General features: G+C 59.5%; 298 protein-coding genes, 3 tRNA genes, 2 rRNA genes and 2 pseudogenes (1 of these 305 running past the window's edge). 137 read left to right on the plus strand and 168 right to left on the minus strand.

Annotated elements, in window-relative coordinates; genetic code table 11:
- Nucleotides 1-27, plus strand: partial view of a 6,7-dimethyl-8-ribityllumazine synthase gene (locus tag KUD11_RS02285; protein WP_109386979.1) — the final stretch only. Its footprint begins 408 nt before the window's first position; only the last 27 of its 435 coding nucleotides appear in the window; its start codon lies beyond the left edge, outside the window; its stop codon occupies nucleotides 25-27.
- Between the two features lie 18 nt (nucleotides 28-45).
- On the opposite strand, the gene serB is transcribed toward KUD11_RS02285, so the two are convergent.
- On the minus strand, nucleotides 46-912 hold the full coding sequence (serB, locus tag KUD11_RS02290; protein ID WP_109386977.1) for a phosphoserine phosphatase SerB: 867 nt from the start codon (nucleotides 910-912) through the stop codon (nucleotides 46-48).
- Nucleotides 913-1,072: 160 nt separating this feature from the next.
- Here serB and KUD11_RS02295 point away from each other — a divergent pair, with 160 nt between their 5' ends.
- Both KUD11_RS02295 and serA read left to right on the plus strand, forming a co-directional pair.
- Entirely contained in the window at nucleotides 1,073-2,221 is a 1,149-nt protein-coding gene (locus tag KUD11_RS02295) for a phosphoserine transaminase (protein ID WP_109386975.1), read from the plus strand.
- Between the two features lie 56 nt (nucleotides 2,222-2,277).
- Entirely contained in the window at nucleotides 2,278-3,873 is a 1,596-nt protein-coding gene (gene serA / locus KUD11_RS02300) for a phosphoglycerate dehydrogenase (protein WP_109386973.1), read from the plus strand.
- A 47-nt stretch (nucleotides 3,874-3,920) separates the two neighbouring features.
- On the opposite strand, the gene panC is transcribed toward serA, so the two are convergent.
- Together panC and panB are read right to left on the minus strand one after the other, a co-directional pair.
- On the minus strand, nucleotides 3,921-4,769 hold the full coding sequence (gene panC, locus KUD11_RS02305; protein WP_109386971.1) for a pantoate--beta-alanine ligase: 849 nt from the start codon (nucleotides 4,767-4,769) through the stop codon (nucleotides 3,921-3,923).
- Nucleotides 4,766-5,605 carry a 3-methyl-2-oxobutanoate hydroxymethyltransferase gene (gene panB, locus KUD11_RS02310; RefSeq protein ID WP_109386969.1) on the minus strand — a complete coding sequence of 280 codons (840 nt, stop codon included), beginning with the start codon at nucleotides 5,603-5,605 and terminating at the stop codon, nucleotides 4,766-4,768. The genes panC and panB overlap by 4 nt, the downstream gene beginning before the upstream one ends.
- Nucleotides 5,606-5,797: 192 nt before the next feature.
- On the opposite strand from panB, the gene KUD11_RS02315 reads away from it, so the two are divergent.
- Nucleotides 5,798-6,604 carry a hypothetical protein gene (locus KUD11_RS02315; RefSeq protein WP_109386967.1) on the plus strand — a complete coding sequence of 269 codons (807 nt, stop codon included), beginning with the start codon at nucleotides 5,798-5,800 and terminating at the stop codon, nucleotides 6,602-6,604.
- Nucleotides 6,605-6,643: 39 nt separating this feature from the next.
- Nucleotides 6,644-7,849: a winged helix-turn-helix domain-containing protein gene (locus tag KUD11_RS02320; protein WP_109386965.1), complete on the plus strand. Its 1,206-nt coding sequence runs from the start codon at nucleotides 6,644-6,646 to the stop codon at nucleotides 7,847-7,849.
- Here the strand turns inward: KUD11_RS02320 and truA are convergent.
- Nucleotides 7,812-8,579 (minus strand): tRNA pseudouridine(38-40) synthase TruA, encoded by a 768-nt coding sequence (gene truA, locus KUD11_RS02325; RefSeq protein ID WP_109386963.1) that lies wholly within the window; start codon nucleotides 8,577-8,579, stop codon nucleotides 7,812-7,814. The genes KUD11_RS02320 and truA overlap by 38 nt on opposite strands.
- Before the next feature lie 207 nt (nucleotides 8,580-8,786).
- Between truA and KUD11_RS02330 the strand changes: the two genes are divergently transcribed.
- From KUD11_RS02330 to rpsA, 7 genes are all read left to right on the plus strand, one after another.
- Nucleotides 8,787-10,202, plus strand: a complete 1,416-nt coding sequence (locus KUD11_RS02330; protein WP_109386960.1) for a YcjX family GTP-binding protein — start codon at nucleotides 8,787-8,789, stop codon at nucleotides 10,200-10,202.
- Nucleotides 10,199-10,672 (plus strand): GNAT family N-acetyltransferase, encoded by a 474-nt coding sequence (locus KUD11_RS02335; RefSeq protein WP_109386958.1) that lies wholly within the window; start codon nucleotides 10,199-10,201, stop codon nucleotides 10,670-10,672. The genes KUD11_RS02330 and KUD11_RS02335 overlap by 4 nt, the downstream gene beginning before the upstream one ends.
- The gene (locus tag KUD11_RS02340; RefSeq protein WP_109386956.1) at nucleotides 10,669-11,670 is read left to right on the plus strand and encodes a YcjF family protein; all 1,002 of its coding nucleotides are present in this window, start codon (nucleotides 10,669-10,671) and stop codon (nucleotides 11,668-11,670) included. Before KUD11_RS02335 ends, KUD11_RS02340 begins: the two co-directional genes overlap by 4 nt.
- 282 nt (nucleotides 11,671-11,952) lie before the next feature.
- Nucleotides 11,953-14,892 carry an isoleucine--tRNA ligase gene (gene ileS / locus KUD11_RS02345; RefSeq protein WP_109386954.1) on the plus strand — a complete coding sequence of 980 codons (2,940 nt, stop codon included), beginning with the start codon at nucleotides 11,953-11,955 and terminating at the stop codon, nucleotides 14,890-14,892.
- A gap of 127 nt (nucleotides 14,893-15,019) precedes the next feature.
- Nucleotides 15,020-16,168, plus strand: coding sequence for a trans-sulfuration enzyme family protein (locus tag KUD11_RS02350; protein WP_109388333.1), 1,149 nt, complete (start codon nucleotides 15,020-15,022; stop codon nucleotides 16,166-16,168).
- A 144-nt stretch (nucleotides 16,169-16,312) separates the two neighbouring features.
- A complete protein-coding gene (locus KUD11_RS02355) occupies nucleotides 16,313-16,930 on the plus strand; it encodes a (d)CMP kinase (protein ID WP_109386952.1) in 618 nt (205 codons plus the stop codon).
- A 301-nt stretch (nucleotides 16,931-17,231) separates the two neighbouring features.
- Nucleotides 17,232-18,914, plus strand: coding sequence for a 30S ribosomal protein S1 (gene rpsA / locus KUD11_RS02360; RefSeq protein ID WP_109386950.1), 1,683 nt, complete (start codon nucleotides 17,232-17,234; stop codon nucleotides 18,912-18,914).
- Nucleotides 18,915-19,145: 231 nt separating this feature from the next.
- On the opposite strand, the gene KUD11_RS02365 is transcribed toward rpsA, so the two are convergent.
- The 12 genes from KUD11_RS02365 to KUD11_RS02420 form a co-directional block, all read right to left on the minus strand.
- Complete coding sequence (locus KUD11_RS02365; protein WP_109388331.1) at nucleotides 19,146-19,976, minus strand: hypothetical protein; 831 nt, start codon at nucleotides 19,974-19,976, stop codon at nucleotides 19,146-19,148.
- 215 nt (nucleotides 19,977-20,191) lie between these two features.
- Complete coding sequence (locus KUD11_RS02370) at nucleotides 20,192-21,070, minus strand: dimethyl sulfoxide reductase anchor subunit family protein (protein ID WP_109386948.1); 879 nt, start codon at nucleotides 21,068-21,070, stop codon at nucleotides 20,192-20,194.
- A 1-nt stretch (nucleotide 21,071) separates the two neighbouring features.
- Nucleotides 21,072-21,845, minus strand: coding sequence for a 4Fe-4S dicluster domain-containing protein (locus tag KUD11_RS02375; protein ID WP_109386946.1), 774 nt, complete (start codon nucleotides 21,843-21,845; stop codon nucleotides 21,072-21,074).
- A 1-nt stretch (nucleotide 21,846) separates the two neighbouring features.
- Entirely contained in the window at nucleotides 21,847-22,080 is a 234-nt protein-coding gene (locus KUD11_RS02380; RefSeq protein ID WP_181375365.1) for a hypothetical protein, read from the minus strand.
- Complete coding sequence (locus KUD11_RS02385) at nucleotides 22,077-24,902, minus strand: molybdopterin oxidoreductase family protein (protein ID WP_109386942.1); 2,826 nt, start codon at nucleotides 24,900-24,902, stop codon at nucleotides 22,077-22,079. The genes KUD11_RS02380 and KUD11_RS02385 overlap by 4 nt, the downstream gene beginning before the upstream one ends.
- Nucleotides 24,903-24,929: 27 nt before the next feature.
- Nucleotides 24,930-26,009 (minus strand): acetate/propionate family kinase, encoded by a 1,080-nt coding sequence (locus KUD11_RS02390; RefSeq protein WP_109386940.1) that lies wholly within the window; start codon nucleotides 26,007-26,009, stop codon nucleotides 24,930-24,932.
- Entirely contained in the window at nucleotides 26,006-26,950 is a 945-nt protein-coding gene (locus tag KUD11_RS02395; RefSeq protein ID WP_109386938.1) for a phosphate acyltransferase, read from the minus strand. Before KUD11_RS02395 ends, KUD11_RS02390 begins: the two co-directional genes overlap by 4 nt.
- A gap of 101 nt (nucleotides 26,951-27,051) precedes the next feature.
- Nucleotides 27,052-28,827 carry a sulfoacetaldehyde acetyltransferase gene (gene xsc, locus KUD11_RS02400; RefSeq protein WP_109386936.1) on the minus strand — a complete coding sequence of 592 codons (1,776 nt, stop codon included), beginning with the start codon at nucleotides 28,825-28,827 and terminating at the stop codon, nucleotides 27,052-27,054.
- A gap of 146 nt (nucleotides 28,828-28,973) precedes the next feature.
- Nucleotides 28,974-30,461, minus strand: a complete 1,488-nt coding sequence (gene pdxR, locus KUD11_RS02405) for a MocR-like pyridoxine biosynthesis transcription factor PdxR (protein WP_109386934.1) — start codon at nucleotides 30,459-30,461, stop codon at nucleotides 28,974-28,976.
- A gap of 50 nt (nucleotides 30,462-30,511) precedes the next feature.
- Entirely contained in the window at nucleotides 30,512-31,075 is a 564-nt protein-coding gene (locus KUD11_RS02410; protein WP_109386932.1) for a DUF1523 family protein, read from the minus strand.
- A gap of 10 nt (nucleotides 31,076-31,085) precedes the next feature.
- The gene (locus KUD11_RS02415; protein ID WP_109386930.1) at nucleotides 31,086-31,352 is read right to left on the minus strand and encodes a hypothetical protein; all 267 of its coding nucleotides are present in this window, start codon (nucleotides 31,350-31,352) and stop codon (nucleotides 31,086-31,088) included.
- A 283-nt stretch (nucleotides 31,353-31,635) separates the two neighbouring features.
- Entirely contained in the window at nucleotides 31,636-32,844 is a 1,209-nt protein-coding gene (locus KUD11_RS02420; RefSeq protein ID WP_109386926.1) for an aminopeptidase P family protein, read from the minus strand.
- A 153-nt stretch (nucleotides 32,845-32,997) separates the two neighbouring features.
- On the opposite strand from KUD11_RS02420, the gene KUD11_RS02425 reads away from it, so the two are divergent.
- Nucleotides 32,998-34,014, plus strand: a complete 1,017-nt coding sequence (locus KUD11_RS02425; protein ID WP_224380278.1) for a P1 family peptidase — start codon at nucleotides 32,998-33,000, stop codon at nucleotides 34,012-34,014.
- Between the two features lie 665 nt (nucleotides 34,015-34,679).
- Here KUD11_RS02425 and KUD11_RS02430 read toward each other — a convergent pair.
- The gene (locus KUD11_RS02430) at nucleotides 34,680-35,774 is read right to left on the minus strand and encodes a tyrosine-type recombinase/integrase (protein ID WP_109386924.1); all 1,095 of its coding nucleotides are present in this window, start codon (nucleotides 35,772-35,774) and stop codon (nucleotides 34,680-34,682) included.
- Nucleotides 35,775-36,140: 366 nt separating this feature from the next.
- On the opposite strand from KUD11_RS02430, the gene KUD11_RS02435 reads away from it, so the two are divergent.
- On the plus strand, nucleotides 36,141-36,563 hold the full coding sequence (locus tag KUD11_RS02435) for a helix-turn-helix domain-containing protein (RefSeq protein ID WP_109386922.1): 423 nt from the start codon (nucleotides 36,141-36,143) through the stop codon (nucleotides 36,561-36,563).
- Between the two features lie 4 nt (nucleotides 36,564-36,567).
- Nucleotides 36,568-36,864 carry a hypothetical protein gene (locus KUD11_RS02440; protein ID WP_109386920.1) on the plus strand — a complete coding sequence of 99 codons (297 nt, stop codon included), beginning with the start codon at nucleotides 36,568-36,570 and terminating at the stop codon, nucleotides 36,862-36,864.
- 198 nt (nucleotides 36,865-37,062) lie between these two features.
- Here the strand turns inward: KUD11_RS02440 and KUD11_RS02445 are convergent, their stop codons facing one another.
- Both KUD11_RS02445 and KUD11_RS02450 read right to left on the minus strand, forming a co-directional pair.
- Nucleotides 37,063-38,055: a hypothetical protein gene (locus KUD11_RS02445; RefSeq protein ID WP_109386918.1), complete on the minus strand. Its 993-nt coding sequence runs from the start codon at nucleotides 38,053-38,055 to the stop codon at nucleotides 37,063-37,065.
- Entirely contained in the window at nucleotides 38,052-40,352 is a 2,301-nt protein-coding gene (locus tag KUD11_RS02450) for a hypothetical protein (RefSeq protein WP_219930179.1), read from the minus strand. Before KUD11_RS02450 ends, KUD11_RS02445 begins: the two co-directional genes overlap by 4 nt.
- Nucleotides 40,353-40,790: 438 nt before the next feature.
- On the opposite strand from KUD11_RS02450, the gene KUD11_RS02455 reads away from it, so the two are divergent.
- The 3 genes from KUD11_RS02455 to KUD11_RS02465 all read left to right on the plus strand — a co-directional run bounded on the left by KUD11_RS02455 (nucleotide 40,791) and on the right by KUD11_RS02465 (nucleotide 42,823).
- The gene (locus KUD11_RS02455; RefSeq protein WP_109386914.1) at nucleotides 40,791-41,072 is read left to right on the plus strand and encodes a type II toxin-antitoxin system RelE/ParE family toxin; all 282 of its coding nucleotides are present in this window, start codon (nucleotides 40,791-40,793) and stop codon (nucleotides 41,070-41,072) included.
- A 12-nt stretch (nucleotides 41,073-41,084) separates the two neighbouring features.
- Nucleotides 41,085-41,375 (plus strand): HigA family addiction module antitoxin, encoded by a 291-nt coding sequence (locus KUD11_RS02460; RefSeq protein WP_109386912.1) that lies wholly within the window; start codon nucleotides 41,085-41,087, stop codon nucleotides 41,373-41,375.
- 308 nt (nucleotides 41,376-41,683) lie between these two features.
- Complete coding sequence (locus KUD11_RS02465; RefSeq protein ID WP_109386910.1) at nucleotides 41,684-42,823, plus strand: hypothetical protein; 1,140 nt, start codon at nucleotides 41,684-41,686, stop codon at nucleotides 42,821-42,823.
- 339 nt (nucleotides 42,824-43,162) lie between these two features.
- Here the strand turns inward: KUD11_RS02465 and KUD11_RS02470 are convergent, their stop codons facing one another.
- The 4 genes from KUD11_RS02470 to KUD11_RS02485 all read right to left on the minus strand — a co-directional run bounded on the left by KUD11_RS02470 (nucleotide 43,163) and on the right by KUD11_RS02485 (nucleotide 46,233).
- The gene (locus tag KUD11_RS02470) at nucleotides 43,163-44,692 is read right to left on the minus strand and encodes a relaxase family protein (RefSeq protein ID WP_109386908.1); all 1,530 of its coding nucleotides are present in this window, start codon (nucleotides 44,690-44,692) and stop codon (nucleotides 43,163-43,165) included.
- A complete protein-coding gene (locus tag KUD11_RS02475) occupies nucleotides 44,686-45,114 on the minus strand; it encodes a plasmid mobilization protein (RefSeq protein WP_224380137.1) in 429 nt (142 codons plus the stop codon). Before KUD11_RS02475 ends, KUD11_RS02470 begins: the two co-directional genes overlap by 7 nt.
- Nucleotides 45,115-45,155: 41 nt before the next feature.
- Entirely contained in the window at nucleotides 45,156-46,001 is an 846-nt protein-coding gene (locus KUD11_RS02480) for a hypothetical protein (RefSeq protein ID WP_109386906.1), read from the minus strand.
- A 155-nt stretch (nucleotides 46,002-46,156) separates the two neighbouring features.
- Nucleotides 46,157-46,233 (minus strand) — tRNA-Arg (locus tag KUD11_RS02485).
- A gap of 121 nt (nucleotides 46,234-46,354) precedes the next feature.
- On the opposite strand from KUD11_RS02485, the gene KUD11_RS02490 reads away from it, so the two are divergent.
- The gene (locus KUD11_RS02490) at nucleotides 46,355-47,380 is read left to right on the plus strand and encodes a LacI family DNA-binding transcriptional regulator (protein WP_109386904.1); all 1,026 of its coding nucleotides are present in this window, start codon (nucleotides 46,355-46,357) and stop codon (nucleotides 47,378-47,380) included.
- A gap of 88 nt (nucleotides 47,381-47,468) precedes the next feature.
- Here the strand turns inward: KUD11_RS02490 and KUD11_RS02495 are convergent, their stop codons facing one another.
- The 3 genes from KUD11_RS02495 to petA are packed head-to-tail and all read right to left on the minus strand — an operon-like array spanning nucleotide 47,469 to nucleotide 50,268.
- Nucleotides 47,469-48,314, minus strand: coding sequence for a cytochrome c1 (locus tag KUD11_RS02495; RefSeq protein ID WP_109386902.1), 846 nt, complete (start codon nucleotides 48,312-48,314; stop codon nucleotides 47,469-47,471).
- Between the two features lie 14 nt (nucleotides 48,315-48,328).
- Nucleotides 48,329-49,672: a cytochrome b gene (gene petB / locus KUD11_RS02500; RefSeq protein WP_109386900.1), complete on the minus strand. Its 1,344-nt coding sequence runs from the start codon at nucleotides 49,670-49,672 to the stop codon at nucleotides 48,329-48,331.
- Between the two features lie 11 nt (nucleotides 49,673-49,683).
- Complete coding sequence (gene petA, locus KUD11_RS02505) at nucleotides 49,684-50,268, minus strand: ubiquinol-cytochrome c reductase iron-sulfur subunit (RefSeq protein WP_109386898.1); 585 nt, start codon at nucleotides 50,266-50,268, stop codon at nucleotides 49,684-49,686.
- Nucleotides 50,269-50,497: 229 nt separating this feature from the next.
- On the opposite strand from petA, the gene KUD11_RS02510 reads away from it, so the two are divergent.
- Nucleotides 50,498-51,184, plus strand: coding sequence for an outer membrane protein (locus KUD11_RS02510; protein ID WP_224380138.1), 687 nt, complete (start codon nucleotides 50,498-50,500; stop codon nucleotides 51,182-51,184).
- 60 nt (nucleotides 51,185-51,244) lie between these two features.
- On the opposite strand, the gene KUD11_RS02515 is transcribed toward KUD11_RS02510, so the two are convergent.
- From KUD11_RS02515 to dapF, 3 genes are all read right to left on the minus strand, one after another.
- Complete coding sequence (locus KUD11_RS02515) at nucleotides 51,245-51,847, minus strand: glutathione S-transferase (protein ID WP_109386894.1); 603 nt, start codon at nucleotides 51,845-51,847, stop codon at nucleotides 51,245-51,247.
- Nucleotides 51,848-51,920: 73 nt separating this feature from the next.
- Nucleotides 51,921-53,168, minus strand: a complete 1,248-nt coding sequence (gene mtaB / locus KUD11_RS02520) for a tRNA (N(6)-L-threonylcarbamoyladenosine(37)-C(2))-methylthiotransferase MtaB (protein ID WP_109386892.1) — start codon at nucleotides 53,166-53,168, stop codon at nucleotides 51,921-51,923.
- Nucleotides 53,165-53,989 carry a diaminopimelate epimerase gene (dapF, locus tag KUD11_RS02525; RefSeq protein WP_224380280.1) on the minus strand — a complete coding sequence of 275 codons (825 nt, stop codon included), beginning with the start codon at nucleotides 53,987-53,989 and terminating at the stop codon, nucleotides 53,165-53,167. The genes mtaB and dapF overlap by 4 nt, the downstream gene beginning before the upstream one ends.
- A 141-nt stretch (nucleotides 53,990-54,130) precedes the next feature.
- Here dapF and KUD11_RS02530 point away from each other — a divergent pair.
- Nucleotides 54,131-54,206, plus strand: a tRNA-Lys gene (locus KUD11_RS02530).
- Nucleotides 54,207-54,521: 315 nt separating this feature from the next.
- On the opposite strand, the pseudogene KUD11_RS02535 reads toward KUD11_RS02530, so the two are convergent.
- The 8 genes and pseudogenes from KUD11_RS02535 to mutM form a co-directional block, all read right to left on the minus strand.
- A pseudogene (locus KUD11_RS02535) lies at nucleotides 54,522-54,787 on the minus strand (IS3 family transposase); the annotation flags it as partial.
- 218 nt (nucleotides 54,788-55,005) lie between these two features.
- On the minus strand, nucleotides 55,006-57,423 hold the full coding sequence (gyrB, locus tag KUD11_RS02540) for a DNA topoisomerase (ATP-hydrolyzing) subunit B (protein ID WP_109386886.1): 2,418 nt from the start codon (nucleotides 57,421-57,423) through the stop codon (nucleotides 55,006-55,008).
- An 85-nt stretch (nucleotides 57,424-57,508) separates the two neighbouring features.
- Nucleotides 57,509-58,612, minus strand: a complete 1,104-nt coding sequence (recF, locus tag KUD11_RS02545) for a DNA replication/repair protein RecF (RefSeq protein WP_109386884.1) — start codon at nucleotides 58,610-58,612, stop codon at nucleotides 57,509-57,511.
- Between the two features lie 44 nt (nucleotides 58,613-58,656).
- Nucleotides 58,657-59,775: a DNA polymerase III subunit beta gene (gene dnaN, locus KUD11_RS02550; RefSeq protein WP_109386882.1), complete on the minus strand. Its 1,119-nt coding sequence runs from the start codon at nucleotides 59,773-59,775 to the stop codon at nucleotides 58,657-58,659.
- 123 nt (nucleotides 59,776-59,898) lie between these two features.
- Nucleotides 59,899-61,275 carry a chromosomal replication initiator protein DnaA gene (dnaA, locus tag KUD11_RS02555; RefSeq protein ID WP_109388325.1) on the minus strand — a complete coding sequence of 459 codons (1,377 nt, stop codon included), beginning with the start codon at nucleotides 61,273-61,275 and terminating at the stop codon, nucleotides 59,899-59,901.
- Nucleotides 61,276-61,765: 490 nt separating this feature from the next.
- A complete protein-coding gene (gene rpsT / locus KUD11_RS02560) occupies nucleotides 61,766-62,029 on the minus strand; it encodes a 30S ribosomal protein S20 (protein ID WP_109386880.1) in 264 nt (87 codons plus the stop codon).
- Nucleotides 62,030-62,224: 195 nt separating this feature from the next.
- Nucleotides 62,225-63,001, minus strand: a complete 777-nt coding sequence (locus tag KUD11_RS02565; RefSeq protein WP_109386878.1) for an enoyl-CoA hydratase — start codon at nucleotides 62,999-63,001, stop codon at nucleotides 62,225-62,227.
- A gap of 64 nt (nucleotides 63,002-63,065) precedes the next feature.
- Complete coding sequence (gene mutM / locus KUD11_RS02570) at nucleotides 63,066-63,917, minus strand: bifunctional DNA-formamidopyrimidine glycosylase/DNA-(apurinic or apyrimidinic site) lyase (protein WP_109386876.1); 852 nt, start codon at nucleotides 63,915-63,917, stop codon at nucleotides 63,066-63,068.
- An 84-nt stretch (nucleotides 63,918-64,001) separates the two neighbouring features.
- Between mutM and ubiE the strand changes: the two genes are divergently transcribed.
- Together ubiE and ubiB are read left to right on the plus strand one after the other, a co-directional pair.
- Nucleotides 64,002-64,745 carry a bifunctional demethylmenaquinone methyltransferase/2-methoxy-6-polyprenyl-1,4-benzoquinol methylase UbiE gene (gene ubiE / locus KUD11_RS02575; RefSeq protein WP_109386874.1) on the plus strand — a complete coding sequence of 248 codons (744 nt, stop codon included), beginning with the start codon at nucleotides 64,002-64,004 and terminating at the stop codon, nucleotides 64,743-64,745.
- A gap of 4 nt (nucleotides 64,746-64,749) precedes the next feature.
- Nucleotides 64,750-66,282, plus strand: a complete 1,533-nt coding sequence (gene ubiB, locus KUD11_RS02580) for a 2-polyprenylphenol 6-hydroxylase (RefSeq protein WP_109386872.1) — start codon at nucleotides 64,750-64,752, stop codon at nucleotides 66,280-66,282.
- Nucleotides 66,283-66,302: 20 nt separating this feature from the next.
- On the opposite strand, the gene KUD11_RS02585 is transcribed toward ubiB, so the two are convergent.
- Together KUD11_RS02585 and KUD11_RS02590 are read right to left on the minus strand one after the other, a co-directional pair.
- Entirely contained in the window at nucleotides 66,303-66,995 is a 693-nt protein-coding gene (locus tag KUD11_RS02585; RefSeq protein WP_109386870.1) for a flagellar hook capping FlgD N-terminal domain-containing protein, read from the minus strand.
- A gap of 13 nt (nucleotides 66,996-67,008) precedes the next feature.
- Nucleotides 67,009-68,463: a flagellar hook-length control protein FliK gene (locus tag KUD11_RS02590; protein ID WP_181375318.1), complete on the minus strand. Its 1,455-nt coding sequence runs from the start codon at nucleotides 68,461-68,463 to the stop codon at nucleotides 67,009-67,011.
- Between the two features lie 143 nt (nucleotides 68,464-68,606).
- Between KUD11_RS02590 and KUD11_RS02595 the strand changes: the two genes are divergently transcribed.
- The 6 genes from KUD11_RS02595 (at nucleotide 68,607) to KUD11_RS02620 (ending at nucleotide 72,023) form a co-directional block, all read left to right on the plus strand.
- Nucleotides 68,607-68,873: a rod-binding protein gene (locus KUD11_RS02595; RefSeq protein ID WP_224380281.1), complete on the plus strand. Its 267-nt coding sequence runs from the start codon at nucleotides 68,607-68,609 to the stop codon at nucleotides 68,871-68,873.
- The gene (locus tag KUD11_RS02600) at nucleotides 68,863-69,222 is read left to right on the plus strand and encodes a flagellar protein FlgN (protein ID WP_109386864.1); all 360 of its coding nucleotides are present in this window, start codon (nucleotides 68,863-68,865) and stop codon (nucleotides 69,220-69,222) included. Before KUD11_RS02595 ends, KUD11_RS02600 begins: the two co-directional genes overlap by 11 nt.
- A 214-nt stretch (nucleotides 69,223-69,436) precedes the next feature.
- Complete coding sequence (locus tag KUD11_RS02605; protein WP_109386862.1) at nucleotides 69,437-70,369, plus strand: flagellin N-terminal helical domain-containing protein; 933 nt, start codon at nucleotides 69,437-69,439, stop codon at nucleotides 70,367-70,369.
- Nucleotides 70,370-70,444: 75 nt separating this feature from the next.
- Complete coding sequence (flaF, locus tag KUD11_RS02610; protein WP_224380139.1) at nucleotides 70,445-70,822, plus strand: flagellar biosynthesis regulator FlaF; 378 nt, start codon at nucleotides 70,445-70,447, stop codon at nucleotides 70,820-70,822.
- The gene (gene flbT / locus KUD11_RS02615) at nucleotides 70,819-71,223 is read left to right on the plus strand and encodes a flagellar biosynthesis repressor FlbT (RefSeq protein ID WP_109386858.1); all 405 of its coding nucleotides are present in this window, start codon (nucleotides 70,819-70,821) and stop codon (nucleotides 71,221-71,223) included. Before flaF ends, flbT begins: the two co-directional genes overlap by 4 nt.
- Entirely contained in the window at nucleotides 71,220-72,023 is an 804-nt protein-coding gene (locus KUD11_RS02620; protein ID WP_109386856.1) for a DUF1217 domain-containing protein, read from the plus strand. The genes flbT and KUD11_RS02620 overlap by 4 nt, the downstream gene beginning before the upstream one ends.
- Nucleotides 72,024-72,030: 7 nt before the next feature.
- On the opposite strand, the gene KUD11_RS02625 is transcribed toward KUD11_RS02620, so the two are convergent.
- Complete coding sequence (locus tag KUD11_RS02625; protein ID WP_109386854.1) at nucleotides 72,031-73,446, minus strand: FliI/YscN family ATPase; 1,416 nt, start codon at nucleotides 73,444-73,446, stop codon at nucleotides 72,031-72,033.
- A 90-nt stretch (nucleotides 73,447-73,536) separates the two neighbouring features.
- Between KUD11_RS02625 and KUD11_RS02630 the strand changes: the two genes are divergently transcribed.
- The 9 genes from KUD11_RS02630 to KUD11_RS02670 are packed head-to-tail and all read left to right on the plus strand — an operon-like array spanning nucleotide 73,537 to nucleotide 78,137.
- A complete protein-coding gene (locus KUD11_RS02630) occupies nucleotides 73,537-73,926 on the plus strand; it encodes a FlgB family protein (RefSeq protein ID WP_109386852.1) in 390 nt (129 codons plus the stop codon).
- A gap of 11 nt (nucleotides 73,927-73,937) precedes the next feature.
- Nucleotides 73,938-74,327, plus strand: a complete 390-nt coding sequence (gene flgC / locus KUD11_RS02635) for a flagellar basal body rod protein FlgC (protein ID WP_109386850.1) — start codon at nucleotides 73,938-73,940, stop codon at nucleotides 74,325-74,327.
- A 51-nt stretch (nucleotides 74,328-74,378) separates the two neighbouring features.
- Nucleotides 74,379-74,666: a flagellar hook-basal body complex protein FliE gene (gene fliE, locus KUD11_RS02640; protein WP_109386848.1), complete on the plus strand. Its 288-nt coding sequence runs from the start codon at nucleotides 74,379-74,381 to the stop codon at nucleotides 74,664-74,666.
- 4 nt (nucleotides 74,667-74,670) lie between these two features.
- On the plus strand, nucleotides 74,671-74,940 hold the full coding sequence (locus KUD11_RS02645; RefSeq protein ID WP_109386846.1) for a flagellar biosynthetic protein FliQ: 270 nt from the start codon (nucleotides 74,671-74,673) through the stop codon (nucleotides 74,938-74,940).
- 1 nt (nucleotide 74,941) lies between these two features.
- Nucleotides 74,942-75,661 (plus strand): flagellar hook-basal body complex protein, encoded by a 720-nt coding sequence (locus tag KUD11_RS02650; protein ID WP_109386844.1) that lies wholly within the window; start codon nucleotides 74,942-74,944, stop codon nucleotides 75,659-75,661.
- A 10-nt stretch (nucleotides 75,662-75,671) separates the two neighbouring features.
- Nucleotides 75,672-76,457 carry a flagellar basal-body rod protein FlgG gene (flgG, locus tag KUD11_RS02655; protein WP_109386842.1) on the plus strand — a complete coding sequence of 262 codons (786 nt, stop codon included), beginning with the start codon at nucleotides 75,672-75,674 and terminating at the stop codon, nucleotides 76,455-76,457.
- On the plus strand, nucleotides 76,457-76,873 hold the full coding sequence (gene flgA / locus KUD11_RS02660; protein WP_109386840.1) for a flagellar basal body P-ring formation chaperone FlgA: 417 nt from the start codon (nucleotides 76,457-76,459) through the stop codon (nucleotides 76,871-76,873). The genes flgG and flgA overlap by 1 nt, the downstream gene beginning before the upstream one ends.
- An 8-nt stretch (nucleotides 76,874-76,881) precedes the next feature.
- On the plus strand, nucleotides 76,882-77,610 hold the full coding sequence (gene flgH / locus KUD11_RS02665) for a flagellar basal body L-ring protein FlgH (RefSeq protein ID WP_109386838.1): 729 nt from the start codon (nucleotides 76,882-76,884) through the stop codon (nucleotides 77,608-77,610).
- An 11-nt stretch (nucleotides 77,611-77,621) separates the two neighbouring features.
- Complete coding sequence (locus tag KUD11_RS02670; RefSeq protein ID WP_109386836.1) at nucleotides 77,622-78,137, plus strand: flagellar basal body-associated FliL family protein; 516 nt, start codon at nucleotides 77,622-77,624, stop codon at nucleotides 78,135-78,137.
- Here KUD11_RS02670 and KUD11_RS02675 read toward each other — a convergent pair.
- The 10 genes from KUD11_RS02675 to KUD11_RS02720 all read right to left on the minus strand — a co-directional run bounded on the left by KUD11_RS02675 (nucleotide 78,125) and on the right by KUD11_RS02720 (nucleotide 87,965).
- Nucleotides 78,125-78,550, minus strand: a complete 426-nt coding sequence (locus KUD11_RS02675; protein ID WP_109386834.1) for a hypothetical protein — start codon at nucleotides 78,548-78,550, stop codon at nucleotides 78,125-78,127. The genes KUD11_RS02670 and KUD11_RS02675 overlap by 13 nt on opposite strands.
- Nucleotides 78,547-79,632 carry an EscU/YscU/HrcU family type III secretion system export apparatus switch protein gene (locus KUD11_RS02680; RefSeq protein WP_109386832.1) on the minus strand — a complete coding sequence of 362 codons (1,086 nt, stop codon included), beginning with the start codon at nucleotides 79,630-79,632 and terminating at the stop codon, nucleotides 78,547-78,549. Before KUD11_RS02680 ends, KUD11_RS02675 begins: the two co-directional genes overlap by 4 nt.
- Nucleotides 79,632-80,408, minus strand: a complete 777-nt coding sequence (locus KUD11_RS02685; protein WP_109386830.1) for a flagellar biosynthetic protein FliR — start codon at nucleotides 80,406-80,408, stop codon at nucleotides 79,632-79,634. Before KUD11_RS02685 ends, KUD11_RS02680 begins: the two co-directional genes overlap by 1 nt.
- The gene (gene flhA, locus KUD11_RS02690; protein WP_397545234.1) at nucleotides 80,405-82,486 is read right to left on the minus strand and encodes a flagellar biosynthesis protein FlhA; all 2,082 of its coding nucleotides are present in this window, start codon (nucleotides 82,484-82,486) and stop codon (nucleotides 80,405-80,407) included. Before flhA ends, KUD11_RS02685 begins: the two co-directional genes overlap by 4 nt.
- A gap of 7 nt (nucleotides 82,487-82,493) precedes the next feature.
- Entirely contained in the window at nucleotides 82,494-83,195 is a 702-nt protein-coding gene (locus KUD11_RS02695) for a transglycosylase SLT domain-containing protein (RefSeq protein WP_318010136.1), read from the minus strand.
- A 92-nt stretch (nucleotides 83,196-83,287) separates the two neighbouring features.
- Nucleotides 83,288-85,552, minus strand: coding sequence for a hypothetical protein (locus tag KUD11_RS02700; RefSeq protein WP_109386826.1), 2,265 nt, complete (start codon nucleotides 85,550-85,552; stop codon nucleotides 83,288-83,290).
- Nucleotides 85,549-86,418, minus strand: coding sequence for a flagellar motor stator protein MotA (gene motA, locus KUD11_RS02705; protein WP_109386824.1), 870 nt, complete (start codon nucleotides 86,416-86,418; stop codon nucleotides 85,549-85,551). Before motA ends, KUD11_RS02700 begins: the two co-directional genes overlap by 4 nt.
- A gap of 71 nt (nucleotides 86,419-86,489) precedes the next feature.
- A complete protein-coding gene (locus KUD11_RS02710; protein ID WP_109386822.1) occupies nucleotides 86,490-87,086 on the minus strand; it encodes a MotE family protein in 597 nt (198 codons plus the stop codon).
- The gene (locus KUD11_RS02715; protein ID WP_109386820.1) at nucleotides 87,083-87,454 is read right to left on the minus strand and encodes a hypothetical protein; all 372 of its coding nucleotides are present in this window, start codon (nucleotides 87,452-87,454) and stop codon (nucleotides 87,083-87,085) included. Before KUD11_RS02715 ends, KUD11_RS02710 begins: the two co-directional genes overlap by 4 nt.
- Nucleotides 87,455-87,464: 10 nt before the next feature.
- On the minus strand, nucleotides 87,465-87,965 hold the full coding sequence (locus KUD11_RS02720) for a flagellar basal body-associated FliL family protein (RefSeq protein WP_109388321.1): 501 nt from the start codon (nucleotides 87,963-87,965) through the stop codon (nucleotides 87,465-87,467).
- 124 nt (nucleotides 87,966-88,089) lie between these two features.
- On the opposite strand from KUD11_RS02720, the gene fliF reads away from it, so the two are divergent.
- The 4 genes from fliF to fliP are packed head-to-tail and all read left to right on the plus strand — an operon-like array spanning nucleotide 88,090 to nucleotide 91,314.
- A complete protein-coding gene (gene fliF, locus KUD11_RS02725) occupies nucleotides 88,090-89,694 on the plus strand; it encodes a flagellar basal-body MS-ring/collar protein FliF (protein ID WP_109388319.1) in 1,605 nt (534 codons plus the stop codon).
- Nucleotides 89,694-90,293 (plus strand): FliH/SctL family protein, encoded by a 600-nt coding sequence (locus tag KUD11_RS02730; RefSeq protein WP_109386818.1) that lies wholly within the window; start codon nucleotides 89,694-89,696, stop codon nucleotides 90,291-90,293. The genes fliF and KUD11_RS02730 overlap by 1 nt, the downstream gene beginning before the upstream one ends.
- On the plus strand, nucleotides 90,293-90,589 hold the full coding sequence (locus KUD11_RS02735) for a FliM/FliN family flagellar motor switch protein (RefSeq protein WP_109386816.1): 297 nt from the start codon (nucleotides 90,293-90,295) through the stop codon (nucleotides 90,587-90,589). Before KUD11_RS02730 ends, KUD11_RS02735 begins: the two co-directional genes overlap by 1 nt.
- Nucleotides 90,586-91,314 (plus strand): flagellar type III secretion system pore protein FliP, encoded by a 729-nt coding sequence (fliP, locus tag KUD11_RS02740; RefSeq protein WP_109386814.1) that lies wholly within the window; start codon nucleotides 90,586-90,588, stop codon nucleotides 91,312-91,314. The genes KUD11_RS02735 and fliP overlap by 4 nt, the downstream gene beginning before the upstream one ends.
- Nucleotides 91,315-91,481: 167 nt before the next feature.
- On the opposite strand, the gene KUD11_RS02745 is transcribed toward fliP, so the two are convergent.
- The 8 genes from KUD11_RS02745 to ubiA form a co-directional block, all read right to left on the minus strand.
- The gene (locus KUD11_RS02745) at nucleotides 91,482-92,597 is read right to left on the minus strand and encodes a flagellar basal body P-ring protein FlgI (RefSeq protein ID WP_109386812.1); all 1,116 of its coding nucleotides are present in this window, start codon (nucleotides 92,595-92,597) and stop codon (nucleotides 91,482-91,484) included.
- Nucleotides 92,594-93,601, minus strand: a complete 1,008-nt coding sequence (locus tag KUD11_RS02750) for a flagellin (RefSeq protein WP_109386810.1) — start codon at nucleotides 93,599-93,601, stop codon at nucleotides 92,594-92,596. Before KUD11_RS02750 ends, KUD11_RS02745 begins: the two co-directional genes overlap by 4 nt.
- A gap of 3 nt (nucleotides 93,602-93,604) precedes the next feature.
- Nucleotides 93,605-95,050, minus strand: a complete 1,446-nt coding sequence (gene flgK, locus KUD11_RS02755; protein WP_181375317.1) for a flagellar hook-associated protein FlgK — start codon at nucleotides 95,048-95,050, stop codon at nucleotides 93,605-93,607.
- Nucleotides 95,051-95,119: 69 nt separating this feature from the next.
- The gene (locus KUD11_RS02760; protein WP_109388317.1) at nucleotides 95,120-96,424 is read right to left on the minus strand and encodes a flagellar hook protein FlgE; all 1,305 of its coding nucleotides are present in this window, start codon (nucleotides 96,422-96,424) and stop codon (nucleotides 95,120-95,122) included.
- Nucleotides 96,425-96,547: 123 nt separating this feature from the next.
- Nucleotides 96,548-97,384: a flagellar motor protein MotB gene (locus KUD11_RS02765; RefSeq protein WP_109386806.1), complete on the minus strand. Its 837-nt coding sequence runs from the start codon at nucleotides 97,382-97,384 to the stop codon at nucleotides 96,548-96,550.
- Nucleotides 97,385-97,591: 207 nt separating this feature from the next.
- Nucleotides 97,592-97,918 carry a hypothetical protein gene (locus KUD11_RS02770; protein WP_109386804.1) on the minus strand — a complete coding sequence of 109 codons (327 nt, stop codon included), beginning with the start codon at nucleotides 97,916-97,918 and terminating at the stop codon, nucleotides 97,592-97,594.
- On the minus strand, nucleotides 97,915-99,846 hold the full coding sequence (locus KUD11_RS02775; RefSeq protein ID WP_109386802.1) for an OmpA family protein: 1,932 nt from the start codon (nucleotides 99,844-99,846) through the stop codon (nucleotides 97,915-97,917). Before KUD11_RS02775 ends, KUD11_RS02770 begins: the two co-directional genes overlap by 4 nt.
- Nucleotides 99,847-99,909: 63 nt before the next feature.
- Nucleotides 99,910-100,875, minus strand: coding sequence for a 4-hydroxybenzoate octaprenyltransferase (gene ubiA, locus KUD11_RS02780; RefSeq protein WP_109386800.1), 966 nt, complete (start codon nucleotides 100,873-100,875; stop codon nucleotides 99,910-99,912).
- An 11-nt stretch (nucleotides 100,876-100,886) separates the two neighbouring features.
- Here ubiA and KUD11_RS02785 point away from each other — a divergent pair, with 11 nt between their 5' ends.
- The 3 genes from KUD11_RS02785 to KUD11_RS02795 all read left to right on the plus strand — a co-directional run bounded on the left by KUD11_RS02785 (nucleotide 100,887) and on the right by KUD11_RS02795 (nucleotide 103,604).
- Nucleotides 100,887-101,630 (plus strand): 16S rRNA (uracil(1498)-N(3))-methyltransferase, encoded by a 744-nt coding sequence (locus tag KUD11_RS02785; protein WP_109386798.1) that lies wholly within the window; start codon nucleotides 100,887-100,889, stop codon nucleotides 101,628-101,630.
- The gene (locus tag KUD11_RS02790) at nucleotides 101,627-102,163 is read left to right on the plus strand and encodes a hypothetical protein (RefSeq protein WP_109386796.1); all 537 of its coding nucleotides are present in this window, start codon (nucleotides 101,627-101,629) and stop codon (nucleotides 102,161-102,163) included. Before KUD11_RS02785 ends, KUD11_RS02790 begins: the two co-directional genes overlap by 4 nt.
- A gap of 70 nt (nucleotides 102,164-102,233) precedes the next feature.
- Complete coding sequence (locus KUD11_RS02795; protein ID WP_109386794.1) at nucleotides 102,234-103,604, plus strand: glutamate--cysteine ligase; 1,371 nt, start codon at nucleotides 102,234-102,236, stop codon at nucleotides 103,602-103,604.
- Between the two features lie 6 nt (nucleotides 103,605-103,610).
- Here the strand turns inward: KUD11_RS02795 and KUD11_RS02800 are convergent, their stop codons facing one another.
- Together KUD11_RS02800 and KUD11_RS02805 are read right to left on the minus strand one after the other, a co-directional pair.
- A complete protein-coding gene (locus KUD11_RS02800) occupies nucleotides 103,611-104,549 on the minus strand; it encodes a flavin reductase family protein (RefSeq protein ID WP_109386792.1) in 939 nt (312 codons plus the stop codon).
- Nucleotides 104,550-104,801: 252 nt separating this feature from the next.
- On the minus strand, nucleotides 104,802-106,151 hold the full coding sequence (locus KUD11_RS02805; protein ID WP_181375316.1) for a polysaccharide biosynthesis/export family protein: 1,350 nt from the start codon (nucleotides 106,149-106,151) through the stop codon (nucleotides 104,802-104,804).
- A 290-nt stretch (nucleotides 106,152-106,441) separates the two neighbouring features.
- On the opposite strand from KUD11_RS02805, the gene KUD11_RS02810 reads away from it, so the two are divergent.
- Entirely contained in the window at nucleotides 106,442-107,638 is a 1,197-nt protein-coding gene (locus tag KUD11_RS02810; RefSeq protein WP_224380283.1) for a sugar transferase, read from the plus strand.
- Between the two features lie 91 nt (nucleotides 107,639-107,729).
- Nucleotides 107,730-108,608: a glucose-1-phosphate thymidylyltransferase RfbA gene (gene rfbA / locus KUD11_RS02815; protein WP_109386788.1), complete on the plus strand. Its 879-nt coding sequence runs from the start codon at nucleotides 107,730-107,732 to the stop codon at nucleotides 108,606-108,608.
- On the opposite strand, the gene rfbD is transcribed toward rfbA, so the two are convergent.
- Genes rfbD through rfbC form a run of 3 tightly spaced genes read right to left on the minus strand, consistent with a single transcriptional unit; the run spans nucleotide 108,605 to nucleotide 111,088 of the window.
- On the minus strand, nucleotides 108,605-109,447 hold the full coding sequence (rfbD, locus tag KUD11_RS02820) for a dTDP-4-dehydrorhamnose reductase (protein ID WP_109386786.1): 843 nt from the start codon (nucleotides 109,445-109,447) through the stop codon (nucleotides 108,605-108,607). The two genes, rfbA and rfbD, sit on opposite strands and share 4 nt — an antisense overlap.
- 37 nt (nucleotides 109,448-109,484) lie before the next feature.
- A complete protein-coding gene (rfbB, locus tag KUD11_RS02825) occupies nucleotides 109,485-110,522 on the minus strand; it encodes a dTDP-glucose 4,6-dehydratase (protein ID WP_109386784.1) in 1,038 nt (345 codons plus the stop codon).
- Nucleotides 110,519-111,088, minus strand: coding sequence for a dTDP-4-dehydrorhamnose 3,5-epimerase (rfbC, locus tag KUD11_RS02830; protein WP_109386782.1), 570 nt, complete (start codon nucleotides 111,086-111,088; stop codon nucleotides 110,519-110,521). The genes rfbB and rfbC overlap by 4 nt, the downstream gene beginning before the upstream one ends.
- A gap of 145 nt (nucleotides 111,089-111,233) precedes the next feature.
- Between rfbC and KUD11_RS02835 the strand changes: the two genes are divergently transcribed.
- Nucleotides 111,234-112,247: an NAD-dependent epimerase/dehydratase family protein gene (locus KUD11_RS02835; RefSeq protein ID WP_109386780.1), complete on the plus strand. Its 1,014-nt coding sequence runs from the start codon at nucleotides 111,234-111,236 to the stop codon at nucleotides 112,245-112,247.
- On the opposite strand, the gene glmM is transcribed toward KUD11_RS02835, so the two are convergent.
- Complete coding sequence (gene glmM, locus KUD11_RS02840) at nucleotides 112,244-113,584, minus strand: phosphoglucosamine mutase (protein WP_109386778.1); 1,341 nt, start codon at nucleotides 113,582-113,584, stop codon at nucleotides 112,244-112,246. The genes KUD11_RS02835 and glmM overlap by 4 nt on opposite strands.
- A gap of 92 nt (nucleotides 113,585-113,676) precedes the next feature.
- Nucleotides 113,677-114,471: a metallophosphoesterase family protein gene (locus tag KUD11_RS02845; RefSeq protein WP_224380140.1), complete on the minus strand. Its 795-nt coding sequence runs from the start codon at nucleotides 114,469-114,471 to the stop codon at nucleotides 113,677-113,679.
- A gap of 195 nt (nucleotides 114,472-114,666) precedes the next feature.
- Between KUD11_RS02845 and KUD11_RS02850 the strand changes: the two genes are divergently transcribed.
- Nucleotides 114,667-116,784 carry a GumC family protein gene (locus KUD11_RS02850; protein ID WP_109386776.1) on the plus strand — a complete coding sequence of 706 codons (2,118 nt, stop codon included), beginning with the start codon at nucleotides 114,667-114,669 and terminating at the stop codon, nucleotides 116,782-116,784.
- 5 nt (nucleotides 116,785-116,789) lie between these two features.
- On the opposite strand, the gene KUD11_RS02855 is transcribed toward KUD11_RS02850, so the two are convergent.
- From KUD11_RS02855 to KUD11_RS02905, 11 genes are read right to left on the minus strand one after another with little or no spacing between them, the layout of a single operon-like run.
- A complete protein-coding gene (locus tag KUD11_RS02855; protein ID WP_109386774.1) occupies nucleotides 116,790-118,040 on the minus strand; it encodes a glycosyltransferase family 4 protein in 1,251 nt (416 codons plus the stop codon).
- On the minus strand, nucleotides 118,027-119,109 hold the full coding sequence (wecB, locus tag KUD11_RS02860) for a non-hydrolyzing UDP-N-acetylglucosamine 2-epimerase (protein ID WP_109386772.1): 1,083 nt from the start codon (nucleotides 119,107-119,109) through the stop codon (nucleotides 118,027-118,029). The genes KUD11_RS02855 and wecB overlap by 14 nt, the downstream gene beginning before the upstream one ends.
- Nucleotides 119,106-120,242 (minus strand): glycosyltransferase, encoded by a 1,137-nt coding sequence (locus tag KUD11_RS02865; RefSeq protein WP_109386770.1) that lies wholly within the window; start codon nucleotides 120,240-120,242, stop codon nucleotides 119,106-119,108. The genes wecB and KUD11_RS02865 overlap by 4 nt, the downstream gene beginning before the upstream one ends.
- Nucleotides 120,239-121,453, minus strand: coding sequence for a hypothetical protein (locus KUD11_RS02870; RefSeq protein ID WP_109386768.1), 1,215 nt, complete (start codon nucleotides 121,451-121,453; stop codon nucleotides 120,239-120,241). The genes KUD11_RS02865 and KUD11_RS02870 overlap by 4 nt, the downstream gene beginning before the upstream one ends.
- Nucleotides 121,450-122,799, minus strand: coding sequence for a polysaccharide deacetylase family protein (locus tag KUD11_RS02875; RefSeq protein WP_146190865.1), 1,350 nt, complete (start codon nucleotides 122,797-122,799; stop codon nucleotides 121,450-121,452). Before KUD11_RS02875 ends, KUD11_RS02870 begins: the two co-directional genes overlap by 4 nt.
- Nucleotides 122,796-124,076, minus strand: a complete 1,281-nt coding sequence (locus KUD11_RS02880; RefSeq protein WP_146190864.1) for an oligosaccharide flippase family protein — start codon at nucleotides 124,074-124,076, stop codon at nucleotides 122,796-122,798. The genes KUD11_RS02875 and KUD11_RS02880 overlap by 4 nt, the downstream gene beginning before the upstream one ends.
- Nucleotides 124,064-125,038 (minus strand): class I SAM-dependent methyltransferase, encoded by a 975-nt coding sequence (locus tag KUD11_RS02885; RefSeq protein ID WP_109386762.1) that lies wholly within the window; start codon nucleotides 125,036-125,038, stop codon nucleotides 124,064-124,066. The genes KUD11_RS02880 and KUD11_RS02885 overlap by 13 nt, the downstream gene beginning before the upstream one ends.
- Nucleotides 125,026-126,156 carry a DegT/DnrJ/EryC1/StrS family aminotransferase gene (locus tag KUD11_RS02890; RefSeq protein WP_109386760.1) on the minus strand — a complete coding sequence of 377 codons (1,131 nt, stop codon included), beginning with the start codon at nucleotides 126,154-126,156 and terminating at the stop codon, nucleotides 125,026-125,028. Before KUD11_RS02890 ends, KUD11_RS02885 begins: the two co-directional genes overlap by 13 nt.
- Nucleotides 126,153-126,737, minus strand: a complete 585-nt coding sequence (locus KUD11_RS02895; RefSeq protein ID WP_109386758.1) for an acyltransferase — start codon at nucleotides 126,735-126,737, stop codon at nucleotides 126,153-126,155. The genes KUD11_RS02890 and KUD11_RS02895 overlap by 4 nt, the downstream gene beginning before the upstream one ends.
- A 1-nt stretch (nucleotide 126,738) precedes the next feature.
- Nucleotides 126,739-127,677: a Gfo/Idh/MocA family oxidoreductase gene (locus KUD11_RS02900; protein WP_109386756.1), complete on the minus strand. Its 939-nt coding sequence runs from the start codon at nucleotides 127,675-127,677 to the stop codon at nucleotides 126,739-126,741.
- Between the two features lie 4 nt (nucleotides 127,678-127,681).
- The gene (locus KUD11_RS02905; protein ID WP_109386754.1) at nucleotides 127,682-129,007 is read right to left on the minus strand and encodes a nucleotide sugar dehydrogenase; all 1,326 of its coding nucleotides are present in this window, start codon (nucleotides 129,005-129,007) and stop codon (nucleotides 127,682-127,684) included.
- A 343-nt stretch (nucleotides 129,008-129,350) separates the two neighbouring features.
- Between KUD11_RS02905 and KUD11_RS02910 the strand changes: the two genes are divergently transcribed.
- From KUD11_RS02910 to KUD11_RS02975, 14 genes are all read left to right on the plus strand, one after another.
- The gene (locus KUD11_RS02910) at nucleotides 129,351-130,460 is read left to right on the plus strand and encodes a DUF2793 domain-containing protein (protein WP_109386752.1); all 1,110 of its coding nucleotides are present in this window, start codon (nucleotides 129,351-129,353) and stop codon (nucleotides 130,458-130,460) included.
- A 491-nt stretch (nucleotides 130,461-130,951) separates the two neighbouring features.
- Nucleotides 130,952-132,532 (plus strand): ABC transporter substrate-binding protein, encoded by a 1,581-nt coding sequence (locus tag KUD11_RS02915; RefSeq protein WP_109386750.1) that lies wholly within the window; start codon nucleotides 130,952-130,954, stop codon nucleotides 132,530-132,532.
- A 158-nt stretch (nucleotides 132,533-132,690) separates the two neighbouring features.
- Nucleotides 132,691-133,671: an ABC transporter permease gene (locus KUD11_RS02920; protein ID WP_109386748.1), complete on the plus strand. Its 981-nt coding sequence runs from the start codon at nucleotides 132,691-132,693 to the stop codon at nucleotides 133,669-133,671.
- Nucleotides 133,671-134,627: an ABC transporter permease gene (locus KUD11_RS02925; protein WP_109386746.1), complete on the plus strand. Its 957-nt coding sequence runs from the start codon at nucleotides 133,671-133,673 to the stop codon at nucleotides 134,625-134,627. Before KUD11_RS02920 ends, KUD11_RS02925 begins: the two co-directional genes overlap by 1 nt.
- Nucleotides 134,627-135,601 (plus strand): ABC transporter ATP-binding protein, encoded by a 975-nt coding sequence (locus KUD11_RS02930; RefSeq protein WP_109386744.1) that lies wholly within the window; start codon nucleotides 134,627-134,629, stop codon nucleotides 135,599-135,601. Before KUD11_RS02925 ends, KUD11_RS02930 begins: the two co-directional genes overlap by 1 nt.
- Nucleotides 135,601-136,563 carry an ABC transporter ATP-binding protein gene (locus KUD11_RS02935; protein ID WP_109386742.1) on the plus strand — a complete coding sequence of 321 codons (963 nt, stop codon included), beginning with the start codon at nucleotides 135,601-135,603 and terminating at the stop codon, nucleotides 136,561-136,563. The genes KUD11_RS02930 and KUD11_RS02935 overlap by 1 nt, the downstream gene beginning before the upstream one ends.
- Nucleotides 136,564-136,796: 233 nt before the next feature.
- Entirely contained in the window at nucleotides 136,797-138,197 is a 1,401-nt protein-coding gene (locus KUD11_RS02940) for a sigma-54-dependent transcriptional regulator (RefSeq protein WP_109386740.1), read from the plus strand.
- Between the two features lies 1 nt (nucleotide 138,198).
- Entirely contained in the window at nucleotides 138,199-140,181 is a 1,983-nt protein-coding gene (locus KUD11_RS02945; RefSeq protein WP_318010137.1) for a sensor histidine kinase, read from the plus strand.
- A gap of 408 nt (nucleotides 140,182-140,589) precedes the next feature.
- Nucleotides 140,590-141,936, plus strand: coding sequence for an ABC transporter substrate-binding protein (locus tag KUD11_RS02950; RefSeq protein ID WP_109386738.1), 1,347 nt, complete (start codon nucleotides 140,590-140,592; stop codon nucleotides 141,934-141,936).
- Nucleotides 141,937-142,074: 138 nt separating this feature from the next.
- On the plus strand, nucleotides 142,075-142,938 hold the full coding sequence (locus tag KUD11_RS02955; RefSeq protein ID WP_109386736.1) for an ABC transporter ATP-binding protein: 864 nt from the start codon (nucleotides 142,075-142,077) through the stop codon (nucleotides 142,936-142,938).
- Nucleotides 142,935-143,732 (plus strand): ABC transporter ATP-binding protein, encoded by a 798-nt coding sequence (locus KUD11_RS02960; protein ID WP_181375315.1) that lies wholly within the window; start codon nucleotides 142,935-142,937, stop codon nucleotides 143,730-143,732. The genes KUD11_RS02955 and KUD11_RS02960 overlap by 4 nt, the downstream gene beginning before the upstream one ends.
- Nucleotides 143,725-144,627: a branched-chain amino acid ABC transporter permease gene (locus KUD11_RS02965; protein ID WP_109386734.1), complete on the plus strand. Its 903-nt coding sequence runs from the start codon at nucleotides 143,725-143,727 to the stop codon at nucleotides 144,625-144,627. Before KUD11_RS02960 ends, KUD11_RS02965 begins: the two co-directional genes overlap by 8 nt.
- A gap of 9 nt (nucleotides 144,628-144,636) precedes the next feature.
- Complete coding sequence (locus KUD11_RS02970; RefSeq protein WP_109386732.1) at nucleotides 144,637-145,695, plus strand: branched-chain amino acid ABC transporter permease; 1,059 nt, start codon at nucleotides 144,637-144,639, stop codon at nucleotides 145,693-145,695.
- Between the two features lie 216 nt (nucleotides 145,696-145,911).
- Nucleotides 145,912-147,381, plus strand: a complete 1,470-nt coding sequence (locus tag KUD11_RS02975; RefSeq protein WP_109386730.1) for an NAD-dependent succinate-semialdehyde dehydrogenase — start codon at nucleotides 145,912-145,914, stop codon at nucleotides 147,379-147,381.
- Nucleotides 147,382-147,478: 97 nt separating this feature from the next.
- On the opposite strand, the gene KUD11_RS02980 is transcribed toward KUD11_RS02975, so the two are convergent.
- The 6 genes from KUD11_RS02980 to KUD11_RS03005 form a co-directional block, all read right to left on the minus strand.
- Nucleotides 147,479-147,934, minus strand: a complete 456-nt coding sequence (locus tag KUD11_RS02980; protein ID WP_109386728.1) for an Hsp20 family protein — start codon at nucleotides 147,932-147,934, stop codon at nucleotides 147,479-147,481.
- A gap of 139 nt (nucleotides 147,935-148,073) precedes the next feature.
- Nucleotides 148,074-148,877 carry a trypsin-like serine peptidase gene (locus KUD11_RS02985; protein WP_109386726.1) on the minus strand — a complete coding sequence of 268 codons (804 nt, stop codon included), beginning with the start codon at nucleotides 148,875-148,877 and terminating at the stop codon, nucleotides 148,074-148,076.
- The gene (locus tag KUD11_RS02990; protein ID WP_109386724.1) at nucleotides 148,874-149,662 is read right to left on the minus strand and encodes a trypsin-like serine peptidase; all 789 of its coding nucleotides are present in this window, start codon (nucleotides 149,660-149,662) and stop codon (nucleotides 148,874-148,876) included. The genes KUD11_RS02985 and KUD11_RS02990 overlap by 4 nt, the downstream gene beginning before the upstream one ends.
- A gap of 67 nt (nucleotides 149,663-149,729) precedes the next feature.
- Nucleotides 149,730-151,064, minus strand: a complete 1,335-nt coding sequence (gene glcF / locus KUD11_RS02995; RefSeq protein WP_109386722.1) for a glycolate oxidase subunit GlcF — start codon at nucleotides 151,062-151,064, stop codon at nucleotides 149,730-149,732.
- Nucleotide 151,065: 1 nt separating this feature from the next.
- Nucleotides 151,066-152,193, minus strand: a complete 1,128-nt coding sequence (locus tag KUD11_RS03000) for an FAD-binding protein (protein ID WP_109386720.1) — start codon at nucleotides 152,191-152,193, stop codon at nucleotides 151,066-151,068.
- 47 nt (nucleotides 152,194-152,240) lie between these two features.
- On the minus strand, nucleotides 152,241-153,680 hold the full coding sequence (locus KUD11_RS03005; protein ID WP_109388307.1) for an FAD-linked oxidase C-terminal domain-containing protein: 1,440 nt from the start codon (nucleotides 153,678-153,680) through the stop codon (nucleotides 152,241-152,243).
- 129 nt (nucleotides 153,681-153,809) lie between these two features.
- Between KUD11_RS03005 and KUD11_RS03010 the strand changes: the two genes are divergently transcribed.
- On the plus strand, nucleotides 153,810-154,520 hold the full coding sequence (locus KUD11_RS03010; RefSeq protein WP_109386718.1) for a DUF599 domain-containing protein: 711 nt from the start codon (nucleotides 153,810-153,812) through the stop codon (nucleotides 154,518-154,520).
- A 58-nt stretch (nucleotides 154,521-154,578) separates the two neighbouring features.
- A complete protein-coding gene (locus KUD11_RS03015; protein ID WP_109386716.1) occupies nucleotides 154,579-154,944 on the plus strand; it encodes a hypothetical protein in 366 nt (121 codons plus the stop codon).
- A 3-nt stretch (nucleotides 154,945-154,947) separates the two neighbouring features.
- Here the strand turns inward: KUD11_RS03015 and KUD11_RS03020 are convergent, their stop codons facing one another.
- The 4 genes from KUD11_RS03020 to KUD11_RS03035 are packed head-to-tail and all read right to left on the minus strand — an operon-like array spanning nucleotide 154,948 to nucleotide 161,643.
- Nucleotides 154,948-156,993: a hypothetical protein gene (locus tag KUD11_RS03020; protein ID WP_109386714.1), complete on the minus strand. Its 2,046-nt coding sequence runs from the start codon at nucleotides 156,991-156,993 to the stop codon at nucleotides 154,948-154,950.
- Nucleotides 156,990-159,746, minus strand: coding sequence for a DUF4159 domain-containing protein (locus KUD11_RS03025; RefSeq protein ID WP_109386712.1), 2,757 nt, complete (start codon nucleotides 159,744-159,746; stop codon nucleotides 156,990-156,992). Before KUD11_RS03025 ends, KUD11_RS03020 begins: the two co-directional genes overlap by 4 nt.
- A complete protein-coding gene (locus KUD11_RS03030; protein ID WP_109388305.1) occupies nucleotides 159,743-160,594 on the minus strand; it encodes a DUF58 domain-containing protein in 852 nt (283 codons plus the stop codon). Before KUD11_RS03030 ends, KUD11_RS03025 begins: the two co-directional genes overlap by 4 nt.
- A 41-nt stretch (nucleotides 160,595-160,635) precedes the next feature.
- Nucleotides 160,636-161,643 carry an AAA family ATPase gene (locus KUD11_RS03035; protein ID WP_109386710.1) on the minus strand — a complete coding sequence of 336 codons (1,008 nt, stop codon included), beginning with the start codon at nucleotides 161,641-161,643 and terminating at the stop codon, nucleotides 160,636-160,638.
- Between the two features lie 69 nt (nucleotides 161,644-161,712).
- Between KUD11_RS03035 and KUD11_RS03040 the strand changes: the two genes are divergently transcribed.
- Together KUD11_RS03040 and KUD11_RS03045 are read left to right on the plus strand one after the other, a co-directional pair.
- Nucleotides 161,713-162,294: a DUF1285 domain-containing protein gene (locus tag KUD11_RS03040; RefSeq protein WP_109388303.1), complete on the plus strand. Its 582-nt coding sequence runs from the start codon at nucleotides 161,713-161,715 to the stop codon at nucleotides 162,292-162,294.
- A complete protein-coding gene (locus tag KUD11_RS03045; RefSeq protein WP_109386708.1) occupies nucleotides 162,295-163,044 on the plus strand; it encodes a hydroxypyruvate isomerase family protein in 750 nt (249 codons plus the stop codon).
- Nucleotides 163,045-163,310: 266 nt separating this feature from the next.
- On the opposite strand, the gene polA is transcribed toward KUD11_RS03045, so the two are convergent.
- Both polA and KUD11_RS03055 read right to left on the minus strand, forming a co-directional pair.
- Entirely contained in the window at nucleotides 163,311-166,112 is a 2,802-nt protein-coding gene (gene polA / locus KUD11_RS03050) for a DNA polymerase I (protein ID WP_109386706.1), read from the minus strand.
- Between the two features lie 139 nt (nucleotides 166,113-166,251).
- The gene (locus tag KUD11_RS03055; protein WP_109386704.1) at nucleotides 166,252-166,431 is read right to left on the minus strand and encodes a zinc-finger domain-containing protein; all 180 of its coding nucleotides are present in this window, start codon (nucleotides 166,429-166,431) and stop codon (nucleotides 166,252-166,254) included.
- Nucleotides 166,432-166,506: 75 nt separating this feature from the next.
- On the opposite strand from KUD11_RS03055, the gene KUD11_RS03060 reads away from it, so the two are divergent.
- Nucleotides 166,507-167,436: an ABC transporter ATP-binding protein gene (locus tag KUD11_RS03060; protein WP_109388301.1), complete on the plus strand. Its 930-nt coding sequence runs from the start codon at nucleotides 166,507-166,509 to the stop codon at nucleotides 167,434-167,436.
- A gap of 13 nt (nucleotides 167,437-167,449) precedes the next feature.
- On the opposite strand, the gene KUD11_RS03065 is transcribed toward KUD11_RS03060, so the two are convergent.
- From KUD11_RS03065 to KUD11_RS03075, 3 genes are all read right to left on the minus strand, one after another.
- Nucleotides 167,450-167,941 carry a DUF1203 domain-containing protein gene (locus KUD11_RS03065; protein WP_109386702.1) on the minus strand — a complete coding sequence of 164 codons (492 nt, stop codon included), beginning with the start codon at nucleotides 167,939-167,941 and terminating at the stop codon, nucleotides 167,450-167,452.
- Between the two features lie 71 nt (nucleotides 167,942-168,012).
- The gene (locus KUD11_RS03070; RefSeq protein ID WP_109386700.1) at nucleotides 168,013-168,396 is read right to left on the minus strand and encodes an HIT domain-containing protein; all 384 of its coding nucleotides are present in this window, start codon (nucleotides 168,394-168,396) and stop codon (nucleotides 168,013-168,015) included.
- A 35-nt stretch (nucleotides 168,397-168,431) separates the two neighbouring features.
- Complete coding sequence (locus KUD11_RS03075; protein WP_109386698.1) at nucleotides 168,432-170,009, minus strand: DUF5928 domain-containing protein; 1,578 nt, start codon at nucleotides 170,007-170,009, stop codon at nucleotides 168,432-168,434.
- Between the two features lie 148 nt (nucleotides 170,010-170,157).
- On the opposite strand from KUD11_RS03075, the gene KUD11_RS03080 reads away from it, so the two are divergent.
- The gene (locus KUD11_RS03080) at nucleotides 170,158-170,976 is read left to right on the plus strand and encodes a sulfotransferase family protein (protein ID WP_109386696.1); all 819 of its coding nucleotides are present in this window, start codon (nucleotides 170,158-170,160) and stop codon (nucleotides 170,974-170,976) included.
- A 259-nt stretch (nucleotides 170,977-171,235) separates the two neighbouring features.
- On the opposite strand, the gene KUD11_RS03085 is transcribed toward KUD11_RS03080, so the two are convergent.
- Together KUD11_RS03085 and nth are read right to left on the minus strand one after the other, a co-directional pair.
- Nucleotides 171,236-172,219, minus strand: coding sequence for an adenosine kinase (locus KUD11_RS03085; protein WP_109386694.1), 984 nt, complete (start codon nucleotides 172,217-172,219; stop codon nucleotides 171,236-171,238).
- On the minus strand, nucleotides 172,216-172,869 hold the full coding sequence (gene nth / locus KUD11_RS03090) for an endonuclease III (RefSeq protein WP_109388299.1): 654 nt from the start codon (nucleotides 172,867-172,869) through the stop codon (nucleotides 172,216-172,218). The genes KUD11_RS03085 and nth overlap by 4 nt, the downstream gene beginning before the upstream one ends.
- A 98-nt stretch (nucleotides 172,870-172,967) precedes the next feature.
- Between nth and KUD11_RS03095 the strand changes: the two genes are divergently transcribed.
- Complete coding sequence (locus tag KUD11_RS03095) at nucleotides 172,968-173,828, plus strand: methylated-DNA--[protein]-cysteine S-methyltransferase (protein WP_109388297.1); 861 nt, start codon at nucleotides 172,968-172,970, stop codon at nucleotides 173,826-173,828.
- Nucleotides 173,829-173,958: 130 nt separating this feature from the next.
- Nucleotides 173,959-174,621: an OmpA family protein gene (locus tag KUD11_RS03100; protein ID WP_181375314.1), complete on the plus strand. Its 663-nt coding sequence runs from the start codon at nucleotides 173,959-173,961 to the stop codon at nucleotides 174,619-174,621.
- 195 nt (nucleotides 174,622-174,816) lie between these two features.
- On the opposite strand, the gene KUD11_RS03105 is transcribed toward KUD11_RS03100, so the two are convergent.
- Nucleotides 174,817-175,362, minus strand: a complete 546-nt coding sequence (locus tag KUD11_RS03105; RefSeq protein WP_109386690.1) for a phosphoribosyl-AMP cyclohydrolase — start codon at nucleotides 175,360-175,362, stop codon at nucleotides 174,817-174,819.
- A gap of 126 nt (nucleotides 175,363-175,488) precedes the next feature.
- On the opposite strand from KUD11_RS03105, the gene KUD11_RS03110 reads away from it, so the two are divergent.
- The 4 genes from KUD11_RS03110 (at nucleotide 175,489) to KUD11_RS03125 (ending at nucleotide 180,992) form a co-directional block, all read left to right on the plus strand.
- Nucleotides 175,489-176,415, plus strand: coding sequence for a hydrogen peroxide-inducible genes activator (locus KUD11_RS03110; RefSeq protein WP_109386688.1), 927 nt, complete (start codon nucleotides 175,489-175,491; stop codon nucleotides 176,413-176,415).
- 303 nt (nucleotides 176,416-176,718) lie between these two features.
- Entirely contained in the window at nucleotides 176,719-177,825 is a 1,107-nt protein-coding gene (leuB, locus tag KUD11_RS03115; protein WP_109386686.1) for a 3-isopropylmalate dehydrogenase, read from the plus strand.
- A 21-nt stretch (nucleotides 177,826-177,846) separates the two neighbouring features.
- Nucleotides 177,847-179,316, plus strand: coding sequence for an alpha/beta hydrolase (locus KUD11_RS03120; protein WP_224380141.1), 1,470 nt, complete (start codon nucleotides 177,847-177,849; stop codon nucleotides 179,314-179,316).
- Nucleotides 179,317-179,612: 296 nt separating this feature from the next.
- Nucleotides 179,613-180,992, plus strand: coding sequence for an ammonium transporter (locus KUD11_RS03125; RefSeq protein ID WP_109386684.1), 1,380 nt, complete (start codon nucleotides 179,613-179,615; stop codon nucleotides 180,990-180,992).
- A gap of 91 nt (nucleotides 180,993-181,083) precedes the next feature.
- Here KUD11_RS03125 and KUD11_RS03130 read toward each other — a convergent pair whose 3' ends face one another.
- From KUD11_RS03130 to KUD11_RS03165, 8 genes are all read right to left on the minus strand, one after another.
- Nucleotides 181,084-181,290: a hypothetical protein gene (locus tag KUD11_RS03130; protein ID WP_109386682.1), complete on the minus strand. Its 207-nt coding sequence runs from the start codon at nucleotides 181,288-181,290 to the stop codon at nucleotides 181,084-181,086.
- Nucleotides 181,287-183,833, minus strand: coding sequence for an oxidoreductase (locus KUD11_RS03135; RefSeq protein ID WP_109386680.1), 2,547 nt, complete (start codon nucleotides 183,831-183,833; stop codon nucleotides 181,287-181,289). Before KUD11_RS03135 ends, KUD11_RS03130 begins: the two co-directional genes overlap by 4 nt.
- Before the next feature lies 1 nt (nucleotide 183,834).
- Nucleotides 183,835-185,910, minus strand: a complete 2,076-nt coding sequence (locus KUD11_RS03140; RefSeq protein WP_109386678.1) for an oxidoreductase — start codon at nucleotides 185,908-185,910, stop codon at nucleotides 183,835-183,837.
- Nucleotides 185,900-186,604 carry a TetR family transcriptional regulator C-terminal domain-containing protein gene (locus tag KUD11_RS03145; protein WP_109386676.1) on the minus strand — a complete coding sequence of 235 codons (705 nt, stop codon included), beginning with the start codon at nucleotides 186,602-186,604 and terminating at the stop codon, nucleotides 185,900-185,902. Before KUD11_RS03145 ends, KUD11_RS03140 begins: the two co-directional genes overlap by 11 nt.
- A 98-nt stretch (nucleotides 186,605-186,702) precedes the next feature.
- Nucleotides 186,703-187,800, minus strand: a complete 1,098-nt coding sequence (locus KUD11_RS03150; RefSeq protein ID WP_109386675.1) for an ABC transporter ATP-binding protein — start codon at nucleotides 187,798-187,800, stop codon at nucleotides 186,703-186,705.
- A gap of 8 nt (nucleotides 187,801-187,808) precedes the next feature.
- The gene (locus KUD11_RS03155; RefSeq protein WP_109386673.1) at nucleotides 187,809-188,621 is read right to left on the minus strand and encodes an ABC transporter permease; all 813 of its coding nucleotides are present in this window, start codon (nucleotides 188,619-188,621) and stop codon (nucleotides 187,809-187,811) included.
- Nucleotides 188,618-189,478 (minus strand): ABC transporter permease, encoded by an 861-nt coding sequence (locus KUD11_RS03160; protein WP_109388293.1) that lies wholly within the window; start codon nucleotides 189,476-189,478, stop codon nucleotides 188,618-188,620. The genes KUD11_RS03155 and KUD11_RS03160 overlap by 4 nt, the downstream gene beginning before the upstream one ends.
- Before the next feature lie 200 nt (nucleotides 189,479-189,678).
- Entirely contained in the window at nucleotides 189,679-190,800 is a 1,122-nt protein-coding gene (locus KUD11_RS03165; protein WP_109386671.1) for an ABC transporter substrate-binding protein, read from the minus strand.
- A gap of 293 nt (nucleotides 190,801-191,093) precedes the next feature.
- Here KUD11_RS03165 and KUD11_RS03170 point away from each other — a divergent pair, with 293 nt between their 5' ends.
- Nucleotides 191,094-191,861 (plus strand): cupin domain-containing protein, encoded by a 768-nt coding sequence (locus tag KUD11_RS03170; RefSeq protein ID WP_109386669.1) that lies wholly within the window; start codon nucleotides 191,094-191,096, stop codon nucleotides 191,859-191,861.
- On the plus strand, nucleotides 191,858-193,213 hold the full coding sequence (locus KUD11_RS03175; RefSeq protein ID WP_109386667.1) for a flavin monoamine oxidase family protein: 1,356 nt from the start codon (nucleotides 191,858-191,860) through the stop codon (nucleotides 193,211-193,213). Before KUD11_RS03170 ends, KUD11_RS03175 begins: the two co-directional genes overlap by 4 nt.
- 3 nt (nucleotides 193,214-193,216) lie before the next feature.
- Here KUD11_RS03175 and KUD11_RS03180 read toward each other — a convergent pair whose 3' ends face one another.
- On the minus strand, nucleotides 193,217-194,878 hold the full coding sequence (locus KUD11_RS03180) for an NAD+ synthase (RefSeq protein WP_109386665.1): 1,662 nt from the start codon (nucleotides 194,876-194,878) through the stop codon (nucleotides 193,217-193,219).
- Between the two features lie 166 nt (nucleotides 194,879-195,044).
- Between KUD11_RS03180 and KUD11_RS03185 the strand changes: the two genes are divergently transcribed.
- Both KUD11_RS03185 and KUD11_RS03190 read left to right on the plus strand, forming a co-directional pair.
- On the plus strand, nucleotides 195,045-196,499 hold the full coding sequence (locus KUD11_RS03185) for an MORN repeat-containing protein (RefSeq protein ID WP_109386663.1): 1,455 nt from the start codon (nucleotides 195,045-195,047) through the stop codon (nucleotides 196,497-196,499).
- Nucleotides 196,496-196,879, plus strand: coding sequence for a GFA family protein (locus KUD11_RS03190; protein ID WP_109386661.1), 384 nt, complete (start codon nucleotides 196,496-196,498; stop codon nucleotides 196,877-196,879). Before KUD11_RS03185 ends, KUD11_RS03190 begins: the two co-directional genes overlap by 4 nt.
- Before the next feature lie 29 nt (nucleotides 196,880-196,908).
- Here the strand turns inward: KUD11_RS03190 and KUD11_RS03195 are convergent, their stop codons facing one another.
- On the minus strand, nucleotides 196,909-198,438 hold the full coding sequence (locus KUD11_RS03195) for a cryptochrome/photolyase family protein (RefSeq protein WP_109386659.1): 1,530 nt from the start codon (nucleotides 198,436-198,438) through the stop codon (nucleotides 196,909-196,911).
- Nucleotides 198,432-199,085 carry an SDR family NAD(P)-dependent oxidoreductase gene (locus KUD11_RS03200; protein ID WP_109386657.1) on the minus strand — a complete coding sequence of 218 codons (654 nt, stop codon included), beginning with the start codon at nucleotides 199,083-199,085 and terminating at the stop codon, nucleotides 198,432-198,434. Before KUD11_RS03200 ends, KUD11_RS03195 begins: the two co-directional genes overlap by 7 nt.
- 265 nt (nucleotides 199,086-199,350) lie before the next feature.
- Here KUD11_RS03200 and KUD11_RS03205 point away from each other — a divergent pair, with 265 nt between their 5' ends.
- Entirely contained in the window at nucleotides 199,351-200,934 is a 1,584-nt protein-coding gene (locus KUD11_RS03205) for a 2-isopropylmalate synthase (RefSeq protein WP_109386655.1), read from the plus strand.
- A gap of 37 nt (nucleotides 200,935-200,971) precedes the next feature.
- On the opposite strand, the gene KUD11_RS03210 is transcribed toward KUD11_RS03205, so the two are convergent.
- Nucleotides 200,972-201,328: a cupin domain-containing protein gene (locus KUD11_RS03210; RefSeq protein WP_109386653.1), complete on the minus strand. Its 357-nt coding sequence runs from the start codon at nucleotides 201,326-201,328 to the stop codon at nucleotides 200,972-200,974.
- Nucleotides 201,329-201,340: 12 nt separating this feature from the next.
- On the minus strand, nucleotides 201,341-203,224 hold the full coding sequence (locus KUD11_RS03215; RefSeq protein WP_109386651.1) for an acyl-CoA synthetase: 1,884 nt from the start codon (nucleotides 203,222-203,224) through the stop codon (nucleotides 201,341-201,343).
- A 215-nt stretch (nucleotides 203,225-203,439) separates the two neighbouring features.
- On the opposite strand from KUD11_RS03215, the gene KUD11_RS03220 reads away from it, so the two are divergent.
- Complete coding sequence (locus KUD11_RS03220; RefSeq protein ID WP_258305390.1) at nucleotides 203,440-204,459, plus strand: extracellular solute-binding protein; 1,020 nt, start codon at nucleotides 203,440-203,442, stop codon at nucleotides 204,457-204,459.
- Between the two features lie 64 nt (nucleotides 204,460-204,523).
- Here KUD11_RS03220 and KUD11_RS03225 read toward each other — a convergent pair whose 3' ends face one another.
- The 11 genes from KUD11_RS03225 to coxB all read right to left on the minus strand — a co-directional run bounded on the left by KUD11_RS03225 (nucleotide 204,524) and on the right by coxB (nucleotide 214,421).
- On the minus strand, nucleotides 204,524-205,939 hold the full coding sequence (locus KUD11_RS03225; protein ID WP_109386650.1) for an FAD-binding oxidoreductase: 1,416 nt from the start codon (nucleotides 205,937-205,939) through the stop codon (nucleotides 204,524-204,526).
- A 39-nt stretch (nucleotides 205,940-205,978) separates the two neighbouring features.
- A complete protein-coding gene (locus KUD11_RS03230; protein WP_109386648.1) occupies nucleotides 205,979-206,815 on the minus strand; it encodes an MBL fold metallo-hydrolase in 837 nt (278 codons plus the stop codon).
- Nucleotides 206,816-206,872: 57 nt separating this feature from the next.
- Entirely contained in the window at nucleotides 206,873-207,460 is a 588-nt protein-coding gene (locus KUD11_RS03235; RefSeq protein ID WP_109386646.1) for a GNAT family N-acetyltransferase, read from the minus strand.
- The gene (locus KUD11_RS03240; RefSeq protein ID WP_109386644.1) at nucleotides 207,460-208,722 is read right to left on the minus strand and encodes a M16 family metallopeptidase; all 1,263 of its coding nucleotides are present in this window, start codon (nucleotides 208,720-208,722) and stop codon (nucleotides 207,460-207,462) included. Before KUD11_RS03240 ends, KUD11_RS03235 begins: the two co-directional genes overlap by 1 nt.
- A complete protein-coding gene (gene thrC / locus KUD11_RS03245; protein WP_109386642.1) occupies nucleotides 208,719-210,107 on the minus strand; it encodes a threonine synthase in 1,389 nt (462 codons plus the stop codon). The genes KUD11_RS03240 and thrC overlap by 4 nt, the downstream gene beginning before the upstream one ends.
- Nucleotides 210,104-210,796: an SURF1 family protein gene (locus KUD11_RS03250; RefSeq protein WP_318010138.1), complete on the minus strand. Its 693-nt coding sequence runs from the start codon at nucleotides 210,794-210,796 to the stop codon at nucleotides 210,104-210,106. The genes thrC and KUD11_RS03250 overlap by 4 nt, the downstream gene beginning before the upstream one ends.
- A 95-nt stretch (nucleotides 210,797-210,891) precedes the next feature.
- Nucleotides 210,892-211,704, minus strand: a complete 813-nt coding sequence (locus KUD11_RS03255; RefSeq protein ID WP_109386641.1) for a cytochrome c oxidase subunit 3 — start codon at nucleotides 211,702-211,704, stop codon at nucleotides 210,892-210,894.
- A 25-nt stretch (nucleotides 211,705-211,729) separates the two neighbouring features.
- Nucleotides 211,730-212,305 (minus strand): cytochrome c oxidase assembly protein, encoded by a 576-nt coding sequence (locus KUD11_RS03260; RefSeq protein ID WP_109388287.1) that lies wholly within the window; start codon nucleotides 212,303-212,305, stop codon nucleotides 211,730-211,732.
- An 8-nt stretch (nucleotides 212,306-212,313) separates the two neighbouring features.
- Nucleotides 212,314-212,502: a hypothetical protein gene (locus tag KUD11_RS03265; RefSeq protein WP_146190863.1), complete on the minus strand. Its 189-nt coding sequence runs from the start codon at nucleotides 212,500-212,502 to the stop codon at nucleotides 212,314-212,316.
- Nucleotides 212,475-213,437: a heme o synthase gene (gene cyoE / locus KUD11_RS03270; protein WP_109388285.1), complete on the minus strand. Its 963-nt coding sequence runs from the start codon at nucleotides 213,435-213,437 to the stop codon at nucleotides 212,475-212,477. The genes KUD11_RS03265 and cyoE overlap by 28 nt, the downstream gene beginning before the upstream one ends.
- Before the next feature lie 96 nt (nucleotides 213,438-213,533).
- A complete protein-coding gene (coxB, locus tag KUD11_RS03275; protein ID WP_109386640.1) occupies nucleotides 213,534-214,421 on the minus strand; it encodes a cytochrome c oxidase subunit II in 888 nt (295 codons plus the stop codon).
- A gap of 191 nt (nucleotides 214,422-214,612) precedes the next feature.
- Here coxB and tldD point away from each other — a divergent pair, with 191 nt between their 5' ends.
- From tldD to KUD11_RS03305, 6 genes are all read left to right on the plus strand, one after another.
- Nucleotides 214,613-216,034, plus strand: coding sequence for a metalloprotease TldD (tldD, locus tag KUD11_RS03280; protein WP_109386639.1), 1,422 nt, complete (start codon nucleotides 214,613-214,615; stop codon nucleotides 216,032-216,034).
- Nucleotides 216,035-216,237: 203 nt separating this feature from the next.
- Nucleotides 216,238-217,452, plus strand: coding sequence for a DNA-processing protein DprA (gene dprA / locus KUD11_RS03285; protein WP_109386638.1), 1,215 nt, complete (start codon nucleotides 216,238-216,240; stop codon nucleotides 217,450-217,452).
- Between the two features lie 116 nt (nucleotides 217,453-217,568).
- Entirely contained in the window at nucleotides 217,569-220,283 is a 2,715-nt protein-coding gene (gene topA, locus KUD11_RS03290; protein ID WP_109388283.1) for a type I DNA topoisomerase, read from the plus strand.
- Nucleotides 220,284-220,371: 88 nt separating this feature from the next.
- A complete protein-coding gene (locus KUD11_RS03295; protein ID WP_109386636.1) occupies nucleotides 220,372-220,938 on the plus strand; it encodes a L,D-transpeptidase in 567 nt (188 codons plus the stop codon).
- Nucleotides 220,939-221,019: 81 nt separating this feature from the next.
- A complete protein-coding gene (locus KUD11_RS03300) occupies nucleotides 221,020-221,724 on the plus strand; it encodes a CoA transferase subunit A (RefSeq protein WP_109386634.1) in 705 nt (234 codons plus the stop codon).
- A gap of 1 nt (nucleotide 221,725) precedes the next feature.
- Nucleotides 221,726-222,346 carry a CoA transferase subunit B gene (locus KUD11_RS03305; RefSeq protein WP_109386632.1) on the plus strand — a complete coding sequence of 207 codons (621 nt, stop codon included), beginning with the start codon at nucleotides 221,726-221,728 and terminating at the stop codon, nucleotides 222,344-222,346.
- Nucleotides 222,347-222,421: 75 nt separating this feature from the next.
- On the opposite strand, the gene KUD11_RS03310 is transcribed toward KUD11_RS03305, so the two are convergent.
- The gene (locus tag KUD11_RS03310; RefSeq protein WP_109386630.1) at nucleotides 222,422-223,255 is read right to left on the minus strand and encodes a lytic transglycosylase domain-containing protein; all 834 of its coding nucleotides are present in this window, start codon (nucleotides 223,253-223,255) and stop codon (nucleotides 222,422-222,424) included.
- A 387-nt stretch (nucleotides 223,256-223,642) separates the two neighbouring features.
- Here KUD11_RS03310 and KUD11_RS03315 point away from each other — a divergent pair, with 387 nt between their 5' ends.
- The 14 genes from KUD11_RS03315 to KUD11_RS03380 all read left to right on the plus strand — a co-directional run bounded on the left by KUD11_RS03315 (nucleotide 223,643) and on the right by KUD11_RS03380 (nucleotide 238,346).
- A complete protein-coding gene (locus tag KUD11_RS03315; protein WP_318010139.1) occupies nucleotides 223,643-223,804 on the plus strand; it encodes a hypothetical protein in 162 nt (53 codons plus the stop codon).
- Nucleotides 223,805-223,980: 176 nt separating this feature from the next.
- A complete protein-coding gene (locus tag KUD11_RS03320) occupies nucleotides 223,981-224,169 on the plus strand; it encodes a Flp family type IVb pilin (RefSeq protein ID WP_109386628.1) in 189 nt (62 codons plus the stop codon).
- A 203-nt stretch (nucleotides 224,170-224,372) separates the two neighbouring features.
- Nucleotides 224,373-225,242 (plus strand): Flp pilus assembly protein CpaB, encoded by an 870-nt coding sequence (cpaB, locus tag KUD11_RS03325; protein WP_109386626.1) that lies wholly within the window; start codon nucleotides 224,373-224,375, stop codon nucleotides 225,240-225,242.
- A 206-nt stretch (nucleotides 225,243-225,448) separates the two neighbouring features.
- Complete coding sequence (locus KUD11_RS03330) at nucleotides 225,449-226,870, plus strand: type II and III secretion system protein family protein (protein WP_109386624.1); 1,422 nt, start codon at nucleotides 225,449-225,451, stop codon at nucleotides 226,868-226,870.
- An 18-nt stretch (nucleotides 226,871-226,888) separates the two neighbouring features.
- Complete coding sequence (locus KUD11_RS03335) at nucleotides 226,889-227,554, plus strand: OmpA family protein (RefSeq protein ID WP_181375313.1); 666 nt, start codon at nucleotides 226,889-226,891, stop codon at nucleotides 227,552-227,554.
- Nucleotides 227,555-227,830: 276 nt separating this feature from the next.
- A complete protein-coding gene (locus KUD11_RS03340; protein WP_109386620.1) occupies nucleotides 227,831-229,060 on the plus strand; it encodes an AAA family ATPase in 1,230 nt (409 codons plus the stop codon).
- A gap of 13 nt (nucleotides 229,061-229,073) precedes the next feature.
- A complete protein-coding gene (locus tag KUD11_RS03345) occupies nucleotides 229,074-230,513 on the plus strand; it encodes a CpaF family protein (RefSeq protein WP_109386618.1) in 1,440 nt (479 codons plus the stop codon).
- A 5-nt stretch (nucleotides 230,514-230,518) separates the two neighbouring features.
- Nucleotides 230,519-231,487, plus strand: a complete 969-nt coding sequence (locus KUD11_RS03350) for a type II secretion system F family protein (protein WP_109386616.1) — start codon at nucleotides 230,519-230,521, stop codon at nucleotides 231,485-231,487.
- 12 nt (nucleotides 231,488-231,499) lie between these two features.
- Nucleotides 231,500-232,471 (plus strand): type II secretion system F family protein, encoded by a 972-nt coding sequence (locus KUD11_RS03355; protein ID WP_109386614.1) that lies wholly within the window; start codon nucleotides 231,500-231,502, stop codon nucleotides 232,469-232,471.
- A gap of 61 nt (nucleotides 232,472-232,532) precedes the next feature.
- Nucleotides 232,533-233,045 (plus strand): tetratricopeptide repeat protein, encoded by a 513-nt coding sequence (locus KUD11_RS03360; protein ID WP_224380142.1) that lies wholly within the window; start codon nucleotides 232,533-232,535, stop codon nucleotides 233,043-233,045.
- Nucleotides 233,046-233,074: 29 nt separating this feature from the next.
- On the plus strand, nucleotides 233,075-233,932 hold the full coding sequence (locus tag KUD11_RS03365) for a tetratricopeptide repeat protein (protein WP_109386610.1): 858 nt from the start codon (nucleotides 233,075-233,077) through the stop codon (nucleotides 233,930-233,932).
- Nucleotides 233,933-233,958: 26 nt separating this feature from the next.
- On the plus strand, nucleotides 233,959-234,453 hold the full coding sequence (locus KUD11_RS03370; RefSeq protein WP_109386608.1) for a prepilin peptidase: 495 nt from the start codon (nucleotides 233,959-233,961) through the stop codon (nucleotides 234,451-234,453).
- A 103-nt stretch (nucleotides 234,454-234,556) separates the two neighbouring features.
- Nucleotides 234,557-235,870 (plus strand): ATPase, encoded by a 1,314-nt coding sequence (locus tag KUD11_RS03375; RefSeq protein ID WP_109386606.1) that lies wholly within the window; start codon nucleotides 234,557-234,559, stop codon nucleotides 235,868-235,870.
- 55 nt (nucleotides 235,871-235,925) lie between these two features.
- Nucleotides 235,926-238,346: a ligase-associated DNA damage response DEXH box helicase gene (locus tag KUD11_RS03380; protein WP_109386604.1), complete on the plus strand. Its 2,421-nt coding sequence runs from the start codon at nucleotides 235,926-235,928 to the stop codon at nucleotides 238,344-238,346.
- On the opposite strand, the gene KUD11_RS03385 is transcribed toward KUD11_RS03380, so the two are convergent.
- The gene (locus KUD11_RS03385) at nucleotides 238,343-238,741 is read right to left on the minus strand and encodes a c-type cytochrome (RefSeq protein WP_109386602.1); all 399 of its coding nucleotides are present in this window, start codon (nucleotides 238,739-238,741) and stop codon (nucleotides 238,343-238,345) included. The genes KUD11_RS03380 and KUD11_RS03385 overlap by 4 nt on opposite strands.
- A gap of 60 nt (nucleotides 238,742-238,801) precedes the next feature.
- Nucleotides 238,802-240,385, minus strand: a complete 1,584-nt coding sequence (locus tag KUD11_RS03390; protein ID WP_109386600.1) for a lysine--tRNA ligase — start codon at nucleotides 240,383-240,385, stop codon at nucleotides 238,802-238,804.
- 121 nt (nucleotides 240,386-240,506) lie between these two features.
- On the opposite strand from KUD11_RS03390, the gene KUD11_RS03395 reads away from it, so the two are divergent.
- From KUD11_RS03395 to KUD11_RS03405, 3 genes are read left to right on the plus strand one after another with little or no spacing between them, the layout of a single operon-like run.
- Nucleotides 240,507-240,932 carry a tellurite resistance TerB family protein gene (locus KUD11_RS03395; protein WP_109386598.1) on the plus strand — a complete coding sequence of 142 codons (426 nt, stop codon included), beginning with the start codon at nucleotides 240,507-240,509 and terminating at the stop codon, nucleotides 240,930-240,932.
- Nucleotides 240,933-240,944: 12 nt separating this feature from the next.
- A complete protein-coding gene (locus KUD11_RS03400) occupies nucleotides 240,945-241,181 on the plus strand; it encodes an Lrp/AsnC ligand binding domain-containing protein (protein ID WP_109386596.1) in 237 nt (78 codons plus the stop codon).
- Nucleotides 241,182-241,185: 4 nt separating this feature from the next.
- Nucleotides 241,186-242,589: an FAD-binding oxidoreductase gene (locus KUD11_RS03405; RefSeq protein WP_109386594.1), complete on the plus strand. Its 1,404-nt coding sequence runs from the start codon at nucleotides 241,186-241,188 to the stop codon at nucleotides 242,587-242,589.
- 45 nt (nucleotides 242,590-242,634) lie between these two features.
- Here KUD11_RS03405 and hemC read toward each other — a convergent pair whose 3' ends face one another.
- A complete protein-coding gene (hemC, locus tag KUD11_RS03410; RefSeq protein ID WP_109386592.1) occupies nucleotides 242,635-243,594 on the minus strand; it encodes a hydroxymethylbilane synthase in 960 nt (319 codons plus the stop codon).
- A gap of 98 nt (nucleotides 243,595-243,692) precedes the next feature.
- Between hemC and hemE the strand changes: the two genes are divergently transcribed.
- The gene (gene hemE, locus KUD11_RS03415; protein ID WP_109386590.1) at nucleotides 243,693-244,727 is read left to right on the plus strand and encodes a uroporphyrinogen decarboxylase; all 1,035 of its coding nucleotides are present in this window, start codon (nucleotides 243,693-243,695) and stop codon (nucleotides 244,725-244,727) included.
- Here hemE and KUD11_RS03420 read toward each other — a convergent pair.
- On the minus strand, nucleotides 244,724-245,023 hold the full coding sequence (locus tag KUD11_RS03420) for an HNH endonuclease (RefSeq protein ID WP_109388279.1): 300 nt from the start codon (nucleotides 245,021-245,023) through the stop codon (nucleotides 244,724-244,726). The two genes, hemE and KUD11_RS03420, sit on opposite strands and share 4 nt — an antisense overlap.
- Before the next feature lie 70 nt (nucleotides 245,024-245,093).
- Here KUD11_RS03420 and KUD11_RS03425 point away from each other — a divergent pair, with 70 nt between their 5' ends.
- From KUD11_RS03425 to KUD11_RS03435, 3 genes are read left to right on the plus strand one after another with little or no spacing between them, the layout of a single operon-like run.
- Nucleotides 245,094-246,428 carry a mechanosensitive ion channel family protein gene (locus KUD11_RS03425; RefSeq protein ID WP_109388277.1) on the plus strand — a complete coding sequence of 445 codons (1,335 nt, stop codon included), beginning with the start codon at nucleotides 245,094-245,096 and terminating at the stop codon, nucleotides 246,426-246,428.
- Nucleotides 246,425-247,606: a TIGR03862 family flavoprotein gene (locus tag KUD11_RS03430; RefSeq protein WP_109386588.1), complete on the plus strand. Its 1,182-nt coding sequence runs from the start codon at nucleotides 246,425-246,427 to the stop codon at nucleotides 247,604-247,606. The genes KUD11_RS03425 and KUD11_RS03430 overlap by 4 nt, the downstream gene beginning before the upstream one ends.
- 28 nt (nucleotides 247,607-247,634) lie before the next feature.
- Complete coding sequence (locus KUD11_RS03435) at nucleotides 247,635-248,075, plus strand: GFA family protein (RefSeq protein ID WP_109386586.1); 441 nt, start codon at nucleotides 247,635-247,637, stop codon at nucleotides 248,073-248,075.
- Here the strand turns inward: KUD11_RS03435 and KUD11_RS03440 are convergent.
- Genes KUD11_RS03440 through leuS form a run of 3 tightly spaced genes read right to left on the minus strand, consistent with a single transcriptional unit; the run spans nucleotide 248,066 to nucleotide 252,471 of the window.
- Complete coding sequence (locus KUD11_RS03440) at nucleotides 248,066-248,821, minus strand: dienelactone hydrolase family protein (RefSeq protein WP_109386584.1); 756 nt, start codon at nucleotides 248,819-248,821, stop codon at nucleotides 248,066-248,068. The genes KUD11_RS03435 and KUD11_RS03440 overlap by 10 nt on opposite strands.
- Complete coding sequence (gene holA, locus KUD11_RS03445; protein ID WP_109386582.1) at nucleotides 248,818-249,843, minus strand: DNA polymerase III subunit delta; 1,026 nt, start codon at nucleotides 249,841-249,843, stop codon at nucleotides 248,818-248,820. The genes KUD11_RS03440 and holA overlap by 4 nt, the downstream gene beginning before the upstream one ends.
- A gap of 27 nt (nucleotides 249,844-249,870) precedes the next feature.
- Complete coding sequence (leuS, locus tag KUD11_RS03450) at nucleotides 249,871-252,471, minus strand: leucine--tRNA ligase (protein WP_109386580.1); 2,601 nt, start codon at nucleotides 252,469-252,471, stop codon at nucleotides 249,871-249,873.
- A 146-nt stretch (nucleotides 252,472-252,617) separates the two neighbouring features.
- Between leuS and KUD11_RS03455 the strand changes: the two genes are divergently transcribed.
- Nucleotides 252,618-253,868, plus strand: a complete 1,251-nt coding sequence (locus tag KUD11_RS03455; protein WP_109386578.1) for a glycosyltransferase — start codon at nucleotides 252,618-252,620, stop codon at nucleotides 253,866-253,868.
- Nucleotides 253,869-253,907: 39 nt separating this feature from the next.
- Here KUD11_RS03455 and KUD11_RS03460 read toward each other — a convergent pair whose 3' ends face one another.
- Complete coding sequence (locus KUD11_RS03460; RefSeq protein ID WP_318010140.1) at nucleotides 253,908-254,363, minus strand: GNAT family N-acetyltransferase; 456 nt, start codon at nucleotides 254,361-254,363, stop codon at nucleotides 253,908-253,910.
- A 100-nt stretch (nucleotides 254,364-254,463) separates the two neighbouring features.
- Nucleotides 254,464-254,940 carry a DUF3576 domain-containing protein gene (locus KUD11_RS03465; RefSeq protein ID WP_109388273.1) on the minus strand — a complete coding sequence of 159 codons (477 nt, stop codon included), beginning with the start codon at nucleotides 254,938-254,940 and terminating at the stop codon, nucleotides 254,464-254,466.
- A gap of 185 nt (nucleotides 254,941-255,125) precedes the next feature.
- Here KUD11_RS03465 and KUD11_RS03470 point away from each other — a divergent pair, with 185 nt between their 5' ends.
- Nucleotides 255,126-255,782: a YggS family pyridoxal phosphate-dependent enzyme gene (locus KUD11_RS03470; protein ID WP_109386576.1), complete on the plus strand. Its 657-nt coding sequence runs from the start codon at nucleotides 255,126-255,128 to the stop codon at nucleotides 255,780-255,782.
- A 13-nt stretch (nucleotides 255,783-255,795) separates the two neighbouring features.
- On the opposite strand, the gene KUD11_RS03475 is transcribed toward KUD11_RS03470, so the two are convergent.
- Together KUD11_RS03475 and KUD11_RS03480 are read right to left on the minus strand one after the other, a co-directional pair.
- Nucleotides 255,796-256,287: a L,D-transpeptidase family protein gene (locus KUD11_RS03475; RefSeq protein WP_109386574.1), complete on the minus strand. Its 492-nt coding sequence runs from the start codon at nucleotides 256,285-256,287 to the stop codon at nucleotides 255,796-255,798.
- Entirely contained in the window at nucleotides 256,277-257,350 is a 1,074-nt protein-coding gene (locus KUD11_RS03480; protein WP_109386572.1) for an NAD(P)/FAD-dependent oxidoreductase, read from the minus strand. Before KUD11_RS03480 ends, KUD11_RS03475 begins: the two co-directional genes overlap by 11 nt.
- A 67-nt stretch (nucleotides 257,351-257,417) precedes the next feature.
- Between KUD11_RS03480 and mnmD the strand changes: the two genes are divergently transcribed.
- From mnmD to KUD11_RS03500, 4 genes are all read left to right on the plus strand, one after another.
- Nucleotides 257,418-258,104 (plus strand): tRNA (5-methylaminomethyl-2-thiouridine)(34)-methyltransferase MnmD, encoded by a 687-nt coding sequence (gene mnmD / locus KUD11_RS03485; protein WP_109386570.1) that lies wholly within the window; start codon nucleotides 257,418-257,420, stop codon nucleotides 258,102-258,104.
- Nucleotides 258,101-258,967, plus strand: coding sequence for a DMT family transporter (locus KUD11_RS03490; RefSeq protein ID WP_109386568.1), 867 nt, complete (start codon nucleotides 258,101-258,103; stop codon nucleotides 258,965-258,967). Before mnmD ends, KUD11_RS03490 begins: the two co-directional genes overlap by 4 nt.
- Nucleotides 258,968-259,037: 70 nt before the next feature.
- Nucleotides 259,038-259,412 (plus strand): hypothetical protein, encoded by a 375-nt coding sequence (locus tag KUD11_RS03495; protein WP_146190862.1) that lies wholly within the window; start codon nucleotides 259,038-259,040, stop codon nucleotides 259,410-259,412.
- A 68-nt stretch (nucleotides 259,413-259,480) separates the two neighbouring features.
- Entirely contained in the window at nucleotides 259,481-260,581 is a 1,101-nt protein-coding gene (locus KUD11_RS03500; RefSeq protein ID WP_109386565.1) for a transporter family protein, read from the plus strand.
- A 66-nt stretch (nucleotides 260,582-260,647) separates the two neighbouring features.
- Here KUD11_RS03500 and KUD11_RS03505 read toward each other — a convergent pair whose 3' ends face one another.
- The gene (locus KUD11_RS03505; RefSeq protein WP_109386563.1) at nucleotides 260,648-262,621 is read right to left on the minus strand and encodes a lytic transglycosylase domain-containing protein; all 1,974 of its coding nucleotides are present in this window, start codon (nucleotides 262,619-262,621) and stop codon (nucleotides 260,648-260,650) included.
- Nucleotides 262,622-262,796: 175 nt separating this feature from the next.
- Between KUD11_RS03505 and dapA the strand changes: the two genes are divergently transcribed.
- Nucleotides 262,797-263,672: a 4-hydroxy-tetrahydrodipicolinate synthase gene (gene dapA, locus KUD11_RS03510; protein ID WP_109386561.1), complete on the plus strand. Its 876-nt coding sequence runs from the start codon at nucleotides 262,797-262,799 to the stop codon at nucleotides 263,670-263,672.
- Here the strand turns inward: dapA and KUD11_RS03515 are convergent.
- The 4 genes from KUD11_RS03515 to KUD11_RS03530 all read right to left on the minus strand — a co-directional run bounded on the left by KUD11_RS03515 (nucleotide 263,661) and on the right by KUD11_RS03530 (nucleotide 266,819).
- Nucleotides 263,661-263,924, minus strand: a complete 264-nt coding sequence (locus KUD11_RS03515; protein ID WP_146190861.1) for a hypothetical protein — start codon at nucleotides 263,922-263,924, stop codon at nucleotides 263,661-263,663. The genes dapA and KUD11_RS03515 overlap by 12 nt on opposite strands.
- Nucleotides 263,925-263,953: 29 nt before the next feature.
- Nucleotides 263,954-264,652, minus strand: a complete 699-nt coding sequence (locus KUD11_RS03520; protein ID WP_109386559.1) for an NYN domain-containing protein — start codon at nucleotides 264,650-264,652, stop codon at nucleotides 263,954-263,956.
- Between the two features lie 69 nt (nucleotides 264,653-264,721).
- Nucleotides 264,722-265,570, minus strand: a complete 849-nt coding sequence (yghU, locus tag KUD11_RS03525) for a glutathione-dependent disulfide-bond oxidoreductase (RefSeq protein WP_109388271.1) — start codon at nucleotides 265,568-265,570, stop codon at nucleotides 264,722-264,724.
- A gap of 136 nt (nucleotides 265,571-265,706) precedes the next feature.
- Entirely contained in the window at nucleotides 265,707-266,819 is a 1,113-nt protein-coding gene (locus tag KUD11_RS03530; RefSeq protein WP_109388269.1) for an S-(hydroxymethyl)glutathione dehydrogenase/class III alcohol dehydrogenase, read from the minus strand.
- A gap of 177 nt (nucleotides 266,820-266,996) precedes the next feature.
- Here KUD11_RS03530 and KUD11_RS03535 point away from each other — a divergent pair, with 177 nt between their 5' ends.
- Both KUD11_RS03535 and KUD11_RS03540 read left to right on the plus strand, forming a co-directional pair.
- A complete protein-coding gene (locus KUD11_RS03535) occupies nucleotides 266,997-267,260 on the plus strand; it encodes an I78 family peptidase inhibitor (protein ID WP_109386557.1) in 264 nt (87 codons plus the stop codon).
- An 80-nt stretch (nucleotides 267,261-267,340) separates the two neighbouring features.
- A complete protein-coding gene (locus KUD11_RS03540) occupies nucleotides 267,341-267,676 on the plus strand; it encodes a DUF2794 domain-containing protein (protein ID WP_109386555.1) in 336 nt (111 codons plus the stop codon).
- A gap of 13 nt (nucleotides 267,677-267,689) precedes the next feature.
- Here the strand turns inward: KUD11_RS03540 and KUD11_RS03545 are convergent, their stop codons facing one another.
- From KUD11_RS03545 to KUD11_RS03565, 5 genes are all read right to left on the minus strand, one after another.
- The gene (locus KUD11_RS03545) at nucleotides 267,690-267,971 is read right to left on the minus strand and encodes a hypothetical protein (RefSeq protein WP_146190860.1); all 282 of its coding nucleotides are present in this window, start codon (nucleotides 267,969-267,971) and stop codon (nucleotides 267,690-267,692) included.
- A 79-nt stretch (nucleotides 267,972-268,050) separates the two neighbouring features.
- Nucleotides 268,051-269,007: an agmatinase gene (gene speB / locus KUD11_RS03550; protein ID WP_109386551.1), complete on the minus strand. Its 957-nt coding sequence runs from the start codon at nucleotides 269,005-269,007 to the stop codon at nucleotides 268,051-268,053.
- Nucleotides 269,004-269,840 carry a C40 family peptidase gene (locus tag KUD11_RS03555; protein WP_109386549.1) on the minus strand — a complete coding sequence of 279 codons (837 nt, stop codon included), beginning with the start codon at nucleotides 269,838-269,840 and terminating at the stop codon, nucleotides 269,004-269,006. Before KUD11_RS03555 ends, speB begins: the two co-directional genes overlap by 4 nt.
- Nucleotides 269,837-271,216: a leucyl aminopeptidase family protein gene (locus KUD11_RS03560; protein ID WP_109386547.1), complete on the minus strand. Its 1,380-nt coding sequence runs from the start codon at nucleotides 271,214-271,216 to the stop codon at nucleotides 269,837-269,839. The genes KUD11_RS03555 and KUD11_RS03560 overlap by 4 nt, the downstream gene beginning before the upstream one ends.
- Before the next feature lie 84 nt (nucleotides 271,217-271,300).
- The gene (locus tag KUD11_RS03565; RefSeq protein ID WP_181375312.1) at nucleotides 271,301-271,666 is read right to left on the minus strand and encodes a hypothetical protein; all 366 of its coding nucleotides are present in this window, start codon (nucleotides 271,664-271,666) and stop codon (nucleotides 271,301-271,303) included.
- A 197-nt stretch (nucleotides 271,667-271,863) separates the two neighbouring features.
- Here KUD11_RS03565 and KUD11_RS03570 point away from each other — a divergent pair, with 197 nt between their 5' ends.
- Nucleotides 271,864-272,514, plus strand: coding sequence for a carbonic anhydrase (locus KUD11_RS03570; protein WP_109386543.1), 651 nt, complete (start codon nucleotides 271,864-271,866; stop codon nucleotides 272,512-272,514).
- Between the two features lie 75 nt (nucleotides 272,515-272,589).
- Here the strand turns inward: KUD11_RS03570 and KUD11_RS03575 are convergent, their stop codons facing one another.
- From KUD11_RS03575 to hmgA, 8 genes are all read right to left on the minus strand, one after another.
- Nucleotides 272,590-273,783: a rhamnan synthesis F family protein gene (locus tag KUD11_RS03575; RefSeq protein WP_109386541.1), complete on the minus strand. Its 1,194-nt coding sequence runs from the start codon at nucleotides 273,781-273,783 to the stop codon at nucleotides 272,590-272,592.
- A gap of 282 nt (nucleotides 273,784-274,065) precedes the next feature.
- Nucleotides 274,066-274,823, minus strand: a protein-coding gene (locus KUD11_RS03580; RefSeq protein ID WP_109386539.1) for an IS5 family transposase whose coding sequence is annotated in 2 segments (ribosomal slippage) — nucleotides 274,066-274,487 and nucleotides 274,487-274,823 — 759 coding nt in all. Because the reading frame shifts where the segments join, the coding sequence is not laid out codon by codon here.
- Between the two features lie 496 nt (nucleotides 274,824-275,319).
- Nucleotides 275,320-275,526 (minus strand): DUF2783 domain-containing protein, encoded by a 207-nt coding sequence (locus tag KUD11_RS03585; RefSeq protein ID WP_109386537.1) that lies wholly within the window; start codon nucleotides 275,524-275,526, stop codon nucleotides 275,320-275,322.
- 2 nt (nucleotides 275,527-275,528) lie between these two features.
- Nucleotides 275,529-277,169, minus strand: a complete 1,641-nt coding sequence (locus tag KUD11_RS03590; RefSeq protein WP_109386535.1) for an FAD-dependent oxidoreductase — start codon at nucleotides 277,167-277,169, stop codon at nucleotides 275,529-275,531.
- A gap of 22 nt (nucleotides 277,170-277,191) precedes the next feature.
- The gene (locus KUD11_RS03595; RefSeq protein ID WP_109386533.1) at nucleotides 277,192-278,142 is read right to left on the minus strand and encodes an MBL fold metallo-hydrolase; all 951 of its coding nucleotides are present in this window, start codon (nucleotides 278,140-278,142) and stop codon (nucleotides 277,192-277,194) included.
- A gap of 12 nt (nucleotides 278,143-278,154) precedes the next feature.
- On the minus strand, nucleotides 278,155-279,411 hold the full coding sequence (gene fahA, locus KUD11_RS03600) for a fumarylacetoacetase (RefSeq protein WP_109386531.1): 1,257 nt from the start codon (nucleotides 279,409-279,411) through the stop codon (nucleotides 278,155-278,157).
- A 1-nt stretch (nucleotide 279,412) separates the two neighbouring features.
- Nucleotides 279,413-280,048: a maleylacetoacetate isomerase gene (gene maiA, locus KUD11_RS03605; RefSeq protein WP_109386529.1), complete on the minus strand. Its 636-nt coding sequence runs from the start codon at nucleotides 280,046-280,048 to the stop codon at nucleotides 279,413-279,415.
- Nucleotides 280,045-281,403: a homogentisate 1,2-dioxygenase gene (gene hmgA / locus KUD11_RS03610; RefSeq protein WP_109386527.1), complete on the minus strand. Its 1,359-nt coding sequence runs from the start codon at nucleotides 281,401-281,403 to the stop codon at nucleotides 280,045-280,047. The genes maiA and hmgA overlap by 4 nt, the downstream gene beginning before the upstream one ends.
- Nucleotides 281,404-281,498: 95 nt before the next feature.
- Between hmgA and KUD11_RS03615 the strand changes: the two genes are divergently transcribed.
- The gene (locus tag KUD11_RS03615; protein ID WP_109386525.1) at nucleotides 281,499-281,966 is read left to right on the plus strand and encodes a MarR family winged helix-turn-helix transcriptional regulator; all 468 of its coding nucleotides are present in this window, start codon (nucleotides 281,499-281,501) and stop codon (nucleotides 281,964-281,966) included.
- A 57-nt stretch (nucleotides 281,967-282,023) separates the two neighbouring features.
- On the opposite strand, the gene KUD11_RS03620 is transcribed toward KUD11_RS03615, so the two are convergent.
- From KUD11_RS03620 to KUD11_RS03640, 5 genes are all read right to left on the minus strand, one after another.
- Nucleotides 282,024-283,256 (minus strand): Tm-1-like ATP-binding domain-containing protein, encoded by a 1,233-nt coding sequence (locus KUD11_RS03620; protein ID WP_109386523.1) that lies wholly within the window; start codon nucleotides 283,254-283,256, stop codon nucleotides 282,024-282,026.
- A 9-nt stretch (nucleotides 283,257-283,265) separates the two neighbouring features.
- Nucleotides 283,266-284,750: an aldehyde dehydrogenase gene (locus tag KUD11_RS03625; protein WP_109386521.1), complete on the minus strand. Its 1,485-nt coding sequence runs from the start codon at nucleotides 284,748-284,750 to the stop codon at nucleotides 283,266-283,268.
- 5 nt (nucleotides 284,751-284,755) lie between these two features.
- Complete coding sequence (locus tag KUD11_RS03630; RefSeq protein WP_109386519.1) at nucleotides 284,756-286,273, minus strand: tripartite tricarboxylate transporter permease; 1,518 nt, start codon at nucleotides 286,271-286,273, stop codon at nucleotides 284,756-284,758.
- A 15-nt stretch (nucleotides 286,274-286,288) separates the two neighbouring features.
- Nucleotides 286,289-286,828: a tripartite tricarboxylate transporter TctB family protein gene (locus KUD11_RS03635; RefSeq protein WP_109386517.1), complete on the minus strand. Its 540-nt coding sequence runs from the start codon at nucleotides 286,826-286,828 to the stop codon at nucleotides 286,289-286,291.
- 74 nt (nucleotides 286,829-286,902) lie between these two features.
- Nucleotides 286,903-287,847: a tripartite tricarboxylate transporter substrate-binding protein gene (locus KUD11_RS03640; RefSeq protein ID WP_109386515.1), complete on the minus strand. Its 945-nt coding sequence runs from the start codon at nucleotides 287,845-287,847 to the stop codon at nucleotides 286,903-286,905.
- Between the two features lie 116 nt (nucleotides 287,848-287,963).
- Here KUD11_RS03640 and KUD11_RS03645 point away from each other — a divergent pair, with 116 nt between their 5' ends.
- The 3 genes from KUD11_RS03645 to KUD11_RS03655 are packed head-to-tail and all read left to right on the plus strand — an operon-like array spanning nucleotide 287,964 to nucleotide 290,985.
- Nucleotides 287,964-288,773, plus strand: a complete 810-nt coding sequence (locus tag KUD11_RS03645) for an IclR family transcriptional regulator (RefSeq protein ID WP_109386513.1) — start codon at nucleotides 287,964-287,966, stop codon at nucleotides 288,771-288,773.
- Nucleotides 288,770-290,116, plus strand: a complete 1,347-nt coding sequence (locus tag KUD11_RS03650; protein ID WP_109386511.1) for an aspartate aminotransferase family protein — start codon at nucleotides 288,770-288,772, stop codon at nucleotides 290,114-290,116. Before KUD11_RS03645 ends, KUD11_RS03650 begins: the two co-directional genes overlap by 4 nt.
- 11 nt (nucleotides 290,117-290,127) lie before the next feature.
- On the plus strand, nucleotides 290,128-290,985 hold the full coding sequence (locus KUD11_RS03655) for an MBL fold metallo-hydrolase (protein ID WP_109386509.1): 858 nt from the start codon (nucleotides 290,128-290,130) through the stop codon (nucleotides 290,983-290,985).
- Nucleotides 290,986-291,463: 478 nt separating this feature from the next.
- On the opposite strand, the gene KUD11_RS03660 is transcribed toward KUD11_RS03655, so the two are convergent.
- Nucleotides 291,464-292,102, minus strand: a complete 639-nt coding sequence (locus tag KUD11_RS03660) for a response regulator (RefSeq protein WP_181375311.1) — start codon at nucleotides 292,100-292,102, stop codon at nucleotides 291,464-291,466.
- Between the two features lie 208 nt (nucleotides 292,103-292,310).
- Between KUD11_RS03660 and KUD11_RS03665 the strand changes: the two genes are divergently transcribed.
- The 3 genes from KUD11_RS03665 to KUD11_RS03675 are packed head-to-tail and all read left to right on the plus strand — an operon-like array spanning nucleotide 292,311 to nucleotide 295,480.
- Nucleotides 292,311-292,871 carry an oxidoreductase gene (locus tag KUD11_RS03665; protein ID WP_109386505.1) on the plus strand — a complete coding sequence of 187 codons (561 nt, stop codon included), beginning with the start codon at nucleotides 292,311-292,313 and terminating at the stop codon, nucleotides 292,869-292,871.
- Nucleotides 292,872-292,874: 3 nt separating this feature from the next.
- Nucleotides 292,875-294,485: a PAS domain S-box protein gene (locus KUD11_RS03670; RefSeq protein ID WP_224380143.1), complete on the plus strand. Its 1,611-nt coding sequence runs from the start codon at nucleotides 292,875-292,877 to the stop codon at nucleotides 294,483-294,485.
- Nucleotides 294,407-295,480: a response regulator gene (locus KUD11_RS03675; RefSeq protein ID WP_263478804.1), complete on the plus strand. Its 1,074-nt coding sequence runs from the start codon at nucleotides 294,407-294,409 to the stop codon at nucleotides 295,478-295,480. The genes KUD11_RS03670 and KUD11_RS03675 overlap by 79 nt, the downstream gene beginning before the upstream one ends.
- 135 nt (nucleotides 295,481-295,615) lie before the next feature.
- Here KUD11_RS03675 and KUD11_RS03680 read toward each other — a convergent pair whose 3' ends face one another.
- The 11 genes from KUD11_RS03680 to KUD11_RS03730 form a co-directional block, all read right to left on the minus strand.
- On the minus strand, nucleotides 295,616-296,197 hold the full coding sequence (locus tag KUD11_RS03680; protein WP_109386501.1) for a LabA-like NYN domain-containing protein: 582 nt from the start codon (nucleotides 296,195-296,197) through the stop codon (nucleotides 295,616-295,618).
- A gap of 42 nt (nucleotides 296,198-296,239) precedes the next feature.
- Nucleotides 296,240-296,866: a hypothetical protein gene (locus KUD11_RS03685; RefSeq protein WP_146190859.1), complete on the minus strand. Its 627-nt coding sequence runs from the start codon at nucleotides 296,864-296,866 to the stop codon at nucleotides 296,240-296,242.
- Between the two features lie 4 nt (nucleotides 296,867-296,870).
- Nucleotides 296,871-297,284: a hypothetical protein gene (locus KUD11_RS03690; protein WP_146190858.1), complete on the minus strand. Its 414-nt coding sequence runs from the start codon at nucleotides 297,282-297,284 to the stop codon at nucleotides 296,871-296,873.
- Nucleotides 297,285-299,017: 1,733 nt separating this feature from the next.
- Nucleotides 299,018-300,736, minus strand: coding sequence for a SulP family inorganic anion transporter (locus KUD11_RS03695; protein WP_109386495.1), 1,719 nt, complete (start codon nucleotides 300,734-300,736; stop codon nucleotides 299,018-299,020).
- A gap of 55 nt (nucleotides 300,737-300,791) precedes the next feature.
- Complete coding sequence (locus KUD11_RS03700; RefSeq protein WP_109386493.1) at nucleotides 300,792-302,465, minus strand: bifunctional protein tyrosine phosphatase family protein/NAD(P)/FAD-dependent oxidoreductase; 1,674 nt, start codon at nucleotides 302,463-302,465, stop codon at nucleotides 300,792-300,794.
- A 14-nt stretch (nucleotides 302,466-302,479) separates the two neighbouring features.
- On the minus strand, nucleotides 302,480-303,361 hold the full coding sequence (locus KUD11_RS03705) for an MBL fold metallo-hydrolase (protein ID WP_109386491.1): 882 nt from the start codon (nucleotides 303,359-303,361) through the stop codon (nucleotides 302,480-302,482).
- Nucleotides 303,362-303,379: 18 nt separating this feature from the next.
- Nucleotides 303,380-303,817, minus strand: coding sequence for a DUF6691 family protein (locus KUD11_RS03710; protein WP_109386489.1), 438 nt, complete (start codon nucleotides 303,815-303,817; stop codon nucleotides 303,380-303,382).
- A 3-nt stretch (nucleotides 303,818-303,820) separates the two neighbouring features.
- Nucleotides 303,821-304,255: a YeeE/YedE family protein gene (locus KUD11_RS03715; RefSeq protein ID WP_109386487.1), complete on the minus strand. Its 435-nt coding sequence runs from the start codon at nucleotides 304,253-304,255 to the stop codon at nucleotides 303,821-303,823.
- On the minus strand, nucleotides 304,255-304,467 hold the full coding sequence (locus tag KUD11_RS03720; protein WP_109386485.1) for a YgaP family membrane protein: 213 nt from the start codon (nucleotides 304,465-304,467) through the stop codon (nucleotides 304,255-304,257). The genes KUD11_RS03715 and KUD11_RS03720 overlap by 1 nt, the downstream gene beginning before the upstream one ends.
- An 84-nt stretch (nucleotides 304,468-304,551) precedes the next feature.
- Nucleotides 304,552-305,226 carry a Crp/Fnr family transcriptional regulator gene (locus KUD11_RS03725; protein WP_109386483.1) on the minus strand — a complete coding sequence of 225 codons (675 nt, stop codon included), beginning with the start codon at nucleotides 305,224-305,226 and terminating at the stop codon, nucleotides 304,552-304,554.
- Nucleotides 305,223-305,687, minus strand: a complete 465-nt coding sequence (locus KUD11_RS03730; RefSeq protein ID WP_109386481.1) for an RrF2 family transcriptional regulator — start codon at nucleotides 305,685-305,687, stop codon at nucleotides 305,223-305,225. The genes KUD11_RS03725 and KUD11_RS03730 overlap by 4 nt, the downstream gene beginning before the upstream one ends.
- Before the next feature lie 111 nt (nucleotides 305,688-305,798).
- Between KUD11_RS03730 and KUD11_RS03735 the strand changes: the two genes are divergently transcribed.
- The 12 genes and pseudogenes from KUD11_RS03735 (at nucleotide 305,799) to KUD11_RS03790 (ending at nucleotide 319,055) form a co-directional block, all read left to right on the plus strand.
- On the plus strand, nucleotides 305,799-306,425 hold the full coding sequence (locus KUD11_RS03735) for a peroxiredoxin (protein ID WP_109386479.1): 627 nt from the start codon (nucleotides 305,799-305,801) through the stop codon (nucleotides 306,423-306,425).
- A gap of 31 nt (nucleotides 306,426-306,456) precedes the next feature.
- The gene (locus KUD11_RS03740) at nucleotides 306,457-307,866 is read left to right on the plus strand and encodes a cytochrome ubiquinol oxidase subunit I (RefSeq protein WP_109388267.1); all 1,410 of its coding nucleotides are present in this window, start codon (nucleotides 306,457-306,459) and stop codon (nucleotides 307,864-307,866) included.
- A gap of 11 nt (nucleotides 307,867-307,877) precedes the next feature.
- Complete coding sequence (gene cydB, locus KUD11_RS03745; protein WP_109386477.1) at nucleotides 307,878-308,879, plus strand: cytochrome d ubiquinol oxidase subunit II; 1,002 nt, start codon at nucleotides 307,878-307,880, stop codon at nucleotides 308,877-308,879.
- Nucleotides 308,879-308,989, plus strand: a complete 111-nt coding sequence (locus KUD11_RS03750; protein WP_109386475.1) for a DUF2474 family protein — start codon at nucleotides 308,879-308,881, stop codon at nucleotides 308,987-308,989. Before cydB ends, KUD11_RS03750 begins: the two co-directional genes overlap by 1 nt.
- Nucleotides 308,990-309,017: 28 nt before the next feature.
- Nucleotides 309,018-309,458, plus strand: a complete 441-nt coding sequence (locus KUD11_RS03755; RefSeq protein WP_109386473.1) for a hypothetical protein — start codon at nucleotides 309,018-309,020, stop codon at nucleotides 309,456-309,458.
- A gap of 79 nt (nucleotides 309,459-309,537) precedes the next feature.
- Nucleotides 309,538-310,385, plus strand: a pseudogene (locus KUD11_RS03760) (transposase); the annotation flags it as partial.
- Nucleotides 310,386-310,867: 482 nt separating this feature from the next.
- Nucleotides 310,868-312,055: a tyrosine-type recombinase/integrase gene (locus KUD11_RS03765; RefSeq protein WP_109386471.1), complete on the plus strand. Its 1,188-nt coding sequence runs from the start codon at nucleotides 310,868-310,870 to the stop codon at nucleotides 312,053-312,055.
- A 106-nt stretch (nucleotides 312,056-312,161) separates the two neighbouring features.
- Entirely contained in the window at nucleotides 312,162-312,893 is a 732-nt protein-coding gene (locus KUD11_RS03770) for a hypothetical protein (protein WP_146190857.1), read from the plus strand.
- 90 nt (nucleotides 312,894-312,983) lie between these two features.
- Nucleotides 312,984-313,223, plus strand: a complete 240-nt coding sequence (locus tag KUD11_RS03775; RefSeq protein WP_109386467.1) for a helix-turn-helix domain-containing protein — start codon at nucleotides 312,984-312,986, stop codon at nucleotides 313,221-313,223.
- A gap of 131 nt (nucleotides 313,224-313,354) precedes the next feature.
- Complete coding sequence (locus tag KUD11_RS03780) at nucleotides 313,355-313,579, plus strand: hypothetical protein (protein ID WP_109386465.1); 225 nt, start codon at nucleotides 313,355-313,357, stop codon at nucleotides 313,577-313,579.
- Nucleotides 313,580-313,727: 148 nt separating this feature from the next.
- Entirely contained in the window at nucleotides 313,728-314,906 is a 1,179-nt protein-coding gene (locus KUD11_RS03785; RefSeq protein ID WP_109386463.1) for a hypothetical protein, read from the plus strand.
- Nucleotides 314,907-315,191: 285 nt separating this feature from the next.
- Nucleotides 315,192-319,055 carry an SIR2 family protein gene (locus tag KUD11_RS03790; RefSeq protein WP_109386461.1) on the plus strand — a complete coding sequence of 1,288 codons (3,864 nt, stop codon included), beginning with the start codon at nucleotides 315,192-315,194 and terminating at the stop codon, nucleotides 319,053-319,055.
- A 455-nt stretch (nucleotides 319,056-319,510) separates the two neighbouring features.
- Here the strand turns inward: KUD11_RS03790 and KUD11_RS03795 are convergent.
- The 3 genes from KUD11_RS03795 to KUD11_RS03805 all read right to left on the minus strand — a co-directional run bounded on the left by KUD11_RS03795 (nucleotide 319,511) and on the right by KUD11_RS03805 (nucleotide 323,293).
- A tRNA-Met gene (locus KUD11_RS03795) sits at nucleotides 319,511-319,587 on the minus strand.
- Between the two features lie 58 nt (nucleotides 319,588-319,645).
- A 5S ribosomal RNA gene (rrf, locus tag KUD11_RS03800) occupies nucleotides 319,646-319,760 on the minus strand.
- A gap of 89 nt (nucleotides 319,761-319,849) precedes the next feature.
- Nucleotides 319,850-323,293, minus strand: a 23S ribosomal RNA gene (locus KUD11_RS03805).
- Nucleotides 323,294-323,483 lie beyond the last annotated feature (190 nt).

The raw sequence follows: 323,483 nt of genomic DNA on the forward strand, positions 1-323,483 counted from the left end.
AAAACGCGGGCCGCGCTGGCGGCGTAGGCTCAGATACGGCGGGCGTCAGGCAAACTCGCTCGCCGCATAGCCCTGAAGGTAAAGCAGCGCTGTCAAATCGCCATGCATCACCCGCACGTCGCATTGGGCCGCAACGCTGGGTTTCGCGTGCAGCGCCACGCCCGTCCCGGCCCGTCCGAGCATTCCCAGATCATTGGCCCCATCGCCCACAGCGATCACATCTGCCGCAGTGATCCCAAGCTGGGCCGTGATCTCCTCAAGCGCCGCGACCTTCGCCGCGCGCCCCAGAATGGGCATCTCCACCTGACCGCTCAGAACGCCACCCGCCACAATCAGACGGTTCGCCCGGTGCGCATCAAAGCCAAGCACCTCTGCCACACGCGCGGTGAACGCCGTGAACCCACCCGACACGAGCGCCGCATAACCGCCCTGCGCCTTCATCGTGGCCACCAATGCGCGCCCGCCGGGCATGAAGCTGATCCGGGTATCAAGCACCCGGTCGATCACCGTCTTGGGCAAGCCTTTCAGCAGCGCCACACGCTCCACCAGTGCGCCTTCAAAATCAATCTCGCCATTCATTGCCCGCGCGGTGATGTCTCTGACATGCGCGCCAACGCCCGCCTCCTCGGCCAACTCATCAATGCACTCCTGCTCGATCATCGTGCTGTCCATATCGGCCAAAAGCATCCGCTTGGCCCGCCCCTCGGCGCGCTGCACGATCAGATCGGTGCGCAGGCCCTGAAGCTCCTCCCAGACCTGCCAGCGATTCGCGGGCATCTGCTCCAACGAGAATTCCGCCGCCTCATCCGGGCTGAGCCAGCCGACCGTGCCCCCGCCCCACGCATTGCGTAGGCTTTCGACCAAAGCGGGGTCCAACGCGCCCTTGGGGGCAATCAGAGTAGCGACATACATGACCCAAAGTTTCCGATCGTAGCTGTTTCGTGTCGCACAAAGGCGCTCAAGCGGCGCTATAGCGTCATTTTCCGGCTTGCGAAAGCCCGCGCCGCCCCGTAGCTCTGATCGCGGGACACCCTTCCCCAACGAAGGGCGCTTATCTGGAAGGATAGCAGCAATGACGATCGAAGACCCCGGCGCGCGGCCGGCAAATCCGCGTTTCTCATCTGGCCCGTGCGCCAAACCCCCCACATTCAACGTGATCCAATTGGCCGATGCGCCCTTGGGCCGCAGCCACCGCGCAACGGTGGGTAAAGACCGCTTGAAATCAGCGATCGACGACACGCGCGAACTTCTCGGCGTCCCCGACGACTATCTGATCGGCATCGTGCCCGCCTCGGATACGGGCGCCTATGAAATGGCGATGTGGAACCTCTTGGGCGCGCGCAAGGCCGAGATGCTGGCATGGGAAAGCTTCGGCGCAGGCTGGGTCACCGATGCGGTCAAGCAGCTCAAAATCGACGCCGAGGTGAAGACCGCCGAGTATGGTCATATCGTGGATCTCGGCACGGTCGATTTCGACAATGACGTCTGCTTTACATGGAACGGCACCACCTCGGGCGTGCGCCTGCCGAATGGCGATGCGATCCCATCGGGCCGTGCGGGCCTCACCCTTTGCGACGCCACATCGGCGGCCTTCGCGCAGGACCTCCCTTGGGACAAGCTCGATGTGACCACGTTCAGCTGGCAAAAAGTGCTGGGCGGGGAAGGCGCGCATGGGATGCTCATCCTGTCGCCCCGCGCGGTTGCGCGGCTGGAAAGCTACACGCCGCCCTGGCCGCTGCCCAAGATTTTTCGCCTCACTAAAGGCGGCAAGATCATCGCGGGCATTTTTGAGGGGGCGACGATCAACACGCCCTCAATGCTCGCGGTCGAGGATTATCTTCTGGCGCTCGATTGGGCCCGCTCTGTCGGTGGGCTGGAAGGCCTGATGGCGCGCGCCGATGCAAACGCGGCGGTGATCTGGGATTTCTGCGAGACCCGCGACTGGATCGCCAATCTGGCCGAGGAGAGCGCCACGCGCTCCAACACATCCGTCTGTCTCAAATTCACCGATCCGCGCATTACCGATGGGGCGGCTTTCGCCAAATCCATCGCCAAACGGCTGGAGAGCGAAGGGGTTGCCTTTGATATCGGCGCGTACCGTGATGCGCCTCCCGGCCTGCGCATCTGGTGCGGCGCCACGGTGGAGACCGCCGATATCACGGCGCTCATGCCGTGGATCGAATGGGCCTTTGAGACCGAAATAGCATCGCTGCGGGCCTAAACCCGGCGCCAGCGCGACACCAAACATCAACGCATTTTTCAAGATTGGAGCCCCAAATGGCCCCCAAAGTTCTCGTATCCGACAAACTTTCCGAAACCGCCGTTCAGATATTCCGCGACCGCGGCATCGACGTGGATTTTCAGCCCGATCTCGGCAGGGATAAAGACCGTCTCGCCGAAATCATCGGCCAATATGACGGCCTCGCCATCCGCTCGGCCACCAAGGTCACCGAGAAGATCCTCGCCAACGCCACCAACCTCAAGGTGATCGCGCGCGCAGGCATCGGCACCGATAATATCGACAAGCTTGCGGCCTCCAAGAAGGGCGTGATCGTGATGAACACGCCCTTTGGGAACATGATCACCACCGCCGAACATGCCATTGCAATGATGTTCGCCGTTGCCCGCCAAATCCCCGAGGCCAGCGCCTCCACCCAAGCGGGTAAGTGGGAGAAATCCAAGTTTATGGGGGTTGAGCTGACCAACAAGACGCTCGGCGTGATCGGCGCGGGCAATATCGGCGGCATCGTCTGCGACCGTGCGCGCGGGCTTAAGATGAAGGTCATCGCTTATGATCCCTTTCTGACCGAGAAAAAAGCCGACAAGATGGGCGTCGAGAAGGTCGATCTCGACACGCTTCTGGCCCGCTCGGATTTCATCACCCTGCATGTGCCGCTCACCGATCAGACCCGCAATATCCTCAGCGCCGAGGCGCTGGCCAAGACCAAAAAGGGCGTGCGGATCATCAACTGCGCGCGCGGCGGTCTGGTGGACGAGGCCGCACTTGCCGCATTGATCACATCCGGCCATGTGGCAGGCGCGGGCTTTGATGTCTTCGCCGAGGAGCCTGCGGCCGAGAACTCCCTCTTCGGCCTGCCCGGCGTTGTCTGCACGCCGCATCTGGGGGCCGCCACCACCGAGGCGCAGGAAAACGTGGCGCTGCAAGTGGCCGAACAGATGTCGGACTACCTGCTGACCGGCGCTGTGACGAACGCGCTCAACATGCCCTCGGTCACGGCGGAAGAGGCCAAGGTCATGGGGCCTTGGATCAAGCTCTCGGATCATCTCGGGGCCTTTATCGGCCAGATGACGGACGAGCCGATCAAGGCGATCAACATCCTTTATGACGGGGTGGTGAGCCATATGAACCTCGCGGCTCTCACCTCGGCCACCGTGGCGGGGATCATGAAATCGGTGAACCCGGAGGTGAACATGGTCTCCGCGCCCGTCATCGCCAAGGAGCGCGGCATCCAGATCAGCACGACCCAGCAGGATAAATCGGGCGCGTTCGAGGGATATATCAAGCTGACCGTGGTCACGGATCAGCGCGAACGCTCCATCGGCGGCACGGTCTTCTCGGACGAAAAGCCACGCTTCATTCAAATCAAGGGGATCAATATCGACGCCGAGATTGGCGAACATATGCTCTATACCACCAATAAGGATGTGCCCGGCATCATCGGCGCTCTGGGCCAGACGCTGGGCGGGAGCGGCGTGAATATCGCGAACTTTACGCTGGGCCGCGCGGCGCCCGGCGGCGAGGCGATCGCGCTGCTTTATGTCGATGCTCAAGTCCCGCCCGACCAAGTGGCGAAGCTGCACGCGACCGGCCTTTTCCAGCAGATCAAGCCGCTGCATTTCGACGTGCGTTGATCAGGCAAGGCCTTTGCGACACCCGGCCATGCCAAAAGCGCCGGGTGTCAGCTTTCCACCGCGATATTGTCGATGATCCGCACCCCGGCCAGCCAAGAGGCCGCAAAGAGGCGCGCGGGGCGTGTCGGTGCCTCCAAGAGCGCCAGATCATCATTCGCGCGCAGCTCAAGATAATCGGTCTTGGTGAAGCCCGCCTTTTCAAGCCGGGCAATCGCCGAGCTGTGCAGATCGGCGAAAGGCGCACCAGCAGCAAGGCCGTCTGCGATTTTCTCCAGCTCCTCAAACAGGATAGGCGCTTTGATGCGCGCCCGGTCCGACAGGAGCAAGTTGCGCGAGGACATGGCGAGACCGTCCATCTCACGGATGGTGGGGCAGCCATGCACGGTGATAGGGATATCGAGATCGCAGGCCATACGGCGCACCACCTGGAGCTGCTGAAAATCCTTCTCGCCGAAAAACGCATCCGTCGCACGGCTTTGGGTGAAGAGCTTTGCGACCACGGTAGCCACCCCTTCAAAATGTCCGGGGCGGTAGATTCCATCCATCACATCCGTGAGCCCTGTCACGGAAACTGTGGTGGAAAAACCCTCCGGATACATCACGTCACCATCCGGTACATAAATCGCATCGACGCCAAAGCGCTCCAGTTTGCGGGCGTCCTCGCCTTCCGTGCGGGGATAGTTGGCGAGATCCTCAGGCGTGTTGAACTGTTTGGGGTTCACGAAGATCGTCACGATCACATGCTCACAGCGCGCTTTTGCAGCCGCCACAAGCGACAGATGCCCGTCATGCAGCGCGCCCATCGTCGGCACAACGCCGATGGAGGCCCCGGCGCGCACCCATGGCTCCGACTGCGCGCGCAGGGCGGCGATGTCTCTCACGATAGGCGCAATCACTTTTGGGGGGCCTTTTGGGGTGCCGCATCTGCAAAGATATGCTCAGGCCCCGGAAAGCTGCGCGCGCGCACCTCTGCGGCGTATTCGGCAATAGCCGCCTCGCCCACCGCGCCCAGCGCCGCATAGCGTTTGACGAATTTGGGTTTGAACGCGGTAAAGAGCCCAAGCATGTCGTCCACCACGAGGATCTGCCCGTCACAGCCCGCAGAGGCCCCGATGCCGATGGTGGGGATCGCAAGCTCCGCCGTCATCCGGTCCGCAAGGCTCGCCGGCACCTTCTCCAGCACCACCGAGAACGCGCCCGCATCCGCCACGGCATGGGCATCACGCATCAGCGCTTCGGTCTGATCGCCGCGCCCCTGCACCTTGTAGCCGCCAAGCGTATTGATCGATTGCGGCGTCAGCCCGATATGCGCCATCACAGGCACACCCCGCGCCACGAGAAACGCGATGGTTTCCGCCATATGCACGCCGCCTTCAAGCTTCACCGCCGCAGCCCCCGTCTCGGCCATGATCCGAGCTGCGTTGGAGAACGCCTGCGCCGGACCCTGCTCGTAACTGCCAAACGGCATGTCAATGACCAGCATCGCCTTTTGCAGCCCCCGCGCCACAGCCTGCCCGTGCAGGATCATCATCTCCATCGTCACGCCCAGCGTCGAGGGCAGGCCATGCAGAACCATGCCCACGCTGTCACCCACCAGCACAAAATCACAATAATCATCCATCATCCGCGCCATCGGCGTGGTATAGGCCGTGAGGCTGACAATGGGCGACGCGCCTTTCATGGCGCGGATATCGTCCGGCATGGGGGCGGTCTTGCGGGCGGTGGCGCTCATGATGGCTGTCCCTTCGGTCTTTGCTGCGCGCTGCCTTAGCGGCTTTGGCGAGCATGTTCCACCCTTCCGAACAGCCATGCAAGGGGTGCCCTGCGTGGTCACGTTTGCGCGCAGGGTGCTGGATGCAGCTTGTGATCTGCCACAGGCGCACTAACCTTTAAAGGCAATAGATCAAACCCCGGAGTGCGCCCCATGCGGCCCAGCCTCGCTTCTCTTTGCCTCTGCCTCACGCTTTGCGCCGCGCTGTTTGCCGCGCCGCAGGCCCGCGCGCAGGGCGATCCGGCGGCCACGCGCAGCGAAATCATCACTCTTTTGGGCCGCATTTACGAGGGAGAGGCGATGCGCGGAGAGCTTGAGGGGCTTGGCTTTCGCGGCCAGAACCTGAGCCTTGCGATGGGGCAGGTGCAGCGCATCATGCGCGATCCGGTGGTCGCGGGTCACATCGCGGACCGCGTTCTTGCCGTGCAAAGCGGCGCATCCATCCCAATGTCGCAATCGCAAGGATTGCTATGGGGGCTCGTGGATCAAGGCGTGGGGCACCTGCCGCTGCGCGATCTGCGCTATTATTATCTGGTGGAGAAAACCGTGTTGAACGCCATGCCGACACGGCAATGTGGCCTTGCGGTGCGCGAACGGCTGAGCCCTGACCAACTGTCCGATGCAACGGCGCAGGTGGCCGCCCGGCTCAACACCAACGCGCTTGAAAATTACTACCGAATTCAGCTGGAGGCCGCCAAAGCCGGGGCCCAGCGCGGCCCAGTCACCATGACGACCGCCCGTGCGCAGGCCGCAGAGGAGCGCATATTCAGCGCGCTCACCACGCGGCTCGATAGAGACCCGGATGCACCCCGCCTGATCGCCGCCTTTGCCGATCTCGACCGCGCGAGCAACCGCGATGCCTGCGCCGCGGGCCGGGTTTTCATCGACACCGTCCTCACGCTTGAGGGGCAAGAATTGCGCGATGCGTTGATCTATCTCAGCCAGCCTACTTTGCGATAACCGATTGCGCCTGCCGCCGCGCGCGGCCACTCTGGCATCATGACCGCCCCTTTGCGCATCCCCAACCGGCAGGCTCGGCACCTCTGGCTCTGGACCAACGGGCTGAGCATGCCGGGCACGGGTGCGCCCGATGTCATGGCCATGATCCGGCAGATCGGGTTCTTGCAAATCGACACGATCCGCAACGTCACCCGCGCACATAATCATATCCTGTGGTCGCGCAACCAAAACTACCGCGAAGGGATGCTCTGGCCGCTTCTGGGCCGGGACCGGGCGCTGTTTGAGCATTTTACCCATGACGCGTCGCTGATCCCAATGGAGATCCTGCCCCTCTGGCAAAGGCAGTTCCGCAGGCTGGGGGACAAGGTGGCCGCAAGCGACTGGTACCGCTCGGGGCTTGGCCAGACCGAGATCGCCGCCATCCGCGCCCGGATCGAGGCGGAAGGGCCGCTCTCCACCCATGCGTTTGATACCAAGGCCGCAAGCCGCGAAATGTGGGCGCGCCCCCCGCATAAAAAGGCGCTTGATCAGATGTGGTATGCGGGCGACCTCGCAACATGCCATCGCGAGAATTTCGTGAAGTTCTACGATCTGGGTGCTCGGGTTTTCCCCACCCAATTGCCACGCGACATGCCCGAGAACGAACAGGCCGACACGCTCTGCGATCACGCATTGGACCGCCTCAGCATGGGCACCGTGGGCGAGGTGCAGCGCTTCTGGGCCGCGATGGGCGCGGGCGAGGCGCGAGATTGGCGCGCGCGACGTACCCTCGTGCCGCTGGAGGTGCAAGGCGCGGACGGGTACTGGACCGCCGCGCTCGCCCCCGCCGATATCGAGACGCGGCTTGCAAACCTGCCTGCCCCCACATCACGGCTGCGCCTTCTCAACCCGTTTGATCCCGCGATCCGCGACCGCACAAGGCTGGAGCGGCTCTTCGGGTTTGACTACCGCAACGAGATGTTCGTGCCCAAGGACAAACGCCGCTGGGGCTATTACGTCTATCCCCTGCTCGAAGGGGACCGGTTCATGGGCCGGGTGGAGCTAAAGGCCGACCGCACCGCAGGATGGCTCCGCGTCACTGGCTTCTGGCCCGAGGCGGGCACGAAATGGAGCGCCGCGCGCGCAGCAAAGCTCGATGCTGAACTCACCCGGTTTGCCCGCATGGTCGGCATAGGCCGCATCGAATGGGCCACGCCGCCACCCAAGCTCACCCAAACGGCGGCTCAGGATAGATCACCTCGCTGAGGTAAAGCCCATGCGGCGGCGCTACCGTCCCACAGGCCGCGCGGTCGCGCGCCTCCAGCGCGCGGGTCACATCATCAGGGCCCCAGCCGCCCCGCCCGACCCGCTCCAGCGTGCCCACGATGCTACGCACCTGATTGTGCAGAAACGACCGCGCCCGGATATGAAACCTGACCTCGCGCCCGCCCCGCACCACCAAATCCTCAATCTCAATGGCATCAAGCGTCTTCACCGGGCTCGCCGACTGACAAATGGTCGAGCGGAACGTGGTAAAATCATGATGCCCGATAAGCCGCGCCGCCCCTGCGCGCATGGCGTCCACATCCTGATTCTCCGGCACCTGCCAAACCAGCCCGGCCTCATGGGTCGCGGGCGCACGCCGCATCAGCATCCGGTAGACATAGCGCCGCTCCAGCGCCGTGAACCGCGCATGCCAGTCGCTGTCCACGCGCGCGCAATCCACAATCGCAATCGGCGCGGGCTTCAGGTGATGGTTAATCGCCCCCATCAAGCGAAACGGCGTCCATTCTTTGTGTAAGTCGCAATGCGCCACCTGCCCCCAGGCATGCACGCCTGCATCCGTCCGACCTGCTGCCGCAATCAAATGCGGCCCCGGCTCGATCCGGCCCAACGCGGCCTCAATCGCGCCCTGCACGGTCGGCCTGTCAGGCTGCCGCTGCCACCCGGCAAAAGGCGCGCCATGATACTCGATTTTAAGCGCAAATCTCTCCATCCCCCGCACCTAGCGCAAATCATGCGCGGCGAAAACCGCCCGGCACCCTCTTCTTGGTCCAAATACTCCCGCCGGAGGCTCCCGGCACGCAAAGGCCACCCAGCAAGGGGGAAGCCTCGCCCCTGTGCCCCCTAGAATCCGTGCGTCGGCACCGCTATCTATGCGGTAAGGGCAAAGGCTCGCAGGCAAAGCAAAAAAGGGGCCGCGATGATCGGCGCAGTGGCAGATAGGCTGACCCGCGGGATCGACCGTATCTCGGATGCGGTCTCCGGCGCGCTTTTTGAGCCTGTGATCCGCATCGGCGTCACGGGGCTCGCCCGCTCGGGCAAGACGGTGTTCATCACTTCCCTCATCGCCAATCTGCTGGAACGTGGCCGCATGCCCGGCCTCACCGCCGCCGCCGAGGGGCGCATCACCGCCGCCTTTTTGCAGCCACAGCCCGACGACACCATTCCCCGCTTCGCCTACGAGGCCCACCTCGCCGCCCTCACCGCAAACGCGCCGCACTGGCCCGAAAGCACCAGCGCCGTGTCCGAGCTGCGCCTGAGCCTGCGGGTCCGTCCCAATGGCCTTCTGGCGGGGCTGAGCGGCCCGCGCACCGTGCATATCGACATCATTGATTATCCCGGCGAATGGCTTCTTGATCTAGGGCTGATGGACAAAACCTATGCTGATTGGGCGGCGGAAACGCTCGGTGCCATGCAGACCCGTCCGGAAGGGGCCGAGGCCTTGGCCCAGTTGGAGGCCGCAGACCCCCACGGCGCGTGGGAAGAGCCGCAAATCGCCGCCCTCGCCGCGACCTTCACGACCTATCTGCACGCCGCGCGGGGCACGGGCTACAGCGGTATCGCGCCGGGGCGATTTCTTCTACCGGGCGAAATGGCAGGCTCCCCCGTCCTCACCTTCGCACCCCTGCCCGCCACCGGGCAAAGCCCCGGCCGCCGCAGCCTCTGGCGCGAGATGGAACGGCGCTATGACGCCTATAAATCACAGGTGGTCACGCCGTTTTTTCGCGATCATTTTGCCCGCATCGACCGGCAGATCGTACTGATCGACGCTTTGGGCGCAATTCATGCAGGCCCCCGCGCACTGGCCGATCTGCGCCGCACGATGACCGATATCCTCGCCGCGTTTCGCCACGGTCAAAACGCCTTTCTCAGCCGCCTTTTGATGGGCCGCCGCGTGGAGAAGATCCTCTTCGCCGCGACCAAGGCGGACCATCTGCATCACAGCCAGCACGCCCGCCTCACCGGCATCATGGAGGCCCTGACCAGCGAGGCGCGGGCACGCGCAAATTTCCAAGGAGCCGAGACAGCCTCGCTCGCCATGGCCGCCCTGCGCGCCACGGTGGAGGAGACGCGCAAGCATGAGGGCTCAGATCTCGATTGCGTGCGCGGCACGCTGCTCGACAGCGGCAAACAGGCCGCATTCTATCCCGGCGATCTGCCCGAAAACCCCGCAGCGCTCCTGAATGTGGCAGAGGATGGCGCTGCGGAGTGGTTGGAGGGCGACTACCAGATCATGAAATTTGCCCCCGCCCGCCTGACCCTCAAACCCGGTGAGGGGCCGCCGCATATCCGGCTGGACCGCGCCGCACAGTTCCTGATCGGTGACAGACTATGAGCACGCCGCACCGCGCCCGCCTCTGGCATGTGCCGCATCTGGCACGTATCCTGTGGCGCTTCGGGCGCTCGGCCCCATGGCTGCCGCGCGTGCGCTCGCGCCGGACGGATCTCGCGGTGATGGCGCGGATCACCCGGCGCGGATGGGTGCAGCTTATCCGCGATGGGCGCGGGCCCGCAGCGTTCATCGCCCGCGACGGCGCGCTCATCCATGCGCTCTACGTCAACCCGCGCGCGCGGCGGCGCGGGCTTGGCCGGTCCTTGCTGCACGATGCCAAACTCGGCAGCGCGCGGTTGGAACTTTTCGTCGCTGAGGCGAATAGGCCAGCACGGGCCTTTTATGCCGCCGAAGGCTTTTGCGAAGTCGCCCGCTCAAATGGCGCTCGCAATGACGAAAAGCTGCCCGAAATCCACATGATCTGGCATTCTGCACCAAACCCAGGGTCAGACCCCCGGAGCACGGTCCAATGAGCAAACGCAAAGGCCCTGTCCTGATTGATCTGGAGGCGTCCGGCCCCGCTCCCACCCCCGCCGATGCCCCCCCGGTGCCCGAGCCTGACCTGCCGCTTCCGCCAGAGGGCCGCGCGATGCAGACCGCAGCAAGCCTTGCAGCGCGGCGCCCCTCGCGGCTGGCGCGGGTCTTCTGGGGGCTGGCGCTGGCCTTCATGGGCGCCGTAACCTCCATCACCGCATGGGATTTTGCCACCGGACTGATGACGCGTATGCCCCTGCTGGGCTATGCGGTGACGGGGCTCGGGGTGGCGCTTTTGCTGGTGCTTTTGCTGATTGCGTTGCGCGAATTGGCGGCGTTCTCGCGGCTCCGGCGGATGGATGATCTGCACCGTGCGGCGGATGCGGCGCTTGCGGCGGATGACCTTGGCGCTGCACGCAAGGTGGCAGACGGCCTCACCCGTCTCTACGCCACCCGCGGGGACACCGCTTGGGGGCGCGCCCGTCTGGCCGAACGCCAAGCAGAGCAGTTTGACGCCGCAACCCTTCTGGCACTGGCCGAGGATACACTCCTCACCCCCCTCGATGCCGCCGCCCAGCGTGAGGTAGAGGCTGCCGCCCGGCAGGTCGCCACGGTCACCGCCCTCGTGCCCCTCGCGCTGGCCGACGTGGTAGCAGCCCTCACATCGAACCTGCGGATGATCCGGCGCATCGCCGAGATTTATGGCGGACGCTCAGGCACATTGGGAAGCTGGCGGCTGACGCGTGCCGTGATGTCCCATCTGGTGGCGACGGGCGCTGTGGCCGTGGGCGATGACCTGATAAGCTCAGTCGCAGGCGGCAGTGTGCTGTCCAAAATCTCGCGCCGCTTTGGCGAGGGTGTGGTGAATGGCGCGCTGACCGCGCGGGTGGGCGTGGCCGCGATGGAAGTCTGCCGCCCGCTGCCCTTTTCGCGCGGCAAACGGCCTTCGGTCACAGGTCTGGTGCGCCGCGCGCTGACCGGGCTTTTCGGGAAGTGATGCGCTTCTACAGCGTCTTATGCAGGGGATCTGCGTCATCGCCGCAAAGCGCGCGCCGGGCCTCACACGCAACCCGCAACGCCACGCGCCCCGCCTCTGGACGCGGGCAGGGTGCGGTCCTATAAGGCGGGCATGACGCAGAATGCGGCGATCATTATTCGAATTACCTGCCCGGCGCTCTGAGACCATGAGCCGCCGGGACAAGGCGTTTGAGATCCTCGCGCCGCCCATAGCCTTCCTCCATGTGATCCACTGCAAGATTCAAAGTAAAGGACGCCACTGATGTGCGCCGACACACCCGAAACACTTGACTACAAATCCACTCTCAACCTGCCACGCACCGATTTCCCGATGCGCGCCGGCCTGCCCAAGCGCGAGCCGGAATGGCTGGCGCGGTGGGAAGAGATCGGCATCTATGATCGGCTGCGCGAGAAAGCAGAGGGCCGCAAGCCCTTCACCCTGCATGACGGCCCTCCTTACGCGAACGGCCATCTGCATATCGGCCACGCGCTCAACAAGATCCTCAAGGATATGGTGGTGCGGTCCCAGCAAATGATGGGCTTTGACGCGCGCTATATCCCCGGCTGGGATTGTCATGGCCTGCCGATCGAGTGGAAGATCGAAGAGCAATACCGCGCCAAGGGCCGCGACAAGGACGATGTGGATATCGTCGATTTCCGGCAGGAATGCCGCAAGTTCGCCGAAAGCTGGATCGACATTCAGCGGAACGAGTTCAAGCGCCTCGGCATCACCGGCACATGGGAGCGTCCCTACCTCACGATGGATTTCCGCGCCGAGCGGATCATCGCGGAGGAGTTCCAGAAATTCCTGATGAACGGCACGCTCTATCAGGGCAGTAAGCCCGTGATGTGGTCCCCCGTGGAGCAAACCGCACTGGCCGAGGCGGAGGTCGAGTATCACGACAAGGACAGCTTTACGGTTTGGGTGAAGTTCGAGGTTATTGATCCTGTATTGGGTTCAGGCAAAGAGCTGGAGAATCGTGATCTTGTTGGTGCAAAGGTAGTTATCTGGACCACGACGCCCTGGACGATCCCGTCCAACAAGGCCGTCGTCTACGGCGCAGACTACGACTACGGGCTCTACGAGGTCACGGATACGCCCGAGGAGTGCTGGGCTGCCGTAGGCGAAAAGTTTCTTCTGGCCGACAAGCTGGCAGGCGAGGTCTTCAAGCGTGCCCGCCTCGAAGAGGGCATGTGGAAACGGATCAGAGGTGTCGACCCATCTGTCATTTCTCAGGTTAAACACCCCCTCGCCCACACCGAAGGCTCCATGGGCGAATGGGACGCCCCCCGCGATTTCCGCGCGGCGGATTTCGTCACGGACGAAGAGGGCACAGGCTTTGTCCATTGCGCCCCCTCCCACGGGATGGAGGAATTCGAGCTTTACCGCGATCTGGGTATGCTCGGCCAGGTGATCACCTATAACGTCATGGATGATGGCAGCTTCCGCGAGGATCTGCCCTTCTTCGGCGGCAAGCGGATCCTCAAGCCCAACGGCAAAGAGGGCGACGCCAACAAAGCCGTCATCGACAAGCTGACCGAGGTGGGCGGGCTTCTGGCGCGTGGCAAAATCCACCACTCCTATCCGCACTCGTGGCGCTCCAAAGCGCCGATCATCTATCGCAACACGCCGCAATGGTTCGCCGCCGTGGACGCCCCCGTGGGCGATGGGCAGGACACTTACGGCACAACGATCCGCGAACGCGCGCTGACCTCCATTGATCAGCTGGTCACATGGACCCCGCAGACCGGGCGCAACCGGCTCTATTCCATGATTGAGGCGCGGCCCGATTGGGTCCTGTCGCGCCAACGCGCCTGGGGCGTGCCGCTGACCTGCTTCACCCGCAAGGGCGCGCTGCCCACGGACGAAGGATTCCTCTTGCGCAACGAGGCCGTCAACGCCCGCATTCTTGAGGCGTTCGAGGCCGAGGGTGCCGATGCTTGGTATAAGGATGGCGCGAAAGAGCGGTTCCTTGGCGGGATCGTGGACCCCAATGAGTGGGATAAGGTCAACGATATCCTCGACGTATGGTTCGACAGCGGCTCCACTCATGCGTTCGTTCTGCGCGACCGCGAGGATGGCTCCGAGGACGGACTGGCCGACCTCTATCTTGAGGGCACCGACCAGCATCGCGGCTGGTTCCACTCCTCGATGCTGCAAGCCTGCGGCACGATGGGCCGCGCCCCCTACCGGGGCGTTCTGACCCACGGCTTCACGCTGGACGAGAAGGGCAATAAAATGTCCAAATCGGTCGGCAACACCGTGGCCCCCGAGGATGTGACCAAGCAATACGGCGCCGATATCCTGCGCCTCTGGGTGGCCCAATCGGACTACACGGCGGACCTGCGCATTGGCCCGGAAATCCTCAAAGGCGTCTCCGACAGCTACCGCCGCCTGCGCAACACGATGCGCTATCTCTTGGGCGCGGTCGCGTATTTCGAGGAGTCTGACCGCGTGGCCCCCGCCGACATGCCGGAGCTGGAGCAATGGGTGCTGCACCGTCTGGCGGAGCTGGATACACGTGTTCGCGAAGGCTACGCCGCCTATGATTTCCAAGGTGTGTTCCAAGCCCTCTTCAACTTCTGCACGTTGGACCTTTCGGCCTTCTATTTCGACATCCGCAAGGACGTGCTCTACTGCGACGGAGACAGCGCTGAGCGGCGCGCGGCGCGCACCGTACTGGACCTTCTCTTCCATCGCCTGACCACATGGCTCGCCCCGGTGCTGGTCTTCACAATGGAAGAGGTCTGGCTGGAGCGTTTCCCCGGCACGGATGGATCGCTGCACCTGCAAGACATCCCCGATACACCGCAGGATTGGCTCAACCCGGAACTGGCCGCGAAATGGGTCGGCATCCGCCAAGCCCGCCGCGTCGTTACGGCCGCGTTGGAGGTGGAGCGCACGAACAAAGTCATCGGCTCCTCGCTTGAGGCGGGCCCGGTGGTCTACGTGGCCGATGATGCAGTGCGACATGCGCTCGCCTCGGTCCCGTTTCAGGATGTCTGCATCACATCGGCCGTCACACTGAGCGATCAAGCGGCCCCCGAGACCGCCTTCACCCTGCCGGAAACAGACGGGCTCGCCGTGACCTTCGCCAAAGCCAAAGGTGAGAAATGCAACCGCTGCTGGAAATTCCTGCCCGATGTTGGCACCCACAAACACCCCGGCACCTGCGCCCGCTGCAACGCGGCGCTCGGCTAACGCGCATCAAGGGGGGCGGCCCAAAAACCGCCCCCCTCCTCTTCTTGCCAAAAATATCCTCGCCGAAGGCATCCGCGCGAAGACGCCCAAATGGGCGGAGGAGCGCCGCCCAACAAGGACCGCCCGCATGAAAAACCGCCCCGCACCCGCCACACGCCTCGCCCAGGCGCTCCGCTTCATGGACGAGACCACAGGCGCGATCATCCCGCCGATTCAACCCGCGGCCACCTATGCCCGCGGCCCGGATTACGTCGAGCGCACGTCGAAAGTCTATCGCCGCGACAGCAACCAAACGACAGAGCACGCAGAAAAGATCATCGCCGATCTGGAGGATGCAGAGGAAACCATGCTCTTCTCGTCCGGCATGTCAGCGGCCGTCGCGGTGATGGAGGCCCTGCCCGCAGGCGCCCATGTGGTGATCCCTGATGTGATGTATCACGGCGTGGTCCAACAATTCCGCCGCTACGCAGATATGAACCGCCTTGAGATAAGCACGTATCAAACCGCCAACCTCGCAGACATGCAGACCGCGCTGCGCCAAGGTGAAACAGCGCTCGTCTGGGTCGAATCCCCAAACAACCCCGACTGGGATGTGACCGACATTGCAGAGGCGGCAAAGATCGCCCATGCCGCTGGTGCGCTCCTGCTGACGGATTGCACAGCCACGCCGCCTTGCTGCACCCGCGCGCTCGATCTGGGTGCGGATATCTCGTTCCACTCGGCCACCAAATACCTCAACGGCCACTCGGACGTGACAGCAGGCGCGCTGTCCGTGCGCGCGACAAACCCGCTTTGGGCGCAGATCTACGATATCCGCAAACTCCAAGGCACGGTGCTGCACAGCTTCGACGCGTTCCTGTTGATCCGGGGTATGCGCACGCTGATGCTGCGCGTGGAGAAGGCGACCGAGAACGCGCTGAGCTTGGCGGGCCATTTCGAGGGCCACCCGATGGTGGAGCGCGTCCTTTTCCCCGGCCTGCCCTCCCATCCGGGGTATGAGATTGCCAAACGCCAGACCGGCGGACTTTATGGCGGGATGCTGTCGATCATCACACGCGGCACCGAGCAGACGGCCATCGACACGGCCCGGTTTTGCGAAGTGTTCTATCCCGCCACCTCCCTCGGCGGGGTCGAGAGCCTGATCGAGCACCGCAAGACCGTCTCTGGCGAAGGGTTCAAGGTCCATCCAAACCTTCTGCGCCTCAGCATCGGGATTGAGGATGTGGGCGATCTGATTGCCGATCTGGAGCAGGCCCTGCGCCGCGCTGGTGGGTGAGGCGGGCCTTGGGCGCCTCCGGCGGGAGTATTTTCGCTCAGAAGAAGGGCCAAGCGGTGACGCTTCTGAAGCCCCGCGCAAATCCTTTTGGTTGAGCCGGGCGCGCGCTTTGCTTAGGCAGGGGCAGCTTTCAAAGGGGGCTATATGACCTTCACAATTGCAATTGACGGGCCAGCGGCGGCGGGCAAGGGCACGGTTGCCAAGCGGGTCGCGGCGCATTTTGGCTTTGCGCATCTGGATACCGGGTTGTTGTATCGTGCCACCGGGCGGCGGATGCTGGACGGGTTGGAGCCCGTGGAGGCGGCGCGCGGCCTTGGGGCGGCGGATCTGGAGGCGGACGCTTTGCGCACGCCGGAAGTCGCCCAAGCCGCAAGCCGCGTGGCGGCCCTTCCCGAAGTGCGCGCGGCGCTGGTAGATTTCCAGCGGGCTTTTGCGCGACGCGCGGGCGGCGCTGTTTTGGACGGGCGCGACATTGGCACGGTGATCTGCCCTGAGGCGGAGGTGAAGCTTTACGTCACTGCCACGGATGATGTGCGTGCGGCGCGCAGGCATGCGGAGCTTTGCGCCAAAGGGATGGATCTGACCCTTGAAGAGGTGCTGAGCGATTTGCAGCAGCGCGATGCACGCGACAGCGCGCGGGCCACGGCCCCTTTGAAGGCGGCGGAGGATGCGGTGCTTTTGGATACGTCCGAGATGTCGATTGAGCAGGCTGTGGCAGTAGCCCTTCGCGTGACGGCAGAGCGATTGGCCGGGCAGGGCTAAGGCCCACATTTGGGGTAACGGCACTCTCGCAGCTGCGCTTCGCCCCTCCTATGCCGCCCATGCGCCGACCTGCGCGGGGCGGCCCTTGCATTTGGCCCGATATCGCCATATACGCGCGCTTGCCCGCAAGGTGAACACATCGCAGGGCATGTGAGACAGGCAGGGTCGGATCGTCCGACCCTTCATTCGTTTCGCGAATCATTCGACCGAAGAAACCATCCCCACTTAAAGGGGCATCAACCCAGACCGGCGGAACCAACCGCACGGCCAGACACAAAACCAGTTAGGATTGAAACGCCACATGGCTCAAAACGTATCTATGGAAGACTTCGAAGCCCTTCTGAATGAAAGCTTCGAAATGGACACGCCCGAAGAGGGCACTGTTGTCAAAGGCAAGGTGATCGCTGTTGAAGCGGGCCAGGCCATCATCGATGTCGGCTACAAGATGGAAGGCCGCGTCGATCTCAAAGAATTCGCAAATCCCGGTGAAGCGCCCGAAATCAACGTCGGTGACGAAGTTGAAGTGTTCCTGCGCTCGGCCGAAAATTCGCGCGGTGAGGCTGTTATCTCTCGCGAGATGGCGCGCCGTGAGGAAGCATGGGACCGCCTTGAGAAGGCCTATGCCGATGAAGAGCGTGTCGAAGGCGCGATCTTTGGCCGTGTCAAAGGCGGCTTTACCGTTGATCTGGGCGGCGCTGTTGCGTTCCTGCCCGGCTCTCAGGTTGATGTCCGCCCCGTGCGTGATGCAGGCCCCCTCATGGGTCTCAAGCAGCCCTTCCAGGTTCTCAAAATGGACCGTCGCCGGGGCAACATCGTTGTCTCGCGCCGTGCGATCCTTGAGGAAAGCCGCGCCGAGCAGCGCGCCGAGGTTATCGGCAAGCTGACCGAGGGCGACAATGTCGAAGGCGTCGTCAAGAACATCACCGAATATGGGGCCTTTGTGGACCTTGGCGGTGTGGACGGCCTGTTGCACGTGACCGACATGGCATGGCGCCGTGTGAACCACCCTTCCGAAATCCTCGCGATCGGCGAGACGGTGAATGTTCAGGTCATCAAGATCAACAAAGAGACGCACCGCATCAGCCTCGGCATGAAGCAGTTGCAAGACGATCCATGGGATCTGGTGGCCGCGAAATATCCGCTGGATTCGACGCACACAGGCCGCGTGACCAACATCACCGATTACGGCGCCTTTGTGGAGCTGGAGGCCGGTGTCGAAGGTCTGGTTCACGTCTCGGAAATGTCGTGGACCAAGAAGAACGTGCACCCCGGCAAGATCGTGTCGACCTCTCAGGAAGTCGAAGTCATGGTTCTGGAAATCGACAGCGCCAAGCGCCGTGTGTCGCTCGGTCTCAAGCAGACCATGCGCAACCCATGGGAAGTCTTTGCGGAAACGCATCCCGAGGGCAAAGAGGTCGAGGGTGAGGTCAAGAACATCACCGAATTCGGTCTCTTCATCGGCCTTGAAGGCGAGATCGACGGCATGGTTCACCTCAGCGATATCAGCTGGGACGAGCGTGGCGAAGACGCGATCCAGAACTACCGCAAAGGCGACATGGTTCAGGCCGTGGTCTCCGAAGTGGACACCGAAAAGGAACGCATCTCGCTCAGCATCAAGGCGCTTGGCGGTGACAAGTTCTCCGAGGCGATTGACGGCGTGAAGCGCGGCTCGATCATCACGGTCGAAGTGACGTCCATCGAGGATGGTGGCGTCGAAGTGGAATATGAGGGCATGAAATCCTTCATCCGCCGCTCAGACCTCAGCCGCGACCGCGCTGAGCAACGCCCGGATCGCTTCTCGGTCGGCGACAAGGTCGATGTGCGCGTGACCAACGTGGACGCCAAGACCCGCCGTCTGGGCCTGTCCATCAAGGCCCGCGAGATTGCCGAAGAGAAAGAAGCAGTGGAGCAGTTCGGTTCGTCCGACTCCGGTGCATCGCTCGGCGATATCCTTGGCGCGGCGCTGAAGACCGGCGACGACTAAGGCTCAGCCTCGTTAGAAATGAAGAAAGGCCCCGCCGTGATGGCGGGGCCTTTCTTGGTTTGGGGGAGGTGGGGGAATGGGGGGAACGTCGGATGTGAGCCCAGAGTTACCGGTGCTGCATGGTGCGTGGATTTTTGCTATATCCATACATGAAGCAAAAACCTTCAGCAACTTCATGAATTTTGAAGGTTTTTGACAGCGACAAAAAGGAGGGGCTGTAGAGGATGGACACTACGCCATGCCGTTGATCCCCACAAAATACTGACCAATTTGCCCAACATCAGTATCCAAATCCAGTCCATTGAACAATCGGCGCACTTGGGTTTGACCGTGCTCAATTGGTTCTAAAGCGTAGAATATATCGAAGCCACGTTTATGCGCTGCGCCGATAGAAGTAGCACCACCCACAGTTCTATCTGGTCTTTCAATTACCATTTTCTCGATTACGCGACGGGGCGTATTTCTAGTGATATGCGTCTCTGTGCTCCGGTATGCAGCAAGCTCTTTTCTGAACGTCTTTTCTGCACTGCCTAATATAAGCCACGGGTCGCCGTCCGTTTGAGGTGGTTGCGGAAAGTTCAGTTCTACCCTGAAGCTTGCCTCTGATCGGGCGTCAATGTGTGCTAATTTGTATTTTTCTTCAAATGGACACCATCCGAATAACGCTGCTGAAAAAAGCCCTTCATCACTAGGATATTCTCCAGATAATTGGCGTCTTTCCTTCATAAAACGCTCTGCCAAACGGCATATAAAACTAGCGATCTCTTCGAAGGAGGGTGGATTAGATAGACCTCCCGGGCAGACTAGTTTTTGAAGGAAAGTTGAAGCTGTCACAGCAGTCATTGTCGCTGGCAAAACTGCACCCGCATACGTGAAGCCATATTGGGTCCAGTAATGTGAAGTACGAGCAAAACCTTCAGTCATTGCTGTGACTGCTACTGGAATTGTATATATTTTCGCGGCTAGTTCGGTCGTAGGTTTTTCATCTGAACCGGCAACAAGCCGAGTATCTGCTGCACACCATTGATAACCTCCGTCTTGCCAAATTACTGATATCGTCACTAACATACTCCTTGAAGGATCGAGGATTGCATCAAGCGTTTAAGTAGCGTTGGCAACACGACGCTCGGGCTCTAAGCTTCCATGTCTGGTTACGCGAAACATACCAAAAACCACCGTTTTTTGAACGGTTAGTCGAAGCAGATATTCGCACATTCTAAGCGGAGATCTGAAATGTGCACAATCCCGCTCTTATGACCCCACAATTCACCAAACCCTCAGGCCACCCGCTTCCCATAATAAAGCCCTACCACATGCTCGGCCTCTGCAAAGAAGAGCCAACGGGAGGTGACGACACCGGCGAGGTGGCTGAGCACGGCGACGCCTGCGAGGGCGTGGGAGAACGGCAAGAGGAGCAGGATCACCGGGAGGGCATAGCCTAGCCCGAACGCGATCACGCGGAGTTTTTGCGCGTGTTTGCGGCCCACCACGTGGACGAATTCGCGCAGCAGATAGTTTGTCCCGGTATGGGGCGGCTCAAACGCGCGGACGGTGCCGCCTTCACCCAGCCCTGTGGCCGTGGCGATGTTGGTGCTGGACTGGCCCAGCGCCTTGTCGCCTTGCATCCACCACAGCACCTGCACCACCCCGGCCAGCGGCAGCAAGATCAGCGCATATGTGATCTGCCCCGCCAGAAGGGCCCCACCCGCGAGCGACAGGCTGAGAAAGAGCACAGGCGTCATATGGGTGTTCCAGCGTGGGATTGTCTTGAGCTGCGCGTAGATCATCGAGGTGGTGAAGACCACGGCGAGGCTGAGCGCCGCACCGAAAAGGCCAAGCAGGCTGAACCGCACGCCCAGAAACACGAGCCCTGCGCCAAAGACGGCCATGACCAAAAGCGCCAGTAGAGCGGCCCAAGCTTCGCGGCTGAGCCATGAGCTGCGCCATTGGCTGAAGGCTTTGAGCGCGCGCTCAGGATGGCCAAGGTGAAAGGTGGAGGCCATGAGCCCCCCCACCGCAAGGATGTAGGCGATGGCGAAAAAGATGAACGCGTTGAGGCCCGTTACAGCAGGCATCCCAAGGCCAAGGAAGACCAACAGGCCGAAGCCCAGACCCGAAAGGGTGGTGAAGACGATCACAGAAGGGGCCGGGTGCATCTCAGATCCTATCGAGGGCTTTGTCGAGCCAGCTCATGAAGCCCTTGGGCGCGTCCACCACAGGCGCGAGATGGGGGGCGAGCGTGTCCGTGAGGTGCGGTGCGTCCATCTGATCCTTTGGACGGGGCGGGAGATAGCGGTTGACGGGTTTGGTGCCCTGCTCGGGCATAAGCTCCATCCCGCCGCGCTCTGCCGTGAGGCGGCTTACGTTGCTCTCTGGGTCAGCGAAATCGCCAAAGTGGCGCGCGCCAGCGGGGCAGGTGCGCACGCAGGCGGGCTCGCGGTCGATCTCGGGGAGGTTCTCGTTATAGATCCGGTCAACGCAGAGGGTGCATTTTTTCATTACGCCCTCTTGCGCGTCCATCTCGCGCGCGCCGTAAGGACAGGCCCATGCGCACAGACCGCAGCCGATACAATCAGCCTCATTCACTAGAACGATCCCGTCCTCCTCGCGCTTGTAGCTGGCCCCGGTGGGGCAGACGGTGACGCAGGGCGCGTCCTCGCAATGCAGGCAGGATTTGGGGAAGTGGATGAGCTGTGCCGCCGGGTGGGGCATCTGAGAGGTGGCGAGGGGCTGCACCTCATAGCTGTGCACGCGGTTGAGAAACGTGCCCGTAGGCTCCGCGCCATACGGGTCCTGATCACTGAGAGGCGCGCCGTAATTCTCGGTGTTCCAGCCCTTGCAGGAGATCACGCAGGCATGGCATCCGACGCATGTATCAAGGTCGATCACGAGGCCGAGCTTTTTTTGCGTGGTTTTGGGAAGCGTGGTCATATCAGGCGCTCCTTTGTGTTTTCGGGCATGGATGGGGTGCTGCACCCAACGTCGAATTTCTGTTGAAATTCGACGACTCCTCCGGGATATTTTGAGCAAGAAGATGAGGCGGGCTGAGATATGAGATCGGCTCACGCTCGGCCGGGTCCCATGTGGCGATATACCAGATGAAGGAGCCAAGGCTGATCGCGACGAAGGCGAGGATCGCGAGCAATGTGCGTTGGGTGGGGGTCATGTGCCAACCTTCCATGCCAGCGTGTCCGGGCCCTTGCCCACGGGGGATTTGATCGGCGGCAAGGCAGGCTGTGTTTCAGTAGGGACGGTGGTTTTCTCAATTTTCACGCGCAGGTCGAACCAGGCGGCCTGTCCAGTGATCGGGTCGGAATTGGACCAACGCAGCCCGTCACCCTTGGGCGGAAGCAGCTCGTGGATCAGGTGATTGAGCAAAAAGCCTTTGGTGGCCTCGGGCGCGTCCTCGCTCAACGCCCATGCGCCTTTGCGTTTGCCGATCGCATTCCACGTCCAGACGGTGTTTTCATTCAGCGCGGCCATATGGGCCACGGGTACAGTGATCGCGCCATGGACCGACGAGACGCGGGCCCAGTCGCCATCTGCAAACCCGTTCGCCTCCCAAAGTTTGGTGGGCACATAGAGCGGGTTGTGGCCGTGGATCTGGCGCAGCCATGCGTTTTGGCTGCCCCAGCTGTGATACATCGCCATCGGGCGCTGGGTGAGGGCGTGGATGGGATAGTCGCCCTTGTCCACGGCTTCTTCCTCAAGGGCGGGATACCAGAAGGGGAGCGGGTCCATCATCTGTTTGATCCGGGCGCGCAGGTGGTCGGGAGGCTGGCGGTCGCCATGACCTTCGGCGGCCAGTTGGAATTTGCGCATTGGCTCGGAGTAGATCTCAAAGAGGTAGGGCTGAGGGGTGTCATAAAGGCCGAGGGTCACCGCCCAGTCCTGATAGGCCATGTTCCACGGTTTATAATATTGCGCGCCGTCGGGGATATGCGTGGAGAAGAAGCCGCCATTCTTGATATAGGCGTCAAGCTGCGCCTCATTTGGGCCACCGCGCCCATGGGTCAGACCGTTTTCGCCCATGCGCCAGCCCGCGAGGGGGCCGATGCCGGGCTTACGCTCGTGATTGGTGATGTAATCGGCGTAATCGGCATATTTCTGGGTGCCGTCCGAATTGGTGAAGCCGGGCAGGTTCAGGCGCGCGCCAAGCTCACAGAGCACCGATTGGAAGCCGCGCACATTGCGGTCAGGTTCGATCACAGGCCAGCGGATGGCGTCTGCGGCGCCATCGGCCTCGCATATCGGGCGATCCAGCAGCGAGATGCAGTCGTGCCGCTCAAGATATGTTGCATCGGGCAGGATCAGGTCCGCATAGGCCACCATTTCGGAGCTATAGGCATCCGAATAGATGATCCGGGGGATGACGTAATCGCCATTCTCGTCGGTGTCGGTGAGCATGTCCATGACGCCGCCGGTGTTCATCGACGAGTTCCAAGACATGTTGGCCATATACATGAACAGCGTGTCGATCTTGTAGGGATCGCCCGCGTGGGCGTTCGAGATGACCATATGCATCAGGCCATGGGCGCTCATCGGGTTTTCCCACGTGAACGCCTTGTCGATGCGCGCAGGGGTTCCATCCTCGCGCAGGGCGAGGTTTTCGGGGCCACGCACGAAGCCAAGGTGGGGGCCATCGAGCGGCTTGCCCGGTGTGACTTTGCAATGCGGTGTGGGGTGGATGCTGACGGGTTTGGGATAGGGCGGCTTGAACCGGAAGCCGCCGGGCACCTCCACCGTGCCGAGGATGATCTGCAACACATGCAGCGCGCGGCAGGTCTGGAACCCGTTGGAATGGGCCGAGACGCCACGCATGGCATGAAAGCTGACCGGGCGGCCTGTCATCGTCTTATGCGTCTCGCCCCGGAAATCGGTCCATTCGTGGTCAAGCTCGAACGCCTCGTCAAACGCCACGCGGGCAATCTCGGCGGCGATGGTGCGGATTTTATCGGCGGTGATGCCGCAGCGCTTGGCCGCGGCCTCCGGTGCGTATTCAGGGTCAAGATAGCGCTCAGCCATAAGCTGCATCACAGTGCGGTGGCTGATCCCGGCCTTGCGGTAGGTCGCACTCAGATCGGGGCGCACGCCCTTGCCATCGAAGGGTGCTGGCTTTCCGGTACGGCGGTCGATGACCAGCGGTTTACCGTCCTCATTGCGTAGGAAAAGCCCATGCTCGGGGCTGCTTTCATCCCCGTTCAGAAGCACAGGCGCGTTGGTGTAGCGGGCGAGATAGTCCAAATCAATCTTGCCCGCCTTCATCAATTCGTGGATCAGGCTGAGGATAAACAGACCATCGGTGCCGGGCGTGATCCCCACCCAATCATCCGCCACGGCGTTATACCCGGTGCGGATCGGATTCACGCCAATCACCCGCGCGCCGCGCGCCTTGATCTTGCCGAGCCCTATTTTGATCGGGTTGCTGTCGTGATCCTCGGCCACACCAAAGAGCATGAAAAGCTTGGTATGGTCCCAATCGGGCTGGCCAAACTCCCAAAACGCGCCACCCATCGTGTAGATGCCAGCGGCGGCCATATTTACCGAGCAAAACCCGCCATGGGCCGCATAATTCGGCGTGCCGAAGTTTTGCGCCCACAGGCTGGTAAAGCTTTGTGACTGATCGCGCCCTGTGAAGAACGCGAGCTTCTCGGGGGCCTCGGCACGGATGGGGGCAAGCCAATCGGTGGCAATCTCCAGCGCTTCGTCCCAGCTGATCTCCTCAAACTCACCCGAGCCGCGCGGCCCGACCCGTTTGAGCGGATTGCGTAGCCGCGACGGCGCGTTGACCTGCATGATCCCCGCCGCGCCTTTCGCGCAAAGAACGCCCTTGTTGACCGGGTGATCGCGGTTGCCTTCGATATAGGCGACCTTACCGTTCTTTATGTGTACGTCGATCCCACAACGGCAGGCGCACATATAGCAGGTGGTCTTTCGCACCTCGTCGGAAACGGATGGCGACAGGTTCAAACCGGGGTTTTCCATCATGGGCGCCCTCCAACGCTGATAGTGCGATTATTCATTGGTAGGGGATCGTTGGTGTTGTCGCAATGCATCGCTTGCGATCTGGCGTTCCTCAGCGGCGGGGATGACATGAACCGGCACGCGCCCGAAGAGCGCAAGCTGCGCCGTGATCCGGTCACGTATCTGCGGTGCGTGCTCGCCGATGCCCCCGGTGAAGGCGATAGCGTCCAGCCCGCCCATCGCAACGATTGCCGATCCGGCATGGCGCGCCGCCCAATAGCAAAAATGCTCCACCGCAAAGCGCGCCTCGGGCGTATCTGTGTCCAACAGGGTGCGCATGTCATTTGTCCCGGCAAGGCCCAGCAGCCCCGATTGCGTATTCAGCAGACGCGCGGCAGCCTCGGTGCCCATGTCATCCGCAAGCCTCAGCACCGCCATCGCATCAATGCTTCCGGTGCGCGTGCCCATCACCAGACCCTCAAGCGGCGAATACCCCATGGAATTGGCCACCGAGCGGCCCTTGTGAATTGCACAAAGCGAGGCCCCGTTGCCCAGATGTAGCGCAAGCAGACGCTCGGGCAGGTCCGTGTCAAACTGCGCAACCATCGCCGCATAGCTTAGCCCATGAAACCCATAGCGCCTGATGCCCGCTGCGCGTTGCGCCTCGGGGAGGGCATAGGTGCTGGCGAGGTCGGGTTGATCCGCATGAAAGGCGGTATCAAAGCTCGCATATTGCGGCAGATCGGGGCGCTGTGCTGTGATCGCGTGGATCCCGGCCAGCGCGGGCGGATTGTGCAAAGGGGCAAGCGGCACCATCGCCTCGATTGCCTCTATGACATCGCCCGTGAGACGCGCGGGCCGGGTCAGTGCGGCACCGCCATGCACAACGCGGTGCGCCACAATATCGACCGGAACATGTTTGAGCGCGTGCAAAATCGCCAAAATGGCGGCCTGTGTATCGTGGCCCGCTATCGGCCCGGACTGGCCTGCCGCCCGCAGGATCGGCGCGCGCGCCCCGCCGCCAAGGCCCGTGACGTCTGCCGCCGCAATCTCCGCCAGCGCCCCGTCAAACACAGCCGCCTTCACCGAGGATGACCCGGTGTTCAGCACCAAGATCGCGGGCGCACTCATGCGCGCGCGCCATGTGCAACAATCGCACCCAGCGCCGCCGAGGCAAGTCGTGCAGCACTCCCCTGACTGCGGGACGTCAGCAGGATTGGCACACGCGCGCCCATGACAAGCCCGCCCGCACAACACCCCATGCCCAGAACCATGAGCTTGAAAAGGGCGTTTGCGCTGGTGATGTTCGGGGTCACGATAATATCGGCATCCCCTGCGACAGGGCTGTCATAGCCTTTCACCTGCGCGGCACTGCGCGATAGGATCAGGTCCATGGCAATCGGTCCGGCCACATCCGCCTGCGGCACAGCAGTGCGGGCCCAGGCAGCAATTTCGGCACTTTGCACGGTGTTAGAGAGTGATGGGACCGGGTCCTCGCTGGCCCCCAGAAGGGCGGCGCGCGGGCAGCGCGCGGCGCCCAACATCTCAAAGAGGCGCACGGCGTGGGTCAGGCAGGCCTGCCGTGTCTCGACCGACGGCTCAACATTCAGCGCCGCATCGGTCAGCAGCAATGGCCGATCATGGCCCGGCATGGTGATGTGCAGGACATGGCCACAGCGCGCAGACGGCGCGCGCAACCCTGCGCGCGCGGGCAACAGACCCTTGAGAAAGGTGGTCGTATGCACCTGCCCTTTCATAATCGAATCCGCCTCCCCGTCCCGCACCAGCTTGGCCGCCGCAGAACTGGCCTCGGCATGGGGTGCATGGATCACCCTGAGGCCGGTAATGTCATAGCCGATCTGCTCTGCCGCCGCTTCAATCTTGGAGCGATCACCAATCAGAATGGGGCGCGCAAGCCCCGCCTCTGCCGCCTCGCGTATCCCCGCCAGGGGCACGGGCGCACCCGCATTCACCAGCGCCATGCGCGGGGCAGGCAGGCTGTGCGCTTGGGCCATAAGGCGTGCAGGCGCGACAGGCGCGACCTTGGACAGAAAGGGATAATCGTCGCTCATGCGAGGTCCTTTGCGAATAGGTCCCGACACCCTCTCATGGGCGCACCGCGTGCCACAAGACCGACCCTTTGATTGGGTCGGCCCCGTGCGCGTCGTGCCACTCAGACTTGCTGGGGGCGCATATCCGCACGGTTGATGCCCGCCACAGCCACGGGGACTTTCATCGCGTCGCGGCGGAAGGGCTCGCCCAACTCTTGGTTGATCATCGCCTCGATCAGGGTGGTTTTCCCGTGTTTCATTTGGTCCTCGATGGCGGTGTTGAGCGCCGCTGTCAGCTCCTCCATCGTGTGGGCGACCACACCTTGCAGGCCGCACGCCTTGGCAATGCCCGCGTAGGAGACCTGCTCATCAAGCTCGGTACCGACAAAATTATCGTCAAACCAAAGCGTCGAGTTGCGCTTTTCCGCGCCCCATTGGTAGTTGCGGAACACGATCTGCGTCACGGCAGGCCATTCCTCGCGGCCAATCGCCGTCAGCTCGGTCACGGCAATGCCAAAAGCCCCATCGCCCGAGAAGCCCACGACAGGCACATCCGGGCAGCCGATCTTGGCCCCAACGACCGAAGGCAGGCCATAGCCGCAAGGACCAAAGAGACCGGGTGCGAGGTATTTGCGGCCCTCTTCAAAGCTTGGATAGGCGTTGCCGATGGCGCAATTATTGCCAATATCGGACGAGATAATCGCCTCCTTCGGCAGAGCCGCCTGAATGGCGCGCCACGCCATGCGGGGGCTCATCCAATCGGGCTTGGCACCGCGCGCGCGTTCGTTCCATGTCGTGCCGGGATCATCCTCTTCATGGTCCATGGAACTGAGCTGCTGCGCCCATGCGGATTTCGTCTGGGCGATGGTGTTGCGACGCGCTTCGCGGCCCTCGTCACCCGCCATGCCGGAGAGTTTTGCGAGGATGGACTGCGCCACTTTCTTCGCGTCTCCAATGATGCCCACGCTGACCTTCTTGGTCAGGCCAATGCGGTCGGGGTTGATATCGACCTGAATGATCTTGGCCTCGCTGGGCCAGTAATCCATGCCATATCCCGGCAGGGTCGAGAACGGGTTGAGGCGGGTGCCAAGACACAGCACCACGTCCGCCTTCGAGATAAGCTCCATCGCGGCTTTGGAGCCGTTATAGCCCAATGGCCCCGCAAAAAGAGGGTGCGAGCCAGGAAAGGCGTCATTGTGCTGATAGCCCACGCAGACTGGCGCATCGAGACGCTCGGCCAGCGCGGCGCTATCGCCGATCGCCCCGGCGAGAACAACGCCCGCACCGTTCAGAATGACGGGGAACTTGGCCTCCGACAGGAGCGCCGCCGCCTGATCCAGTGCCGCGTCACCACCATTCGGACGCTCGAAGGTGACAATCTCGGGCAGGTCGATATCAATCACTTGGGTCCAGAAATCACGCGGCATATTGAGCTGCGCTGGGGCGCTCGCGCGCTTGGCCTGAAGGATCACGCGGTTCAGGACCTCGGCCACGCGGCTGGGGTCGCGCACCTCCTCTTGGTAGGCGACGCAATCCTTGAAGAGGTTCATTTGCTCCATCTCCTGAAAACCACCCTGCCCTAGCGTCTTGTTGGCGGCTTGCGGTGTGACCAACAAAAGCGGCGTGTGATTCCAATAGGCGGTTTTCACGGCGGTGACGAAGTTGGTGATGCCAGGGCCGTTCTGGGCGATCATCATCGACATCTTGCCGGTCGCGCGGGTGTAGCCATCGGCCATCATCCCGCCAGAGCCTTCATGCGCGCAATCCCAGAAATTGATGCCCGCCTCGCCAAAAATATCAGAGATCGGCATCATGGCCGAGCCGATGATCCCGAACGCATGTTCGATCCCGTGCATTTGCAGGGTTTTGACGAAAGCTTCTTCGGTGGTCATTTTCATGGGAGGAGCGTCCTTATGACGAGAGGCGCGGGGCGCGCGGAGTTGGCCGGAATTCTGCCCTGGAACTTATCGCCGCGCCGCACAGCGCTGTAGGGCCAGTTGCGACTATCGGATAAGGCCAGAGGGGTGGCCCTCGCCCTCATATTTCAATGCGCGTCCGGCGTTGCTCCGGTGGGTGCCACGTCCAATTCGCGTGCAAGGATGGCGAGCCCCTCGGGGATACGTTCCTTGGGGATGGACGAATACGCGAGGCGGTAGAAATTGCGTGGCGGATCCGCACCGTGAAAGAACGGCGCGCCCGGCTCGATCAATACGCCAAAGGCTCCCAACCGCCGCCCGAGCGCCTCCATATCCGCCCCCTCCGGCGCGCGCATCCAGATGGACGATCCGCCATGCAGGCCGCGCCCCGCCACGGTGAGGCCAAGTTCCGCCGCCGCCTGCTCCATCACCGCGCGGCGACCTGCATAGACGGTGCTCATCCGGCGGATCAGGCTGTCGTAATGCCCAAGGCTGAGAAAATAGGCCGCCGTGCGCTGCATCAGCCCCGGAGGATGACGCAGGACGCTGGCGCGCAGGGCGCGGACCTCGCGGATAAAGGCGCGCGGCCCGACAAGATAGCCAAGGCGCAGACCCGGAAAGATGGATTTGGAGAAGCTGCCCACATAGATCACCCGCCCATCGCGATCGAGCGATTTGAGCGCGGGCGACGGCGCGCCAAGAAACGACATCTCGAACTCGTAATCATCCTCCACGATCAGGGCGTCCATCGCGCACGCCTTGTCCAGAAGCGCGCAGCGCCGGGCCATGGGCATGGTCGCGTTGGTCGGGCATTGGTGGCTCGGCGTGCAGAAAATGACATCCGCCTGATCGGGCAGCGCCTCGGGCGGGAGACCGTCCTCATCAACAGGAACCACCTCCAGATGACAGCGCGATTGCTCCAGAATATCGCGCAACGCGTGATAGCACGGGTCTTCCACCACCGCCGTACGCCGCTGGGTCAGCAAAACCTGTGCTGTCATCCAAAGCGCGTTCTGCGCGCCCATTGTGACGAGGATTTCATCCGGTTCGGCCAGAATACCCCGCCGCGGCAATGTATGACGCGCGATGAACTCAATCAGCTTGGGGTCGTCCTGATCATAATAATCGGTGGTGAGCGCGTGAAAATCCTTTTGGCCTAGCGCGCGCAGAGCGCAGTGCCGCCAGTTTGCGTGATCAAAAAGCTTCGGATCGGTCTGGCCATAGACGAACGGATAGCGATAGGTGGACCAGTTCTGAGGCTTCTCAGGCGTCGCCCCCCCGGTAAAGCGGCGGCCCAACGCGCGGGACCAGTCGATCTTGTCCTCGCCCATGGGCATCGCGGCAAAGCGCGGCGGCTCAGGCGCGCTTTGCGAGACGAAAAACCCAGACCGGTCGCGCGCGCTGAGGTAATCATTCGCCTGAAGCTCGGTATAGGCCAGCGTGACGGTGATCCGGCTGATCCCGAGATGCTGGGCCAGCTTGCGCGACGAGGGCAGCTTTTCACCCTTGGCAAAGCGGCCCGACAGAATGCCCTCGGCGATCATCTGCTGAATCTGCGCCTGAAGCGTGCCTGTGGCATCGGGGCTGAGGAAGAATGTCTCGACGGATATGGTCATGCGATCAGCCTAGACTGGACTTAAGCCTCACGCAATCTGGACTTAGCCATTCAGAGGATATCATCCACCATCGGATCGGCACGCCGTTTGCGCCATTTGCGCCAGCGCGCATAGATGGCCCAGAAGAAAGCGGCGAGCGCAGTCAGGATGATGATGTTGAGCCACGGGATGATGCGCACATCGGGGCTGTCCACCGCGCGCACGGAGATGGCGTTGGGAAAGATCGTGAGGAACTCCGCCCGCCAGCCGTAATGTTTGATCACCACCCATTGCGGAGCCGCACTGGTGGAGCGCATGTCAGCGGCCTCGGCATGAAGATTGGAGCTGTCGAATTTGAAATAGGGCGGCCAGCCCCAGCCGGTATCCTCATTGCGGTAGACCATCACCCGGCCATTGGTGAGCACGGCGGAGATGAAAAACACATCGCGATTCGTGGCAGTGCCGTCAGAGCCTATGTCGGCCTGCGCCCAGAAGAGCCTGTTCTCGCCCGGATCAATCCGGCGCACATCCGTCTCGGTGATCCGCGCGACATCATGCTGTGGCAAGGTGTAATGCAAAAACCCTAAGGTAAACGTCCAGAACACACCCCAGAAGACCCATTTGGCATAGCGCATGGCGGCCCCCTTAGCTGTAATTTGTGAGATAAACGATCGTCGAGACCACGCTGACGGGCACGATATAGACCAGCAGGATCAGTTTGCGCCGCAGCGAGCCCTCATATTCCTTGAGCCCCTTGCCCACGAAATCTTCCATGCTGCCCGGACGGCCCTGCACGTTCCAATCGGCCTCAAGCTTGCCGCGCCGCACAGCGCGCGAATACATCGACAACGCCACATAGACGATGGTCAAAAGTATCCCGCCAATGATGATAAGCCGCACAAGTGCTGCCATGGTGATTATCCCCTTTGAGACTTACTTAGCGATTGAGCGGGGTTTGTCCACCATCCGAATGGGTGCTGCGCCGGGGGCCTACTCGCACGCCGAAAGGCGCAGGCGCACGAAGGTCCGCGCCTCGGTAGCGCCTGCAAGGATGAAGGCGGAAAGCATCAGAGCGCGAATGGGCGGGGCATAGGTTCAGACCTCACAATGCGCAGACCTCACCTAACACGCCCAGCGGCCTCTGTCACGAGGGGCACGGGGTGCGCGCCCCTCGCTGGATTTGCTCACGCCGGGCTTAGCCGACGACGTTGAACTCAGGCCCGTAGGGATAATACGTGATATCCTCGTTGCCGTCCTCGGTGATGATCAAAACATCATGCTCGCGGTAGCCGCCAGCACCGGGTTGATCATTAGCGATGGTCAGCATCGGCTCCATCGAAATCACCATGCCGGGCTCCAGCACCGTGTCGATATCCTCGCGCAGCTCCAGCCCCGCCTCGCGGCCATAGTAATGCGACAGGATGCCGAAGGAGTGGCCATAGCCGAACGTGCGGTATTGCAGCAATTGGCGCTCTTCGAGGAAGTCATTGATCTTGTGCGTCACCTCGGCACAGGACACACCGGGCTTCAAAAGGCTCATGCCGTATTCATGCGCGGCCACGTTGGCCTCCCAGATTTTCAGGCTGGCGGGATCGACCTCACCCACGAACATCGTCCGCTCAAGGGCTACATAGTAGCTGGAGATCATCGGGAAGGTGTTGAGGCTGAGGATATCGCCACGCTCCAATTGCCGCGCGGTGACGGGGTTGTGCGCGCCATCGGTGTTGATACCTGATTGGAACCAGACCCAGCTGTCGCGGTATTCGGCATCGGGGAAGACCTTTGCGATCTCCATTTCCATCGCGTCACGGCCCGCCATGGCCACGTCAATCTCGCGCGTGCCGACCTTGACCGCATCTTTGATCGCATAGCCGCCCACATCCGCCACGTTGCAGCATTTGCGGATCAGCTCCAGCTCGGCCGGGCTCTTGGCCATACGCTGCACCATGGTGGCGCCTGCAATGTCCACGGACTTGGACGGCTGCATGAACACATCCAGCTTGGATTTCTGCAAGAGCGTGAGGTGGTCGGCCTCATAGCCCACAACCTTGCCCGTGCCACAGACGGACAGGATCGCGCGCCAGTAATTGTCGCGCTGCCAATCGGTATAGGTGATGTTGTCGCCATGGCAGCGGCGCCAGGGCTGACCCGCGTCGATGCCGGCCGAGATGGTCACATCCTGGTCGGCGGTGACAACAAGGCCGTAGGGGCGACCAAAGGCGCAATAGAGAAAGCCGCTATAATAAGCGATATTGTGCATGGAGGTGAACACAGCCACCTCAACACCCAACTCGGCCATGCGCGCGCGCAGACCCTTGAGGCGCGCGTCATATTCGGACGCGGAGAATTGCAGCGGGGCTTTTTCGCCGTTGTGAAAACGGTAGAACTCAGGACGTGCAGTCATTTCGACCCTCCTTGAAAAAGAAAGATCCCGGCGTTCAGGACTGTGTGTGCAAAGGTCTTTTGCCCCTGATGGGACGAGCGGCGCCACCGCTCTGACCTGACGCTCTTCTTGCCGATCCTATGGATTCTGGCAAGATAAATTTGCGTGAGGCCCATGATCCAAGAGACCCATGAGAAGGAAACAGCAATGACCATCCGCCCCGGCGCAAGGAACCTGATCACCGATGTGCCAGGCCTTTTGGTCGGGCAGGCTTCGGACGCGGTTTTGAAAAGCGGGGTGACGGTGTTGACCGGAGCGCAGCCCTTTACCACTGGGGTGCACGTGATGGGCGGCGCGCCGGGCACGCGGGAGACCGATTTGCTTGCCCCCGACAAGGTGGTGGATCAGGTCGATGCGCTGGTTCTGTCCGGGGGCTCGGCCTTTGGCCTCGATGCCTGCTCAGGCGTGGTGGATGGGCTACGCGCTGCGGGGCGTGGATTTGCCGTGGGTGAGGCGCGCGTGCCGATTGTGCCGGGCGCAATCCTCTTTGATCTTTTGAACGGCGGGCAAAAGGATTGGGATGCGAATCCCTACCGCACCTTGGGGCTGGAGGCTTTGGTGCAAGCTGGCGAGGCATTCGATCTGGGCAGTTTTGGCGCGGGCACCGGCGCGATCTGCGCGGATGTGAAGGGGGGCATCGGTTCCGCCTCGGCGGTGCTGCCCTCGGGCCACTTGGTGGGAGCCTTGGTGGCTGTCAACGCGCTCGGCTCACCCTTGGTGAACGGTGGTCCGGAGTTTTGGGCCGCCCCGTTTGAGATGGGCGCGGAGTTTGGCGGGCGCGGCCTGCCACCCGCGTTTGGCGAGGTTCAGATGCCACGCACCAAGCTGGGCGCGCAAGGGGCCACCACCATCGGGATCATTGCCACGGATGCCGCCCTGAGCCAGGCTGAATGCACACGGATGGCCGTGGCGGCCCATGATGGGTTCGCGCGCGCGCTTTTGCCATCACACACGCCCATGGACGGGGATCTGATCTTTACCGTCAGCACAGGCGCGCGGGACGGCGGTGACAGGCTGATGCTGGGACATGTCGCGGCGACCTGCATGGCGCGCGCGATCGCGCGAGGCGTTTACGCGGCGCACAAAGCTGAGGGCGACACGTTGCCTGCGTGGTGCAATCTGGCAGGCTAAGCCCTGTTGGGTAGCAAGAGGCCACTGCGGGTGGGCGTTTTGTTTGTCAAACAAAGACTATGTTTATCAAATCTGCTTTTTAAACAGGTTCGTAAGACGTCTCTCTAGAGGCACCTCACGTCTCACTGTTTAACACGACGGCTTTCAACCTATTCCCTCAGAGTAAATCTGAGCATGTGTCTTTTGCTGGAAAAGACATCATAATATAGATCAAACTGCCACTCAGTCTGGACATGCCATCGGTCGGTTTGTCCGCGACCTTTTTCGTGCATTAAAGCGTTTCGCCTTAAACTTGAGGCACTCAATTGAGACGAAACGCGCGGAACGCTCAAATGATGTGCGCGTTTCACGAAAACCAGTGATTCAGGTTTTTCGCAAATGCTTTAAACTGCAACAAGCCCTCTGCGATCATGCACTGCTTGCGAATTAGTATGCGGTTTCGCCTGCCGAACCAGCCCAGCACCCGAAGAACAGCCAGTGCACCTGAGGCCAAAAAACAACTGTGTTGCGCGGGCCCATCTTCGACATCCCGCAAAGCACCGCCTTTATGGTGAGGCCGTCACAAATTAAGCAGGCCGGTAATGGATAAAAATAGGTATATTTTTGGCGACCCCGGCAGGATTCGAACCTGCAACCTGCCCCTTAGGAGGGAACCGTTCATAGCGTTATTCCTTCTTTGATTTCTGTTGCTTGGGTGTCTGTACAGGGTCTTCCTGTACATGGTTTGTGCGAAAACGGGCCCTGACATCGGCCTCATCGGTCTCTGCATGGGCATAGATGCGCATGGGCAAATTTGGGTCAGCCCAGCGTCCGGCCTTGGCCGCTGTGACCGGATCGACGCCCTGCCGGACAACTAATTCGGTGAAGAACCCATGACGCCCTGCTTGGTGCGCGGATAGGTATTGGATGCCAACCCGCTTGCAGATGGTCTTCCAGCGTGTGTTGTACCCGGTCGAGCTGCCATAGCCAAAAACGCGCGGCTTCATGAACTTGCCAGTCTTGCGGTTCTTGGGTCGCTTTGGTGGCAAGGCCAGCAGTTCGGCCATCATCTCTGGCGATACCGTGATCCAGCTCTCGGGGTGTCCCTTCTGGGCCTTCACCTTAACCTTGTTCTCGGCGGGCCGCAGATCATGAGGTTCTAACGAAACAGCCTGATCGATCCGCGCCGCCGTCTCGAACATGAACCGGACCAGCGCCGCGTTGTATGGATCAGCTGCGCGGCAAAACGCTTCGATCCACTCCTTGTCCGCAGGGGTGCGCTCAACACGACTCGGCTTGTCGCGCAGTTTGTCCTGCGAAATGCGTTCAAATTTGTCATAGGGCTTTACGCGGATGAGAGGCGTTCCCAATAACTGGTGTGCATTGTTGATGACAGCGCTTGCCGGAGTAACGATTTCCCTCCACCAAGTATCGGTCGATGCCATCGGTTTCCAATCTGGACCAAAGCCTTTCAACAAAGCGCCTGTGATGTCCGTCAGCGGCATGGCCCCAATCTCTTTGACAATTGGAATGAGTCGCTCAGCGTCTTCTTCGGAGGCGTTGTAGAGCATGATTGCATCTGAAAATGTCTTGCTGATCTCGTCACCAACAACATGTCGACGTATCTGCAGTTCAGTTTCAAGCGCTACCCAATCCCGCGCGCCCGCTTCTGTAGATGCCTTAGTGCTTCTCCGGTATGGGCCAGCGATGCGCCTGCCGTTGTACTCGACCCAGCCCTTAACCCAGTAGAAGCGACCCCTCTTGTAGATTTGGAGCGGCATGACTGACCTCCTTCAAAAATCGTGTCGATCTGCGCGGGTGTGATCAGCATGGTCCGCCCCAGCCGATAGAATGCACCTGTCTCATTTGCCCGTTCGCGCAGCGTACGCTCAGATATTTCAATCTCTCGCTCGGCCATGATCTCCACCCACTGCGCTGGCGTCTTGCCGAGTCCAAGGATTTGCGAGCTGTCGGTTTTGTCGATTTCTGCCATTTCAGTCATCCTTGTCCGCTTGGGTTGAGTTTTCTGTACGCATGGAATCGCTTGTTCCGCACCTTCTGACGTGGTCAGATGGGATTGATAGTAATTATGCGTCATTTTGTGCAGTTTCGCGCGATATGACTGCTTCGTCAATAGGGAACCTTGCATGGCGCAGGATTCTAAGTCTGTCTTCACTTCCATGGGTGCGCGTCTTGCGATTGCACGCAATGAAGTCGGCCTGACGCAAACCGCCATGGCAGAGGCGATTGGTGTCTCACATCGCGCGTATCACAGCTACGAAAAGGGCCAGCGCGGCCTGCCGGTTGAAGCCCTTGTCGCAATGGCTGATCGGTTCGACGTGGACGCAGCTTGGATATTGTTAGGAACCAAAGCAGTGCGCGCAGCCCATGACTTTGACGCACTCAAGAGGATTGAGACCTCGCTCGACCAGCACCTCAATGAAGAAGCCATCAAGATCAAAAGCGAGAAACGCGGTGCCATCGTCGCCCGCTGGTATCAGTCACACGTCGAAGGGCGCGAAGTGACGGACGATGACGTTCACACATGGATTGAACTTGTAAGGGAGTAAGCAGATGCAAAAACCAAGCGAAAATTGGAAGCGTATCCGTCAGGCAGCTTTGGAACGAGCGCAACGAACTGCTATCGACCCTCTATCGCCGCTCTATGACCTATACCTCGGCGTCTGTGCCGTCTATCTTGCGGGCTTTCTTCATTTCAACCTCTTCGAACGAGGCACAGATTTTACTTGGTTCACAGCATGCTTGCTTTTCTGTGTTGCCGTGGCGGGCGCTCTTGTTCCTGTGCTGACCGGCTCTGTTCTTACCTTGCATTTCGCCAGCAAGAAATTGGAGCGTTTGACCCAAGAGTGAGCGAAAGGCCAAAGCTGTTTTAGGGTCCCTTTGCCCGCGTAACTGGAACCAAGTGTAAGTGGCTTCGTGAGCATTTCTTGGGACCAGTTAGTAAACTGAAGAATACTAGGAGAACGACTTGGGGATCATCATCAACATGCTCGGCGAAACGCAGGGACGGTCACACAAACGGGAGCTGGTTTAAGACGCTGAGTCGGCTTAACGCTTGAAACAGAAATCGATAATCTCCGAGAAACCGACCTCTTCGCGCGTCAGCTTCGCATCCAATTCATCAAGTTCCCCGATACTCGGCAAAGCGCCAGTAGCCGAAATCGAAATTCTAAAATCTGGAGAGTAGCGACGACCAACGCGTGAAAGCTCGTCACCCAGCTGCACCAATATTTGATCCCGCAAAGTAATCTGATTTCGACGAAACTTAATCAGGCGGTAGCAGTCAAAAAAATCTGATCTCTTGGACGAGTCATGCTTTCTCCCGTTCCAACCAGTTCTCCGTGTAGCGCGATATAATGCTCGATCCACAGTTTCGTTCCATACGCGAAAGTCAAAATGATTTACCGGGTTTGGGTTGTCGTGGGTGGCGTGAGGGAAAAAGCCAGTGCTAGCACCATGATGCTTATCAAGGGTCGTTAAAATCTTGTTTTGCGCAGTTAGAATCTTCCTGATGAACTTTGGAAGTCGAAAATGAATGAGTTTGGTTTTGTCCAGGAAACGAATTTCACGCGGTAATGCTTCATCTTCTTTGTCCCAGTGCGACTGGGTCCTTTTCGGCAAATACTGAAAGTATAGGCCTAAACATTTGAAAACTCGATCCGTGGCAAAGGACACGATATGGGTCTCGCCCTTTTCAGCATCATCATGCAGGAAATAGTACGCGTCACGAAACCATACCAAAGATTGCGCGATTTCCTCGACTAGCTCGTAGATGGTTTCATCAACTGGGTGTGGTCCGTATCGCGTCTTCACGTTGCCAAGCAAACGATCTGAAAGCTCCTGATCGTTCGTCTCCAACTCAAAAAGTTCGCCCGTACGACGGTTAGTATGGTGGAAAACTCTTGCGAAATCCTCGTCAAACATCCTTCGGTTAAAATCAAGTCGGTCTCTTTGAGGCTTGATCAACAGCCTGTCTAGCAGACCAATTTCTTCTTCATGCAACTGATGCCGAAGTGCCGGCTGGGCCCATCTTACCTTCATTCCGAACCCTTCGCATCGTCTTCACGCAAGTGGCTTGCGAGGCTAGTTATCTGACGATCCATGTCAAAATCTGCTGGATCAACAAGCGGTAAGACCTGCATTGCAAAGAACAAATGAGATGCTTCTGCATGTGATCGCAGAAATTCATTGACTACTTTGCTCTCATGCGGATTACCTCTTCGGTAGCTGATTTGATCGCCATAGCCGTCGCTTCGCGCACGCTGTTCGAACGCCATCTTCCAACCAATCCGGATCAAGCCCCTCGGAGACGCGCCCATGCTAAAACTGTGAGGATTAGAGATAAGTAACATCCTCTTGAGATACTGCTTCTGGTCTGTAGGTTTTTCAATCCATGATGAGAACTTAGCTAGAGCGGCGATCGACAGCTTTGCGTTGTCAAAGTACTCTCCATAAAGGATGGCGAAGCCCAAGACTGAAGCTAAGTCATTGATCACTGTCGAGATAAGATGCAAGCGGAACTCATCGTTTACATCAAGCGTCGGATCCGCAAATTTCGTATCCGATGCTAGTAACGCCAACGCGAAAAACATTGGAAAGACTTTGCCGAACTTATCTTCGTCATTCTGCTGAAGAGCTTGGATGCATGCTTCAGCAAGTTCAAAATATATTTGCCCGAAATGATCAGGAAAGTCGTCACTGTGCTCGTGCTCAAAGATGTGCCCAATCATGTCTGGACTTGCTAGCAACGCAACACTTTCGTCGCGCGTATTTGACAAACGTTCTGCCAAACTCTGTGTGTCGATTTGGGGCAAAGCGTACTGAGTTTCGGAATAATGCATGTAAGCGCCGTATCTTTCGAAAAGTTGGGTCAACTCTTCGAACCAGCGTGGCAGCTTCCAATGGCTGTGTAAGCTTGCAAGCACGACTTGTGTTGCGGCCTCCGACATTTTCATTTCAGTCAAAGACTTGACAAAATTAGGCACTAGTTCTGCATGGAAACTACATATTTCGGGCACTATTTTTGCGTATTGTTGCAACAGCTTTTGAACCGCCAATTGCTGGACATATTTTGGCTTGGACAGACGCTGCCCTTCAATCTGTCTTTCGAAGTCGATGCGTTCAACGATGAAAGCTAGTTCTACTTGAAGAAACGCTGGCAGGCTGTGAAGCGACTCATCCGTCCATACGTCTGCATCGAAAAATTCCTTCAACTCCTTTTCGAAGGTCATCATGCGTCGGAGTGTTTCAAGACAGAGATTACTGCCGAGCGCCGCCCAAGTATCTGCAATCGCTATCCGTGTCATATCGCTGTCGTCTGCAGCGTCTGGTGAAGCAAAGGATCGTTCTATGATGTCTTTGATTTTCTTCAGTTCTTGCATACCAATCTCGAACTGAAATTGCTCAGCATAGGTCGAGACCCGGGCCGAAAAGCGGCTGATAAGCCTCAGCGCTAACTCATAGTCCTTACGTCCCAATGCGAGTCCGATGTGTCCCATCAGTCTGTCGACGATCTCGCCTTCGAACCATTGCAGATCCGCCTTCTCTTCGACCGTCAGCTGGCTACTTGTTTGCAGAGCCATCGAGGTCGCGCTATCTCCAGCAAAGAACCACTGCTTATGTTGTCTTTTTCGCGGAAACCAATAGCTTTCATGATCGATCTTATGCTTCTGCCTTAGGTAGTGCAGCATCAGGGCTGAGTAGTCATCACTTAGCGCAGGCAGTGTATCGCCTAGCGTCTCTGCTTCAGACTGAAGTCTATCGTCAATATATGCGAGTTGTTCTAGCGACTGGCGCGCTGCCTTCGAATGGTGGTTTGCAAGAGAAATCGAGTTTTTCGGATTAGCGGCACCCTCGATGTGTCGTGCGATACTGGGCAGGATTTCGCTTCTGGCCAACTGATTGAGATCAAAAAAGTTAAACAGTCTTTGCCCTAAGGGAAACAGAGCCAAAGAGCTCGCAAGGGTCAAAAAAGTCCCGAGGATGTAGTTCACAAACCCAGGCTCAAAACCAAACATTGGGAGGGATGTTGCAGTCAAACAAAAAACCGCTGCTAAGACCAAGACGCGAGAATAAACACTTCCCACCTGCTCACTCGTCAACAGCTGGATTATGTCCCGCCGAAGCCGCGTGTAACCGGCGCTCAAGATGATGCCAATCGTAGCAAAATAGATAGAAAAGATTGCAGTCAGCAGCTGCGCGTACATCCGAAGTTGTTCAACTATGAATTCTCTGTCACCTCCGCTGAGCGGTTGAAGCCAACTTGTGTTGCGTCTGATTATGCCTTCGACAAAAATCGAAGCTGCCAACGCCAATACAACCCAAACCAGACTTTTCACTCCGATTGATGTCAGAGAGCCCAAAATCTTTGCATTTGTGCCAGCTTGAGAAATTGAAGCGCCGCGCTTGTAAGCACTGCGTTCAAAGAAGAACCGTATTCTCCCTATCCTTGTCTTGGCCCTCCAAAACCAAGATTGGGAAACTAGCCAAATCTTTAGGCGATCAATCAAAATCTATCCACTTTGCTTTTCATACATACATCATATAGGCAGCATGCCTCGGGATATCGAGAGCCTGCAACTTCGAAAGCCAGTTTGACAGCTGCCTAAATCCGGTCTCGGAAGTGGCTTGCCACAAAGCCTCATTCTAACAGGTCTCACGCGTTCCTCGCGAAATTCGCTGTCTTTACAACTGGGCCTTTTCAACTAAGAAAACTGAGGTGCGCTGGTTATGTATCACATATTGACACAAGTATCATTTAGCGATACATACTTCATATGATCCAAAGCACCAAAGGCAAACCCGCCGCCAATGCCGTAAAAGGAAAGTACGGCAAAGGCTCCCCCGGTGACTTGGTGAAGCGCACGCGGGCGATGCTCTCGGCGCTCGATGCTGCGGTTGTTGTGGAGGATTTACGGTTTCCACCTGGCAACCATTTGGAAGAACTGAAAGGTGATCGGGTTGGGCAACATTCCGTGCGGATCAACGGGCAATGGCGCATCTGCTTTGTCTGGACGCCGAACGGCCCGGCTGATGTCGAGATTGTCGATTACCATTGAGAGGATACACTGATGAGCCTGCTTGAAGACCCAATGCACCCAGGTGAAGTCCTGAAAGAACTGTACCTTGATCCCCTGGACATGGGGGCAATCGCGTTTGCGCGACGTCTGGGCGTGCCTCGGACGCGGATCGAGCGATTGATCAAGGGGACCACAGGGATCACGCCGGATACGGCACTGCGTCTCGCCCGCGTTTTCAATACTACCCCGGCTTATTGGGTAAACTTGCAGACGAATTACGATATGGCGGTAGCAGCCAAAGAAATCGACGTGTCTAACATTGAGCCGCTCCCCGCGGCTTAATGCGTCAGCCCTGCCCGTCCATCTCGAACTCGCGCGCTGCTAGCACGGCCTTAGCACCTCTTCGGTGTCCCCAACTAGACTCAAGCTCTACTTTAAATGCCCGTCCAGTGCGCTTGCGGGCCTCTGCTCTCGGCAAACCATGCCACGCCACGCCTTCGTTGAGGCGATCTGCGAGCGTACGAGCAAGCTCACACTGTCGGCAAGCCAGCCATCGGGAGTTGCCTGCTCAGACGAACATTGCTGTGCAGTTGCGACCGTGCTTTAAGGGTACAAATTCGTAGAATTAACTTATCGAACGAGGCGTGTTGATGTTCTTCTTGTTTGGCCTTTTGGCTGGAACGATTTTGTCAATTGTGTTTGGAATGGTTGTTTTTCATTTGTACGGAAAGCCCAGTCACGGCCCTGAAACCAACTCGATCAAGAAAGTATTCCTGTCGGTTCCATTTTTGTCTCTCCTAATTTTTGCGCTCGTTTGCCTCGCCGTCGCGGTGACTGTTGAACTTCTTTTTCTTACAGGATCGCAGGAAACTTTTGGAAGCTTTTTAACATCACCGAAAACTTGGCTGGCATTCTCAAAAGAGTTGTTTTTTGCGGCTTTCATCGCACTTGTTATTATCATTGTTGTTGAAGTTGCTTCGAACGACGAGCAAGTGGAACTGATGGCTCAATTCAAGGAAAGCCAAGAAAAGCTTGTTCAGGAATCAATTGATAAAGCCCAGGAGAGTGTTTTTGAGGGCGTGTATAAGAACGCCGTAGATCCCGCGATATTTGAAGAGGTTGTAGACTCAATTTTCACAGCCGACTTTATTCGCGAAGAGCATCATAGAAGTATTGTATTGGAGCCAATTGCTAATAGAGATGACATCTTGCTCATGAAAGTCAAGCAGACGTATACCGTCAAAAATGTGACAAAGAATTTAAAGCCCTCAAATCAACGGTTCTATTTGCCCAATACTCACCACGCAGATGGTTTGCTCAATCAATTTACGCGACTAGATATTTTGAGTGAACATGGGGAGAAAAACGTAATTCCAGACACCTATCCGTATGTCAAAGAAGAAACGCCTGAGACCGATCAACACGCCGAAACAACTCCTACATGCGACCCTGAAATTCCAACTGTCGAACTCAGCTCGAGCGGTGCCGAAACGATCTACACGTTCCCCATGGTGAACGTTCAGGGAGGTGGTGTGATCCGGGTTGAGCTTGAGCTTCAACTAATCAAAGATGTGTCTGACAATGAGATTTTGACTTTTTTGTCTCCAACGTTGAGGGGAAGCTTTTCTGTACATAGCTATGTGCCCGACTTGGACATCAAAGCTATTAGTTTGCACCGGGGAGCCCTGACAGAAACGCCAGATGGTGGCGATGACTTCAAGCGTTGGACATTCAGCAGGCCGATGCTACCCTATCAGGGGTATGTGGTAATGTGGTCTAAGGCCTTGTAACAGTTTGTTTCTTATTTTTGGGAGACGCCTAGTTGCGGGTTTCTTAATGTTCTTGTAGTTTGATAGCTCGTAATGAAAACCGCCCTTGATTTTTTGGGCGGGACCCACCATATTTTGTACGTAGGGGCGAGCAATACGTCCCATATAGTGCAGGCAAAGGAGAGAAAATGGCTAAGCAGAATCGCTTCCTTGGTGATGGTGGCACAGCTATCTGATCCATTTCGTAAACCTAAATTGTAAGCGCGGCATAACCTGCCGCGCTTTTGCTTTGTTTGGTGTCGTTTTTTTTGCTTCAGTTGTTTCTGATGAAATGCTGCCAAATGCTTGCTTCGGATAGCATCACAACCCATGCGTCATTCCCCTATCCATCTCGACCTCCCGCTCTTCTAGTTCTGTCTCAGCCTCTCTTCGGCGTCCTTCGCTAAGCTCAAGCTCCTGCTCAACTGCTCGTCCAGCGTCGCGTAGCTCGCTTCCTCGTTCAACAATCCACGCAATGCTTTCATTGATACGGCTTGCGAACGCACCAGCAGCGTCATGCATTGCGCGATACCATCCATCTGGCTCTGCATCTTGGTCGTCGAGCGTTCCTCTAACCCGCTCAATTCCTTTGCTGAGACCTCGCAGGCCGTCACCAACCGCTCGACGCAGGCGAGCAAGTCGCGTTCCAAGGCTGTCAGGGGTGTCGTCATCTAATCCTCCTCGATCTTGATGCATGTCACTGACCTGCCGTCCAGCGTGCAGGTCCTCACGCGCGTCGTCGTCGGGTCCAGCACCAGCCATGTCCCGTCCTCCCTGTCGATCCGCGTCAGGCCCAAATCCGTCAGTTCCGAGCTGGTCAGCAACATCGTCCAAAGCAAGCTCGCGGCCATCATCGAGACGATCCCCACCAAGAACGTCCCCGTGATCAGCCAGGGCGAGATCGTCAGCCAGCTCTTGTTCTGTCGCAGAAAGGTGCGGGTATCGCTCTCGATTGTACGATGCGCGATGGTCGCAATTTTGCTCAAATCGGTCCTGAAGCTCTCCAGCTGGGATGCCATCGAGGCGGCGTAGTCCTGCCGGATCGTGTCCAGTTCCGCGTTCAGCTTCTCGCTCAGCCGCGTCGGCTTGCCAATTTTCATGGAAAATCTCTCCTTTCAAACGCCAGCGCTCGCCGGTGTCAGGGTCTTTGGCTGTGAGGTAAGCTTTGCCGACGCGGGGCAGGTCGAAGCCTGCGTCAGCAAGTGCATCGACCATGCTGGCGCGGTCAGTGATCAAACCGACGCTGATTTGGTCTTGCAGCCACGCATGCAGCTCGTCGCGGCCTTGGGCGCGAGTCGGGGTCTCAATGGTGTCGCGAACCTCTTGGGCGCGCTCCAGCTCCATCGGATCGGCCCAGCCATGGCGCTGGTTCATCACATCGCGCAGGCTGTCGAAGGCTTTCTCATAGCCGGGCGGCGCAATGTTCAGACTCCGGCCCGAGGTCAGCTCCAAGCGCGGCGTGCAGAAATGAAGCTCGACCCGGTCTTCGTGGGTATGTCGGACCCAAAGCACGTCATATTGCGTCGGGTCCAGCCCCGCGAAGGCCAGACGCTCGAACCCGTCCATGACCTCGACCTGCTGTTCCTCGGTCGGGGCATCCTCGGCGGCAAAGCTGATCACGCCTGCGCGGTAGGTCCACTGGTGACGGCTAGCATCGATCAGGGCCTCGGTGCGGTCTGGGTTGCCGCGCAGCACCTTCGGCAAGGGTTCGCGCGTGACGGTCATCGGCTGGCCGTCTGCATCGCGGATCAGGTCGCGGTTGTCGTCGTAGGCCAGCACCTTGTCCGCGACGAGGTAGCCAACCGGACCCGCGCCCGCGCCTTTGCCATTGCGGAAGAACTTGATCAGCATCGGCGCGCGGCCTCGACGATCCGGGCAAGCTGACGCTCGATGGTTAGCAAGCGGCGGGCAACGGTGAGAGCGTCGAGGTCAACGCGGCCCGCCAACATCGCACGGTTCAGCCAGCGGGCGATCTGGTTGAGGTTGCCGCCGATGCGCCCGATGGCCAGCACAAGCGCCGGATCGACACGGGGGACAGGCTTGCGACGGCGGGCCTCAGTGAGGCCCAATGCCTCGCGCAAAAGCGCCGCGGCTGGCAAGCCAGTAGCCTCGGCCTTGGCGCGCAGCTCGGCCTTCTCTGCCGCTGTGCACCGAAAGACGAATGTCTCGGTCAGCGGCTCTTTGGTGCGGGGTTTGCCCGCGCCGGTGGGGTTCGAAGGGGAGGCTTGCCGCCCCTCGCAAGGTCCCGTGTCAGCAGCGCCAGCGTATGACATGGGTCGCCTTGCTGTTTGCTCTTCGGTCGGATCGGTTGCGGTCATGATCTGAGGCCTGCGGCTTGGATTTGGGCCTGTGTCACCAGCTTTGAGGCAAGTATTCCGTCGATCTGCTTGGCCGTGATGTGCTTGCACATCGGGCTGCGATCATTGATCCAGCAGGCCAGCCGCGTATGGTGATCCGCCCGCAATGCTGCCGTCTTCTCTCGGTCTTCTGCCTGCCGCTCGACATAGGCCTTCCAGCGCCGCGACTGAAACCAGTTGTCGGAAAAGCAAACCTTGGAACGGGTGAAACCAGTGCTGTCGGTGGCGTAGGTTTGCACGGCCTGAAGCAAGTCTTCCGGTGCAATCCCTTCCTTCATGGCCTCTTCGATCTGGGCAAGGCAGGCCGCCTCGCCTCGCAATCGGTCCGGTGGATAGGCTGCCAAAATCTTCTCAGCCTCCCCCGCCTCGCGCTTGCGCGAAGGTGGTTTATGGATGGTTTTAGGATGGTTTGGGGGCCGTGGTGGCCCCGGTACCCCGGCCACAGTGGCCCCCGTACCGGGGCCAGACTGGACGGGGGCCACTGTGGACCCCATCTCAATTTCGGGCTCTGCGGTGGGTTCCAGCGCCTCAACCGTCGCCAGATCGATCCGGTAGACAACGGTGAAGCCGTTCTTGCAGGTGCGTACACCGGTCTCGACCAAGATGCCTTCCCTCAAGAACTCGCGCACGGTTCGCTTAACGGTGGTCTCGCCAAGCTCGGTATGCCGCTGGATCGTCCCCTTCGAACACCAGATGCCTGAGCCATCGTCGCTCGCCTTGTCGGCCAAGAACATGATGATCTGCTTGCGGGTGGCGCTGCCGAACTTGCGTTCCGCGCATGTGTTTGCAACCCGCCAGCTCATTGGAAGGCCCCAAAAGGCGCAAAGACGTGCGAATTTTGTACAGGTTTTGTACGAGAATTCCGCCGTTTCAGCAGAATTCGGCGCGAAAGCTCACGGGACTTTCTGCACGCTCCTGCACAAAGCCCTGTAAATAAGTCATATTTTTCAGGTGTTTTTGGCGACCCCGGCAGGATTCGAACCTGCAACCTGCCCCTTAGGAGGGGGCTGCTCTATCCAGTTGAGCCACGGGACCGTTGATCGTTGAATAGCGCGATATTTGGCGATTGTCATGAGGTCAGTTTGGCCGATTGGGCTTGCTAGGGTGTGAATGTTGGCGATAACATCTGCCCAACCCTAACCACAGGACACTCGCTTTGACACAATCCGACACCCGCCCGCTGACGCTGCGCGATGTATCTGAGGCCTCCGGCGTGTCCGAGATGACGGTCAGCCGCGTTTTGCGTAACCGTGGAGACGTGTCTGACGCCACCCGGCAAAAGGTTTTGGCGAGCGCCAAGGAGCTTGGCTATGTGCCCAACAAGATCGCGGGCGCGCTGGCATCGAGCCGGGTGAACCTTGTCGCCGTAGTGATCCCGTCAATGTCCAATCTGGTGTTTCCAGAAGTGATGACCGGGATCAGCCAAGTGCTGGAGGAGACCGAGCTGCAACCGGTCGTGGGGCTGACGGATTACACCCGTGAGAAGGAAGAAAAGGTTCTCTACGAGATGCTCAGTTGGCGCCCCTCGGGTGTGATTATTGCCGGGCTGGAACATTCGGAGGCCAGTCGGGCCATGCTGCGCGCGTCGGGTATCCCGGTGGTGGAGATCATGGATGTCGATGGTACGCCGGTCGATTCCGTTGTGGGCATTTCACACCGCCGCGCGGGTGAGCAAATGGCCGCCGCGATCCTCAAGGCCGGGTATCAGCGCATAGGCTTTATGGGTACGTCGATGCCGCGCGATCACCGAGCGCGCAAACGGTTCGAAGGATTCACCGGTGCACTGGCCAAAGCCGGGGTCGAGATCGTGGACAGCGCTTTTTACGAGGGCCGCTCGGCCTTTGTGAAGGGGCGGGAGATGACGAAAGAAATCCTTGAGCGCGACCCGGAGCTTGATTTCCTGTATTATTCCAACGACATGATTGGCGCGGGTGGGCTGCTTTGGCTTTGGGAGCAGGGCTATGACATCCCCGGCCGGATCGGCCTTGCGGGGTTCAACGGGCTGAACCTTTTGAAGGGTCTGCCCAAGGAGCTGGCGTCGATGGATGCGTGTCGTCAGGAGATTGGCAGGCAGGCGGCAGAGATCATCGTCAACCGTTTAAAGGACGGCGCGGACCAAGCCCCCGTGCGGATCGCGCTTGAGCCGACGATCAGCTACGGCGATACACTGCGACGACCCTGAGACGACATGAGGGCCCTAACAAGCAAAAAACCCCCGTGCAGAAGACTCTGCGCGGGGGTTTTTCTTTTAGCTTTGCCTGAAGACGGGATCAGCTGTTTTTCTTACCTTTGATCGGCGCCCAAAGACGCTTGTTCGTGAGGTAGAGCAGGACCGACAGGATGGTCAGGAAGATGACGCCGGTAAAGCCCGCGTTCTTGCGCTGCATCATCTTTGGCTCAGCCGTCCACATCAGGAAGGCCGCCACGTCTTCTGCCACGCTTTCCAGATCGTTGGGCGCGCCATCATCGTAATCCACATCCTCACCCCAGAGCGGGGGAGCCATGGAGATCCAGCTGCCTTTGACAGTCTTGTGACCATTCTCGTCCTTGCAGCTTTCGGGATATCCGCCATTGGCGAAGGTTGCGTTGTAATCTCCGGGGAAATCCTCGGGCGCACAGGCCGGTGGATCCTCGTAATTCACGAGCAGAGAGTAGATATACTCGGCCCCGCCGATGCCATTGACGAACTGGTTGATGCCCAACCCGTATGGGCCGCTGAAGCCTGCACGCTTTTTCGCCATCAAAGACAGATCGGGCGCGTTTTCCAGCATCGATTCGGGGAAGTGATCCGTAGGGCGTGCGGGGCGGAAGTCGTCAATCTCGGGATCGAAAACCTCGTAAAGCTCCGCATAAGCCCGGACCTGATCCTCGGGAAGCTCAAGGCCGCCCTTGTCGTGCAATGTACGGATCGGAACGTGCTTCAGGCCGTGGCAGGAGGCGCAAACCTCCGTGTAGACCTTCAGGCCGCGTTGCAGCTGGATTGGATCATACTTGCCGAAAGGACCGTCGAACGTGAAGTCGACGTTTTCGACGTTATATGCCGCGCCAGCAGCCAGCACCGGCCCGGCCGAAAGGGCCAGGGCGGTGACGGCGGCAGTGCCTAGTTTCTTCAACATGTGCTTTGGTCCTCTCATTCTGCCGGGCTGGCGGCAGATTGCGCACCGCCGGATTTGGCAGGGTAATGGGACACGAAGTCCTCTTCGATGGTCTCTGGTTGTGCCAGCGGTTTCTCTATCACGCCCAAGAGAGGCAGGATCACGAGGAAGTAGGCAAACCAGTAGGTCGAGGCGATGAGCGAGATGGTGTTATACGGCTCTTCCGCGGGCATAGCACCCACCCACATGAGGACAAAGAAGTCCACCACGAGTATCCAGAACCACCACTTGAACATCGGGCGATACCGACCAGAGCGCACCGAGGATGTATCCAGCCACGGGGCAAGAGCCATCACGGCAATCGCACCGAACATCGCCAGAACCCCGAAGAACTTCGCATCAATGATGCCACCGGTGATGAAGCCTGCGAATTGCACGACCCACACTTCGTCGGTGAAGGCCCGCAGGATCGCGTAGAAGGGCAGGAAATACCATTCAGGCACGATATGTGCAGGCGTCGCCAGCGCGTTCGCCTCAATGTAGTTATCGGGGTGGCCCAGATAGTTGGGCATGAACCCGACCACCGCGAAGAAGACCGCGAGGATGACCGCAAGCGCGAAGAGATCCTTGATCACGAAGTAGGGCCAGAAAGGAACGGTGTCCTTTTCCGCTTCGGCTTTCGATGTGCGACGCACTTCGACACCGGTGGGGTTGTTGTTCCCGGTGGTGTGGAAGGCCCAGATATGCACGGCAACCAATGCTGCAATCACGAAGGGCAGCAGGTAATGCAGGCTGAAGAAGCGGTTCAGCGTCGCGTTGTCCACAGCGGGTCCGCCCAGAAGCCATGTCTGGATGCCCTCACCGATGAAGGGGATCGCGCCAAAGAGACCTGTGATGACGGTCGCACCCCAGAAGGACATCTGACCCCAGGGAAGAACATAGCCCATGAAGGCCGTACCCATCATCAGAAGATAGATGAGCATGCCGATGATCCATGTGATCTCGCGCGGGGATTTGTAAGAGCCGTAATACAGACCCCGGAAGATATGCGCGTAGACAGCCACAAAGAAGAGCGACGCGCCGTTCTGATGAAGATACCGCAGGAAATGCCCACCATTCACGTTGCGCATGATGTGCTCAACCGAGGCGAACGCATGATCGACATGCGGAGTATAGTGCATCGCCAGAACAACGCCGGTGATGATTTGAAGTGCCAGACAGAAGGTCAGGACGATGCCCCAGATCCACATCCAGTTGAGGTTCTTGGGCGTGGGCAACATCAGTGTGTCATATGCCAAGCCGGCGATCGGAAGGCGGCGGTGCAGCCACTTTTCGCCGCCCGACTTTGGCTCGTAAGAATCGTGTGGAATTCCACCCATTATTTCTGTCCTTATCCCAATTTGATCGTCGTCGCGTCGACGAATACGGCCGGGGGAACCGGCAGGTTTTCGGGGGCGGGACCTTTTCGAATCCGCCCTGCTGTATCGTAGTGCGATCCGTGGCAAGGGCAAAACCATCCGCCAAACTCGCCGGCACCATCACCCAGCGGGACACAGCCGAAATGCGTGCAAACGCCCATCATGACAAGCCATTCTTCCGCACCATCCTCGGATCCCTCGGCGGGCACCATTGTGCGGTTGATGTCCTCAGCCGACATGCCCTCTTCAAGATTGGCGTTGCGCGCAAAGGGATCTGGCAGCGTCGAAATGTCGACCGCGTTCGCGTCATCGATCTCCGCTTGTGTACGGCGGCGGATGAAGACGGGCTTGCCCAGCCATTTCACAGCGATCTGCGTGCCGGGCTCTACACCGCTGATATCAACGCGGATTGAGCTCAAGGCCTGAACATCGGCGGATGGGTTCATCTGATTCACGAGGGGCCAAACAGCCGCCCCGGTTGCTACGGCGCCTGCGCCGGCGGTGGCATAATAGAGGAAATCCCTCCGGGTGCCTTCGTTGTCATCTGCGTGGGACACGAGGTTTACTCCATTTAACTGGGGCCATCTTTGACCCTGGTCGCAATTGATTCCGAGCCCGCATTACAACCGGGTCTCTAACAGACGGTTATTTAGCGGGGGTTTTGTGGTGCGTCCAGTCAACAATGCAGAACTTGTGATCAGAGCGCGCATCTGTCGCGCTTGAGCCGAGGCCGGGTCGGGTGTATGCACCTGACAACACGTGCACCAAGACGAAAGAGCTCCTGATATGCTGAAATACTTGAAAATAGCGGCCGCAGCCCTCCTGATGAGCGCCGCACCTGCCGTCGCCGAGATCGAACTGAGCCTCTATCTCGGCGTCCAGAGCGTGGATGAGAGCCGCGCGTCGGGCACGCTTCCGGGCGGTGCGGCCTTCAGCCGCAATGTCGCTTGGGACGGCAATCCTCTGGAGAATCCCTATTATTACGGGGGGCGGATCACATGGTGGACGCAAAACAACCTCGGTTTCGGTGTGGAGGGTACACATGCCAATGCCTACGCCCCCGCAGCTGCGCGTGCGGCCATCGGTGTGGACCGGCTTGAGCTTTCCGACGGACACAACATCATCACCGCCAACGTGATGAAGCGCTGGCCCGAGGCCTTCGGTGCCCCCCGATGGACGCCTTATGTGGGCGGCGGTCTTGGTATCGCAATGCCGCATGTGGATATTCAGGTTACTGGCGCTGGCGGGCGGACATTTGATTATGAGCAGACCGGCCTCGCGCTGCGTGGTATCGCGGGTATGAAATACGCATTGAACGACCGCTGGTCGCTCTTTGGGGAGTATCAGGCCACGTGGTCAGACAATGACATCACCATCGACGCAGACCCCACTGTGCCCGGTCAGACGGATGGCAAGCTGCGAACCGAGCTTTTCACCCACGCGGTCAATATCGGCATCAGCTACAATTTCTGAGCCTTATCTCACGAAAAGCTTTGAAAGGCGCCCTTATCCGGGGCGCCTTTTTTGCGGCTCTCACTCAGGCCGGGTGGCTTCCATGCTGGCTCGCTTTGAGAAAACGCCATGCCACGCCGCCAGTTGCGGACGCACGCCGCGCCATTCCCGCTCCACATGGCGGAAATCCAGATAGCCAAGCGCACATGCCACGGCGATCTGCCCCATATCGAGCGGGCCTGCCAGATGGCTCATCCAGCGCGCCTCCAGAGCATCAAGGCTGCGCTCCACCTTGGTCCATTGCGCCTCAATCCAGACGTCATAGTGCAGTTCTTCTGGCCGCACGCGCCCCTCGTAAACCATCAAGATTGCCGCATCCATGATCCCGTCCGCCGTCGCCTCAAGCGTCAGCGTCTCCCATATCCGTGCCTCGGGGTAGAGCACACCGCCCACTTGGGCATCGAGATAGCGGCAGATCACCCGGCTATCGTAAAGCGCCGGGCCACCCTCGCGGATCAGCGCGGGGATTTTGCCCACCGGGTTTGTCGCGGCAAGGTCGGCGGGCGTGGCTACCGGTGAGGCCGCAACCATCTGCACCTCAACCGTTTCCAGCTGTCCGGTCTCATGCAGCAAGGCCATGACCTTGCGGCCAAAGGGCGATGGGGCGGCGGTGAGAAGTTTCATGATAGGCGCTCCTTTTAGGCTACCCAAAGCCTAGGCGTGGGCCTGCGCGCTGTCCAGCAGCACGCCGCGCGCCTCAGACCGCGATCAGCTGCGCGCCGTCGGTCCCGGTGACGCGGGCAGACACGATCTGGCCTTCGGGCTTCGGCGCGGTGAAGCTTACTTCGGTGAACTGTTCGGTGCGCCCCATATGCGGGTTTTCCATCAGCACTTTGTGCTCGGCACCAATCTGTGCGGCAAGATGCCGTGTGACCTGCTCGGCGCCAAGCGCCCTGAGCCGCGCTGCCCGCTCCTTGATCGCGGGGCCATGCACTTGCGGCATCCGCGCGGCGGGGGTTCCGGGGCGCGGGCTATAGGGAAAGACGTGCAGCCATGTCAGCCCACAGTCCTCGACAAGCGCCAGCGAGTTCTCGAACTGCGTCTCTGTCTCGGTCGGAAACCCTGCAATGATATCCGCGCCAAAGGTCATGTCGGGGCGCAGCGCGCGCGCGTCTTGCGCAAAGCGGATCGCGTCATCGCGTAGATGCCGCCGTTTCATCCGTTTGAGGATCAGATCATCACCATGCTGAAGGCTGAGATGCAGATGCGGCATCAGGCGCGGCTCGGTCGCGATGGCCTGCATCAGGTTTTCGTCCACCTCGATCGAATCAATCGAGCTGATCCGCAAGCGTGGCACATCCGTGAGCTTGAGGATACGCATCACCAGATCGCCCAAGCGCGGCTCCGATGGCAGATCTGCCCCCCATGAGGTCAGATCCACCCCCGTCAGCACCACCTCATTATAGCCGCGCTGCACCAGCCGCTTGATCTGGTCCACCACGACGCCCGCCGGAACCGACCGCGAATTGCCGCGACCGTAGGGAATGATGCAAAACGTGCAGCGATGATCGCAGCCGTTCTGGACCTGAACATAGGCCCGGCTGCGCGTGCCAAAGCCGTCAATCAGGTGCCCGGCGGTCTCGGTCACGGACATGATATCATCGACCTGCACAGGCTCGGTCCCGAAATCGCCGGCGAGACCCGCCCATGTGGCGGGCTGCATCTTCTCGGTATTGCCGATCACGGCATCCACCTCGTCCATCGCAGCGAATGTCTCGGGCTCAGTCTGGGCCGCACAGCCCGTCACAATGAGACGCGCACCGGGATGGGCGCGGCGCAGTTTGCGGATTTCCTGCCGGGCCTTGCGCACCGCCTCGGCGGTCACGGCGCAAGTGTTGATCACCACGGCGTTCTCCAGCCCCGCTTGCGCGCTCAGCTCCTTCATCGCCTCGGTCTCATAAGCATTAAGGCGGCAGCCGTGGTTTGCAAAGACAGGCGCACTCATGTCAGGCTCTCCATGAACGCCCGCGTGAGCGTACCCGAGGCCACATGCATCGTCGGCCCGGTCATCCAGACGCCATCCTCGCGCCACTCCACCTGCAACGTGCCGCCATCGAGATCAATCCGCACAGCACGGCCCGTCAGGCCCCTGCGCACGGCCGCCACAGCCACGGCGCAAGACGATGAGCCTGACGCCAAGGTAACCCCCACGCCCCGCTCCCACACCCGCATCCTGAGGTGGTCAGGGCCGATGACGCTCGCCACCTGCACATTGGTGCGCTCAGGGTAAAGTGGATGATGCCCATAACGCGGACCAAATGTCTCAAGCGGAATGGCCTCGGCATCATCGACGAAAAACGTGCAATGCGGGTTGCCCATGCCCGTGGCCACCGGCGCGCCCTCAATAGGAAGCTCAAGCGTATCCATCGCCTCGGCCAGCGGAATGTCGCGCCACTCAAGCTGCGGCTGGCCCATATTTACGGATGTAAGCCCCCCACCTGCATCACGCGCAAAGAGATCGCCCCGCGCGGTGGTCAGGTGCAGCGCGTCTCGCCCGCTCTCGTCCATAAGATAGCGCGCGATACAGCGCGTGGCATTTCCACAAGCGGCAGAGGTGCTGCCATCGCTGTTGTAAAACGTCAGATGGGCGTCCGCCGCGCCATCCGTGATGACCGCAAGTTGGTCAAATCCGATGCCCCGGTGCCGGTCGCCCAAGGCGCGCGCCAAAGACGCACTTACCTCCAGCGCCTGTGCATGCGTATCCAGCACGCGCCCTTTGCGCGCGTCCAGCACGACAAAGTCGTTGCCCAGCCCATGCATCTTCATGAAAGGCCATTCTATATCGCGCACATCCACCATCCTCGCGCATATAGACGGGGTGCCGGGACGAATCCAGCATCCTCGCCCAATATAACTCAAATCAGGGGTTGACCCTCCCCGGCTCTCTTTCTAGATACCCGGTCTAGTGGGCCCTTAGCTCAGTTGGTAGAGCAACTGACTTTTAATCAGTAGGTCGTTGGTTCGAACCCAACAGGGCTCACCACTTTTCCATATAAATCATTAACTTACGCACCGAACGCGATATCGAAAACTATCTGTTAGCGGTTGCCAGAAGCTATACGGAAGCACGCGCGCCCGTAATTTCTTCGGCTCACGGTGCGGCGGTCAAGTCACACCCCTGAGTCGGGTGAGCGATATCTTGGAATAGTTCTGCGCCGAGCTCGGCCTCGGAGCTAGAAAAACGACTGCTAAACCTGCACCCCTCATATAGGCACTTCCAGCCATGGCTGCCGTTCACCTCGTGGCCCCCTGATGCCGCGAAGCTACCGTCAAAGCAAACTGAGGTACGCCTAGCTTCCTATACGCCGGCCTCGTTCATTTTCTCTTGTTCTGTTTCCCAGTCACCCGGTGGCAGCATGCCGTTGTTGGGTGCTTGCGGGTTGGGTTATAAAATATCTCGATGTAGTCCAACACATCCTGCCTTGCCGCATCGCGTGTGATGTATGTTCGCGGCCTGATGGGGTCGCGCTTCAACAGGTGGAAGAAACTCTCGGGCACAGCATTGTCATGGCAATTTCCATGCCTACTCATACTGGCGTCCAGATTGTGTTTGCCAAGGAGTGATTACCACTCTTCGCCAGTGAAATGGGCGGACTCAAACGGTCATCGCAACGCTCAGCCTGCCCCCTGCCGACAACGAGCGTATCAATGATCTCAACCGACATGGGTATATCCTCCGCAGAAATTTGGTGTTCCGCGAGACTATACTTCAGCCCCAAGAGGCTTCAAACAACGCAATATTTAAGCAGTGATTGCGCACAGATTAACGCAGGACAACCCCCTCAAAAGTCGAGGTTTTCCACGTTAAGCGCATTCTTTTGAATGAACTCGCGACGCGGCTCGACCACGTCCCCCATCAGCTTGGTAAAGAGATCATCGGCCTCGGCCACATCATCCACCTGCACCTGCAAAAGCGTGCGCGCGTCAGGGTCCAGCGTGGTCTCCCAAAGCTGGCTTGGGTTCATCTCGCCCAGACCTTTATAGCGTTGCAGCGTCAGTCCCTTTTCACCCTCTTTGAGGATCGCATCAAGCAGATCCAAAGGCCCAAAAATATCCTGCGTCCGGTCCTTGCGGACCAGCTTGGCCGGGTGGCTATACGTGTCACGCAGGCCCGTCGTCAGCTGCCCCAAACGCCGCGCATCGCCCGAGCGCAAAACCGGCCCGTCAAGCGTGCGGACCTCCTCCACACCCCGCACGACACGCGTCAGGCGCATCCCCTTGTCCTGCGTTGGACGCCCCTGCCAACCGCGCTCATATTCGACCGCGATCAGGTCCAGCCGCTTGGCAACCGCATTGGCCACGCCTTGCAGATCGGCGTCCACCTTGCCCGTGGCAAAGGCCTCGGCAATCGCCGCCTGCTCTACAATATGGCGCGGGTAATGCGTTGGAAACGCTTCGAGAATACGCTTAGCTTGCCGAGCGGCCTCAACGACCCGCACAAGGTCCGCCCCGATAATCTCCTCACCGGATTCAAGCCGCAAGACGGCATCATCCGTGCCTTGCGCGATCAGGTAATCCTCAAGGCTTGGCTGATCTTTGAGGTAGACTTCCGAGCGCCCCCGCATCACCTTAAAGAGCGGCGGTTGCGCGATATAAAGATAGCCACCCTCGATCAATTCAGGCATCTGGCGGTAGAAAAACGTGAGCAGAAGGGTGCGAATATGCGCGCCATCCACATCCGCATCCGTCATCAGAACAATCTTGTGATAGCGCAACTTTTCGATGTTGAACTCATCACGCCCGATCCCGGTGCCAAGCGCCATGACCAGATTGCCAATCTCCTGAGAGCCGAGCATCCGGTCAAACCGCGCCCGCTCCACATTCAGGATCTTGCCCTTGAGCGGCAGGATCGCCTGCGTCCCCCGATCCCGACCCGTCTGGGCAGAGCCGCCGGCACTGTCCCCCTCCACGATGAAAAGCTCCGTCTTCGACGGGTCCTTTTCCGAGCAATCCTTGAGCTTTCCAGCAAGGTAATTCACATCCATTGCCGATTTGCGCCGCGTCAGCTCGCGCGCCTTGCGCGCCGCCTCGCGGGCCATGGCGGCCTCGACAATCTTGGTGGTGATGACCTTGGCCTGCGCGGGGTTCTCCTCGAACCACTCGGCGAGCTTTTCGTTCACCAGCCCCTCAACCGCCGGGCGCACCTCGGATGACACAAGCTTGTCCTTGGTCTGGCTGGAAAACTTTGGGTCAGGCACTTTGACCGACAAAACGCACGTGAGCCCCTCGCGCGCATCATCCCCAGTAAAGCTCACCTTTTCCTTCTTCGCAATGCCGGAGCTTTGCGCATAATTGTTGATCGTCCGCGTCAGCGCCCCGCGAAAGCCCGCCATATGCGTGCCGCCATCGCGCTGCGGGATGTTGTTGGTAAAGGGCAGGACGGTCTCATGATAGCTGTCATTCCACCACATCGCGACCTCGACACCGATGTCGTCCCTGTCACCCGCGATGAAAATCGGCTCAGGCAGCATGGCGGATTTGTTGCGATCGAGATATTTGACGAATTCCTTCACGCCGCCCTCATAATGCAGCTCGGTTTGCAAAGGCTCCTCGGGCCGCTCATCGCGCAGGAGAATCCGCACGCCTGAGTTGAGAAACGCAAGCTCGCGCAGCCGCTTTTCCAGCGTCTCGAAGCTGTAGCCAAGGTTGGAAAACGTCTCCAGCGAGGCCAGAAACCGCACCTCGGTCCCCTTGCGCCCATTCGCATCGCCCACGATCTTGAGGTGCTCGGTAGTGTAGCCCCCTTCAAACCGCGCGACATGCTCTTTGCCATTGCGCCATACGCGCAGCTCCAGCCAATCACTGAGCGCGTTCACGACCGACACACCAACCCCGTGCAAACCGCCCGAAACCTTGTAGGAATTGCTGTCGAATTTACCGCCCGCATGAAGCTGGGTCATGATAACCTCGGCGGCTGAAACCCCCTCTTCCTCATGGTGATCCACGGGCACACCGCGCCCATTATCGCTGACAGAGACCGACGAATCCCCGTGGATTGTCACGACCACACGGTCCGCATGCCCAGCCAACGCTTCGTCGATGCCGTTATCGACCACCTCATAGACCATGTGGTGCAGGCCGCTGCCATCATCCGTGTCCCCGATATACATGCCGGGACGCTTACGGACAGCCTCCAAGCCCTTGAGAACCTTAATAGAATCAGCACCGTATTCTTCGGGTGCGTTGGCTGCCTCAGACATGCGAATTATCCTTCGTCATTTTGTCTGGTTTATACGGTCTATGGGGGGGATTGTCACGTGCAGACCCCATATTTTGTGGCCCACCTCAGCCCAAGCGCATCATCGAAAGCCCCGCCTCTTCGGTCACCTCCAAATGCTGCGCCCGCACGCCCAGCTCGGCAAAAAGCTCAGGCCCCGTGCCCGTCATCCAGGCCTGTGTACCCAGCCCGCAAATCTCATCATAAAGTGCCGCACGCCGCCCCGCATCAAGATGCGCCGCCACCTCATCCAGCAAGAGCAACGGCGTCGCCCCGAAATCCGCCTGAAGCGCCCGCGCATTGGCAAGGATGAGAGACACCAAAAGCGCCTTCTGCTCTCCGGTGGAGCAATCCTTGGCAGGAATCCCCTTGGCCGCATAAACCCCGTACAAATCCGCCCGGTGCGGCCCAATCAGCGTCCGCCCCGCCGCCATATCCCGGAACCGGCTTTCCGACAGGGCATCGCGGTAATCCCCCTCGCTGGCAGGCATCTCGCCCTCGGTCGCCGTAATCTCCAGCGCCGCCACCGGAAAAGCCGTCTCCGCCGCATCTTGCGCAGTATGAAGCGCCTCCAGCGCGCTGCGGCGCCCGGCATCTATTTCCGCGCCCGATCGGGCCATCTGCGCCTCAAGCGCCACATACCAATGCCCGTCGCGCACCTGATCCTTCAGCAATCGGTTGCGCTCGCGCATCGCTTTTTCAAATGCCAGAACGGCCTCGCCATGGCTGGGCAGAAAGCTCATTGTCATGCGGTCCAAAAACCGCCGCCGCCCTTCCGCCCCCTCTATCCAGAGCCGGTCCATCGAAGGCACAAGCCACAGCACCCGCGCCAATCTACCAAGGGCCAGCTGCGCCGCCGCCTTGCCGTCAATCCGCGTCTGCCGGGAGGCCCCCTCCTCGGACCACATCTCGATCTCATGCACACGGCCCAGAGATTGCAATACCCCCGTCACCTTCCAGCCCACAGCCTCAGGTCGGCGCACCATATCCGCCGCCGCCGCCCGGCGCATGCCACGCCCCGGAGAAAAAAGAGAGACAGCCTCAATCAGATTGGTTTTGCCCGCGCCATTGGGCCCATGGATCGCCACAGGCCGCGCATCCACCTCCAAGCCAAGCGATTTATGCGACCGAAAATGCGACAGGCTCAATGACGACAAAGAAAGGCCAGTCATGCCCGGCCTTTCTTCTTTGCAAAAATACTCAAATCAAACAGGTGTCACACGCGCATCGGCATGACGACATAGACCGCCGATTGGTCATTGCCCTCGCGCATCAACGTCGGATCGCCTGCGGAGTTGAAGAGAAACACAGCGTTCTCACGGTCCACCTGGCTTGCAATTTCCAACAGGTATTTCGCGTTGAACCCGATCTCAAGCCGCTCATCGCCATAAGCCACGACCAGCTCTTCTTCGGCCGCCCCGCTATCGGGCGCATTTACGCTCAGCACCAGACGGTCCTCATCCAGCGACAGCTTCACCGCGCGCGACCTCTCGGAGCTGACGGTCGCCACACGGTCAACCGCGCGCGCAAACTCAGCGGCATCCACCTCCATCTTGCGGGTGTTGCCTTGCGGAATGACCCGTGTGTAGTCGGGGAACGTCCCGTCGATCACCTTCGATGTCAGCGTGATCTCTGGCGTCGCAAAACGGATCTTTGTCTCGCTCACCGACACGGCAATGATCGCCTCGTCATCATCCAGCAGTTTCCGCAGCTCTCCCACGGTCTTGCGCGGCACGATCACGCCGGGCATGTCGCCCGCACCCTCGGGCAGTTCGGCATCAATGCGTGCCAAACGGTGCCCATCCGTCGCCACACAGCGCAGAACCTTGCCGCCATCGGCCTCGGACACATGCATATAAACGCCGTTGAGATAATAGCGCGTCTCCTCGGTGGAGATCGCAAATTTGGACTTGTCGAAAAGCCGCCGCAGCTCCGGCGCTTTGGCCGAGAAGTTGCTGGCATATTCAGAGCTTGCCATCACCGGAAAATCTTCGCGTGGCAATGTGGCAAGGTTGAAATGCGAACGCCCCGCCTCGACGGTCAACCGCCCGGCGGCCCCATCATCGGTCAGCGTGACAAGCGCCCCATCGGGAAGTTTGCGCACGATCTCATGCAGCATCACAGCGGAGACGGTGGTGGCCCCTGCGCGCTCGACCTGAGCCGCCGCTTTGTCGACCACTTCAATATCCAGATCAGTGGCGCGGAAATGCACGCCATCGCCTTCGGCCTCGATGAGGACATTGGCGAGGATCGGAATCGTATTGCGCCGTTCCACCACGGATTGGGCTTGGCTTACGGCCTTTAGCAATACGCCGCGTTCAATGCTCAGCTTCATGCCCTTGCTCCTTGAAATCCTTCCGGCACAAAGGGCCGGGAAGCGCACGTTACCAAACGCAGGCCCGCGCTCAACCCCTTAATGCATCTCAGGTGATGTGAAACAGGCACTGTGGCCACAGGCCTACGCTTCGAGCGTGCGGCGCAACAGGTCCAGATCCTCGGCGATCTGCCCGTCTTCGCGGCGCAGCTCATCAATCCGGCGCACGCCGTGCATGACCGTGGTGTGGTCGCGCCCACCAAAGCGCCGTCCAATCTCGGGAAGGCTGCGCGAGGTCATTTCCTTGCTGAGAAACATCGCCACCTGCCGGGGTCGGGCAAAAACCCGCACCCGTTTGGGGCCGACAAGATCGCTCAGCCGAATATTGTAGTGATCCGACACCTGCCGCTGGATTTCCTCCACCGTCACCTGCCGCTCGGAGGCGCGCAAAACATCCGTGAGACATTCCTGCGTCAACTCAAGCGTGATTTCCTTGCCGATGAGCGAGGCGAACGCGAAAAGCCGCGTCAGCGCCCCTTCCAGAACCCGCACATTCTTGCTGATCCGGTGCGCGAGAAATTCAAGCACGCCGTCAGTCAACGTCACATCCGGGTATTGCCCACGATAATATTCGACCTTGGATTGCAGGATGCCGAGGCGCAGTTCGTAATTGGTGGGATGCAGATCCACCACCAACCCGCATTGCAGGCGGCTGCGGATACGCTCTTCGAGGTTCTCGATCTCGGTCGGCGCGCGGTCAGCGGAGATGATGATCTGCTTATGCTGATCCACCAACGCATTGAAAGTGTGGAAAAACTCCTCTTGCGTACTGTCTTTGCCAGCAATGAATTGCACATCATCGACCATCAAAACATCGACCGAGCGGAACATCTCTTTGAAGTCCATCATTTTGCGCTCGCGCAGGGCTTGCACGAAGCGGTACATGAACTGCTCTGCCGAGAGGTACAGCACATTAAGGTCCGGCTGGCGCGCCTGAAGCTCCCACGCGATGGCGTGCATCAGGTGCGTTTTGCCAAGGCCCACGCCGCCATAAAGAAAGAGAGGGTTGAACGTGACGGGACCGCCCTCGGCCACGCGCTTGGCTGCGGCATGCGCCAGCTCATTGGGCTTGCCCACGACAAAACTGTCGAAGGTAAAGCGTTTGTCCAAAGGCGCTGCCGGGATTTGAGCGTCGCGCACGGGTGCGGCCTTTGCAGGGCGCGGCGCGCGCGGAGCGGGCTGAGCATTATTGGCGGGCACTTTAAAATGCACGCGGCGGATCGCGGGATCAACGCTGCGCACATGATAAAGAATCTGATCGCCAAATTTCTGCGAGACGTAATTGCCGAAAAACGTGGTGGCGACATCAAAAGTGGCCACACCATCGGCGACCTCGCTCAGATCAAGCGGTTCGATCCATGTCGTGAAATTGCTGCTGCCTACGCTAGCCTGAAGGTCTTGCTTTACTTGGCCCCATTGCTCTTTGCCCCACGCACATTCGCCTCGGTATTCTTTTGTCATGTTATTCCGTTCCGCAACTGACAGCATCCAAAGGATATCGCGGCCCCAGACAGGCGCACGAACCCCAAACACAACCGTCACCGAGCAGCGCAAACACATACCAGTCTGCTGAACGCTGTTCAGCAGTGTTCCGGTCGCAAATACCGGATACTAGGCACAATAGGTCATACCAAATGTCAGCACATCTAGCTGGTGTACCCACCATGACCTTACGTCGTGTTTGTTCTGTTGGACGCTGCCGGACGTTGCGTCCGGAAAAGTAGAACACACAGCAAAGCGTAACTTTGCAGCATCTCCTTACCCTCCTGCCCCCAAGTGGTAACGAGTCGTTCAACTAAGTTACCAACAGGGTCCGCGCTTCATCAACTGATCTTCGATCTTGACTCTGATTTTGCATGAAAAGAATCGCAGGCGTTATGCTTATGCCTGTGGCACAAAAAAAGGCGTCAAATGATTGACGCCTTTTTTCTCAATGGATTAGTCGATTTTCTCAACCGAGAACTTTGACCCGTGCCGACAGACGCGACATTTTGCGTGCAGCAGTGTTCTTGTGGAAAATGCCTTTTGTGACACCGCGCATCAGCTCAGGCTGGGCGGCGCGCAGGGCGGCTGTTGCGGCCTCTTTGTCACCCGAGGCAATGGCCTCTTCGACTTTGCGCAGATGGGTGCGAATCCGCGAACGGCGGGCTTTGTTTACGGCCAGGCGTTTCTCGTTCTGGCGGGCGCGTTTTTTGGACTGGGGCGTGTTGGCCATGTCGTCTTCCTTCGGGTTTTCGTTTCAATTGCGGTTGTGCAATACCAATCCCCGAAAAGGTGCCTCGCGCCACATAAGGGCCGAAGCAGTCTCTTGCCAAAGCGGGCATCACACGCATGTCTGACGCGGCGCATAAAGGCCACGGCCCAGATTTGCAAGCGTCAATCTCTCAGACCGGCGCGACCTGTCGCCTGATCACTTGTCGCGGAACTGTGCCTGACGCTTCTCCATGAATGCCGCCATGCCCTCGCTTTGATCCTCGGTCGCGAAAAGCGATTGAAACACCCGCCGCTCGAACAAAAGCCCCTCGCTCAGCGTGGTCTCATAGGAGCGGTTCACAGCCTCCTTGATCGCCATCACCGAAATCATCGACTTCTCGGCAATCTTGCCCGCCGCATTCAGAGCTTCTTCGCGCAGCTTCTTGGCAGGCACGACACGGCTCACGAGGCCCGAACGCTCAGCTTCTTCAGCATCCATGAAACGGCCCGTCAGATTCATATCCATCGATTTCGACTTGCCGATAAAGCGCGTGAGGCGCTGCGAGCCGCCAAGCCCAGCCATCACGCCAAGGTTCACCTCGGGCTGGCCAAACTTCGCCGTATCGGCCGCAATGATGAAATCGCACATCATCGCCAATTCACAGCCCCCGCCCAGCGCATAACCCGCCACAGCGGCGATGATCGGCTTACGAATACGCGTGATCGCATCCGCCTCGGGGCCAAAAAGATCGCCCGCGAACGCATCCACAAAGCTTTTTTCGGCCATCATCTTCACATCCGCCCCGGCGGCAAACGCCTTGTCGGACCCGGTCAGCACGATGCAGCGCACCTTGTCATTGCCCTGTGCATCCTGAAGCGCATCCACAAGCTCGGTCAGGAGCTGCTGGTTGAGCGCGTTGAGCGCATCGGGCCGGTTCAGGGTAATTAGGGCAACGTGGTCTTCTACTTCGACGGTGATCGTCTCATAGGCCATGAAAATCGCTTTCGCTTGTTGCTGTCAGACATCCTGACATATCACTACGCCGGGCGCGTTCAACCTATCTTTGACATTGCGCGCAATAGAAGCTGGAGCGTCCCGATTGCACGATACGCGCCACGGACCCGCCACAGCCCTCCCGGCGGCAAGGCTCTCCCTCGCGGCCATAAACATCGAAACTGTGCTGAAAATAACCTAGCTCACCATCGGCCTGCCGGAAATCCCTCAGGCTTGATCCCCCCGCCTCGATCGCATCACCAAGCACGTCGCGGATAATCGGCACAAGGGCTGCGGCACGCTTGGCACTCAGGTTCTTGGCCTTGCGCAGAGGAGAGATTCCGGCCCGAAAGAGCGCTTCACAGACATAGATGTTGCCGAGGCCCGCCACGATACCCTGATCCAAAAGCGCGGATTTCACGGGCGTGTTGCGCCCCGACAGGGCCTGCGCAAAATATGCCTCGTCAAAACTGTTGCCCAAAGGCTCGGGGCCCAGCTTGGCCAGCAGGGCATGCGCCTCGCCCGCCGAGGTCGCAAAAAGATCCATCGCCCCGAAACGGCGCGGATCGTTGAAGGTGATGCGCGCGCCGTTCTCCATATGCAAAACCACATGATCATGTTTTTCCGGCGCAGGATGCGTGTGCACGAATTGCCCCAAAGGATCGCCCGAAATCAGCATTCGCCCCGACATGCCCAGATGAATGAGCAACGTCTCGTCCGATGCGAGATCCACAAGGATATATTTTGCCCGCCGCCGCAGCCCCAAAACCCGCTGCCCCGTGAGGCGCGCGGCCATATCCGGCGGAAAAGGCCAGCGCAAATCGGGTCTGTTCACGTCCGCCCGCGCGATCACGGCCCCCTCCATCACGGGCGCAAGCCCCCGCCGGACTGTCTCGACCTCGGGTAATTCTGGCATGCGGGCTCCTTGATCCAAAGGGCCGCATTGTGTCTGCGCCCCAGCACCCTATAAAAAGACCAAGAACAAGGATCGGCAAGCGCAATGAACGACAAAACCACCCATTTCGGATTTGAAACCATCCCAGAGGCCGACAAAGCCGGAATGGTGCGCGGTGTCTTTGGCAGCGTGGCCAGCAAATACGACGTGATGAACGACGCGATGAGCTTCGGCATCCACCGTCTCTGGAAAGACGCGATGATGGATTGGCTCGCACCACGTACGGGGCAAAAGCTGCTCGATGTGGCGGGCGGCACGGGCGATATCTCGTTTCGGTTTCTCAAACGCGCAGGCGCAGGCCATGCCACCGTGCTCGATCTGACCGAACCGATGCTGATTGAGGGGCGCAAACGCGCCGAGGCAGGCAGCATGGCCGAAAGCCTTGATTGGGTCGTGGGCGACGCGATGGCGCTGCCTTTTGCCGACAACACATTCGACGTCTACACGATTAGCTTCGGCATCCGAAATGTCACCCGCCCCCAAGAGGCGCTGAATGAGGCGTACCGCGTCCTAAAGCCCGGTGGGCGCATCATGGTGCTGGAATTCAGCCAAATTCCCAATGACCTGATGCAATGGGCCTATGACCTCTACAGCTTCAACATCATCCCTCGCTTGGGGCAGGCTATTGCAGGTGACAAAGACAGCTACCAATACCTCGTTGAATCCATTCGTAAATTCCCGGATCAACAGACATTTCTGCGGATGGTGGAAACCGCCGGTTTCGGCAATGCGAAATACCGCAATCTGAGCCTTGGCATCGCCTGTCTGCATTCCGGCTGGAAGCTCTGACACCATGCGCGGACCACACAATATCATTCGCCTCATCCGCACCGGGGCCACTTTGGAACGCACCGGCGCGATGAGCGCCATCCTCGTTGCGATGGACGCGCCCCCTCAGGTGCGCATCGCGCTCAGATGCCTCGCTTGGCCGTTTCAATGGCTCGGTCTCAAGGGGGATCCAGGCACGCCACCCGCCGTGCGCGCGCTCACAGCCCTCGGCCCTGCCTACATCAAATTCGGGCAGATTCTCTCGACCCGCCCCGATCTGGTGGGGGATGAGCTGGCCACGCAGATGCGGGTATTGCAGGACAAACTGCCGCCCTTCGACATGCTTACCGCCAAACGCGCGGTACAATCCGAACTGGGGCAACCGGTTGAAGCGCTTTTCGATGAGTTCTCAGACCCTATCGCCGCCGCCTCCATCGCGCAGGTTCACAAGGCCCGCGTGCGCGCCACGGGTGAGGATGTGGCCGTCAAAGTGCTGCGGCCCGGAATTGAGCGGGCGTTTCGCGTGGATATCGACGCGTTCTACTTCGCAGCCTCGATGATCGAACTGCTCTCCCCCGCCTCCCGACGCCTGCGTCCCACCGAGGTGATCAAACATTTCGAAGGCGTTGTGCTGGGTGAATTGGACCTGCGGCTGGAAGCCTCCTCGGCCGGGGAGTTTGCGGCCAACACCGAGAATGACGCGGGCTTTCAGCTTCCAGCGGTGAAATGGGACCTGTCGCGCCGCCGCGTGATGACGCTTGGCTGGGCCGATGGCGTGTCAATGGGCGACAATGATGCGATTGACGCGGCGGGCCACGACCGGGTCGATCTAGGCAACCGGGTGCTGCAACTTTTCCTCAGCCACGCGCTGCGGGATGGGTATTTCCACGCGGACATGCATCAGGGGAACCTGAAGGTCGCGCCAAACGGCAATATCATCGCCTATGATTTCGGTATCATGGGCCATATCGACGAATACACCCGGCGGGTCTATGCCGAGATCATATACGGCTTTATCCGGCGCGATTATCGCCGCGTGGCCGAGGTCCATTTCGAGGCGGGCTATGTGCCTGCCGACCGCGATATGGACGAATTTTCCCGCGCCCTGCGCGCTGTGGGTGAGCCGATTTTCGGCATGGATGCCAGCAAGATCAGCATGGGCAACCTGCTCAGCTATCTCTTCGAGGTGACCGAACGCTTCGGCATGGAAACCCGGACCGAACTTATCTTGCTGCAACGCACGATGGTGGTGGTCGAAGGCGTCGCCCGCTCGCTCAACCCGCAGATCAACATCTGGGAAGTCGCGAAACCGGTGGTCGAGGATTACATAAAGCAAAGCCTTGGTCCCCGTGCCATCGCGCGCAGCTTGGGCCAGACCCTCGCCGTTCTGGCAAGGTTCGGGCCGCGCCTGCCGCAACTGGTCGAGGATGCGATCATCCGCCAATCCGCCCCACCGCCCGAGCCGCCACGCCGCCGCAAGCGTGACCTTGTGGCATGGGGCGCAGGCGGCGTGGCTTTGGGCGCGGGTGTGGCCGCCCTGATCGCGCTTCTGGACTAGCCGCGCGTCAGGCCGCGCACTTACGCCCCATCAGGATTGCGCAGCCCGAGAACGCCCGACGCAGGCACCAACGCACCGCCTTCCATCACCAGAACCGTCGTCCCACCATCCAAGCGCGCCTCAACGATTCGCGCCTGAGATTCAACGGTAGATGTTCCCAAAAGCTCCTCCCCCTGAAACGAATCGACGCTCAATTCATAACTCCCAGCGGGAATGGTGTTGCCCGTCTCAGCCCGCCCATTCCAGGTGAACGCGCCACCGCCCGGCGGCACGTCTTGTTGCGCCACGATCCCGCCCCGCGCATCCCGGACAACAAGCCGTGCAAGATCAGCCCCCGCCGCCGTGTTCAGCGTCACCTCAACAGGCGCACCCTGAAAGGCCACAGGCATCTCAGCGCGTGCGGTCATGCCGACCCAGCCCTGAAGCTGGCCCATCCCCATGATCCCCAATTGCTGCCCCATGACCGCAAGAAGGTCATTCGTGCGTACCTGCTGCTCCACCGACGAGAATTGCGCAAGCTGAGAGGCGAATTCGGTCGAATCAACCGGATTGAGCGGGTCTTGGTTTTGCATCTGTGCGGTCAGCATTTTCAGGAACGTCTCGAAATCCGAGCTGAGCGCGCTGTTTGCTTGAGTTGTGGCCGCCGATTGAGCGGCGGCAGATGCGCCACCACCGAAGATGGAGGCGGTGGGATTGGTTGGGTTGAGGTCCATAGAGACGTCCTTTCTAAAGGCGAATATCAAGCCGGTCCATTGTGGCCAGAGGGGCTTCGGGAGGCGGCGTTTCTAAAGCATCATTTGCCGTGGTCTGCGTGTCCGACGTGCTGTCACCGGGGGCAAAGCCGCCGGCCTTGCTGCCACCGCTGTCCTGTCCAAAGGAAAACGCTGTGCTGCCATACCCAATCGCGCGCAATTCCTGCGCCAGCATGTCGATATGACGCCGCATCAGATCCAGCGTTTCAGGCCGATCAGCGAGAACCGTAACCATCATCACGCCATCCCCCGGCGCAAGCGCAAGGCGCACCCGACCCAGCTCCGCTGGATTCAGCGTGAGTTCGATGGGTTTTTCGCCAGACCGCACGGCGTCAGCGATCTGGACCGCCACCTGTCGGGCGGTCTCAGCCTGTGTTGACGGGCTGGGCGCACCGGGGCGCAAATCGGCGGCGGGCGCTGTGCTGCGCAACTCTGTCGCGCCGCTCAAAGCCTCAAGCCCCACACCGCGCTCAGGGGTGTCAGCCCCTGCCGGGGCCGCAATCATGGCGGCGGACAGAGAAAACGATGGTTTCTGCGCAGGGGCCGGCGCGGGGCTTGCAGCGGCAACCGCCACCTCCGGCTGAGCCGCACCCACCCGCATCGTCATATCAATGGGATAAGAAAACCGCGTTTCCGGCTGTGCAGCAGCCGCTGCGGACCCACTCAGAGGCAGCGGTGCCCCTTGGGTAACGCGCAGGGGCATGGTGTCCGCCTCAGCTGCGCCACGATGCACAGCACCGGACTCTGGTGTCGCAGAAGCCAATGCCGCCCGCGCCTCAGACCTAGCCAAATCAGTCAGATTCGGTTGCGTTTGGGCCCCTGTCTGAGCGGGTGCGGCAGCAATTATCTGGGGGAGGATAGGCGCGCCCACATTACGTTTTGCATCCACGACCAGAGCATCTGTCGCTTCAGAACCCTGCGCATTAGAGGCCGCGAGCGGCGCGCCTCCCGCAGCCGCCACATTTATCATCGCCCCCTTCAAAGCGGGCACCGCGCCGGTGACCCGCACCTGCTCTCCAGACAAAGGCGTATCGCTTGTGGGCAACGACATACTCGACACAGAAATTGCTGACATTTCCGCCGCCCCAGCGTCCCTACCAACCTTTCTCTCAAGGTCGGAGGGGCGTTGACTCATTGTTGCTTCGTGCAATTCATCTGGAACTGAGGCCTCTATTTCTGGCCCTTCTTCCTCTTCATCCAGTGCCAAGGCACCATCCTCCATAGGCGCATCCGAGACCTGCTCAGGGTCTGCATCCGCGGTAGCATCCTCTGCATCCACGACGTTATCGGGCGTCGCCTCAGCCCGGCCAAAGATCGCGGCGAAACTCCCGTCCCCTTTGCCACGTTCTGGCGGGCCAGAGACGGCACGCGCACTTTGCGCATCGGGCAAAGCGCCCGCATGGGTAGGGACATTAACAGAACCAAACATGTGCATCTCCGGGATTTCTTCCACGATCCGCACACTGTCTCAGAAGCTGGTTACCGCTTCTTTACCGATTTGACGTCAAATGACCCTGTTTGCGATCAATTGGAGATATTCCCATGACAGATTCTTTACCCATCACATTACCTATGACCGCCTCGGCAACGCCGCATGCGTCCGTGACCTCCGCGCTGACCGCCCGCGAAGCCGCACAAAAACTCGAAGCCAGCTTTCTGGCCGAAATGCTCAAATCAGCAGGTTTCGGCAAAAGCCCCAGTCTTGGTGGTGGCATTGGCGAGGATCAATTCGCCTCCTTCCAAAGACAGGCCTTGGCTGAGGAAATGGTAAAATCCGGCGGCATCGGCCTCGCTGAATCCTTTTATGTGGCTCTAGTGGAGAAACAAAATGACCGCTGAAACCGCCCAGACCCTGATCGAATCGCTCGATGACCTACTCGAGGAAGAACGCAAATCGCTGCTTGATGGCGACCTGGATGCGATCGGCCGGTTGCTGTCGCGCAAGGAAGCCTTGATCGACGCGCTCAACGCACCAACACTCGCCGGACAACCCAATCTGACCCATCTGCAAGGCAAAGTGATCCGCAATCAGGCGCTTCTGGATGGGGCGCTTGAGGGCATTCGCAAAGTGGCCACACGCATGGCCGCATTTCGAAAAATCCGCAAAACCCTTGAAACCTATGATCAATCCGGGCGTAAAACCACTATTCAGGGCGAGGTTGAATGTAAGGTGGAGCGCCGAGCCTGACCGGATTTGTGTCAAATGCTCCTTACATGAAAAACCCACCTTAGCATTCCCTTAGGACCTTAAACGCCATTCTGTCCCTGCATCCGAAACGGGTGGCGCAGCACCGCCGCAGGCACTCGCTGCACATGTCAGAACGACAGTTTAGGCCGCCACCATCTTTGGGGGCGGGACGTTTCATTGGCGCAAAAGCGCCATATCCTAAAGGAAATATGCTATGTCCAGCATTCTGACGAACAATAGTGCAATGGTTGCGCTGCAAACCCTGAAATCGGTCAACTCTAACCTGGCCAAAACCCAAGACATGATCTCGACCGGCCTTCAGGTCGGCTCAGCCAAGGATAACTCGGCGATCTGGGCTATCTCGAAAGTGATGGAATCCGATCTTCAAGGGTTTCAGGCAGTGTCGCAATCGCTGTCTTTGGGCGAATCCACTGTGGCGGTTGCGCGGATGGCGTCCGAAAAGGTCACAGACGATCTCAAGCTCATCAAGGAAGAGATTGTCGCCGCACAAGACGGCACTGTGGATCGTGCAACCCTGCAAGAGCGCATCGACTCCCTGGTGGCTCAGATCCAGTCCAACGTTGATTCGGCTCAGGTCAATGGCGTGAACCTCGTGAACGGCTCGGCAACGGCTGTTGCAGACGTCAATGGAACCAATATTGATCTCAACGGCTCTGGCGGCACCGCCGACGCCGAGGATGTGGGTATTCAAGTCATCTCCGCGCTTGATCGTAGCGGAACTGGTGTCACAGCCTCAAAGATCAACGTGGTTGCGATTGATTTGACCTCGGCATCGCTTGAAGGCGCAGACGGGCAAACCACTCCGGCCAACATCGCGCTTGAAGATATCGACGTGACAACAACCGAGGGTGCCACTCGGGCGTTGAACGCGATTGAGGGCATGATCGACACGGCCTCCACCGCAGCCGCCACCTTCGGGTCCGTCGAGAGCCGGATGGAAAGCCAGAGCGAGTATGTCTCTCAGCTTTCGGACGCGATCAAGTCAGGCATCGGCAACCTTGTGGATGCCAACATGGAAGAAACCTCGGCCCGCCTGCAAGCGCTGCAAGTTCAGCAGCAACTGGCAACACAGTCGCTTTCCATCGCGAATCAGGCACCTCAGGCGATCCTGTCGCTCTTCCGGTAACCCTCCAGATCAGGGGCGTCCAACTAGCGCCCCTGATCCCCTGATGTGAACAGAAACTCTTCGGAAGGATATCATGTGAACGCGACACACATGGCGCAAAATGCCTATGGGAAAGCCGCACACCCGATCAAGACCAACCGCGACATCGAATACGGCGCCTTTGCCAAAGTAACCACCAAGATGAAAACCGCCGAGGCGCGCGGCATGGCACATTTTGCAGACCTTGTGGCGGCGGTTCAGGAGAATCGCAACCTGTGGCTCCTTTTGGTTTTGGATATCGCAGACAAGGACAATCCACTGCCATCCGACCTCAAGGCCCGGATCATGTTTCTGGCCCAGTTTACCGAAATGCACAGCCGCCGTGTTCTCCGCGACGCGGCCGCGTTGACCCCACTCATCGACATCAATGCAGCGGTGATGGCGGGCTTGCACACACGCGGGAGCGCGACATGACAGGTCTCGTTCTGAAACTAAGCCCAAAAGAACGCGTGCTCATCAATGGTGCCGTGGTTGAAAACGGGGATCGGCGCTCCCGGCTCAGCATAGTCACACCGGATGCGAATATTCTGCGTCTGCGTGATGCCATTCATCCTGAGGATGCAAACACGCCGGTGCGGCGCGTGTGTTATGCAGCGCAACTGGTTTTGTCCGGCGACGCCACGCCTGAGGATGCCCGCCTTCAGCTTCTGCGCCATATCGAAGATCTGAGCCAAATTCTGACAGACCCAGACAGCCGCACCAGCCTGACTGATGCGACCCAAGCCGTGCTTGCGGGGGAATTCTATCAATGCCTGAAGGCGCTGCGCACCTTGCTGCCGCGCGAGGCACGCCTTCTGGCGCATCGGCCGTCATGACTTATCAGCCGGTCTTGCCCAGTGGCGGGCTTGTCGGGTTCAGCTTCCTCACCCGGACGCTGAACACCCAAACCGCAGCCTTCAACAACAGCGCACCCATCGCGCGCGATACGGCTTACTTCGAGGCCAATATCGGGGAGGTCAAAACGGCTGAAGATCTTGTCTCGGACCGTAGGCTTCTGCGCGTGGCGCTGGGGGCGTTTGGTTTGTCGGATGACATCAACAGCCGCGCGTTTGTGCAACAAATTCTCGAAGGCGGCTCTGAAGCAAATGATGCGCTGGCCAATCGGCTTGCGGATGACCGCTATAGCGATTTCGCGGAGGCTTTCGGCTTTGGGAACCCCAGCGGTGCGCGCACCGCAGAGCCCGGCTTTACATCTGATATCATAAGCAAATTCCGCGCCCGCGAATTTGAGGTTGCTGTCGGCAACCAAGATCAAAGTATGCGGCTGGCGCTGGATGCTGAGCGGAGCCTGCCTGCGATTGCCGCACTGACCGGGACGGAGGAAACACGCTGGCTCAAAATTATAGGCAACCCTCCCCTGCGCAAAGTTTTTGAGGCCGCTCTTGGCCTGCCACAAAGCTTTGGCACGATTGATCTCGACAAACAGGTGGAAGTGTTTCGCGATCGTGCAAGCCGCCAGCTTGGCATATCCAGCCTGACAGAGCTTGCAGAGCCGGAACAGCGCGACGCGCTCGTGCAACGCTTTTTGATCATGGATCAGGTGAACAGCTTTTCGAGCCAATCCTCCGGATCGGTAGCGCTGACCCTTCTTCAGTCAATGCCCCGCCGCTTCTGATCCGCGCCTAACCCGGCATCAACGCTCGCCCGCCACCATTGCCACCACTTCGGCCAATGTTGGGGCCCGGTGCTGACTGCGCGGGCGCAGATATTTGGGGTTTTCCAGCGCCGGCCCTGCGCAAAATCAACGCCAGCCTATCATAACTGTTCTGGATAGACGCCGCCTCACTTTCAGCCAAAAACGCATCAAGCTCAGGATAGACGCGGATCGCCTGATCAAGCTCCACATCACTTCCTTCCGCGTAAAGCCCCGCGCGGATCATCGTCGCGGACCTGTCATATGATCCGAGCAGCGCCCGTGCCCGCAAAAGCGCTTCGTTCTCCACATCACTCGCGGCACGCGGCAAGCTGCGTGAAACCGAGCGGAGCAAATCAATGGCCGGATACCGCCCACGCTCGGCAATCGCGCGGTCCATGACCACATGCCCGTCGAGCACCCCGCGCAGGATATCCGCCACTGGCTCTTCCATATCCGACCCCGCGACTAGGACACTAAACAGAGCCGTAATCGCCCCTTGGCTACCCTCCCCCGGCCCCGCGCGTTCGCATAGCGACATTATCATATGCGCGGTCGATGCCGGATAGCCGCGCAGCGCCGGCATCTCGCCTGCTGCGGTGGCCACCTCGCGGTGCGCTTCGGCAAAGCGGGTGATCGAATCAGCCAGGAAGAGCACGTGCAGCCCCTGATCCCTGAAATGTTCTGCCACAGCCATCGCCGTCCACGCACAGCGCCGGCGCACCAAAGGCGAGCGATCAGATGTCGCAGCAACAATAACGGACCGCGCCATGCCCTCTGGTCCCAGCACATTGTCGATAAAATCGCGCAGCTCGCGACCCCGCTCGCCAATCATGGCAAACACGACCACATCTGCCTCCATACGGCGGCCAAGATGCCCAAGAAGGCTCGATTTCCCGACACCAGACCCGGCAAAGAGCCCGATTCGCTGGCCGCGCACGATGGGCAAAAACGTGTTGAACACCGACATACCCGTCTCCAGACGCGCCCCAAGCGGATGCCGCCGCGCAGGCGCAGGCGGGTCTGCCCGAAGGCTGCGCGCCACAGGCCCGCGCCGCAAAGACTGGCCATCCATAGGCGCGCCAAACGGGTCAATCACGCGCCCGACCCAATCATTCGACGGTGCAATATCCGCAGCCCCCATCAGCACCGCGCGATCCCCGAGCGAAACGCCCTGAGGCTCCGCATCAGGCAGCATTCGCACGCGCCCCTGCCCCATCTGAAGCACTTCACCATGCAGAACGCTGCCATCGCCACGCGTGATACACACCCGGTCGCCCAGCCGCGCATCGCCAGCAAGGCCGGACAAATCCAGCATCCCGCCGGTCACCACCTCCACCCGTCCAATCACATCCACCGCCCGCATTTGCGCGATGGTGGCACCGAGGCTATCGAGTTTCGTCATTCCCATCGCACTCTCCAAAAATCTTCTGAAAACAATTTCTAAAGGAATCACGGTTAATCCTTGGTTGAAGACGCGCAAGGGAGACGCCCAATGTTTGAAAAACTGGAAATTTTCCGCATGGCACACGCCATGGCCAAACATGCGGGCGCTCGGCAAGCGATTGTGGCGCGCAACATGGCAAATGCGGACACGCCCGGCTACGCGGCCCGCGATATCGCGCCCTTTGCCGAGACGTTCAAAGGCGGGCAGATCCAATTTGCACCGCGCCAGACCCGCGCGGGCCATATTGGTGAAAATGCTGCGGGCTATGCGGTGCAGACGCGCGAACGCGCAACCGGGGTCACAGACCCGAATGGCAATTCCGTCTCGCTTGAGACCGAGATGCTCAAAGCGGTCGACGTCAAACGCCAGCATGACCGAGCAATCTCGATCTACAAATCCTCGCTCACCATTTTGCGCGCCGCCACTGGCCGCCGATAAAGGAGATCCAAATGTCCGAATTTTCCGACGCCCTTTCGCTCTCATCCTCCGGCCTCAAGGCTCAGGCTGAACGCTTGCGCCACGTCTCCGAGAATATCGCGAACAGCGACACACCGGGATATCGCCGCAAGACGGTCGCGTTCGAGACGGTCATGCACGGGGACACGCCAGGCAAGGTCGAGACGGGCCGCGTACGCCTTGATCAATCAGAGCTTGCGAAGATTTACGACCCTTCGCACCCCCTGGCCGATGACAGCGGCAGCTATGAAGGCTCGAACGTGCAGCTGGTGATTGAGATCGCCGACGCGCGCGAGGCGCAGCGCAGCTATGAGGCCAACCTCAAAATGTTCGATCAGGCCCGGCAAATGTCGTCCAGCCTGAACGACCTTCTGCGCCGCTAACCCAAGGCAAGTTAACCCAAGGCAAAACATCAATCCAAAAGGAGTTCCAGAATGGAAATCAGTGCCCTCAACATCGCCGGTAAATACAACGCCGCCCGCCCCGCAACCGAGCCGCAGGCCGCCCCCGGCGCCATGGATATGGCGGGTAACATCGCCAAGGATTTCGCCGCCACCCTGCAACAGACCGAGGCCACCGCAAAATCAGCCATGTCGGGCAACGCCGATCCCCACGCCCTCGTTCAGGCCCTCGCCCAGACCGAGCTGGCCGTGGAGACAGCCGTGACCGTACGTGACCGTGTGGTCGAGGCCTATCAGGAAATCCTGCGCATGCCGGTCTGACCCCATGCATAGCGAGATCATATTTTTCGACACGATGCGTCAGGGCCTGTGGATCGCCACGATCATCTCCCTGCCAATCCTTGCCTGTGCATTGGTGGCGGGACTAAGCGTTGGGCTCTTTCAGGCACTCACCTCCATTCAGGAGCTGACCCTGACCTTCGTGCCAAAACTCGCGGCCATCGTAGCCGTGTTCTGGATCTCGATGGGGTTCATGACAACGACGCTCGTGGCGTTCTTCCAAGACCGGCTCGTGCCACTGATCATAGGAGGCTGACATGGAAAATGCAGGCTACACCACATTGACCCGCCAATCGGGCCTGATGCGCGAAATGCAGGTCGTGGCGAACAACATCGCCAACGCGGCCACAACCGGGTTCCGGCAGGAGGGGCTTGTCTTCTCCGAATATGTGAAACGCATGGAGGATGGCAGCTCGCTGTCGATGGCCACAGCCAATGCGCGCCACACCTCCATGATGCAAGGCGGGCTCACGCAAACCAATGGGCGGCTTGATTTCGCTATCGAAGGCGATGGGTTCTTCCTCATCGAGACGCCATCCGGCGAACGCCTGACCCGCTCGGGCAGCTTTGCCCTCTCCGCGGAGGGAGATCTGGTGACCAATGATGGCTTCCGGGTGCTTGATGCGGGCGGCGCGCCTGTGTTTGTCCCACCCGACGCCTCTGATCTCAGCGTCGCCGCCGATGGCACGCTGAGCTCCGATGGCCGCCCGTTGGCCCAGATCGGGCTCGTGCAGCCGGTCGATCCGGGCGGCCTGATCCGCGAGGATGGCGTGATGTTCCGCTCCGAGGCAGGCGCTAACCCGGCTGAAAACGGGCGCATCCTTCAGGGCTTTCTCGAAGGTGCCAATGTCGATCCCATCGGCCAGATGGCCCGCATGATCGAAATTCAACGCGCTTACGAGATGGGCCAAAGCTTCCTCGAAAGTGAAAATCAGCGCATCCGAACCGCGCTCGATACCCTCATCAGATCCAGATAGGAGACCTCCAATGCGTGCTCTCAAAATTGCAGCCACCGGGATGGCGGCTCAGCAAATGCGGGTCGAGACCATCTCGAACAACCTCGCAAACATGTCCACCACGGGCTACAACGCCCGCCGCGCCGAATTCTCCGACCTGCATTACCAGCAGATGTCGCGCGCCGGCACGATCAACGCAGCCGATGGCACGGTCCTGCCTACAGGGGTCCAGCTGGGCCTCGGCGTGCGCCCTGCCGCGGTCTCCGTGCACCTCACGCAGGGCTCACTTTCCGCGACCAATGGCGATCTCGATATCGCGATCGAGGGCAATGGCTATCTTGAGGTCACGCTGCCGTCGGGGCAGCCGGGCTACACCCGCGACGGCGCGTTGAAACGCTCCGCTGATGGGGTGATTGTCACGTCCGATGGCTTCCCCGTGGCCCCCGAAATCGTCATTCCGGACGATGCGCGCTCCGTCTCGATCAATGGCAATGGCGAGGTCTATGCTTATTTCTCCGACACCGCCGAGGCGCAGCTTTTGGGGCAGTTCACCCTTTCGGGCTTCACCAATCCCAAAGGGCTGGAGGCGCGCGGATCGAACCTCTTCACCGAGACCGAAGCCTCCGGCCCCGCTCTGCAAAGCACCCCGGGCGAGGACGGGCTCGGCACTGTCCGGCAAGGTTATCTTGAGGACAGCTCCGTCGATCCGGTGCGCGAAATCACCGAGCTGATCGAGGCACAGCGCGGGTATGAGCTGAACTCCAAGGTCATATCCGCCGCCGATCAGATGCTCGGCGCAACCACGCAGCTGCGCTGATGCGCGCGCTCGCCCTCATAGGCTGCCTGCTGGCCGGGCCCACCATGGCCGAGACCGTGCTGGCCGCGCGCACGATCCGCGCGCAATCGTTGATCACGCCGCAGGATCTTGTGGTGAAGGATATCGACGTGCTCGGCGCGTTTTCTGCTCCAGCGGATATCGTGGGCCAGGAAGCGCGCGTTGCCCTTTATGCCGGGCGGCCCATTCGTCACGGCGATATCGGCCCACCCGCTTTGGTCGAGCGCAATCAGATTATCTCGCTGATCTACGATCAGTCCGGGCTCAGCATCACGACCGAAGGCCGTTCGCTATCACGCGCGGGCCCCGGTGAATATGTGCGCGTCATGAACATGACCTCACGCATCACGGTCTCGGGCCGCGTTCTGCCTGATGGCCGCGTTCTTGTCTCGAATTAGAGGATAACATGCTCAAATACATCATGATTCTCACCGGCATTCTAACGCTTGCTGCCTGTGGGCGCGCGGACCATATCGGCAAGCCGCCAGAATTCAGCCCCGCGATGAACTCATCCGAGCATGTCGCCATGCTCAGCCCCGGCCTGCCCGCAAGGGCCGAGCAGCGCCGTGTGGTAGACGAGGCTTCCCTCTGGAACGCTGGGCGACAATCGCTTCTTGGGGACCGACGGGCGATGGCCCGCGGCGATATCCTCACCGTCGTGATCGAGATCGACGACGAGGCCGAAATTTCCAACTCTTCCAGCCGCTCGCGCAACGGCTCTGAGAGCCTCGGTATTCCTCAGCTTTTTGGCATCCCTCAGCGGATCGACAATGATCTGCCGCCGGGTGCCTCTATGGCCGACGCGGTCTCGATCAACTCAAACAGCAGCTCGGAGGGCGATGGCTCGGTCAGCCGCCGAGAGGAGCTGACCTTGCGCGTGGCCGCCACGATCATGGAGGTTCTGCCCAATGGGGTGCTGTCGATCCAAGGCAGCCAAGAGGTCCGCGTGAACTTTGAGATGCGCGAGCTTTTGGTGACTGGCTATGTGCGCCCTGCGGATATCTCGCGCCAAAATGAGATCACATACGACAAGATCGCCTCGGCCCGCATCTCATATGGTGGGCGCGGTCAGATCACCGACATGCAACAACCGCGCCTGGGCCAGCAAGTGCTCGACGCCATTCTGCCCTTCTGAAAGGTGCTGATATGAAACTGATCCTCCCCCTCATTATGCTCGGCCTAGGTATTGGCGGCGGCGTAGGCGCAGGCATCATGCTGCGCCCGGATGTGGTCGATGCCGATCTCGCCGCTCCTGAAGATAGCGCCAAAAGCGCAGCCCAAACGCACGCATCAAAAGAAGGCTCAAACGATGAGGCAACGGACAAAATGGATTCAAACGCGATGGAGTATGTCCGGCTCAACAATCAGTTTGTGGTGCCGCTGGTGACACGCGATTCTGTCGATGCACTTGTTGTGATGGCGTTGAGCGTAGAAATTGCTGCGGGTAACACCGAAATCGTCTATCGGCGCGAACCAAAGCTGCGCGACAACTTCCTGCAAGTCCTTTTCGATCATGCCAATATGGGTGGGTTTGAGGGCGGGTTCACAGACACGAACAAACTCGATGTCCTGCGCGCCGCACTTCTTGAGGTCGCCCATTCCGTGATCGGCCCGGAGGTACACTCAGTTTTGATCACCGATATCGGTCGTCAGGACATGTAAGGCGGGCCCTTCAAAATCATGAAGGCCTGCGCTGTCTCATTGGCCCGGCCCTGTGCTTTGCGGCGCAGGGCCTTTTTTTCGTTCTCAAGCAGGCTTTTCGTCGCCTCCAGCTTGCCAAACGCAAGGCGCAGCGCGCCCATGCGTTCGGCCTTGCGCACCAGAATCTGCGCCAGCTCTACATTCAGACGTTCCCGCGTGCGTAAGGTCCATCCCTGCCAAAGAAGATCCGCCCCAACGGCACGCGGCGCCGCAAGCTGGTCCACAGGAAGTTGGGCAGAGGCTTCGCGCCGTGCATCGAGCAAGCCAAGCGCCGCACGCAACCGCGCCTCCTGCGCAATAACATCCTGAAGCTTGGCCTGCTCGGCCTGATAGAGCGTTTGGGAAATCGCAACGAGCGGGGCAAGCGGGCTCATTTCCGCGCCCCGGCGCGGCGGCGCATGGTTTCGGCAAACCGAATGGCAGCGGCCACAGCGCGGTAGTGATCCGGATTGATCTCCTGACCAATTTCGGTGGCGCTGTAGAGCGCTCTGGCAGTGGGCGGATCCTGCCGCACCGGCACGCCATGCTCCATCGCCAGATCACGGATCGCGAGAGCAATATGATCCATGCCCTTGGCCACACATTCAGGGGCGGCCCCTGGTGCGCGGCTCCATTTCAAAGCAACGGCAAAATGCGTTGGGTTCATGATCACTACATCCGCCTTGGGCACCTCGGCCATCATCTGCTCCGAGGCAATCTGCGTCGCGCGCGCTCGGCGCTCCTGCTTCATGTAAGGATCGCCTTCTTGCTGCTTGGCCTCGTCGCGCAAATCCTTGTGGGACATCCGGTTTTTGCGAAAGTGATCAAAGCGCTGCCACATGTAGTCAAGCGCCCCAATGGAGAAAGCAATGATGCAGACCACGATCATAAACTCGACCAGAACTTGCGCCATAAGGGCCCCAATCCCGCGCGGCTCTGCATGCAGTGACCCTGCCATCTCAGGCAAACGCACCTTCAGGTAGACACCCAGAACGACGGAATAAACGAGCAATTTCAAAAGACTCTTACCGAATTCAAATAGGCCTGAGAGGCCATACTTGTTCTTGGCATTCTCAATGGGGTTGATGCGTGACGCTTTGAAGGCCAATTTTGTGGGCGCAAAAACCAGGCTCCGCTGTGCCAAAACCGCCAGCATCGCCATTGCCCCCGGCAGCACAAACCAGACCAGAAGCCCAAGTGCCAGCGCCCCGAGCAAACCGCCAATCGTAGCGGTGGCATGGCCTCCGAAAATCAGCGGCGCCAAATTGTCGGACTGATCAAACAGGACCATCATACTGTTGCTGATGCTGGTGACCGATTGCGTGCCCGCGACAACGCCAGTGATCAAAAACCCCAGATACGCCGCAGCCGTCGTAACATCGGCAGACCGGACAAGCTCACCTTTCTTGCGCGCCTCGTCCAGCTTGTGCTGGGTCGGCTCGTGGGTCTTGTCGGCGTCATCGTCCTGGCCTGACATCAGCGCGCTCCAAACGGATTGTTAACGAAGCCTTGGAGCGCAGTCATCCAAAGGTGCAGCATCGTGGGGGCCAGTAAAAACAGCAAAAACATGCCTCCACCCACAATCACTGGCGCTCCCACAAAGATAACCATCATCTGCGGCATCGCCCGGTTAATGATCCCCAGCGTGAGATTGTAGAGCACCGAGACAATCAGAAATGGCGCTGCCAAGGCGAAGGCCAGCGCAAACGCGTCCCGCACCTGGGCCAACCCCCATTGCGATGTCTGCGACGGGTCCGGCAATACCCCCACGGGAAAAAGCCCATAGGTGGCAATCACCATCGCCGCCACATGCACATGCAGATCCAACATCATGGCCAGCGCGAGCCCCCCCACAACCAAAAGATGGCCCATCGCGGGAAGCGGCGTTGCACCGGCATTACCAAACACCTGCGCAAGCGATGTGGCCTGTGCTGCGATAGAACCCGTAGTTTGCAAGGCAAGCAAGAACAGGCGCAGCCCGATGCCGATCATCAAGCCAATGGCCGCCTCAGTGATTGCCAACCAGAAAAACTGCGTCCCAAAAGGCGGCAGGCTGGCCAAGGTCGGCGCGGCGGCAGGCGTGACGATGATGGTAAACATGATGGCCAGCGCAAGTTTGATACGCACAGACACAGTCTGCTCACCAAACCCCGGAAAAAGCGAGATCACAGGCCCCACGCGCAAAAATACCACCAGATGCATCCACAGCACCTCCCGCGACAGCGCCATCATCTCGGCCAGTGCAGCGCTCATGGGGTCACGACACCGACGAGCGAAGGGCGTGCATCAACACCGATTTCCTCAAATGACAGGACCGGGTTGCTGATGTTCTTCGCAGACAGCACCGTGCGCAGGAACCTGCGGCGCACCGTGGACGTGACAATGGCCGGAAAAATCCCCTGATCCGCGGCCCGCGCCACCTCGCCCGAAACTCCAGCTGTGAGCGCATTGAAAAGCTCTGGCGGCAAGGCGACATCAAGGCGGCCACGATCCTGATCAACCTGATAGGTCGAGAACGTCTCCTCCCATTCCGGGGACAGTTGAATCAGCGGAAGTGTGCCATCGTCGCGCTGCAGATTAGCGACCAGTTGGAACCCCATGCGCTGGCGTACATGCTCGCAGATAGGCTCTGGTCCTTGATACATCTGCCGCGCCTCGGCCGTGGCCTCGATAATCAAGGGCAGATTGCGGATCGAGACCTGCTCAGCCAGCAAAAGCCGCAGAACCGCATGCAGCAAGTCCGCTGGCACACGCTCCGGGATCATCTCATCGAGCAGTTTACGGTTCGCTTCGGCGCGCGTGGGATCACTCAAATTAACCATTTCATCGAGTAACCGGCGCATCGCCTTCATCGTCAACAGCCTGCTCAGATTGCGGCGGATCACCTCCAGAAGATGGGTGGCGAGGATCTCAGTCGGGGCCACAACAGTCGCACCGGACAGTGTCACATCCTCTTGATGTTCGGGAGAGATCCAGCGCGCAGGAGCGCCGTAAACCGGCTCGGTCACCGTCTCACCGGGGGGCAGAACCGCGATGTTATCAGGATCAAGCAGCAATATCTGGTCCGTGCGCAGCCGCGCACGGCCCTGCTCTACGCCCTGAACACGCACCGTATAACTGCCCGAGGGCAGGGATGGATCATCAGTCAGCCGAATTTCGGGCAGGATAACGCCGTAATGAGTCGCCACATGGGTGCGCATGTTCGCAATGCGCGCATCCAGCCCCGTTCCCGGATCCAGAACAAGGTTAACAAGATCAGGTGCGAACTCCACATGCACATCGTCAAGCTCAAGAATATCACCAAGCGACTTGTCGCGCGCAGGCTCTTCCTTTGTGCTCGGAAGGGTCACGGCACCTTCGGCCAGGCGCATTTTTCGGTGCAAATAGAACGCGGTGCCCCCAAGTGCTATCCCACCCGTCATGAACGGCAAAAAGGGCAAGCCCGGCACCAGCGCAAAGAGCACCATCAACAGCGCAACGGTCGCCATCGCAGCAGGATGCCGCCCAAGCTGGACGCCCAGCGCGATATTGGTGGCACCCGTGCTGCCCCCACGCGCCAGAAGCAACGCGGATGCAATAGAGATGATCACGGCCGGGATCTGCGTAACCAAGCCATCGCCAACGGTCAAAATCGTATAAGTTTCAAAAGCCTGCCCAATGGGCATATCATGAACAACGATGCCCATGATCAGGCCCATCACAAGATTGAGCAACGTGATCAGAAGGCCTGCGACCGCGTCCCCTTTCACGAATTTAGACGCCCCGTCCAGCGAGCCAAAGAAGGTGGTCTCTTGCTGCTCGCGCTCCCGGCGCTCGCGCGCCTCCTCATGGGTGATCGCGCCCGCCGCCATATCGCTGTCGATTGCCAATTGCTTGCCCGGCATCCCGTCCAGCGCAAAACGCGCCCCAACCTCGGCCATCCGCGCGGCACCTTTCGTGATCACCATGAAATTCACGATGAGCAGCACACCAAACACGACCAGACCCAGAAACACCGAACCATCCATCACAAAATTGGCAAACCCTTCAATGACTTCACCGGCGGCATCCGTTCCCATGTGGCCCTGCCCAATGATCAGCTTGGTCGAGGACACATTGAGCGACAGACGCAGCATGAGCGAGGCCAGAAGAATTGTCGGAAAGGCGGAAAAATCCAGCGGTCGTTCCACGAAAAGAGTAACTGTGAAAATCAAAATGGCGAGCGCGAAGGACGCGGCCAACCCTACGTCCAACACCCAAGAGGGCACCGGCAAGATCATCATCACGATGATCGCCATCAGTGCGAGAGCGAGCAAAACTGTGGGTTGGAAGAGGTCACGTGCGGAGAGCATCTTCATATCAGCTGCCCCCGTCCAAATTGATCAGAGCGGGCCGTCCGGCCCCAAGCGGCACAAGAGAGCTGTTTTTGTAGGTGGCTGGCATGGTTTGCAAAAAGGGAAACAAGTTCGCGCGTTCAGTTGGGGCCTGTGCAGCGATTTCCACAGTCTGAGATGCGGCTTCATTCAACGCGCGTCGTATACGCTCAAAGCGTCTGATATAGCGCTCTGCGAATTTTGGTGTTCTAGAATGATAAGCGCCAACGGCAGCCGTCCAGTCCCCAGTTTCATTGTAGAGACGCATCAGAAAGCCAGCGGCATATTCTGCGTTTGCAATGGGATCAAACATCTCATCGATCGATGCGAATTCCGTGCCGTGCCATCGGTAATTTATCTGGAAACATCCAACATCGAAGACACGCGCGCCACGAGAATAGTGGCGTTCTACGTATGCGCGTGCAGACGCCTCTGAAGCGAACCATTTTCCGGCCCCTTCCATATTCACGGTCCAGGGCCAAGGCTCCACCTCACCGCCGCGAGATCGGCCAGTTTCAGTCCGAGTAATGGCGCGTAGGATCGGTAAGGGAACACCTGAACTTTTGGCAGCGTTGTTCGCAGCATGATCACATATCTGATCTGTGCTCGCTTTTGCAGGAAGCGCGCACACGCCAACCAACGCGCCAAACAGCGCCAATGCAACGCACGATTTTGCCCGGATGGCCAAGGTCTTCTCCCCTCATAAAGGCACATTCTGCGCCTGCATGGCTGAGGGTAGGTAAAGCTGGTTTAGATTCGGTAACCAAGACTCTGATAAATTTACTCAAGCGTTGGCAAAACGCGCGCTCCCAAAAGAGCATCTATCGTTTCGCGGGCTGACTGACTGGACTCAAGCAGCGCCTTGTTACGCGCCAACACACCAGCCGAGTCTTCCGATAGGGTCGCTACGCTGGCCGCAACCATGTCCGCTAGTGCCGGATCAGCAATGTTAACGGTCTGCTGCCACTCTTCGGCAAGCAATGCCTCGCGGAGTGCCGCATCCATATCACCGAGGCTTAGATAGATTGCGTGTGCTTCCAAATGCTCCCCCAGCATACTCAGAGCTCTGGCCCGCAATCGATCAGCCCCGTCTCCTTCAACACCTAACAACTCAATCTGCGCCGCGCGTGGCGAGGATGCCAATATAGCGATTTCAGCACGCAAAAGCCGCCGCTGCTGCAAAGGAAAGCCCGTCGTGGAAGGCGATACAAACGGCCGCGCCAAATCTGCAAACCCAAGCGCGATCATCCGCGCTGCGACCGCATTAGCCGTTTCAGGCGAGACGCGATCTGCTGTCTGACTCAGTTCCGTCCCAATCCGCAAGAACGTCAGATCATCAGCATTATCAGTGAGCAGTCGAAGCATCGTGGCGAGAATTGTGTCTTTTGCAGCGTCCGAGAGGTCTCTTTCCAGGCGGGTCGCTTCAGCCATCGCAGTGTCAAAATCCCCAGAGGCCGCCATAGCCTCAATATATGCGCGCGACAGAGCCTTGCCGAGCGGCGCATCACGATACTCATGCGCATAAGCCCCCGCCAGATCTGCCATCTCAGGCGGCACCGCGCGCCCAGTTTTCAGGCGAGTATCGATGCGCTTGACCAAAGCCTCAGCGGACCCTTCTGCGTTCGCATCCACGACGATTTCTAAATCCGCATCCGCACCCTCAGGCATACCCTCGGCAATAGAAAACTCAGCACGGGCGAGAGCCTGCTCTGCGGCAGGTTCCTCAGGAATTCGGTCAACAATTCTCAAAACACGTTCCGCAGCAGACGCCCGCCCCCCAGCAACAAGTTTGCGGGCCAACTGTGGGCCAATATGACGCCGCAAATGTGTGGGTAGTGCCATCAAGGCCCGCAAAACTGCGTCCATCTCAGCGGGCATATTGGGAGGCAGTACCTCATATGACATCGCAGACCACAGCGCCACAGGCGCATCACAGCCGATCTGGCCGGAGAGGGTCGAAGATCGGGTGGCGCCTGTCTCCAGAATTTCTGCAAGTGCACCGTAAACTGTAGCCGTTTTCAAATCAACTTCGGCCATCCTGAGCGCTTGACGCGCTTCGGCTCCGAACCCAAAGAACAAATACAGCCTTGCCAGATTCACAGCAGCGTCCGGCGGGGTCCGGTCAAATTCACCGCTCAGCGCCGCACGTGCCGCGCCAATTTGGCTTGCGAACGTTGTGTCAGAACCCCAGGACGCAAGATCAAAATATTGATCGCCAATACAGCTTTGACCGCTGGCAGTTTGAACAGCTTGCTTTGTAGGTTGCAGAATACCGCGGTCAACGACTCTTTCAGCATGAAGGTTGTTGTTGGGTGGCAATGCCTGAACAACTGGAGAAACGGCTGCAACCACTGAGGTCTGAGCCTGTGTCTCCTCACGAATAGGGCGTGTATCAAGCAGACCCAATGTGGCCGCCCGTGCTATCTGCTGCGTCAGTTGATCTCGTGCAAACGACACGCGCTCAGTCGGCACAACGCCCTGCTCGTTCGGTAAAAGCACCTCAAGCGACGCCGCCGTTATTTGGCCCGCACTGCGCTCTGCCAAATCCACGGCAAACGACGCATCTGCTGGGACAGAAGCCTTGCTCTCAATGGAAGTGATTGGCGTCAAATCGGCCCCCATCACAGCTATAATATCCAAGGTATCATCCGGCGTAGCGCCAAGCGCCGTGCCCAACTCAGGCGCTGCGTCCCGCACATCCAGAACAAGCATTGTCTGCGTCGCCCAAAACACATCTACCTCGCAGTCACACCCGATGCTCAGGGAGAGCCCCGACACCCCAGCGATTGGCGCAAACTGCGTCACTCGGTCCTTCGCTATGCGGGCAAAGACAGCACTTGTATCAAAGATCAGCCCCTCTTGGGCGAAGATCAGGTGCTGCGTATCCCCCTGATTTTCAATCCTAAAGGGAACTTGGCGGGGCATATCCAAAACCAAACGCGAAAAACCCTCATGCGCCCCGGAGCGCACCGTAACCGTTTCTGCCGAAGCCATGTTGGCACTCATCCCAAGCACCAATCCGAGTATGAAAAGCACCCGCATCATGCCGCGTCCTGCTTGACGGTCTTCAAAGCCTCTTCCAGATCACCGAAGGAAGGCCGGCAATGGGTCGGCGTATTTTGGCGACCTACTTCGATGCAAATATTGGTCGCATGGTTATGCAAATTTGCCACCAAAACCTCGCGAATGAGCTGATAGAAATGCGCATCCTCCTCCACCACAGCCTTCACTTTCGCAGCAAACGGTCCGACAAACCCATAGGCTAGAAAAACCCCCAGAAACGTGCCGACCAAAGCACCACCAATCATCTTGCCCAAAATCTCTGGCGGCTGATCGATAGACGCCATCGTTTTGATCACACCCAAAACCGCCGCCACAATTCCAAGAGCGGGTAAGCCGTCTGCGACAGTCTGAAGCGCATGACTTGAATGCATTGAATGGTGCAAGTTCGCTTCCATCCGCTTTTCCAGAACTTCCTCAACCTGATGAGGGTCGTCGTAATTCATGGAGGCCGACCGCAAAGTGTCCGCAATGAGCGAGACGACCTCCTTATCGCTTTGAATCTTTCGGTATTTCCCAAAGATAGACGAGGCGTCGGGCGCCTCTATATGCTCCTCCACTGACACGGGATTCTTGCGGGCGATATGAATGAGCTCAAACAGCAAGCACAAAAGGTCACGGTAATCCTCATGCTTCCATTTCGGCCCCTTGAAGACCTTGCCCATATCTCTCAACGTCTGCTTGACCGCAGACATATCGTTGCTCAGCAAAAAAGCACCAGTCGCCGCCCCGCCGATCATCATCATCTCGAACGGCAAAGCCTTGAGGATGATGCCAAATTTGCCACCAGCCAGCATGTAACCGCCGAACACCATGCCAAAGACAATTACAATTCCCAGCAAGCCGATCATGCCACTCTCCACATATACCCTGACCACCACTGTGCCAGCGCCAGGTTAACAATCGTTGATCAGAAGACAGTTTATTCCGTAGGGGCCTCAGCGTTGCGCCCCGCCAGAACAACCGAGAAGCTATGTGCCGCCCCGGGGCTCAGACCCGCCATGATGCCCGCCGCCGCTTCGGGCCGCATCCGACCCAGAAAGCCCGCGGCAAATTCTGGATTCATCTCTTCGAAAAGTGCCGCGGCCTGTTTGGGTTTCATATTTTCATAAACTTTGACCAACCGCGAAATATCCCCTTCCGCCGCCGTGTCCGCCATTGAGATCGTTGCGCGCAGCTCTTCCTCCGCCATCAGCAGAGACGCAAGCTTGCGGTTGATCTCCTCGTCGGCAAGCTTCAGTGCCTGCATCCTCTGGATCATCGCCTCTTCCTGCACGCCTATCCGCGCCTCACGTGCCTGAAAACTCTCAAGCATTCTCTGCAAATCATCCTGGCTCTCGCATTGCATCGGCGCGGGCTCCAGCGCGGTCACATTGATCGGATCTTCCGATCGCGCCCAAGCCTCTCCCGCGCCGAGCCCAACGCGCAGCACGGCCGAGCCGACGAGCAGCCCCGCGATCAATATCAACGCCCCACGACCTGCACGCATATGGGGTGATTTTCTCTTCCCCGCGCTCATTGAGATGCCCCCATATCCTCGTGCCGACGAAAGACCGGGCCAAGCGGGGAGTCCGGCTCGGGCGGGGGAGGCGCTGCGGGGGTTTCGGGGATGTCATGCATCGACGCCACCATAAGCTCCAACCGTTTGGCCACGCTTTCGGCCCGGTCAATCAAATTAACCAGTGATTCGTTCGACGCCCCGGCAGAAGCCCGAGCGGCCTGAAGCGTCTTGGTCAGATCATCCACCTGCATCGACAGCACCGCCACGGCACCGCCCACGCCATTTTCCAGATCATTGAACCGGCTCAGCCGCCGCGCCAGCACATAGCAGTAAAACCCTGCACCCAGAGCGCCGGCTACCAGCAAAATGTCAGCAATCATTTCCATGTCTTTGTCCTCAATTCAGTACGAATTCCATAATCAGCAGATCATTGACCCGCTCCCCGCCTGTAACAATCTGCACCCGCCGCAACATTTGCGCGCGAAGCCGAACCAGTGCGGCACTATCCGACAGATCGCTGGTCTCCAGCGCGCGCAGATAAGAATTGAGCACATCCACAACGCGCGGCATCAGCGTCTCAACCTCTGCTTGATAGGCAGGCACCACCTCAAGCTGCGCCCTGAATCGCAAATGCGAGCGTGTCGCACCACTGCCAAGCGTCACCACCAATGGCTCCACCGGCACATAGGCCACATCAGGCATCTCCCCGATCTGCGCGATGGTGTCGGGCGGCACCTCAACGCTCGCAGCATCCGATTCGGCGCCAAAGATCATCCCGGATTGGACCGCAAAAAAGCCACCACCCCCCCCTGCCACAGCCAATAAAAGCCCGAGAAGCAAAGGTGTTTTTGAGGGTTTTTCGAGCACCTCAGCGCCCGCCTGTTCAGTATCAGCCATTATCGTCACCTGCATGTCATCTCGGCCCAACTTAGCGCTGAGGCACTAACCGATTGTTAAGCCTGATGAGCCAAACATGACCAAAGCGCCCGGCAGAACGTTTGGGCAACAGGAGGCAAGGAACTTGCAGCAAATCGCGCAGATGTGGACCGCGCTTGACCCGCGCAAAAGGGTTGTGGTCGTTTTGGCCAGTATCGCCATCCTCGCCGCCGTGATTGGCCTGTCCCGCATGGTGACCGCACCCAGCATGTCACTGTTGTATGCGGGTCTGGAAAGCGGCCCCGCAGGCGAGGTTGTGCGCTCTCTTGAACAGCGCGGCGTCCAGCATGAAGTGCGCGGCGGTGCGATTTTTGTCGAATCAGGGCAGCGCGATACGCTTCGCATGACCTTGGCGAGCGAGGGCCTGCCCACGAATTCCAGTCAGGGGTATGAACTGCTCGATGGCCTATCAGGCTTCGGCACCACCTCCCAGATGTTCGATGCCGCATACTGGCGCGCCAAGGAGGGCGAACTGGCCCGCACGATCGTGGCCAGCCCCGCCATTAGCGCCGCACGCGTGCATATCGGCAATATCGGCTCCAACCCGTTTCAGCGCGATGTGCGTGCCACAGCGTCCGTCATGGTCACCGCCGCAAGTGGTACGATTGAGCCCGCCAAGGCACAGGCGCTCAAGTTCCTTGTGGCCTCCGCCGTCACTGGCCTCACACCCGAGGATGTGTCGATCATTGACAGCAATGGCGGCCTGATCGGCGCCGCAGAAAAAGCGCCCACAAATGCCGGTGAAGACCGTGCCGATGCCTTACGCCAGCGCGTCGAACGCCTTCTGGAGGCCCGCGTGGGGCCCGGCAATGCGGTGGTTGAGGTGAGTGTGGACACGGTGAAAAACACCGAAACGATCCGCGAGACACGCATTGATCCCGAAAGCCGCATTGCGATCAGCACCGATACCGAGGAACGCACCAACACCGCCTCCGACCAAGGTGGAGGGGACGTCACTGTAGCGTCCAATCTGCCGAGCGGCGACGCGGGTGGCGCCGATTCGTCCTCAAGCCAGACCAGTGAAACCCGCGAGCGTGTGAATTACGAAGTCTCCCAAACCGAGCGCCAGATCACCCAAGGCCCCGGGGCCGTCAAACGCCTGAGTGTCGCGGTTCTGGTCAACGGGTCGCTCACGGCGGATGAGACAGGGATTGATGTATTTACCCCCCGCCCAGAAGAGGAGCTTGGTGCCCTAAAAGAGCTTGTCGCCTCTGCCGTAGGGTTCGACGAGGCGCGTGGTGATGTGATCACGATCAAAACGATGCAATTTGAGCCGTTGCCAGTACTCGGCACCGCTGCGGAACCCTCGATGATCGCCTCACTCGGGCTGGATATGATGTCGCTGATCCAAGCCACGGTTCTGGGTCTTGTGGCCTTGCTGCTTGGCCTCTTTGTCGTGCGCCCGCTTCTGGCGCAAGCACCCCGCGCGACGGCACCGCTTGGCCTGCCCAATGGCACAAATGCAGCCAACGCCTCGCCCGGAGGCATGACAGCCCTCTCGGGTGAGATCGACGATTCACGCGACGATGCGGGTAACCTGCCGCTGGTTTCCAACATGGCCAGGTCGCAGGCGCTCACCGGCAGCACCGAAGACCCTGTGGAACGCCTGCGCGGTATGATCAGCGACCGGCAGGAAGAGACCGTCGAGGTCCTGCGCAACTGGCTTGAAGACAAAGAGGAGAGAGCTTGATGGGCATTGCACATCTTCTTGAGGATTTCGGCTCGACCCAAGACGAGCACACCATCCACCTGTCGGATGTCTCGCTCGAAGAACAGCGACTGGAAGCCTTTGAAAAAGGGTACTCCGCAGGCTGGGATGATGCCGTGAAGGCCGCAAAAGACGACGCGTCACGCATCAGCGCGGACTTCTCCAGCAATCTCATGGACTTATCCTTCACAGTCCAAGAGGCGCAGGCGGGGCTGGTGGCATCGCTTAAACCGCTCCTCAAAGGAATGGTCGACCAAGTTTTGCCACGTCTTGCCCGCGAGAGCCTTGGCAACCGTGTGATCGAAACAATCCAGAGCATGGCTGGTGAGGCCTGCCAGGGGAAAATCCGAATCATCACTGCACCCGCCAATCTGGCCGCTCTTGAGGCTCTGACCGAAGGGTTGATTGGAATGGACGTAACCCTGCTTTCAGAGATTTCGCTCGGCGAGGGTCAGGTTCATATCGAAGTCGCGGGAGACGGGCGCGAGATCAATCTCGACCGGGTGCTCGACGACATCTCAAAAGCCGTGGACGGTTTTTTTGAAGATCAAAACAATGACATGCAAAAGGAGACCGCTTGATGGAGACGTCCTCAGACCAGACCGGGCGCAGCGCGGACACCGCCAGCCCCTTTTCCTCGGTCCCGATCGAGATCACCATCTCGGTTGGTAAAGCCCGTCCACTGATCCGCGACCTGCTCAAGATGGGCCGCGATGCGGTCCTCTCGCTCGATAAACGCGTGGATGATCCGGTCGAACTTTATGTCGGGGATCGCTTGATCGCCCGGGGTCAGCTGGAGGAAATGGAAGGCGACGCCCAAGGGCAGTTGGCCGTCCGCCTCACCGAGGTCGCCGATCTGCAAGACGGTCTGGGATGATGCGGTTTTCCCTTTTATGCGTGCTCATGCTCGGCGTCCTGACAGGCCCGGGCATGGCGCAGGACATCTCCATTTCGCTTGGCGATGACAGTTCGCTTTCTGCGCGGACAATCCAACTAATTGCCCTGATCACCGTACTCAGCCTTGCGCCGGGCCTTGCGATCATGATCACCTGCTTTCCGTTCATCGTAACGGTTCTGGCGATCTTGCGGCAAGGTATCGGGCTGCAGCAATCCCCACCCAACATGCTCATCGTCAGCCTAGCGCTCTTCCTGACCTATTTCGTGATGGAGCCGGTGTTCACCGAAGCATGGGAAACGGGCATTGCCCCCCTTCTCGCCGAAACCCTACCTGTCGAGACGGGCATGACCCGCGCATTGGAGCCCTTTCGCGTCTTTATGGCTGGGCGCGTAGAGGTCGACACATTCGAGGCCATGGCGGCGTTGCGCCCGGATGCCGCCACTATCGAGACCGGGCCAAGCGCTCCGTTGTCGGTGCTGATCCCAAGCTTTTTGCTGTCGGAAATCGCCCGCGCCTTTCAGATTGGCTTTCTGGTGTTCCTGCCATTCTTGATTATCGATCTCGTGGTCGCTGCGATCCTTATGTCCATGGGCATGATGATGGTCCCTCCGGCAATCGTTTCACTGCCCTTCAAGCTGGCCTTCTTCGTCATCGCCGATGGCTGGGCGCTGATCGCTGGAAGCCTTGTGCGCGGCTACTTCTAAGCGCCTTTTCTGGACCGGTTAAGAAGGGTTGCGGGCATTGCGCGTGACCCTTTTTTCGCACGCAGCATGGCGGCCCTTAAGGTCAGTAGGCACGGACGCATGGCTTAGTAGGGTACCAACCAGCTAAACAAGGGCCACCTCACTTCAAGACTATCCGCCAGTCACCTTCACCGCACAACAAACTCCGCATGAAGCGCACCTGCCGCCTTGATGCTCTTGAGGATATCAATCATGTCGCGCGGCGCCACGCCCAGTGCGTTCAGGCCCGCCACAACCTCTGACAGGGTTGTCCCCGGTGCCACCTCCGCAAGGCTGATGCCCGGCTCCTGCTCAATCTCAGCATCCGTGCGTGGCACGATCACTGTCTCTCCTTCAGCAAAAGGATTGGGCTGCACCACAAGCGGTGCTTCACGCACCCGAAGGGTCAGGTTGCCTTGCGACACCGCGATCCGGCTGATTCGCACATCATCCCCCATCACAATTGTGCCAGAGCGTTGATCGACCACAACCCGCGCCTTGCGCTCGGGCGCTACGGTCAGGTTCTCAACTTCGGCCAGCGCATGTGCTGGAGATTGCAGCCGGGTCCGCGTGATATCGAGACGCACTGTCCCTGAATCGAGCATCACCGCCACAGCGCGTCCGAAATTCTGGTTAATCACCCGCTCAATCCGACCGGCGGTGGTAAAATCCGGTTCCCGCAGAGCAAGGCGCAACGTCGAAAGACTATCGAGGTCGAAGGCGATCTCACGCTCGACCCGCGCACCGGATGGGATCGTACCGGATGTCGGAACACCCTGCACGACTTCGGCAGCATCGCCACCAGCAACCGCGCCACCGGCAATGATCGTGCCTTGTGCCACTGCATAAATCTGTCCATCCGCCGCGTTAAGAGGCGTCATGATAAGCGTACCGCCCAGAAGGCTGTTGGCATCCCCAATCGCCGATACGGTCACATCAATCTGACCGCCTGCACGCGCAAAAGGCGGCAGGCTCGCCGTCACCAAAACTGCCGCCACATTCTTGGGGCGAAACTGCTCACCCGTCACGTTGACGCCCAAACGCTCTAGAATGTTGGTCATGATCTCCTCGGTAAAGGGCGCATTTCGCAACCCGTCCCCGGTGCCGTTCAGCCCAACAACAAGGCCATAGCCCACGAGATCATTGCCGCGCACACCATCGAACTCCACCAAGTCCTTGATCCGGATTTGGTTAGCCTCAGCACTTGGCGCGGCAATCCCCAAAACCAAAAAGGCTGCTACTAAAAGACGGGTCACATAAGTCATAGAAAATTCACCAGATTGAGGCGCGAGTTCCGCGCGGTAAGGGTGTAGAGCGTCTCAAGTTGACGCTGCACATCTTCCAGTTTGCTGGCTGTCTCGAATATGTCGACCGACAAAAGGTCGTTGCGTGCCATGGAGAGGCCAGTCAGCTCGGTTGATATCCGCGTCGATGACTGCTCGATCCGGGCCTCGGCGAAGCCCAGATTGGCGCGTATATCGGTGATGGCGTCTATTTGAATACGCATGCCGTCGCTCGCACCGCGGAGCATGGCAAGCCGCCCATCCGTATCAAGACCAAGCGCCGGATCATCCGCCAATGACGCCTTGGCAAGATCCTTCATTGCCGCCCGCAAACTGGCATCATCCGCACGGATCGAGAGCTGAACCGTCTCACCATTTCCCAGCGCCTGCGGCGCCAAATAACCACTTCCGCCTTGATAGATCAGGGTCTCAAATTCGCCACCCGCATCCATGAAGAACGCCTCAAGAGCGGCGTCCACAGCCACGGCATCCGACGCGCCAGCCATCGCCAGCCGCGCCTCCTGAAGGATAGCGTCCGCCCCCAACAAAGGCGCGTTATTCAGGGCGGTTCCAGCAAAGAGCGGCCGCCCCGCCACATCGGTATTGAGAGCAGCGACGATGGCATCCAATGCCCCTCGCGCCCCCTCGGCCGTGGCAGAAATCGCCGTGGGGGAATTCGATTGCCCCGCCAATGCCACCACACCGGACACGTCAGTCAGAGCGTCCTGAACCTGCCCCAATGCAATTTGCATGGAAGAGGCCAACAGAGCGGCCTCCGCCGTCGCACTTTTGTAGCTGGATTGCACGACCATCTGATGCTCGATATCTGCCAATTGACCAAAGCTGCCACCGACCGCCTGTGCGACATTGGTGGCCTGACCACTCGACAGCTCCTGCGTCAGGCGGCTCAATTGCAACTGAAGCATGCTGCTCTGGCGACGTGAGGCAAAACTCTGCGCCATGTCACCGATTGAAGTTAATGTCATGGTTTAAATCCTCAGAAGGGTTTCCATCATTTCGTCCAGCACTTGCAGCATGCGTGCGTTGGCGCCGTAAGACTGCTCGATCAGCAAGAGAAGTTGCAACTCGGCGTCGCTATCGACCCCGTCGGAGAGCAAGCGCTCTTGCAGCTCGGATTGCTGGGCGGCGGCGAAACTGGTGTTGCGATCCTCGGTTAGCTGCGCTTGCGAGATGCGCGAAACCATATTGCTCATGTGCTGCACCGACGTCGCCAATCCGACCCCCAGATCACCCGACGCCATTGCGCTGCGTTCGGTCAAAGCGCCACCAAAGGCGCTAAGAAGTGTGGCGTCACCCGCTGGCCCCGGCGTCCCAGCGCCCAACCCATCACGCAGGCGCCAGACCTCGCCCGCCTGCGCAGGGTTCACCAGATCGTTGAGCGCCATGCGCCCCGAGATGCCAACCTCATTGGCGGGATCAAACACTACGCCCGCATCCGTAAACACCCCCGGATCGCCAGGCGCGCGCGTAGCGTCCAAACCAGGGGCCTGAAACCGCTCGATCATGTCACGAGCCAGCGCATCAAGCTGCGTCTGCGCATTCACGGCCAAATCATCGCGCACCTCAAAAAGCGCCTGTAGCTTGCCACCTGCCAGAGGGCTGCGATCTGAGCCTGCGTCGATTTCGCGCCCATTGATCGTCAGCCCCGTCAGTAGGCCATTCTCAGCTGTCATATGCGGCATGATCACGTTGGACGGTTCAAAGCCCAGCGTCGCCACTGTGCCATCCACCAAGAGCGCGCCACCAGGGGTCATAAGGGCGATACCGCCATTGCCGCGCGCGACCTCGCTCACCGGGACAAACTCGGAAATCCTGTCAACGACCACTTGCCGCTGATCTTCGAGGCTGGAGGTGTCAAAACCGCCGATCCGCGCATCAAGAATTTGCGCGTTAAGGCTCTGAACCTGCCCAAGCGCGGTGTTGACGGAGCGCACGGCAAAGGCAATCTCGCCCTCAGCATCCATGCGCTGCGCCTGCACCGCGTCCGAGGCGGCAACAAGCCCTTTGGCAAGCTCTTGCCCACGCTGTGCAACGGCCTGAAGCCGATCATTGGCATCAGGCCGGCTGGCCGCGCTCACGAGGCTGGCCTCTAGCGCCGCTATCCGCCCGCTGAGCGAGCCCGGCTGATCCGGTGTACCCACGTTCGATTGTAGGGATTGCAGGAAGGCGGTGCGCGTCTCTGCCCTCGCCAAACCGCCATCGGCCATGCGCCGATCGCCAAGGGTGCCGCTATCCACATTGCGTGTGATACCAACAATTCGCGTCCCGCCATTGCGCTCAGAGATAAGCTCCACATCGCGGCGGCCATAGCCATCGGTCTGAATATTCGCAAGGTTCGAGGCAACGATTCCAGCGGCGCGGGAATTGGCCGTCAGACCGCTCAACGCACTGCTCAGGGCGGAGGAGATACTCATATGATGGCCTTTCATAATGGAAAATGGAAAGGGGAGGGCTTCAGGACCACCCTCCCTCAAATCAGGTCATTACCGTTTGATATTGGTGGTTTCCTGAAGCATTTCGTCCACCGTCTGGATCACTTTGGCATTGGACGAATAGGCGCGTTGGGTCTGGATCATGTCCGTCAGTTCACCGGCCACATCCGTGGCGCTTTCTTCGCGGGCGAAGGCAACGACATCACCTGTGGGTCCATCACCCGCATTCCACAGGAAGAATGATCCGCTCTCAGGCGAGGGCATAAATGTCTGCTGATCCAGAGAGACCATTCCGTTGGGATTTGGCAAATCGACCAGCGGCACCTGATAAATCACCCGCGTGATGCCGGTATCAAAAGAGGCATGGACGAAACCGTTCTCGTCGACCTTCGCCGAGGTCATGTTGCCCACGGGCGACCCATCCTTGGAGATCGACAAAGGCGCAAAACTGTCCGACAGCTGGGTCAGGCCGTTGGATGTGCCCAAGCGCCCAATATTCACCTCCATGGGCCCGCCCGCGACGGTCACGATGACAGAGCCTGTCGCGCCGTCATAGGCACCGCCCAGCCCGGCAGGCGCCACCCCCAAAAGAGTGCCGCCCGATGCACGCGCATCGTCAAAACTCAGCGTATATTCCCCGATAACGGCACCGCCTTGCGCCGAATCCATAAGGCGCATGGTCCATTCATTGGAATCGCCCGCTGCGGGGACAGTTGGCGTAAACTCGATCAGTACATTCTCGGACTTTCCAAGATTGTCGAAATACTCCACCGAAAGCTGCCGCGGCGTGCCATCGCCAGCGGCGTTGGTGTCCACAGCCGGCAAGTTCAGACCCAGCGTGATTTCTGTCGTCGGCTCCCCGGTCAGCTGATTAACATTGATCCGAACAGGCTCAAGCCCATCGGCCGTGTCACGGGGGAATTCCGGCACAGACCCATCTGGATTGGCAGGCCAACCCAAGAGGACAAGACCGCTATCGGTCTTTAGAATGCCCTCTGCATCCGTGCGGAATGATCCCGTAGAGGTCAGCAGCATCTGCTGCCCCCCATTCCCAGCTCCCACCTCGGCCGAACGCGCGACAGGCAACATGCCTCGGCCACGGACCGCAAGGTCAGTTGCGTTATTCGTAGTGACGAGAGAGCCGCCTTGATCGACCAACCGCTGGGTCGAGGCGCGCACGCCACCTGCCGAATATGAGCCCCCCCCGCCGCTGATCACCATGGACTGAAAATCAGTTTCGACCCGTTTGTAGCCAAACGTGGCCGAGTTCGCGATATTGTCCGAAATGGAGGCCAAGCGCGAAGCATTCGCACTGAGCGCTGCCACCCCGGCATTGAGCGAGGAAGAGATTGTCATGGATACGCCTTTCTGCTGCATCGACTGAATTCGAGCACAAGGCATACGCCCGCTCGTTTAACAGCGCGCTAACAGATAAAATGCGAGACAATCTGCTCCGGCCCGGACAGCCCAAGACAATTATCAATCGGAGCGCAGGAAGATCACCTCCAGCCGGTTGTTGCGCACGGCCATCGGATTGCGCACCGCCGGATCGCGGTCCGCATGGCCCGTCATGCGCTGCACGCGCCCCTCACCAAGGCCGGTGCGATCCAGTAAAAGCCGCATTGCATTGGCCCGCTCGGTCGACAGATCCCAGACCGGGTTATCCTTGAGAATAACGGGGGCGGCAGCGATATGGCCTTCCACGGAAACGCCGTTAAAAACCAACGCGCCCACCTCGACAATCACCCCGGTCAGCGCCTCCAACAGCGGCGATGGCTCCGCACTTCCTGTCGCAAAAAGCTGCGCCCCCGCACTGTCAAAAAGCTCCACCACAAGCCCCTCATCGGTCACTCGCGTGATGATATGACGAGCCAGTTCGCGCGATACCATGCTCTCGCCATTGGTACCTTTCAGGGCCGTATCGAACGCTTGCTGAAGCTCTGCCATCCCCTGAGCGTCCTGTGCGGACACGCCAGTTTCACCGCGCGCCTTATCCGATTCGGTCGTGTGTTTCTGCGCAGCCCCGCGCCCATCGCTAAGCTGCGTATCCTCGGAAAACACGCTGTCTCCGCCAAAATTTCCGTCACCACCGCTTGAAATGCGGCTGATCGGGATCGTCGGGCTGAAATAATCAGCCAGACCTTTGCGTTGCTTTTCCGTTGTCGCGTTCAACAGCCACATCAAAAGGAAAAACGCCATCATTGCGGTCACGAAGTCGGCATACGCCACCTTCCACGCACCACCATGGTGCCCGCCACCTTTGACAACTTTCTTTCTCTTGATGATGACTGGCGCCGCATTGCTCTGCGCACTCATGCTCACCACCTTGTTTACTCACCCAAGGCAATGGGTATCAGAGCAGCCCTTACTGCGGCCTTAACGTCTAAAACCTGACACGTTTTCCTTAACGGCCCGCCATCAGGCGCAGCCTCGTCAACCGCGAGACAAGCCGCTCACCGGGCTGTGCACCCGCTGCATCAAGGCACCAATAAGCACCTCGAAACGCAAACATTTCGCTTGTGATCAGCCCGCGCTTTGCCCCTCGATATGGGCGCGCATATGCTCGGCTTCCTGACGCGCCTCGCGCAAGCCTTCCATGGTCGCGGCAAGCTCGGCCTCGGTCTGGTTCAGCTGATTGGTCAGCTCCGCTTCGCGCTGCTGCAAATAGGTGATCGCCTGATCGCGAGTCTCTTCGGCTTCATGCAGCTCCTGGGCCATCCGGTCCAGCTCGCCTACATCCGATTGCGACACGCGGGTGAACCGGTGCACCAGCCAGTTGGCGAACCAACCCAGCGCAAAGGCCACAAAGAGAATGATCGCCGTGGCGAAGATAAACTCGGTTCTGTTCATTCGGCGGCACTTTCCTCGGCGGGATCATCAGCAGGCTCAGCGGCGGTGTCTTCGACCGACGCCTCTTCATCGCCGTCCTGCTCAAGGCTTTCAAGCCCTGTTTCCCGCTCGGGCACCGGCTCGGGGCGGATCAGCTTGAATTCGATCCGCCGGTTCAGCTCGCGCCCCTCTTCGGTATCATTATCCGCAATCGGCTCCGCCTCGCCATAGCCCACGGCGGAATAGCTGGAGGTCAGCACCCGGCGGGCACGCAATGCATCCAGAACCGCATTGGCCCGCTTCTGGCTCAGGTCCTGGTTCATCGTCTCGCGGCCTTGGCTGTCGGTATGTCCACCGATCTCAATGCGGATGTCACCACATTTATCCAAAATCTCAGCGATATCGTCCATGATCGCGGCATTCGCACCCTCAATCTGGACCGAGCCCGGCTCGAACGTGATCTTGCGCTCTGATTGGATGGCTTGGATCATCGCGATACATTCCTCCGGCTCGGGGATGCTCGCGATGGGGTCCAGCTCTTCTTTATAGGTCACGTCGATGTCAAACCGCCCGGCCTCGCCCAGATTGCCGGCCAAAAGCCCAGCGATTTGCGCGCTGGCATCCTTGCGGCCCGTATTGCCCGTGACCCGCACCAGATCGGGCGTCACCGTCACGGCACCGTTGGACAGATAGGGCAGCGCCTCAAGCCCGGTCAGAACCCGCACAGGCCAATCGGGCGGCAGCCCATCGACCACACGCGCCTGCGTGTAAACGCTGTCGGTGGTGAAGCGCGCCTTGGCAAAGCTGTCGACGGTGCCCAAAAGCTGCGGATTGCCCAGCTTGCCGCGCAGCTGCACCAACCCCTCAGGCGAGAGTGTCGCCACAAAATCAGGCACCACGGGCGCGCTGTCATCCTCGGGGGGCGGCAAAACGGCCTTGAGCGCGAAGACATCTGGCAATTCGTTCTGAAGCCCACCCACGATATCGTCAAATCGGCTCTCATTTGTGCCCGGTGCTGCGATCAGGGCAATATCGGCATCGGCAAATGTCACGCTGCCGCCGCCCAGCTGACCCAGCGCACGGATCGCCTGCGCCGCCGCATCGCCCCATTCCGGGGTTGGCACGCCAAGGCCAATGACGCAATCAGGCACGCGCCCCAGCCCCGCATCGCGGGCAGCGGCCACAATCTCGCGCTTGGCATCTTCCGTATCGGCAGAGCACGCATCGAACCGCGCCGCGCCATCCACGATCAAGAAGCGCAGCGTGAACGGCGTGATCACCGGGCGCGGTGCGGCCACGTCCAGCGACACTGTGATCTCGGGCGGCACCCGACGCATCAGATCGGATTCCAGCGTCAACTTCTCGCCCGGTGTGTCGGTCATGGTCTTGATCTCGACCCGCCCGGCCTCGATCGACACTTTGGCGCGCGGGAGCATGGCAAGTGCGCGCAACGCATACTCAACCGCCGGGTTCCAATTGCCCGCAACGGGATAATCCGCCGTCTCCAAAAGATCTGCCACGTCCGAGCCATCCGCCGCGTCATAAATCCGTTGCATCAAACGCTCACGGTCCGTGGCCGCCGGGATCAGGCCAATGAGCGAAATCCCCGCATCATTGCGCAAAATCTCCACCGAGAAGCGCGGCGGGGTCAAAATGGCGCTGTCCTCGACCAGCATCTGATCAATCACGCGGGCCGATTCGACCACCGTGCCCGCAAGCTGGATCGCGTTGAATCGCGTGGCCTCGGTCGGTGCTGTGCCGCCCAGAAAGACCTGAAGCCCATCCGTATCCACCTCGGCCCATGTCAGGCCGCCCTCGTCCAATGCGTCGCGCACGCCGGACCGCGATGTGTCCTCAATCACTGTCACTGCGAACCCCGCCGCCACCCAGCACACGATTCCCGCTGCAACGAATGTGCCGGAAATCGTGAAAACAGAGGAAAGGCGCATGGAAGAGTCCGATACCTTGGAACGGTTAGGCACGTGTTTAGGCCCGCGCGGGGCCAAGTTCAATCAAAGGAAAAGTGCGGCGGCGAAAAACGGCAGGGGCAAAAGGCCCGCGTCGCGGTTGGAGCGAAAGAGCACCAGAAGCCGCGCACCATCGGAGGGATCAAACCGTGTGAGCTGCCAGAGCAAATGCAGCCCCAGCGCCCAAGGCCCCAGAAGAGCCACCATAAGCGCAATCGGATCTGCCTCACGTAGCGCGAGGATCACAGCCGCCGTCATCAAGGCCACGCTCAAACCCAAAAACCGCCGCAGCCACAGCGGCGTTTGTTCCGCAAAAAGCCGCGCGGTGGATTTCACGCCGATGAGCGCGTCATCCTCGGCATCTTGATGGGCATAGATCGTGTCGTAGAAAAGCGTCCACGCAATGCCCGCCAGATAAAGGATCACCGCGGGCCATTCGAGCTGCCCAGTATGTGCCGTATAGGCCAGAAGCGCGCCCCAGTTAAACGCGATCCCGAGGAAAACCTGCGGCCACCATGTGAACCGCTTGGCAAAGGGATAGACGCAGACCGGGGCCAAGGAGATCACCCCCAGCAGGATCGCCGACGGGTGAAACGTCAAAAGGATGCAAAACGCCACAAGGGCTTGCAAGATCAGCCATGCAAACGCGCCCTTCACGCTGACCTGCCCGGAGGGGATGGGCCGGGAGGCCGTGCGCGCCACCGATCCGTCGATATGGCGGTCGGTGATGTCGTTCCACGTACAGCCTGCACCGCGCATCAAAAACGCACCGATGCCGCAGCCTATGAAGATCCACAAATCATGCCAGCCCGCCTGCCCCGTGGAGAGCATCGCAAGCATCAGCCCCCACCAACATGGCAAAAGCAAAAGCCACGTGCCGATAGGGCGGTCCGCCCGGCTGAGCCTGAGATAGGGGCGCGACCATGCAGGTGCGCGCAGGTCAACCCAGTTGCCGTGCACGGCATCTGCCACCTGATCTGCCGGCTCTGGTATTGGCGCTTTCTGGCTCATATGGTGCCCTCATGGCAGCAGCGAAAATCAGGCTTTATGTAGAGCACCCACTCGCGGAAGGGAATTCCATTCCGCTGGACCGCAACCAGGCACATTACCTCTTTGGCGTGATGCGGCAGGGTGCGGGCGGGCGCGTGCTGATCTTCAACGGGCGCGATGGGGAATGGCTGTGCGAGATTTCTGAGGCGGGCAAACGCGCGGGCGTTCTCAGAGCGTTGGAGCAGACCAAGCCGCTGCAAACGCCGCCCGATCTGTGGCTCGTGTTTGCGCCTATCAAGAAGGCGCGCACGGATTTCATCGTGGAAAAAGCCGCCGAGATGGGGGCCGGGCGCATCTGCCCCGTGCAGACCGATTTCACCAATTCCGAGCGTATCCGGCAGGACCGGCTTCAGGCCCATGCGGTGGAAGCGGCCGAGCAATGCGGCGGGACATATGTGCCCGAAGTGGCCGCACTGACAAAGCTCGACAGCGTGCTAGGCGCGTGGGACCCCGCGCGCCAGATCATGTTCTGTGACGAGGCGCTCGCCGGCCCCTCCTCCGCCCGCGCGGGCGTCCTCGGGGCGCGCGGCGCCGCGCGTGATCCGTGGGCCATTCTCATCGGTCCTGAAGGGGGCTTTTCGGGCGCAGAACGCTCCCGCCTTGCCGCCCTGCCCTTCGCCCATGCCGTAAGTCTCGGCCCCCGTATCCTGCGCGCGGACACAGCCGCGGTGGCGGCGCTGGCGCTTTGGCAGCAATCCCTGGGAGATTGGGCATGAGCTTTGTGCGCCCCGAAGTGGCCGCAGCCCTCACCCGATATCAGGGGGTGCTTATCGCGGGCGGGGTGCTGGCACTCGGGGCCTGGTGGGTGCTGCTGGGCAATGGCGTGATGGGGCTTGTCGGCGGGCTCACCCTTCTGGCGGGCGCGTGCCTGATGATCGCGGCGGTGCAACGGCTGCGCTTTGACGCAGGCCGCGGCGGGCCGGGCATCGTGCAGATCGACGAAGCCGCAATCGGTTATTTCGGCCCGCTCACCGGGGGTGTCGTGGCGATGAGCGAACTGAGTGCGCTCAGGCTTGACCGGACGGGCAGCCCGGTCCACTGGGTTCTGAGCCAGCCGGGGCAAGACGATGTGATGATCCCGGTAACAGCGGCGGGCGCGGAGGGTCTTCTGGGGCCATTTGCGAGCCTTCCGGGCATGCGCACGGAACATCTGCTGAGCGAATTGCGCAAAACCGGCGGCGGTGACGTGCTGATCTGGGAGCGCGGCACAGGGGACACCGCACGGATCACACATCACGCGCCACACTGAGCCGCCGGGTGGCCTTGACACCCCCCGGCATCCCCGTCACCAAAGACCGATCACAGTGCGGAGAAGCCCAATGTCCATTCCTCAGTCCGGTGGCGGGCCAATCGAACATCACAGCCAACTGGCCGAATACCTCGCCGATGGCTGCAAGCCGCTTGAGGATTGGCGCATTGGGACCGAACACGAGAAGTTCGGCTATTGCAAAGACAACCAAAAGCCCATTCCCTACGCGGGTGAGCGCAGTATTCTGTCGGTTCTTGAAGGACTTAGGGATGTCCACGGATGGGCCCCGGTTCTGGAAGAGGGCAACCTCATCGGGCTTGAGAAAGACGGCGCGAATGTGAGCCTTGAGCCTGGAGGGCAGCTGGAGCTCTCGGGCGCGCCCTTGCAGACCATCCATGAGACCTGCGACGAGGTGAATGTCCACCTGCGCGAAGTGAAAGACATCGCCGACAAGGTGGGCGTGGGATTCATCGGCCTTGGCGCCGCACCCGAATGGTCGCATGAGGACATGCCGTTGATGCCCAAGGGGCGTTACAAGCTGATGGATGCGTATATGCAGAAAGTCGGCACGATGGGCCGCTCTATGATGCGCCGCACATGCACCGTTCAGGTGAACCTCGATTTCAGCTCCGAGGCGGATATGGTCAAGAAGTTCCGCGTGGCACTGGCGCTGCAGCCTGTGGCCACCGCGCTTTTTGCCAATTCGCCCTTCTTCGACCGCGCACCCAACGGCCATAAATCATGGCGCGCACGGGTCTGGCGGGATCTGGATTCCGACCGCACGGGCATGTTGCCTTTCGTCTTTGAAGACGGGATGGGGTTTGAACGCTATGTGGATTACGCGCTCGATGTGCCGATGTATTTCGTCTACCGCGACGGCAAATACATCAATGCGCTGGGGCAGTCCTTCCGCGATTTTCTGAAAGGCGCGCTTCCGGCCCTGCCCGGCGAAATGCCGACCCTATCGGATTGGGCTGACCACCTGACCACGATCTTCCCCGAGGCGCGGATCAAGAAATTCATGGAGATGCGCGGCGCGGATGGCGGGCCTTGGCGCAGGCTTTGTGCCCTACCCGCATTCTGGACTGGGATCATGTATGACCAAAGTAGCCTTGATGCCGCGTGGGACATGGTCAAAGACTGGAACACGGCGCAGCGCGAGGCGCTGAGGATTGCGGCGTCTGAGGATGCGCTTCAGGCCAAGGTGGACGGGATCGACATGCACGCCCTTGCCCGGCAGGTGCTCGATATCTCCGAGGCGGGTCTCAAGGCGCGCGCACGATCGGGCGCGGATGGGATGATCCCCGACGAAACGCATTTCCTCAACGCCCTGCGCGAAAGCGTCGAGAGCGGGCAAGTGCCGGCCGATGAGCTTCTGGAGCGTTATTATGGCGCGTGGCAGGGCAATCTCAGCCAGATCTACGGTGAGTTTTCCTACTAAAGAGCGCTAGCTCTTTACAATCGCGCGCCCCGTCACTTGGTGAATGAGGCCCGTTTCCCCGCCATCCTTCGGCCCTTGGTAGATGCCGAACTGCCCGTGCTGATATTCCTCCCGGTAACGCGCCAGCATGGAGCGTTGCGCCTTGCTCTGAACAGCCTCAAGGGGAATTGCGCTCAGCGGCGTGGGTACGAGCCCTTCTGGCACCGGGCCGGACGCGGTACCGTGATAGACGATCACATGGCTCCCTGCCTCCTCATAGACCGCATAAAGATGGTCCAGCGTGGCCGTCAAACCAAGCGTTGCGATCTTCCGGGTGAGGCCCGACAGCGAGCACTCGTTTTCTGGCGCAAACGGGATGGAGACCGCTCCGCCCGGATGATGGCGCAGCAAAAGCGCGCCGTCGCGCTCCATAATGGCTCCAATGCGCGCGGTGCCGCTGCGGGCGGCGGCATCCACCAGACGGTCTTCCAGACCGATCGAGAAATATGAACCCTTATGGTAGCCAAGCGGCGGCGCATCATGGGTCTGGGCCGCCTCGACGAGGCCCATCAAAACCACATGATCGCCCGCATCTATCACCTCTTGCCGTGCGCAGACGAAAGTCGCGATAGAGCCGGGGATAAGCGGCAGATCATGCGCGCCAACGGTCCAATCCGCTTGGGCGAACTTGTCATCCGACCGGGACGCAAAAAGGCCGGAGACCTGCTTTTGCTCCTCCGACAGAACGTTGACCGCGAAATGCTCCGCCTCGCAAAACGCATCACAGCTGGAGGCGGATTTTGCGATGCAGACCAGCAATAGCGGCGGATCAAGAGAGACGGACGTAAAAGAGTTGGCCGTAAAGCCACGCGGCGCGCCATCCCGCCCGCGCGTCGTCGCTATCGTCACACCTGTTGCAAACTGACCAAAGGCATCGCGTAGCGCGCGTTTTTCCGCATCGGTCATTGGGTTAGTCCTAATTTCAGCCTGAAGGTTGAGTGTAGCGCGCAGCGCGGGGCGGAACACTCCGTTTTTGATGTTGTCGCCGATTGAATGCGGCTGATAGCATCAAAATCCGTCGCGAAAAAGGCGCGCATCACGGGTATCCGGGGATTTGGGCCGTGCACGGCGCCCGCTGCGTTTCGCAAGCAGGCGCGGCGTACAAAGCCAACGCCAGAGAGGCTCTGCGAGACGCCCCTCACGCATCAAAAGCAATAGCTACTCGGCCAAAGACGCGCCCGTGGTGATCAATGTTGGCACAAACTGGCTCAGCACACGGTTCCAGCGGGTGATCGGCTGTTCAGCGATGAAAATCACGTCATTGGGGCGCATCTCCATCCGGGTGGCCAGAACGATATTGGCCGCATTGGAGCCATCCAGATGCCATGCGTTGATCAGATCAGGATTGCCCGCCTCAGGTGCGGCGCGCAGCACGAAAATCTGGCGGGGGTTGGCCTTCTCGGTGCTAAAGCCCTCGTTGGAGAAAAGCGCGTCCGCTAGGCTTGCATCATGCCCGAAGGGCAGCGCGAAGCGGGATGGGCGGCGCACTTCGCCAGTCAGATAGACATAATCGCGCTCCACCGCATCAAGCTCGACCTGATCGCGGAAATTGCTGCGGGCCTCGTCCAAGGCGGCGCGGCGCAGGCTCACCTCTGTATTCAGCTCGGCCAGCGCTTGCGCGCGCGCCCGCTGGCGCAGATCGGCCAGCGATATCTGCTCCTGAAAATAAGCCTGCGCGCGCTCCAACTCATATTCAGTATCCACAAACACGCTGTCACCGCCCTGAAGCGGAGTCTTTTGCAGATCGGCCCGGCGCAGATATTCAGGCAGCGGAATCTGGTAAAGTGTGCCGTCGCGGTAAATCCGGATAGACGCGAAATCCATATCGCGCGTGTCGATCCCGCCTGCCGCCGCAATGGCCCGGTCCAGCGTCAGAGGCGTCAATGTAACCGGCACGACCGTCGGCTTGGCCAGCGCGCCACCCAGCGAGACCTGCCGGGAATTAAACTCGGCGATCTCAAGGCTGAAGCTGGGGTCGATCTGGTTTTCAACAAGGCTCTGGAAAAGGGCAGCCTCCGCCTCCTCCAACGTGAGACCAGCGATTGGCACGCGCCCGACGTCAGGAATGGCGATCGCGCCATCATCCTGCACGGTATAGCCCTGACGCGCGTTTTGCGCCGCCAGAAGCCCGCTCAGCTCTTCCACGGTATTACCAGCCGTCTTGGTCGCCAGAAGCAGCACATCGCCGACGCCAATCTCATAGGCACCAGCGGCTGGCGCAGGGGGCAGGCGCATCTCAAGGCTGGTGGGCCGGGTCTGCCGATCCAACGAAGGGGCCGGGGCCGCATTCGCAGCACTCGCCGCCGCGCCGCCACCCGCAGTGGCGCGAAACGCCGCTGGCAGCGTCTTGGGCTGATAGGTGGAGCTGTTGGCCGCCCGCACGCTTTGCGCAGTTAGCGGCACAACACGCACGGCACCCTCGGCCTCTGTCACCTTAGGTGAAATATAGACCGCGCCACAGCCCGAGAGCGCGCCAAGCCCGATCACCACTGCAAGATGTTTCAACATGTCTCTGCCCTGTCTTTGTCGCGCGTGCTGTGGGCCTCAGACATGACTGAAATCGCCTTAATCTCGCAAGACCAATGGGATGAACGTCCTTGCAAAGGTTCCGGTTTGTGACCGCGATGTCGCATTAAACCTGTCACATCGCACTCAGGCCTCGCACTTGCCACAGGCTATACGGAGGCTTTAACCCAAGATAAATCAACTGTAACGTGTAATTTTATCAAAGTGGCAGCTTTTCATGGCACGGCCTCAGCCCGCCACAGCCGCCTTAATGGAGACGCGTGTTGAAAATCGTGATCACCGGGGCGTCCGGCTATGTGGGTAGGGAGATGATCCCTCTTCTGGAACAAGGCGGCGCAGAACTCCTGCTGGTCGGCCGCGACGTGGCAAAGCTGCGGCAGCTTTTTCCCGGCTGCGCCTCCTGCACGGTGGAAGGGTTGGCTGACACCGCGGCGGGCTACGACGCGCTGGTGCATCTGGCAGTGGTCAACAGTGATGCGCAGGTGCCTGACGCCGTTTTCCATTCCGTGAACGTGGATCTCACCCGGTGCATCGCCGAGATTTGCGCGCAAGCTGGCATTGGGCGGTTCTACAATATCTCCTCGACCCACGCTTTGGACCCACAGAACAACACAGCCTACGCCCAGAGCAAACGCGCGGGCGCCGCAAGCCTGAGGGGCGTCACCGGCCTCCATGGGGTCAATCTCTACCTGCCCTTCGTGCGGGGCACACAGTGGAACGGCAAGCTCGCGTTTCTGAACCGTCTGCCTCCGGTTTTGGCAGGGCCACTGGCGTCCTGCCTACTGGCGCTAAAACCATCGGTGCGCGTGGAAACGCTCGCCAAATTTATTCTGCACCCGCCAGGAAGCGGTCCCGATGCCACCATCCTGTCGGACGGGCAAAGCGGCAATGTCGCCTTCACAGCCCTCAAGCGTCTCATGGATATTCTCTTTGCGCTCAGCGTCATAATCTTCCTGTGGTGGGCGCTGTTGATCGTCTGGGTCTTGATCCGCTCAGGCTCACCGGGTCCGGGACTTTTCGCACAGGAGCGTGTGGGGCAGCATGGCAAGACATTCCTGTGCTACAAATTCCGCACCATGCAGGAAGGCACAGTCGAGGCAGGTACCCATGAGGTCCCTGCGGCCTCCATCACCCGGATCGGGCATTTCTTGCGGCGCAGTAAAATTGACGAACTGCCACAGGTCTGGAACATCCTGCGCAATGAGATCAGCCTGATCGGCCCGCGCCCTGGCCTGCCGGTGCAAACCGCCCTCTTTGAGGCCCGTAGGTCCCATGGTGTCTTTACCACCAAGCCCGGCATCAGCGGCCTCGCCCAGATCAACGATGTAGACATGAGCAACCCCGAGAGGCTGGCAGAATGGGATGCCCGCTACATCGCGCTGCAATCCCTGCTCTTGGACGCCAAGATCATCCTCGCAACCCTCAGGGGCAAAGGGCGTGGCGACCGGACAGCGACGCCAGAGGCGTAAGGCCACACGCATTCCCTATTTCTGCGCGGGGGTCTTGCGCCTATGCGCCTCGGTGGTGTCAATAGGCAGGTAAATAGCAGGGAGGCAGTTCATGGGCGCGCGTAAAGGTATCATTATGGCAGGCGGCACCGGCTCGCGGCTGTTTCCCATCACCGGGGCCGTTTCCAAGCAATTGATGCCGATCTACGACAAGCCAATGATCTACTTTCCGCTGTCTGTACTGATGCTCACCGGCATCCGCGAAATTGCCATGATCACCACGCCCGAAGATCAGCCCCAGTTCCGCCGCCTTCTGGGCGATGGTGCGCAATGGGGGCTAAGCCTTACCTATATTCCCCAACCCTCGCCAGATGGGCTGGCACAGGCCTATCTTCTGGCCGAGGATTTTCTGGATGGCGCGCCCTCGGCCATGGTCTTGGGCGATAACATCTTCTTTGGCCATGGCCTGCCCGAGCTTCTTACCGCCGCCGACACCAAGGACGCAGGCGGCACCGTTTTTGGCTACCGCGTCTCAGACCCTGAGCGCTACGGAGTCGTGGCAATGGATGCCAAGGGCGCGGCGGTAGATATCGTAGAAAAGCCCGCCAAACCGCCCTCCAATTACGCCGTCACCGGCCTCTATTTTCTCGATGCCAGCGCGCCCGACCGCGCCCGCGCCATCACCCCATCTGAACGGGGCGAACTGGAGATCACAACGCTCTTGCAAAGCTATTTGCACGAGGGCACCCTGTCGGTGCAGCAAATGGGGCGCGGCTATGCATGGCTCGACACGGGCACCCATGGCAGCCTTCTGGATGCCGGCAATTTTGTACGCACATTGCAAAGCCGTCAGGGCCTTCAGGCCGGTTGCCCTGAAGAAATCGCGTTTGAGCAAGGCTGGATCAGCCCGGAGGCCCTGCATGCACTGGCCATGCGCTATGCAAAGACGGATTACGGCACCTATCTTCTGGGCTTGCTGGCTGAGGGCTAGAGCGCTTTCAACACCTCTTTCAGCGCCTCACGCCAATCGGGCGGCGTGATCCCAAAATCAGTTTCTATCTTGGCACAATCGAGCCTTGAATTCAGCGGACGTTGCGCTGGGGTCGGATACTCAGACGTTGGAATATCCTCCACCGCCACATCACGCCCGGAGGACGCAAAAATTGCGCGGGCAAAATCCGCCCAACTCACCGCAGGCTGGCCGCCATAATGATAGGTCCCACCAGGATGGCCTGCCTGCATCGCCACTTCCATGCGCAAAAGCGCGTCGGCAATACCGGCAGCCGGGGTGGGACAGCCCACCTGATCGGCCACCACACGCAATTGTCCATGCGTCTCAGAAAGGCGCAGCATCGTCTTTACAAAATTCGCCCCGTGCGCTGAAAAGACCCATGCCGTACGCAAGATCACATGCCGCCCACCTGCTGCACGCACAGCCTCTTCTCCGGCCAGCTTACTGCGCCCATAAGCGCCAAGCGGCCCCACCAGGTCCTCCTCGCCCCAAGGCGCCCTGCCACCGCCCGCAAAGACATAATCAGTTGAGATATGTAAAATCGGGATGCCCCGCGCCGCCGCCGTCTCGGCCATCACGCCCGGCGCTACCGCATTTACCTCGGTGGCCAACGCCTCCTCCGCCTCGGCCTTATCCACCGCCGTGAAGGCGGCTGCGTTGATCACCGCACGGGGCGCATGCGTCTCTATTGCCGCCCGAACTGCCCCCAAATCCGTCAGATCGACCTGATCACGCCCCAACGCCAGAACATCGCCCCGAGCACGCAATTCCCTCGCCACCTGCCCCGTGGCTCCAAACACTAAAAGCGGCCTGCTCATGCTTTCTTCTTAGCAAAAATACTCAAAATTCCCGCCCTCATCCTTGGCCAAGCCGCGTGCCAACACCGGCGCGCCCCTCAAGCGCGCGCCACCACTCCTCATTGTCCAGATACCAGCGCACCGTAAGGCGCAGCCCTTCCTCCACCGTCACAGATGGCTGCCACCCAAGCTCACCGCGCATCCGCGCCGGATCAATCGCATAGCGCGCATCATGCCCGGGCCGGTCGGCAACAAAGGTCATGAGATCCGCATAAGGCGTAGATCCGGGCCGCATCTCGTCCAAAATCGCGCAAATCTGTCGCACCAGGTCAAGATTACTCAACTCGTTCTCACCCCCGATATTATAGCTCCGCCCAACAGAACCTAGCGCCAAAACGGTCAGCAACGCATCCGCGTGATCCTCAACATAGAGCCAGTCGCGCACATTTGCGCCGGTGCCGTAGATCGGGATATCGCGCCCAGCAAGCGCGTTCAGAATGACCACCGGGATCAGCTTTTCAGGGAAATGATACGGTCCATAATTATTGGAGCAATTGGTCAGCAGAACGGGCAAGCCATAGGTCTCGCCCCAAGCACGCACCAGATGATCGCTCGCCGCTTTTGAGGCGGAATAGGGACTGTTTGGCGCATAGGGCGTGTCCTCGGTGAACTGCCCCTCGGCACCGAGTGAGCCGTAAACCTCATCCGTCGAGACATGGTGAAAGCGAAAGCCCTGCGGTCGCCCAGCCCCTTCCCAATAGGCGCGCGCCGCTTGCAAGAGCGTATAGGTCCCGGTGACGTTAGTATCGATAAACGCACCCGGCCCATCGATGGAACGGTCCACATGGCTCTCGGCGGCCAGATGCAGCACAGCATCAGGCCGATGCTGCGCAAAAACCCGCGTTAAAGCACCCGCATCGCGGATATCAGCATGCTCGAAAACATAGCCCGGCGCATCCGCCACGGATGCCACGTTCTCCAGACAGGCCGCATAGGTCAGCGCATCAAGGTTCACCACGCTATGGCCCTGCCCAATCGCCAACCGCACCACAGCCGAGCCTATAAAACCCGCGCCACCCGTCACCAAAAGCTTCATATCGTGCCCTCATAGACAAAGGGGCTGTCCAAACCGGCAAATCCCGGCGCGGCAGCATCCTTGGCCGAAAGCTGTGCCTCTGCGCGCCCGACGCCCCAATCAATCCCGAGATTTGGGTCGTCAAAGGCCAGCGCCCGATCACAATCCGGCGCGTAATAATCAGAACACTTGTAGACAATCTCGGTGCCCGGTGCGCGGGTGACAAAGCCATGGGCGAAGCCCGCCGGAACCAAGAGCTGGCGGCCGTTCTCAAAGCTCAGATCACACCCGGTCCAATGACCGTAAGTTGGGCTCCCACGCCGTATATCAACAACCACATCCCAAAGTGCGCCGCGCCCGCAGCGCACCAACTTGACCTGCGCATGGGGGGGCGTCTGGAAGTGCAGACCACGCACCGTGCCAGACGCCTCGGAAAGAGAATGATTGTCTTGCACGAAATCTGTCTCAATCCCTGCCGCTTGCATCCGCGCCCGGTTCCAACTTTCGGAGAAAAACCCGCGCGCGTCGCCATGACGCTGTGGCGTCAGGATAAGCACTCCCTCCAGCGCCGTCTTCTCAATCTGCATCCTGCTTACGTCCTTTATCCGGTTGATACCTCACCAACGTGCGCCCCACCTCTAACAACAAAGGGCGTGCCCTCAAACCACGGATTGGCAATCGGCACGTTATGCGCAACACTGATACTCAAAAGAGCAGGCAGAGCAAAACACTATGACACGCGTTCTCATCACCGGCAGCGCCGGATTTATCGGCTTTCACCTCGCGCAGCTTTTGCTGGAGGAAGGCCACGAGGTGCACGGGTTTGACGCGCTGACCGATTACTACGACGTGGCGCTCAAAGCGGCGCGCCGCGCGCAACTGACCCCACATCCCAAATATTCTGACACGATCGCGATGATCGAGGACATGGGCGCGCTGATCACGGCCTGCGATGCCTTCCAGCCCGAGATTATCGTGCATCTCGCGGCCCAAGCCGGCGTGCGCTACTCCCTTGAAAACCCACGCGCCTATATCGAGACCAATCTCGTGGGCAGCTTCAACGTGATGGAGATGGCGCGGAGCCACGCTGTGCAGCATTTGCTGATGGCCTCCACCTCCTCGGTTTACGGTGCGAACACCACGATGCCCTACGCCGAGACGCATAAGGCCGATCACCCGCTGACCATCTATGCGGCCACCAAGAAGGCCAATGAGGCGATGGGCCATTCCTATGCGCATCTCCATAATATCCCCACGACCATGTTCCGGTTTTTCACGGTCTATGGCCCGTGGGGGCGGCCTGATATGGCCCCCTTCAAGTTCACCAAGGCGATCTTGGAGAGCACCCCCATCGACATCTACAATCACGGGGATATGTTTCGCGATTTCACCTATGTGACCGATCTGGTGCGCGGCATTTCCGGCTTGATGGGCGCGGCGCCGGTGCAGCCCGAGACGCCCGAAAATATACTGCCGGGCGACAGTCTGTCACCTGCGGGCCCTTGGCGGGTGGTCAATATCGGCAATTCGCAAAAGGTGCGGCTGATGGATTTCATTGAAGCCATTGAGGCGGCTGCGGGCCGCCCTGCCATCCGCAATTACATGGATATGCAAAAGGGCGATGTGCCCGCTACATGGGCTGATGCGGACCTGCTACACCGCCTGACGGGCTATCGCCCCGAGACGGATATCCGCGACGGCATGGCCCGCACGGTAGCGTGGTACCGCGCGCATTACGGGGTCTAGCCCGCCTTCTCAATCGCGTTCACAACGCTTGCTACCACGGATTTCAGCTGCGCGCGATTTTCGGCCTCGCCCATGACACGGATAAGCGGCTCTGTCCCCGATTTGCGGATCAAAAGCCGCCCCGAAGTGCCAAGGGTTTTCTCGCCCGCCGCAATCGCCTCCTGCACTGCCCCTGCCTCCAGCGGATCAGCCCCTTTGGAAAACCGCACATTGCTGAGCATTTGCGGAATGGGTGTGAACACGCGGCCCAGCTTGCTGGCCTTTTGGCCTGTCTCAACCATCGCGGCCAGCACCTGAAGCGCCGCGATGAGGCCATCGCCCGTGGTGGCATAATCGGTCATCACCAGATGGCCCGACTGCTCCCCACCGAGGTTGAAACCCTCGCTGCGCATTTTCTCAACCACGTATCTATCACCCACCTGCGTGCGTTCCATCGCGACACCGATGCTTTCCAGATGCCGTTCCAGCCCCAGATTGGACATGACCGTGGCAACAAGCGTGTTGCCCGCCAGACGCCCATCAGCGGCCCAGCGCGTAGCAATGAGGCCCATCAGCTGATCACCGTCGATCACCTGCCCCTTTTCATCCAGAAGGATAAGCCGGTCGGCATCCCCATCGAGGCAGATCCCTACATCGGCGCGCGTTTCGCGCACGCGCTGTGCGGCGGCCTCGGGGTGGGTAGAGCCGCATTTGTCGTTGATATTGAACCCATCGGGATCGGTGCCGATGCGGATCACCTCTGCCCCCAACTCCCACAACACAGCGGGAGCCACGCGGTGCGCCGCACCATTGGCGCAATCAATCACCACGCGCAGCCCGTCAAGGCGCAACTGCCTCGGGAAGGTGGTCTTGGCATATTCCACATAGCGCGCGCCGCTATCGTCGATCCGCTTGGCGCGGCCAATGTTTTCGGGCTGCGAAAGGCTGACGCCTTTGGCCAAAAGCCGCTCAATCTCTGTCTCCGCCTCATCCGAGAGCTTGAAACCATCAGGCCCAAAAAACTTGATACCGTTGTCTGAAGCCGGGTTATGGCTGGCCGAGATCATCACGCCCACATCGGCCCGCATCGACCGGGTGAGATATCCCACCGCAGGCGTGGGCACGGGGCCAAGCAAAAAGACGTTCATACCTGTGGAAGTGAACCCCGCCTGAAGCGCGCTTTCGATCATATAGCCAGAAAGACGCGTATCCTTGCCAATAACCACCCGGTGATCCTGATGATCGCGACGAAAATAGCGGCCCGCAGCGGCAGCGAGGCGCATGGCAATCTCGGCGGTCATGGGATGGGTATTGGCGCGCCCGCGCACACCGTCCGTGCCGAAAAGCGATCGTGTCATGGGGGCGTCTCCTCAAAGGCTCATCCGCAGATGTGCTTACGCGCGGCGGGTCCGGCTGTCCAGTTTGGTGGCGGGGCCACTGCCGGGTAGGCTCAGAGAAACCGGCATTGGCCTGCGCTGATCGCCACCGCCGTCAGCCGCCCGGAATGATAAGCGCCCGTATCTATGGCGATGCGACCGCTGCGCGCCTCTGGCTCCTCAACAATTGTATGACCATGCACGACCCAAAGCCCGTCACGGCGCGGCTCAGATAGAAACTTGGGATGGCCCCAAAGAAGCGTGCCTGCCTTTTGCGCCTCGGGCGGCTCAGCCGGGTCCAGTGCCGCATGAACGCAGACCAGATTGCCACTACGCCACATCAGCGGCAGCGCGCGCAGCCATGCCTCCATCCCCTCAGGCATCGCGGCGGCCAGAGCCTCGGAGGCTTGCGTCATATCCTCAAGCGCGGGGCGCGCGCCCAGACCGCCAATGCCAAAACTCGCCAATGTTTGCAGCCCACCATTGCCAAGCCAACGCGCTCCACGCCCGGCAGGATCATCGAGAAACTCCAGCATCATCCGCTCGTGATTGCCCATGAGGCATCGAACGGCCTCTGGCCTCTCTCGGCTCAGCGCAAAGAGCCGTGCCAGAACACGGTCTGACGCCTCTCCCCGATCAACATAGTCACCAAGAAAGATCAGTTGCGGCTCATCTGAGCCAAAAGCCCGAAGATCCGCATCAATGCTCTCCAGTAGTCGCTCCAAAAGATCCGCACAGCCGTGCACATCGCCAATCGCATAAACCCGCTGCGAGGGGGCAAGCGATGCGAAAGAAACGGATCGAGCCCCGTCTAATGCGGGCCGATCCACTTTGCTGCGTGAGAACAGGGATTTGAGTGCGCGGCGCAAGGCGGGGCCTCTCTTAAGATATGGGTGACAGAAAGTCGCCTTCGACCGATGAGCGCCGGTGAGATGCGGCAAGAGCACGGAGGAGCCAGCTTCCGTAAAGGAAAAGTTAAGACATCTTCTGTTAAGATTTCAATCGATGATATTACAAAGCCTCCACAGCACAACCAAAACGCGCTTTCTAACGAAGTGACCCCTATGAAAGATATCGCGCCAACTGCCTCGCGCGCCAGCCCCCAGCCTGAGGATGACAAGGGCGAGATCAATCTGACCGATATGCTGCGGACCATCTGGCGGGGCAAGCTCTGGGTGCTGCTGACCGCGCTGATCGGTTTGGGGCTGGGTGGGTATTACGCCTTTGCCGTGGCCACCCCGATTTACACCGCCAACGCGGCTGTGGTTCTGGAAAGTCGGCAAGAGCAGGTGGTCAATCTCGAAAGCGTGGTCAGCGGGCTTTCCGGGGATCAGGCCACGATCAACACAGAGGTCGAGGTGATCCGCGCGCGCGGCTTGTTGGAAAAGCTGGTGTTGAACCTGGACCTCATGCGCGACCCGGAATTCAACACGGCATTGCAGGTAAAGAACGGCCCTGTCGCCAGCACCCTTGTTTGGGTCAAAGGTATGCTTGGGCAGGGCAGTGCGAAAGAAGCGCTTGACCCGCGCGCGCAGATGGATGCCGTCATCGACCTGCTGCGCGAGGCGATAACGGTCTCTAACGTGCGGCAAAGCTATGTTTTCCGCATCAGCGCCAAAAGCGAGAGCGCCGAGAAATCCGCAGCCATCGCCAATACGCTGGCAACGCTTTATATCCTTGAGCAGATCGAGGTGAAGTTCGAGGCAACCGAAACAGCCACCGCATGGCTGAGCGCGCGGGTGGGGGATCTTCAGGCCGATCTGGAGGCGGCCGTCGCGGCGGTGAAAGACTTTAACGCCGACAGCGATCTGATCAGTGCCGAGGCGCTCGCGGGTCTCAACCGACAGCTGAAAGAGGCGCGCGACCGTCTTGGCAGTATCCAAGAAGCGCAAGTTACCGCAAACGCTAGGCTGGCAGAGCTGCGCGCAGCCCAAGACGCGGGCGATCCTGAAGCTATGGCAACGCTAGCCCGTGACAGGGTGCTGACACGCATCGCGCGAAACCTGAACGACACCAGCCACCCCGCATTTGACGCGCGCTTCGCGCAGGTGTTAGAGCGCGCTGCCCTCGACGTGAGCCGGGCCGCCAATCAAATTGCGGCCCTCACCGCATCGGTGGCCGCACAAGAGGCAGATATTGCCACGCAATCCGCCGATCTGGTGCGACTTGAGCAACTTGAGCGCGAAGCTGAGGCGACCCGGCTGATCTATGAAAGCTTCCTCAATCGCCTCAAGGAAACCACACTTCAGCAAGGCATCCAGCAGGCCGATAGCCGTGTTCTGAGCGTGGCCCCCCTGCCGCTAGTGCCCAGCGAGCCGCGCCGCATCCTGATCCTCGCGCTATCGCTGATCTTTGGCACAATCGCGGGAGTCGTCTTTGTTCTGGCGCGCGAATTTTCGCAAAACACCTTCCGTCTGGCCGAGGATCTTGAGGCCAAGACCGGCTATCCTGTGCTCGGTCAGATCCCCGCCATCCCTGCGCGCAAACGCAAAACCGTGCTCCAATATCTGGCGGACAAGCCCACCTCAGCTGCGGCAGAGGCGATCCGCAATCTGCGCACCTCGGTGCTTCTGTCAGATCTGGACACCCCACCGCAGATCATCATGTCCACCTCCTCGGTACCCGGTGAGGGCAAGACGCTTCAATCTCTGGCGCTGGCGCAGAACCTCGCAGGGCTTGGCAAAAGCGTGCTCCTGATCGAGGGGGACATGCGGCGGCGCGTGTTTGCAGAGTATTTCGACACCAAAGGCCGCAAGGGCATCCTGTCGGTTCTCTCGGGCGCCGTGCCTTTTGAGGAGGCGGTGATGCAAACGCCCCTGCTGGGGGCAGATATCCTTATAGCCGAGGCAGCAAAAGCAAATGCGGCCGACACGTTTTCATCCGAGGCGTTCAAGACATTTCTGGAGGCGATGCGCAGCGCATATGATTACATCATCATCGACACGCCGCCCATTCTGGCCGTGCACGACGCACGCGTAATCGGGCAGCATGTGGATACGATCCTCTATACAGTGCGTTGGGATAGCACCTCGCAGAGGCAAGTCCGCGAAGGGTTGCGCGGGTTGGAAGCCGTCAACCTGCGTGTCTCGGGCCTCGTTCTGGCGCAGATCAGCCCAAAAGGCATGGCGCGTTATGGCTATGGCGACAGCTATGGGGCCTACACCGCATATTACGAAAGCTGAGACGTTCAGGGTTGCGGCCCGACAAGAACCGTCTCCAGCCGCTTGGCCAGTTTTGCGTAATCGTAATGCTCCAGCACCGCGCGCCGCCCGTTCGCACCCCTGCGCTGACGCTCGGCCTCGGGCATTGCGTGAAGCTGTCTGATGGCCCCAGCCAGCGCCTCGGGGGCCTCGGGCGGCAGAGCAATCCCCGCGTCATGTTCGGCCACAGGGTTGAACGCGCCTGAATCGATCGCATAGAGGACGGGCGTGCCCGAAGCCATGTAATCAAAAAGCTTGTTCGGAGAAACGCCAAAGCGAAAGAGCGGATCGGACGTAAGCCCGATATAGCAGGCGTCGCAGGCGCGTAGCACCGCATGAACCTGCGGCTTTGGAATAGATCCGAGGAACTGAACGTTGGTCACGCCTAGACCGCGGCAAAGCGCTTCCAGCGCGCCGCGCATCCGGCCCTCCCCCACGAGCAGGATATGCACATCGTCCAAGTCTTTCAGCAGTGCCGCCGACTCGATCAATGTGCCCAGCGCATTGGCCATCCCCAGAGCGCCCGTGTAAACAATCCGCAACCCGGCTTGCGGAATTTGCACGGCGATATGCGGATCGAGTGGCGCAGGCGCCTCTACCTCGGCAAGGTCCACGCCATTGGAGACCCATGTAAATTTTGCGCGTTCCATGCCGCGCGCAACCATATGCTCGACCGCGCCGGGCAGGTTTGAGAGGGCCTTATCAGCGCGCATGTAGGCACGATCCTCGATCCATTGCAGAAGCCGCATGAAAGGATGACGCGGAGAGACGCCGCCAATCTCAATCAGGCTGAGCGGCCAGATATCGCGCACTTCAAAGACCAGCTTTGCACCGCAAGCCCGCGCCAGACGCTCGGCCCCCAGATAGCTCATAAGATCAGGCGAAGAGACGAGCACCGTATCGGGGCGCGCGCCAAGGCGGTGACGCAGGCCCGGCAAACGCATCGAGAAAACCGCCGCCGCGATCATCCGGCGCTTGTCATGGGCATGGGCATAGCGCGGCACAGCGATCCGAATGAAGCGATACCCCTCGATCCTCTCGTCCGCAGGCAGAGTTTGTGCCACGATATCCGCGCGCAAGAGGTGCTGCGCGCGCGCGGCAATCACTGTCACCTCGTGGCCCAGCCGCACAAGCTCGCGCGCCAGATAGTGATGCCGTCCGGGCATACCTGTCTCGGGCGTGGCGCTGTGGAAATTGATGATCCAGATGTTGCTCACGGGGGCTTTATCGGGTTGCATCAAGAAGGCTGCGCACAACCATCTCTGCTGCATCACCCGTGCCATAAGGGGCCATGTCCTCACCAAAGCGCCCACGCGCGGCGAGGATGGCCGCAGCAATCATCGGGCCATTTTGTGGCGGCACGAGCGTGTTCCACCCGGCGGTGATCAACTCGCTCCATTCTGTCTCGTCACGCAAGGTGATGCAGGGCACTTTGTGAAAAAACGCCTCCTTCTGCATGCCACCCGAATCCGTGGCAATCACGGCCGCGTCACGCTCCAGCCCAACCATATCTAGATAGCCCAATGGCTCTGTGAGACAGAGCCGCTCAAGCTTGTCGAAAAGGTGCGCCACCTTGATGCGCGCCCGCGTCCTTGGGTGCATGGGCAGCAGCACCGGGAGGGTCTGTGCAACTTGGCCCAGTCCATCGAGAATGGCGCTGAGACGGGCGGTATCATCCGTGTTTTCCTGCCGGTGGACAGTGGCTAGGACATAGCCCCCCGGCACAAGACCATGACGCGCGGCCCCCTGCCCCAGCTCTGCGACGCGCGCGCCGAAATGCAGCGCCGCATCCAGCATCACATCGCCACATTCCACAATGCCCTCAGGGCGCATCCCTTCAGTGAGAAGGGTCTGCGTGGCGGCTGCGGTCGGCGTGAAAAGAAGCGATGCACAATGATCGGTCAGGATGCGATTGATCTCTTCCGGCATCCGCTTGTTAAAGCTGCGCAGCCCGGCCTCCACATGGGCGAGCGGGATGTGGAGCTTGGACGCGGCAATGGCCGCCGCGAGGGTGGAATCCGTATCGCCGTAGACTAGCACCCAATCCGGAGCCATCTCCGTCAATGCGGCCTCAATCGCCTCGATCATGCGGCCCGTGTTCTGCCCGTGGGTGCCGCCACCAATGCCAAGATGCAGGTGCGGGCGCGGGATTTGCAGCTCATCGAAGAACACATCCGACATATTGGCATCAAAATGCTGTCCGGTATGGATGATCCGCTCGTCCACGCCATGCCGCGCGAACGCCGCAGAGACCACACTGGCCTTGATGAATTGCGGACGGGCGCCAACGATGGTCGCAACTTTCATGGCTGTGTCTCCCTTGGAGGCAGATGCAAAAGCCGCTCGTAGAGTGCGACCAGCTTCGCGCCTTCGGCATCCCAATTGTAATGCTCTTCCACCGCGCGGCGGCCCCGCGCACCCATCACCTCAGCCGCATCCGGGTGATCAAGTATCCACTGCATCGCGGCGGCAATATCAGCGGGGTCTTTTGGGTCGACCAGCAGGCCGCAGTCCGCGCCCTCAATAATCTCGCGCCAGAGCGGAAAGTCAGAGGCAATCACGGGCAGGCCCGCGGCCATATACTCAAAAAGCTTGTTGGGCTGGGACCGGGCATGATTGGGCAGGGGGTGGAAAAGCACCAGCCCGGCGCGCGCCCGCGACAGAATATCAGCCACCGCATTGCGCCCGGCCCAGCCGTGAAAATCGACCCTGTTCCAGCTAGGAAGCGCGGTGATTTCCGCCTGAAGATCTGCGGGCATGAAGGCCCCGGCCATCTGGAGCCGGGCATGAGGCACGTGGGCGGTGGCCTCAACCATCTCGCGCGCGCTGCGGATCGCGGTGATGCCGCCGACATAGGCAAAATGTGCAGGCCGCCCGGAATAGGCCACGGGCGTATCCACCAGCAGCTCACCACGCAGCGGGAAGTTTTGCACCAAAACAGCCTGTGGTCCAAAGCCAGCAGCGATGCGCGGGGTGGCCGGGACGATGGCGCTGCACGCCACATCGGCCATCCGCTCAGCCACGCGCACGAGAGCAGCAAGCGGGCGGCGCAGCAGCGCGGGCAGATAGGCCTTGGCGCGCACGGTGGCGGGCGCATCTTCATGCACGTCGTAGATCACCCTGACCCCCAACAGACGTAGCAAGATCGCCCATGGCAGAAGCTCAGGGTCATGGAAATGCGCAATGGTGGGCCGCACCGCGTGCACAGCGCGGATCATGCGCCACGCGCTTTTGGTCATCCGGCTGACGCGGCCCTTGGGGCGCGGGCCCGTATCGACTACGCGCACGCCATCCGCGCCCAGATCATCCCCCAGGCCGTCTTGCACATAAAGGCTCACATCCGCGTTTAGCCCGCGCGCGAGGGTCGCCGTCTGCTTGAGACGGATGCGCGTGTCGGTGCGCGCATGCACGGTGGTAAAATGAATGATTTGCGGCCTCATCCCAGACGCTCCTGCCCTGAGATGGGACCCCGCTCAAAATCAGCCATGAGCGAGGCCAAGCCAACCCCCGCAAGGGCAAAAACAAAGGCCAGCGCATACCATGCGGTAAAGAGATCACCGCTTTTGAGCGCGATGAGAAAGAAAAATACCCCTGCCCAGAAGGCTGGGCTTGTGCGGTCGCTATGCGCAAGGCCCCGCAAGACAAGCGCGAAGAGCGCCAGCATCAGCGGCACACCCCATGTGATCAGCGCCTCCAGCACGATATTGTGCGGATACATCGCATACTCATATCCGTAATGGACCTGAAAATATGTGTAGCCGCAGCCGATCAGTAAGCACGATGTGTCGCTCAGTACGAGATCGACCGCCTCGGCAAAAAGGATATCGCGTTCGGAGAAGGACAGGCCCTGAAAGACGATCCAAAGCCGCTCCAGCGCAATGAAGTCATGGCTGAAATACGCCATCAGCCAGACGCCCCCGAAATAGAAAACACCAACCAGAACCGCGCCCATCATCTTGCGCCCCGGACCGCCCGCGAGGCTCATCATCACGATCACCGCCATGGCCGCCAGAAAATCCCCACGCCCGCCCCCCAGAAGGGCCAGCGCGATGAACACCGCAAAGCACCCGACCAAGGGAATGCGGGCGCGGACACTACGCGCGTTCAGGACGAGCCAGAACGACAAAATTGCAGAGAGACCATAAAATTTGCTGATCCCCTGACTGTAGAGAAGAAGCGATCCGGTGGTCGTTTCCAGCTCAAATTCAAACCGGGGCGGATAGGCCAGAACCAGCCCGCCTGTCGCCAGATGAAAGGCCAGCACAAGAAGCGATAGCCCGACGAAGAGCTTGGCGGCGCTCCTTTGGGACACAGCACCCGCCGGGTTGGTCAACACGAGCGCACCAATGGACACCAGAACAAACGACGGCGCCACAAGCGGTAGAAAATCAATGCTGCCCAGATTGCCAAGGCCCCGCGTCACGCCAATCAGGTAGACCCCCACGATCAGCCCGAGCGCCGACAGCGTATCGCGCCGGATCACGCGGCGCTGCAATAGAAGCGCCGCACAAAGCGCCAATGCGCCAAGTGCCATCGTGCGTATGACAGGGATCACAGCAAGGCTGGTCGCATTGACGGAGGCGAAGCCAATCGACGTGGCAACGAGAAACGCCAAGAGGCCATAGCGCAGGGCTGGCTCGCGGCGGGTCATGTCTGCACGAGGGAGCGGAAACAGGCCCGGTCCGCCTTGGTCAGAAGGTGGCTGTTGTGCCAAAGCAGGGTGAAATCGCCGCCATGCCGCAGGGCGGCGCGCTTGAGCGATTGCATCAGATCGGTCGCCTCGCGCCCATGACCCATCCCGAGATAGCCGGGCGAGAGGACCGAGCATTCCATCAACACCAGAGGGTGTTGTCGCAATTTAAGCGGGGCGCGCTTCGTCCAGCTCCACATCGCGAAGGGCTGGCTCGTGCCATAGCGAAAGCCGGGGCGGTCAGGAAATGCGCCGCTCGTGTCATAGGCAAAGCCGCAAGCCTCAAGATGGTCGGGGGTCTGTGCACTATCCCAGCGCAGATAATGCTGACGATTGCCCAATATCTCAACCTCCAGCCCGGCGCGCGCCAGAGCCTCGGTCAGGCGTGTGCGCTCATGGCGGATCTGGCCGGGGTCTTGGTAGGTGTTGAAACTGCCATGCATCCCGATCTCATGGCCGCGCGCGTGGATGCTCTGCATCAGGCGCAAGATACGAAGGTCGGAGATGTCGTAATCGCCGTCAATCGCGCCGCCCGAGTGATCAGGGATGAAATAAAATGCCGCCCGGTGGCCGTTTTGCTCACATACGTCCATGTACCAATCAAACGTGTAGAACGGATCATGCCGGTGATCGCCGCTGCCATGGGTCCAGAAATTCAGCGCGCGGCGCGCGGCGGTGCGGGGGCTTTTGCGGCGCAGCAGATCACCTCCCAACCCACGGATAAGGGCCTTCGGATTGCGCCCCACACGGTCGAAAGGCTGATCCACATCGCAGCTGATGCGGGTTCTGCCCTCGCGTACGCGCCGCCTCATCTGCGGCCAGTGTTCCTGCATCAAGGAAAAAAGCAGTGCCGCGTATTCGTCCACAATCGGGCGCTGGAGAAACCCCTCACGCCCCGCCAATGCAGCGGCAGCGGGAAAGCGGTCATGCCCGTCGCGGTCGGGGAGGACGACCTCCTCAAACCGCGAGAGCATGAAGAAGATCGCACCGAAGATATCCACCTCGCAGGTTGTTCGGGTCTCTTCGCGGGTGATAACTGGCGCGCCGAAGAGCACAGGCAGATTGCCCCTCTCCAGAACCTTCAGAGGGATCTGCGGCATCTGGCTTGCCCATGCCTCGCGCGGAGCGTCCAGATCGGGAAAGCACGAATGCAGGCGTATCTCGCGCCCCTCAGCCGACAGAATGATGTCTGGCCTGTCCGTACACTCTACCTTAATGGGCAGGCCGAGCACCTCCTCAAGCACCGTCCGCACGGCCCAGTCCAGCGGCGCAAAGCGGTGCGCTGGCAGGGAGACGGTCAACCTCATGGGGTTTTCACCGCAGGGCTGATGCCAGCGGACATGCGGTAAGAAATGCCCAGATAAACCGCATACATGATCGCGCCCGTCGCCGCATAAAGCGCCAGTGCACCGCGCGCGTCAAAAAACGTGGTGCCGATGGCGAAGGCGGCGAGGTAGAGCAGCAGCAAGGACCACTGCCAGACCATATTATAGCGCAACCGCTCGACGATATAGACAGCCCAGCCGAGGGGCGAGGCGATGAACTGCACACAGACCAACGTGGCGAGGATCTGCCCATAGACGCCCGCCTCGCGCCATTCCTCCCCGAGCATCACAGCGAAAAGGCCGGGCGCGGCCAGCACCAGAATGAGCCACGCAGGCACGGCCACAGCCAGCATGGCCCAGAATGTCGCCCTGTAGACACTGCGAAAATTGCCATCTCGCGCCAGATCCTCTGCCGCCTTTTGCCGAAATGTCTCTCCCATGCCCTTGCCAATGATGGCGGAAGCCGACCAGACCCGCTGAAACATCAACAAAAAGCCCGCCGCAGCCGCGCCATAGACTGCGGGCAGCACGAAAAACGGCAGCCAGAGCGCCATGGCATTGGCCAAATCAGACAGGACCGCGAATTTGGGATAATCTCGAAAGCGGCGCATCTGCTGGAGCACTCCGCGCCAGCCCAGATCGGGCAGCGACGCGCCATAGATACGCCCCTCCGCGACAAGCAAGGCGATAAGCCCGACGCATTGCCCCGCGATGAGACCCAAAGCCAGCCCCTTGGCACCCCAACCCAAGAGCCCCAGAAACACCATCCCAAAGGCCCCCGCCCCCGCCATCAGAGCGCGCGCCACGTTCAGCGCGAAGAAAAGCCGCGCACGGATTGCACAATTGAGCGCGATGTTGAACTGGATCATCAGCAAGATCGCCAGCGGCGCGAGCAGGGCAATCTCAAGTGGCAGCACGGTCTGCACGCCGCCCCAGAAAAGCACCGCCAGGACGCAAATCGCGACCGTGACGAGCGACACGGCAACGCCAGCCATCGCCGTCTCCAGCGCTTGCAACGGCGCCTCATTGAGGATGATGGCCACCTCGTATTTGCCCGAACCGACACCGGATGTTATCGCTGTGGCCGCGAAGAATATGCCGAAAAGGCCAAACTCGGCCGGGCTGTAGAGGCGCGACAGGATCGGCGTGGCCAGAAGCGGAATGAGCGCGGCAAGCCCAAGCCCCAAAGCGTTGGTGCGCGTGTCCCGGATATAACGGCTGGCACGCAGGCTGTTGCGCATATGGGTCAGACTCTGCACGTCTCAGGCCTTTTCGTCATCGTCACGATCACGCCAAACGCGTTGACCACCGGGGCCACAAACGGCACGGGCAGCACCTGCGCGACGTGGCGCAAAACCGCCTTTGCGCGGCTGCCTGCTGCAAAGCTATGCCCACCCACCGGCTCCAAAATGCGCCCGCGATAGGGCTGGCGGCTTTTGCGGCGCGCCAGACGCAAGCGGGCGCTCTGCACCGGCGTGCTCCAGATGAGTTTTGTCTCGACATGGGCCACATCAGAGAAGGTTTTATGCCAAAAATCCTCGCTGAAGAGCGTCACAAGATCGGGCGGGCACGCGCCCCAGATCCACGGGCTATCCAGCTGCGCGCATTGCTCCAGACAGGGCGCGTTGAACATCAAAACACCGCCCGGTTTGACCGCGTCTAGGATCTGGTGGGTGAACTCTATGGGCTTTTCTACGCAACCGATTGTGCCAAGATGGAAGGCCGCATCAAACGGCGTGTGCGCGGCGTAACGCGGATCATCCACGGTGCAGAACCTGTCGCCAAAGGTGCCGCGCGCCTGATCCACAGCGGTTTGCGAGATATCCACACCAAGATAGTCATGCCCCGTCTGGATGAAATAAGCGCCGTTATATCCCCATGCGCAGCCCGCTTCCAAAACCGAGCGGGCGTTGGCCATGTTCAGCGTGTCGATGATCTGAGGCATGGCGAAGTGGAAGCCCGCCGCCGCGCGGCGCAGCCCTGCCGTGTCGCCTTGGTCTATCAGCGCGCGGGCGCGGGCGTTCCATGCGCGCATCCGCAAGACATAGTAATGGGCCGCATTGGCGTGAAAGCTCTCGTAAAGATCAGGCGCGCTCGGCGCGAAGCGGCTGCCGCACGCAGGGCAGTCATAGATGGTGGTGGAAAAATCCTCAAAGAACGCGACCTCCTCCAGAGCGCGGGCATTGGCAGCGCTGCAAATCCTGCAAATCATGAAGGGCATCCCTGCTGTGTTCGCGTCTCGGTCAGGGGCGGCATGGCGTGGCGCAAAATATCGATCACATGCGCCTGATGCTCGGAGATGAGATAGGCGCTCATCGGCAGGCTGATCACCTCAAGGCTCGCGCGGTCCCCATGGGGCAGGTCCGCACGCGGGTTAGCGACAGACGGCTGACGGTTGAGCGGCAGGGGGTAATAGACGGCGAAAGAAACGCCCGCAGCCGTCATCCGCGCCTGAAGCCTCGCACGGTCAGACACACGCAGGGTGTATTGCGCCCATGCGCTTTGGATGCCCGGCGCAATTCGGGGCAGTTGGGCTATATTAGAGCCTGAAAATGCCGCACTGTAGGTGTCTGCGATGCGCTGACGCGCGGCAATCTCCGCGTCCAAAATGGCCAGCTTAGGCAGCAAAATAGCGGCTTGCAACGTATCGAGCCGTGAGTTCACGCCGAGACGGGTGTGGTGATAACGCGCCTCTTGCCCATGCCGCGCAATCTGGCGCAACGCCTTTGCCAGCGCCGGATCGGAAGTGAAAATCGCGCCACCATCGCCGTAGCATCCAAGCGGCTTTGAGGGAAAGAAACTGGTGCAGGCGATGGTCGAGAGGTTGCCCGACTTGCGCCCTTTATAGGTGCTGCCGAAACTTTGTGCCGCATCCTCGATCACCGGCAGGCCGTGGCGCGCGGCAATCGCGTTGATCGCGTCAAAATCAGCGGGATGGCCGTAGAGCGAGACGGGTATGATCGCCCGCGTACGCGGCGTTATAGCCGCCTCAAGACACGCAGGGTCCATGGTGTAGGACACAGGATCAATGTCGACATAGACCACTTTGGCACCGAGAAGCACGGCGGCCTCAGCGGTAGCGATATAGCTGAACCCTGGCGTGATCACCTCGTCGCCCGGCCCCACGCCCAGCGCCATGAGGGCAATCTGAAGCGCGTCGGTGCCATTGGCACAGGTGATGCAATGGGCCGCCCCCGAATAGGCCGCCAACCGCTCTTCCAGCTCTTCCACCTCGGGACCAAGGATATACTGACCATGCGCCAGAACGCGGGCGATGCCTGCCTCGATCTCGGGGCGCAAGCGGTCTTGCTGTGCGGCGAGGTTAATGAAGGGGATCATGGCGCGGCCTCGCGGTGGACGCAGCCGTCCTCAAGGTGGTATATCTCGCCCGTCTGCGGGCAAACCGCCTGTGCAGAGCCTTGCAGCGGCAGGTCGAGACGATCCCCATGGGCGCTCATCCAACCCATCTGGCGCGCAGGCACGCCGGCGACAAGCGCGAAGTCCGCAACATCGCGGGTCACAACGGCACCGGCACCGACGAAGGCGAATTGGCCGATCGTCACACCGCAAACAATCGTGCAATTCGCCCCAAGCGTCGCCCCACGCTGAATGCGCGTATCGCGGTATTCATGCGGCCGCGCGATCAGGCTTCTGGGGTTGTGGACATTCGTGAAGACCATGGAGGGGCCACAAAAGACACCCTCTTCCAAGGTCACGTTGTCATAGATAGAGACATTGTTTTGCACCTTGCACTGATCGCCGATGACGGCCTTGTTGCCGACGAAGACACCCTGCCCCAATGACACGTCCTTGCCGATTTGTGCCCCGGCACAGACATGCACGAAATGCCAGACCCGGCTGCCCGGTCCGATCTGCGCGCCGTCATCGACGATGGCGCTGGGATGTTGGAAATACCCCATATCAGCGCGGCACGAACGGATGGGCAAGATCGCCCACAGGGGCCAAGGGCGCGGTGCGGATATGCGCCACGGTCTCAATCGCCACGCGGTTCTCCTCGACGCCAAAGCCGCGCCCGGCAAGCACGTCTTCATAGATCCGGGTGTGCAGCTCGGTGAACCCCTCGGAGAACTCGATACTCTCGCCATCCACCTCGACCGCGCGATGGGTGCGCTTGCCAATGGCGCGCTCGGCATCGGGCACGTCATTGACGTCCAAAGACAAAAACCAGCGCACGCGGGCATGCGTATATTCCAGATAGCCTGCGGCCTTCACGGGCGTGTTCAGATGCACGGTGTTTTCTTGCACCCCGCCAAAAACAAAATGCAGCATATCGTAGAAATGCACACCGATATTGGTGGCGATCCCGCCGGATTTCTCAGGCGCACCCTTCCAGCTTTGCAGATACCAGCTTCCGCGCGCGGTGATGTAGGTCAGATCCACCTCCATCTTCCGGCCCGCAGGCATCCTGGCCACACGGTCGCGTAAGGCGATGATGGCCGGGTGCAGGCGCAATTGCAGGATGGTGTGGATGGCATGGCCTGTGTCGCGCTCCAGCGCGGTCAGGGTGTCGATATCGTCGGGCTGAAGCACCAGAGGTTTCTCGCAGATCGCATCGGCACCTGCGCGCAAGGCAAAGCGCATATGCGCATCGTGCAGATAATTCGGCGATGCGATGGCGATGTAATCGAGCCCGCGCCCAGCCCCCCGCTCAGCATCAGCAAAGGCCCCGAACTGCGCAAATTCGGGGAAGAACCGCGCGTCGGGGAAGAAGCTGTCGAGGATACCCACCGAGTCGTTGATATCCATCGCCGCGATGAGCGTATTGCGAGTGTCTTTGATGGCCTTCATATGGCGCGGCGCGATGTACCCGGCGGCACCGATAAGGGCAAAACGCTTCACCCTATCAGGCCTTCACGATGTGGTCAGCCACGGCGCGAAACACACCGCGCGTGTCGATGATGAGCCGCGCATTGGTGTGGATCATGTCATAGTCGAACTTCGCGTGATCCGTGGTCAGCACGACCGCGTCAAAGCCCGCCAGTACCTCGGGCGTGAGCGGCACACTGGTCAGATCAAACGTATGTTGGCGCATCTTCGGGAAAACCGGCACATGCGGGTCGGTATAGGCCACCTCGGCCCCCGAAGCGCGGATAAGCTCCATGATCCGCACAGCCGGGCTTTCGCGCATGTCATCCACGTTCTTCTTGTAGGCAATGCCGAGAACAAGAATGCGCGCGCCTTTCATTGCCTTGCCATGCTCGTTGAGCGCGCGGCCCAGCTTGCCGAACACATATTCGGGCATAGCGCCGTTGATCTCGCCCGAAAGCTCAATAAACCGTGTGTGCAGCCCGTATTCGCGCGCCTTCCACGTAAGATAGAACGGATCGATGGGGATGCAGTGCCCGCCCAGACCGGGGCCGGGATAGAAGGGGGTGAAGCCAAAGGGCTTGGTCGCCGCGGCGTCGATCACCTCGAAAATGTCGATGCCCATCCGGTCGGCCACGGTCTTCATCTCATTGGCGAGGCCGATATTCACCGAGCGGTGGATGTTCTCCAAAAGCTTCGTCATCTCTGCGGTGCGTGTGGAGCTGACGGCGACGATCCGGTCAATGGCCTGCCCATAAAGCGCCTCCCCCGCCACAAGGCAGTCAGGCGTGTGCCCACCTACGATCTTGGGGATGGAACTGGTGTTGAACTGGGCGTTGCCGGGGTCTTCGCGTTCGGGCGAATAGACGAGGAACACGTCGCGCCCGACACGCAGCCCGGCGGCGTTGATACGCGGCAAAAGCTCCTCCTCGGTGGTGCCGGGATATGTGGTGCTTTCGAGCGAGATGACCTGCCCCACGCGCAGATAGGGTGCGACCGCATCCATGGTGCCTGTGACATAGCTCAGATCAGGCTCGCGGTATTTGTTGAGCGGCGTCGGCACGCAAAGGATCAGCGCGTCGGCCTCATGCGCGCGCGCCATATCGCAGGTGAAGACCATCCCCGCCTCATTGGCGCGCGCCACGGCCGCGTCCTCAATATGCTCAATCCCGGAATGGCCCGCGTTGAGGGCATCGACCTTCTCGACGTCGATATCGAACCCAAGCACTTTGTAACCAAGGCTGGCAAAGCGCAGCGCCAGCGGTTGGCCAACATACCCCATCCCCAAAACCCCGATGACAGCGGTCCGGGATCGCAGCCGCTCAACAAGGGCATCGATGATTTTCACTTCACTCAAATGCATAGACCATGTCCCGCTTAAAGTGTCGAAAGGCATGGTCGATAAGGGTGTTCAGCACATTATCGACCATGCTTTCGGGTGCAGATATTCAACCCATGGGTGTACGTACGTTCGATTAACCATCCTTAAGACAAAAGGTTAACGAAGGGTTTACGCGGCCCCGCAGTCGATAAATGTCTTCTGACCACAAGGGGCTTCAGGCCCTCCGCCTGCATGGGGCAAAAGGCAAGACACTCGCCGACCTCACGTCCAAAGGACGCAGGTAACGCGCGGTGCTGTAAGGGCTTTGTCACCTCTCAAAGCAAGGTTCGGGCCTGTTTTGTAACGTCCTCAAGGAGGTCTACCCATGTCCGCATTTACCGACAGCTCCACCCATCTCGGCCTGCCCTACATTCAGCCCGCGCAAGCGCAAAAACACGTCACCCATAATGAGGGCGTGCGCAGGCTCGATGCACTGGTGCATCTGGCCGTGCTCTCGGCCACCGTCACGTCACCACCAGCCAGCATAGAGGGCGCACGCTATCTCGTGCCCGCGGCGGCGACAGGGCTGTGGTCCGGGCAACCCGAAGGGACATTGGCGATATATGAGGGCGGCGCTTGGGTTTTCCTTATGCCGCACGCAGGCTGGCTGACCTTTGTGCAGGACACAGGCACACAGCTTGTCTTTGATGGGGCCACGTGGGGTGCGGCGGGCGGCGGTGACATGCAAAACCTCGATCAGGTCGGCGTACAAACCACAGCCGATGCGGTGAACCGGCTTGCCGTGGCCTCGGACGCGGTGCTTTTGACCCATGCGGGCGCTGGCCATCAAGTGAAGGTGAACAAAGCGGCACTCACGGATACGGCCAGCCTCCTGTTCCAGACCGGCTTCTCGGGCCGCGCTGAAATGGGCACCACCGGCACCGATGATTTCGGAATCAAAGTCAGCGCTGATGGCACAACCTTCACCACCGCGCTGCGGACAGAGGCCGCCACAGGGCGCGTGCATCTGCCCGGTAATGATGTCCGTTTTGACGGGCCCTACTGCATCGGCGACCGCAGGCCAAACATCACCGTTTCAGCCACATGGAACCTCGCGAATACATCAGGGGGCAATCTGCAAAGGCTTGTCGACGGCACGATGGGACAGCATGTCTGGTCAAACGGCACCGACCAAAGCGGGCGGCACATCCAGTTCGACCTGGTCGAGCCGCAGCAAATTAGCGAATTCCGCCTGCAATTTTCGGCCAATCATACCACCACCATCAAAACCGTGATCCGCGCGGCGAATGACCCCACGGGACCGTGGCTGACCCTGTCGGCCCCTGTGAGCTGGGCGGATATGATGTCGGGAGGTGTCGTTACCTTGCCCGCCACCCCGCTACAACCCTTCGCCCATTACCGCATCCACGCAGTGAGTGGGATTGAGACAAACCCACCGTGGTTCAACGGGATCGAGATGGCCACCCAAGGCTAGCCGGGTGAGGCCACAGGAGCTGGCATGGCCATGCGCAAAAGCCGGGGCGGGACGCCTGCCCCGGAACGCTGCCACCCATTTTGAGGTGGTATCTTTGTCTACAGCCCAGACAGGCGACAGCCGGTGAATTTATCTTTTTCACAGAGTTACGCACTCGGTAGCCTCGCTGGACATGCCGGCTAAGATGGCATTCTGACACCTCTGCAAATACGGCGAGCCGTTAGACTTGGTGTCTTCAAATAAACCCGCAAATGGAATACTGCTGTTTATTTGGGCATACGCACCTGCGCGCACCCTTTCAAAACCCACGCAAGCCATCATTCGCATATCGCGGCCTGTCCGTATATTAAGGAGTTGAGCCTGAAAGCGGCGGGTTTTGCCTGAAAAAATCACATTTTTGCCTGCCGTAAGGTCAATCGACAGGTTCTTGCAAAGCGTGCCTATCTCGCTCAAACTGCGCCCAAATCAAACAAACACGCGGGAGAATGCACATGAAATCGACGATGGCACTTACCATAACAGCCATGCTGCTCGCCACAGCCGCCCCAGTGAGCGCGGAAACGCTGCGCTGGGCGCGGGCGGGTGATGCGCTGACACTTGATCCGCATGCCCAGAACGAAGGGCCCACCCACACCATACGTCACCAGATGTATGAGCCTTTGATCATCCGCGACGTCACCGGCGCTTTCGAGGCCGCCCTTGCCACCGATTGGGCCCCCAAGGCCGATGATCCCAATGTGTGGGTTTTCAATCTGCGTGAGGGGGTGACCTTCCACGATGGCGCGGCCTTTACCGCCGAAGACGTGGTCTTCAGCTTCGAGCGCGCCAAACAACCCAATTCGGACATGAAAGAGCTGATCGGCTCCATCACCGAAGTGCGCGCCGTGGATGACTTCACGGTTGAGATGGTGACAGACGGTCCAAACCCCATTCTGCCATCGAACCTGACCAACCTCTTTATCATGGACAAGACATGGACCGAGGCAAACGGCACCGTTGATGTGCAGGATTTTGAAGGCGGCGAGATCACATTCGCCACCACAAACGCCAACGGCACCGGCCCTTACGTGCTGCAAAGCCGCGAGCCGGATGTGAAAACGGTCATGACACGCAACGACGCCTATTGGGGCATCGATCAGTTCCCGATGGAAGTGACCGAGATCGTCTACACACCAATCCAGAACGCCGCGACCCGTGTGGCCGCGATGCTGTCGGGCGAGGTGGATTTCCTCCAAGACATGCCCGTGCAGGATCTTGAGCGTGTGAACGCGGTCGAGGGTCTTGTGGTAAAGCAAGCGCCACAAAACCGCGTGATCTTCTTTGGCATGAACCAAGGGGCCGATGATATCGAGGCCGACAATGTCGACGGGGCCAACCCTCTGGCAGATGTGCGCGTGCGCAAGGCGATGTCGATGGCCATCAACCGCGATGCGATCCAGCAAGTCGTGATGCGCGGCCAAAGCAAGCCCGCAGGCATGATCGCGCCGCCATTCGTCAACGGCTGGACCGCCGAGATGGACGCGGAATCCGCCACCGATATCGAAGGGGCCAAGGCGCTTCTGGCCGAAGCCGGGTATGCGGATGGGTTTTCGATCCGTCTGGATTGCCCCAATGACCGCTATGTGAACGACGAAGGCATCTGTCAGGCCGCCGTGGGTATGCTGGGTCAAATCGGCGTCACGGTCAATCTTGATGCCAAGCCAAAGGCGCAGCACTTCCCATTGATCACCGACAGCCAGACAGATTTCTACATGCTGGGCTGGGGCGTGCCGACCTACGATTCCGAATATGTCTTCAACTTCCTCGTGCATACGCGCGAAGACGATATCGGCACATGGAATGGCACCGGATATTCCAACCCGGACCTCGACACGATGATCAAATCACTGGCATCGAACACCGATCTTGAGGCGCGCAACGCCGATATCGCCAAAATCTGGCGGATCGTGCAGGACGAACAGCTCTACATTCCGGTTCACCACCAGGTGCTGAACTGGGGCATGTCCGAAAAAGTAGGCATTGAGGTCGATCCCGAGGATCAGCCAAAGGTCAAACATTTCACCATGAACTGACCCAAAGCTGCGGCGCGCCTGAGACAGGGCGCGCCGCCACCCCGAGGGTCATGTTTGTGAGAGGCGCGCCCGAGATATAAGCGCCGCGCCAGACCCTTCGCCACGAAATTCACCTGCGAGACCACCCTGTGCGGTCGGCTATTGGGGCAATCATCACTATGCTGGCCTACATCATCCGCCGCGTCGCGCAATCCGTCCTTGTCCTGCTGATCGTAGGGCTTGCGGCCTTTTCGATGTTCACCTTCGTGGGCGATCCCATCGACAACATGCTGGGGCAGGAGCGCACAGCCGCGGATATTGAGCGGCTGCGCATCCAGCTTGGTCTCGATCAGCCCTTCATCGTGCAATATTACAAATTCCTCGAAGGGGCCTTGCAGGGCAATTTCGGGGTGAGCTACCGGCAAGGGCGCCCCGTGGCCGACATCTTGCTGGAGCGCGCGCCCGCCACGCTGGAACTTGCCGCCGTGTCGGGCGTGCTGGCCATTATCTTTGGCATCGCTTTCGGCGTGTTCACCGCGATCCGGCGCGATGGGTTCGTGTCCAATTTCATCATGTCCGCGTCGCTCATCGGGGTCTCGCTGCCCACGTTCCTGATCGGTATCCTTTTGATCTACATCTTCTCGGTCGAGCTTGGCTGGCTGCCCAGTTTTGGCCGGGGCGAGACGGTCCAGATCGGCAACTGGTCCACCGGACTTCTGACCGCCTCGGGCCTCAAGGCGCTGATCCTGCCGTCCATCACCCTTGGGCTTTACCAGATGACGCTAATCATGCGGCTGGTGCGCTCTGAGATGCTGGAGGTTTTGCGCCAGGACTATATCCGCTTTGCCCGCGCCCGAGGGCTGAAGGACCGGGCGATCAACTTCCGCCATGCGCTGAAAAACACGATGGTACCCGTCATCACCGTCATCGGCCTGCAACTGGGCGCGATCATTGCGTTCGCGATCATCACCGAGACAGTGTTTCAATGGCCCGGCGTGGGTCTGCTCTTCATCAACGCGGTTCAGTTCGTCGATATCCCCGTCATGGCTGCCTACCTGATGCTGATCTCGGTCATGTTCGTCGCGATCAACCTGATCGTGGACATTCTCTATTTCTTCATCGATCCGCGCTTGCGCGTTGATCGGGCAAAGGGCCACTGATGACAGATATACCAGCAGAACCTCCCGCAAAGACGGTGGAGAAATCGCGGCTGCGCGTATTCCTAGACAGCGACATCTACTACGCGTTTCGTAAATCCCCCGTTGCGGTCGTGTCGGCCATTGTGGTCAGCATCTTGATCCTTGCCGCCCTCTTTGCCCCGTGGATCGCACCGACCAACCCGTTTGATCCCGCATCTCTCAACCTGATGAACGGCTTCACCGGGCCAATGGCCCCCAACGCATTCACCGGCGAGGTCTTCTTGCTGGGCACCGATGACCAAGGGCGCGATGTGTTCTCGACCATTCTCTACGGGATGCGCGTGTCGCTCTTTGTGGGCGTAGCCGCGGTCTTGCTCGCCATGGTTCTCGGCATCACCCTCGGGCTGATTTCGGGCTATGTGGGCGGCTGGACCGAGACGATCATCATGCGCACCGCCGATGTGCAGTTGACGTTTCCATCCATCCTCGTGGCCATGCTGATCTTCGGTGTGGCAAAGGGGTTTACGCCCGTGGAATACCGCAATCAAATGGCGATCTGGGTCCTGATCCTCGCCATCGGGCTCAGCGAATGGGTGCAGTTTGCACGTGTCGTGCGCGGGGCGACGCTGGTTGAAAAGCGCAAGGAATATGTCGAGGCCGCGCGTCTGATCGGGCGCTCGCCCTTCGCCATCATGCTGCGCCATATCCTGCCCAACGTCCTGTCGCCGGTGCTGGTCATCGCCACGATTTCGCTCGCGCTTGCCATTATCGCCGAGGCCACGCTGAGCTTTCTTGGCGTCGGCGCGCCCGCAACACAGCCCTCGCTCGGCACGTTGATCCGCATTGGCCAAGGGTTCCTCTTCTCCGGCGAATGGTGGATTTTGCTCTTTCCCGCCATCACCCTGCTGATGCTGGCGCTCAGCGTGAATTTGCTAGGTGATTGGCTGCGCGACGCGCTCAATCCGAGGCTGCGCTGATGTCCGGTCCAGTCCTGTCCATCCGCAACCTCTCGGTTGAGATCCCCACGCGCAGCGGGATCGTGAAGCCGGTGGATGGCGTGAGCTACGACATTCATGCAGGCGAAATCCTCGGTGTCGTTGGTGAAAGCGGCGCGGGCAAGTCAATGGCCGGCAACGCCGTGATCGGCCTTCTGAACCCGCCTGCGCATATCGCGGCGGGGGAGATCTGGTTGAACGGCAACCGCATTGATGCGCTCAAGGGCGAGGCCATGCGCAGCCTGCGTGGCAAAGACATCGGCATGGTGTTTCAAGATCCTCTAACCTCGCTGAACCCGCTTCTCAGCATCGGGGATCAGCTGACCGAGACCATGCTCACCCACCTCGCGATCAACCGCGCGGAGGCCGAGCGCCGCGCCGTAGAGGCGCTTGAAGAGGTGGGCATCCCCGGAGCCGCCCAGCGCATCGGCAGCTATCCGCATGAGTTCAGCGGCGGGATGCGCCAGCGGGTCGTTATCGCGCTGGCCCTGTGTGCAGAGCCGTCGCTGATCATCGCGGATGAGCCGACAACCGCGCTTGATGTCTCGGTGCAGGCGCAGATCATTGCCCTGCTGAAACGGCTCTGCCGCGACCGTGGCACCGCCGTGATGCTGATCACCCATGATATGGGCGTCATTGCGGAGGCCGCGGACCGCGTCGCGGTCATGTATGCCGGACGGCTGGCCGAGATTGGCGCGGTGCGCGACGTGCTGACCCAGCCGCAACACCCCTACACAAGCGGCCTCATGGCTTCGACCCCGCTGGCATCAAAAGGCAAGGCGCGGCTTCACCAGATTGAAGGCGCGATGCCACGGCTGAACAATGTGCCCGAAGGGTGCCCGTTCAACCCGCGATGTGGATATGCGCAAGACAAATGCCGCGCGGCCCCCTCCCCGCAAATCTCGGACGGGCACGCAGCATGCTGGTTCCCACTACTGTCCGAGAAGGTATCTTAATGGCGCTGATTTCCGTAAAGAACCTGACCCGCGTTTTTGACGTCTCCAAGCCATGGCTCAACCGGGTGATTGAGCGGCGGCCAAAGGCATTTCTGACGGCTGTCTCGGACGTGGATTTCGACGTGGCCGCGCGCAGCACTTATGCGTTGGTCGGTGAAAGCGGGTCCGGTAAATCCACCATTGGTCGCATGTTGGTCGGGCTCTTGACCCCCTCGGAAGGCACGGTCGAGATCAACGGCGTGAACCTCGCCACCGAGACGGATGCGGGTAAGGTCGACGTCATCCGCTCCGACATTCAGATGATTTTCCAAGACCCTTTTGCCTCGCTCAACCCGCGCTGGCGGGTGCGCGACATTATTGTGGAGCCTGTAGTCGCGCGGGGCGGCGACGCAAAAGGGCTTGCCGAAAAGCTGCTGGAGCAGGTGGGGCTCTCACCGCTTGATGCAGGTAAATTCCCACATGAGTTTTCGGGCGGGCAGAGGCAACGCATTTGCATAGCCCGCGCGCTCTCATCCGAGCCCAAGCTGATCGTGTGCGACGAGCCTACATCGGCCCTTGATGTCTCGGTGCAAGCGCAAGTCCTGAATTTGATGAGCGATCTCAAGGATGATTTCGGCCTGACCTATGTGCTGATCAGCCACGATCTGACCGTGGTTCAGCATATGGCGGACCGTATCGGCGTGCTCTATCTTGGCCGATTGGTGGAGGAGGCAAGCCCCGAGGATCTCTTCGCCAACACCAAGCACCCCTATACCAAAATGCTGCTCGAAGCCGCGCCCAGAATGGACGGGTTTGGCCGTGAGGCGACCCTGCCTGAGGGTGAAATCCCCGATCCGATCAACCCGCCGCCGGGCTGCGCGTTCAATCCACGCTGCCCGATTGCCACGGATATTTGCAGGCAGAAACGGCCCGCGATGCGTCTGCTTGGTGATACGCGCGTGGCGTGCCATCTGGCTGAGTAGCGCCTTGCACCGCCGTGTGGCGCGCTCCAATCGGTTCTAAGGACGCGAAAACAGCAAAAAGTTGCCATGTGTCACGGTGATCCCTTAGCATGGGGTCAGCGGTTAGAGGACAATAACCATGGCCAGCGTTTCAAAGGATGATTTCCGCACACCCCAAGCCGCCAGTCTTGTGCCCAACACAGCACGACGCGGGCAAGCGTCCCTTCGTCACCCCACAGCCGTAACGGTCCGCCATGTCCATCATTGCCAGTGACCGCCCAGACACCCCACAAAAGACCGGAAAGACCGGCATCTCAGACGGGTATGCTCAGGCATTGACGGGCGCAAGAGTGCTGGTTGTCGATGACGAGCCCGGCATGCGCAACTTTCTAAAGAAGGTGCTGGACGGGTTTTGCGCCAAAGTCGATGTGACCGAGCACACCGAAGAGGCATCCAAGCTTCTGGACGCAAACAGCTATGATGTCATCGTTCTGGACAACATCATGCCCGACAAATGCGGGCTTGATTGGTTGGCGGAGCAACGCCAGATCGGCCTTTTCAGCGACGCCATCCTGATCACCGCCCACGCTGATCTTGATACCGCGATCCAAGCCATCAGAGCGGGGGCCAGCGATTTTCTGGTGAAGCCCTTCCGCTCCAATCAGGTGCTCAACGCGATTGCCCATTCGTTGGAGCGCGCCCGCCTCAGACGCCAGAACATGGTGCTGCGCCACGAACTTGAGCTGCACAAGGATCACCTCAAGCACCGCAATGCGCTTGTCGGAAGCTCGCCCGAGATCAGCCATGTCCGCGAGGTTATCGAGCGCGCGGCGCAATCCTATGCCCATGTCGTCATTCGCGGGGAGGTCGGATCAGGCAAACAGGTCGCAGCCCGCATGTTGCACGCCGCCTCGGCGCGCGCGGACAATCCCTTCGTCTGGCTCCAATGTTACGGGATGACAGAAAAAACCTTTCAGGAGCGGCTCTTTGGCAGGCTGGACCCCGAAACCGGCGACGCGTTCCAAGGCAAGGAGGGTATGTTGCTCAGCGCGGCGGGCGGCGCGCTCTATCTCGAAGATGTCGAAAAGCTTTCGCCCGGGTGCCAGAATATCCTGAGCGAGCTTCTCAGCACCGGGCGTTTCAGCCCGCTGGGCGCACGGCGCAGTGTGGAGTTGGACGTGCGGATCATCAGCTCCACCACACGTCCCTTGGCAGAGATCACCAACACGTTCGGCTTTCGCACCGATCTTTTCTACCTGCTCACCGTGGTTGAGATCGTGCTGCCGCCCCTGCGTGAGCGGGTCGAAGATATTCTGGAGCTTGTCTCCTTTTTCTCTGAAAATCTGGCAAAGCGCATGAGCGCTACTTTGCCCGCGCTGTCCACGACGGCCCGCCGCCGCTTTTTGTCCCATAGCTGGCCGGGCAATGTCATGGAGCTTCGCAACACGGTGGAGCGCGCCCTCATTCACGGTGATTTTGACACAGCCCTCGGCCAAAGCGCCGATCTGCATGACATGGACAGCCTCGCTGCGGTGGAGCAGCGCCATATTCTGACCGTTCTGGATGCCTGTCACGGCAATCGCGCTGAGGCCGCCCGCCGTTTGGGCGTGGCGCGCAAAACCATAGATCGCAAATGTCAAAGCTGGGGCATTTGAGGTGATCCGATCCGTTCGGTGGCGGCTCTTGCTGATGGCGCTGTTGCCGTTGATCTTGATGCTGCCGCTTCTCTTTGGCCTCGCGATGCTGCGCTGGATCAATCAGTATGATGATCTGGTCATCGCCAAAGTGGCCAGCGATCTACGCGTGGCCGAGCAATATTTCGGCCGCATCGAGGAAACGCAGGCCGCAGAAGTTGCGGCCGTGGGCAAATCCCTGGACTTCGCCGAAGCGGTATCTGGCGGCGACGGCGCAGTCAGCGCGTTTCTCGACACCAAACGCGCGGAGATTGGGCTGGATTTCCTGATCCTCGGCTCATTGTCCGATCCACAAATGCCCGAGACCCTGCGCGAAGTGGCCCTGACTGCGACCACGGATGCGCCCAGCGCCCATCTTGTGCTGCTCAGCGCCACGGTTCAGAAAGCAATCTCCGAGCCCCTCGCCGCACGGGCCGCGATCCCGCTCGTGCCAACGCAAGCCGCGCGCGCGATTGCGCGTGATGTGGAAAGCCGCGGCATGTTCATCCTCGCCGCATACCGGCTGTCGGACCCGGATATGGTCCTGCTGGGTGGGCGGCTTTTGAACCGCAACCTTGATTTCATCGACACGATGAACGCACTGGTCCACCGCGACGAAACTGGCGCCGTCTCGCGGGCCGGCACGACCACCCTGTTTCTCGAAGATGTGCGGATATCGACCAATGTCCGGCTCTTTGAAGGCTCGCGCGCCTTGGGCACGCGTGTGTCCGAGGCCGTCTGGCAGAAGGTGATGGTGACCGGGCAGACATGGCTCAACCGAGCGTTTGTCGTGAACGATTGGTATATTTCCGGCTACGTCCCGCTCACGGATGTCTTCGGCGACCGGATCGGGATGCTCTACACAGGCTTTCTCGAAGCGCCCTTCATCGCTCAGCGCAACGCGACGGTGCTGGCGCTGATCCTCGCCTTCGTCACCGTGATCGGCCTCTCAGCCCCGCTTTTCTTGTGGCTCGCGCGGGGCATTTTCGCACCTTTGGAGATGATGACGGCAACCATGGCACGGGCGGAGGCGGGGGCGCTCGATGCGCGGATCGGGCCGGTGGACGAGAACAGCGAAATCGGGGCCGTGGCGCGCCATCTCGACCGTCTTCTTGATCAGGTCGAGGAGCGTGACGCTTCCTTGCGCGACTATGCCGACAACCTCAACAACCTGGTCGCACAGCGCACCCAAGAGCTTCAAGAAGCCAATCACAAGCTGGAGGCCACGTTTACCCAATTGGTCATGGCGGAAAAGCTGGCCTCCATCGGGGAGATCACGGCGGGTGTCGCCCATGAGATCAACAATCCCGTGGCCGTCATTCAGGGCAATCTGGAGGTGGTCCGCATGGGGCTCACGCCACGGCAACAAGACGATATGAAGATCGAGCTTGACCTGATTGACGCCCAAACCCACCGGATCAACGTCATGGTCGGGAAGTTGCTGAACTTCACCCGGCCTGACGAGATGTCCGACCTGATCGCATCGCTGCGGGCGGACAAAGCGGTGCGGGATTCGCTGATCCTTGTTGCCGCCGATCTGCGCGCACACAAGATCGACACGGTCATAAGCCACATCCCCAGCCCCATATTCAGAGCGGTCGAGACCGAGCTTCAGCAAGTGTTGGTCAACCTCTTCACCAATGCGATGCAAGCCATGGACATGGGCGGCACACTCACCATCCACACAAGACCTGCGGCGCGCGACAGCGTGTCCGGGGCCGAGATCGTGGTCAGTGATAGCGGGCCGGGCATCCCGGCAGACACGCTCGACAATGTGTTTGACCCCTTCATGACGACAAAGCAGGGCACCGGCTCGGGGCTGGGGCTGTCGATCAGCCAGAGCTTAGTGACCCGAGTCGGCGGTTTGATCAGCGTCAAGAGCATGCCGGGCCAAGGTGCGACATTTAGCGTCTGGTTTCCGGCGGCGGACAATTCGCCCCGAGTGGCTGCAAAAGACCCCACATAAGCGGACATTTTGTCCCTCACTCTGCCAGAAGCGCAGTCAAAAGTGGACTTTTTGACCTTCTGCGACGCCGCATAAATCACTCAACATACTGATATTAAATAACTTTATTGACAGATTCGATCACTCCGCCTAGCGTCAGACCTCACAGGCCAATTGCGATCTGTCGTGTGGGCTCCATGGCGCACCAGCCAAGGAGACCGCGCCAATCTGGGGGGATTAAGGAGCGCTCGCAAAAACGCCTGGCTGCGAATTTACCCGCGCACCCAAGCAAGCGCCCATTTTGCGTTTGTGCCTGATCGCACCGCAGCGCGATCTATCCGTTGTTGTCCTAAGCGCCCGCACGAACGGGTCACCCGACATCGTCTGCGGCAAGGCCACAGAACCAATTTAACTGGGAGGAGACCACATATGTTTAAATACCTACTCAACACATCACTGGTGACCGCTGTGGCAACGATCGCCGCGCTATCCACCACGGCATTGCCCGACAGGGCAGTCGCCCAAGAGACACAGTATTTCCCAATCGCCAGCAGTCGGGTCGGGCCCTATTCCGCAATGGGCACCGGCTATTACGGCGCGCAGATAGACTACATCAACTACGTCAACATGAATGGTGGCGTGAACGGTGTGATGCTGACGTGGCAGGAATGCGAGACGGAATACAACGCGGTTAAAACTGTCGAATGTTATCAGCGCCTCTTGGAAAAAGACGGTCAGAAGATGGTGGTGTTCGATACGTTGGGCACGCCCGGCGCCTATGCGGTGATCAACCGGATGGCCGAGGATGAAGTGGTTCTTGCGCAATATGGCTATGGGCGCACGGATGCGGCCGATGGCCGGGTCTGGCCTTGGGTCTTCAATGCGGCGGGGCATTACTGGTCCCAGATCGCCGTGAAGATGCGGTTCATGGCCGAGCAAGAGGGCGGTGTTGAAAACATGGCTGGCAAGAAGATCGTGCACATGCATATCGACAGTGCCTTTGGCCGCGAACCCCTGCCCGCGATGCGCGCCATTGCCGAGGAATGGGGCGTTGATCTGGTCGAGATTTCCATCCCGCCCCCCGGTCTTGAGCAGCAGTCGCAGTGGCTTCAGGTCCGCCGCGAACAGCCCGATTGGGTCACCTTCTGGGGTGCCGGATCGGGCATGAACTCCACCGGCATGACCAATGCCGCCCGGGTCGCCTTCCCGCGAGAGCGTTTGATCTATGTGACCTTTGGAGCCGCCGAAGAGGATATGTATCCCGCAGGCGATTCCGCCACCGGAACTTATGCGATGGCGAATGTTCTGCCGGGGATGGAATTCCCGCTGGTCGCCTCCATCAAAGAGCAGGTCTATGGCGCGGGCGAGGGCAATCTGGCGGATGAGAGCCGCGTTGGCTCCGTCTACTGGAACCGGGGCCTTGGGGCTGCGGTCATGTGGATTGAGGCGCTGAAAAACGCGCAGGAGATGCATGACAAGGTGGGCCAAGCCGTCACCGGTGCTGAATTCCGCGCAGGCTATGAAGCGCTCGATATGTCGGAAGCGCGGCTCGAAGAGATCGGGATCAAAGGCATGATCGCCCCGTTTGCCCTCTCGTGTGAAAACCACGAAGGCGCGGATGGACGCTTTGCCATGATGCAGTGGGACGGGACGAAATTTGTCCAAGTGACTGATTGGGAAGCTCCGCTCGATCCGGCCTATATCCGTGGGCTGGTTGAGGAATCTGCGGCGAAGTTTGCCGCCGACAACGGCCTCACCCCACGAGAGTGTTCCTAACATCTCAACGACATGACCGACCGGACGGGGGGCTGCATGCAAACGCGCAGCCACCCGCCCAACTGCCCGCCCTTCGGCCCGCCCCAAACGGGTCCGGATGCGGGAGACAGATGTCCCGACATAAATGGCAAGAGTTTCATGACAGCAGAGACAGACAACATTCTGAAGATCGACAGCATTGAGGTCATCTATGACAGCGTCATCGCGGCGGTGCATGATGTCTCGCTCACCGTTCCAAGGGGCAAGATCGTGGCCCTGCTCGGCGGCAATGGCGCAGGCAAGAGCACTACGCTCAAGGCCGTGTCTACGATGCTGGCCGCCGAACGCGGTAAGGTCACGCGCGGCAAGATCACCTATGACGGCACGCCCGTGAAAAATCAGGAACCCTCAGAGATGGTTCGGCTCGGGATGGTACAGGTCCTTGAGGGGCGGCGCTGTTTTGGCCACCTCACGGTTGAGGAAAACATCATCGCCGGGGCCTATTCGCGCAAACTCTCCAAGGCCGAAATGCGCAACGAGCTGGAAAAGATATATACGTATTTTCAGCGTCTGAGGGACCGCCGCACCAGTCAGGCCGGGTTCACCTCAGGTGGTGAGCAACAGATGGTGGCGGTGGCCCGCGCGATGATGGCCAAGCCCAAGATGCTCTTGCTGGATGAGCCCTCGATGGGCCTCGCACCACAGCTTGTGGCCGAGATTTTCAACATCGTGAACGAATTGAACCAGAAAGAGGGCGTGAGCATTCTTCTGGCCGAGCAAAACACCAATGTCGCCCTGCGCAATGCCGATTACGGCTACATCATCGAGACGGGCAAGGTGATGCTGGAAGGCACAGGGCAGAGCCTCCTGAACGACGACAAGGTCAAGGAACTCTACCTCGGCATCTCCAAGGAGGGCCGCAAGAACTTCCGCGATGTGCTGCGTCAGGAAAGCGCGGCACATCCCGATCTTCATCATGATCACCCAGGTGCAAGCAGCCAGAAAGGGGGCGGACCCTCATGACCATAGCGCGCAAATTTCCAATCGGTGATCCGATCCTTGAGGTGGAAAACATCTCGCTCAGCTTTGGTGGGGTCAAGGCCATCACCGACAGCTCCTTTGCGGTGCTCAAGCACGAGATCAAGGCGATCATCGGGCCCAATGGCGCGGGCAAAAGCTCCATGCTGAATTGCATCAACGGCATCTACAAACCGCAAGTTGGCACCATCGCCTTCAATGGTGAGGTGATGGACAAGATCAGCCCCAACATCATGGCCCGCAAAGGCATCTCCCGCACGTTCCAGAACCTCGCGCTCTTCAAGCGGATGTCGGTGCTGGACAATATTCTGGTGGGCCGCAAGCTGCACATGACGTCCAATTTCCTTCAGGTGGCCTTCCAGACGCCAAAGGCGCGCCGAGAGGAGCGCGTGAACCGCGAGTATTGCGAAGAGATCGTGGAGTTTCTTGAGATCTCCCACATTCGCGACACGCCCGTGGGCAGGCTGCCCTACGGCTTGCAAAAGAAGGTCGAGCTTGGCCGCGCGCTGGCAACCGAAGCTGACGTGCTGCTGCTCGATGAGCCGATGGCGGGCATGAATGTGGAAGAAAAGCGCGAAATGTGCCGCTTCATCCTGAAGGTAAACGACGAATTCGGGACCACGATGGTTCTGATCGAACATGATATGGGGGTCGTGATGGACATATCCGACAATGTGGTCGTGCTCGACTATGGCAAGATCATCGCAGACGGAACGCCTGATGAGGTGCGCGCAAACCAAGCGGTCGTGGACGCCTATCTGGGGGTGGCCCATGACTGAGGTTCTTTTCTTCTTCGAGGTCGTTCTGGCCGGGCTTCTGGCGGGCACGATGTATTCGCTCGTCGCTTTGGGTTTCGTGCTGATCTACAAGGCGTCGTCCACGTTCAACTTCGCGCAGGGTGCCATGGTGTTCTTTGCCGTGCTATCCTTCGTGGGCTTCATGGAGCTGGGCCTGTCGTTCACCGTGGCTTTCATCGTCACGATCATGCTGATGGTTCTGGTGGGGTATTCCACCCAGAAGCTCGTGATACAGCCGCTGATGAACCAGAGCGAGGACACCGTCCTCATGGCCACAATCGGCCTCGGCTTCGTGCTTGAGGGGCTGGCGCAGGCGGTCTGGGGGGTGGAAGTCCGCCGCCTCGACCTCGGCATTGGCGATTTCCCGATCCAGTGGGTTGTCGATAGCACAGGTCTCTTCATCAGCGCGCTCGATCTGACCGCCGGTCTGGTCGCGGGTGTGCTCATTTTGGTGCTGGCGCTTCTCTTTCGCTACACTAAAATGGGTCTGGGCCTGCGCGCCGTGGCGGATGATCCGGGTGCTGCAAGCTCCATCGGCATCCCGCTGAGCAACATCATGCTGTTGGTGTGGTCTGCGGCCGGGGTTGTGGCGCTTGTGGCCGGTATGCTCTGGGGCGCACGGGCGGGGGTGCAATTCGCGCTTGTCGATCTGGCGCTCAAAGCCCTTCCTGTTCTGATCATCGGCGGCTTCTCGTCGATCCCCGGCGCCATCGTCGGCGGGCTTATCATCGGTTCGACCGAGAAGGTGCTTGAGGTCTATATCGGCCCGTATTTCGGCGGCGGTATCGAAGTCTGGGCGCCGTTCGTTCTGGCAATCATGTTCTTGCTGTGGAGGCCCGAGGGGCTCTTTGGCGAAAAAATCATCAGACGTGTGTGAGGGGCGGATATGAAACAGAGAACTGAAATCATGGGCTATGCGCGGGGCGATTTCGTCAACTTCCTTGTGCTTATGGCACTGGGGTTTGCGGTGATCCCCATGCTCGTCTCATCGGGCTACTGGTATTCCTCGATCCTGATCCCGTGGCTCTGCCTCGCGCTCGCGGCGGTCGGGCAGCAGATCGTGATGGGCTATGCCGGGCAGCTTGCCCTTGGTGCGGCGGGCTTCATGGCGGCGGGCGCATTTGCCTGCTTCAACCTGATCCTGCGGGTGCCCGACATCCCGTTCTTCGCGGCTCTGGGCCTCTCGGGCCTTGTGGCGGCGGCGTTCGGAGTACTCTTCGGTCTGCCCAGCCTCAGAGTGCGCGGCATATATCTGATGGTTGCCACTCTGGCGTCGCAGTTCTTTATCATCTGGATGATCGACAAGTTTGGCTGGTTCAAAAACTATGACACCTCCGGCATCATCACCGCTCAGGACATCGTCATTTTCGGGCGGACCTTCTCCTCACCTTTGGAGATGTATCTCATCGTCCTTGTGGTGACGACAGTGCTGACGGTGCTCGCGGTGAACATGGCGCGCGGCGCCACGGGCCGGAATTGGATGGCGGTGCGCGATATGGATATCGCTGCGGAATCGATGGGGATCTCCCTCCTGCGGACCAAGCTACAGGCCTTCGCGATAAGCGCCTTTTACTGCGGCGTCGCGGGCGCCCTCTTTGCCTTCACCTACCTCAAATCAATGGAGCCGGTGGCCTTCGATATCAAACTCTCGTTTGACATCCTCTTCATGGTGATCTTGGGCGGGCTGGGCACAATCAGCGGAGCCTTCATCGGCGCGGCCTTCATCCTGCTCTTTCCGGTCGTTCTCAACACATTGGGCAATCAGCTCTTCCACGGCATGATCGACGCGACCATCATCTCGTCCATCGAGCTGGTCGTCTTCGGTGTGCTGATCATCCTCTTCATGATCTACGAGCCCTTGGGCATGGCAAAGCTCTGGGAGAATTTGAAACAGAAGGTCAGATCGAAACCGGCAGCAGCGCAGGAAAAGCTGGCTGAACCGTAGGGTCTCAAAACCAGGCTGACAGCTTTGATCTTAACGCTGTCAGTCGGTAGGGCTTTGGGGGCCAAAGGGCCTTAAAGTGGGCAAGGCTATGTCGCCTCCGGCGGGAGTATTTTGGCTAAGAAGAAGGGCACGGAAGGCGGACCCTCTTGGGGGCTGGACAAGGCGCGGACAAGGTGGTCTTTGCTCACCCAACACCAATAGCGGAAGGACCATGCCATGCGCACCACCGATCTCAAATCCCTGTTGAAAGATCCCAGCCTGCTGGCCGAGAAAGCCTATGTGAACGGCGAATGGGTGTCGGGGGATAGCACCTTTGAAGTGAAGAACCCGGCGCGTGGCGATGTGATCGCCAATGTGGCGGACCTGAGCCGGGCGCAGGTGGCGGACGCCGTGGCCGCAGCAGAGGTGGCGCAAAAAGAGTGGGCAAAGTGGACCGGCAAGGAGCGTGCCGCAGTGCTGCGCAAGTGGTTCGATCTGATGATGGAGAACCAAGACGATCTGGGCATCATTCTGACGGCCGAGCAGGGCAAGCCGCTGGCCGAGGCCAAGGGCGAGATTGCCTACGGTGCATCGTTCATCGAGTTTTTCGGCGAGGAGGCCAAACGCAATTACGGTGAAACCATTCCCGGCCACCAGCGCGACAAGCGTATCACAGTGATCAAGCAACCCATCGGTGTGGCGGCCTCCATCACGCCGTGGAATTTCCCCAACGCGATGATCACCCGCAAGGCCGCACCCGCGCTGGCGGCGGGCTGTGCCTTTATCGGCCGGCCCGCTGCGGAAACGCCCCTGTCGGCCACCGTCATGGCCGTTTTGGCCGAGCGCGCGGGCATTCCCAAGGGCGTGTTCAACATCGTCACCTCCTCGCGCAGCTCAGAGGTCGGAAAAGAGTTCTGCGAGAACCCTGCCGTGCGCAAGCTGACCTTCACCGGCTCCACCGAGGTGGGGCGCATCCTGCTGCGCCAGGCCGCGGATCAGGTGATGAAATGCTCCATGGAGCTGGGCGGGAACGCGCCGTTTATTGTCTTTGACGATGCCGATCTCGATGCGGCGGTCGAGGGTGCGATCCTGTGTAAGTTCCGCAATAACGGCCAGACCTGTGTGTGTGCCAACCGGATTTACGTACAGGCCGGGGTCTATGACGCCTTTGCCGCCAAGCTGACAGAAGCGGTGAAAAAGCTCAAGATCGGCGACGGTATGGAGGAAGGCGTCACACTCGGCCCGCTGATCAACGCCGATGCGATCACCAAGGTTCAGGAACACGTGGCAGACGCTAAGGCCAAGGGCGCCCAAATCGTCATGGGCGGCGGCGATCCGGTGCAGGGCGAAGGTTTCTTCTTGCCCCCCACCATTCTTACAGGCGTCACTCAAGACATGATGGTCAGCCAGGATGAGACTTTTGGCCCGCTCGCCCCGCTTTTCAAATTCGAGGATGAGGATGACGTGATCGCCATGGCCAATGACACGATCTTCGGCCTTGCCAGCTACTTCTACGCCAAGGATCTCAGCCGCGTCTACAAGGTGGCTGAGGCGCTGGAATACGGCATCGTTGGCGTGAATACCGGCATCATCTCGACCGAGCTTGCGCCCTTTGGTGGCGTGAAGCAATCCGGGCTGGGCCGCGAAGGCAGCCATCACGGCATGGATGACTTCCAAGAGATGAAATACATCTGCATGTCCGTCTGAAACCAAAAGAGCGCGCCACGGCATAAATGGCGCGCTCTCCCTGCTTTTTCTTGGTCTAAATACCCAAATCCACCGACCAATGCCGGGTGGCCAGAGGTCAGTTCACCGCCTGCCCTTCGACAACATCCGTACCTTTTCCAATCTCAATCCGGCGGGGTTTGAGCGCCTCGGGCACTTCGCGCGCCAGATCGATATGCAGCATCCCGTCCGCATGGGCCGCACCCGTAACCCGGACATGATCGGCCAGTTGGAAACGACGCTCAAACGCGCGAGTCGCAATGCCGCGATGCAGGAAGGTGCGGGCGCTCGCGTCTTCACTCTTGCGTGCCGAGACATAAAGCGCGCCGTCTTTCACCTCGACCGACAGATCATCCTCGGCAAAGCCTGCCACAGCGATCGAGATGCGGTACGCATCATCAGCGGTTTTCTCAATATTGTATGGGGGGTACGTAGGCTGTGTGACGTCTGTGGACGCAACACGGTCCAGCATATCTGCAATTTGGTCAAAGCCGACAGTGGCCCGGTAAAGCGGGGCCAGATCAAAGTTTCGCATGGGATATCCTCCGTTGAGCGATTCCGTTTTGATGTGCCTTCCCATAGGGGACAGGCGCCGAAGCGGACCCGTTCTGTGGCATCCGCTGAACAATAATTGGGAAAGGTTATGGGTGGTTTCAAGACCTTCGCGCCCGGCCTCAGGGTTTGGCGAATTTTGCACCCGACGCGCCGCCGCCCTGCCCGACTTTCACGCGTCTGGGGGTGGCGACGGCGGGCCCAGCCTCGCGGCGCAGCTGCGCTTTGAGGTCCTCCACCAGATCCGGGAGGGCCATGCCGTAGGCAATCGGAGCGCCGTCTGATGTACCGCCGCTGCTGATCACCGAGACGATGCGCGCACGGCCATGCTCGCCCGTGAACACAGGCGCGCCGGAGGAGCCAAATGTCACGTCACAATCAAGCGCCAGAAGCCCCTGCCCCGCTGCCGTCACGCCGCAGGCGCGTTGCCATGACAGCGCCGCCTCGCGCCCGCGCCCGTAGGACACCACGCTGACCTTTTGGCCCGCCCGGCCTTCGCCCGCCAAAACGAACGGCGCGGCTACCGCGCTCGGGATCGGGGCCGCAAGCTTCAAAAGTGTGGTATCGTGCCGGATCATCTCGGCGCTCAGCGCATAGCCCGGCACATAGCCCGGATGCGCCGCAACCTGCGCCACACCGCTTTGCGAAATGAACGTGCCGTCGCGCAGGCCCGCACTAAAGGTGATCGCCTCAGGCGCCACGGCCTGGTTCATGCGGTCATAGACACAATGCGCCGCTGTGAGCACCAGATCAGGCGCAATCAGCGTCCCGGTACAAAAGCTCCCCGAGCCGATATCAATGCGGCCCACGGCCTCCCATCCAAAGAGATCCTCACGATCCGTCAGGCGGATCAGGCTGCTGCCCGCCCCCACAGGTGCAGCAAGGCCAACCGCCAGTGCAGCCGCGATCCAGAGACGCCCCCTCATGGTTTTGCGAATTTCGCGCCCGTGTCGCGGCGTGTGTCCGCGCTGGTCACGAAAGCTCCATTGCCAGCGGCCATTTCAGCGCGCAGCACTTGCAGGGGTTTTTCCAATTGCGTGCCAAGCGAGACTTTTTGCCCGTCCACTTCGGCCATGGCCGACACAACCGAGACAACACGCGGCGCACCGCCCTCAAAGCTGAAGATCGGCGCGCCGGAGCTGCCGAAATCCACATCGCATGACATCACGAGAACACCTTGCTGACGCGCCATAACCTCACAGACCTGCTGCAAGGATGGCGCATCGGAACGGCCACGCGCGTAGCTCACAACGCCTATCTCCTGACCCTTGCGGGGGCGGCGATCGGTCTCAAAGGGGACCACGCGGGCGTTGCGGATGGGGTGATGGAGCTGCAAGAGCGCCACATCATTGCGCACGCGGTCCGCCTCTACGGCAGAGCTGAACGCATAGGCCGGATGCACCACAGCGCGTTTGACGTTACGGTAGGCCGAGGCGCGGCCATTACGCCAACCTGCGCGAAATTCGATATTTTGCGGATCAATCGCAGCGCCTGTGTCTCGGTCAAACAGACAATGCGCCGCCGTCAGCACCAGATCAGGCGCGATCAGCGCGCCGGTGCAAAATCCCTTGCCGCCCAGATCAAGTCGCCCCACAGCCTCCCAGCCGCGCCCGTCATCCCCGGTATCGAGCCGCTTGAGCCCTGTTTCCTGCGCATATGAGGCGGCAGGCACAAGCGCACAGGCCAGAACCAAAGCAATGAAACGCCACATATAACTCTCCGCATACAAGGATCAGACTGCCAGAATTAGCAGCGGTTTAGGGCGAAATTTGGGCGACTTAGGCAGGCATCCGCAGGTTTGGAACTGCCAGCTCAGAGGCACCTGCACCCTCCCGCAGCTTGGGCGGTATCGGCCCGCCTGTCGCCCAATCCAAAAGCTCTACCGTGTGCACAATAGGCACGGCTGTCGCGCCGCCGATCTGCATCATACAGCCAATATTTCCCGCCGCGATCACATCGGGGTTTTTCGCCTCCAGCGTCTGCACCTTGCGCGCCTTGAGTTCTTTGGAAATCTCGGGCTGCATCAGGTTGTATGTGCCCGCCGATCCGCAGCAAAGATGCGCATCTTTCGGCTCCACAATCGCGAAGCCCGCACGTTTGAGAAGGTCTTTGGGATAGGTCTTGATCTGCTGCCCATGCTGGAGCGAGCAGGCCGCGTGATAGGCCACGGTCAGCCCCTTATCCGCCCCCTCAGGCAGATCAAGTTGCATCAAGATTTTCGACACATCCATGGCAAGCGACGACACCCGCGCAGCATCTTCTGCCAGCGCACCACCCCGGAACATATGGCCGTAATCCTTCACCGTGGTGCCGCAGCCCGAAGTGTTGATCACGATGGCATCAAGGCCCGGTCCGTCCATCTCGGCAGCCCATGCGCGGATATTCCTGGCCGCCGTTCCGTGGCTCTCATCCGTTTTGCCCATATGATGGGTCAGCGCGCCGCAGCACCCCGCGCCTTGCGCCACCACAACCTCACATCCAAGCCGCGTCAGCAGGCGAATGGTGGCATCGTTGATATCGGTGTTGAGCGCCTTTTGCGCACAGCCCGTCATCAGCGCCACGCGCTTTTTGCGCGCGCCAGTGGGCGCAAAGCTTTGCGGATCGTCATTGCGGCTGACGGGGGGTACCTGTTTCGGGGCCATCTCCAACATCGCGCGCAACCGCGCATCGGGCATCAGCCGGGCAAAGGGCCGCGCTATCTTGGCACCAAGAAGTGCGACGCGAAACCGCATCGGATAGGGCAGGATGCGCGCAAGGACCCACCGCAGGGCACGGTCCGACAGCGGGCGTTTGTATTTCTGCTCGATATATTCGCGCGCATGATCCACCAGATGCATATAATGCACGCCCGAGGGACAGGTCGTCATACAGGCGAGACAACTCAGGCATTTGTCGATATGGCCCACGGTCTTGGCATCCGGGATACGCTCGTTCTCCAGCATATCCTTGATCAGATAAATCCGGCCCCGTGGGCTATCAAGCTCATCGCCAAGCACCTGATAGGTGGGGCACGTGGCTGTGCAGAACCCGCAATGCACACAAGTGCGCAGGATCTCATTGGCGCGCGCGGTGCCGGGGTCAGCCAGCTGCTCAGGGGTGAATGTGGTTTGCATGCTAGCTTACGGCCTCCATCGGGGCGGCCGCCATCAGGCCGGGATTGAACAGACCGCGCGGATCGAAACGGGCGCGCAGCCCCGCCTCGATCGCGGCCAGGGGTGCGGCCTGTGGCTGAAAGACACCAAGGCGGGCTTTGGTTTCGGGCGCGGCCCGCATAAGCGTCGCGTGGCCCTTGAACGCCCCAAGGCTCGCGCGCAGATCCATGCCGCTGGGGACGCGCAGCCACACAAGGCCACCGCCCCAGTCATAGACCGCCTCTGCCCCCGGCAGCGCCGCCACAAGCCCCGGCGCGTCCGATGGCTTGACCGACAGACGCCAGACATCACCCGACCCACCGCTCAGCGCACGCACATCGCGGATATCTTCCCACAATGCGGCAGCGTCCAGATCAAGCGCAAACGCCCCAAACGGCGCCAAAACCTCAACCATCTTTGCCGCACGGTAGGACACGGACGCCTCAAACCCCTCAAGACGCACCATCGTGCGCCCACCCGCGACATGCGCCGCACCCGTCACATCATAGGGCGTGCCAAGGGCAGCACTCAGCGCCTTGACGGCGATCACATCATCCAGCCCCTCGGCAATCAGCGTGCCAGTGCTACGCGCAATCGGCAGCACCTTGAGCGACACCTCGGTCAAGACCCCGAGCGTGCCGTAACTGCCCGCCATCAGCTTCACCAGATCATAGCCGGTGACGTTCTTCATTACCCGCCCACCGTTTTTCAAAATGCGCCCCTGCCCATCGACAAACCGCACGCCCAGACAATGATCGCGGCACGCACCCGTTTGAATACGCCGCGGCCCCGAGACATTGCCCGCCACCACGCCGCCAATCGTCGGCGTGCCGGACGTGCCCAACACGGCACGGTGGTCCATCGGCTCAAACGCCAGCCGCTGTCCCTCCTCGGCCAGCGCCGCGTCCACCTCGGCCACAGGGGTTCCCGCGCGCACCACGAGGGTCATCGCGCCGGGCTCATAAAGCTCAATCCCCGTCAGCGCGGACGTGCTCAGCGCCGCACCGGGCATAGCCGCGCCGATGGGCCGTGTGCCGCCACCGCATATGCGCAACGGCCCATTTGCCGCCGTGATCATCTCCGCCAGGGCGGTCTCACTCTCAGGTGTCATTCAGCTTCTTTCTGATCTTAAATACCTAAAATCGGCGCCCGCCGCGCTCACTCCGCCGCAATCCGGCGTGCTTCGCTGCGCCCCAAGGGGAATACTTTGGCCGGGTTCAAAAGCCATTCGGGATCAAACACATCCTTCACAGCCATCTGAATATCCAGATCATGGGCCGCATATTGATGATCCATCAGATCGCGTTTCTCGATGCCCACGCCATGCTCCCCGGTCAGACAACCGCCCACCTCAACGCAGAGCTTCAGGATTTCCGCACCAAATTCCTCGCAAAGCTCCAGATCACCGGGCTTGTTCGCATCATAAAGGATCAGCGGGTGCATATTCCCGTCGCCCGCATGGAACACGTTGCCCACTTTGAGACCAAATTTCTCGCTCATCTCCCCGATACGGCGCAGCACCAAGGGAAGCTGACTGACCGGGATCGTGCCGTCGAGACACATGTAATCCGCGATCTGGCCCATCGCGCCAAAGGCGGATTTGCGGCCAAGCCAGATTTTCGCGCTCTCCTCGGCGGAGGTGCTCTGGCGCAGCTCAACCGGGTTATGGCGCTCGGCAATCTCCAGAATGATCTCCAGCTGCTCATCAATCTCGGCGTCGCTGCCCTCAACCTCGACGATCAAAAGCGCCTCGCAATCGGGATAGCCCGCATGGGCAAACGCCTCGGTCGCGCGGATGCACGGGCGGTCCATGAACTCGATCGCGACGGGCAGAACACCCGCCTTGATGATGTCCGACACGCAGGCCCCCGCCACCTCGTTGCTGTCATAGCCGATCAGCACGGGCCGCGCGCCTTCGGGCTTGGCGAGGATACGCAACGTGGCTTCCGTCACCACGCCCAACTGCCCCTCCGAGCCGCAGATCACGCCGAGCAGGTCCAGCCCGCCTGCATCGAGATGCGCACCGCCGATCTCCGTCACGGTGCCGTCCATCATGACCATCGTGACGCCCATCAGATTATTCGTCGTCACGCCGTATTTCAGACAATGCGCCCCGCCCGAATTCATCGCGATATTGCCCGCGATGGCGCAGGCAAGCTGGCTGCTGGGATCGGGCGCATAGAAAAATCCGTTCTCTTCCACGGCGCCAGTGACGCTGAGATTGGTCCGGCCCGACTGCACGCGAATGAAGCGGTTGTCGTAATCCGTCTCCAACACATCGTTGAGCCGCGCCACCCCGAGGATCACGCAATCACCCGTCGGCAAGGCCCCGCCCGCAAGCGATGTGCCCGAGCCGCGCGGCACGACCGGCACACTCATTTGGTGGCAGACCTTGAGCGTGGCGGCGACTTCCTCGGTGCTCTCGGGCAGGACCACGGCGAGCGGCGGGCAGCGATAGGCGGTGAGCGCGTCACACTCATAGGCCCGCGTCTGCGCCTCGTCCGAGATCACAGCATTCGCGGGCAAAACGGCCTGAAGCGCCGCCACGATCTCGGCCTTGCGCGCCAGAATTCCGGCATCAGGTGTTGGCATCTGCATCGGGGGCTCCTTTTGATGCGTTTCGCCTTGGTCGTGAGGCACTCAATCGCAGCGCAAGACCTATTGGTAATAAAATATAACCAATTTCTCCCTCTGGCAAGCGGCGCGGGGCGAAGGTATGAATGGGTCATGGATTTACTCAGCCGCCTGGCCCTCTTCACCCCGCTCGATTTCGCCGCTCTGGCCCTCTTGGTCGGCCTCTGGGTTATTTCCGGCTATCTCATTGAGAACCCAGGTAAATCATGGCCTTCAGTCTCGCATCTCATGGCCAATTACCGGCGCGCGTGGATGGTGCACATGGTCACCCGCGATCCGCGTATCTTTGACGCGCAAATCCTCAGCACCCTGCGGCAGAGTACATCATTTTTCGCCTCGGCCACGATGATTGCCCTAGGGGCCGGTCTCGCGCTGTTGGGCAATACCGAGCAATTGATCAGCCTTGCCGACGATTTGGCCATCCCCCAAGACCCTGAGATCGTTTGGGAAATCAAGATCCTCGTGATCCTCGCCTTTCTCGGCAATGCGTTTTTCAAATTCGTCTGGTCGAATCGCCTCTTTGGATATTGCGCCGTGATAATGGCCGCCGTGCCCAATGATGCGGACAGCCCTCTGGCATTGGCGCGCGCCGCCAAGGCAGGAGAGATCAACATCACCGCCGCGCGCAGCTTCAACCGCGGCCTGCGTGCGATCTATTTCGCGCTGGCGGCCGGGGCGTGGCTGGTGGGGGCGGAGGCGTTGATCGGGGCGACGCTCCTGGTCTGTCTTATCCTCGTGCGGCGCGAGTTTGCCTCACAATCGCGCAAAGTGCTGCTTGGACCCGAGCCTGACGAGGCTCCATGACATATTTCACACATAGACGTGACATGCAGGCGGGTCATGATGCGCTATGTATTACGTTATGAGAAAATTTGCCTTGATCCTCGCCCTCGTTGCGGCCCCGTTCACAGCCTTTGCCGGCGCGCCCGAAATCACACAAGTGCGCGCGGTCAAGGAAGGCATGGGTTGGCGGTTTTTCGTCACGATTGCCCATACGGACACAGGCTGGGATCACTATGCCTCAGGCTGGGAAGTGGTTGATGCCAACGGCACAGTTCTGGGCGTGCGCGAGTTTGCCCACCCCTATATGAGCGATGAGCCTTTCACGCGGTCGCTGGGTCATATCATGCTGCCCGATGGCACGCGCGAAGTCTTCGTGCGGGCCTTTTGCTCAATAGGCAACAAAAGTGCAGAGCCTACGCGAGTCGAAATCAGCTATTACGACTAGCCGCTAACGCCGCCCCTCGCGCAGCCACCCCCCAAGAACCAGAGCAGAGATCAGCGCGAGAACCAGCCATGCGGGCAGAAGGTCCGTTTGCGTCACCGACGCTGTGCGGTAAGCGCCGCGCGGGGCGATCCCCATCCATGTGCTGCCCGCCGCCGGGCGCCCCTCGCGCACCGCGCGAATGGTGGGCACACCGTCTTCGATCGCGCGCGCGCCGCCATTGGTCCCGGCAATCAGCGGGGCAAGGACATCGGCGCTCGCCATGGTCTGCTCAAACTCCACCGGGGCGGCTGGGCCAAGGCCAATCACCGCCGTCTGCTCGCCATTGGCGAGGCGGTAGAGGCCAATCACCGGCCCATCGTAAAGCGCCTCATAGCGGCCGGGGCTGACCTCCTCCATCGGCAAGATCACCTCATCGCCAAGCGGCGTTGTGATGGTGACGTCGCCTGCACCCTCCTCCAGCGTGCGGCGGATGACGCGCATCTGCTGGCCCGTGGCCTCTGCCCAAAGCGCTTCTTCCTCAAGCTCTGGTTCTTTCATCATCCAATGGGCCAAACGGCGCAACAATTCGAGTTGCGGCCCGCCCCCCTCAAACCCGCGGTTCCAGAGCCAGGCGTGATCAGATGCCAGAAGCGCCACGCGCCCCTCGCCCACACGGTCAAGCACCAACAAGGGCCGCTCTTCCGCGCCGGACATCAACACATCGCCCGTCACCTCATCAAGATCAATCTGCCGCATCCAGCGGCCCCACTCGCCTGCGTGCATCTGTTCCAGCCCGGCGGTCACGGGATGACGCGCGCCCAGCTCGGAAATAGTGGGGCGGTAGCCCTCTTCGATCACGCGGGCTGTGGGGCGCGCGGGCACGATGGCTTCCAATGGCGAGCGGTAGAGGCTGTCGGCGCTGGCAAAATCTGGCCCTGCATTGATCAAAACCGCGCCGCCCTGCTCCACGTAATTGCGCACATTATCGAGATAGAGCGACGGCAGGATACCGCGCCGTTTGTAGCGGTCAAAGATAATCAGGTCGAAATCGTCGATCTTCTCAAGGAAAAGCTCACGCGTGGGGAAGGCGATGAGGCTCAACTCGCGCACCGGCACCCCGTCTTGTTTTTCCGGCGGGCGCAGGATGGTGAAATGCACAAGGTCCACAGAGCTGTCGGATTTTAAGAGGTTGCGCCATGTGCGCCCACCTGCATGCGGCTCGCCCGAGACCAACAAAACGCTCAGCCGGTCGCGCACACCGTTGATCTGGATGAGGGCAGAATTGTTGCGATCCGTGAGTTCCCCCTCGGCCATGGGCGTGGTGAATTGCAGGACATTGCGTCCCCCATGCGGCAGGGTGAGCGGCAGGTTGATCTCTTCGTTCACCGGCACTTCAAAACGCTGCGGCGGCTCACCATCAACGGAAATATCCAGCGGCACAGTGGTCACCGATGGCGCATCGCCGCTATCATCCACACGCAGCGACAGGATGATCTCCTCACCCAAAATGGCAAAGGCGGGCGCGTTCTCCACGATCAGGCGGCGGTCCCAATCACCCGTGCGCCCGGTGTGCAGCAGGTGCAGCGGCGCAGGCAGGTTGGGCGCGCGCTCAATATCATGGAGGCGCCCATCGCTCAGCATGAAGATGCCCGCGATCCGGCCCTGCGGCTCCTCGGCCAGCGCCTCGGCCAACGCGGTCATCATCTGCGTGCCGCTATTCTCGGCCCCGTCTTGCACGGTGACGCGGCGCACTTCGGTATTGTCGCGCGCGGCGATGCGGGCCGAGAGGGTCTCAGCCGCACTGGCCGTATCCTCGGCTCGGGTAGCAAGCTGTTGGCTGGCGCTCGCGTCCTCAACGACGATGACGATATCGCTCAGATCCGCGCGCTCCTCCCGCTGAAGCGCGGGGCCCATGAGGGCGGCCAGCACCACGATCCCCGCGAGGCCCCGCAGCGCCCAACCAGAGAGGCCGCGGTTAAGCGCCAGGGCAACCCCGGCCAGCGCCATGCCGCCCAGCGCCGCAATGAGCCAGATCGGCAAAAGCGGATCAAATATGATACTTCCGGTCATTGGCCCAACCTGTCGAGAAGGGCCGGCACATGGACCTGATCCGATTTGTAATTGCCCGTCAGCACATGCATCACAAGGTTGACGCCAAAGCGGTACGCCAGCTCGCGCTGCCGCTCTCCGGCAAAGCCGCGCCCGACGGGAAACATCGGATTGCCCCGCGCGTCCACGGCCCAGGCAGCGCCCCAGTCATTGCCGCCAATCACCACCGGGCTGACACCATCATTGAGGTTGCGAAACGGCATGCCTTCGATCTGTTCGGCATCCGCAGGGGCCGATTCCACCCAGACAGGGCGGCCTGCGTGGCGGCCCGGAAAGTCCTGAAGCAGGTAGAACGTCCGCGTGAGCACATGGTCCTGCGGCACCCGCTCCAGCGGCGGAATGTCGAGCGGTGCGGCAAGGCGTTGCAGCTTGGCCCCATTGGGCGAGGACGCGCCAAAAGCGGCGATATCAGCGTCACGCGTGTCAAAGAGGATCATCCCGCCTGAGCGCAAATATTGGTTGAGCCGCACATAGGCCTCCGCCGAGGGCGTCGGCTGATCGGGTGTAATCGGCCAGTAAAGAAGTGGATAAAACGCCAGCTCGTCCCGCTCCAGATCAACGCCCACTGGGGGGGCAGGCTCCACCGTTGTGCGGAAAAAGAGCGTCTGACCGAGCCCCAAAAGGCCCGCGCGCGCGGTGTCGTCCAGACGAGCATCGCCGGTGAGAATATGGGCCAGCGTCACCTCTGATGAGAGGGCCGCCTGACTTTGCTCGGCTGCGGTCTGGGCCTGTGCATCGGGCGCGACAAGCATCAGAGCCGCAAAAAGCGCTGCCGCGCGCGCCGGGATAAGGCGGCCCGAAAGGGCGAGCGAGGCAAGGATATCCGCCGTCAGCAACAAAAGCGCCGCCGCAAGAAGCCAGCCGCCCAAAGGGGCCTCGGCAGGCCGCGCAAGCCCTGTCACGGGGACGCGCGCGGGCCATGTCACGGGCTCCAGCACCGCATCCGCACCGAGCACGTTGCGCGCAATGCGCCTTTCGGGGCCATCATACAGACCGGGCTGCAATGCAGGACCCAGAGCGTCCGCAGCAAGCGCCTCACCCGCCACGCCGGGCAGCGTGTCGCCGTCCTGCAAGCTGCCAAACCCATCAAGCACCTGCACGGGTTGCCATGTGGTGCCGATCAGATCTTCGGCGTCCGGCATGCTTGCAGCAGAGGAGATCGCCAGCCGTTCCAACATCTGCACAAAGAGACCCGAGAGCGGCAGCGTGGACCATTCAGCATTGGCCGTGATGTGGAAAAGCACCACCTGCCCCTGCCCAATCCGCTTGCGCGTCACCAAAGGCGTGCCATCGGTCAACTGTGCGATCACGCGGTCGGCAAGAGTGGGGTCAGGCTGTGCCATGACCTGCGAATTCACCACCACATCGGCTGGGATGACGAGACCCGCAAAGGGGCTATCCTCGGCAAAGGGCGCGAGGGATTTGGGCGCACCCCAGCTCATCGCGCCGCCCACCGTGCGCCCGCCCACACGCAGACGCACAGGCATCAGCGCATCCTCCTCGGACCGTGACACGTCGCTCGCGGCAAGGCGCGGGCCTGCGAAGCGCAGCAAGGTGCCCCCCGCGTTCGTCCAGTCCAAAAGCGCGGCCTGCTCTGCGCCCGACAGGGTGCCCACATCGGCCAGAACGATGACATTGGGGCTGGCCGGTAGGATATCCATCAGCGCGCCATCCAGTATATCGGCGGCGGGAGCCAGCGCCCGCTCAAGGTAATGCAGCGGCGAGAGTAGTTCGAGGCCTTCGCGGTCATCGCGCCCGGCGATCAGGGCCACTTCGCGGCGTTTGAGGCTATCATCCGAGAGGGTCACGGCACCTGCATGGCTCTGACCGGCAATCTCAAACCGCGTGATACGCGCGCGCAGCTCAGCTGGCAGCGACAGGGCCACCTCGCCTCGCGTCTCGCCCTCGGGGAAGGTGAGTGTCGCACTGCTGAGAACACGCGGCGTGCCCGACGGATCAAGCCCATGGGCCAGAAGTGTCACCTCGCGCGCGCTGCCGGGCTGCGCGCGCTGCGCCGTGAGGGCAAGGGTGCCATCCTCAATGCGCGCGGGCGTAAGCGCAAAGATCGGGGCCGCGCTCTCGAACACAGTGACCGGGCCGCGCGCCTCCAAAGCCTCCAGCAAATCATCGCGCCCCTCGCGGGCCAGCCCATCGGAGAGCCAGCGGGTCTCGAACCCCTCCTCGCCCAGCGCGGCGGCGGCCTCCTCCATCTGCGCCTCGGACGGGGCCCATGCGGCAGGGGACGCCGTGGCCAGACGGCTGCGCCATGTCTCGGCGGCCTGAAAGACAGGCGGCTCCGGATCGGTGAGGCGCATCAGCGCCACGGCCCGCCCATCACGCCCGGCCTCGGCCAGCATCGCGTCCAGAAGATCGCGCTGCGCGGGCCAATCACGGGCGCTGGCCCAGCTTGCGTCAAGCACCACAAGAAGCGGCGCGGTGCTGCGCGCCTCGCTCGCGTCACGTGGGTTGAGCACTGGCCCCGCAAGCCCCACAATTACCGCCGCCACAGCCAGCATCCGCAATAGGAGCAGCCACCACGGTGTGCGATCCGTCACGCTATCCTCGTCCTTGAGGCCCAGCATCAGCGCCACACCCGGAAAACGCCGCCGCACGGGCGAGGGCGGCACCGCGCGCAGCAATATCCACAAGATCGGCAAAAGCGCCAACGCCACCAAGAGCCATGGTGCGGAAAAACCGATGGGGCCAAGCGTCATGTGACGCGCCCGCCGCTTATGGCCCCATGAAGCCACAAAAGCGCCGATTGGGCCGACGCATTGGTGCGGTGTGTGTGCAGTTGCCAGCCGGTGGTAGCGCAAATCTGCGAAAGCTCGGCCTTGCGGGCAGCAAGCCGCTCCAGATATTTGTCGCGCAGGTCTGACGCCTTGAGCGTTTCATGGGCCAGCGTGCCACCCACGGATTCGAAAATCGCGCGACCCCGGAAGGGAAACGACTCCTCCGCCGGATCAAGCACTTGCAACAGAACACCGCGCACGCCACGATCTGCGGCCTTGGTGAGGGCCGCGCGGACCGGCTCGAAATCGCCCAGAAAATCCGACACGAACATCGCGCGGCTATGGGGCAGCATTCCACGCGCTTCGGGCGCGCCGTAATCCTCGCTTGCGTCTTGGGAAAACAGCGCGGCCAAACGCTCCACCTGCGCGCGGCCCCGGCGCGGTGGCAACGCCCCACCCGTGAGGCCCACACGCTCGCCCCCGCGCAAAAGCAAGATGGACGCGGCCAACGCCAAAAGCCGCGCGCGGTCTGACTTCTCGGGCAGGCCGGGCTCAGACGCAAATCGCATGGAGGCCGCACCATCCACCCAGAGCATGACGCTCTGCGCGATCTGCCATTCACGCTCGCGCACATATTGCACGTCACTGCGCGCGGACCGGCGCCAGTCAATCATGCGCAGCGCGTCGCCCTGTTGCACAGGGCGGTATTGCCAGAAGTCATCGCCCATGCCCGCCCGCCGCCGACCGTGTTCGCCCAGCAAAACGGTGCCCGCAAGCTGATCCGCCCGTGCCAGAAGTGCGGGAAACCGAGCCGCCTCAGCCTCAGCCATGGCCCGCAGGCCGGAGACCCGTGGTGAGAGGGCGGCGTCGCTCACGCGGCGGCCCGTGGCTGCATCATGGCCTCAGCGGTCTCAGTGATCAGACCCTCAAGGCTGTCACCCCGCGCGCGCGCCGAGAAGTTAAGCGCCATCCGGTGAATAAGAACCGGTTGCGCCATCACCGCCACATCCTCGGCGTTGGGGGCCAGCCGCCCCTGCAAAAGCGCGCGCGCCCGCACAGTCAACATAAGCGCCTGTGCCGCGCGCGGGCCGGGACCCCAAGCCACGCTCTCACGGACCTTGTCGCTGGCCGACACATCATCAGGCCGAAAGGCCCGCACGAGATCAAGGATCATATCCATCACACCATCCCCCACAGGCATCCGACGCAAGAGAGATTGCGCCGCAATGAGCCCGTCTGCGGTAAAGACCGCATGCGCCTCATCCTCTGCCGCGCCCGTAGTGGCCAAGAGAATATCACGCTCCGTCGCACGGTCTGGGTATGGCACATCGATCTGTACCAAAAACCGGTCAAGCTGCGCTTCGGGCAAAGGATACGTCCCCTCCTGCTCAATCGGGTTCTGCGTGGCCAGCACATGAAACGGCGCGCCAAGGCTGCGATCCTGCCCGGCCACGGTCACCTGCCGCTCCTGCATCGCCTGCAAAAGGGCCGATTGGGTCCGGGGGCTCGCGCGGTTGATCTCATCCGCCATCAGAAGCTGGCAAAAGATCGGGCCGGGAATGAATTTGAACGCGCGACTGCCATCCGCGCCGGTCTCCAGAACTTCGCTGCCCAAAATATCGGCAGGCATCAAATCAGGGGTGAACTGCACCCGGTTGCCCTGAAGCCCCATGACGGTCGAGAGCGTCTCCACCAGCCGCGTCTTGCCCAGCCCCGGAAGACCCACAAGAACCGCATGCCCCCCGCACAAAAGAGCCGAAAGCGCGAGATCCACGACCCGCTCTTGCCCGATGAACCGGCGGGTGATCGACGCGCGCGCCTCGGCCAGCTTGGCCTCCAGCGTCTCGATCTCGGCCACCAGATTGGCGTCATCGGTCATGGCAATACTCCTGTCCAAGCTATATCCAGACTTAAGAGTGTATCGCGCGAAGAGGAAATGGCAAAAGATATGAGCGGAGAAAAGATCACGACACCGTCAGCAGAAAACATCGCAGCCTCCGCAAAAGCGGCCGGTGCCAAGGGGCTCCCGCCAGTGCACCTCTGGGACCCGCCCTTCTGCGGAGACCTTGATATGCGCATCATGCGCGATGGCACATGGTTCTACCAAGGCACGCCCATCGGGCGGCCTGGCCTCGTGCGGCTCTTCTCCACGATCCTGCGCAAGGACGGCGCTAAATATTTTCTCGTCACCCCGGTGGAGAAGGTCGGCATCACGGTCGAGGACGCACCTTTCGTCGCCATCGACTTCGAGACGGCGGGCAGCGGTGCGGCCCAATCGCTGGCATTCGAGACCAATGTGGGCGACACGGTGCGCGCGGGGCCGGACAACCCGATCCGCGTGGTGCGCGACGCCGAGACGGGCGAGCCCTCCCCCTATGTGATGGTTCGCAACGATCTTGAGGCATTGATCGACCGCAAGAGCTTCTACCGACTGGTCGAAATCGGCACGCATCACGATGGCTGGTTTGGCCTCTGGTCGGGCGGCAGTTTCTTCGGCATCATCCCCTCGGATGAGCTTCCAGAGGCCTGAATGCCCCGCTTCTGCGCCAACCTGTCGATGCTCTTTCAGGAGCTGCCATTGCTTGAGCGTTTCGCCGCCGCCGCACACGCAGGCTTTGAGGCGGTCGAAGTGCTCTTTCCCTATGACGACCCCACCCCCCTCATTCAGCGCGCCCTCATCTCATCCGGCTTGCCGCTCGCGCTGATCAACACACCCCCGCCCAATTGGACCGGCGGCAACCGTGGCTTCGCCGCCGTGCCGGGGTCCGAAGACCGCTTCCGCCATGATTTCAAACGCACCCTGCGCTACGCAGACGTCCTCAGGCCGCGTTTCATCCACATCATGGCAGGCGCCGCGTCAGGCACCGACGCACTGGACGCATTCACCAACAACCTCACATGGGCCGCAGCCGAGGCTCCAAACCAACGCCTTACGATCGAGCCGATCAACACGGACGACATGCCGGGCTATTTTCTCAATGATTATACCCAAGCCGCCGAAATTCTAGACAGGGTCGCGGCCCCCAACCTGCACATGCAATTCGATGCCTACCACGCCCATAAAATCACCGGTGATATGCTCACCACATGGCGCACGCACGCGCACCGCATCGCCCATATCCAAATCGCCTCCCCCAATGGCCGCCACGAACCAGACAGGAGCCCAGTCGACTATCCCAACTTTTTCAATACCTTGGATGACAGCGGATACGCGGACTTCGTCAGTGCTGAATACATCCCCCGTACCACCACGACCGAAGGCCTCGGCTGGATGATCTAAAGCGTCTCAAATTATACTTGAGGCACGAAGATAATTTGAAACGCGCACTGACCTTATATGTTGCGAGCGTTTCGAGAAAAGCAGTGCTTCAGGTTTTTCCCGAAACGCTTTAGACCGCTGGCTTTTTCTTGGCTGAAATACCCAAAAACGACACCACAAAACCGCACAAACTCTTGAAGCTGCCCAAACACCAGCCCCAAACACCCAACAGCGCGCCAGCGCTCAAACCGGCGCGCAGCACGGCGCTCCGTCAGGTCAGAGCGTCCTCAATGCGCCTCGGCCCAATTTGCCCCCTGCCCCGCATCCACAGTCAACGGCACATCAAGCTTCACCACAGGCCCGGCGGCGGCCTCCATCACCTCGCGGGCGGCGGCAATCACGCGTTCCTCGGCCCCCGCCTCAACCTCAAAGAGCAATTCATCATGCACCTGCAACAGCATCTTGCAGGGCAGGTCCGCAATCGCCTCGGGCATCCGGATCATCGCGCGCCGGATCACATCGGCTGCCGTGCCCTGAATGGGCGCGTTGATCGCCGCACGCTTGGCAAACCCTGCGCGCGGGCCTTTGGCGGAAATCTCGGGGGTATGAATCTTGCGGCCAAAAAGCGTCTCAACATGGCCATGCTTTTTAGCAAACTCAACAGTGGCATCCATGTAATCACGGATGCCCGGGAAGCGCTCAAAATACCGATCAATAAAGCCCTGCGCCTCGGCTCTTGGGATGCGCAGATTGCGCGCCAAACCAAACCCCGAAATCCCATAGATCACGCCAAAATTGATCGCCTTGGCGCTGCGGCGCACTTCGGGCGTCATGGCGTCCATCGGCACGCCGAACATCTCCGAGGCGGTCATCGCATGAATGTCATGCCCCTGTCGAAATGCCTCTTTCAGCGCGTCAATATCCGCCACATGCGCCAGAATCCTCAGCTCGATCTGGCTGTAATCCAGCGCCACAAGCGTGCGCCCCTCGGGGGCCACAAACGCCTCGCGGATGCGGCGGCCTTCCTCGCTGCGGATGGGGATGTTTTGCAGGTTCGGATCAGACGAGGCCAGCCGCCCGGTGCTCGCCCCCGCCTGCATATAGGATGTGTGCACCCGCCCCGTATCAGGGTCGATATGATCCTGAAGCGCGTCCGTATAGGTTGACTTGAGCTTGCTGAGCTGACGCCAATCCAGCACCCTTGCTGGCAGCGCGTGTTCGGTCGCCAGATCCTCCAGCACATCGGCACCCGTGGCATAAGCCCCCGTCTTGCCCTTCTTGCCGCCCTCAAGGCTCATCTCGTCAAAGAGAATTTCGCCCAGCTGCTTGGGCGAGCCCACATTGAAGCTGCGCCCGGCAAGCTCATGAATCTCCGCCTCAAGCCCCGCCATCTTCTGCGCAAACGCATTGGACATACGGCTCAGCACGTCGCGATCCACCAGGATCCCATGCCGCTCCATCTGCGCCAGCACAGGCACGAGAGGCCGCTCCAGCGTCTCGTACACGCGGGTGACCTGCGCACGGTGAAGCTGCGGCTTGAACGTGAGCCAGAGCCGCAGGGTGATATCTGCATCCTCCGCTGCATATTTCACCGCCTCCTCAACCGGCACCCGGTCAAAGGTGATCGCAGACTTACCGCCCCCCAAAAGGGATTTGATCGGAATCGGCGTGTGGCAAAGATAGCGCTCACTGAGCGCATCCATCCCGTGATTATGCATCCCCGCATGGAGCGCATAGGACATCAGCATCGTGTCATCTACCGGCGCAATCGCCACACCGTAGCGGGCCAGAACCTTGGCATCGTATTTCATATTCTGCCCGATCTTGAGAACCGCCGGGTCCTCCAGAACAGGCTTCAACGCGGTCACTACAGCGTCCAGATCAAGCTGCCCATCGGCCAAAATGTCCGAGCCAAAGAGATCATCCGCATCGCCATCCTTATGGGCCAGCGGGATGTAACAGGCCTGCCCCGGCTCCACGCTGAGGCAGATGCCGACAAGCTCCGCCTGCATGTCATTGAGCGATGTGGTCTCGGTATCCACGGCCACATATCCGCGCGCCATGATCCGCTTCACCCAGACCTCAAGCGCCGCCATATCTGACACACGCTCGTAGCCATCCGGATTGATTGCGGGCCAATCGGGCGCGCCCTCCTCGGCCCCTCTCGGCGCCTCCTCGGTGATCACCGGCGCCTCGGCCCCGACAGCGGCGGCAATGCGCTTGGTCAGGGTGCGAAACTCCATCTCGGCGAGAAAGCCCAAAAGCACATCCGGGTCCGGATCACGCACCTCCAGATCATCAAGGCCAAACTCCAGCGACATATCGCAATCGAGCTGCACCAACTGGCGCGACAAACGGATCTGATCTGCGTGATTGATCAAGGTCTCACGTCGCTTGGGCTGCTTAATCTCGCCTGCGCGGGCCAAAAGCGTATCAAGATCGCCGTATTCGTTGATCAAAAGCGCCGCCGTCTTCACCCCGATCCCCGGCGCGCCCGGCACGTTATCCACCGAATCACCGGCCAGCGCCTGCACATCGACGACCCGCTCCGGCCCCACGCCAAATTTCTCCTCAACCCCCTCCACATCAATGCGCTTGTTCTTCATCGCGTCGAGCATCTCAACCCCGCCGCCCACAAGCTGCATCATGTCCTTGTCCGACGAGATGATCGTCACCCGCCCGCCCGCATCGCGCGCGCGGCAGCTCAGCGTGGCGATGATATCGTCGGCCTCAAACCCCTCCATCTCCTTGCACGCAATGTTAAACGCCTCGGTCGCGCGCCGCGTCAGGGGGATCTGCGGACGCAACTCTTCAGGCATCGCCTCGCGGTTGGCCTTATACTCTGAATAAAGCTCATTGCGGAACGTATGGCTGCCCTTGTCGAAAATCACCGCCACGTGGGTCGGCGCATCGGGCCCCGTGTTTCCCTCGACATAACGCTGAAGCATGTTGCAAAAGCCAGACACCGCCCCGATGGGCAGCCCGTCCGATTGCCGCGTCAAAGGCGGTAGCGCATGATAGGCGCGAAAGATAAATGCCGACCCATCAATCAGATGCAGATGACATCCCTTGCCAAACCCAGTGCTCATCTTCGCCCCCCGCTAATTACGGCCCAAGATATGACACGCCGCGCGCGCACCCGCCAGAGGCCCCACGGCCCCTCCCAGCTTTCTTCTTAGCAAAAATACTCAAAATCGGAGATCGCTCAGCACCCAAGCGCCGGAGGATTCAGACCTTACCCTCAAAATCCTTGTGGATGATCTTGCAATCGCAATAGGGGCACTCGACCCAGCCTTGATCTGTCGGGATCTGCAACCAAACCCTGGGATGGCCCAACGCGCCCTCGCCACCGTCACATGATATGCGGTATTTCTCAACGATGCGGGTCTCTGGAGCCTCAGTCACCATCGGGGCGTTTCCTTTTGCCTGTGCTTGGTCTACCCCCTCGTTATCTGCGATGACACGAGCGAGGGCAAGAGCACCATGAACGCATCAGCCATTGAGATACGCGGCCTGCGCAAAACCTATGGCGGCACGGCCAAATCCGCGCCGAAAGAGGCTCTGCAAGGCGTCGATCTCGACATCCCCGCAGGCTCGGTCTTTGGCCTTCTGGGCCCCAATGGTGCGGGCAAGTCCACGCTGATCAACATCCTTGCCGGGCTGGTGATCAAAAGCGCCGGGCAGGTCACGATCTGGGGCTTTGATCAGGACGTGAACCCACGTCAGAGTCGGGCCGCCATCGGCGTCATGCCCCAAGAGCTTAACCTTGATCCCTTCTTCACCCCGCGCGCAGCCCTTGAGGTACAGGCGGGCCTTTACGGCGTTCCGAAATCACAGCGGCGCAGCGACGAGATCCTCCGCCTCGTAGGGCTTGAAGACAAGGCCGAGGCCTATGCCCGCGCGCTCTCGGGTGGGATGCGGCGGCGTCTGTTGCTGGCCAAGGCGCTGGTCCATCGCCCGCATGTGCTGGTTCTGGACGAGCCGACGGCGGGCGTGGATATCGAGCTGCGTCAGATGCTGTGGGACAACATTCGCAAACTGAACCGCGAGGGGATGACGATCATCCTGACTACGCATTATCTGGAAGAGGCCGAAGAGATGTGCGACGAGATCGCGATCATCAATCACGGCGCGGTCGTGGCGCGCGACAGCACGCAAAACCTTCTGGCGCGTATGGATACACGCACGATGGTTGTGGTGCCCGAAAGTGCGCCCGGCACCCTGCCCGATATGGAGGGGATCACGGCTGACATGCGCAACGATGGCACGATCGCGCTAACCTATCACGCGGGCCAAACGCGGGCCGAGGATGTGCTGGACGCGGTGCGCGCCGCCGGCATCCAGATCCGCGATCTGCGCACCGAACAGGCCGATCTTGAGGATGTGTTCCTGAACTTGACCCAAAGCCGGTGAGGCCCTGTGCGGTTCAGGCGGCGACCACCCGCAGTTGAAAGCAATTGTTCCGTGCAGAGCGTATATCGACAAAGGCCACATCCGCCCGCGCCAAGATCGCAGTGGCGGTCTGGGCGATATCCTCAGACGGGGTGATGCGGCCTGTGCCATAGACAATTCGCTCATCAGGGCCATAGCCCTTCAAGAGGTAATCCGGGCTGGTCGTCAGGATATCTGGTAGGGGCGCACCGCGCCCCACATAGGCGCCACATTGCGTGGCACATAAGAAAATCGGCCCTGTCTCGGCATAGGCGTGCAGCGCGGCAAAGGGACGATGCGCGAGGATCAGCATCTCTTGCCCCCTCGGCACATCGCACAGACAATGGCGGCACGGAACGCCGGTGCCATCCGAAATTACACGCTCGGGGGTCAAACCATAGGCATCGGGCGCGCCGGATTGATAGGCGCGCACTTGGTCCGTCGGCAGGGGGAGAAAACGCAAAACTGTCGCGGGATCGGGTATCATAAGGCAGGCTCCTTTGCTCTGCCTTATGGCCTACGGGGCTTGCTGGCACGCAGCGACCCGGAAGATGCGCATTACGCCGGTTTGGCCACCAAGGGGCCAAGAACGCGCCCTCCGAGGACATGCATATGCAGATGTGGCACTTCCTGAAGCCCTGCCTCGCCCGCGTTTGAAATCACACGGTAGCCGTCCTCACCATCGCCCGGTCGCAAGCCCGTCATGCGACAGACCTCGCCAATGGTGCGTGTGAAATCGGCGATCTCCGCCGCGCTCGCCTCGGCGGCAAAATGGTCATAGGTGACATAAGGCCCTTTGGGGATCACCAGCACATGCACCGGCGCCTGAGGGTAAAGATCGCGGAAAGCAAGGCAATGCGCCGTCTCCAACACAGTGTCGTTCGGGATCTCGCCGCGCAGGATTTTGGCGAAGATGTTCTGGTCGTCATAGGCGTAGGGCATGTGGCATCCTTTGGTGGCGCGCTGTTTTGGGTCAATCAGTCGGCAAAGAGGTGATCAGTTTCGGCGATCTCGCGCGCCTTGTCATGGCTGATATCAAGAAACTTCGCGATGGGGCCAGTGTTCTCGGCGGGGCCGAATTGTTCGCGTATGATGTGATGATGCTCGAATTCAGCGTCGCGGATCTTGTCGCTCTCAAAGGTCATATCGCCCCGGATCGTGGGCAAAAGCCGCTCCAGCGTTTCGCTGCTTGTCTGCTCACCCGCGAGGCCCACCCTTGTGGCATGGCCGATCAGATAATTGTCGGTGAAAACACACTGAATTTCCAACAGGCGGGTCGTACTGCGATCATTACAGAAATCCTGCAAGAGATCGAGATTGCCGGGGTCCATGCAGACGATCATCTGATCCGTCTCATAATAATCAAAGAGCATCCGCATCAACGCGCGGCGGTGGCGGGTGCGCTTCTCAAGGCTGGATTGAATGCCCCCCAGATCCGGCAGGTCGGCATCTTCCTCGTTAAAGAGATAATCAATCGTTGGCACATTGGTGACTTGCCGCACACGCTCCAAAAGGCGCTTGGCCACATGCCATTTCTTGCACACGACGATCATCAATTCCCGCTGCCGTCCAAGCGAGCTTTCCGTCTCCCAAAACCGGCTCCCAAACCGACGCCCAATGCGGCCCCGGTCGGTGAGAAATTTAAAAAGGCTCCGCCCTTCGTTGGAGATTTTGAACTCCGCCCGGTCATCGGAATAAAGCGCACCGAGCCGCGCCTTCAACTCCTTCGCCTCAGAGCTGATCTTGCGCGCAAAAAGCGCGTCTTGGCCCAAAAGCAGCTCGTAGTGATCGTTGTAGAAGGTCTGCGGCATCCCGTACTCGGTGAACATCAGGAAGGTCAGCGTGCGCGTACGGATCTCAGAGTCGGGAACAATATGGCGCACGAGGGTCTGGAAGAACGTCTCATCAGGAATCCACGTGGTGCGGAAAAACCGCATCACATCACCGCGCGTTTGGACGAAATCCAAAATCCACTCAATGGTGCGACGGCGCAGGCACCACCACTGACTGCCAATCTGGATCTGAATATCGGGTGGTATCTCACGCTGAAGCCGCAGCTTCTCCTGCGCCTTGGCAGAGGCATAAAAGAGCCACTTGTTTTTACGCTCGTTGAAGAAATGGCGGTAGATCAGCCGCTCTTCCTTCATGCCTGTCTTGATCCAATCACTGTCGAAATAGTCAAAACTCTCAATATAATCGACATCCTCGGCATCCAAAAACTCATGCGCATAGCGCGAGGATTTGATCGCAGCACAATCGCCCGACAGCATGTAGAAATGCGTGGCGCGCGGGAAGGCCTGCACCGCCGCCTCCACCGCCAGAAGCGTGGCCTGCACGAGGCTCCACTCACCCCACCCGCATTTGAGCCGCTTGCGCGCAAAGGTGACATTGGGATTGTCGCCCAAAGCCTCCTTGATGCGGCGGAAATCTTCCGCGTTGGCGCGGCCATCAAAATGGATCGCCATGTAATCACCAGCCGCCGTCAACATCTCCGCCTGACCGATGATGGCCTCGGGATCTTTGTGACAGAGTAATATGAAAGCGATTTTTGCCATTCGGAAAACAGACTACCCCTTGTTTCAAAGGTTTTTTACAGTGATAATCTCGTTACCATAGGGTTAAAACCGCCATCGTCGTGTTTTTTTAACCTGATAATCAACAATAAGTCCTAAACGGGCATCTGAGTTTTTGGAGACGGCAGGTATGGGTTTTCCCGGAACTTGGATGACTGAGAGCGAAAGCGTGGTGTATCGCGTGGTGCCGAAATGCGCCTGCTCGACCATTGGGCAAATCCTTTATTACTCAGATCACGGCACATTTTTCGACGGCGATATCCATGACGCCAAGAGCGGTCTGCACAAATGGGCGCTGGACGACAGCCAGCAGCTGATCACCGCCAATGTGACCGCCCATAAAAGTCACGCCTTCACCTGCGTGCGCAATCCCTACACCCGCATCCTCAGTTCGTTTTTCGACAAGATTTGCGGGATTCAGCGCAACGGGAAACGCTATCGAGGCAAGCTCGTGCCGCTTTTGATCCAAAAATACGGGATCGAAGTGGGCGGCGACGACGGCAAGGATGAGTTTGACCAGATCAAGAGCTTCCGCCGCTTCTTGCTCTTTGCCCGCGACACCATCCGCTGGCGGCGCCCGATGGACCCCGATATCCATTGGTCCGCACAGTCAGGGCATGTGAGCACGTTCATCGTAAACGGGGGGACCTATGACAAGATCTTCTGGACCGAGGATTTCAACGCCGGGATGCAGCAAGTGCTCGACGCGATCGAGACCCCCCAAAAGGTAGATCTGGCGGCGATCCCCCGCTTCAACGAATCCGAAGGGCACGGGCCCAAGCGCGCGCACCCGGTCGAGGACTATTTCGACGATATGGCGATGCATCTGGTCTACGAGATATACAAACGCGATTTCGAGCTTTTCAAATATGATTTCAAGGACCCCTCCAACAAAATGCCCATAGGCGAGATTGATCTGGATGAGGTCCACGCCAAGCTGGGTGAATGAAACACCTGTGGGGTTTGGATATTTGAACCAAGAAAAAGCCCAGTAAGCATTTCTTAACTACGAATCGCGCAAGCTGATCTTGCGGTACAGGCTGGGAAGCCGATGACCGCCCAAGGAAAAGTCGCGCGCCGGGCGGTAGCCTGCATCAGGAACGCTCTGACCGACGCTGCTCCCGGCGCACGCATTTGATTTTTTCTTGGTTCAAATATCCAAATCTCGGCCGCTCGGCCGGGCCTCAACATGCTTTATTCCTCGGCGTTCAAAGTAGCCCTTCAGCCCGAAACATCTCCATCACATCCGCCTCGGGCCGCGCGCCGTAATGCCCGATCACCTCACGCGCCGCGATACATCCCATGCGGCCAGAGACGCTCAGACTTTGCTCCGTGGCCACACCATAGAGAAAGCCTGCCGCAAATTGGTCACCTGCACCGGTGGTATCCACAGCCGCCACGCCCTGCACAGGCACGCTGACCGTCTCTTCACCGCACACAATAACCACATCCGCGCCCGCGCGTGTGCAAACAATCAACCTGCTCTCAGACGCCGCAGTCTCCAGCGCCGCCCCCAAATCCTCGGTCTGGTAGAGCGATGTCCACTCATGCTCATTGCCGATCACATAATCCAGATCGCGCACAAGCCCGCGAAAGTCATCGCGGTGCCGGTCCACGCAGAACGGATCGCTGAGCGACACCCCCGCCATGCCCCCGCCTGCACGACAAGCAGCCGCCGCCTCGGCAAACGCCGCTTTCCCCTTGGGTTTGTCAAAGAGATATCCTTCCAGCAGCAATATCCCCGCCGCCCCCGCCACATCCGCGCGCACGTCCTCAGAGCCAAGCTCGGTCGAGATGCCCAGATAGGTGTTCATCGACCGCTCCCCATCGGGAGACACGAAGATCATCGACCGCGAGGTTGGCATGTCCGCGCCGCGCGGCGCATTGACGAAATCCGTGCCAACATCCGCCATCGCCTTTGCGTAATAATGCCCAAGCGCATCATCCGCGACCCGCCCGATCAACGCCGTGCTCAGCCCCAGCGCCCCCATACCCGCGATCGTATTGGCCACCGACCCGCCCGGCATTTGCTGGCGGTTTTCCATCGCCTCATATAATGCCTCGCCGCGGTCCTGCTCGATCAGGGTCATGACACCTTTTTCCACGCCCATGCGCGACAAGAACCCATCGTCGCATTGGCTGATCACGTCCACGACGGCATTGCCGATCCCGACAGCTTGGTACTTGGTCATTGGGTCTTGTCCTCAAATTGGCACAGATCTCGGATCAGGCAGGTGGGGCACATCGGTTTGCGTGCCTTGCAGTGATAGCGCCCATGCAGGATCATCCAGTGATGGGCGTGGTGTTGGTAATCAGCGGGGATGTGGTCCTCGACGGCGCGCTCCACGGCCACAACATCGCGGCCGGGCGCGATCCCTGTGCGATTACCAATGCGAAAGATATGCGTATCGACGGCCTGTGTGGGCATCCCCCACCACATATTGAGCACGACATTGGCCGTCTTGCGGCCCACCCCCGGCAGGCTTTCAAGGGCGGCGCGCGAATTGGGCACTTCACCGCCATACTCATCGACCAGTATCTGGCTCAGCTTCATCACGTTCTTCGCCTTCTGGCGAAAAAGCCCGATTGTCTTGATATGATCTGTCACGCCCTCAAGGCCCAGATCGAGCATCTTCTGCGGCGTATCGGCAATCTGGAAAAGCGCCCGTGTGGCCTTGTTGACACCCGCGTCCGTCGCCTGCGCACTCAGCGCCACGGCCACGACAAGAGTATAAACGTTGACGTGCTCCAACTCGCCCTTCGGTTCAGGGTCGGCTGCGTGGAAGCGCTCAAAGATCTCGCGGATCGTGTGATAGTCGAGTTGTTTTGCGGCTTTGCTCATGGGCATCCCTATGACGCCAAAATCCACAATGCGCAATATTCGGGTCGCGGGCGCATCGGGGGCTCACTAGAATGACACTCATGCCAGAGGAGAGCCTGATGACCACGCCAACCGCCCCCGATGAGGGATATCATTTCAGCGTCATGCGCCGCGCGATCGAGGCGATCGACGCAGGCGGCACCGATCTGACGCTCGACGCGCTTGCGCGGCAGATGGACATGAGCCCTGCGCATTTTCAGCGGCTTTTCTCCGCATGGGTCGGCGTATCGCCCAAGCGCTATCAGCAATATCTGACGTTGGGCCATGCCAAGGCGCTTTTGGCCGCGCGCTTCACCACGCTTGCCGTGGCCGGTGAGGCGGGTCTATCTGGCACGGGGCGTCTGCATGATCTCTTCGTGCGGTGGGAGGCCATGAGCCCCGGTGAGTTTGCCCGCAAGGGCGCGGGCTTGCGCATCTTTTGGGGCTGGTTCGAGAGCCCCTTCGGCCTCAGCCTTGTCATGGGCACCGACAAGGGAATTTGTGGCATCGGGTTTGCCTCCGAGGCGGGCGAGGCCGCGACTATGGAGGATCTGCAAGGCCGTTGGCCGGGAGCGGAATTCGTTGAGGACCCCATGCGCCTGCGCCCTTGGGTTCTGGCCGCTTACGGCGCAGCTGCAAATGAGGCCGCCCCTCTTTATCTCATCGGCGCACCCTTCCAGATCAAGGTCTGGGAGGCCCTGCTGCGCATCCCCTCGGGCCATGTCACCACATATTCCGAGATCGCCGAAGCAATCGGCCACCCCCGCGCCGTGCGCGCCGTCGGCACCGCCGTGGGGCGCAACCCGATCAGCCTGCTGATCCCCTGCCATAGGGCGCTACGCAAATCGGGGGGCTTGGGCGGGTATCACTGGGGATTGCCGGTCAAACGCTCCATGCTGGCATGGGAAAGCGCGCGTGCAGAAGCGTGTGCAGACATCTGAGCCACCCGATCACATAAAAATGCGCGGATTGCCGCCGAATTCCCCACGCTTTGGTATTGGGGGCAGAGCGCGGCATACCTATACTGCTCTCAGACCCGACAGATCGGGCGTTTTTTGAGAGGCTATATACATGTTCCGCGCATCCAAACCCCTTCTTTTGACCACAGCAACCATTTTGACCCTTGGCGCGTGCACGGCACCCGCTCATCTGGGGGGGACCAACGATCCCAACCGCCAAGCCAAGCAAGGCGCGCTGATCGGTGGCATCCTTGGGGCGGCGACCGGGGCGGTTGCAGCCGACAAGAGTGGCCAAGGTGCCATAATTGGCGGGGCCATCGGGGCGTTTGGCGGAGCCGCCATCGGCAATCAGCTCGACAAACAAGAGGCCGAGCTGCGCCGCGATCTGGATAATCAAAACGTGCAGATAACCAATACCGGCGACCGTCTGATCGTGACCTTGCCGCAGGATATCATTTTTGCCGTGGATAGCGCGCAGGTCAATTCCGGGTTGCGCGGGGATCTTCTGACCGTCTCGAACAGCCTGCAAAACTATCCGGGCAGCACGGTTCAGGTGATCGGCCATACCGACAACACCGGCGATGCGGGCTATAACCAAGGCCTTTCCGAGCGGCGCGCGAATGCTGTGGCGGACGTGCTGATGGATGGCGGCGTGGCCTTCAACCGGATCAATGCCATCGGCCGGGGCGAGGACCAACCCGCCGCGTCCAACCTCACCGAAGAGGGCCGCGCACAAAACCGCCGGGTCGAGATCGTGATCCTGCCCAGCGCCTAGGGCCACAATCGATTTAGACACGAGAATTTATGAGCTGGGTGCATTATGCAACGCAGAGGGCCACTTGGCGTGATGACGAGCGCCGTGTCGGAAGGGGCAGCTCATGCTGTATTCGGGGCCGGGATTATACCCGACCCCGATGATCTTGATTAGAGCATCTCGCGTTCAATTGAGTTCAGTCAAACGCGATATTGCTTAGTTGGCCGAGAACGGCAGCGACGAGTGGTGCAGCACGATCTTCGGCTCGCCGTTCTCCATTTGCTCAAATCCAAACGTGTACTCGACTTTCACCTCTGATCCGTCGGTCTGTGTGAAGAAGTAGTTGCCCATCGACATGGCCGTGTCGCCGCTGATGATGGTGCCCTCGTTTTCCCAACGAACATTCGTGTAGGGCGCAATCGCGAAACCGCCATCTTCGGCGATATCGCCACCGACAAAGTAGGACAGCGCTTCGTCGAATGTGCCACGGAACTGATCCTCGGCGGCAAGCGTCGGCTTGAAGAGAACCTCACTTTCCCCATACGCGTAGAACATGTTGATATGATCCGTTGCAGCCCCACGGTAGTCGCCGTTATCGGTATGGATCTTGCCGATGTTGACGATGCCTTCGCCCCAAGCGTCTTGAAGGGCGGTTACTTGCTCAAGGGTCAAACCAGCATCACCGTCCGAAGCGAGGGCGACCCCGCTTGTGGTGGCGAAAGCGAAGGCTGCGGCGATGGCGAGGGCTTTGGGTTGTGTCATTTCTGTCTTCCTGTTCATGGATATGTGTTTGCTTAAAAACAGGAGATAAGGATGCCAAATCCATAAAACCAATTGAATAATTTCCTAGTTTATATAGCCTGAAGGCATGGATCATGGAGGCACCTAATGCGCCCGACCTTACGGCAGATCGAATATTTCGTGGCGGTCGCCGAGTATGGTGCCTTCGGCGCGGCGGCAAAAGCCCTCGCCGTCAGCCAACCGAGCCTTTCCAAGCAGGTGAGCACCATGGAAGAGGAACTTGGCACACGTCTGTTTGAACGCACGTCGCGGCGTGTGACGCTGACGCCGACGGGCCGGGCCGTGCTGGTCCGGGGGCGGTCAATCTTACAGGAGGTGCGTGATTTCAGGGCGGTTGCGCGAGGAACCACAAGCCTCTTTGCGGCCAAGCTGTCGATCGGGGTGCTGCCCTCGGTCGGCGCCTATTTCATGCCCAGCGCCAACCGGCGGCTCCACACGCTCTATCCGGATCTGCGCCTTGTGGTGCAGGAAGGGGCGACGCGCCAGCTTCTCGATCTGCTGAAGGACGGCAAGATTGACGCTGTCATCGGCGCGCCCACCAACGATCCCGAATTTGAAAGTGCCTCTCTCTTTGAGGAGACGCTATGGGTCTGCGCGGCCAGCGATGACCCCCTGTCATCCGGCAGCGGGCCGGTGACGTTATCGGACCTAGCAGACCGCCCGCTCTTGTCGCTGAGCGCGGGGTTCAGTCTTCATGATCTGGTCAAACAGCTCGCTGCGAAAGCAGGCACCTATCTGAGCCTTGACTACGAAGGGGGGAGCCTGGACGCGGTGCGGCAGATGGCGGTCATGGGCGCAGGTGTCGCAATCCTGCCCTCTCTCTATGCCCTCGCCGAGGCTGTGCGGGACCCAGAGTTCAAAGTGCGCAGATTAGACCACCCCGACGCGTTTCATCCCATCGCGTTGCATTGGCGGCGAACCTCGCCCGCCGCAGAGGATTTTCACAGCCTGGCCGCCGACTTGGTCAGCGTGAAAGAAGAGATCCGCGCCATTCGCGGCGACCGCTTCGGCTAACGTCACTGAGTTTCGATACTGGGCTTCAATGCTTCGTTTGGAACATAGCCCGCTTCAATCTATACCCACCTACGGTTTTCCAATCGCCCCTGATACACACTCAGAGGTTCAAGTGGGTGTCAGCACGGCTCAAAATAGCGTGCGGCGGCCAATCGTTGCACGCCAACAGCCACTCTATGTTAAACAGTTTCTCCAAAGCCAATCTCTGCCCATCTGAATACAAACCCGACCCCACATTGACCCCGCCCCCGCTTCGCGCTACGCGATTGGCCAATCACAATCCGCCCAAAAGGACCCCGCACCATGACCAATCCTTCGCTTCTCATTCTGCCCGGTGACGGGATCGGCCCCGAAGTCATGGCCGAGGTTCGCAAGATCATCGACTGGTATGGCACAAAGCGGGACATGCCCTTCGATGTGTCCGAGGATCTTGTGGGCGGCGCGGCCTATGACGCGCATGGCGTGCCGCTTCATGATGATACGATGGCAAAGGCGCAGGAGGTCGACGCAGTTCTGCTGGGTGCGGTCGGTGGGCCGAAATACGATGATCTTGATTTCTCGGTCAAACCTGAGCGGGGCCTCTTGCGCCTGCGCAAGGAGATGGACCTTTTCGCCAACTTGCGCCCGGCGCAGTGCTTTGACGCGCTGGCGGATTTCTCCTCGCTGAAAAAAGAGGTCGTGGCGGGCCTCGATATCATGATCGTGCGCGAGCTGACCTCGGGCGTCTATTTCGGCGAGCCGCGCGGCATTTTCCAAGAGGGAAATGAACGTGTGGGCATCAACACCCAGCGCTATACCGAGAGCGAGATTGACCGCGTGGCGCGTGCGGCGTTTGAGCTGGCCCGGCGGCGGGGCAACAAGGTCTGCTCCATGGAGAAGGCCAACGTGATGGAGAGCGGCATCCTGTGGCGCGAGGTGGTGACGAAGGTCCACGCCGAGAGCTACGCCGATGTGGAGCTGAGCCATATGTATGCGGATGCGGGTGCGATGCAGCTCTGCCGCTGGCCCAAGCAGTTTGACGTGATCCTGACCGATAACCTCTTTGGTGATCTGCTCTCGGATTGTGCCGCGATGCTGACCGGCTCGCTCGGGATGCTGCCCTCGGCCAGCCTTGGCGCGCCGATGGCAAACGGCCGGCCCAAAGCGCTTTACGAGCCCGTGCACGGCTCCGCCCCCGATATCTCAGGCCAAGGTCTGGCCAATCCGATCGCCTGTATTCTTAGCTTTGCGATGGCCCTGCGCTATTCGTTTGATCAGGGCGATGAGGCGACGCGTCTGGAGCAAGCCGTCGAAGCGGTTCTGGCGAACGGCGCACGCACGGCGGATCTGATGGGTCCTGAGGATGGCACTCCGATGGGCACGGTCGCGATGGGCGATGCAGTGATCGCAGCACTGGATGCCAGCCTCTAAGATCGTGCTATATTGCCTGCCATGATGGGTAAGCTCAACCTTTCCAGCCCCGTGCCGGCTGTCCTTGCGGCGCTGCTGATTGCAGCGTCGCTCTGGGTTTTGCAAGGCGCACGTGCGGGTGTCGAGATCACGGGCGGGGCTGTGGGTGCAACGCCCGTGACCACCTTTGCCAAGCCCGGTGCGGACGGCCCTCACGTTGTCGTCGCCCATGGCTTTGCCGGATCGCGCCAGATGATGCAGGGCTACGCGCTGCCACTCGCGCGGTCGGGATACCGGGTGCATGTGTTCGATTTTCTGGGCCATGGGCGCCATACCCTGCCAATGTCCGGGGATGTTTCGGTGATCGAGGGGACTACACGGCGCTTGATGGACCAAACCTCTGCCGTGATTGATGCGGTGGCCGATCCCGGCGTGCCCGTAGCCCTTATGGGGCATTCCATGGCCACGGATGTTCTGGTGCGGGTGGCGGCGGAGCGGGATGATATTGGCCCGATGGTGCTGATCTCGGCCTTCTCGCAAGCGATTGATGCGCAGCATCCCCGTCAGCTTTTGCTGGTGACCGGCGCGTGGGAGGCCGGGCTGCGCGGCTATGCGGTCGAGGCCGCGCAGATGGTTGCGGCGGATACACAAGAGGGCGGCCTCGCTGTGAATGGCGATGTTGAGCGCCGTGCCGTGGCCGCGCCTTGGGCCGAGCATGTGGCTGTCCTGCACAGCCGCGCGGGCCGGGCCGCAGCGGTCGAGTGGCTCGATGCGGCGTATGATCGTGAGAGCGCGCCGCGTATCTGGCACACCGGCTGGGGTATCTTGGGGCTTCTGGCAGGCCTCGTTCTGCTCTTTGGGCCAATGGCCAAGCGCCTGCCACAGACCGCCCCCCCCCACACACAAAGGCTCACCCGCACGCGCCTTGCTGTGGCGTCTCTTTTGCCCGCTCTGGCGGCGCCCCTGTTGGCCGTACCGCTCAACCCCAATCTGCTGCCGGTTCTGGTGGCTGATTACCTCGCGCTGCATCTGGCAATTTTCGGGATCATTCAGCTTGTCTTGCTGCGCCGCTGGGGCGTGCCACTGGGCGGGCTGTCGCTGGCGGGGTTCGCCCTTTTGCTGTTGTGGTGCGCCGCGTTCGGCTTTGCCATGGATCGCTATGCGGCCAATTTCTGGCCCGTGGGGCAGCGGGTCTGGATCATCGCCGCCATAGCCATTGGCGCTGTGCCTTATATGCTGGCCGATGCGGCACTCATGCGCGGCGCGCCGGTGCTGCACAGGCTGGCGACACGCGGCGGGTTTATCGCCTCGCTGGGCCTCGCCGTGGCGCTTGATTTCTCGGGTCTCTTTTTCTTGCTGATGATCGCGCCGGTGATCGTGCTCTTCTATCTCACCTTCGGCACGATGGGCAGACAAGCCGCCGCACGGATCGGCCCGCTCGCACCGGGCCTCGCCCTCGGCCTCGTTCTGGCTTGGGCGCTGGGGGTTAGCTTTCCGCTGTTCCAATCCTAAGCGTCACCACGCACTGCTTAAGCCTCGCGAAATAAGGCACTCCCCCCCCACCGGGTTCTGCGCATCCAACAGACTCTTCCCGTGCGGCCCCGACACAAGCGTGCGTTCTGCACCCCACCAAAACTACTGGTTGCCATTGCTCAAAAATAACCCAACAGTAAACATTGTTTCCTGAAGTGCGCATCAACGGGAGTGATGATGCGTTTTGATTTCAACATAAGAAGCAACCTGGAAACTCAAGAAACGATGTCGGCAAAGCGGTCGCCGATATTATGAACAGTGGAGGAGACCCAAATATGTCCGTAGAATTAGCGACAATATACGCAGAGCAGGTAAGCCTGAACTCATTGGTGCAAAACCTCGTTTACGCCTCAGGCGTTGTCGGGGCGATCACCGTGGTGGTCGGGCTTTTAATGATCGACGCGGGCACGACCCGACGCAAAAGCCTTTTCAACTCGACCATCGAAAAAGTCATGGGCTTTTTCATCGGTTTCTCTGTCTATTTCATAATCGGCTTCGGCTTCTGGGCCGCGCAGTATTACATCATGGAAGGTGCTACCATGGCTGACAGTCTGCGGGACTGGTGGCTCTTTGGCGGCATGTTGAACGCGAATGCGTCCCTCACGGATCCGGCGGTCTTTCCGGGGCTGAACACGTTCCAGATCTTCGTGTTCTTCCTTGCCTGTTTTGCAGGCATCATCAACATCCTGTTCCACTTCGCCGTATCTGAGCGGATGAAGGCCTCGGCCTATTACGTGTTGTCGGCGGTCGCAGCCGTCGTGTCATCGGTGCTGAGCTATTACACTTGGGGCTCGGTCGGGCCGCTGACAAATGCGGGCTTCCACGACTTCTTCGGGGTTGGCTTCGTCTATCTCTTCCCCACCGGTATCGCGCTCGCTTTGCTGCCAATGCTTGGGGCGCGTCCCGGCATTTTCGAGCCACATCCGATGGTGCCGGGCTATTACGCGCCCAGCATCGGGCTGGCGGCTGTTGGGCTTTTGACCATATTCGCGGGCCTGCCCATGGTGATCGTTTCATGCCTGTTCTTCTTTGATCCCGAGGCGTTGGCGGTCAGCGTGACCATGGCCGACACCAGCGTGGGCCTTGCCCTCAACAACTATGCGATGTCATGGGCCGGCGGCGCCATTGGCGGCGGCATCATCGCCTATGCGACCCGCAAATACGCCTACCTCCTCTTGGGGCCTTTGGGCGGATATGCGGCAGGCGCGTCAGGGTTTGACGTCTATGAACCCGCGCAGATGTTCCTTGTGGCCTTGGGCGCGCCTGTGGTGTGCTTCCTCGTGTATGAGTTCACACAGAAACGCCGCATCGACGAGCACAAGCTCCTGCCGCTCTTTTTCGGTGCGGGGGTGTATGGCCTGATCATGGTGGGGCTTGTGAAAGCTGGCACGCCGCGCGGCGGGTATTTCGGCATTGAGGAAGGCATCTACGCCTTCCAACACGGCGAAATCGGCATCGTGATGCAATTGGTCGGTATTGTGGTCTGCCTTGGCGCAGGGATCGTGACAGGCCTGGTCACAGCCCTTCTGTGTAAGGCCACGATCGGTCTGAAAGTCCCCGAGGAGGAGATGGCCGCAGGTCTGGATCATCTGCGCTGGGGCGTCGAGACCGACGTGGCCACCCATGAAGACACAAGCGCGTCCAAGTCCGCCTGATCACGCGACGCGGGCGGGGGCCTCTCCCCGCCCGTATTGCCCCCAAAGGACGAAAAGATGATCGCGCTTTGGGATCAACACCCGGTTTGCTTTAGGATTCCGGGCGGGTTTTCATCTCTTTCAAATGCTCCCGCAGGCGCGCTTTGTCCGCCTTGCGCGCGGTGCAGCTATCGCAATCCTCGGCAGCGGCCTCCGCCTCTGCTTCAAGCGCGGGCGAGGGTTTGGGCACCAAAAGCGCCCAAGCCGCACCGCTCGCCCCGAGGGTGAGCGCCGCCGCAAGGATCACCGCGCGCCTCATGCCGTGCCCGTTTCAAGATAGCGCTCCATCGGAGCTGCACTCGCCGGATCACCCTTCGCTTCCAACTCCAAAAAGTTGATCGCGGCCACTTCATGTGCCGTAAGAGTGCGCAGCATGGGCAGGTCCTCCGCTGGGGCCATCGCTTCAAGCCCCCAGAAATCATCCATGTAATCAGGGAAGGACTTACGCCAATCCGCAACCAGCTTTGCGAAATCCGCATCCGTTTTGGCGGCGGACGCGCGACCCGAGGCCAGAAGCTCATCGCGCGACCGTGGTGTCAGCCTGTATTTCTCCAAAAGGGGCACGACAGAGGCGGCGGCATATTCCTCGACCCGGGCCATAAGGCCCATTTTGCGCTGCTCGTCGTCGCTCAGCCGTTCTGCGATACCGTCAAAATAAGCCTCGCCCTCGACCTCCTCCTCATAGTATTGGACGAGCGTTTCAAGATACTTGGCCCGGCGCGGCGCCTGCATATGCGCCCCATCCGGCGTCTGGCCCACATCGACCCGGTCATGGATCAGCGGCACGTCGATGTCGTGATCCGTGTCCAGCTCGCGCGCATAGCGGTGCCCGGCATAGACCGCCGCCGCAATGATCGCAGGGGCCTCGGCATCACCAATCCGTTTGAGCGTAAAGGGCAGTTTTGAGGCATCCTCGGCACCGTCCAGAAGCGCATGGTAAAGCGCATCATTCGGGGCGCGCTGCGTCACCATCACAACACTGGCGAAAGGCAGTTTGCGCGTCTCGCCGGTGTATTCACAGCTGAGCGTGGCGTGCGATCCGTCAAACGTGGTCAGAGCATGGCTCAGCTCGATCTTGACGCCCATACCCTGCAAGTGGCTGCGCACGCGCCACCGCTCGGACGTGTTCGCAGCCCATGGCGAAATCGCATCAGACGGCGTGCAGATCGTCACATCCAGCCCCGCCGATTTCAGCTTCTCGGCAATCACACCGCCCATGTAATAGCCGTCTTCGTCATAAACCAGCACGGGACATGAGGGCAGTTTGCCGTCCATGATATCGTCGGGCGTGAGGATCTCGGCCCCCTCAGCGGCAACATCGACGTAAATCTCACCGTCAAAGCGATCCCTGCGCCATGTAGCGCCCGTGGCGAGAACCACGTGATCGGCCTCAACCGCGTGCACGTCTTCGGCGCTCAGATAGCTGTCCATGAAGATGTCGACATTCACCATCTCCTGTAATTGCTGCACGCGGTAGTCACGCACGCGAATATATTCGCTCATCCCCGGCAGCTTCGCCTCACGGGTCACACGCCCACCAAGTTCGGTGTTGGCCTCCGCCACCATGACCTCGTAGCCGCGTTGTCCCAGCGCGCGCGCCGCCTCAAGCCCGGCGGGGCCGGAGCCTACGACGAGCACCTTTGCATCGCTGCCCTTTTCGGGTACGTCCTCAGGGTGCCAGCCCTTGCGCCACTCCTCTCCCATCGTGGGGTTCTGGGTGCAGCGAATGGGCACGCCAAGGCTGTCGCCGCTATAGCAGATGTTGCAGCCAATACATTCTCGGATTGCGTTGAGGTCGCCAGCCTCAATCTTGGCAGGCAGATACGGATCGGCGATGGAGGGTCGCGCTGCGCCGATAAAATCAGTGATGCCGCGCTTGATCTGGCTGACCATCGTGTCGGGCGAGGTGAAGCGGCCCACGGTCACGACGGGCTTGGTTGTCTTGGATTTGATGAAATCCATGTAAGGCTCCAGCGACGCCTCCTTGGTGAAACGGGACACACCCATTTCCACAGAATAATCCGCAATGTTGATGTCCCACAGATCGGGCATTTCGGCCATCATCTCGAACATATCGCGCCGCTCGCCATGGATCGGCACCCCGTCCTCGCCAATCTCCTCGTCGGCGGCAAAACGCACAGCCACGGCGCAGCGATCGCCCACGGCGTCTTTCGTCTCCTCGATCAGCTCGCGGATGAGACGCGTGCGGTTCTCAAGGCTGCCGCCATATTCGTCAGATCGCTGATTAATCCGGGGGCTGAGGAAGTTGGACAGAAGATAAGTGTGCGTGGCGTAGACATAAACGATATCAAACTCCGCATCGCGCGCGCGCAGGGCCGCCTTGCGGTGCCAGCGGCGCAGATTGCGGATATCGGTCTTGTCCATCGCGCGGGTCTGGTAGGGGTGGCCCGCAAGGTTGGGCATGGAGGTGATATCCATCGCCACTTCGCGGCTGAAATTATTGGAGCTGCGCGCCCCGCCATACCAAAGCTCGGCCCCCGCCAGCGCGCCGTATTCGTGGATCTTCTCGGTCATCAGAGCGTTGGCGCGCACGTCGCTATCGTCCCAGAGCGAGGCAGAGGCGTGTGGCAGATCATCCGAGGTGGGGTGGATCGAATTATATTCGGTGTTGATCACCCCCCAGCCGCCTTGCGCCTTCACATGACGCATCTCGGCCAGCATACGCGGACGGACCCAGCCCATGCCGGTGCAATGAGGCACCTGATAAAAGCGGTTCTTGGCCGTGACGGGCCCGATCTTCATCGGCTCAAACAGGATATCGTAACGGGGATCGCGGGTCATATCATAGCTCCGGAATATGGCGTTTCGTGTCGCTCAGCTCGGTTAGTTCGCGGTCAAAAGGCACAGCGTCACCACGATCCACCCCAAGATCGCGGGCATAGCGGTGCCCCGCATGAACCGCGGCGGCAATGGTGCTCGGGGCCAGCGCATCACCAATCTTGGTGGCGCTGATCCCGGCGGCCTGTAAAGCATCGGCCAAGGTGCTATCCGGCTGCCGCATCGTCACCAGCAATGTGTGCGCGCAATCTATCTGCGTCTCGGCGCCGGTGTAGCCGCACTCGGCGATCACATGGCCCTCATTGATGCGCGCAATGTTATGCGACAGCACAATCCGCGCGCCCATCTCAATCAACTTAGCCTGAATTTTGTGCTGCTCCAGCGTGTATTCTGTCCATGCGGAGACGGACGCGGCGGGCGTGACGAAGGTCACGTCCAGACACGCCGCCAACAATTTTTCGGCAATGCTGCCGCCCATATAGAAGTGATCATCGTCGAAGATCACCACAGGCCCCTCGGGGATCATGCCTTTGAAGATATCATCGGGGGTGAGCACGCTTGCCGCCCCCGCCGTCTCGATGCCCAGCGGGTTGGCGCGGCCCCGGCCCGTGCGATCCCACGCAGCGCCAGTGGCAAGCGCGATGTGATCGGCCTCAAACTCGGCCACGGTCTCGGCACTCATCGGGCTGTTGAGGTAAAGGTTCACGTTTGGCATCTGGCTGATCTGGTACTCGCGGTAATCAGCCACACGGCCCCATTCAGCCAAGCCCGGAAGCCCACGCTCATCCGCCACGCGCCCACCGATCCGGTCCGATTGCTCCGCCACGGTCACGTCATAGCCTCGTTGGCCGAGCGCGCGCGCAGCCTCAAGCCCCGCGGGGCCTGCGCCGATGATCAGAACGCTCTCATCAGCGGCGCGTGGCGCGATCCGCTCAGGGTGCCAACCGCTGCGCCATTCCTCGCCCATTGTTGGGTTCTGCGTGCAGCGCAGGGGCTGAAACGTGCTGTCGGAGGCCACGCAGATATTGCAGCCGATGCATTCACGAATATCCTCAATCCGACCTTCCTCAACCTTCTTGGGCAGGAACGGATCTGCGATGGAAGGCCGTGCGGCCCCGATGAAATCCAGGTGACCGTTCTTGATCAGCGACACCATCTGATCGGGCGAGGTATAGCGGCCCACACCCACAACAGGCTTCGTGGTGATGGATTTGACGAAGGACACATATTCATCCTGATAGCCCGTCTGCTTGAACCGCGAGGTGGCGCTGTCATTCTCCCAATCGGCGATGTTGACGTCCCACAGATCGGGGATCTCGGCCAGCATCTCGACCACATCGCGCCCCTCGCCGCCCGATTGCATACCAATGGCCCCGCGCAGCTCGTCCACGGAAAACCGGAATGCGATGCCGCAAGTGCCGCCCACGGCCTCCTTGGTTTCCTCCATCACCTCGCGCAGAAGGCGGATGCGGTTCTCAAGGCTGCCACCATACTCATCCATACGTTGATTCCAATCACGCGACAGGAAATGCGACAAGGTCGTTAGGCGGTGACCCGCGTAAACATAGATAATATCAAACCCCGCATCACGCGCACGGCGCGCACCGTTCACATACCAGCGGCGCAGATCGCGAATGTCTTGGCGGTCCATCGCGCGGGCCTGCACCGGGTCGAGCGAGGCCACGGGTTGATGCGAGGGGGCCATGGGAGGCAGGCGGCTGAACCGGTTAGCGGCCATGAGGCCCGCATGGTTCAACTGTATCCCGGCAAGGCTGCCGTGCTCATGGATGCCCTCAACCATCCGCGAGAGATATGGCAGATCGCGGTCGTCCCAGATGCGCCCGCCATTCCACGGGCTGTGATCACCAGAGGGATGGATTTCCGCCTCTTCCGTATTGACCACGGCCCAGCCGCCCTCGGCCTTGATGCGGCGCATTTCGGCCATGGCGCTGGGATAATTACGGCCCATACCGTTGCAATGGGGCACTTGATAGAACCGATTGCGCGCCGTCACTGGGCCGATTTTTACGGGTTCAAAAAGGATATCATAACGCGGATCGCGGGCGGTATCACGGGGCATGTCGGGACGGGTCCTCTTGGCAGGAGCCTACGCCAATTTGGGCTGTGGCACCAAAATGTTTCGGCAAGGTCTGCGCGAGATATTCATGCACGCGTTGCTTGGCCTCCTCGCGCGAAAAATCACCAGGATAGATCAGGATGTTGAGCCAGAACCCATCGTAAAGCCCTTCGAGCATGGTCGCGATCTGCTCGCCATCAAGCCCCTCATAGCCGCCCTCCGCAATGATGGTTTTCAACAGCTCATTCGAGGTCTCCCACCGCTCCGTGTCGATCTCGCTCACCAGTTCGCGATACGCCGCGCGGTAGCCCGCCTCGCCATAGAACCCAAACCAGACAGACAGGTTTTTACGGTTGCAGATCATTGGGTCAAAATGCGCATCCGCAATCGCCAGAAGCTGGGCTGCGGGCGTCATATCCGGGCTTCGCAGGCGTTTGCGCCACGTCTCGCGGTGCTCTTCGGCGAGATAGCGCAGCGTCTCCTCAAAGAGGTTTTCCTTGTTCTTGAAGTGGAAGTTCACAATACCCATCGACAGGCCCGCATACCCCGTCACCGTGGTCATCGTGGTGCCCGCAATGCCAAATTTCGCAATGGATTCGATGGTGGCATCAATCAATTGCTGGCGGCGCACTTCGCGCGAGGCGGTGCGTCCGACTTTCTTGTTTGTGCGGGCCGCCTTGGCGGTCACTTCGGTCATGGCGTGTCTATCCTCGACTCGTCTTGGCTGCGGGGACTCCGCACCGTTTCTCGTCTGAAGCGCCGCGCGAGTTTGGCGGCGGTTGGCCGTGCGCGGGCTCAGTCTTTGGCCAACACTACGATCGCATCATCGCTCCAGTTGAGCCAAACCGGGCGCTCATCCGAAGGGTCGGGCGCAAAGCGCGTGCGGTTCTGCGCCGAGACGGCAACCGGCGCGTCCACACCGTCGATTGCCACATAGAAATGGCTCCGCTCACCCAAATAGGACGAATTGCGCAATTGTCCCTGAACCATCTGGCCGTCGCCTTCGGGCTTGTCATCCGTCAGGAGCAGCTTCTCGGGACGGATGGCGACCTGAACCGCCTCACCCTCGTTGAAATGGCGCTCGCCACGCGGCAACTGGAGGTTTCCAAGGCCCTGCGCTTCGATGTTCATCATCGCGCCATTGGTGGATTTCACCTCAGCCTCGAAGAAGTTCATTGTGCCGATGAAAGATGCGACCTGCCGGGTTTTGGGCGTCTCATAGAGCCCGCTGGGCGTGTCCATTTGCAGCACGGTGCCAGCGGACATGACAGCCACTCGGTCCGACAGGGTCAGGGCCTCTTCCTGATCGTGGGTCACGAACACAAAGGTAATGCCCACTTGCCGCTGAAGTGCGCGCAGCTCAAGCTGCATCTGTTCGCGCAGCTGTTTGTCGAGCGCGCCGAGCGGTTCATCCAGAAGCAGCACTTTGGGTTTGAGGATCAAGGCACGCGCCAGGGCGATCCGTTGCCGCTGCCCTCCCGAAAGCTCGTTGGCCGCCCGGTCGCCATACCCCGGAAGGGCAATGAGATCGAGCATCTCGTCCACCTTGTCGGCGCGCGCCTGCTTGGTCAGCTTCTGACGGCGCAGGCCATAAGCGATGTTATCGCGCACATTGAGATGCGGGAAAATCGCGTAGCTCTGGAACACCATATTGACGGGGCGGTGATGCGGCGGGACCTCGGACATGGGCTGTCCGTCGATATAGATCTCGCCCTTGGAGGGGTTCTCGAACCCCGCAAGCATCCGCAAGAGCGTGGTCTTGCCACAGCCCGACGCGCCAAGCAGCGAGAAAAACTCCCCATGGCCGATATCCATTGAGACGTTGTCGATGGCCTGAAACTTGCCGAAAAACTTGTCGACATTCTGGATCGAAATGAAGGCGTCGTTGCTCATGGTCTGGCTCACTTTCGCACGGTGCTGATATGGGCGTCGCGGTTGATCCACTGGCCGAGGAAGACGATCACAAACGAGACCCCGATAATCATCGACGACAGGGCGAGAACCGATGGGAATTGCTGCGGGAAGCGCAACTGGCCCCAGATATACATCGGCAGGGTCGGCTCGGTCCCGGTCAGGAAGAACGCCATGATGAATTCGTCAAACGAGACGGTGAAGGTCAACAAAAGGCTGGCGAGGATACCCGGCCATACGACAGGCAGGGTCACCCGCCAAAATGTGTGCCACGCATTTTCGCCCAGATCGGCCGACGCCTCCTCCAGCGAGGGATCAAGCCCCTCGAAGCGGGGGATGAGCGTGGCGATGGCAAAGGGCAGGCAGATGATCACATGCCCAATGGCAACCGTATAAAGGCTGAGCGTTACGCCGAGGCTGCTCATCAGCACCAAAAGGGCCACGCCGAAGATAATCCCCGGCACAACGAGCGGCAGCATGATAAACGCAACAATCGCGTTCTGGCCTGGCAGGCGGTACTTGGTGATCGCCTTGGCCGCGAAGATGCCCAGTGTGGTGGCCATCACAGCCGTCGCCGCCCCCACTTTGACACTGTTCATCAAAGCGGCCCAGACAGGCTCGCGCTGAAAAAGCTCCGTATACCATTGCAGCGTGAACCCGGTGAGCGGGAAGCTGACATAGAGCGAATCGTTGAAGCTGAAGAGCGGCAGGAACAGGATCGGGATGTAGAGCGCGATAAGAAAGATGATCGCATAGACCTGAAGGGGCCTGTTCGGCCGTCGGATATAGGATTCGGTGCTCATGCCATCCGCTCCTTGAAGACTTTGGTTAGGGCGAGGAACACGAGGCCAATCGCCGAGATGTAAAGCATCAAGCCAATGGCCAGCGTCGCCCCCATGGGCCAGTTATTCACCGGACCAAATTGCAGTTGAATGAGGTTACCGATCATCATCCCGTCCGGGCCGCCGAGAAGGGCGGGCGTGATGTAATCACCGGTCGTGGGAATGAAGATCAAAAAGCTCGCGGCGATCACACCGGGCATCGACAGGGGCAGCGTGATGCGGAAGAAGCGGGCCATAGGCCCGTCGCCCAGATCCGTTGCCGCCTCAAGAAGCGAGCGGTCGATCTTCTCAAGGCTCACATAAATCGGCAGGATCGCAAAAGCGACCCATGAGTGGGCGAGCGTGATGACGACCGCCTGTTGGCTATAGAGCAAAAACTCAAGCGGTGCGTCGATGAACCCGGCCCAAAGCAGACCCGAGTTGATCACACCCTCATAGCCCAGCACCACTTTCCACGCGAAAACGCGCAACAGGTAGCTTGTCCAGAACGGAAGGGTCATCAACACGATCCACATCATCTTGTTTTTGTGGACGTGGAAAGCGACGTAATAGGCCATCGGGTAGGACAAGAGCACCGTCGCGACAGTGGCCCAGCCCGAGATAACCAAAGACCGGTGCATCAGGGCGCCGTAGATCGGCTGCTCCAGAGCGGTCTCGTAATTTGCGGTTGTGAGGGTGGTGTCGAAGTCAAAGCCCATGGCGGTCCAGAGGCTCATCGTGATGAGAATAGCGAAGGGAACGACGATGCCAACGGTCATTACAACCAAGGTCGGGCTCAGCAGGAAAAAGCCGCGCAATGTCTCGCTGCGCTGAAGCATGCCTGCGAATTTTCCGCGCCTTCGGGCGGGCGGCGCCTCTACCGCGGCATCGTTCAAAGTGACATTCGTATTGGTCATTTCAGGCCTCTTCCCATGGTGTCTGGCATACGGCGCTAGATCCAAGCCGCATAGCGCGCGGCAAGGAGGGTCTGCGTGCAAGATCAGGGCGGCCCCATGGCCGCCCTGTCAGACTGTCTGGATCAGAAGCCGGCTTTGATTTGCTCAAAGAGGCCATTCATCTTGGATTCGAACTCTTGCGTCTGGGGCTTTTGGAAGTGTCCGGCCTCAAGAATTTCCGCAGGGTTTTTGCTCAGGCCGAGACCGACGAGTGTTTCCTCATCGAACTCATCAAAGCTCTTGGCGTTCGAGTGGCCATAACCGTAATCGTTGATCATGAACTTGCCGGTATCGACGCTCAGCAGGCTGTCGATCACGTCATAGGCACGGTCCACATTGGGCGCGTCCTTGTGAACCATCAGACCGCACACCCATGTCAGGGCACCCTCTTTGGGCTGTGCGAAACGGACCGGGATACCTTCGGCGGCCAGAAGCGTGGCCGAGGAGTTCCATGTCATCGCCGCAACCATCTCGCCCGAGGCAAGAGCCTGCTCCAGCGTGGTGGTATCATCGGTATAGACCCGGATATGGGGGCGCTGCTCACGCATGACGGCTGCAATCGCCTCAAACGCTTCGGGCGTGTCGATGTTATCGAAATCAACGCCCGCTTTGATCGCGCCAACCCACCAAGCATCCGCGCCGGAGCCGAGGCTGCCAAGGCGACCTGCATAACGCTCGTCCCACAGAAGATCCCAGCTTTCTTCGCCTTCGATCTCAACCAGATCGGTGCGGTACGTGATGGAGGTCTGACCCCAATCAAATGGCACCATCCAGAGGTTGTCGCCGTCCACATTACCATCAAGCTGCGTCAGCTCGGGGATGATGTCGCCAAAATGCGCAAGGCGCGAGGTATCGACCGATTGGAAAAGGCCGCTGGCGGCCCAGCGTGGCACAGCCTGATTACAGGGGTGCGACACGTCCACGACGAAACCGCCACGCATTTTGGTCAGCGCCTCCTCAGACGCACCAAAGATTGAGAAGTTTGGCAGCTCACCATGCTTGGCCTGATACTCGCCAAAAAGCTCTGGGATGTCATAGCCACCCCATGTGAAATATGTGGCCTGATCTTCAGGTGCGGCCATTGCCTTGCGGCCTGCAAACGGCACTGTGGCCATGCCGACACCTGCCGCAGCAAGCGAGCGCGTGAACGCGCGGCGGCTCATTTTGCCTTCCCGCACAGCGCCGATTTGGTCGAGTACATCCATTTGGTCTTCTCCCTAGTTGATCGAGCCTGTTCCGGCCCCTTTAGTGGCGTCGTTTATGACGCTGACGATGCGGGTTGCCTTTGGTCCGTCTCTCAAGGGAGACGTCCCTTTAACTGACAGACCTAGCACTCTTTCCCGCTCGCTAATTGAATGATCGTTCAATGAATGGGTTGCTTTACAAGACCTGTCAAGACAACAATCCGGCCATGCAACAGCTGCATGGCTAAATTCCACGCGCTGCCAAAAAATGCAGCAGGTCGCAAATTTGCCTCTGAAATCAGGAGAGAAAACCGATGACAAACCAAGCAAGCATTATCAGACTTGAGGCAAATGGCCCCGGCGGCGCGGGCCTCAAACCGATGACGCTGAACGCGGCGGATTTCCAGTCGCCCCTGCCCAATCAGCACTCTCACTCTTACTACAGTGATGAATCAAAAGGGATAAACGTCGGTGTCTGGGACACGACCACGATGCAGGAGGCGTTCGGCCCCTACCCCGGAGACGAGTTCATCTGGGTGCTGGAGGGCGCGTTTGAAATGACCGACGGCAAGGGCGGCAGCGTGCCTGCCCGCGCAGGTCAGGCCGTGTGTTTTCGCAATGGCGCCCCAGTCAGTTGGAAGCAGGACGGATACCTTAAGAAATTCTTCATCACATATTTGGAACCGGGCGCCAAAACGCCAAAAATCGAATCGGCAGAAGGCGGAATTGTTGTTCTCGACCCCGATGCGAAGATGGACCTGATGGACACAACAGACCCGTTCGTGATCAAGGGTGCGGCCCCCAAGCAGCACAATCTGACCAGCTTCACCAATGACACAGGCAACATGTTCATGGGCCAGTGGGATAGCGGCCCGATGATCAGCGAAATGCGGCCCTTCCCCACCCATGAGTTTGTGCAAATGCTCGAAGGGGAGGTGACCATCACCGAAGACACCGGGGCGGAGCAAACCTTCCGCGCGGGGGATTGCTTTTTCGTGCCAAAGGGGACCGTCTGTAGCTGGGAAATCCCGGATTACGTGCGCAAATTCTATTGCATCCTCGATGTGGGATCGGACGCATGAGCGCAGGCATGACACGCCGCGCGGCACTGGCCGCCATCGCCGGGGGGATTGCCGGGGCCACAGCCTCCGCAGGTCGCGCCACTGCGCAGGCTATTCCAACCAACCCCGATGTCGTGGTGATCGGCGCAGGGGCTGCCGGTCTCGCCGCCGCGCGCGAGCTTAAGGCGCAGGGTAAATCGGTGGTCGTTGTGGAGGCCGCAGGCCGCATGGGCGGACGGGCGTGGACCGAAAGCGAGACATTCGGCGTGCCCTACGATCAGGGGGCGGCTTGGATCAACGCGTCCAACATCAACCCGTTCACCCGCATCGCGCGCGAGGGGGGATTTGATCTGGTCGATTACACCAATGCAGGCTCTGCCTTTTACGTAGATGGCACACGCGCCACCGCGGCCCAAAGCGCCTCTTACAGCCGCGCGTGGAGCGCGGTCGGGGGCGCGCTGGCCAAGGCGGGCGAAGCAGAGCAGGACATTGCCGCCTCGGAGGTGATACCGAAGGACATAAAATATTCCGGCACGGTCAAAGCATGGATCGGCCCGATGGATTGGGGGGTCGATATGTCTGACCTTTCAACCGCTGATTATTGGAACAGCGGCGAGGCGCAGCCCTCATTCATGGTGCGCGAAGGCCTTGGGGCTGTGGTGGAATACTACGGGCGGGACGCGCCCGTGGTCCTCAACGCCCCGGTGAGCGAGATCGACTGGAGCGGGGCCGGCGTGCGTGTGACCACCTCGCAAGGGGTGATCAGCGCCAAGGCGGCCATCGTCACCGTCTCCACCGGCGTTCTGGCCAGCGGCGCAATCCGCTTCACGCCCGCCCTGCCCCTTACCACGCAAGAGGCGGTGGACGGCCTGCCCATGGGCCTTTTGATGAAGATCGCGCTGCAATTTGATGGTGCAAAGCTTGGTCTCGCCGATAACAGCTGGCTTGATTATGCGGTGCCCGAAAACATGCCTGCCAAGGCGTCATTCTTTGTCACATGGCCCTTCGGCGGGGATATCTCCGTGGGATTTGCGGGCGGCGAATTCGGCTGGGAGCTTTCGACGGCAGGACCAGAGGCGGCTGTGGATTTCGCCTTGGGAGAGTTGGTGAAGATTGCAGGCTCGGACGCGCGCAAACATTTCGTCAAAGGCGCGATGAGCGATTGGGCAAGTAACCCGCTTACCCTCGGGGCCTATGCTGCGGCGCGGCCCGGACAATACGGCGCGCGCGCCGCGTTGGAAGCCCCATTGGGCGATAAAGTCTGGTTCGCCGGTGAGGCGCTTGGCGGGGATTACACGGGCCTTGTGAGCGGTGCCTATTTCAGCGGCAAATCAATGGCACAGCGGCTGGTGACGGCTGGGGCGGCCGAGTGATCCTCAGCGACCGCCATCGCGCCAACGGTTGGCAATCGGATAGCGCCGATCAAGCCAGAACGCCTTCTTGCTGAGCCGGGTGCCGGGCGCTGACTGAAAGCGTTTGTATTCGCTGATATAGATCAGATGTTCGACCCGCGCGGCATCCGCGCGGTCAAACCCGGCAGCCACGCAATCCGCGATGCTGCCATCTTGATCTACGAGGATCCCCAATATCCCATCCAGCACCGGATAATCCGGCAAAGAATCGCTGTCTTTTTGGTCCGCGCGCAGCTCCGCCGTGGGCGCTTTGTCGATCACACGCGGTGTGATCACCTCGCCTGCCGGGGCCCGCATCCAGTCGCGGTGATTGGCATTGCGCCAGCGGCATATCTCGAACACCCGCGTTTTATACATATCCTTGATCGGGTTATACCCGCCCGACATATCGCCATAGATCGTGGCATAGCCCACCGCGACCTCGGATTTATTGCCGGTGGTCAAAAGCATCTCACCAAACTTGTTGCTCATCGCCATCAAGAGAAGGCCGCGCAGGCGCGACTGGATGTTCTCCTCGGTCACATCCTCGTCGCGGTCCTCAAAGAGGGGGGCAAGCGTTGCCGTGATCGCCGCGCGGCCTTGCGTGATCGGCACAAAATCATAGCGACAGCCCAGCGCCTCGGCCACCGTCTTGGCATCTTCCAGCGAATGCTCCGACGTATATTCCGACGGCAGCATCACACAGCGCACGTTCTCAGGGCCAAGCGCATCCGCAGCCACGCTCGCCACAATCGCCGAATCGACCCCGCCCGACATCCCCAGAAGCGCCTTTGAGAACCCTGTTTTGCGGAAATAATCCCGCAGACTGAGCACCATCGCGTGATAATCCTGCTCATGGCTGTCGGGAATATACGCCAGCGCGCCGGGCTCCGCGTGCCAGCCTTGGGCCCCGCGCACCATGTCCAGATGTGCCACCGCCTCTTCCATCACCGGCATTTGCAAGGCCAGCGCCCCTCCGGGGTTGAGCACGAAACTGCCCCCGTCAAAGACCTGATCATCCTGCGCCCCCGCGAGGTTGAGATAGATCAGCGGCAGACCTGTCTCGACCACACGGCTCACCATATGGCTCTGCCGCGTGGCCAATTTCCCGCGATAATAGGGCGAGCCATTTGGCACGAGGAGAAATTCCGCACCGGTCTCGGCCAGCGTCTCAGGCACGTCCGCGTGCCAGCTATCTTCGCAAATCGGGCTGCCGATGCGCACGCCGTCCACCGTATAAGGCCCCGCCAGGGGGGCGGAGGCGTAAAGCCGCTCTTCGTCGAACACGGTCTCATTGGGCAGGTTATGCTTGCGCACCACCGCCGAAATCTCGCCGCCCTGAAGGATGTAATAGGCGTTGAAAAGCTCCGTTCCCTCAAGCGCAGGGCCACCGATGGCCAGCGCCGGACCCTCAGCACAGTCTCGCGCCAAGGCCTCAATCGCCGCAATCGCTGTTTGGTGAAACACGGGCTTCAGGATCAGGTCCTGCGTATTATACCCGGTGATGAACATCTCGGGCAGCGCCACAAGATCAGCGCCCGCCGCACGCCCTTCGTCCCACGCGCTGCGCGCGCGAGCCGCATTGCCCTCGATATCGCCCACAGAGGCGTTGAGTTGTGCAAGCGTCAGGCGAAACCTGTCTGTCATGGCGCGGTGCTCTCCTCATGCGAGATCAATACGGGATGTAGCAGAACCCCAAGCGAGGGAAAGCCGAATTGAACAAAACCAAGTTGTCAGCGCGGGTCCGGGCGGCTACATTTTACGCCAGCCCGCAGGCCACGCGGGCGCACACACTCGCATCCGGGGATTCGCAATGGCCTTTTCGCTGACACGACCGATTGCTCTGGCACTGGCGCTGACACTCGCCCCCGGCCTCTCAATCCTGCCCGCTTTCGCACAGAGCGACGCGATTGAGACCAAGCAATATGACGATGGCGGCATTTATGTAGGCACCTTCCGCGACGGGCTGCAACATGGCACCGGCACTTACACGCTCCCTAATGGCTATGAGTATAACGGCGAATGGGACAGCGGCCAGATCAAGGGCGTGGGCGTTGCGCGCTTTCCCAACGGCTCGGTCTATGAGGGTGAGTTTGCGATGGGCAAACCCAATGGCGTGGGCAAGATCGTCTTTACCGATGGCGGCACCTACGAGGGCACATGGAAAGACGGCAAAATCTCCGGGCGCGGTATTGCCGTTTATGCCAATGGCGTGCGCTATGAAGGCGATTTCCTGAACGCGATGCACAATGGGCGCGGCACGATGGCGTCGCCCGGCGGCTATGTCTACGAGGGCGATTGGGCCAGCGGCGTCAAGGAGGGCACCGCGCGCATTACATATCCCGACGGCGCGATCTATGAGGGCGCGGTTCAGCGCGGTGCGCGCCACGGGGAAGGCACGCTGACCATGCCCGGCGGGCTGGTCTATGCCGGGCTTTGGAAAGACGGACAGATCGACGGCACCGGCACGCTCAGCCAGCCCAATGGCGATGTCTATACAGGCGCGCTTGTCTCCGGGCAGCGCGAAGGCATGGGGCGCATGGTCTATGGCAATGGTGACATCTATGAAGGTGAATTCGCCGCCGACCGCCGCGATGGGCAAGGCACGTTCACTGGCACCGATGGCTATACTTACACCGGATCATGGGTCGCCGGGCGCATCTCCGGCACCGGCACCGTGACCTATCCAGACGGCTCCGTCTATGTGGGCGAGCTGCGCGATGATCTGGCCAATGGCGAGGGGAAGATCACCTATCCCGATGGCGCGACCTATGAGGGCGCGTGGGTGGACGGCGTGATCGAGGGGCAAGGCCGCGCGACCTATCCCAGCGGGTTGGTCTATGAGGGCATGTTCAAGGCCGCTCAAAACGAAGGCTTCGGCGTGATGACCTATGCCGATGGCTACCGCTACGAGGGCGAATGGCTCGGCGGTCAGCGCCACGGCACCGGCACCGCCACCTATGCGGATGGCACCGTCTATACTGGCACATTCGAGAACGGGCAGCGCCACGGCACCGGCCGGATCGAAATGACCGACGGATTTGTCTACGAGGGCGCATGGGCCGATGGCGAAATCAACGGCATGGGGATCGCCACCTATGCAAATGGCGATGTTTATGAAGGCATGTTTGCGGATGGCAAACGCCAGGGCACCGGCACGATGCGCTATGCCACGGGCGAGGAGGCAAGCGGCGATTGGCGCGATGGTGCGCTGGCACGGCAAAATGCTGCGCCCACCGAGGGTGCACCAAATACGGCAACAGAATGAGCGCCGTGACTGGCAAATGCCTCTGCGGTGCGTGCACATTTGAGCTGAGCGGGGCGCATAATTTCATCGGCCATTGCCATTGCGACAGCTGCCGCCGCGCCACCTCTTCTCCAATGACCACGTTCATCGGTCATCCCGATGGCGCATGGCGGTGGACCGGCACTGCCCCGCGCCTTTTTGAAAGCAGCCCCGGGAACACCCGTGGCTTTTGCGGCGATTGCGGCTCGCCCATGATGTTCGCCGCTGCCCGCTTTCCCGGCGAGACGCATTTCTACGCAGCCCTTCTGGATGATCCCACAGCCGTGGAGCCCAAGGCTCAGTATCATGCAGATGAACGCCTGCCTTGGATGCCTGCTCTGGAGGCACTACCCGAGGAGTGATAAGCTTGGGCAACCGCCTGAATGTCCGCTCAGACCGCGTCGCCCCGGTCCAGCCGCTCCAGAAAATGCTCTGCCGTTGCCAGCACATCACGTTTGTGATCGGCGTCCATCTTGTCCCATGTCCGGTAGATCATGCCCATCCTGTGATTGCCCTTGAACCGCTCCCGGTGGCGATCCAGAAAATGCCAGTAGAGCGTGTTGAACGGGCAGGCATCGGGGCCGGTTTTCACCTTCACCTTATAGGCGCAATTGCTGCAATAATCGCTCATCTTGTTGATGTAGGCGCCTGAGCTGACATAGGGTTTCGACGCGATGATCCCGCCATCGGCATATTGGCTCATACCGATCGTGTTGGGCGCCTCCACCCACTCAAACGCATCGAAATAGACCGCAAGATACCACTCATGCAGCGCATGTGGGTCAATCCCGGTGAGCAGGCCGAAATTGCCGGTGACCATCAGACGCTGGATGTGGTGGGCATAGGCCTCCTCGCGGGTCTGGGCCACCGCATGGGCCATGCAGGTCATCTGCGTGTTGCCACCCCAATACACATCAGGCAGCGGGCGGGAATGCTCCAGCGCATTGCGCGACGTATACTCAGGACCCTCACGGAAATAGATGCCCCGCACATATTCGCGCCACCCGATGATCTGGCGTATGAACCCTTCGGCGGCATTGATCGGCACGTCGCCCGCCGCCCATGCCTTCTCGACCCGCTCACACAGTTCCAGCGGTCCCAGCAACCCGACATTGAGATAGGGCGACAAGAGCGAATGGTGCAGGAACCTGTCGCCTTGCAACATCGCGTCTTGCGTATCGCCAAATTCAGGCAGCAGGTGCGCGATGAAATGGTCCATCGCCTTGAGGGCCTGCCCCCGTGTCACAGCAAGGCCAAACGCCTCCAGCTTTCCAAAATTATTGCCGAACCTGCGCGCCACAAGGCTGAGCACATCTTGGGTGATCGCGTCCTCACGGAACCGGGCAGGGCGGGCACGGAACATATCGGTTGTGGCGCGCTTGCGATTGTCATGGTCAAAGTTCCACTTTCCCCCCGCTGGCTGGTCCCCCTCCATCATCAGCCCCGTCTTGCGGCGCATTTCGCGATAGAAAAACTCCATCCGAAGCTCTTTGCGCCCTGTCGCCCAGGCGTCGAACTCCTCCGCCGAACACAAGAACCGATCATCGCTCAGAAGGGTCATCTTGAGCGGCATTTCCTGCAATACGGCGCGCAGCCGCCATTCGCCCGGTTGCGTGGCCAAAACCTCGGACGCACCATGGGTCTGGGCCGCCGCCAGAATCGCCTCCGGGATAGAACCGGGGGCGTCTTTGTCATCAAGCTTGGTGTAGGCAACCTGCCAGCCCTCGTCGCGCAATTCTTCGGCGAAATGGCGCATGGCCGAGAGGACAAAGGCAATTTTCTTGGGATGATGCGGAACGTACCCCGTCTCCTCGGCCACCTCGGCCATCACCACAACATCGCGCCCGCGCTCAGCTTTTCCAAGGGCGCTCAGACCCCGGCTCAGCTGATCGCCAAGCACCAGAACCAATCGTGTCACCACGCGATCCTTTCGCCCTGCCAGTCGTAGAAATTCCCGCTATCGTCAGGCGTCAAGCCGTCGATCACGCGCAAGAGGTTCTCGGCGGAAGTCTCTGACGGCACCGCCGGGTGGCGCCCGCGATAATCAGCGGTGAACGAGGTGGCCACGGTGCCGGGATGCAGCGCGGTGATGATCGCCTCGCGATGGCTGCGCGCAATCTCGATCGCGCCGCACCGCAACACCTGATTGAGCGCCGCTTTGGACGCGCGGTAGGAATACCACCCCCCCAAGCGGTTGTCCCCGATGGACCCCACCCGTGCCGAAAGCGCTGCAAAGACCGACCGACCTTTGCGCGGCAAAAGCCGAGGCGCGTGCTGAAGCACCAAGGCGGGGCCAATCGTGTTGATCGCAAACTGCGCGGCCATTGCATCCGCGTCCAGATCTTTAAGCGATTTCTCCGGCTCGCCCAGCGCGCCTGAGGCCACAAAAATCAGATCAAACGGCCCATCCAAAGCGCCCAAGATCCGCGCCACCGAGGCCCCATCAGTCAGGTCCAGCCCATCTCCGGAGCGCGACAAAGCGGTCACAGATACGCCACGCGCCACGAGTGCCGTCGACACCGCCCGCCCGATTCCGCCAGAGGCGCTTATGACCAAAGCCCGTTTCATCGACGACAGACTTTAGCCTAAGATTCGGGCAGATCAACGCTTTGGTATACAAAAATATACACTTTCCATTCGGAAATCGCACGCTTATGGTGCATCCCATGTTGACCGCCACGCATCCCCCTATTGCCACGTCCGCTTCTGAGCGGGCTCTTGGCCTTTGCCTGGCTCTCCTAACCCGCCTCTGAGCGTGCCGGAACTGGTGCGACCGCTCAGAGGATGCGCCTTCTCGCGCCAAAGGCTTTAGGACAATCAAAGAGATCAAAACATGACCGATTCAACACATCAAACAGCCCCGGCTGACGGCAAAGACCGCGTAGTGATTTTCGACACCACCCTGCGCGATGGTGAGCAATCGCCGGGCGCGACCATGACCCACGCAGAAAAGCTGGAGATCGCGGGCCTCCTGGACGAGATGGGCGTGGATATCATCGAAGCCGGGTTCCCCATCGCCTCTGAGGGTGATTTTCGCGCCGTGAGCGAGATTGCCAAACGGGCGGAAACCTCCGTGATATGCGGCCTTGCGCGGGCTCAATTGAAAGATATCGACCGTTGCTGGGAGGCGGTGAAGCACGCGCGTCGCCCACGCATCCACACCTTCATCGGCACCTCGCCGCTGCACCGCGCGATTCCAAACCTCACCCGCGATGAGATGGCCGAGCGTATCCACGAGACGGTCACCCACGCCCGTAATCTGTGCGACAACGTGCAGTGGTCGCCGATGGACGCCACGCGCACCGAATGGGATTATCTCTGCCGCGTGGTGGAGATTGCCATCAAAGCAGGCGCGTCGACGATCAACATTCCCGACACGGTGGGCTATACCGCCCCGGTCGAGAGCGCTGATCTCATTCGCCGCCTGATCGCCGAAGTGCCGGGCGCAGACGACGTGATCTTCGCCACCCATTGCCATAATGATCTGGGCATGGCGACGGCCAACTCCCTTGCCGCCGTGGCGGGTGGCGCGCGCCAGATCGAATGCACGATCAATGGTCTGGGTGAGCGGGCGGGCAATACCGCGCTGGAAGAGGTGGTGATGGCGATGAAGGTGCGGGGCGATATCATGCCCTATTCTACCGGGATCGACACCACCAAGATCATGAACATCTCGCGCCGTGTGGCCGCTGTCAGCGGCTTTGCCGTGCAGTTCAACAAGGCCATCGTGGGCAAGAATGCCTTTGCCCATGAGAGCGGCATCCACCAGGACGGGATGCTGAAAAACGCCGAGACCTTCGAGATCATGCGGCCCGAGGATGTGGGCATCGCAGGCACCTCCCTGCCCTTGGGCAAGCATTCGGGCCGCGCGGCCCTGCGCGCCAAGCTGAAGGACCTCGGCATCGAGGTGGGGGATAACCAGCTCAAGGATATCTTCGTGCGGTTCAAGGACCTCGCCGACCGCAAGAAGGAGGTCTACGACGATGACATCCTCGCGCTGGTCCGCACCAGCGGCGAGGGCGAGGATCATCTGGAACTGATCAACCTCAAGGTCATTTGCGGCACCGGACCCGCCGAGGCCGTTCTGGAAATGGAAGTGGACGGGGTAGAGCATTCCGCCACCTGCGAAGGCGACGGGCCAGTGGATGCAACCTTCAAAGCCGTGCGCGCCATCCACCCCAACGAGGCGCGGCTTCAGCTTTATCAGGTGAACGCCGTGACCGAGGGCACAGACGCGCAGGCAACTGTCAGCGTGCGTCTGGAAGAGGATGGGATGATCGCCACGGGACAATCGGCGGATACAGACACGGTCGTCGCCTCCGCCAAGGCCTATATCAACGCGCTCAACCGCCTGATCGTGCGGCGCGCGAAGACGGGCAGCGATACAGCTGAGGTCAGCTACAAAGACCTTGCCTGAGCGGATCGGCGGGCCAGCGTTTTGGCCCGCCGCACCCTCATTCCGTGATCATGTAGATCTTGCGCAGTGTCTCGGTGATTTCCCAGACCATCTTCTTGCCCTTAGCGATGTAAAAGCTGTCGCCCGCCCCCAGATGCTCGGCAGTACCGTCTGCATGGGTCACGGTGATCTTGCCCGACACGATCGTCATCAACTCGTGCACCGGATAGGCGTCGATGACTTCGCGGGTGGGGGCACATTCCCAAACGCCCGAATAGGTGGTCTCGTCCTCGTTGATGTAGTGGGTGTGGTTCAATTCGGTATGGTCCGACGTAGTGAAGACCTCGGCCTCCACCATCGACGATGGTTCCATCTTGGCGGGGTGGGGATCAATCCGAAACGGGATGTTGGTCATTCAAGCTCTCCTCTACTGCGTCCACTCCCATGGCCGCGTATACTGGCCCAGCGTCGACGCGACCTGAGCGTTGTCAACATCACCTGTCTTTACGATTCGCGCCACCAGTCCGCGCTTTTTATCGTCGATAACCTCAATAACATGCGCCGGCAGGCCCGCACCCTCCAGCGCCGCATCATAAATCCGCGTGATCGCCCGCTTGCGCAGATCGGGTTTGAACACTTTGCCAACGGCAGTTTTTGGCAACTCAGCCAATATCTCCACATGTTTGGGATGGGCCGCCCGTTCGTGCACATGGGTTTTGCAATGCGCGCGCAGATCTTCAGCGGTGGTCACGGCACCCTCCACAAGCTCCACATAGACGCAGGCTACTTCGCCCGCATGGGCATCCGGCTGCCCAATCGCACCCGCCATTGCGACCGCAGGATGCGCCATCAGCGCCTCCTCGATCTCGGCGGGGTCGATGTTATGCCCGCCCCGGATGATCAGATCCTTCTGCCGCCCAGTGATCCAAAGATACCCATCAGCGTCGATCCGGCCCAGATCGCCGGTCCGCAGATATATCTCCGCGTGATACAAATCGTTGTTCTTCGCGGCCTCGGTATAGGTCTGCCCCACATGAACACCGGGACTGGCGATGCAAATCTCGCCCACCTCATCGGCACCGCATTCCGTCTCGCCATCCGGGCCAGTGTGGAAAATTTTCACATCCGTATAGGGGAAAGGCACCCCGACCGAGCCCACTTTCTTGTCGCCCTGCGGCGGGTTGCACGACACAAGGCATGTGGCCTCGGTCAGGCCGTATCCTTCGATCACCGAGATGCCTGTAGCGCTCTCAAACCGGGTGAAAAGCTCCATCGGCATGGGGGCTGAGCCGGAGAACGCATTGCGCACGGTTGAGATATCCGCATCCACCTTGCGCTGCATCAGGGCCGAGACGGCGGTGGGCACTGTAATGATAAAGCTGATCTTCCAGCGCGCGCAGAGCTTCCAGAAATTGTCGAACACTCCGTCCCCGCGATAGCCCGCAGGCGTGGGGAACACCCCATGCGCGCCCGATTTGATCATCGCCATCAAGATCACATGACAGGCAAATACATGGAAAAGCGGCAGCGGGCACATAACATTGTCCTGCTCGGTAAAGAGCAGCGTGTGCCCGATCCATCCGTTATAGATCATCCCGCCATAGGTATGCTGCGCAACCTTAGGCATGCCCGTCGTCCCGCCGGTGTGGAAATAGGCCGCGACACGGTCCTGCCCCGGATCGTTGAAACCAAGCGATTTGCTCTGCCGTGCCATCTCCTTGCTGAAATTCTTGATTGTGGCGTGATGCGTGGTCGTGGTCTTGGGACGGATGAGTGGCACGATCCAGCTTTTGGGCGGCGACAGGTAGCGGTTGAGGTCAATTTCCAGAACCGTCTCGACATTGGGCGCAAGACGCACAGCTTGGGCAGTTTTCTGAGCCACATCTGTCTTGGGAAAGGCCTTGAGCGTGACCACGACCTTCGCGTTTGTTTCGCGGAGGATGGAGCCAATCTGCTCCGGCTCCAAAAGCGGGTTGATCGGGTTCACGATCCCCGCAACCATGCCGCCGACGGTGGCCACAGCCGTCTCCAGACAATTGGGCAGGACAAGCGCCACCACGTCAGTCTCCGACACGCCAAGACCCCGAAAGAGGTTCGCAGCCTGACAGACCTGCGCGTGAAAGCCGCGCCAAGTCAGGGTCTGGGCCTTGTCAGTGGGGCCGGAGAACAGCTGATAACTGAGCGCCGGGCGGTCCGGGAATTTCTGCGCCGTCTGCGACAGCATCGCGTAAAGGGTTGCGGGCCTCTCGCGTGCGTCCCAAGGCATCTCGTTTTGAAGCGCAAGCACATCGCAGCGATTGACAAAGTTCATGGTGGGTCCTCCCCGGACTGGCCCGCGCCTCTCTCCCGGACGCATCGGGCCGTGTGTCTCAGCGTGGGCGGGAACAGCCCAGCAATCAAGCGAAACGCTACGTTTTCGGTGCGATGGGCCAAAGGTGAGATTTTTCAAAGCAATCTCTTGACTCTTTTAGTCGGATACAGTCCTTTACCCGAGTAATTCACTCGGACAAACCACAGGAGTCCCAAATGAAGCGTTTCGCAACCCGCCTGACCGCGGCCCTTTCCCTCTCCGCCATGGCCGCCACCGCCATGGCCGCCGAGGTCAACGTCTACTCCTCGCGCCACTACGACACCGATGATGCGCTCTATGCCAAATTTACCGAGCAGACGGGGATCGAGGTCAACCGCATCGAGGGCAAGGCAGATGAGCTGATGGCCCGTATCGAGGCCGAGGGTGCCAACAGCCCCGCAGATGTGTTCATCGCTGTGGACGCAGGCCGCATGTTCCGCGCCGCCGATGCCGGGATGTTGCAAGCCGTCGACTCGGACCTGCTGACCACTAAGATCCCCGCGCATATCCGGCACCCAGACAACCTTTGGTTCGGCGTAAGCCAGCGCGCGCGCGTCATCTTCTATTCCAAGGACCGCGTTGAGAACCCGCCGCAGACATACGAAGAGCTGACAGATGAGAAGTGGAAAGACAGTATCTGTATCCGCACCTCATCCAACATCTACAACCTGTCGCTTCTGGCCTCGATCATCCACGCCGATGGCGAAGACGCAGCAAAAGAATGGGCCGCCGGCGTCAACGCCAACCTCGCCCGCGCCCCTCAGGGCGGTGACACGGACCAACTGCGCGGGATCATCTCAGGCGAGTGTGATCTGGCCGTCTCCAACCACTATTACTACCTGCGCGGCTTTGATCAGGACATTGAAGGCCTGACCGCCGAGATTGATCAGCTGGGCTGGGTCTGGCCCAACCAAAGCGATCGCGGTGTGCACATGAACCTCACCGGCGTGGGCATGCTGGCCAACGCGCCCAACACGGATGAGGCGAAAGCCCTGATGGAGTTCTTCACATCCGAGTTCGCGCAGCGCCACTTTGCCGAGCAAAACAACGAATACCCCGCCGTACCCGGCATCCCGCTGGACGAAGACACAGCCCGCATGGGGTATTTCATCATCGACAATGACACGCCGACAGAGGCCTACGGCTCCAACGCCGCCAAGGCTCAGGCGATCTATAACGAGGTGAATTTCCCCTAAACCGGGACGCCTGAAAGCCAAGGACCGGGGGGCCACGCGCCTCCCGGTTTTTTGTGCGCAAAACTCAGCGTGCGCGCAGCACAGCACCCGGATTCATGATCCCAAGCGGGTCAAGCGCGTCCTTGATCGCCCGCATGGCCGCAAGCTTTGCCGGATCGCTGTATCTCTCCAGATCCGCAACTTTCAGCCGCCCGATCCCATGCTCCGCGCTGACCGACCCGCCCATGGAATGGACCAGATCATGCACCGCCGTCTTGATCGCCTCACGCTGATCCGCGTGATCGGCGCGGGTTTTACCGGGCATGGGAAAGACGTTGTAATGCAGGTTGCCGTCGCCAAGATGCCCAAAACAATTGATCCGAAACGCGCCAAGTGCTGCAATCGCAGGACCGCCTTGCGCAATGAATTCGGGCACCATCCCGAGGGGCACGGAAATGTCATGCGAGCTGACAGCACCAATGCGGCGATTGCCCTCGGGGATAGTTTCGCGGATCTCCCAAAAATCGCGGCGTTGCGTCTCGGATTGCGCAATCATGCCATCGGTGACCAGCCCGGCCTCCAGCGCCTCGCCAAAAAGCGTCTCAAGCGCCAGCGCCGGGTCAAGCCCGCGCGCGAGCCCCACATCAATGAGAACAAACCATTCGGGCGGCGTGGAAAAGGGCTGGCGCAAGTCTGGCATCGTCTCGGCCAGAAAATCGAGGCCCTGACGGTGCATCAACTCAAAGGCGCTCACCCCCTCGCCCATGTGATCACGTGCCAAAGCAAGCAGGCTCAGCGCGGCGGCAGGGCTCTCGACCACCATCAACGCCGTTCCCTCCCCCGCGGGGCGCGGCACGAGCTTGAGCGCGGCGGCAGTGATCACGCCCAGCGTGCCCTCGGAGCCGATCATCAGGTTGCGCAGATCATAGCCGGTGTTGTCCTTGCGCAGACGGCGCAGGCCGTGCCAGAGGCTGCCATCCGGCATCACCGCCTCTAGCCCCAAACACAGATCGCGCGCATTGCCATAGCGCAGCACGTTCACGCCCCCCGCATTGGTCGCCAAAAGCCCGCCCACACGGGCCGATCCCTTGGCCGCGATGCTGAGCGGGAAAAGACGCTCAACCGCGCCCGCCGCATCATGCACATCCGACAGGATGGCACCCGCCTCGACCACTATTACGTTTTCCTCGGGGTAGTTCTCGCGCACCCGGTTCATCCGCTCAAGGCTAAGCAGGATCGGCACGGGGCCATCCGGCGTGATCTGCCCACCCACAAGACCAGTACCCCCCGAATAGGGCAGCACCGGCACGCGGGCCTTGGCGGCCATGCGGATCACTTGCGCCACGCCCTCGGCGCTGTCCGGTGCGACGATTGCCCCGGCAAGCCCCTGCCAACGGCCCCTCGGCTCCTCGACATATCGGGGCGACACCTCGCGCATAGCACTGGGCATGGCGGCGGTCAGCTGCTCCAGCAGCACGGAATCAACGGAATTGAGTGTCATGCAAGCGGTCTAGCCGGGCCTGCGTGAAATGGCAAAACCTCACTCATCATTGCGCAAAAACGCAGGCCGCAGAATGATCACCGTCGGATCATCGGGCAAATTGCGCAGCGACACTGTGATCTCATGCGCGCCGCCGTCCACCACGTCGAACACATCCTCCATCCCCGCCGCAAAGCGCACGAGATTGTCTTGCGTGAACCAATGCATGGGGATGACGATCCGCGCCTCCAGCCGCTTGAGCACCGAGATCATGGTTTCCAGATCCATCGTATAACCACCATCAACCGGGGCCATGACCACATCCATCCGGCCAAGCGCCGCGTATTGATCATCCGTGGGCGCGTGGTGCAGATGGCCCAGATGGCCGATGCAAAGCCCCGCCGCCTCGAACACAAAAATGGAATTGCCGTTTGGCTCCACCCCAGACATCGCACTTCGGATATCGGTGGAGACATTACGCACCAGCATGTCACCCACGCTCACATGATGATCCACCCCCTCGCCAAAAGGCCCCCACCCCTTGAGGACATGGGCGATACCCGGGTCGGGATTGGCCGTCCAATGGGTGGAATGGGCGTGATTCATCGTGACCACATCAGGCAGAAAATTCGCGCTGCCGACAAAGCCGTTGAAATCGGTCACAGCACTCACACCACCCGTCGTCTGGATCAAGAAGGCCGCATGGGTGAGATATCTCAGTCGCACGGAAAACTCAGGGACAGGCGCTCGAAAGCTGGCGGTTTGGATGTATTCAAGCCCCGGCGCGGTTTGCGCCAAGGCGATACAATGGCTGGGTTTTCGGTCTTGAGCCGTGGCAGGCAGCGCGAAGGCTGTGGTCGTGAGTGCGGCGAGCAAAAAAGCGATGGTGCGGATCATGGCAATCTCCCTTCACATCGGGATGATAGCGCGAATTTACGCGGCGTCAGCCAAATCTCATACGCCCGCTTCCGTGCGCCCCCGCCGATCAGCGCGTAGCCCGGCATAAAGAACATGGGTCCGCCAGCGGCCGTTGATCTGAAGATAGCTCTGCGCGACGCCCTCGTATTTGAACCCACAGCTCTCCAGGAGCGCCCGCGAGGCCGCGTTTTCCGGCAGGCAGGCGGCCTCGATCCGGCTGAGGTCCAGACGATCGAACGCATAGTGCACCACGGCCTCAATCGCCTCGCGCATATAGCCTTGGCGCGCGTGCTGCTCCCCAATCCAATACCCAAGCGTGCCAGATTGGCTGGGCCCGCGCCGGATATTGTCGAGCGTGATCGCACCCAAAAGGCGCGCATCCTCGCGCCGCACCAAGAAAAGCGGCATGGCCGAGCCGTTGCCAATGGCCCGCTGCGCCCAGTAAACCCGATTGGTAAACCCTTTGCGTGACAGGTGGTCGGGGGACCAAAGCGGCTCCCACTGCGCCAGGAAACCCTCGCTCTCGCGGCGCAAACATGCCCAGTCACGGAAATCCGGCATGGCAGGTTGGCGCAGGGTCATCCGCTCCGTCTCAATCCGGACCTTGCGGCGCGGCAGGAACATTACGCCGCGCGCCTTTGCTCAAGCGCTTCCAACGTAGGCGCCGCATCCACAGGTCCGTAAAGCGCCATTGCCGCGGGCGCGCGCGCCACGATCGTCTCGGCCAGATCGCGCACATCCCCGAGGGTCACCGCGTCGATCTTCTCGACAACTTCTTCCAGCCCCGGAACACGGCCCCATATCTGGACCATCCGCGCCAGCCGCTCGGCCCTGTTCGACGGGCTTTCAAGCCCCATGAGAAGGCCTGCCTTCATCTGCGCGCGGGCGCGCTCAATCTCGTCGGGGCGCATGTCGGAGGCGGCGCGCTTCATCTCGTCAATCGTAATACCAGCCAGATCACCCAGCTGCTCCGCAGACGTGCCCGCATAGACGGTCATCATGCCGGTGTCTGAATACGCACCGGCCTGCGCATAGATCGTGTAGCACAGGCCGCGCTTCTCGCGGATCTCCTGAAAGAGTCGCGAGGACATGGAGCCACCGAGAGCCGTCGAATATATCTGCGCCGCGTGGATCGCCGGATCGGCATAATCGGGGCTCTCAAACGCCAATGCGAAATGCGCCTGCTCCAGCGCCTTCACGGTCCGCGCCTCGCCACCAGTGAATTTCGCGAGCGGCGCTTGCGGGGCCGGCCCGGCCTGCATATCGCCGAAAAGCGCCTCTGCCGCCTTAACCAACGCATCGTGATCCACAGCGCCCGCCGCCGACAGGATCATCTGCCCCGGCACATAATGCTGCCCGACAAAGCCTTGCAAATCAGCGCGCGAAAAGCCTTTCACGCCCTCTTCCACACCCAAAATCGCCCGGCCCAGCGGATGATCCGGATAGGCCTTCTCCTGAAGCCAATCAAAGATGATGTCGTCGGGCGTATCAAGCGCTTGGCCGATCTCTTGCAAGATCACGCCACGCTCCACCTCGATCTCCGACGGATCAAACACGGCATTGCGCAGAAAATCCGCAATCACATCGAGCGCGAGGCCTACATCATCCTTCAGCACCCGCGCATAATAAGCTGTCACCTCGCGGCTGGTATAGGCGTTGATATAGCCGCCCACATCCTCGATCGCCTCGGCAATCTGAAGCGCGCTGCGCGTCTTGGTGCCTTTGAAGGCCATATGCTCCAGAAAATGCGCGATGCCATTCTGCTCAGCCCGCTCATGGCGCGCGCCGGACAAGACCCAGATGCCAATGGCCGCGGATTGCAGGCCTGGCATCGGCTCGGACACGACGCGAAAGCCGTTTTTCAAGGTGGTAAGGGTGACGCTCAAGATGTGGTGCGCTCCGTGATGAGGGTCTCGATCGCACCCAGATCATTTGCGATCCGGGTGATCCGTTCGGGCCGCTCATACAGGTCCGCCATATGCGAGGGCAAGGGGGGATGCTGCCCGCTCGCCGCCTCAACCGTCGCCGGGAATTTCGCCGGATGCGCCGTGGCCAGCGTGATCATCGGCACGCCGGGTGTGAGATGCGCTTCCGCCACCTGCACGCCGATGGCGCTGTGCGGGCAAAGAAGCTCGCCCGTCTGCGCGAATGTGCGGGTGATCGTGGCGCTGGTCTCCTCCTCCGAGACACGCCCGCTATCAAACGCTTCGCGCAGGGCCTGCATCGCACCTTGGCTGACGGTGAACCCGCCTTCTTTCAGCTCATCCATCAGCTGCGCAATCGCGCGCCCATCGCGACCATAAGCCTCAAAAAGCGCACGCTCGAAATTGGAGCTGACGCCGATATCCATCGACGGGCTGATCGACGGCTTCACGCCATTGGGCGTATATTCCGCCTGTGTCAGGCAGCGGTGCAGAATATCGTTCTGGTTCGTTGCCACCACCAGCCGATCAATCGGCAGCCCCATCCGCTTGGCGATATAGCCTGCGAAGATATCGCCGAAATTACCCGTGGGCACGGTGAAGCTTACCTTGCGGTGTGGCGCGCCCAGCGCCGTGGCCGCGTAGAAGTAATAGACCACCTGCGCCAGAACCCGTGCCCAATTGATCGAGTTGACCCCCGCAAGACCCACCGCATCGCGGAACTCGAAATGGTTGAACATGTCCTTCACGCGGGCCTGCGCATCGTCAAAATAGCCATCAATGGCCAGCGCATGAACATTCGCCTCGGTCGGCGTGGACATCTGGCGGCGCTGCACCTCACTCACCCGGCCATGGGGATAGAGGATGAACACATCCACCGCCTCAAGGCCGCGAAACGCCCCAATCGCCGCCGATCCGGTGTCGCCACTGGTGGCGCCCACAATGCAGACACGCTTGCCACTGCGCTTAAGAGCCGCCTCGAAAAGCTGCCCGATCAGCTGCATCGCGAAATCCTTGAAGGCCAGTGTGGGCCCGTGGAAAAGCTCCAGCAGGTGATGGTTCGGGCCAAGCTGCACAAGCGGTGCGCGCGCGTCATGCGCAAAACCAGCATAGGCGCGCGCGATAATCTCATGGAATTCATCATCGGTGAAGGCATCGCCGATAAAGGGCCGCATCACGCGGAACGCCACCTCCTCATAGCTCTGCCCCGCAAGCGCCGCGATGTCCCCGTGGCTCATCTGAGGGATCGTCTCGGGCAGATAGAGCCCGCCGTCGCGCGCGAGCCCGGTCAGCATCGCTTCTTCAAAGCTCAGAACAGGGGCCGCACCCCGCGTGGAGATATACTTCATGTCTCGATCCTTTGCGCGCGCCGCATGCGCATGATGAAATAGGCTGTCATGATCACCCAAATCGCAGCCAGCGAAAACCACGTGATGACATATTGCAAATGATTGTTCGGGATATCGCCGCTGTCCACGGGGAGGGGCGTCACGTCAGAGGCCCCCGGCCCCACCTCGCTGCGGGCGATCACCAAGACCGGTGCCGCCCCAAGCGCCGCCGCCATCGCCGGCACATCGCGCGCAAACCAGATCGCACGGTCCATGTCCGGCGCGGGGGTCCAGCGATCCACCTCATCGGGCCAATGCAGATTGCCAATAATCGTAACCGCACCGCCTGCCCGCGCCACATCCTTGGCCTCAAGCGGGATATAGCCGCGATCCACCATGATCCGACCGCTTTCTGTCTCAAGCACTTGGATCACACGGTAGCCCGCGCCATGCTCCTTGGTGGAAATCAGCACGTGAAGCTCGGGGCCGCCCAGCACACCCTCGGCGCGCACCGGAAGATACCCATCAGCCTCCGCGCTAGGCTGCATCGGCACCCACACCGGCTCGGCCGCAATCCGCGCCTCGATCTGCGCCAGAACGGTCTCTTTCCATGCAAGACGGTCCAACTGCCACAGACCAAGCCCGACCAGAATGGCCGTGCCAAACACGCCAAAAATCAACGGACCAATCAGACGCTGCAAGACAGCCACCTCCTCTGAGAACCAAAAATGCGGAAGGCGCGCCCCCCGCATTTTTTCTTGGTCAAAATACCCGCGCCGCAGGCACGGGTTTTGTCAAAAACCCGTCAGGCGCCCCAGACATAGATTGCGGCAAAGAGGAAGAGCCACACCACATCCACAAAGTGCCAGTACCAGGCCGCCGCTTCAAACCCGACATGGTTCTCGGGAGTGAAGTGGCCACGCCGTACCCGCAGGTAGCACACGAAAAGAAAGATCGTGCCGATGAACACATGTGCTCCGTGAAAGCCCGTCGCCATGTAGAAGTTGGCACCATAGATATTGCCTGCAAACCCAAAATTGGCGTGGGTATACTCATAAATCTGGCAAATCGTGAAGAACACGCCAAGACCCACGGCCGTAATCAGGCCCATCTTGATGTCCTTGCGGTTGTTCTCATGGACCAGCGCATGGTGCGCCCATGTGGCCGCAGCCCCAGAACAGAGCAGGATCAGCGTATTGATCAGCGGCAAATGCCACGGGTCAAACGTCTCGATCCCCACAGGAGGCCAGACACCATCGACCATGGGGGACATCTCGCCCATCGGATACATCGCGTGTTTGAAAAAGCTCCAAAACCACGCGGCGAAGAACATAACCTCTGACATGATGAACATGATGAAGCCATAACGCAGACCAATCCGCACCACTGGCGTATGATCACCCGCCTGATTTTCCGAGACCGTATCGGCCCACCAGCCAAACATGGTGTAAAGCACACCTGCCAGCCCAATGAGGAACATCCAAGGCTGATTTGTCTCCGCCTGCGGCGAGATCATCAGAACCGCCCCGAAGAGCATGACGAACCCAGCGACCGAGCCAAGAAGCGGCCAGACAGAGGGGTTCAGGATGTGATAGTCGTGGTTTTTTTCTTGTGCCATTTTTCAGGGTCCCTCGAATAGCGGCTTAGTTAACGGTTTGGCCCGTTTTGGTGTCGGTCTCAAGAGAGGCTTGCCCCTCGGGCAGGTCAATCTCGTAAAATGTGTAGGAGAGCGTGATCGTGTGGGTGAACTTTGCGTCGCGATCATCCACCAGATCGGGATCAACGAAGAACGTCACCGGCATTTCCACCCGCTCACCGGGTTGCAGCACCTGCTCTTCAAAGCAAAAACAGTGGATCTTGGAGAAAAACGCACCCGCCTCATAAGGCGTCACATTATAGCTCGCCATGCCCGCTACAGGCCGGTCGGTGGGGTTATAGGCCTCATAGAAGGCCAAACCTGTCTCACCGATGCGCAGCTCCATTTCGCGTTCCACGGGTTTGAACTCCCACGGCATATCGCGCTCTTTGCTCGCGTCAAACCTTACCTTGATCGTCTGATCAAGAATCACATCCGAGTCGCCCTCAGCCACGTTGGTCACGCCGCCAAAGCCCGTGACCCGGCAGAACCAGTCGTAGAACGGCACCGACGCCCAGGCCAGTCCGCCCATAAACACGACAACCCCCACAAGACGCACCACGGTGCGGGACGTATCTGTCATCTTTGCCATCAATATCCCCCTTCAACCTGTGTCGGCACCACAAAACTATCGTCGCTCACCTTCGCAATCGTCAGTCCGAAGATCAGCGCCACGGACCCCGCCAGAACGACACCAAGCCCCAGATTGCGGCCAAAGCGGCGGCCATGAAGCTCGTGTGGTTTGCGAAAGCTCATACCAGCACGCTCAAAATCTGCCATCCGCCCACGCCGTAATAAGTCAGGATCGCCTCCCCCCAGAGCGCGCCGAATAGCGCAAAGAGGTAATAGAGCGAGTGTTTGAAGACCTTCTTCTCGGTGGCATACCCATCGGCCTCGGCCATGTCCTCATCGCGCCGCCAGATCTCCCAAGCGCCCTTGAGAAACAACAGGCTGTAAAAGAGCGCGACAGCCAGATAGAGAGGCCCGCCAATCGACGTGAACGCAAGCGCCAATGCAACCGGGGCCAGAAGGACCGTATAGACAAGGATGTGGTTGCGCGTGGAGCGCCGCCCATGCGTCACGGTCAACATGGGCACACCCGCCTCGTGGTAATCACCCTTCATGAAGAGCGCGAGCGCCCAGAAATGCGGCGGCGTCCACATAAAGATCAGTGCGAACATCAAGACGGCCTCGATGGAGACAGAGCCCGTCGCCGCAGCCCAACCAATCATCGGGGGAAACGCGCCCGCAGCCCCACCGATAACAATGTTCTGCGGCGTCCAGCGTTTGAGCCACATCGAGTAGACAACGACATAAAAAAAGATGGTGAAGGCCAAAAGCCCTGCCGCGACAAAGTTCGTCGCAAGCCCGAGCATCACGACCGAAATCCCCGAAAGCGCCATGCCAAAGCCGAACGCCTCCCCCTCCGAGACTTTGCCCGCAGGGATTGGACGACCACGTGTGCGCTTCATGATCCGGTCAATATCAGCGTCCCACCACATGTTCAGCGCGCCAGACGCGCCGCCCCCCACAGCGATGAACAAGATGGCTGCAAAGCCGATCACGGGATTCACGGCACCGGGGGCCACAAGCAAACCCACAAGGGCGGTGAACACCACAAGGGTCATCACGCGCGGCTTTAGCAGCGCAAAGAAGTCGCCGAAGCTCGCATCACCCGGCTGGGTTTGGCTAGCAGAGAGGCTTGCGTCGCTCATTTCCATCCTGTTCCGGTGGTATGCACAGGCACACCGCCCACATAGCTACAGAAACACCGGGCACCGCCACACGGGCGCGCCCGGCATGTTCAGCGTTTACTCGGCGGCGGCCACGTCGAAACTCTGCGGGTTGCCCGCATATTCCTCGATTGCCCCGTCCAGCCACTCGGCATAGGCCTCTTCGCTCACCACTTTCACGGTGATGGGCATATAGGCATGATCCTTGCCGCAAAGCTCGGAACACTGTCCGAAATAAACGCCTTCTTTCTCAGCCTGGAACCAAAGCTGCGCGAGGCGGCCCGGAACGGCGTCCTGCTTGACCCCGAAGGCCGGGATGGTCCAGCTGTGGATCACATCTGCGCCTGTCACGGTCATAACAACGACCTTGCCCACGGGCACGACAACGGCGGTGTCGGTTGCCAGAAGGAATTCATCTTCACTATAGCCCGCGGCCTCAAGCTCGGCGATAACTTCATCATTCTTCACCTTGCCTTCGCCGATCATGAAGCTGTCGAACGCAAACTCGTGATCAGTATATTCATAGCCCCAATACCACTGGTATCCGGTGACTTTGATATTGATATCGCCCTCGGGGATTTCCTGCTGCTTGAAGAGCACAGGCAGCGAGAAGGCGCCGATAAAGACCAGGATCACAATCGGCACCACGGTCCACGCGATCTCGATGGGCGAGTTGTGGGTGAAGGTCGCAGGCGTCGGGTTGGCCTTCCGATTGAACCGGACAATCGCGTAGATCAACAGCCCCGTCACGAACAAGGTGATCGCCGTGATGATCACCAGCAACAGACCGTCAAGCCATTGCAGATCGCGCGCCAGTTCCGTCGCTGCGGGCTGAAACCCGATACCGGCATCCTTGGGCGCACCGATGATCTCAAGGCCTTCCTTTTCAATCAGGGTTTCCTGCGCCCAAGCGGGCATCGCAGCGGTTGCTGCGGCAGCGGCCAACAGTTTGGAAAAATATCGCATGAGTCACCTTGGTCGGTTAGGGCGGATATACGCGTTAAATCAGGTGCTACGTTCGGCTAGAACACGCACCTATTGTTTCAGGTGCTGTTAAAACCATATTCTGAACATACAAACAAGAAAGACCATTGCGTCAAACAGACGCTTTTTTGATCCAGATCAAGAAAAGCGTTGTAAATCAGAGGCCAGCCCCCATGATAGATAGCCCTTTTCGCCCTTTTGACACCATGCTGGACGCAGGCGAGGCTCTTACGCTTTTGCAAAACGCCACCAGCGGCGCCGATGATGGGGAGCTTTTTCTGGAACGCACGCGGAGCGAGGCGCTTGTTTTCGATGACGGGCGGGTGAAAACCGCAAGCTATGATGCGGCAGAGGGATTCGGCCTGCGCGCCGTGCGCGGAGAAGCGGTGGGATACGCCCACAGCTCCGAGATTTCCGAGGCCGCGTTGAGCCGCGCTGTGAAAACCGCCCAGTTGGCCGTGGGCGAAGGCGGCGGCACGCTTGCCGATGGGCCGGTGGCGACGAACGTAAAGCTTTACACCGACGAAGACCCGATTGCGGGGGCGAGTTTTCCAGTAAAGATCGAGACATTGCGCGAGATAGATGCCTTCGCCCGCGATCTTGATCCGCGTGTGGTGCAGGTCACCGCCGTGATCATGGCGTCGTGTCAGGAGGTTGAGATTCTGCGTCCCGACGGTGCGCATCTGCGCGACGTGCGCCCCATGACCCGCGTCAACGTCTCGGTGATCGTGGAGCATAACGGCCGCCGCGAATCGGGCACGGCGGGCGGCGGCGGGCGCGTGGGCCTCGACGGTCTGATGGACCCCGCAGATTGGCAGGGCAAAACCCGCGAAGCGCTGCGCGTGGCCCTCGTGAACCTTGAGGCGGTGCCTGCCCCAGCGGGCGTTATGGATGTGGTGCTTGGCCCCGGCTGGCCCGGCATCTTGCTGCATGAAGCCATTGGGCACGGGCTTGAAGGCGATTTCAACCGCAAGGGAAGCTCGGCTTTTGCCGGGCTGATGGGGCAACAGATTGCGTCCAAAGGCGTGACCGTGCTGGATGATGGCACCCTCCCCGACCGGCGCGGGTCAATCAGCGTGGATGATGAAGGCACCCCCTCGCGGCGCAATGTGCTGATCGAGGACGGTGTGCTGGTCGGCTATATGCAGGACCGCCAGAACGCACGGCTGATGGGCGTTGAGGCCACGGGCAACGGGCGGCGTCAGAGCCATGCACATGTCCCAATGCCGCGCATGACCAACACCTATATGCTGGGCGGCGACACCGCGCCGGGCGATATCGTCGCCGATCTCAAAGACGGGATTTACGCCGTGGGCTTTGGCGGCGGTCAGGTGGACATCACCAACGGCAAGTTCGTGTTCTCCTGCACCGAGGCGTATCGTGTGAAGGACGGCAAGGTGGGCGCGCCAGTGAAGGGAGCCACGTTGATCGGGGACGGGGCCACGGCACTGCGCCAGATCCGGGCGCTTGGCAATGACATGGCGCTTGACCCCGGCATGGGCAATTGCGGCAAGCAGGGGCAATGGGTGCCTGTGGGCGTGGGCCAGCCGACGCTGATGATCGGCGGGCTGACCGTTGGCGGCTCCGCGACCTGAGGGGCGGTGCGTTAAAGTGCGGCTGCTTAGTTGAATGATTCTGTGGGGTTTTTCTGAATGAGGGATGAGTTTTTTGAACTCCGGTATGGTATTTTTATAACGTAAAACAGTCTCTTGTCGCCTCATCACCAATGATCCGGATGTGGTTTACCGCCTATTAACCTCGTTGCCGCTACGGTGTCTTAGCAACAGGCGGAGCGACGATGTCCGAGGATACACATCCTTCCACTCACCCCCCACTCCCACCCACCACGGAAGATGATCGGGTGTCATGGCTTCGCCTGTTGCGATCACGCCGGGTTGGCGTGGCGACATTCTATCGGCTGCTGGCCGAACATCACACTGCGCAAGAGGCGTTGATCGCCCTGCCCCGCATTGCCCGGTCGGCGGGCGTGAACGGGTATGAAATCGCGCCGGAGCGCTCTATCCGCGCCGAAATGCGCGCGGCAGACGATGTCGGCGCGCATATGATCTGCATAACTGACCCGACATACCCCCCCTTGCTACGCGAAATCCCTGACCCGCCGCCGATCCTTTGGGCCATCGGCGATCTTGGCATTCTCAGCCGCCCAATGGTGGGCATGGTGGGCGCGCGCAACGCGTCGTCACTGGGCACGCGGATGGCCCGCGCGCTCGCCGCGGATCTGGCCAAGCGCGGCTATGTTATCGCCTCGGGCCTTGCACGCGGGGTCGATACCGCCGCGCATAAGGCCGCGCTCAAAGGCGGTACGGTGGCCGTGATGGCGGGCGGTGTCGATGTGATGTACCCCGCCGAAAACACCGTTTTGGCCGAAGAGATTGCCCAAACAGGCCTGCGCCTGTCGGAGCAACCTGTGGGCCTTATCCCTCAGGCACGTCATTTCCCGCGCCGCAACCGCATCATCAGCGGTCTGGCCAGCGCGACCGTGATCGTGGAGGCGGCAGCGAAGTCCGGCTCTTTGATCACGGCCCGCAACGCGTTGGAGCAGGGGCGAGATGTGCTTGCGGTTCCGGGCCACCCGTTCGATGCGCGCGCCGCCGGGTGCAACCAGCTTTTGCGCGATGGCGCGCGGCTTGTGCGCAGCGCCGATGATATCGTCGAAGCGCTACCCGAGTTGCTCCACCCCACCCCACAGCCCGACCTGCCGCTTCAAACGCCCCAGCCGCACGCCGACATCCGCCCCAATATCCGCCCTGCGGCCAACGCGCCGACGGTGCCGGCCATACCCGCGCCACATGCCGCACGGACACGCACCCTCCGCGAGACCGCGGACTTGCACAGCGAAATCCTCAACCGTTTGGGCCCGTCCCCTTTGGCCGAAGATCAGTTGATCCGCGACCTGAAGACACCTGCGCAAAAAGTAGCGCCTGTGCTTCTGGATCTGGAGCTTGATGGCCGCATCCGGCGCCAGCCGGGCGGGCTTCTCTCGCTCACCTAAGTCCCGCGCTCTGCACGCAGCACTCCGGCCCCTCTATCAGGCCGCATTGACAATTGCCCTTGCCAGCCCACATGTTGCGCCGCCATAACGCTTCCTTGCAAAGCGAAAGGAATTTCATGCCCGTTGTTGTCGTCGAATCCCCGGCCAAGGCCAAGACTATCAACAAGTATTTGGGGTCTGATTACGTCGTTCTGGCCTCTTATGGTCATGTGCGTGACCTGCCGCCCAAAGATGGTTCGGTCGATACCGAGAACGATTTCGAGATGAAATGGGAGGTGGGTTATGACAGCCGCAAACATGTCAAAGCCATCGCAGACGCCCTGAAAAACGACAACTCGCTGATCCTCGCAACCGACCCAGACCGCGAAGGTGAGGCGATCAGCTGGCACCTTGAAGAGACGCTGCGCAAACGCAAGATCATCACCAAAGACACCCCCGTCAGCCGCGTGGTGTTCAACGCCATCACCAAGGCCGCCGTGACCGAGGCGATGAAGAACCCCCGCGAGGTGGACGCGCCGCTGGTGGAGGCGTATCTCGCCCGGCGCGCACTGGATTACCTCGTGGGCTTCAACCTTTCCCCGGTGCTTTGGCGTAAGCTGCCCGGTGCGAAATCCGCAGGCCGTGTGCAATCGGTCTGCCTGCGCGTCATCGTTGAGCGCGAGATGGAGATCGAGGCGTTCAACCCGCGCGAATACTGGTCCGTGAAGGCCCTTTTGACCACACCGCGCGGGCAGGAATATGAGGCGCGCCTCACCACGCTTTCGGGCAAAAAGCTCGACAAATTCGATCTTGCCAACGCCACGCAGGCCGAAATGGCCGTGCAGGCCGTGTCATCCCGTGCGCTTCATATCGCGTCGGTAGAGGCCAAGCCCGGCACGCGCAACCCCTCTGCCCCCTTCATGACCTCAACACTTCAGCAAGAGGCGAGCCGCAAGTTCGGCATGGGCGCGCGCCAAGCGATGAGCACGGCGCAGCGTCTTTATGAGGCAGGCCACATTACTTATATGCGGACCGACGGCATCGACATGGCGCCCGAGGCGGTGACAGCTGCGCGGGACGCGATCAAGGATCGCTATGGCGACAAATACGTCCCCTCATCTCCGCGCATCTATAAAAACAAGGCCAAGAACGCCCAAGAGGCGCATGAATGTATCCGCCCCACGGATATGACCAAGGACGCCGCCGCACTGAAGATCAGCGAAGGCGATCAGCGCAAGCTTTATGACCTGATCTGGAAGCGCACGCTGGCCTGTCAGATGGAGGCCGCACGGCTGGAACGCACGACGGTAGATATCGCCAGCAAAGATGGCGAAGTTACCCTGCGCGCGACGGGTCAGGTCGTGCTCTTTGACGGGTTCTTGCGGGTCTATGAAGAGGGCCGCGATGATGTGGCGGATGATGACGAAGGTCGCCTGCCGCAGATCACCGAAGGCGAGACCGCGGCCTTTGCCAAATCCTCGCTCGGCGCGCAATTCGCCAAAGCGGGTGAGAAATCTGATGACGTGATCGAGGCGAGCGCCAGCGGTGCAATGTCCCGCAGCAGCGCCGCGATCCTTGCGGGCAATGAGGCCGTTCTGGGCCTGCAACACCACACCCAGCCGCCCCCACGCTATACCGAGGCCACGTTGGTCAAGCGGATGGAGGAACTTGGCATCGGGCGCCCGTCCACCTATGCCAGTATCGTCACCACAATTCAGGACCGCGAATATGTCCGCAAGGATGGCAACCGCCTGATCCCCGAGGACAAGGGGCGGATCGTCACGATCTTCCTGCTGAACTTCTTCCAGAAATACGTAGGCTATGAGTTTACCGCCAATCTTGAGGCGGAGCTTGACCATGTCAGCGCCGGTGAGGCCGATTGGAAAGAGCTTCTTGCCCGCTTCTGGACCGATTTCTCAGCCGCCATTGGCGAGACGTCCGAGCTGCGCATTTCTGAGGTGCTGGATGTGCTGGACGACGCGCTCGCGCCTACTCTCTATCCGCCGCGCGAAGATGGCAGCGATCCGCGCGCCTGTCCGCTCTGCGGCGATGGGAGATTGCACCTCAAGACGTCCAAATCCGGCGGGTTCGTCGGCTGCGGCAACTACCCTGAATGTCGTTATACCCGCCCCATCGGCGGCGATGCGGCCGAGGGGCAGGACCGTATTCTGGGCGAGGACAATGGCGACGAAATCAGCCTGCGCACCGGGCGGTTTGGCCCTTATGTGCAGCGCGGGCAGGTGACCGAGGACGTGAAGAAACCCCCGCGCGCGTCATTGCCCAAAGGCTGGCAGGCCGAGGCGATGGATCTGGAGAAGGCGCTGATCCTGCTCAGCCTGCCACGCGAGATTGGCGAGCACCCCGAGGGCGGCATGATCTCCAGCAATTTTGGCCGCTTTGGCCCCTATATTTTCCATAAGGGCCCTGAGGATGCCAAGGGCGTCTATGCCAACCTCAAGGACCCCGACGATGTGTTTGCCATCGGCATGAACCGCGCGGTGGAGCTTTTAGCCGAGAAGCGCGCCAATCCCGGCGGGCGCGGGCGCACGGCGGCCAAACCCCTCAAGGAGCTGGGCGAGCACCCCGAAAACGGTGGCCCGGTCAATGTGATGGAGGGTCGTTACGGCCCCTATATCAAATGGGACAAGATCAACGCGACCCTGCCCAAGGAGACGGCCCCCGAGGATGTAACGATGGATATGGCAGTGGCCCTTGTGGCCGAGAAGGCCGCGAAATCGGGCAAGGGGCGCAAGGCCGCACCGAAGAAGGCCACTGCAAAAAAACCTGCCGCCAAGAAGAAAGCCCCAGCGAAGAAAGCCGCACCAAAGGCAAAAACAGCGCCCAAGGCCTGATCCGCGCATGATAACGCCGATGTGAGTGGCAAAGGGGCGCAGCAGTCCTTATCTTCAAATTGAATCGCCTGACGCAGGAGCCTTAGCCATGTCCAAGTCCAACATCACCCGCCGCAGCGCCCTTATCCTTGGCGCGGGCGCTCTGGGCACGCTCGCCGCTCCGGCCATCGCGGCCACGCCCCTCGCCCCCGTTAGGCGCAACGCGTCGAGCTTCAAAACACAAGCGTGGCAGGACCATTTTCAAACCTTGGGCTCTGGCGCGATTATCTGCGACACAGATTCGCGCGCGCTCCATTACTGGAACGCGGACGGCACAGATTACCGCGTCTTTCCGACATCCGTTCCCATGACTGACGAGTTGACCCGCCGCGGCTATACCAAGATCGTGCGCAAGAAAGTCGGCCCCACATGGACACCGACCGCGAATATGCGCAAGCGTGATCCGTCGCTTCCGGCCTTCATGCCTGCGGGTGCGGACAATCCGCTCGGCACGCACGCGATGTATCTGACTTGGCCTGCCTATCTGATCCACGGCACGCATGATACGCGCAAGATCGGGCGGCGCTCTTCCTCGGGCTGTATTGGGCTTTACAATCAAATGATCGAAGAGCTTTATGATATCACGCCCGTCGGAATGCAGGTTCTTATTCTGTAAGGCCACCGCCCCCCACCCGTTGACACCTCACGCGCCGCGCCTCATATCGGGCGCAAGAGATCATATTTGAGGGGACACGCCATGAAAAAAGTCTATGGCTCGGCCAAGGAGGCGCTCGACGGGCTTCTCTTTGACGGGATGTTCATCGCCGCAGGCGGCTTTGGCCTCAGTGGCATCCCGGAATTACTGTTGCAAGCGATCAAGGAAGCCGGAACCAAGGATCTAACCTTTGCGTCCAACAATGCGGGCGTGGATGACTTTGGCATCGGCATCCTGCTGCAAACCCGCCAAGTGAAGAAAATGCTCAGTTCCTATGTCGGCGAAAATGCCGAGTTCATGCGCCAATACCTCAGCGGCGAGCTTGAACTGGAGTTTAATCCCCAAGGCACCTTGGCCGAGCGCATGCGCGCAGGCGGTTGCGGCATCCCCGGCTTCTACACCAAAACGGGCGTCGGCACGGTGATCGCCGAGGGCAAAGAGGTCAAAGAGTTTGACGGGCAGGACTATATCCTTGAGCGCGGCATCTTCGCGGACCTGTCCATCGTGAAAGCATGGAAAGCCGACGAGACCGGTAATCTGGTCTTCCGCAAGACTGCGCGCAACTTCAACCCACCCGCCGCCATGTGCGGCAAGGTCTGTGTCGTGGAGGTCGAAGAGATCGTACCGACAGGGTCGCTTGATCCCGACGCGATTCACCTGCCCGGCATCTATGTGCACCGCATCATTCAGGGCGATCACGAGAAACGCATCGAGCAACGCACTGTTCGCCAAAGAGAGGGTGCATAACATGTGGGACCGCAACCAAATGGCCGCCCGCGCGGCGGAAGAGCTTGAAGACGGCATGTATGTGAACCTCGGCATTGGGATTCCGACGCTCGTGGCCAACTATGTAGGCGACAAGGACATCACCTTGCAATCAGAGAATGGGATGTTGGGCATGGGCCCCTTCCCCTATGAGGGCGACGAGGACCCGGACCTGATCAACGCGGGCAAGCAAACCATCACCGAACTGCCCCGGACCGCCTATTTCGACAGCGCGCTCAGCTTTGGCATGATCCGGGGCGGCAAGATCGCCGCCGCGATCCTTGGCGCGATGGAAGTGGCCGAGAATGGCGATCTGGCGAACTGGATGATCCCCGGCAAGCTGGTGAAGGGGATGGGCGGCGCGATGGATCTTGTCGCAGGCGTGGGCCGTGTGATCGTCGTGATGGATCACACCAACAAGCATGGCGAGAGCAAATTGCTTAAAGAATGCACCCTGCCGCTGACCGGGAAAGGCGTGGTGGACCGGATCATCACCAATCTGGGCGTTCTGGATGTGGTGGAGGGCGGTCTGCGCATCGTTGAAACCGCCGAGGGCGTGACCGAAGAAGAGCTGCGCGCAGCGACCGAGGCGACGCTTGTCTGAGGCCCTGCTTGTGTGAGGCCATATATATAATATGACGCGACATAGCGGCCTTTGTCGGGGCCGCCGTTTGCACGTCTACGGGATCGACGCGAGGTTCAGGGCGCAGCCATCCGATAAAAATTCGGGCCGCGTCTTGCACAGGCCCCGCGCCACGTCATAGGCGGCCAGAACCTTGGGCACGTAATCGCGCGTCTCGGCAAAGGGGGGCACACCCTTGTTGGCCTTCACCGCATTCTCCCCGGCATTGTATCCCGCCAGCGCAAGGATCGGATCACCATCAAATTCCTTGAGCAGCCAATCGAGATAGGCCACACCGCCGCGAATGTTCTGTTCCGCCGACAGGCTATCGGTGACGCCAAACCGCGCGGCCGTGGCGGGGATCAGCTGCATCAGGCCTTGCGCGCCCTTATGGCTCTCGGCGGTCTCATTGCCGCTCGATTCCACCGAGATCACGGCCAACACCAGCGCCGGAGACACGTCTGTTCCGATTGTGGCCATCAGGATGTTCTGTCCTTGGGCCAATGCGATCTTCTGGATATGTTGAAGGCGCGGGCTGGGCGCGGGCTTTCCGCTGGGCGGTTTGGCCAGTTTTAGAAGCGCCTCCTCAAAGCGCAGCGCGCCCGCATCCGAATAGCCAGGCGTGATATGCTCCCAGAACCAACCATAGGTGGCACCGGTAATCACCGGGCTGTCGTGGGCATCCACCTTGGATGGGCGCAAGGCCGCGCTTGGCAATGTTTGATCCCCCGGCTCGATCTGGACGGTGATACGCCTCGTCGTGCCTGCCTTAGGGGGTTTTTCGCTTTTGAACGTGAAATCAGGGAACGCCTGCGGCTCCTGTGCAGCCCCTGATATAGGCGCGAGGGCTATTCCAAGCGCCAAAGCGCCAGAAAAAATACATCGTGTCATCGAGCCTGCCTGCAAATTTATGCTTCTTTTGTTGCCAGTGTCGCAAAAATTCGGGCTCAACGCCAGCTTTGGCTGCGATTCTCGCAACAGTGGAAAGGCTCATTTTAACCAATAACAAATTATTCACATCTTTATATCGTTTAAAAACAGATACTTGAATCCATTCCCCCTGCAAATATTAACGTGCTTCAAAATCGCACCAATCCCGCCCAATTGCCGCCCCTTTTGAACGGCAAAAACTACTCATCCGAGGCGCTAACGGGCCAACAGAGAGAGGCGGCCCAGACGGCGAGACGGAATTTAACCTGAGAAACCTTTATGATCCTTTGGAGGGACAAAACCATGATGAAATTTATCAAACGCTTTAACAAAGACGAAGACGGTGCCGTGACAGTTGACTGGGTCGTTCTGACCGCAGCCGTCGTTGGCCTTGGTACTGCCGGTGTGCTCGCCGTGCAGGGTGGTGTGACAGGCCTGGCCGGGTCGATCTCGACTGGCGTGTCCGGGACAGCTATCGGGACCGGTGGTGGCAGCACTACTACCCCCTAATCTGCCCCTTCTGTCCAACGTTTATCCAGGGGCTGCACGTCACAGTGATGTGCGGCCCCTTCCTTTTTCCGATGCAAGTAGCGCGATCTTTTCGGCTCTGCCACATGGCATAGCTGTTCAGATCCCCCTTACATTCGCGACGGTACATGCCGCGCTATATAGTGATAGGATCGTTCATGTTTACTTATCTTAAAAAGTTCCGCGCCGACGAATCTGGCGCCATCACAGTGGATTGGGTGGTTCTGACCGCCGCCATAATCGGCCTTGCAGTCGCAGGCGTGGTCGCCGCGCAGACCGGTGTTATTTCCCTCGCAGGGACTATCGGCACAGCAGTGTCCTCCACGTCGACGAGCTCGGGACAATAATAAGGCCATGTCATCGCGTATCGGAAAAATGGGCCCATGCGGCCCTTTTTTGCGTAGCCGTTCGGCGCTTTGTCTATCGCCCGAAAACAGCCCCCCTCTAGTCGATCTTCCGCCACAATCATGAACGACAAGAGCCTTGAGGATGTCCCTGCATTGATCGGCGCAAACGACCCTCCCAGAGTTATATGTGAAAGGATGCGAAAATGCGTTTGGTATTTGGACTGGTTCTGATCGTCGGCGTTGGCCTTGCGGGCTTTGCCGTCTTCATGGCCAAAGGTTACATTCAGTCATATCAGGCCGCGCTTGATAATGAGCGCAACAGCCGCGGGCCTGTCATCGAGACGGTTGAGGTCTATGTGGCCGCCCGCCCCATGAAGTACGGCGAAGAACTGAAGATGCAGGATGCACGTTTGGTGCAATTCCCCGTCAGCGCCCTGCCCGAGGGCGTTTTCAAAACAGTGGATGCGCTTTTCCCCAAAGGTGATGAAGAGCCCCGCACCGTGCTGCGCATGATGGAAGCGAACGAAGCGATCCTGGAGGTCAAAGTAACGGGCCCCGGCGAGGATGCGGGCATTACGACCAAACTTGAGCGCGGAATGCGCGCCTTTGCGATCAGCGTGGACCGCACGACGGGTGTGTCTGGCTTCTTGCGGCCGGGCGACCGGGTGGATGTTTATTGGACCGGCTCCATCGGGAAAGGTCAATTGCAGCTGGAAGGCGCGGGCACCGGCGATGTGACCAAGCTGATCGAGGCTGGATTGCAACTGATCGCGGTGGATCAATCCGCCAATGCTGAAAAAACCGAGGCCACTGTTGCGCGCACCGTAACTGTCGCCGCCCGCCCAGAGCAGGTGGCAGCCCTCGCACAGGCCCAATCGACCGGCAATCTCAGCCTGTCTTTGGTTGGTGCCCGCGATGACACCGTCTCCAGCGCAATCGAGATTGATCAACGCGAGCTTCTGGGCCTCGTTTCGGCCCCCACGATCGCAAAAGCGCCCGAGGCACAGGTTTGCACCATTCGCACACGCCGCGGAGCAGACGTGATCGAAACAGCCATCCCTTGCACGAACTGATACAAAATCTGCGTCAGACCACAAGATATGGGGGGGGCCGCACGGGCGGCCCCCCCGTTTCATTCCTGCAACTACTGACGCGTTAGCATGAGAAAAGCCGCATAAGTTGCATTGATTCTTGAAAAGTTACAGAAACTGAGCGATGCTTCACACAATGCGGGCAAAAAGACCCGAAAAATGAGGCGTGATCCGAGAGGCAGGTTCACATGAAAATGACACGTGTGTTTGCGGCAGCCATTGTGGGCATGTCGATGATTATGGGCGCAGGCCCGACTTATGTGCAGGCCGAAACGCTTCAGGTTGTCCAAAAGGGCACCGGGCGTGATCTGAACGTTTCGATGAACCGCGCCGTTGTGGTTGAAAGCGACGTGCCGTTCGCAGAGCTGAGTATCGCCAACCCGGCGATTGCGGATTTCTCCACCCTGTCCGACCGCACTATATATGTGCTGGGAAAATCCCCCGGTCGCACGACGCTGACCTTACTGGATGAAAACGGCAGGCTGATTGCGAATGTCGAGGTGAGGGTGAGCGCGGATGTTTCCGAGTTCAAGGAGCGTTTGCGCCAGATCCTTCCCAAAGAACAAATCGAAGTGCGCACTGCCAATGACGGAATTGTCCTGTCCGGTACGGTGTCCAGTGCGCCGCGCATGCAGCGTGCCCTTGATCTGGCCGAGCGTTATGCACCCGAGCGGGTCTCCAACCTGATGAGCGTGTCGGGCAAACAACAAGTCATGCTGAAGGTTCGCTTTGCTGAAATGCAGCGGACGGTGGCGAAAAGCCTCTCGACCTCGCTTGCTGTGGACGGTCTGTCCGGGGCGGGCCTGGGCGCTGGGATTGGCACCAATGGTTTGGCATCCGATACGGTCGCCACCGGTGTCGCGCCTGGCCTGAACGTCAATGGCCAAGCGAACAATGGCGCGCTTTTCTTCGGATTCAACGCCGGATCGGCCCAAATTGGCGTCCTGATGCGCGCGCTTGAAAGTAAGGGCGTCGTGCGGACCTTGGCCGAGCCAAACCTCACGGCCTTGTCAGGGCAAGAGGCACGCTTCCTTGCCGGGGGCGAGTACCCAATCCCCGTAAGCCAGGAAAACGGCGCCATCACGGTCGAGTTCAAACCCTTCGGTGTGGAGCTTAACTTCGTTCCACGCGTACTCGATGATGATGTGATCAACCTTGAAATGGCCGCAGCCGTCTCCTCGCTCGATCCGACATCCAGCTTCACAGGCGCGGGCTTCAACATCAGCGGTTTCCGCCGGCGCGATGCCTCAACCACGGTGGCGCTGCGCGATGGGGAAAGCTTTGCAATCGCTGGACTTTTGCAAGATGACTTCCGCGATACCAACGGCCAGGTGCCATGGATCGGTGACGTGCCAATCCTCGGCGCGCTCTTCCGGAGCGCGGATTATCAGCGCTCGCAGACCGAGCTGGTGATCATTGTGACAGCACATCTCGTTACCCCCACACGTGGCGAGGCTCTGGCCTTGCCTACAGACCGGGTAAAACTGCCCTCCGAGGTAGATCTCTTCCTCAACGGTCGTGTGGCGCGTGAGGTTGGACCAACCTCAGGGGCCGCGGGCGAGGTTGCTAAACAGGATTTCACCGGGTCTTATGGTTACGTATTGGACTGATTGATGGGACGGGAGCATATGAAACCTTTTCTGATCATCCCGCTGATCGGCGTTTTGGGAGCCTGTAGTCAGGCATCCGGTACTGTGTATCGGTCTTACTTCAGCGAAGCCGGCGCTTTGGTCGATGGTGGCAGTTTCGGCAATGCCAACATGCAAAACACACAAGTAATGTCCGGCGAGCGCGCCTATGTCTTTGACCTCAGCAACCGCTTTGCGAATGAGGTGATGACGACGGTAAACTTCGCGTTCAACTCGTCCCAGCTTGACGCAGGCGCACGCGATACATTGCGCGAACAGGCGACATGGATCCGGCAATTCCCCGAGGTGCGCTTCAAGGTCTATGGCCATACAGACGCCGTCGGCTCGGACGCATTCAATGAGAGCCTTGGGATGTTGCGGGCGCGGGCGGTTGTGGCCTATCTCGCCACCCAAGGCATCAGCACTTCGCGGCTTGAGGCGGTCGTCTCGCTTGGCGAAGCGCAGCCTTTGATCGTCACCCAAGGCCGCGAGCGTCGCAACCGGCGCACCGTGACCGAAGTGTCGGGCTTCGTGAAATCGCATCCCATCGTGATGGACGGCCAATATGCCCAAGTGGTTTACCGCGAATACATCGCCAGCGGCGTCCCGCCATCGACGATCGCGATGGTCACAGAAGGCTCAGAAATAGCAGGCGGCACTGAATAAGCCCGCCTTTTCGAGCATCTCCCTGCCCGGCTTGCCGGGACACCTCAAACACCCGCCAGTCCGCTGGCGGGTTTTTCTTTGTCCACCAAAACCGCATAATTACGATCTTTTGGCCCTAATGTCGCCCAGATTTCAGCAGACATTCTCCCAGACAAAAGCCCCATCTCGCGATTCCATTCGCCGATAGGCCGGGGGTGAGCAGCGGTGCAGGGACAAGGCACCACACGACCAAAGGCCCGGCAAGGGTGACATGTATATTAGTAGGACCGGAGCGCCATGAGCAGTGCGATGAACCAATCAGACCAAAGCCCGTTGGTGGCGATCACGATCAGCCGCGATGTGACGAATTTTGATCTGTTGATCGAAGATATGGAAGCCAATTTGGGTGAGGCCTGGGGTGATCTGGGCTTTCCCGAGGCGCTGACTTTCCTGACACAGCTTGACGACAAACAGCTCAATTTCGTGGCCATCGCAATTGATGAGGCCGACGAGGAAGAGTTGGACCTGATTGGACAGATCATCGAGCTTGCGGGGGCTCGTAAGATCAAGGTGATCCTGATCGCCGATGATGTGAGCCCCGCCGCATTGCACACATTGCTGCGCCAGGGCGCGGATGAGTTTGTCCCCTACCCCCTGCCCGAGAATGAGCTGAAGGCCGCCATCGACCGGCTGAACAAACCCGAGCCTGTGGCAGCCCCGGTTCCAAGCGCCGCCCCCGGTGCCAGAACTGAGGATGGCGTTCTTTTGGGCGTGCATGGTCTTGCGGGGGGCACGGGTGCCACGACATTTGCCGTGAACCTCGCGTGGGAATTGGCCACTGTGGAAAAAGACGCGTCGCCGCGCGTATGCATCATTGATATGGGCCTACAATTTGGCTCGGTCTCGACCTTTCTCGACCTGCCCCGGCGCGAGGCGGTCTATGAGATGTGGTCCGACACCGAAGCGATGGATGAAGACATCTTCAAACAGGCGCTCGTCTCCTATGAGGATCGCCTCTGGGTGCTGACCGCCCCACCCGAAATGCTGCCGCTCGACCTGATCACGCCCGATGATGTGGCGCGGGTTCTGGAACAGGCGCGCCATCATTTTGACTATGTGATCGTGGATATGCCCACGACGCTGGTGCAGTGGACCGAGACTGTGCTCACCGCGAGCCAGATCTACTTCGCCACTCTGGAAATGGACATGCGCTCGGCCCAGAACACGCTGCGCCTGAAACGCGCGCTGAAGGCTGAGGACCTCCCGCTGGAGCGTTTGCGCTTTTGCGTGAACCGCGCACCCAAATTCACCGATCTGAACGGGAAATCCCGGATCAAACGCATGGCCGAGAGCCTTGAGATCGGTATCGAATTGCAATTGCCCGACGGCGGCAAAGCCGTGGCCCAAGGCGCGGATCACGGTCTGCCGCTGGCCAATTCGGCCCCCAAAAACCCGCTGCGCAAAGAAATCGCCAAGCTCGCACATTCGCTGCACGCTCTTGGCAAAAGCGATGCCGAAGCGGCCTGAAAGGTAGATTGATATGTTCTCGCGTTACAAAAAATCCGATGCGGCCAAGGCCAAGCCTGTGGCCCTTGAGCCCGAAATCATCGACGCGCTGCCCGAAGTTGGCGCGCCGCGTCCCAGCCTGCGCCGCCCGCAAGAGGCCTCGGCCGCACGCGCGGCACCGCAAGACAAAGAGCGCAAGCGCAAGGAGCGCATGGGCGAGATCAAGCTCGATCTGCACCGCGCCCTTCTCGACAACCTCAACCTGAGCGCGCTTGATACCGCGACCGAGGCTGAATTGCGCGCCGAGATTGCCGAAATTGCATCGGAGGTGCTTGAAGAACGCTCCATCGTGCTCAACCGCGAGGATCGCACCACGCTGGTGCAGGAGCTTTACGACGAAGTGCGCGGCCTCGGGCCGCTTGAGACACTGCTCAAGGACGATACGGTCAACGATATTCTCGTGAACGGCCCGCAACAGATTTTTGTGGAGCGCGACGGCAAGCTTGAGCTGTCAGACGTCACGTTCAAGGACGAAAAGCACCTCCTGCGCATCATCGACAAGATCGTAAGCGCCGTGGGCCGCCGCGTGGATGAAAGCAACCCTTACGTCGATGCGCGTCTGCTGGATGGGTCACGCTTCAACGCGATGGTACCGCCCGTGGCCGTGGATGGCAGCCTTGTCTCCATTCGTAAGTTCAAGAAAGACAAGCTGGGCATCGACGACCTGGTAAAGTTCGGCGCGTTTTCCGAGGAAATGGCCGCCTATCTTCAGGCCGCCGTGGCGTGTCGTCTCAACGTGATCGTGTCGGGCGGGACCGGCTCGGGTAAGACAACCACGCTCAACGCGCTGTCGGGTTTCATCGACAATGCAGAGCGCATCCTGACGATTGAGGACACCGCCGAATTGCAGCTGCAACAGATCCATGTGGGCCGGATGGAAAGCCGCCCACCAAACGTGGAAGGCAAGGGTGAGGTTTCCCCCCGCGACTGTCTGAAAAACGCGCTGCGGATGCGCCCGGACAGGATCATCGTCGGCGAGACGCGCGGCGAGGAAGTGATCGACATGCTTCAAGCCATGAACACGGGCCACGATGGCTCGATGACGACGATCCACGCGAACAACCCGCGCGACGGGATCAGCCGTCTGGAAAACATGGTCGCTATGGCCGGGATCGAGATGCCGCTCAAGGCCGTCCGCTCCCAGATCGCGTCCGCTGTGAACCTTATCGTGCAGGCCTCGCGCCTTCAGGATGGCTCGCGTCGCATGACGTCGATCACCGAGATCACCGGCATGGAGGGCGAGGTCATCTCCATGCAGGAGATCTTCCGCTTTCAGCGTGTGGGCCTCAGCCCCGACAACAAGATCATCGGGCATTTCACCGCCACCGGCGTGCGCTCGCACTATTCCGAGCGGTTCCGTCTGTGGGGGTATGATCTGCCCGCCTCGCTCTATGAACCCGTGAACCCGGAGTAAACCGCATGTCCATTTCGCCAGAGCCGATAATCTATGCGTTGATCTTCTTCGGGGTGCTCGCGCTCGTCGAGGGGATTTATCTCACCGTTTTCGGCAAATCCATCAGCCTCAACAGTCGCGTCAACCGCCGGTTGGAGATGCTTGATAAGGGTGCGAACCGCGAAGAGGTTATGGAGAAGCTGCGCAAGGAGATGTCGCAGCACCTCAAGGCACGGCGCCTGCCGATCTATTCGATCCTGTCGAACAAGGCACAAAAAGCAGCCATCGCATTCACCCCGCCGCAGCTCGTGATGCTGATGGTCGGGGTCAGCGTTCTGGCCTTTCTAGGCCTGACAATCGGCACCGAAACACAGCTTCCCGTGCGCATTATCGCGTCTATCGCCATCGGGGTCGGCGGGATTTTCATGTGGATTTCCATGAAGGCGAAAAAGCGGATGGGGATGCTCGAAGAGCAATTGCCCGACGCGATTGAGCTCATGGTGCGCTCGCTCAAGGTTGGCCATCCGTTTTCGTCCGCCGTGTCCATCGTGGCCAATGAGGTCAGCGATCCATTGGCCACCGAATTTGGCATCATCGCCGACGAGGCCGCGTTTGGCCGCGATACGGGCGAAGCGCTGAAAGACATGGCCGAACGTCTGGACATGCAGGACCTGCGCTTTCTCGCCGTGGCCGTGACCATTCAGCAGCAATCGGGTGGTAACCTGGCCGAGATCCTAGAGGGCCTCGCCAAGGTGATCCGCGCACGCTTTCGCCTTTTCCGCCGTGTGAAGGCAATCACGGCCGAGGCGCAATGGTCGGGCAAGTTCCTGTCGGGTTTCCCGCTTATGGCGCTTGTGGGCATCCAGCTTCTCGATCCGCACTATTATGACGAGGTGATGGAGCATCCGTTCTTCATCCCCGCCTGCCTACTGGTCGGCGCATTTCTTATCGTCAATCTTATCGTGATGCGCGCCCTCGTGAACATCAAAGTCTAGGACACCAAACTCATGTCGATGATCAACGATATCCTTACAGGCGCGCTTGGCCCTTTCGGCCCGCTGATTGCGGTCGGGCTCTTGGGCGTCCTGCTGATCGCCATCACGGTTGTGCTGATGATCAATCAGCCCGAAGACCCGCTGGACAAGCTCAAGCGCGCCCAGAAGGGCATCGTGGCCGACAAGGGCAGCAAGCAAAAGCTGCGCTCGGCGGGCAAGAATGACAAGCTCGACAAATACGCCAACTTTCTTGAGCCACAGGACGAAAAGCAGCTGACGGACATGCGGCGCACCCTGATGCAGGCGGGCTATCGCAACCGCGATGCGGTGCGGTATTTCCACTTCGCTCAATTCGCGCTCGGCCTTGGGTTTCTGGCCGTTGGCACGCTCTATTATCTGGTATTCAAAGCCGGCGGTGAAACCGACACGACCAAAATGATCATGTATATCCTCGGCCCTTGCGGCGTGGGTTACATCCTGCCCAAATACTGGATCACCAAACGCCAGCAAACCCGGCAGGAAGAGATCACGGATGGCTTCCCGGATAGCCTCGATATGATGCTTGTCTGTATCGAAGCCGGGCAATCTCTCGATCAATCCATCATCCGCGTCAGCAACGAAATCCGCACCTCCTTCCCCGCGCTTGCGGACGAATACGAGATGGTCAGCCAACAGATCAAAGCGGGCCGCGACAAAGCGTCGGTGCTCAATGAGATGGCTGATCGTTGCGGGGTGCAGGATATCTCCAGCTTCGTGACCGTTCTGGTGCAATCGCAAACCTTCGGGACATCCATCGCCGACGCCCTGCGCGTTTATGCGGGCGAGATGCGCGACAAGCGCGTCATGCGCGCCGAAGAAAAGGCCAACAAGCTGCCAACGAAGATGACATTGGCCACCATGATGCTTACAGTACCACCACTATTGATCATTCTGGTCGGTCCATCGGTTCTGGGTATCATGCAACTCACCGCCATGAGCCAATAAGGCCAGCCCAAAAGCTGGGATATGAATGCCGCGAGCAGGCGCTTTGATACTGGGGCTGTTGATGCTGATGGGCTGCGCTGAGCAGGCCCCGGAAACAGGCCTTTTCGCGCCCGGAGTGGCGCAAAGCGGCGAGGCCGTGGACGGCACAATCGTTGGCCATCGCCTTATCAGGGCTGGCGAATATGATCTGGCCATAGATGCGTTTTCGCGCGCGGCCGTCACCCAAGGCATGACCGGCGAGATCCTCACCGGGATGGGCAGCGCCAGTCTCGGGCTGGGCCGTCTGGGCGAGGCAGAGCAGCTCTTGCGCGACGCGGTTGAGGCAGAGCCGGAAGCGGCGGAAGCGTGGAACAATCTGGGTGTTGTCCTGATGGAAAAGGGGGATGCAGGCGAGGCGTCTGAGGTCTTTCGCCGTGCATTCGCACTCGATAATGGCGAAAGTGACTCAATTCGCAATAATCTGCGCTTAGCACTCGCAAAATTGGACGATTCAGATTATGGTGCTGAGGAAGAACAAGAATATAAATTGATACGGCGCGGAAGCAGTGATTTCCTGATCCGCTCGATATCATGACGAGGCCGAGGCAGTAAAAGGACGCAAAAATGCGCCACCCTATCCTACTTTCGCTGAGCGCAGCGGCGTGCGTTGCGCTGTCTGCATGTGCTGAATCCGACTCCGAAACTGTGGATCGGAAATTTCAGGGCGTAAACGTCGTTGATGAGAGCAATCTCAACGATGTGATGCTGACCGTTGCCGATCCCAATGAGGCCGTGGCCTATTTCCAGCGTGCCACGAGCGAGCAGCCGGATCGCATTGATTTGCAACGCGGTCTGGCCAAATCCCTGATCCGCGCCAAGCGCAACGTCGAAGGCGCCTCCGCGTGGGCGCGCGTCGCCGCACATCCCGAGGCTACAGATGAAGACCGCGTCGATCTGGCCGATGCCTATATCCGCAACAGCAATTGGGACCGTGCCGAAGCGATCCTCGACAAGATCCCACCCACGTTCGAGACCTTCAAACGCTATCGCCTTGAAGCAATGGTCGCCGACAGCAACAAGGAATGGGAAAAGGCCGACAGTTTCTATGAAACTGCCGTTGGCCTCACCACCCGGCCTGCTGGCGTGATGAACAATTGGGGTTTTTCCAAGCTCACGCGCGGCGATTTTGCCGATGCAGAGCGTCTTTTCAGCGACGCCATCCGTCAGGATCAGACTATTTTTACCGCCAAGAACAACCTGATCCTCGCCCGTGGCGCACAGAAAAAATACACGCTGCCCGTCCTGCCCATGACCCAAGATGAGCGTGCCCAACTCCTTTACACGCTTGGCCTCACGGCGATCAAACAGGGCGACGTGAACACCGGCAAGACCCTCTTGCGCGATGCTATTGAGACCCATCCACAGCATTTCGAGGCGGCCGTACGCTCGCTTCGCGCACTTGACGGAACTGTGGTCAACTAGGCCCTCGATCTGAAGGGGCAGCGCCCATGTTTCTCTCATCCACAGCGGCACTTTGGTTTTTTCCCTTGGTGCTGCCGATCTGCATTTGGGTGGCATGGAACGACATGGCCGCGATGAAAATCCCCAACAAAGCCGTTGTTGCCCTTGTGGTCGTCTATCTGATCGTGGGCCTGATCGCCTTGCCCCTTGATCTTTACGCTTGGCGCCTCGTGCATCTCGTGGTCGTATTGCTTGCAGGAATTGCGATCAACGCAGCGGGGCTTGTGGGCGCAGGCGACGCCAAATTCGCCGCCGCCGCCGCGCCCTTCATTGCAATCGGTGATCTCCAGCTTCTGGGGCTCATCTTCGCGGCGAACCTGCTGGCGGGCTACACGGCGCATCGGATCGCCAAATACACCCCCCTGAGACAGCTTGCCCCAGACTGGGAAAGCTGGGATCGCGGCAAGAAATTCCCGATGGGCCTGTGCCTAGGCGGCACCCTCGCCATCTACCTGGGGCTCGCTATTTTTAACGGCACATAACGAGCGCCGCCCGCCCATTGCCGGGTTCTGCCCACAATTTTTCCATGTTTGTCTGCCATGCCGAGGGGGAACCCAACCCCAGAGTTTGAGGCAGAGCAGACCAATGAACATGCAAGTGACGCACAGCGCCGTCCAGCCCCCGCCGCCGCCCGTGCGGCTCGAAGAGATGCGTCTGCCCGTCGTGATGATGCGCGACATCCTTCTCAAAACGATTTTCCGCAAGAACGTCGATCTGGTGAGCGAGATTGCTGTGGCAATCTGCCTGCCCCGCACCGTGACACAAGAGCTTGTGGACATGGCCCGTGAGCAGCGCCTGCTGGAAGCGACCGGCACGATGAGCGCGACCTCCGGCTCCGAAATAGGATACCAGCTGACCGATGCGGGCAAGGCACGCGCACTCGATGCGCTAGCGCAGTCAGAATATTTCGGCCCCATGCCGGTCCCGCTGGCCGTCTATGCCGAACAGGTCAAGCGCCAGTCGATCCGCAACATCCAGATCAGCCGCGATCAACTAACCGGCGCGATGGGCCATCTCGTGCTGCCCCCCACATTGCTGGATCAGCTTGGCCCCGCTGTGAGCGCGGGCCGATCAATCTTGATGTATGGCCCACCCGGCAATGGTAAATCCAGCATTTCCAACGGCATCCGGGACGCGATGGGCGATAAGATTTACGTGCCCATGGCAATTGAGTACGCAGGTCAGGTGATCACCGTCTATGATCCCATCGTTCATTCCAAAGCCGAGGCCGAGGCGGATGATCCCAATTCCCTGCGCCGCCGCCGCACGTTCGATTCGCGCTATGTGCGCTGCGAACGGCCCACCGTGATCACCGGGGGCGAGCTGACGCTCGACATGCTCGACCTCGTCTACAACCCGACGGCGCGCACCTATCAGGCTTCGCTTCAGCTCAAATCGACCGGCGGGATTTTCATCGTCGACGATCTGGGCCGTCAAGCGGAGCCGCCGCAAAACCTCGTGAACCGCTGGATCGTCCCGCTGGAAGAAAGCAAAGACATCCTCGCGCTGCAATCGGGCGAAAAATTCGAAGTGCCCTTCGATACGCTCGCGATCTTCTCGACCAACTTTCACCCAAACAAGATCTTCGATCAGGCCGCCCTGCGCCGGATTTTCTACAAGATCAAAATTGATGGGCCAAGCCAGGCGGATTTCCTCAAAATCTTCGCCATGGTCGCACGCAAAAAGCAGATTCCGCTGGATGAGCCGTCCCTCGTGCATCTGCTCAAAAAGAAATACGCCGAGATCAACAATGTCTACGCCAACTATCAGCCGGTCTTCCTGATTGATCAGATCATTTCGATCTGTGAATTCGAGGGCATTCCCTACCAGATGACGCCCGATCTGATCGACCGCGCTTGGGCCAACATGTTCGTCGAGGACTCCGATATCGTGAACTGACAAGGGCGGTCTTTTTTGCGCGCAACTTGAGGCCGCGCGCTCTATATGGGAGGGGATGACGCCCCTCCCCTCCCCACAACTGCCCGCGAGTTTCGACGCTTGGTTCGCCGCGCGTGGCTGGTCCATCCACCCGCATCAACGCGAGATGGTGGCGCGTGCGCGCGACCCCGCGCTTTTGCTCATCGCCCCCACGGGCGGGGGCAAAACGCTGGCCGGATTCCTGCCTACCTTGGCCGAGTTGGCCAGCGGCGGTCACGCTGGCATGCACACGCTCTACATCTCTCCGCTCAAGGCGCTGGCCACAGATATCAAGCGCAACCTCACCGCTCCGGTAGAGGAAATGGGCCTGCCCATCCGCATTGAGGATCGCACTGGCGACACATCCTACACCAAAAAGCGCCGCCAGCGCGCGGACCCGCCCCATATCTTGCTGACCACACCCGAAAGCCTCGCCCTGCTGACCTCATACGAGGATGCACCGCGTATTTTTGCGGGGCTTCAGCGCGTTGTGATTGACGAAATACACGCCCTCGCCGACAGCAAGCGCGGCGATCAGTTGATGCTGGCGCTCACACGGTTGCAGACCCTTTGTCCCGGCCTGCGTCGTGTGGGCCTTTCGGCCACAGTCGAAGACCCCGCCGCCATCGCGCATCTTCTAGCCAGCCACCCCGACCCTTGCGCGATCCTTCAGGCCGATCCCGGACCCGCGCCGGATATCTCCATGCTCGAAATCAACGAACCGCCCCCTTGGGCCGGTGGCGGTGCGGCCTATGCCATTCCCGCCGTGCTGGAGGAGGTGAAAAAGCACAACACCACGCTCATTTTCCACAACACCCGCGCGCAGGCCGAGATTTTCTTTCGCAACCTGTGGCTGGCGAATGATGACACCCTCGCCATCGGCATCCACCACGGAAGCCTTGATCGCGAGCAGCGGGTGCGGGTCGAAGGCGCTATGCAGCGTGGGGAATTGCGCGCAATCGTCTGCACGGGAAGCCTTGATCTGGGCATTGACTGGGGCGATGTCGATCTTGTCATTCAGGTCGGCGCACCCAAAAACGTCAAGCGCCTCGTGCAACGGATTGGCCGCGCGAACCACCGTTACAACGCGCCTTCCAAGGCGCTTCTGGTGCCCGCCAACCGGTTTGAGGGGGTCGAATGCCGCGCAGCCCTTGAGGCGGCCGCGGCCCATGATCTGGACGGTGATCCGCGCGGACCGGGACCTTTGGATGTGCTGTGCCAGCATATCCTGATCCGCGCATGCGCCGGACCGTTTGACGCGGATCACCTCTACGCGGAGGTGATCACATCAGGCGCCTACACCGCCCTCACCCGCGCCGATTTCGACGCCTGTCTTGAGTTTTGCGCCACCGGAGGCTACGCGCTTCGGGCCTATGACAAATGGCAGCGACTACATCTGCGTGACGGCCTCTGGCAGTTGCGAGACCCCCGCGCGACACAGCTTATCCGGATGAATGTTGGCACGATTCAGGATAGCGACACGCTCAAAGTTCGGCTTAAGCGCAATCGCGGCGGCAAGCCTCTGGGCGAGGTGGATGAGGCCTTTGCAGCCACCCTCACCCCCGGTGATACGTTCCTGATCGGGGGGCAGGTCGTGCGCTACGAATCCATGCGCGACCTGACGCTTGAGGTGAGCCGCGAGCCAAGCAAAAAGCCCAAGATCGCCACGTTTGGCGGCACAAAATTCGCCACCTCCACACAGCTGAGCCAGCGCATCCTGCGGCTATTGTCGCAGCCCGATTGGCCCGAGCTGCCCGCACATATCCGCGACTGGCTCGCCCTTCAGCGCAAGGTCTCCGAAATGCCGCGCGCTGGCCATCTGCTGATCGAAAGTTTCCCGCATGACGAGCGCGAACATACCTGCATCTACGGTTTCGCGGGACGCAACGCGCAACAAACCTTGGGCCTTCTGGTGACCAAGCGGATGGAGGAGATGGGGCTGGACCCGCTGGGCTTTGTCTCCACCGATTACGCCACCCTCATCTGGGGTTTGGAGCCCCTCAACGATGCCACGGATCTATTTGATATCAATGCTTTGCAGAATGGTCTCGACAGTTGGCTCACCGGAAATACGGTGATGAAACGCACCTTCCGCGCCTCGGCCCATGTGGCGATGCTGCTCAACCGCGCGACGCCTCAGGCCCGCAAGTCGGGGAGGCAGGCGACGATGTCCTCGGATATTCTCTACGACACGCTGGTGAAATACGACCCCGACCATCTGCTCTTGAAAATCACCCGTCAGGAGGCGATGCGCGGCCTTGTTGATTTCGGCCGGATTGAGGAAATGATTGCACGCATTGATGGCCGTATCACCTTGCGTCGTCTGCCGCGCGTGACACCTCTCGCCGCGCCGTTGTTTCTTGAGGCTGGCCGCACTCCCGTCAAAGGTGCAGCCGAAGAGCGCCTTTTGGCGGAAGAAACCGCGCGCCTCATGACCGCGGCTGGCCTCGCACCCTAGCCTTCTTGGATGCTCTGCAAATACGCGACAAGCGCCGCCAAAGGACGCGGCGTGGGCGTCATCACCCCGTCGCCCGTATCCACCGGGACCATCTCGCCCGTAAGCAAAAGCCCGAATTCCGGCATTTCCTGACCCGGCAGTGCTGCGCGGTGATAGCCGTCGATCGTGCTCAGCACGCGGGTGGTAGGAAACGCGCTGCCCATGCCGAGTGTGGTCAGATCGCTCGGCGCAGGCGACATGCCTTTAGACCACGGACCATCACCCTTGCCCGACGGGCCATGGCATTGCGCACAATTCTCAAGGTAGAGCACACGCCCCTCGGACGGGGCCGGCATGTCGACCTGCGCACAAGCCGCGATTGCAGCCACAATGGCCAAGGGGACATAAATCTTCATCTCGCACCTCCGATTTTCGCCCAGAATGGCGCGGCTATCACTCACCTGCCTTGATCTGGCTCAACTGCCTGAGGTCAGCTTGCCCGCCAGCGCGTCATCAATCAACCGGATCGTCTCTTCAACCCCGTAAAGCGCAATAAACCCGCCGAAGCGCGGCCCTTGGGACGCACCCAACAGAACCTCGTAAAGTGCCTTGAACCACCCTTTGAGCGGGTCAAAACGGTCGCGCCCCTCGGCATAGACAATGCCCTGAAGCGTCTCGTCGTCTCGCGGTCCGTCATGCGTCGCCAATGCATCGCGCAGGGCGATCAAAGCCTCGCGCTCTTGCTCGGTCGGGGGGCGGTAGGTTTTTGCGGGCTTCACGAAATCATTGTAATAGGCCACGGCAAACCCAGCCGCCTGATCCAGATCGGGATGCGTCTCCGGCGACGCGTCAGGAGCATAACGCTGGATAAAGCCCCACAAATGTGTCTTGTCCTCGGCCCCCGCGACCGACGCGAGGTTGAGCAACATAGAGAACGGCACGACCATATGGCTCTCTGGCACGTCCCCGCCATGGATATGCCAGACCGGGTTATTGGCCCGCTGCGCCGCATCCTGCCCCACATAGGCGCGCAATTGCTGGTGATATTCGTCCACCGCTTTGGGGATCACATCAAAATGCATCCGCTTGGCCGTCTTCGGCTTGAGATACATGAAATAGCTCAGGCTCTCGGTCGAGGCATAGGTCAACCACTCGTCAATGCTGATCCCGTTGCCCGAAGATTTGGAGATTTTCTGGCCATTCTCATCAAGGAAAAGCTCATAGCTGAAATGCTCAGGCTTGCGCCCGCCAAGGATCTCGCAAATCCGGTCATAGATCGCAGTATTCGTCGCGTGCTCCTTGCCATACATCTCAAAATCAACATCCAGCGCGGCCCAGCGCGCGCCGAAATCCGGCTTCCATTGCAGCTTCACATTGCCGCCCGTCACAGGCAACGTCCACTCACGGCCATCTTCGTCATCAAAGGTTACCGTATGATTGACGCCATCCACATTTTTCATCGGCACATAAAGAACACGGCCCGTTTTGGGATGGATCGGCAGAAAGATGGAATAGGTCTGCTGCCGCTCGTCCCGCAGCGATTTTAACATAACCTTCATCACTTCGTCATAGCGTTCACAGGCCCGGCGCAGAATCTCGTCAAACTGACCAGAGGCATAGAACTCCTTGGCCGAGTAGAACTCATACTCAAAGCCAAACGCGTCCAGAAACCGCCGCAGCATGGCATTATTGTGGTGGCCGAAGCTTTCATGCGTGCCGAACGGGTCGGGCACGGATGTCAAAGGCCTGTGCATATGCTCGGCCAACATCTCCTGCTGGGGCACATTGCCCGGCACTTTGCGCATCCCGTCGAGATCGTCGGAAAAGCAGATCAGCTTGGTTGGAATATCGCTGATCACCTCAAAGGCGCGCTGCACCATCGTGGTGCGCAACACCTCGCCAAACGTGCCGATATGCGGCAGGCCGGACGGCCCGTATCCCGTCTCGAAAAGCACATAACCCTTCTCGGGTGGTGTCTTTTCGTAGCGTTTGAGAACCCGGCGCGCTTCTTCGAAAGGCCAAGCTTTGGAAGTCATCGCGGCGTCGCGCAGATCGGACATTGGGGGCTCTCCTGATTTACCTTGGCGCAAAGGGCGGCAAAGCTCTGCCGCTACCTATTGCCGAGGGGCGGCGCAGTCAATAATCTGCGACATGCACCCAAGGCGGGAAGGACCCACCAAAATGACCCAGACGCCCCCCCATTCACTCAGCGAGCAAGACTGCCTTGTTGCGGTGATGATCGCGGTCTCTGCCTCGGATGAGAAAATCCAGACGGCAGAGCTTGTGAAGATCGAGACGGCCGTGAACAACCTGCCTATCTTTGGCGCATATGATGCGGACCGGATCAACACCGTGGCGCAGGTGGTGTTTGATCTTTTCTCGGTCGAGGACGGGCTTGATGCGCTTTTCGGCCTCGTGCGCGACAACCTGCCCGAGCGGCTCCACGAAACGGCCTATGCGCTGGCCTGCGACGTGGCCGCCGCCGATGGCTCGATCCAAGAGACGGAGCTGCGCCTTTTGGAGGAGATTCGCTATGAACTTGAGATTGACCGCCTGCACGCCGCCGCGATCGAGCGCGGTGCCCGCGCGCGCCACATGACCCTTTAGGAGACCCCCCTCATGCGTTGCGTTTTCATCAACATCCGCTGCAAGCCCGGCACCTCCTACAAGGTGGCCGAACAGATCGTGCTGCGCGAGGTCCATTCCGAGCTCTACTCCACCTCCGGGCCCTTCGATCTGCTGCTAAAGCTCTACATCCCGGAAGATGCGGATGTGGGCAAATTCATCAACGACAATCTGCTCGATATCACACATATCGAACGGACCGAAACCACTCTGACCTTCAAGGCGTTCTGAGCATATGCTGGATGATCTACGCCACCTCATGGGCCCTGCGGGAGTGTTGGAAGGCGCGGATGCGGCGCGCTATGGGCTTGATTGGGCCGGGGTAGATCAAGGCGCTCCCATGGCCGTGCTACGCCCCCAAAACACGGGTGAAGTCTCAGCCATCCTGCGCACAGCCAACCAGATCGGGGTGGCCGTCGTGCCGATGGGCGGGAATACCGGCCTCACGCAAGCCACGGCGGCGGGTGGCGCTTGGGTGCTGTCTCTGGAGCGGATGAACAAGGTGCTGGACGTGAGCCCCGAGGGCCGTATCGCCGTGGTCGAGGCAGGCGCGATCCTCAGCCATATCCATGAGGCGGCGGAGGCCGAGGGGCTGATCTTTCCGCTCTTTTTTGGCGCGCGCGAATCGGCGCGGATCGGCGGCGCGCTCAGCACCAATGCAGGTGGCTCCAATGTGCTGCGTTATGGCAATACGCGCGATCTGTGTCTGGGGCTGGAGGTTGTGCTGCCCACCGGCGAGGTGGCGAACCTGATGAGCGCGCTGCACAAGGACAATTCGGGCTACAATCTCAAACACCTGATGATCGGCGCGGAAGGTACGTTGGGTGTGATCACCAAAGCGGTGCTGAAGCTCTTCCCGCGCCCTTTGGCCCATGCCACGGCGATGGTGGGGATGCAGAGCATCGAGGATGCGCTGCGCCTGCTACACGCGCTGCAAGAGGCCACGGGTGGCGCGGTTGAGGCGTTTGAGTATATGCCCGGCACCTATATGGAGGCGCATGCGCGCTTTGCCCCCGACGCGCGGCCCGCGTTTGATCGCACCTACCCAGTGAACATCCTCGTGGAGCTTGGCAGCGCCGCCCCGCGCGACGCTGCACCCGGCGCGGATGGCGGCATGGCGCTTGGCGGTGTGCTGGAGGCAATACTGGCCGATTTTCTGGAGGCCGGAGCCGTCCATGACGCTCTGATCGCGCAAACAGAGGCGCAGCGGCGCGACATCTGGACACGGCGCGAGGATTTGTCGGATGTGACCCTGATCCGGGACCCTATCGTGCATAATGATGTGGCGGTGCCGCTTCACCAGATGGGCGCGCTTCTGGCCCGTATCAGCGCTCTGCTGGCCGAGCATGACCCCGGCGCGGTGGATATTTCGGTGGCGCATCTGGGCGATGGAAACCTGCACTTTGCCTGCTGGCCCAGCACCCACGACGCCAGCGTGCATGACCGGATTTACCGCGCGGTGGAAGAGGCTGTCATCGCCCTTGGCGGTAGCTTCTCGGCCGAGCATGGCATCGGGCTGGAGAAACGCAGCAGCATGGCGCGCTACAAGGACCCCGGCGCGCTGGCCGCGATGCGTGCCATCAAAGCAGCGCTCGATCCCAATGGGATTTTGAACCCCGGCAAGGTGCTTCCGGACTGACCGCTCAGGCCAGTGCCTTCAGATCAGTGCCTTCAAACCAGCGCCTCAGGTGCGCCAGTCAAAGAAGCCCGGCCCGGCCTTTTGTAGCAAATCGGCTGCCATGGCACGGCCAAGCTCGGCCCCATCCTCAATCGGCGCGCTGCGGTCGTCCTTGAGGCTCTCCGACCCATCGGGGCGGAGGACTTCGCCGCGCAAACGCAGCGTGCCACCATCCAGTTCTGCGAGGCCCGCGATAGGCGTCTCACAGGAGCCGTCGAGCGCTTCGAGAAAGGCGCGTTCTGCCGCAAGGCGCTGACCCGTTTGCGTGTCGTGGATCGCCTCCAGCATATGGGCCGCGCGCATATCATCCGCGCGCCGCTCAATCCCGATCGCCCCTTGGGCGACGGCGGGCAGCATGTCTGTCACATCCATCGCGGCTGTGGCCACTTCGGGGCGGCCCAACCGCTTGAGACCCGCCATGGCGAGGAAGGTGCAGGCAGCCACACCCTCATCAAGCTTTTTCAGCCGGGTCTGCACATTGCCACGAAACTCCACCACGTCGAGATGTGGGAAATTCACCATCACCTGCGCGCGGCGGCGCAAAGATGAACTGCCGACCTTGGCGCCTTCGGGCAAATCCGCAAGGCTCTTGGCCATGGGCGACACAAACGCATCGCGCACGTCTTCACGCGGCAGATAGGTGTCCAGCATCAGCCCTTCGGGTTGCAGCACCGGCATGTCTTTCATCGAATGGATCGCGATGTCGATATCCCCGTCGAGCATGGCCTGCTCAATCTCGCGGGTGAAAAGCCCCTTTCCGCCCAGCTCTTTGAGCGGCGTATCGGTGGCGATCAGAGCCCGGTCATCGCCGGTGGTCTTGATCACAACAATCTCAAACGCCTCTTCCGGCAGGTCGAACGCGGCGCTGAGCCGACGGCGGGTTTCATAGGCTTGAGCAAGCGCCAGCGGGGAACCGCGCGTGCCCAGTTTCATCGGGGCCGAAGGGGATGGCATGGTCATTTTCATGGCCGAATGTGTAAGGCTGTCTTCACATACGCGCAAGCGCGGTATACTTGGGATTACATGCCCATACGGGCGAGCAAAACGCCCGAGGAGGACCACGAATGGCTGAGACGAAGACTATCCTGCGTGCATTGGCCGGTGAAACAATGCCCACGCCACCGATCTGGATGATGCGGCAGGCCGGACGTTATTTGCCCGAGTATAAAGCCACCCGCGCCGAGGCCGGAGATTTTCTGTCGCTTTGCTACAATAGCGATCTGGCCACCGAGGTGACGCTTCAGCCGATTCGCCGCTATGGCTTTGACGCCGCCATTCTCTTTGCCGACATTTTGCTGGTCCCACAGGCGCTGGGTGCCGATCTGTGGTTCGTGACCGGCGAGGGGCCGCGCCTCTCGACCATCACGGGCGAGGCGGATTTCGCCAAGCTGGGCGGCAAGGACGATATTCACGAGACGCTGAACCCGATCTACCAGACCGTGCGCAACCTGCGCAGCGCGCTGCCCCCCGAGACGACGCTGATTGGCTTTGCCGGCGCGCCCTGGACCGTCGCGACCTACATGATTGCTGGCAAAGGCACACCGGATCAGGCCCCCGCCCACGCCCTCAAAGCCACGCATCCTGAGGTGTTTGACGCGCTGATGGCGCGGATCACCGAAGCGACGATCGAATACCTGTCGCATCAGATCGACGCAGGTGCCGAGGTGGTCAAGATTTTCGACAGCTGGGCAGGCTCGCTCAAAGGGGCGGATTTCGACAAATACGCGCTGGCGCCCACCAAGGAGATCATCGCAGCCCTCAAGGCGCGCCACCCCGACACGCCGATCATCGCCTTCCCGCGTGAGGCGGGCGAGAACTATATCGGCTTTGCCAAGGCAACGGGCGCCGATTGCGTGGCAATCGACGATTCCGTCACCGCCGAATGGGCCGCACAAAACGTACAGACAGATGGCTGTGTGCAGGGCAATCTCAAATCCTCGCATATGGTCACGGGTGGTGATGCGCTTGTCTCCGAGACGCGGCGGATTGTGGACGCGCTCAAGGGCGGGCCGCATATCTTCAATCTTGGCCACGGCATCACACCTGACGCAGACCCTGCGAATGTCCAACTGATGATCGACACCGTGCGCGGCGCTTAACGCTTCTTGCGCAGCCTGCCGGGGGTTTTGCTATGAAACCCCGGCGGGCGCTTCGAGACCCAGCGCGCAAAACGTTCCAGCCTTGGATGACCGCGCAGCGCCTCGGGCGTGTTGAAGTCGCGCGCCAGTTCGGCCTCGGTGAGGGTCGCGTGGATCTCGTTGTGGCAGATTTGATGCAGCAGAACGACAGGACCGCCCTTGCCCCCTTTCAGCTTCGGGATCAGGTGATGCAGGCTCTGTTTGGCGTCCCGAGGGATGGGCCGCAGGCAGAGCGGGCAGAGCGGCACATCGTCCAAGGCGGGTTGATCCTTTGCATGGGTAAGGGCAAGAGAATGTATGTAGAGCCCCAAAAGGCAAGAGATGCGCATGGAAAACCCACCTGAGATCGTGCTGCAAGCGATGTACTATGCCCGCCAAGGCTGGGACTTGGCGCAAGGCTGGCTGCTCAGCCCTGCGGCGTGGTCACAATTCGCCATCCTCATCGCCGCCTATGTTTTGGCAGTTTTGATCAGCCGCAAACTCCGCCCTTTGATGACGCGCCTCCTGACACCGCCGGAGGAGCAAGAGCATGTCCTCGCCCAAGCGCGTCGTTTTGTGCTAATCTTCGTGCCGCTGATCCTGCCCCTTCTCGCCTATGCCCTCACCGGGATCGGCGAAAGCGTGACACGTTCGATCTTTGGCTCGGGCGAGGTGATTGCTTTTGGCAAGCGGGTTTTCTTGTTCCTCGCGGTGCGCGTGCTGGTCCGCGATATCCTCAAAGAGCCGTTCCTGCGCCTTCTGGGCCGCTACGTGCTGATGCCGGTGACGGCGCTCTATACCGTGGGCGCGCTTGAGGCGGTCACAGCCGCGCTGCGCTCTACGGTCGTGCCGCTTGGCAATATGTCGTTTGATCTTTTGTGGCTCATTCAGGGCGTGGTCGCAGGCGGGATCATCTTCTGGCTCGGGCGCTGGTCCAACGATCAATCAACCACCTACATCTCCAAACAAGAAGAGATGCGCCCCGCCACACGGCAGCTTGCCACCAAAGCTGCCGAGATTGTCATTTTCGGCGCGGCCTTCCTCGTCTTGATGAATTTCATGGGCATATCGCTCACGTCGCTGGCTGTTTTGGGTGGCGCTATTGGTGTGGGCCTTGGCTTTGGCCTGCAAAAAATTGCAGCGAATTTCATCTCCGGTGTGATCCTTCTGCTGGAGGGTGAAGCGACCGTTGGCGATTATGTGGAGCTTGATGGCGGCGAGGCGGGCACGATCGTGCGCACGACCGCCCGCGCGATGATCTTGGAGACTTTCGATGGCCGCTGGATCGTGGTGCCAAACGAGGATTTCATCACCACCCGCGTCGTGAACTTCTCCGATCAGGGCAGCGCCAACCGCTTCGAGGCCGCGTTTTCCGTCAGCTACGATACTGATATCAACCTTGTCCCCGGCATCATCGAGGCGGCCGTTGCCAAACATCCAGACGTGCTCGGCGCGCCCCAGCCCCCCGATTGCGAGCTGCGCGGCTTTGCCGATAGCGGTGTGGAATTTGCGGTGGAGTTTTGGGTCAACGGGCTGGATGACGGAAAGAACAAATACACCTCCGACGTGCTCTTTCTCATTTGGAATGCGCTCAAGGAGCATAATATCGAGATCCCCTTCCCGCAGCGGGTTTTCCATCACAAAGGGCTTCCCCAGAGCATGGTCAGCGTGCCAGACACATGAGCCACGCACTCATCATTGGCGCAGGGCCAGCTGGGCTGATGGCCGCTGAGGCCTTGGCACAGGCGGGCCACCGCGTGGAGGTGGCAGAGGCGATGCCGTCGCCGGGGCGCAAATTTCTGATGGCGGGCAAGTCCGGGCTGAACCTCACCAAGGCTGAGGATTTCGGGGCGTTTACCGCCGCCTACGCGTGTCCTGAGATTGCGCCAATGTTGGAGGCTTTTGGCCCGGTAGAGGCACAGGCCTGGGCCGAAGGGTTGGGTCAGCCACTTTTCACAGGCACAACCGGGCGCGTGTTCCCCAAGGCGATGAAAGCCTCGCCACTTCTGCGCGCATGGCTGGCGCGGCTCGATGGGCTGGGCGTGACGCTGCGCCGTCGCTGGCGCTGGACCGGGTGGGACGGCGATGCGTGGTGCTTTGAGACACCCGAGGGGCCGCAGAGCCTTGCCCCTGACGTGGCCGTTATGGCCTGTGGTGGGGCCAGTTGGGCGCGGCTCGGCTCGGACGGGGCGTGGGCGGCGCATATGCCCGGCCAAACCGCCCCGTTTCAGCCCGCCAATATGGGTCTACGCCGGGTGTGGTCAGACCACATGCAGCACTATTTCGGCACGCCGATCAAGGGTATCGGCCTTGCGGCGGGCGATACACACGGGCGCGGCGAGTTCGTGATCACCGCAAATGGCCTTGAGGGTGGCGGCATTTACGCCCTCTCAAAGACGCTTCGCACCGGCGCGCCGCTGATCCTTGATCTGATGCCTGACCTCAGCGTGGAGGATATCCGCACCCGCCTCAGCCGCCCGCGCGGCAAAGCAAGCCTCGGCACGCATATTCGCAAGACCTTGCGTCTCGCACCGGTGAAACAAGCGCTCTTGATGGAGCTTGCCCGGCCCCTGCCGGATGATCTGGCCCCGCTGATCAAGGCGCTCCCGCTCAACCATGATGGCCCCGCGCCGATGGATGGCGCGATCTCCACGGCGGGCGGCCTGCGCTGGGACGCGCTGGACGCTGGCCTCATGCTGCGCGCGCGCGCCGGCACGTTTGCCGCCGGAGAAATGCTTGATTGGGAGGCGCCCACGGGCGGTTACCTCATCACCGGCTGCATGGCCACGGGGCTTTGGGCGGGGCGGGCTGCGGCGGAATACGCCGCGATGGCCAAACCGCACGGCTCTGTGCCAAACTGACGCCACCTCAGCAAAAGGACGCACCCCAATGCCCACCACCGGTTCTTGCCTTTGCGGCGCAGCGACATTCACCCTTTCCCAGACGCCCAAACATATGGGCGCGTGCCATTGCGGGCAGTGTCGCAAATGGTCGGGTGGGGTTTTGCTGTCAGTGGAAATTCCAGCAGACGCGATGACCATCACTGCGGGCGAGACGATCAAGACCTACAAATCATCAGACTGGGGCGAGCGGGCGTTTTGCAACGCCTGCGGAAGCTCGCTTTATTTCCGGCTGACCGCCACCGGCCCGATGCACGGCACCTATTACATCAGCGCAGGCACGCTGGATGAGGGCGACCCAATGCTGCATGAAGAGCTTTTCATCGACGAAAAGCCCGCCGGATACGCCCTTGACGGGCAACACAAGAAGATCACCGGCCCCGAGTTTTTCGCCATGATGGAAGAAGAGGCGACAAAGCCTCAAAGCTGATCGCGCAGAAATGCCAGAATGAGCGCCCGCACCGCCGCGTCGCCAGACGTCCAATGCTGATCAAAAAGCGGATCGGGTGCTTTGAACACGACCGAGCGATCATTCGCGTCCATGAACTCCCCGCAATCGCCGCGCAAGATAGGCAGGCGGAACCACGGATCGCGCTTGCCCACGAGCGACAGAACCGGCTCCGCCTCAGGGGCGCTCAGCCCGATATACTCCGGCCAGCCCGCGTTGCAGGTCCAGCCCTCAATCACCCGCGCCGCCAGAGGCGCGCCGGTGAACGTGGCCGCCGTAATGGCCCCCTCGCTATGGCCCACCAGCACGATGGGCGCATCCGTCAGCCTGCGAAGTTGCGCAATCGCATGACCCGCCTCGGCCTGCCGCCAGCCAAGAACGGCGCGGTGCAAGCCCCCTTCCGGCACTTCGGGGCGGCAGCTTGCGGGCTTTTCGGCCCGCGCAAAACTGTCAGGCGCGACAAAGACATAGCCCGCCTGCGCATACATCCGCCCCGCCGCGTGGGCGATCTCGATGATGCCGGAGCATCCGTGCATGTAGAGCACCAACGCAGGCGCATCAACAAGATGCGCGGACAGATCGGCGACCGTCCCCTGCTCAGGCCCCTCGGCACCGGGCAAATAGACAAGTGCCGCCTCATAGGTCCGGTCAAGCTCCACCGGGTCGCTGCCCGTCTCGGCAGAGGCGGGGCCCGCGAGCAGGCACAGAAGGGCCACAATCCGCCTCATCGCCGCGCCAACATGGCCAGCCGGATAAGCGCACGCTCCACCACCGCCATCTGTGGCGCGGTCTGCGCGGCAGAGCGCATTTGCAGATCCGTCTCGGTCAAGAGGCTGAGGGCGATCTCCAGATTGGGCGCACCCCAGCTCGATGCCTGCCGGATCATCCTGTCGCGGCGCGGGCCAAAAACAGGCGGGCGCATCCGCGAGATGCCTTGGCTCGCCCCACCGGGATCGGCGGCGGCGGTGTAAAGCGTGCGAAAATGGCGCGTCGCCGCAATACAAAGCGCCACGGGCTGCACGCCTTGAGCCCGCAATCGCTTCATGATCGGCCCAATCTCGCCCGACCGTGCCTCGGCCACGATATGAAGGACATCATCCAGATCCGCCTCAACCGACGCAGGCGCGCAGAGTGCGATTTCCTCAGAAGTGAGCGGCGTGGCATCGCCCAGCTTGTAAAGGGCAATCTTCTCAACGGTCTGGCGCAAATCGCCGGGATCAAGCGCACGAGCAAGGTCCGTCAGATCGCGCATCGCATCATGGCCGGGCATGGGCAAACCGGCGGCAGAGAGCATCGCCTCAAGCTCTGCCCGGCTGGGAGGGTCGTCATAGATGGCCACCGCATAGGCGTTTTTGTGCGCCTCAAACGCCTTGCGCAGTTTGGAGGTGGGTTTGAGCTGTCCTGCGGTCACGATAATCTGGGCATCGCCCTCCTGCCAATCGGCAAGTGCGGCAAGGATGGGCGCGGCCAGCGCCTCTGTCGCGTCCTCGACAAAAGTCACACGCGGACCGGGGAAAAAGCTTTGCGCCTTCACCGCATCATCGAGGCGCGCGGGGTCCTTGCGCAGCTCTCCCGCTGGCATCCGTGCGAGGCGCATCTCCTCCTCGCCCTGCGGGCCGATCAGGGCGGCGATCACCTCTTGCCGCTTCAGTGCGATGCGCATGGCATCTGCACCATAGATGAGCAGGCCCGTGCGCTGCGCCTCGGGGCGGGCGAAATAGCCCGGCGCATCGCGGGGCCCAAGCTTCATTGCGCGAGCCTGCGAAGAGCTATGTGATCAAACAACGACATTCACGATCCGTCCGGGGACGACGATGACTTTCTTGGGCTGCGCCCCATCCAGCGCACGGATCACAGCATCAAGCGCAAGGGCGGTTTTTTCAACCTCGTCTTTGGGCATATCAGCAGGCACGTTGATCTCCGCCCGCCGTTTGCCGTTAATCTGCACGGGCAAGGTGATCATGGCATCGACGAGCATGGCCTCATCAGCCTCAGGCCACGGCGCGGTGGCGGCGAGACCAGTATGGCCGAGCATGTGCCACAGTTCCTCGGCCAGATGCGGCGTCATGGGCGACATGAGCTGCGCCAGCGCGCTGGCCGCCTCGCGCTTTGCGGTGCCGCCAGCGGTGGATTTCGCAAGGGTCGCCGTGAAGGCATAAAGCCGCGCAATGGCCGCGTTGAAGCCAAACGCCTCAACCCCCGCCGTGACTGCCTGAATGGTCTTGTGCATCTCACGCAAGAGCGCCTCATCGGCCTCTGGTGAGGCGTCCTCGGCTGAGGCCACGATCTCGGACACAATGCGGTGCACGCGGGCGAGGTGCTTATGCGCGGCCTCTGCGCCAGATGCCGTCCACTCCACGTCCCGCTCGGGCGGGCTGTCCGACAAGACAAACCACCGGGCAGTATCCGCGCCATAGTCGGAAATGATGCTGATCGGATCGACGACATTCTTCTTGGATTTGGACATTTTAGCGGAGGGGATGATTTCTACTTCCCGACCATCTTCTTTGAGGAACGCCTTACCATCACGCAAATCAACCTCTTCAGGGAGCCTATACTTGGTGTATTTCACTCCAGGTCTGAGGTTAGGGTTGGGGTCATTTTCTCCCACAACTTCTACGGTCTGATAAATCTCATGCGTCACCATGCCTTGGGTGAAGAGCGCATCAAACGGCTCGATGGCTTTTTGCGGCAGGTGCCCAGTGATCTGCATCGCACGGGCGAAAAAGCGCGAATAAAGCAGGTGCAGGATCGCGTGTTCCACCCCGCCGATATACTGATCCACGTTCATCCAGTAGGACGCCGCATCCAAATCCGTAGGCGTGTCCGCATGGGGCGCGGTGAAGCGGGCAAAATACCATGAGCTGTCCACGAATGTGTCCATCGTATCCGTCTCGCGCCGGGCGGGCGCGCCGCATTTCGGGCAGGGCGTGTCGCGCCATGTCGGGTGGCGGTCAAGCGGGTTGCCCGGCACATCGAAAGTCACGTCATCGGGCAGACGGATGGGCAGGTTTTCCTTTGCCTCAGGCACGACGCCGCAGGTCTCGCAATGCACGACAGGGATGGGGCAACCCCAATAGCGTTGGCGCGACAGGCCCCAATCGCGCAGGCGGAATTTGGTGACGCCTTGGCCCACGCCTTGATCCTCGCAGAACGCGATGGCGGCGTCGATCGCCTCAAGGCCCGTCTGCCATGCCTCGCCTGCGAAGCCTTTGGTGTAGAAGACTTTATCGGTCTTGGGTGGAGCGAACGCCTCATCTAGGTCGGTCGCGCTGTCCTCGGCAGGCAGATAGGTCGCAACAATTGGCAGATCGTATTTCCGCGCGAAATCAAAGTCACGCTGGTCATGCGCGGGGCAGCCGAAAATCGCGCCCGTGCCGTAATCCATCAAGATGAAATTGGCCACATAGACCGGCAGTTCCCAGCTTGTGTCGAACGGATGGCGCACGCGCAGGCCGCTATCAAAGCCCATCTTCTCGGCCGTCTCAAGCGCCTCTTCCGTGGTGCCGCCCCGGCGACATTCGGCATTGAAGGCCGCAAGCGCAGGGTTGTCCTTCTCCAGCTGCTTGGCCAGCGGATGATCGGGCGCAATCCCCAGAAAGCTCGCGCCCATCAGAGTGTCGGGCCGCGTGGTATAGACCTCCACCCGGTCATGGCCCGCAGGCCCGTCAATGAGGCCAAAGGCAAATTGCAGACCGCGCGATTTGCCGATCCAGTTCTCCTGCATCAGCCGCACCTTGGCCGGCCAATTCTCCAGCCCATCCAGAGCGCCCAAAAGCTCATCGGCCATGGACGAGATCGCGAAGAACCACTGCGTCAGCTCACGCCGCTCCACTTCCGCGCCCGAGCGCCAGCCGCGCCCGTTCTCGACCTGCTCATTGGCCAGAACGGTCATATCCACCGGGTCCCAGTTCACCACCGCGTTCTTGCGGTAGACCAGCCCCGCCTCCAGCATGTCCAAAAACAGCGCCTGTTGCTGCCCGTAATACTCCGGATCACAGGTGGCAAATTCGCGGGTCCAATCAATCGAGAGGCCAAGCGGCTTCATCTGATCGCGCATGTCCGCGATGTTTTGATAGGTCCAGTCCTTGGGGTGGCCACCGCTGGCCATTGCGGCATTCTCGGCGGGCATCCCGAACGCGTCCCACCCCATCGGGTGCAGCACGTTATGCCCGGTCGCGATCCGGTGGCGCGCGATCACATCACCCATGGTGTAGTTGCGCACATGGCCCATATGGATGCGCCCAGACGGATAGGGGAACATCTCCAGCACATAGTATTTGGGCTTCTCAGACCCGGCCTCGGCGCGGAAAACCCCGGCGGCGTCCCAGGCTTTTTGCCATTTTGCTTCGATCTCGGCGGCGGAATAGCGCGACATGGGGGCGGCCCTCTTCGGTCAGACATGCGTGGCGTTGGTGATAGGCCCAAGGGCGCAGGGCGTCCAGTGGCAAGGGCGCAAAAACCTATGCCTATGCAGGGGGTGGGGCGCTGCCTATAAAGGGCGAAACTGCGCGGGACAGCACCATGAACATCCTTTTCATCCACCAGAATTTCCCCGGTCAATGGAAGCATCTGGCACCTGCACTTGCAGCGGCGGGTCATAGCTGCACCGCGCTGACCTTGCGGGTGAAAAAGCAAAGCATGTGGCACGGCGTGCGGGTGCTGCCCTATGCCCTGCCCGAACGCGCGGCGCAAAAGGTGCATCCATGGCTCGTGGATCTGGATACTAAGGTGACGCGGGCCGAGGCATGTTACCGCGCCGCCGCCCGGATGAAGGCCGAAGGCTATACCCCCGATCTCATCCTCGCGCATCCCGGCTGGGGCGAGCCGATGTTCCTGCGCGATCTGTGGCCCGGCGCGCGCATGGCGATCTATTGCGAGCTTTATCACAAGCCCGGCAAACCGCATCTCGATTTCGATCCTGAGTTTCAATCCCGCGAGCCCGAGGTGCAGCCGCTGCGCATCCGCCTGAAAAACATCTACAACCACCTGCATTTCCCTATGGCCGAGGCCGGGATCTCGCCCACGCGGTTTCAGGCGGACACATTCCCACCAGAGTTTCGCGACAAGATCACGGTCAGCCATGATGGCATCGACACCGTGGCATCGTGCCCCGACGAGGGCGTGCGCGTGCACCTCAAAGGCCACCCGGAATTTACCCGCAAAACCGAGGTGATCACCTTCGTCAATCGCAATCTGGAACCCTATCGCGGCTATCACATCTTCATGCGCGCCCTGCCGCGTCTGCTGCGCGAGCGGCCAAATGCGCGGGTGATCCTTATAGGTGGCGATGAGGTAAGCTATGGCGCGGCCCCTCCCAAGGGCCAGACATGGAAGCAGATTTTCCGCGATGAGGTGTCGGATCAAATCTCGCCCGAGGATTGGAAGCGCGTGCATTTTCTGGGCCGCATCCCGCATGGGGATTTCACCCGGATTTTGCAGCTGAGCCGCGTGCACGTCTACCTGACCTACCCGTTCGTGCTCAGTTGGTCCTTGATGGAGGCGATGTCATGCGGTGCGGCAATCGTCGCCAGCGGGACCGAGCCTGTGCGCGAGGTGATCACCGATGGTGAGACGGGGCGTCTCGTGGATTTCTTCGACCGCGAGGCGCTGGTGGATCAGATCGTGGCGCTTTGCGAGGATGCGGACGCCCGCGCCACATTGGGCGCAAACGCACGGACCTTGATGCAGGATCAGTATGACCTCAAAACCATCTGCCTGCCACGGCAGCTCAAATGGGTGGATGAGGTGATGGATCTGCCCGTCCTGCTCTAGTGGTGCTATAGTGCTGCTCTATTGGTGCTTTAGCCCGCCTCAGTCAGATTTTTCGTATACGATCAACGGCGTGCGCGTCGCCACCTGATCATAGAGCATCCGGCCTTTGTAATTGTCATCCTGCGTGGTCCAATACGTGACCACGATACCCTCCTTTTTGGCCGCAGCATGCACCGCGTTGATCAAGGCACGCGCAACGCCTTTGCCGCGTGCGGCGGGATCAGTGTAGAGGTCCAAGAGATAACAAGTATCCTCCTCGGACCACAAAAGCCGGTGAAAAAGGAAATGCGCAAGGCCCACGGGCCGCCCCTCCATCTCCGCGATGAAGCCCTGAAATTCCCGCGTGTCCTCGATCAGCAATCGCGCGAAAGCGGTCTCATAGACCGCCTCGGACAGCGTGGTGCGATAAAACTCCAGATAGGCGGTCCACATGCGCGACCACTCCGCGTGGTCTTCGCGCCTGAGCGCCCGGATCGTAATTTCTGCTGTCATCATTCATGTCCCCCTGTTTGATCATAGGAGGTGTCATATCCTGGCGGAGGTCAAGCCACGCTGGGATTTGCTCAGTCGGGAGTTTTGCCCGCGCAAGCCGTGATTAGAAATTGCCCGCTTGAATCCGCAGCTGCCGCGCACGCGACAATATCGCATCCTCAACCGCGCGTTGGGTTTCCGCGCCCACAGGCCCCGAGCGTGATTGCAGCGCCACGTTCAGGCTGCGCGCGTCCAAGGCCGGATCGCTGATCAGGATGGTCGCGCGGTAGGCATTGCTGCCACCGGGAGGGGTGCCAAAGCCTGTGGAGATCACGCCCGTAAAGGGATCAGCCGATTGCACGGGCAGGAAATCAAGCACGTCAAGCGATGCCGTCCAAAGAAAGCGGTTCACCTTCACGCCCGCGTCTTTGCCACGGAACGCATCAAAGAGGCTGGTGCCCGAGGTCACACCCACATTGGACTCGCGCCCACCCTTCAGGGTGATCGCCTCCTGGTCCAGCGTCGGGGGCTCATCGCCACAGGCCGCAACAACCAAGGTTGCCAGCACCAATGCGCTACGCTTTGCAAAAGTCAGGATCATACCGCCCACCGCCATTAACTTCTTCTTTTCCTAGTATCCAACCGCGCCCCGAGGGGCAAGCTGTTTAGCCTCACGTCCCCTCCCCCGCCTGTGGGGTGTGGCCCGATCGCGCCGATTGGTGGTTTGCAAGTTATCGGCGCTGGATTACCTATCGGGTAAATACGCAATCCCCCGGAGCCGCCACCATGAGCCTTGCCGATATCACTACCCGCATCACCAAAGCCGAGGCTGCGGCCGGGCGCGCGCCCGGTTCGGTGCATCTCATTGCCGTCTCCAAAGTGCAGCCCAATGAGCGGGTCGCCGCCGTTCTGGGCGAGGGGCATCGCTGTTTCGGCGAGAACCGCGTGCAGGAAGCGGCGGGTAAATGGCCCAGCTTCCGCGAGGCATATGCAGGTGTCGACTTGCACCTGATCGGACCCTTGCAAAGCAACAAGGTGCGGCAGGCTTTTGGGCTTTTTGACGCCATCCACTCCCTAGACCGCCCCAAGCTTGCCACCGCCATCGCGCGGATTGCACAAGAAGAAGGCAGTTGCCCCAAGGTGTTTGTACAGATCAACACCGGGGAGGAGCCGCAAAAGGCGGGTGTCCTGCCGGGCGGGGCGGATGCGATGATCGCCGAGTGTCGCGCGCTTGATCTGCCCATCGAGGGGTTGATGTGTATCCCGCCCGCCGAGGAAGAACCCAGCCTGCATTTCGCACTTCTGGCTAAGATTGCCGAGCGCAACGGGTTGAGCGGCCTCTCGATGGGCATGAGCAGCGATTTCGAGAGCGCGATTGCACTTGGTGCGACCCATGTCCGCGTGGGCAGCGCCATTTTCGGCGCGCGTGTGGCCGCAGGCTGAACCCCGTTTTCGCTCAGCCGATGATCAGCTTGGTCCCCGGCGCGGCCAGAGCCGCGATTTGCCAGATGTGATCGCGGCGAAACGCGATGCAGCCTTCGGTCGGATATCCGGGCCTGCGCCACTGATGCAAAAAGATGCAAGAGCCGCGCGCGGCCTGCGCCTCGGGCCAGTTCCAATCGGTGATCATCACCACATCATAGAGCGGATCACCACGCCGGAGCGCCTCATGGCTATGCGCATAAGGCGCACGCACCGGGTGGTTATACTCCGCCTCTCCGCTCGCGTCAGACCACAGATCACCGGGCAAAATCGGCTCAGCCCATGGCGCGGGCGGCGGCACTCGATCGGGCCGATAGAGCAGCCCCACAATCCGGTGCACACCCTTCGGTGTGGCCCCATCCCCCTCACGTTTGTCCGCGCTAAGCCCGCCCTTGCCAATGGCGCAGGGCCAAAGCCGCCCGGCATAGCGCAGGCCCATTTTCGTGAGGATCATATCATCGGTCATGGGCAGAGCCTGTGGTGCCAAGGGCCAAGTTTTTCAAAGACGCCTCAGGCCGGAACCCTTCGGGCACCCCATCCCGCCCCTCCAGCACCAGATCGGCCATCACCTCGGCCACTTTCGGGGCCATGCCAAAGCCGATCTTGAACCCACCATTGGCAATAAACTGCCCCGCGTACAAAGGATGCGGCCCCAGCATCGGCGCGCGCGACCGTGTGCGGGGCCGCACCCCCGCCCAGCGCGCGATCACCGGCGCGTCCGCCAAGGCGGGCACAGCCGCGCGCGCGGCGGCAATCACATCGTCAAGCTGCGCATCGGTGTCGGTGCCGCTGGTATAGTCCCGCTCGGAGGTGGAGCCTACGGCCACCGTGCCATCCGCATGAGGCACGATATGCACACCGCCGGCGAAAAGCTGTGGCAGATCGGGTGCTGCAAACTCCAGGAGCGCCGCCTGCCCCTTGATGCCCATGCCAACCTGCCGCGCAGCACCCGCGTTCAGCGCCTCAAGCCCCGCGGTGCCCGTGGCATGGATCACCTGACCGCACTCCTTGCCTTCGCGCACGACCTCCCCACCCCGCGCGCAAATGGCGGCGACCAACGCCGCGCAGGCCTGCTTGGGATGGACCCGCGCCGTCAGCGTGTCGTGGATGACGAACCCCGTGGGCGAGGCTGGCGCCCAGCCGAACACATCCGCCTCCGCCACATTCCATTCCGCCAGACCGAGCCAAAGCGCGCCCGCACCCCGACCCCTATCGCGTGCCAGTTCAAGCGCCGCCGCATCGGCCAAGGGCTGAAGCCGCCCGGTGCGCGCATAGCCCGCGCTGAGGCCGCCCGCCTGCGCGACACCCGCCCAAAACGCCTCGGCCATCAGCAGGCTTTCCAATTGAAATGCCTTCTTGTCGTTCCAGTTTTCCGGCACATGCGGGGCCAGCGCACCGACAATGCCCCCCGACGCGCCCGCGCCGGGTCCATATGGATCAATGACTCGCACCCGCGCGCCCCGCTCAAGGCAGGCCCAAGCGATCGAGAGGCCGAAAATACCGGCCCCGTGGATGGTGATATCGGACATTGCCAAGGCGGCGATCCCTCTGCATGGTCGGCACGTGTGCCCACGCCGGACAATAGAGGACAACCGCATGCAAAACCAGCACGCCGATTTAAGCTGGCGCAGCACGGACGGGGCGGGGGAGGTGCCTGTCTCGGAGCGGTTCGATGACCCCTATTTCAGCTTTGAGAACGGGCTGGAGGAGACGCGGCATGTGTTTCTCGCAGGCAATGACCTACCCGCGCGCTTTGCAGATGGCTTTCGCATTGCCGAGCTTGGGTTCGGCACCGGGCTGAACATGCTGACAGCGGCCCTTGCATGGCAGAGGGCTGGCACGGCGGGCAGGCTGCACCTGACTTCGTTTGAGGCCTATCCAATGGACGCGCACGAGATGCGCCGCGCGCTCACCGCCTTTCCCGAGCTTGGGCGTCTGCGCGATATTCTGGTGGCTGCATGGGCGCAGGGCGGACAGATTGCTCTGGGCCAGACTGTGCAGCTCGACGTGATCATAGGTGATGCGCGCGAGACCCTGCCCGCATGGCAAGGTGCTGCGGACGCGTGGTTTCTCGACGGCTTCTCCCCGGCCAAAAACCCCGAGCTTTGGGGTGCGGACCTGATGGCGCAGGTCTATGCCCACACAGCCCCCGGTGGCACGGCCGCGACCTATACCGCCGCAGGCTTCGTGCGGCGAGGCCTTGCGGATGCGGGCTTTGAGGTGGAGCGGACACCCGGCTTTGGCCGCAAGCGCCACATGACCCGCGCGAGGCGACGCACATGACCGAACAAAACACACGGCTCGGCATCATGCTGATGGTCATCACCACGTTCATCTTCGCCATGCAGGACGGGCTCTCGCGCCATCTGGCGGGGGAATATAATGTGCTGATGGTGATCATGGTGCGCTATTGGTTCTTTGCGGCCTTCGTCATCACCATCGCTGCCCGCAAGGCCGGCGGCATCCGCGCCGCTGCGCGCACAAGTCAGCCCCGCGTGCAGGGGTTTCGCGCGCTGCTTCTGGTCACAGAAATCTGCGTCATGGTGCTGGCCTTCACCCTTCTGGGCCTGGTGGAAAGCCACGCAGTCTTTGCCTGCTATCCACTCCTGATCGCCGCCCTTTCCGGCCCCGTTCTGGGCGAGCATGTGGGCTGGCGCCGCTGGGCCGCGATCGGCGTAGGCTTTGTCGGCGTAATCATCATCCTTGAGCCGGGGTTCGGCGTTTTTCAGATTGAGGCGGTGGTGCCCCTGCTGGCAGCGCTGATGTTCGCGCTCTACGGTCTTCTGACGCGATACGTCGCCCGCGAGGATAGCGCCGCCACCAGCTTTTTCTGGACCGGCACGGTCGGTGCCATTGGGATCACGGCGGTGGGCATCTGGTTCTGGGAGCCGATGAGCGCGCCTGACTGGGCATGGATGAGCCTCCTTTGCGTCACGGGCGCGCTTGGCCATTTCACCTTGATCAAATGCTATGAGGTGGCCGAGGCGAGTGCTGTGCAACCCTTCGCCTATCTCCAGCTTGTCTTCGTCACCGTCTTGGGCGTCACCGTCTTTGGCGAGGCGATCCGGCTCAACGTGGCGCTCGGGACGGGCATCGTCGTGGCCGCTGGACTATTCACCCTCTGGCGGCAGCGTCAGGTAGGATAACGCTTGATTGGGCGGTGGGGCTGTGGCACCTCTAAACAGATGATCACAAGCTTGTGAGATGCCTTTTTTGATGCGCATGCGCTCCGCCATTCTATCCGAATTTGCCACATCGGTCCTGCCGGTGGCCTTGGCGTTCGTTCTGGCATTCCGGCTCATTGCGGTGCCTTTGGTGCTGCCCAATGCGGCAGACGGGACCGTTACACTCTGCCTTGGCGGCAAGATAGTCACGATCAACTGGGATGGGCCGGGAACGCCCAAAGTCACCCATGACGTCTGCCCTGCGATGGGCCTGCTGGCCTTGGTGGATGCGGTAGCACCGCTCCCTCCCGCGCCCGAAGCACAGCTCCGGCCTGCGGATTACGCGCTGATGGACCCGCTTGCCATCCGCGCCCATGTGCTGTCTGCCCGGATGCCCCGCGCGCCGCCGCGCGCCATGTCTGCCTGAGTTTTAGCTGACATAAGGGCGGCCCCACGTCACGGGCGCGCCTTAGCATTTATCTGAGAGAACAACTAATGAAATACCGTATTCTGACAGCGCTCGCGCTGAGCGCCACCTTTACGGCAGGCCCCCTGCTTGCCCATGACGACGCCCTGCCGGGCACAGCAGGCCCTGCGCCGCTGCGCGCGGACGGGCACGCCCCGATTGGCGTGATGGGCGATCATCGCCACAAAACCGGCGAGGTCATGCTATCCTTCCGCTCGATGTATATGAGCATGGAGGGCAACCAACAGGGTACCTCCAGCATCAGCCCACAGACCCTCGTCACAACCGTGCCAAACCGCTTTTCCGGTGCGCCAGGTCAGCCCCCTACGCTGCGCATTGTGCCCTTGGACATGCAGATGCAGATGCACATGCTCGGCGCGATGTATGCACCGAGCGACCGTGTCACGCTGATGGCGATGCTGCCTTACGTGAAGAAGACCATGAACCACCTGACCTTCGCAGGCGGTACTGGCACGACGGTGCGCGGCACGTTTGAGACCGAGACAAAAGGCATTGGCGATGTGAAGGTCTCGGCCCTCATCGGCCTGATGGAGAGCGGCGAGCATAAGCTGCATTTCAACGCAGGTCTCAGCCTGCCCACAGGCTCTATCACGGAAACGGGGCGCATTCTGACCCCCGCGGGGGCGACACCCGAGGTGCGCCTGCCTTATGCGATGCAGCTTGGCTCAGGCACCTATGACCTGCTCCCCGGCATCACCTATATGGGCGGCGCAGGCGACACACGCTGGGGCGCGCAGCTGCGCGGCATCATCCGGTTGGGCAGCAATGATGAGGGCTATTCCTTGGGTGATGAGGTGGCCGCGACCGCTTGGGTCAGCCGCCAGATTGAGCCTTGGATTTCCGTCTCGGGCCGTGTGGAGGCCAAAACACTGGGCCGGATTGACGGGATCGATCCCAATATCGTGGGCCCCGTGCAAACCGCGAACCCTGCCAATTACGGTGGTGACACCGTATCGCTCTTTGCCGGGGTGAACATGGTGGGCCAGAAGGGCGCATGGCGTGGTCATCGCCTCGCAATCGAAGCGGGCGCGCCGGTCTATCAGGACCTCAACGGCGTCCAGATGCAGACCGACTGGTCCGTCTCCGTCGGCTGGCAATACGCGTTCTGAACAGGCGCAGGCTCCGGGCGCTCTCAACGCGCCCGGAGCCATTTTGCCGTGTCTATTTCACGATGTCTACTTCACGGTGATCGTCGCCCCAAGAAGCTCTTGGGTGAACGGAATCGGCAAAGCCTCCCGGCCCAGCCGCGCGCGGTAGACGGGCAAGCTCTCTGTCACGCGATGGATATAATTGCGGGTCTCGTTGAACGGGATATGCTCAATCCAGTCGATGATATCCATACCGCCAGAAGTCTGGGCCACACGTGGGTCGCCAAAATCCTCCATCCAGCCGATGGGGCGGCGCGGGCCTGCATTATAGCCTGCCGAAATCATCACCACATTGCCGTCGAACATCTCCGAGAGCTGCGCAATATACGTGCTGCCAAGCTGAGCGTTATACCGCCAATCGCTGAGCACGCGGGCACGCTCATGCGCCAACCCCAAATCGCGCGCCACATCGCTGGCCGTGCCCGGCATCAGCTGCATCAGGCCCTCGGCCCCCGCACCGCTGGTCACGCCAAAATCAAACTCCGACTCGCGACGCGCAATCGCCAGCGCCATCTCCATCGGCACGGGAAGATCCATCTCCTGCATCGGGTGCAGCGCATAATAAGGCCCCGGCAAAACGATGCCGCGCTGCGCCACAGCCTTGCCCAGCATGACCTGCAAATGCGGGGCGCCCATCTCTTGCAGCACGGCGGCGATCTGACCATTCCCCACGCGGTCCTGCGTCTGGCTCAGCGCCACAAAAAGCTGTTCGGACAGGGTCAGTTGACCCGCTGCATGGGCCAAGACCGCCGCTTGGAAAAGGGGCGTCTGCGTGAAAGGGGCCGCGCGCCAATCAGGGAAGGTCTCTGTGCCAGAAAGCGCAGGATCAGCAGGTAATCCAGCCTTTTCAGCAGCCAAGAGGCCGTAGAAGCTGGTCTGATGCTCGGCACCTTCCTCATAGGCGATCTGCGCGCCTTCCGCGTCACCCAACGCCTCCTGCGCGCGGCCAATCCAATACCCCGCCCGACCCAGCGAAATCGGCGTGGCCACGGCGGCGCGCAGGCGTTGAAAATGATCCAGCGCCAGTTCCGGCTCATCGAGGAACCTGAGCGCGAGATAGCCCGAGAGCCACTCCAGATCGGCAAAGGCCGCCCCCTCCACAAGCTGATGCCGCGAGGCCAGATCATAGGCAGCCGCATAGTCCTGTGCGCGCATCATCCGGCGCGACAGGGCGCGCCGCCACCCGGACCAGTTCTGCGCCCGCCCCAAGCCGCCCTCGATGGCGCTTTGAGAGCGCATGAGGGCAATCGCCTTGTCGTCCTCATCAATCTCCAGATACCGCTCAAACCGGGCATGGGCGAGGCCCGGATCATTGCGCAATACCTCGGGAAGGCTGGCGATCTTCGCATCCAGCCCGCGCTGACCCGCTGCTGCCGCCTGCCGGATTTCGGCCACCGCACGCGCGCCGTCGCTGGCCAAGGGCAGCATCAATTCAGCATCACGCAGCCCGCGCCACAGGGTCATATCAAGCCGCGCATCATGGTGCGGTGCCAAAAGCTCGGCATGGGCGGCCATGAAATCGGCGTGCTCTTCAGCGCTCAGGTCAAAGGACCGCCACGCCATGACAACGCTGGCATCGGCATCCCCGACCTGCCCCGCGGCGCGCAACGCGCGATCAAGACGCAAGATACCGGCCCCCGTCTCAGGCAATCCGCCGGCATGAAACGCCAAGACCTGCGCATCAGTGGCGTCGGCAAAATCAGTCTCCGCCCGCGCCCTAAGCCGCTCAAGCCCCGGCCAATCGGGATAGGTCTCCAAAAACGTCAAAACCTCCGCCGGGCTGCCGCGGCCTGCACGCAAGCGATACCACTCGACAAGCACCACAGCCCCCGGCCCATCCCGCTCGGCCAAGTCAGCAGCCCACTCCCACCGACCATCGCCCAAGGCGTCCAAAGCCGAAGCCAGCGGGCGCGGCGCGATCTTCGCAGGCTCCGCCATAGCAGGCAGCGCAAGCCCGAAGGCCGCGCAAAACGGGAGAAGACAGCGCAACATCTCTTGCATTTCCTGGCTCTTCAAAGGATAGACAGCGCCAGCCTAAGGCCGCGCCTGAGGGCCGTCCACCCGCTAAACTTGGCAGGGGGGCGGCATCCCGATAGGGTCGCGAAAATGTTATCACGAGAGGGCCCAACCCGGCCCCGACAACGCGTAAAGACAACGCATGAAAAGGAGCGCTCCGATGATCAAAGGTTCCATGCCAGCCCTGGTCACACCGTTCAAGAACGGTGAAGTGGATTTCGACACGCTCAAGACGTTGGTGGAATGGCATATCGGCGAAGGCAGCCATGGCCTGGTGCCGGTGGGCACAACTGGCGAGAGCCCGACGCTGTCACATGCCGAGCATGAAAGCGTCGTCGAGGAAGTGGTGCGCGCAGCGGCAGGCCGCATCCCGGTGATCGCAGGCGCAGGCAGCAATAACACTGTCGAATCAATGCGCTTCATGCAGCACGCCGACAAAGTTGGCGCCACAGCGGCACTTATCGTCACACCCTATTACAACAAACCCACCCAGCGCGGCCTGATTGCGCATTTTACGGCCCTGCATGACTGCTGCGATTTGCCGATCGTAATCTACAATATCCCCGGCCGCTCCGTCGTGGATATGACGCCCGAGACCATGGGCACGCTGGCCAAACTGCCACGCATCATCGGCGTGAAAGACGCAACCGGCGATCTCGCGCGCGTCTGCCAACAACGCATCACCTGCGGCCCCGAGTTCATTCAGATCTCTGGCGAGGACGCCACAGCCCACGGCTTCAACGCCCAAGGCGGCACCGGCTGCATCTCGGTCACGGCCAATGTCGCCCCCAAACTCTGCGCAGCCCTGCAAGAGGCCTGCCTGGCCGGGCGCTATGACACGGCTTTGGACATTCAGGACCGCCTGATGCCGCTGCACCAAGCCATCTTCACCGAGCCCGGCCTCGTCGGTGTGAAATACGCGATGTCCAAGCTCGGGCTCTGCTCCGAGGAAGTGCGCTCACCGCTCACTGGGCTTGCGGATGAGACAAAGGGCTTGGTTGAAAACGGTCTGCGCCATGCGGGGTTACTGACCTGAGGCAGGCTTTGACTGACGGCTGGTATCAATAGCACTTTGGACTGCTCGGCAGAGGGCGCGTTTGAGTATTTCTTCTAAGAAGAAACGCAATTTTTTATTAACTTTAATATGGTTCTCTTGCTGCACGGTACAGGCTGGAGAGCCGATGACCGTCTGAGGAGAAGGCGCATCCTGCTTGCCGGCGTGAGGGTCAGTGGCCCAGTCCGGAAGCGGGGTGCCCACCTTGGCTTTCTTCTTAGGGAAAATACTCAAAATCTTTTCTCACCAAAGAGGACTATCCCTCAATCGACACGGCGCACCATCAGCTGATTGCCCTCGCGACGGGTTTCCAGCACCTTCAGCGCCTTGACCAGATCGCTCAGCTTTTTGTGACCGTAGCTGCGCGTGTCGAAATCCGGTGTGGCGGTGGTGATCTGTTGGCCTAGTTGGCCCAGAGAGTACCAATCGCTGTCCTGATCGAGGCTATCCATTGCCTTAAAGAGCAGGTCGCGCGCCTCGTTGAGGTTTTTGCCCGTGGCCTGAGGCGCGACCCCTTCCGGCGCGCCACCAAGATTTTCGAGATAAATAAACCGTTTGCACGCCTTGCGGAACGCATCGGGCGTTTTGCGCGCGCCAATGCCGAAGACATCCAGCCCCTGTTCACGGATACGGCTGGCCAGACGAGTGAAATCGCTGTCGGATGAGACGAGGACGAACCCGTCAAAGCGGTTTGAGTGCATCAGATCCATCGCATCGATCACAAGCGCAATGTCGCTCGCGTTCTTGCCCACTGTGTTGGCGGGTTGGTGATGCGGGACGAGGCCAAACTCGGCCTGCACCTTGCTCCACCCGTTCATCTGTTGCGAGGAGAAGTCGCCGTAGCAGCGGCGCACGGACGCCTCGCCCATGCCTGCGATCTCATCAAAGATCGCTTGGGTCCATTTGGGCGAGGTGTTGTCGGCATCAATCAGAACAGCGAGCAGGGGCGTCTGGTTTACCATGATGATCTCCTTTTGCTCTGTCTTGCCTGAAAACCGCGCCCGGCGAAAGCAGATCGCCGGGCTGCGGCCTCAGCCTTTCGGCAGCGCGTCGAAATCCGCAGCGCTGTGGCGTTCGGGCAGTTGCATATGCGGCTCGCCCCAGCTGCGATTGACCTTGCGACCACGCTGCACGGCGGGGCGGGCGTCGATGAGCTTGGCCCAGCGCATGACATGAGTGTAGCTTTCCACATCGAGGAAGGTCGCCGCATCGTAGAGCCGTCCCAGCACCAGCTGCCCATACCATGGCCAGATCGCGATATCGGCAATCGTATACTCCTCGCCCGCAATATAGGCCCGTGTGGCCAGCTCCCGGTCCAGCACATCAAGCTGGCGTTTGGTCTCCATCGCGAAACGGTCAATCGGGTATTGGAACTTCTCGGGCGCATAGGCATAGAAATGGCCGAACCCACCCCCAAGATAGGGCGCGCTGCCCATTTGCCAGAAGAGCCAGTTCAGTACCTCAGCCCGTGCAGCACCCTCTTTAGGCAGGAACATGTCGAACTTTTCGGCGAGATGCATCAGGATTGATGCGCTCTCGAACACGCGCACGGGCTCCGCGCCCGAGCGGTCGAGCAGGGCGGGGATCTTGGAATTCGGGTTGATCTCGACAAAGCCGCTGCCGAACTGATCCCCCTCACCGATGTCGATGAGATAGGCATCATATTCGGCGGCTTTCCCAGCCTCCAGAAGCTCCTCGAACATCACAGTCACCTTCACCCCATTGGGCGTGGCGAGGGAATGGAGCTGAAACGGATGGTCGCCCGCTGGCAGCACCTTATCGTGGGTGGCCCCGGCGATAGGGCGGTTGGTGGAGGCAAACTTGCCGCCGTTCTTCGCGTCCCAGGTCCAGACGTTCGGCGGGGTATATATATCGGTCATTGCTGTCTCCTTGATGTGTTGCGGCATAGGTAGTCACCGCGCAGAGATGTGCAATGTGCAGCGCCGCACAGGGCTGTGCGCACAGGCCTGTGCGGGCAGAGCGGAAAGCCAGTGGAGACCCTCCGCTCCAAAGGAATTAGAAAACGACGACGCTGCGGATGCTTTCGCCCGAATGCATCATGTCGAAGCCCTTGTTGATATCTTCAAGCTTGAGCGTGTGCGTGATCATCGGATCAATCTCAATCTTGCCGTCCATGTACCAATCGACAATTTTGGGCACATCCGTGCGGCCCGAGGCACCACCAAAGGCTGTCCCGCGCCAGACACGGCCCGTGACAAGCTGAAACGGACGGGTTGAGATTTCCTGACCCGCGCCTGCAACACCAATGATCACGCTCTCGCCCCAGCCCTTGTGAGCCGATTCAAGCGCTTGGCGCATCACGGTGACGTTGCCAGTCGCGTCGAACGTGTAGTCGCCACCCCCGCCGGTCAGCTCGACCAGATGAGCCACGATATCACCGTCAATCTTCTTGGGGTTCACGAAATGGGTCATGCCGAAATGCTTGGCCATGACCGCCTTGTCATCGTTGAGATCGACGCCCACGATCTGATCCGCACCCGCAAGACGCAGACCCTGAATCACGTTGAGGCCAATGCCACCCAGGCCAAAGACAATCGCGGTCGAGCCGATCTCGACCTTTGCGGTGTTGATCACAGCGCCGATTCCGGTCGTGACGCCGCAGCCGATGTAGCAGATTTTATCAAACGGCGCGTCTTTACGGACCTTGGCCAGTGCGATCTCGGGCAAAACCGTGTGATTGGCGAAGGTGGAGCAGCCCATGTAATGCAGGATCGGCGTGCCATCGAGCATGGAGAACCGGCTTGTCCCGTCGGGCATGACACCCGCCCCTTGGGTCGTGCGGATCTTCTGGCAGAGGTTGGTCTTGGGGTTGAGGCAATAATCACACTCGCGACACTCGGGCGTGTAGAGCGGTATCACATGATCGCCCACCTCAAGCGAGGTCACACCGGGGCCGACCTCGACCACCACGCCCGCGCCTTCATGGCCCAGAATGGCCGGAAACGCCCCCTCAGGGTCCGCGCCAGATAGGGTGAAATCATCCGTATGGCACAGGCCCGTCGCCTTGATCTCCACCAGAACCTCGCCCGCTTTGGGGCCCTCAAGGTTCACCTCCATGATCTCCAGCGGTTTACCGGCGTCCAGTGCCACAGCAGCTCTCGTGCGCATCTTGTGTCCTCTCGTGTTGTTCGGGCCGACTTTGGGCGAAGTTTCGCGCGGTTTCAATGACGCTTGGCGCTCTGGGTTGAACTGCTGCACCTTTAGGGTACTATCAACCGCCTGTTCAAAGCGTTTCGAGAAAAGCTGTGCCTCAGGTTTTTGTCGAAACGCTTCAGGAGACCGGATATGACCCGTTTGATCACCCTTCCCGCCATTGCCCTACTGCTTATGGCCTGCCAGCCTGAAGAGACAGCGGTCGAGGATACATGCGGCGCAGAAGGTTACGCCGCCCTGATTGGCACCGCCGCGAGCGATCACGATTTTACCGACCCCGATCGCCCGCACCGGATCATTCTGCCCAATTCCGCCGTGACGATGGATTACCGTGCAGACCGGCTGAACGTGGATCTCGATGAGGCCGGACAAATCACGCGATTCTGGTGCGGCTGATTTCATAAAGAGCCCGCTTGGGACGTTGCTCCCGCAGGAAACCCCTTGATCCCACCTCTGAATGCCGCAACTCTGGGAATATGAGTTTTCAACCTCTGACCCAGTTCAACAGCTCTGAGGCCGTGGCCTTTCATCGCACGGAGCTCGCAGTGATCCTGTCTCTCTACGGGCGGATGGTAGCGGCAGGGGAATGGCGTGATTACGGTATCTCGTCACTGCGGGACCTTGCTGTATTCTCCATCTTCCGGCGCACGGCAGAGCACCCGCTTTACCGGATCGAGAAGCGCCCCAAGCTGCGCGCCAAGCAGGGGCAATACGCGGTGATCGGTATGGACGGGCAAATCCTCAAGCGCGGCAATGACCTCAAACAGGTGCTCCGGGGTCTGGAGCGCAAGCTGATCCGGGCCGTGGATTAGGGCGTATCGCGTTCTAAAGCGCGCTGCCCTCCTCTGGCCTGTGGGCGATTGGCGGGTCCTTGCGCAGAAGGCCAATGGGCCAGCCGATGCCGCCCACCATATGCATCGTCAGGACCTCACGGGTGACGCCGTTCTCATCCGCGCCCGACCGAAAATGCAGCTTGCCCAACGAGGTCACATCGACGCCTGCATCGCGCAGAATATGCACCCATCTGGGGGTTTTGCCGTCATAGGGAGTGGCGCTGTCCCGATGGCAATGGCCGGTGCGGTGCACATGAGTACTGCGTGCCGTCAACACACCTAGCTGGGCACGATGCGCAGATCGCTGACGCCCTCTGTGCTCCAGAATTCGGCCTGCGCTTGGTTGGGATCACTCATTGCGCAGCCGCCATGACGCATAAAAGCTCAAACATGATCGACGCGCCCAGAAAGGCCGTGCCGCCACCTGCATCAAAAGGCGGCGCGACCTCAACCAGATCGGCACCGACGATATGCAGCCCGGCCAACCCGCGCACCACTTCGAGCGCCTGAAAGCTGTTGGGTCCGCCGACTTCGGGCGTGCCCGTGCCGGGGGCAAAGGTGGGATCGACGAAATCAATGTCGTAGCTCACATAAGTCGCCTGCTGCCCGACGATCTCGCGCGCCTCCGCCATCACATCATCCACCCCGCGCGCATGAAACTCTTCGATATGGATCAGGCGAATGCCTTGGGCGGCGGCAAAATCAATATCCTCATCGCCATAGGTCGTGCCCCTGATGCCGATCTGCACGATGCGCTTGGAATCCAAAAGCCCCTCCTCCACCGCGCGCCGGAAAGGCGTGCCATGGGTGTATTTCGTTCCGCCAAAATAGCTGTCGTTCAGATCGGTGTGGCTGTCAAAATGCACCATCCCCACGGGTCCGTCCGCCGCTACAGCACGCAAAATAGGCAGCGAGCTGAGGTGATCCCCGCCAGCAGTCAGCGGCACGATCCCGGCGGCGGTGACTGTCTTGTAGAAGGCCGTGATGCGGTCCATCGAATCGTGGATATCGGCGGGGTTCGGCCCCACATCGCCCAGATCGGCGCAGGCGCGCGCCTCAAACGGGCGCATACCCGAGGCACCATGCTGCGCGCGGATCATGGTGGAGGCATCGCGGATCTGACGCGGCCCGTGCCGCGCGCCGGGGCGGTTGGTTGTCCCGCTATCCCACGGCACGCCGATAAGACCTATCTGCACCTCGCCAAAGCGCGCGTGCTCCGGTGGCACATGCGGCAGCCGCATGAAGGTCGGCACGCCTGCAAAGCGTGGCAACTCTGACCCAGAGGGCGGATGAAAAAACGGATCGCTCATGGCGCAGGCTCCAATCGTTTGCGCACGGTGATCGCGCCGAATTCACGCGCACCGATGCGGGCTGTGGCCTCGGCCAGCGGCTCGGTCTCGACACGCATATGATGGGCGTTGGCGTGGATCAACGTCTCGGGGTCAAGCATCATGCCCACATGCCCGGACCAGAAGATCAGATCACCCCGCTCAAGCGGCGCATCGTCAGGCAGCGCCACACCAAGCTGCGCCTCTTGCAGATCGCTGTCACGCGGGCAGGTGCGGCCCGCAGCCCAAAGCGCCATCTGGATCAGGCCCGAGCAATCAATCCCCGTGCCCGTGTTGCCACCCCAAAGATAAGGCGTACCGAGGAACAGCGTGGCTGTGGCCGCGATGTCCGGGACATGCTGCGCCAGAGGGACAAGGTGCTGCGCTGCGATATAGCCTTGCGCTGTGCGGTGAAACCCGTGGGTCTCATCGCTGACCGCCACGCAGCTCAGAAAGCTGAGCAGCCCCCGCTCAGGCGATTTGAAATTGGGGGCGGAATAGAGATGCGCGCCACGCTGTCCAATGCGGTGGGTTGGGCGGGGCGTGTCGCCCAGCGCCGCCTCCGGCAGGTAGCCGACATAACCATCCGCCATATCAATGCCAAAGGCCCAGCCCTCATGCCGCTCCAGCACCCGAAACCCTTGGCCAAAAAGCATCTGCTTGTCACGTGCACCGCCCGGTGCGCGGCAAAGGTCCGCATGGGGCAAAGCGATGCGCTCAGCTGTGCCGTCGGTATAGGCGGGCGCGTCTACCCGTCCGCGCAGGCCGCTCTCGGCCACGCGCGCATTCGCCGCCAGAAAGCGGCGGTCGGTCACAAGCCCAAGGCCTTGGGAAATGCCTCCAACAGCGCGCGGGCGGCCATACCGACACCACCCTTGGGGCGCGCCGGGGCCGCCGTGGGGTTCCAGCCATAGACGTCGAAATGGGCATAGCGCGTCCCATCTGTGAACCGGCGCAGGAAAAGTGCCGCCGTGATACACCCGGCAAACCCACCCTTGGGCGCATTGTCCAGATCCGCGATGCCCGGCTCGATCATCGCCTCATAGGGCGCATGAAACGGCAGCCGCCAAACCGGATCGGCCACACGCAAAGCCGCCTCTTCCAGCGCTGTCACCAGCGCGGTGTCATCCGCGAAATAAGGCGCGATATCCGGCCCGACCGCCACACGTGCCGCCCCCGTCAGCGTGGCCATGGAGATCATCAGATCGGGCGCATCCTCGGCCCCAAAGCTCAGCGCGTCGGCCAGAACGAGGCGCCCTTCTGCATCTGTATTGTTGACCTCCACCGTCAGCCCGTTGCGCGCGGTCAGGATATCGCTTGGGCGCATCGCACCCGCGCTTATCGCATTTTCCACCGCCGGAATAAGCACGCGCAGCTGCACCGGCAGGTTCAGCGACATAATCATATGCGCAAGGCCCAGCACCGTGGCCGCCCCCCCCATATCCTTCTTCATCAGGCCCATGGACGTATCAGGCTTGAGGTTCAGCCCGCCGGAATCAAAGCACACGCCCTTGCCAACGAGGGTCAGCTTCGGACCCGCCTTGCCCCAGCGCATATCAACCAACCGTGGTTCCTCTGCTGCCGAACGGCCAACGGCGTGGATCATGGGAAAATTCTTTTGCAGCAACGCCGCGCCCGTGATGACGGAAATCTGCGCCCCGTGGCCTTCCGCAAGGTCGCGGCATGCCCCCTCAAGCGCATCAGGCCCCATGTCCGAGGCAGGCGTGTTGATCAGATCGCGGATCAACGCCTCCGCCGCCGCGATCACCTCAAGGCGATCCGCATCGACACCTTCAGGCGCGATCAGCCGCGCGGACGCACCGGGTTGCGCGCGGTAGCGATCAAACGCATACCCTGCCAAGAGCCAACCAAGCGCCTCTTCCTCTGCTCGGTCCTCTGGCAACCCGGCAAGCGTATATGTCCCCTCGGGCAAGGCCGCCGCTGCCGCTGCCAGATGAAACCGCCCGCGCGACCGCATTTCTTCAGTGCCATAACCCGCCAGCGCCATCGCAATCGCACCATCCGGGCCAGGCACCAGACAGATGCTGCCCAACGCCCCGGTAAAGCCCGTGTTGCGCACCCAGATCTGCACGGCGCTGTCCTGCCCCGCCAGCCAATCATCAAGATCCCCCGAAGCAATCACATGACACGGAATGGCAGAAGGACCGGCAGTGGCGAAGGTCAGGCTCATGGAGGGCAGTCCTTTCAGGGGAGCGGCACGGGCGCGCCGACAATTGCCGCTCAGCCTATCCGCCCTGACCGCACCTGCAAGCCTTCAAATCGATATATCCTGCAATTCCCAGATCTCGCTCAGGCTCCGCTCGCCAATGCGCAGCAACCGCGCGAGCGTGGCTGCAAGAGCGACGGCATCGCCAAGATCAACGCAGGCCACCACGTTGGACGCCACCCGCGCGAGGGTGCCCATGCCAATTTGCTCGGAGATTGCCACGAGGCTGCGCGCGGATTTGCGCAAATCCGCCTCGCGCCCTTCGCGGTAGCACCGCTCAGTATGTGACAGGCGCACGGCCAGCTCCTCCAACGCACGACAAACGACATCTTCAGCCCCCGCCTCACCAAGCTGCACATAGAGCGCCTTCAGACGATCCGGGTCCAGCCGCACAGTTTCATCCTGCTTCAGCATCGTTACCTGTTCCAAAACTCTCACCCCAAATTCAATTCAACCGCACGGCCAAGCCCCCAGCTTTCGCCGCTCACGGAGGGCACCATGCGCCAGCACCCCTTCCCGAAAGGTTTCCACCAACCCCATTTCTCTCTCGAATTCTCGGACAATCCAGTCTATTCATCCCCTTCAAGAGCAGAAAAAACAAGAGGGATGCCATGGAGCATATCTCCCCGCTGCCAACGTATCTGGCGCAGCGTTACCACGGCTGGAAAGCAACCAGCTATTCCGAGAACAAAAGCTGGTATCGCCATCTGGCCAATGAGGGTCAACATCCGCGCGCGATGATGATCTCATGCTGCGATAGCCGCGTGCATGTCACGTCGATCTTCGGCGCGGATCAGGGCGAGTTCTTTATCCACCGTAATATCGCCAATCTGGTCCCCGCATTCGACACAAGCGGCGGCCAGCACGGCACGTCAGCGGCGGTGGAATATGCCGTGCGCCAGCTTCATGTGGCGCATGTGATCGTGATGGGTCACTCCAATTGTGGCGGTGTGAACGGCTGTGCGGCCATGTGCTCCGGCCACGCGCCCGAGCTTGAGGCCGAGGGGAGCTTTGTGGGCCGCTGGATGGACATCCTGCGCCCCGGCGTGGCGCGCGTGGCCCATATCGAGGACCCCGCTAACCGGATGCGTGCACTGGAGCATGAATCGGTGCTGATCTCTCTGAGCAACCTGATGACCTTCCCCTTCGTTGCCGATCTCGTTGAGGCGGGCGATCTCACACTGCACGGATTGTGGCTCGATATTTCCGAGGGCGTGGTGGAGCATTACCTGCCCGCTCAAGGCGTTTTTGCCCCGCTGTAAAACGCCTAATTTATCATCGTTGATGTCTTAAAGCGTTTCGAGAAAAGTAGTGCCTCAGGTTTTTCTCGGAACGCTTTAGGCGCCGCTTTGGCGTTCCATTTTCTTGTCTGCATTTGCTTTTGGCCACGCATCAGGCCTAAGCATACGCGCCTCGCGCGCGGCATTTTTACCCATTGGGCCGCCCAAGCGCTCCAGCAGGTCCAACATTGTATCCGATCCAGCCTGCGATTCCCAAAGTGGTGATTTTTTAACGAATTGGAAATCGCGATACCGTAAATTGTAATATGGCATTACATAACTCATGCCTTGCGAGCTGATTGACGTGAGTGTGATTTTTATCCGATCAGACCGGCCTTCGGGGCTGCTCACTGGACGCATAATCACCTCATCACGCTTCGCCTGAAGTTTTGGCGTAAAGGGGATCACCAGATGGTGTGCAACAGCATCTAGCTCGGCATCGTCCAATGCTGAAATTTCTCTGTCTATGTCGGTGGTCGGGCAAGTTGCCAAATGGCTATAACACTTGCGCCGCAGCATCCATTGCGTCAAGCCGATCTCGCCTCGGCGTACCGTAGTACTTTTATTATCAGATAATCGAAACTTGCGCCAAAACTTCCGAAATCCTGGATCGCGTAAGATTGGAGTCCTCATTGCCAAAGCGTACGAACCATAATGAAAATAAGGCAGGCCAGTGGTGTAAGTCCATTTGATGTTGCGGAATTCATCGGCCTTATGCGGCTTAATCGAGTAGTGTGCAGTCGCACTACAAAAATCCACATTTGCGTCGCGCACCGCTTCGAACCAGCTGCGCGGCGCATCAATCATCCAGCATGAGTCGTTCAAGAGGTAAAGGCGCTCAAGACTATGCAGATCGTCCGCCAGGTTTAGGACCCCATCGCGATAGCCGCCAAAATCATACCCGGTATTGGGCCGTTCTATAATTTTCGTGCAAAGCGGAGTGAGGATGGCAATATCCTCTTGGGATAGAGGCAGGTTTGACACCAGAATTGGGCTGATGCCATCAGTGTTAAGCTGCTTCAGAAGGTCAAGATGCGATGCCAGCAGGCCCTTAGACGGGAAAATCAAATAGATCGCCGCCTCGCTCACCAGAGGCACATGGCCTTCATGCACCTTACGCGCCCGCGCTGCTTTGATGTCATAACGGATGGTTAACGTCATAAAGTCCCAAGCCACCCGGTAAACTGCCAGGGCTTGATGGACCACCCGCAGCAATTCGCGCTTCAATTTCCACAGCGGAATTACTTTCATCTTCTGGCCTCATTCTTTTCTCAGACGTGTTTGGGCATCTATAATCGTAGAAGGCCGCCAAACTCCATAGTCTGATGCGCTTTCAGGAAAACGGCATTTTCTAAGGCAAATTTTGTCACCGTCGAAAACAACATTTGCACGACACGTTAAGATTTGTATCGCTCATAGTCTATGGGGCTGCTTGAGCTCAAAAAACACGGTCAAATCCCGGTGGCCTCCTGCTCTGGACCCTCCCATGCTCACAATAAACGCACGTTGACTAGGGTCTGGGCTCATTGAGTATCAAAGCCAGTAGATGACAAGTGCCGCGAGAGCGATTGCGGATAAGAAGACTTTGGGACATCTGTCATATCTTGTCGCCACGCGCCGCCAATCCTTGAGCCTACCGAACATGATCTCGATCCGGTTGCGTCGTTTGTATCTGCGTTTGTCGTACTTGACGGTCTTCTTGCGTTGTTTTCGGCCCGGGATACATGCGCGTATCCCTTTGTCTTTCAACGCTTCCCTGAACCAGTCGGCGTCATATCCGCGGTCGCCGAGCAGCCAGTCAACGTTGGGTAGTCCGCTGAGCAAGGCGCGCGCGCTGATGTAATCACTCACCTGTCCGGCGGTTACAAACAGATCAAGCGGGCGTCCTTGGCTGTCGCAAATGGTATGCCGCTTGGTATTCATGCCGCCCTTAGTTCGCCCAATCAGACGTCCACGCCCCCTTTTTTGACGCCCATACTGGTCGCTGTTCGGTGGGCCTTCAAATAGGTGGCATCGATCATAACCGTCTTCTGTTCGCCGTGTGCCGAGGCCAGACGGGCCATCATCCGGGCGAAGATGCCCTTATCGCTCCACCCTTTCCAACGGTTATAGAGCGTCTTGTGTGAGCCATAGGCAGTAGGCGCATCACGCCATCGTAAGCCATTGTGATTGATGAAAATAATCCCACTCAGCACCCGTCGGCCATCAACGCGTGGCTTGCCGTGGGACTTGGGAAAGAATGGCTCAAGACGCGCCATCTGCGCGTCGCTCAACCAGAAAAGATCAGACATGCTCACCGCTCGCTTTTTGAGCCGTGAATCATGCCATCAGCCGGAAATCAATGGGTCTTGACCCTAAAGCATTTCGAGAAAAACCTGAGGCACTGTTTTCTCGAAACACTCGCAACATATATGGTCAGTATGTGCAAAGCGTCCGTTTTTACATAAGAAAACGCCAAGTTCTTGTCGCAGGAATGCCCTGTATCCACCGGACGCCCTAAGCCCAACCAGATGATAACCCGCGTAAACCGGCTCTGACCCTATTATGTCCAGATTCGGCTTATGCCAGCGGCGGATGGGGGTGTTATCCAACGCCGCAGAAAACCCGCTATAACTTAGGATAGTGGCCTAGCTCCTCGCCCACCCGTCATGCAGACAAACTATCACCGCGCGCTTACAAACGATCCGCGCGCGATGCCCGATTTACCCAAAATATTGCCCATAAAAACCAACAGATGCACCTTAGGAAACGCATAATTCAGGCCAGCATCAAAGACTGCGTTGCCAATTATAGCCTGCGTTGCGGTCCACTCACGCATGCGGTCTGCAATGCCTGCCGCAAGACGGCTCGGTCACCAATATGGTTGGCCAGAACCAAAATCAAACGCGCGTTGAGCGCATCGCTTTGCTGCTTGCTAAGTCCCTCATGTGCGCTCAGCAATTCATCATAAAACCCGTCGGGGTCGGTGATGTTGGCGTTCAGGTTGATATCCATTTTTACTGCCCCTGTACCATTGCAAGCTGTCCTGTTGCCGTTCGCACGGCTGTTTTGATGTTTGCGGCATACGCTTGAGCCCAGCGCGCCGCAACATGTTGGTCCGGGCGGATAAGATAAATACCGCTTGGCGCATTCCCCAGATAGCGGGCGGCAATGGCGCCCTTTGGATCATCGCGGGTCGTATTCAGTTGAATTGTACGGATGGGAATACCATCGACATCCGCTATGTCCGGCGACGCGGTATTGATCGCCAAAATAACAAAGTCACCGCCCAGATGATCCAGCAAGAATCCATCCGCCATTGGTGCATCAGCGCATGTGGCCCCCACGCGGCTGCGTGTTGGTCCATCCAATTGATCCGGCCCGTTCAACGACAGCCCGTCATAAACACACGGCACTGAAAGGCGGCCAGAGTTCACCAAAGGCCGGGCGAATGCGTGGGCTTGTGCCAATTCCAGAACCGCATTTCGGAAGATCTTGCTGATCTCGCTTTTCGGGGTCAGAAAGTCGGTCGCACGGGTGGAATTAAGGATGTTTTCATCTGCGCCATGCACGCGTTCTTCCGAATAGCTGTCGAGCAGGCTGTCGGGTGCGAGGCCTTTGACGACCAGATCAAGCTTCCACGCAAGATTGTCGGCATCCTGTACACCAGAATTTGCGCCACGCGCGCCAAACGGCGAAACCTGATGCGCGCTGTCGCCTGCAAACAAGACACGCCCGTGGCGGAATTTCTCCATACGGCGGCACTGGAACGTGTAAATCGACGTCCATTCCAACTCGTAATCCGCATTCTCGCCCAGCATGGCATCAACGCGGGCGCGGATATTCTCGGGCTTCAATTCCTTGGCGCGATCAATATCCCAGCCAAGCTGGAAATCGATCCGCCAAATATCATCGGGCTGTTTGTGTAACAACGCGGACGCGCCGCTATCCTTGAAGGGCGGTTCAAACCAGAACCACCGTTCGGTCGGGAAGTCCGCTTTCATTTTAACATCGGCGATCAGGAAATTATCCTCAAACACGCGCCCATCAAAGCTCAGCCCCAACATACCGCGCATGGGCGAGCGCGCACCATCACAGGCGATCAGCCAATCGGCCTCAAGGCTGTAGGGGCCGTCCGGTGTTTCGAGATTGAGCACCACGTGATCGTCTTGCTGCGTCACGCCTGTCACAGCGTTCCGACCACGAATCTCAATTGGGGCACCCTGTGACTGCGCTACCCGAATTTCATCCACGAGGAACTTCTCAAAATAGGGTTGTTGCAGATTGATGAATGCAGGCACCTTATGTCCGTCTTCGGGCTGAAGATTGAATTCAAATACCCTCTCGTCACCATGAAACACTTTACCCACGTTCCAGATGACGCCTTTGTCGATCATCGCCTGGCCCGCGCCCATCCGGTCACAAATCTCAAGCGTGCGTTTGGCAAAGCAGATGGCGCGGCTGCCTTGCCCCACGCCTTCATGATCATCCAGCACCAGCACCGGCGTGCCCTTGCGCCCCAAATCCAGAGCGGCGGCCATCCCAACAGGACCGCCCCCGACAATAACGACGGGATGACGCACAGGGGCGGCATTCATCGCCGCTACCTTTTCGTAGGGGTAGAGCTTGAACGCGATGTCGTAACGAGCGTCGACCATGTGGTATCCTCCTAAAGCCGGCTTAACCCTGCAACTGCGTCCACATGTCCAGATCGCGCTTGTCGGTCCAGATGCGGGGGTGCCAGATGCCGCGGGCCTCGTCATATGCGCGGCTGACGTTAAACGGCAGGCAATGTTCGTAGATGGCGTAATCCTTGAATTTCGGATCGCATTCGGCGCGCACCGCGTCCCACGCATCTTTCAGTGAACCACCCTTCATGGCGACCTTTTTGGCGGGTTCAAACGTGCTGTTTACGAAGTCACGGGTGCTCTCAATGGCGCGTTCAACGGCATCTTTTCCGATCAACGCGGCCCCGCGACCGGGTGCAATTGCGTCAACATCATAGGCTTTGATGTTGTCGAGGGTCTGGCCCCAATCGCCAAAGTAGCCGTCGCCGCAATAGCAGGCGGAATGGTCTTCGACGATGTCGCCAGTGAACATAACATTTTGATCGGGAACATGAATAACCGCATCCCCGGCCGTGTGCGCACGGCCAAGGTGTTTGATGTCGACACGACGTTTGCCCAGGTAAACCGTCATGGCATCGCTGAATGTCGTTGTGGGATAGGTCAGGCCGGGGATGGACTCGTGGCCTTCGAACAGGCGCGGGAAGCGTTGAAATTCGCTGTCCCAGTCTTCTTGTCCACGTTCTTCGACCATGGCGCGGGCTGTATCAGACATGATAATCTGATCGGCCCCATATGCAGACGCCCCCAACACACGTACCGCGTGATAATGAGTCAGCACGACGTGGCTGATCGGCTTATCGGTGACGTCGCGCACCTTTTCGATGACTTTGTTGGCCAAACGCGGGGTTGCCTGTGCCTCAACGATCATGACGCTGTCGTCGCCGATAATCACGCCGGAGTTCGGGTCGCCCTCGGCGGTAAACGCCCACAGACCCTCGCCGACTTCGTCAAACGTGATCTTTTTCTCGGTCATATCCCCTTGGGATGCGAATGCTTTTGCCATTGTTTTGGTCCTTTATGCGGGGAATTTTACTGCCGGTAGGATCGTGCCGACGCACTCCCCAAACCCGACTTGATAACCGTCGCCCTTCGCGGCACCGCGCAGGATCAACGTGTCGTTGTCTTCGATGAATGTGCGGGTCTCGCCGGTGTCGAGCGTGAAGGGTTCGCGCCCGGCCCAGCTGAGTTCCATCAGCGATCCATATTCAGACTTCTCGGGTCCCGAAATCGTGCCAGACCCCAGCAGATCACCGGAATTCATACCGCATCCACCGCTTGCATGGTGGCACAGCTGTTCAGCAGCTGAGTAATACATCCGGCTGTAATTGGTCTTGGACAGTAACGTCGCTTTGACAGCCCCTTCGGGCTGCATCAACACTTCTAGTTCGATATCGAACAACCCGTCGATGGTGCCGTCCAGATACGGCAACAGCTCCTTTTCACGCGCGGGCGTCGCCGTGCGGAACGGTTCCAACGCGGCAGTCGTCACGATCCATGGGGAAATCGACGTACCGAACGCCTTGCCCTGAAAAGGCCCAAGCGGTTGGTATTCCCAGCCCTGAATGTCTCGCGCGGACCAGTCGTTCAGCAACACATAGCCAAAGATCATCGCGTCTGCCTGATCCACGGTGATCGGTGCGCCGAATTCAGACGATGTGCCGACAATCGCGCCCATTTCCAGCTCAATATCCAACCGTTTGGACGGGCCGAATGACGGCATCTCGGCATCGGGCGCTTTGGACTGGCCATTGGGGCGGTGAATGTCGGTGCCCGAGACCACGACAGACGACGCGCGGCCATTGTAGCCAATCGGGATGTGCAGCCAGTTGGCCGGCAGATCGGGAGAGCCTCGCAGGATCGCGCCCATGTTTTGCGCGTGCTGACGGCCTGCGTAAAAATCGGTGAACTCAGAAACCATCAATGGCATGTGTAATTCAGCGTCGACCTGCGGGATCAAATAGGGTTCAATCGCGGCTTGGTCCGCTGATCCGTCTGCCAGCATCTCAATCAGGCGCGCGCGCAGCTTTGCCCACACGTCTGGCCCGAGTTCCATCACATCATTCCAGAATGGCAGGTCGAATGCGCCGTCATCGTCCAGTTTGATGAGGCCAGCGGTTTCCAACGCGGCCATATCAAGGATCATATCGCCAATCGCCACACCACAGCGCGCGTCGTCGCCATCCGTGGAAAACACGCCATATGGCAGGTTGTTAAGCGGGAAAGGTGTGTCGGCGGAATTGGCGCTGGTCACCCAGCTTTTCATCAAGGTCATATCATACTTTCGCATCAGGCTGATTATCAGGATGCGCATCGAAAATAGCGGGAACGCCTAGGCATAACCGTTCAATACGCGCGGTGTTCGGGAATTTCATCAGATCAACACCCCAACGATGAGCATTGTAGGCTTGGGCGGTGATGCAGATATCGGCAATGTTCGGGGTATCACCAAAGGCAAAGGCATCACCACCGGGCAGCACCGCCTCAAGTGTGGTGAACCCTTCGTTCATCCAGTGGCACATCCAGTCTTTCGCTTGATCAGGCGTCGCACCAAACCGCGATTTCAACTGCCCAATCAGGCGCAGATTGTTCACTGGATGAATATCCATCGCGACGGTATGCGCCACCGCCATCACCCGCGCACGCAATACTGGATCGCTGGGGATCAATTGCGGTTCGGGCCACGTCGCGTCGATATATTCAAGGATCGCCATGGATTGCGTCAGCACGCTGCCATCATCCAGCACCAGCGTCGGCACGCCCTTGCCTGCATTCAGCGCCGTATATTCGGGCGCGCGCTGATCCCCAGCCACCAGATCAATAGGCACAGTATCATACACCAAACCCTTCAGGTTCAGCGCGGCACGCACACGGTAGGATGTCGTGGATCGCCAGTATGAATAGAGCTTCATTTTTTACCGGGCGTACCGTCAAATTTCTTTTCAAGCGACGTCCAGCAATCAATATAATCGTCCTGCATCGGCGCCTCTTTGGCGGCAAATTCCGTCAGGTGCTGGGGGAAACGGGTTTCGAACATGAACGACATTGTATCATCGAGCTTTTCAGGCTTCAGTTCAGCATTCGACGCTTTTTCGAACGCATCCATGTCGGGACCGTGCGGAATCATCATATTGTGCAGGCTGACAGATCCGGGCGCAAAGCCATTCGGCTTGGCGTCATATTGACCGTAAATGTTGCCCATCATCTCGGACATGACGTTCTTATGATACCACGGCGGACGGAACGTATCCTCCATCGTCATCCAGCGTTCGCGAAACAACACGAAATCAATATTGGCCGTGCCGGGCACACCGGACGCGGCGGTCAAAACCGTAAAGATCGACGGGTCAGGATGATCAAAAAGGATCGATCCAATCGGGCAATAATTGCGCAGGTCGTATTTGACCGGCGCGTAATTTCCGTGCCATGCGACAACGTCCAGCGGGCTTTGACCGATCCTGGTTTCGTGGAACTGGCCGCACCATTTCATCGTCACGGTGCTGGGCACCTCGCGGTCCTCGAAGGCGGCAACAGGCGTTTTGAAGTCGCGGCGGTTGGCCATGCAGTTGGCTCCGATCGGTCCCCGACTAGGGAGTTCAAATTTTTGCCCGTAGTTTTCGCATACAAACCCGCGTGCAGGGCCTTCAATTACTTCGACACGGTAAACCAGACCACGGGGAATGATCGCAATCTCTTTGGGTTCCAAATCAATGATGCCCAATTCCGTACAGAACCGAAGACGCCCCTCTTGCGGGACAACAAGGAGCTCTGAGTCGGCGGAATAGAAATATGCGTCCTTCATGCTTTGCGTCACAAGATAGACATGGGACGCCATCCCAACTTGCGTGTTCACATCACCCGCAGTGGTCATCGTGTGCATCCCTGTCAGCCATGTCATCGGCTGATCACTATGGGGCAAGGGGTTCCAGCGATACTGACCAAGGCTGGCAACATCATCAATCACATGCGGCGCGGATTTCCAGTAAGGCAACTGGATACGTTGATAGCGACCCGAATGTTTCACCGACGGGCGAATGCGGTAGCACCAAGTGCGTTCATTTTGATGGCTGGGTGCTGTGAAGGCCGTTCCCGACAGCTGTTCGCCATACAAACCATAATTACATTTCTGCGGGCTGTTCATGCCTTGGGGCAGCGCACCGGGCAGAGCTTCGGTTTCAAAATCATTCCCGAACCCCGGCATATAGCCTTCGGTCGTACCGACAGGTGTCTGCGCCACACTCAAGGACGCTGGTGACTGTTTGTTCATGAAATCACTCCTTGAGGTAGATCAAATCGAATCGTTGCAGGTGAAACTATATTTTAGATATTAGTTGAAAATGTAACTATCAATGGAAATCTAACGTGTCAGAAACCGCCCCGAGTGAAAATATCGAAGAATTCGACCTCAAGAACTTCTTACCCTATTTGCTGAACATCGCAGGCGAAGTCACAAGCCGCCGCTTCGAAGAAAGTTACAAAACCGAATACGGCATGAGCCGAACGCAATGGCGGGTGTTGTTTCACTTGGGCCGCTATGGCGACATGACTGCACGCAGCATTTGCGACCGCGCACGAACCCATAAAACCAAGGTAAGCCGCGCGGTTAGTGGCCTTGAAACCATGCGGTTTTTGGAACGCGTCAAAGACCTTGATGATCGCCGTTTTGAAACACTGTCCCTCACGACAAGAGGCTACCAAGCCTACAATACCCTGTGCGGCAAAGCTGGGGAATTTGACCGCGAATTGTCCGCACAGTTCACGTCAGAGGAAAACGCAATTCTGCGCCAATGCCTTCGCCAAATTGCTGAACTGCCAAAGGATATCGAATGATGCCTCCGTTAAACGCGACACGCTCTAAGCTAAGCTAACCGGCCAAGCAAAACGTCGCTAGCTTTTGACGATACCCCGCGCGCACCAGTCATCAAAAATCGCAAGAGCCGTATCGGCAAAAATAGCGTCGTTGATATGCCCTGCAACCTTATGAGCCTCGACGTTGGCAGGCAGTGTCGCTTGCAACTCATTCAAGAACGCATCCAGTCCGTCCTGATCATGCAGATCGCCGCCCTTTCGATCCCATTCACCAAACCCGTGTTCGGCCATCAAGAACGCAATTGGGCCTTTCGCTGTTTGCAGCTGCTCAGAGTGTGCGCGGGCGACGGCGGCGCGTTCGTCGTTGTCCAAAACGATGGACGTGATCAGACGGTTATGGGCGTGGTTAGGATGGTTTGCCCATTTGTCTGGCAGTCCTTGCCACCCCACAATATCGACCAGATCATAGCAACCTGCCGAAACGATTTGCGGTGTGCCGACGATCCCTGCATTGGTCAAACGATCTGCCCCAGCCGAAATGTTGGAGCCGTGGATATGATTGCCCAATTCTTGCGTGCAAAAGTCGAACACGCAGGCAAATGCACCCTGTGCGGCAAGGCTCTCAAACGCCCGCCCCCCCATGCCGGTCGCATGGAACACAGCAACCTCGAACCCGCGTTCTTCCAATGCCGGCTTCAGAGCGACCATGTATGTCAACGCGGTTTTGCCAAGCGATGTCATACCAATCAACGGCTTGGTCAGATCAGGTTTTTCAACAGCGTTTGCCGCGCCAAGAACAGCGCCAGCCGCTTGACTCAGCGACGCCTTGCAAACCGAATTCAGGCCGTAAAGACCGCCAGCCCAAAGGATCATCTGTGTATCTGCGGCCAACCGCTCTGGGGGGATAAGCGGGGAAAATGATACCGTGGATACGATATACTTCGGAACCCCCAAAGGCAGCGCCGATGTCACATCAAGCGCCAGATCGGTTCCCATGGAGCCTCCCAAAACGATCGTCCCGTCGAAACAGCCTTCGCGGTACAGCCGCGCTGCCAAAAGGGCGGCTCCCTTCCCCATGATTTGCATCGCGACGTTTTCGTTCTTGGTCGCGATCGCTTCGGCAATCGAACTGCCGCCCGCCTCGGCCACGTCATGTTTGGAAAAGTCAGTCGGCTTGGTTGGATCGCCCAACACCGACACATCCATTGTCAGGACTTGCCCGCCTTGGTTGCGGATGACGCCAGCCAAATAGTCCAATTCGTCGTCTTTGGTGTCATAAGTTCCGATCACAAGAATGGTTTTGGTGGTCATGAAAGCCTCCTAAAGCTTGATCCAGGCAGTCTTCAGGTTGATGTATTTGTCGATGGCATGCAGGGATTTATCCGCGCCATTGCCTGATTGCCCAACACCGCCCAGCGGCACTGTGCCGTCTGCACCACCATAAGTGTTCACATGCATGACGCCTGTGCGGACATTGCGCACCATGCGGTGCGCGCGGCTCAGGTTTGAAGTCCACACGCCGCCCGCAAGCCCGTAAACGGTGGCATTGGCAATCTTCACGGCTTCCTCATCGGTGGTGAAAGACGTTACACTCAAGACAGGGCCGAACACCTCTTTTTGGGCCAATGTCGCATCGGGGGTGACACCCGTTATGATCGTTGGTGCCATGTAATAGCCACCCGTGTCTTGCAAGATGCGCCCACCACCGGTGACGATTTGCCCACCTTCGGCTTTGGCTGTTTCCACGAAGCCAAGGTTGGCCTGCAACTGCGCATCTGAATTGATCGCGCCGATATGGGTATCCATCCGCAATGGATCACCGACACGCATGGCCTCAGCCGCGTTAGTGACCGCGGCGACGAAATCATCATGAACGGATGCCTCAACCAGCAACCGCGATCCTGCCACGCACACCTGACCGGAATTGCGGAAAATCCCCGCGGCCGCGACTTTCGCAGCCTCGTCCAGATCGGGGGCGTCCGCGAAAATGATGTTGGGGGATTTACCGCCCAACTCCAGATAGACACGCTTCATGTTGGAGCGCGCTGCATACTCCATCAACCGCCGACCCGTGCCGCCTGATCCGGTAAAGACCAAAACATCGACGTCCATCGACAGGCCCAAGGCCTCGCCCACGACTTTGCCCTCGCCTGTCACCGCGTTCAAAACGCCCAGCGGCAATCCCGCCTCAAGCGCCAGGTCAGCCATGCGCATCAACGACAGCGACGCAGCTTCAGACGGCTTCAACACAACCGAATTGCCCATGGCCAACGCCGGCCCCAGTTTCCATGCGCCAATCATCATTGGGAAGTTCCACGGGATGATCGCGCCAACAACGCCAACCGGCTCCTTATGGATCAGGCCCAACACATCGCCAGACGTCGGTGCAATCTCGCCATACAGCTTATCCAAAGCTTCGGCGTAGTAGCGGATGGTCGCCGCTGCTGATCCCGGTTCAGCCTTGATTGCCATACTGATTTCAGTGCCATTGTCGCGCACACCCAACACGGCAAGTTCTAGCGCGTTAGCCTCAATCAGATCGGCCCATTTCATCAGAACTTTCTTGCGCGCGGCAGGCGGCTGTCCGGCCCAACGCCCGTCCTCAAACGCGGCGCGCGCCGAGGCAATCGCGGCCTCCATATCAACGGCCGTGCCCCGCGCAGTGGTCGTCAACACCTGTCCGTCGATGGGCGAAATTATGTCCATCGTGCCACCATCACTGGCCGCAACATGCTTGCCGTCAATCAGGTGCACAAACGGTGCAGCGGGCTGCGCACGAAGCGCGTCGATCTTGGTCTGGTCCATATGTCCTACCGTGTTTGGCTGTCATGCATGTCGTGATCTTCGTCCGGCTGATGGGCACGGAATTCCTTGATCAACGTGCGAAGATGCATGGCAAGTACGAAAACAATGATCGCAAATATGATGAATGCAATCGGGCGCTCGATCATATCGAACGGGGTTTGCAGGCGCGGCAATGCCGAGCGGAGTTTGACCTCCATGATGCCGCCAAGCACTATGCCCAGAATGATCGGAACAATTGGCAGGTTCATGCGTTTCAAAACCAAACCAAGCACGCCAAACCCCGCAGCGATCATGCAATCGGTCAGTGAGTTGCGCAAGGAATAGACACCTACGAACGAAAGCAGCAGGATCATAACGCCAAGCAGGCGCGTCGGGATGCGGATGATTTTGGTGAGCAGGTTGGTCGAGAACAACAAGAACACCATCACAATCACATTTAGCGCGATGAGCGCGAAATAGAGCCCATAGACCAGATCAATATTGTTCTGGAAAAGCTGCGGGCCGGGGATGACGTTATGCACGTAAAACACCGATAGCATCATCGCTGTTAGCGCCTCACCCGGTATGCCAAGCGCCAGCAACGGGATCATCGCGGCGGCAGGCACCGCATTATTTGCGGCTTCGGATGCGATCAACCCCTCAGGGGAGCCTTTGCCAAATTTCTCAGGGTTTTTGGATGTCTTTTGCGCGTAGGTGTAACTCATGAATTGGGCGGTGAATTCGCCAGTGCCAGGGATCATGCCAAGGATCACGCCGAAACCAGATGCGACTGTAGCCACGCGTTTATGCTTGAGGAGTTCTTTGATACCCGCGCTCATTTTCCCGCTGACAGGTTTCGCGTCTGGGCTGGAATCCGGCGCTGTAAGCAAAAAGAACGCCTGGCTGAGCGCGAACAGGCCCAAAACGGCCACAATCAGGTTCACACCCGAACTCAGGAACGAATACCCGAAAGTATAGCGGTGCGTATAGGTGACCGCATCCAAACCCACGGTCTGCAAGAAGATCCCGAACATAGCAAGCATTCCGGCGGCAAAAATCTGCCCCCTGTGCGCCAACACCACAAGGATAATACCCAGCAACGCGGCGAGAAAAATTTCTCGGCTGCCAAACATCGGGGCGATGATCGCCAGCACAGGCGACAGCAAGATCAAGCAGCCGATGCCGAAAATCCCACCCCAGAACGACGCCGAATAGGCCAGCGACACGGCGCGGTGGGCCTCTCCATTTTTGGTCATGGGATAACCCTCATAGGACGTCAGCGCATTGACCGCCGTCCCGGGGGTGTTGATCAAAACCGCAGGGATCGCACCACCATACATGGACGATCCGTAGATCCCCAAAAGCATGGTCAGACCTACAATCGGATCAAGCGAGAACGTCGCTGGCAACAAGATCGCGATGGCAACAGCAGGCCCGACACCGGGTATGGCACCGATAATGACACCGCCGATAGACCCAATAAACAAGGCAATAATCACGTCCCAACGGGTGAGCATTTCGAGGCCAGAAAATATATTTTCCATGTCGCTGGCGTCCGATCAAAAATAGGTCAGCATGATCTGACGCACCCCGTCAGGCAGGTATTCATAGATCAGCCCGGAAGGAAGGTTGACCTGCAGCAAAGTCTTGAACAGAACAACAATGACGACGGCGAATATGGCCGCAGAAATAATGATTAACAGGCGTCGGTATCCAACCCGCAAAGCAAGAGCGACCGCAAAGATAACAGTCGTCAAAAGGTAGCCCGTGTAGGGAACCGTGCTTGCATAGGCGATAAACCACACGGCGTATTCCAAGGCGCAAATCCACAGCCAGACTTCGCGCCAACGCCCTTCGATACGTTCAGATAGGGCCGACCCCAACAAATGAAATCCGGCAAAAACGGCCATGCCACCCAAGGATACAGCGGGCCAAAAGCGCGGCTGCGCGAACAGCTTGTTGCCGGATCGCCACGTCGTTTGATCCATGATCTGCGACAACAGAAAAACCGACGCCAAAAATACAAACCAGGCGAACACAATGTCTCCCGGACGGCGATACCGTTTGAACAAGGTCTGAAGGGTTTTCACACGCGACATGGACGGTTTCCGCTGGGAGGCGTTGCGCGGTCGGGCAACCACAGTGGTTGCCCGACCCGGATTTTGCACAGATCTTATTCGGCCAACATGGCTTCGATAACGGCCATCGTAGCGATGTCCTTTTCAATCTGCATCACGACCTCAGCTGCAGGCTGCCAGTAGATCGAAGCCCCTGTTTCGGCGGCCAATGCCTGCGCGCGATCAGACATCATGGTCTTTTCTGCAACAGCGATGATCTTGTCCTGAACGTCCTGTGGTGTGTCGGCATGAACAAACAGACCGTTCCACAACGACACATCCAAATCAGGCGCCAGTTCTGCAACTGTTGGTGTGTCAGGTGTGAGGTTGATGCGCTCGCTGCCGATGGATGCGAGCACTTTGACGTCGTCGAGGCATGGCAGGATCAGCTGCAATGTGGTGTTGATAACGTCCACATCGCCAGACGCCAAAGTGTTGCAGTCCAGCGCGTCAAAGGCCGCATCAGACGCAAAGGCAAAGCCCATTTCCGAAGCAAGACCAAACGTCACCTGAGTTGGCACCAGGGGCGCACCGAAGTGACCGAGAGCCAAGTCATTTTCTTGTGCATATGCCGCCAGCCCCGCCATGTCATCGTAGGGTGCGTCAGCGCTGGCTGCGATTACGAACGGATATGTCAGGAAGTTGCCGAGTGGCACAAACGGGTCAGGGTTCAGCTCTGGAATGCCGAGCTGAGGGCCGACAACAGGGATTGCGATGATGAATGAACCGATCGTGTAGCCATCAGCGGGGGCATTTGCCACTTCGATAGCGCCGGGAAACGGCCCGCCGCCCCCACCCGGTTTATTCACAACTGCTGTTGGCACCCCGTAGGCTTCGGAAAAATCTTCCGCAATCATACGCGTCAGCACATCCTCAAGATCACCCGGAGGCCACGGTACAACAAATTCGACTGGCTTCTCCGGATATTCTGCCTGTGCAGAGCCTGCAAAAGCCGCGAGCACGAGCGCCATCGCAGTGACTGGTTTTGTAAACTTTGGCATTGTAGTCTCCCTGTAGGTGGTTCATATTTTGAACCGATGTTATTAAAAAACAGCTTGCCCCCGTTCACTTGCATGTGTCAAATTTTTTCTGAAACACAGAAAGGACCGTTCGCAAAATGTCATCTGCGTCCAAAGCACTCGAACTGCTGTCGCTCTTTTCAAAGGCGCAGCCCGAAATCGGCTTGTCGGATATGGGCAAGCTGGCGAAGCGTGACAAAGCGACGACATATCGGCATCTTCAGATTTTAGAAGCCGCTGGTTTTGTTGAGCAAAATGTAACGACCAAGCATTATCGCCTTGGTCCTACCCTTTTGCAGCTTGGCCGCATGAGAGAGGCAACCGTGCCGCGCAAGGCGGGCGCAGAGGCCCCCGTACATACCCTTGCTGATAAAACTGGCGAAACGGCCCACGTTTCGGTTTTGTCGGGCACAAGCTTGTTCGCGCTGGTGTCCTGCGAATCGCCGAAGCACAGCACGCGGGCCGTCATCGATATAACAACATTCCCGCTTCACGCCACGGCATCGGGGTTCTGCGCGCTGGCCTTCGGACCAGAGTGCTTGTTCGACACCGCCTGCAAAAACCTGTCACCCTATACCGATGTCACGCCGACAACGCCGGATATGTTGCAGGCCTTGATCGACGAGGCGCGCGCCACAGGTTTTGCCCGCTCTGAAGGACGTTTCGAGTCTGAAATCCACAGCCTGTCCGCACCGATATTCGATCAAACCGGCGGGTTTTCTGGTGCTGTTTCAGTGGCAAGCGTCGCCTCACGTTTCGCCCCCGAACTCGAACGCATCATCATGACCGAGCTGATCATGGCCAGCCGTGACATCACCAAAAGCTGGGGGGGGATCATCCCACCCTCCGTAGAAATTGCATGGTCAAATTCCATTGCATCCCAAACTGAAGTGGAAACCACATCATGAAAGATTCAAACTTCCTCAAAGAACATAACGGTCGCCTGATGTGGCACCCGATGACGTCACCCAAAGATACCATCGACCAGCCACCAAAGATCATCACTGGATCGCATGGTGTGAACATCACCGATATCGACGGACACAGCGTGGTGGACGGTGTTGGCGGTCTTTGGAATGTAAACTTGGGCTATTCCTGCCAGCCTGTGAAAGATGCAATTGCGGCACAGCTTGACCAATTGCCCTATTACTCCACGTTCCGTGGCACATCCAACGACGCAGCCATTGAGCTCTCCTATGAGCTGAGCGAATTTTTCGCGCCTGATGGTCTGAGCCGCGCGTTCTTCACCTCTGGAGGGTCGGACTCTGTTGAGACCGCGTTACGCCTTGCGCGGCAATATCATAAGTTGCGCGGTGAACCCGGACGCACGAAATTCCTAAGCCTCAAGAAGGGCTACCACGGAACCCATATGGGCGGGGCCTCCGTCAACGGTAACGCTAATTTCCGCACCGCCTATGAGCCGCTGTTGCCCGGCTGCTTCCATATCCCCGCGCCCTATACTTACCGCAACCCTTTCAATGAAACCGACCCTGAAAGGCTAGCGCATTTGTGCGTGCAGGCCCTTGAGGATGAAATCGCATTCCAAGGTGCAAGCACGATTGCCGCGATGATTATGGAACCGATCCTTGGGGCAGGTGGCGTTATTCCACCACACAAGTCCTTCGCACCGATGGTGCAAGAGGTTTGTAACCGCAATGGTATCCTTCTGATCACGGATGAAGTCATCACCGCCTTTGGGCGCACGGGTGCGTGGTCTGGTGCGCGGCTTTGGGGCATCAAGCCCGATATGATGGCCACGGCCAAGGCAATAACGAACGGTTATTTCCCGTTTGGTGCCGTGATGCTGGGCGAGCGGATGATCGAGGTCTTCGAGGGCAACCCATCCGCCAAGATCGGTCACGGTTACACCTATTCCGGCCACCCTGTAGGGGCTGCGGCAGCGCTAGCCTGCTTGACGGAAATCGCCCGCCTGAACGTGGTCGAGAACGCTGCCGCCCGTGGCACGCAATTGTTCGACGGGTGCAAAGCGTTGATGGAAAAGCATGACATCATTGGCGATGTGCGGGGCGGGCACGGGTTGATGACGGCCATTGAGATGGTCAGCGACCGCACCTCCAAAAAGCCCATCGACGCGGGCACCGCCACCACAGTGCAAGAGATCGCATATCAGAATGGTGCGATCGTGCGGGTGTCCGGCGCGAACCTGATCCTGTCACCGCCCTTGATTATCACCGAAGCAGAGACCACCACGATCCTCTCCGCACTCGATGCAGGTTTCTCAGCCATTTGAAGGGCCACGACATGACGCAAGACTATATAGCCCTTATGGGGACCAAAGGCGGGCCTGCCATTCGGCCTGGATCATCCATGCCAACGTCGAACCTGATCTGCCTGAACGGTCATCAGATCGTTTTGGATTGCGGGCTTGGGGTGACAAAGGGGCTTGTCGATCAGGGCATGCAACTTAAGGATCTGTCGCTGATTTTCATCAGCCACCTCCATTCCGATCATTATCTTGAGCTTGGGCCACTGATCCACACGGCGTGGACTGCGGGGCTGAAGACACCCATAGATATCTACGGCCCAGACGGGCTTGCGGACTATTGGACCGGTTTCCTGGCCTCCATGAAGGCCGACATCGACCTGCGCACCGAGGATGAAGGGCGCCCCGACTTACGCGATCTGATCACCTTTCATGTTGTGGACGCAGGCACGGTGATGGAACACGGCGGTATCGCCGTATCTGCCCTGCGCACGCAGCACCCACCCCTGATTGATTGCTTTGCCTACGCGTTCAAAACGACAACCACTCACGTGGTTTTCTCTGGCGACACAGCACCAATTGGAGCGCTTGAAGACTTTGCCCGCGGTGCAGATTTGCTGGTCCACGAAGCCATGTTGGAATCCGCACTGCCTGCCCTGATGGAGCGGGTTGGTAACGGATCGGATAAATTGATGGCGCATTGGCTGCGCTCTCATAGCTTTGCCCATGACGCCGCAAAAACAGCGCAAAACGCGGGCGTAAAACGGCTGGCCCTGTCGCATCTGATCCCGTCTGATGACCCCAGTTATGGTGAGCAAGACTGGCAAGACGCCGTTGCCCCACATTGGGACGGTCCGCTAAGCGTTGGGTACGATGGGATAAGGATAGACCTCTAGAGCGTATCGCGTTTAACTGAATTCAATTGAGCGCGATACGCTTTAAGCAGTCCACAAACAGACGGTACAGCCGCTAGAGACGGTTCACCGCCGCGTGTGAAGCGTGAAAGATGCAAGAAGCGTTAGTCACATCGTCATCGAGTGGACAGATCGCAGTCGCAAATTTCCACGGGCCAAGTAAACTACGAATTCCTGCACTGAATCTACCGCGAGGAGCGGTTGGAGGTCCGTCGCCGCGATTGGCGCAAAGAAGTGACTGATCCGCGGCCCCTGATGGCATGATGCCGAACAAGCGCTGGTATTGGATTGCGTCAGGCCGGTTGACTGAAGGCCATCGCGCCCGGCATGGCGCTCCAGATGGGTTCACAGCCTGGATTTTAAGGCAGAGTCCATACTGTCATAGATCAAGGAAGCGCCCAGCTTGTCTTGCGAACGGGTTCGGGCTTCAAGCACACCGATCCCCCCTTAGCTCACGCATTCAGGCTATTTGCTCGCGCAAGGCGATCACGGCGGCTTGGGTTCGATTTTTTGCGCCCATCTTGTTACAAATGCCCCGCATGTGCATTTTTACAGTCACCTCAGTCATTTGCAAATCGCGGGCGATTTCCTTGTTCGACTGTCCAGCACAAACTTTGCGAAGTACTTTCAGCTCGTTCTGCGACAACCCAAAATTCATGGCCCCGCCGGCCTCTGCTGTACTGTTTAGGAAGGACGACGGGATAAACACTTCGCCCGAGGCAATAAGGCGGATCGTGTTCAACAGAGACTTGAAAGGGAGTGTTTTGGGAATATACCCTCTCGCTCCCTGCTCCAGTGCATCTTTCACATATTCGTCGGTTGTGCTTCCCGAAAAAACAACAATTGCAGTTTCTGGGAATTTTCTGACAAGAGCTCCGAGGCTGCTTATGCCGTCCATGCCAGGCATCTTCACATCCAGCAGGACAACGTCAAAAGCTTTGTTTGCGCTCAAAGCTTCAAGTGCTTCGGGGTAGCTTGATACTGCGGTTATATCGAAATCAGGCTGGGCGTCGATGAACGCACCGATCATGTCGCGCACCAGTTGGTGATCATCCGCAATGAGAATTGAAATACTCGCATTGTGTGGAAAATCGAACATAGCAGCGCTCATTTCTTCAACCTTTCTTGCATTTTCAACCGCTATCTAAATGGGAGCTAAGATTGAAGATAGGCCGAAAATTTTCTCATTAGCCCAAAAGATTTTATCTCTAGGCTTGATTTTGTATCTAAAGATATCTTTAGATTCTTTCGGCAACTATGCAACAAGGCGGAGTATCTTTGCATAATCCTTACGGGGAGACATCACGATGACGGCACGCCCCAGAAATAAGGCACGTGAAACGGTCAACGCCGCGCGGCGCTCGCTTGTGTTGTCGGCACCGCTTCTGATCTTGTCCGGCCACTTACTGCGCGCGCAAGAAACGCCCTTACCCCAACCGGTAGGGCCAGTGACACTGACGATAGACGGCGACATTTCCATCACGAATGGGGGCGGCACTGCGGTATTTGATGACGCAATGCTTGGCGATCTGCCCAGCGTTTCGTTTGAAACCTCGACTGTCTGGACCGATAGCATCAGTACATTTTCAGGGCCGACGCTACGCAGCGTTCTTGACCGTGTCGGAGCAGGGCCGGGCAACATCACCGCCATGGCCATAAACAAATATGAAGCAAGCATTTCGCAAGAATATATTCTTGATAACGCACCCATTATTGCCAACCGTCTGGACGGGGCACCGTTTGGACTCCGTCAAAAAGGCCCCTTGTGGGTCATATTTCCATACGATTCCGATATTACCTTTCGTACCAAAAAAATTTACGCGATGAGCATCTGGCAGTTGGAAAAGCTCACTGTTACCACAGGCTGATCCATGTTTGAGCATACAAGACGTGCGAAATGGTACGACAAAATGGTGCCGAACTGGGCTATTGTAACATGCCTAGTTTTGGTCCCTTTGATGCTAATTTTTCTAGGTTTTTATTATAGCAATCTGAAAAATACGGCAGATGACTTTAAGTATGTAAGGTCTGACAATGGTGCCTGGCCGATTACCCAACTCGAAGTAGACTATCAAAATTTGCGGCTGTCATTGGCACGCGATTTGGCAAATTCGCGCGCCGGAAAAGCCGTTAGCCCAGAAGCAATCAAGCGATCGTTTGACATTTATTATAGCAGGCTGAACGTAAATCGCGCGCTTTATGGGTCGGATTCAAAAGGCCAAGACCACAAGACGCGCTCTATTCTTGAGCGGCTTACAGACCATAGAGATGCCCTTGCGCTCCAGATTGATACGCTAGAGACGCTGAGCGAGACTAATTTAGCGGAGCTTCTGGCACAGGCTGACATCGTAGAAGATGATATACGCAGATACTCGACAATGTCCTTGGCTTTGCTTGTCCAAGAGGCCACCCACGAACGCGATACAATGCTCACGATCATATTTCGCCATGCTGAGCTTCTCTATCTGGTGGTCGCGTTACTTATGGTCAAAATGGCCCTTACCACGCTTGTATACCAGCGTTTAAAAAGCAAGGTGGTGGTCACTGAGCGCACGGCAGAAAGCCTTCAAGGGGTGATCGACGCGTCCCAAGATGCAGTGGTGATCACAAGTGCAAGTGGTCACATTGCGGCTTATAATGCAGCTGCCGAAACCATCTTTGGGTACACGGCAACCGAAGCAATTGGCGCGAAAATGGAAGAGCTCTTCATTCCAGCGCGAACGAGAAACGCACATCTGGAGTGCATAAAGACCTACCTTGAAACGGGCCAAAGCAAGTGGATCAATTCGGGCCGCCATATAATGGCAGTCTGCGATAAAGCCGGCCGCGAATTTTCGGTGGAAGTCACTATTGCCTCAAGCAGGGGCGACCAAGACGAGAAGATCTTTATCAGTGTGTTAAGGGACATATCCCCGCGGATCAATGCCGAAGAAAAGTTGCGCCGCACGGCCGAGATTGCCAAGCGAGACGCAATGGCCAAGCAGCAGTTTCTGGCCGTCATGAGCCACGAAATGCGAACGCCTTTGCAGGGTGTGCTTGCAACGTTCGATCTGTTAGAAACTGACATGACCACACCGGATCAGAAAGACCTTCTAACGCTTGGAAAACGCTCGGGCATGAAGGCGTTGGAGCAGATAAACAACACGCTTGAACTGGCGCGCCTCAGTGACTGCCGTGTGGTGCGACAAAACAATATTATCTCCCCGACCGGGTTGCTGTTCGGTCTTGTTACACTGCTTGAGCCACTGCTTTTGAAAAATGGTAACAAGATCGTCCTCAAGACGGCTCGGGACGTTCCGGTGCGTGTGCTGGGCAACCAATGCCTATTCACATCAGTCTTCGATAACCTTCTGGCAAACGCCAATAAATTCACAAAAATGGCCAAATCACCGTTTGCGTTGATATGGTCGAGATCGACGGCAAGGCAGATGTTCAAATTGCCGTCAAAGATACAGGCATCGGGATTGACCCCGCAAAGCTGACCAGCATCTTTGACGATTTCTCGACCGGAGACGCTGGCTATGCCCGTGTTTCTGAAGGAACAGGCCTTGGGCTAGGGATCGTCAAACGGGCCGCCGAAAAAATGGGTGGGGAAATCACGGTTGAAAGCGTTTTGGGGAAAGGGAGTGTCTTTACGTTTCGGTGTCGCTTCGATGCCGCCCCCGACGACGTAAGCGGCCCCGAGCCGGTACCATCGGCCAAAGCAGACGGTAACAAAGCGTCTGAAGTCAAGCCATTGGTGCTTGTGGTGGATGACAATGAGACGAACCGCACTTTGATCGGACATATGCTTAAGCGACTGGGCTGCGACTTTGAGCTGGCTGAAGACGGAATGCAAGCGGTCGAGAAATGCCGCGACACTTCGTATGATTTGATCCTGATGGATGTCAGTATGCCAAAGATGGACGGCTTTGAGGCCGCGTCAGCCATCTATGAAGTCGGTCTGATGCAGGGGTACATGGTATGTCTGACAGCACATGCGTCTGATGAAATCCGCACCGCTGTCCAGCACGCAGGCATGAACGAAATGATGATAAAACCGGTCCGGCTTGAGATGATGCAAGAACTTTTGCAGCGCTCGGTTTTTGCGCGCGATAGACAGGGTGATTGCCAGACGGCTGATACTGTTCACAACCCCATCGACGATCTGATTGAGACTCTCGGCGAGGATAATCTAAGAGATCTAATCGACCAGTTTGTCGATGATACCCGCGCCGAGCTTAGCAGATTACGCGATCTGCTCGTCGCAGGAGATACCTCCGAAGCGGCCACGATCCTGCATAACATCAATGGCAACGCGGGCATGATAGGCGCTCTATCGCTAAGCGCGCTATGTGCCGATCTTGAGGCCGCCGCAACCACAGGAGGGCCAGACTTGACTGTAACCGATCTGGACAAGTGCGATGCCTTGCTGGAGGCGTTTCTCACAGACCTAAGATCGCGGGGCATGGGCAGGCGGCAAAAATCCAGCGCCTGAAGCAAAACGCGGCCCTACATATACCGATCGTCACTACTTGATGCGGTTACAACGTAAGCAAATAAATAGCATTTTAAATTGCAACTGTTGATAAAAGGCGAACGTCATTCAAACTATATTTTCCGAAACGGTCTGCTAACTAAAGGCTTCTGCTGGTACTTTGATTTGCCCGTCATTCAGATCAAAATCGCGGGGTGGACGCCCTATGATATCTTTCAGGGCGTCAAGTTCGATGAAGTGGTCTGCCTGCCGCCGCAGATCATCAGATGCCATCGCGGGGGAAGTTTTGACGGTCGAAACGATAGACACCCGCCGCCCCATGCGCTGCAAACACGCCACAAGAGACCGGAAATCTCCATTTCCCGAAAAAAGAACGACATGGTCAACATGTGGAGCGATTTCGACGGCATCGACGGCCAGCTCCACGTCTATGTTCCCTTTAATCTTTCGCTGACCAGCCCCATCGACGAATTCGCGGGCGGGTTTCGTGTGTACCGAGAAACCATTATATTGCAGCCAGTCCAAAAGAGGTTGAACTGGAACGAAATCATCTTGCTCAAGCAAGGTCGTGTAGTAGCGCAGAGATAAGAGCCGGCCTCTTCGGGCGAACTCGTTGCGCAACAATTTATAGTCAATATCAAAGCCTAGTGCTTTAGACGTCGAAAACAGATTTGGCCCATCAATGAAAATCGCCAGCCGCTCATCTTTATAAAACATGACTTCTCCAATTACGTTTTACTCAAAGCTCAAGGCTACCGGTCATCCCGGTAGACCCTCGGGGTAGGTGCTTCTTGGGAACTGCAGGCACGGCTCCGACTGCGATGGCGTGATCGAGGCAGTCCAATCGCGGTTATTGGCGTCAGCAGCTTGCAGCGCTATCTTCAAACGCTCACTACTTACCGGGGCGCGTAGAGTAACATCACCAACTTGTTTGCGATGTCCACCAAGATCATCATTCAGCACAACCGAAGAGACCATCAGGACCCGCACAGTTGGGAATGAAGTGCGAAACGTCATGAGCGTATCAACTGCCCTATCGACCGAGTCGAACGCATCAATGTTGATGACAATATGGCTGAAGGTATTAGACACTTCGGTCAATTGCGCGATATCTTCGGCACTGCAGGAGGTTGCACAAGATTCTACAGATGCATCACGCAACATCTGCATCATCCTTGTCGCTTCAGTCCGCGTAAAGCCAATAATGCAGGCAGAGCCACGCAAATCGGTTGAGCTTGGGTCCGCGTCCCACTGGTGACTCTTAGACGATGCATGATCTGAATTGCCCAATCCCAGCCAGCGCACAAGACGGCTCGGCTTTTTGTTGGCGGGATGGGGTGATTTTTCGTCCGCACCAGGAAAAGGAATTACTTTGAAGGCTGTCATGCAATCACCCTTCGATTGAAACAAAAGAAATGCCGGCAGCCACAAGCACATCACGGGCATCGTTGAATTCTAAATACTCAAAGTCATCGGGGTCCGGACAATGCGGCGCGAAGCCTGTCAAAACGCAAACCGCAGCCTCTGGATAGCTTGCGCGCATCGCATTTATTTTTCCTGCCCAATTATCCTGCTCCCAACTTTGCGAATCGAGGATAATCAGTGGAGTTTCGCCCAGATCATGCCGATCGAGGCCGGTGAAAACCGTCAGGCCCAATGCTTGCAAAATAGATCGCCAGCGCGTCAGATCCGAATTAAGGCCACTTAGATAGTAGACGTCCCTATCCTCAATGGCCCAGAAGCCACCGGATACCATAGCACATCGCGCCACCATGGTCTGGGGTACACATTCAGGGTCTGACATATTAGAGGTCGAATGGTCTAACACAGCCTCCTCCAATCTTAGCTCCCAAGGAAAATCTTCTACGGTTATTGAAAACTTAATGTCAATTTGACCTTGTTGAAGCGCACGGAGAACCCCGTCTTAAGTGCGAAAGCGGGCCAACAGATGAGATGGGGTCTACGAAGATTTAAATTTATATCTAACGATACAAGTTTTTATCCTTCTGTTAATCGAGCGGCATTAACAGCTCTACCCTTGGCCAGTACGTGCTTGGCCAAGTCTACGCCTAAAACGCATATTTCTAACTGCCTTAATTTCGTTTTCGTAATGTCGGTGATTTGTGAGCCCTCAATACCTATTAGCTCTTATGGAAACTTTATTTGCGAGATTCTTTTACTGCTCTTTTAGCTGACTTGGCGCAGGCGCGCTCACATGGTCGCTTCGTGTCCACCCGCACCTTGCCCACATAAGCCTCCCTTCAGTCGACATACGCATCCGGGTTAATCCAGGCCTTAAGGCAGATGCCAGAAACCGCTTTACCTCTTCGCTGCTATTATTAGTGAGCGCCTTCTGCGCGTCTTTAAAACTTATACCCTTAAGGTATTTCTATCCCTCCCTCAGCTGGAGAATTCTTAACCGAAAACACTAGCCGTAAAAGAAGACGCTCTCAGGGATAACAACAGGGAATTTAACAAATGACTGAAGAGGTTATTATGTCTTATGACGCCAAGCTTATCTTATGATCATATTTTTCATATAAGCTTTATATAAAAATCAATAAATCAATCTCTCACCCAATGAAGATGCTAATCTTCCATGCGACAATGTTACTGCAAAATATCAGCGGAGAGGCCTCACAATGCGTAGACGGTACGTGCCAATTACCGAAGATCCTAGAGAGGATGCATTTGATTATGATCCAAGCACCTCCGTCGTCGGCTTCTCCGTTCATAGTGACGCCGAGTTTTTTTGTATCTCTGATGACGACAATATTCGCAAGATGAGCAGTTGGTGGATAATTCCACTTCTGTTTTTCAGTATATTAATATGGCTCTTCATTCTTAACGAGGTGTTTTCCTGGCTGCCGTCGTGACCCTCGCGTACGATCGGACAATAGCAAAAGGAGCACTACTTTAAATCTTGGTTTATTGATGGTTGAATGCACTCACAAAGAGACTCATCCTATTCACCAACGGCTTCCTCAAATACCACCCGACCTGGCGGTTTTCCCGCCGTTTCCGGATCGCATTAGACGTAAGCTCAATCGCATTGTCGCTGACCACCACGTAGGGATATCCACGCATCCCAGAGATCCACCCAGTACACGAGTAACATGAGCACCCAAGAGGGGCGTAATCAACCACAGCAGCAGCAAGGTATTCTCGCTTCAGCAGGATATGAGTCCTCGATATCTGGGAAGCATGTCAATGCGATCAAGCGATCTGACGGCGAAGAATATGAAATCCAAACCTGCAAGCTCTCGTTATGAATGAGGACCCCTCAGGAGCCGGTCATCCCAAATCTTGCGGGGCAAGCAAACTTTTCAAGCCTGCGCCATACAATGCCCCCCAACACAACCAGACCTTTTTTCTTAGCGCGTTGCCGGAGCCTCCGGATCTTAACGTTAAACGCAAAAAGCACCCCACGGGGCTCTAGGCCTTGATATATTGCATTATTGCTGGTGACCGAAGGGCGCGCACCGTTGCTCACCCATTATTTTTTTCAATTTCGACAATTTCCCAAAGTGGCCCTGCTCAAAGATCTAAACCCGTTTCCTTGGCGGCCTCGAACTGCGACAGGAAAACCTGTCCTGTCAACTGCTCCAGAAAATGCCCTCGCTTCAGGCGGTCCATCACCGGGCCTTTGACTTCGGAGAGGTGCAGCTGGACATCCATTTCGCGCAGCCGCTCGTTGATCGCCTCGAGCGACTCTAGTGCGCTCAGGTCGATTTCGTTGATTGCGGAGCATTGCAGGATCACATGGCGGATATTTTTATCACCCGCCACGCGGTTGTGGATTTTATCCTCGAGGAAGCGGGCATTCGCAAAATAAAGGCTTTCATCCACGCGCAACGTCACAATGGTTGGATCAGTGATCACATCGTGGCGCAGGATATTGCGATAGTGCTCTGTACCAGGAACTTGTCCGACTTCGGCGATGTGGGGCTTGGATGATTTATAGAGATGCAGCAAGATCGACAAGCCGACACCCGCCGACACACCCGCCTCTACGCCCAGCGCGAGGGTCATCAGGATCGTAGCGAGGACTGCCGAAAAGTCAGCCTTGGAATAGGCCCAGCTGCGTTTCAGAATTGAGAAGTCCACAAGGCTGAGGACGGCGACGATGATAGTGGCAGCCAAAGTCGCTTTGGGCAGAAAGAAGATCAAAGGCGTGAGAGCAAGCGCCGCAATCGCCAAGCCGATAGCAGTGAATGCGCCTGCGGCGGGGGTCTCGGCACCCGCGTCAAAGTTCACGACCGACCGTGAGAAGCCGCCAGTCACCGGAAAGCCGCCCGTCAGGGACGCGCCGATATTTGCGGTACCAAGGCCAATCAATTCCTGATCCGGATCAATCCGCTGCCGTTTCTTGGCCGCAAGGGTTTGTGCCACCGAAATGGATTCTACAAAACCAATGATCGAAATCAGAAACGCGGGTAAAAGAAGTTGCCCCAACAGATCTGGAGAAAACGACGGGAGCGTCAGAGGCGGCAGGCTTTGCGGGACCTCCCCGACGATTGCGACACCGTTATCGGCGAGACCGAGGCCCCAGACAGCAAGGGTCGTGGCAACGACGACAAAGACAGGGCCGATCTTCACCAAAATACCAGTCAGGCCGGACGGTACGCCGAGGCGAACAAGCAACGGCTTCAAACCTTTGCGCACCCAGAACAGAAACCCTGTAGCAAGCACGCCGATGATCGCAGTGATCCAGTTGACCTCAGACAGGTGCGCACCAAGGGAAAGGATCAGCTCCAACAGATTATGCCCATGCGCATCAATCCCGAGGATATGTTTTAACTGGCTGACGGCGATGATGATGCCAGACGCGGTGATAAAACCTGCGATCACCGGATGCGACAGGAAATTCGCGATAAACCCGAGGCGAAACAGCCCCATGGCCAATAGCATAACGCCCGATAAGCCTGCCAGTGACAGGGCGGCAATTACATAGCCCATAGTGCCCTGTTCGACAATATTGTTCAGCGCTGCGGCGGTCATCAGGGATACGACGGCGACGGGGCCGACCGCCAGTGCGCGGCTGGTTCCGAACACCGCATAAAGCATAATTGGGACGATGGACGCGTAGAGCCCTGCCTCCGGTGGGAGACCGGCGAGCAGGGCGTAAGCGAGCGATTGCGGGATCAACATGATCGTCACGATCAAGGCGGCGACAAGGTCACCCGACAATGCAGAACGATTGTAGTCTCGCCCCCACTTGAGGATGGGCAGATACCGCGCCAGATCGTTTTTCATTCGGTTCTCAGATGCTTAGGGCCCTCTGCAACACGTGCAAAAGACAAGGTTTGCGTCAGTTAGCAGTGAGTTTCTCTGGCTTGGCCATCCACTCGCGCCCCTTTAGCATGCCTTTCCAATAGATCGGTGGCAGCATCTTTTCCTTGAGGAACCACGCCGCGCGGCTGGGTTTTGTCCCGTCGATGACAGCCTTGGGAAAGCTGGGCAGTATCACGCCACCATAACCGAACTCGGCCAGAACAATCTTGCCGCGCTCAACCGTTAGCGGGCAAGACCCATAGCCATTGTATTGCGCGGAAGGTGCTTTGCCTCGGATATCGTTGATGATGTTTTCGGCGACGACGGGTGCCTGTATCCGGGCGGCAGCCATCGTTTTGGCGTTTGGCGCATTCATCACATCGCCCAGCGACCAGATATTGTCATAGGTCTTGTGGCGCAGGGTCGTCTGATCGACGTCGATCCAACCCGCCGCATCCGCAAGGGGCGAGACGCGGATAAAATCGGGTGCAGTTTGCGGCGGACACACGTGCATCATGTCGAATTCCATCTCGATGCGCTCAACAGCAGTGTCGGGCTTGGCCACATCGAACCACGCTTTTTTCGCCGCGCCATCAACGGCCACCAGATTGTGGAAAAAGTTCAGATGCGCGCCGTATTTTTTGACGTATTCCATCAAGGCAGGCACATAGTCTTTGACCCCGAACAACACGCCGCCCGCGTTGTTGAATTGAATGTCGACGTCTTTCAAAACACCACGCCGATGCCACGCGTCACCAGACAAATACATCGCCTTTTGTGGCGCACCGGCGCATTTGATCGGCATCGGGGGCTGCGTGAAGATTGCGCGGCCTTGCTTCATGCGCTCAACCAACTGCCATGTATAAGGGGCCAGATCATAGCGGTAGTTGGAGGTGACACCGTTATGGCCAAGCGTCTCGACAAGGCCTTCGACCTTGTTCCAATCCAGCTTGATGCCCGGACAGACGATCAGGCGGTCATATTTCACGACGCGGCACCCGTCGAGGATCACAGCGTTGTTTTCAGGCTCGAAAGCGGCAACAGCGGATTTGATCCAATGCACGCCTTTCGGGATCAACGACCCCATAGTGCGCGCAGTTTGCTCAGCATTGAAAATGCCGCCGCCCACCATTGTCCAACCGGGTTGGTAATAATGGATGTCCGCCGGATCAATGATCGCGATCTCAAGGCCCGGTTTGCGTGATTTCAGGCTGGCCGCGGCGGCAATGCCCCCTGCACCCGCGCCGACAATCACAACTGCGTAGCTTGCATCGCCGGTGTCAGTTGGTGTTTTGCCACCATTGACGATCCGGCGCACAACACCGACCATATCATATCCTGCGGCCTTGGTCGCCGCGAGTATATCGGCAAGGCTGCGCTGCTCGGATTGAGCCAACGACCAAAGCGTGGCCGAGCGTGTGCCGGTACGGCAATAGGCCAGCACTGGGCCGGGCAATTCAGTGAGAGCTGCGTCGAACGCGGTCGCGTCTTCGTCTCTCACCTTGCCAGACACGATTGGAAGGAAGGACGCTTCCAGACCGAGCTCACGTGCGGCCTTTGCGATTTCATCAAAGTTGGGTTGATCGACCCCTTCCCCGTCTGGACGGTTGCAAATAATGGCGCGAAATCCCGCGTCCTTGATCGCTTTGAGATCGTCAGGCATGATCTGCGCGCTGACTGAAAGGCCAGCCGTGAGTGCTTTGGTTTCCATAGTCGGTTTTCCCTTTAGATACCGTTGACCGGTACTTTCAGCATTTTGTTTCCATCGGCATCTGTCGGAATTTCGCCCGCCCGCATGTTCACCTGCAAAGACGGGATGATCAGTTTGGGCATGTCGAGGGTTGCATCACGCTCGGTTCGAAACTTGATGAAATCTTCGCGGGTTTTGCTGCCACCCACGTGGATGTTATCGGCTTTTTGGGCTGCCACGGTGGTTTCCCACTCTATCGCGCGGCCGTTGGGGCCATAGTCGTGGCACATGAACAGGCGCGTCTCGTCAGGCAGTGAGAGAACCTTCATAATGCTGTCATAGAGCTCGCTCGCACTACCGCCGGGGAAATCACACCGCGCCGACCCGCCGTCGGGCATAAACAATGTATCGCCCGCAAAGGCAGCATCGCCCACCACATGCACCATGCACGCCGGGGTATGGCCGGGCGTATACATCGCAAAGGCTTGCATTCCGCCAATCATATAGGTGTCGCCATCCTTGAACAGCGCGTCAAATTGGGACCCATCCCGCTGAAATTCGGTGCCTTCGTTGAAGACTTTTCCGAAGGTTTCCTGAACCACCAAGATTTTCTCACCAACGCCGATTTTACCGCCCAGCTTGTCCTGAATATAAGGGGCGGCACTTAGATGGTCGGCGTGAACATGGGTCTCGATAATCCAGTCCAACATCAGGCCACGCGACTGAATTTCAGCTATCAGCCGATCGGCAGCCTCATAGGTGATCCGGCCCGCCGCGTAATCAATATCCATGACGCTGTCGATGATCGCACAATGAGCACTGTTCGGGTCTTTCACGATATAAGTGATCGTGTTGGTCGCCTCGTCGAAATGGGCGGAAACGTCGGGTTTAACGGACATATTAACTGGATAGGTCATCTGGGTTTCTCCTTCGGTTTAAGCTTGGGCGCTTGCGCGTTTGGTAAGTGTCGCCTGCAAGACCTTGGCAACACAGATGCCCACGATCAGTGCTGCGACAAAAATGAAAACTTGGCTGTGGCCTGTGCCGAGCGCGGGCAGCGCGCCACCGGGGCAAAAGCCTGCGATGCCCCAGCCGATACCGAACAGGGCCGATCCACAGATCAACATCGGGTCAAGATCGCGCCGCGTGGGCAGTTGAAAGCTGGCGGACATCATGGGCGCAGGGCGCTTCAGAACGAAACGGTAGCCTAGTGCCGTCACGATCAATGCGCCGCCCATGACGAATGCAAGGCTTGGGTCCCACGTACCCGCGACGTCGAAAAAGTTGATGACTTTGGCCGGATTGGCCATGCCGGAGACCGCAATACCCACACCAAAGATCAGGCCGATAAAGTACGTAAGGATCAATCGCATCGGTCAGGCCCCCAGAATATGGCGGATCACGTAAACCGTGAGCCCCATGGTGATCATAAAGGTGAGGGTCGCCGCGATGGAGCGGGGTGACAGGCGTGCCATGCCGCACACCCCGTGACCGGACGTGCAGCCCGCCCCGAACGTCACACCAATCCCGACGATAAACCCGCCGATGACCAGCATGGTGGTCGACACCGGCACCTGCACTGCAGGCATTTGACCTGTAAGGACCAGCACCACTGCCGGCCCCGAAATCATGCCCGCCAAAACCGCCGCGCGCCACGACCAGTCAAGCAGACTTACCGGTTGTAACAGACCCGCCAGAATTCCGGTGGCCCCCATGACGCGCCCCAGCGTGACCATCAAGAGAACCGCCGCGAGGCCAATCAAGGCCCCGCCACCAAGCGATTGAAACAGTGTGAATGCAGTCTCAAACATTACAGCTTGCAGGTGCGGATGCCAAAGATGCGGTACATCGGGCAGAATTTCATGGCGGATGTGCCAATCATGACAAAGCCGACGATGACGCTGATGATCGTTGCTGCGCCGCCCTCAAACACACCAAAGCCACTCATGAAGGGGGCAGCCAGCAAAACGATGCCAAGGACAAGCCGAAGTACACGGTCGATTTTTCCAAGATTCGCAGTCATTTTTGTATCTCCTGTTTAAGCTATATTCAGGATAGTTCTTTGAGGGACATACTCTTGGTGACATTGTCACCAAACATTCAAAAATTATGAGGCGTTGTGATCTGCCAGTTGCTGAAGCTGCATACGGTCCAGCAGGCTGACGCTACCGCGGGCTTGTGCGATCCATCCACGCCGCTGGAATTCCTGCAACTGGCGCGAGATAACTTCGCGTGCCGTGCCAAGTTCGACCGAGAGCTTCTGGTGTGTCGTGGCTACCATATCCGCACCGCCTGAAAGTTTGATAAGTTTGTCGGCAAGGCGCACATCGAGACGCTGAAACGCGACCTCGTCGATCATCAAAAACAGGTCTGTGATCCTCTTGGAAAACGCAGCAAATACGAAATCTCGAAACGGTTTTGACCCTGACACCAGATCATCAAATACTCCGCGTGGAATGGCAGCGGCGTCGACGGGTGTTTCCGTAATGCCCTCAGCCGAGTAAGCATCATAAGCCAGCAAACACGCCGTGGTCAGCACACAGCTTTGCCCCGCCTCGATCCGGTAGAGGACGATTTCGTGCCCTGTGTCGGACACTTGTTGCACACGCACAGTTCCATCCAAAAGGAACAACATATTTTCCGGTGAATTGCCGGGGCCAAAGATAGTCGTGTCTTTAGGGACTGTCACAATCGTGCTACGCGTCAAAAGGAGTTGCTTGGTGGGCGCATCAAGCCGCGATAACCCGGGAAACCACTCAACCCATTGCGCCTTATCCGTCATTGCGCCACTTTCTCAAATCTCGGCACTTCCAAAGGTGCAATGCGATCCATCAACTGAGCCCGATTGGCGGCAATGTCGGCAACTGTCAGATCATCCAGCACGGCCATGAAGGCGGCTGTCGCTTCTTGCACCTTCTTTGACAAAACGCAGATACCAATCAGCGGGCAGGTGTTCTTTTCAGGATTGAAACACTCGACCACATCCAGTGGGCCCTCGGTAATACGCACCACATCACCGATCACAATCTCATCCGCCGGACGGGCAAGACGGAATCCGCCATTACGCCCCCGAACGGTTTCCAGATATCCGGCCCGGCCCAACTCGTGGACGATCTTCATGATGTGGGGGCGCGACAGATTATGGATTTTCGCCACATCATCAATCCGCACAAGGTTGGGCGACTTCAGAGCTGCAAGCTGCAAAGAGCGCATAGCGTAGTTCGTGTAGCTTGTCAGTTTCATACATGTATCCTCTGCCCCAATCAAAGATACATTAAAAGTATTGCTTTTGCAAACACCTTCACTTAACAGGTCCTCTATAAAACCACTATTTCAAATGTAGGATATGTGAAAATGAGCCTTCGAATCGGCGATACCGCCCCCGACTTCCATGCGGACACCACCACTGGCCCTATTCAATTTCATGATTGGATCGGCGCAGATTGGGCATTCTTCTTTAGCCACCCCGCAGATTTTACACCTGTTTGCACAACAGAAATGGGCCGGACCGCACAACTCGCTGAACAGTTTGCCGCGCGCGGAGTCAAGCCAATTGGCCTGTCAACCGACACTGTGGCCGAGCATGTAAAATGGATCGCGGATGTGAACGACACGCAGAACACAAACCTTGTGTTCCCGATTGTCGCCGACGCTGATCTGGGCATCGCCAAGCTCTATGACATGATCCACCCCAGCGAGAGCGAGACTGCCGCAGTGCGCTCGGTCTTCATCATTGATCCCAATAAAAAGATCCGCCTGACAATGACCTACCCAATGAGCGTGGGCCGTAATTTTGACGAAATCCTGCGGGTTATTGATGCATTGCAAACAAGCGACACACGCCACATTGCAACGCCCGCAGATTGGGTGCCGGGACAAGATGTCATCATCCCTCCATCAATCAGCGATGCAGATGCAAAAGCTGCATTCCCACAAGGTTTTCGAACCATCCGCCCATATTTGCGCACCGTAAAACTCTAACTCAACCATTCCTTATCGGATGGAGGCATCCATGTTCGACAGCTTCACCGCAGAGACTTTGGCACGCATGCAATTTGCATTTACAGTGTCGTTTCATATCATCTTCCCTGCGTTTTCGATCGGTCTTGCCAGCTACCTCGCGGTGCTGAACGGGCTGTGGTTGAAAACACGGGACGAGACGTATCTGGCGCTGTTCAATTACTGGAAGAAAATCTTTGCCGTGGCGTTCGGCATGGGTGTCGTTTCGGGCATTGTGATGTCCTATCAATTCGGCACCAACTGGTCCGTCTTCTCGGATAAAACAGGACCAATCCTTGGGCCACTCATGGCCTATGAAGTTCTGTCGGCCTTCTTCCTTGAGGCAGGATTTCTGGGCATCATGCTGTTCGGTCGCGCGCGTGTGGGTGACAGGCTGCATATGTTTGCCACCGCAATGGTGGCCTTTGGTACGCTTATGTCCGCTACATGGATTTTGTCGGTCAATTCCTGGATGCAAACCCCTGTCGGCTACGGCATCAACGCACTTGGTCAATTCGTGCCCGAGGACTGGTGGCAGATCGTATTTAACCCGTCCTTCCCCTACCGCTTGACCCATATGGTTCTGGCCGCATACCTCACCACCGCGCTCGTTGTGGGCGGTGTCGGCGCGCTGCACCTGTTGCGCCGCAAGGATGACGCGCCGGCACGGCGGATGTTTTCGATGGCGATGTGGATGCTGATCATCGTGGCACCACTCCAAATTCTGGCAGGCGATTTCCACGGCATCAATACGCTGGAACACCAACCCGCAAAAGTCATGGCGATGGAAGGGCACTATGATAGCCACCCCGATGGCGCGCCACTCATCCTGTTTGGTATTCCAAACGCCAAGGACAAGCGCATTGATTACGCGATCGAGATTCCAAATCTCTCCAGCCTCGTCCTGAAACACGACTGGAACGCGCCGCTTGATGGCCTCGACACGGTCCCCGACGCAGATGAGCCGCCCGTCGCAATCGTTTTCTGGAGCTTTCGTGTCATGGTTGGCCTCGGCTTTGCCATGCTGGGCCTTGGCGCATGGAGCCTTTGGCGCCGCATACGCGGGCGGCTTTACGAGGATCGCTGGCTCCACCGCGCCGCAATCGCGATGGGACCGATGGGCTTTGTGGCCGTCCTCGCAGGCTGGATCACAACAGAGGTCGGGCGCCAGCCGTTTACTGTCTACGGCCTGCTGCGCACATCAGACAGCCTCGCGCCCGTTGCGGCCCCCGCTGTCGCCGCATCGCTGATTGCATTCATCGTCGTCTACTTCTTCGTGTTTGGTGCAGGCACGTTCTATCTACTGCGCATGATGAATGCTGCTGTTGGAATCCCTGACCCCGTGCTCAAGGACGGCCCGATCAGAACCGCAGGCATCACGCCAATCATGCAAACCAGCCCTGATGCAACCCCCGGCGAATAAGGAGCCATACAATGTTTGAACTTTCATTTATTTGGGCTGGGATCATCGCATTTGCAGTTCTGACTTATGTGATCCTCGATGGATTTGACCTTGGGGTCGGCATCCTTTTCCCGCTCGCTGACGGAGAGCGGGAAAAGGCCACCATGATGAACTCGATCGCCCCAATCTGGGACGGCAACGAGACCTGGTTGGTACTGGGCGGAGGGGGCCTGTTTGCCGTCTTCCCACTGGCCTATGCGGTCATCATGCCCGCACTTTACATGCCAGTCATCCTGATGCTCCTGGCGCTGATTTTCCGTGGCGTTGCATTCGAATACCGTTGGCGGACAGAGCGCTGGAAGCCCGTCTGGGATGTAGCGTTTTTCGGTGGTTCACTCGTTGCAGCGTTCATGCAGGGCATCGCGCTGGGCGCACTGGTGCAGGGGATCGAAGTTGCGGACCGCGCGTATGCGGGGGGCTGGTGGGACTGGTTGAGTGTGTTTTCCTTACTGACCGGCGTGGCCGTCATCGTCGGATATGCCCTGCTTGGTTCAACGTGGATCATCCTGAAAACCGAAGGCCCTTTGCAACGTCGGATGCAAAACTATGCATGGTATCTTGGGGCGGGCACGCTGGTCTTTATCGCCCTTGTCAGCCTCCTCACCCCGCTTCAGGACCCCGAGTATTTTCAACGCTGGCTGAACCTTCCCGGTAGTATCTTGAGCGTTCTTATGCCCGGAGCCGTTATCGCGGCCGCATGGGCGCTGTTCACCGGGCTGAATGCAGGCAAAGACGGGCAGCCGTTTCTCGCAGCACTCAGCATATTCGTGCTGTGTTTTATCGGGATCGGCATCAGTTTCTATCCCAATATTGTGCCCCCGAGCCTCACCATCAAAGAGGCTGCCGCCCCGGATGAGAGCCTTTGGTTTGCACTGGTCGGAACACTCGTTCTGGTCCCCATGATCCTTGCCTATACCGCCTACGCCTACTGGGTCTTTCGCGGCAAAATCGATCCCGAAGAGGGGTATCATTGATGGCTTATACAACGGTGCGAAAACTCGGATGGTTCATTGCAATCTGGCTCGCAAGCATCGCAACCCTCGGGGTCGTCGCCTATGCAATCCGATGGGCCATTCACACCTGATTTCTTCAACCCAACCAAGGAGTATAACATGCGTATCTTGAGAACTTTTGCAGCCGCGGCACTGTCGCTCGGCATCACAAGCGCGGCTCATGCGGAGGATCCCAACAAACTGATCACGATCCTGACCTCGGCGGAGCCACAAACACAATTGATGGCGATGGTCCTCACGATGAACGCCATAAACGCGGGCGCAGAGGCAAAGATATTACTCTGCGGTCCAGCCGGTGACATCGCACTCGCCGACGCGCCCGCCTCCGCGACAGCAGGCCAGCCCCCCAAAGACGCCAGTCCGCAAGGTTTGATGAAAATGCTGATGGCTCAAAAGAACCTGAAGGTTCAGGTTTGTGCGATCTATCTACCCGGCAAAGGCGTAGATGCTTCTGTGCTTATTGAAGGTGTCACCGCTGCCGCGCCGGACGCAATGGGGGCCGATATTGTGAGCGCCAACACAACGATCATGAGCTTCTAACGAATTTGGGCGCGCTGACCTGCTCCCCTTAAAAATCTGGTACTTTGAGTCAGCTTGTTGTCGAACGAGGAGACAGACGATGAAGAGAAGCCGTTTTAGTGAAGAGCAGATCACTGGGATATTGAGGGAGCATCAGGCGGCGCTTGGTGCAAAGGAGCTGTGCCGCAAGCATGGCATCAGCGATGTAACCTTTTACAAATGGCGGTCCAAGTATGGCGGCATGGAAGTGTCCTATGCGAGGAATCTGAAGGTTCTTGAGGCGGAGAATGCCAAGCTGAAGACGTTGCTGGCTGAGCACATGATGCACTGCACGGCAGGGTATCGCGTAGCGATATCTCGAGAGTGGATGTGTCGACGTTGAAAGAGATACTGGGGAAAAATTTTGAGGCCCAGATCGCGACGCGATGCTGCGGCCTGAGCCGTGAAAGAAAAGCGATATACCCAAAAGCGAGCCTCTGCATTGGCGGGTATCGATCCGCGTGTTTATCGCCGCACATCCAAGCGCCCTGCGGGCACTGAGCTGCGCAGTCGTTTGAAAGAACTGTCGTCTGAACGGCGGCGATTTGACTATCGCCGTCTGCACATAGTGCTGAAGCGTGAAGGCTAGCAGGTGAACTGGAAGAAGCTGTACCCGATTTATCGCGAAGAAGGCTTGACCGTCCGTAAACGGGGCGGGCGCAAGCGTGCAGTGGGCACCAGAACACCGATGACGATCCCGCAGGGGCCGAAGCAACAGTGGAGCTTAGACTTTGTGTCAGCAGCCTGTCGTGTGGTCGTCGGTTCCGGACCCTGAACGTGATCGACGACTTCCACCGTGAATTGGGCTGGATCGCTGAAATGCGCGGATACCCCTGCATGGTGGCCAGTGGCAACGGCACAGAACTGACTTCGGACGCCATCCTGAAGTGGCAGGAAGACCAAAACCTGAACAGAGCTAACCTAAATCAGCAGACTCAAAGGGGAACAGGTTAAGGGCATTACTGGGGACGACGCGACGCGGCGCATGGGGGTGGTCTCGAGGCAACGCGTCACCTGCAGCCTCACAAGAAAGCGCAGCTATGACCGATGGATCAGAAGCTGCCGCTGACAGGATGGCCGAGACATCGCCAGTGTCTTGATCGGGGAACGCCTCAGCCGACAGTTGCGCCAACCTTGCCTTTAATATTTTATGATTGTTCGTTATTTTTGGTTGCGGGAGTAGGATTTGAACCTACGACCTTCAGGTTATGAGTCACCTCTAGGCGTTTTCTACGTGGTTCGCCGGATTGCGCTCATCTACCCTATCTTATTGGAATCGCTCATTCTTCATTGACGCGCGTTGCGCTTGGGTTCTACGCCTTACCCCGTGATTTGCGTTCAAATGCTTCCACTGTGCTTCCACAGATCGGGGCAAGACTGAGGGATAGAGCATGCCAAAGCTGACCAAGCGAAGCGTTGACGGGTTCGCCATCCGCGACAAAGGCTATTTCGAATGGGATAGCGAGATTAAAGGATTTGGCGTCCGTGTCATGCCGTCCGGCACCAAGACCTATCAGGTGCAGTATCGCAAAGGCGGGCGCACACGCCGCGCGTCTATTGGGCGGCATGGCAATATCACCGCCGACCAAGCCCGCAACCGCGCCAAGGAAATCATGGGCGAGCTGTCCAAGGGCGAGAACCCGGTTGAAGAGATCGCCCAGCATCGCCGCGCGCCCACCGTCGCCGCCCTATGCGAGCGGTTTTTCAAAGACCACGTGCAGCACCGCTGCAAAGCCAGCACGCAAAGCGAGTATCGCCGCGCAATTGATCTGTTCATCAATCCGGCGCTTGGCAATTTCAAAGTCGTCGATGTGGAACGCCGTGACGTGTCCGAGCTGCACCACAAAATGCGCGGCAAACCCTATCAGGCCAACCGGGTGCTTGGCGTCCTGTCCAAGATGTTCAATCTAGCGGAGGTCTGGGGCCTGCGTCCGGACGGGTCAAACCCGTGCCGTCACGTGCCAAAATACCGCGAGGAGAAGCGGGAACGGTATCTGAGCCAGTACGAGCTGCAAAACCTCGGGCAAGCGCTGACGGAGGCGGAACGCGACGGATCGGAAACGCCTTACATCGTCGCCGCCTTTCGATTGCTGATTTTGACAGGTTGTCGCTTGGGCGAGATACAAACCCTGCAATGGGGCTTTATCACTGATCAGGGAATGGAGCTGCCAGACACCAAGACCGGTGCGCGGCGCATTCCCTTGCCCAAAGCCGCCAGAGCGGTCCTGAGCGTCCTGCCCCAGCTACCTGACAACCCTTACGTTATCGCGGGCAAGGTGCCGGGCCGCTATGCCACCGACCTACAACACCCGTGGCGGCGCATCCGAGAGCGGGCGGGCCTTGATGATGTGCGCATTCACGATCTGCGCCATACCTACGCATCGAACGCGGTTTCTTCGGGCATGCCGATTCAGATGGTTGGGCGCTTGCTAGGCCACACCCAGATACAGACCACCATGCGTTATGCGCATCTGGCCGATGATCCTGTAAGGCGCGCGGCGGAAGAGAACGCAGACCGATTGAGCAATCTCGTAGGATCAGGATACGTTACAGAACTGGGCCTTCGGGTTGTGAAATAGCTAAGCCGATACCCTACGTATCGTAACGTAGGGAATTGGCCCCTCCAAATGGCCGGAAATATTCCCTAGGCTACGGTAGGAATAGCAGTCAGACAGTGAGGCCACCTTGACCAAGATTTCCGATGAGCAGCTCCTTAGGCTTTGGCGTGCAAGCTACCCACTATGGCAGGCTTGGCTGACGTTTTCAAAAGCTCAAGATCGGCAGAGGTGGAAAGCCCTTATGGAGACCTCTGCGATGGACGCGCTTTCAGAAGGGGCCAAGGCGGTATCAGAAATTGACGCTGATTTTTCCACCAAGATCACACAGGTATTCGCAGGCACTCAGAAAATATTGAGAGAGCGCACAGCCCATCAGACCAAGCTGCAACAGGGCATCTTGAAATTCATTAAAGACGGCCACTTGCACGGTTTTGGCTTCGAGCCGCCAAGAACACTGAACGCGGTCCCGGTCGCTATCCCCAAAAGTGCTTGGTCCGGTCACATCGACTGGGAAAACAACACGCTAACCTTTGAGAGCATAAAGCTTGTAGAGGTGCGGCTCACCACAAACCGCATTCGCAATGAAATCCTAGAGCGTGGGAATGTCGACAAGACGCCCGTCCAGCCACAAGGGCGGCCAACGGTTAGGCACGCCATCGAAGCGGCATTCTACGCTCTAAACGAAGCCGGAAAGGTTGACCCTACAGCGTCCCAAATGTCTCATTACCCGCTGATCAGGGAATGGCTAGAATTGAACCATCCAGACCTGAAAGTACCACCGGCGTACATAAATCCCGAAACTATCAGACTGCATTTCTCTCCTTTTTTCAATGCCTTGAAGAAACCCAATAAACAATAAACAATAAACTCTATGCTATTTTATTGGCATTTTTTTTGGTCGGCGTCTGATCCAAGTTCAACGCATCGAAGCGCAAACAGGGATCGAACAATGCAACTACAGCCAACCACACACGACCAAGGCAAACCCCCTTCAACCTTCTGGGACGGGTTTATCACCGAAACCGAGGCAGCGGATTACCTCTGCCAAAGCATACGCACCTTGCAGAAATGGCGCGTCACAGGCTTCGGCCCGCATTTCTACAAGCCGGGCCGCTCCGTGCGCTATCGCCGCCGCGATCTTCGCGAATGGGCAGAAGGCCGCAGGCGGCAACACACTTCGCAACATTGAGTTTTGCCCCTGAGGGGTTGGTAGCACCTCAGGGGATTTTGGGGCCGGATGGCTCAAAAAGGGGCGCGGGGTAAACGCATCTCGCGCCCTTCCTATGTCTGCCGCAATGCCAAGCATCCAAGGAGGAACACATGGCCAATCAACCCGCTTACAAGGTCCGGCTGGGCCTTATCACGGCGACTGTGTGGGACAATGACGGTTTCTATTCCGTCGATATGTCCCGAGCGTATCGCAACAGCGAAGGAGAGTGGCAGAACACCGCCACCTATTCGCATTCCGACCTTCTCAACATCGCCAAATGCGCCGAGCGCGCCGAAATCTGGATCAGCAGGAAAATCAATCATGCACAGCAATAACATCAATGCCGGGGCCACGCCCCGGCCCCAAAACAGTAGCTACCCCGCCGGAGGCACCTATGATGCACGCGCCCAACGTCGAGGGCAAAGGGGGGTCCTAGTAGCACCCCCCTCTGGAAATACAGACCACCCTGACAGCTATCAGGTTTTGCATCGTGGGTTTGACACTCTGACCGTCGCGATCAAGGCCAACATCCCGCCTGAGGTGTTTGAGTATCTGGAGGCACAGAAGGAAATAGCCGAGGCAGAGGGGCAGGATATTCTGATCGGCTTGAATGATGTCCCTCTGCACCTCAAGGGCCATGGCGGGGCCGGGTATCGCTTCATTGCCAATGGCGGCCCCATGGGCGCGCAATGGGCGTTCAAGAAGCCCAACGCAAATGACCCGTGGGGCATCCGTGTCACGCTTGGATCAACCTTCATGGCAACGCAGGGCCTTGGCGCGGCTAAGGCGCATCTGGAGGGTGTGCTAGAGCGGTTGGGCATCCGAACCCGGCCAGAGGACTACAGCATCTCCCGCGTGGACTACTGCGTGGATATCTTGGCTGCGGCGGACTTTGCCCTCAATCCGGAACAGTTCGTGATGCATTCCAGCACAAACCGACGCGATCACATCGCCAACGCGGATATGAAGGTGTCGGGTAAATCGGGGCGCGTGACGTCTGTGACCATCGGCAGCCCGCGCGCCCGGCAGGTGATCGTCTATGATAAACGCGCCGAGGTGATCCAGACACACAAGCCTCATTGGTGGTTTATCTGGAACCAGACGCGCAAAGCTCAAGGGCAGCCCCTGATTGGGCCGGAAACGCCTGATCTGCGCATCTGGCGGGTCGAGCTGCGCGCGGGTAAGGACCTGCTGAAGGACCGCTGGGATATCCGCACATGGGAGGACCTGTTCACCCGATTTGGCGATATGTCCTTTGAGACGGGCAAAGTGGTGCGCTACACCGACCCGGCTCCCAGCGACAGCAACCGTGCGCGCTGGCCCAATCACCTCATTTGGGAGACTGCGATGGGGGAGATCAACACTGATCTGATCGAGATGTTCGAAGGGTCAGACCCGAACCCGCTCAAAGAGGTGCAGCGCGCGCACCACATCAGCACGCTTCTGAAGAACATTAAGGGCAGCACGATCACGCTGGCAGCGCTTGAGGGGGTTGAGATTGATGATCTGCCCCGGTTCTTTGGGGACACCGCCAGTGCGCTTCAAAGCGAGGTGCAGGCTAATCCAGAACACACAGCCAAGCAACTACGCGCGGCGCGGGATCGGTATGTGTTTATCGCTCCGGCGAATAAGAACGCTGGGCCGGAGCAGGAAGGGGGCTGAGCGTGCTTCGGCTCGGGCGGTAGCTCTCACCGCCCGTCACCATCGAAGTCAAGCCGCCCAAAGGCCACGCACTTGCCAGAAGGCAACTGCGCGGCCCTTTTTATCGGCAGTCCACCGACCTCCACTATGGGCGGATTCCGGACCTTCGCTGCATTCGCAACATTCGGTAGCAGCCCATGGAAAAGTGGACCTTTCAGCTTTGCTATCCTACGCTGAGGCAATATCAATTACAGAGCGGAGCATGCTTTGTTGGGCAACCTGGGAGAGAGATGGGCGGATTGACTAGTGCAGTTCATTGAAGGTGGTCCGGACATACCAGATGAACTGCTTCTGGCCCTGGATGAAGGCCGAGTCGTATTCTTCTGTGGTGCGGGTGTTTCACGGGCGAAAGCGAATCTGCCGGATTTCGGGGGCTTATCGAAAGACGTTCTGAACGCACTGCGCGTCGAAGACGACTCTCTTGCCGCGAAGGTTCTCGCCGAAATCAATAGAGTGGAAAAGCAGACCGGCGTTCCGGGTTTGATTTCAGCCGACCGCGTTTTCGGTCTACTTGAGCGCGACTTCCTTGAAAGAGACATTGAGTCCGCCGTTGCGCAAGCTCTTGACCCCCAAAAGGTGAGGGATTTCGACCCTGAGAAGGGTGTGGACCTGTCGGCACATGAAATTCTGCTGGACCTTGCCACGACCAAGGATGGTGTAACGAAGCTAGTCACGACAAACTTTGACCGATTGTTTGATGATTGCGGGCGAGGATTGAAGGTGTGGCAGCCGCCAAGGCTACCCGACCCGGCAAGACCGGGGGACTTTCATGGGATCGTCTATCTGCATGGCCGTGCGAAGGGTGACTACGATGGGGCTGAGGACGATGGGTTCGTTTTGTCGAGCGCTGAATTCGGGCGTGCATACCTTGCAGAAGGTTGGGCAACCCGCTTTTTCAAAGATGTGATCGATCACTATTCCGTGGTGTTCGTTGGCTACAACGCGGACGACCCTCCAGTACAATATCTGCTGGAGGCCCTGAACAAATCAAACGGACGGTTGGATGAGGTCTACGCCTTTCAGTCGGGTGATGCGGACGATGCGACGTCCCGCTGGGAACACAAGGGTGTGACCGCAATCCCGTTCTCCAAGGACGACTACGCAAACTTGTGGGATACCCTTGAGGAATGGGCTCGGCGCGCCAAAGACCCGGAAGGTTGGCAGGTAAAGACCATAGCGATGGCCCAGCACGGCCCCGAAGGCCTTTCGCCTTTCGAACGCGAACAAGTCGCGCACTTGGTTTCGACTAAAGAGGGCGCACGCAAATTTCTTGAAAGTGATCCGCTTGCGCCAGCCACGTGGCTTTGTGTCTTTGATAGCTCAATTCGCTATTCAAGGCCGGACGTAGTTCGATCCGGCGAGGACGAAGGAAAAGTAGTTGACCCATTTTCCTTCTATGGATTGGCGAGTGACCCCACTCCCACTCCGATAAATCCGGAGGACTTCAATCCGAAACGCGAGACTCCAACGACGGCGTGGGGTGCTTTCGCGCTTAACCGTCGGGACCGCAAGGAACTGCGGGACGAACACATTACAACTATGCGCGGCGGCCAGTCCCTCTACTCTGGGCCACTGCCAGATAGGCTCGGCATCCTCGGGCTTTGGGTTGGAAAGGTCGCCAATCAAAATGCTGCCGTATGGTGGGGCGCACGGCAAAGCGGCTTGCATGGCGGCATTCAGCAACAGATTCGATGGAACTTGGAAAGGACCAACGCTGATTGCGCCCCGCACATTCTCCACGCTTGGCACTATCTTTTCGACCACTGGCGAGCCGGAACAGATGCAGACCGCCTTGATTGGTACCGCTTTGCGGATGAAATCAAAGTTGTGGGCTGGAACAGTACAACGGTTCGAAAGTACGAGAAGCTTTCGCGGCCACGTATGACGGCTGGACACAACTATTTCCGCTCTACCGTCGCACCACAGACCAATGATGAAACGAGCCTTGGCGATTTGATCCTTCTGGATTTGGCTTACACAGAAGACAGCCCCGAAATCGCCATACCAGATGAATGGTTGCCCGGTGTTGTTTCGGCCTTGAAGCGCAATCTGGATATTGGAATTCAGTTAGAGACTGAGCGTCGGCACTACAGGTGGCTGGACATTCCGCCAATCATGCCTTCGGACGACCCCGACATAAGCGACTATGCACGCAATGAAGGGTTTACTGGTGCTGTGTTGTCCTATGCCACCCTGTTCGAACGGCTTGTGGAACTGGACGTTGAGAAAGCACGAAGGGAAGCCTCGACATGGCCCACAGACGACGACAACGTGTTTGCCCGGTTGCGGATATGGGCAAGCCGGTTCGAAGCGCTGGTTCCCAACGAGGACTTCAACGACTTCTTTGAGTTGGTTAGCCGTGATGCGTTTTGGAACATCCGGCACCAGCGTGACCTGTTGCTTACTTTGCTGGAGCGCTGGGCAACACTGCCAATACCCGCAACAAGACGGATCGAAGAGCGTATCCTAGAAGGCCGGGAACGTTGGGAAAACGAGGCGGAGCACGAATTCGTTCAGCGGTGCGCTTGGGACATCGCCGAACGCCTTCATTGGCTTCGTTCGAAGGGATGCAACCTGAACGTCAATTACGACGAAGAAATTAGACGGCTTCAAAACGCAGCCCCCGATTGGTCGCCGGAACATGCCGAAAATGCCGATCGTTCGTGGGAAAGCCGTGGCGGAACGGTACGTACCGAAACAGAACATAGCGGTCTTCTGTCAGAGCCGCTATCTAACGTGCTAGCAAAAGCAAAGGAAATTGGCGGACGAACCGGGCTGGCACTCGTTGACTACGATCCATTCGCGGGTTTGTGCGCGAGCCATCCAATCATGGCGTTGTCTGCCTTGCGACTGGAAGCCAAGCGCAGCGAGTACCCGGAATGGGCTTGGCGGCGCTTTCTGCATTCGGAGAACCGAAAAGACGACAATAGCCGCTTAAAGAAATTTATAGCCGAACTTGTCATTTCTGCGGACGATGAAGCCTTGCTGGGCATCCTATTCCCTGTGTCCGAGTGGTTTCTCTCAACCACCGCAAAGCTGCCTGACGAATGCGTTCCCACCTTTGAGCGGTTGGCTACGCGCCTAATCTGCCTCCTGACCGACAATCCAGACGCGGGTGGCTCTGGTGTTGTTCGCGGCAATCGCGACCCCGATTGGGCGACAGAATCTCTAAACTCGCCTGCGGGGAAAATCGCCCAAGCATTATATCACGATCCGCGCCGCAAAGACCTTGAAGAAAACCAAGGGCTACCCGCTGAATGGCGCACTATGGTTGAGGCTGCGTTGACGTTACCCGGAGACAATGGCCACTTCGCTCTAGTCTTTTGTAGCTACCTCTTGAACTGGTTCCACTATGTCGACTCCGAATGGACGAAAGAAAAGCTGCTTTCTGTCCTGCGAACAAACAACGCTGAAACCTTGGAAGCTTGGTGGACCGGCTATCTTTGGGGTGCGCGAGACCTTCCTAGCTTTGACCTGTTTCAAGTCTTGAAGCCTCACTTGTTGGCGAAAGCTGCTGGTCAGACGTACGAGGAGCGGAGCAACCGTGACAAGCTAGCCGGACTGGTGCTGGCAAGCTGGGGTCGCCCTGATCCAAAGACGGGCGCGGAACGCATTTCCGACGACGAGTTCCGCCAGGTCTTGTTCGATGCAGGGGATCGTTTTCGGTCTCGCGTGTTGTGGCAACTTGAGCGGTGGAGCAAAGAGGACGGCGATAGTGGAGAGTTTTGGAAGCCACTCCGAGAACGTTTCCTACGCCAAGTTTGGCCCATTCAAAAAGCGGCCCGGACACCCCACAATTCGGCTCGCTTGATCGAACTTGCATTCTCTGATGAAGATAGCTTCATCGCTATTTCAGACGCGATATTGCCTTTGATAAGCAAGATCGAACGCGATCACATAATGCTGCCTTCTATCCGGCGCGGCGAGGGGAACATTGTTGATAAGCACCCGGAGCGCGTACTTGAAATCCTGCACTTGGCCCTGCCGGAAGATGCGAATAGTTGGCCCTACGAGATAGACGCAACCATAGAGCGCATTGCCGTTGCCGTTCCACCCCTTCGAGTGGACCCTAGATGGGTGGAACTGAATCGGCGCTGGAACTCAAGATGACTAATCGACGCCAAACGCCAACAGGGTCCCACGCTCCTGACTTCCGATCACACAATTATCTCGGGGCGCAGCGAATTTCCGGTTCGACGGGCCGCACCGCAGCATCGTGACAGCATGTCGAACGGCAGCTCTGGGCCGTCTGTGAAAGGGGCTTGTGGGCTGGGGGACGCTACACGCCGCATGAAGGAATTGGTTTCAGGGCAACGCGTCACTTGCAGCCTCACGGGCGGACACAGCTAGGACCGATGGATTGGAAGCTGTCGCTTGCTGAATGGCCGAGACATTGCCGGTGTCTTGATCCGGGAACGGATTTCCCGCCGGTGGCGCTAGCGTTGCTGTGTTGTCACACAAGGTTTCTCGCATCGGCTGCTTCCACAGTGCTTCCACGCGCTGCAGCAACGCCAAAAGCCACCCCTAAAGACAGGCCGTAACGCACTGATATTGTTTGGTAAATTTGGTTGCGGGAGTAGGATTTGAACCTACGACCTTCAGGTTATGAGCCTGACGAGCTACCGGGCTGCTCCATCCCGCGACACTTGGTGGTATTTAGAACACCGTAGAGAGATACAATCGATCAAGGAATTTACTAGGTTTGGCGGTGACCTACTCTCCCACGCCTTAAGACGCAGTACCATCGGCGCGACAGCGCTTAACGGCCGGGTTCGGGATGGGACCGGGTGTTTCGCTTGTGCTATGACCACCAAACCGAGAAAATTCCTTAATCGTCCAAGTCAACTACGCATGTTGGTGTGTATGCTTTTGATCGTCCTGTAAAAGTCTGGCTTTTACTGGATCAAATCAAGCCTATCGAGCAATTAGTACCAGTCAACTGAACGCATTGCTGCGCTTACATCTCTGGCCTATCGACGTGGTGGTCTACCACGGCTCTCAGGGATACCTTGTTTTGAGGGGGGCTTCCCGCTTAGATGCCTTCAGCGGTTATCCTGTCCGTTCATAGCTACCCAGCACTGCCGTTGGCACGACAACTGGTCCACCAGTGGAACGTTCACCCCGGTCCTCTCGTACTAGGGGCAACTCCTCTCAAGTATCCTACACCCACGGCAGATAGGGACCGAACTGTCTCACGACGTTCTAAACCCAGCTCACGTACCTCTTTAAACGGCGAACAGCCGTACCCTTGGGACCTGCTCCAGCCCCAGGATGAGATGAGCCGACATCGAGGTGCCAAACACTGCCGTCGATATGGACTCTTGGGCAGTATCAGCCTGTTATCCCCGGCGTACCTTTTATCCGTTGAGCGATGGCCCTTCCACTCGGGACCACCGGATCACTATGGCCGTCTTTCGACTCTGCTCGACTTGTCAGTCTCGCAGTCAGGCTGGCTTCTGCCATTGCACTCAACGAGCGATTTCCGACCGCTCTGAGCCAACCTTCGCGCGCCTCCGTTACGCTTTAGGAGGCGACCGCCCCAGTCAAACTACCCGCCACGCAGGGTCCCGGATCCGGATAACGGACCGCGGTTAGACTTCAAACAGAACAAGAGTGGTATCTCAAGGGCGACTCCACAGAGACTAGCGTCCCTGCTTCAAAGTCTACCACCTATCCTGCACATGTTGTGTCTGAAGCCAGTGCGAAGCTGTAGTAAAGGTGCACGGGGTCTTTCCGTCTAACCGCGGGAAACCTGCATCTTGACAGGTAATTCAATTTCGCTGAGTCGATGTTGGAGACAGCGGGGAAGTCGTTACGCCATTCGTGCAGGTCGGAACTTACCCGACAAGGAATTTCGCTACCTTAGGACCGTTATAGTTACGGCCGCCGTTTACCTGGGCTTCAATTCAGAGCTCTCACCCCTCCTTTTAACCTTCAGGCACCGGGCAGGCGTCAGACCCTATACGTCGTCTTGCGACTTCGCAGAGCCCTGTGTTTTTAGTAAACAGTCGCCACCCCCTGGTTTGTGCCCCCAGCCAATACTTGCGTAGAAACTGGGCCTCCTTCTCGCGAACTTACGGAGGTATTTTGCCGAGTTCCTTCAACATCGTTCTCTCAAGCGCCTTGGTATTCTCTACCAGTCCACCTGTGTTGGTTTAGGGTACGATCTCATGATGGAGCTATTTCCAGGAACCGATTAACGGCCCACCCAATCCAATAAGGGTGAACAATCTTCACGATCCGTCACTTCCATCTGGCCCAGGAATATTAACCTGGTTCCCATCGACTACGCCTTTCGGCCTCGCCTTAGGGGTCGGCTTACCCTGCTCAGATTAGCTTTAAGCAGGAACCCTTGGACTTTCGGCGACAGTGTCTCTCACACTGTTTGTCGCTACTCATGTCATCATTCTCACTAGTGATCTCTCCACGGGATCGCTCACGCGCCCGCTTCATCGAAAGCTCCTTGTCTCCGTAATGACCGAGGTCACTAAAGAGACATGGAACTATGTCACACTACGCTCTGCTACCACGTGCATTACTGCACATCCTAAGCTTCGGCTCATGGCTTGAGCCCCGTTACATCTTCGCCGCAGGACAACTTATTTAGACCAGTGAGCTGTTACGCTATCTTTAAAGGATGGCTGCTTCTAAGCCAACCTCCTGGTTGTTTTGGTCGTCCCACCTGCTTTCCCACTTAGCCATGAATTAGGGGCCTTAGCTGTAGGTCAGGGTTGTTTCCCTCTCGACTACGGACGTTAGCATCCGCAGTCTGTCTGCCATCTAGTACTTCTCGGTATTCGGAGTTTGGTTAGGATCAGTAAGCCTGTGGGGCCCCATTACCCATCCAGTGCTCTACCCCCGAGGGTATTCGGATGACGCACTACCTAAATAGTTTTCGCAGAGAACCAGCTATCTCCGAGTTTGATTGGCCTTTCACCCCTAGGCACAACTCATCCCGACCTTTTTCAACAGGTGTGGGTTCGGTCCTCCAGTTAGTGTTACCTAACCTTCAACCTGGTCATGCCTAGATCACTCGGTTTCGGGTCTAATGCATCTAACTCATTCGCCCTATTAAGACTCGCTTTCGCTACGCCTACACCTAACGGCTTAAGCTTGCTAGATACACTAAGTCGATGACCCATTATACAAAAGGTACGCCGTCACAAGACTGGACACTGATAACAATCATTTTGTTGGGATAGACACTCTGAACTGAACGGTCTCAAGACCGGGGTTCAGGCTGTAGATCCCTGCATTCGAGCGGTGATCAAAGCTGATGGCCATACGCGTGCCAACTTTGTTTTGATATCCGAACTCGATCCCAGATCTAAATTCGATCGGTCCACCTAAATCCACTCCACTGCCCTTTTCATAAAGGCCAATCATTGAGTGTAGTTGAGTATAAAACCGATCATTGCGTGTGGAGTATGTCAGGGCTTGGCCAAGGCCAGCCCAAAGCTCTCCATCGCTGGTTGCAGATGCGCCATAGATCCATTGAAACGGACCAGAAGCGACACTGGTGTCACGGCGAAAGTAGATTTCCTCGCCAACCTCATTCTCTTGGAACGTCGTAGCTCCAACAGAGATGCTGTTATAGGCTTGGACATCATTTTTCGCCAGGCACCCTTCATTACCACAGTGATTCACACCTGCATCAATGATGCCGGCAAGAATGAACAGAACCCCAAAGGTTCCGTCCGTAATGAATGCTAGATCTGACATGTTTCATCCCCCATGTGTTTTCACATGTGTGATGAAGCAGATTGTCATTAGAGTCCAGTCAAGCTCCGACTGATTGTAGGCGTTCGGTTTCAGGTACTGTTTCACTCCCCTCGTCGGGGTGCTTTTCACCTTTCCCTCACGGTACTGGTTCACTATCGGTCAGTAAGGAGTACTTAGCCTTCGAAGGTGGTCCTCCGATCTTCAGACAGAATTTCACGTGTTCCGCCCTACTTAATACGTCCTATCATGCTTCATATACGGGGCTATCACCCACTATGGCCGTGCTTCCCAACACGTTCTATTCACACTCAAGGCTCGGCTGGTCCCCGTTCGCTCGCCGCTACTAGGGGAGTATCAATTGATTTCCTTTCCTCCGGGTACTTAGATGTTTCAGTTCCCCGGGTTTGCTCTTATAAACCTATATATTCAGTCTATAAGTACCTGTTTTACCGCATTATTAGCCATCCCGAAGGATAGTAATAACACAGTATCAGGTGGGTTGCCCCATTCAGAAATCCATGGATCAAAGCTTATTCTCAGCTCCCCATGGCTTATCGCAGAGTATCACGTCTTTCATCGCCTCTTACTGCCAAGGCATTCACCAAACGCCCTTTTCGCGCTTGATTTGATCCAGAAAAAGCAAGACTAGCTTGCGCGGTGACGGAAGCTGGTAAGAAACCACCACCTTTATTCTAGAACAAAAGCATACTTTCCCGCCTAGCCACCAGTGGTGACTAGACAATGCTTAATCCCGTGCAGGATTAAGCTTGGTTAGTGTACTTGACTTGGACAACTCTGTTCGTTTCAGTTTGAGAT

The sequence above is a fragment of the Roseovarius carneus genome (assembly GCF_020141465.1).
GTDB lineage: Bacteria > Pseudomonadota > Alphaproteobacteria > Rhodobacterales > Rhodobacteraceae > Roseovarius > Roseovarius carneus.

Excerpts from the sequence above, each read along its gene's own strand:
- KUD11_RS02590 (WP_181375318.1), bottom strand. The coding sequence starts at position 68,463 with ATGTTTGGTTCTGTTAATGTCCCTACCCATGCGGGCGCTTTGCCCGAT.
- KUD11_RS03390 (WP_109386600.1), bottom strand. The coding sequence starts at position 240,385 with ATGTCCGATCTGCGCGACGCCGCGATGACTTCCAAAGCTTGGCCTTTC.
- KUD11_RS02340 (WP_109386956.1), top strand. The coding sequence starts at position 10,669 with ATGAGCAAACGCAAAGGCCCTGTCCTGATTGATCTGGAGGCGTCCGGC.
- KUD11_RS02835 (WP_109386780.1), top strand. The coding sequence starts at position 111,234 with ATGACACGCGTTCTCATCACCGGCAGCGCCGGATTTATCGGCTTTCAC.
- maiA (WP_109386529.1), bottom strand. The coding sequence starts at position 280,048 with ATGAAGCTCTATTCATACTGGCGATCCACGACATCCTACCGTGTGCGT.
- KUD11_RS03225 (WP_109386650.1), bottom strand. The coding sequence starts at position 205,939 with ATGACACTCAATTCCGTTGATTCCGTGCTGCTGGAGCAGCTGACCGCC.
- KUD11_RS03710 (WP_109386489.1), bottom strand. The coding sequence starts at position 303,817 with ATGCGATTGATCCTTACGTACTTTATCGGCCTGATCTTTGGTGTGGGT.
- KUD11_RS03210 (WP_109386653.1), bottom strand. The coding sequence starts at position 201,328 with ATGACCAACATCCCGTTTCGGATTGATCCCCACCCCGCCAAGATGGAA.
- nth (WP_109388299.1), bottom strand. The coding sequence starts at position 172,869 with ATGAGCAAAGCCGCAAAACAACTCGACTATCACACGATCCGCGAGATC.
- polA (WP_109386706.1), bottom strand. The coding sequence starts at position 166,112 with ATGAGCACTGGGTTTGGCAAGGGATGTCATCTGCATCTGATTGATGGG.
- KUD11_RS02775 (WP_109386802.1), bottom strand. The coding sequence starts at position 99,846 with ATGCGCCTTTCCTCTGTTTTCACGATTTCCGGCACATTCGTTGCAGCG.
- KUD11_RS03655 (WP_109386509.1), top strand. The coding sequence starts at position 290,128 with ATGACGCAAGACTATATAGCCCTTATGGGGACCAAAGGCGGGCCTGCC.
- KUD11_RS03120 (WP_224380141.1), top strand. The coding sequence starts at position 177,847 with ATGATGGGTAAGCTCAACCTTTCCAGCCCCGTGCCGGCTGTCCTTGCG.
- flgK (WP_181375317.1), bottom strand. The coding sequence starts at position 95,050 with ATGAGTATCTCCTCCGCCCTGAGCAGTGCGTTGAGCGGTCTGACGGCC.
- KUD11_RS02295 (WP_109386975.1), top strand. The coding sequence starts at position 1,073 with ATGACGATCGAAGACCCCGGCGCGCGGCCGGCAAATCCGCGTTTCTCA.
- KUD11_RS03490 (WP_109386568.1), top strand. The coding sequence starts at position 258,101 with ATGACCGAACAAAACACACGGCTCGGCATCATGCTGATGGTCATCACC.
- KUD11_RS02890 (WP_109386760.1), bottom strand. The coding sequence starts at position 126,156 with ATGATCCCCTTCATTAACCTCGCCGCACAGCAAGACCGCTTGCGCCCC.
- KUD11_RS03085 (WP_109386694.1), bottom strand. The coding sequence starts at position 172,219 with ATGACCAAGTACCAAGCTGTCGGGATCGGCAATGCCGTCGTGGACGTG.
- KUD11_RS03670 (WP_224380143.1), top strand. The coding sequence starts at position 292,875 with ATGTTTGAGCATACAAGACGTGCGAAATGGTACGACAAAATGGTGCCG.
- dnaN (WP_109386882.1), bottom strand. The coding sequence starts at position 59,775 with ATGAAGCTGAGCATTGAACGCGGCGTATTGCTAAAGGCCGTAAGCCAA.
- KUD11_RS03705 (WP_109386491.1), bottom strand. The coding sequence starts at position 303,361 with ATGACCTATCCAGTTAATATGTCCGTTAAACCCGACGTTTCCGCCCAT.
- KUD11_RS02475 (WP_224380137.1), bottom strand. The coding sequence starts at position 45,114 with ATGTCATACGCTGGCGCTGCTGACACGGGACCTTGCGAGGGGCGGCAA.
- KUD11_RS02735 (WP_109386816.1), top strand. The coding sequence starts at position 90,293 with ATGGAGACGTCCTCAGACCAGACCGGGCGCAGCGCGGACACCGCCAGC.
- KUD11_RS02915 (WP_109386750.1), top strand. The coding sequence starts at position 130,952 with ATGAAATCGACGATGGCACTTACCATAACAGCCATGCTGCTCGCCACA.
- KUD11_RS02455 (WP_109386914.1), top strand. The coding sequence starts at position 40,791 with ATGATCCAAAGCACCAAAGGCAAACCCGCCGCCAATGCCGTAAAAGGA.
- holA (WP_109386582.1), bottom strand. The coding sequence starts at position 249,843 with ATGAAGCTTGGGCCCCGCGATGCGCCGGGCTATTTCGCCCGCCCCGAG.
- KUD11_RS03700 (WP_109386493.1), bottom strand. The coding sequence starts at position 302,465 with ATGGAAACCAAAGCACTCACGGCTGGCCTTTCAGTCAGCGCGCAGATC.
- KUD11_RS03465 (WP_109388273.1), bottom strand. The coding sequence starts at position 254,940 with ATGATCCTGACTTTTGCAAAGCGTAGCGCATTGGTGCTGGCAACCTTG.
- KUD11_RS03620 (WP_109386523.1), bottom strand. The coding sequence starts at position 283,256 with ATGACCACCAAAACCATTCTTGTGATCGGAACTTATGACACCAAAGAC.
- ubiA (WP_109386800.1), bottom strand. The coding sequence starts at position 100,875 with ATGAGCCAGAAAGCGCCAATACCAGAGCCGGCAGATCAGGTGGCAGAT.
- KUD11_RS02385 (WP_109386942.1), bottom strand. The coding sequence starts at position 24,902 with ATGATGGAAAACCCCGGTTTGAACCTGTCGCCATCCGTTTCCGACGAG.
- KUD11_RS02940 (WP_109386740.1), top strand. The coding sequence starts at position 136,797 with ATGTCCATCATTGCCAGTGACCGCCCAGACACCCCACAAAAGACCGGA.
- KUD11_RS03695 (WP_109386495.1), bottom strand. The coding sequence starts at position 300,736 with ATGAAAAACGATCTGGCGCGGTATCTGCCCATCCTCAAGTGGGGGCGA.
- KUD11_RS03425 (WP_109388277.1), top strand. The coding sequence starts at position 245,094 with ATGGAAAACCCACCTGAGATCGTGCTGCAAGCGATGTACTATGCCCGC.
- KUD11_RS03040 (WP_109388303.1), top strand. The coding sequence starts at position 161,713 with ATGAGCGGAGAAAAGATCACGACACCGTCAGCAGAAAACATCGCAGCC.
- ubiB (WP_109386872.1), top strand. The coding sequence starts at position 64,750 with ATGCGCGGACCACACAATATCATTCGCCTCATCCGCACCGGGGCCACT.
- KUD11_RS03375 (WP_109386606.1), top strand. The coding sequence starts at position 234,557 with ATGAACATGCAAGTGACGCACAGCGCCGTCCAGCCCCCGCCGCCGCCC.
- KUD11_RS03070 (WP_109386700.1), bottom strand. The coding sequence starts at position 168,396 with ATGCCCTACGCCTATGACGACCAGAACATCTTCGCCAAAATCCTGCGC.
- KUD11_RS02975 (WP_109386730.1), top strand. The coding sequence starts at position 145,912 with ATGCGCACCACCGATCTCAAATCCCTGTTGAAAGATCCCAGCCTGCTG.
- KUD11_RS03565 (WP_181375312.1), bottom strand. The coding sequence starts at position 271,666 with ATGCTGAAGCAGGATGAAACTGTGCGGCTGGACCCGGATCGTCTGAAG.
- KUD11_RS03365 (WP_109386610.1), top strand. The coding sequence starts at position 233,075 with ATGCGCCACCCTATCCTACTTTCGCTGAGCGCAGCGGCGTGCGTTGCG.
- KUD11_RS02370 (WP_109386948.1), bottom strand. The coding sequence starts at position 21,070 with ATGCACCCGGCCCCTTCTGTGATCGTCTTCACCACCCTTTCGGGTCTG.
- dnaA (WP_109388325.1), bottom strand. The coding sequence starts at position 61,275 with ATGACAAAAGAATACCGAGGCGAATGTGCGTGGGGCAAAGAGCAATGG.
- KUD11_RS02335 (WP_109386958.1), top strand. The coding sequence starts at position 10,199 with ATGAGCACGCCGCACCGCGCCCGCCTCTGGCATGTGCCGCATCTGGCA.
- KUD11_RS02930 (WP_109386744.1), top strand. The coding sequence starts at position 134,627 with ATGTCCGGTCCAGTCCTGTCCATCCGCAACCTCTCGGTTGAGATCCCC.
- KUD11_RS03350 (WP_109386616.1), top strand. The coding sequence starts at position 230,519 with ATGTCCATTTCGCCAGAGCCGATAATCTATGCGTTGATCTTCTTCGGG.
- KUD11_RS03650 (WP_109386511.1), top strand. The coding sequence starts at position 288,770 with ATGAAAGATTCAAACTTCCTCAAAGAACATAACGGTCGCCTGATGTGG.
- KUD11_RS03295 (WP_109386636.1), top strand. The coding sequence starts at position 220,372 with ATGTCCAAGTCCAACATCACCCGCCGCAGCGCCCTTATCCTTGGCGCG.
- KUD11_RS02895 (WP_109386758.1), bottom strand. The coding sequence starts at position 126,737 with ATGGGGTATTTCCAACATCCCAGCGCCATCGTCGATGACGGCGCGCAG.
- KUD11_RS03075 (WP_109386698.1), bottom strand. The coding sequence starts at position 170,009 with ATGGCAAAAATCGCTTTCATATTACTCTGTCACAAAGATCCCGAGGCC.
- KUD11_RS03635 (WP_109386517.1), bottom strand. The coding sequence starts at position 286,828 with ATGTCGCGTGTGAAAACCCTTCAGACCTTGTTCAAACGGTATCGCCGT.
- rfbC (WP_109386782.1), bottom strand. The coding sequence starts at position 111,088 with ATGCAGATTGAGAAGACGGCGCTGGAGGGAGTGCTTATCCTGACGCCA.
- KUD11_RS02805 (WP_181375316.1), bottom strand. The coding sequence starts at position 106,151 with ATGTTGAAACATCTTGCAGTGGTGATCGGGCTTGGCGCGCTCTCGGGC.
- KUD11_RS03715 (WP_109386487.1), bottom strand. The coding sequence starts at position 304,255 with ATGTTTGAGACTGCATTCACACTGTTTCAATCGCTTGGTGGCGGGGCC.
- KUD11_RS03460 (WP_318010140.1), bottom strand. The coding sequence starts at position 254,363 with ATGATGACAGCAGAAATTACGATCCGGGCGCTCAGGCGCGAAGACCAC.
- KUD11_RS03130 (WP_109386682.1), bottom strand. The coding sequence starts at position 181,290 with ATGAGGCGCGCGGTGATCCTTGCGGCGGCGCTCACCCTCGGGGCGAGC.
- KUD11_RS02390 (WP_109386940.1), bottom strand. The coding sequence starts at position 26,009 with ATGAGTGCGCCCGCGATCTTGGTGCTGAACACCGGGTCATCCTCGGTG.
- KUD11_RS03165 (WP_109386671.1), bottom strand. The coding sequence starts at position 190,800 with ATGGATGTACTCGACCAAATCGGCGCTGTGCGGGAAGGCAAAATGAGC.
- KUD11_RS03685 (WP_146190859.1), bottom strand. The coding sequence starts at position 296,866 with ATGACAGCCTTCAAAGTAATTCCTTTTCCTGGTGCGGACGAAAAATCA.
- KUD11_RS02565 (WP_109386878.1), bottom strand. The coding sequence starts at position 63,001 with ATGGCCTATGAGACGATCACCGTCGAAGTAGAAGACCACGTTGCCCTA.
- KUD11_RS03095 (WP_109388297.1), top strand. The coding sequence starts at position 172,968 with ATGACCACGCCAACCGCCCCCGATGAGGGATATCATTTCAGCGTCATG.
- KUD11_RS03440 (WP_109386584.1), bottom strand. The coding sequence starts at position 248,821 with ATGAGGCGGATTGTGGCCCTTCTGTGCCTGCTCGCGGGCCCCGCCTCT.
- KUD11_RS03135 (WP_109386680.1), bottom strand. The coding sequence starts at position 183,833 with ATGACCCGCGATCCCCGTTACGATATCCTGTTTGAGCCGATGAAGATC.
- KUD11_RS02800 (WP_109386792.1), bottom strand. The coding sequence starts at position 104,549 with ATGACCGATGCGGAAAAACGCGCGCTACGCGATGCCTTTGGTCAGTTT.
- KUD11_RS02515 (WP_109386894.1), bottom strand. The coding sequence starts at position 51,847 with ATGAAACTTCTCACCGCCGCCCCATCGCCCTTTGGCCGCAAGGTCATG.
- KUD11_RS03185 (WP_109386663.1), top strand. The coding sequence starts at position 195,045 with ATGGCCTTTTCGCTGACACGACCGATTGCTCTGGCACTGGCGCTGACA.
- KUD11_RS03035 (WP_109386710.1), bottom strand. The coding sequence starts at position 161,643 with ATGACCGATGACGCCAATCTGGTGGCCGAGATCGAGACGCTGGAGGCC.
- KUD11_RS03475 (WP_109386574.1), bottom strand. The coding sequence starts at position 256,287 with ATGACCGATGATATGATCCTCACGAAAATGGGCCTGCGCTATGCCGGG.
- KUD11_RS03500 (WP_109386565.1), top strand. The coding sequence starts at position 259,481 with ATGAAATACCGTATTCTGACAGCGCTCGCGCTGAGCGCCACCTTTACG.
- KUD11_RS03235 (WP_109386646.1), bottom strand. The coding sequence starts at position 207,460 with ATGTTCCTGCCGCGCCGCAAGGTCCGGATTGAGACGGAGCGGATGACC.
- KUD11_RS02470 (WP_109386908.1), bottom strand. The coding sequence starts at position 44,692 with ATGCTGATCAAGTTCTTCCGCAATGGCAAAGGCGCGGGCGCGGGTCCG.
- KUD11_RS03060 (WP_109388301.1), top strand. The coding sequence starts at position 166,507 with ATGAACGCATCAGCCATTGAGATACGCGGCCTGCGCAAAACCTATGGC.
- KUD11_RS03080 (WP_109386696.1), top strand. The coding sequence starts at position 170,158 with ATGGGTTTTCCCGGAACTTGGATGACTGAGAGCGAAAGCGTGGTGTAT.
- KUD11_RS03675 (WP_263478804.1), top strand. The coding sequence starts at position 294,407 with ATGGTCGAGATCGACGGCAAGGCAGATGTTCAAATTGCCGTCAAAGAT.
- mnmD (WP_109386570.1), top strand. The coding sequence starts at position 257,418 with ATGCAAAACCAGCACGCCGATTTAAGCTGGCGCAGCACGGACGGGGCG.
- KUD11_RS03775 (WP_109386467.1), top strand. The coding sequence starts at position 312,984 with ATGCAACTACAGCCAACCACACACGACCAAGGCAAACCCCCTTCAACC.
- KUD11_RS03660 (WP_181375311.1), bottom strand. The coding sequence starts at position 292,102 with ATGTTCGATTTTCCACACAATGCGAGTATTTCAATTCTCATTGCGGAT.
- KUD11_RS02380 (WP_181375365.1), bottom strand. The coding sequence starts at position 22,080 with ATGACCCCCACCCAACGCACATTGCTCGCGATCCTCGCCTTCGTCGCG.
- KUD11_RS03330 (WP_109386624.1), top strand. The coding sequence starts at position 225,449 with ATGAAAATGACACGTGTGTTTGCGGCAGCCATTGTGGGCATGTCGATG.
- KUD11_RS02600 (WP_109386864.1), top strand. The coding sequence starts at position 68,863 with ATGACCGCTGAAACCGCCCAGACCCTGATCGAATCGCTCGATGACCTA.
- rfbB (WP_109386784.1), bottom strand. The coding sequence starts at position 110,522 with ATGAAGCTTTTGGTGACGGGTGGCGCGGGTTTTATAGGCTCGGCTGTG.
- recF (WP_109386884.1), bottom strand. The coding sequence starts at position 58,612 with ATGACTGGCCTTTCTTTGTCGTCATTGAGCCTGTCGCATTTTCGGTCG.
- KUD11_RS03455 (WP_109386578.1), top strand. The coding sequence starts at position 252,618 with ATGAACATCCTTTTCATCCACCAGAATTTCCCCGGTCAATGGAAGCAT.
- KUD11_RS03200 (WP_109386657.1), bottom strand. The coding sequence starts at position 199,085 with ATGAAACGGGCTTTGGTCATAAGCGCCTCTGGCGGAATCGGGCGGGCG.
- KUD11_RS03230 (WP_109386648.1), bottom strand. The coding sequence starts at position 206,815 with ATGATCCGCACCATCGCTTTTTTGCTCGCCGCACTCACGACCACAGCC.
- yghU (WP_109388271.1), bottom strand. The coding sequence starts at position 265,570 with ATGACCGATATATATACCCCGCCGAACGTCTGGACCTGGGACGCGAAG.
- KUD11_RS03640 (WP_109386515.1), bottom strand. The coding sequence starts at position 287,847 with ATGCCAAAGTTTACAAAACCAGTCACTGCGATGGCGCTCGTGCTCGCG.
- KUD11_RS02925 (WP_109386746.1), top strand. The coding sequence starts at position 133,671 with ATGACAGATATACCAGCAGAACCTCCCGCAAAGACGGTGGAGAAATCG.
- cpaB (WP_109386626.1), top strand. The coding sequence starts at position 224,373 with ATGCGTTTGGTATTTGGACTGGTTCTGATCGTCGGCGTTGGCCTTGCG.
- flgH (WP_109386838.1), top strand. The coding sequence starts at position 76,882 with ATGCTCAAATACATCATGATTCTCACCGGCATTCTAACGCTTGCTGCC.
- KUD11_RS02510 (WP_224380138.1), top strand. The coding sequence starts at position 50,498 with ATGCTGAAATACTTGAAAATAGCGGCCGCAGCCCTCCTGATGAGCGCC.
- KUD11_RS02905 (WP_109386754.1), bottom strand. The coding sequence starts at position 129,007 with ATGCATTTGAGTGAAGTGAAAATCATCGATGCCCTTGTTGAGCGGCTG.
- wecB (WP_109386772.1), bottom strand. The coding sequence starts at position 119,109 with ATGAAAGTTGCGACCATCGTTGGCGCCCGTCCGCAATTCATCAAGGCC.
- KUD11_RS03160 (WP_109388293.1), bottom strand. The coding sequence starts at position 189,478 with ATGCTTCAGCGCAGCGAGACATTGCGCGGCTTTTTCCTGCTGAGCCCG.
- KUD11_RS02710 (WP_109386822.1), bottom strand. The coding sequence starts at position 87,086 with ATGAGCGCGGGGAAGAGAAAATCACCCCATATGCGTGCAGGTCGTGGG.
- KUD11_RS02750 (WP_109386810.1), bottom strand. The coding sequence starts at position 93,601 with ATGACATTAACTTCAATCGGTGACATGGCGCAGAGTTTTGCCTCACGT.
- rpsA (WP_109386950.1), top strand. The coding sequence starts at position 17,232 with ATGGCTCAAAACGTATCTATGGAAGACTTCGAAGCCCTTCTGAATGAA.
- KUD11_RS02350 (WP_109388333.1), top strand. The coding sequence starts at position 15,020 with ATGAAAAACCGCCCCGCACCCGCCACACGCCTCGCCCAGGCGCTCCGC.
- hemC (WP_109386592.1), bottom strand. The coding sequence starts at position 243,594 with ATGAAAATGACCATGCCATCCCCTTCGGCCCCGATGAAACTGGGCACG.
- thrC (WP_109386642.1), bottom strand. The coding sequence starts at position 210,107 with ATGAAGTATATCTCCACGCGGGGTGCGGCCCCTGTTCTGAGCTTTGAA.
- KUD11_RS03535 (WP_109386557.1), top strand. The coding sequence starts at position 266,997 with ATGACCCGTTTGATCACCCTTCCCGCCATTGCCCTACTGCTTATGGCC.
- xsc (WP_109386936.1), bottom strand. The coding sequence starts at position 28,827 with ATGAAAATGACCACCGAAGAAGCTTTCGTCAAAACCCTGCAAATGCAC.
- KUD11_RS02465 (WP_109386910.1), top strand. The coding sequence starts at position 41,684 with ATGTTCTTCTTGTTTGGCCTTTTGGCTGGAACGATTTTGTCAATTGTG.
- pdxR (WP_109386934.1), bottom strand. The coding sequence starts at position 30,461 with ATGACCATATCCGTCGAGACATTCTTCCTCAGCCCCGATGCCACAGGC.
- KUD11_RS03015 (WP_109386716.1), top strand. The coding sequence starts at position 154,579 with ATGAGAAAATTTGCCTTGATCCTCGCCCTCGTTGCGGCCCCGTTCACA.
- KUD11_RS03020 (WP_109386714.1), bottom strand. The coding sequence starts at position 156,993 with ATGACCGGAAGTATCATATTTGATCCGCTTTTGCCGATCTGGCTCATT.
- KUD11_RS02950 (WP_109386738.1), top strand. The coding sequence starts at position 140,590 with ATGTTTAAATACCTACTCAACACATCACTGGTGACCGCTGTGGCAACG.
- KUD11_RS03400 (WP_109386596.1), top strand. The coding sequence starts at position 240,945 with ATGCGTTGCGTTTTCATCAACATCCGCTGCAAGCCCGGCACCTCCTAC.
- KUD11_RS03750 (WP_109386475.1), top strand. The coding sequence starts at position 308,879 with ATGGCTTATACAACGGTGCGAAAACTCGGATGGTTCATTGCAATCTGG.
- KUD11_RS02870 (WP_109386768.1), bottom strand. The coding sequence starts at position 121,453 with ATGACCCGCCGCGAGCCAGCCCTGCGCTATGGCCTCTTGGCGTTTCTC.
- KUD11_RS03345 (WP_109386618.1), top strand. The coding sequence starts at position 229,074 with ATGTTCTCGCGTTACAAAAAATCCGATGCGGCCAAGGCCAAGCCTGTG.
- KUD11_RS02440 (WP_109386920.1), top strand. The coding sequence starts at position 36,568 with ATGCAAAAACCAAGCGAAAATTGGAAGCGTATCCGTCAGGCAGCTTTG.
- KUD11_RS03030 (WP_109388305.1), bottom strand. The coding sequence starts at position 160,594 with ATGGCTGAGGCTGAGGCGGCTCGGTTTCCCGCACTTCTGGCACGGGCG.
- petB (WP_109386900.1), bottom strand. The coding sequence starts at position 49,672 with ATGGGTGGAATTCCACACGATTCTTACGAGCCAAAGTCGGGCGGCGAA.
- KUD11_RS02395 (WP_109386938.1), bottom strand. The coding sequence starts at position 26,950 with ATGAGCGACGATTATCCCTTTCTGTCCAAGGTCGCGCCTGTCGCGCCT.
- flgC (WP_109386850.1), top strand. The coding sequence starts at position 73,938 with ATGTCCGAATTTTCCGACGCCCTTTCGCTCTCATCCTCCGGCCTCAAG.
- KUD11_RS03045 (WP_109386708.1), top strand. The coding sequence starts at position 162,295 with ATGCCCCGCTTCTGCGCCAACCTGTCGATGCTCTTTCAGGAGCTGCCA.
- KUD11_RS02685 (WP_109386830.1), bottom strand. The coding sequence starts at position 80,408 with ATGAGCGCTGCACTGGCCGAGATGATGGCGCTGTCGCGGGAGGTGCTG.
- KUD11_RS02795 (WP_109386794.1), top strand. The coding sequence starts at position 102,234 with ATGTCCATTCCTCAGTCCGGTGGCGGGCCAATCGAACATCACAGCCAA.
- KUD11_RS03335 (WP_181375313.1), top strand. The coding sequence starts at position 226,889 with ATGAAACCTTTTCTGATCATCCCGCTGATCGGCGTTTTGGGAGCCTGT.
- KUD11_RS02765 (WP_109386806.1), bottom strand. The coding sequence starts at position 97,384 with ATGAGTGCGCAGAGCAATGCGGCGCCAGTCATCATCAAGAGAAAGAAA.
- fahA (WP_109386531.1), bottom strand. The coding sequence starts at position 279,411 with ATGACCTTGATGAAAAGCTGGGTGACCAGCGCCAATTCCGCCGACACA.
- KUD11_RS03305 (WP_109386632.1), top strand. The coding sequence starts at position 221,726 with ATGTGGGACCGCAACCAAATGGCCGCCCGCGCGGCGGAAGAGCTTGAA.
- KUD11_RS02320 (WP_109386965.1), top strand. The coding sequence starts at position 6,644 with ATGACCGCCCCTTTGCGCATCCCCAACCGGCAGGCTCGGCACCTCTGG.
- gyrB (WP_109386886.1), bottom strand. The coding sequence starts at position 57,423 with ATGTCTGAGGCAGCCAACGCACCCGAAGAATACGGTGCTGATTCTATT.
- hemE (WP_109386590.1), top strand. The coding sequence starts at position 243,693 with ATGGCTGAGACGAAGACTATCCTGCGTGCATTGGCCGGTGAAACAATG.
- KUD11_RS03645 (WP_109386513.1), top strand. The coding sequence starts at position 287,964 with ATGTCATCTGCGTCCAAAGCACTCGAACTGCTGTCGCTCTTTTCAAAG.
- KUD11_RS02920 (WP_109386748.1), top strand. The coding sequence starts at position 132,691 with ATGCTGGCCTACATCATCCGCCGCGTCGCGCAATCCGTCCTTGTCCTG.
- KUD11_RS03595 (WP_109386533.1), bottom strand. The coding sequence starts at position 278,142 with ATGGCAAAAGCATTCGCATCCCAAGGGGATATGACCGAGAAAAAGATC.
- KUD11_RS02445 (WP_109386918.1), bottom strand. The coding sequence starts at position 38,055 with ATGAAGGTAAGATGGGCCCAGCCGGCACTTCGGCATCAGTTGCATGAA.
- KUD11_RS02625 (WP_109386854.1), bottom strand. The coding sequence starts at position 73,446 with ATGACGAAACTCGATAGCCTCGGTGCCACCATCGCGCAAATGCGGGCG.
- KUD11_RS02415 (WP_109386930.1), bottom strand. The coding sequence starts at position 31,352 with ATGGCAGCACTTGTGCGGCTTATCATCATTGGCGGGATACTTTTGACC.
- KUD11_RS02980 (WP_109386728.1), bottom strand. The coding sequence starts at position 147,934 with ATGCGAAACTTTGATCTGGCCCCGCTTTACCGGGCCACTGTCGGCTTT.
- KUD11_RS03170 (WP_109386669.1), top strand. The coding sequence starts at position 191,094 with ATGACAAACCAAGCAAGCATTATCAGACTTGAGGCAAATGGCCCCGGC.
- KUD11_RS02630 (WP_109386852.1), top strand. The coding sequence starts at position 73,537 with ATGTTTGAAAAACTGGAAATTTTCCGCATGGCACACGCCATGGCCAAA.
- KUD11_RS03255 (WP_109386641.1), bottom strand. The coding sequence starts at position 211,704 with ATGGCACAAGAAAAAAACCACGACTATCACATCCTGAACCCCTCTGTC.
- KUD11_RS03730 (WP_109386481.1), bottom strand. The coding sequence starts at position 305,687 with ATGAAACTGACAAGCTACACGAACTACGCTATGCGCTCTTTGCAGCTT.
- KUD11_RS03340 (WP_109386620.1), top strand. The coding sequence starts at position 227,831 with ATGAGCAGTGCGATGAACCAATCAGACCAAAGCCCGTTGGTGGCGATC.
- KUD11_RS02680 (WP_109386832.1), bottom strand. The coding sequence starts at position 79,632 with ATGTCAGGCCAGGACGATGACGCCGACAAGACCCACGAGCCGACCCAG.
- KUD11_RS02585 (WP_109386870.1), bottom strand. The coding sequence starts at position 66,995 with ATGGACCTCAACCCAACCAATCCCACCGCCTCCATCTTCGGTGGTGGC.
- serB (WP_109386977.1), bottom strand. The coding sequence starts at position 912 with ATGTATGTCGCTACTCTGATTGCCCCCAAGGGCGCGTTGGACCCCGCT.
- KUD11_RS02985 (WP_109386726.1), bottom strand. The coding sequence starts at position 148,877 with ATGAGGGGGCGTCTCTGGATCGCGGCTGCACTGGCGGTTGGCCTTGCT.
- KUD11_RS03590 (WP_109386535.1), bottom strand. The coding sequence starts at position 277,169 with ATGGTCGACGCTCGTTACGACATCGCGTTCAAGCTCTACCCCTACGAA.
- KUD11_RS03630 (WP_109386519.1), bottom strand. The coding sequence starts at position 286,273 with ATGGAAAATATATTTTCTGGCCTCGAAATGCTCACCCGTTGGGACGTG.
- KUD11_RS03780 (WP_109386465.1), top strand. The coding sequence starts at position 313,355 with ATGGCCAATCAACCCGCTTACAAGGTCCGGCTGGGCCTTATCACGGCG.
- KUD11_RS03355 (WP_109386614.1), top strand. The coding sequence starts at position 231,500 with ATGTCGATGATCAACGATATCCTTACAGGCGCGCTTGGCCCTTTCGGC.
- KUD11_RS03180 (WP_109386665.1), bottom strand. The coding sequence starts at position 194,878 with ATGACAGACAGGTTTCGCCTGACGCTTGCACAACTCAACGCCTCTGTG.
- KUD11_RS02675 (WP_109386834.1), bottom strand. The coding sequence starts at position 78,550 with ATGAGCCCGCTTGCCCCGCTCGTTGCGATTTCCCAAACGCTCTATCAG.
- rfbD (WP_109386786.1), bottom strand. The coding sequence starts at position 109,447 with ATGAGCAGGCCGCTTTTAGTGTTTGGAGCCACGGGGCAGGTGGCGAGG.
- tldD (WP_109386639.1), top strand. The coding sequence starts at position 214,613 with ATGATAGATAGCCCTTTTCGCCCTTTTGACACCATGCTGGACGCAGGC.
- hmgA (WP_109386527.1), bottom strand. The coding sequence starts at position 281,403 with ATGAACAAACAGTCACCAGCGTCCTTGAGTGTGGCGCAGACACCTGTC.
- ubiE (WP_109386874.1), top strand. The coding sequence starts at position 64,002 with ATGAACGACAAAACCACCCATTTCGGATTTGAAACCATCCCAGAGGCC.
- KUD11_RS03725 (WP_109386483.1), bottom strand. The coding sequence starts at position 305,226 with ATGACGGATAAGGCGCAATGGGTTGAGTGGTTTCCCGGGTTATCGCGG.
- cydB (WP_109386477.1), top strand. The coding sequence starts at position 307,878 with ATGTTTGAACTTTCATTTATTTGGGCTGGGATCATCGCATTTGCAGTT.
- KUD11_RS03370 (WP_109386608.1), top strand. The coding sequence starts at position 233,959 with ATGTTTCTCTCATCCACAGCGGCACTTTGGTTTTTTCCCTTGGTGCTG.
- KUD11_RS03680 (WP_109386501.1), bottom strand. The coding sequence starts at position 296,197 with ATGTTTTATAAAGATGAGCGGCTGGCGATTTTCATTGATGGGCCAAAT.
- KUD11_RS02935 (WP_109386742.1), top strand. The coding sequence starts at position 135,601 with ATGGCGCTGATTTCCGTAAAGAACCTGACCCGCGTTTTTGACGTCTCC.
- KUD11_RS03480 (WP_109386572.1), bottom strand. The coding sequence starts at position 257,350 with ATGTCCGATATCACCATCCACGGGGCCGGTATTTTCGGCCTCTCGATC.
- KUD11_RS03010 (WP_109386718.1), top strand. The coding sequence starts at position 153,810 with ATGGATTTACTCAGCCGCCTGGCCCTCTTCACCCCGCTCGATTTCGCC.
- KUD11_RS03265 (WP_146190863.1), bottom strand. The coding sequence starts at position 212,502 with ATGGCAGATTTTGAGCGTGCTGGTATGAGCTTTCGCAAACCACACGAG.
- glmM (WP_109386778.1), bottom strand. The coding sequence starts at position 113,584 with ATGACACGATCGCTTTTCGGCACGGACGGTGTGCGCGGGCGCGCCAAT.
- KUD11_RS02720 (WP_109388321.1), bottom strand. The coding sequence starts at position 87,965 with ATGGCTGATACTGAACAGGCGGGCGCTGAGGTGCTCGAAAAACCCTCA.
- KUD11_RS03065 (WP_109386702.1), bottom strand. The coding sequence starts at position 167,941 with ATGATACCCGATCCCGCGACAGTTTTGCGTTTTCTCCCCCTGCCGACG.
- KUD11_RS02700 (WP_109386826.1), bottom strand. The coding sequence starts at position 85,552 with ATGATGCGGGTGCTTTTCATACTCGGATTGGTGCTTGGGATGAGTGCC.
- flhA (WP_397545234.1), bottom strand. The coding sequence starts at position 82,486 with ATGCTCTCCGCACGTGACCTCTTCCAACCCACAGTTTTGCTCGCTCTC.
- dapA (WP_109386561.1), top strand. The coding sequence starts at position 262,797 with ATGATCAAAGGTTCCATGCCAGCCCTGGTCACACCGTTCAAGAACGGT.
- flgG (WP_109386842.1), top strand. The coding sequence starts at position 75,672 with ATGCGTGCTCTCAAAATTGCAGCCACCGGGATGGCGGCTCAGCAAATG.
- KUD11_RS03495 (WP_146190862.1), top strand. The coding sequence starts at position 259,038 with ATGCGCATGCGCTCCGCCATTCTATCCGAATTTGCCACATCGGTCCTG.
- KUD11_RS02330 (WP_109386960.1), top strand. The coding sequence starts at position 8,787 with ATGATCGGCGCAGTGGCAGATAGGCTGACCCGCGGGATCGACCGTATC.
- KUD11_RS03175 (WP_109386667.1), top strand. The coding sequence starts at position 191,858 with ATGAGCGCAGGCATGACACGCCGCGCGGCACTGGCCGCCATCGCCGGG.
- KUD11_RS02410 (WP_109386932.1), bottom strand. The coding sequence starts at position 31,075 with ATGCGCTATGCCAAATGGGTCTTCTGGGGTGTGTTCTGGACGTTTACC.
- truA (WP_109386963.1), bottom strand. The coding sequence starts at position 8,579 with ATGGAGAGATTTGCGCTTAAAATCGAGTATCATGGCGCGCCTTTTGCC.
- KUD11_RS02645 (WP_109386846.1), top strand. The coding sequence starts at position 74,671 with ATGCATAGCGAGATCATATTTTTCGACACGATGCGTCAGGGCCTGTGG.
- KUD11_RS03395 (WP_109386598.1), top strand. The coding sequence starts at position 240,507 with ATGACCCAGACGCCCCCCCATTCACTCAGCGAGCAAGACTGCCTTGTT.
- KUD11_RS02855 (WP_109386774.1), bottom strand. The coding sequence starts at position 118,040 with ATGCAACCCGATAAAGCCCCCGTGAGCAACATCTGGATCATCAATTTC.
- KUD11_RS02875 (WP_146190865.1), bottom strand. The coding sequence starts at position 122,799 with ATGAGGTTGACCGTCTCCCTGCCAGCGCACCGCTTTGCGCCGCTGGAC.
- KUD11_RS03105 (WP_109386690.1), bottom strand. The coding sequence starts at position 175,362 with ATGACACAACCCAAAGCCCTCGCCATCGCCGCAGCCTTCGCTTTCGCC.
- KUD11_RS02650 (WP_109386844.1), top strand. The coding sequence starts at position 74,942 with ATGGAAAATGCAGGCTACACCACATTGACCCGCCAATCGGGCCTGATG.
- KUD11_RS02435 (WP_109386922.1), top strand. The coding sequence starts at position 36,141 with ATGGCGCAGGATTCTAAGTCTGTCTTCACTTCCATGGGTGCGCGTCTT.
- KUD11_RS03560 (WP_109386547.1), bottom strand. The coding sequence starts at position 271,216 with ATGAGCCTGACCTTCGCCACTGCCGGTCCTTCTGCCATTCCGTGTCAT.
- KUD11_RS02770 (WP_109386804.1), bottom strand. The coding sequence starts at position 97,918 with ATGAACAGAACCGAGTTTATCTTCGCCACGGCGATCATTCTCTTTGTG.
- KUD11_RS03320 (WP_109386628.1), top strand. The coding sequence starts at position 223,981 with ATGTTTACTTATCTTAAAAAGTTCCGCGCCGACGAATCTGGCGCCATC.
- KUD11_RS02910 (WP_109386752.1), top strand. The coding sequence starts at position 129,351 with ATGTCCGCATTTACCGACAGCTCCACCCATCTCGGCCTGCCCTACATT.
- rfbA (WP_109386788.1), top strand. The coding sequence starts at position 107,730 with ATGGGCGCGCGTAAAGGTATCATTATGGCAGGCGGCACCGGCTCGCGG.
- KUD11_RS02355 (WP_109386952.1), top strand. The coding sequence starts at position 16,313 with ATGACCTTCACAATTGCAATTGACGGGCCAGCGGCGGCGGGCAAGGGC.
- KUD11_RS03190 (WP_109386661.1), top strand. The coding sequence starts at position 196,496 with ATGAGCGCCGTGACTGGCAAATGCCTCTGCGGTGCGTGCACATTTGAG.
- dapF (WP_224380280.1), bottom strand. The coding sequence starts at position 53,989 with ATGAAGATGCATGGGCTGGGCAACGACTTTGTCGTGCTGGACGCGCGC.
- KUD11_RS02785 (WP_109386798.1), top strand. The coding sequence starts at position 100,887 with ATGGCAGCAGCGAAAATCAGGCTTTATGTAGAGCACCCACTCGCGGAA.
- KUD11_RS03000 (WP_109386720.1), bottom strand. The coding sequence starts at position 152,193 with ATGACACCTGAGAGTGAGACCGCCCTGGCGGAGATGATCACGGCGGCA.
- KUD11_RS02425 (WP_224380278.1), top strand. The coding sequence starts at position 32,998 with ATGATCCAAGAGACCCATGAGAAGGAAACAGCAATGACCATCCGCCCC.
- KUD11_RS03735 (WP_109386479.1), top strand. The coding sequence starts at position 305,799 with ATGAGCCTTCGAATCGGCGATACCGCCCCCGACTTCCATGCGGACACC.
- KUD11_RS02375 (WP_109386946.1), bottom strand. The coding sequence starts at position 21,845 with ATGACCACGCTTCCCAAAACCACGCAAAAAAAGCTCGGCCTCGTGATC.
- leuS (WP_109386580.1), bottom strand. The coding sequence starts at position 252,471 with ATGTCGCGCTATTCCGCCGCCGAGATCGAAGCAAAATGGCAAAAAGCC.
- KUD11_RS03005 (WP_109388307.1), bottom strand. The coding sequence starts at position 153,680 with ATGCAGATGCCAACACCTGATGCCGGAATTCTGGCGCGCAAGGCCGAG.
- dprA (WP_109386638.1), top strand. The coding sequence starts at position 216,238 with ATGTCCGAGGATACACATCCTTCCACTCACCCCCCACTCCCACCCACC.
- KUD11_RS03740 (WP_109388267.1), top strand. The coding sequence starts at position 306,457 with ATGTTCGACAGCTTCACCGCAGAGACTTTGGCACGCATGCAATTTGCA.
- KUD11_RS02885 (WP_109386762.1), bottom strand. The coding sequence starts at position 125,038 with ATGCCCTTCATGATTTGCAGGATTTGCAGCGCTGCCAATGCCCGCGCT.
- KUD11_RS03690 (WP_146190858.1), bottom strand. The coding sequence starts at position 297,284 with ATGTCAGACCCTGAATGTGTACCCCAGACCATGGTGGCGCGATGTGCT.
- KUD11_RS03215 (WP_109386651.1), bottom strand. The coding sequence starts at position 203,224 with ATGAACTTTGTCAATCGCTGCGATGTGCTTGCGCTTCAAAACGAGATG.
- mtaB (WP_109386892.1), bottom strand. The coding sequence starts at position 53,168 with ATGAGTGCGCCTGTCTTTGCAAACCACGGCTGCCGCCTTAATGCTTAT.
- KUD11_RS03570 (WP_109386543.1), top strand. The coding sequence starts at position 271,864 with ATGGAGCATATCTCCCCGCTGCCAACGTATCTGGCGCAGCGTTACCAC.
- KUD11_RS03435 (WP_109386586.1), top strand. The coding sequence starts at position 247,635 with ATGCCCACCACCGGTTCTTGCCTTTGCGGCGCAGCGACATTCACCCTT.
- KUD11_RS03520 (WP_109386559.1), bottom strand. The coding sequence starts at position 264,652 with ATGGTAAACCAGACGCCCCTGCTCGCTGTTCTGATTGATGCCGACAAC.
- KUD11_RS03310 (WP_109386630.1), bottom strand. The coding sequence starts at position 223,255 with ATGACACGATGTATTTTTTCTGGCGCTTTGGCGCTTGGAATAGCCCTC.
- KUD11_RS03205 (WP_109386655.1), top strand. The coding sequence starts at position 199,351 with ATGACCGATTCAACACATCAAACAGCCCCGGCTGACGGCAAAGACCGC.
- KUD11_RS02715 (WP_109386820.1), bottom strand. The coding sequence starts at position 87,454 with ATGGAAATGATTGCTGACATTTTGCTGGTAGCCGGCGCTCTGGGTGCA.
- KUD11_RS03025 (WP_109386712.1), bottom strand. The coding sequence starts at position 159,746 with ATGACGCTTGGCCCCATCGGTTTTTCCGCACCATGGCTCTTGGTGGCG.
- KUD11_RS03625 (WP_109386521.1), bottom strand. The coding sequence starts at position 284,750 with ATGGACCAGACCAAGATCGACGCGCTTCGTGCGCAGCCCGCTGCACCG.
- KUD11_RS03140 (WP_109386678.1), bottom strand. The coding sequence starts at position 185,910 with ATGCCCCGTGATACCGCCCGCGATCCGCGTTATGATATCCTTTTTGAA.
- speB (WP_109386551.1), bottom strand. The coding sequence starts at position 269,007 with ATGAGCGATCCGTTTTTTCATCCGCCCTCTGGGTCAGAGTTGCCACGC.
- KUD11_RS03055 (WP_109386704.1), bottom strand. The coding sequence starts at position 166,431 with ATGGTGACTGAGGCTCCAGAGACCCGCATCGTTGAGAAATACCGCATA.
- KUD11_RS02315 (WP_109386967.1), top strand. The coding sequence starts at position 5,798 with ATGCGGCCCAGCCTCGCTTCTCTTTGCCTCTGCCTCACGCTTTGCGCC.
- KUD11_RS02970 (WP_109386732.1), top strand. The coding sequence starts at position 144,637 with ATGAAACAGAGAACTGAAATCATGGGCTATGCGCGGGGCGATTTCGTC.
- KUD11_RS02430 (WP_109386924.1), bottom strand. The coding sequence starts at position 35,774 with ATGCCGCTCCAAATCTACAAGAGGGGTCGCTTCTACTGGGTTAAGGGC.
- KUD11_RS02960 (WP_181375315.1), top strand. The coding sequence starts at position 142,935 with ATGACCATAGCGCGCAAATTTCCAATCGGTGATCCGATCCTTGAGGTG.
- mutM (WP_109386876.1), bottom strand. The coding sequence starts at position 63,917 with ATGCCAGAATTACCCGAGGTCGAGACAGTCCGGCGGGGGCTTGCGCCC.
- fliE (WP_109386848.1), top strand. The coding sequence starts at position 74,379 with ATGGAAATCAGTGCCCTCAACATCGCCGGTAAATACAACGCCGCCCGC.
- KUD11_RS02480 (WP_109386906.1), bottom strand. The coding sequence starts at position 46,001 with ATGAGCTGGCGGGTTGCAAACACATGCGCGGAACGCAAGTTCGGCAGC.
- motA (WP_109386824.1), bottom strand. The coding sequence starts at position 86,418 with ATGATCGGCTTGCTGGGAATTGTAATTGTCTTTGGCATGGTGTTCGGC.
- KUD11_RS03380 (WP_109386604.1), top strand. The coding sequence starts at position 235,926 with ATGACGCCCCTCCCCTCCCCACAACTGCCCGCGAGTTTCGACGCTTGG.
- KUD11_RS03430 (WP_109386588.1), top strand. The coding sequence starts at position 246,425 with ATGAGCCACGCACTCATCATTGGCGCAGGGCCAGCTGGGCTGATGGCC.
- KUD11_RS02760 (WP_109388317.1), bottom strand. The coding sequence starts at position 96,424 with ATGACAATCTCTTCCTCGCTCAATGCCGGGGTGGCAGCGCTCAGTGCG.
- glcF (WP_109386722.1), bottom strand. The coding sequence starts at position 151,064 with ATGCAAACCACATTCACCCCTGAGCAGCTGGCTGACCCCGGCACCGCG.
- KUD11_RS02790 (WP_109386796.1), top strand. The coding sequence starts at position 101,627 with ATGAGCTTTGTGCGCCCCGAAGTGGCCGCAGCCCTCACCCGATATCAG.
- KUD11_RS02605 (WP_109386862.1), top strand. The coding sequence starts at position 69,437 with ATGTCCAGCATTCTGACGAACAATAGTGCAATGGTTGCGCTGCAAACC.
- flgA (WP_109386840.1), top strand. The coding sequence starts at position 76,457 with ATGCGCGCGCTCGCCCTCATAGGCTGCCTGCTGGCCGGGCCCACCATG.
- fliP (WP_109386814.1), top strand. The coding sequence starts at position 90,586 with ATGATGCGGTTTTCCCTTTTATGCGTGCTCATGCTCGGCGTCCTGACA.
- KUD11_RS03155 (WP_109386673.1), bottom strand. The coding sequence starts at position 188,621 with ATGAGCACCGAATCCTATATCCGACGGCCGAACAGGCCCCTTCAGGTC.
- KUD11_RS03110 (WP_109386688.1), top strand. The coding sequence starts at position 175,489 with ATGCGCCCGACCTTACGGCAGATCGAATATTTCGTGGCGGTCGCCGAG.
- KUD11_RS03505 (WP_109386563.1), bottom strand. The coding sequence starts at position 262,621 with ATGCAAGAGATGTTGCGCTGTCTTCTCCCGTTTTGCGCGGCCTTCGGG.
- coxB (WP_109386640.1), bottom strand. The coding sequence starts at position 214,421 with ATGCGATATTTTTCCAAACTGTTGGCCGCTGCCGCAGCAACCGCTGCG.
- topA (WP_109388283.1), top strand. The coding sequence starts at position 217,569 with ATGCCCGTTGTTGTCGTCGAATCCCCGGCCAAGGCCAAGACTATCAAC.
- panB (WP_109386969.1), bottom strand. The coding sequence starts at position 5,605 with ATGAGCGCCACCGCCCGCAAGACCGCCCCCATGCCGGACGATATCCGC.
- KUD11_RS03145 (WP_109386676.1), bottom strand. The coding sequence starts at position 186,604 with ATGACCGAAGTGACCGCCAAGGCGGCCCGCACAAACAAGAAAGTCGGA.
- KUD11_RS03470 (WP_109386576.1), top strand. The coding sequence starts at position 255,126 with ATGAGCCTTGCCGATATCACTACCCGCATCACCAAAGCCGAGGCTGCG.
- KUD11_RS03665 (WP_109386505.1), top strand. The coding sequence starts at position 292,311 with ATGACGGCACGCCCCAGAAATAAGGCACGTGAAACGGTCAACGCCGCG.
- KUD11_RS02620 (WP_109386856.1), top strand. The coding sequence starts at position 71,220 with ATGACTTATCAGCCGGTCTTGCCCAGTGGCGGGCTTGTCGGGTTCAGC.
- cyoE (WP_109388285.1), bottom strand. The coding sequence starts at position 213,437 with ATGAGCGACGCAAGCCTCTCTGCTAGCCAAACCCAGCCGGGTGATGCG.
- KUD11_RS03765 (WP_109386471.1), top strand. The coding sequence starts at position 310,868 with ATGCCAAAGCTGACCAAGCGAAGCGTTGACGGGTTCGCCATCCGCGAC.
- KUD11_RS02730 (WP_109386818.1), top strand. The coding sequence starts at position 89,694 with ATGGGCATTGCACATCTTCTTGAGGATTTCGGCTCGACCCAAGACGAG.
- rpsT (WP_109386880.1), bottom strand. The coding sequence starts at position 62,029 with ATGGCCAACACGCCCCAGTCCAAAAAACGCGCCCGCCAGAACGAGAAA.
- flbT (WP_109386858.1), top strand. The coding sequence starts at position 70,819 with ATGACAGGTCTCGTTCTGAAACTAAGCCCAAAAGAACGCGTGCTCATC.
- KUD11_RS03100 (WP_181375314.1), top strand. The coding sequence starts at position 173,959 with ATGTTCCGCGCATCCAAACCCCTTCTTTTGACCACAGCAACCATTTTG.
- KUD11_RS03405 (WP_109386594.1), top strand. The coding sequence starts at position 241,186 with ATGCTGGATGATCTACGCCACCTCATGGGCCCTGCGGGAGTGTTGGAA.
- KUD11_RS03125 (WP_109386684.1), top strand. The coding sequence starts at position 179,613 with ATGTCCGTAGAATTAGCGACAATATACGCAGAGCAGGTAAGCCTGAAC.
- KUD11_RS02865 (WP_109386770.1), bottom strand. The coding sequence starts at position 120,242 with ATGAGGCCGCAAATCATTCATTTTACCACCGTGCATGCGCGCACCGAC.
- KUD11_RS02745 (WP_109386812.1), bottom strand. The coding sequence starts at position 92,597 with ATGACTTATGTGACCCGTCTTTTAGTAGCAGCCTTTTTGGTTTTGGGG.
- KUD11_RS02495 (WP_109386902.1), bottom strand. The coding sequence starts at position 48,314 with ATGTTGAAGAAACTAGGCACTGCCGCCGTCACCGCCCTGGCCCTTTCG.
- KUD11_RS02965 (WP_109386734.1), top strand. The coding sequence starts at position 143,725 with ATGACTGAGGTTCTTTTCTTCTTCGAGGTCGTTCTGGCCGGGCTTCTG.
- KUD11_RS02670 (WP_109386836.1), top strand. The coding sequence starts at position 77,622 with ATGAAACTGATCCTCCCCCTCATTATGCTCGGCCTAGGTATTGGCGGC.
- KUD11_RS03150 (WP_109386675.1), bottom strand. The coding sequence starts at position 187,800 with ATGAGCAACGACGCCTTCATTTCGATCCAGAATGTCGACAAGTTTTTC.
- KUD11_RS03360 (WP_224380142.1), top strand. The coding sequence starts at position 232,533 with ATGCTGATGGGCTGCGCTGAGCAGGCCCCGGAAACAGGCCTTTTCGCG.
- KUD11_RS03530 (WP_109388269.1), bottom strand. The coding sequence starts at position 266,819 with ATGCGCACGAGAGCTGCTGTGGCACTGGACGCCGGTAAACCGCTGGAG.
- leuB (WP_109386686.1), top strand. The coding sequence starts at position 176,719 with ATGACCAATCCTTCGCTTCTCATTCTGCCCGGTGACGGGATCGGCCCC.
- KUD11_RS03720 (WP_109386485.1), bottom strand. The coding sequence starts at position 304,467 with ATGACTGCGAATCTTGGAAAAATCGACCGTGTACTTCGGCTTGTCCTT.
- KUD11_RS03585 (WP_109386537.1), bottom strand. The coding sequence starts at position 275,526 with ATGGATATCAACCTGAACGCCAACATCACCGACCCCGACGGGTTTTAT.
- serA (WP_109386973.1), top strand. The coding sequence starts at position 2,278 with ATGGCCCCCAAAGTTCTCGTATCCGACAAACTTTCCGAAACCGCCGTT.
- KUD11_RS02850 (WP_109386776.1), top strand. The coding sequence starts at position 114,667 with ATGAAAGATATCGCGCCAACTGCCTCGCGCGCCAGCCCCCAGCCTGAG.
- KUD11_RS02595 (WP_224380281.1), top strand. The coding sequence starts at position 68,607 with ATGACCGCCTCGGCAACGCCGCATGCGTCCGTGACCTCCGCGCTGACC.
- ileS (WP_109386954.1), top strand. The coding sequence starts at position 11,953 with ATGTGCGCCGACACACCCGAAACACTTGACTACAAATCCACTCTCAAC.
- KUD11_RS03575 (WP_109386541.1), bottom strand. The coding sequence starts at position 273,783 with ATGAAAGTAATTCCGCTGTGGAAATTGAAGCGCGAATTGCTGCGGGTG.
- KUD11_RS02990 (WP_109386724.1), bottom strand. The coding sequence starts at position 149,662 with ATGTGGCGTTTCATTGCTTTGGTTCTGGCCTGTGCGCTTGTGCCTGCC.
- KUD11_RS03755 (WP_109386473.1), top strand. The coding sequence starts at position 309,018 with ATGCGTATCTTGAGAACTTTTGCAGCCGCGGCACTGTCGCTCGGCATC.
- KUD11_RS03220 (WP_258305390.1), top strand. The coding sequence starts at position 203,440 with ATGAAGCGTTTCGCAACCCGCCTGACCGCGGCCCTTTCCCTCTCCGCC.
- KUD11_RS02420 (WP_109386926.1), bottom strand. The coding sequence starts at position 32,844 with ATGACTGCACGTCCTGAGTTCTACCGTTTTCACAACGGCGAAAAAGCC.
- KUD11_RS03300 (WP_109386634.1), top strand. The coding sequence starts at position 221,020 with ATGAAAAAAGTCTATGGCTCGGCCAAGGAGGCGCTCGACGGGCTTCTC.
- KUD11_RS02460 (WP_109386912.1), top strand. The coding sequence starts at position 41,085 with ATGAGCCTGCTTGAAGACCCAATGCACCCAGGTGAAGTCCTGAAAGAA.
- KUD11_RS03540 (WP_109386555.1), top strand. The coding sequence starts at position 267,341 with ATGAGTTTTCAACCTCTGACCCAGTTCAACAGCTCTGAGGCCGTGGCC.
- KUD11_RS03260 (WP_109388287.1), bottom strand. The coding sequence starts at position 212,305 with ATGACAGATACGTCCCGCACCGTGGTGCGTCTTGTGGGGGTTGTCGTG.
- KUD11_RS03385 (WP_109386602.1), bottom strand. The coding sequence starts at position 238,741 with ATGAAGATTTATGTCCCCTTGGCCATTGTGGCTGCAATCGCGGCTTGT.
- KUD11_RS02955 (WP_109386736.1), top strand. The coding sequence starts at position 142,075 with ATGACAGCAGAGACAGACAACATTCTGAAGATCGACAGCATTGAGGTC.